The following is a 461,373-nucleotide window of genomic DNA, read 5'->3' on the forward strand; positions in this document are numbered from 1 at the left end:
TATTATCTCCCTCGCGCCCGAGAATGCGCCGGCGTTTGAAGCCTTGTTCGAACCCGGCCAATTCGCCTGCATCGGGGAAGCCACGGATAAACCTGTTTTGGATGTTTTTGAGGACAAGCGCTCGCTTATTTCGGTTTCGGTGGTTGATTTGAAATCTGCCTGGAAAAGGCCGTTCAGCGGGTTGATATAGAAAACATCTTTAGTTATTTTCCATTAAGAGGATATTTTTATATGAAAAAAAAGCGCTACATATACTGGCAGGATGAAGGTTTATGGATTGGATACCTTGAGGAATATCCGGATTACTGGACACAGGGTGAGACTATAGAGGAATTGAAAGAAAATTTGCGCGATATTTATAATGATCTTGAAAGCGGAAATATTCCTTGTGCCAGGAAAGTCGCCGAATTGGATGTCGCATGAAGCGAAGGGATTTAATAAAAAGGTTGGAAGAAATAAACTGCGTTTTTATTCGTCACGGTGGCAAGCATGATTGGTATCAGAATCCAAAGACCAGAATCTCTCAGCCAGTTCCAAGACATAGAGAGATCAATGAAAATCTTGCAAAGCATATCCTAAAGATGCTTCAAAACATATAATAGTATCCATGCCTTCTAATATTAAAAAACAGGATATAAACGCCCTCGTCCTTTGCGGTTACGGCTTGAACTGCGACCTCGAAACCGCCCATGCCCTTGAACTGGCGGGCGCCCATGCAAAACGGGTGCACATCAATTCGGTGATTGACGGCTCAGTGGATCTCTCGAATTTTCAGCTAATGGTTTTTGTGGGCGGCTTTTCCTGGGGTGATGACCACGGCGCCGGGGTTATCCAGGCGGTGCGCATGAAGAAAAACGCGGGCGAGAAGATCCTGAAATTCGTGGATGCAGGCAACCTGGTGATGGGCATCTGCAACGGGTTTCAAACTATCGTGAACCTTGGGCTTTTGCCCGGATTTGACGGCAATTACCAGGACCGCTCAGTAGCCCTGACATTTAACGACTGCGGTAACTTCCGGGACGACTGGGTGCACCTGAATATAAATGTTAAATCCCCTTGTGTTTTTACCAAAGGCTTATCCCATATTGAACTCCCCATCCGCCACGGGGAGGGGAAATTTGTAGCGGATGCGGCGGTTATGAGTCGCCTGATCAACGAAAACCAGGTCGTCTGCCGCTACGCATCCCCGGATGGTGCCCCGGCTGCCGGCCGCTTTCCGGATAACCCTAACGGGTCCATGCATGATATCGCCGGCATCTGCGACCCCACCGGCCGGATTTTCGGTTTGATGCCCCATCCGGAAGCATTTAATCATGCCACCAATCATCCGGACTGGGGGCGGTTCAAAGAGCAATCAAACCGTGGTGAATTTAAACAGACAACTTCCATGATCACGGGTATACGCCTGTTTGAAACTGCTATTAATAATTTTTGGTTATAGGCGCTGAACTGTTTTTTTAATTTATACTTGCGTTCAGGTAAAATCAGCTAATGCCAACTGAAAAAGCGCACCCTTTTTCCGACAAATCCGTTTGCACCATTCTGGTTAAGCAAGGGCTGCTGACCAAGGAGCAGGCCCGCGAAATATTCGAGAATAAAGCGCGCATCCGGGCCAATCTGGAGAAGACGCGGGCCGATCAAGGTGGTGCCCAGTCTGGAAGCAGCAATGTCAAAAATCCGGTCACCATTGTCGATGTGATTGTCTCCTTTAAATTCAACCGGGCGGATAAGCCGGCGCAGGAGCTGGACGAGGATGCGATTTTTCATGCCCTGGCGGATGAATGGGGCTATCCCTATAAAAAAATTGATCCGGTAAAGCTGGATCTCAATCTGGTCACCACCACCATCCCCAGAAATTTTGCCATGAAAAATCTGGTCCTGCCGATCGGGGTGGAGAGCGGCCGGCTGATTGTGGCCACGGCCAACCCATTTAATTCCGAGGTGGTTGAAGACCTGGGCCGTGTTAGCCAGATGCCGATAAAAATGGTGGTCACGGCCAAGTCCGATGTGATCCGGCTGATCAACGAGTTCTTCGGGTTCAAGCGCTCCATTGCCGCTGCTGAAGTCCAATTCGGCGGCCCGTCCATCGATCTGGGCAACCTGGAGCAGTATGTGCGCTTGAAATCCCCGGACGAGCTGCCGGCCAATGATCAGCATATTGTCAATGCGGTCAACCATCTGTTCAGCTATGCGTTTGATCAGCGGGCGAGCGATATCCACATAGAACCCAAGCGCGAAGCGGTATTGATCCGCATGCGCATTGACGGGGTGCTCCATACGGTCTATCAACTCCCCAAGAAGGTTCATTCCGCCATTGTCAGCCGGATTAAAAGCCTCTCCCGTCTTGATATCGCGGAAAAGCGGCGGCCCCAGGACGGCCGGATAAAGACGGATAAGGGCGATGTGGAGGTAGAGATCCGGATTTCCAGCGTACCGGTGGCGTTTGGCGAAAAAGTTGTCATGCGGATTATGGACCCGGATATCCTGTTTCAGGAAGTGGAGAATCTGGGCTTTACGGCGGATGATTTTGCGAAATACCAGCAGATGTTTTCCATGCCCTATGGGCTGATTCTGGTGTGCGGCCCGACCGGCAGCGGCAAATCAACCACCCTGTATTCCACTTTGCGGCGGATCTCCACGCCGGATATCAATATTACCACGGTGGAAGACCCCATTGAAATGATCCACGAGGAGTTCAACCAGATCGCGGTTCAGCCGGCGGTGAATGTGACATTTGCCACCATCCTCAGAAATATTCTGCGCCAGGACCCGGATGTGGTCATGGTGGGCGAGCTTCGGGATCTGGAGACTGTCCAGAACGCCATCCAGACCGCCCTGACCGGGCATCTGGTATTGTCCACGCTTCATACCAATGATGCCCCGTCCGCCATTATCCGGCTGCTTGATATTGGCCTGCCGCATTTTCTGATTCAAGCGACATTGACCGGGGTGCTCTCCCAGCGCCTCGTCAGAAAGATATGCCCCAAATGCATTGAATCTTTTGAAATGGAGAGCGAGCAGCTCCGCCGGATGGGCCTGGATTTAGGCAGTAACGGCCATGTCACGCTTTACCGGGGCAGGGGGTGTATTCACTGCCGGTATACCGGCTATTACGGCCGGACCTCGGTTTTTGAGGTCATGCCATACACCAAAACATTGCGCCAGAAAACCACGGCGTCTGCGGATCTCGGGGATATACGCGAGCAGGCGCTGAAAGAGGGGATGCTTACCCTCAGGGAAAACGCGGTCAAGAAGTTAATGGCCGGCATCACCACGTATCAGGAGGTGATGCGGGTTACCTGGGAGCAGGAATAACTCTTCACACCTACTTCGGGCTTCGCACCTTGTCGTCGGGCTTGATGGGTTTGGTTGAAGCGGTGATCAAGCCGGTGGCGGTGGTATCTTCCGTATGCAGCACCAGGATTTCTCCCACATTGACGGGCTTTAAACCGATCTTCGACGCTCCGGGCTCAGGCGCGGCCACCGGCTGATGAAGGATCTCGTAGGATTGTCCCACTTCAACCCCGTCACTTTCGCCTTTATCAATAAATACCAGTTTATATTGGCCGATTAGGGCGCTTCTTTCTTCCGACCGGATGATCCGGCCGGTGAGGCCGTTAACCGCTTCTTTTTTTTCAATGTCCGGGGAGCGTGTTTCAAGCGGCATCACCATGTCCTCATAATGAATGTCGCGGAAAGATTTAATCACTTTGGCGATGGCATATTCGGATTCAATGTCCGTGACCTCAACCACGCCGGTGAGATAGTGCTGGATACCCGGGGAGGTGTTATCCAATAAACCGGTATTGATTTCAAATGTTCGATATACGGTGTATAGTCCCCCGGCTGCGAGCGGCGGGCCCTCGCCCGGCCGAAGATACACGGTATCACCTTCGGAAACCAGGGTTTTGTCATCTGTTTCATTGAAGATGGTGCCGCTGGGGGCAACCGCCGTCTCCCGGACATACCCCACGGAATTGATCATTTCGTAGTGGAATATTGATTTCGGGGCTTCTTCAGCAGGTTCTGCTTCAGGCTGGGGCGTTTCTTTTTTGCCCGCCCATTCTTTTTTATAAAGCAGGATTTTCTGCCCCGGATAGATCCAGTGCGGGTTTTTAATATCTGGATTGTAGTGCCAAAGTTCAGGCCATTCCCAGGGGGAATCGGCAAACTTCTGGGAGAGATCCCACAGGGTATCTCCTTTTTGAACGGTGTAATAGAAACCGGTTTCGGTCTTTGTGATGTGATCCTCAATCTCTGCTATTGCCGGTGCCGCCAGAATTGTCAGAAGGAGGACCGATCCCATCAGCCAGCCAATGCCCTTGATTCTCCCGAACATAGGGTGCCCCTTTTGTTCCGCAGGTTAAAAATACGTCGGGCAGCCCCGGAAAGGGGGCGGCCACGATGTCCACTATATCCTTTTAATAGCCAATCCGGGTTTGATTTGTCAAGGTTTTCATTTATTTCAGAAAGTTTGAAGGGTTGATTTTTGCAGGATTTGGGGATATAGAGAGCCTCATGAATTTTATCGCCGGGATTATTCTCATCGCCCTCGGGGCGAACCTTCTGCTAAATATCATTGCGGATGTCTGCAATTTAAGAAACCTGAGCACGGAATTGCCGGATGCATTCAAGGGTTGGTATGACCCGCAGCGCTACCGGGATTCCCAGGCGTATCTGCACGTTAACACCCGGTTTGAATGGATCGCTTCAATTGTCTCACTGATTTTGTTTCTGGGCATCTGGTTTGGGCACGGCTTCCCTCTGCTGGATCAATGGGTGCGGTCTGTTGCAGAGTCTCCGATTATCCGCGGGCTCATATACATCGGGGGGCTGGTGGGGATAAAAGCGCTGATCAGCCTGCCGTTTTCCGTTTATTCGACCTTTGTCATCGAGGAGCGGTTCGGGTTCAACCGGACGGATCCCAAAACCTTTGTTTTCGATTTGATCAAGCGCACCTTGCTGGGGGTCTTGCTCGGCGGGATGCTGCTTGCCGCCATTTTGGCGTTTTTCGAATATGCGGGTGCCAACGCCTGGTGGTATTGCTGGATTGCCGTGGTTGGGTTCATGATCGTCATGCAGGTGGTGGTGCCCACCTGGATCATGCCGCTTTTTAACAAGTTTACCCCGCTTGAACCGGGTGAGCTTAAGACCGCGATTATGAACTATGCGCAATCCATCGGATTCCCCTTAAAGAATGTCTTTGTAATGGACGGCTCCAGGCGTTCAAGCAAGGCGAATGCCTTTTTTGCCGGGTTCGGCCGGCATAAGCGGATCGTTCTGTTCGACACCCTGATTGAAAACCACAGCGTATCAGAACTGGTCGGTATTCTGGCCCACGAGATGGGGCATTACAAAAAAAAGCACATTTACTGGATGATGCTGGCGGCAATCATCCAAAGCGGGATTATCCTCTACCTGCTCTCCCTTTTTATTTCTGCCCGGCCGCTATTTGAGGCGTTTTATATGGATCAGGTCTCTGTTTACGCGGGGCTTTTGTTTTTCGGGATTTTATACAGTCCGATTGATTTTTTTATCGGTATTTTTATGCAGATGTTATCCCGCAAAAACGAGTTTGCGGCGGATCGGTTCGCCGTGGAGACGACGAAGCAACCGGATGCCTTTATCCGGGCATTGAAAAAGCTGGCCGTGCACAACCTTTCCAATCTGAGACCGCATCCGCTGTATGTGTTTTTAAACTATTCCCACCCGCCGATTCTGGATCGGATTGAGGCGATCAAAAAGTGTTTAAATTACAAATTCCAAGCACCAAATTTCAAAATTCAATGACCAAGACCTGTCAACGCAAGAACTTGTTTGGGGTTTAGAATTTTGGCCATTGGGATTTGTTTGTTTTTTGGGATTTGTTATTTGAGATTTCAATTAGTTAAAACAACGGCGGAATCATGGCCCTGGAATGATTGAGCCGGGCTCTGGCCAGCAGGGCCAGCGATTTAAGGGGATTCATGGCTGCCAGTGATATGGGATTCACTTTCATGTGCCGGCAAAGGGCGTAGATTGTATCCGGCAGGTTGTTGCAGCCCTGGCTGAAGGTCACCTGTTTTTTGCCGAACCGGCGGATCATTTCCCGGCCATAGTCCTGGATGGCGCAGCTCCCTGCCAGGTGAACCGGTGGCTTTTCAATCCGGTCCACGGCGGCCGGGTCAACCCCTTTTCCCATCAGAATGGTGAAATCGCCGCGCCCGTTGTGATCATTGTAAAAAATTTCAATCACAGATTCCGTGTTGCGGCGGCATCCTTCCATGCAGCAGCGTTTATTTCCCCTTAAAATTTTTAGATTGGCCGGGAATTTTTCCAAAAGATTGTGGGTGAGCTCCTTTTTACGGGCTTCAAAAAGATCCCGGTTGATGATTTCAATCGAGTCAAAGTTTACTGCCCGGCTGATGCCGGTTTCCGCGGCAAGGGCAAGATGGGGAACATCCTCTGTCTGGTAGCCCAGGAATGCGGCCGCTGCAATGTCCACTGCCAGGGGGTCGCTTCCGCCGATCAGGCAGTTCATGGGGATGATGCACTGGTCTTCAAATTTCTCAGCCGTATAATGGCCGTGGTTGGTGGCGATCAGGCCGTCGATAACAACAAAATCCGGCCGCTGCAGCCGATAGATATCCGCAAATTTCTGATGCAGCCGGAAGTTATGGTCGGCCACCCGGCTGTGGTGATGGACCAGACCGAATTGATTTTTGATGGACAGGGTGACCTGGGACATGGAGTGGGTTTTTAGCTTGGGCAGCGATACGTAGAGGTTGGCGTCTTTTTGCTCGATCAGCCGCTCCTGGACAAAATCCGAGATGTCGATAAAGGATTGCAGACCTTCGAGATAGACCGGAACGGTGCCGGTTTCATCCAGATAGACCGGCTTGGCGCCCGTATCCCGGCATACCCGGGCCATGCCCGTGGCCTCGAACACAAGACGGGTAATGTTTCCCTGGGTGCAGTTTTCAATCACGTAAATATTGTTGGCGCCGGCCTGCTGAAAATGGCGGATCACAGCCCGCAGAACCTCGGGACTGGTAAAGGTGTGTTTTTTAAGGTCCACGGCATTGGGCTTTAGATAAACATCACCGCTTGATTTTAACAGCGCGCCCGCCCCGCCGAAATGGCCGAAAATTTCAGCCACCGCTTTTTCAATGCCATGGGTGGTATCGGAAAAAATGACGGGATGCATAGATTCCTCCTCTTTAGGCCGGATAACCCGTGATCTCCTTTATATCCTTGTACAAGGGCTTCAGGCGTTTATACATTTTCTTGTAAACCCGGCGGTATAACTGGTCATAGAGCTTATGCGTCTGCGGATTCGGCTCGAACACATCGTTGGTGCGGGTCATGGCATTTACGGCGGATTGAAAATCCGGCATCAGGTTTAAGCCTACCGCCGCGTTAATGGCCGCGCCAAGGCCTGAGGTCTCATATAGATGCGGCCGGGCGGTGGGGAGGTTGAAAATATCCGCAGTCACCTGCATGGCGTGCCGGCTCTGTGAGCCGCCGCCGGATACCCGCAAGGCCTTAATGGGGATTTTGGTCCGCTTTTCAATTTTTTCTTTGCCTTCCCGAAGGGCATAGGCAAGACCTTCAAGGATCGAGCGGTACACATAGGCGCGGGTATGGACATCCCCGAATCCGATAATGGCGCCCTTGGCCTCCGGCCCTGGCTGGATAATGCCGGGGCTCCAGTAGGGCTGGAGCATCAGACCCATTGAGCCCGGCCGGGTATCATCGATTAACCGGTCAAACAGGGCTTCCGCATCAACGCCCAGATTTTCGGCCTTTTCCTTTTCTTCATGGCCGAATTCGTTTTTAAACCAGCTCACCATCCAGTATCCGCGGAATATCTGGATTTCCAGGGAGAACCGGCCGGGCACCGCGGAGGGGTAGGGCGGGATTAGGGGAATCGGCTCCACGTATTTGGAGTGGGTGACATTGATGGTGGCGGTGGTTCCGTAGCTGATGCATCCGGTGGACGGCTCCAGGGTGCCGGAGCCGATGATTTCGCAGGCCTTGTCCGCTGCCGCGGCAACCAAGGGCAGATCCCTGGGGATGCCTGTTTGCTCGGCGGCCTCGGGGGTAATATGGCCGAGAACTTCCCCGGGTCGGGTAAGTTCCGGCAGCATGTCCGGCTCCAATGAAATTCCCTGCCACTTCCAGTCAGATGCCCTGGCCCAGTCCTGGCGCTTGTAGTCAAATGGAATGTAGCCCACCTGGCAGCCCACGGAATCCGTGAATTTTCCGGTCAGCCGATAGGTGAGATACCCGGATAAGAGCAGAAATTTATGGGTGTTCTCCCAGATTTCTGGCTGGTGGGTGCGGATCCAGTTGGCCTCGGCTTCGCGCTGGAAATAGGCCACCGTATCGGAGACCCCTGCGATTTTAAACAAAAGGCCCCATGCCCCGCTGATTGCCGGCAGGCCGAAGGTCTTTCGCTGATCCAGCCACAGGATGGCCGGCCGAAGCGGTTTTCTAGAGCCGTCCACATTGATGACCGTCCCCCGCTGGGTGGTGAGCGATACGCCGGCGACTCTATCCTTTTTCAAATTGTCGCGCTGCCACAGCCGCTGGCAGGCAGTGCACAGCGTCTGCCAGTAGAGGTCCGGGTCCTGCTCCGCCCATCCAGGATTTTTGGAAAAATAGGGCTCAAATGGAATCTTTTCAATGGCTGCCATGTTTCCGGCAAGGTCGAATATCATCGCCTTTAAGCTCTGGGTGCCGTTGTCAATGGAAAGGATGAGGTCTTTGCCTGGCATGTTGTCCCCTTGTCCTTATTTTGAATTATAAAACCCCATGAAATCCCCATAAATCCCCCTTTAAAGGGGGGACTTAAAGGATGGGCACCTTATTATAGAAAGGATTTTCAATTTCACCGCATCTACTGCGTCAAATGATGTCTCGCATAGGCGACTATAGCTCGACATCATTTTCCTTGTATCTGCGGCAAACTTGAAAATCGCTCAATTTAGGCATAAAAAGTATTTTCATGAAACCCCGCGCTGCCCTGAACCCTAAACCTTGCACCCTACACCCTGAACCCTACACCCTGCACCCAACACCTAACACCCAATACCTAATACCCAATACCTATTTAAACTCCATACGCATAATCCCAATGCTTGATATACCACTGCCGCTCGGCTTGCCATTTTTTTTCATTCCAGGAAAGCATGGGCGCGCACAGGCCCTGTATCCGATCCAGGTGCTGTCTGCCCCCGCCGGGCATCAAAAGGCCGATGCGCACCCGGCGAAGGAGCAGATCCGAGAGATGCCGGATATGTTCGTTTTTGGCCAGAATCGGCAGTTCCGCCCACAGGGTATCTGTGCCGGGCATGCGGGTCAGATCTTGGGGGCCGGCATTTTCAATGATCGCCTCAGCCTGTCTGCCGTATCGGCCATAAAGGCGCCGCAGCTGCAAGGGGGGCAGGCGCTTTTCAAATTCCGGCTTAACCCGCACCGGGGCAAACGCCGGCTCGTTGATGCGAATGTGGTTTGCAGCCGGCAGATAGGGCATGGCGGCATTTAGCGCATCCCTTGCCAGGGACCGGAAGGTGGTCAGCTTGCCGCCGGTAACCGTGACCAGCCCATGCTTTTCCCAGACGATATATTCCCGAGATTCCTTGGATGGCGGCTTATCCCCTTTGCTTAAAACCGGGCGAATGCCCGCCCATGATGAAACCGCATCGCTTAGGTCAATATTTAACGACGGGAAATGCGCATTCAGGGCGGCCATCATATATTCAGCCTCGGAAGGCGCCATCACCGGTTCCCTGATAAGTTCCCGGCCATGGTCGAGATCCGTGGTCCCCAGCATCAGGGCGCCCTCCCATGGAATGATAAAGAGCGGCCGTTCATCTGCAGGGTGGATAAGGGTTACCGCCTGGTTGATGGGCAGCAGCCAATGGGGAAACACGAGATGGCTGCCGCGAAGCGGGCGGAGGTGAAGATGGGGTTTCGGCGAGGGATGGAGCTTTTCCGCCCAGGCGCCGGTGGCGTTAATCACGGCTTTCGTCGATATTTCCCGGTATTGAGCGGATTCCGTATCTTCCAGGGTGACGCCGGCAACCGCACCGCTGCGGTTCCGGTTGATACGGACGGCGCGCGTATAGTTCATCGCAGTACCCCCGGCAGCAACCGCCTCATTTATCAGCCGCAGAACCAGGCGGGCGTCATCCACCTGGGCATCCACGAACCGAAACCCGCCCAAAAGCCCGTCGGTTGATATGCCGGGAACGAGTTTTGAAAATGTTTCACTGTCATAGGCGCGATGATGGTTTTCCCCGGCCATGAAATCATAAATGCTAAGCCCCGCCTGAAGAGAGAGTCTTTTCGGACCGCGCTGCCGATAAACCGGCATCAGAAACCCCAGGGGCTCCACCATGCCCGGCGCCTCGCGGAGCAAGCGCTCGCGCTGCTTGACCGAATCGTAGGTTAAAAAAATCTTTCCCTCTTTCAGATACCTGAGACCGCCGTGTATCAGCTTGGAGGAGCGGCTGGAGGTGCCCCAGGCAAAATCACTGGCCTCGCACAAAAGCGTTTTGAGGCCCATCCTTACCGCTTCCCGGAAAACGCCGGCCCCGGTAATTCCGCCGCCGACCACCACAAGGTCCCAGTTGGTTTTGACGCCATCCAGTTGCATCGTCTATCCTCACCGTCTTAATCTTAATTTTTTATTGTCACATCAATACGGGTTTTAGGTGTTGGGTATTGGCAACTTAATCGTAATCAGTTCCGCGGAAGCGGGACGGTTCTCGTGCTCGTACGAGTACGAATCAGCAGAACCAGACAACATCGTCTAACAGAGCTTGCCCGGATTCATCCGCCCGTCCGGATCCGCGAATTGCCAGATGTGGTTTAAAAGATCAATTCCCATCTCGCCTTTTTCAGCCGGCAAATAGGGTTTGTGGTCGGTTCCCACCCCGTGCTGATGGGAGATGGTGCCGCCGGCATTAACAATGGCCTGGCTGGCTTTGGATTTAAGGCGCTGCCAGCGATCCATGGTTTCCCCGGCCGTGTCCGCCAGGCGAAACACGAAGGTGGTGTAGATGCTTGAGCCGGAGGGATAAACATGGGAGAGGTGCGAGAACACATGGACCTTTTCATTTATATCCGAAAGCGCGTTTCGGAGGGCCGTCTCAACCGCCGCCATGGTCGGCCGCACATTATCCCAGTTCACCGCGGTTTCAAGCGTTTCCACGCCATATCCGTATTCCCACAGGGTGTTTCGCAGATAGGGGGCCAAAAACCGATTTTTCTTCCAGGCATCGCCCATTGATTTACCTACCGCCACGCCGCCGAATGATTTGATGACATCCCGCGCATTCCGCCATCCCTGGTGCGCATTTTTGCGGCTGCCGATCAAACCGATAAGCGCCATGCAATAGGTGTTATCAAAAAGGCCCCTTAAGCGTAGGTAATGTTTCAGCATGGCGATCTGCTTCTCGTGGCCGGCCAGAATCAGGTTGGTCATGGTCTCCAGCGGGTTGCTTAGCCGCACCATGGAAAGCGGCAGGCCGGCAGTGGTCAGGGCGCGCACCGCATCTACCGCCTTATCCCAGGAGGGAAAAAATACACCGTAGATATCATCGGCCTCCGGAATCTCGGAGATCCGGACCCGGGCCTCGGAAAGAACCCCCATCCGGCCTTCGGAGCCAAGAACGATCTGCCGCAGATCCGGGCCGGCCGCTGAAGCCGGGTGGGGCGGAAAGTTCATTTCGCCTTTGGCGGTGATCAGTTTCCCGCCGGCAAACAGCTCCTCGATCCGGCCGAAGTAAAGGGACTGCTGCCCGCTCGAGCGCGTGACCACCCAGCCGCCCAGAGTGGATTGCTCAAATGACTGCGGGTAGTGGCCCAGGGTATACCCATGGGTGTTAAGCTGGGCCTCCAGATAGGGGCCCCTGGTCCCGGCTTCAAATGTGGCCAGTCGGTTGTAGGGGTTGATATCCGTCAGCCGGTTCAAGCGTTCAAGGGAGAGCGAAATCACCGGCCGGTCATCATCCGGTACACTGAGGTGGCCCACCACGCTGGTGCCGCCCCCATAGGGGATGACCATGCCATTTTCCCTTTCCGCAAACGCCAGGATGTCATTTATCTCTTCAGGGGTGGCGGGATAGGCGACGCCGTCCGCAAACCGGTTCAACGTGCCGAAGCGAAACCCGATCCAGTCCGGAAAACTCTGGCCATAGCCATGCTGCAGGCGCTTGTCAGGATCGGTGGAAATAAGCGAAATTGCCGACCGGATGCGGGATTCCGGAATTTTTGGCAGGATGTCCGCTTTTGCGCAGGCCGGGCCGGGCCGGGTTGGGCCCACGAGCTCTTCGAGCATGGTTTGCGCACCTGCGGGCAGCGGCATATCGGTTTGCTCATCGCCCCATCCGTTCCATCGATACATTGGGCTCCTCCTTTTTGCTCGCTTTCATGCGTTTCCAGATATCAATACTTTTTTCCATGGCATTCCGGACGACCGGTTCCACCGTTTCCGGCTGATCGGCAATCGCGCGGTTCAGCGTTTTATAAAAGGAAAGGGAGGCCTCCCTGGCGTCCTCCCGGCTGAAGTAGACGGTCGCCATGGTTTTGAAAATAGTTCGAAAATCGTTTAAAATCATCAGGTGTACCGGGTTGCCGGAATGCCGGGCCATAAGCTGCTGCAAGGTCCAGTCGAATTCGGTGAAGGACTCGGGGGCCGCCTCAAGCTGCCGGCAGCGCGCCAGATGGTTCGTAATGGCCTCCGGCGCTCTTTTGACCGCCTGCTGGGCGATGGGAGGATTCAACATCACCCGGAGTTCAAGCAGGTACTCGATAAAGGATTCCGGCAGGTAGCTGCCGTATTTGACCAGGGTGGCCAATAGCCGAAGCCCCCCGGTTTCCCAGAAATAGTTGATTTGCGTGGGCTTTCCGTGCCGGATGGTGATCCAGCCGTCGCCGGCCAGGCGCTGCAGCGTCTCCCGGATGGTGGGCCGCGTGACCCCGAGTTGATCAGCCAGTTTACGTTCTGCGGGCAGCACGGATCCCGGCGGGTAGTGACCGTTTAAGATATGTTCGATGATTTGGTGTTCGGCATATGGGCCGGGCCGAAGCGGTTGATTGAAGTTCATGGAGAAAATTACCGTCCTAAAATCGATTTTTAACTTAATTGTCAGGCACGCTTTGGTAAGAGGTCATACCAGTTTTCCTGGATCGGGTCAATAAAAACCGGATAAAAAACGGATTGAAAAGGTTCTGGCAAAAACCACTTGACATTTTTAACGCAATGCGTCATAAACGCTGGTAGCGCGATGCGTTATCAGCGTAGCCATTGAATTTAAAATGGTTTATGTATTTTTTGAAAAATTTAAAAAAAATCTTGACATATAACGCATTGCGTCATAAATTAGCATCATAACGCAATGCGTTACAAGTTTCTGCCCCTCATGTGAAGGGCACATAAACATTTTATAAACTTAGTATCAGCAATTCAAAAAGGAGGAAAGACCATGACAACCGAAAAAAAGACCAGCCCCAAAACCGAAAAAAAGGACGACTCCGGCTTCACTATGTTCCGCACCGTTAAAAACACGGCGGATAATGTCTCCGAGAAGGTTAAAGCCTACAATGACAAGTATGTCGCCCAAACCGTTGAAAAAGGCAAAAAGACCTTTAAGGAATACAATGACAAGTATGTCATGAAGACCGTTGAAAAGGGCCGAGACACCGTTAAACAATACAACAGCAAATATGTTTCCCCGGTGGTGGAAAAGGGCCGTTCCGTGATCGATGGTCCCTACAAAAAGGTCTCCAAATCTTTTGACGATGCGCTCGCCAAGGGACGTGAATTTGAAAAAGACGCCATGAAACGGTTTGATGATTTTGTCGACAGCAGCCGCAAATTCGTGTATAAAGTCCCCATGGTCGAAACCATCGAAAAGCGGGTGACCGGCAGCCTCAATTCAGTGCCCCGGCTGGTCAACATGCCCTGCAAGGAAGATATTGAGAAGCTGACCAATGCGATGGAAACACTAAATTCAAATATTGAAACCATGAAAAAGCAGAACTCCGCTTAACCCATCGGGCACGGCGGCGCGGGATATGCCCGTGCCGCCATAAAAGGAGGTTATGATGTATACCATTAAACGCTATGCCAATGGTCGGTTCTATGACACTGAAGAGAAGAATTTCATCACGCGCGAGCGCATCGCTGAAATGATCAAATCCGGCAAGAAGTTCTCCATTATCAATACGAAAACCGGAAAAGACATTACCGATGAAATCGTCTCCCAGATTAAATCCAAACAGGGCCAGGCCAACAAGAAAACCCGTCAGTCCAAATCCAAAAGCAGCAAGGCCAAGGAAGATCCGGGCAGCTACCTGATCCAGTTTTTCCGAAAGAGCGGGGACACCCTGTTTGATTACGGCAAAAAGTATGTCTCCATGTGGCAGGGGCTTTTTACCATGTCCCGCGAAGAGCTGGACAAGCTCATCAACCGGCTGGTCAAGGATCAGAAGATTACCGAGGTTGAGGGGAAAAAATTAAAAAGCGAGATTCAGCGCTATTCCGATAATGTCCAGAACTGGCTGAATACCCAGATCGATACCCGGGTAAATGACATGCTCAATCGGATGAACCTGGCAAGCCGCGAGCAGATTCAGGAGCTTACGGAAAAAATCGAATCGCTCAACAAGAAACTGGCTCAGGTTGAAAAGACCCGTCAGCAACAGTCAAAATCTAAGGCATCGACCAAGAAAACGGCGGGTAGCAAGGCCTCGGCAAAAACTAAAAAATCATCTTAATGCGCGCTCGGCTTGAAGAGCCATAATAATGCCCGGTGGAACGGCCGAAAGAAAAGATCACGATCATCCGGACAACAACCCCGGCAATCCATTGGCTGAGCTGTTTGAGCGGCGCCTGGTTTTTGTCCTGGGCAAAGGCGGTGTGGGTAAAACGACCATCTCCGCCGCTCTGGCCATTGCCGCCGAACGGCTGGGCAAACGGGTTCTTTTGGCTGAAATCGGTGACAGTGATGCCATCGGCCAGATTTTTATCAGTGACACCCTGCCGGAGGCGCCGCTGAAAATTGCCGACGCCATCTGGGGCGCCCGTGTAAAGCCCAAAGCCGAGCTTGCCGAGTACGTCAACAATCATATCAGTTCAACCTTTTTCGCCAATCGGATCACCCGAAGCCGTCTTTTTGATTATATGGCGGCGGCAGCCCCCGGGCTGAAGGAGATCATGAGTCTGGGCCGCATCTGGCGCTGGGCATTGGAAAAGGACGCGGATGGCCGTGCCGCATACGATTTGATTATTGTGGACGCTCCGGCCACCGGTCATGCGCTGAGCCTGCTGCGCCTACCGCAGGTCTTAATCGAGATGGTCCGTTTCGGTCCCATCGTGCGGGAGGTAAGCCAGCTGGAGAAGCTTATCAAGGACCCGGAGAAAACATGGCTGACACTTGTCGCACTGGCTGAGGAGCTTCCGGCCAATGAGGCCCTGCAGCTGTATCAGGATGCCCGGAAAAAACTGGGCATGCCCCTTCAGATGGTGTTTATCAACGCCGTCTACCCCCGCCTGTTTTCACCCGATGAGATGACCCGTATTGCGGATCTGTCAGCCCACTGCCGGCAGAATGATCAGAAGGCGGACGGTTTAAAGCTGCTCGCGGCGGCAGAACAATGGATCAGCCGGCGGCGCCGGCAGCAGCCCTATATTGATCAGCTGATCCGGGAAATCAGCAGCGGGGGGCATATGGAGATTCCCATTCATTTTACCAATCACCTCTCCATCAGCGATATCGGCGATATCGCCGCCCGTTTGGTAAAAGAAAGTACTGAGGCACTAAGGCACAACTAAGTTTTCCTGAACCCTAAACCCTAAACCCTAAACCCTAAACCCTAAACCCTAAACCTTATCCCCATGTTTCGTCCGATAGTCAATTCAGACGGTCCCAAAGTTATTGTCAACTGCGGCAGCGGCGGAGTGGGTAAAACCACCATTTCTGCCGCCATCGGGCTGATGGGGGCGCTTTCCGGCAAAAAAACCATCGTTTTGACAATTGATCCGGCCAGGCGCCTGGCCGATGCCATGGGCCTGGCTGAATTTGATGCGGATGTCCAGCAGGTCCCGCTGGAGCAGTCGCCGAAGCTGCCTGAACCCGCGCCCGGTGGCGAATTGTATGCTATGATGCTTGAGTCCAAGCGCACATTTGACGATCTGGTCATCCGCTATGCCGCCCCGGAGATCAGCAAAAAGATTCTGAATAACCGGTATTATCAGTATATATCCAACAACATGGCCGGCTCGCACGAATACATGGCCATGGAAAAGCTCTATGAGATCTACCATCAGGGGGCCTATGATCTGATTGTGCTTGATACCCCGCCCACCCGGCGCGCGCTTGATTTTCTGGAGGCGCCCCAGCGTATGCTGAATCTGTTGGGGCACAGCTTTTTCTGGAAACTGGTCAAGCCGTACATGAAAGTCAGCCGGTGGGGCTTTCGCATGTTCAACCTCATGGCCTCCCCTATTCTCCGGGTGGTCGGCCAGGTGGTGGGCAAGCAGGTATTAAAGGATCTGATCGGGTTCTTTCAGGTCTGGGACGAGGTACTTTATCAGGGGTTCCGGCAGCGGGCCGAGGCGGTCAAGACCCTGCTTGCCGGTGATGAGGCCCTGTTTTTCGCCATTTCTACCCCGCAGCGGCTGCCCATGCGCGAGGCTGAATTCTTCTGGGAGCGACTTCAGGCAAATCGCCTGCCGTTTGGCGGATTTGTTGTCAACCGCGTGCATGAACTCAGCCGGGAGGAGGCGGTTTCTTTAACGGAAGAACCGGTAGGCGGTGAGATCTGCCGCGGCGCCTCCATTGACAGGCACCTTCACGAAAAATTAACGGCGGTTTATCAGAATCTGCTGCAGCAGGCGCAAAGCGATGCCGCCGCCATTCGGGCACTATCAGATAAGGTGGGGGATCCCTCCAAAATCAGAACCCTTCCGCTGGCAGAAGAGGCGATTATGGACATGGCGGGATTGTATGGGCTGGTTTTAAATTTGAAAGCCGATTAAGGCCCTTCCCAAAAAAGGTATAGGGTGTAGGGTATAGGGTGTAGGGTGTAGGGTGTAGGGTATAAGGTGTAGGGTATAAGGTGTAGGGTGGATGGTGTTGGGGATAACGGTTGCATGCTGGAAATTTTTCGCCACTGTCGTTTGTGGTTGCGTACTGAAAGCCTGCCGCCGCTGTCATTTCGAGGAGCGCCAGTGACGAGAAATCTTAAAAATCATTCAATGATAAGATTTCTCGCTGGCGCTCGAAATGACAAGCGAGTCATAGGGCCTCAGTGCTTGTCAGCCTGAAGACACCTGATCCGGGCCGTCCTTGGCGGTATTATCCAGGTCTGCCAGATTTTCGTATTTGTTCTGATGGATGGTGCAGTAAAGCGAATTGGTGGCCGCCCGGTTGTGGCACTGCACGCCGTTTCGGTTGATGGCCTTGCACCGGATGGACTGCACCGGCGCTTTTCTGCCGGTTTCCGCGTCCTTTTCATGCTGATCCTGGTACCGGTCATTGATGACCAGCGGATCCCTTTCCATCTGCCCGGCCTTGTACATGCCAAGGAGCATCCGATACTCGTTTTCAAAGTTTGTCAGGATATCCGTGGGGTTTGACACCAGGCCGGCGTCTGTGGCGATGCCCACCGACACCTCATCGTTGTAGCTGATAATGCTGATGCCAACGCCAAGGCCCCCGATCCGGGGCACCCAGAACATGATCTTTTTGATCTCTTCGCCGGCAAAATAGAGCGGCTGGCGGGGGCCGGGTACATTACTAAGGACCCCGGTGGTTTTATTGGCAAACAGGGTGGCGGCCTTCTGGGCCAGTTTGGCGGAAGAAATGCCCAGGGCGTTTAATACGGTATAGGCCACCGCCGCGTCCGGGGATTCCTTGAGATCGCTGATCCGCCGCTGCACCTCCCGGATCCGCAGAACCGGGTCATCAATATGCACCGGCAGGGACGCCAGAACCAAACTGAACTGATTGCCGAGCTCAATCTCCTCGTCCAGCGGGCGGATATTGACCGGCATGGCCATCCGGATATCAAGATCGCCTACCAGGTTGTGCCGCTGCTGCAGGTAGCGCCGCAGCGCGCCGGTCACCATGGAGACCAGGATGTCATTGATGGTGGCGTTAAAGTATTTGCCGATGGATTTGATGTCTTCGAGCGGCAGGGGATCACACCAGGCAATATTTTTGCGCACGCCCAGTTCCCCTTTGAAAACAGTTTTTTTATCAGCCGGCAGAAGCAGAATTTTGCTCATCACTGCGGCGGCATCCCAGGCGAATCGGCCGACCATTTGGGTACGGTTCCATAAATGCGAGGGCTGGGCCAGGGCGGTATTGATCTCCTTGCTCACCATTGAGCCGGCTTTAAAGGCGCTGCGCCTGGCGCGGTTCAGTTTTTTAACGGCTTTTTCGAGCGGCGGAAACAGGTTGGTATACTCGGTGGCTTTTTCGCCTTTTTTTTCTGCCACGTTGTTCTGCCAGGCGGCGTCTGGTTCAAGATCGGCCATGGATAAAAGCAGGCGGATCAGGGCAATGCCGTCGGCGATGCAGTGGTGGATGCGGACAAACATGACTGATCCGCCGTTTTCACAGTTTTCAATATAGTGGGCCTGCCATAGGGGTTTGGTGGGGTCAAGCGGGGTGGCGGTCAGATCGCTGATCACCTCTTCGAGGGTATGCTTATCACCGGGATCCGGCAGGGCGATCCGGTGCAGATGGGATTTTAAATCGAATTTCGGGTCCAGCTCCCAGACCGCATTGCCGACGCCGCCCATGGGGCGCACCACGCGCTTTTTAAACCGCTCATAGCAAAGCAGCCGATTTTTAAAGGTTTGAACGAGCCGGTCGTAATCTAATGGATTGTCGAACTGAAGGAATCCGGTAATAATCATCAGGTTGGTAGGGTGATCCATGTGCAGCCAGAAATTGTCAATATTTGACATGATTTCGACTTGTTTTTTCATTGACGGGCCTCCTTGCAAGAATTTTCAAAAGAAACTGTAAAATAGCATAAGTCACAAATAATATGCAACGTGAAATTGCCCAACCTGCGAAAATGATTTGACAAATATAACGCGCTGCGTCAACTTTGAATAAATAATCCTCATATCCGGGCTGCGTTTTTAAAATCTAAATTGAGCGATTTTCAAGTTTGAAAGACAGGTGGAGGCTGAACATGCGATTGATTAAAAAATACGCCAACCGCAAACTCTATGATATATCAGACAAGCGTTACCTGACCATGGATCGCCTGGCGGATCTGATTAAATCCGGCGAGGAGGTCTCGGTCATTGACAATGAGACCGGGGAAGATATTACCGCGGCCATTGTCTCCCAGCTGCTGGGGCGGGAAAAATGGCGGGGCAACAAGGGCGTGCCTTCCAATGTGCTGATGCAGCTGCTCCGGAAAGGGCAGGGCACCCTGTTTGGCTACGGCAGAAAATATATATCGCTCTGGCAGAATGCGCTGCTCATGTCCCGGGATGAAATTGAGAAACTGATCAATTCACTGGTGCGTGAAAAAGAGATTTCCGAGTCAGAGGGACGGAATTTAAAGCAGGAGCTTTTAAATCATACCACCAATCTGAAGACCTGGATCATGGAAAACATTGATCAGCGCGTCGATGAAGCCATGTCCATGATGAACCTGGCTTCCAAGGAACAGGTCGATGGCCTGTCCGAGCGGATTGACGCCCTTGACCGGAAGGTTGCGGATCTGGAAGCCAAAATCAAGGCGGATCAGGAGTGATGGCCCATGTATCCTGAATTGATCGATTGCCAAGTCGGCCGCAGATGCAGGGAAAATGATGTCGAGCTATAGTGGCCTATGCGAGACATCATTTGACGCAGCAGATGCGGTGAAGGTGGAAATTGTTATGCCCACTGCCCGTTTCTTTTGACCAGGTTGATCGCCTGCCGGCTCTCGGAAAACAGTTTTTCCGGCTCCGGAAGCAGAATTGACAGGGCCGCGCACGCGGCTAAAAACGCGATGACGCTGCCGCCGCCCATTACGACCAGTCCACCGGCAATGCCCGTGACCACCCCCATGCCGATCAAAACCACCAGTCCGCCGACAACAAAGGCAATAATACTGCTGATTAACAGCAAAACCTTAAACATTTTTTAATCTTTCATTTGCAACGGATTTATACTATCCATAGGTCTGACAATTTTGATTAGATTATCACGGAAAATTTGTTTAATCAAATGAAAACAACCGGTTTATCCGCGGGCAAGCGGCTAAATTTGCTTTCAGGAAAGGACAGGCGCATATGAATTGCCGAATCAAGTGGGCTGGCGCGGCAGTGATGGCCGGGGTTCTCATGATGGTGGCCCCATGTTTTGCCGATGCGCAAGCAAGCACAGATTCCCGGTTTCCCCGGCGTAATGCCGTGGTAAAGGCGGTTGAAAAAGTAAGCGAGGCAGTGGTCAATATCAGCTCTGAATACGAGGTCAGCAGCCAGGTCAGCCCGTTTGCCCGGTTTGACATGGATTCCTTTTTTCGCGATTTTTTTGAAAAACGCTTTGAAACCCGCCGCAAGCTTAGCAGCCGGGGGTCCGGGGTTATTATCGACAGCGATCGGGGGTTTGTACTGACCAATGAGCACGTGATTGCCAAAAGCGGAACAATTACGGTGGTTTTAAAAGACGGCCGGGAGTTTCAGGCTGATATCATCGGGGCGGACCCGGAATCGGATCTCGCGGTGCTTCAGATCCGGGCGGATGAGCCGCTGCCGTCTGTTCCCATGGGCGATTCCGGCGATATTATGATCGGCGAAACCGTCATCGCCATCGGCAATCCGTTTGGGTTTTCCAATTCCGTGACCACCGGCGTGATCAGCGCGGTAAACCGAAGTGTCCGCGCGCAAAACCGGGTCTATCATGATTTTCTGCAGATTGATGCCTCGATTAACCCGGGCAACAGCGGCGGTCCGCTTTTAAACATCAACGGTGAGCTGATCGGCGTCAATACGGCCATTTATGCCAAGGCTGAGGGCATCGGGTTTGCCATCCCCATCAATACGGCCAGGAAAATTGTGTCCGACCTGATCGCCTACGGCAAGGTCATCCACGCCTGGATCGGTCTTACGGTCCAGAATGTCGATCAGCGGCTGGCGGGTTATCTTGATCTGCCCTCGGATGAAGGGATCGTGATTAAGGGCGTTGAGCCCGACAGCCCGGCTGCCAATGCTGGCATTAAAGAGGGGGATGTGGTCCTTGCCATTGACGATCAGAGCATCCGCAACGTCAGTGACTATGAATATGCCATGCGGGAGCATTCCGAGGGGGAGACCATGGCGGTCACACTGCGGCGCAATCGTTCGGAAAAGACTTTTAAAGTCAAGGCCTCGGTGTTTCCTGAGCGGCTGTCCATGAAGCTGGCCTATCAGCTGCTTGGCGTGAAAGTGGTGGGCATGGATGAGAAAAATCGGTTTAAGGCCACCATTCCGGCCAATTCCGGGGTGATTGTCTCGGAAGTGGATACCAACTCTGAGCTCGCGCGCATTGGCGTGCGACCCGGGGATGTGATTCGAAAAATCAATGATGTCGAATTGAAAAACCTCGCGGATTTCAAAGACGCGGTCATCAAATACCGGTGGAAGGAATCCGTGGTGCTGCTCGTCCAGCGCGGTGAGCGGGGGTATTATATAACGCTGCAAGTACATTGACGGATAGGTGTAGGGTATAAGGTTTAGGGTGTAAGGTGTAAGGTATTGGTGAAAACCTGTTGATGACGGCTTAATATTACTCTTCATCTTACTCTTAATAAATCCATATATCACCTTCTCCCTGTGGGAGAAGGCCGGGATGAGGGTAAAATAGGTGAAATGGATTTTCTGACGCGTTCGTTAAGCTTAGGCCGCTATGTATCCACTCGGCTCCGGGGTTATCCGGCCAAAAAGGTGCTTGTCCTGGAAGGCGGGGGCATGCGCGGGATATTTCTTACCGGCGTGCTTCAGGCATTTACGGACAGGGGGTATTTTCCGTTTGAGCTGATCATCGGCTCTTCTGCCGGGGCGCTCACCGGCACAGCGTTTGCCGCTGATCAGATTTGCCTGGCCCGGGATGCGTTTTTTAAAGAACTGCTTGGCGGGCAGTTCATCCGGATGCGAAATATCCTGCGGCCGGAAAAACACATCCTGAATCTGGACTGGATGGTTGAAAACATTGTCATGGGCAAAGATCCGTTGAACCTGAAAAGGCTTCGGCGCTCGGCCTGCCCGGTCCTGATGACAGCCACCAATGTGAGCGAGCATGAGGTGCCGGAGACCGTATATCTTAGCACCAAAAAAGACCGGATTCCCATAGCACTCAAGGCCACAGCCGCGATTCCGTTTTTCTATAGGGATTTTGTACGTTACAAGGATTATCTGCTGCTTGACGGCGGGCTGCTGGATCCCGTGCCGTACAAAAAAGCCCTTGCCATGGGATATCGAGAAGAGGATATTCTCGTGATTCTTAGCCGGCCGAAGGGCTATCGGAAAAAACGGGAATCCTTCTGGATCTCCAGGCTGTATGAGAATTACTATAAGGATTTTAAACACCGGTTTCTGCTGCTTTCCATGCATGAACGCTATCAGATGTATAACCGCGTGATCAATAATCTGGAAAGCTGTTATTCCGGCATTGATGTGATTTATCCGCCGGCGGATTTTGCGGTAAACCGCCTGACACGAAGTGAGGAAAGAATTTTAACCGGATTTATGCAGGGTGTGGATGCCGCCAAGCAATACCTGATGGTTTCAGAAAAAGCGATTTAGGGCGTCATGATGACATTTTTGCAGAAGGTAACTTATGATTCGTACTCGTGCTCGTAATCGGCCTTTAAATCCCCCGAGTACGATTACGAGTACGAGAACCGTCCCGCTCGCGCGGGACTGAGTACGATCAGGACCTTAGAAGAAGAGGATTCAATGGGACTATTCAGTTTTATTACCGGAAAATCGTCAGAAGAAATTGAAATGATCGGTGATGACTATCAGGCGGCCGGCGAGTATGGGGCGGCCAAGGTCGAATATGATAAAGCCCTGGAAAAAGCAGAAAAAAAATCACCCGAAAAGCAGGCGCTGATCCGGCGCCTTGCGGAAAAGGCGAACCAGGCCCGGGAGGCCCTGGCCGGCTCGCATATCAATGCCGCCGAAGAGTTAATCCGCCAGGAGAGTTACCAGGAGGCGGAAGACCTGCTCTATCTGGCCTATGAGTTGACGGGTGATGAAAAACTCAAAACAGATATCAAGGCAAAGGCCCGCTCGCTCTATCAGATGCCGGCCGGGGCGCCTGAAGCCGGGGACCCGGCTGAGCCGCTCGCGCAATTGCATGAATCCGAAGAAGCGGCTGATACAGAGGATGATGAGGAGGCGGCCTATTTTCATTTGCTGGTCAGCTCCCTTCCGGAAGAGATGCAGGAAGCCTATGAATCATACGGACAGACGTTTATGGAAGGTTATGTGGCGCTTAATCAGGGTGAATTTGAAACCGCAGTGAGCGCATTCAGAACGGCCATGACCGAAAATTCCGGCCCGGACAGCTGGATTGCCCTGGAGCTGGCCACGGCCTACATGCACCTTGGACAGTCCGAAAATGCCCGGGAAACTGTTGAAACCTATCTCCAGAGCAATCCCGAATCTCTGCGCGCCTATCAGCTGCTTTGCGAAATATACTGGGATGCCGGAGATTTTGAGGCAGCCGCGGATCTGTTAAACCGCAGTCCAAAAGATTTGCAGCAGTCCGGCCCCGTTCAGATGCTATTGGGCGAAACCTACTATCAGGCCGGCAGCTATGAGGCGGCCCGGGATGTGTTTCTGGATTGCGGCGAGCAATTCGGCAATGAAGAGCTGATCAGCCGGGCGCTGGCCAAAACCTATGAAGCCATGGGCGATTTTGACAAAGCCCGCCGCCTTTACGGGGAAATTTTGAACAACTGCACTAAGTGCGGCGCGCGCGTGGATCCGTTTATCAAAAGCCGGTTTGCCGAACTCAGTTTTCAGTCCGGGGACACCTCCAACCTTGTACTGGAAATGTTTCTCTCCCTGGTGCACGAGGATCCGGACAATCGGAAAGCCTATTTTGACCGGATCGGAAAGATTTATGAGGCCGCCGGCCATGCCAGTGAAGCCCGGCGCTACTATGGGTTTGCCGAATCCGCCGCCGGCTGATGCAGCGCATATGGCAACTGCAAGCACCTTTATCCATCAATTAACCGCAGCCAATCACCTTGAGCGCATCGGGATTGAACGGCTGATTTTTTATCCCGGCATGCTTTTCGGTACCGCGGACAAGTGGTGGGGCCGGCCCGGCTGCCGTCATTCCCATCACGAGGGAATTGATCTCTGCTTTTTTGAAACAGGTTCCGGCGGGTATTATCGTCTGGATGAGACCACGCGGATTCCAATGGCAGAAGACGGCCGCATCGTTCATATAATGGAAGATTTTCTGGGGCAGACCGTGGCGGTTCAACAGACAGAGGCCGGCGGCCGGGCGTTTTTAACCCTTTATGCCCATATTGAGCCGCCAAAGGGGCTTTCCGTGGGCGACCGGCTTTCCTGCGGTGAGGTGTTCGCCCGTATTGCCGCCATTAATAATCCGAAAATAAAGCTTTTGCCCCATCTCCACATTTCCATGGCCTGGGCGGATCATCTGCCGGGTTATGCCGACTGGACCTGGAAGCGGCTTAACCAGTGCGGCAGCAAATGTTTTGTCGATCCCTTAACCCGAATGCATCTGCCGCATCAGGTCTTCTCCTTTGAATTCGGCATGAATCCGGCTGATGCGTTTACCCCTGTGTCGCAGGGAGCGTTTTAAAACCTTGAAAAATCTTGCGGATTCTGTTAGTTAATCTTGGAATTAAGGCACTAAGGCGTTGAGGCACTGAGGCACTGAGTTTTTTAAACATTGGACTGTGAACGCAAAGTTACTTAGAAGTAATCCCCCCGGGCTGTGCGCCCGGGACCGAGCATAAAAGTAACTTTAAAGGCACTGAGGCACGGTAAATTTGTTCTATCTATTTTTCAGGCGGGCACGGTGGCCCGCCCTACGAATGGGAAAAACCCGATTCATCGTAGGGTCGGCCACCGTGCCGACCATAAAATCTTGATTTCATTGACCTTACACCTTATACCCTATACCTTAAACCGTGAAGTTACTTAGAAGTTAATAATAAAACCGGAAAGGCAAACCCCATGATAAGGGCAGGTGTGATAGGCGCCACCGGCTATGCCGGGGCGGAACTGGTCCGGATACTGGCCGGCCATCCCCGCGTGACGCTGACCGTTCTGACTTCAAGGCAGTATGCGGGCGCCGCGTTTGATCAGATCTATCCGGCCATGAGCGGCTGGGTCGACCTGATCTGCGAGGAATTTGATTATGACAGCATATGCGACCGCACGGATGTGATTTTCATCGCCCTGCCGCACAAACTGCCCATGGAGATCGTGCCGGAGCTGATCCGCCGGGGGAAAAAGGTGATTGATCTCTCTGCGGACTTTCGGTTTTCCGATCCGGAGCGATATGAATCCGCTTATCAGCCCCATACGGCCAAGGATTTGCTCGAACAGGCGGTCTATGGCCTCTCGGAAGTCAATACCCGGGAGATCAAGCAGGCAAGGCTTGTCGGCAATCCGGGGTGTTATCCCACAAGCGTGCTGCTCCCCCTGATTCCCCTGATCCAGCATAAGCTTCTGGAAATTGACTCAATTATTGCGGATTCAAAGTCCGGAGTGAGCGGGGCCGGCCGATCGCCCTCCCTTACCACGCATTTCTGTGAAGCCAATGAGTCCTTTAAACCCTATAAAGTGGACGGCCACCGGCATAAACCGGAAATGGACGAGGTGCTCTCTGATGCCGCCGGCGAGCCGATGGAAATCACCTTTGTGCCGCATCTTTTGCCCATGATCCGCGGCATGGAGACCACCATCTATGCGCGGCTGACAAAACCGCGCGGGCATACCGAAATCCATAATATGGTGGTGGACTATTATTCGGACTGCCCTTTCATCCGTATTCTGGATAAGGGAAATTATCCGGACACCCGAAACGTTCGGGGAACCAATTACTGTGATATCGGGTTGGCGGTTGATAAGGCACAGGGCCGGATCATTATCATGTCGGTGATTGACAACCTGGTCAAGGGCGCGGCCGGACAGGCGGTGCAGAATATGAACCTGATGCTCGGGCTCGAGGAAGTCACCGGCCTGAATACCCCGCCGTATCCTTTGTAATTTAACCCATCAAACGGGGGTGATATGCGAATCAGACAGCTTTCCATATTTATGGAAAACCGCTCCGGCCGGCTGGCCAAAATCACGACGGCCATCGGCAATGCGGGCGTCAATATCCGCGCCATGTCCCTGGCGGACACCTCGGACTTTGGAATTCTGCGCCTGGTGGTCACGGATACGGACAAAGCCCATCAAATTTTAAAAGATCAGGGGTTTACCGTCAAGGTCTCGGATGTGATTGCCGTGGCGATTCCGGATATACCGGGGGCGCTGGGCAATCTCCTGTCCATCATCGAGCTTGAGGGTCTGAATGTGGAATATATGTATGTGGTGGCAGAAAAGCACATGGATGAGGCGATTGTCATTTTCCGGTTCGATGATTTGGACCGGGCGGCTGATGTGCTGCTTGATAATGATATCCATGTGGTGGATGAGCGCAAGGTGTTGAGTGTTTAATTTTAAAAAAGAGGGAGGGGTTGTTGTGAAAAAGTCCATTATTGTGATGTGTGTTATTGCTTGCTTCGTGCTTTCGGCGACTGCGGTCTATGCTGAGCCTGAGCCGTATCATGTGGGGTGCGCATTTGCCGTGACCGGAAAAGCTTCCTGGCTGGGAGAGCCGGAGCGCAATACAGCCCGGATGGTGGCCGATGAGATCAATGCCAACGGCGGTATCAACGGCCATAAAATCGTGCTCCATATTGAGGACACGCAGGGGGAAAATACCCGGGCGGTCAACGCCGTTAAGAAACTGATCAAGAAGCACAACGTCTGCGCGGTCATCGGGCCCAGCCGGAGCGGCACGTCCCTGGCCACCATTCCGATTGCGGAAAAGGAACAGGTGCCTCTGCTCTCCTGCGCCGCAGCCGCCAAAATTACCAACCCGCCGGAGGAGCGACGGTGGATATTTAAAATGGGGCAGAATGACTCCGATGCGGTGCGCAAAATCTATGACCACATGACCGCGCGCGATATCTCAAAAGTGGGTATCATCACCGGGACCACCGGCTTTGGCGCAGCCGGCCGGGAGCAGTTAAAGGCGCTTTCCGGGGACTACGGAATTGAGATCGCAGCAGACGAAACCTACAGCCCGGGGGCGACGGATATGACCGCCCAGCTGATCCGGGTCAGAAATTCAGGCGCCCAGGCAATCGTCAACTGGTCCATCGTGCCCGCCCAATCGATTGTGCCCCGTAACGTAAAACAGCTCGGCCTGGATATGCCGCTTTATCAAAGCCATGGCTTTGCCAATATTAAGTATGCCGAGGCGGCCGGGGAAGCGGCCGAGGGATCGATCTTTCCGGCCGGCCGGATTATGGCCGCAAAAAGCGTGCCTGCCGATCATCCGCAGAAGGATGTCCTGATGGCCTATAAAAAAGCCTATGAAGCCAAATTTGATGACCAGGTCACCACCTTCGGCGGCCATGCCTATGACGCCATGCATCTGATTGCCAAGACGCTTAAAAAGGTGGGCGATGACCCGGCCAAAATCCGGGATGAGCTGGAACAAACCCGGTTTGTGGGCATTGGCGGCATTTTTGAGTTTAGCCCCACGGATCACTGCGGACTGGACAAAACCGCATTTGAGATGCTCACGGTAAAAGACGGCAAGTTTGTGGTGATAAAGGACTAACCCGGGTCTTTACTTTCTTGTCTGCATTTGATTTTTCCCTAAACTGAGTTCAGTTTAGGTTCCATCCGCTGTCAGTGGTCGAATAGCCATTGACAGCGGATAAGTTTTATTTAAACATAGCCGTTTCTATTTCGCATTCCATAATCCGGGGTGGCAGTCAATGAATCAGGTCAGCGGCTTGACCGATATTATTCAGTTTATGGTTATGGGCGTCCAGCGCGGCGCCATCTACGCCATGGTGGCCATGGGGTTTAACATTATCTATAATGCCACCGGTATTATCAATTTCGCCCAGGGCGAATTTGTGGTGCTCGGCGGTTTGATGATGGTCACGCTGACCATGGCATTGAACCTGGCCCTGCCGCTTGCCTTTATCCTGACTGTGATTGTGGTTACCGCCGTGGGTATCCTGATGGAGCGCCTGACCATTAATCCGGTCAAGACCCCGTCTGTGCTGCGGCTGATTATCATTACCATTGCGGTTTCCATTCTTTTAAAAGGCGCGGCCATGATCATCTGGGGAAAGGGCTCCCACTATATGAACCACTTTACCGATGCCCCGCCCATTGAATTTATGGGGGCCTATATCCTGCCGCAGACCCTATGGATCGTTGGCATTCTTCTTTGTGTGGTCGTTGGCCTGGTGGTGTTTTTTAACTATACCATGATCGGCAAATGCATCCGGGCGTGCGCCATAAACCGGGATGCGGCGCGGCTGGCGGGGATTAACGACCGGAAGATGGTTATGCTCTCCTTTGCCTTGTCCGCCGGCATCGGCGCCATTGCGGGCATCATTGTCACACCGATTATACAGATGGATTACGGCCGCGGCGCGCTTTTGGGCTTAAAGGGATTCGGCGCGGCGGTTCTGGGCGGTCTGGGCAACAGTATGGGGGCCGTGGTAGCCGGTGTGCTGCTGGGCATCCTCGAAGCCATGGGGGCCGGCTACATTTCTTCGCACTACATGGACGCCATGGCCCTTTTAATTCTGCTGATTGTCCTTTTTATCAAGCCAAGCGGCATATTCGGCAGTTCCGAGGCCATGCGGTTGAAAGAGTTCTGATATGCAGGGAAGGGATATCGCCGGACTGATGGCACTGATTGCGGCGGTTATTGCCGCACCGCTGACCATCGGCAATGATTACTATTTGGGCGTGCTGATTTTTGCGGCCTTTAATTGCCTGACCTGCATCGGGCTCTGTCTGCTGATGGGCTATGCCGGACAGATATCTCTGGGCCACGGCGCATTTGTGGCCATCGGGGCTTATGCAGCCGGCATTTTTACCACTTCGCTTGGCTGGTCTCCCTGGATAGCCATCTTTGCGGGTGTTTTTATCGTCGCCGCGGTGTCGGCGGTAGTGGGGATACCGACCCTGCGGTTAAAGGGCCATTACCTGGCCATGGCAACCCTGGGGTTTGCCTCGATTGTGCATATACTCGCGGTGGCCACCGTGGAGGTTACGGGCGGGCCGTCCGGTCTGTTAAACATCCCCCGGATGTCTGTTTTCGGCTATGAGCTGGATTCAGATCTTAAATACTTCTATTTCAGCTGGGCGGTGGTGGTGATCGGGCTTTACCTGGCGTTTAACCTGATTAATTCCCGGATCGGCCGCAGTCTGCGCGCGTTGCACGGCAGCGAGGATGCAGCCGCCTCGCTGGGGGTAAATATTACTGCCTGCAAAATTCAGGTCTTCGTTCTAAGTGCTGTTTACGCCTCCATCAGCGGCAGCCTGTATGCCTATTACGTTAACTACATCGATCCCGGCCCGTTTGGCGTCATGCATTCGGTGCTGCTGGTGACCATGGTGGCCGTGGGCGGGATGCATAAAATCTGGGGGGCTTTTACCGGCGCTATGCTGCTTTCCCTTCTGCCGGAAGTGCTTTCTTTTTCAACCAATTACCTTAAAGTTATCGGGATTGCCTACCAGCCGGATTACGATATTCTGGTCTACGGGGGTATACTGCTGCTGATTATGCTGTTTTTGCCGGAAGGCGTTTTTGAAGGTCTTAGCCGGGCCGCCCGGGCCGGCCGGCAATTGGTCCGGCGGTGAGAGAATGCAGGATCGTCAATCCGGACATATCCTCTGGCTGGAAAACATCCGAAAGGTGTTTGGCGGAGTGGTGGCAGTAGATGATCTGACCCTGGGGGTTGAAAAGGACAGTGTCACTTCCGTGATTGGTCCCAACGGGGCCGGCAAAACCACCGTCTTTAATCTGATCACCGGTTTTCTGCCCCCGTCCGCCGGGCAGATCAGCTACTCGGGCCGGGTGATTAACAAGTTAAAACCCCATCGCATCGCTGCTTTAGGGGTTGCCCGCACGTTTCAAAATGTCCGGCTGTTTCCGCAGATGACGGTTCTGGAAAATGTCATGGTGGGCCGCCATTTAAGGTCCAAAGCGGGCATGCTCGTTTCCGCCGCCCTTCCGCCGGCGTGGCGGCCGGAGGAAAAGCGGGTTCAGCATGAAGCGATGGGCCACCTTGAGTTCGTGGGGCTGGCCGATCATGCGGATGCCATGGCGGGCAATCTGCCCCTGGGCAGTCAGCGGATGCTTGAGATCGCCCGTGCCCTGGCAGTTGAGCCCCGCCTGATTCTTTTGGATGAGCCGGCTGCCGGGCTAAACAGCCGGGAAACCATTGCCATGGGCGAGCTGATTGAAAAAATCCGGCAGCAGCAGATCACCGTGGTGCTGGTCGAGCATGATATGGAACTGGTGATGGAAGTCTCGGACCGGGTGATTGTAATTAATTTCGGCCGGCTGATCGGCGACGGCACGCCCGAATCGGTGCAGGAAAATCCGGATGTGATTGCCGCCTATCTGGGAGAATGATGGTAAAACGCGATGCTTCGTCTGGTTAACGTCAACAGCTATTACGGTCTGGTCCACACCCTGAAGAATGTCTCCGTTCATGTTAATGAAGGCGAAATTGTCTCCATGCTGGGTGCCAACGGGGCGGGGAAAACCACCACATTAAGGGCCATCAGCGGCCTTCAGCCGGTGCGCACCGGAAAGATTTATTTTGACGGCCGGGAGATTACGAACATGAGTCCGGAGAAACTCGTGGAAATGGGGCTTGCCCATGTGCCGGAGGGCCGGCAGATTTTTCAGCCCATGTCGGTTTATGATAACCTTGAATTGGGCGGTCATCTCGTATATAAACGCCATGGGAAAAAAACCCTGAAATCCGATATCGAGCAAATCTTCGGACTGTTCCCCATACTGCGGGCCCGCCGGGATCAATACGCGGGCACGCTTTCCGGCGGGGAGCAGCAGATGCTGGCCATTGCCATGGCCCTGATGGCCAGGCCCCGGCTGCTGCTTCTGGATGAGCCCTCCATGGGGCTTGCGCCCATGATCGTCAAGGAGATCTTTCAGCGGGTGGCTGATCTCCAGGCGGAGCGTAAGCTTACGGTGCTTTTGATCGAGCAGAACGCGCGGGCGGCATTAAGAATCGCCGACCGGGGATATGTGATTGAGACCGGAAAGATCGTGCTGGAAGAGGAGGCCGGGGAACTTTTGGCCAACCAGGAGGTCAAGCGGGCCTATCTGGGCAAAGACCAACGTGAGATTTGGGAGTAGTAGCCATGTACTGGGACGAACGCATCGAATGCATGGACCGGGAGGAGCTTGCGCAGGTGCAGCTGGAGAATCTCCAGGCCACCTTAAACCGGGTCTATAAAAACGTGCGGCATTACCGGAAGGTTTTTCGGGAAGTCGATTTCATGCCCGAAGACCTTCAGTCCATCGCGGACATTCAGAAGCTTCCCTTTATCACCCGCCGCGATTTAAGTTGCAATTACCCCTATGAGATGTTTGCGGTGCCGCTGCGCGAAATCGTTCGTCTCCATACCGCCTCCTTTAATTTTGATGACCCCGTTGTCATCGGGTTTACGAAAAATGATATCCGCAGCTGGGCGGAACTGATGGCCCGGAATCTAACCGCTCTCGGGGTGGGAAAGGATGATGTGGTTCAGATCGCCCTGACTTTCGGCATTATCACCGGCCCCTTCGGGGTGCAGGTGGGGGCCGAAAGAATCGGTGCCTCGGTGATACCGATGTCCGCCGGCCGGCTTTATCAGCAGGTTAAAATCATGCGGGATTTCCGGACCACCACACTGGTATCCACGCCCACGGTGGCGCTGGGTCTTTCCCGGGTAATGGCGGAGATGAATGTGGATCCCAACAGCCTGGCGCTCAAATACGGTGTTTTGGGCTCTGAGCCCTGGTCTGAGGAGACCCGGGATGATTTGGAGACCCGGCTCTACATTACGGCCACCGACACCTACGGTCTGACCGAGATCTTCGGCCCGGGCGTGGCCTGGGAATGTCCGGAGAAAAACGGGCTGCATATCGCAGAGGATCATTTTATTCCCGAAGTTATTGATCCGGAAACTTTAGAGCCGCTCCCCCCGGGCCAGGAAGGCGAGTTGGTGCTCACCACCATAGCCAAGGAGGCGTTTCCGCTGATCCGGTTCCGCACCGGCGACTTAACCCGCCTGGATTATTCGCCATGCGCCTGCGGCCGGACCCATTGCCGGATTGCCCGGATATTTAAGCGCTCGGACGAGGTGATTGTGGTCAAAGGCACCAGTATTGCGCCCGAGCAGGTGGGCCAGGCAATCGCCCGGGTCAGCGGCGGCCAGCCTAATTTTCAGCTGGTGGTTACCCGGGAGGCGGATGCGGATCAGCTCTTGGTAATGGTGGAGATCTCTGATATGAATTTTTTTGATGAAATGAAAAAGCAGCGGCGGTTTGTGGAACGGCTTCACCGGGAAATATCTGAGACCCTTGGCTGGGAGGTCGGGGTAAGGCTTGTGGAGCCCGGCACATTTGACCCCCAGCGGCGGGTTCGGGATGAGAGGGAATTCAGGTAGAGCGATTAGCCAATACCCAAAACCTAACGCCTAGTACCTTAAATTTTTAATTGACTTGAAAGGAGTTTTCAAATGACGGCACAACTGATTAAAGGCACAGACATTCGGGAAGAAATTTTGGAGGAGCTCAGCAAGGAAGTGGCTGAAATTAAGGAAAAGCACGGCCAGGTGCCCGGCCTGGTGACTATTCTGGTGGGGGAGAATCCGGCCTCTGTTTCCTATGTGACGCTTAAAGTGAAAACCGCTGACCGGCTGGGTTTTAAAGAGATTCAGGACAATCAGCCGGAGGATATTTCCGAAGCGGACCTGCTGGCGCTGATTGACAAGTACAACAAGGATGACTCCATCCACGGCATTCTGGTGCAGCTGCCCCTGCCGGATCATATCGACGATAAAAAGATCTTAAACGCCATTGATCCGGATAAAGACGTTGACGGGTTTCACCCGGTCAATGTCGGCCGCCTGATGATCGGCGGCTCTGAGGTCAAGTTTCCGCCCTGCACGCCGGCGGGTATCCAGGAGATGATTATCCGGGGCGGCGTTGAAACCAGCGGCGCGGAGGTCGTGGTGGTCGGCCGGTCCAATATCGTGGGGAAACCGATCGCCAACATGATGGTGCAGAAGGGCCCGGGCGCCAACTCCACCGTAACCATCGTCCACACCCGGACCAAGGATCTGGAGGGCCATTGCAAGCGTGCGGATATTCTGATCGTGGCCGCCGGCGTCCCCGGATTGGTCAAGCCCGAATGGATTAAACCCGGCGCCTGTGTCATTGATGTCGGTGTTAACCGGGTGGGTGAGAAGATCAGCGAGAAGACCGGCAAGAAAGTGGCCATCCTGCGCGGTGACGTGGATTTTGATGCGGCCAAGGAAATTGCCGGATCCATTACCCCTGTGCCGGGCGGGGTCGGTCCCATGACCATCACCATGCTGATGCGAAATACGGTCAACTCATTGAAATACAAACTCGGACTGATGAGCTAGGCCAAATTTTTTCAATTCCGATTCGATCGGATTTGAATGGGGATAAAAAAACCATGTCTTGCGCGGCATGGTTTTTTTATCCCCTGTCCCCGTGCGGCAGCCGGTTTCGCCGGGCACGGTAAATTGGTTCTGGCGATAGGACGCATAAACATGGGGTTGTTCGCATGTGAGGTCGGCGCGGTGGCCGACTCTACGATGGTTGTCCGCTGGCCCAACGCAGTGTAGCGCGGGCCACCGTGCCCGCCTTAAAATTGATAGAACAAATTCACCGTGTCTCGCAGGGGATCGTTGCTTGACATTTTGATATTTATGAAGATATTATAGCTTCTATTTTGCGAAACCATCAGATTTTGCTTATGAAAAACCGACTGATTCTGTTTATCTACGATTACAGCGGATCCTATGTAAAGCTCAAGCGATTCACCAGCGGCCATCTTTGGCTTTTGGCGGGAATTGTCCTGGCATTGGCGGCTGCCTGCAGCGTTGCTCTGGTTCATTATGCCCATTTGATTGCCGCGCATGAGGAAACCCGCGAATTAAAGCATCAGGTCACTGAACTGAAGTCTTCCCTGGCGCAGCGCGATGAACAGATTAAAGAATTCACCGTTAAAATTGATGGGCTTCAGTTAAAACTGGTAAAACTGAATCGCTATGAGCAAAAGATCCGTCAGCTCGTCGGTAAAAAGGCAGGCGGCGATAACCTAGAGGCCTATGGCATCGGCGGCACGATTTCCGAGTCGGCGGCGGCGGATTTCCTCTCATCTGAAGAATATCATCAGATAATCCGCGGCATTGATGATTCCGTTGAAAGCGTGGGTGATGCGGCGGAAGCCCAGCAGAACCAGTTTGAGGCTTTATGGAAGACACTCAGGGCATTGAAAAACCTGGAAGCCGCCACCCCCTCGATCAGACCGGTGGATGGCGGGTGGATTTCCTCCACGTTCGGCTACCGGCTCTCCCCGTTTACTGGTAAACGGGAATTGCATTCGGGTGTCGATATCGCCTGTCAAAAAGGCACGCCCATCAAAGCCACCGCCGATGGTAAGGTCGTATATGCAGGTGTTAAGGGGTTAATGGGAAAAACCGTGGTTGTTGACCATGGATTCGGAATCAAGACGCGATACGGCCATTTGAATAAAATCCGGGTCACGGACGGCCAGAAAGTTACAAGAAATGAAGTGATTGGCGAAATGGGCAGTACCGGCCGCAGCACCGGCCCGCATGTCCATTATGAGGTCCGGTTAAATGATGTGCCGGTGGATGCTGAAAAATACATGACCCGGCGTCTGGCCGAAAATTAAGCTTTCCCCTTTGCCTGCCTGCGCTTTACCTGGTAAATTAAATGTTCATCAATCCAATTCAGCAAGGACGTTGGATACATGCAGTTAAGTACGGCAACCAATAAATTTCTCCTTAAACTTTTTGGGAGCAAAAACGAGCGGATCCTCCGGCGGTATTATCCCATTGTGGATCAAATCAATGCGTGGGAGCCGCAAATCAGTGCCATGAGCGACGCGGACCTGGCCGCCCAAACCGAGCGTTTCAAGGAGCGCTATCAGGCCGGGGAAACCCTGGATGATCTGCTGCCCGAGGCGTTTGCCACGGTTCGCGAGGCCTGCTGGCGAACCCTTGAGATGCGGCATTTTGACGTGCAGCTGATCGGCGCGGTGGTGCTCCATGAAGGTTGTATCGCGGAAATGAAAACCGGTGAAGGCAAAACCCTGGTGGCCCCGATGGCCGCCTATTTAAATGCCATCACCGGCAAGGGCGTCCATATCATCACGGTCAACGACTATCTGGCCCACCGGGATGCGGACTGGATGGGGAATATCTATAAGTTTATGGGCCTAAGCGTTGGTTCCATCGTTCACGGCATGGACGATTACGAGCGCAAAGCGGCCTATAATTGCGACATCATTTACGGCACCAACAATGAATTCGGGTTCGACTATCTTCGGGATAATATGAAGTTTGACCCGGAAACCCTGGTGCAGCGCGAGCTGTATTTTGCCATTGTGGACGAGGTGGACTCTATCCTGATTGACGAGGCCCGGACCCCGCTCATTATTTCCGGCCCGGCGGAGAAATCCACCCACCTGTATTATCAGGTCAATTCCATCATCCCTTCATTGGAGGCGGAAACGGACTATACGGTGGATGAAAAGGCCAAATCCGCCATGCTCACAGAAGACGGAGTGGCCAGGACGGAGAAGCTTCTAAATGTCGACAACCTCTATGACTCTAAGAATATTGACCTGCTCCACCACGTTAATCAGGCGCTTAAGGCGCATACCCTGTTCAAGCGCGACGTGGACTATATTGTTAAAGAGGGCGAGGTTATCATTGTCGATGAGTTCACCGGCCGCCTCATGCCGGGCCGCCGGTTCAGCGAAGGCCTTCACCAGGCGCTTGAGGCCAAGGAAAAGGTCAAGATCGAAAACGAGAACCAGACACTGGCCACCATCACATTTCAGAACTACTTCCGGATGTATGACAAGCTAAGCGGCATGACCGGGACCGCGGATACAGAGGCCGCGGAGTTCAAGAAAATTTATAACCTGGACGTGGTGGTGATCCCCACGAATGAACCCATGATCCGGGAGGACCATCCGGATGTGATTTATCAGACCAAGAAGGAAAAATATGAGGCTGTTCTCGATGAAATTGCCGAGCTCTATAACAAAGGCCAGCCCGTGCTCGTGGGCACGGTATCCATTGATGTATCCGAGGAGCTAAGCCGGCGGCTGAAAAAACGCGGCGTGCCGCACAACGTGTTAAACGCCAAGAACCATGAGGCGGAGGCTGAAATCATCGCCAACGCCGGGCAGAAAGGCGTGGTGACCATCTCTACCAATATGGCCGGCCGCGGCACGGACATCAAACTTGGCGAGGGCGTGGTTGAGCGCGGCGGCCTGCATATCCTGGGCACCGAGCGCCACGAGAGCCGCCGGATCGATAACCAGCTGCGGGGCCGCTCCGGCCGGCAGGGCGATCCCGGTTCTTCGCGGTTTTATCTTTCCCTGGAAGATGACCTGCTCCGGATTTTCGGCGGAGAGCGGATCTCCGGGTTTATGGACCGGCTGGGCATGGAGGAAGGCGAGCCGATTCAGCACAAGATGATATCGCGCGCCATTGAAAACGCCCAGAGCAAGGTGGAAGGGCATAATTTCCAGATCAGAAAACAGCTTTTGGACTTTGACGATGTCATGAATCAGCAGCGCGAGATGATTTACGAACATCGCCAGCAGGCCCTGGGCAAGGAAAGCCTGCGTCCGGTGATTGAAGAAATGATCGGGGAGAAGGCTGATGATATCGTAAACACCTATTCCGATGAGAAGATGCCGGTCACGGAGTGGGATCTCAAGGGCATGCGCGATGCGGTGTTTGAACAGTTTAATATGCGGGTAAACATCAATCCGGATTCAGTGGAAGGTCTGGCTCCGGAGAAGGTGGCGGACTGGATTCAGGATGAGGCCGTCCGGGCGTATGAGGAAAAACGGGCCACCATTGGGGCAAAGGATTTCCGGGAAATCGAGCGGATCGTAATGCTCCAGACCGTGGATAACCTCTGGAAGGATCACCTCCTGTCCATGGATCACTTAAAGGAGGGAATCGGGCTGAGGGGCTATGCCCAGCAGGATCCGCTGATGGCCTATAAAAAGGAAGCCTATGAAATGTTTCAGGATCTGATCTACCGGATCAAGGAGGAGACCTTAAAGATCCTGTTCCGGATCCAGATCTCCGAGCCAAGTGAGGTTTCTGAACTGGCCCAGCCCGAGGAGCAGGAGATGAACTTCTCCCACGGCGAGGCGGGGCAGCAGAAAAAGAAGCCGGTCAAGCGCGATGGCGAGAAGGTGGGCAGAAACGATCCCTGTCCCTGCGGCAGCGGAAAGAAATACAAGAAATGCTGCGGCAGGTAATGATGCTTGAATTCCTGCCCGGATTTTTTATAATAGGGATATCAAACAATGGCATTATTGGAAAATGTGTTTATATTTTTTATTAAATACGATTTATCAAAATTTTTGTCACCGGGAGGGATACTATGACCGGGTACGACCCGGAGACAGAAGAAAAGGTGGTCTCCGAGACCGAGCAAGAAGTGACGGAGCCGCCCATGTATCGTGTGCTTTTGCACAACGACGATTACACGACAATGGAATTTGTTGTGGAATTGCTGATGTATATTTTTAACAAATCCCTTGAGGAGGCCACCCAAATCATGCTGAATGTGCACCGCAGCGGCAAAGGGGTTTGCGGTATCTATACCTATGAAGTGGCAGAGACCAAGGTCGAAATGGTGCATCAGCTTGCCAAAGAACGGGGCTTTCCGTTGAAAAGTACGATGGAAAAGGTGTAGCGAAAATGATCAGTAAAGGTCTTAGCGCAATATTGAGTTATGCAGTGAAAGAGGCCCGCAAGCGGCGCCACGAATATGTGTGCGTGGAGCATATCCTGTATGCCATTGTGCACGACAGCGGCGGCATAGAGATTATTGAAAGCTGCGGCGGCAATATCGAAAACATCCAAAACGAGCTGGAGCGGTTTTTCAACGAGAAGATGGAGCGTGTGCCCGAGGATCAGGAGTATGTGCTGCAGCAGACCATGCGCTTTCAGCGGGTGATCCAGCGGGCGGTCAACCATGCCCGGTCCGCTGAAAAGGATTCGGTATATATCGGCGATATCCTGGCCTCCATCCTGGAAGAAAAAAATTCCCATGCTGCCTATTTCATGGCGGCCGAGGGGATTACCCGGCTGGATGTGTTAAACGTGATTTCCCACGGCATCCGGGGCGAGCACTTCAAGGAAGGGGATGCGCCGGAAGGCGGCGTGGTCACCGAGAAAAAAGGCAAAAAGAAAACCGATCCCCTGGAAGCCTTTACCATCGATCTGGTGGACCGGGCATTGAAGGGAAAGCTCGACCCCCTGATCGGCCGGGAGGCGGAAATGGACCGGACCGTCCAGGTGCTCTGCCGCCGCCGCAAAAACAACCCGGTGTTTGTGGGCGATCCGGGGGTCGGAAAAACCGCCATGGCCGAGGGCCTGGCCCAGCGTATCGCCAACGGCGACATGCCGGATATACTGGCGGAAGCCCGGATTTATTCCCTGGATCTGGGGGCGCTTTTGGCCGGCACCAAGTATCGCGGGGATTTTGAGCAGCGGCTTAAATCGGTGATCGCCTCGCTCCAGCGAAAAACCAATGCGATCCTGTTTATCGATGAGATCCATACCATTGTGGGCGCGGGTGCGACGAGCAGCGGCTCCATGGATGCATCCAATATCCTGAAGCCGTCCCTGGTGACGGGGGAACTGCGCTGCATCGGCTCAACCACCTACGAGGAGTTTAAGAACTTCTTTGAAAAGGACCGGGCGTTTTCCCGGCGGTTTGAAAAGATCGAGATCGCCGAGCCGTCAACCGCGGATGCCGTGAAGATCCTGAAGGGCCTGAAATCCTATTATGAGGATCATCACCAGATTGAATACACGGAAAAATCTCTGAAATCGGCGGCGGAATTGTCCGCCAAATATATCAATGAGCGGTTTTTACCGGATAAGGCCATTGACGTGATTGATGAAGCCGGGGTGCTGCTGCGCCTGACCGGCGCCTCAAACCGCAAGCGGGTCCAGCCGACGGATATTGAAAAAGTCGTGTCCAAGATGGCCCGCATCCCCACGGAAAGCGTCACCTCCTCGGATCGAAACAACCTGGAAAATCTGGCGGAGCGCCTGCAATCTAAAATTTTCGGGCAGGATTCGGCCATTGCATCCTTGACAAAAGCCATCAAGCGCTCGCGCGCCGGACTTTCCGCACCTGAGCGGCCCATCGGCTCGTTTCTGTTTACCGGCCCGACCGGTGTGGGAAAAACCGAGGTGGCCCGGCAGATTGCATATCAGCTCGGCATTCAGTTTCTGCGGTTTGATATGAGCGAATACATGGAAAAACATGCCGTGGCCCGGCTGATCGGCGCCCCGCCTGGATACATCGGGTTTGATCAGGGGGGGCTGCTGACCGATCAGATCCGCAAATATCCTTACAGCGTGCTGCTTTTGGACGAGATCGAGAAGGCGCACATGGATATGTACAATATCCTTCTGCAGGTCATGGATCATGCGGCATTAACCGATAATAACGGAAAAACCGCGGATTTTCGAAACGTGATCCTGATCATGACATCCAATGCCGGGGCACGGGAGATGGCCAGTACATCCATCGGTTTTGGCAGTGATGCCCGGACCGATCCGGGCAGCAAGGGGAAACGGGCGGTGGAGCAGTTTTTCAGTCCGGAATTCAGAAACCGGCTGGATGATACGATTACATTTAATTCCTTGAATACCGATATCATGGTGCAGGTGGTGGATAAGTTCATCGAGGAGATGAGGCCGCAGCTTGAGGCCAAGAAAGTGCGCCTCCGACTCTCAGATGCCACCCGGCGCTGGCTGGCCAGAAAGGGCCATGACCCCACTTTCGGCGCCCGGCCCCTGGATCGGGTCATCCAGAGGGAAATCAAGGATGTGCTGACGGATCAGATCCTTTTCGGCAACCTCACCAAAGGCGGCGACGTCTTTGTCAAGGTCAAGGATGACAGGCTGATATTTTCCTACTCATAGCCGACTATGCCGATTTTTCGCCTGTCAGACAAGGTGTCTTTTCCGCCCCCCCATTTCGCCGGCCGGGAAGGCCTGCTGGCGGTGGGGGGCGACCTCAGCACCGAACGGCTTCTGCTGGCCTACCGAATGGGGATTTTCCCCTGGTTTTCAGACAGTGATCCGATTTTGTGGTGGTCTCCGGATCCCCGCCTTGTGCTATATCCGCAGGATATTCATGTGCCCAAACGGCTCCGCCGGACAATCCGGCAGGGTGTGTTTAACGTTACAAGCGATACGGCGTTTGAACACGTGATCCAGCGCTGCGCCCGGATCCGTATGGAAAGCGGCGAAGGCACCTGGATTACGGATGCCATGATTAAAGCCTACTGCCGCCTGTTTGCGGCCGGATATGCCCATTCCGTGGAAACCTGGCAGAACGGAAACCTGGTGGGCGGCCTCTACGGGGTCTCACTTGGCGGGTGTTTTTTTGGCGAATCCATGTTCTCGGAGGTAAGCGAGGCCTCCAAAGTGGCGCTGGTTTCACTTTGCATGTTTCTTCAGGCGCATGAATTTGATATGGTGGATTGCCAGCTTACCACAGCACATCTTTTATGGATGGGCGCGCAGGAAATCAGCCGAACCGCTTTTTTAAAGCACCTGCAGCTATCCATGCGGAAAAAAACGTTAAGGGGGCCGTGGGCGGTTCGGCTGCCGGATTTTAACGGACGCTCCGGGACGCCCGCCGCCAACCAGCAGCCGCTCCATCAATAAAATCGTGGGGCGGACAAGCGCCGGCGCATCCGCCGAACCCCTGCAACCGCAGTTGCATTAAAGGGAGGAGAGAATGGCACAGGACTGCATATTCTGCAAAATCATTGATGGGGAGATCCCCACCGAATTCGTCCATCAGGATGACAACCTCGTGGTCTTTAAGGACATTAACCCCCTGGCGCCGGTCCATCTGTTAATTGTGCCGAAACGGCACATCCGCGGCATCAATGATTTAGCGGATGGAGACCGGGAGATTCTGGCGGAACTCATCTTGATGGCCCGTGATATGGCCAAACGGTTCTCGATTGATAAGTCCGGGTATCGAATATTTTTCAATGTGGAAAAAGGCGGGGGCCAGGAAGTTTTCCACCTCCACATGCATATGATCGGCGGCTGGGAGTAGCCGGAGTGGCTAAGAAATCGCCGGTCTTTGAAAAGATTTACCGGGATTACCTGGATCAGGTCGCAGCCCTTGATTTGTCGGGAAAAGAGGAGCTGTTAGGCATCCGCCGGAGCGAAGAGGGCATATGGGTTCCTTTTTTTAACCGGCAGTTTTGTGTTGCCTCCACAGGCATCACCGATGCTTCGGGCCGGCAGCCGATCCATGCGGTGAGCGTGGGGCTTTGCCGGTATTTGATTTTATGCCCGGACAGGCTTCCGGAAAGCGGCACGGAATGGGTGTCTTACCGGGGTTTCAAGGATGCCGCCCCATTTGCCGCGGCATTTGCCAAAAATACGGAAGCGGCCATTGCGGAAAATTTCGCCGGTCGGCTGACGGAGCTTGAGGCGGCTGGCCGGGAATTGGGCGGGGCCCCCATTGAAACGGATCTGTCCTATGATCTGACCCTGCGGTTCGATGGACTGCCCCGCGTGCCGGTATTTCTGCTGTTCAATGATGCGGATGATGAGTTCGGCGCCGAATGCTCGGTGCTTTTTGAAAAACGGGCGGAGGCGTTTCTGGACATGGAGTGCCTGGCCATTGTGGGCTGGCTGCTTTCCGATTACCTGGCTCAGGCCGCCGGGATAGGAGATAAGACGCTGATATAGGCTGCGGATTAATTTTTCCAGATTGTCATTCCGAGGAGCGAGAGCGGGGCTGAATAATGACAACCGAAATGATATATTGAAAAGGGGGCTTCTAAGTAACTTCACAGGTTTTAGGTTTTGGGTATTAGGTATTAGGTCAATGAAATCAAGAATTTATGGTCGGCACGGTGGCCGACCCTACGATGAATCGGGTTTTTCCTCATTCGTAGGGCGGGCCACCGTGCCCGCCTGAAAAATAGATAGAACAAATTTACCGTGCCTTAGTGCCTTTAAAGTTATTAGGCTCACTCCCGGGCGCACGGCCCGGTGGTAGGAATACTCCTAAGTTATTGAAGAAGGGATTTGCATTGGGAAAAACAGTTGCTGAGAAAATATTTGACGCGCATGTCGTGGATAACCCGGCGGGCGATATTTACGTGCTCCGACTGGACGCGGTGTTCTGCCACGAGATCACCACGCCCGTTGCCATAAATGACTTAGTCCGGCGCGGCAAGGACCGGGTGTTTGATCCCACCAAAATCAAGGCGGTGATCGACCATGTCACGCCGGCCAAGGATTCCAAGACCGCGCTTCAGGGAAAAATCGTCCGGGACTGGGCCCGGCGGCACAATATCCCGGACTTTTTTGATATCGGCAGAAACGGGGTTTGCCACGCCATATTTCCGGAAAAAGGGTTTGCGCGCCCCGGCTATACCATCATCATGGGCGATTCGCACACCTGCACCCACGGGGCCTTTGGCGCATTTGCCGCAGGCGTTGGCACCACGGATTTAGAGGTGGGGATTTTAAAAGGGGTGTGTGCCTTCAAATACCCCGGCACCATCAAAATCGAAGTAACCGGCGACCTGCCGGCCGGCGTGTATGCCAAGGATGTCATCCTCTCTATTATCGGTAAAATCGGGGTAAGCGGGGCCACCAACAAGGTGATCGAGTTCACCGGAGCGGTGATCGAAAATATGAGCATGGAGGCACGAATGACCGTCTCCAACATGGCGGTTGAGGCCGGCGCCACCTGCGGCATCTGCTACCCGGACAAGACCACAGTGGATTACCTCTGGCCCTATATTCAAACGGAGTTCGATTCCAAGCAAGCAGCGCTTGCCGCCTATCAGGCGTTTCTGCCGGATGCGGATGCCCCCTATGATGAAATCATTACCATTGACGCGGCGCGCCTGGAACCCATGGTTACCTATGGCTATAAGCCTGAGAATGTGACGCCTGTATCTGAAATGGCCGGCACACCGGTGGACCAGGTCTATATCGGCTCCTGCACCAACGGCCGGCTGGAGGACCTGCGCGTGGCCGCGGAAGTGTTAAAGGGCCGGCGGATCAGCGATTCGGTGCGCGGCATTGTATCCCCGGCAACGCCCGGGGTCTATCAGCAGGCCCTGGAAGAAGGGATTATCAAAATTTTTATGGATGCGGGCTTTTGCGTGACCAACCCCACCTGCGGCGCGTGCCTGGGCATGAGCAACGGCGTGCTGGCCGAGGGTGAGGTCTGTGCCTCCACCACCAACCGAAATTTTTCCGGCCGGATGGGCAAGGGCGGCATGGTGCATCTGATGAGCCCGGCCACCGCCGCGGCAACAGCCATTGCCGGTGAAATCAGCAATGCGAACCCCTATAACGGCTAAGGAATTTATATATGACAGATTTCTCTGGAAAGGTCCTTTTTCTGGACCGCTCGGATATTAATACCGATGAGATCATTCCGGCCCGCTATTTAACCGAAATCACCAAAGAAGCATTAAAGCCGCATCTTCTGGAAGACCTTGATCTGGATGGGTTTGACCCGGCACGCGACATCCCGGGAAAATCCGTAATTGTCACACGCGCCAATTTCGGCTGCGGCTCCTCCCGGGAACATGCCCCGTGGGCCCTCGAGGTAAACGGCATCCAAATAGTGATTGCCGAGAGTTTCGCCCGGATCTTCCGGCAGAACATGTTCAACTGCGGTATGATGGCGGTGGAGCTTGAGAAACCGGCCATTGATAAGTTGTTCGCAGATTTTTCTGGTAAAGAGGCTTTCTTTGAAACGGATTTGGCGAACAGCCGGTTTATCATCTCCGCTGACGGGCAAAGCGCCGAATTCGGCTTTTCAATATCCGATTTTGACCGGTCCCTGATAGAGGCCGGCGGGTGGGTTGAGTATGCGGATGCCCATTATTAAAAGGAGGTTTGATGGCTGACAATCATTTCATTCATATGACCCCGGCGCAGTATCAAGCTTACCTCAGCTCAAAAAATGAAAAGGATTTTTTGCTTGTTGACGTCCGGCAGCCGCAGGAATACGAACAAACCCATATTCCCGGGGCTTCGCTGATGCCGCTTTCCGATTTTGAATCCCGGGTTTTTGAACTGCCGACTGACAAGGAACTGATATTTTACTGCACGTCCGGCAATCGCTCGCAGATGGCGGCCATGCTGGCCGGTGAGGCAGAGATCACGGAAAAGCCGATTTATCATTTAGCCGGCGGCATTCTGGCGTGGACCGGCAAAACCGTCACAGATTTCCCGAAAGTTAAGATCTTCACCTCAGCCGCCAGTTTCGAAGAATTGCTTTATACCGCCATGGATATGGAACGCGGTGCAGAGCGGTTTTATCAGTACATGCGGGATCAATATTCGGATTATCCCTTCGCCAAAACCTTTGATCAGCTCTCAAAGGTTGAAACCGCGCATGCCCGGATCATCTATGACGTTTACAGGAAAACCGCGGCTGCCGAACCGGAATCCTTTGATGTTTTTTACGAAAAACTCCAAGGGGAAATTCTGGAGGGCGGCGAGGGCCTGGCGGAAATGATACCCAGGCTTGAATCGATTGACAGCCATGTCTGCGCCTCGCTTATGGAGATCGCTTTAAATATCGAGTATGCGGCCTATGATTTATACCGCACCGCTGCTGCGGATCATGTGGAAAGCCGGGAAGCCGCCGATCTTTTCTTAAATATTGCCCAGGCCGAGAAAACCCACATGCGCATGATCGCCAAGGCCCTGGCGGATTGCGGGTAACGGGTTTAACCGTCTTACTCTTAATCTTACTCTTACTTTAAAAAGGGAATAAACTTCGCAAATCCAATGAAGCAATTTGAATCATTATTTGAAGAGCTTTCAGAAAAAGTCCGCCGGAATGATCCGGCCTCCGGGACGGTCCGGCTGGTCCAGGAAGGAAAGCACGCCATCGGCAAAAAGCTTCTGGAAGAAGCCGGTGAATCCTGGATGGCGGCGGAATATGAATCCGCGGACAAAACCGCCGAGGAGCTTTCCCAGCTTCTATACCATGTCCAGGTCATGATGCTTGCCTGCGGACTGACGCTTGAAGATGTATACCGGTATTTATAGAATTGAATTTTGAGCCCCTTTTATTTTCCGCAAAAATACGGCCGCGGCGGCATAAATAGCTTTTTAGCAACTTTTCGCCTGGGTTTTGCTGTCCTGCTGATTTTTTTAAGTATTGTTGCCGGCTGTGAACAGGTGGTCTCTGAAGACGCCCGGGAGCGGTTTGAAAACCGGAACAATCCTTTTTCGGTCACGATTTTTCCTATTCATATCATTGCCGGCAGCGAACTTGAACACGATGCGGCGCTGGCCCGCCGGCTTTCTGAATTTTTGAAATCGAAACAATTGGCTGAGCCGAAAGTATCTGAGACGCGCATTGACAGGCCCGCCTATTACGGGGTCGCCGAAACCAAGCGGATTCGGCTCGCCGCCCGGCATTTCCAAAGAACCATCGATCAGGTCGATCTTACCACGGATTATGCATTAATGGCCGAAATTGTCAGCAATCCGCAGAAAACCCGGGTCTTGGGCGTGTATTTTTTTCTCGCCGACCGGTTCGGCCGCATTGCCAGCGCCCGCATGGCCAATTCCCACCACAGCGAGTTCCAAAAAATTCAACCCAAAAACCGAAGCGACGGCTTCCGCGTGCTCACCGAAATGATCCGCGAGGGGTGGCTTTCTCCCCCGTCTTAATTTTACTCTTGCGCTTAATCATATCCTGATGATTCAAACCGGCACTGCTCCTGTCGCCACGGTCATGAGGCGGTTGCTGACCGGTCACGCCCAGGCGTATAACCGGCGCCATCGCCGGCATGGCCACCTGTTTCAAAATCGGTATAAATCGATTCTTTGCCAAAAAGATCCCTATTTTCTTGAACTGGTGCGCTACATTCATCTGAATCCTTTGCGGGCGGGGCTGGTAAGGGATCTGGCGCATCTGGACAAATACCCGTTTTCGGGTCATGGCGTCATTATGGGCAGGCGGCGGCAAGACTGGCAGAACAGCGAAGCGGTGCTGGCCTATTTTGGCAGGCGAAAAAAACTGGCCCGTTCCGGCTACAGGGCTTTCGTGGCCAAGGCAATAGATCAGGGCAAGCGGTCGGATCTGACCGGTGGCGGATTCATCCGAAGCATTGGCGGATGGGATGCGGTAAAGGCGTTGCGCAAAACAGAGTCTCACCTGAAAAGTGATGAACGCATCCTGGGGGATAGCGATTTTGTCAGCCGGGTCCTGTCGGAAAGCAAAGAGGTTGTTGGGCGACGCTATACGCTAAGAGCCCAGGGAGTGGACGTAGACGCCATTGCCGAAAAGGTAGCCCGGCTTTTGGGTCTGCCTGTGGAGGCGGTTTGGGCTCCGGGCAGATACAAGGATATAGTGACTGCCCGAAGCCTGATCTGTTATTGGGCGGTCCGTGAACTGGGTGTCAACCAGGCTTGCCTGGCACGTCGGTTTAACATTTCAGAAGCAGCGATAAGCAAGTCGGTCCGACGAGGATGCGAGATTGCGAAGCGGGAAGGGTATAGGCTTGATTTAAGTTAAATAGTTAAGGGCGTCCCCAATTTCACTTGCTCCGTTCATTCACAGTCTGATTCCCTCCTGGCGGACTCGCTGATGAAATGGCATAGCCTGGTAAATACCACTATGCCATTCTTCCCGATTCCGTACAATCGAGGATATCACCTCTCCAGAATCCCATTCCACTTCATAGAGCCTGTGACGTATTCGATCTGTACGATCATCGCTCAGATGCCCATCAACCAGGACGAGGAAGTCCCAGTCTGATTCCGCGATTGCATCTCCACGAGAGCGTGATCCGTAAAGAATGATCTCAGCGCCGGGTTCCACCTCGCGGACGGCTCGCCTTATTTGCTCAAGTAATTTCTCTCGATTCATATAAACCCCTTTTACTTTTTGATCGCTAACGCTCCGCATAACCGGCCGGGGAACAGCTGCAAAGTGAAACGGAGCAGCTGTTCCCCGGTCCGGGTTCATGCTGTGGTTGGCGCTATTGGACTTTGTTGAGCAGATCGTGAAGTTTTACACGGAGGTCTGGCAGCTTATTTAAAGCAACATCCCAAACAATGGTGTAGTCAACACCAAAATAATCATGGATCAACCTGTCTCTCATTCCAGAAACCTTCCGCCATTCAATATCCGATTGCATCGCTTTGATATCGTCGGGCAGTTTTTTTGAAGCTTCTCCGATGACCTCGATACTTCGGACAAAGGCTCTCTTGATAGTTTCATCCCTGACAAAAGATTCGTAATCCATATCTGAAATCCGGCTCAGAATGTAATCAATTTCGTCAAGTATGTGACGGATGTATTCAGGCGGCGACAGGGACACGCTCTACCTCCTTTAAAATATGGGGTCCTATGTGCGGACTAAGGCTTTCCGGAGTAACGACTTCTACTTTTCGCCCCAAGGTCTCTTCAAGAAGGAAAGAAACCTCCATGAAATTATCAAAGGTATGTTTTTCAGGAGTAAATTCCACGAGGATATCGATGTCGCTCGAACCGGTCTGTTCCCCACGTACAAATGAACCAAACAGCCCGATACTTGTAACGCCAAAAGATAAAAGCCGCTCCCGTTGTTCCAGAATACGCTTAATCAGGTCTTCTTTGGTGGTCACCTTATTTTTCATTTTTCAACCCCTCCTGGCCAATTTTCACCACCAGGATACAATAAAGATAATTGAAAGCCAATGAAATCAATCGGCTAAATATGCGGGCGCCAACGGTGCCCCTAAGCCGCGCGAGGAACGAGCGTCGCCTGAAGCGGCTGGTTGGCCAATTCATAAATCAAGGGCAAATCTGATCGCCTTGCTTACATCAACAATCCTGGATGCCGGCAAGGTCGTAATTAAAGATCCAATTTTTTCCTTCGAAACAGTTTGTATATGATCACAGTTAATAGCGCAGTCGCGGGGCATACCGACAGCTTTTGACAGAAAGACCTCGGAGGGGATGTCGCGTACAGTCGTCGTAATAGGGGCGATGGTGACCTCCCCGAGATATTCTAAAATGGAATCTCTTGTTAGAATTAGAACCGGTCGTTTTTTGTCAGGATGGGCAAATTTGTACCAACGGATCTCACCCCGCTTCATTCATCCCCCCAGGACTGCTCAGATTCCCAGACTGAAAACTCATCCCGGGAAACAGGATTCTTTTCGTAACCTTGCCGATGCTTATTTTCTAACTGCCTGAGATTATGACGCTCCAGCGCTTCTCGAAGCGCCATTCTTGCAAAAGCAGAGCGACTTGTATGGAGTTGTTCGGAAACTTGATCAATTGCCCTCACAAGGTCTTCATCAAGGGTCATTTGTACGGTTTTCATTGGACACCTCCGCCATGTGGAATATAATAGCTATAATAATCCACATTCCAGATGATGTCAAAATTTATATTCAGTGGCCAACGCGAGCTAATCAACTGCGCGGCGGCAGAAGGCGGTTTTGCCGCAATTGAATGAAATTTGGCCAGCAGGAGGTATCTACATTTTATTCACCGCTTTCGATAAGTCCCTTTTCCTGGAGATACTGGACCACCCGAGTCGTTTCGCCTGCGGCCATCGTCCCGCCCAAGCTTATGGCCACTGAACACGCTTCGAGAACTTCTTCCACACTTGCTCCCAGATTCAACGCATGTTCCGTTTGGAAAACAATACAGGCCCTGCAGCCATGTACCAATGCACCAGACAAGGCCATTAAACGCTTAATCTTCCCACTTAATGCCCCGTCTTTGTAAACCTCGCCGGGCAGGGCATCATAAGTGTCTCCAACCTCGGGCATTAACCGACGATAAGTAGCGAAAAGATCCGTTACATCCTTGTGCAATTTGCTCTGGCTCTCGCTCATATTTTACTCCAGTAATATTTTTCTCTTAAATTCGATTTTTCTGATGTTTCCCATTTGACCGCCAACGATCTGCTCACCTGCCGGTGTGAGCGGCAGCGGAACACCGGTCAGAGTGCAGCAGAAAGGTTAGCGCCAGTCTTTTCTGAACCACAGAAAAAGAACTGGTGCTTCAACTGGTCTGCTCTTGTAATAAGTTGGAAATATATCTGATGAGTTCCTCTGCCTTTGAAATCCATGGTACGACCTGTGATTCTCCAAAGCTGACAAAGTCGAGGTAATCACCCTCCTGGCGTCGCTCAAAAAGGTCATTGTAGATTCTGGCCAGATGCTTCGGGATCTTGCCGGTTTTTACATAATTTCTATTGAAAAGGCCGCGTATACCGGCATGTTTGGAAGAGGAGAGACAGCATAAAAGCAGGTATAGTAGAGACGGTTAACACAGGCATTCCACCGCCCGGCCCTGGCAAGAATACGAGCGTCTTCCAGGGTCTTTTCAGCGCGGGCCATTCGGTATGAAACTAAATCCTTGCTCCGTTCATTCACAGTCTGATTCCCTCCTGCTGGACTCGCTGATGAAATGGCATAGCCTGGTAAATACCACTATGCCATTCTTCCCGATTCCGTACAATCGAGGATATCACCTCTCCAGATTCCCATTCCACTTCATAGAGCCTGTGACGTATTCGATCTGTACGATCATCGCTCAGAGGCCCATCAACCAGGACGAGGAAGTCCCAGTCTGATTCCGCGATTGCATCTCCACGAGAGCGTGAGCCGTAAAGAATGATCTCAGCGCCGGGTTCCACTTCGCGGACGGCTCGCCTTATTTGCTCAAGTAATTTCTCTCGATTCATATACGCACCTCGTACGTTTTAGATCGCTAATGCATTGCTCGCCGGGGAGGGCCGCTTTTTGGCCCGAATCCGGTGCAGCAAAATGTTCGCTTCTTCTTGATCTATCCTTCAGGAAAAGTTCCCTTTTTCATCATGTCGAGAATGAAATAAAAAACAGCACTGTTTAAAGCCATTTTTTCATGCTCATCCAAAGGTGCCCTCATTTCTTTAGCAATCACTGTCAGTTTTTCTATAGCGTTATCACGTTCATAACTTTCTTTTTGGCTTTTAACTACAGGCAAGACGACATTCAAAAGGTATTGAGAACAGTCTTTTCTCACTTCAATATCAGGATCTGACAATAGTTCAATAAAATCCCTTGCCATCTTATTCTTCATCTTTTTAAGCTTCTCATATTCCTCTTCTAAAACCTTGCTTTTTTCCCTAGTTCCCATAATCCTATTTAAAATCCCCATTACGAGCTCCTTTTCTCAAAAAAGCGAACGCTGCTTTTCAGCGGGCGCGGCTTTTTGCGCTCCGCTGTAAAAGTCTTGTTAGGCGCCAATGTGTTAAGTAGCTCAATAAAATAGATATTACTGCTCCCAACACACCATATAGCGCGTAAAATACCCAATACTTCTCTTTGTGATCTGATGGAAACACAGATTCTTTTAATATGGTATAACCAGAACCACGTAATTCAACACCAAAGCTACAAGGACCGCTTGCAAGCACAGTGATAACATCTTGCTCTCCAGGATTGAAGGTGGCGTACTTGAATTTTACGTGTTTCGAATCAGAAGAATTTAAGTGCTCTATATCCTCACTCATACTATTAGGCCGAGAAAAGTGAGAATAGGTTACCGCTGTAAAATTGTCATCATCTGCACTAAATTTGATATTAGCCAAAAGATCTTTGAAAGAAATGTCACCAGAATTCTCAATATGCACTTTATATGCATATAGCTCTTCAAGCTCCAACGTAACTTTTAAATTCGTCATAGTTGGTGGTGGTAGTGATGAAAGATGTGAGTCTTCAAAATCTTTATTAGGTAATTTTTGCGTTGCTTGAGATGCAGATTTTTGTTTTTTTTCAGAAACTACTTTAGGTTGGCCATCCCATTCAAATATATATTTTGCTTTTGTTTTAAAACCGGAATCTTCCAATAGCTCGTTTATTGTATTCAGTGATATTGGGCCTTCAAGTTGGATTTCAATATTCTTTTTTTCCTTTAAAGTATATTGAAAAACATTTTGAAATAACACTATAACAATCCCCACAATTATTGGGATTATAAGAAGATCCCTAAGCCAAGGAGTTAATTTCATAAGTTCCCTATAAGCCTAAAGCCGCATTTAGCGGCTTGTCCGCCGCAATGCTTTGTTAGAAGGACTCATCGCATCCAGTTCACTTGGATCACGTAAGTACATTTTCACTAACTGATGTTTATCAAGGCCTTTGTTGCTAAGACCGATATCTTCCCGAATAGCTTTATATAAATCGTCTGCCGCAAATAGGACATTTCCTCCAGCCTCAGAAACCCTTTGGAAATCTAGTTGAGCATTTATAACCTTAGCAGAACCCCATAAAATCACGTCGGTTTTAAACTCAATCATAAAATCAACAAGATCTTGTTGGAACGGGCCCTCAATCGAGACGTTCTCATTTTGCCCAGCCATAATTCGTGCGATCATGTCGAGAAAGCCCTTATAGATTTCAACTTTTCGCGATCTATGGGCTTCCTCGATTTCTCGCTTTTTTATTTGCGCCTGAGTGTAAAGTGAACCTCCTACGCCAGCTAAAACAGTAGCCATTGCGCCAACGACTGCTGCTGAAACTGAGGGGTTGGCATCTTCTAGAAATGATATAAACTTAAACAATATTACCCATGCGAAGTAACCAGCACCAATGATCAGACCGAGCCCTAACAAAAAACTAAATGCCTTCGATAATTTAGGTGATTTCATATTCGCCTTCTTCTAATGCGGCTCACAGGCCGCGAGGTTACGAGCGGCCCTTGTGCAGCCGCCATGTTAGAGAGCTGAGATTTGAAATATTTGCTTTGATGTCCTTGCTCATTTCTTCAACGGCCTTCTCGCTTCGTTTGATAAAATTGTTATGGGCTTCATCATTGGGAACTTTAACGTCAAGCTGGATGCGGAATGCTGCCAACAAACATTGGTATGTATTCTCGGTGTATAGCGCCTTCGTCTTAACCAATGCAGTTCTCATAAGGACATCTGTTTCGGCGGACAGTTTGATTGTTCTTGAGGTGGCACCAGTCTGTCCGAGGTCATTAACCCTCTTTTTGCCTTGTATTTCTGGATCTAATGCTTCTCTTTCAAATAGGGCAAGAGCTTTTGCAGCTTCATTAAGTGTTTTGAGTTTTTGCTCAACCAGTCTTTGGTCTACCCAGATATACTTAAATCGAAACCATGCCAGAATGGCCCCAGAAAATAATCCAAGGATTAATAATGCCATTTCTTTCATGATGATCCCTTTCTAACGTCGAATTCACCGGCTGGTGTGGAGCGGCAGCGAAACACCAGTCCGAGTGAAATGAAAGGTTGGGCACTGGCCCAGTCTTATCCTTCTAAAACACAAAGATCTACCGACACAGCTTCCCGGAGCAGATTATGAATATAGTGATTTGCTCCATCCTGTTGGAATAGAATATGGCATGCCTCCATTTGTTGCCTGTCAACACCCCAGAGCTGCTCCATTTCATGGCCCGGTGTGTTGGATATGACGAAACTGTTTAATGTCACGGATGGATCACCAAGACGATTTTCTATCTCCTTGATCGTTTTATAGAACTGAATTTTGGGGTCTTGAAAACCAAGGTTCCGGATACCCTTGGGGTCAACAAAGGAAATGTACTCACGGCCGTCGGCAATCAGCCAGAGAATAAAATCCGGGTGAAAATTGTCGGCTTCGAAAAAACCCACGCCTCTGCCTTTGCTCAGGTTGCGCAGCAGATAAAGTTCCTTGCCGTCCAATAAAAAGGGGGCTGAGTCGTGGTATGCTTTCAGGTCACCCACGAAACGATGCTCGCCCCGGTTCAGTGGAACCGGACTGATCTCCACTGCGGAACCGGCCAGGTGCAGCAGTGGTTCATATAAATGCCGGCTAAACGGGATGGCGTGCAGGCCGGCAAATTGCCAGGGCTTCAGATGGCCTTTGTCGATCTGCGCCTTGATTTCCTTGAGTTTTTCGACGATTTCGATTTGAGATTCTTCCACCAGAATGCGGTAGTAGCCCTCTGGAAATTCCTCGCTTACTTGCGGAAAATTGGGGTCGGTTGCATCCAGGAGGCGATATTCCAGGTGAGGCAACTCCCATTCTTTTTTGCGAAAGAAATAATATCGTTCACAATATTTTTTGAGTAATGCCTCAGCCAACTCTTGCCACAGATGGACCTTTTCGAATGAGTCGAACGTCAGTTCAGCCTCAGGGATCAGCAGCCGGTACCAGCTCTGATCCGCCAACAATTCCGCAAGTGCCTCACGCTGCAAGTTCAGGTTGTGCCAGGCGCGTTCAGCCTTGAAGCGTTGCAATTCAAAATAGAGGGCATCCAGATCCAGAAAAGCAATGTGTTCGCGGGTCAACTTTCCCTGGTTTGGCTGACTGTCCTCATCAACCCTGCCAGTCCCGGTGGAGCGAAGGGACTGAATCTTGGGGTACCAGTTCAATACCACCGGGTTGTTTTGCAGGTAGCGCGTCGCGGTCTCCTTACCAGGATTAGGCACCGCCAGTGCAGGTACTGGCCCCAGCTTTTTGAAGGCATCGCCGAACTCGGTGCTGACACCATTGATGGTCTTTTTTAACCGAATCGTCTTGAGCTTTTTGCTGCCCAGGTTGCGGATGACCGGCAGGAAAAATTCAATCCGTTCTTCATTGGCGGGCAGGCCTTCTTCCTCCAGAAACTCCCGGAACTGGGCCATGTAGTCGGCTTTGATGCCAAAAATATTCAACGTCTCCAATGTGTTCAAATGCGATGGGCGGACCACCTCATCCGGGAGATTTAGACAGGTGCTGCGTTTCAGACTTTGCCCATACCCCTTTAAACGAACCCCGCGGCCGAAAAGCTGGATGATTTGTGCGCCTTCGGTTTTTCCCACATTCATCAACCCCATGGTGCTGACCCGCCAGCTGTTCCATCCTTCGGTGAATTTTTTGGCGCCGATCAGTAAATTGATTGATGATTGTGGTTCGTTAATCTGTTTGAACAAAGAATTTTCGAAATCACGATCCCCCACTAATAGATGATTTTTACCCTCGCAAAGTTTACACAGCTTGCTGTCATCGCCAACGTTTATCACCCCAAAGGGATCATTATCCCCCACTCGCAGGGCAATCTCTCCGGGGACCCCCTTCAGGTTCTCCACGTGCAGGGCACCGCCCCCTGGCGCATTGAACAGGATTGTCTGAATTTCTTCAAACAGTTGGCCGGCGGAAAGCCCCAATCCATTCAGGTAGGCAAAACGCCCGGCAAACAGGTTGCGGCCATCAACGGTGATCAGTCCTTCCGTCAGAACGCGACGAATATGGGCGACGCTGGTTGCCCGCTCGCCCAGAAAACGACCGATAAAACGCAGAATTTCGACAATGTCGGAGGCTTCCTTTTGAGACAGCGAAGCGGTCACCCGGCTCCCGACAAAAACCCACAGCGGTTTTTCAATATGAAACGGCCGGCATGCAGTCGCCTGCTCCCGGTACAGACGCAGTTGCTGGAAAAACGACAACATACATGCGATAAGGTAGACTTCCAGAGCGTTTTCCTGGGTCTGGGCGTCCAGGTTCAGAATCTGGTATTCCTTGCCGTAACCGTCGCCGTGGAAATATTTATACGAATAATCAAACAGCACGCAGCGGGCGTACAAATCGGTCAGTTGTCGGCTACCTTTGACGGCCTGGCCAAAAGTGGCCGAGTACTCAAAGGAAAACCCCTGCTCGCACAATGAATTGCGAAAGCGCATCCAGGTGCCTTTGTCACCGGAACTGGCCCCCCGGTGGCCTTCGTCGATCAATACCAGATTGTTGTTTTCAAAGGCATCCACTGCAACGGTCTTATCCCCCATTTCATCACGCAGTTTATTGATATCAATGATTTCCACTGCCTGGCCGGTAAACAGGCCACGACCGTTTTTGTCAAACAATTCCGCATGAAGCCCTGCCGCCTGCAATTCTTTCAGGTGCTGATAACTCAACCCTTCGTTCGGGGTGAGCAGGATGATCCGGTTGAGCTCCCGACGTCGGCGGTGTTTGGTCAGATAATGCTGGTATTGCAGAATATTGGCGTGCATGATCAACGTTTTGCCCGATCCTGTGGCGCTCCAGAAGGCGAGCTTGTTCAACTGCCCATTGACATCACCTTCCGGGTCCAGCAGCGCCACCTGATCCGCCTCGGGTTTGTCCTGATTGTAATACCGGATCTGCTCGTTGAAAGCGGCCAACAGGGCATTCGGGTCGGCAAAGTAGCGGTCCAGATAGATTTCGGTAAAAAGCAGCGACAGGTACTGAAAATATTTCCAGGCAATCGCATCCTCACCCCGGGCCAGACGCCGCTCGTTTAAGCGCCGGGTGTGGCGCACGATGTTCTGGTCATATTCCAGCAGCAGATCATCCGGCAAAGCCGGCCGGGGTTCAGCCTGGTTGGTCAGGGCTTTATAGAAACGGTGGATGTTATTTTCATCCAGCCCGGCTGGACTGTTTTCGCCGATTTGAAATTTTTCTTTAAAAGCTTCCAGCAGCGGCAGCTTCTTGCCGTTCCAGGTGTAAAATCCGTCACTGGAAGGCATTCCGAAAAGACTGAACAGCCACTGGTTGAGCACCAGCTTATATGTAAACGGCACCTGGGGCTTTTTGTTTTTTTTCTTGGCCGCCATGGTTACGCCTCTGATTCTTTGCCGGCTGAAACCGCCGCCGCATAAATAATCAGCAACAGCTCGCTGTCATCGACCAGGCGATACTCCGGGACACGACCGGAAAGGGACTCGCTGTTTTCAAGGATAATCGAAACACCCTCCCCGCGTTTATCCATCATGGCCGACCGTCCGGTCTGCAGGCCTTCTTCATCCGGGACACCGCACTTTGCCAGCAGACTTGTAATCGTCTCGTTGCGGGCAGCCTGCCGGTAGGGCAAGCTGTCCACGGTCATGGTGTTGGGAATAGTCCCCGGCGAATAAATCTCCAGCCGATCCGCAAACAATCGAAGCCGTATCTTTGCATCCTGCATGGAATAGTCCCTGTGGGCGACCGCATTGACCATTGCTTCGAATACCGCCGTCAAATCAAACTGGGGAACATCCTCCCTCCCGGCTTGTTTGCGTGCGGCAGTTCTCATGTTCCTTTTGACAAAACTGCAAGCGGCCATTACCTGCTGATCCAGCGAGCCGGTAATATCCGCGGCATCGAGTTGATAGGGCTGGTCTCCGGCAGGCCGAATCCCGGTGCCGCGATACGCAACCGCCTGGATATAGGCGTTTGGCAGCCATCGGCGAGGGTCTTTGCCGGCCATAAGCACACCCGCCAATGACGGGCGCAGGTTATCGCCATCCAGGGCTGCTATCCCCAGTTTTCGCAGCAGACCGTCCCGGTCATCACGGGTGCGCGGTGTTGCAAACCGTTGCCAAAGGGAAGGCTCTAAATCATCGAGTGCAGCATCGGGCACAGGCTGCTCGTCAAAACGGATGATTCGTGCCTGGCTGCGTTGCTGAAACAGTCGTGCGAGAAAATCCGGCGTCATTTCCCGTTTCTCATCCCCCACCCGATGCATATAGCCCCCGGGGCTGCGATGCACCCAGAGGCTGCGGCCGACCTCCACCTTCAGCACAGCCAGCTCATCGCCGGTTACCGCGGGCAGTGACAGCCTTTCAATAACGGGATTCAAAGGCGGCGTTACCGAGTCCAGGCAGGTCTGCCGTACAAAATCCGTCACCAGATCCAGCTTATCCAGGGGAATACCCAGGATCTCGCGGCTGGTATCGTCTACCCCCAGCACACAGACCCCGCCTTTGGCGTTGGCAAACGCCGCCAGCTCGTCAGCCAGCGAATCGCGGTGCGGAGCGGCAACCCGTTTTCCTGAAATACGGACTTCTTTCAGTTCGAGAAAGGAATCTTCGCCCAGGTGAATTTTTTCCATGAGTTTGGCTATGCTGTCGAACATCTGTTATCCCTCCTGTCCCAGCCGACGATAGCGTCGGTCAAATGCATCCCGACCGCCTTCCATTACATGGCAGACTTCATCACGCATGGCTTTGTCCTGCAGCGAACCTTTTACGGTCACACGGCATTGCCCCCCGCTGAAATCCAGGGCGTGAAGCATTTCAGCGTCTCCATTGACCACAATGTTGGGGTTATGGGTCACGGTGATAATCTGACGGCGCAATTTGTTTTCGCGCAGCTGGCGAACCACAAGATTGTAGATCAGATGGTTGTCCAGGTCATCCTCAGGCTGATCAAACACAATCGGTTCGGAACCGTGGGCCAGGAGGAAGGCCAGCATGGCAGCCGCTCGCTGGCCTGCCGACGCTTGCTCAATGGCTTTGAAGTCTCGCCCGTCCCCCTTCTGGCTGTATTTCACTTCCAGGCCATCGTCCGGAAACCATATCATCAAATGGTCCATAAACTCCGGATGATTCCCCGTTTGCCGCTCAAGAAAATTGTTAAAGTGCCCGCCGAAATCACCCTTGCCCTGACAGCCCGCTGCCAGGCGCTGTTTGATGTCTGCCACTCTTTGTTCCATTTGCCGGCTGGCCTGCACGCTATCGGCAGGCAACGGTTTGAGCAATTCAGCGACAACGCCTCTGGTCGGCCGCCCGTCTTTTTCAACCAGGATATCGTTCTCGAATTTGGGGTGCTCCGCGCCCAGCAATTCCCGAATATCCCGTTCCAAAGCATAGCCATCCTGGCGATAGGGGTTCAGGCGGATCTGAACGTATGTATTCCCGGCCAGCGTTTCCTCAAGGAAAGCTTTCCGTCTTTGGCTTATCACACGTCGGGCCTCCAGCACGGTTTGGTGCTGTTTTTGCGCCTGCTCCAGGACCTGGCGGCGCTGCGCCTCCAGTGACTCCAGTTCCTTCCACTGTTTTTCCAGCTGTTGCCGCTCCTGCACCAGTTGGCCATATTCACTGGGATCCCCGACACCCTGGTCTTTCAGCTCCTGGACCAGTTTTTCGTAATCGGTGCGTGCCTTGCTCACAGCCTGTTGCCAGCCGGTATTCGGCAGATCCCGGTGTTCCCGGTTGGCGGAATTTGCCAGGTCTCCCGCAGCACCCTTCAATGCCTGCGCGGCCGATTCAATCGCCTGGTGCAGGCGGGACAGGACGGCCAGGGCCTCTGCATCGGTTTCGGTTTTCACATCAAAAAGCTGATCAGGGACATCCTCCGGTGTCAGGTCCTCTGACAGTTCCCGAATCCGACTCACCATCGTGTCAACCGAATCAAACTGACGGGCGATTTCCCGTTCCTGCCGGGAACAGTGCTGATATGCCTTGAGCACATCAGCGTGATGCGCTTCTTCAAATTTCTTCAGCTTGCGTTGCACATCTTCCAGGCGGACCTTCAATGCATCGCGTCCTTGCAGCCGGCCTTCGAGCTCACGGGCCCGGGCGCAAAGCGACAAATACGTCTGCCGGGCCTCTTGAAAGGCTTTTTTTTCGTCGTCGATCCCGGCTTCCTCGTCAATCAAATCGAGTAAAGCCTGCTGGCTGCCGCCGGCCAGCGCCGCAATCTGGCCCTGGCTAAACAGCCGCACGGCAAAGCGCTCCGGAATCACCGCCTGATTATCCGACTCGCGCCAGTCATCATTTTCCGCCTCCTCTAAAACGGCGCCGGAACCGTCCTGTCGCCAGTGTATCCGATAGCGTGCACCGTCACGAACAAAAGTCAGCGCGATATGGGTACGCTGTGTGAGCGCGCCGTCGTCATCACGGAAACGCGGCACACGGGTAAACCTTTCAAAAGTGCGGCGCGGCTCGCTGCCTTCTTCCAGGGCATTGAGCTTTTTTTCGCGCCTCAGCGCCAGTCGCAGGGCATGCACGACCGTTGACTTGCCTGTCCCCCGGCCGCCGACTAGAGCGTTAAACCAGGGGCTGAAGTAAAGAGCTTCCGGATGACCTTGCCCCATGTAGCGGGCTTCATGGATTTCAACGGATTCGAGATAGTTTTCCGGCAGCGCATTCGGATCGAAAGGCTCGGAATCATCACTGCGCCGGACGGAAAATCCTTCTCCATCCATGAGCGCAAGTCTTAGCCCTTCCAGCGACGGTTCCGCCATTTTAATCCAGGTGTAACGCGATCCTGGTACTGCCTGCCCTTGGAAACTGTGGCAATCCGATCCGACCACTTCTGTCCAGGACAGGCGGTGCTCGTTATAAATCCCCGGCCTGGGTATTGAACGATCAACCACCTCCATGGCAAACACATGTTCACAATTAAAAACCTGCCCCAGGGTATTGGCGTCAAGCCCGGCTCGTGGTGCCCCGCCGTCCGTACTATTGTCAAGACGGAGCAGCCCTTTTTGTTGATGATCCACATGGGCGGGAATCATCAGACCGCCCGCTGCCTTAATGGCTTCAATCACTTCAACAGGAGACTTCCGGGTGACACCATCGCTATCGCCTTTTGTTCCCTGGTAATCGACTTGCCCCAATAAAGTGTCGATGTCGCCGGTTGTTGCGCTTGGAGCGAAGATGGCCAGCAGGTGAAAACCGCCGTTCACAGACAGCTCAACCCCGGGAAACAGGTAAAGCTCCCGAAATCCTTCCGGTTGATCGGCCTGCATCCGGGCGTAAGCCTCTTTTAATCGATCAATCCAGGCGCCACTATTGTGGTCCGTGACTGCGACACAGTCGATCCCGGCGGCCATGAACTTTTGCAGCCACTGCTCGGGCGTCAGGTCAAGCCCTTGTTTCGCCCACGGCGTGTCCGAGGAAACCGGCGTATGGGTATGGAAGTCAAATCGCCACCAACGGGCGCCGGGATAACGGTGATTCTGGTTCACGGGTGTGATGTTCCGGTTCATGATGCGGCCTCCTCAAACATCAGCCGGTGAAAGTCTTGCTCGATGAGGCGGACTTTCCAGGTCACTTCCGGCTGGCGCAGGTTTTCCAGGTTGTTGTCGCCGTTGACGTAGATCAGATCGAATTCGCTGTCCTTGCTGGAATAACCCTGCTTCTGGAACCATTCATCCAGCACCAGGTTATCCTGTTCCGGATCGCCGGTAAGCTTGCGCCAGATCACCAGGGTCTTGCGGCCATCCGGGGTGGTGCCGGTGACGGTGCGAAACCACCAGGGGCCGTCAGCGGCTTCACGCACACGTCCGTCAATCAACAGGCGGCGGGGGACGTCTTTCGGCAGGTCCGGGTCGCTGTCGCTCTTGAAGGCGGCAGTGACGGTTTGCGGCGCGGCCATGGATTCCACCGTCAGCCCGATCAGCCAGTTAAAGGTTTCTATCAGGTCCACGTTGATCTCGCGGGTCTCCTCGCTGCCGGGCCGCTTGATTTTAAGCCGGTAGGCGGTGGGGTCGGTAAAGGCGGCGATGTTTAGCAGCGACTGGCTTTCCCGGGTTTCAACATCCAGCATATAGCGCAGCAGGTACTGCTCGCGCAGGCGGTCAGGCCCTTGCGCCCCGGCAAATTTGAGCAACGAGCCCTGGTCTTCGCTGCGGTGGATTTCCAAGTTGTTCAAGGCATCTTCATAGGATTCAAGACGGATCACCTTCATCATGCGCGGAGAGCGTTCGGCTTCCTCGTCGGTTGCCAGGCGTTTGGGCTTGCCGTTTTTCCATTCCGGCGAGAAGGTGACTTTTTTCAGGCGAGGGAGCAGGACAGTGTCGAAGTAGTCGCCCATTTCGACCAAAATGAATTTGCGCTGACCTCCGTCTTCGCGGTTAAGGTTTATGACTGCGTGGCCGGTGGTGCCGGAGCCAGTGAAGTAATCCAATATCGTTGAATCAATGTAGCTTGTTGAAGCACGGATGCAGTCCGAAACCAATGCGAGCGCCTTAGGGAAATCGAAGGGTTTTTCACCGAACAAAGCCTTTAACTCTGCTGCTCCATAGTTGGAAGATGCGTACTCTTTCCTATCCCACCAAGTTATTGGCGTGGACTCCTCATCAATCCTTGTCTTAAAGTCGATGCTAATCTTTCCAGCGTTATCTCTTCGCGCTCGATATTCATTGAAGTCAGATTGAACCCGTATATGACCACGATGCCAATTTTTCTCTATGGTATTTCCATTCTGTACCGCCACAGGGTATACGATTGTCTCATTGCTCGCTGGGTCCTCTTTTAGGACATAGGCACCATAAGGCTCAATATCTCCGGACCATTCCATGTCAGGAATGCGGATATCATTGTTATCCGAGACAAAAATTGGATAAAAAAGCTTTGGTCGATCAGATCTTTTGTCATTTGTCCCGGTTCGTATGAAGTTCATCCATGCGTAATTACCTTTCTCGTCTTTTTTGGGATACCGCGCCAAGCGTTTGTCTGTCATTGCTAAAGCGCCTGGAGCTCCTTCGTGTGAATCAGCATAGAAAATCGCATATTCATGCGACGGAGAGAAGGTGCCACGCGACTTTCGACTTTGTGGATTTGATCTTACAGCGGCCACTCCAACCTCTTTTGAAAAGGCTACCGACAGCAGTTGCTTCAGCTCAGTAAACTGTTCATCATCAATAGCTGAGCAAAATATTCCTGCTGCCCGAAGTAAAGGCCTGGATAGACATATTCGGTCGTTCATCAGTGATAGCCATGAGGAGTTCTTGTAGTTGTTTTTGTAGAGAATTGCCGAGGCGTCAGTATTATAAGGCGGATCAACGTATATAGCATCAATCTTACGTTCGTATTTTTGTTGAGTCACCGATAGCGCAGAAAAATTTTCAGCGTTAATTAACACCCCATCCGTCTGCCCATCAATATCCCCCATCGCCTCCAATAGCCGCTGGGTAAAGCCTTCGTCAAAATGCCGTGTATCCACCATCAGCGTAGGATGCGCTTTGAGAAACTCTGACGTGATCGGTTCACTGTAGCCATCGGTAAGCAGATCACCCTCAATCTCATCAATGGCATGCAGGCTGACCCATTCTTCTCGTTGTTTATCATTGGCCGCAATTTCGGGGTAGAACCCTTCGGGAATGCAGCCCGCCCGAATGCACCAGGAGGTTTCCGTGACAAACTTTTTTTTCAGCCAGAGTTTTTTCTGGAAGTTTTCCAGTTGTGCCAGAAAGTCGATAATCTTGCCGGCGATCTGCCGGATGACCTTGATTTTGGACAGGTACTGCTCCACGCGCGGGACTGTCTCGGATTCGATGTCGTCCAGGAACATGACTTCGTTTTTGATATAAAAATCCAGCTCCCGGCGCAGAAAACCGCCCAGGTCCTTGTGGATGAAGTAGTCGAAGGTGTTGCGGGCGGTATAGCGGTTTAAATGCCCGGCCAGGCGGCTGTAGTCGGCTTGCTCATCGTTTGCCTTGATGTGGGGTTTGACCAGTTCCGCCAGCCAGGGCGTCAGTGTTTCATCTTCAATGGCCAGGATGCGGCGCACAGCATCGTCGCGCAGGACCTTCTGAATTGGCGGCTTTTTCCTGGCCGCTTCAGTGGCCTGCTGTTTTGCCTCATCGGACCAGTCCGCCAGGGTGGCGGGGCGGTATTCAAAGCGAATCACCAGCTCACTGCCGGCTTCCCCGTCTTCCTCGGCGATAAAGTCTTCCCGGGCCAGAATAAAAACCCGGTTTTGGTCCTCGCCGGCTTTGATATTGCCGTGTTCGCCTTCGGCCACGTCAACCAGGCGAAAATGCACGCGCATGGGGTTGTCTTTGGCTTCGGGCTTCAAGACAAAGGCGTAATCGCGAAGGTATTCGCTGGTTTTGATGTAGTATTGGTCCTTGTTGGCCCAGTGCAGTTTGACCTCTTCGCCTTCGTAAGGGATGGCGTAAACGCCTGGCTTATAGACGCGCTTGGCCAGAAAATCGCCTTCATGGTAGTAGCGGCGAAAAAATTTGTACAGATGGTCGTAAACTTCATGCTCCAGCCCGCTGACATCCACGCCCTGCTCGGCGATCTTCCGGCGCAGCTCTTTCACCTTTGGGGAAGCCTCCGGGTCCATGCCGGCTTTCTCAATGCCGGCAATCATATCTGTTAGTTCTTTTTCCAGCTCGGCCTTGTCGGAGGACTGGTACTGGCTGAAGGCGGCCTGCACCTGGGGCAGCAGGTCCCGGTCCAGAAACTGGCTGATTTCCCGTGCCCGGGCATGCATGATGCGGTAAAGGCTAAAGTCCAGGTCTGGTTGATCAAGCTGAAACAGCTCTTTTAACAGGCGGATGAGTTTATCAAAGGCTGGATTTTGGCTCATGTGCTGGTGTTCCTTTTCTTTCTTTTGTTCATTGTTTTTATTCAATTTTCGTGACCCATTTATACCACACTCCAGCGCAAAGTAAACAGTCGTTCAATCTTCTGGTCCCGTGCCAGGCGTTTTTCCAGCGCCGGCAAAGCACAATACCGGCTTCAATGGTTTTACCCAGGCCCACCTCGTCTGCCAGTACTACACCTTCTGATAAGGGCGATTGCAAGGCAAACATGGCGGCCTCAATCTGGTGGGGATTCAAATCCACCGAGGCATCAAACAGTGACATTGATAGTTGGTCCGCCGCACCGGGAGGCGCCTGCCGTGTTAGATCAAATGCGTAGTATTTGGCATGGTAAGGTGTGATCATCATCCTTTGAATATTTTTCGTCCATTGTCGTTCCTTGGTTGTCAGTGCGAAGGTCATCAAATAGTCTGGCCACTTTCGCTTGAATTAAATCCGAGGCTTTGACATTGGCACGGTCATTCTTTATGTGCAGAAAATTGTTCGTTAGGCAATGTGCTTAAATCTGGTTCCACTGCTTGAATACAAAAAAAACTTGCCTGAAAAACCAATCAACCTCAAAAAATACTCTGTAACAAGCTCTTTACACTTTTCATAAATTGTATATTGCTCGTCAAACGATAGCTGACTCAAACCAGAATGGATTATTTCATTTCGCAATGTTTTTATATCCACCAAATCAGCCCTCATTCCAACAGAATCGAACATTTCATTCAACAGGGCCTGAAAGCTCCATGATGAACCATCGGGCTTCCGGTAAGACCCATTTCTATATGGGTACCCCCTATGTTTTGCATAAGTAGACTTAAGGTTTTCGAGCAAAATAAAAGAAGTTGCCAACATTAACTCTACAGGCAAAAATAACGAATCCGTACTTACAAAATAATCAACAACAACATTTAGCGCCCTCGGTTCTTCCAATTCATTATAAGAAGCCCAACAGTTTTCAATAAACCTTTTTATGTCTATAGTATTAACTGTACAAAAAGGTGGTCTGAAATGCGAAAATGATCCAATAACGCTCCAACTTTGCCCTCGTAAACCATCATCTGAAAACCATTTGTAGAACCTAACCTGGGAGTCAGTTGCAAATGATGGCATTGTTGCCAATTGTCTAATAACAGATACTACTTTTTCAATTTCATTTTCGTTAACATCTTTTACTACTATCTTTGTTGTTTCAACAAATTCTCCTTTTAATTCAGTTTTATTCCCATTAATCAATTTTTTGCTTTGTAGTAAGTCCATCTCATAACCTGCTACATTTAATGGCATTTTGTTTCTGACTCGACTGCCATCTTCACATTCGGTCATTTCAATACCCAAAATCATCAGGTTTGCTATGTAACAAATTATATCCATACATTTTTGCCTAACGCGCCGGTCACCGGTTGCCATGAAGCGCCAGCGGAATGGCAATCCGGTGTACTGGCTGGTTGGGTGCTCCTTCTTAAGATTTCATACCAAAATAGGCTATCCATCTCTTTGCAGCACCGCCGTACCTCTTTTTCGATCCATCGGACCATCCGCGCTCCAATTTGTTTGAAATATAACTTCCAATCTTTGAAGCTGATGGCTTTTCTGTCGTTTGAAAGGTTGATAGTGCAGTTGATAAAAAATTTGTGCTTTTCGCTCTATTACCTATGATACTATGAATTTTATCTATTGAATTATCTGATAAGATATCTGTCGGAAATAAACTTTTATCTTTCCAAATCGCTACATTTAAAGCAATTAAATCATTTGCTGAATTTCTAAATCCTTCCTGAACAACCGTCTCTTTTGATAACTTTCCATTTAGTTTTAATCGTTTTGCTAATTTTATAGCCTTTTCAGGTCCGGACGCACCCAAAAAAATTGCCCCGTGATCACCACCTCCTCGCCCCCTACGAGAAGGAATGTCTATTTTTCCAAACTCCTTACCCTTACCGGTTGGACGTACTAAAATATCACCATTATGTTCAATCGCACCTGCGAACCTTAAATATGGTAGAAATCGATTCGCATATACTTCTATGGTTTGAGCTTTAAGAGTTGTTAATGAATACGAGGTTTTTATTATATCTTTGAAATCATCTATGCCCGCTTTCTGTCCAGGCTTAATCATTTTTAAGAGACTATGCAAAATGACATGTTCTTTTAATTGAGTGAATAAATATTCTGCTAAAGTTTCTAAGTTCGCATTAACTAGTTCATCCTTAACGGCAAACTTATCATCCGAATTTTTCTCTACTAACAAAAATCCCTGAAGATCACCAATCAGGTTATTTACAGTTTTTGGCGTATATTCAAGCTCCGAAGCAAGTTGCTCCAGATTTAAAGGCCCATGCTTATTAATCAGGAGGAATGAACGAATTATTATCGGCAATGCCACTTGTGGGACATAGGTCCATGGAATAATTGGAACCACTCCTTCAACTAAAAAATCTCTAAAAATATCCCAATAAACAGCATATCTCTGCCCGGCCCTAATTATTAGCCTCCTGTTATAAAGACGATTTACTGTGTCTTGATCAAATTTATCTAATACATCCAAAATATCTGCAGGAGAATTTCTGGCAATGTATTTTAGGCAGTTGTTTTGGTGAGCAGTCAGAGGTACAGTGTCAGCATCAAACAATGCTGATACATTGAGCCTCTTGATGACCAATTCGTCTTGAGATACTCCTTTTTTTATTTCATGGTATAGGTGAATACATAATTTTTTCAGAAGCCATGGCATCCCTCTGCCTTGTTCTAAAAGACGTCTTCGCAAAGGGTTTATCATTTTTTGCTTTAGGGCTTTCTCAAATTGCCCAACCATCTGAGAAGATTCGCCACTTTCAAATTCGCCGAGATTTATAGATATACGGTGGTCACTCAATTCATGCCAGACATGATATGCCGGATTATCATCAGATAGCGTTATTCCGGTCCTCCAAGAAAATCCGATTACTAAATTGCTTTGTTCCGCATTCGCTTCAAATGCTAATTTTTTAAAGGACTCAAATGTTGAAAAGAGTTCATCTTTGGTGAACAATTCTTCGAATTGATCAAAAAATATTACCAATACTCTTTTAGTTCTTTTGAGTTCGTTCAAAATTTTTTGAATAGTGTTACTTTTAAGCATTCCTTCTGTGCTATCAATATTTACAGCAGATTGAGAAATTTTTACAAACCTTGAGTTAATTGCAGACTCAAAACCTGCTTTTAAGGCTTTTGCTACGAAAAGAGGCCCCTTCGCCGAGCGAGAATCAACCGGATACAAATAGAATTTATTTTTCCATTTTTGATTTCTAAACCTTGAAGCAAGTTTAATTATCAGTGATGATTTACCAAACCCTGATTGAGCAGTAAGTGCTAATAATCTAGTGGTAGTATCTCCCTTTCTTACTTTATTAAGAAATTGCCATATCTCCTTTTGGGTGTTATAGCGGCCGATAAAATATTCTGGTCTGCAAGGCCTATAATCATCTAATGATTCTGCTTCGGCTACTTGCGAAACGGTTTCTACTGATTCGGGGCCTGGCTCGGCCGGATAATCTGAACTGGCCATTTTATTTTGTACATGCAAATCGAGGCCTTGGTACAATTTATATTCAAAAAATATTCTCTTAATTGGTTCTTTAGAAAGTGTTTGATCACCTTTTGCTGGTATTACAACCGCCCTGAAAGGAATACCCTCCCGATGCTCTTCTATAACCCAAAATGGAGGTAGGTTCGGGTATAAAAACAAACAAGCGCTCGTGAAAACATTTTTTGTTTCAAAAATAGATTGCAATGAAGGAAGATTATAGACATCTATCAACATGTCCACTATCGTATCTGGTCCAATAAATGCTAGTTTTGGTGTATTAGCGGTATTGTTCTGAGCGCTTAATTCATCCAAGACACCTTTTGCCTCCTTGCCTGGATTCGAAGTAGAAAAAAGATAAGCAATTCGAACGTTCCGTCTTATTACCTTACCAATAAGCAAATCGATAACATTCGCAGAAAAGGGATCTGATAAAAATTTACATTCTACGAAGGCACGTTCATTTGTATCAAGGTGATCAGCTATTAAATCAATTTCCATTCCAGTAAAACGAACCCGTTCTATAATTTTATACCTTTGTTTCCTCAACAACTTACCTGCTATTTCTTCAAAAAAATTGCCACGTTGATCATTCGACCATTCTTGTGGTGCAAGAACACGGCAGGATAGTTTAATTTCTTTCTCAATATGCATTTTTTTGCCTTATGAGTATAGATGATTATGAATTTCAGCACCCAACGGGTTGCTCACCTGCCGGTGTGTAGCGACAGCGAAACACCGGTCAGAGTGAAGCAGCGAGGTTAGCTTTTTAAGAAAAAGCCCTAAATATCTAGATTTCTAAATTCCCAATTGAATTTTTTCTTCAAAAAAGGTCTGTTCGAAGGCTTGTAAACTGCATAGAAAACAGGATTTGAACTTACGTATTCTCCTTCAAAAAAATTCGCCTTCACAACAACTATTCCAATTGCCCCAGAATATAAGAACTTGTACAAACGCCTGAATCTTACTTGGAACCCATGAATGAAATGGGACATTTGATCAACAGAAGCGATAACGCCATTGCTACCAGACCCAGCAATTACCCATGATAAAGATGAATTAGTATCATCAAAAGGATTAATCCCCCTTATCAGAAGACCATAATCATCAATTAATGTTCCATTATGGCGTTTTAAACAAAACTGTTTTTGAAATGTTTCGCCTCTCGCATTTACAGCGTTTATGTAAATCGAATTTCCATTAAATTTCGCTGGAAAAGAAGGTATCATTTGATTGTACTTGTCAATCATTACACGAGTAACAGTATTAAATTTTGGACCTCCTATTGTTATTATGTTTTCTCGAAGGTCCTGACTTATAACTGCCTCATCAGAAAATTTATGAGGGATTTTCTTGAGCTTAAAAATGCTATGAATATTGAGGGTGAGGCAAAGAACCGATTTTATATCTCCTGCGGCCATGTAGCGGTGATTTGAAGGATTAAAATATATTTGGCCTGTGAACAGCATAAAATTTTGGGAGCTTTTGCCGAAAAATTTTCGTATCCTAGAGCGCTTATTCAATAATTGACGGAATCTATTCACTATCGCAACTATACCTGCAGTAGCAAGGCTTGCTAAAATACCAAGCTGTAAATCTATTCCATGCCCTCCAATTGAAATAAACCAAGAGCGTAATCCATTCATCATTTATGCAATCCATTCACCAGATTATTGTCAGATACATCTTTAAGGACCGTTGTGCCTGCACTAATTCTACAATTATCTCCTAAAACAATGCCGCCTATAATGTTTGCATTCATTGAAACAAGTACATTATCCTTTAGTAATGGAGCAGGTTCTCTACATTTTAGCCCTGGTTGAGGATAACAATGAACCAGATTGCCTAAAACAGCACAGTTGTTCCCAATAATTGCATCGTTACATACGAAACCACCGATTTTGGAACGACATCCCACTGTAACATTTTCTCCGATGTAAGCTCCAAAATAGATACTTGTATTTTCGCGAATTGTAGAATTATTCCTGATTATACATCTTCCCTCGATATATACATTTTTTGATATCTTGACTCCCTCATAAATTACAGAATAAGGCCCAATAATTGAACCATTGGAAATTTCGATTGGTTTTCTTGCCGATAAAATTTCTTCTCTTTCTAAGTCGTTCGCCAGTAACAATTGTGTTAATAGGCTTTTCGATGGATGGCACAATATAGACCCTGGAGCTATACCGATTTTATCTGGTTTACCAACTACTTTTACAGGACCTAAACAGACGGTTCCTTCAAAGAAAGGCTGTAATTCTGATTTATATTTATTTTTTAAGTATTCGTAAATCATGCCGATTTATCTCAATACAAGTTCAAGCTCTATATGATTCCGAGGCAAAGATAGATCTATTGGTAAACATATAACTGTTTCCAGTGGCGTAAGATCAATTGCCGCATATTTTGAAGAGCAAGTGATATTTTTAACTTTTTCATCAAGCTTAAAAGCAAGAGAAAGGGGCAAAAGATCTTTTTTTAAGGTGTTGTTATTTATAATGGTAATCTCGAAGTAAATGCGGTTTTGTTTATGATTGAAATTCAAGGATTGTATTTTGACATTCTCTAAAAGGCTGAAATTATATAATAGTTTAGAACAGGATGTCACCCATAATTCATTAAAACGCGATGAATATGACAAAAATTTAGAAAACATGTTAAATCGAGTGGTATCTTCCGCCAAATTTACAGGATGTATCAATGGAGTGAAAATGGAAAAGTTATTTATCGAAGCAACTAACTTTGACTTATACAAATCCAATGCTACATCCGAATTTAAACCTATCTTCCTAAAGATCATCGCATCAAAATGCACGTCATCAAATGGCAACTCACATATGTTAATTTTCTTCTCTTCTATAAATGGGAAAAAAGGCATGTTGCCCCATGTACTATTGCCCCAATTGCTACCATATTTGACTCCTTGTTTTAGAAGGAGATTGTATAGTCTTTCATTGAAAGTGCCATAAGGGGACCTCCAGCCAATACACCTATCGCCTATTAAATCTGAAATAATACGGATAGTATCGGTAACTTCTTCATCGTCCCATTCTTCATCAGTATCCAAATATTTATGTGTTAATCCATGCCCCCATACATCATTCCCTGAAGAGTTGATTTTTTTTACAATATTCATATTCTCCGATGCGGTTCTTCCGACAAAATTAAAGGTCCCGCAATAATTTAACTTTTTAAATTGTTCCAGAATTTTAGGTATAATTACAGTTTCGCCCTCTATTGTACTTCCACCACCATATTTACCTTCACAATCAAATGTGAGTACAAGCGAAGATATATTTGGATAGACATAGGGCAACAAGTACAGCTGAAATCCCTTATTAGGTTTGTATACTTTTCTACTTAATGAAGAACCTTTACGCTTTGCCATTTGAAACTCAACCATATTGCTTTTCTCCTATCGGGATGATTTAAATAATACCTTTAATTAATTTTCTTAATCTTTGTTCTCTCTCTTGATAAAGATTCTCAACGCTTATTTCGCCGTTTTCAATAAGGGATATATATTTTTTCGCATCTAAATAATATTCAATTAGTAGATCAGCAGCTTCGAAAACATTTAATGCTTCATAAACCAAGCCATTCTTCCTGTGCTTAACAAAATTTGATTTGTTTGCCCCTTTGGAAACAACTGGAGGCGTACCGCATTGCATGGCCTCAACTACAACCCTTGGATGCCCTTCATTCATACTGGGAAGAATTAAAAAATCGCTTTGTGCAATATGTTTTGACAATTCAGTTCTTTCTAAATATGGAACAACGGCTATATCCAAATTATTTGGGAGCATGAGTTCCTTTGAATTCTCGCCAAAGCCTATTATTAATAGTGAAACATCGATTCCTTTTTTCTTTATGTTTTGACAAATTCTAATTCCATCATAAGGACGTTTAATTTTGCGAAATGTTGAAATTTGAATTAACCTAATCCTCCCATTAAATTGGATAATTTTTTTAGAAACTTCTATTCTCGGGTAATTAGGTATCGTCATACAAAGAAGATCATAAAATCCTAATATTTGTTTTGCCAAATGGTCTGAAACCGTTATCGCTATGTTTACTGCTTTTAAGTTTGACAAAAAACTATGACGAAAACTATCAGATAGCTCATGAAGAGAGTGAGTTGGAGTCCCATGATGTAAAGTTATAATTTTGTATATTTTTCCACTATTACTAAAAAAAGGGGCTACCCATAAAAGAGATTCATGACCTAAAACCAAAACATTCTTGGAATAACCATTTCCATTGAATGTCCCTTTGATGAAATTAGATAACTTCCGTATATCATCATTATTTGGGATACTCTTTGAATCCCAAGTTGGATAAAATAAAATTTTTCTATTTTTAACATTTAGGGAATTATGAAAGCGCCTCGTTTCCCAGATTTCATCTAAAATCAAAATTTCTTGGATTTTGGTTCCTGCTATGCAATGCAAATCCTTCATAAAATCCAAATTCGACAGATATGAACCGCCGATTTGTTTTTTTAATAAATTTAAAAAAATTATGTTTAAATTATTTGAGTTCATTTTCTTTATCCGAGGCTAACGGCCTGCTCACCTGCCGGTGTGTAGCGGCAGCGGAACACCGGTCAGCGTGAAGCAGGAAGGTTAGATTTATTTAATATGGTTTTAGATACTTAGCGTGTACCCAACCTGATATTTCCTTCTCTGAATGTACATCTTTATATTTTACGCTGGCCCATCCCTCTCTGACTTTAGATACATCAACAATCTGATTAGGTGCTAGAATTGTAAGAATATTATTCGAATCGATTATCGGTTCTGATCTTAAATGCACAAAATTTGTGATGAAATGCGGATTGATAAAAAGATTAATGGACTGTGTATCAATCTGTTTGCTGATAGGTATTTGCACTTCGTTAATTTTATCCAGAATACTATCTGTCGAGTGCTGATTGGAAAATTGGGAAATAAAAAACAGAACAAGTGCTAATATGATACCCAATGGGTCTGTTGTTTTTTCTTGGGCATGTAGTCCTATTTCTGCTGACAAATTGATATCGAATAATCGTTGAGTTGCAGCGAACTCTTCTATTCTAAAAAAATTATTGGCAATGTTTAATGCTAATGTTGGATTTGACATTATTCTATTAAATAAAAGACAATTGCCATTTATGATATTTAGTATTTGATCAATATGTGGTGCATTTGGATAAAATGCGAGTCTTGCCTCAAGCATAGCCCGCATATCCAGACCTGTTAATTGAATAATATTGGTTGAGGATTTTATTTTTACTGGTTTTTTTCTACCGGAAATAATAAGAGAGCAATTTTTGGATACAGAGAATTCTTTTTCTATTTTGTAGAGCGAATCATCTGATAACCATCCAGCATTATCAATTATAAATAATCCGCCATTAGATTGAATTGATTTTATTGCTTCATACAGTGCATTTCCAGTTCTTACTATATTAGCATCATACCTAATCCAATTTTCTTGTAGCTTGTCTCGGTTTTTGTAGACAAACATATTAACAAGGGCTGTCTTACCAATGCCTCCTTCACCTATCACATATGTACAAGAACCAGGTTCTGATGTGAATTGTTCAAGAAGAGACAACTCTTTAGTTCGGTTAACAAAGAGTTTTTCAAACTGAATATTTCGATTTTTAGGTATTTTCATATTTATGCTGTAACGTATGGCTCAGTGGCCGAGTTTACGAGGTCCACTGCAGCCGCTTGTTGGGCTTAAGCTTGCCTTCCCCGAAAAGGTAGGCGCTAAGTCCTGCACGTAACAATTGACGCATATGTCTTGAGTATGGTGCCCTGTAACGAGGCCGCACGTGCCAAAAAACTTCTCCATCAACACTGATGCTGATAAGTCCTATATTGGCATTCTGAAATTCATCTAAGTGCGCCAAGGCCCGATGCACGTAATAGTGATCAAGAACAACAAATGAATACTCTGAAAAAGAAGCATATCGATAGGCTTGCACTAATGCACGCCGCCAATTGTTCTTCTTCATTTCGAAGGAAAATGTCCTTTGAATGCGCCGACCAAGTATGTCCCTTTTCCAAAATATCGCTACATGATCAGGGATGCCGAAAAGCCCTGTCAACTCATTCACTTTCCAGGAATGCCAGTCATTATACCTGAATTTTTCGCGTATCCATGATTCAATCGAAAAGACCTGCGAAATATCACTTTCACTTTTAAAGCTCTGCTCAGTCAAAGGTTTTCCTCTCGTCGCCATAGGTTTATGGCGGTGATCCAGTTAGCAAGATGTTCTCCCCCGCTGCTAGGAGGGAATACAATACCCGCCTCTCTGAGCGCCTCGAAATCGTTTAGAGCTTGTTGGCATTCGGCCAATATGCTGTCAACAGGGCTAGTGCCGGATGATGCGTGTAGACGATGAAATTGATCGGAAAATGACTTGAAGTAATGTTTGTAAGGTTCAGGCTTTGTAAAGTGCCAATTGTAGGTGGGTTGGAACATCCTCATTCTATAGCCGTCATTTCCTATGTAGTCATCAAGATCGCTTACTACTCTTGCTATAGCTCCGATGTATTGGTATTCCACCCAATCGAGAAGGCGGGGGATATAGATTCTAGCGTTTGGCCCGCGAGTGGCGCTGCCATCCTGATCCTCAAAAGCACGAAGACTGAACATTCTCAAGTTCTCGTATGAGCCCATCGTAACAGCATCAGGTTCAGCGCACAAAAGCAGTAAACTCTCTGTGTTGGTGTAGCCGATGACAATGCCCATACCAACCCGCTTGAGAGCTGATATAAAGCTTAATAGCCCTATTAGCAAATCGATATCGCCAATTTGCTTTGTTCGATTATGCACATGCACTATCAAGTATACACCAGAGAGTTCAGTAAAAGAAGTTATCCAATTTAATATCTCGGTCTTATAAGTTTGATCTTTAAGCATCTGGTCGGTAAGAATCAACTGCAGATATATCGCGGTGTCAACTCCTAACCTTTCGGCACTATTTAAAAATGGATGTACAAACTGACTTTCTTGTTCGGTAATGAAGTTGCTGGGCATCCCCTCGTAAAACCTAGTTGGAATAACCACAGCTCCAAACTCCATTGAAAGCTGAAACTCCAAACACCTATCAGCACATTCAGATGCAGAATCAACCGACCATTCAGCCGTGGAAAAACCATCCGATAATATGTCTGGAAAGAATGAGTACTCTCGAAGTTTGCCAGCAGCTGTATTGGGGAGAAAGAACTGCGGGTCAAATAAAGAGCGATAACGTAAAGCGTATGGAATACTGGCTACTTTAGATGGTTCCATGTAACGCGGTCCAACGATAACTCCATCCCCAGCGTTATCCTCAGCGATGCTTGCCAGACTCCATTGGTAACGATGTCCAAGCTGGTGCAAAAGCTGCGTCATTTAAATCCTCCCACTATGTCTTCAATGGCATCTTCGAGGTCTTGATAACGTCTAAATCGTTGGTAAGGTTCAAGACCCAACATTTTAGAAAGTAAGTTAAAGACTTCCTGATCGCATATAGAGCTGAGCCTCTCACGTTCCCATGCTCCTTGAAGAATGTTTTCTGGGATATTGTTTCCACATTTTACAAAAACTGGGTCAAAGGGATGCATGCCACCAAGAAGAAGCTGGCCGAGCACAATACCAAGGGTGAATTGATCAGACCTATGGTCTATGTACCGCTTTCTGTTAGTAAGCTGTTCAGGGGAAGCGTAGTTCGGTGTGCAAGGACCAAGTGGTGCAAAGGAAAAGGTCAAGGAGCTGGCGTCTTGGATTCGGGCAATTCCTAAATCTATAATCCTCGGGTTGCTATCTGTAATCATGATATTTGCTGGTTTGAGGTCACGATGCACCACACGTCGAATCCAGAATACAGACATTCCTCGGACAAGATGAGATAAAAGTTGCAGCGCAGAATTCGGAATTGTGTACTCTGAAAGATGTTGCTCCAAGGGTGCTCCATTGATTAATTCTTCAACTATGCAATAGCGTGAACCAGGTTTTGGCTCGAACATGAATTGTTTCGGGAAATATTTTGAATTAGCAGACCTGAGCAGCCCCACTTCTCGAGAGATTCGCTCAAGTACGGTATCTGAAGTATATACCCCAATTTTTACCGTCACTTCCCCAAATGTACTATGGGTGGCACGATAGACCTGCTTTTGCCCCCCACCTCCAATATGGACTGGTGAATCGAAATCTGCCAGTACGTCATCGACTTGTACTTGGCTTTTATCCACATCTCTCCTTTCTCAACTTGGCTAACGATAAATTTACTAAAGAAATCACGAAGCCCCTTTCGCCCCCTTTTTTTTAGAAGGTTTTGAGTCGCTAACAGAATAGATAAATTCAATGCCAAGCTCTGTCAGCGCAAAGACTACGACCGTTATTTCTTCAAACTGCAATTTATGCTTGTCTATCAACCCTTGCCTTTGAAGAATCTCAAAGTTTAAAGGGTTATCGTAATAGTAACGATCAGATTCATAAGCTGGAATTACAGATGAATCATTTGGTGCTAAAATTTCAATTGTGTGACAAAGGCAGTATGGATCTACCTTTTTCTGCAATAAAGATAAAGAGAGAGATCCATTTTCTTTAATAGCTTTCCGAAAACCTGCTGCATACCATTTTTCGAGCCAATCTACACCTCTCACAGCTCCATATAAAGATAACTGATTTTGAGGAAGAACCCTCCACCTGGGCGTAGCTATCTTTTCAATAAGTATAGCTTGTTCGCTCCCAATGGCGGAAAGAATGTCTGCAAATGCAATGGCCTTCACATTTGGATTCATAGCAGTGGAGGCGAGCAAGTTACTCCATTTATCAATCAACTCACTTTTTGGTTCCTCGAGAGAGGATTTCTCTAAAATAGGTAAAAGAATTTTATTTGGTATCGGATGCTGGGTCGTGCCTGAAAGCCGCAACTTTTCTCGAGCCCTTTGCATAATAGTGATTGCTACCTCCTCTCTCTGCAATCTAATCAAATCGGCTTTAAGCCCCCGTTTTTCTGAGAATGGTCTAATGATATCAACGAGCGTATCGATGAGCCGCCCAGAAGACTCGGATGGGATCTCGGTTTTTACTTCTATCCTCGCCTCTGCTTTAGCGCCAAAGTCGACTTTTACGGATGATTGATCATTATTTCTCTCATCGTTCATTTTTGATTTCACCTTTGTTTTAGAAGGCCAACGCTGCGGGTCAGGGGCGCTTGCAGCGCAGCGGAAAGCGTCCCCTGCACCCGGCTTGTTAGCATCTTTTCTTTTCATCCCATGTTTCCAAGATGAATAACGCCATAGTATGTGCAGAGTGAATAGCCAAACGAGCATGCCGGGGTTTAAGTTTGTAGCGTTTGCGCCCCTGTCCATGCGCTGAACTCGCATGTGTTCTAAAAGCACCAATGCCATCAACCACTGATATAATTCCTGTTAAAATTTTTTTTAAATCATCATCTTCAACTCTACTGGGATCGAAACCTAAATCAGCCCTGACTATTTTCCAAAGACTTTGAATATCTTTCTTTTTTGGAATTTCGAGTCCTTCATCTGAAATATATATTATACAAATTGACTCTAAAATATTACAAGCAGCAGATACAGCCTCTCTGGGTTCTGAATTAATATTTTGAATTGCTCGATTAAATTCAGCTTCAATAGCTGGAATATCTCTTCCTTTAATAAGATCCGAAAGAGATTTACTTGGTGTTGAGCTACCATCAAAATATATCCACCTGATATGTAACTCAAATTACAACCTTCAATAACTGATATTAATTTCTGCTGAAATTCTTTTTCAAGACTTATAGTGGTGGAACCACCAAATGGATTATCATCATTTTCGTTAGGGATTTCCATATAGCTTTCAATCAGTTTACCCAGAACTGCTAATGGATTGTCATTCTCCTTATTGATTCTTCGTAGCCATGCCTGAGTTTTGACTGGTTTTGAGCCTTCAGGGGGATCTCCAGGAGCATCAGCATACAGAAACAAATTATCTAACCCTGCATGTGTTTCAATTTTAGGCATATATTCTGCCATTACAGCTATAACTGGAGCGGGTATTGTTTTTTTCATATGATTAAAAGGTCATTCTTAAGTGCTAACCATGATTAGACTGCCTAAATGCTCGATGCTAATCGGCAGGCTAAATTTTCATATGCGACATTTCCGGCGCATAACACCGTTGTGGGCTGTGATATGAAGCAAAATTGAAGCATATCAATTTTGCCAATAGGCATTTTTCAATGTGATATGCGCCGTTAATGTTCGTTTTTGATATATTGTTTCCGCAAATTTGTTTACTCGGAATATGACAAAGTAAATCATATCAAGAAGGGTGTTTCAATACCAAATTAACGCAATTCATAAGCGAAGGGTTCTGCTGATATTTCTTCTTAATTGGGGTATGAATGACTGATTGGCCAGTGGGCACCCTGTGCGCTTATGCTTGCGGATGTTATCCTGATCCTTCGATGAATCTTCGGACAGGCAATCCGACCGGCCGCCACGGATGATCGAAAGGGCAGGTGCCACCTTTGGCCCAATATTTAGATGGGCATCTTATGGGGATTGATCCGCATTTGAGGATTTAAATCCTCCCAATTCCTCCTTTTTCAAAGGAGGGGTGAAGCAGTTTTATCCCCAGTGTCACAGCGATCACAGCGGGTCGGGCCATGTTAACCTGCTGGATTTTAATATATTCAATGCCATGGAAAGATATTTTCAGGGGCTATTTCGTTTTTTTTACCGCCAGAATCACAAATAGAATAGGTCCGCAGGATCGAAAAGCCGATATTTCAATCCGGTGTTTGCGTAAACCGCCCGGATTCCAGAAAACGGATCACCAGGGAGGCGGTCTTTTCCCTGTGGTGGATTTCGTTGTGGTTGTATGGCAAAACAATAAAATCATCCAGCCCGGGGTAATACACGGATGCCACTTCGACCCGGCCGTCGTTTTCATTTTCCAGCAGCCGGCCGAGGGCAAGGTCGTCCTTGTTTCCGGCAATTGCCCCGATCCTGGTCTCCTTCGGGTCGTCAAGCGCAAGCTCGCTGATTTTTTCCGGCTGCAGGGAGTCCAGGGTGGCAAAGGTCTCCACCAGCAGATCCGATATTTCTCCGGCCATGCCCGCAAGCCGGCTTCCCTGGTTGGGCGCGGCAATGAGTATGGCCCGGTCCACCCGCCGGCAGTCCCCGGAATGCGACAAAAAGTAGCGGATCACAATGCCGCCGGTACTGTGTCCCACCATTGCGATGGATTCGTTATCCGGCAGTCCGGATAAAAGCTTTCCGACCTTTTTTTCGAAAATCTCTGCGGCTTCCTGCACGTGATCGAATGTCAGGGGCAGATCCACTGTCACGGGACTGTACCCGGCTTCTTTTAAAAAATCTGCAAGCGTATGCATATCCGCGGGCCCCTTGCTGTAGCCATGCACGAGAACCACGGTTTTTCCGGATACGTTTTCCAGAGCCTTTTTTTGTGAATACGGCGCGGAGTTTTCGCAGGCGGCAAAAAGTATCGCCAGCAAGAGCCCCAAGAGAAGGATACGCATTGTTGCGTCACCTCATTTGTTGAATTTTTTATGAAAAAGCATTGTTGGATTCCGGCAGCCTTCGAACCCACAGATCCCGCTGCGGAAAGGGGATTTCGATTCCGTTGGCATTAAGCGCGTCGTAAACCGCCATGTAGAGTTCATGGGCCACCGCGCCCCTGAGCACGGGACGCTCGATCCAGCACAGCAGCTCAAAATCCAGGCTGGAATCCCCGAACCCGCGCATGCGCACGCGGGGCGGCGGATCCTGGCATACCTTGGAATGCGCCTTTGCTGTCGTTTCGAGCACTTCCACCACCTGGTGAACATCAGCGCCGTATGCCACGCCCACCTTTAGCCGGATGCGGTATTTCATCCACCGGCCGCCGGATTCGTTCATGATCTTGGCATTTGCAATCACGGAATTGGGAATGGTCACCTCCACATCATCCCGGGTAAGCAGACGGGTGGAGCGGATGCCCACCTTTGTGACCTCCCCGCGTTCGCCGGAGTCCAGCACCACGTAATCGCCCAGCTTGTAGGGGGCGTCTGCGATAATAAAAAAGCCGGCAAACAGGTTGGCCAGGGTGTCTTTGGCGGCAAAGCCCACGGCAATGCCGATGATCCCCGCAGAAGCCAGCCATGCGGTCGCATCGATGTTCCAGACCTGCAGCAGGGCATATGCGCCTGCGGCCACAATTGCCACCGTAAAGATCAGGTCAAACAGCGGCAGGGTCCGCTCCTCGACTACTGCGAAGCGGTCCTGGATTTTGCCGAGAATTTCCAGTGCCACATGGCTGGCTTTTAAAGCCGCCCGGATGAGCTGCAAAATCAAAAAGCTCACCAGCACGCGGGTGATCACAAAAAGGACTTTCTCGCTTATGGGAAGCACGTGAAGCGCCGTAACCAGGCTGATATAGGCCAGCACCAGCGCGGCAACCCCGGCGCCGATGCGCACCAGTTTCCCGATCAGCTCGGCATCCGTATGCGTGGTGATTTTCAGCCCCCAGAACAGAATAAACGCCCGGACCAGAAAGGCCAGGCCCAGACCCAGCACCACGATAACAAGGGCCAGAAGCAAAGGGTAAGCAGCCAGCAGATGCCAGATGTTTTCAAGCCAACCCGGAAGCCAGGCTGGCACGGCAATGGCAGACGGAGATGTCGCATTCATCAGATATGTCCTTTAACCAGGGGGTTTTCGGCAAGGTTGCGGCAGTGGGATCTTACCCTGGATTCAAGATTGGCAATGGCATGGCCGCGGTCAAAATCTGCCTGGAGATCATAGGCAATGGCTTCCAGGGGATGCAGACGGTAGCCGGATACCAGGAGGTTTGCGCCGTAGGTTAATATGAAATTTTCCACGCCGAGCTCATTCCACTGGATGATGTGGATGAGTTCATGAAAATGGATGGATTCCCGTTTTTGGTGATCGGGCGTAATAAAAAAGGTGTCCTTGTAGGTAATCCCTTCCGGATCCATGGATTCAAAAAAGGAGAACCCTTCAAGCCCCATTTCATGAAGCGGCGGGGCCTTTACTTGATCCGTGTAAACGGCATAAGCGCTTTTGAGAATGTGTGGGGCAAAATAAGCGGGCAGGTTGGGAAAGCCCAGATCCGCCACCCGGATTCTCTTTTCCCGATGCGCATTAATGTAGCCGTCGATCCAGGCGTCGATTTTGGCGATAAAGGGTTTGAGGCTGTTGATGTCGATAGTCATCTCAGTTGTCAATTTTTGTAGAATAAGATTAAGACGGATTCTGCTGTTGAGTGGCTTGTGCCGGGGCTTTTCTGGGCATGATGACGGTAAAGCGCGTGCCTTCCCCGGGGGTGGATGCCACCCGGATTTCGCCGCCGTGCTGGTTGACCACCTGTTGGGCGATAAAAAGGCCGAGGCCTGTGCCTTTATGCCCCTTGGTGGAGTAAAATTTGCTGAATATCTGCTGCTTTTGCTCTTCGTCCATCCCAGCGCCGTTGTCGGTCACGTCAAAGCGCACCTGGCCGTTATCCACCGCGGCTGTGAACCGGACGGCGAATTCGCGATCAATGTTCGGATCCATGCAGGCCTCCATGGCGTTTTCCAGGAGGTTGACCAGAATGGAGCGGAAGATTTCCCGGTCCGCCTCGAATTGGCCGGCCTGCTCTTCTGCCTGAAACGTAAACGAAATGTTGCGGGCGCCCATTTTGGGCCGCATCTGCTGGGCCACGTCTTCCACCAGGTCATCGATATCAACGGGTGTCACCTGGAGATTCCGCGGTTTGGCGTAATAGAGCACGTCAAGGATCAGCTTGCGGATGCGCTCCTTCATCAATGTGGCCACCTCCAGGCCCTCTTCGATCTCGCCGGGGATGTCCTTGTAGAAGCCGCGGTCAATGTGGTAAATGCCCGCATCCAGGCCGGTCAGGACGTTTTTAATGTTGTGGGAGACTACGCTGAACATCAGGCCCAGGGTGGAGAGGTTGTCCTCCAGGCGGCGTTTTTCCGTGATGTCTTTGAAGATAAGGATGATCTGGATGAGCTTGCCCGTGGCCGTGGTGACCGGGGCGGAGGAGAGGATCGTAGTAAAGGAGCGGCCGTCCCGGGTCATCATTTCGGTTTCAACGGAGTGGGACTCGCCGTCATCAAGGGTCTTGTAGATCGGGCAGTCCGCCTCGGAAAAGGTGCGCTTGGTAAAGATGTCGAAAAAGGCGTTGCCGGTCTGATCCCCGAATTCCTCCTTGAAGCGGCGGTTTACCGCGTTGACCCGAAGGTTTCGGTCGAGCACCGCGATGTAGTCCGGTACTTCGTCAAATAGCTTCTGGTATTTCTGCTGGGTGGTGCGCACCTCTTTTCTGAGCTGTTTGATCTCGCGGCTGCCGGCCATGACTTCCAGGATGTAGGTCATGCGGCCGTTGTTGTTGTAGATGGGGGCCGTATGGATGATTACCGGCGCCTTGATCCCGCTGGGATAGCGAACCGCGGCCTTCATGCGCTGGACCATGCCGGTCTGCATGGTCTTTCCCACCGGGCATTTGTCCGGGTCCGCGGCTTTTCCGACGTAAACATCCCAGCTGTTTTCACCGACCCGGTTGCCGAAATATTTCTGGTAGAGCCAGTCATTGGCCACCACCTTGAGGTCGCAGTTGTGGATGGAGACAAAATAGGGGGTTGAGTGGAAATACTTGATGCCGTCTTCCACATCCTCCGCGACCTGGCCGATAAAGTGGGAGAGCTTGTCCACCAGCTGTTTGACGATGATGAAGCGCTCCGTGTCCAGGAGTTCTTCAACCCCGGGCTCGGATGGGTTTTCGGCCGCATGCTCGAGCTTCTGGAGCCGCGCGTTGGCGGTGATTTTGTCGGCTACCCGGGCAAGCGCGACTTCAAAGGCGGTAACGTTTAGCGGCGTTTCCTGAAATTCCCGGACCTCATCCTTGAACCGGTCCATGATGGATGTGATTTTATCTCTGGGTGCGGCCAGCATGAGTTCGGCATCCTCGTAGCGTTCCCGGATAACGGCGGCGAGCTTTTCCTGGTCGGCTTCAGAGGTGTCCGCCATGTCAATGATCACCAGATCCGGCCGGTAGAACGGAATCTCGCCCACAGCCGGCAGTTCTGCCCGAACGGCATGGAACCGGTGGCCCAGGCGCCCGCTAAGCTCTGATAGGGCCGCTTCGGTTTCCGGATCGGTATTTATGGCAAGGATGACGATGTTCATATTTTTGCGCTGACTGTCCGATTACATAAATGTGCCGGCAAATTAAGCCAGAAATGAATATATTATTCAAGTTTAAAATATCAACTTACAGGCTGAACCGCTCAGTAAATATCAAGCGCCGGGGAAAGCCAAGCGCCAAAAGGGCTTTTTGGATATCTGTCATCATTTGCGGGGGGGCCGCAGAGAAAAACCGGCGCATCGCGGCGGGTCTGGGCCAGCATTTTCTCAAGCTCCGTGCGATCGAGCTGATTGGATGGCGGCGTGTCTGTTAACACGTGGCTGACATGAAGGCCGGGCAGTCGGGATTCCAGATCTTTGAATGCGTCCGGAAAAATGATGTGTTCGCGGGTCCGGTTGCTCCAGATCAGGGTGATTTTTCTCTGATCGCCGGTATCCGCCATGTGGCGAAGCATGCTGAGGATCGGTGTGATGCCGATGCCACGTTTGAGATTTCCTTGCTCATACCTATATCCTTTGTTTGGCGGTATAGCTGATTATTTGCCCTGGTTTTTCCCGATTTGCCGATCAAAACTCCGGGTCATACAGTCCTTGCAGTCCGGTTTTTCGGAGGCCGCCTTTTTCCGGTGCCGGGTAAAGCCCGTCAGCCATTCGGCGTCGGTTCGGGGGCAGGTGTCAATATATTTGATAAAATCCACAAGCCGGTCCACCGCCGGGCGATCCATGGCATGCTCCATCCGGCAGGCGTTGTCCTCGGCGGTGGTTTCATCCAATTGAAGTACGTGAATCAGAAAATTTTTAATGACCCGGTGTCGGCGATTGATTTCTTTGGCAATGGTGGCGCCCTTTCGGGTCAGGGTGATGAAGCTGTAGGGCTCGTAATTGATCAACCCCTTTTCCGCAAGACTCCTTAATGCCCCGGTCACTGAGCCCCGCAGCACCCCTCTATCTTCTGCAATATCCTTTACCCGGGCGACCTTGTTCGTGGTTTCAAGCTCAAGAATGGTTTCCAGGTAGTCTTCCAGGTTCTCCGAAAGGTCTGTTTTCATCATAACGCCTCCTTTAGGCATTTTTACGTCTAAAGTTATGGATACCAAATTATTCATATATGCTCAAACAAAAAATAAAAAATTAAAAAAAGATATTGACACCTAATAAAGTTTGGTTTAACAAACAAATAAAATGCAAAGCACGGAGGGAATTAAATGAAACGCATCAATTTGCGCCAAATGGAAGAGAATCAATCGGGAAAGATCGTCGCCGTTAATGCGGCCGGCGAGCTCGGCCGCCGGATCCGGGATATGGGCCTGGTGCCGGGCACTGAATTCAGAATCAAGGGACGCGCGCCCCTGAAGGACCCGGTGGCGCTGCGGATGATGGGCTTTACTTTAAGCCTCAGAAACAGCGAGGCCGATCATATCGAAGTGGAGGTGAAAGGATAGCCGATGGCCAACACCATTGCATTGGCCGGAAATCCCAATTCCGGCAAAACAACGCTTTTTAATGCATTGACCGGCGCGCGCCAGCACGTGGGCAATTATCCGGGCGTGACGGTGGAAAAAAAGACCGGTCAATATAAAATAGACGGCCACACATTTCAGCTGGTGGATTTGCCCGGAACATATTCCATGACCGCCTATTCAATGGAGGAAATCATTGCCCGGGATTTTATCGCCACGGAAAAGCCGGCCGTAGTGGTCGATATCGTGGATGCGGCCAACCTGGAGCGAAACCTCTATTTAACCCTCCAGATCATCGAGATGGGGGTGCCGGTCTGTATTGCGCTCAACATGATGGACGTGGCCAAAAGCCGGGGCATGCACATCGATTCGGCGCGGCTGTCCGAATTCTTGGGCGTGCCCATTGTTCCCACCGTGGCGCGAAGCGGCAGGGGCAAAAAGGAAGTGATGGCGGCGGCCGCGGATATTGCGGGCGCCGGTCCTTCAAAGACGACGCTAAACATTTCTTACGGCGAGGACATTGACAACGCCCTGACGGAAATGGTGCCGCTGATTTCAGGCAGCGGACTGCTGACCGATTATTACCCGGCCCGTTGGGTGGCGCTTAAATACCTGGAGGCAGATGAGCAGATTGTTTCCGCCGGTGAAGCCGCAAATCCGGATCTGAGCCGGGAGCTGAAGAAAATTGCCGACCGGGTGACCCGGCACCTGAGCGCCACCTTAGATACATACCCGGAGGCCATGATCGCCGATCAGCGGTTCGGGTTTATAAAGAGCATTATCCGGCAGGGGGTTATCCAGATGGATACCGATGAGCAGCGGCTCTACCTGTCCGACAGGATCGACAAGGTCCTGATCAACCGGCTGGCCGGTCCCCTGATCATGGCGGGCGTCCTGCTGCTTCTCTACCATTTCACTTTTGTCTACAGCCAGGTGCCGGTGGCATGGCTGGAAAATATGTTCGGCGCCCTTCGCGGCCTTGCTGATGCCCACATGGCGGAGGGGCTGTTAAAGTCCCTGGTCATTTCCGGGATTATTGACGGGGTCGGCGGGGTGCTCGGCTTTGTGCCGATAATTATGTTCATGTTTTTCGGTATCACGATTCTCGAAGATTCGGGATACCTGGTACGGGTGGCGTTTATGCTGGACCGGGTGTTTCGTATGTTCGGCCTGCACGGCAGTTCGGTGATGGCGTTTATCATTTCCGGCGGGATCGCCGGGGGCTGCGCCGTGCCAGGGGTCATGGCGACCCGTACGCTCAAATCCCCTAAAGAGCGGCTTGCCACGCTTTTAACGGTGCCGTTTATGAACTGCGGCGCAAAGCTTCCGGTGTTCGCCCTTTTGATCGGCGCGTTTTTCGCCTATAACAAGGCGTGGATGATGTTTCTGATCACCCTGATTTCCTGGGGCGGGGCGCTTTTGATCGCAAAGCTCCTTCGCATGACCGTGATTCGGGGCGAGGCCACGCCTTTTATAATGGAGCTGCCGCCTTATCGCCTCCCGACCGTGCGCGGGGTTCTGATTCATACCTGGGAGCGGACCTGGCAGTATATCCGAAAGGCCGGGACCATTATCCTGGCAATTTCAATACTGCTTTGGACCATGATGAGCTTTCCGCAATTGCCGGCTGAGACGGCAAAGAACTATGAAGCGGTCCGGCAGCAGGCTTTGGCGGAATATCCAGCACCGGTTCGAAACGAGCTCCGCAAACAGGGCGGGGATGATTCGCTTTCGCCGGCTGCGCGCGAGTTAGAAGACCGGCTGAGCGGTATATCTGCGGAAAAGTCCCAGGCGGCCCTTAAATATTCGGTTGCCGGCCGCATCGGGACCTCGCTTGAAAGCGTCAGTCACCTGGCCGGCTTTGACTGGCGGACCAATATCGCCCTGGTGGGCGGGTTTGCCGCCAAGGAAGTGATCGTCTCCACTTTGGGCACCGCTTATTCCATGGGGGCGGTGGAGGCGGAACAAAGCGAGGGCCTGTCCCGGCAATTGGCGAATTCGCCGCTTTGGCGGCCGCTGACGGCGTTTTCCCTCATCATTTTTGTCATGTTCTATTCGCCCTGTTTCGTCGCCGTGGTCTGCATCGCCCGGGAAGCGGGCTCCTGGAAGTGGGGCGCATTTTCAATGGGTTTTAATACCGTACTTGCCTTCATCCTGGCGGTGTCGGTCTATCAGATCGGGACGGTTTTGGGGTTTTAGTGGTTTGTTATAAAAGGAGAAAAACAAATGATTCAGCATATCATCGTATTTTTTATCGTCGGCCTGGCCGCCGGATTCCTGATCCGGCACCTTTACCGAAAAATTAAAGGACGGGATATCTGCGATTGCGGATGCGCCGGATGCGCCGATGCGCCGGCCTGCGCAGGTCAAAACGGAAACCAATGCAGCGGCGATCAGCCAAACGGCCGATAACCGCGATATCGATGTCAAGTATTTTCAGCCGGTCAAGATCGGCCAGGCGGATGCCGCCGGCAAAGGCGATCTGCACCTGCTTTCGCCGGTTGTTTTCCTCCAGAATCCGGAGAACTGCCCGGACATCTCTGATGTTCCCCGTATCAATAAAAATAATGGCCGCTCCGTTCTCCGCCGCCTCGACGGCCTCTGATTCGATGTCCTTGAAATGGCAGTGGATCTGGACAACCCGTTTTCGTCCGTTTAGGCTGGTCCCTGCGGCAAGGGTTTCCCGGATGCCGCCCAGCATTTTGATGTAGTTCTTGTCGAGGTAGACAAAGGGTTCATCGCTTATCCGGATGTCGGCGCCGCCTGCGGCAACCGCTTCCCGAATGATGTCTTTGAGGGGGAGGGGCATCTTCTTCCAGGAGCCGCTGACAATCCTTGGTCGGCCGGCTGCCCTATCCACGAATTGCCTGGCTGCAGTGGCGATGCCCGAAGGTTTGGCCATGCATCCCATTTGTTCTATCTATTTTTCAGGCGGGCACGGTGGCCCGCCCTACGAATGGGGAAAAACCCGATTCATCGTAGGGTCGGCCACCGTGCCGACCATAACTTCTTGATTTAATGATTTTAATGCCTAATACCCAAAACCTAAAACCCGATAAGTTACTTAAAAGGGGCATTCTCACTTTAAGTTTGCTTATTTGGCCGTTGATTTATAAACTAACCATCGTTATCAGGGCAAATGCGGCAAATTTTCGGAAAAAATCAGGGGACAGGATGCAACGGGGAGGGCGCATGGAAAAGGTTTTAAACAGGAGGTTCCCGAATAAGCGGGTGGTTATTACCGGCGCCGGGAGCGGGCTGGGCAGAACCCTGGCGGTGGATTTTGCCAGGCTCGGCTGGTCGGTGGGGGTAAACGATATTGATCGTGCCCGGGCGGAGGAAACCCTGGGGCTTGTCGAAAAAAACGGCGGCAAGGGGTTTGCGATGCAAGGCGATGTGGCCAAGTGGACGGATGTTTCGGCGCTTGCGGATGAGGCGGCGGCCCAATTTCAAGGGGCGGATATCGTGATCAATAATGCCGGCGTGCCGGCTGCCGGGGTAATGGAGAAAATTCCCGTTGAAGACTGGCAATGGATTGTTGATATCAATCTAATGGGGGTTATATACGGATGTAAGGCGTTTATCCCCGTTTTTAAATCCCAGGGAGCCGGCCATATCGTCAATATCGCCTCTTCGGCCGGAATTGTCTCGCTCCCGGAGATGTCGCCCTATAATGTGACCAAGGCGGGGGTGATTTCACTCTCCGAAACCCTGCGGCAGGAACTGGCCGGCCATAATATCGGGGTGACGGTGGCGTGCCCTAGTTTTTTTAAAACCAATCTCATGGATCAATGCCGGTATACGGATCCGCGTCAGCTGGACATGGCCAACGCGCTTTTTGAAAAATCCCTGTGCAATGCGGAAAAAGTGAGCCGGCACATACTCCGCTCCGTCGCCAAAAAACGGCTGTATGTCATCACCCAGATCGACGGCCGGCTGCTCTGGAGAGTAAAACGCTATATGCCGGAGAAATTTTACAAGTTGATGGGCTTTTTCTACCGCAAGGGCTATGCGGATAAATTTTTAGGGGTTGAGCCCTCGCAACAGGCGCTGGATAATTAGTGTAAGATTAAGACGGAATGATTACAGCCGCTCCCGCAGTTCGCGTTTTAACACCTTGCCGGCCATGGATACCGGAATATCATCCGTGAAAATCACCTGCCGGAGTTTTTTGTACGCCGCCACCTTGTCATTGACGGCATTTATGAGTTCCGCCTCGGCCGGCTGCATGCCGTCCCTTACCTTCACAAACGCCACCGGGATTTCATTTCCGGTATCATCCTTTTTGCCGAGCACAGCGGCCAGTTCCACCGCCGGGTGGGTGTAGAGGATCTCTTCGATCTCCCGCGGGTAGACATTGTAGCCTTTATAAATGATCATGTCTTTCTTTCGGTCGGTGATATAGAAGTACCCCTCTTCATCCTCCCGGCCGATATCGCCCGTATACAGCCAGCCGTCTTTTAGAACCTGGGCGGTCTCCTCCGGCCGGTTCCAGTATCCGGCCATGACCTGCGGCCCCTTGATGCAGATTTCACCCTCTTGACCGGGGGGAAGCGGCTCACCGGATTCCGGGTCCACCACCCGGCACTCGGTATCAAAAACCGGCAGGCCGACGGAGCCGGGTTTGGGCCGGCCAGCCGGGTTGCAAAGCGCGCCCATGGTGCATTCGGTAAGCCCATAGGCTTCGATAAAAATGGCGCCGCCGAATGCCTGTTTCATCTTCTCTAAAACGGTCAGCGGCAGCGGAGCTGCGCCGGAGCCGATGAACTTGATCCGGGAAAGATCATACTGATCAAAATTGGGCTGATCCACCAGCGGGGTGAACAGCTGGGGCGCACCGCCCAGCATGGTGGCCGAAAACTTGGGAATGGCTTCCAGGTATTCCTGGGGATCAAACCGCGGAAAGACCACCATGGTGGTTCCGCCGGAGACCATGTTATTCAGATAGGCGATCACGCCCATGGCGTGAAACCAGGGCACCACGACAAGGGCGGTTTCATGGTCCTGGGCAACGGGACGGTCTTTTTTGGGGTCAACGCCCTCCGGAAAGACCGGTTCCACGCGCTGGTCTTCATAAATTTTCAGTTGAGCCCCGCTCATCCAGCAGCCGAACTGGAGGGTGTTTTTGACCACATTGGCGTGGGTGAGCATCACGCCCTTGGACACCCCGGTGGTTCCGCCCGTGTAAGCCAGATGGGCCAGGTCCTTGTTAACCTCAAATTCAACTTCAGGCGGCTCGGGCTGGTGCTTGGCGATAAGCTCCGCCATGTCCAGCGTATCCGGCACCGGCAGCTTGCCCACCGGCTTTAACGGGGCGATGAGCACATTATAACAGTCACCGATACTGGTGGAGATCACCCGCTCCACATCCGTCTCCCCGATGATGCCTTGTATGCCGGGGTAGAGGAGATCCAGGGAAAGCAGGGTTTTGGCCCCGGCATCGCTTAGCTGGTGCTTGGCCTCATAAGGGGAGAGCAGGGGAGAGAGCGGGGTAAATACCCCGCCGATTTTTAGCAGCGCATAATAGGCGATGGCGAACTGGGGGCAATTGGGCAGATGGATGGCCATGCGCTCGCCTTTCTTAAGGCCCAGGTCAGCGAGCGCTGTAGCGAATCGATCCACAAGGGTTTTAAATTCCGCATAGGTAAGTACCATGCCGCCAAAATGCATGGCAATCCGGTTGGGCACCCGTTCGGCGGTGTACTCGAGGAATGCATGGACCGGGCGCTCCGGGTAATCGAGCGCCTTGGGCCATCCTTCGGGCCAGCAGGAAAAATTCTTCGCCACTTAAGACCTCCTTTAGATTACTGTTAATGCCTCTTTCTTAATCAGGGCGGCCGCGTGTTCCACGGATACCGCATAGGCTACGTCGCTTCTAATCGGTGCCTCTGAGCGTTTTAAGTAATCGGGCATAAGCTCCTGAGGTTCGAAGCGGCCGCCAACCACCCCGATGATCCGGCCGTCATAAATGTTGATCAACGGCCCGCCCCTGTTGCCGTCGTGGACCATGGTGTCAAAAAGGAAAATGCCGGTGCCGTTTCCGGAAAGGATCTTGGAGCAGACCACCGCCTGCTTGATCAACTGGTTGTAGACACCGTAAAAGCCGAACGGAAACCCCAAAGTCGCCACGCTGTTGCCGATGGGCACCTCATCCGGAATGCCTATGATGTGATCCGGCATGGTGATTTCAATCTCTTCGGTAAATTTTAAGAGGGCCAGATCCCGCTCGCGGTCAATCTGCCGGATTTCCAGGCGGATAGGTGAGACGGTGTCGGTATGGACCTCGACAAATCCGGCCGCATCCTCTACAGGCACGGCCATCAATTCGTATTTGCCGGTAATCAGATGGGCGGCGGTGAGCAGGTAGCCGTCCGGATGGACCAGAAAGGCTGTGCCCCGAAAGACCACTTCATCGCCTTCCCGGCGAAAGAGCATCATGCAGGCATTTTTGTACTGAAAATAGATGTCCTGGAGCATATGGGTATCCTTTTATTCAATCCATTGTTCAATTTTATCCGGATGGGTCCGGATCCACCGCAGGGCCTTTTCATAGGGAAACCGGCCGTCATCCTCCTGAATCCATAGCATCAGCTGCCCGATATCCTCGGGCGCCCATGAGAAATTGTCCAGCACCCGGAAGGCTTTCGGCATATCCGTGTCCAATCCCTGGCGGGCGATCGTATGAATACTGCCGCCCTCTCCGAATACGTTCTTCGGATCATCAAGGAACTTGAGACTCCAGCGGGCAAAACTCCAGTGCGGCAGCCAACCGGTAACCACCAGCCATTTCTGGTGGCGGATGGCGTGGGATAATTCGGCCATCAGGGCCACCTCGCTGCTTTCCACCAGACGGAAGTTGTCCAGATCATAAGCCTCCATGGCCTCCTTTGCTTTGTGCATGATACCGGCCTCAGGCTCAATGCCGACAATCCGGTGGTTGAATTTGTCCGCATGGGTTTTTAGCTCTTCGATGGAATCGATGGTTATATAGGGCTGGTTCCGGATGCCGGTGCCGGCGGTCAGGCGGCCGAGGGTCACATCCGGCACCACGAATCCGATTTTGGTGCCTTCCAGGTTCGGTCCCAAATCAACCACGTGGTCTCTGAACTGTTTGTGGTAATAGCCATGGGTGTCCGGCAGCCAGCCGGACAGCATGACGTCTGCACGGCCTTCAGCCACCGCCTTCCACATTTTGTCCGCACTCACAGACACCAGTTCGCAACGGGTGCCGAGCTTTTCCTCAAATACCGCTTTGACAAGATTGGCCGAAGCAATGGAAGAGGACCAGTCCGTGTGGACCAGCCGAATATTCTGCCCGGCATTCGCCATGCCCCAAGCCGGGCCGGGCATAAGAGAGACCGCGCAAATAGTCACCCAAAAAATGTAGATACAAAGATAAAATATCCGATGCACGATAACCTCCTTGAGCTTATTATTTGAGTTACCAAAGCCGCCGGCGCCCGAAGGTCTTTTTAAGCGGCGGATGGGTTCTGATTTTATATTCCCGGGCCTGCCGGTCGCCCAGGGTGAATTCCGTGGGCGCGGCATACTCGGACAACCCGCGGTAAAGGGCAAAGCACATCCCCAGGATCACAACGGCAAAGGGCAGGCCGGTGGTGATGGTGGCTGTCTGCAGGGCCACAAGCCCGCCGCCCACAAGCAGCGCCGCAGCGACGGCACCCTCCAGGATGGCCCAGAAGAGCCGGGACAGCACCGGCGGATTGGGGTTTCCGCCCGAGGTGATGATGTCGATGACCATGGAGCCGGAGTCCGAAGAGGTGACGAAAAAGGTAATGATCACAACAATCGAGAGGCTCGATGTGATGACCCCCAGCGGGAATTTTTCCAGCAGCACAAAAAGCGATACCGGGATATTTTCCTGAACCGTCTTGGCAATGCCGCCGGAGCCGAACATTTCAATAAACAGGGCGGTGTTTCCGAAGATGGTGATCCACAGAAACGTAATAAAGGTGGGCACCAGCATCACCCCGAGAATAAATTCCCGGATGGTCCGGCCGTAAGAGACCCGGGCGATAAACATGCCCACAAACGGCGACCAGGCGATCCACCAGGACCAGTAAAAGATGGTCCAGCCCTGCTGCCATGCGGTGTGCTCATAGGTTTCATTCCAGGTGGAGAGCTGGGGCAGGTGCTGGATATAATAACCGATGTTTTCCAGCAGCGCATCCAGAATAAACACCGTGGGGCCAACCAGCAGGACGAAAAGGGCGAGCAGCGCGGCAAAGGAGATGTTTATCTCACTAAGCCGCCGGATGCCCTTGTCCAGCCCCTTGACCACCGACCAGGTGGCCACGGCGGTGATGCATGCGATCAGGATGACCTGGATTTTGGGCGACTGGCCGATGCCCAAAAGATAGTCTAACCCGGCGTTGACCTGCTGTACGCCGAGCCCCAGGGATGTGGCCACGCCGAAAAGGGTGGCCACAGTGGCCAGAATATCGATAATATTTCCGGGCCAGCCGTAGATGCGTTCTCCCAAGAGGGGATAAAAGGCGGTTCGAATGGACAGGGGCAAACCCTTGTTAAATGAAAAAAAGGCCAGGGACAGGGCCACCAGCGCATAAATCGCCCATGGGTGCAGGCCCCAGTGCAGAAAGGTGATATCCATGGATTTTCGGGCGGCTTCCGTGGTGCCGGGTTCGGTCAGGGGGTTGGCGACAAAATGAAACATGGGCTCGGCCACGCCGTAGAAGAGCAGGCCGATGCCCATGCCGGCGGAAAAGAGCATGGAAAACCAGCCCATTGTGGAAAATTCCGGCTTGGCGTCCGGGCCACCCAGCCGGATATTGCTAAACCGGCCGGCCAGCATTACCAGCATGAATACCAGGACGATATTGACTGTCCAGATAAAAAACCAGCCGGCATAGCTGGACATGGCGCTCTGCATCTGCTGGAATACATCGCCCATGTATTTTTGAAAAAAAATGGTACTAACCACAAACAGGATGATCAGCCCCGCTGAAATAAAGAATACCTGGGGGTGGACATCCAGATGAAACCAGCCTTCCGATTCCTGTTTTTCCGGTACTGGCTTATTCTCCTGATCAGAATTTTTGGCCATAACGAATCCTTTATCGGTTCAGGTTTCAGTCAACAGGGATTCTAACAAAAAACGGCAATTTAAGAGTAATTCTCAATCAAGCGCGGATCAATATTTTTTTACAGACGGATGGGATGGATATTTGAGTCGATGCCGTTCAGATCCGACGGGCGGCGCGTCGGCAGAAAATGCACGGCTAATTTGTTCTAACCGCAAAGTTCATGACCACGGTCCTGTTAACGGACAGATAGTCGGCACGGTGGCCGACTCTACGACGCATGTCGTCGTAGGGCAGGCCACCGTGCCTGCCTAAGAAAAGACAGAACAAATTTGCCCTGGCAGAAAATGATTGTCACCGGAAATGTCTCATGCCATATACATATGTCTGGCAAACAATAATTAAAAATAACGACTCAAGGGATTTGAAACCTCATATGATTGCCGAAATATTATCCACGGGAGATGAAATCTGCTCCGGCGCTATTATCGACAGTAATTCCGCGCACATTGCAGAAAAGCTGATGGAGCTGGACATTGAGGTCACCCGGCACAGCTGTGTGGGCGATGATCCGGAGGCGCTGGCCAATATTTTGACGGAAATCGGCGGCCGGGCGGATATTTCTATCATTACCGGCGGGCTGGGGCCGACAAAAGACGATCTTTCGGCCGAAGCCGCAGCTATGGCCGCCGGCACCGGGCTTGAAAAAAATGAGAAGGCGGTGGCCTACATCGAAGGCTTTTTTGAAAAATACCATCGACAGGTATCTGAGTCGGACTATAAACAGGCCATGCTGCCCCAGGGGGCGACCCCGATTTTTAATGCCCGGGGGACGGCGCCCGGATTTTCTCTGACCATCGGAAAAAGCCGCTGCTATTTTATGCCGGGCATTCCCCATGAAATGACGGCCATGCTTGCCGAGCAGGTGATACCGGATATTCAGAAAAATCTGCAGCCGCCGGACAAATTTCAGCGGATCCGGACGCTTTCCGCCTTTGGTCTCCCGGAGGCGCGGGTAAATGACCGGATGGCCGATATATCGGATGCGTTTCCCAGTGTGCGATACGGCCTTCTGGCCCGATTCCCGGTTATCTATATTAAACTTATCGCTGTCGGTGAAACGCCGGAGGATCTCACCCGGGACCTGGACCAGGCAAGCCGCTGGGCCCAGGAGAGGTTCGGTAAATACATCTTTTCCACCACAGGCCTGACGATCGAGGCGGAAGTCGGGAAATTGCTGAAGGACGCCGGGGCAACGGTGGCTGTGGCGGAGAGCTGCACCGGAGGGCTGATTGCGGATATGCTGACCAACATATCCGGCAGTTCAAATTATTTCCTGCTCTCCACGGTGACCTATGCCAATTCCGCAAAAATTGAGCTTTTAAATGTCCCGCCGGAGGTTATTGATCAGCATGGTGCAGTCCACGAGGAAACTGCAAAGCTTATGGCCGAGGGGGTCAGACAGATCTCCGGGGCCGCATACGGCATTGCCACCAGCGGCATTGCCGGGCCGACCGGGGGAACGGACGAAAAACCGGTGGGCACGGTCTGTATCGGTATCGCCGGTCCTGACGGGGCGGCGGGCGAGCGGCATCATTCCCCGTTTAAGGAGCGCACGGCCAATAAACAGATATTTGCCGTTTTGGCGTTAAATGTGCTAAGGAAACAAATTATGAAGGAGTTCTACATATAATGGGTTGGTTGGGAAAAGCCATCGGCGGGACCGTCGGGTTTGCGGTGGGCGGGCCGATCGGCGCCGTTGCAGGGGCCGTGTTCGGTCATATGTTTGACGGTGACGAAGAAAAACCCCGCATGATCTCGGGCCAGGGCGGCTCTGTCGAGGAGCGCGCCCAGATGGCGTTTTTTGTGGCTGCATTCTCCATGCTGGCCAAACTGGCGCGGGCGGACGGGCAGGTCTCCGAAGCCGAGGTAAATACCATACGGCAGTTCATGGCGCGGGACCTTAATTTGAACGCCCAGAGCCGGCAGGCCGCGGAGCAGATCTTTCAGACCGCGCTCAATACGCCGCAGTCTTTTGAGGATTTTGCGGGCCAGTTTTATCAGCATTTTTCCGGGCAGCCCCAGCTTTTGGAATTTATGATCGATATCCTCCTGCGGGTCTCGGTGGCAGACGGCGCCCTTCAGGAGGCTGAAGAGCGTCTGATTCTTTCCGCTGTCCGGATTTTCCAAATCAGCGATTCGGATTATCAGAAGATTAAATCCCGGTACGTTAAAAATACAGAGCGATATTACGCTGCCCTGGGCTGCAATAGCAGTGATTCGAATGATGAGATTAAGAAAAAGTACCGCAAGCTGGTCCGGGATTATCATCCGGACACCATTTCCGCCAAGGGCTTGCCGGATGAATTCGTCAAGTTCGCCAATGATAAATTCCGGGAGATCCAGGAGGCCTATGATGCAATCAGGAAAGAGAGAAATTTGTAAGGGAGGAACTTTTGCTGACCATTAAAACCGGTGATACCAAGCGCCTTGAAGCCGGCCTGCTCATGATTCCGGTGGCCGAGGATGACGCGCTGCATAAGGATGCGGCCATTCAGGCGCTGGTCGAGACCGCCCAATCATACAAGGAATTTAAGGGGAAAAAAGGCGATGATCTGCTGCTCTATCGGCCGGGTGCAACTCATGCGGAGCGGGTTCTGTTTCTGGGGGTAGGCAAAATTGCCGATCTTTGCCGGGAATCTCTTCGAAAAGCCGCGGGGAAAGCGGTTAAAAAGGCCATCAGCGCGGAGGTCGAGGACCTGGTGATGCGGCTGCCGGATGCGGAAAATGTCCCCATAGAGGCGGGTTCGGCAGCAGAAGCCCTTTTTGAGGGCGCATATCTCGGAAACCACATATTTGACCTTTACAAGGCGGATAAGAAGCAGGCGCCGGTTAAAGAGATTGCCATATTTACGGATGCGGAAGCCGCAGAGGCCCTGAAAGGTGTCGGGGACCGGGTGGCCACCATCTGCAAAAGCACGGTGCTGGCAAGGGATTGGGTCAGCATGCCGCCCAATGAAAAGCGGCCGGACCGGTTTGTCCGCTCCATTGTCAAGGCCGCGGACAAGGAGGGGTTGGAAATCACCGTGCTGGATGAACCGGAGTTAAAGAAAAACAAGATGGGCGGCATTCTGGCCGTTGGCATGGGCAGCAAAAGCCGCGCGCGCATGGTGCTTCTGGATTACAAACCCAAAAAACCCAAAAAAACCTATGCGTTGGTCGGAAAAGGCGTGACCTTTGATTCCGGCGGGATCAACATAAAATCCGGCGGCACGTTGGAGGATATGAAGATGGACATGGCCGGCGGCGCGTCTGTGGCTGCGGCGCTTATCGCCGTTGCGCGTCTGAAGCCGGACTATCGCGTGGTCGGAATCGTGCCCGTGGTTGAAAATATGCCGTCCGGTGATGCCCTGCGGCCGGGTGATATCGTCCGAACTTACGCCGGCAAGACGGTGGAGATCGGCAACACGGATGCCGAAGGCCGGATGATTTTAATCGACGCCCTGGCATATGCGGAAAAGCTTTTCAAACCGGACGTGATGATTGATATGGCCACACTTACCGGCGCCTGCATCATGGCGCTGGGCGAAAAGATTGCCGGGGTATTTTCCGCGGACAGGGACCTGGCGGAAGCCATTGTATCCGCCGGCGAGTCGGTCTATGAACGCTGCTGGGCCATGCCCATGCCGGATGATTACAAAGAGCTTTTAAAAAGTGATTTCGCGGATATCCGAAATATCGGCAGTTCCCGCTGGGGCGGGGCCATTGCCGCGGCCCTGTTCCTGTCCGACTTTGTTGAAAACGCCCGGTGGGCGCATATTGATATTGCCGGCCCGGCCTATATCAAGAAGGGCGCCGACTACTGCGGCGCCGGCGGCACCGGCTTCGGGGTGAGGCTTTTGATCGAGGCAATGGAGAGGTTATAATATGAATCTGGATTTCAAGCATGTGTTGGTAACCGGGGCGGCGGGGTTTATCGGATTCCATCTGGCCCATCGGCTCTTGACCGAAGGCTATACGGTGGTGGGCATTGACAACCTCAATCCCTACTATGATGTTGGGCTGAAAAAGGCGCGTTTAAGGGAGCTTTCTCCGTTTGACGGTTTTGAATTCCACGAAATCGATTTAAGCCGTCTGGATTCGATGACCGCACTTTTTAAAGAAAAACGGTTTGACGTGGTGGTCAATCTGGCCGCCCAGGCCGGGGTCCGGTATTCTCTGGAGAATCCCCACGCGTATGTGGATGCCAACCTGGTGGGGTTTGTAAACCTCCTGGAATGCTGCCGGCATTACGGCACAAAGCATCTGGTATTTGCCTCATCCAGCTCGGTTTACGGGGCCAATACCAAAATGCCGTTCTCCGTCCATGACAATGTGGACCATCCGGTTTCCTTGTATGCGGCCACCAAGAAGGCCAATGAACTCCTGGCCCATACCTACAGCCATTTATACGATCTCCCGGCCACCGGCCTCCGCTTCTTCACAGTCTACGGGCCCTGGGGCCGGCCGGATATGGCGCTTTTTTTATTTACCGAGGCGATTCTTTCCCAAAAGCCCATTCAGGTGTTTAATTACGGCAGAATGCAGCGGGACTTCACTTATATCGATGATATCATTGAAGGGGTGTTTCGGGTGATGAAAAAGCTGCCCGCGCCCAACCCGGAGTGGTCGGGTGATGCCCCGGACCCGGGCTCCTCGTATGCCCGGTACCGGCTGTATAATATCGGAAACAACCAGCCGGTGGAGCTGACCCGGTTTATCGAGGAACTCGAAAATCAGCTCGGCATGACAGCGGAAAAAGAGTTTCAGGAAATGCAGCCGGGCGATGTACCCGCCACCTATGCGGATATAGACGATCTTTACGAGGCGGTGGGGTTTAAGCCGGTCACCGGCATCGAAGAGGGCATCCGCCGGTTCGTGGAGTGGTATAAGGGGTATTATTCAGTCTCATGAACATAGCGCCTCATGCTTGTGATTTCGGGGAGCGCCATGTCAGTATACTGCTCAAAGCCATTCGATACCACGAGGCAAGCGCACCTGATTTCATTCAGGCGGGTGGTAGTCTTGCAAGCCTTGTCCGGCAAGGATTTCCTTTACATTCCCTTGAGCCACCAGTCGCTTCAACGCCGCGTTGAAGCGACTGGTGATTTCAGCCGCATCGGGGTATGTTCTGGAAATCATCAGTCGAAGCGCATCTTCATTCATGGGTTTCTCTATGGTTGCAAACTGAGAAGCCTTTTGGGGATAAAGCCTGTTGATCAACTCCCAGCCCACCAGTTCATCACACGCCACTAAATCTATACGATCAGCGAATAATTTTTTGAAATTCTGGCTATCCGTCGATACATATTCCACCGTCAGACCGGCTTTTTCGAACTCCGTTTCATACCAATAGCCCAACACCCCGCCGATTCTGAACCCGGTGAGATCCGCCAGTTCCTGAAATTCGATTCCTTGCGGAAAGCGTGATTTCAGGTAAAAGAACCGTCCCGTAGACATCATCACCGGCTCTGAGAAATCATAGATCAATTCCCGTTCATCCGTGATCTTGTAAGGAAAGGCAGCAAATACCCTCCCGTCCCGGGCATATTCTCCTGCGCGTTTCCATGGATAAAACTGGTACCGGGGCTCAATGCCCGCCTCGTGAAAGGCGGCGGATACGATCTCGGAAAATACGCCGTAACCTTCCATGCCCTGGGAGGCGTACGGCGCCCATTCCCCTGTCGCCAGCGGAATGGGGGGTAATTGGGCGAACGCATCGCCGTTTAACCCCAGAAACCCGATGATCCAAAACAATATGACGGCTTGTTTCATGGTATTCTCCTTCAATAGATTTTTTACAAAGCCGTCATACGTGCAGCACACGGTTCAACATCTCCCGCAAACGTTCAAGCGTATAGGGTTTTGATAAAATGTCCTTAAACCCGTAGTCCGCGAAATTTCCCAGGATTGCATCCTCCGCGTAGCCGCTGGACACAACGGCCTTGACCCCGGGATCAAACGCTAAAATGTTCTTTAATGCCTCCACCCCGCCCATGCCGCCCGGAACGGTCATGTCCATGATGACCAGGTCAAAGGGAGCATCCGAGGCCATGGCCTCTTTGTACATGGCCACCGCTTCTTCGCCATCCACGGCGGTTTTGACCTCGCAGTCAAATGTCTGAAGCATCTCCGAGGCAATATCGCGGATCATCTCTTCGTCATCCATGACCAGGACCCGGGCGGAATACGACAGTTCCGGGGCACCTGGTGCAGATCCCTCGGATTCCGGGGGATGCTCTGTTTCCGAAGCTGGCAGATACAGGGTGAAGGTCGTGCCTTTGCCGGGTTCCGAGGCCGCATGGATATACCCGCCGTGCCTTTCCATGATGGAATAGACGGTTGCAAGCCCCATTCCCGTGCCGTTTTGACGGATGCTGTAATAAGGGTCGAAGATGTGAGCCAGGTACTTTTTGTCAATGCCGATGCCGTCATCACGCACCACCGCCTTTATATATTTGCCCGGTGAAAGCGGCAGCCGGCTCGTCTCCGGAATATCCGCATTCTCCAGGCTGATGTAGAGATGGCCGCCCTCCGGCATGGCTTGATCGGCATTGATCGCAAGGTTGGAGAACACCTGCTGGGCCTGCCCTTTGTCCACCCTGGCCAGCCGAAGATCTCCGGCAGATTGAAAAACCGGTTTGACATTGCTCCCGGACAGGTCAAAACGAACCACTTCTTCTACAATCTGATCCAGCCGGGCGTCTTCCTTGACCGGATACCCCCCTTTTGAAAAGGTCAGCAGTTGGTTGGTCAACCGGATCGCCCGCTCCATGGATTTTTCCCCTTCCGCGAGGGGTTTGAGGGCCGCATGGCCGCTTTCCAGCTTCGATTTGGCAACGGAGATGCTGCCGAAAATGCTGGTAAGTATATTGTTGAAATCATGGGCGATACCGCCCGCCAGCATACCCACGGATTTCAATCTGTCCACCTTCTGAAGCTCCGCTTCGGCCTGCTTGCGCTCGGTGACGTCCTGGATGGTCCCGGTTACGGTATTGCTTTCCGGGTTGTAGGCCCCAAGTGAATATATGTCCCGGATTTGGCCGTCCACAGGCCGTTTAATCCTGTACTCCACCTCGTATTCCTGCTCGCTGTGCAACAACCCGTTCAGCTTTTCATCGAGCATCTCCCGGTATTCCGGCAGCGGAAACAATTTAAGCTCTTGCAGGGGCCTGTTTTCGCAAGTATCCATGCCATATATCCGGCACGCTTCCTCGGAAAGGGTGACCCGGCCGGTATTGAGATCGACCTGCCAGCTTCCCATCCGGGCCACGGCCTGGGCCCTGCGCAGTTGCGTTTCACTTTCACGCAGGGCTTCCCGCATCCGGTAGTCCTCGCTGATATCTCGGAACACCAGCACGACGCCGGTGGTATGGCCGGCTTTATCCTGGATCGGCGCCCCGGAATCATCCACCCGGTATTCTGTTCCGTCCGACGCCAAAAGCATGGTGTGCTCGCCCAAATTGATCACGCCGCCGGCGTCAAGCACCCGCCTGACCGGATCGGGCAGCCTTTTCTTCGTCCTGGCGTCAACGATGTTGAACACCTCGGACAGCGGCTGGCCGACCGCTTCTTCTTTGCGCCACCCTGTCAGCGCCTGTGCGACCGGATTCATGCGAACAATTTGTCCCCCGATGTCGGTGGCGATCACCGCGTCACCGATAGAATCGAGGGTGGTGCGGAGGTTTTCCTCGTTCTGGCGCAGTTTTTTTTCAATATGCTCCCGTTCCCGGATCTCGTGTTGCAGTTCGGTGTTTGCCGCAGCAAGGGCGGAAGTCCGCTCGCGCACCCGCATTTCAAGTGTTTGATTGGCCTGAAATAATCTGACATAAAAAAGAAAAAGCGCAAACCCCATGATGAAAAAGGCCAGAACAACGCCGTGGGTATATACCGTCCGGGGGTTCCATACCGCCTCGATACGCCCGATCCTTCTCCCGTCGTAGTGGACATGCGAGTCCAGGGGGATTTCAGGTATGAGGTTAACCGCCATCAGGAGGCGTTCAAACGGTCCCGGCGCCATCGGGGGCGACTCATAGAAGACTCTCCCGTTTACTTCGAAAACCGACAGCGAGGCATAGTTGTCGGACTGGCAGGCAAGGTTCAGGTATTCGGAAGCAGCGTCATAATTGTAATTCCACAGGGCGTCGGCAATGACCCGGGCGTGCTTGTCGATTGTTGCATGCGCCTGTCCCCGGACACGCGCTTCATAAAACACAACAAACGCGAAAAAAAGAACTAACGCGACAATTCCGCCCACAATGGCCGCTTTTTTAAATCCCGCGTTATTGGTGTTTGCTGTATGCGTCATGCCCTAATGAAAGCCCTATTTTTGGGTATCTGATTGCTATTATATCACCTAAATTGAGCGATTTTCAAGTTTGGTTATGCAGAAGAATGCTTATTTTTGGTGATTGGTTTCAGGCGCTTAATCTGTTTTGCTTCAGGGCTGTTCATTGCATGCCAAAGGTCCCAATCCTGTTCAACTCTTGTTTTGTAGCACTCCTCAAATTTTATATTCTTTAATGACCTTGCTTATACTCATGATATCCTCTTACATTTATCGATGCATCATTTGGTGGGTCAGGCCAATGCAAAACTCAGCGGCGCGGCTTGTCCGCGTCCGCTGAAGTGCCTTGAGCACCGATTGCTATAAAAGCATCACGAAACAGCAGAGCTTTGTCTGTATTGAATCGGAACTCAATCACACCCTCCCATCCTTCTCGAAAGTTTGATGACTCGAACGAAAGAGATAATGTTTGCTCTTCAGGCATATCAACATACAGGTTCGCTATCTTGGGGTCTTTAACAGAGATGTTGATCTGACGTTTTCCGTATGTGTAGCAGACCGCTCGCACCTTCGTTATCACAAGACAGCCGGAAAATCCCTCTGTGCGGTGACGATATCGTTTACCCGGTCCATTAACATGCTTTGTTACGAACCAGCCGCCAATACCTTCATCAAAAACAACGATTCCCTCGTTCTCAAGCACTGGACGCAGTTTTTTGGGGATAGAGCCAATTCCAAATAGCCGATGCAGGACTGTTTTCTTCATCACTCTCTTCTAAAAACGCCTCAGTGCCAACAGTAATACTTTTGAACCATCTTTCATCCCGGCAATTCGCACGGTTTGCCAAGGCTTCCTCAAAAGTTAATTTGGTCCGCCCCTGGCTCCGCTGGTTCATAAGATTACCCCTCGGATTGAATTGCATTGATAACGACATCATTGAGCTGCGGGTAATAGACTTTCTTTTTAGCCGCTTGGTTAATGGTATCCTCCCACTGGCGGAACGAATCCACGTTGTGCAATGTGTGTTCGGCATCCTTTGGGTTACCCTTCTCGGCAATTTCACGGATTCCCGCAAGCGCCCGATCGTCGCCGGGAAAGTACATGGGTATCATGCCTCTATCCTTTGGAATCCCATCAAATACCATTTTGGAATGTTTTTCACGTTCGCAGTCTTCCAAAAATTTCTCCAGGCTGAAAAAGTTGAGGCTGCCAAGCGCACCCATGGCATGCCGCAGGATATGCACCCCATATTTGCGCAGCGCGTTGCGGCTCAATTCTGAATCTGTAAGCGCCTGTGGCGTCATATCGCGCAGGCTGGTACTGCCTCCGGTCTGGGCGGAGGGATAACCGGTAATCCAGGTGTTGATCCGAGCCAAGGCTGCGTTGATGAATGTTTGATGCGGAGAACTATAGGAAAGATTGCCGTCTGACCCGATTACGCTGGGGATGCCGCAGTGTATGCACAATATGCCCGGGTTGACGGTCTGGGCGACAATCATCATGAAAAGCACCTGTGCATGGTTCTGCGTCAGGAAAGCCTCCGGGCTAGCGGGGGCGGAGACGCCGGCCATGCTCTGGTCGACAAATAAAAGGTTGTTGCCTGTGCGGGCACTACGCAAAAAAGAATCAACCATGTTATTCATTGGCGCCAAGGAGGTAATCAGGCTGGTACCGTCGATCCAGTCATCTTTCCCCTTCAAAAAGGTCACTTCGTCGTCGCTCATGGCACTGGTGGTGATCATCTTGAGCCCCTGGAAGTTTTTCTCCATCAGCTGGGCGATTTCGAAGAGGGAAATGCTTTTGTCGCAGGCCACCGGCAGACTGAAAATCCCGACATCATCTTGTTTTTCGCCAACCGTGAGGATGATATTTTCGTACTCTTCGCGGTTGGCCGGACGCAGCTCTTCTTCACCCGTCCGCTTGAAAAAGGGGGATGTCGCACCTATGCCAAAGGTGTTCATTCCCGGGTCTCCAGGCATTTCACGGGGCACCTGCTCCAGGCAGTGATCGATATAGTCCCGCTTCAAGGGAATGAACAGCGCCGTTTCGTTTTCGAAGTCCACGGCGTCGGCTTCCATTAGTAAATCCATCAGGGTTTGATTTTCGGCGGTATTGATGCCGATTTCCGTAAGTACCCGTTTTGCGTTTTCGTCAATGCGCTGATAAATAGCCTTTTCCGCGATCAGGTCGTCGATGTCCGCCATCCGAAATCGAACTTTTTCCAGGACCGCTTCGTCGGTGACATGATTAAGAAGGTCCTCATAAATGACCTTCGCCTTTTCGAACTGGGCCTCATTTTCCAGGCCTAATCCCTTGCTGAAAGTCTCATCTGCCTGTTTATTCATTGCAATCCTCGCTGTTCTATCCTTTAAGTATGTCGGCCCTAAATTGAGCGCTCCAAATTTTTCAAATATAGATTTTGGCATTTTTTTAAAGGAGTTGACGCATTTTATAGCTTAAAAATTTGAAACCTTCCGGGATTTCCAATTTCACCGCATCTACTGCGTCAAATGATGTCTCGCACAGGCCAGGTTCATATAGCAAAGCTGCTTCAAAACCGCCATCCTGCCTCAACAAGCGCATAGTGCAACCATGCGAAAGTATAGACATCGTCGTTGTCCGCCCCGCCCTCGAGTGTCCTGTATCCTGCCGCCACGTACCATCCTGAATCGAAGTCGTATTGTGCCTTGAGGGCCGCATCGACAGCACGCCCCATGGGCGACCACGCGCCTTCAATGTCTATAATGACGGATGCCTGATCATTAAATCGGTATTCGCCGTACAAATGCAGGAGAGGAACCAGGCCAAGATCACTTCGGGATTGCCTCTTGTCCCCCTGCTCCAGCGTGATGTCTGCATCTCGAACCAACGCGGCCGCGCCGAACCCCCAGCGCCAGCATTCGCGATTGTAAAAGGTCCACCGATAGGTCAGCCGGTAGGTGTTGAACTTGTAAGTTCCCTTTGTCGGCAAATCGGTGTAGAACATATCGTCCTTAAACGTCACATCTTCATTCAACAATCCTGTTCCATCGACTGTCAGCGGTGCGACAGTGAGGCGCAGAGCGTGTCGGTTGTTGAAATCGTATGTTGCATAGACGCGAACATACGGGTCCGGTCCGTTGCCGGTCAGGTCCAGCATGTCGAACTTCGTGCCGACATCGCCGGGAATGCGCACATCATTTTTGCTGAACCAAACGCCACCGCTTTCGAACTGAAGATCGAGTTTAGCACCTATAGCCGAGGACGGGATGCTGAGAATGACGCCAAGCAGCCAGTAGATTATGAAATTGCGCATGTATTCTTCTTCTCCCTATGAATGTGCCGAGCGGTCTTTCAGTCTTAATCTTACTCAATCTCGTTGCCCAGCGCTCCGCATAACCGGCCGGGGAACCACTTTTCAATCCCTCCTCGCCAATTTTCACCACCAGAATACAATAAAGATAATTGAAAGACAATGAAATCAATCGGCTAAATATGTGGGCGCCAACGTTGGCGGTTATCGGCGGCGGGATTTCTCTGCGAACTGGTACAGCATTTTACGCAGAGCCGGTCAGCTTCTATCCTTCCGTGTGTTTTGGGTCGAATCCCAGAAGCTCTTGAAGTCTTTTATAATTTATCAGAACGTTTTTTCTTTTGCCGTCTTTTATTTTTTTCAGAGCTGCTGTTCTTGGCTTGTTGTCAATTTTTTTCCGGGAGCCAGGAAACGATAATTTGACATCGATATTTTTATCTATTGGCAAACCAAACAACATACTCCCGGACAGGCCAAAAGTTCGGATCTTCTTTATCGATTACTTCAACATCACAAAGGGGAACATATCCAACTTTTCGTCCTTCTCTTACTTTCAATATTATACCGTACAAATCATCTTCTTGCTCAATACCTATCACCTTCATTTTATGCCCAAGTCTAAATGGTTGGTGGTCTGCTATATCTGTAAAATATGCGTCATCGTCATCTTCCATCCGTTCAACCAGGAATGGAAAATCAAGCTTCTCATTTAGCCATGTTTCCCAATGCCGTTGCTGCCATTCTTGATATTTCCTTTCGAAAGCCTCTTCACTCTCAGGCAAATTACCATTTTCACTTTCTTCCAGATCCCAAGAAGTATCGTATTTTTCCATATAGACCTTACCCTTTCCTGATGGTTTGTGTTGTTCGGCAAAACGTTCTCTGGACTCTCTTACTGCAGAAAGAATATCTTTCCTTGGTGAAGATATGGTGATTCCCTCTGATACGCTCATCAAACCCAAGCCGATTGAGCAGGAAGCATCAAGTCTCGAACGAGACATTCGCATTTGATCTTCGCATCAAAATGTGCTCGTACAGCTTTTCCAGTTTGCTCATAATCGTATCCTATCATTTCCATTCAATTGGGCCAAGTTGCTCTTTACATCTCTCGCACAACGTGGCCTTCACCGGCGGGGATGTAGCGCAGCGAAATCCACGTCCGAGTGAAAGGCATGGTCCTTCATTGTTTTATGACACCCATTTTATAGAAATTTTTCGCTCAGATTGGACACAATCCCGCAAATATAAATTTATTAAATTTTGATAAGGTATACCGGTCTCTTCCGCCTGTTTTTTAAAATAATCGATAACGTCGACCCCCATACGAATAGTGACTTGTTTCTTCAAGTGTTTCGCATAAGGATTTCTTTTGCCTTTCATTTTCTCAAAATCGTATTCTTTTCTCATTTTAGCACCTTAAAATATACTTTTTGTTCTTTTTTCGTTGCCTTTCTTGCTGAGATGATGCGAATCTCTGATTCAGATTTTCGAAAACACTGGCATATTACCAATACTCTGAGTTTTTGGCTCAAGCCGAGTAAGAGAAAACGATCTTCAGTTTCAGAATGATCCGGGTCTTCGAATTCAATTGCGTACTCATCAAAAAATACCGTTTGCGCCTCCTCAAACGATACGCCATGTTGCCTTTGATTTGCAGAATTCTTTTTATCATCCCAGGAAAAAAACAAATTTTTCATATTTACACTGTAAATATATTATAATTATATGTCAATGGCGGAATTGATGAAGAACGGGCTGCTCACCCGCCGGTGTGCAGCGGCAGCGGAACACCGGTCAGAGTGCAGCAGAAAAGTTAGCGCCAGTCTTTTCTGAACCACGGAAAAAGAACTGTGGTGCTTCAACTGGAATGCTCTTGAACTAAGTTGGAAATATATCTGATGAGTTCCTCTGCCTTTGAAATCCATGGTACGACCTGTGATTCTCCAAAACTGACAAAGTCGAGGTAATCACCCTCCTGGCATCGCTCAAAAAGGTCATTATGGAATGGATGCGCACGCACGCTGAATAAAACAGCGTCAGTCTTTACCCCGCAAAAAAATGGGGGAGAACCAGTCCACCATGCGTTTGGGGGAAAGGCGGAGGAGCAGGATATGGATCAGCCAGCTCCGGAATCCGGGCACGTAAAGGAATTTTTGCTTTTCAAACGCCTTCAGGGCTTTTTCGGCAACCCACTCCGGCTTTTTCAACCCGCTGATGGCAAACCAGCGCAAGTGCTTTGGAAATTGTGACATCGGACTCGTCAATGGCCCGGTTGATCGCCACGGGCATGCCCTCAGGGGGTTGGGATAAATAAAACGGGTTTCTTCGGGAAACCTGCCGATCTTTACGTCGTCGCCGTAAAAAATGAGCCCTTCGGTAAATTTAGACATAACCTTCCCCCTTAACGATCCATCATTACCGTTTTTTCGGAGAAACCCACATTTGGATAACCGCCCGAAGGACTGTCGTATGATTGTTATCTATCACATTCACGGTCACCGGAAATTCTGTTGCAGCTTCGAACCCGGGTACGGAGTCCACCTCTGCGACAGCACGCAAGTCCGTTTCAGCTTTTTCGAGATACTCCACCGTCATCCCTTTGGGAAGAGTTTAAAAAATTTCCGGGTCTGATCAAAAAAGACCCGGCAAGGCAATTGAAAATCACGGAAAAAAATTTGCCGAACCCGGATACAACCAAGCTGAAAGATGCCATATTTGGCCCTGAATGGAGTGCCGCTTTGCTCCTGCCATGACAAAAATGTCGTTTTTGAGGTCAAAAAGTGGATTATTAAGCCGAAAAAAGGCCTTGTTTTGGGTTTATACTGTATAATTTTAAGAGGTTAATTTGGCCCGACCCTCTAGTAAGAAGCTCTTGAAGTCTTTTATAATTTATCAGAACGTTTTTTCTTCTGCCGTCTTTTATTTTTTTTCAGAGCTGCTGTGCTTGGCTTTTTGTCAATTTTTTCCCGGAACATAGCATAGTGCCGTTTTACCCTATCCAGGAAAACAGTGTCTTTCAACAATACATTTCGAAATAAATCCAAGAGGGCAGGGGCATCATCCGATTGAGGACTTGCAAGATTCAACGCCGGGCCAATAAGATTTTTTATGATAAGCGGATCATTGTCTCCCATCCATTTGATATAAAATTCCGGTTTTTCCCAGCCCCATGCAATAACCGCCTGTATATCTTTTTGAAGAGATGACACCACAGCCAAGAAAACCCGCCGGCAGTCGCATCCTGGTTCATCGCAAAACATCTCAAGAAAAGAATAATGTGCTGGTGGTAAGTTAAACTTTGAACCTTCAAGCACAGTGACCGTTCGGGTTTCACGCTCGGCTGTTTCAGGAAAATGATTATGGAAAAGTGTGTATGGCATTTTTTCTATCTCTCATCTATGGGGTTACGGGCTGCTCACCTGCCGGTGTGGAGCGCCGCAAAACACCGGTTAGCGTGAAGCAGGGAGGTTAGGCCATCATGAAGCCCAGCACAAAGGTATCGGTCTTCTGCGGATGCGCCCGATTCAGCCGCGACAGCGTCTGCACCGCCTTGATACCGGAGAGCACCTTGTCCACATACATCGTGTGCAGCAGCGGCTCGTCGTAGCCGGTCTGGAACTTGTCGGCCACGATCAGGAAACGATATGGGTCTTTGCCGGAAATCCCTTTCACTTCCTCCGCCTTGAAATACGCCTTGATCTTGCTGCTCGGAAAGCCGTTCAGGGAGGCCTCGGTGATCTTCTTATCGTCCTGCTTTTTCCGGCCGCGCTCGTCTTTCTCCTCCATGATTTGGGCGTAGTTCTCCAGGATATCGGTCAGGCCGGATTTGGTGAGAATGCGCTTCCAGAGGTAGTCCGTCTTCAGTCCGGCCGGGTTCGGCGGGTTTCCGGCCCCGTTGTCCCATCCCTGGTTAAAAGGGAGGAACCATGAATCCTTGCCCTTGAGATGCGTGCACATCTGCACCTCGTGGTCATCTGTATCCGTTGGGCTCATATACCCCTCTCCATCAAACAACCATCAATTAAATCAAGTGACGATCACCACTATATATTGTGATTAACGGCGCTCTGGTGATCACATATAGTATTTTTACCCGTGCGCCATCAATTACCCGTCAATTACCCGTCAATGAAATCAGCCTTAGGCCCAGTAGGGTACATATTTCATCATTTTTCTGGCTGCTTCTTCATCATATGGCTTAATAGCACCATCCTCAAGAGCTTCACGGATATAGCGGGATACAATCGCTTTGTTTTTCTCTTCTATTCCCCACCTCTCCCTTAAACTTGCGTTTGTGAGAAAGCTTCTATTCACATATTTCAGACAAGCATGAAGGTAACAAGACCGCACTCTGTCTGCCTTATCCATTTCCTTCAGATCTTTATGGGCGAAAAGCACACTCCGGGTAAACCCGTCGGGGATCTCAAACAACGGCGCAGGAAGTTGGTGTAGCTCTATTTGAAAAACCACTTTATCGATCCCGCTGCCGCGTTCTTCGCAAATTCCCAGTCGCCGCATAAGGGAGGCCAGGGTCTCGTTGCGGGACTTGGGCGGCGTATCCAGAAACCTTTGGGTATCCACCAGAGGTTCTCCGGGATTGGTGATTTCAATACGATCATCAAATATTTCCACCATCGGCCCCGCCCCCGTAACAGAGAAATCCTGATGGATCAACGCATTGGCCACCAGTTCCCGAATGGCGATCTCCGGAAACATGGGAACATCTTTTCGAAGTGCGGTGCCCAGCAACTCGTTGGCAGGCAACAATCCGTTTATATAATCGATCAGACCTTCAAAGCCGCATGCATAGCCCTTGCCGCCCTCCTGCTCCCGGTACGTCTCGGTCCGGCCGGAACCACGGTACTGAATAACCCGGATGGCTTTTCTTCTCAACCGGGGAAACTTTTTCAACTGTTTGGCAAAGAGGGCTCCGCCCAGGTTCGTTATGTTCCAACCGCCCGCATCACAACGAAAAATCAGTTCGTCTTCGGCCAGGGCGTCAAGTATCCCATCCCGGTTCGAAGGCAGCGGAATGTCCAGAAGGTCGAAGTACGCCGGATAGTCGAGCAACTGCAACACCTCATCCGCACTTGCCTGCTCCAGCGCAATCATTTCTTCAAAGGGGACGGTGTCAAAGATACGCCAGAGCCGTCGTTCAAGCTCGGGCGCCTCTTTCAGGGGCTTTTTCACTTCGCCGACCCGGATATATTCCCTGCCGTTGAATCTAACCGGGCGGTGAGATGCCCGTTCGATTTCAAGAATAACCACCTGGCAACCGTCAATCATCACTTCATCGAAGCGAAAATGAATCCTTGGCTGCAACAACTGCAAAAGCCAGCTTTCAAGGGGCTGGTTTCCTTTTTTGGCGGATAACGGCTGGAACCGGGTGCCAACAATCTCCCGTGACTGATTATCTATGCCCCAGAGCATATAGGCGTTTGCCTTGCCTTCCAGTGCGGCGGCATTGGACAGAGCGGAAATGTACCCCCCCATTTCCTGCGGGTTGTCGTTATTATGCTTGAACTCCAGCCATGGGGTCTCGGCGGGATACTTCACCAGCTCGCGGACCAGTCCGGCAAGATATTCGGGAGACCGGTGTGTCATGGGTCCACCTGCCCGGCGAAGGCTTCTTCGTCCGGTTCGCATTTTACTTCTCCCACGAACGACTCAGCAATCAGTGTTTCCAGGCCTTTTTCGCTTGTGTCGGTCGGATTCATAAATCCTCCAGCAAATGGGCGATCTCCTGCGGTGACGGCAGTTGGCCTTTCAACGATTGCGGCAGCGTCCGGGTGATCTCATAGGTCGCCACGCCAATGGGCTTTCGGGCGTCGTGTAGGGCATATTCCACGATTGTGTGGTTTTTCTCTTTGCAGAGAATGATGCCGATGGAGGGGTTTTCATCCGCTTGGCGGACCTGCCTGTCCAGCGCCGTCAGATAGAACTGCATCTTGCCGACGAACTCCGGCAGAAATTCACCGATTTTCAGTTCAATAGCAACAAGACAGCGCAGGCGGCGGTGAAACAGAAGAAGATCGATGAAAAATTCTTTTCCATCCACCTCCAGTCGGTACTGACTGCCCATAAAGGCGAACATGCCGCCCATGCTCCTCAGAAAATGCTCGATCCGGGCGATGAGCGCCCGTTCCAGCTCCCGTTCGCTGTGATCTTCACCCAGCTCCAGAAAATCAAAGGTATACTCGTCCCTTAACGCCAGTTTGGCCTGAGCGCGCAACTCCGGCGTCAGCGCCTGGTCAAAATTGGTCTGACCCACCAGGGATTTTTCATAGCTCTGGTTGTCGATCTGGTGAATGAGCACGTTTTTCGACCAGCCGAACTTGCGGGTCATGCGGATATAAAATTCTCTTTCCAGGGGGTCCTTGCATTTGCTCATGATGACAAGATTATGCGCCCAGGCGATTTCTCCAACCAGCGGTTGGAGTCTTTCGTTGCCATGGTACTCCGAATAGAACTGGCGCATGTACCAGAGGTTTTGAACTGAAAAACCGCTCACGCCGGGAAATTCCTGCCGCAGATCGGCGGATAACCGTTTTACCACAGATTTGCCCCAACCCTCGGTCTCCTGGCGTTCCACGATAATTCGCCCGATGTCCCAGTACAAACCGACTAGTTCCTTGTTGACCGCTTTGAGGGCTTCATACTGGGCGGAGCGGATGCGCTCCTTGATTTCGGTCAGCAGGCGCGGGTAATCACCCTGTTTGCCGAGACTGTTTTCGTCAGGGGTATCATTCGAATTCATTGATGGAATCCTCCTCATCAATCACGGCATCAGCGGTGTCTTCTGCCAGCGGCTCCAGGGCTTCAGTCATCTCCTCTGAGTCTTCACTGCCCGCTGTGTTTTCGCGTGTTTTCGGGTCAGTTTACAAATTAGCACAAAGCTGCGCCGGCTTTTTGTGTCAGCCTGAATTCTGTTTTTCGCTGTTAAGCGATAAATTATGATCATGGAGCCTGTTTTTCGGATATGGCTTTACCTTTTTCCATTCCTGCGATTCAATTTCAGCCTGCCAGAGGTCAAAATTTTTCTGCAAATTAAGCCAAAAATCCGGAGTGGTATCAAACGCACGTGACAAGCGCAAAGCCATGTCAGGGGTGATAGCTCCTCTTTCATTTATGATTTTAGATAATGTTTTTCTTGAAACCCCGAGCGTTGCGGCCATATCCTTAATTGTAATGGATAGCGGCAAGAGATAGTCTTCTTTTATAATATTGCCCGGATGTGTTGGACGTCTAATCACCTTTCGCATTGATACACCCCCTAATGGTAATCATCGTAATCAACAACATATGCATCACCATCAATAAATTGAAAAAATATTCGCCAGTTGCCGGAAACTTTCACTGCATAAAATTCCTTTTTATCACCGCTTAATTGGTGAAGGAAGGAGCCGGGGTAATTCATATCCTTGATCTCACATGCGGCATTGAGACGATCAAGGATCCTTTCAAGCCGGTTTGCGTGTTCAGGCTTTATTCCCTTTTTGCGTCCCGTGCAAAAAAAGTCCTTCAGCCCTCTGTGTTTAAAGGATTTTATCATGACACTTTTAATGTAACCTAAAAGGTTACGCTTGTCAATGTAATATTTGTAGCAAACAAACAGCGTTTTATCCTTCATCCGATGTGAAAGGTAGCATAGTATAACGGCGCCGTAAAACCCTGAATAGAGGCAAAATTGTCATATAAAGCGCAAGGATGATGGATAAAACGTGTTGAACTAAACCCGGCCGCAGATATTCGGAAGTGCTTTTCTGATTATGGCGATTATATGGGGTATCGATTGATTTGGCAAGATCAAGGCAGCAATTTTAGGGTCCGTGCGTGTCACAGTCGCATGATTCCGGGTTGTTCGTCCGGATTGAGGATGTGTTCATGGTTGCCGCGGCGGAAGACGGAAATGTTTCGTATTATCTGCGGCAAGCTTAAAAATCCTTCAACTTTGATATAATCATGGGTTATATTCATGTTCCACACAAAAACGGTCAAGGCGTTAAAAGCCCGGCGGAAGGTGAAAATTATCGGCAAATACGCGGGGCTGATAAGGAAAGAATGAGGGCGAAACTGCATCAATTTTATCTGTGCTTATGCAGAAAATTCTGATCATCATCGGTGCTGTGATTATCGTGATTGGTCTGGCCTGGCCGGTGCTGGTCAAGCTTCCGCTGGGCCGGCTGCCCGGGGATATTATTATCGACCGGCCCGGGCTCAAGGTCTACATTCCCATCACCACCATGATTCTGGTGAGTATTGTGGTGTCCGTGATTTTATGGATATTCAGGAAGTAGGTTCCTTTTACTCCGCCGTTTTTTCATCCGCCCAGGGCAGGCCGGATATGCCGAAGGCCACGATGTGGGTGACAATCAGCCAGCCTACGCCTAAAATGATAATCCCGGATAAGGGGTAGCCCTCATAGGGCTCGGCAAATTCCTGCATCAGGCTGTTGATCAGCGCAATTCCCAGGGCCACCGGGGTGATGAACTTGATGCAGTATTTCCAGAGCTGGAGCACGATATATTTAAAAATGTTGTGCCGCGTGCCGGTGAGCCCGAGTTGAGAGACGATATGCATTTTCAGCTGCTCGGTCCGGTAAATCCAGCCCACGATAAACGCCTCGACGATGCCCACGGTCACCAGCCCGTAATGGTTGAGGAAATGATCCACGATGTCTAACCAGTAGAGCCCGGCGTTGGAGGTAAACAGAATCGAGCCGCAGAATCCGATAATGCAGATCGTGGTCACCACCTTCTGCCGGGATGTGCCGAATTTGTCGATGATGGCGGAAGAAAAGGCCTCGATGATGGAAATGGAGGATGAGATCCCGGCAATGGTGAGCAGAAAGAAGAAGAGCATGCCGAAGACCTCGCCGAACGGAATAAGCGAGATCGCCTTAGGGTAGGCCACAAACGCCAGGCCGATGCCGCTGGTGACCGCTTCGCTGATCGGGATTCCCTGTTTGAATGCCATGTAGCCCAGAATGCTGAAAACCCCGAGCCCGGCAAACATTTCATAAAAGCTGTTGGAAAAGGCGACGATAATGCTGTTTTTAAATATATTGGCATTCTTGGGCAGATACGAGGCATAGGCGATCATAATGCCGAACCCCAGCGATAAAGAGAAAAAAATCTGCCCGTAGGCTGCGATCCAGACATCCAGGTTCATGATCTTGGAAAAATTGGGGGTCAGATACAGCGAAATTCCCTGGCCCGCGCCTTGCAGAAAAAGCGACCAGATGATGATGACAAAGGTGATCAGAAAGAGCACCGGCATCATGAGCTTCACGGCCCGCTCGATCCCCTTTTCAATGCCCTGGTAGGTGATCGACCAGTTGATGAACCAGATAAGCGCCACCGCCAGGGCGATGTTGACGTTTACCCCTTTCAGGTCCCAGACGCCTGAGGATATGTTTAAAAAAGAGTTAAAGAAAAAATCGTTCGGGTCCGCCCCCCAGGCTTGGGTGAAGGAAAAACAGAAGAAGTTGGCGCACCAGCCGATGACCACGATGTAATAGACCACAATCCCGAACATCACAAAGGTCACGGACCACCAGCCGAGCCACTCCCATTTGCTGTCGATTTTTTGAAAGGCTTTCGGGGAAGAGGCTTTTTTCTTGTGGCCCAGGGCAAATTCCAGCATCAGAATGGGAATGCCCGCGGTGAGAAGCGCCACGATATAGGGAAATAAAAATGCGCCGCCGCCGTTTTCGTAGGCGATATACGGAAACCGCCAGATATTGCCAAGGCCTACGGCAGAGCCGATGGCTGCAAACAGAAACCCGAAATTGGTCCGCCACTGCGGTCTGTCGATATCATTCGCCATGTCGCCTCCATTTGCGCTGAGGTGAAAACTCGGGTTAGAGATCGGACTTATGTTAATCCGGATTCATAGCGGAAAAATCATTTCAGTTCAAACGGAAATCCGCAGAAGGCACGGCTAATTTGTTCTAACCGCAAAACCCATAACCACGGTCCTGTTAACGGACAATTAGTCGGCACGGTGGCCGACTCTACGATGCATGTGGCCGTAGGGCAGGCCACCGTGCCTGCCTAAGAAAAGACAGAACAAATTTGCCCTGCCGCAGAAGGGGGTTATTCCTCCGGCTTTTGGTCGGTATTTTTGGCGGATTTCTTGTTTTCAAGGGCGGGATCCATGGGCCGGCCGGCTTTGCCGTCTTCGTAGCATTTTCTGGCATACCAGTTCATCTGCCGGTATACGCCGCGGATAATGCTTACCTCTTTGGCCCGAAGCGGCATGCGGGAGAAGAACTGCCGGATCTTATTGATCCAGTAGTCCGGATTGTCCGGCTTGATATAGTCGATGCGGACCAGGAGATCCTTTAATTGATCATACATCCCGTCCAGTTCGTAGCGGGTGGCCATGCGCGGCGCGAAGGCCTTTGACTCCGGGAGGCTCGCCTTGAACAGTTCATAGCAGATGAGCATGACGGACTGGGCCAGATTGATGGATGAGAATTCGGCCGTGGGGATGTTCAGCAACGCGTGGCAGAGGCGGAGGTCCTCGTTGGTAAGGCCCCGGTCCTCCGGGCCGAAGACAATGGCAATGGTGTTTTCATGGGAGATGGGAATCAGTTTTTCCGCCAGTGCCGCCGGATTTTTTATCACCTGGCGCTGCCCGCCCAGCCGGGCGGTGGTGCCCACCACATAGTTATATTCCGAAACCGCGCTGGCCAGGTCGCTTGAGATGGCCGAATGCAGGATCACATCGCTTGCCGCATGGGTGGCCAGGGTAAGCGCCCGCTTGATGTCATAGTTTTCCGGATTGACCACGATCAGCCGTTTTAGGCCCATATTGCATATGGCCCGGGCGGCTGAGCCGATGTTTTCCGGATACCGGGGGTGGTTCAAAACAATGGTGATATGGTCCAAAAGAATTTTTTCAGGCATCAGATTTGATGAACTCGTAAAAAGTCGATTCCGGGACGGCAAAGAAAAAAGTTCAAGATCGCGGCGCGCAAATCCCGAGGAATGCAGCGTACTGATTCGTACGTGAAATTCCGAGGGATGCAGCGCAACAAAGATATTGGACTTTTTGCGAAGCCGTCAGATTTACATGCCAACAGGTTTTTCTGCAATACTTTCGGTTTGGCCGGCGCTTTGAAAGAAAGTCTGCACCACAGTGTTTAGGTTGTCCGTTTCAACAACCTTTGAGTTAACGCCGGCATTGGCGAAGACATAGCTCGGCCCCTTGTGCTTGATGTCTGAATTGACGATGCATTCATCGATGTGATGATGGGTAACCAGCCATTCAGCCACCTGTATGCCTTTACCGTGGGTCTGGCTGAGGTAGGGGTTTTTTTCAAATCGCTTTTCAAGAATCTGGCGCCGGGTGGTGTCCAGGGTAAATATGACGAAATAGGGGGCTTCGCCGAAATGCGCGCTGATGGTATTGTCCGTGTCCGCCATGGGGACGGCGATGCGGCGGTAGCCGGAGGTTTCCGGCTCATAGTGGATCATGATCCGGCCGACATGCGGGACCCGGTCATGGATTTCTCCCTCGATGCGGCTGCTTATATCGTGGGCTTTTTTGAGGTCACCGGTGCGAAGGGTGATGGAGGCCTGGATAAATCGGAATCTTCCGGAATTGCGGCCGACCAGGGTTTTAATATTAATTACCGCCGGCTCTTCGGAGATGATTTCGCGAACCGTGTCCAGGGTTTTGGTATCCACCGATGCATCCAGCAGCACGCGCATGCCGTCTGACAGGAGTCGCCAGGCCGCAACGGCGATAAATACCAGCACAATGCAGGCCGCCATATGATCGATGCCCAATCCAAAAATGGTGAAGTTGAGCCCGAAATAATTGAGCAGAACAGATAAAAACACCACCAGGGAGGATAAAACATCCGCCTGGCGGTGATGGCCTTCGGCAATCAGCGTGGGGGATTCGGTTTTGCGGCCCAGATGCAGGGCGTATTGGCCGAACATAAAGGTCACAAGGGTGGCAAAAGCTAAGAGGCCCACAACCCACAGGGATATCTCAGGCGGCGGTGCGCCGGCATCCAGAAAAATCTGGCGCGCAATTTCATAGCCCACAAACAGGATAAAGAGCGCCACGATCACCGAGATCATGTTCTCAATTTTATAAAGCCCCAGCGGGAAATTTTTAAAATGCTTGGTGGACAGTTTGACCCCGGCGAAAACCGCCACTGAGGCAAACGCATCGGTGAGGGAGTCAATGGCGCCGGCGGTAACGGCCAGGCTCCCGGAAACAACGGCCAGTATGCCTTTTAGTGCGGCCAGACCGATATTGAGCAAGAACGCATAGAGAACCACCTTCTGGATCTGGCGGGCTTCTTTGTCCGTGGCATCTGTGAATTGGGTGGATTCAAACATTAAATGCGTCCGTTGTTAACACGTCTTAATCTTGACGGCTTCGTAAAAAGTCCAATATCTTTGTTGCGCTGCATCCCTCGGAATTTCACGTACGAGTAAGTACGCTGCATTCCTCGGGATTTGCGCGCCGCGATCTTGAACTTTTTTCTTTGCCGTCCCAAAATCGACTTTTTACGAGTTCATCAATCTTACTCTTAATCTAAACAAAACAGCCTATAGCAAAAAATCGGCGCCCCGCAAAGAGTGAACTCGCAAAACCTTACGGTAAATTTGTTCTGTTTTTCGGGCAGGCACGGTGGCCTGCGCTACGCTGGGACGATATTTCTCCAGAAAGTGACTCTGAAAAGCGCCCAAAATCCATCCATACGGTCATTTCGAGCAGCAGCGAGAAATCTAAGATTCCTCGTCACTTTCGTTTCTCGGAATGACATGATTCCTCGTCGCTGACGCTCCTCGGAATGACATCAGCGGAATTTTCTGGAATAACGACATATATTATTCAGATTCATGAGCCGATATCACTGACCTTGTGTCCTTTTGAAAAATCGGTAAAATGTCCGTGATATGAAGGTTTCCGTCACATGTTACGCCGGCTATCGCGGCGAAGAAACCCCCCGATCGCTGATCATTGGGGACCGGGAAATCCGGGTCCGATCCGTAAATTCGCGCTGGCATGATCCCGATTACCGCTATTTCAAGGTACTGGGCGATGACGGCCGCGTCTATCGCCTGCGCTTTGACGGCACTTACTGGGAACTTGTTTAGCCGCTGACAGGCGCCAGCGCGCGGGTGCGGCTAATTGGCCGACTCTGCCGTCGCCTTCTTTTTCCCGATGATCTCCTCCACCTCATCTTTGGAGAGGGTCTCATGCTCCAGAAGGGCCTGGGCCAGGGCATCGAGTTCCTGCTGGTGTTCTTTTAACGCATCCACCGCCTTGTTCAGGCATTCGGAAATCAAACGCCGGATCTCGTCATCAATAATTTTTGCCGTCTCTTCACTGAAATCCTTCTGGGAGCCGAGTTCCCTGCCAAGGAACGGATGGGAGGAGCCGTACTGAAAAGCAACGGATCCAACCTTTTCGCTCATGCCCCACTGGGTAACCATACGGCGGGCGATCTGGGTGGCCTTCTGCAGGTCATCGCCGGCGCCGGTGGTGGCATCGGAAAATCGGGCCTGTTCCGCGGCGCGTCCGCCGAGCATGACGGTGATGCGGTCCAGCAGGTACTGCCGGGTCAGGTTGAAGCGGTCCTCTTCGGGAATCTGTTCAGTAGCCCCAAGCGCCCGGCCGCGCGGAATAATGGTGACCTTCTCCAGCGGATCCGCACCCGGCAGCAGCATGGACATCATGGCATGGCCGGCCTCATGATAGGCGATCACCTCTTTTTCATCCTCGTTGATCAGGTCTTCGCGCTCAATGCCCATAAGGATCTTATCCCGGGCCTGGTCGAAATCCTCGGCCTCAACCTTTTCTTTGCCTTTGCGGGCAGCCAGAAGGGCGGCCTCATTCACCAGGTTCTGAAGCTCGGCCCCGGAAAAGCCGACGGTGCGGTTGGCTATGGTTTCAAGATTTACGTCATCGCCTGTTGTCACATCCTTGGTATGAACCTTTAAGATGGCGATGCGCGCGTTTTTCTGGGGCAGTTCAAGGCTAACCTGGCGGTCGAAGCGGCCGGGCCGGGTAAGCGCGGGATCAAGCACATCCGGCCGGTTGGTGGCTGCCATGACCACCACGGATTCCTGGGGCGAGAAGCCGTCCATTTCATTTAAAATCTGGTTCAGAGTCTGCTCCCGTTCATCATGGCCGCCGCCCACGCCGGTGCCCCGCACCCGGCCGATGGAATCGATCTCATCAATAAATATGATGGCCGGGGATTCCTGCTTGGCGTTATCAAACATATCCCGCACCCTTGAGGCGCCGACGCCTACGAACATCTCTATAAATTCGGAGCCGCTGATGGAGAAAAACGGCACCTCCGCTTCACCGGCCACCGCCCGGGCCATAAGTGTCTTGCCGGTGCCGGGCGGGCCGACAAGAAGCACGCCCTTGGGCAGCTTTCCGCCGAGGGAACGATATTGATCCGGGTCTTTGAGAAAGCCGATGATTTCCTGAAGCTCCTTTTTGGTGTTTTCAAGGCCGGCCACATCGTCGAACTGAATATCGCTCATGGATTTCTCAAACTGCTTGGCCTTGGATTTGCCGAACCCGAAAATACCGCCGCCGGCTCCGCCGCCCATGCGTTCCTGCATTTTTTGGGAAAAATAGAAAAATGCGCCGATAATGATGACCCAGGGCAGTATGGCGATCAGCAAATTCACAAACCAGGATTGCTTTGTGGATTTGGCTTTAATCGTGACCCCGTTTTTCTCGAGCAGGCCGATCAGTTCCGCGTCCTGCATTTCCGGGGCTACGGTTTCAAAATAGACTGATTCGGGGCTTTGTTTGCTTTTATCCCCGGACTCGGCCTCATCGGATCTGTATTGGCCGGTAATCTGGTGGCCCTGCATCGTGACTTCAGCCACCTCACCCGCCCGCACCTTGCTCTTGAACTGGCTGTACGGGATGGTTTTTACCTGGGGGTTCATCAGCGTCTGGGTGACGTAGAGGATGGCCATCAACAATACGGCAAACCATAGAAGCCTTACCCAGGTAGGCTGCATATTCTGCTGGAATAAGGGCTGTTGCTGCTGTCCCTGTGGCTGATTGTCCGGGCTGCCGTGCGGTTGTTGATTGGCCATATGAAGAACTCCGTATGAGATTTCGTTTTCCGATATTTAGGATTTCTATTTATTAACCTAAGCGGTATTTTGTTGGCGCTCAAACTTTTTCTGATTTAAATTGATAATCTAACAACATATCAAGTGATTTTCAAATTCTCCGTCATTAGGGGGCAGGATAAATTTGTTATGTTTTTCAGGCAGGCACGGTGGCCTGCCCTACGCAAGGGGAAAACCCGCCCGTCGTAGGGTCGGCCACCGCGCCGACCGTTCGGGCAAAAAGCTTGCAGGCAGCGTACAGGGAAGGGCAATGCCGATTCACCGGCTTGACGAGGAAAAACTAACCGAAGGGATTTCTGTTCCGCCCGAATGGGAGGGGCTGGATCTCTCCCGCATGTCCGGACTGATCATGCTCGTGGGGGGTGTGGATACCGGAAAGACCACCCTTTTTCGGTATCTCCTGAGCAGCTCCATTGCAATGCACGGAAAAGCTGCGGCCCTGGATGCGGATCCGGGTCAGAGCCGCCTGGGACCGCCGACCACCATCAGCCTGGGGATGTTTGAAGGTTTGCGCAACCAGGAAATCAGGCAGCGCATCCGGCATTGGTTCGTGGGCGCCACCACCCCGGCCGGGCATATGCTTCAGATGCTTTCCGGCTGCGGCCGCCTGCTTCAAAAAGCCCGGGAAATCTCCGACGGATTGATCATCATGGACACCTCGGGGCTGGTCGATCCGGAAAAAGGCGGGGTGCGGCTGAAACTTTCAAAAATTGACCTCTTGCAGCCTTCGGTTTTGATTGTTCTGCAAAAAGAAAGGGAACTTGAATCATGGATACGGCCGCTTCGCATTGGAAAGCGCGTTTCGGTGATTGACATGCCGGCTGCACCGGCGGTTCGCGAGCGGGATTATATGGAGCGGCAGAGTTATCGGGAAAATAGTTTTCGCCGGTATTTTAAGCGGGCCGTACTTCAAGATTTTTATTGGCCCGGCTACGGGGTATTCCCGTATCCCCGGTTTGATAAGGACCGGCTGCTCGCTTTTGAGGATAAAAACGGATTCACCCTTGGTCTGGGAATTGTTCAGGGGGTTAATATCCCTGCGCGGACCGTGACCGTTTTTTCTCCCTTAACCGAAAATCTCGCGGGGCAAGCAGCCAGCATTCAGATCGGGGACGTTGTGCTTGATCCCGCAACATTTCAGCATGCGCTGACCTATCCGGCCGGCAAAAAATTTTAAAGCTTTCCGTATTGGGACTTAATAAACTTAATAAACGCGTCACACAAGGGCGACGGGGTCCGGTTGCGGTGCCGGGTGAGATAAAAGTACCGGGAGAGATCCAGCCCCTTGACGGAAAGCGCCTTCAGCGTGCCGGCATTCAAGTCATCCGCCACGGCAATCTGCGAAATCACAGAAACCCCCACCCGGTTTTTGATGCCCTGTATAACCGAGGCCGTGCTCCCGAATTCCGCCACCACGTTTAAGGCGCTCGGGGTGCGGCCGGCCCTGGCCAGGCTTTTTTCCAGCGACTTTAACGTGCCGGAGCCTTTTTCCCGGATAATAAACGGCTCATCAAAGAGCTGATCCATTTCGATACGGGTTTTTGCGGCCCATTTGTGATCCGCCGGCACAATCAGGCGCATGTTATCACTTACCAGCTCGGTCTGGGCAATCCGTCTGTGGTCCGAGCGGGCGCCCACAATGCCCAGTTCAAGCCGGTATTCGAGCACGTCCTGAATGATCTGTTCGGTATCCCCGCTGTTTAAGGCGATCTGAACATTTCCATGCTGCCCGAGAAAGGCCCCGATTATTCTGGGCAGAATATAGCCGGCCGGAATGGTGCTGCCGCCGATGGAAAGCCGCCCCCGGATGTTTCCGAGAAATTCGGCCATTGCGGATTCGGTTTCCTCATAAAGGGTTAAAAGTTTGGTGGCATAGGTGTATAGGTGCTCCCCGGCTTTTGTCGGCACCGTGGCCCGCCCGATGCGATCGACCAGCTGACAGTTGAAATGATTTTCAAGCTCTTTGATATGACTGCTGACGGTTGGCTGGGTCAGGTTGATGGCCCGGGCGGCACTGGAAAAGCCTTTTGTGTCCACAACCTTTTTAAATATGGTTAGATGCCATAAATCCATGATACCCCGCAAATATTTGAAATAATTTTAAAGGCGACAATAGGGAAATTATCGTCCTAAAGTTAATATCGATTTTTTGAATCAAATATCAAAAATATATAGAAAAAGGCAATTTGATTTATCTGTATTTAAAATATATGTTTTGTGGGTAAAACAGCAACAATTTTATAGCGTATTTAATATAAGGAGAATCGATGACCCAAGTTGACGCCAGAAAACTGGCCTGCCCGTCGCCGGTTTTAATGACCAAGGAAGCCATAGAAAGCAATCAGCCCGGGGAAATCTGCGTAATCGTTGACAACGAGGCATCGAGCCAGAATGTCACCCGGTTTCTGGAATCCCAGTCCTATACGGTGACTGTGGAAACCAAGGGCGCAGAGTTCAAATTGACCGGGGTTCGCGGCGAAGGCGGCGAAAAGACTGAAACCTTGACCGCGCCGGAAAAGGACGCGGGTGGCGGCGACAAGAAGATCATGGTCATGGTTTCCACGGATCGGATGGGATACGGTGATGATGAACTCGGCCTGAAACTCATGATCAATTTTCTAAAAACCATCGGCGAGATGGGCGATGAGCTGTGGCGGCTGGTGTTTGTCAATAACGGGGTTAAGCTGGCGGTGATCGATTCAGAGGTGCTGGATGTGCTGAAAAACCTCGAATCCGACGGCGTGCATATCATGGTGTGCGGCACCTGCCTGACCCATTTTGATCTGCTGGATCAAAAGCGGGTGGGCGAGACCACCAATATGCTCGATATCGTAACCGCCATGCAGGCGGCGGATAAGGTCATCAATATATAACTTTTTTTATTTGATTTCCACATGCATGCCCGGGCGAAGGGGGGTGAAGCTGCCGTCTTCAGCGGTCATGCCGATCTCATGGTGGCCAAGGCTGATTCCTGATGCTTGGGGTTTGTGTTACTGGGTGCCGATAAAAAACGGCCGGAATTCGGATTCATCGCGTTTAAGGGCCGCTGCCAGGATTTCGAGAAAACGCGCCCGGTCTTCGGGCAGCCGGCCTTCGAGATTGATATAATTCGTATAATGATCACTGGCCAGGTTTGAGGAAACCGTCAGGTTTTCGATGATTCGGGCGGTTTCCGCCAATACGCCGTGCGGCCCCGGCATTTCAAATGCGCCCTCCTGGATTTCCTCCAACAGCGGGGTGTTGATTTTGGGGACAAACGTCCGAAGCCGGATAAAATGGGGATTGATGGCATTTAAGGCATCCGCGGTTTCTATGGCGTGCTCGCGGGAGCGCCCGGTGCCGGCGATGCCAAGCATTACGTATTCGCTGAGCTCCATGCCGGCCTCTGTCACATATCGCCCCGCCGCGATCTGCTCCTTTTTGGTGGTCCCTTTTTTAATGTGCTTAAGGGTTTCATCATCCCCGGATTCAAGCCCCACATGGATTCTTGTAAGCCCCGCGGCGGCCAGCCGCTTCATATCATCCGGCCCTTTCTGAAAAATAAACCGGGATGAGCCGTAGACCGTGATGCTCTCCAGCGCCGGAAAAAGCATGCGGGCATATTCGCAGACCCGGCAAAGCTGATCGGTTTTCATGGCAATGGTGTTTCCCGCCGGCAGAAAAATGCGTCGAACGCCTTCGCCATAGCGCCTTTTGGCTTCATCCAGATCCTCTTGAATATCTGCCAACGGCCGGACCCTGAACCGCGGTCCGTTTTTATACACCATGCAGAAGGTGCACCGGTTGTGCGGACAGCCCGCAGTGGCCTGGATCAGCAGCGAATCCGCCTCGCTGGGCGGCCGGTATATCGGTCCCTCATACCGCATTCTTTATTATACCCCCTATACAGTTCGTCTTAATCTTACTCTTGCTCTTGCTCTTACTCCCAAAAGATGGCGTCCCAATACGGTAAATTTGTTCTATCTATTTTTCAGGCGGGCACGGTGGCCCGCCCTACGCGACAATGCAGACATTTTGTAGGGTCGGCCACCGTGCCGACCTTACATGCGAACAGCCCTATGGTTATGGGGTTGTTCGCCATAACAAATTCACCGTGAGCGCCCCAACCTTCAACTTGCCAACATCTCACCCCTATGATAATAAAATAAAATTATAAACAGATATGTCCTCGCCTGATAATAAAACGACATCAGCATCAAGTAAAGGAATCTCATGATTAAAACGCGCATTACCGATCTCTTCGGCATCGAATACCCCATCCAGTGCGGCGGCATGCTCTGGATCGCCACACCGGAGCTGGCAGCGGCCATCAGCAATACCGGCGCCATGGGCAACCTCACCTCCGGCAACTACAACTCAGCGGATGAACTGCGCGCGGCCATTGATCAGACGCGAAGTTTAACCGATAAGCCGTTTATCGTAAATATAACCACCATGCCCTCCATCCGGTTGCCCACCGAGCTTCTGCAGGATTTTTTCCGGGTCTGCTGTGAGAAACAGGTCACGGCCATTGAAATCGCCGGCGCACCGGTGGATACCTTTCTGGGGGCTGAATTCATTCCCCTGGCCAAGGAGGCCGGCGTCAAGGTGCTCCACAAGGTGGGAACGGTTAAGCACGCAGTTCATGCTGAGAAGGTGGGCTATGATGCCATAACCATAGCCGGTTTTGAAGAGGGCGGATTTCCGCATAAGGATAATGTCTCCACCATGGTGCTGGTGCCTAAAGTGCGGGAGGCGGTAAACCTGCCCATGCTGGCCGCCGGCGGAATGGCGGACGGCAAAAGCCTGGCGGCCGCCCTTGCCCTGGGCGCGGACGGCATTATGATGGCGACCCGGTTTCTGGCGACAAAGGAGAGCGCCGTGCACTCCAATATCTATCAGGTGCTGATGGACAAGGGCGAGTCCGATACCGTGCTCCAGCTCCAGACCCTGCTGGCGGGATTCGGTTTGCAGATCCGGGCGCTTCGGAATGAAATCATGGATCAAATCGCTGAAATCGAGGCGCGCGGCGGAGACTTGAGCGAGCTTCTGCCCCTGATCTCCGGGGAACGGGCCAGGAAGGTCTGGAAGGACGGCAACGCGGAGGAGGCCATGCTCACCATCGGCCAGTCTGTCGGCCGGATCAATGACATTCCCGCGGTTGCCGAACTGATTGATCGTATGGTGGGAGAGGCCAGGGAGGCGCTTGAATCCGGGCTTAAATCCTTTGTTTAACCGAAACTGATTTTTTTTAAATGCTGAATCAATCTGCTCGAAAATTCGCCTGGTTCATGGAAACATCTAAATGTCCGGTTTCCGGGCTGCCGGTTAGTAATCCCCAATACTTTGCCGGGCAGCAGCCGGGAAGCAATTTTACAATGGCGTTAGCCACCCTGGGCGACCGGATCATTCTGATTAAAACCACCGGCTATATGCGCTCGGAAGATGAAGATGAGTTTCTGACTTTTTTCGATGCCTATCAGAAAACTTATTTCCAGGGAAAAAATGATCTATTCGTCATTGAGGATTTTGCGGAAATTGAGGGGGCGGATGCTGAAGCAAGAAAAAAATATGTGGCTTATTTCAAAAACAGTCCTTTTTTGCTCGGGGGAATTATTTATCAACTTTCCCCTCTGTTCCGGATCAGCTTTAATCTGGCCAGGCGATTCCAAGTCTACAAAAAAGAATTGTATGCTGAGAACACCTATGCCGACGCGGTTGCGCGGGCTTTAGAAGTTTTTGATCAGAGTGGCGTGGCGCATGGGGTTCCGACCGACAGGCCGCCATTTTCGCAGCCGCCTTTAAAATCTGCTCTTTCAGAACTAAGCACCAGATTTCATCGCCTTCTATCCAAACTCAGACGATGGCGGCTCTCCTGCCTCTTTTTTTTAAATCGCTCCTTTGCCCGGCATTATTCCGAGGCCCTGCTCAAATATATTGCCGCCATTAATTGGGATAACCAAGGGGATGATTTGGAAATTCCCCAACCCTATAATAACCCTGAAATCCGGCAGGTATTTGATGCCATCGGGTTCATCAAATCCGAAGTCGACCGGCTGATCCAGGAGCGCCTTCAGGCGGAGCAGGAGCTAAAGGAAAGGGAGGCGCGCTACCGGCAGCTGGTGGAGCATGCCCGGGCCGGCATTTTTGAGTTTGATTTTGCCACCCGGCGGATTCTTTCTTTAAATGAGGCCCTGCTTGAGATTACCGAATATTCAAAGGATGAAATGCTCGCCATGAACCCGCTGGATCTGATGACCGAGGACAGCCGAGAGGTCTATGAAAATCGATTCCAAACACTGGCTGCCGGCGGGACGATAGGCTCTGATATGGTCTATCAGATGATTGCCAAATCCGGCGAATATAAGTGGGTGTTGCTTAATACCCGGATCATTTTTAGTGACGGGCGGCCGGAAAAGGCGAGTGTGCTATTAAGCGATATCACTGAAATGAAGCGGATTGAAGCCCAACTCCTGGAGTATCAGGCCAAGCTTCAAGGGCTCTCCATCCAGCTCTCCAAGACCCAGGAGACCGAGCGCCGGAAGCTGGCCTCCCGGCTGCATGACAGCGTCAGCCAGGAGCTTTTTGTGGCGCAGCTGCAGTTAAATACCGTGGCCGGACATGCGGCGGACAGTAATCAGCAAAAAGCACTGAATCAAATCCGGGACCAGATTCAGAAAATCGTTAAGGATACCAAAACCCTGACATTTGATTTGAGCCCGCCGATTTTATATGATTACGGGCTGAAGGAAGCCATCGAGGCGCTGGGCCGATCAATGGAAAACGCGCACGGCATATCCGTGCATACCCGGTTTTCCGGGGAAATTGACCGCTCTGATATGGACCGAAATATTATCCTTTACCGCAGTATCAGTGAATTGTTCAGCAACACCCTGAAGCATGCCGGCGCGAATACGATTTTTATTTCAATGGATCATCAGGACGGGCTGCTGCAGGTTGATTTCAGGGACAACGGCATTGGTTTTGATGGGGATCATATAAAAACCCCTGCCCAGGGGGATGATGGATTCGGCTTGTTTGATATCCGGGAAAAGCTGCAGCATATGGGCGGTATTCTGGAAATTGAAACCGCCCCCAACGCCGGGACCCGTGTCCTGATGCGGCTGCCATTGCCGGCTTGTCCGGCTGAAAAAGCCCGGGCGAGATTTTAATAAAACTCAAATATATATGGCTTAATCCCAAATGGCTAAACAATCAAGAAATCATGCTGCCTGGTATATGACTGCTGAGCACTGTCCGGTCACCGGATTGCCCGTCTCATGCCCGGAGGTTCCTGTCAGCCGGCGTGCGGGCAGCAGCTACCGGGTTGAGATGGCCAAACTCGGGGAGCGGATTTTTCTGGTCAAAGCGACCGGATATGTGCGCGCTGTTGATATAACGGATTCCTTATCATTAATTGACCGCTTTTTATCCGAAAATTTCAATTCTGAGAAAAATGTGGTTTTAATTGAGGATTATTCGGATGTGAACGGGGCGGAAACCGACGCCAGGAAACAGTACGTTGACTATTTCAAGGATCACCGTCAGATTCTGGCCGGCGTTCTTTACAATATGCCCCCGCTGTTTAAAATCAGTTATCATCTGGCCACGCGGCTGCAGTTTTTCGATGCCCCGCTTTATGCGGTTTCTGATTATTCCCAGGCCATCAGCGTGGCCATGCAGATCATCGATCAGGCCCCTTTGGGGTCGCCGCCGCCTTCCGGTAAAAGCGCCTTTTCAGTAACCATTCCGAACCGGTTTTCCATTTACGCGACCCTTCCGGATTTTTCAAAAGCGCTTGCCGCCGGGATTAAAAATAAATTTAAGGCGGTTTCCCTGAGGCTGCTCAGTCGTTTCAACCAGGCGCTCACCCGGCAATACGCGGAGCGCCTGCTTGACTATATTCAATCAATTGATTGGCAGCATGAGGGGGTATTGCCGGCTGCGGGCTCAAAATCAAAATCCGGGGATCAATCCATTAACCAGGTTTTTGAAGCGATTGGCTATGTCAAGTTTGAGATCGATCGCCTGATTAATGAAAAAATGGCCGCGGAACAGGAGTTAAAGGCCAGCGAACAGCGCTACCGCCAGGTGGTGGAGCACGCCAAAGCCGCGATCATGGAGATCGATATCAAAACCGGCAGAATGGAGAGCTTTAACGATGTCCTGTCTGATATCACCGGTTATACCCGGGAAGAGATCATGTCCATGACCGTTTTTGATATGATGACCGAAGAGAGCCGAAAAAATTATACGGTCCGCTACAACCGGCTGCTGGCCGGTGAAAGCATTTCGCCGGATGTCATCTATCAGGTGATTACCAAAAGCGGGGATATGCGATGGGTCCTGCTCAACACCAGCCGGACGTATCTGGCGGGCGAGCCGCACAGGACCAATGTTGTTTTAAGCGATATCACCGAAATGAAGCGGATTGAAGCCAAACTCCTGGAGTATCAGGCCAAGCTCAAATCCCTTTCCATCCAGCTTTCCAAAACCCAGGAAAACGAGCGGCGAATGCTGGCATCCCGGCTTCATGACAGCGTCAGCCAGGAGCTTTTTGCCGCCCAGCTTCAGCTCAACGCGCTTGAGAATAAAATAGGAGAGGCAGAACAACTGCAGCGGGTCAGGGAGATTAAGGGCCAGATTCAGAAGGTGATCAGGGATACCAAGTCCCTGACGTTTGATTTGAGTCCGCCGGTTTTATATGATTTCGGTCTTGAGGAGGCATTGACATCCCTTGCCGGATCGGTTGGGACAAAATATGGTATTCCGGTTAAGACTTGGTTTTCCGGGGACCTGGATAAAATTGACGATGAAATTAAAATTATTCTGTATCGCGTTTTAAATGAACTGATCCAAAATACGGTAAAGCATGCCCGCGCCAAGGAGATCCGGATCAGTTTGAATAATGCCGGTCATCTGATCACTATGGATGTTGAAGACGACGGGATCGGGTTTGATGGGGAGAATCTTTACACGGAGGCCGCATCCTATGAGGGGTTCGGCATTTTTGACATCCGGGAAAAAATGCAGCATCTGGGCGGAAGTTTTGCCATTGATTCCAGGCCCGGCGCCGGCACGGCGATTATGGTTGAGGTGCCAATAGGGGATAAGCTCAGCAATTAAAACGCTCGGGCTTAAAGGTTGACGGCTTCGTAAAAAGCGGTTTATGCCGCCACGGCGGAATTTTTGCAGAAAGTAACTCAAAAAGGCGCTCAAAACCCGTCCATACTGTCATTTCGAGCGGCAGCGAGAAATCTTTACAATAAGATTCCTCGTCACTATCGTTCCTCGGAATGACAGTAGCGGAAAGGTCCGGAATAACAATATATAGTATTGAGTTCCTTGGAAGCGGTTTATGCCGCCACGGCGGAATTTTTGCAGAAAGTAACTTATGATTCGTACTCGTGCTCGTAATCGGCCTTTAAATTCCCCGAGTACGATCAGTTCCTTCATTTCTTATTTACTGTATGCCACAGCAGCTCGATCATCTCCTGCATAAACGGCACGGGGTTTTCTTCGGTGAGCCTGTATAAAGCGGCGCTTTCTTTGGGATCGGTAATTTTTCCGGCTTCTTCTTTGGCTGCCGCCTGGATCTGCGCTTCATCCGCCGCATCGCGGAAAATTCGGGTAAGGGCGATCCGCAGAATACTGGAGCGCTTAAGCCCCAGATCATCAAGCGCCGCTCTGAATTGCCGGGAGTCAACCCGGCTTAGCTGGCTGACCGCTTCTTCGGCCAGTTCGTTTTTTGATTTGGGCTGGCTGACCTCAACCCTTCCCGAGGCGATCAACGAATTCAAATGCTTGTAGGCGGTAAAGTCATCAAGTCCGCTTTTGTCAATTATTTGCCGAACGGTGGATTTTCCGTCAATCAGGGACAGAATGCGCCACTCATCCGGATTCAGCTTGATATCGCCCCCGCTCTGATCCGTATTGCCGGCAATTTTTATGATGCCGGCTTCATTGGGAATCTGTTTCTTGAAAATTTCAATTTCATCAACCCGCCGGGATGCCTCCAGCAGCAGGTTCATGGTGTTTAATTTGTTTCCCACCACGCCTTTCAGGTTTAGATCCTCGTCCTGGTATTCAAATTCCCCATGAGTCCATAGGAACACATTATAGATCGTGTTTTCTGCCTGTTTTAAAAGAAAGGCGTTTAGCTTTTCAAGGGAGATGTGGCCCTGCTGAACCAGGGTTTTGCCCAACCCCTGTTTGTTCTTGCGGCTGAACGCCAGGCATTCATTGAGGACCTGCTGCGAGATCATGCCTTTGTTTTTTAGCAGATCGCCCAGTCGATTGGTTTTTTGGGTCTCCGTGGCAAATACGACATCCCCTTCGTGCAGATATATCTGAACCTCATTGGTATCGGACTTGATCGTTAGTTTCCCCGTCTTTTGATCATAATTGAGCATCTGCAAAAGAGAGGTCAGGTAGAATGTTTCCAGGTTGCCCTTTATTGTCATACCGGCTCCGGGACTGCGGGTTTAGAATTGCGCATGTTATCTGTTTAGCGGTCACCCCTTCATACATAATCCGGACTGGAAAATCAACCGATCTGACACAGCTGTCAGTCAAAATTGGACAGGCGCTCATGATTAGTGCCATTTTTGGCGGGGATGCGGATAAATCATTTGCTTTTTTAAATAAAAATATCTTATTTTATTGATATATTTCAAAGCTTGATAGGATAAACGCCCCAATGACAGGGATGGAGGCCCTGAACCAGCGGGATTTCATTAGGGGCTGAAAAGGAAGGAAGCAGATGCGAAGGAAAATATTAATCGCTGTGGATCAGTCGGTTCACGCCAAGCAGGCCATAAAATACGCCGCCCGAACAGGGGGACTGGTAAAGAATATGGATTTTGTGCTGTTTCATGTGCAGCCCATGATTTCCCAGTATCTTGTCGAGGAGGCGCGATCAAAACCCAAGGCCAGGTCGCAGTTGGAAGCGCTCCGCCAGAAAAATCATCAGGCATCGCTTGAGCTTTTGGAGAATTGCAAAACCCGGTTAACCGAAACGGGTATTGGGGCGGAACGTATCGAAACAAAGACCGCGCCGCGGGAGGCGGGGGTGGCGGATGATATCATCCAGATGGCGGAGGCCGGCAGATACGATACGATTTTGATCGGAAGGCGCGGCATATCCGCATTTCAGGAGTTCTTCGTCGGCAGCGTGACGACCAATCTGGTGGCGCATGCGAAACAGATTCCGGTGTGGCTGGTGGATGGAATGGTCGCTTCCGACCATGTGCTGATTGCCGTGGACGGGTCGGTCAATTCCCTGCGCGCCCTGGACCATGCGGTGTTTATTTTGTCCGAAACTAAAGAGCCAAAAATTGAGCTTCTGCATGTAAAACCGCGTTTTGGCGATTTCTGTGAGATGGATCTCGGCGATATGGAAACGGATAATCTCAAACAGGCCATGGAAAATGCCGATCAGCGATGCTTGACCGACTTTCAGGTTCAGGCGATGAATATGCTGAAAGATGCCGGCTTTACGGATTCGCAGGTCCAATTCCGGCAGATTGAAAAACGTCTTTCCCCGGCCAACGCCATCGTCGAAGAACTGCATAAAGGCGATTTCGGAACGCTAGTGATCGGCAAGCGGGGGATGAGTGCCAGTCAATTCATGGGCCGGGTGGCCGGGACGATGGTTCAGAAAATTCAGGATCGGGCGGTTTGGATCGTTCCGTGACCATTGATGAGCGGAAAGATGGGCACTGCACCGGAAAAAGAATTTATATCAGGCCGGATCTATGTTAAGGGGTATCCATGCCAGATGGGTTCAGAATGTCATGAGATTAAAAATTTTGGCGCACGAACTGGGGCTGACAGAAGATGAATATATGGACCTGGCCCGTTTGTTTGCTGATACCAGCAACGCCGAGCTGGAAAGTTTGAAATCGGCAATTTCGGCTAATGCCCGCGCGGAGGCATCGGCTATTGCCCATTCCTTAAAAGGGGCGGCATTGAATATGAAGCTGGAGGAATTTTCAGAAATTGCCGGTGAAATTGAAACGGCCATTAGAAACAGCCAGTGGCAGGCGGCGGATCAGTTAATCCGTAAATTTTGCGCATTACTTGAGGAGTTTATTTGGGCGATCAGGTGATAGAATCCGGAAAGGCGGGCATGAAGAAAGTTCTGGTGGTGGATAATCATCCGCTGATGTTGAAATTCATGTCCAATTTACTCGAAAAACATGGATATGAAGTGCTGACCGCCTCAGACGGGATTTCCGCGATTGAGGTGATGCAGACCGCGGCCATTGATATCTTTTTTATTGATCTGGTCATGCCCAATATCAGCGGTGAGAAGCTGTGCCGGATCATCCGCAGTATGCCCGGATTCAAGGATGCCTTCCTGGTGGTCATGTCCGCCATTGCCGCCGAGGAAAAGCTCCATGTAGAGGATTGCCAGGCGGATATGGTAATCGCCAAGAGCCCGTTTGATAAAATGTCGTCCCATGTGCTGCGGATTATAAAAGATCTTGAACAGGGGCGCGCCGCCGAGTTAAGGGGCAAGGTTCTGGGGTCTGACGAGATTTATGAGCGTGAGATTACCAAAGAACTCCTGGCCTCCAAAAAGCACTACGAGATTACCCTGGATCATATTTCCGAGGGCTTTCTGGAGCTGATCGGGAACAACCGCATCGTTTACGCCAATCAGGCGGTCATTGCCATACTTGGGGTGTCCGAGGAAGAGCTGCTTTCAACTGATTTCATAACGCTTTTTAGTCCGGAAGATCATCACCGCATTGCCGAATGTTTGGAGATGACCGGCGGACCGCAGCAGCATGCGGCACTTGATGAGCCGGCGATGGTCAATAATAAGCTGGTTGAAATGAAATTCGTGCGGGTCAAAGATGATGGCCAGGATTCCATTGTGGTGATTCTATCTGATGTCACCCATCAGAAGCATCTTGAGGCCCAGCTCCAGCGCGCACAGAAAATGGAGGCCGTGGGCACACTGGCCGGCGGGGTGGCCCATGATTTAAACAACATTTTGTCCGGTATTGTTAGTTATCCGGATCTTCTGTTGATGCAGGTTGCCGAGGACAGCGATTTGCGCGGCCCCATCCTGACCATGCAGGAGTCCGGCAAAAAGGCGGTCACCATCGTTCAGGATCTCTTAACCCTGGCCAGAAGAGGAGTGGCGGAGATTGAGCCGGTTAACCTAAACGAGATCATCGAACAATACCTGAAAAGTCCGGAATGCCATAAGCTCCGCTCCTATCATCCGCAGGTTGCTATCCGCTGCCGTCTGGGTGAAGATCTTTTCAATATAATGGGCTCGCCCGTGCATCTGTCAAAAACGGTCATGAACCTGATTTCCAATGCCGCCGAAGCCATCGAACATGAGGGTTCGATTACGGTGGAAACCCATAACTGCTATGTGGACAGACCCATTAACGGCTATGAAACCGTTGCAGAGGGGGACTACATTTGTCTCAGGATTTCGGATAGCGGCTCCGGTATGTCGTCAACGGATCTGGAGCATATATTCGAACCCTTCTACACCAAGAAAAAAATGGGCAGAAGCGGCACCGGCCTGGGGATGGCCGTGGTGTGGGGCGCGGTCCGGGATCACCACGGCTATATTGATATCAAGAGCCAAACCGGGGCCGGGACCACCGTCACGCTCTATTTCCCGGCCACCCGGAATATTCGGAATGCGGAGAAGGTACTGCCCATTGATGATTACATGGGAAACGGGGAGTCGGTGCTGGTGATCGATGATGTCAAGGAGCAGCGGGAGATCACCTCCAGCATGCTGGCGGCCCTGGGCTACACCGTGGAGACGGTATCCAGCGGCGAGGCGGCGGTGAAATTTCTGGGACAGCAGTCCGCGGACCTGATTGTGCTGGACATGATCATGGATCCGGGCATGGACGGGCTTGACACATACAGAAAAATTATTGAGAGCCGGGCGGAACAAAAGACCCTTATCGTGAGCGGCTATTCAGAGACCGAGCGGATTCTCGAAGTCCAGAAGCTGGGCGCCGGCGCCTTTTTGAAAAAACCGTTTACTTTGGATAAGCTCGGCCAGGCGGTTAAAAACGAGCTAAAGGAATTTAATCAGCCGCCCGCAGCCGCCGATTGATCTCAAGTTTTTCAAACGCCATTCGAATTACCGGTGCGGCCGGATCAGAAGTGTCAAACGCGCTGTCAAAAAATGCTTTCACCGCATCCGGGCGATCCATACCGCATGCCGGAATAATCGCCCCGATGATCCGTTCATGGATCAAGGGATGAATGTTTTTAAGCGCCGGGCAGCTTTTAGTGTACCACTCCCAGAGCAAGGGAATGGCATTCGGGTTTCCGGCCATCTGGGTCACCGGGATGAACTTGTTGCGCGCCGGGGTTTTTTCCATGATGTAGGCCAGCGCCTTATGGATCTGTTCGCTTTCTTTGAAGCAGCCCATGGCGATCAAAATGTTGATTCGTTCCTGTTCGCTGCTAACTGAGGCCAGCTGCCGGGTAAACCATTCATAGGCTTTGTCCCCGGATGCCCGGGCACCTGTCTGCATAACCGCCCGGCGGATATCCGGATCCAGTTTTTCGCCATCTAACAAACGCTCGAAATGCGCCGACCCGGCGGTGATAACCTCCGGTATGTCCAGAAACGCTCCCATCTGCAAGGCCTTACTGCGCAGCCGCAGCCGCCCGTGCGGTTCCTGATCCCCGGGCACCAGGCCAAGGCGCTGGATGGTCTCAGCAATCCATTGGCGGGCCTGTCCGGCTGCTTTTTCCTGAGCCGGCCCTTGAAGCAAAAGAAAGAGTTCAAACAAATGGCTGAACACGGATGAGAGTACCAGGGGGGTATCCTCCGCATAAAACTCGGATATAAAGTTAAGATATTGATCAACTCCGTACTGCCGGGCCTTGACCATGGCATACACATCGTTTTCAATGCCCCAGCGGTCAATTGCCGGGATCTGTTTTCGGCGGATCAGACGGCATAATGCCTCGAAATTCTGGGGATCGTCATAGGCGGTGCGGTAAAACCCGGTCTGCCGGTCATTGATCTTGTAGGCTGCCGCATCGGGACTGATATCAAGGTGCATCTCCCGGGTGTCCATCATTTGCGTCACAACGCGCGAGGTGCCGTCCGCTTCAAATACCCGGATCAGGAGCGGAATCGGCCACACCGCATCCGAGGCTTTATTCATATAGGTGAATTGTTGCTGCTGAAGCCACAGCCGGCCATTGGAGCGGCTGGCAATGACCAGCGGGTGGCCCGGGGTGGACACCCAGGCGCGCATCATCTCTGATATGGGCTGGCCGGATACCGTTTCAAGCGCCATCCAGAGATCCTGGCTGGCCGCGCAGTCGTAGGCATGCTGGCTGAGGTAATGGTTGAGGCCGTTCCGGAAGGCTTCGCTGCCCAGGTAGCCTTCCACCTGTCGCAGCACGCTTCCGCCTTTGCTGTAAATGATGGGGGCGGTGCTGCTGTTTATTACCACATGGCTGCCGCCTGAGATTTCAATGGCTGAGGTGTCGGTCAGGCCGTCGCGGGCCATGGCCGGCGCGGTTTGGCTCGCCAAAAATTCATCCCATATCTGCCAGTCCGGATGATAATGGTCCACCACGCCAAATCCGAAATAGGTGGCAAAGGACTCGTTTAACCAAAGGTACTGCCAGTCCGAAGGCGTGACCAGGTTGCCGAACCATTGGTGTACGATTTCATGGGCAATTACCTCGCATATCCGTTCTTCCGCCTCGGCACTGGTAATTTCCGGATCATAGAGGAGGAGATTTTCCCTGAACGTGATGGCGCCCCAGTTTTCCATGGCGCCGAAGGCAAAATCCGGTACCGCGATGAGATCCATTTTGGGGAGGGGATAGGGGATGCCGAAAGAGGATTCACAGTACTGAAGCGCCTTTTCCCCGAATTGCAGACCGTATTCCGTCACATCCGCCATTCCGGGCAGCCAGACGATTCGAACCCGCTCGTCAATCGCGCCGGGTCGATGCGTAAAATCGCCGACCCCGAAAAAGAGCAGGTATGTGGACATCTGCGGGGTCTGCTGAAAGGTGATTTTTGTTTTGCCGTTTTCCAGGGTGGTTTGATCGTCAATGGGCGTATTGGAAATTGCGGTCAAGTGGGCATCGACAATCAGGCTGACCGTAAAGCGAGCTTTGTGGACCGGATGGTCCATGCAGGGAAACGCCCGGCGCGCATCACTCTCCTGGAACTGGGTGACGGCAATGGGGATTTTCTGGCCGTCCGCCGTGTAATGGCTTTGATAAAATCCGGCCATGGACTGATTGATCTCGCCGTGATAGTCGATTTTAAGCGATATATCCCCGTGCATAGGCTCTGGCAGCTCGATCCGGAGGGTTTCATCCGCCGGATTGACCGTGAACGGGCAGTCAACCAGCGTATCGGATCGGATCAGGGCGCAGCGGCGGACCGCGATGTCCAGGAGGTTCAGTTCGATCATCTGCGAAGGTTGGTCCGCATGCAGATGGATCTGAACGGTGCCGGTAAAATCCTTGCGCGAAAGGTCGGGTTCGATTTCAATTTGATAGCCAAGCGGCGAAAAGGGGCTGTCTTGTGTCATAAAATGTTCAGGTCTCCTTTTAAATAACGTCTCGTACTCAGTTCCGCGCAAGCGGGACGGTTCTCGTACTCGTAATCGTAGTCGAAAAAATTAAAAACCGATCACGAGTACGAATCAGTAGGGCGGATAAGCGATAGCGCATCCGCCAAATGCCAAATTATAACAATAGGACGGTGCGAAAGTAAATTTAAAATTTGTTTATACAGGCCGAGAATGGTTGCTGTTTTAAAAGCTTTCTGATAGGGCAGGCGTCTTCAGCGGTATTCAAAACTTCATAGATTCACGGGAAAACGCCTCATGACCCGACAGCAAAAAGCCTATCTATACGCCTTTGCCGCAGTGCTTATCTGGTCTACTGTGGCATCGGCATTTAAATTATCCCTGCGGCACCTCACCACCCTTCAGCTTCTGCTTTGGGCGGACGTGGTCTCCATTATCTGCCTTTTCGGGGTGCTTTTTTTTCAGGGTAAAATTTACCTGCTCCGCCGCTATCGCGCCAGATCCCTGATGCAGGCGGCCGGGCTCGGATTTTTGAATCCGTTTCTCTATTACACGGTATTGTTCGCTGCCTATGATCTGCTGCCCGCCCAGGAAGCCCAGCCGCTCAATTATACATGGGCCATTACCTTAAGCCTTCTGTCCATTCCGCTTTTAAAGCAGCGCATCGGTGTTCGGGAGCTGCTGGCTATTTTTATAAGCTACTTCGGCGTGGTGGTGATCTCGATCCACGGCGACTTAAAGGCCCTTGAATTCTCAAACGGCCTCGGGGTCGCCCTGGCACTCGGCAGTACGGTGATATGGGCCCTTTACTGGATATATAACACCCGGGATGAGAACGATCCCGCGGCCGGGCTATTCTTAAATTTCGTGTTCGGCTTTCCATTTATCCTGATTGCCTGCCTGATTTTTTCCGATCCGTTTCCCGATACCCTGCACGGGTTTATCGGGGCCGCTTATGTGGGCGTGTTTGAGATGGGGATCACGTTCGTGTTCTGGCTGAATGCCTTGAAACTAACCCGCAGCACAGCCCGGGTGAGTACCCTGATTTTTTTCTCCCCGTTTTTGTCGCTGGTCTTTATAAGGATTTTCGTGGGTGAGCTTATCCGGCTTTCAACCGTTATCGGGCTTATTTTTATCATTGCCGGCAGTGTGCTGCAGCAGACCGGGAAGTTGCAGGTCGAGGATTAGACGTTAATATAAGTTGAAATCCGAGCCCTCAACCTGCCGCAAAGACGTAAAATTGCAATTGACTCAAAGGATTCGGCCGGGTAATAAAGCGATATCGTTTAAGCCGTAATTAACTAAAGACAATTTTGAGGAAAGGGGATGTTTATGAAAAAGCTATTGTCAATTCTTATAGCGGTGAGTTTCTTGTTCGCTGCACCAGCACTGGCGAAAGACACGCTTAAAATCGGTTTGATGTGCCCGCTCACCGGTTCATGGGCCAGTGAGGGCCAGGACATGAAGCAGATCCTTGAGCTGCTGGCGGATCAGGTCAACAACGACGGCGGGCTTTTAGGCAAGGACGTGGAAATTGTCATCGGCGATGACGGCGGTGATCCGCGAACCGCGGCCCTGGCCGCCCAGCGTTTGGCCACACAGGACGTGGCGGGGGTGATCGGCACCTATGGATCATCGATTACCGAAGCCTCTCAGAATATTTACGCTTCCGCCAAAATCATCCAGATTGCCAATGGCTCAACAGCCATCCGGCTGACCGAAAAGGGGCTCAAGTATTTTTTCCGCACCTGCCCGCGCGATGATGAGCAGGGGCGTGTGGCTGTTGAGACCATCATGGATCAAGGGTATAAAAAAGTGGCTATCCTGCATGACAATACGACATACGCCAAAGGGCTGGCGGATGAAGCGGAGGGCAGGCTAGACGACGAGGACGCCGAAGTGGTGTTCTTTGATGCGCTGACCCCGGGCGAGCAGGATTATAATACGATTCTATCCAAGATAAAGGCCACAAAACCGGATGTGGTATTCTTTACCGGCTATTATCCCGAGGCCGGCATGCTGCTTCGCCAGAAAATGGAGATGGGCTGGGACGTACCCTTTATCGGCGGTGATGCCAACAACAACCCGGATCTGGTCAAAATCGCCGGCAAAAAAGCCGCCCAGGGCTTTTATTTCCTCTCTCCACCGGTTCCCCAGGACCTGCCGACCAAGGAAGCCCAGGAATTTCTGGATGCCTATAAAAAGCGGTATAACGCAACCCCCGGCTCCATCTGGGCGGTTCTTGCCGGTGACGGATTCCGCGTGCTGGTAAAAGCCATTGAGGAAACCGAATCCACGGATTCCGATAAAATCGCCGATTATCTGCATAACGAGCTGAAAGCGTTCTCGGGGCTGACCGGAACGATCTCTTTTAATGACAAAGGCGACCGGGTGGGCGATGTCTACCGGGTGTATAAAGTGGATGCAGAGGGCAATTTCGTTCTGCAGGAGTAAGATTAAAGATATTGGATTTATTCTAAGTAACTGATCGTACTCAGTCCCGCGCGAGCGGGACGGTGCTCGTACTCGTAATCGTGCTCGAAAAAATTCAAAGCCGATTACGAGCACGAGTACGAGTACGAGTACGCGCATTCGGGATACGAATCCATGGAATTATTTTTTACCCAATTGACCAACGGGCTGGCGGTGGGCGGGATTTATGCCCTGATTGCCCTGGGCTATACCATGGTCTACGGTGTGTTAAAGCTCATTAACTTTGCCCACGGCGATTTGTTTACCATCGGCGCATATCTTGGGCTGACCCTTTTGACTTCGCTTTCCCTGACCGATCATCTGGGGCCGGTCGCGGGCGTGCTGCTTTTATCCGTGATGGCCATGGGGCTGGTTGGAGTGATCGGAATCCTGCTTGATCGGGCGGCGTATAAGCCGCTTCGCACCTCGCCGCGGCTTTCGGCCGTGGTTTCGGCGCTTGGCGCATCCATTGTGTTTTCCAACACGGTTATGCTGGTTTACGGCCCCAATCCCAAGGTTTATCCGCATGGCATTCTGACCTCCCAGGCCATCCACATTTTCGGCCTTTCCATACCGGTGATGCGGGTTATCATTCTTGCCAGCTGTATTATCCTCATGGTGGCGCTGTACACGTTTATCCAGAAGACAAAAATCGGCACGGCCATCCGGGCGGCGGCCATTGACCAGGATGCGGCCCGGCTGATGGGAATCAATGTGGACCGCGTGATCATGCTGGTGTTTTTCATCGGCCCGGCATTGGGCGGGGCGGCCGGCGTGATGGTGGGGCTTTATTACGGTCAGATAAATTTCACCATGGGCTGGATTTACGGACTCAAGGCATTTACTGCTGCGATTTTAGGCGGGATCGGCAACATCCCCGGCGCCATGGTGGGCGGCCTGCTCCTTGGCGTGATCGAGGCCCTGGGCGCGGCCTATATCTCCATGGCCTGGAAGGATGCGATTGCCTTCGGCGTGTTAATACTGATTCTGATTGTTCGACCCACCGGATTGCTGGGCGAACGGGTGGCGGAAAAAATATGACTGACGGCTTCGTAAAAAGTCCAATATCTTTGTTGCGCTGCATCCCTCGGGATTTCACGTACGAATCAGTACGCTGCATCCCTCGGGATTTGCGCGCCGCGATCTTGAACTTTTTTCTTTGCCGTCTCAAAATCGACTTTTTAAGAGTCCATCATGACTGATGCCAGGACAAAGATTCGAAAAACGGTTTATACCCTGGTGGTGGTGTTCTGGATATTCGCGCCGCTGTATCTGAACAACTACTGGACCGATGTGCTAAACAACGTGGCCATATATGCGGTTCTGGGCCTGTCCTTAAATATCATTCTGGGCTACGGGGGCATGTTTCATATGGGGCATGCCGCGTTTTACGCCATCGGCGCCTACACCACTGCCATTATCAACACCACCTACGGCATTCCCGTGCTCTGGCTGATGCCGCTGGCCGGGATCATGGCGGGTCTTTTCGCTCTGGTGGTGGCAAAGCCCATTATCCACCTGCGGGGGGATTACCTTCTGATTGTCACCATCGGAATGGTGGAGATCGTGCGGATTGCGCTGATTAACAATGTATTCGGCATAACCGGCGGCGCCAACGGTATTTTCGGGATATCGAGCCCCAGTATTTTCGGGTATTCCATCAACGGGATCGTGCATACGGGCCAGTTTTTTTATCTCGTCACCGGGTTTCTGGCGGTCACCATTCTGCTTTTTTATCTGCTGGAGCACTCCCGGTTCGGCCGGGCGCTGAAATATTTGTGCTCCGATGAAATCGCTGCGGAGGGCAGCGGGATCAACACGGCCGGATACAAGCTGGCCGCTTTTGTGCTGGGTGCGTTCTGGGCGGGCATGACCGGCACCCTGTATGCCTCAAAAATCACCTTTATCTCACCGGAATCCTTTTCCTTCTGGGAGTCTGTGGTAATGTTCATGATCGTGATTCTGGGCGGCTCCGGCAGCATCCCGGGCGTGCTTCTGGGCGCAATCCTGATTATCGGTCTGCCTGAGATATTCCAGGGGCTTCAGCAGTACCGGTTATTGATTTTCGGGCTGGCTCTGGTGGCCATGATGGTTTTTCGGCCGCAAGGGATTCTGCCGCCAAAGCCGCACGAGTATCCGGTGGAATCGCTTGACGAAAGCGAGGTGTCCCTATGAACCTGCTAAGCGTCAACAATGCCACCAAGCGATTCGGCGGGCTTGTGGCCGTGGATAAGGTTTCTTTTGATATCCCGGAAGGCTCGGTGTTCGGGATGATCGGGCCGAACGGGGCGGGCAAGACCACGGTATTTAATCTGATTACGGGCAATTACAAACTGGACGGCGGGAGTATCGTTTTTGAGGATCAGGATATTACCAATCGGGTCACCCATAAGATCGTCAAACTGGGCATCGCCCGGACCTTTCAGACCATCCGGCTGTTTGCCAATATGTCGGTGATGGAAAATGTGCTCTCAGGCTATCACTGCCGCATTAAATCCGGGGCGCTGGCAGCCATGTTCCGGATGCCCTGGCAGTATCAAGAGGAGCGCCGGGCCATGGGAAAAGCGTTTGCAGAGCTTAAATTCGTGGGGCTCGCTGAGCAGGCAAGGAATCTGGCCCGAAACCTTTCATACGGCAACCAGCGGCTTTTGGAAATCGCCCGGGCCCTGGCTTCCAACCCCCGACTGCTCATTCTGGATGAGCCGGCCGGCGGTATGAACGAACAGGAGACCGCCAGGCTGGTGGATCTGATTTTCCGGATTCGGGATCGGGGTATTACCGTGCTTTTGATCGAACACGACATGAGCCTGGTGATGAAGGCCTGTGAATACCTGGTGGTCCTCGAATACGGCAAGAAAATCGCCGAAGGGGTCCCCGAGGCGGTCAAGCAGGATCCGCTCGTGATTGAAGCATACCTGGGCAGTGAGGATGAAAACGATGATTTGTAGGAGCGCTTGGGATGCTGCTTGAAGTTAAAAATCTGGAGGTCAACTACGGCAATGTCCGCGCCCTTCACGGGATCGATTTGACAGTGGGTGAGGGTGAGATCGTCACCATTTTGGGCGCCAACGGCGCGGGCAAATCCACCACGCTGAACGCCATCTGCGGGCTGGTCAAGCCCCGGGCCGGGGAGGTGTATTTTGCGGGCGAGGCCATCCACCGGCTGCCCTCCTATAAAGTGGTAGCCAAAAAGATAACCCAGGCACCCGAAGGCCGACGGGTCTTTGGCACCCTGACGGTTCAGGAAAACTTGAATCTGGGGGCATTTACTTCGAAGAATCCGCAGCGGATTAAAAACAGCCTGGAATGGATTTTTGAATTGTTTCCGCGGTTAAAGGAGCGGCAGAACCAGCTGGCCGGCACGCTCTCCGGCGGAGAGCAGCAGATGCTCGCCATTGGCCGGGCGCTTATGTCAAACCCCAGGCTTTTGCTGCTCGATGAGCCAAGCCTGGGCCTTGCGCCCGTGCTGGTGCGCCAGATATTTAAAACCATCCGCCAGATCAATGAGGCCGGCGTCACGGTGATTCTAGTGGAGCAGAATGCGCGAATTGCCTTAAAACTCGCCCATCGCGGCTATGTCATGGAGGTCGGCAATATTGTGATGTCTGATACGGCCGGCGCCCTGCTTGAAGATCCGGATGTGGTCCAGGCTTACCTGGGCGGCGCGGGATAGCCATATTTTTTAACGGAGCCACCACAATGACGAATACCATTGATTATCAAAAAATTGAACAGCAAGCCGTGGATCTGGCCGCCCAATGGCAGGATCGGGCCAACCGGCTGCTGACCTCAGAAGAAAAGGCCATCCAGGAGCAGATGCGCCATCTCCTTACCAATCCTTTAGACAAGGTGGTGCTCACCCGGATGATCGATCAGTGCTTCCGCTCCCATGACAATGACCGGGTGGCGGACCAGGTCAATCATCTGCTCCGCGAATACGGGGTTCCCAACTTTTTTTCCCGGGTGGAGCGGCTGCTGATTCAGATGTTTATGGGACTGGGCCGGTATTTTCCGGATGTATCCGTACCGCGGATGGTCGATAAGATGCGCATGTCTTCATCCCGGGCCATTATCCCCGGCGAGCATAAGCCGCTGCACACCCATCTTGAGAAAAGAAAAGCCCAGGGCGTTCGGATGAATATCAATCACCTGGGCGAGGCGTTGTTAGGGGAAGAGGAGGCCCGGCGCCGGCTGGATACCTATATTCAGGATATGCGGGACCCGGATATTGAATACATCTCGGTTAAAATCTCCACATTGTATTCCCAGATTTCATCGCTGGCGTTCGAGCACACCGTATCCGTCATGGTGGAGCGGCTGACCAAGCTTATCCGGGTGGCCAAAGAGAATTTTTTTACCCGAAAGTCCGGGGAGCAGGTGCCTAAGATCGTCAATATGGACATGGAGGAATACCGGGATCTTGATATCACCTATGAGTCGTTTGTCCGAACGCTTGAAAAGGATGAGTTCAAAGATTATTCCGCAGGCATCGTGCTGCAGGCTTATGTGCCGGATGCATACAGGCTGCAGCAGAAATTAACGGAATGGGCCAAAGAGCGGGTGGCAAATGGCGGGGCGCCGGTCAAACTTCGGATTGTGAAGGGTGCCAACATGGAGGTGGAGCAGATCGAGTCCTCGCATTTTAACTGGCCGCTCGCCCCCTATGACAACAAACTGGATGTGGATGCCAACTACAAGCGGATGCTGCAGTATGCCATGCAGCCGGAGAATATCCGGGCCGTGCACCTGGGCGTGGCCTCTCATAACCTCTTCGAACTGGCCTATGCCCATGAACTGGGCCATGCCCTGGCCGTGACCGACTATTTCTGGTTTGAGATGCTTGAGGGGATGGCCGATCATGTGCGCCGGTCCCTTCAGGAGAGCGTCAAGGACATCCTCCTGTACGCGCCGGTGGCCGCTAGGGAGGATTTTATCAATGCCATCGCCTATCTGATCCGCCGTCTGGATGAGAACACATCACCGGAGAACTTTTTGAGATACGCCCCGCATCTCACCACCGATTCCGAGGCATGGGGGTTTCTGCGCAATCAGTTCCTGGCCTCCTGCCGGCAGATCGCGCAGGCGCCGGATACCCCCAATCGGGTCCAGGACCGGAATACGGAAGTATTTGACGAAAACATGGGCTCCTATTGGACGGGTCGTTTCACCAATGAGCCGGATACGGACTGGGCCATAAGCGCCAACCGGATATGGGCGGAGACTATCCGGGATAAATGGATGAAAAGCGGGGCGGATGCGCCCATCCAGGTCCCGGTTGTGGTGGCCGGGGAGGAGCGTTTTGAGGAATGCCAGACCAGAGAAATCATAGATGTGCCGAGGTATGAGGAAAAGGGCGGCAAACGGATCGTCACGGCCAAGTATGCCATGGCAGGTGCCGAGGATATTGACAGGGCGGTTCAAATTGCCCGGCAGGACCCGGACGGCTGGCGGCAGAAAAGTCTGGATGAGCGCCACCGGATTTTAGACCGCGCGGCCCATGAAATCCGAAAGGCCCGGGGCGATTTGATCGGCGCGGCCTCTGCCAACTGGGGCAAGATTTTTACCGAAAGCGATCCCGAGGTGTCCGAGGCCATCGACTTTGTTGAACTCTATGCGCATACGGCCCATATTTATGAAGATGCGCCCAATTTGACATGCGCGCCCAAAGGCGTGGGGCTGGTTTTGACGCCCTGGAATTTTCCCATTGCCATTCCCTGCGGCGGGGTGGCGGCATCCCTTGCGGCCGGCAATACGGTGCTGTTTAAACCGGCGTCTGCGGCGGTGCTTACAGCCTGGGAGCTGGTCCAGTGTTTCTACCGGGCCGGGGTTTCCAAAAATGCGCTGCAGTTTGTTCCCTGCTCCGGCGGGGAGGTGGGCAGCCGGCTGACCAATCATCCGGATATTGACTACATCATTTTGACCGGCGGCACGGAAACCGGGATGCAGATATTAAATGACCGGCCGGATATCCAGCTGGCCGCGGAGACCGGGGGCAAGAACGCCACCATCGTCACCGACATGTCCGACCGGGATCAGGCGATTAAAAACATTATCCACTCCGCGTTTTCAAACTCCGGTCAGAAGTGCAGCGCCACCTCGCTTCTGATTCTTGAAAAGGAGGTCTATGATGACAAGGAGTTCCGCCGGCAGCTTGTGGATGCGGCCAAAAGCTATAAAACCGGCTCCTGCTGGGAGTTTGAGAATAAGATGGGGGCGATTATCTCCCCGCCAAAGGGCGATCTCCTGCGGGCACTGACCACCCTTGAGAAAGGCGAATCCTGGGCCTTAAAGCCGGAGCAGATCGGGGATAATCCCTATCTCTGGACCCCGGGAATCAAATGGGATGTGCAGCCCGGCAGCTATACCCACATGACCGAGTTCTTCGGCCCGGTGATAGGCGCGATGCGGGCGGAAAACCTGGATCATGCGATTGAACTGGTCAACCAGCCCGGCTACGGACTGACCTCGGGCTTAGAGAGCCTGGATCGGCGGGAGCAGCGAAAATGGAAATCCAGTATCAAGGCGGGCAACCTCTACATCAACAGAGGGACCACCGGGGCAATTGTATTGCGCCAGCCGTTCGGCGGCATGGGCAAGTCCGCCCTGGGCGCGGGCATTAAGGCCGGAAGCCCAAACTACGTGTACCAGTTTATGGATGTCCGGGAAACCGGATATCCGGCGTTCGGCGATATCCAGAAAGAAACCCGGCTTCTGCGGCTGGCCAATGAGTGGGAAATCGATTGCCGGTGGCACCGCTTTTCCGAAGACATCGCCGAAGATATGGAAAAGGCCGTGCGGGCCATCAAGAGTTACGTATATCAATGGGAAAATGAGTTCGGCCGGGAACATGATTTTTTCAACCTGCGCGGGCAGGACAACCATTTCCGCTATCTGCCCAAAGGCCGGGTGGCTATCCGCATCCATCCGGATGATTCGCTCTTCGAGGTTTTGGCCCGAATCGCGGCGGCCCGCATTGCCCGGTGCAATCCGATTATCAGCCTCCCGCCCGGGCTTTCCAGCCGGGTAACCGAATTTTTAAACGGCAAGGAGGGAGAACGTCTGGTCGAGGATGCGCTGGTGGCGGAGCAGACCGATGAAGAGCTCTGCGGCATCATTGCCAAGATTCACCGTATCCGCTATGCCGCACCGGAGCGGGTGCCCAAGGCGGTTTATGAGAAGGCGGCGGAAACCGGGTTTTACGTGTCCCGGGCGCCCGTCTACATGGAGGGCCGGCTGGAGCTGCTGCAGTATATCCAGGAACAGGCGGTTTCCAATAACTACCATCGGTATGGCAATTTAGGCGAGCGCTCCCAGCTGTAGGGTTTTATACGTTGACAACCTTTTTTAGCTTTACATCGGCCCCTTTCTGTAAGTAAAGTGCCGGAAGAAGCAGATAAATTTCAAATCCCGGGCAATACAATCAGAAGTCATTTGAACCGTTTAACCTGGCCGATATGTTCAAAAACCCCAAAATATCGAGACGGATCACCCTGATCCTCGTATATGGCCGGCCGCCGCTGGTGTTTGCCGGTATGGTGTGCGCCATTGGGGTGATGCTGACCCGCAATACCTGGCTCTATTCCACCGGTGCGCTGTTTCTGTTTGCCTCGATGATGTTTGATCTGGTGGATGGCTGGTTTGCGGCCCGGTTCAGCCGAAATACCGCATTTGCCCAGCTGGCCGACCGGATCATGGACCGGATCGTCTATTCGATCGTGTTTCCGCTGGTGGCGGTGGGTATGATGTGGCGGCTGCTCTTTAGCGTTCCCGAGCATACCCGGCTGGAACTGCTGCACGCCATATTTATTCTGATTGTCTGTGTAACCGTTCTGGTACGGGATAATTTTGCCCGGTTTATGCGCGATTTTGCCTCGCAGTATGGACAGGAGCCCGGACTGCGGGAACTCAACCGGCTGCGCACCATTGTGGCCGCCCCGCTGGGCCTTTTGCTGTATGTGCATGCGTTTTATATTCCCGCCCCGGGAGCGCTGTTCGGCATTTACGAGTCACTGACCTGGCTGGGCACCCTGCCGGTGCGCCATCTGTTTGTCATTGAAATCCTTTTTCTGATCATCAATTTCGGCTCTATTGCCGGGTATTGCCGAAAATACGGCAATTACTGTCTGGATGCCCTGTGTGAGGATGATGAACTCCTCCGGCGCCGGATTCTCTCCGTCTTTCCCAATGCGCTCACCGTGATGAATGCCATGATGGGGATGCTGGCGGTTTTTTTTGCCTACCAGGGCAAATTCACAGAATCCTATCTGCTGCTGATCGGCGCGGCCATATTTGACAAGCTTGACGGGGCCATGGCCAGAAAACTGGGGCTGACCGAGCCGCTGCCCGGCACCTCCCATATGCAGAATGTCACCCTTGGCGGCATTTTGGATGATATTGCCGACGGGGTGAGTTTCTGCATTGCCCCGGGCTGGATTTTTTACATATGCCTGTCGGGTTATCCCGAAACGGGCCTGTTCGGGCTTACCCCGGCGATTCCCGCCCTTGTCTACGTGCTGGCCGGCTTTGCCCGCCTCATCTATTTTACCACGGACAGAAGCCCGATCCCCGGGTTTTTCAAGGGGATGCCCACACCGGCGGGCGCTCTGTTTGTGACCGCCCCGCTTTTGATCCTAAGCCGCGGCGATATTATGGGAACGGATTGGGGAAACGGGATCGCGGTGTTTTCTTACGGGTTGATGTTTTTTAGCGCCTTGATCATGAACCTGTATCCGGTAAAATATATTCACATCGGCCGGTTCATGGACAGAAACCCCTGGTTTACCTGGGTGAATCTGGTTCTGATGCTGATTTTCGTCTTCACCCCGTATTTCGGTTACCTGGTATTTTTACAGATGGCGCTTTATGTCCTCTCCCCGTTTATCACATGGCAGATCGATGCCCGCACCGCGGCCATGGAATCCAGAAAAGACTAGGTGAGGATTTTTTTCAGGATCACCTTGCTGATCATATAGGTGGGCTTGATGCCTGCCTCGCCCATACTTCCGGAAGCAAGGGTCTGGCCGCTTTTTAAGGGGTTGTCTGATGCGTAGTAGCCGTATCGGACTTTAAGATTTTTCGACACATGCCCCCGGATGATGGCGGCATTAATGGCCCGCTGATAGTGGCCGCCCTCCATCTCAAGCCCCACCGCCTTCCAGCTTGAGTGCTGGAATTTTTTCAATACATAGCGGTTCTGAAGCGATGTGCCGAGCACTGTCACAATCGGGCCGGTATATACATTAATTGAATCATCAAAATCAGCCTCTGAAAGATCGTTATAAATGATGTAGTTATGCGGGGTGCCTTCCAGCACATGGGCATTGGCCAGCATGATATCGCCCTTGTCACCGGGCAGGATACCGGCTTTTCCGATAATTGATACAGAGCGGGTGTTTAACATCCGGGTATTACCGTCCTCGGTCCACGGGTACAAAAGTTCATCTAACAGTTCAAAGGCCTGCTCGCCGAAGGCGTAATCCATCACCAGGATCACCGGTTTTTCAGATTCATTCAGTGAATTCCGAAACGAGAGCGCCGGGTGGGGTTCAACGGATTGCAGCGCCCGGGTGTCGATCAGCTGGCAGTCGATCTGTGAGCCGCTCTGGTCCGGAATCATATGCCAGCCGTGCGCTTCGGCAAAGGCCTTGACCTCATCCGTGCAGGGCCTTAAGGCTTTGATAAATTCATAAAGGTCGGTTTCACCGGATATATCCTTTTTATCTTTGACCGCCGCATATCCGTAAAGGAGGTTGATCATACTATGCATGTTGGCGCTGATAATATGCAGCGGCCGGTCCTGGAGGCCCATCCGGCAGATGGCGGATTTGATTTCGGAAGCCCATTGCTTGGCATGAATGCGGTTTAGAATCCAGTTGCTCAAAGATGGGGTAAAATGAATGGCTATGGCATTGACCATCTCGCATTCCCCGTCCACGCAGCGGCCCAGGTTGTAAATGATATGAAACAGGCCGGAGTTGGTATTATGCGATTTCCGGTTGTTTTCAAGGTATGTGTAGGTGGCCTTGGTATCGTGAAAGGTCCGGCCCAGAAGCAGGCTAAGATTCCACAGGGCCTGATCCAGTTCCCCATCTGACATTCCTTCCACACGGTCCAGATATTTTTCCAGGGTGGCCCATTCCGTGGTGATGGTGCCGTAATCATCCCGCATTTTATCGTGAATTTTTTTGGCCTCGATATAGATAAAGGTCATGTGGGTCAGGATATCATAGATTTCGCTGTGGCCGCGCGTGATCACAAAGCTCATTTCCGTGGGGCTGATCCGGTAGGAAACCCGGCGCCGCTTATGGGGCTGGATCTTTTCAAAAGAGGCGTCCTGATAGTCTTCGCGGGCGGTCATCACGATCCGGTGACAGGCCTCAATGCCCTTGGGCAGGCGGTCGATCACATATTCAAGCCCTTTAAGCTCAATGCTCCGGCTGTCATTGATGGCCCCGTATATCTCCGGGCTCAACGTCCGAAGAGCGGTTTCCAGGGTGTTTCCGGTGCGGCCCCCCAAGCGGTAGTGGCCGCGTAAAAGCGCCGCATCCGCAATAGTTTTAAAGGTTCGGATAGCCAATCGGGATTGATCGGCCAGGGAGAATTCTTCCATATGCACTCCGCATGTATCCAATTTTGGTGTTTTTTGGATGTCTATTTACATTCATCTTTATGTCGGTTATTTTATAAGTTATTCGTATGGTGTTATTTTTTTGCATAATAAACAAAGAGATGCAAATTAAAAGGCATCTTTATATAATTTTAAAATAAAGCAAGAGACATATGACAGACCCAAACAACGACCCGGGAAAAAGCGTCATAGAGCAGGCCGGCGAAGAACTGTTTAACTATGCGGTGGACCGCGAAGATGTGAAATGGCTCATGGCCTATCTTTCCAGCGAGGCGGACATCAACCGCGTGACGGTTGAATACGAACTGCAGATACTTAAAATCGTGGCCGTGGGCTGGAGCATTTCCTATTTTCTTGAAAACAGTGATAAAAAAAATCCGCTGCTTGAGCTTTACTGGCGGTCAGTTCAGGACTACGCCCAAAATCTATCCCATACCACCGGCCTGATGATCGGGCAGGACCTTGATTATTTTCAAATTTTAAAGGACCGCCTGGATTTATATGTGGATGCATTGGCCAGAAACCCGGAAGCGCCGGAGCCGGCAACCGTGATTGGCCCGGAGTTTGCGTCTATCTGCGGCAACAAAGAGGACATATTCACCTATATGACCGGCGCCAAGATGTTTCTCACCACTCTCGCCAATGTGCGGGATTATCTTGAATCCCTTGAAATTTAAGATTATCTGCCGACATTCGCATGCAAACCGAATCCGCCACGGCTGCTTCTGCTGACAGCTCGGCGCGCTATGTGCTGGCCTTTGATCTGGGCAGCAGCAGCATAAAGGCCGCCATTGTCTCTGATGGCGGGGCGGTGCTTTTCTGCGCGGCTGAACCGGTTGTTACGCAGATACACCCGCATGGCGGGGCAGAACAGGATTCCGAGGCATAGTGGGAGAGTGCGCTTCGAACCGGCCGCCAGGCAATCGAGGCCTCCGGCGTGCCGCCGGAGCATATCATTCACCCTGGATGTCTTTCATATCTATGATTTCATGAAGACCCGGGGCTGACGGTTTAACTGCCTGAAGCTCCCCCCGGCCCTGCATTTCTGCGTCACCCTGCCGCAGACCCGGGTGTCCGGGCTCGGTTCTGAATTTGCCGCGGATCTGGCCGAAGGCCCGGCATACGCCAAACAAAAGGCCGGTACCCCGGCGGAGAGCAGTGCTTTGTAAGGCCTGGCCGGTACCATTGACGGCAATCATCAGGTGACCGATCTCTTGTGCGGCGTATTTGATCACATGTATGGTATTTAGTATGATCCAAGGATTTTTACATAATCGGTCTTTTCCCAAAGTTTTTCCAGGACCGGCTTAAAGGCTTCCGCCTCGATATCGCCCTCAAGATCCACATAGAACATGTACTCCCAGGGTTTTCCGTGAATGGGCCGGGATTCCAGCTTGACCAGGTTGATATGGTTATCCGCAAACACCTTCAGGGTGTCAAACAGGGCGCCCGGCTTGTTGCCGGTTGAGAAAATAAGGGAGGACTTCTGCTTTTTACCGCTGCTTAAGGGTTGCGGACTGATGATCACGAACCGGGTGTAGTTTCGGGGGTTGGTTTCAATGCCCGCCTCAAGAACAGTCAGGCCGTAAGTGTCCGCTGCGTCTATGCCCGCGATCGCCGCATCAGCTATATTGCCGGAGTCCTTAATCTGTTTCACCGCCCGTGCCGTATCCGTGACAGACACGATTTCCCAGTCCGGATGCTGCTCCAGGAACTGCCGGCACTGCTGAAAAACCTGGGGGTGGGAGAAGACCCGCTTGATACGGTTTGTATCCGCGCCCGGCTGTCCGATCAGATTATGCTGGATCCGGAGCATGATTTCCCCGACAATCCGCAGGTCATAGGCTAAAAGGAGGTCGTAGTTCTCATGGACGCTGCCGGCCAGCGAGTTTTCAAGGGGAATGATGCCGAAGTGGGTTTTGCCCTCCTTTACTGCATCAAACAGGGCTTTGAAGGAATTGACCGGCATGGGGGTGACCTGGTCGCCGAAATACTGCACGCAGGCCTTGTGGCTGTAACTGCCGATTTCGCCTAAAAAGGCGGCTTTTTGTCCTTTCCCCTCATCCGCGGCCTCCAGGTGGCTCACCGCCCGGGCTTTGTCCAGATAATCGAAATCAAGCTGTTTGCCCACCACCGGGGCAATGACATAGATATCGCGCATCAACTGGCCGAACTGCTTGGGGTATAGGCTTTGCGCGCCATCGGACATGGCCTGGTCCGGGGCATTATGGACTTCGATCATCAGACCGTCAGCACCGGCGGCAATGGCCGCCCGGGCCATGGGGCTTACTTTTTCCCGGATACCGGTGGCATGGCTGGGGTCAATAATAACCGGCAGATGGGTTAGCTTTTTAATCACCGGGATGGCGGAAAGATCGAGTGTGTTCCGGGTATAGGGTTCAAATGTGCGGATGCCGCGTTCGCACAGGATAACGTTTTCGTTTCCTTCTGATAGAATATACTCCGCAGACATGAGCCACTCTTCGATGGTGGCCGCAAGCCCCCGTTTTAGCAGGACCGGCCGGCCGAGGCGGCCCACGCATTTCAACAGGTCAAAATTCTGCATGTTCCGGGCGCCCACCTGGACAACATTTACATACTTCATTACCAGGTCCGCCTGGGCCGGCGTGGTGATCTCGGTGACCACCTTCATTCCGTATTTTTCCCGAACCTCCGCGAGAATTTTAAGCCCCTCTTCGCCCATGCCCTGGAAGGAATAGGGCGATGTGCGGGGTTTGAAGGCCCCGCCGCGGAAAAGCACGGCACCGTATTTTTTGACTTCTTCGGCAATGGCCATGGTCTGTTCGCGTGACTCTACGGCACAGGGACCGGCAATAACGGATATCCGCTCGCCGCCGATCACTACATTGCCCACATTGACATGGGTATCCGTCGGATGCATCTGCCGGCTGACCAGTTTAAACGCCGTATTCACCGGTACAACCCGCTCCACACCGGGTAAACGTTCAAAGTAAGCCGGGTCGTTTCCAAGTGATCCGGTGGCGCCGATAACCGATTGCCCGGCATCGGTTATCTCTTTGACGATCGCGCCGCCTTCGCGCAGAAGGCTTAAAATATGGTTTTTCTGGTTCGATGTGATTTCCGGATTGAGAACAATCAGCATCAGTTTTCCTCCTTTTTTAAATTTGCCGTCAAATAAAAAAGCCCCGGGGTGCTCCCCGAGGCTTTCTATCCATAAAAAAAGCCCCGGGCGGACTTAAAATGTCCACCCGGGGCTTAAGATTATAAAATTGGCTTATGCCGCCGGATGGACGCTTCTAAAGCTAAAAAAGAAGCGTCGGCAAAAAAACTCGCGATTGATATGTCGGTAATCCGGCATGGTTTAATTCTTTGTTTCATTTGTTCAGGTTAAAAGCTATAATAGGCAGACTTTTAAATGGGTTTACAGCTAATGTCAAGCGTTCATTTGATGACGTCGCAATTTAGGTCCAATATCTTCGCGTGGGAGGCTATCTGTGGAGATTTATACCCATCAGCAGATCGATCGTCAGCTGTGCGGCGAGCCGGTTGAAATGGCGGACGGATACTGCCGGGTGCGGTTTTTGACGACTGAATCCATGATAACGGATGATTCCGGGCTGATACATGGGGGATTCATTTTTGGGGCAGCCGACTATGCGGCCATGCTTGCGGTAAATCATCCGAACGTGGTGCTTGGGGCGGCCAGCGTCAAGTTTTTAAAGCCGGTAAAGGCGGATGAAACAATTATCGCCGAAGCCCGTATCCATGAAACCGAAGGGAAAAGGCGGCTGGTGGCGGCCACTGTGTGGCGGGGTGAGGACCGGGTATTTGAGGGCGAATTCACCTGTTTCGTGCCGGACCGGCATGTGCTAACACCGTCTTAATCTTACTCTGATCCCGCAAGATCGGCTAATCAGATCTTAAAGGTAAATAGCACGCCGAGCCAGGGATCTTCGCCGGCTGCAGCGGTAAATCGGATGGCATCGCCCAGATGCAGGTTCAGGGAGAGCTCCCGATTGCCCAGATTGAACCCGGACCCCCAGCGCACATAGCGCACAGCTAATTGGTCGGCAAAGGAGAGGCGGGTATTTGTTACGGCCTTCGGGGAAGCGTCCTTTTGGGTGGCAAATTGGGCACCCAGGCTGATATTTTCGTTTACCTCAAAGCTGTTATCCGTCAGCCGCCTAACCTTTATTTCGCCGGACAGCATAATGCGCCGGGAATAGTCATCCAGGGTGCGCTCAAAATGGGTAACTGTTTCTTTTAATCCGGAAAAAAAGGGAAACCGATTAAGGGCCAGCTGCATGACCGTGCTGATTTCAGGGGATTGCTCATCGGCGCGATAGGGATCCGGGGCGAGATGGCTACGAAAATTTTTTTGGCACTCGATGCGGCGGCGCTCATCCGCATCCAGCACATCTGCGACGCCCAGCCCCACCCCGAAATTGACTGAAGAGTTCATACTTTCCGGAAAAAGATAGATGAGACGGTCATCCGCTTGAGTTGTGGCAGGGTCTGAATCAGCCGCATAAGCGGTGATGTGGCAGAGGAGGAGGATGAGGAGCAACCCTCGGCTGAACCATTTATAACGGTTCACTGGATAGAGTCCTTTCACCCCTTGGCAACTAACTTGAAATTTTATAATTTATTTAAATTATTCTATATCAATACCACAAACGATTGTCAACGGCTTTTTCAGGTTATTTATCGGAAAAACAGGAAACCCCTTTTGAATTTCGTTTCAAAACGATTAGTTTGATAAATAATCTATTGAATCATATATCACTGAGAGGGAGTCTATGGGACGGTTTACAGGGATCAATCACTTGGTCTTTGCCACGCGCGATATGGATATGACCATCAGATACTGGCGGGATCTTTTGGGCCTGCGGCTGGTTGCCGGAATCGGGGATCAAAACTACCGGCATTATTTTTTTGAACTTTCCGGACAGGATATGATCGCTTTTTTTGAATGGCCGGAAGTGCGTCCCGTGCCTGAGAAAGATCACGGGATGCCGGTAAAGGGCCCGTTTTCGTTTGATCACCTCTCCATAGGGGTGACAGCCGACGATGATCTCTGGGATCTTCAGGCGCGCCTGGAGGCAGCCGGATTCTGGGTTTCTGAGGTGATGGATCACGGGTTTATCCACTCCATCTATTCATTTGATCCCAATAATATCCCCATTGAGTTCAGCGCGCCGGTGGCCGGTGTTGATTTGCGAAAAAATCCGGCGATGAAGGATCGTCATCCGTCCGCCGCCGCATTGGAAGGGCCTGAGCCCCAACCCGGCCATTGGCAAGGGTCGAAAGGATCGGTTCCGGAGGCCGAGCGATTGATTTTTCCCGGGGAAGGCTTAGTTTTGTCAGAGTTGTCAAAAGAAGAAGATTAAATCCATATTTTTACTATCGCACGATTTTTGGTTGGGCGTTTTAGGTGCGGTGGAACTGGAAATTGCACTGGAAAGGAGCGTACGTAATGAAACTTGTAGTGATTGGCGGCGTTGCCGGCGGAGCGACTGCTGCAGCGCGGGCCCGCCGGTTAAACGAAGAGGCTGAAATAGTTGTTTTCGAACGGGGCGAGTATATCTCATTTGCCAACTGCGGCCTGCCTTACTATATCGGCGAGGTGATCAGGGAGCGGGACAACCTTCTGGTTACCACCGCGGATGATTTTAAGGCCCGCTACCAAATCGATGTCCGTTTGTTTACCGAGGTGACCGCTATTGACCGGAAAGCCGGGAAGGTCACGGTCAAGAACCATCAAACCGGGGAAACCTATACGGAAGCCTATGATAAAATTATTCTTTCTCCGGGCGCTGAGCCGGTCAGGCCGCCGCTTCCCGGGGTGGAGGCGGATAATATTTTTAACCTGCGAAATATTCCGGATACGGATCGGATCAAGGCTTATGTGGATCAGCAAAAACCCAAAAGCGCGGTTGTCGTGGGCGGCGGATTTATAGGCCTGGAGATGGCGGAAAATCTGGTCTTCCGGGGCGTTGAAACCACAATCGTTGAAAAAATGGAGCAGGTCATGCCGACGATGGACTATGAAATGGCGGGCCTGATGCATGCGCACCTGAAGGAAAAAGGCGTGGGGCTGATACTGGGAGACGGTATTGCGGCATTTGAGAAAAATAACGGGCGACTGGTGGTGCGTACGGAAAAGGGCGAAGCACTGGAATGCGATATGGCGATCCTGTCCATCGGCGTTAAACCGGAAAACCGGCTGGCCCGGGAAGCGGGCCTTGAAATCGGTGAGCTGGGCGGGGTCAAAGTGGCTGCCACAATGCAGACTTCTGATCCGGATATTTTCGCCGTGGGTGATGCGGTGGAGGTGACCGATTATTTGACAGGCCATGCGACCATGACGCCGCTTGCCGGTCCGGCCAACAAACAGGGCCGGATTGCAGCGGATAATGTCATGGGTCGGCGCTCAATTTTTAGGGGCACTTTGGGAACCTCTGTGGTTAAAATTTTTGAGCAGACGGTTGCCTCCACCGGCGCAAGCGAAAAAATGCTGCGACACTATGGTATACCGCATGTGGCCAGCTACAGCCATTCCGGCTCCCACGCCTCCTATTATCCGGGTGCCCAGATGATGGCGGTCAAGCTTTTGGTTTCGCCTTCCACCGGCAAAATTCTGGGAGCCCAGATCGTTGGCGGTGAAGGAGTGGATAAACGCATCGATGTTTTGGCTACCGCCATTCACGCATCCATGACTGTTTTTCAGCTTGAGGAGCTGGAGCTGGCTTATGCCCCGCCGTTTTCTTCAGCCAAGGACCCGGTCAATATTGCGGGTTTTGTGGCTGCGAATCTGCTCAAGGGCGATGCCCGCAAAATTAACTGGAATGAATTCAGCGCGCTGGATCCGGAAAACGATGTGTTAATTGATCTGCGCAACAAGGACGAACTGGAGCAGGCCGGCGAGATCGAAGGGGCGCTGCATATTCCGCTCAATGAACTGCGCGACAATCTGCATCGGCTGGACAAGCGCAAACGCTATATCCCGTTCTGCGCGATCGGCCTGCGCGGATATGTGGGTTATCGGATTCTTGCCCAGCACGGATTTGACGCCATGAACTTAAGCGGCGGATACAAGACGTTTCTGGGGGCAAAGGAAAAAATTATGGAGGAATCGCCTTTCACCCCGATTTGGCGAGCGCAATAACCGGTGTTAAATTAATTAATAGAACGAAACAAAAAAATCCGTTTAATGCCGAAGATGGCCTTGAGCCAGCTTCTGGCCAGAATTTTTTAACCTGATTGAAGGAGGATACAATGGCCCAGATTACCTTTAAAGGAAACCCGGTCAACACGTCCGGCGATTTGCCGGAAGTGGGAGAAAAGGCGCCTGATTTTCTGCTCACAAAGACCGATATGACAGACACCACATTGGCCGATTTCAAGGGCAGAAAGCTGGTACTAAACATCTTTATCAGCGTGGAAACCCCGGTTTGTGCCGAATCGGTCCGGCGGTTTAATCAGGAAATCACCAAGCATGAAAACACTGACGTGCTGTGTGTCTCCAGGGACCTCCCGTTTGCGCACGCGCGGTTTAATATGGATGAGGGCCTTGAGAATGTGATCTCCGTTTCAGAGTTGCGCAATTTGGACTTTGGCCGTGATTATGGCCTGCGCATTCTTGACAGTCAGATGGCCGGCCTGCTGGCCCGGGCACTGGTCGTTCTGAATGAGGACGGCAAAGTTATTCATACGGAGCTGGTGCCGGAAATCGGGGAGGAGCCGGATTATGATTCCGCGCTGCAGGTGCTTGCCAGCGGCACGGTGGAGACGGAGCGGAGCGCGCAGGGCCGCAGTGCCGGTGATCCGGAAGCGTGCACCAAATCACCGGAGTTTCCCGAGCACCATCGCCTGGCGGATGAAGATGATGCCTGTGACGACGGCCGAAGCGGCAAACTCTAGCGTTAATAGCAGCAACTGAGTGAAAGGAGATTTCTACGATGGCCAAAAAAATTCTGATCGCATTTGATGAATCCGAAAATTCCCAGCGCGCGGTGGATTTTGTGGGCGCCCACTTTGCCGGTGACTGCTCGGTTACCCTGTTTAATGTACTGCTGGATACGGAAGCTATGTGCGCCATGGAGAGTCCGGAATTGACCCCGTATTTTAAATCTGAGCAAAGCGCGTTCTGCTCGCTTGAGGATAAAAAAAAGGAAGTGGTGAACCAGGCGATGGAGCGAGGCAGGCGGTGTCTTATCGAATGCGGATTTTCGCCGGACCGGGTGGAGACCAAAGCAAAAGTCCGGGAAAAAGGGGTTGCCCGGGATATCATCAAGGAGATCCAGAATGGCAAATACGATCTGGTGGTGCTCGGCAAGCAGGGATTATCCGGATTCAAGGAATTTTTCCTGGGCAGCGTGCCCCAGAAAGTTATTCATGGCGCAAAAAACGCCTCTATCCTGCTGGTTGAATGATATTTCGCTCGGAGAGTCGATATGAATGTTTTGATTACCGGAAGTTCAGGTTTTGTGGGGTCGCATCTTATCTCATTTCTGCTGGAAAGCGGATATCAGGTTATCGGGGTGGATCGAATGTCGGCGAAAAACCCGATAAGCGATCCCCGCTTTCGTTTTATTGAGGCTGATACCACGCAGCCCGGAGATTGGCAGGATGCTGTAAATGAGGCGGAAGCGGTGATCAATCTGGCCGGCGTCAGTATTTTCAGGCGATGGAGCGAAAAAGCCAAGAAGCTTATCTATGACAGCCGGATACTGACCACCCGAAATGTGGTTGCCGCCCTGCCTGAAGGCAAAGATACCGTATTATGCAGCACCTCGGCGGTGGGTTTTTACGGCCCCCGCGGGGATGAAACAATCGATGAATCCGCTGCTGCCGGGGATGATTTTTTGGCCCGCATCTCCATTGACTGGGAGGGAGAGGCGCTTCAGGCAGAAAAGAAGGGCGCCCGGGTGGTTCTTGACCGGTTTGGCATCATCCTTGGAAAAGCCGGCGGCGCGCTGGGGACCATGCTGCCGGCCTTTCGGCTGGGGCTCGGCGGACCGCTGGGAAGCGGGCGTCAATGGTTTCCATGGATTCACATGACGGATCTCTTGCGGGCGCATCGATTTGTTCTGGAGCATCCGGAGGTTTCCGGAGCGGTTAATTTTACGGCGCCGAATCCGGTCAGAAACCGTGAGCTGGCCCAAACCATCGGCAGCGTGTTAAACCGGCCGGCATTTTTTAAGGTGCCCGGTTTTGTCCTGCGAATGGCGTCCGGTGAATTCGGTGAAATGCTGCTGAACGGACAGCGGGCTTATCCGGCCAGACTCCTGGAAAAAGGTTTTGAATTTAAATATCCGGCGCTTGAACAGGCGCTTCGGGATGCATTGGCGTCTGAATAAACGGGACCGAATTTAAAAGTAACTTCTTTGAAGGAGGAGCAAATGGCGACCCAGAAATTTTCCGTACCCAATATTTCCTGCGATCATTGCGTTAACACCATTCGCAACGAACTCAAAGAGCTTGAAGGGATCAACCTAATGGACGGGGATGTGGCCAACAAGCAGATCACCGTGGAATATGAGGATCCGGCGACTGAGGAAAAGATGCGGGAAAAATTAAAAGAGATCAATTACCCGGCGGAGTAAGCCCATGGCGAATGAGCGGGTAAGCCTGCCCGTTACCGGCATGACCTGTGCCAATTGCGCGGCCAACATCGAACGGAGTGTAAAAAAGTTGTCCGGCGTTTCCGGGGTTGAGGTGAATTTTGCCTCTGAGCAGCTCTCGGCGGATATTGATGACGAGCAGGTAAATATTGATGATGTCGTCGGTCGGGTGCAAAAAGCCGGCTACGGGGTGGCCACCGCCAGCCAAGAGCTGGCGGTCACGGGTATGACCTGCGCCAACTGTGTGGCCACGGTTGAGCGGGTGCTGAATCAGAAAGTGCCCGGTGTGGTGTCTGCTTCGGTTAATTTTGCCACTGAAACGGCCAGCGTGGAATACCTGCCTTCGGTGACCAGCCCGGAGGACATGATCTCAGCCATCGAAAGGGCGGGTTACGGGGTATCACTGATTGGCGAGGATTCGGCAGAAGATGCCGAGGCGGCGGCCCGGGAGGCGGAGGTCCGGGATCAAACCCGGAAATTTTTGATCGGTGCGGCATTTACGCTGCCCCTCTTTATTCTCTCCATGGGGCGGGATATGGGGTTTTTCGGTGCATGGGCCCACGGGGCGGCGGTTAACTGGCTTTTTCTGGTTCTCGCCACGCCGGTCCAGTTCTACACCGGGTGGGATTACTATGTGGGTGGGTTCCGCAGCCTCCGGAACAAAAGCGCGAATATGGATGTTCTGGTCGCGATGGGGTCATCCGTGGCCTATTTTTATTCTTTTTTTGTGCTTTTATTTCCTATGCTCGAAGATCATGTCTATTTTGAAACCGCCGCTGTGATCATCACCCTGATCAAGCTGGGCAAACTTTTGGAGGTTCGGGCCAAACGAAAAACCGGCGGCGCCATTCGCAATCTGTTGGGCTTGCAGCCCAATACCGCAAGCATTCTGCGCAATGATCAGGAAGTTGAGATAGCGGTGGACCAAGTGCGGATCGGGGATGTGGTGGTGGTCCGGCCGGGGGATCGCATCCCTGTGGACGGCCGGGTCCGGAGCGGCTCATCTGCTGTGGATGAATCCATGCTGACCGGTGAGCCGGTGCCGGTCGACAAAGCGGCCGGCGATCCGCTGACCGGTGGTACGATCAATCAAAACGGGATGCTGCATTTTGAAGCCACGCGCGTGGGCAAGGATACCGTGCTGGCCCAGATCGTGGACCTGGTACAGAAGGCCCAGGGCAGTAAGGCACCGATTCAGGCGGTGGCGGATCGGGTGGCGGCCTATTTCGTGCCCGCGGTGATCGGGGGGCCGTGTTAACATTCATTATTTGGCTTTTGCTGACCGCCGCGTTTGTTCCCTCCATGATCCGGCTGGTGGCGGTTTTGGTGATCGCCTGTCCCTGCGCACTTGGGCTTGCCACGCCCACGGCCATGATGGCGGGCATGGGAAAAGGGGCAGAAAAGGGGATTTTATTTAAAAGCAGCGAAATCCTGGAGACCGCCGCGCGTCTTAATACACTGGTACTTGATAAAACCGGAACGCTCACGCTGGGTGAACCATCGGTATTTGATGTGCTGCCGGTTGAGGATAGTGTGAATTCGGCGGATACGCTATTGCAGATCGCCGCTTCAGTTGAGGCCGGCTCAGAACATCCGATCGGCCGGGCGATCGTGGCTGCAGCGAACGAAAAATCCCTGGAAAAGCTTTCCGCGGAAAATTTTAAGGCTCATGGCGGCAGCGGGGTCGAGGCGGTTGTTGACGGAGCGCTGATCACCATCGGCCGCCCGGATTGGCTGGAAAGAGAGAATATTGATTTTTCGCCGGTGGAAGATGATATCCGCTCACTTCAGGACAAGGGCCTTACAGTGATTTCCGTTATCCGGGAGAGCCAGCTGCTGGGTCTTATTTCCCTTGGCGATAAGCTAAAGCCCGATTCCCGGGAGGCGGTGGATCAGCTCCATGTCATGGGGCACCGTGTGCTCATGCTGACCGGCGACAACACGGCGACAGCGCAGGCCATTGCACGCCAGCTGGGCATTGATAACGTCGTCGCCGAGGTGCGGCCGGATGAAAAGGCTGCGCGCATCCAGGAACTCCAGTCCCCCGGCCAGCTTATCGGCATGGTGGGAGATGGCATTAATGACGCCCCGGCCCTGGCCCAGGCGGATGTTGGGTTTGCCATTGGCTCCGGGACGGATGTGGCCATTGAAACAGCCGGCGTGATTTTAAGCAGGGGCAGTGTGACAGGGGTTCCGATCGCGGTGCGCTTGAGCCGCCGCACCATGCGCACCGTGCGGCAGAATCTGTTCTGGGCATTCGGCTATAATACGGTATTGATTCCGGTGGCTGCCGGGATTCTGATGCCCTTTGCCTGGGCGCCGGCATTTCTGCAGCAGCTTCATCCCATGCTCGCCGCACTTGCCATGTCGTTAAGCTCTATATCGGTGGTAACCAATAGTCTGATGCTTTATAAATGGAAAATATAAAATCGAAAGGAGGCCCATTATGAATTTGGATAAAGCTGTTTTTCGGATAGCCGGAATCATTATTCTGATCAGTGTGCTCCTGGCCGCGGTGCACACTAAATACTGGCTGATATTGACCGCCTTTGTGGCCGTCAATATGCTCCAGGCCACATATACCGCTTTCTGCCCCTCGGCCAAGGTGTTTAAAATATTTGGCATAAAGCCCGGCCGGATTTTTGATTGAGCGGAACATCCGGTTTTTTGCCGGTTTAAACAAACGGGGTTGAATTTCGCCGTTAAGGCGATTTATTCCGCCGCGCCGATTCGTACTCGTACTCGTGCCCGTACTCCTAATCGGCTTTTGATCTTTTCGAGTACGATTACGAGTACGAGAACCGTCCCGCTCGCGCGGGACTGAGTAAGATTAAGTTACTTAGAAGTATTCCCCTCGGGCCGTGCGCCCGGGACCGAGCTAAAAATAACTTTAAAGGCACTGAGGCACGGTAAATTTGTTCTGTCTATTTTTCAGGCGGGCACGGTGGCCCGCCCTACGAATGGGGAAAAACCCGATCCATCGTAGGGTCGGCCACCGTGCCGACCATAAATTCTTGATTTCATTCACCTAATACTTAACACCGAATACCTAATACCTAAAACCCGTGAAGTTACTTAAAAGTGAGGACTTGGTTTGTCAGAAAAAGACATAAGCGGCCTGATCATTTACTCCATGGACGGCTGCCCTTTCTGCCAGAAGGCCACGGCCTTTCTGGCGGAAAAGGGAATTGCCTATACGGAAATACCGGTGGCACCGGGATCAGATGCCTGGGAGGAGATGAAGCGGGTCGCGGGTAGTGAGTATACCCCGCAGATTTTAATTAATGGCGATCCCATCGGCGGATATGCCGATCTGGTCAATCTCTATACCACCGGCGAGGTGACGGAGCGCCTGGGGCTGTCCCCGGCCGGAGAGCCGGTTGAACTCTATGATGTGATTATTATCGGCGGCGGGCCGGCGGGTTTAAACGCCGCCCTGTACGGGGCCCGAAAAGTTTTAAAGATCCTGCTCATCACCGAGGATATCGGCGGCCAGCTGCGCGATACCTGGGAAATCGACAACTACCTGGGCTATTCCGGCGAGGCGCTTGAGCTGATCGAAAAATTCGAATCCCACGTGGATAACTATGATATCCAAAAACGAGTGGGCAGCAAAGTCGCCTCTCTGGATCTCACCGGCCGGATCAAATCCGTTAAAACCGATGACGGCGAAATATGCTACACCAAAACCGTGATCCTCGCCATGGGAAAGCGCCCAAAGACCCTGAATGTTCCCGGAGAAACCGATTTTCTGGGTCGCGGTGTGGCCTATTGTTCCACCTGCGATGCGCCGTTTTACACGGATGCCAATGTCGCGGTCATTGGCGGCGGCAATTCCGCTCTGGAGGCGGTGATCGATTTGGACAAAGTGGCCCGCCGGGTCTATATGGTCTCCCTTACCGAACTGACCGGTGATCCGATTCTACAGAACCGGGTGCGGACCTTTTCCAAAGTGCATCTCTATACGCGCCACAATACGACCCGGATCATCGGGGAGGAAAGCGTTGCGGGCATTGAAATTGAATCCCTGGACACCGGGGAAAAGATTCGGCTCGATGTGGAAGGCGTGTTTGTGGAGATCGGTTTGCTCTCCAATTCAAAGCTGATTATCGGCACGCTTTTGACCAATCAGATGGGCGAGATCATCGTGGACAATGAGTGCCGGACCGGCATCCCCGGGGTGTTCGCCTGCGGGGATGTGACCAGCGTGCCGTTTAAACAGGTCACCATAGCTGCCGGCGAGGGGGCCAAAGCCGCGCTTGCCGCCTATAGCTATTTGCTTACCGAGCGCTGAATGAGTTTGCCTGAAATGAAAGACCGGCTGGAGGGGCTTTATGAAAAGTTCAATCAGCGCCGGTATGTGCATCCCGACCCGCTGGAATGCGTATATGAATATGATGATCCGGCGGATCGCGAGATTGCGGCATTAATCGCCGCATCCCTGGCATACGGGCAGGTGCGCCAGATTTTAAAAAGCGTCTCAGATGTGCTTTCCCGGATGGGGCCATCGCCGTACGCCTATTTGATGGATGAGCGCGCCGCCCGGATTCAGTCGGATATGGCCGGGTTTGTGCATCGCTTTGCCCGGGGGGCTCACGTGGCCGCCCTTTTAACCGGAATCCGAAAAACCCTTAAGCAACACGGTTCCCTTCAGCAATCTTTCAGAGTCTGCCTTGCAGATGATGAGCCAACCATTTGGCCGGCGCTCTGCCGGTTTAGCGAAACCCTTCGCCATGACAGCGCCTGCGGTGCCCCCGGTCATTTGCTGGCCTGCCCGGAGAAGGGTTCGGCCTGCAAGCGGCTGAATCTTTTTCTGCGCTGGATGGTCCGTAAAGACCGGGTCGATCCCGGCGGATGGCCGGATGTGCCCGCTTCCATGCTCATAATCCCGCTGGATACGCATATGTTTAGAATCTGCCGGAAACTCGGGCTGACCGCGCGCAATCAGCCCAATATGCGGACGGCCATTGAGATTACGGAAGCCTTCCGCCAATGGGCGCCTCAGGATCCGGTCAAATATGATTTCACCCTGAGCCGCTTCGGCATCCGCAAGGACCTGGCCGGGCAGGCGGATGAATATTTTGCATAGCCGGAATTTTTTATTGACCCATACCGAAACCTATGTTACTTACTTCTGTTAATTCAAATACCATAAATGTGGGGATGTAGCTCAGATGGGAGAGCGCGGCGTTCGCAACGCCGAGGTCAGGGGTTCGATCCCCCTCATCTCCACCATTGCCGCAAACCGCAGCCTGCCGTCGGCATCACTTGATAAAACTATTATCCAAGGATGCCGCAAATAATCGGAGACCTTGAAATGCCCCGCAGCGCGGAAATAGAAAGAAAGACCAAGGAAACCCAGATTCTGGCCAAGCTTGATGTGGACGGCTCCGGTAAAAGCGAGATCAGCACGGGGGTTCCGTTTTTCGATCATATGCTGGATTTGTTCTCTGTTCATGGGTTCTTCGACCTCACGCTGAAAGCCACCGGCGATGTGGCGGTTGATTATCATCATACGGTGGAGGATGTGGGCATCGTGCTGGGGGATGCCATCCGCGAGTCCCTGGGCGAGCGAAAAGGCATCCGGAGATACGGCCATGCCGTCACTCCGATGGATGATACGCTGGCGGAAGTTACCATTGATCTGTCCAATCGGCCCTATCTGGCCTATCATCTGCCGGATGCGTTTCAGCCGAAATTTGCGGATTTGGCAACCGAGTTCTTCCGCTCCATTGCCAATCATGCGGGAATGAATCTGCATGTCAACGTGCGCTACGGGCATAACGATCACCATGTCACCGAGGCGATTTTCAAGTCCTTCGGCCGGGCGCTGGACCAGGCGGTATCTCTGGATGAACGCATTTCCCGGGTACACTCCACCAAGGGAACTATTTAAATCTTTCCGGGTAGAAAACCATGATCATTATTCCGGCAATTGATATCAAAGGCGGCCGCTGTGTCCGTCTGGCGCAGGGCCGCATGGATGAAGAGACGGTCTATTCGGATGATCCGGCCGCAATGGCGATGCGCTGGGAAAAAGACGGCGCGGGTCGCCTGCATGTGGTGGATCTTGACGGGGCGATTGAAAAAAAGCCCAAAAACCTGCCGCAGATCCGCGCCATTATTGATGCCGTGGAGATTCCGGTTCAGGTCGGGGGCGGTATCCGGGATATGGAGACCCTCCGCATGTATCTGGAAAGCGGCGTGGACCGGGTGGTTATCGGCACCGAGGCCATCCGTAACCCGGATCTGGTCAGGCAGGCCTGTCAGGCTTACCCGGATCGGATCGTTGTGGGCATTGATGCAAGAGGCGGCCGGGTGGCCATTGAAGGCTGGACGGAAACCACCGACGCAAGTGCCGTGGAACTGGCCCGACAGTTTGAGCACAGCGGGGTGGCGGCGATTAATTTTACCGATATCGAGCGCGACGGCATGCGCACCGGGCCGAATATTAAAGAAACCCGCCGGCTGGCCGAGTCCGTGTCGATTCCTGTGGTCGCATCCGGCGGGGTTTCATCCCTGGATGATATCAAAGCCCTGCTGCCGCTGGCTTCTGCCGGGGTGGTCGGGGTGATCATCGGCAAAGCCCTGTATGACGGCAATGTGGATCTGCCTGCCGCAGTAAGGCTTGTAAGCGGGGCTTCTAAGTAACTTGACGGGTTTTAGGTATTAGGTATTAGGTATTAGGTGTAAAATTCAAGGTTTCAGTGTTCAGATCTGAAGCATTTTGGCTCGCTCGCATAATATTTCCTGAAACCTGAAACCTGAAACCTATCATCCATTGCCCCTGAAAATTGACAGTCTCGTAAAAAGTCGATTTAGAGATGGCAAAGCAAAATGTTCAAGATCGCGGCGCGCAAATCCCGAGGAATGCAGCGTACTTACTCGTACGTGAAATTCCGAGGGATGCAGCGCAACAAAGATATTGGACTTTTTGCTTTGCCATCAAAATTGGTTAAATCAATTTGACAGATCGTATATTAGGATTTAATTTCTTTAGTTACGGTTAATGTGATGCGACAGGGCGGTTCAGGCCTGACTGCCCGAGACTTTTCCCCGCCCATATTGTCGTCTGGGTGCACCAAACATCTGCGGAGTGCGTTTATTGGCGATTTATATCCCGGAAGATAAGCTTGCTGAGATCCGAAATACCACTGATATTGTGGATGTTGTCTCTGAGCGGGTGGCACTGAAAAAAACCGGGAAAGACTATACCGGGCTCTGCCCCTTTCATTCAGAAAAGACCCCCTCCTTTACAGTGAGTTCCACCAAGCAGATATTCTATTGTTTCGGCTGCGGCGCCGGGGGGGATGTTTTTAACTTTTTGATCCGGTTTGAGGGCATCAGTTTTCCGGAGGCAGCGCAGTCCCTGGCGCGTCAATGCGGTATTGAGCTGCCCACACGTCATATGAGCGCATCGGAGAAACAGGCGGTCTCCGAGCGGGAAAAGCTCTTTGATATCAATAAAAAGGTGCTGGCCTATTACCGGAATCAGCTGCTGCGGCAGCCGGCCGGGGAAAAAGCCCGTGCCTATCTGGAGAACCGGGGCTTTAGCCGCGAAATTATCGATCGGTTCGGATTGGGCTATGCGCCGGAAGGCTGGGACAACCTGATCCGCTTGTTTAGAAAAGAGCAGATTCCGGTCAGCCTGGCCGAAAAGGCCGGGCTGATTGTGCCGCGTTCATCCAAGACCGGCTATTATGATCGGTTCCGCAACCGCATCATGTTCCCGATCGTTGATGCAACCCGCCGGATCATTGCTTTTGGCGGCCGTGTTTTGGATGACGCCACGCCCAAGTATTTGAATTCTCCGGAGACGCCCATATACAGCAAAAGCAGCTCCTTATACGGCATCCATGCAGCCAGGGAGAAATGCCGGGAGACCGGCATCGTATACATTGTGGAGGGCTATTTCGATATTTTGGCCATGCATCAGCACGGCATTGCTAACAGTGTGGCCACCCTGGGCACGTCTTTGACCACCGGGCATATCCGGATGTTAAGGCGCGGGTATGCGAAAAAGGCAAGGCTCGTGTTTGATTCGGATACTGCCGGTATAAAGGCCGCGCACCGCAGCATCGGCCTGTTTATGAATGAATCCGTGGATGTTGAGATTATCGTGCTGCCTGCCGGTGAGGACCCGGATTCTTTTTTGTTTGCCCACGGCGCGGATGCTTTTTTCGAGTATGCGGAGGCGGCCAGGGGCGCTATTGAATTTTTGATGGAATCCGCCATTAGTGCCCACGGGCTTTCCATGCAGGGGAAAATTCGGGTTGTTGATGAATTAAAGCAGCCCCTGGCGGATATTCGGGACAGTGTGGCCCGGTCGATTTATATCCGGCACCTGGCCGAGCGTTTGGGCGTGGATGAATCGGCGATTTTAGAGCGGGTGCGGGCGGCCAGGAAACAGCAGGACAAAGCGCCGCAAAAAAAGCGCCCGATATCTCAAAATTCCGGGACTGACACCGCTGAAAAGCCGGCTCTTGTGAAAAACCGGCTGGAAGCGCGGATGGTGGCCATGATGCTTCAGTATCCCGAAATCGTGCCAAGTATTGAAAATCAGCAAATCACTGATTATTTTGAAGACATACAGCTAAAAGAACTCGCTGAACTGATTTTATCCCATCCTCCGAAATCGACAGATGATATTTCAGAACTGCTGAATCGGATACCGGATAACGCCCAAAGACAGCTTGTCGCTTCGCTGGCAATGGGCAAGGAATGCTGGGATGAAACGAGCTGTGAAAAACTGGTGGCTCAGTTTAAGGGCAGTTGGAAACGTCGCCATCAGGAGCTTTTGGATCAGATCAAGGCAGCTGAGCAAAACAAGGATCATGAGCTGCTGTTTAAATTATTAAAGGAAAAACAGAAACAGGCGATAAAAACCGGTTGAGAGCATTTTTCTGTTATAAAAGCATATCGTTTCAGGAGGTTTATCCCTATGGCAAAGAAACCCACTGATTCCCGTGGACCTGCCAATCGAGACAAAAAAAAGGAAAAGATTGATGAGCTTGTGACCAAGGGCAAGCGGCAGGGATATCTGACCTATGACCAGATCAGCCAAGTGCTGCCCCAGGAGATGATGTCTCCGGAGCAGCTTGATGAAACGCTGATGTGGTTTGATGATCTGGATATTGAGGTAGTCGAAAAGCATAAAAAGATTTCCGATGCTGAGAAAAAGAACGAAGGCGAAAGCGATAAATTGTCAGAGAGTGAGGAGGCCGATGAGGTCGCCGCCTTTGGCACGGTAACGGATCCCGTGAAAATGTATCTGCGGGAAATGGGACTGGTGACCCTGCTTTCCCGGGAAGGTGAAATTGAAATCGCCAAAAAAATCGAGGCCGGTGAACAGGAAGTGCTGCGCGCCATGCTGGAGACCACTTTAGGCATCGACAGCATCATTAATCTGGGCGAGCAGATTGCCGCCGGCACCCTGCGGCCCAAACACGTGCTCCGCGACATTGATGAGGGCGATACCATTGTCGATGAATCGATTCAGATTGAAAAGTTCCTTGAAACCATTGACCAGATCAAGCAGATCGACGAGGAAAACCAGGAGCTTCGGGAGAAAACCTTTTTCGAGGATCAGCCCCCGGATGCCCGCCGCCGCACCAAGCGGGCCATTCGACGGCGAAACCGGAAAATTTTTGAACTTCTGAAGGACTGGCGGCTTGAGACGGATGTCATCGATGAGATCGAGAAGAAAATCAATGCCCAGGTAGAGTGGTTTGACACCACCCAAAAGGTGTTCTGCCAGTGCGCGGCTGTATTTGATGCGCCTTTGAGTAATGTCCGGGAAAAGATCGAGAAAAAGGATGAGGATGAGTTTGTCGAATGGGCCTGTACTTGTACCAGTATCGACAAGGGCGAGGTCCGGACCCTGTTCTATGATATCAAAAAGATTCAGCACCAGATTGAGTACCGGGAGCGCGAAATCAAGGCGGACATCCGGTCCCTCAAGCGCATTGTAAGCAATATCGAAGAAGGCCGCATGAAGGCCAAAACCGCCAAGAAGGAACTGGTTCAGGCCAATCTGCGCTTAGTTGTCTCAATCGCCAAAAAATATACCAACCGGGGGCTGCAATTCCTGGATCTGATCCAGGAAGGCAATATCGGATTGATGAAGGCGGTGGACAAATTTGAATACCGCCGGGGATATAAGTTCAGCACCTATGCGACCTGGTGGATCCGCCAGGCCATTACCCGGGCCATTGCAGATCAGGCCCGCACCATCCGGATTCCGGTGCACATGATTGAAACCATCAACAAGCTGATCCGGACCTCACGCTACCTGGTCCAGGAACTGGGCCGGGAGCCCACGCCCGAAGAGATTGCGGAAAAAATGGAGGTGCCGCTTGACAAGGTCCGCAAGGTGTTAAAGATCGCGCGAGAGCCCATATCCCTTGAAACCCCGATCGGTGAAGAGGATGACAGCCATCTGGGCGACTTTATCGAGGACAAGTCCTTTATGCTGCCCTCGGATGCGGCGGTGAGCTTAAACCTGGCTGAGCAGACCCGAAAGGTGCTGGCTACCTTGACGCCCCGGGAGGAAAAGGTGCTTAGGATGCGATTTGGCATCGGCGAAAAGGCGGATCATACACTGGAAGAGGTGGGCAGCGATTTTGCCGTAACGCGGGAGCGGATTCGGCAGATCGAAGCCAAGGCTCTTCGCAAACTGCGGCATCCGACCCGCAGCCGGAAGCTCAAAAACTTTATTGAGTCCTCGTGATCGACTGCAGCGGCTGCGGACCAAGGTAAATTGGTTCTATGTATTTTCCGGGCAGGCACGGTGGCTTGCTCTACGCGACACAATAATGTCCACATTTTGTGGGGTCGGCCACCGTGCCGACCTTACTATGCAGTTTTGTAAAAAGTCGATGCTGAGATGGCAAAGCAAAATGTTCAAGATCGCGGCGCGCAAATCCCGAGGAATGCAGCGTACTTGCTCGTACGTGAAATTCCGGGGGATGAAGCGCAACAAAGATATTGGACTTTTTGCGAAGCCATCAGGCTTGACAAACGGATTCTGACGAGATACCAAGAGGTGGCTTTTACGTGCAGGTTTGAACGGATTTGCGGGCCCATAGCTCAGCTGGCAGAGCCACCGGCTCATAACCGGTCGGTCCCTGGTTCGAATCCAGGTGGGCCCACCACCCGGCGGGCGGGCTTTATGATGTGTCTGCATGCCGGCCGGCCGAAAACAAAAAGAGGGGACGTGGGGCCTTGCCCAAAAACAAGAAATCATATGGATTGAATCAAAGGCGTGGGAGTAAAATCCCACGCCTTTTTTTGTCGCCTGAACCTCTATGTCTGGTAAAGCATAAAACAATGATCAGGATAATCAAATGACCCTGGTATCTGATGTCATCAATTTAATGAATGAACTGGCGCCGCCGAAGCTGGCGGAAGAATGGGACAACCCCGGCCTTCAGGCCGGAAGCCCGGCATGGCCGGTTAAAAAGATCATGGTGGCCCTGGATGCCACGCCGGCGGTGGTAAATAACGCCTGTCAGCAGAATGCGGATCTTCTGATCACCCATCATCCCTTTATTTTTAAGGCCATGAAACAGCTTGATTACAGCACGCCGCTGGGCCGGATGATCGAGACCGCAATGAACCACCGGCTTTCCATATTTTCGGCCCACACCAACCTGGACTGGACCGCCGGCGGCTTAAACGATCAATTCGCCGAAATGATCGGCCTGAAGAATGTATCGGTGCTGGCGGCACCGGCGCAGGCAGCTGAGGCCTCGCCGGAAAGCGGTCAGGGCCGCATGGGGGAGCTTGAGCCGCCCTTAGATCTTGCCGGTTTTGCCGGAAATATCAAGGCGGCCTTGAAACTTCAGACCCTTCGCGTGACCGGCCCCTTTGATATGATGGTCAGCCGGGTGGCCGTTTGTACCGGCGGCGGGTCCGGTCTGATGGATGCGTTTTTTGCCAGCAAAGCCCATGTATTTGTCACCGGCGATCTCAGATATCATGATGCCCGCAATGCCGAGCTTTACAATCGCGGTCTGATCGATGCGGGCCATTTTGCCACAGAGCATATTGTTGTGGATCTGCTTTGCCGCAAGCTTTCGGACGGATTGGCGGAAAAAGGCCACGAGGTATCAGTTATCGGCTCGGACAAGGAAAGCGAGCCGTTTATTAATTTTTAGGGTTCATATTTATTGTGGTCCCTTTGGCATTTATGCTATAAGCCGGACTTCAAATTTTAGCCGGATTGATTTGAGGACAGGCCCGGTGAAAATTGAATAACCCATCAGTCGGATTGGGAAGATTGAAATGGACAGCCATACATTAAAAGAGCAGATTGAGTTGCTGATCGATCTCCAGGGCAAAGAGATCGCGGCCGCCCAAATAGACGCCGAACTTAAAAAAATTCCGGCGCAGATTTCAGAGATGGATGCCGGCCTGGCGGAGATAGAGAAAAGGTTCGAAGAAGAGAAGGCCTCACTGGAATCTTTAAAGAAAACCTATCGAACCCAGGAAGCCGATATCCAGACCCATCAATCCCGCATTCAAAAACGGGAATCCCAGCTTCGATCGGTTAAAACCAACCAGGAGTATCGGGCCATATTAAAAGAGATTGGCGGTATTAAAGCCGAAGCCTCCAGAATCGAAGATAATATGCTCCAATGCCTTGATGACACGGAGGCGGCGGAAAAAGGTATTGCTGAAATGAGCCGCGAATACAAGCAGGAGCAGGCGCAGATTTCCGAAAAAAAGGCTGAACTGGAAGCCTATGCCGAATCCCGGCGCAAGGCCCGGGATAAGCTTTTGGCGGAGCGTGATGAGATTATGCAGCATATTCATGCGGATATGCTTAAACGGTATAATTTTGTCAAGCAGCAGACCGGCGGGGTGAAGGTCATTGTGGCCGCGCGGGAGGGCATCTGCATGGGGTGTAACATGAACATCCCGCCCCAGCTTTATAATGAACTCCACCGCGGTGATGAGATGAAATTCTGTCCGCATTGTCATCGTATGCTTTATGTTTTATAATTAATATGCGGTCGACGGTGTCCAAACGCTCGCTGGATATTATATCCGGAGGAAAGTCCGAACACCGCAGGGCAGGGTGCTCCATAACGTGGAGTCACGGCAACGTGAAGGCCAGTGCCACAGAAACTATACCGCCCCGTGGTCTTCTTGTTGCCGCTTGCGCGGCAATAAGAGAACTGCCGGGGTAAGGGTGCAACGGTGCGGTAAGAGCGCACCAGGTCCCCGGGCGACCGGGGGCGCTCGGTAAACCCCACCCGGTGCAAGACCAAGTAGGGAAGCGTTTTAGGGTGGCCCGCCCGAGCTTCCGGGTAGGTCGCAAGAGATAACGGGCAACCGTTATCCGGAGATGAATGATCGTTGGCCGCGTCAGGGTGACCTGGCTGCGGCAACAGAATTCGGCTTACGGGCACCGCCGGCCGCATATTTTTAATCAGAAGGCTCTGGAAAATGTTAAAAATAGAAGATCTTGTCGTTAAAATCGGGGATAAAACCATTTTGGACCGGATTAATATGGAAATTCCCGAGGGGGAGACCCACATCCTGTTCGGTCCCAACGGCTCGGGCAAAACCTCCCTGATGATGACCATCATGGGATTTTCCGGCTACGAGGTGAGCAGCGGCCGCATCCTGTTCAAAGGCGAAGATATCACCCATATGCCGATCCATGAGCGTGCCAGACTGGGAATCGGCGTTTCCTTTCAGCGCCCGCCCACCATAGCCGGGCTTAAAACCAAGGATGTGGTTTCGCTATGCGCCCGCGGCCGGGATGTGGATGTCGAATCACTGGCGGATCAGGTGAACTTCTCCCAGTTTCTGGATCGGGATGTGAACCGCAATTTTTCCGGCGGGGAAATCAAGCGCTCGGAGATGCTTCAGTTAATGGCCCAGCAGCCGGATCTGGTGCTTCTGGATGAGCCGGAATCCGGCGTGGATCTTGAAAATATTGTCCTGCTGGGCGATATCGTCAATACGCTGCTTGAAAGAGGGATTAAGTGCCCAAGAACCCTCACCCCCACCCCGCATCGCAAACCGCGGACCAAATCCGCCCTGGTGATTACGCATACCGGACACATCCTTGACTACATTACGGCAGACCAGGGGCAGGTCCTATATGACGGTCATTTATGCTGCCTTAAAAATCCCCGGGAAATTCTTAAGTGGATACGGGAATATGGATATGAGGAGTGTGTGCGATGCGCGATAGTGTAGACAAGAAAAAATCCCTCGACGCGGATTTGAAGCAATATAAACCATCATCCGGGGGCCATGCCTATATTGAAGACCTGCAACTGGCGGACAAAGACGACTCCCAACGCTGGATTAACGTTGGCGTGGATATTTCAGAGCATAACCGGGCGGCGACTTTCATTCAAAAGGACAGCTCCGTGATCCATTCCCGGGCCAGGACCGAAGGGGTGGAAATGCTCTCCATCAGCGATGCCCTGGAAAAGTATGACTGGCTGCAGGGTTATATGTGGCAGCATCTTTCCCCGGACAAGGATGCCTATACCGCGCAGGCCACACAGATGCCGTATAACGGCTATTTCATCCATGCAAGGGCGGGCGCAAAAATCGAGCAGCCGCTCCAATCCTGTTTGTATATGGCCGAAGACGGGGCGGTTCAGAATGTCCATAACATCGTGATCGCTGAAGAAAACTCGGAAATGCACATTATCACCGGCTGCGCCACGGCTTCGCATGCCATGTCCGGCCTGCATCTGGGGGTATCGGAGTTTTATGTGAAAAAAGGCGCGGTGGTTCATTTTACGATGATCCATGACTGGGGCGCGGAGGTCAATGTGCGGCCGCGCACGGCGATCCACGTGGAAGAGGGCGGAGTTATCGTATCCAATTATATTTCGCTTCGCCCGGTGGGATCTCTGGAGATGAACCCCCTGACCATCCTGGACGGCCCGGGCGCGGTGGCCCGGTTTAACAGCATACTGGTTGCCACCCATGACTCCTGGCTGGATGTGGGCTCGCGGGTGATGTTAAACCACCCGGATACCCGGGCGGAAATTATTTCCAGAGGCATCACCGCCGGCGGGACCATCATCGCCCGCGGCGAGCTTGTGGGCAAGGTGGCCGGCTGCAAGGGGCATCTGGAATGCAAGGGGTTGATTTTAAAGGACGGCCTGATGCACGCCATTCCGGAGCTCCAGGGCTATGTGCCGGGGGTGGATATGTCCCATGAGGCGGCGGTGGGCAAAATTGATCAGGGGGAGATTGAGTATCTGATGGCCCGGGGCCTTGACGAGGACGAGGCGGTGTCAACCATTGTTCGCGGGTTTTTAAATGTAAATATCGAGGGGCTTCCGCCGGCGCTGGCTGCGGAGATTGATAAGGCCGTAACCGAAACCCAGAAGGATATGATGTAGGCGCTCTATGACGGTGGATAAGCCAAAAACCGAGCTTTGCGACATTTCGTTTGCCGAAAAGGTACGTTTTTATTCCAATGATTATCTGAAGTGTTTCATGTATCTTTCCCAGTATGAGCTGCCGGATAATATATTCACCAAAAGCTTTTTTTCCAAGCTGATCACCACTTCTCATCTGCTTGAGGACTTTCTTGATTTTCACGGGGCCAAAAACAACTCCAAATGGTACTTTTACCGGGAATTGTCCGCTGCCATCCGGCATTTAAGTCTGGGCGGGTATTCCCAGAGGCATATCGGCAATCGCCTGGCTTTCTATGACATTGACAGCAAAGAGGATTTCCGTGTGCACGGGGATTTTGTTCTTGAATTTATGACAAATTCACTGATGCAGCTGGCGCCGCTCGTTATCGAAGAGGCGGAAAGCTTAAGCATCAGCATGCCGGATACCCCTTATTCCGCAGAGGATTTTCCCGGGGTCACAACCAGTGAAGTACTGGATTATGATTTTGATGATGAGGAAAAGGATCTTCAGCGCAAGCACCTGGTATGGGTCGCAAATGAATTCCTCTCCATTGCCGATGATTTTGATGCCTATGAGTTCTATGACGTCTATGACCAGGAGGCGCTGAAAGATTTGGTGCCCAGCCGCGTGAATGAGGTGGAGATCAGGCGGTTTGAAATGCTGGTCCATAATCTTCAGTCCTCATTTGACACCTATGTGATCCACGGCGGCTATCGCTACGGCAACCGGCAGCTGAAACAGCTTCGGGCGTATTTTTCCGTGATATTCCACCTCTTGCAGATTATGGGACGTCTGCTTCATTTTTACGAACGTCATCTCATCGAGGTGGGATATAAGCAGGCCTACAAAACCGCCCGCGAAAAACTAAGCGAATTGGTGGATCCGGATATCCTGCTGGACTGTACCATCAATTACGGGCTTCACTATGTAAACCACTATTTTTCCGCCGGCCGGGCGGTAGCCCTGGAAATATTGAGCGAAAATGTCGAACGGACCGCCATCACGGCCAATATTCCCAAGGACTTAGGCTTTCATGCCCGTCCGAGCCTTCTGGTGGCCAAAATCGTTCAAAATTACGGCGGCCAGGTGGATATGATCGTAAGCGGTGACCGCTTTGATGCGAGCAGCGTTCTGGATATCCAGTGGGCAGGCGGGAAAATTCAGAAAGAAAACATCCAGCAGGTGACCTTTGAAGGCGATGCCCGGGCGCTAAAGGATATTGAGGTGCTTGCCAGCGTAAATTACGGGGAAGATCGCATGGGCAAGGGGATCCCGTTGCCCAAAAGCCTGCAGTATCTCAGATAAGCGTTTAAAACGATGAGGGGCGAGGCCATTGGAATAATCGTTGCCGGCGGCCAGGGCGTCCGCATGGATGCCGGCATGCCAAAGCAGTACCTGATATTAAACGGCCTGCCCATCCTCAGCCGAACGATTCTCGCCCTTGCCGCTGTCCATGAAATTCAAGCCATTTATCTGGTGGCACCAAAATCCGATTTTGCCTATTGCCAGCGGGCGGTAATAGCCCCAATTGCGCCCAGTCAGAACATCATGCTGGTTCCCGGCGGTAAAAGCCGCCAGGAATCGGTTTATAACGGGCTTTTTGCCGTATCCGGCGAGGAAGGCATTGCGGTGATCCATGACGGGGTCCGACCCTTTGCCGAGCCCGCCTGTATCCAAGCGTGTATTCAGGCGGCTGGTGCGCACGGGGCCTGCATCGTCGGAGTACCGGCAAGTGATACCATAAAGCAGGTGACAGAGGCCGGCTTTGTGGCAAATACGCTGGACCGGGAGGCCCTGTGGATGGCCCAAACGCCCCAGGCATTTGACTTGAAATATATCCGCAAGGCCCACGAACATGCGCGAGAAACCGGATTTTCGGCAACCGATGACGCCTCGGTTATCGAACATTACGGCGGTGCTGTTCGGATGATCCGGGGAAGTCCCTTTAATATCAAGATCACCACGCCGGCTGATTTAAAGCTTGCGCAGCTCATGCTTGATAACGATTTTTTTAATACTTAACAAACTCTACTGCCAACAAGGAGGGACCAATGCAGGATTTCATGAACGTCATCAAGGAAAGGCGAACCATTCGCAACTATGAGGACCGGGCTGTTGAGGAGGAAAAACTTAAAGCCGTTCTGGAAGCCGTCCAGTGGAGCCCGTCCTGGGCCAATACCCAGTGCTGGGAGGTCGTGGTCGTAAAGGACCCGGCGGTAAAGGAAAAGCTCAAAGAAGACGCCGTACCCGGGGCCAATCCGGCCTCTAAATCGCTTACCCGGGCGCCGGTGGTGCTGGCCCTTTGCGCGAAGCTGGGAACATCCGGTTTTTATAAGGAGCAGACAACCACCAAGTTTGGGGACTGGTTTATGTTTGATCTGGGCATTGCCACCCAGAATATCTGCCTGGCGGCGCATGCCATGGGGCTTGGTACGGTCATCATGGGCCTGTTTGACCATGACAAGGCCAAGGCGGCGTTAAATGTGCCGGACGGGTATGAACTGGTTTCCCTGATCCCTATGGGCTATCCCGCCAAGGTGCCGTCTGCGCCCAAGCGCAGGGAAATCTCCGAATTTACTCATACGGATACCTTTTAACCAAAGAGCTCATGACAACTTCTTCTGTTGAAAACAAAACCAAATCCGAGCTGCTTCGCGAAATCGCCGATCTCCGGCGGCAGGTCGCGGAGCTTCGGAGTCTCGCCCGGGACCGGGAATCCGCTGAAGCCGCCTTAAAAGAAAGCGAGGAGCGGTACCGGAGCGTTTTTGAGAATACCGGCACAGCCACCATTATCATTGAAGACGATATGACCATCTCCATGGTCAACGTCAAATTCGAAAACCTGACCGGCTATTCCAAGGCCGAAATCGAGGGCCGGATGAAATGGACCGAATTTGTGGTGGCCGAAGATCTGGAGCGAATGAAAACCTACCACCTCAAGCGGCGGCAGGACAACCGCGCGGCGCCCACAGAGTATGAGTGCCGGGTGTTCAATCGGTTCGGCGAAGTAAAGGATATGTACCTCCGGATTGATATGATAGCCGGCTCTCAATCGAGCGTGGCGTCTTTTATGGATATCACCGCCTTTAAACAGACCGAGGCCGCCCTGATGGAAAGCGAGCGAAAGCTCTCCAAGCTGATGGGGAACCTCCCGGGCATGGCCTATAGATGCCGAAACGACAGGCGCCGGACCATGAAGTTTGTGAGCGCCGGATGCAAGTGGCTGACCGGATACCCGGCCTATGAGCTGATTGACAACGCGAACCGCACATTTGTCGATTTGATGCACCCCGAAGACCGGGCGCATGTGGATGCCCAGCTCCGTGAGATTCAGGCGGCCGGCCGGCCGTTTCAGATGGAATATCGGATTGTCACCGCCTCCGGTGCGGTCAAATGGGTCTGGGAGGAGGGTGTGGGCATTGTCTCCGAAGATGGTGAGCTTCGGGAGGTGGAGGGGTTTATCTCGGATATCACCGAGCACAAAAAGGAGGAGCAGCAGCTTAGAAAAGAGAACATAAAGTTAAAGTCGTTTATTAAGGAACGCTATAAATTTGGCGATATTATTGGAAAAAATGCATCCATGCAGGACGTGTATGAACGGATTTCCAAGGCCGCGGCCACCCCTGCCAACGTGATCATCTACGGCGAATCCGGCACCGGCAAGGATCTGGTGGCCCGGGAAATCCATCGGATGAGTGATCATCATGATAAGCCCTTTGTGCCGGTTAACTGCAGTGCCATTCCGGAAAACCTGTTTGAAAGCGAGTTTTTCGGCTACAAAAAAGGGGCATTTACCGGCGCGGTTAAAGACAAGCCGGGCTATTTTGATCTGGCCAACGGGGGCACCCTTTTTCTGGATGAACTGGGCGAGATCGGCCTGGCTGCCCAGGTGAAGCTTTTGCGGGTGATTGAAGGCGGCGGCTATACGCCGGTCGGAGGAAGCGAGCTCCGGCATGCAAATGTGCGGATTGTGGCCGCCACCAACCGGGATTTAAAAAAAGCGGTAAAGAGCGGGCGGATGCGGGAGGATTTCTTTTACCGGATTCATATTATCCCGATAACCCTGCCGCCGCTTCGCGAGCGAAAGGATGACCTGCCCCTGCTAATCGAGCATTTTCTGGGTATCTACAAAGACAAAGGCAATGCGCCGGAAATTAACGGCAAACTCCTGGGTCGGCTCTATAACTATGACTGGCCCGGAAACGTCCGGGAGCTTCAGAATGTGCTCCAGCGCTTCATTACCTTAAAGACCCTGGATTTTATGACATCTGCGGTGGCTGAATCCGACCCCGCCGTTCCGGCGGATACGGAGTATGATGCGGTGGCGCCTGGATTCTTAAACGAGGCAGTGGCGCAGTTTGAAAAAGATCGGATTTTAGAGCAGCTAGAAGCCAACCGCTGGCACAAGCGCAGAACTGCTGAACACCTCGGTATCAACCGAAAGACCCTGTTTCGAAAAATGAAACAACATGGTATTTCTTAGCCACGTTTTGTCCCTTTTATGCCCCGTTAATAATTTTAATTTTATATCAATTATTTAATCGTTTTTACTTAAAAAACAGGGGCGATTATGCCCCGATGTTAAGGGGTTGCCTGCCTGTCCGCTGCGAATATATGCTATCCGCTTAATGCCCGTACCGTCGAATTTCACTTTTAGTCACTTCTTAATATACTGATTTAACGTCTATTTTTTTTCTATCCGATCGCTATCCGCATAAAATCCCTTTTTATGGTATATGATTTGCATAATTTATGACCTTCTTTGATACAGGCCGCGGCAAAATATAACCGAGAGCGGCTTGCACATATGAAAGATGTGCTTAAAGTAAGCATTCCCCGGCCCGACATAGGGTCTGGAACTATAAAGGAGGGAATAATTATGTTTTTTAATAAGATGTCATTGCTCAACATAAGCCGCACACCCAAGAAACCGGACATGCTGCCGGTTGATTTCGGGGCGATGTATTATCTGTATCCATCGGAGAATCAATACTCCGGATTTGAAGTCAGCAGCTATGTTGAAAAATTGGTGGATCGGGTAAGAACCTATTTTAAGAAAGACAATGAGGTCACCTTTTATAAAAACGACTACTTTTGCTGATGCGGGGTTATTTAAACTGACGGGTCATAACCTCCATTCACCTCAACAAGCGCCCGATTGGCTGGATTTAGCCAGCCATTTCGGGCGCTTGTTTTTTTCTATCCCATTTTCATCTTAAAATTGTAGATTATATCGTGAGGCTTGCGCTTTATCGCAAGCCGAGCTTGTTTTTTAGCCCGGTTACCCTTTCAGGTAATCGGGCCGCTTCAATGGAGCCGCATCTGTCGATGCGGTTGTAACCCGTGGACGGTGGTACGGCAATCAAGGTTCCGCTGCTTCAATGGAGCCGCATCTTTCGATGCGGTTGTAACAATTACATGCGCAAATATGTGATCCCGACCAACCCACTTCAATGGAGCCGCATCTTTCGATGCGGTTGTAACGGCATAATAACCGGGCAGCCGGCAAACCAGTGATGCTTCAATGGAGCCGCATCTTTCGATGCGGTTGTAACGGTTCTGGTGGCAGCCTGCGGTCAGGGGAAACAAAGCTTCAATGGAGCCGCATCTGTCGATGCGGTTGTAACCCCCTGCTACCTCAACTACCTGAAATATATTAATATTGCTATCCGCTTTCGCGAACCCTGCTATAAACGGCAAGCCCGACCAAATTGTCAAAGAGCAAAATCTATATAAATCCCCGCATGAAAATAATCGCGAACCTACCGGGGATTTGGCGCGCTCTTCCGGTTCGCGGAAAAAAATTATACGGCATCCGGCATGGGCTGAAACATGCCCAGGCCAAAATGACATCGGGCGCCGAGTGCGAATGGCCCCGCTACGGGGGTGTCAAAATTCAGAATGCATCCATGCCCGCGAAATGGCCTCTCCCCCTTTTTCCCCCGCATAAACTGCATCCACCGGACGGGGTGCGAACCGGTCAGTGTCCATTGAATCCAGTTAACATTCACCGGTTGGGGTAAATTGTGGAACTCGCATTCGCGCATAATTTCATTTGTCAGCCACTGCTCATAACTACCCCGGCCTTTACGGTAATGGCGGGCAGTAACAAAGGGGGTTGCGCTCACCCAGGTTTTAGCCCGGGTAAAGTCTGCAGATTCTGATATTTCAGTGAGAATCAGTTCCACATCCGGTTTGCCACCGGACTGCCAGACTGACCGAAGCCTGTCCAGCGCTAACAGTTCACTTTCCTCAAATGGATTTTTTACCTTGATCAATAAATGGTCGATGCGGTTATCATTATCTTCATCCAAGGGCAGAAAAAACGCGTGGCCGTGGTCCTGAAGCGGTGCAGCAGAGTCGTCTTTACCGCTAAACCGCCTGGAGATCAAGCCGGGATCGCCACCTTGGACGTTTCGATGAATACCCATTACATGCTTTCGGATCCTTTCGGCAAAGCTGATCGTTTCCTTTACATGGGGCAGTACGGGTGAGGACAGCGCGTACCTGGCACAACGGGCAACCGGCTGGTAACCGCTTCTCCTTTGTTTGGGCTTAAAATGGTTCAAAAGGCCCGGCTTCATTTCATAGGTGGACCACTGTATTGCCGGCGGCTGATTCCAGCCCTTGCTGAGCAGATCGCGGGTGTTTGTGCAGACGGCATCCAGCCAGGAACATGTGTCCGGGAGGGGCAGATCCTTGAAAGCCGTTTCAGGCATCAAGCAGGCCACCTGTGACTGGTCCGTCACCCCGGCCGCCGCACCATTCTCTACTGGCCGGCAATTCCAATCAATATCATCCGGGAGTTCGACCAGTTTCGATTTGACCCATGACTCGGAGCGGCCAAGGAAATTTAGCTCTGAAAGAAGATCATCCAGATCCTCGGCAGCCGATCCATCAGGATCATTTTTCAGGCCCAGCAAGATACGGTCGGTTTTTTTTACGGCCACAAAGGCATCAAAAATTAACTGCTTGGCGGCTGGATCCTTTTTGTTGCTGCTCTGGAATGTTCGTATGTGGGCCGTTGCCGCTTCAGGGAGGCGATAGCATGGCGTACCGCTCAAAATGTGTAAAATCGGTTGAAACCGGCCTATGCTCCAATCCGGGCGTCTTCGTTTCCAGACATCAATCAGCGCCCGTATCAGGCGATAGGGTGACGGCGGCCATTCCACTTCCCCCTCGTTGACGTTTCGGCCCCAGGGGTTGGCATGATACCGGCCCGCCGGAAAACTCAGTTCAATGCCCAGCATGATTATTCGCCTTCTTTTTTGTCTAATTTGGCAACCGTTGCTGTATCGATGTGCGTAACCGGTGGATTTGCAAACATCGAACTGCAGGCATTGATTTTATCCTGCACAAAGCGGAGCAATTTTTCAGTTGCCGGAATGGTTGCCCCGGATGGCTCAGAAATTTTGACACCGCCGTTTTTCAACCGCAGATCACAGGCTGTTCTTAGCCTCAGACCGTCATGAAAGAATTTCTGGATCTTGTACAGCCCAAGCGCAATCAACAGGTCCGTTGCCTCATCTCCCAGTTCATAGCTTTTGATCAGCCCGAGATCCAGGTTGAAGTGGGCGATTATTTGGCCTGCGGTGAATTCAACCCGCTGATACGGGACGTTGCCGTAGACGTCCTTGTCATGTTTTTGGGCGCGGATTTTGCCGGTCGGATCAATCGGGTTGTTTTTAACCCCTCCTGATACAACCTCTCCGACATCTGATGCCTCGACAAACCCGCTTAGCGCCCGGGGAATTTTTACCCGCCCATCTTCCAGGTTTGCCAGAAACAGGCCGTGCAAGAGGGCGTTGACATCATATTTAAATACTGTTTTTGCGATCTTTCGCCAGTCCAGCGGCTTGCCTTTATAATAATCCGCCTCTGACTGGAATGCCTCTTTAAACTTTTCATCCGTGATAATGTATGGAGAATTTAGGCGATGGGCTTCAATAAGGGTGTTTGTCTCGGCATCCGATGCCCCGGAGAGCTGTGCTTTGACATAGGACAACCCTTGCAGTTCCGGGATGAGGTCGTTATCCGGCCCCAGAATAACCGCTTCCAGTCGGTTGGCCATGGACTGGGCGGATTCGACGAGCAGCTTACGGGTGCCATCGGCCAACTGGTATGTGGCCGGCCCGATATCCGGAAATCCCGTTGGCTGGAAACGATCTCCCTGAATCGGCGCCAGTTCGGCTTCCAATAAGAGCCTTTGGTTTGTTTTCATTTGATCAAGCATGCGCAGCTCCTGTTGTTTGATGTGTTTGAGATTCTCGTTTAAGAACAAGGGAAGCCAGCCGGTCCTGGTTTTTTATTGGCACCAGAAGACTTGCCAACAGACGAACAGAATCATGGTTGTCGCTATAGCTCACGTCATAAGGTTTCAATTCAGAGACCCGAAGCCTTCGGACGGCAGCTTCATAAGCTTCGTTGATTTTATTGGCGAGCAGGAGGCGGGAGATCCGCGTTTCATACTTTAACTTTTTGCCATAAACTTCATGGGGTGTATGCAATAATTTGAGAAGACACCAGGGCCTTGAAATGATGGATTGCGTTGCCGGCTGGTGCCAGGCAAAACGGATTGCCTTTAATCCGTCCTTACGCCAGTTTATTGTGGCCAGTCCCCATATCAAATCCTCAATTTTGGGGTCATCACAAAACCCATTTAAAAAGGGCATGGCATCTTCTGCATGAATCTCCAGGGCGGCTGTCAGCGGAATTTTTTCAAGGGATTTGCGTTCGGCATCCATGATCCGGTAGGCCATTAAACCGGCGAGGCGCTCGGCCACATCTTTGCCCACCCAGTGCTGCTGGTCCTTGTTTTCATCCCACCGCCAGGGCGTGTTCGGAGACACACCGGAAAGATTGCTGGTTAAAGGACCGATTCTGCCAGTCGCCTGAATGGAGGCGATTGAAGCAGCAATGCGAATCTCGGGGCTGCCGTCATCGCAATGTTTGAGCCATCGGGGAGACAAGCCCAACATCGGGCTTGTTAATTTGGGCGTTTTTTTTAGATCCCGCAGGCTGGTCAAGCGGTTCATATGCCCTACGGCGCGGACAAGCGAGATGAACTGATAGGGTTCCGGCTTCAACGTGCAGGCGAACATTGCCTCATCTATGCGGCGGCGGGCGGAGACTAGTGTCGCCGGCACATTTTTAAAGCCCTTAAAAAACCGGTCCAGTTGCGCGGTTATCGGGTCCAGCTCTGAAAAAAGTTCCATGCCGGGACGATATTTGACGGGGATTTTTCCGGCAGGCAAGGCAACGTGCGTATCCCCCCGGCGCTTTAAATAATTGTAGCGCTCAAAGGCAGCGATCCCCCGGTCCACTCCCAGGCTACCAATAGCCCGGGAAAATTCAAGGCCGCTGGCAGCCTGTTTTCGGCCAAGAGTTGACCGGCCCTCTGCAAATAAGTGGCTCAGTTCCTGATACCCGGTCGGTTGACGCCACAGGGGGAGCCAGGTCTCGGTACCGCCGGTTTCTGTGTATTCGCTGGAGGTAAACCCAACGGGAGAGAATCGGACGGAAAAGGGGCTGGTCAGGGCGCTTCGACCGACGGATTGCCTTCGGACAACAGCGCTTGCCATCATCAAGGCCCCTTCCAGCGCAAGGACATAATCCCACGGATTGGCTTTGAAATCCTTGGTCTCAACCTCCATGCCCTGGTTGTATCCCCCGGCGTGACCGGGGTCGAACTGCCCGATCTTGATTTTCGGGCTGCCGGTTACCGGTGTTCCGAATAATGCCCCGGCCAGGAACTCCCGGGTTTTTTCAGCTTTGGAGCTGATCAGCAGAAAGGCTATTTGCTTCATGAAGTTGTTGCCGAACTCTTGACGGGCATCATTGCCGCCTGTACCCAGAATTTGATGATAGGAAAGCCGGCGGTCATCGTGTATGGCGCATACAGCATCCAGCCATTTCACACACGCCTCGGGAAGACGGGAGCGGCACAGGGGAAGGATAATATCCTTGTTTTTTTGACGGATATGTTCACTATATTTGGTGACCCCCTTGCGGATGCTCGCCAACCAGTTTTTTAATGCCTGATTTTTCCTGGCTTCAAGCTGGTCAATGTCTTCAGACAAAATAACGTTGACCTCGGCCAAGTCCTGGGGGAATTCTATTGATTTTAGAAGGTTTCCTATTTCTGTCTGCTTTTTTTCGGAACCGGTTTCCGCCGATATCTGTTTAAGTCCTGAAATTACCGCGCCGGGGGTTTTTAACTCTTTCGCCCATTCAGGCCAGTTTATGATTGACTCTATGGCTTTGCGGTAAATTGCAAATCGGGAGTGTTTATTTTGGCGGATTGCCTGTATCCCCTCTTTCGAGTCATTGGGATAAAAACCGCTGCCCCCATTCCATGGGGTGATGATCGGGGTCGGCGCATATTCGCTGCAAAAGAAATCAAGCAGATCATCGGAGGTCATGGCAGTTTCGGCAACAAAGGTGTCTGCCTCCCATCGCCCCTTAATGCCCGCGTCTTTTTGTTCTGCGATCAGCCTGAGGACAGCGAGGGATTTCAGGTACCCGGCCAGTGGCCTTGATTTACATCCATTCAAAACAATATTATGCATCGCTCGTGAGCCTTTCGCTGCTTGCGCGCCAGTCGGCCACGCGGAGAATCGCTTCAAGAAAAGCAAGTCGAAAAGGGCCTATTTCCGCGTCATCTCTTAAAGCAATGCTCCTTGAAAGCCAACTCGGCCCCTTTTGTCCATCTCCGAGAGACATGTATGATAGATCCAGCAATGTTTCCGGAAGTTTTACCCCGCCGCCGAGATCGGCCTCAGGCAATACATCGCCTTCCCAGATCCCCCGGGCGAATCTGGTTTCCGGGTTTGGCGGATATTGTTCATGGGGGAGCGATCGTATGGAAAGCCTTACTTTTCCGTGATGCGCAACCGCCAAGTAGGCAGCAAGATCCGGCAATCCGTTTTCCAGCATGGCGATACCAGAGGCCAGCTCGTGCCGGAAACCTTTTCGTTCATAGGATATATTCCGATTCGCTGTCTTGCCCCAGATCTCAGAATCCGAAGCAGCGCCGTCTTCACTACGCAAAGCCTGCTGAAATACGGGATGGGCTTTGCCCGCATCGTGCCATCTCGCGGCCAGCTTCAGTGGCTCCCTCATAGCCTCATTTGAGATTTCAAGTTTTTTAAGTAAATGATTGACGGTTTGAACCACGTCTTCCGTGTGATCAGAGAGCGTTAGCCAGGCGGTTGCCGTATAGGGGTCATCATCGTTTCCTTCCGCCGGATCTGTTGGTGAGGTAACAAGATCCGGAATATCCGCCTTGTTGCCTGTCCAACCCATTTCTTTGCTATAGCCGCCGCGCGCTGAATCAAGCAGCAGAATCAGGCCGGGATAAATCTCGTCTGCTGCATATATGCGGATCCATTGCCTGTCCAGGTGATCCCAACGCCATTTGGGATAATCGCCTATCTGGCGTATCCCGTGCAGCGGCACCTTGCACAATTCATCCCGATGGGGGGCCGCTTCATCTCGTGTGGGAGCGCCCTCGGGAAGTTCCCGCCAGAAGACCTGCACGTCCATGTCGTCGGTTGATCGGATGAATCTGGAAATATCAATGTCTGCGCCGGCAAGGTCCGGTGTTGTATCAAACAACTCAATTAAATCTTTCCGTCGAATCACGTGCTGATAAACTGGCGCTGTCTCAGGGGGCGGAATGTTGGCCGGCTGAACGTCCGGGGCGATTTTTTCGAGCAACTGTCTGCTTTCTTCAAGTTCATCAGGCTCATACGGACTGGCAGCCCCTTTTTTGGTAAGATCCATATCTACCCAGACAACCGAGGCGTTTATCTCATTGCCATCCCGGTTGCAGCGGCCGAATCTTTGCACCATTGAGGACCAGGGGGCCAGTTCGGTCAGGATCATGGCTGATGAAACATCCACACCGGCTTCAATCACCTGGGTGGCGACACAGATGATGCCATCCTCCCCCGGCGTAGCCATCATTCTCGAAAGGGCGTCTGTGCGATCCTGGGGCCGGAATCTGGAGTGGATCAGCACGGTTTCAGCGGCGGGTTTTTTAGATTTTATTTCCCTGTACAAGGCCTGCGCCCGTTGAACCGTATTGACCACCGCCAGTGTGCGCGAGCCAGCCTTATGATGCTCAATGATATAGGCAGCGAATTTTTTGGCCTCCTTTGCTTCAAAAGGGGCCTTTGTCAATGGCTTGCTGGCGTAAATCCGCTTTTGGAATGTATCTGAAGCCTTGTCTGGATCAGCCATTTCCAGGACGTTCAGATTTTGCACTGAATCAGCAAAATCAACTGTTTTAAGCCAGTCAGAGCGCAAGGTGGCGCTCATCCAGATGGAGCGGGTCGGCAGGAGCGTGTTAATCGAATCGCGGAACGCCTGAAGCTGAGAAGTAGTGGCCAGGCCTTCGCCCATCAACTGAATTTCGTCCATTACCCACAGGCAGTCGTTGTTTAACAGACCGAATTGGACCGGCCAGCGGAATCGACTCATGGTGTAGCCGCGGTTGAGCGCCCGTGACAGTAACTGATCCTGCGTCCCAATAATTATTTGCTCACTCTCCGGATACATATCCCACGCCCGATCAATATCACCGCCCATAAGGACATGAACACCCGGCCGATCTTTACCTGGAAAGCATCCGGCAGCGGCCAGGTTTTCTATCCATGTGGAGGCATTATGGCTGGTCTGTTCCACGAGAACGCGCATCGGGAGGCAGTAAACAAGACGCCGGGGCGTTTTTATGTCGCCCTTGACCCGTTTATACAACCAAGCCAGTATGGTAGCTGCTGTTTTCCCCATGCCTGTGGGTATGGATATAATCTCGGGCCAAGCTTCATTGGCCAGGCGTTCCTGGTACGGGTACGGTGAAAAAGGGGAGTTTGTCGCTGTTTTAAAGAATTCGGCGTATTCCATAGGTATCTCAGCTGTTGCCATTGATTAGACAAAGGTTTGCTGTCTCGCCAGAATATACAAATCGGGAGTTGGGATTCACAGGATGATGGTTGGGATATGATTGCTCGGGAAGAGTCATAAAATATCCGCTGAAAGGATTAAGAGTAAATGCCCGAATTCATTGCTACCTGATTTGCTATTAGAAGTCAAGGAGAGGGCAGGAAAAAGCACGGTGAATTTGTTCTGGCGAACAACCCCATAGCCATGGGGTTGTTCGCATGCAAGGTCGGCACGGTGGCCGACCCTACGATGGATTGGGTTTTTCCCCATTCGTAGGGCGGGCCACCGTGCCCGCCTGAAAAATAGATAGAACAAATTTACCGTGCAGGAAAAAGCGCGGTTTCGATAAGCATATGTGAGTCTCGTGAGTCAGGTTTAACCTTTGCTCGAAAAATGTCATGATGACAAATTTAGATCAGTGAATATCAAAGGCAACGAAAGGTGTCAGCCTGGATTGATTATTGACTTCAATTTAAAATTTTATCATATCATCCTTTTATGGCGAGTGGGGCAGCCACGGTAAATTTGTTTCATTTTTTTGGATGCATTCGGATGCAGTGGATTTTTCTCTCAATTGCAATAGTTTCAGAGGTGATAGGGACCTCGTTTTTAAAGGCCTCGGAGGGGCTGACCCGGCTTGCGCCTTCAGTTGTCGTGATAGTCAGTTATGCGGCCGCCTTGTATTTTCTTTCACTGACGCTTAAAACCATGCCCGTGGGGATCGCCTATGCGGTATGGGCCGGGGTCGGCATCGCGCTGATCGCGCTTATCGGATGGCTGGTTTTCGGTCAGAGTCTGGATGCCGCGGCAGTTCTCGGAATCTGTTTGATAATCGCCGGGATAGTGCTCCTAAACGTGTTTTCTTCAAGTGTTTCTGCGGGTTGAGATGCACCCGGACGAATCAGAAAAGCAGCGGATGTATATCTGAAATCTCCGCAATTGCCGGGCATTGTGTCATGATGGAGCCAAATATTCCGAGAGTGGGCGTGGGCGTGATTGTTCTTCGAAACGGACTTGTTCTGCTGGGCAAGCGCAAAGGCGCCCATGGAGCAGGGACCTGGGCTCTGCCGGGCGGGCACCTGGAGTATGGGGAAGCCGTGGAGCACTGCGCAAAGCGCGAGGTAAAAGAAGAAGCCGGGCTTGCCATATATCCCGTCGCAAGAGGGCCCTATACCAGTGACGTGTTTGCCGAAGAAGGCAAACATTATGTCACCCTCTTTGTCGTGGCCCGAAGCGGCCCTGGCGAGCCGCGCATTCTGGAGCCGGATCGCTGCGAAAAATGGCAATGGTTCAGATGGTCGGAGCTTCCCCGGCCGCTGTTTGCCCCGCTTGAATCGCTGATCCGCACAGGGTTTGTGCCCAAAGACCCGGATAGGGGTTATGAAATTGAAAAAGATTGACAATATTCTTGATGGCTTCGCAAAATGTCCAATATCTTTGTTGCGCTGCATCCCTCGGAATTTCACGTACGATTAAGTACGCTGCATTCCTCGGGATTTGCGCGCCGCGATCTTGAACATTTTGCTTTGCCATCTCAAAATTGACCCTTTACGAGATTGCGTTGAGCGATTTATGCGGTGTCCGCTGTCGTCCGGCGGGATTTTGAGTCAACTCAGTTAATCAATCATGCGTCTGATCAAACTGTTTATCATCGGGTTTTTCACCGTCTGCGTCCTTGCGGCTGTCGGCCTGGTCGGCACGCGGATCTGTCTGGCGGTCTGGTTTCCGGAACAAGAGGCAAGGCGCATGCCCAAACCCGCACTGAAACAATCCACTGCCAGCACCGTAGTCAACATCCCGCTCTTCATTTCTTCCGATGATCTGCGCCGGGCCTTGGCAGAGTATGTGCCCGAAAGCTACCAGGATACGGACGAGGATTTCACTGACCTGCTCATCGAAGACCGGATCACCTATGATCTGGAACGGGGCCCTATCGATATTTCCATCGTGGAAAACGGGTTTGACTTTTCCTTTCGGGTATCCGGCGTGGTCAGGGCCAGGGGAAAGATCAACCTTGCCGTGGCCGAAATTCCGGCCAGCTCCCATGCCGATGTGGCCGGACGGATATCGGGCCGGATCGCCTTCAAGATTAAGCCGGACTGGCAAGTTGAACCGGAATTAAACGCCCGGGTCGAGATGGAAGAAGCCCTGATTCCCGTGGAAAACTTCGGGAATATCAGCATCCGGTCCTTTCTTGAAAAAATGCTGACCCGGAAAATTCAAAAGTCGCGGCAAAAGCTGGTCAGTAAAGTTCTGGCCAGGGACCGGGTGCGAAAAGAGGTGACCCGGGCATGGGAGCAGATGCACCGGGTGGAACGGGTCAATGACTTTCCCCTGGTGTGGGTGCGGGTGATTCCGCAGGCTGTGGGGCTTATGCCGCCCACAGCCGCGGATGACGAAAGCCTGGAACTGGGGCTCAAGCTGGTCCTCAAAACCGAAGCCGGGGTTTCCGGCACGCTGCCGGCAGTACCCGTAACGCCCCTGCCGGAGGCAAAGATCCTTGAAAAAGTCTCCAACCGGTTTGAGATTCGGGTGCCCTTTATTATTGAAACCGGGGCAATCAACGCATATCTGGCCCAAGAAGCGGCCGGCCGCGTTCATGGCGTGACAAATGACTTCTCCGTCACGATAAACCGCGCCCAGGTGCTTTCCTTTGCCGACAACCGGCTGACAGCCATTCTGTTTGCCGATTTTCGGCATGAGCCGTTTGGCCTGGAGGCTTCAGCCAGGCTCTATCTGACAGGCCGGGCGGATTATGACGCGCCGGCTGCGACCATTCGGCTGACAGACGTAACCTATGACGCGGCCTTTTCCCGCTGGTGGGCGACCTTGGTTCACTGGACGGCCGCTCCGTATGTCCGGCACCAGCTTCGTACCCGGCTGACCTTCTCCCTGGACCGGCAAATTCAAAAAGCCGACCGGGCAATCAAGGATCTGATTGCCGAACTCACCGTGCCGCCCGGGATAAGGGCCGAGCTCTCTGTAAAGTCCCCGGGAATCAGCCGTTTGGGGGCAAACCATTACGGTGTTTACGGCGGCCTGCAATTAAATGGGTCATTGGATGCGGCCCTGGATTTTTCATCGGACGAAGAAAAGTAAAGGCAGGCAATAAAGCCAAAATCATAAAATGAACCATTATCCCCGGCTCAAAATTCTTCATATTCTCAGCCAGCGGCCCGACTCAACAGGAAGCGGGGTATATCTCCAGGCAATGCTTCGGGAAGCGTCCAGGTGCGGACACGAGAATTACCTGGTCGCCGGCATTCAGTGCGACAGCCCCGTAGCGCTGGAAAATATCGAGGCGGGCAGCTGTCGCTATATAACCTTCGGCGAAACCGGGCGGCTGCCCTTTTCAATTGTGGGGATGAGCGATGTCATGCCCTATGACAGCGCCCGGTTCTGCGCCCTGTCAAAAGAAGAACTGGATTCCTACGAGGCCTCTTTTTCTCACCGGCTCACCGAGGCGGTGGAAGCGTTTGAACCGGATATCATCCATAGCCATCACCTGTGGATTGTCTCCTCTCTTACCCGTCGGCTGTTCCCGGACATTCCCATGGTCACGAACTGTCATGGTTCGGACCTCCGCCAGTTTCAAAACTGTCCGCATTTGCAGCAACGGGTCCTGTCCGGATGCCGCGGCTTGAATGCGGTGATGGCGCTTAGCGAAGCGCAAAAAAAGGAGATCATGGCGCTTTACGGAATTCCGCCGGAAACCATCCACGTGGTCGGCGCCGGTTATAACGAGAGCCTATTCATCCAAACGGCAAAAAGGGCAAGCCAGGCGGTTCAAATCGTCTATGCGGGGAAATTAAGCCGCGCCAAAGGGGTGCCGTGGATGCTGCGGGTGCTTTTCCAAATTGATGCAAAGCCATGGCACCTGCATCTGGTGGGCGGCGGCAGCGGTGCGGAGAAGGCCGAATGCCTGAGGATGGCTGAGCGCATGGGCGGACGGGTGACGGTCTACGGGGCGATTTCTCAGGAAACACTTGCCGGCCTCATGCGACGGTCGCATTTGTTCGTGCTGCCGTCCTTTTTTGAAGGGCTTCCCCTGGTGCTGCTGGAGGCCCTGGCGAGCGGCTGCCGGGTTGTAGCTACCGAACTGCCCGGAGTGGCGGAACTTTTAGGGGATGCGTGCTCGGTCGATTTTATCGATTTGGCGCCGGTGCCGCGACTGATCAATGTGGATGAGCCGGTCAGGGAAGACGAGGAAGTATTTGAGAAAAATCTGGAGAAAGCGCTTTTTCGGCAAATCACAGCTGCAAAGCAGCAGCCGGACATCGATTTCGCCCCAATCGAAGATCGACTCGCCGGCTTTTCATGGCCCGGTGTTTTCGAAAAGATTCAGAAGATTTACTATCAGGTATCTTTAGCTTGAACCGGCGGGCTTTTCGGCCGAATGCGAAGCGTCAAAAAGCCGTTGCAGTGCGGGGTGTTGAATGCTAAATTGCCGGCTTATTTATCCTATCGGTTCAGTTTTAAACTTAATTTTAAAATTCAGGAGAAAAACATTTTGCATACTGAAATTACCGTAAACGAGCTTGACACAGAGCGCTTTATCAAAGAAAAGGCAGAGGAGATTAAACGCACCGTAGGGGATGGATGGGCCATCAACGCCCTTTCAGGCGGCGTTGATTCGTCCACGGTCACGATGCTCGGGCACCGCGCCCTGGGTGATAAATTAAAGACGGTATTTATCGAGAACGGGCTGATGCGTGCGGGTGAAGCCGAACAGGTTGTTGGCTTTTTCCGCGACCTCGGAGTGCCGGTGGAAGTGGTTGACGCCCGCGATGAGTTTTTTGCGGCGCTAAAGGGGGTAACCGACCCGGAGGAGAAGCGCGAGGCCATCACCCGCACTTTCTACCGCGAGGTCTTCGGGCGCCTTGTGCGTGAAAGCGGGGCAAAGCACCTCATCCAGGGGACGATTCTTACCGATATTGATGAGACCGTGGCCGGGATCAAGCGGCAGCACAATGTGTTTGAACAATTGGGAATTGACCCCCAAGCGGCGTTCGGGTACAGCATCATCGAACCGTTGATTCAGCTTCGAAAGGACGGGGTCCGGAAGGTAGGCAAGGCGCTGGGGCTGCCCGAGGCGCTGTTTAATCGCATTCCTTTTCCGGGGCCGGCCCTTGCGGCCCGGGTCATCGGGGAGGCCACCCCGGAGCGCATCGAGACGGTTCAGAAGGCCACCGAGATTGTTGAGCGGCTTCTCTCAGATTGCGGGGCGTTCCAGTACATGGCCATCCTGCACGAGGACCGGGTGACCGGGATGCGCGACGGCCAGCGCGATTTCGGGCAGCAGATCGAAGTCCGCTGCTGGGAAAGCGTTGATGCGCGAACGGCCGCGCCGACCCGGCTTTCTTTCGACCTCCTTGAGCAGCTGGGGCAGGAAATTGCCGCCGAGGTGCCCGGCGTGGTCAGCGTTACCTACAATATCGCCTCCAAACCGCCGTCTACCATAGAGGCTGTTTAGTTGTAAGGGCTTTGAATCTGTCCTTCACATTATGGATATCCTCCAGGATCATATATCCGCAGGGGATCAAGAGCAGGGTGATCAATGTGGCAAACAGCACGCCAAAACCCAGGCTGATGGCCATCGGGATAAGGAACCGGGCCTGGATGCTTTTCTCAAGCATCATGGGGGTGAGTCCCCCAAAGGTGGTCAGTGAGGTCAGGATGACGGCCCGAAATCTGAGTTTGCCGCCTTCAATAACCGCATCATGGGCATTAAAGCCATCCTTTCTGAGGTCATTGACCCGGTGGATGAGCACCAGGGAGTCGTTAACCACCACACCGGAAAGCCCCACAATACCGAAGAGGCTTATGATACTGATATTAAATCCCATCAGCAGATGCCCGAGGATGGCGCCCACGACACCGAACGGAATGGCCGCCATCACGATAAAAGGCTGGGAAAAGGATTTAAACGGCACCGCCAGCAGCGCATAGATACAGAATATGGCGATGATGAAATATTTGCCGACATCACCGAGTACCTCTTTCTGCTCCTGGCCTTCGCCCTCGATGTTAAATCGCAGGCCGGCATAGCGGTTTTTAAGGGTCTGAAGGTAGTCGTTTTCCAGATACTGCCGGACCTCGTTGGCGTTGGTCACGTTTTCATTCACATCCGCAATCACCTTGATCACCCGGAGCCGCTGGGCGCGCTCAATCGAGGCATAGCCGCGTTCCATATTCACTTCGGCCACTTCGGAAAACGGAACTTCGCTCCCGTCCGGGGCCTGGATTCGCATCTCTTCGACGTTGCCCAGGGATTTCCGCTCCTCATCCGGGTACCGGACCAGGACCTTAACCTCGTTTTTGTCCCGCTGAAACCGCATGGCTTCGGCCCCGTAAAACGCATGCCGCACCTGGCGGGCCAGATCGGACAGCGTAAGGCCCAAACTCGCCGCATTGGGCTTTAATTTAAGTTGCATTTCCATTTTGCCGGGCATGTAGCTGTCGCTGATATCAAAGACCCCGGCAAAGCCCTCCAGTTCGTTTTTCAGCGCATCCGCCGCTTCAAGCAGCTGGTCATGGTTTTCAAGCGACAGGTGCACTTCTACCGGATTGCCCGCGCTGTGAATTTCGCTTTTAAATGTGATGGATTCCGCATCCGGAATCTTGCCGGCCCGGTCGCGCCACTCCCGGCTGAGTGCGGCCGAGCTGATATCGCGTTTTTCACCTTCCAAAAGCTGCACCCAGATCTGGGCTACATGCCCCCCGGATTCGCCGGCCCCACCCCGGCCGAACTGGGCACCGATAATTGAGGCGGTGTGATCCACGAGGGGCGGTGCATTTTCAGGCCGCATCTCATCCTTTTCAGCCAGCATCTTTTTGGCGGTTTCGGTTAAATGGTTGACCACCTCCATGGTGCGCTGCATCGGGGTGCCGGCCGGCATGGTGATCCGGCATTCCAGCACATCGCCTTCAACTTTCGGAAAAAAGGTAAACTTGATTTTACCGGCCGCCCATACACCGAAGGTGAGGAGCAGCGCGCAGAGCCCCAATGCCAGGGTGGCGTATCGCCATCGCACGCAGAACTCAACCAGCCGGCGATAGGGTTTTCGGATCACCCAGTTCAGCAGAAGCATCATCCGCTTGGGCCGGGCCCCGGTTTTCTGCACCGCCTTGCTGCGCGCCAGATGAGCGGGCAGGATAAACAGGGATTCCACCAGAGACCCCAGAAGAACGAGGATCACCACCAGCGGGATGTTCCGCATAAGGTTCCCCATGGTCCCGCCGGCCATCAAGAGGGGCCAGAATGCCACCATGGTGGTTAGCACGGAAAAAATCACCGGCCGGCCCACTTCCAGGGTGCCGTCCACCGACGCTCGCAGCCGCCCGACCCCGGCCTCCTGCTGGCGGAAGACGTTTTCGCCGACAATAATGGCGTCATCCACCACAATGCCCAGCACCATGATAAAGGCAAAAAGCGAGATCATGTTAAGGGAAACATCGTAATAGGGCAAAAGCATCATGCCAAAGGCGAAGCTGATGGGAATGCCTAAAGTCACCCAGAAAGCCAGCCGCACATTTAAGAATACGCCTAACAGCAGACTCACCAGCATCAGGCCAAGCACCATATTTTTGGTGAGCAGTTCGATGCGGCTTTTTAAAATGGTGGACATATCCTGGTAGTAGTCCGCCTGGATGCCGTGGGGCAGGGTAGGCTGGACCTTTTCCACGTAATCCCGCACTTTTTGGGCAACTTCAAGTGCGCTCTGATCCGCCACCCGATAGACATTGATAATGGCGCCGGGTTTTCCCTGAAACCTGGAATAGAGGTCCACGTCCGCAAAGCCTTCATTTAACTCGGCGATCTGGCCCAGGGTGATCCGGGTGCCGTCCGGCCGGGTGATGATGGGCACATCACGATATTCCCGGGCATAATACCGGCGGCCCTTGGTCCGGATCAGGACTTCGCCTTCTTCGGCATCAACGCTTCCGGCCGGCAGGTCCAGACTGCTGCGGGCCACCGCTTCAGCCACCGCGCCGAGGGTGAGGTTATATTTGCGAAGGGTTTTTTCAGAAATGTCCAGGTGAATTTCATTTTCCCGTATCGCAGCTATATCCGCCTGAGTAATCCCTTCAATGTTGGTGAGCTCATCTTTTACGGTTTGCGCGATATGCTTGATAGAGGTTTCCGGGACATTTCCGTAGATCGCCACGCTGATTACCTGCATGCGCCGGGTCACCTCCCGGACGATGGGTTCCTCGGCTTCCTCGGGCATGGTGGTAATCCGGTCGACCTCGGATTTCACCTCATCCAGAAGCTTTTTGATGTCCCATCCCTTCATCACCTCGATGGTCACGCTGCCCGAGCCTTCACGGGAGACGGAATCTATCCGCTTGATTCCTTCAAGCCCGGCCACGTTCTCTTCAATCCGCCGGACCACGCCTTCTTCCACTTCCGATGGCGAGGCGCCGGGATAGGCCACGCTGATGCTGATTCTATCCAGTTGGGTATCCGGAAATATTTCCAGCTTGATCCCGATGCCGGTCAGGATGCCTGCGATCAGAATAAAAAACATCAGCAGGTTGGCCGCTACGTGATTTTCGGCAAACCAGGCGATCGCTGTTTTCATGACTGCCCCCCGTTGTCTGCATTCACGTACCTGACTCGCATGCCGTCAGTAGGGGCTTTAAGCGGCGAGACGACGACGAGGTCAGATGGCTTGAGGCCGCTCTGGACGACCACGCCGCGCTCATCCATGCGGGCAATTTCAACATTTCTGAAATACAGCCGGTTTTCTTCCGGGTTGACCGCCCACACGGTATTTTTATCGTGCAGGGCTGCCCGCGGAATAACGGCTGCCTGGGTAATGGTGTTCCCGTCGATTTCGATTTCCACAAATTGCCCGACAGAAAGCGGGGGGCGGGTCGCATAGGGATCAGGCACCCGGATTACCACATTAACCATTCGGGTTTTGGCGTTGATTTTGCCTTCCACCCGATTCACCTGACCGCGCCACGTCCTTTCCCGGCCGGCTACATTAGCCCTCACTGTGGCTTTTGCGCCCCGGGCGTTGCCCTCCGTGAATCCGGGGATCGTAAACCAGTTCAAGTCTTCATTTTCCATGGGGACCACGATTTCCACCACATCCGTGGCATACAACGTGGCCATTGCCTGTCCCGTGGTGACATACTGCCCGATGTCCACCTGTTCGGAACTTACCCGGCCGTTAAACGGGGCTTTGATGGTGGTGCGCGCAAGGTTTAAGCTGGCTTTTTCCAGATTGGCCCGCCTGGCTTCAAGCCCGGCCCGGGCGGCGGAAAGCTGCGGCTCTCTGGCGACCAGGGGCGGGGGCGCCTCGCCGGGATGCATGCGCTCCCATTCTTGTCTGGCGGCCTCACTCTCCTGAACGGCCATTTCGTACTTGCTCTCCGCATCTTTTACCTCGGCTTCCGCCAGGGTCACGGCGATTTCATAATCCCGTGGCTCAATCGTTACCAGCAGGTCGCCTTTTTTAATGGTGCCGCCGTTTACCAGATTTTCAGATACCTGGATCACTTCCCCGCCGACCTGCGGGACAATCTGGCTCTCGGTCATGGCTTGCGCCGTGCCTTCGCCGGTAATGGTCATGTCAATTTCCCCCACGCGAATCGGTACGATCCGGACCAGGGGCAGGGGCACCTCCGGTTCCTGCCGGCCCAGCGCCTCTTTGCTTGATTTAAGGAGTTTGAATCCCATCACCCCGGTGCCGATAAAGGCAAGCGCCAGAACGACATGAATGATGATTCTTACTTTGTTTGACATAAAAGTTCACCTGTTATGAAATTAGAAATCAGATCCCGCACAATGGCATTAACTTTAGCTTTCCGCCACTGTCATTTCGAGGAACGACAGTGACGAGAAATCTAAAAAATTCTTGCACTGAAAAGATTTCTCGCTGGCGCTCGAAATGACAACTGAGCCGATTTTTATTTAAGTCAATTACATTTCCTTCGTATGCGCTTGTTTTGATCCATCGGCGCTTTCAAGGATATTGTCCCAGCCGCCGCCCAGGGCCCGGTATAGGGCGACCCGGTTGGTATAGATACCGTATTGCGCTTTAACCAGGCTGAGTTCCGCCTGAAAGCTTGCCTGTTGAGCATCCAGTACATTTAAGTAATCGGTAAGCCCCCGCTGGTATCGGTCCAACGCCGTCTCCAGCGTGGCGTCCGCCTCGTCGACGAATACCTGAAGCCGGCTGCGGCGCTCAATCTGCTGCTTTCGGGTTAAGAGCGCGCCTTCAACCTCGGCAAAGGCATTAAGGACCGTCTTGCCGTAAGCCGCCAGTTGTTTCTGATACCGGGCTTCCGCCGCCTGTTGGGCGGATTTTCTTTTGCCCGCGTCAAATGCCGGCTGAAAAAGACCCGAAGCAATTTTCCAAAGCTCGCTTTCCGGCTCAAACAGGGCATTCAGCTCGTTACTGGTATAGCCGAAGCTGGCGGTTAAATTGATCTGCGGAAACCGGTTCGCCTTTGCCACGCCGATTCTGGCAGATGCGGCTTTCAGGGCGGCTTCGGCAGACAGTATATCCGGCCGGCGGTTCAGCAGATCCGACGGCAGGCCGGCGGGTATCTCCGGGGGCAGCTTGAATTCAGCAGCTTCCGAGGTCTGCCCCGAAGATGTTGGGTAGCGCCCCTGAAGCACGGAAATCGCCTGTCTGGCCTTGCCAATGGCCTGCACCAGGGGCGGAATTTCCGCTTCGGATTGAGCCAGGCTTCTTCGGGCCTGCTGAACATCCAGGACCGAGGTCAGGCCACGACGGTACCGGGCTTCGACCAGCTCCAGGTTTTGATTATAGGTTTCCGTCAATTCCCTTGTGATGCGCAGCTGCTCCTTAAGGGATTGAATGTTGAAATACTGGGTGACCGCTTCCGCAATCAGGGATTGTATAATAGTCCGCCGGTTTTCATCGGCTGCCAGAAGATCCGCACGGGCTCCTTCCGTCGCGCGCGCCAGGCGCCCCCAGAGATCGACTTCAAATGAGGCGGGCAGGGTCAGGGAAAAAGAATCGGTTTTCACCGTGACGTTGTCTCCGCTCAGAGGGTCAACGATGGATTGCTGCTGGCGGGATGCATTGGCGTTAAGGTCGAGCGAGGGATACTGATCCGCCCGGGTCTGGCCGACCACGGCGCGGGCCTCCATCACACTGGCGGCCGCTTTTTGAATATCCGGGTTGCCGGCCACCACATTGGCCACCACGTGATTTAACCGTTGATCATCGAATTCTTCCCACCATCGGGAATTGGGCATATAGGGACGGATACCGCTATCTGACGTCTCATATTGCTGTAGCATCGCACTCACAGGTTCCGGGCGCTGATAATCCGGGCCCAGGGTCATGCAGCCGGCTGTGGTCAGGGCGAGCAGCATCATGGCGGCAGCAATTGGTTTCATGATATTATTTCTCCTCCATCAGCGAATTAAGTCCGTTCAGCGCAAAATTTCTGATGTGTTCGATCAGCATGGATTTAAATTCCTGGTTGTAATCCCGTCCCATTATCATTGAAACCGCGGGCCGGGCGAAGGTGAAATAAAGGGTCATGCCGATGATGCCGACGATGCTTAACCGCAGGCGTTCTTCATCGATATCCGCCGGCAGGTGGGGGCGGATCAGATCGCTTAGCTGCTGCTGGTAGGGCTTCATCACTTCCTCAACAACCATTTTAAGGGCATCACTGGGATGGGATAACTCCCGCTGCATCAGCTGAACATGCTGCTGGCGCTCTTCATCGTTTAACGGGCCATCCAGAAATGCCCGGGCCATAGCATCGACAACTTCATCAATGCCTGGATTCGGCTTATTTGCAATCTGTTTGAAAAAGTTTTCCCGCACACGCCGCGTGCGTTCCAGCCAGCGCTCCCGGAAAACCTCGAGATAGAGATTCATCTTGTTGCCGAAATGGTAATTGATGGCCGCCAGGTTGCTTTCGGCCGCACCGGTAATCTCGCGCACGCTGACTGCCTCAAACCCTTTTAGGGCAAACAGTCGTTCCGCCTGGTCCAGGATTCGCTCCCGGGTGTTGTCGATAGTGAGTTGTGTCATATTAAATTCTCATGTCAGGACTGTTTATTTTTTGGAAAAAATTAAATTCAAACGCTTGTATGAAACGAACGTTTGAGTGTCAAGAAGATTTTTTACCTTTAATCCCACTTTTCGTAAAGGGGGATTTAGGGGGATTTTTTCAATGCCACAATGCAAATCGCCCCCAATCTTTTCTTTTTCATTTGTCGGTGACTCGGGGTCATGATAGGATACGCGCGTTTTTCATTGATTGATCAAGGAGGATAAAATGGATCCGCTGGGAATCGTCGCAGCCATTGTACTGGCATTATTCTGTTTGGTCGGCCTGGTGCTAACGCCGCTGGGTTTGCCGGGGACATTCGTCATACTGGCCGGTGCACTGGTTTATAATCTGATTCAGTGGTCCATGGTGCTGAGTCTTACACTGCTGCTTATTCTGCTTGGCATTGCTCTTATCGGGGAGGTGCTGGAATACGTGTTGAGTGTCAAACTGGCCAGTCGCAGAGGATCTTCAAATCCTGCCATTTGGGGCGCTGTGATCGGCGGCATCGTCGGAGCCATTATCGGCACGCCCGTGCCGGTCATCGGCTCCCTAATCGGCCTTTTTATCGGGGTTTTTCTGGGGGCGTTCGGCGTCGAACTGGCGATCCGGAAAGATCTTTCCAAAGCTTTGAACTCTGCCATAGGGGCTTTTTACGGTAGAGTCGGGGCGATTCTGGTCAAGTCCCTGCTTGGCGTCGTGATGATTATCACGGTTTTTTCCGCTGTTTTTTAAGCCGAATATTTAATTCACCGCAATCATGTCTTCATTCTTCAATAAAAAAACCCGGTTTATTTGCAAAATAATTGGGCCGGGTTAAATTAATCGTATTCCAAAACCATTTATCCCGATCTATGCATTTGGTTTTTAACAATTCAAGGATTCAAAAGGAGAAGCAATGAGTAAAACAGAAAAGAATTTAATGGATGCGTTTGCCGGTGAATCCCAGGCCAACCGGAAGTATCTGGCGTTTGCCAAAAAAGCGGAGAAAGAGGGTCATGCCCAGGTTGCGAAATTGTTCCGCGCTGCAGCCGAGGCTGAAACCGTGCATGCCCACAGCCACCTGCGCACGCTGGGAGAGATCAAGTCGACCGCTGAAAACCTGGCGGCCGCGGTTTCCGGGGAAACGCACGAATTTAAAGAGATGTATCCGGAGATGATCACTGAAGCGGAGGAGGAGGGAAATAAAAATGCGGTCCGCAGCTTCCGTTTCGCCAACGAAGTGGAAAAGGTGCATGCGGAGCTCTACCAGAAGGCCCTGGACAACCTGGATGCAATGGCGGAAGTGGACTACTATGTATGCTCGGTCTGCGGCTATACCTGCGAAGCAGAACCCCCTGAAAAATGCCCGGTCTGCAACGCCAATCAGAATGCGTTTTTTAAGGTGGACTAGTAATGCTGATAATTAAAGGGCGCACTCAAGGGTGCGCCCAATGTTTCTTTTAACTCAATGTCCTTAGAATTCCATTTACCTCCTTCTCCCTCTGGGAGAAGGTCGGGATGAGGGTAAAAATGACTTGAGTTTATGGCACTATTCACCCCCATTGGCAAGTCAAGTGAAAGCTCGCCCACTTTTGGAGGAGCTTGCCGCGGACCGGAAAAAAGCATATATAAAAGGCAAATTCCATTAAGTTCCCTGTTCTTCAGATGATATGCATATTCATTTTTTCTATCGGCCTGGCCGCCTGCTCGGTGGTATCCAAAAATGTTCGCCAGGAAGCCGTAAGTATCTAAGTTAAAATAAAGTGTACAAATTTTATCCAGTATACATGACTTCCTGAGGCATTATTTTGTAATTCCATTCACCATGAAAACTCGCTCGCTCAATGTTTAGCTGAGCCATTTCATCATCACCAACTTTAAGACCTTTTTCATATTGCGTATCATCAATATCAGCCTCTATTTTCAGGCCTTTTTGGGTTGTGGTGTTTGAAATCAGATTGACTATAGTCCCAAGGCTATCTAATGGTCGTCCCCGCCAGTTCTTGCTCATAAAAGAAAACATTTGATGCTCGATTTTATTCCATTTGCTTGTCCCGGGCGGAAAATGACAAATACTGATCGTAATTCCCAATTCATTTACCAGAGACTGAACCTCTTTTTTCCACAAACGAACTCGGTAGCCGTTACTGCCACCGCCGTCTGCTGTGATCAGCAACCGGGTAGCGCCGGGATACCTGAAACAGCCCATTTCATTCCACCAACGCCGAATGCTTTCAACCGCAAATTGTGCTGTATCTCGACTTATACCGACGCTTACCCATCCCTCATTACGTGTCAAATCATAGATACCGTAAGGACAAGCTTTACCTTTCTCTTTGTCCGGAAAGTCATATGTGTTCACATCGGTTGGTTGCCCGGCGGGTTCCCACTCCATACCGGTGTTTTTATATTGGCCAATATTTTCTTTTTTCTTGGCATCGACTGAAATAACAGGCTGACCATCGCCTTGAAACTCTTTTACCTGCTCATATATAAAATTGAACTGTGCATCCCGATCCGGACTTTGTTTTCCCTCCTTAATTTTTCGATTGGCCTGCATACTGTAACCCATTTCCTGAAGCATCAAATACACAGTCTTCTGGGACACATTATGCCCTCTTTTACGAAGGGCTTCTGATAGTTTATAGGTACTTTTACAGGTCCATCTGAGAGGAGATTCCGGATCGCCTCTGGTAAGCGGATCTATTAGCATATCAAGGTCTTTAATCAATGCAGGATTTTTATCCACCAGACGCTTACGCCCACCCCCAGATTTACGTATGCGTTTTTTGCTTCCATCTGCTTTACCCGTCAGTTCCTTTTTTCCTTTTCCGATGGTCACACGTGACATACCTGTTGCCTGGCAAACAATGGTATCTCCTCCTCTGCCAATTGTATTGGCTTCTGATGCAGCCCATATCCTTTTGTCCTTTTCTGACAAATGAGCCGCCATCAACTCGAACCTTTTTTTCACCTGACTGATCAGATCTTCTTTCTGTTGAGTTTCCATACATTTGACTGTAGTATGGAAGTGAAACAAAAGTCAACATATTTGTATATTTTATTTTAACTTATTACCTAAGCGATGTTGTATTTAAAGCGTTAACAGCGCAAACCGATCAATATGTCGGGAAAACCGTCATTCTTGGCGGCTATATTGTCAACGTGACCAATCGACCAAAACAGACCCGCTTAACCGTGCTGCAAGCCCCCCTTGATTTTCAGGATCATCCCAAATCCAGGGAACAGTCAAAAGGCCGGTTCCTTGTGGTAACAGACGAATTCCTTGATCCGATGGTTTATGAGAAAGGGCGGAAAATCACAGTTGCCGGCATTGTAACTGGCCGGGAAAAAGTGAAAATTGATGAATATGGGTTTTCGATGGTAAAAATCCGTTCAACTGAACTGCACCTGTGGGACGAACCAAAGTATCCGTATCACTATTATGATCCGCATTATCCCTGGACGGATAATTACTATCATTTCTGGTGGCATTACCCCTATCGCTGGTGATGGGGCTTTATATCAATACGGCTCATGGCCGAGCCGGACTTGGGTCAGCATTTTATCAATCATCCGGATATGTTTTTGCTCCTCATCCCTCAGCTTTTCCAAAAGTTCTCTGAGCCCATCGATCCGGCAATCTGCGGCCAGTCTTGAATAAAATTCATAGGCCTGACGTTCTCGGCCCCGGGCGGCTTCGAGTATTTCCGTCGGTGTTTTTGGCGCGGTTTGTATCATTGTAACTATCTTTCATTCTTTCATTTGAATGGAGGGCAATGAATTAAAAAAATCCTGCATTGCTCATTCTATTCTTTAAACCTAACCCGGCCCGGAAAAATTGCAAACATTGGAGAAACATAAGTCTGGCTGTGTCTGTCTGGCACAGAAAAATTAAAACAAGAAAAAAAATGATGGAAAGATTTTTTTTAAAAGTATAAAATCCAAATCTTTTTTAAAAAGCCGGTTGTAGTATTGGCCAATGATTAATGCGGGGACAGTATGCATCATTTAAATCCCGAGGAACTCAAAGAGTTAAAAATTTTCAGCACACTGCTGCCGGATGAATGGACCGAGGTTTATCCCCTTCTAAACCGTCTGAAAATACTCGAGGGCGAGCAGCTGATCCGAAAGGGAACGCGGGCGCACACTTTTTTTGTGATTCTATACGGGCATTTCATGGTTCACTATCCGGATGGCCGGGCGCTTACCATTAACAAAAGGGGCGATATTATCGGCTGGTCTTCAGTGATCAGCCCGTTCCGGTATACCGCAGATGTGACCGCACTGACCGAAGCGGAGGTGTTGTCCATTCCGGGCGCCAGATTCCTGGAGCTTTTGCAGAGCAATGCGGAGCTTGGCGACAAGCTGGTGAAAACCATAAATAAGCTGGTTCATAATCGTCAGTCAATTGATTAAGCCATAAATCTATCGAATTATTTCAGAGGGAATTGATAAATGACAGGTCTTGACGCCATAGTCCATCATAACGGATTTGCCATGGCTGCGGTGGGCATCACCATTGTTTTTATGGCCCTGGTGACCCTGTCTCTGATTATCTCACAGCTCCATAAGCTCCTGCTTATCTGGGATGATCGGCGTACATATTTTAAAAAAGTTCGCCATGTTTTCTCGAGTGCAAAGCCGACCGAGGCCAGATCGCCGCAGGTGGATGAAGAAATCTTAGGATTACACTATTTTGATGACATCCGTGAGTCTTCCAGACAGTTCCGGATCCTCATCCAGGCCATGGGCGAGCCCTTTTCCCTGCCGGAATTAATTCGGATTGCCCAGTCTTTTGGTATCGAACATGCGTATTCAACGGTCAGCCATTTAATCGCAAGCAACTTCATTGTCCCGGATGGCAAGGGATTTTTCTGCTGGAATCAGAACGCCGACCAAAGCCTTTCAAAACGGAGCTGAGATTAAAAAATGGAGATGTTTTTAGATTTTTTCAGCAACACCGGGTTTGCTCTGGCCGATTACCGGCATTTAATCATGCTGGTCATCGGCATCGTATTTATTTATCTTGGCATTGCCAAGCATTATGAACCCCTTTTGCTGGTTCCCATCGGCTTTGGCATTCTGCTCGGCAATATTCCGGTGTTCAAAGGGCTGGGGCTGGGGATTTACGAACCCAACAGTGTGCTTCATTATCTGTACTTCGGTGTTACATCCGGGGTCTATCCGCCGCTGATCTTTATGGGTATCGGCGCCATGACGGATTTTTCGACATTATTGGCGCGGCCCGTGCTCATGCTGCTGGGCGCAGCCGCACAGGCCGGCATTTTCTTGACCTTTCTGGGGGCGCTGTTTCTCGGCTTTGCCCCGAATGAAGCCGCCTCAATAGGCATCATCGGCGGTGCGGACGGCCCCACTGCCATCTTTTTAACTGCCAAACTAGCCAAGGAATTGATCGGCCCCATAGCAGTCGCCGCCTATTCCTATATGGCGCTGGTACCGGTGATTCAGCCGCCGATTATGAAACTCTTGACCACTCGCAAGGAGCGCCTGATCCGGATGGAAGAACCCCGGCAGGTGACAAAGCGGGAAAAGATAATTTTTCCCATCATTGCCGTTTTGCTCTGCTGCTATATCGCCCCGGCCGCGCTTCCGCTTTTGGGCCTTCTGTTTTTGGGCAATTTACTGAAAGAGGCGGTGGTGACTGAAAGACTCGCTCAGGCGGCGCGGACGTCGATCATTGATACGGTTACCATCCTGCTGGGCATGACGGTGGGTGCCAGCACCCAGGCGGATGTATTTTTAACCGGTAAGTCGATCGGAATATTTGTCCTTGGGGCGCTCTCTTTTTGTGTGGCCACGGCTGCCGGCCTTCTATTTGCAAAATTGCTGAATCTTTTTCTCAAACAAAAAATCAATCCGCTGCTGGGGGCCGCCGGGGTGTCCGCGGTGCCGGATTCAGCGCGGGTGGTTCAGATGGTGGGCCAGGCCGAAGACCGTACCAATTTTCTGCTCATGCATGCCATGGCGCCCAATGTCTCCGGCGTGATCGGCTCAGCGGTGGGCGCGGGCATCCTCTGGAGTTTCATGGTCGGCTGATATTAGGTTATGGGTATTAGGTATTAGGTGTAAAACCCAAGGTTTCAGATTTCAGTGTTCAGGCTTCTAAGTAACTTATCGGGTTTTAGGTTTTGGGTATTAGGTATTAGGTTAATGAAATCAAGAATTTATGGTCGGCACGGTGGCCGACGCTACGATGAATCGGGTTTTTCCCCATTCGTAGGGCGGGCCACCGTGCCCGCCTGAAAAATAGATAGAACAAATTTACCGTGCCTCAGTGCCTTTAAAGTTACTTTTATGCTCGGTCCCGGGCGCACGGCCCGGGCGGATTACTTCTAAGGAACTTACCAATATTTGTTGTTATTACAGTTTTTACAAAACCTCCTCGACCGGCATGACGAATGCGCGCATACCTTCTGAGGGATAAAGCTTGGCCTGGCACTGGCGCACAGCCTCGGTAACCTCGTCTTTTTTATCATCTTCGATGACCATAAAAATAAGAACAGACTTTTCCGGCCAAATGCGGTTGCCGAATTTTTTTCCCGATTCTCCCTCGCCAACCGCATTTTCCAGTTCCGTATATGTATGGATGCCGCGGTCTTTGAGGGTGCTGCGAAATTCCGAATGCCGCCCTTCCGGGCATACAATAACTATCATTTTCATGCTGTGGCCTCCCTGGTATTTATTTTAAATCCCGCTCCCACCGGATTATCGCATCTTCCAGCCATTCATTGATATCCGCATCCGGGTTTCTCCGATGTTCATTTTCAATCAGCCGGCTGACAAGGGCCTTGTCTCCGCCGGCCATGTTCAGCAGTTTTTTGTAAAGGTATTTATTTTTGGATTGCCCGTGTCTGGCGATCAATCTATAGGCAATTGCCGCGGCAGCTATCATAAAAATGGCAAAAACGGCTGCACCCAAAGGCAGTATATAGGCTAAAAACGCGGCAATGACAAGAACGGCCGCTGCCGATTTCCAGTGGCTTAAGCCTATGGGGGCAATAACCGCGAAAAAGTTTTTCAATCGGATTTTAAATTGACTTGCGCGGTTTTCACGAATATCGATGCGGCCCCATCCGGTTTCTTCATCCGCCCCGCAGCTCGGACATTTATTGTTGCCGGAGATGGAGACGGTGCCGCATTTGCTGCATATGTGGATGTTGTTTTTCATGGAAAGAAAGGATGTCGAATTTAATTTCAGCTTTAAGTATATGGTAGGTTTTTTCAGGGCAAAACGCAACACCTGCAAAAAGGACAATCACTCTTCATGAATTCAGCTCTTTTGTTTGTCGGCGGATTATGATTACTCTTATTTGCAAAAACATTCGATTCCCTGTTCAAAATCAGACCAAAGCGCGAAAGGACGCCTTATATGACAGAGAAAATTGAAATCCGCCCCTGGGAGCAGCTGGAGAGCATTCTGGAAACCGGGGATGTGGCAGAGCTGGCCCGGTTTATTGATGAGCTGTCTTCTGATCAAGTGGCCCGCGCGTTGTCGAGGTTGTCTGGAGACGACCAGATAGAGGCTTTGCAGATGCTGGACCGGGAAGATGCGGCTGAGTTGATGGAGCAGATCCCGGATTCCCTGGCCGTGGATTTGTTAAGTCATGTGCCGGCCGAGGATGCAGCCCAGGTTCTCAATTTGATGCAGAGCGATGACCGGGCGGATCTGCTGGCAGAATTCGATGAGGAAGATGCCGAATCCATCCTTGACGCCATGGAGCCGGAAGCAGCGAGAGATGCCCGGCTGCTGACAAGCTATCCCCCGGAGGTCGCCGGTGGTTTGATGATTACCGAATACCTCTGGCATTATGAAACAGCGGTTGTGGATGATGTGATACGCGATTTTCAGGAGCATGCGGAGACCTACTCCGACTATGATGTTCAGTATACCTATATTGTCACAGATGAGATGTCCCTTATCGGTGTTTTAAGACTGCGAGATCTATTGCTCTCCCCACGTCAGCGCAAAATCGGAGACATCATGATCCGCAATCCGCTGAGCGTCAGGGATGATACCTCTTTAAACGAACTGGGCCAGTTTTTTGATGAGCATGAATTCATTGGCGTGCCTGTCACAGATGCAGACGGCAGGCTTATCGGGATTGTGCGCAATGAGGACGTGGATGATGCTTTAATTGACCGCTCTGACAGCGACTATTTAAAATCGCAGGGTATTGTCGGCGGCGAAGAGCTTCGCTCCATGAGTATCTGGCGGCGATCCTCCCGAAGGCTTTCATGGCTTAGCATCAATATTGTTCTTAACATGATCGCCGCCAGTGTCATTGCCTTTTATCAGGATACGCTTTCTGCGGTCATCGCTCTGGCCGTCTTTCTGCCGATTATCTCCGACATGAGCGGCTGCTCCGGCAATCAGGCCGTGGCCGTGTCTATCAGAGAGCTTAGCTTAGGGCTTGTCAAGCCGTTTGAGGTGTTTCGGGTCTGGATGAAGGAAATATCCGTTGGACTGATAAACGGTGTTGTTCTGGGTTTGCTTCTGGGCGCTGCCGCTTATCTGTGGAAAGGCAATATCTACTTAGGGGTGGTGGTTGCCACTGCCATGGCCATCAACACCATTGTGGCGGTCTCAATCGGTGGATGCGTGCCCCTGGTGCTCAAGTGGCTGAAATCCGACCCGGCGCTTGCTTCAGGACCGATTCTGACCACGATTACCGACATGTGCGGCTTTCTGCTGGTCTTAAGTTTTGCCACCATGATGCTGGTAAAGCTGCAATAGGCTACTTAGAGGGCACGACAAACCCATAATCCGTAAAGATCTTTCGGGCCGTTTCGGTTCTGATAAATTTAAGAAACTTTCCGGCATTCTCCGGATTTCGTCCCTGCCGCAGCGGGGCAATAAAATAATTGATCGCCTCGCTTTGATCCAGGGCTTCGGCTACCGGGATGCCTTGCACTTCCAGTCCGTCATTTTCAGCTGCCACGATTTCCGTATGCCAGACCGGCCCCACATCCGCCGTTCCCTGAACAAGCCGTTGGAGGGTCTCCCGGTGATGCACTGTGGTCAACAGGGTGGTACCGTTTACCTGTTTTTCCTGGAGAATTTTTTCCACAAAGGTCTGCCCGCCGGCTTGTTCGTACATGGCGATAATATAGTCGGCAATATTTTCATAATCCGGATTCGGCTGAGATATGACCACATCTTCACGGCCCAGATCCAAAACCGAGTGAATGGATTTAGGATTGCCCTGTCTAACCATCAGGGCCAGTTTGTTGTGCAGATAGGTGAAATAGGTTTCCGGATCAAGCAACTCCTTGGCCGCCAGGGTCTGCATGGCCTGTTCGGAGACCGAAGAGTAGACATCTGCCTGTATCCGGTAGGTGCGGCCATTGTATGCCATTCCCCCGGCCAGTATCTGCCTGAGTTCCAGTCCGGGGGGCAGGGTTTCGTAAAAAATGGTTTTTATTTCAGGATGATCTTCCTGAAAAGCATCAATCAGCTCCGGCATGAGCATGAATTGATTGCCGGCCATGAATACAATCAAATCCGCGCTATCGGCATGTTCCAGATTATGCAGGTCATCGCCCCGTTCCGTGGGGATAACCGGATATTCATTCATTCTGAATGTCATGTACTCTCGGATAAACTGTAATATAAAAATGCCAAAGAATAGGCCTGTTTTCAATTCTAATAACCGGTTCAGGATTGGTACATGGCCTCGATAATATCTGAGAAGGCCGCATATACATACTTTCGCTTGACCTTCATGGTGGGGGTGACTTCGCCGTCTTCTTCAAAGAGTTTTTTGGGCAGGATGGTGAACTTGCGGATATTTTCCACCCGGGCCAGGGATCGGTTGACTTTGTCGACTTCTTGCCGGATCAAGTCATTTATCCGGCTGTGCCGGGTCAGGTCGCGGTAGGTGGAAAACTGGATTTTGTTGTCCTGGGCGAATTTCACCACATTGTCCTCATCGATCATGATCAGGGCGGTCAGATACTTTCGCCGGTCGCCGATAATGACCGCGTCGTTGATATAGACACTGGCTTTCAGCATGTTTTCGATGTACTGGGGGGAAATGTTTTTGCCGCCGGCTGTAATAATAATATCCTTTTTTCGATCCGTGATCTTTAAATACCCGTGCTCGTCAAGCGTGCCCACATCACCGGAGAGGAGCCACCCCTCCACAAGCGTCTCCCGGGTAGCGTCTTCATTTTTATAATAGCCGGCAAATACGCCAGGGGATCTGACCATAATCTCCCCGTCCTCCGCGATTTTTAGCGCCGTGCCGGGTACCGGCGTGCCGACGGTGCCGAACCGGGTTTTGCCGATCTGAGAGGTACAGGTAACGCCCGTGCCTTCGGTCTGACCGTAGCCTTCGATCAGGTCCAGCCCGATGGACTGATAGAAATGCAGCACGTCCGGCGAAATGGGGGCGGCCCCGGAATAGGCGACCCGGATACGTTCAAAGCCCAGGCGCTCTTTGAGTTTACGAAAGATCGCCAAATGGGCGATCCAAAACAAAAAGGCGATGGAATAGGGCACCTCTTTCAGGGCCATGATAAGATTCGCCCGCTTTTTTCCGATTTTCATGGCCAGATCGAAAACCCGGCGCTTGAACCAGGTGGCCTCTGCCATCCGGATCTGGATGGAGGAATAGTATTTTTCCCATATCCGGGGGACGGCATAGCCCACGGTAGGGGAAACCTCGCTCATATTCTCCATGATGGTGTCCGGCTTTTCCACAAAATTGACCACATAGGCGTGCCGGATATGGGCGAAGACGGAAAAAAGGCGTTCAAAGATATGGCACAGGGGAAGAAAGGATAAGACCTCGTCGCCTTTCTGCATGGGGTTTTGGGCTTCAATGGCTTCGGCCATCCAGGTGACATTCCGATGGGTGAGTATGGCGCCCTTGGGCGGACCGGTGGTGCCCGAGGTATAGATCAAAACGGAAAGATCCTGGGGCCCGAGATCCCGGCTTCGCCTTTCAACGGCATCTGTTGGCTGTTTGCGGCCATGAGCAAGCAGATCATCATAGGTCATAACCATAGGGTCCCGGAATTCGCGCAACCCCTTGGTGTCCCACACAATGATTTTTTTCAGAAGCGGCGCCTCTTTCCGGAAGTGGAGCCATTTGTCCAGCTGCTCTTCATTTTCCGCAAACAAAAAGATCGAGTCTGAATGGGTGACTACATATTCCACCTCAGGCCAGGCATTGGTGGTGTATATGCCCACTGAGACGCCGCCGGCCATTTGCACGCCCATATCGATCATGACCCATTCAGGGCAGTTGTCCCCGATAATTGAGACGCATTCGCCTTTTCCAAGCCCCATGGCGATTAAGGCGGCCCCGAGATCCTGTGCGGTTTGAAAGTATTCCTGCCACGTAATGTCGTGCCAGAGCCCGTATTGCTTATAGCGCATGGCGACCCGGTCCCTGTTTTCAGCCGCTGTCCGGCCGAAAACATGCGGCGTGGTGGTCGGCGCTTCATTGTTTTCTGCTTGCGGGGTTTCTGTATAATCCATATGGCTATCGCCACACCTTTTTTCGTTTCCAGCGCTGGTAGCCCTTGGCCGATGCTTCTGAGCGGAGCCCCATGTAAAATTCACGGACATTTTCATCCTGCATCAGCTCAGCTGATTTACCCTTTAGAACAAAGCGCCCGTTTTCTAAGATCAGGGCGTTATCCGAGATCTCAAGCGCCTTTTTGGCGTTCTGCTCCACCAGGAGGATCGTGACCCCCTCCCGGTTAATGCGTTTGATGATTTCAAATATTTCCTGGACAAGGATCGGAGAAAGCCCAAGGGAGGGTTCATCCAGAAAAAGCAGTTTGGGGTGGCTCATCAATGCGCGGCCGATGGCCAGCATCTGCTGTTCGCCACCGGAGAGGGTGCCGGCCCATTGATGCGTCCGCTCGGCAAGAATTGGAAAGTAGGAAAACACCCGGTCCATATCCGAGACAATCCCCTGCCGGTCGCGCCGGGTGTAGGCCCCCATCCAAAGGTTTTCCCGGACGGACAATTCCTCAAAGACTTCGCGGCCTTCGGGAACGAAGGAAATGCCCATCCGGACAATTTTTTCCGTGTCCATACCGTCGATCCGCCTGCCCATAAATTCTATGGTCCCCTTGTCGGGCTGATCTTCGATAAGGCCCATGGCGGTTTTCAGGATGGTGCTTTTGCCGGCGCCGTTGTTGCCCAGTATCGCGGTTATGCTCCCCTCGGAAACGGAGAGGGAAGCGCCGCGGATGGCGTAAATCAGGTCGTAGTAGGTCTCAATGTTTTTGATTTCAAGCAGGGCGCTCACTGGCTGCTTCCCCTGAATTTGTCGGATTGCCCGTATCTTCCCCCAAATAGGCCTTAAGCACCTCCGGATGCTTTCGGACAATATCGGGCGTGCCTTCGGTTATGGGTTTGCCGAAGTTTAAGACCAGGATGCGCTCAGAGATGTCCATGACCATGGCCATGTCATGCTCGATTAACATGACCGTGATGCCGAGTTCATCCTGGATGTCCTTGATCCAGAAAATCATATCCTGTTTTTCCTCGGCATTCATGCCCGCACACGGCTCATCCAAAAGCAGAAGCGCCGGTTCAGCGGCAAGCGCCCGGCCGAGCTCGATCTTTTTTTGAATGCCATAGGCAAGGCCCCCGACCAGTTTATTCCGAACGGCCTGAAGCTCCAGCAAATCGATAATCTCTTCGACTTTCCGCCGGTTGGTGATTTCCTCCCGGCCCACAAGGGAGCGGCGGCCCCACATGAGGCCGCCGCGCAGAAGTCCGCCTTTCAAAAACAGGTGACGCCCCATCATAATGTTTTCCATGGTGTTCATATTGGAAAACAGTTCGATATTCTGAAACGTCCGGGCAATTCCGGCTTTGGTAACCTTGTCCGGTTTTTTGCCCCGCAGGTTACGGTCCTTGAAGACGATCCGGCCGGATGCCGGCGGGTAGATGCCGTGGATACAGTTAAACAGCGTGGTCTTGCCCGCCCCGTTGGGGCCGATGATGGCATATATCTCCCCCTGCCGGACCTTGAAACTGATATTATCCAGGGCCTTTAATCCGCCAAAAGCGATGGACAGGCCGTCGATCTCGAAAAATGCCATTAACAGTTACTCATTTTTAGGAATATATTCGGTTTCCTTCCAATCCGTCAGAATTTTGGATTGGCCGTCCGCCATGCATTCCTGCAAATAGACTTCCTGCTGGCCCAGGCGGCAGAGCGGATCTTCCGGATCAAAGGGCTTGTAGCTGATATTGCCCATAATGCCCCTGAAGTTTTTTAGCCCCTCCAGCTCCTTTACGAGTTTTTCGCGGGTCAGATCCCGGCCGCACCGGCGAAGGGCCTCGACCAAAGGTTCCGCCAGACCGAAGCCGGCACAGAAGGTATAGCCCCACCGTTCATCTTCGGCGGCAAATTTGGCATAGGCCTCTTCCTTGTATTTTTTCATCAAGTCGAGTTTTGGCTCTATTATACCCTGTACCTCGCCGATATTGCCTTCGACCTTGCCCATTCCGAAGCTTGCGGAAATCACCCCTTCGTATAACCCCTTGGTAATAGACATCATAAGGGGAAAATCGCCGCAAGTCGTGGTGCTCAGCCATTGGGGGTTGAACTGCATGGCTTTGCCCGTGCCGATCAGCCGGGCCACGGCCCCGGGGGTGACAAAAAGGAGAACCGCATCCGCATCTGATTTTTTAAGTTTCATGATGTGGGGTTTCATATCCGTATCCGTTACCGCTACAGGGGTCGTCTCGACCAGTTCCATCCCATTTTTTTCAAGCGTAAACCGGGCGCCTTCAAGCCCCTGTTTGCCGTAGTCATCGTTTTGATAGGCAATGGCAATCTTTTTCTTGCCGAGTTCATTTACCGCATAGTCGGTAAGCACCTGGGCATCGCCCAGATACAAAGGATAGACGTTGAAGAGATATTTCTGCGGCGGCTCCACCCAGTGCCGGGAACCGGTTGACGGACCGATCCATGGAATCTTTCGCTCCATGAGGTAGTCCTTAACCGCAAGACCGGGCGCGGTGCCGACGCCCGAGACCCAGGCAAACATGCCGATCTGCTCCTGCAGCTGCTTAACACCGGCCTTGGTCTTTGCCGGGTTGTAGGCATCATCAAAAAAATGATGCACGAGTTTGCGGCCGTGGATACCGCCGTTTGCGTTGATCATCTTGAAATAGGCATCGGTCCCCCTTGCCACAGCGCCCCACGGGGCCGCGGGCCCGGTCTGCGGCCCCCACTGGCCGATATGGATTTCCGTATCCGTCACACCCTCCTCGCAAATGCCGTTGCCGGTCGTGGCAGCCACAATAGTCATAACCAGAAATATGATCCAAATGCTTTGTTTCATGGTCCCCCCTCTATTTTGTTTTGTTTGTTGACAAATTGCCTTACACCTTTTTAACATAGTGCCTGGCAAACAGGCCGCTCGGTTTGATACACAACACAATGACAATGACCACAAAAGCCACCACTGATTTGAATTCAATGGATACATAACCGCCGAACAGTTGTTCAATAATGCCGACGATGTAGGCGCCGAAGACAGCCCCGGGAAGGGATGTCATACCGCCCACCACGGCCCCGGCAAACCCTTTGAGCAGCGGATCCCACATCATGTAAGGCTCCATTATCGTCGGCGCGATCAAAAGGCCCGCCACCGTGCCCACCATGGCGGAAATCCCCCAGGTGATCATTTTGACGCGGTTGGTTCGGATGCCCATGAGCCGCGCGGCGGTCTCATTCTGCTGGGTGGCCTTCATGGCAATGCCGAGTTTTGAAAACCGGAAAAAGACAAACAGGGCAATCATCAAAAACAGCGCCACCAAAAGGGTTATCAGGTCCAGCAGACTGATGTATACATTCCCGATCAGGACGCTGGCATAAGAGGAAATAGGAAAGGGCATGGTCCGCTGGTCCGCGCCGAACTTCCAGGAGACGAGTCCCAGAAGGATCATCTCCAGCCCGATCGTGATGATGATCAATCCCAGAACATTCGGTTCCTTCGCGCGGCGCAGGACGAAAAATTCAAGGCAGCATCCGAGTATCAGGGCGAAAATCAGTGCCCCGAGAAATGCGGCATAAACCGGAAGGTCGTAAGAATGGATGATCATGTAGGCAATAAAAACCGGCAGCAGGGCCATTTCTCCCTGGCCAAAGTTGGGCACTTCAGATGCCTTGTAGATCAGGACCATGCCAAGGCCCATGAGCGCATAGGAGCTGCCCACCGCAATGCCGCTTACGATCATCTGAAGGAGATCAATCATTTAATTTACTCACTTATTTACAATCAATTCGCTTTAAAATGGCCAGGTCTTCCAATACTTCTTAGTTCGAATCCAAATCCCGTATAATCCGAGGGGCTCAAAAAGTATGATAAATACCAGGATCAAACCGAAGATGATAAACTGGATATTGGAGACCCCGGTCAGAGAAAAATAACTCTTGGAAAGCTCCTGCAGCCATTGCCCGATATAGGGGATGCTCAGGATGTTACGCAGTTCAAGATCCAGCCAGCTTAAAAGAATCGCCCCCGCAATCGGGCCCATCATTGACCCCAGTCCCCCCACCACGGTCATGGTCAGAAACATGATGGACATAAACAGATTGAAGAGCTCCGGCTCGATAAACCGGAGTACAAAGGCGTAAAGGCCTCCGGCAACCCCGGCATAAAATGCACTCACCGCAAAGGCCATGGTTTTATAGAGAAGAATGTTTACGCCTATGGTTTCAGCCGCGATATCCGCATCCCGAATGGCCACAAATGCCCTTCCCACCTTTGTCTTTGTGAGATTTCGGGCAAACAGCAGCAAAAGCAGGGTTATCGGGATAACCAAATAATAGAACCCCCGGTCCGTATCAATGGGCTGGCCCAGCACAATCAGATCCGGCGCATGAAGGCCTTGACGGCCGCCTAGCAGATTGATTTTGCCGATAACCTGGGTGATGGTCAGGCCGAAACCCAGGGTGGCAATCGCCAGATAGGGCCCTTCAAGTCGGAGCGCCGGAAGACCCAGCAGAAACCCCAGAAAAGCCGCAATCAAGGCGGCTATTAACAGGGCGGCCAGAAAGGGCAGGTGGGCATGCGACATCAGGAAGATGGTGCCGTATGCGCCCACAGCAAAAAAACCCGCATGGCCTAAAGAGATCTGGCCGGTATAGCCCACCAGGAGATTTAGCCCCACCACCACGATGATGTTAATGGCGATGTAGTTGGCCACATACACGTAGTAATTTTTAAATACAAAGGGGTAGAGCGCGAGAAATCCGATCAGTATGGCAAACCAGAAAATGATGACCCCAGAGGAGAATAGCTCCACATCTTCATAATAGTCGCGCTTCATTTCCATAGGGGGCGTCCATTTCAATCAACATTCAGATAGCCGTCTTGAGCCGGCTGACATCGTGCGTAAAACAGGCAGCAAAGGGGGATTGTTCAGAGTGTTAAAAAACACTGTTTATAATAGTAAATGCAATTTATAGTAAAGTCAAACAGGATGAACCATGGAACCCATATTTTTATTGATCAACCGCTTATCTTAGACGCGATGCATGGGCAAATGCCAAAAAGCCTGAAAAGCGTTTCTTGCGTGTTTGACCATCGTTTTAACCGGCGATGCACAGCCCTCCACGATTTGCTGCGCGGTTGCGCGGTTAGGAACGTCTGTCCGTCGTAAGTATTTTAATATTCCGGAACCGGATGCGCCCGGCCGCCGACATGGATATAGAATTGGCCGGCTTTTTCATCCAAAACATTGGAAAGCTTCATTAGTGCGCGCTCTGTGAATTTGATGGTCTCGTCACCTTCTTTTAAATAAAGGCAGTCGTTTTGGGTATATAAATGGCGGGGGTTTAGAGAAAGCTTGCGGCCGGTATTCAGGATAAGGGTGATTTCCGGCGCCGGCTCCGAGGTCTCAAAAATAAGGTCAAACACAAAAAGGGCCGTATCTCCATAGGGAAAATAGATTTTTTCATATACGCCTTCACCCTTCTGCTGATACAGGAAATAGTCGTTTTCATCTCTTGAAATGGCGGCATGAAAATGGTCGACGATTTTTTTCTTTCGAAACCGGCCGCCGGCATTCCGCCAGTAGCCCCGGCTGTCCAGCCAGAAAACGGCCTCCTCTTTAGGGATGACGATTTCTTTAATTTCCTCTGCTTCTTTGTCTTGTGAGAGGTGTCGTTCAGGCTCGGGATTCATTGGCAACACAAGGAATTGTTCAGCATCCATCGGGAAATGTCTGACAGTTAAGCCGACCCCCGGTCCGGTCCGGGGGTCGGTCCATCACAAAAGGAGGATCTGTTTAGGCTCGCCTAGAAAGTGCCCAGCGGCCGTTTAAAAGTATAAAGGAACGGTTTTTTGACCAGTTCGGTAAAGCTGTGTTCGAGGTTGCCGCCCAATGCGGAGAATGGGCTGGATATAATAAAAGTGGCCGTTCCCAATATGGTGGATGCAAGCCCCACCGGCCGGGCCGCCGCAATATCGGCGGTCATATATCCGGAACTGACGGCTGTCGGGTCATGAGCCTCCTGCCCAAAGGCGGTTGCGCCGCCTGCCAGGAGCATAACTGAAAAAATAACCGCCATCACCAAAACTTTTTTGCCCTGTATCATGCCTTCCTCCTTTTTACGGTATTTGATGAAAAAATGTTTGCTGCATGCAATCAAACAGCTAATCCATGTATATTATTATTCTTTTTTTTTGCCGTATGTCAATACGCAAAATCGGTGCGCCTCTTGAATTGCCAGTCAGGGGGGGATGCCGGAAATAAAAAACCGTATAATCCTCCGGTTTATTCCCCCCAGTAAAGTGCCGGATTGATTTCATACCAGGCCAGACCGGAGGTAATGGGCCCCCGCGTGCACGGACTCATCATGCCAAGGAGCACGAACAGATCAACGGTTGCATGCAGATCAAGCGGCGGATCGATGCCCTGGTTCAGCGTGTCCAGCAGTCCGCCTTCAACCTTATAGCTGACCGCGTGGCTTTTGAGCCGGTTAAAATAGTCCAAATATTCGTTCACTGAAGCCTCATCCATTTCCGCCATGGTTTGCCGGATGGCCTGAAACGGATCAAATGTGCCGGTACTTTCCGCCAGATTGAGGAGCTGTCTGATCACCCGGGGCATGATATAAAGCGCGCCGCCTTCAAGCCGGAGCATCCGGTCCTCCCAGGCCCCGCCGGGTCTTGAAGACTGGGGCACGATTAACCGCTCCTCGTAGGCCATCAGGATATAGTCATCTTTGAGTGAATCCGGAAGGTCAATATTTTCATAATAAATGGTATCGTTTGGGCTGAAACTGTGAAGCAGTCTTGCCAGATATCCGGCTTCTTCATCGGAGAAAATCGGTTGAAGCGCAGCTTCAAGGTTTTTCAGGGCTTGTTCGGTCATCAATCCGCCTCCATATGCATTTGACCTGAATTTAGGTTTGAGTTAATGCGTGCGCCGCCTATGCCAGTATCTTACAAACCCCATATTAAGAACTGTATGCCATGTAAACAAGGGATAATTTGCCCACTTCGCCAAAAGACAAGGGGGAAAAGGTTTATTCCCAATTCCTTGACATATCTGCCGTCTTTCGTAATATTAGTGTAGATCTTAGCATGAAGGGCGTTTTTATTTTTTTACCCACCCAATCCTTCGGAGGTATCCTATGGATAAAATTCTTCGCGTCAATATGGGGTCGGAAAACGGTCCGGCCTATCAGGTGGAAGCTATGGGCGATTATGCCGGCCTTGGCGGCCGGGGCCTGACCTCAGCCATTATTTCATCTGAAGTCCCGCCCCTATGCCACCCCCTGGGGGAGAACAATAAGCTGGTGATCGCCCCGGGGATGCTAAGCGGCACCACCGCGGCCATGTCCGGCCGTCTCTCAGTGGGATGTAAAAGTCCGCTGACCGGTGGGATAAAGGAATCCAATTCCGGCGGGCAGGCCGCCCAAGTACTGGCCCGTCTCGGATACGCCGCCATTGTCCTTGAAGGAAAGCCTAAAGACGATACCTTGTACAAACTTGTGATAAACAGCGGGGGCGTCACGATTGAACCGGACAGCAGTTTGCAAATGCTTGGCAACTATGATCTGGTTGATAAACTGAAAGACGCTTACGGGGATAAGATTACCTGCATTTCCATCGGCCAGGCCGGAGAGATGAAGCTTTCCGCCGCCTCAGTGGCTATCACCGATATGGAACTGCGGCCCTCCCGACATGCCGGCCGCGGCGGCGTTGGCGCGGTGATGGGCGCCAAACGGGTTAAGGCCATCGTGCTTGATGACAGCGGCATGAAAATGCGCACACCCGCTGATCCGGATGCTTTCAAGGCGGCAAACAAAAAATTTGTCCAGGGCCTGAGAGAGCATTCTGTGACCGGCGAAGGGCTTCCGGCATACGGCACCAATGTCTTAACCAATGTGGTCAATGAGGCGGGCGCCTATCCCACGCATAATTTTACATGGGGCCGATTTGAGAACTGCACGATTATCAGCGGAGAGACCCAGGCGGAGACCGAAAACAGCCGGGGCGGCAGCGGCAGCGCCACCCATGGCTGTCACCGGGGTTGCGTGATCCGGTGTTCCGGCACGTATTACGACAAGGACGGGAATTACGTGACCAAGCAGCCGGAATATGAAACTGTCTGGGCTCATGGCGGCAACTGCGGAATTGATGATCTGGATGTCATTGCTCAGCTTGATCGGATGGATGATGATTTCGGTCTGGATACCATTGAGATGGGGGCCACCATCGGCGTGGCCATGGAAGCCGGCCTGGCTGAGTTCGGAGATGCGGAGGCGGCCATTCGACTTGTGGGTGAAGTCGGCAAGGGGACACCCTTGGGACGAATTCTTGGCAGCGGTGCGGCGCTGACCGGCAAAGTGTTCGGGGTTGAACGGGTACCGGTAGTGAAGAATCAGGCCATGCCGGCCTATGATCCACGGGCGGTCCAGGGCGTTGGCGTTACCTATGCCACCAGCACCATGGGCGCAGACCACACCGCCGGCTATGCCGTGGCCACCAATCTTTTAAGTGTCGGCGGGTCGGTTGATCCGTTAAAACCCGCCGGGCAGGTGGAGTTATCACGGAATCTTCAGGTGGCCACGGCGGCTGTTGATGCCACCGGCATGTGCCTGTTCATCGCCTTTGCCATCCTGGACCAGGAGGAGACCTTTCAGGCGATGATCGACATGATCAATGCATTCTACGGGATGAGCCTCACAGCTGACGATGTAAGCGAACTCGGCAAAAAGATCCTTCGCATGGAGCGGGATTTTAACGAACGGGCCGGGTTTACGGCAAAAGACGACCGGCTGCCCGAGTTTTTCAAAAAAGAACCCTTTCCGCCTCACAATGTCACATTCGGGGTATCGGATGAGGAACTGGATTCGGTTTGGAATTTTTAGAAGGCTTCCGCTGAAAGTGCATTGTGACGGCTGAAAACATTCCGGACATATGTCTTACGGTTGACACAGCCCGGCTGTCGGTTTTCCATGAAATTCTGGCCGCCGGGTTTCATGTTTCCGCGCAGGAAGGGGAAAGTGTCCGGGGCGTTTTGACAACCCATATCGGTCTGGACGCCCGGTATCTGGAAGCAGGGGAACTGCCGGCGGTTTTAAATGTGTCTGCCGACGTGCGGGTGCGAATCCATTCAGCCTAGCCGCCGCCCACCGGCGGAAACAGTCCGACCCGATCTTCGTGGTTTAAGGGTTTGTCTTTGGCCGCATGCACGCCGTTTACAAATATCAGTTTAACGGATTTTTCCGGAATGCCCAGATGATGGATGATATCCGATACCGTGGCATTTTGTTTAAATTCGAGCCGGCAGGTTTTATCGGCTGCGTCAGCGGGCAGAAATTTTGCCAGGGTGGCATATAGATGAACGTTCACATACATTCCGCGAATTCTTTCTCTTTCTCTGTTTCAGCTTTTTATTTCTACATTATGCATTCTTTTCGTTTTAGAAAAGGTTGAAATGACAGACGAAAACCAAAAAGGTGCCATTCAATCAGAGATCCAGAGGCAATCCGAATTCATCATTACAGACGCCGGCTTGGAATTAAGCGTGCTGTTTGAGCAGCGGGCCATGGATTTATCTGGCAAATACGGGTGCCATCTGCGAAAAATTCATGAACTCGCCATGACCCTGGAGATTCTGCCGTATCGATATCTGCGGAATCAGGGGAGCCTGAGCACGGGCGATCAATTGAAGCTCTGCCAGACATGTGTGGCGGTGGTTGGCGCCGGGGGGCTGGGCGGTTATTCGGCGGATCTGTTTGCCCGCATGGGGATCGGGGCTTTAATTCTGATTGATCCGGATATATTCACGGAATCCAATTTGAACCGTCAGTGCTTTGCCGTTACTGAAACCCTGGGTATCCCCAAGGTCAGCGCGGCGGCCCGCATGATTTATGACATCAACCCGGCGGTTGAAGTCACCGGTCACAACGAGGCATTGACTTCTGAAAACGGCGCCGAATTGCTTAAAGGGGCGGCTGTGGCGGTGGATGCGCTGGATAACATCCCGGGCCGGCTCTCACTTCAGGCGGCCTGCGAAACGCTCGGCATCCCTATGGTGCATGGGGCGATCGCCGGATTTGAGGGCCAGATATTGACCATCTGGCCCGGGGCAGCCGGGCTTAAAAACTTGTATGAATCCGATTCCATTGACTCCCCGGCCCCGGAATCCTTGCTCGGCGTGCCGGCCGTCACCCCCTTGATGATCGCGGGGTTTCAGGTTATGGAAGTTATCAAGATCCTCCTAAACCGCGGCACGGTGTTAGCCGATACCATGCTCTATGCGGATCTGGAAGCTGCAAGCATTGAAAAGTTACGATTCAACGGGCCGGAGAAATAGGGAAGGGGATCCCTTCGGGATGTGCGGCCTTGACCGAGCATAAAAGTAAGTTTACACCTGACACCTAATACCTAATACCCAAAACCTAAAAACTTTGAAGTTTCTCAAACAATCCAGGAGGTAACTATGATTCAAACACGTGTAACAGACATGCTGGGGATCGAACATCCGATCATCGGCGGCGCCATGATGTGGATATCCACCGCCGAATATGTCGCCGCCATGTCTGAGGCTGGCGGTATGGGCATTATCGCCTCGGCCATGTATCCATCCAAAGAGCAATTTGATGCGGCCATCGCCAAGATGAAGCAAGATACCGGCAAACCATTTGCGGTCAATATCAACCTGTTTCCGGCCATGCGGCAGATCGACAATAACGAGTATATCGATGTGATGGCGGATCACGGAATCAAATACGTTGAAACCTCCGGCCATCATGCACCGGAAGAGCTGGTTGAGCGGTTTAAAGATCTCGGCATGACCTGGATGCATAAGTGCGTAGGGGTAAAGTATGCCCGAAAAGTCGAGGATATGGGCGCAGACATTGTGACCGTGGTGGGCTATGAGAACGGCGGCGCCACCGGCAATCTCGATATCGGTACCCTGGTGCTTGTGCCGACGGTGGTGGATGCCGTCAAGGTGCCGGTGATTGGCGGGGGCGGCGTATCCGACGGCCGGGGGCTTGCCGCGGTGCTTTCGCTGGGTGCTGAGGCGGCCATTATGGGCACGCGGCTTTTGATTACCAAGGAATCCCCCATCCACGATAAGATCAAGCAGGATCTGGTGGATGCCTGCGAGCTGGATACCATGCTGATTATGCGCTCCCTGAATGCCACGCATCGGGTGCTGGCCAACAACGCCGCCAAAAGCTGCCTTGAGCTTGAAAGCTGCAAGGCGGATTTCATGGAAATCTATGATGTCATTAAAGGTGAGAACGCCAAAAAGATGTATGATGAAGGCGATATTGACGCCGGCATCCTGGCCTGCGGCCAGGGCGTGGGCCTGGCCCGTGACATCCCTACCCTGAGAGAACTGTTTGACCGAATCACCAAGGATGCGGATGCGGTGCTCCACCGGCTGGCCGCATGAATTTTTGGAAAACTGTCTTTTCCATGATTAAGTTAATAAAAAACTGACCACAACTCAGATTCGTACAGGAGGTTCTTTATGCAGGTACTTGTACTCTATTATTCCAAAGGCGGAAACACGCGAAAGCTTGCCGAAGCCATAGCAGAAGGCGTCAATGCCGTGGACGGCGTGGATGCGCTGCTCAAATCCACCAAGGAAGTCACTCAGGATGATTTTTTAAATGCAGACGGCGTCATTGCCGGCTCACCGGTCTATTTCGGGGTGATGGCAGCGGATTTGAAGCGGGTCTTTGACGATTTTATCGGGACCCGGAAAAAAATGGAGGGAAAGGTCGGCGCCGTATTTGCCACATCCGGTGATCCCACAGGCGGCAAGGAAACCACCATGATGTCCATCATCCAGTGTTTAATGATTTACGGGATGATTATTGTGGGCGATCCCATGTCCGCCACCGGTCATTATGGTACGGCATGTGCGGGCGCTCCGGATTCGGATGCCATTGAAAACGGTAAAAAACTCGGTCAGCGGGTGGCCGGGGTCACCAGAAAACTGAGGGGATAATCCCCCAAAGGCTTTGAGGAGAATTAAAATGAAGCGCATTATACCGATGATGATGGCTGCGGTAATGGTGTTGGGGCTGAGTGCCAGTGCGTTCGGCCATTGTGAAATCCCTTGCGGTATCTATGACGACCCGATGCGGATTGAACTGATCCGGGAGCACATCACCACCATTGAAAAATCCATGAAAACCATCCAGCACCTGCAAGGGGAGAAAGATCAAAATGCCAATCAGTTGATCCGGTGGGTGGTGAATAAAGAGGATCATGCGAACAAGCTCCAGGAAATTGTCAGCCAGTATTTCATGACCCAGCGCATCGGCCTGGATGCGGACAAGTACACGGAAAAGGTTTCCCTGCTGCATCATATGCTGATTTTCGCCATGAAGTGCAAGCAGACCACGGACCTGGATTATATTGAAAAACTAAGAAAGAGCGTGGATCAGTTTGAATCCCTGTATTTTGACAAAGAAAAGAAAAAATAGCTGGACGGCAGGGCTTTGCTTTCGGGTTTGCCGGACCATTTTTTTGTGCTTTGTTTTGATAAGCGGCCTTTTACTGACGACGGTATGGGACCTGACAAGCATAGGGACTGAAGCCATGGGCGAGGACAGGCATCTTCAAGAGCGCGAACAGATGGTCCGAAAACAAATCCGGCAGCGGGGTATTGACGATGAGCAGGTGCTGAAAGCATTTCGCAAGGTCAAACGGCACTTATTCGTGCCGGATAATTATCAGGACCTTGCCTATTCGGATCAGCCCCTGCCCATCGGCCACGACCAGACCATCTCCCAGCCCTATATTGTGGCCCTTATGACCGATGCCCTCAAGCTTAAGGAAACGGATCGGGTCCTTGAGGTCGGCACCGGCTCCGGATACCAGGCCGCTATTCTGGCGGAAATCTGCGGCAAAGTATATACCATTGAAATTATTCCGGAGCTGGGGGACTCTGCCAGGCAGCTGCTAAATGACCTGGGCTATAGCAATGTACATGTTAAAATCGGGGACGGCTATGAGGGCTGGGCTGTGCACGCGCCCTATGATGCCATTATCGTGACCTGCTCCCCCACCCATGTGCCCTGGCCGCTGAAAGAACAACTGGCTGAGGGCGGCCGCATGATTATTCCGGTGGGCAAGAAATATGCCCAGGAACTTGTCCGGCTTCGGAAAAAAGAAGGCGAGCTGGTCGAGGAATCGGTGCTGCCGGTTCGGTTCGTGCCCATGGTGGATGACGGGGGCAAGCGGTATTAGACCGGCTGCAGTACGATTGCCGTTCGGGCGGGCAGGTAAAGACTAATCACCTGACGATTGGCCGGGGGCCCGCTGTCGGGTGGAAACGCATGATGGACCTGCCCGGGGGTCAGCCGGTTGTGGCCGCCGAATTGCGGATCGTCCGTGTTAAGAATCATCCGGAACGACCCGGGCGGACAATCAATCTGGTAATCTGTATAAGAGCTGGCGGGATGGAAGTTAAAGGCGAATAGCAGACCGTTTCGTTTAAATGCCAGAATTTTATTTTCATTGTGCTCATGCAGGCGTTCGGCAGCCGGGGTGTCAAGCAGACCGGTTTCTTTTGCCATCCAGACCATCGCCCGATCAAACTGGCCCAGCTGATGATACTTAAGCGACGGGTCATCTGCCAGGTGCCATTGCCGACGGGCATACCGGTAGCTCCATCCGTTTCCCGCCCTGGGAAAGTCAATCCATTCGGGATGGCCGAACTCATTTCCCATAAAATTTAAATATCCGCTGCCGGCTGTGGCCAGAGTAATGAGCCGGATCATCTTATGGAGCGCCATGCCGCGGTCCACCCCCATTTGAGTGTCATCGACATGCATATGCTCATACATATCCGCTCCGATCAGGCGGAATATCAGGGTCTGGTCTCCGACAAGCGCCTGATCATGGGATTCCGCGTAGCTGATGGTCCGCTCATCCGCCCGGCGGTTGTTTAACTCATGCCAGAGGTACCCCATGGGCCATTCTTCATCCGGCGTGTCCTTGGTGAGCTTGATCCAGAAGTCCGGCACCCCCATGGCAAACCGGCAGTCAAACCCGTATCCACCGTCTTTCAGGGCTACCCCAAGGCCCGGCATGCCGCTCATATCCTCGGCTACGGTTACCGCATGCGGATTGACGGAGTGTATCACTTCATTTGCCAGGGCCAGATAGACCAGGGCTTCTTCATCTACGTTATTTGTGAAATAGTCGGCATATGAGGTAAATGCCTTTTCAAGCCCGTGGTCCAAATAGAGCATGCTGGTGACGCCGTCAAACCGGAAGCCGTCAAACCGGTACTCATCCAGCCAGAATCGGCAGTTGGACAAGAGAAAATGCAGCACCTGGATTTTTCCGTAGTCAAAGCACCGGGAATCCCATGCCGGATGCCAGCCCCGGTCGCCGGAATGAAAATACTGGTAGTCCGTTCCGTCAAACCGGCTTAAGCCTTCCACCTCATTGGTAACCGCATGGGAGTGGACAATATCCATTAAAACCAGAAGCCCGGCCTCGTGCGCGGCGTCAACCAGGGCTTTTAATTCATCCGGGGTCCCGTATCTGGAGGAGGCGGCAAAGAAATTGGACACCTGGTATCCAAAGGAACCGTAATAGGGGTGCTCCTGAATGGCCATGAGCTGGATGGCGTTATATCCGGCATCCACTATGCGGGGCAGCACATTGTCCTTAAACTCTGTATAGGACCCAATCCCTTCATACGACTGAGCCATCCCGATATGGGCCTCATAAATCAGAAGATCATTGAAATCGCGGGAAAGGGCGGAGTTTTGCCACTGATAGGGCGTCTCCGGCGCCCATACCTGGGCATTAAAAATCAGGGTTTCCGGGTCCTGCACCACCCGGCGGGCATAAGCCGGAATCCGGTCTCCGCTGCCCCCTGGCCAGTATATCCGCAATCGATAGTAATTTCCGTGATGGAGGGCATCCGGAGAAAGACGGATTTCCCAGATGCCATCCCTCCCGGTATGTTTAAGGCAATAGCCTGCCTCTTCCTTCCACTCGGTCATATCGCCGATAATATAGACGGCCTCGGCATTGGGCGCCCATTCCCGGAAGATCCATTGATTGTCCCGGAAATGCAGACCGAAATATTCGTGCCCGGCGGCAAAATCGGCAAGGCTGATTTCTCCGCCGGTTAACCGCTGCTTTGCCTGAAGAATTTTTTCTATCCGCCGTTTAATATCCGCCTGATAGGGCTCCAGGAAGGAATCCCGCGCCAGCCGGCGGTCTATTCGGTGCTGAATCAAATCTGTATGGTTGTCGGCTGAGACCATAAATTCTCCGCTTTATAAAATTTGGAACGCTCAATTTAGGTTTTAATTGATGAGCGGTCTTTCCAGCATGCGCTCATAGAGGTTGATGTACTGGCGAGCCGTGACATCATGGTTAAATGTTTCCCGGGCTGTTTGCATGACCCGTTTAATATGGGCCTCGCGCTGCTCGATGGGCATGGCATAAAATATCATGGCCTGCTGGATGGCCCAGAAAAGACCGTTTGAATCATAACTTTCAAACAAAAACCCGTTTCCGGTATCCGCATCCGGGTCCAGGTGGGTGATGGTGTCATGAATGCCGCCGGTGTCCCTTGCCACTGGCAGAGAGCCGTAAATCGGGGCGATCATCTGGGGCAGCCCGCAGGGCTCAAAAAGCGAGGGCATCAGGATAAAGTCCGATCCGGCATAAGCCATTCGGGAGAGGCGTTCATCAAAATCGCAGACCGCCACCCGGTCTTCAATGCCATGAAATGCCACAATATCGCGGAAAACCTGCTTGAAGCCCCCGTTTGCCACAAACACGATCTCCAGGCGCTGATCCCAGTAGGCCGCTATGGTTTTATAAAGGATCTCCGCCATCAGCTGGCAGCCCTTTTGACTGTTATCCAGGCGCGAGGGCCAGAAGAACAGGGGCGCATTGTCCTTTTCCACCAGCCCAAGGGATTTCTGAAGGTAGCGCTTGTTCTGGATTTTGCCCACCGGATGATCGTCCGGGCCGTATTGGCGGATCAGGACTTTATCCGTAGCCGGATCAAAGCTCGGGTCCGGCGAATTTAAAACCCCTGTGGCGCAGTCCGCACTCCATTTGTTCGTGAGTTCCCGCCGAAGCGAGGGAAATACGAAGCTGTGATGGCCGTCAACGATTTCCTTTAAGAACGTGGGGCTCACCGTGTTAACGAAATGGGCTGCAAATACGCCGCTGGTCAAAAAATCCACCGGATTTGTCTCCCGGGTGGTTTCATATTCCTCGGCCATGTTGTCATAGTACAAATGGTCCCAGAAATAGGCGGCGTCAATGCCCCGATCCTCGATATGGGCGAGCGTGGTTTTTACCGTGTGGATATTGTGCACGGTAAACAGACAGGGAATTTTCATTTGCCGGGACATGGCCGGAACAAGAGCGGTCATCCAGTCGTTGCAGTGGATGAGATCCGGCTTGACCCAGGGCACGATATGGTTCATGACCTCCCGTTGAAATGCCAGGGAGATACGAATGTTTTCCCACCCGTGACGGGAATAGACATTGTGCAGATAGAAAAACGCCCGGTCCTCTGCCAGATGGAGGCGTTCATGAGGCATCTGGGTCCGGATGATGTGACGCTGTTTGCGCAGCACCGGACCCATCTGGCTGTCAAACATGGCCCGGTAATCCGGCATGGCCACATGCACATCCGCGCCCTGATTAAACAGGGAACTGATCAGGGAGGCGGATACATCCGCCAGCCCGCCGGCTTTGGCGCCCATGGCGTTTGCCAGGTTGCCCATACCCTCCGGCAGATAGGTGGTCTCCGGGGTAACAATCAGTATGCGCGGATTTTTTATACGGCTCGGCATGGTGATTCCATCATATACTAAGTTTCCGATCGAAGTTTATTCACTCGCCCAGACAATCATGCCCGGCGAATATTTTAACAGCCGGTCGCCCTTTGGGGTTACCCGGGCGGTTAATCCATAGCGGCCGGAGATTTCGCAGGTCAGGTCACTTTCGTAGATGTAGGTGCCCTCGCCCAGATCCTCCTTAACCGTCATCTTCTCTGCCTGAATGTTTTCAAGGGCTTCAACGCTGCGGATTTTGCCGTAGCAAAGCTCCACATCCACTTCTTCCGGCAACAATTCTCCCAGATAAACCTTTACGGTCACCTCAAAATTGTCCCCCACCCGGAACGGGCCGTCGAGATTTCTTGTTGGCCGTTCAACGTAAACCTGATTCCAGTGTTTTTTCAGGCGGTCTTCCAGACGCATGAGTTCTTTGGCCGCACTTGCCTGATTGGCGGTTAATTCATGAAACCGTCTGGATGCCGGGCGGTAGCCGGTTTCCAGGTATCGGCCCAGCATCCCGTGGGCGCAGAACTGTTTCATGGCCATTTTCATGGACCCCTTCATCATCTGGATCCATGTGTTGGGGATGTCCCCGTCTTTCCGGTCATAGAATTTGGGGATAATTTCATTTTCCAGAAGATTGTAAAGCGCCTGGCTTTCGACCGAGTCCTGGAAGTCCCAATCCTCAAACTCCTCACCGCTGCCGATCTTCCAGCCCCGGTCCGGGCCATAGCCTTCGCACCACCAGCCGTCTAAAATGCTGGCGTTTAATACGCCGTTCACCGCTGCTTTAATGCCCGAGGTGCCGCAGGCTTCATAGGGCCGGCGCGGGGTGTTTAGCCAGATGTCGCAGCCCTGGATTAAATGCCGGGCGATATAGGGATCATAATCCTCTAAAAAGATAAAGCGGTGCCGGATTTTGGCTCTTCTGCCGAATTCAATGAGCTGCTGGATGACGCCTTTGCCTTCATTGTCTTTGGGATGAGCTTTTCCGGCGATAATAATCTGGATCGGCTGCTGCCGGTTGGTCAACATGGCCTCCAGCCGCTCCGGGTCCTGAAGCAGCATGTAGGCCCGTTTATAGGTGGCAAATCGGCGGGCAAAACCGATGCTTAAGGCATCATGGTCCAGTACCGCGGCTGCATCCTCCATAATCGATTTCGGTGCATTGCGTCTTCCATACTGAAGGGTCATCAGTTGCCGGCAGGTACGAATCAGCCGGGCCCGGCTCATTTCGTGTGCCCGCCAGAGCTCTTCGTCGTAAATGTCATCAATGCGATCAATGATTTCCGGCTGATGCCAGGTATGCAGATACCACTCCGGCCCGAGGTAGCGTTCAAACAGCATCGCGTTTTCAATGGATATCCATGAGGGGATATGCACCCCATTGGTCACGTGATCGATCGGCACTTCATTCTCCGGCAGGCCGGGCCAGATTTTATTCCACATTTTTCGGGCCGTATGGCCATGCAGTTCACTGACCCCGTTACAGTATTCGGCGTTTCGCAGGCCCAGCCCGAACATGGAAAAAGGCGGATGATTATCCGTCTGCTTGATCTGGCCCCAGGATATGATTTCATCCATTGATACCCCGAAGTCATTCTCATAGGGTTTAAGAAAGGGCTTGACCATATCCAGCGGAAATTCGTCATGACCCGCCGCCACCGGGGTATGGGTGGTAAACACCGTGCTGCGGGGAACAATTTCCCGGGCGGTGCCCAGATCAATGTGGTTCTGCCGCATCAACTGGGATATGCGTTCTAAAATCACAAAAGAGCAGTGCCCTTCGTTTAAGTGGCAGGTCGTAGGCTGGATGCCTAAAGCTTCCAATGCCTTCATGCCGCCGATGCCCAATAGGACCTCCTGGGCCAGCCGGTTTTTGGAATCAGCTGTATAGAGTTTGGCCGTAATATTCCGGTTTTCCGGGGTATTGGCCTGCAGGTTGGTGTCCAGTAAGAACAGGGGGACGCGGCCGACCATGATCCTTAGCACCTGTGCATGGATGTCTCCGTCCGGACCGGGCACGGCAATCTTGACCTCATTACCGTTTTCGTCTCTTGCCCGTTCGATGGGCAGCTGATACAAGTCGGTCTCCGGGTATTCCTCCTGCTGCCAGCCGCTCTGGTCGAGGTACTGATGGAAATAGCCCATGCGATACAGCAGGCCCACCCCCACCATGGGTTCGCCCCGATCCGAAGCCGCCTTCAGATGATCCCCGGCCAGCATGCCCAGGCCCCCGGCATATAAGGGCAGGCTTTCGTGAATGCCGTATTCCATGGAGAAATAGGCGATCGGCCCGATGTCCTCCGAATTTTCCACAGGCGGCTCAACCTGTTTTTCATAAGCGGCTTTCACCCGCTCCAGGTGGGAGAGGAAACTTTTGTCCCGGGCCGTCGATTCCAGCTGGCGCTGCGGAATCTGGGAGAAGAACTGGATCGGATTTCGGCCCGCGCGGTTCCAGAGCTTGGGGTCAATTCTTCGAAACAGTTCAATGGCATCCAGATTCCAGCACCACCACATGTTTCTGACCAGGGTTTCAACAAATCGGGTGGATTCCGGAACTTTTGGATATACTTGAAAGGTTTGGATATGTGTCATCTTTTTCACCAATATCTATACAGTTCACAGTTCACGGTTCACAGTTCACGGTTTACGGTTCATGGTTTACGGTTCATGGTTCATGGTTCATGGTTTAAGGCTAGCAATTAAAGGTTTTAAAACCTTAAACCCAATACCCTATAACTTTCTTTAAACCATGACAACCGAGTTTTCGCTGCCTGAAATGCCGCTTGGGACATATTTATCCGCTTCCCCGTCATTTTCCCATTTGTTTTGATCAAGGAAGTATCGAAACTGGTATTCCTGGTCAATGGGTAAATCTATGGTAACGGTGAATGACCCGTTTTTCAATTTTTTCATCCGGGTTTTTTGGGTGTCCCAGTTGTTGAAACTTCCCACAAGATAGGCTGAGTCCGAATTCTTGGCGACTTCCGGGGGCAGCCGGAAGGTGACCTTGCAAACCGGCTTGGTTTTTAAGTATTGTTTTTTCAAACTCATGATGGGTCTTCCTTTCTTGAATCAGTTAATTTCCGCCAAACGCGGAGCAATTCGCTAACGCCCCAGGCCTGGGCATCACAGCCCCGTTCGGTATGCGGGGCGTCACCGTCGATGATTTCGGGAATCTGCCCCGCGCATCCGGTATTTAAGAGCCGGCTGCTGTTGGAAAGCCAGGACAGGGCAGTATCTGTGCCCGAATCGCCATAGCTCATGGCCCAGGCTTCGCAAAATGACGGAAACACCCAGGTCCAGGCCGTACCGTTATGATAGGCGGGTTTTCGCCGGGTATCCTCATCCCCTGTGTATATCCCCTGATAAGGATGATAGGGGTCATTTAACAGCCGGTCGTTATGCCGGATCTCCAAGGGCCGGGTCACCGGACGATCTGCCAGGCTGCGGATGGCACCGGGCACTAAAAGCTCCAGGCAGTTATCCAACAGGCTGCGGACGCGCTTCGGGTCTGAAACAGCGCCCAGGGTAACGGCAAAAAGCTGGTTGGGCCGCAGGGCATCATCCGGCTCGGCCTGGGCGGCCGGTACAAATGAATCGGCGTGCCGGCAGTCCGAAAGGTAGCCTTTGGATTGTAGCACAAATAATTCTTCTATCGAGGATCTGACCTTTTCAGCCAGTGCGTCCCAGTCACCGTCGGGGTCGTCCAGTTTAGCCAGCATCCGAAGAGCAAAATGCCACAGAGCCTGAATCTCAATCGGATAGCCCTGCCGCGGCGAGCCGGCGGGATGATTGGTATCCATCCAGGTAAAATGGGCGGGAGAATAAATCAGGCCGCTTTCCTCATCCATTTTGATGCCGTTGGGCGTTCCTTGAATATAGCCACGGGCAATAGCAGCCAGCACATCAATAATCTTTCGATGCCCGACGGATTTTTCAATGAATTCGTTGCCTCCCAAGGCATTCATCAACTCATCACAGGCCACGAAAAACCATAGGGGCGCATCCGAGGTGTCCCGGTTGCTGGCATCATTTCCGCGGATCATATTCGGCAGGGTCCCGTTTTCTTCAAATGCGGCAAACTGCATCAGGATGGCTTCTGATTCAGTCAAATAGCCCGCAGCTATCAGTCCGCGGATGACGATCAGGGTGTCCCGGCCCCAATCCAGGAACCAGGGGTATCCGGCAATTATCGTATACAGGTCTCCGCGGCGGACGACAAACGCCTTAAGGGCATCTTTTAAAGCGGATTCAAACGGGGCGTACGGCTCACCGGGTATATTGTTATCCGCCAACTGTTCATTTGAACCGGCAGATGCCGGGACATCCGGTTCGGCATTCACACTTGCCGTAAGCCCCACGGTTTGGCCGCCGGTTAAATAGATGGAGAAATAGCCCGGACTGAAAAGATCTGTATGCGGATCCATGTGCCGGTCGGCTTCCACCGGCAGGTGAATCATATACTGCCATTCCGGCTCCCACACGAAATCGCCGGCAGAGGTTTGGCAGAGAAGTTTTCGGCCCGGGTCAGGGCTAAATTCGAAGCCGTTCTCCATAACCCCGCAGCTATCCGGGAAGTGATGTTCCGGCCCCATAAACGCCTTGGTATTTGCATGAAAATTACGGTCATCAATATCCGGCCGAATGATCAGCCGTACGGGCTTATCATCCGGCAGCCGGTCCGATGCGTCGCCGGCGGTCTGGCGGTTGATAGTTATTATTACCTGATTTTCATTGGGGATCATACGTGCGGTAAACAGCAGGGAAACATGCTGGCCCTGTCCGCAGGGGATGGTAAAGTGCCAAGTGCCGCCGGCCGCGTTTTGAAGCCAGAACTGTTCCTGGCATTCAATGCCCACGTCCTGGGAATAGCCCTGAAAAACCAGCCAGGCCCGGCACCGGGAGAGCATGATATGCCGGTCGTCCGGATAATCCGGATTTAAATTGGCGGCCAAAAGCCCATCATACTTACTGCTGATCTGTGACCAGGCCGCATGGGCGCGCATCATGGCGCCCCGGCCGTTAGTGCCCAGACATTTAAGCGGGGCCTGATTAAGCGTGCTTCGGTTAAAAACTTTCTGCGCATACACCTGATCCGGGGCTGCCAGATAAAGCAGACCGGATTCGGTATGGGTATAGCCGTCCCCGTTAAACATGGAAAGCTTTAAGGTTCGATGCATATGTCCATCTGCAGACGGCAGCGGGGGAAACAGGGCAAAAAACATCCCGTCTGTGCGGCATAAAGCATCCCCGGTTAACCGGGTTTTTTCGCCGTGTTTGGTCTGCTCAATGATCCTTGCGCGAAACGGCTGCGGCGCCTCAATCATCAGCAGGTGGCCCGCGGGAATCATTACCCGGCGCCGGCAGTCGGACGGCCATAGCCATGGGACCACCCGGGCCTCATCACCAGCGGGGTTCATTTGCCGGCAGAATCCTATGGGATCAGAAGCCAGGGCATCTGCTGCCGAATCCGGATCAAAACCGCCCAGGTGGCTGGTGCCGTGGTAAACCAGAAACACTTCAAGCGCGGCCGCCCGAAGCCGCTGCCTGGCGATTCTTTCCGGAAGTCCCGGCGTATTATCGGCCGGAGCGGCCTGCTCCCCCGGGCAGAGGCAATAAACCCGGCCGGGGGGAAGGGAAATCGTATAACCCTCATGATTGGAGGTATTTATCTCAATGCGTTGATCAGTCAGGAGATCCGTGTAGACGGCATCCCCGATTCCGGCATCACTCGGGGACCAGCAGGCCTCATTCGGCTGATCCGTATCCAGATTCACCAGTATCAGAAGATTTTGCCCGGAGGGCCGATGCTTTCGGGAAAAGACCAGAATATTGGCCGCGCCGGTCTGGATCATCCGGATGTCGGTATTATCAAAAAAAGCCGGATGGGTTTTAAGGAGTTTGTTGATTCGGCGGATCTGATCCACCTGATTCTCAGTGCTTCCCCAGTTAAGGGATTTGGCGTCATGGACCTCGATTTTTTCATCTGCAAACCATTCCACCCCGTTGGCAAATCCAAACGCCCCGTTATGGGAACAAAGCGCACAGAGCGCGGTGCGCATGGCCGCAAACCGCTTGGAGGTAGCTGCCAGACGGTTGTTGTCATGGGTTTCGGCAAAATGCACCATCAGCCCGTCCGCTTCGGAAATCCGCATGGGCTCGGGCAGGTAATGCGCAATCTGATCCCGGGTGTAATTCTGAAACAGTTCGGAATAGGCCCAGTCAAATCCGCCCTTATTAAGGATATCGCGGGTCACTGACATCTTTCCGCCCAGACCCTCAAGAAAAAATATGGTTTCCGGAAATTCCTGCCGAACCACGGAAACAATATACATCCAGGCCCAAACCGGGATCATGTAGCCGGCATCGCATCGAAAGCCGTCAACCCCGCGCCGGCACCAGGTCAGAAACACCTCGCCCATATACATCCACAGATCCTTATACTGGTAGTCCAGCCGGGCCAGATCCTCCCAGATGACGCCCCAAGCGCCGGGGCGCTCGATGTTTCCCGATTCGTCCCGAACCAGCCAGTAGGGGTGGGTTTCATGGATTTCCGCCGCCCAGCCGGTATGATTGGGGGCAATATCTAAGATCAGTTTGGCGCTTCTGGCATGAACCGCATCCACCAGCTCGATAAACTGCTCAAGCGGCGTGGCCTTGGGGTCAAACCGGGCGAGCGCCGGATCAATGCCGGTGAAATCCAGGGATGCGTAAGGACTGCCGAATCGGCCCATCCGGCCGTAAGTGGTGGGCGTTGGGTTAATGGGCAGCAGGTGAATGATCCGGCATCCCAGATCGTCAATAATAAAATCGAGTTCCGCAATCAAATCCCGGAAAGTCCCGGACGGGGGTATAACCGTATAGCCGGTTTTATCCAGCTGACGGATATCATCTTCTTTCTCTTCCGGCAGACAGAACGAGCCGTCCTTATTGGGGCCGAACTGACGCACGAACGCATTGTAGATGATATTAGCGCAGCAGGTATCCGTGGGCGCCACATTGATCGTCAGGTTGTCGCCCGAAGGCCACCTGGGCGTAAATTCCCCGGATGGCAGAAAGAAGCATTTGGCCTCGAAATGGCCCACTTCGCAAAGGGGGAGCTTTATTTCAAAAGACCGCTCGTCAATTGGTTGCATGGGGATATCATACCATTCCCGGCCCAGCAGCGGTTCATCATGGGTTACCGCCCGGACGATTTGCCGGCGGATGGTCTGGATCTGCCCGAGATTGGTCCGTACCCAGGCACCGCCCTTATATGACGTCGTCAGGCTAAGCGTAAGGGTTATCGTATCCCCCCGGGTTTTTAATAAATGAAGTCCCGGTTCAGGATGTTGTTGAAGGGAGAAATCCGTCATAGATATTACTTCGCTAAACAATTTGGCAAATTTATGAAAAAAGGGCGGTGCTTGATTGAAAGGCAATCCCCTGAAGCCCGTTGGGTCCGCTCTTGTGCTGTTTCAATTTCCGGCTCTGAGTTGCAAAAAAGAATTTCCGGCACTATTTACTTATACGCTGATTCATATTAGGCTGTCTATTCAAATCATAAGCTTAACATTTCCAGGGTCAAGCGATAGAAAGGGAAAAAGAATATGGATTTTTTGGTGATTGGCGGAGATGCCGCCGGGATGAGCGCAGCCAGCCGGGCCAGACGGAACCAGCCGGATATGAATGTCACCGTGCTGGAGCAGACAACGGATGTCTCATACAGCGCATGCGGCATGCCATATAATATCGCGGATTCGGAGCGGGCAATCGATGACCTGGTCGTCCGGCAGGCCCAGGTTTTCCGGGACAAGCAGGGAATCAACCTGCTCACGGGCTGCCGGGCGGAAGCCATAGATCCGGCCGCCCGAACCGTTAAGGCGGTGGATCATACCGGCAAAGAAAGGGTGTTTAACTATGATAAGCTGCTGATCGCCACCGGTGCCTCGCCCATTATGCCGCCCATTGAGGGGATCGATCTGGAAGGGGTCCTGCCGCTGAAAAGGCTTTCAGACGGCCGGAAAATCAAGGACTTCATCCAGCACAACCGCGTTCAATCCGTCATCCTCGTGGGCATGGGCTATATCGGTCTGGAAATGTCAGAGGCCTTAAAGGAGCTGGGAATCGATGTCACCGGGGTGACCCGCGGGTTTATGGACAATTATGATGAAAAGATCGCCGATGTGGTGGGGCAGACCCTGGCGGCCCATAATGTCTCCCTGTATTCGGATCATGCAGTTGAGAAGATAGAAAAATCCGGCGCCAGATTGGCCGTGACCTGCGGTGGAAAAACGCTTGAAGCGGATATGGTGTTAATGGGTGTGGGCGTTCGGCCGAACAGCCGGATTGCGGCAGATGCCGGTATCGCATTGGGTGCAAAAAATGCCATCTCGGTTAACCGGCGAACGGAAACCTCGGTATCGGGTATTTTTTCCGCCGGAGACTGTGCGGATGCCTATCATGTGGTAACCGGCGAGAAGGTCTGGGTGCCCCTGGCCTTATATGCCAATCGGGGCGGTTGGACTGCGGCGGATAATATTTGCGGCAAGGATTCAGAAATCCAGGGCATTGCCGGTTCAGCCGTTTTTAAGGTATTTGAGCTCGAGGTCGGAAGAACCGGCCTCAGTGTGAAAGAGGCAGAGGCTGCGGGATTTGAACCGGCGGCCGTGACTATTGAGGCCAGATCCCGGGCGCATGCCCATCCCGGAGCTAGCTCCATCTGGGTTCATATGGTGGGCGACCGAAAATCCGGCCGGCTGCTGGGCGCACAGATGGTTGGTAAAGAAGGGGTGGCCCACCGGATCAAGGCCCCGACCGTCGCCCTTCATGCGCAGATGACAGTCCATGATTTCAGCCAGACCGACCTAGCCTATGCCCCCCCGTTTAGCCCGGTCTGGGATCCGATGCTGACGGCTGCCAATCAACTGCTTAAGAAGCTGTAAGGTAATTGGGTGAGTAAAAAAAAGATTAAGAGCAAGAGTAAGATTAAGATTAAAACGAGCTATGAAATGCACGGTCTGTAAGGAAAGCGCGTATATAAAGATCGACCGGCATAACTCGGCCTTATTTGTGATTTAAAGGAAAAGATTTCGGCGGAGAAAGCGGCCGGCAACATTTAGCACAGGGTTGAGGAGACAGGGGCTTGACAAATTCGGATGCAACCAACGATAGACGCGGTTTGGATGAGCTAAGACAGGCAATTGACGGCATTGATGAACAGATCGTCTCTTTAATGGCCGAACGCCAGAAGGTGGTAAAGCGGGTAACGGAAATTAAAAAGGCTAAAAACCTACCGGTTTATCATCCATCCAGAGAGGAGGATCTCGTCTCCAGCCGCCGTTCGCAAGGGGCGAGTGCCGGGCTTGACCCGGATTTTATTGAAGAACTCTACCGGGTGATCCTTCGGCAGTCGCGGATTGAGCAGACCCGGCGCATGGAGCGAAAAGCGGTGCTGCCCGGCGGGATTATCCTGATTGTGGGCGGCAGAGGAGAGATGGGCCGTTATTTTGAGCGCCGTTTTACTGAGACCGGCTATCATGTCCGGATTTTGGATAAAACGGACTGGCCGGATGCGGAAAAGCTGTGTGACGGTATTCATGCCGCGCTCATCAGCGTCCCGATTGATCAGACTGATGCGATTATCCGCAAACTCGCCCCGTACTTACCGAAAGATGCGGTGCTTGCCGACATTACGAGCATCAAGGCCTCGCCCCTGACCGCCATGCTTGAAGCCCATGAAGGCCCGGTGGTCGGTTTTCATCCCATGTTCGGTCCAACCACCTCGAGTCTTGACAAGCAGATTGTGGTGGCTACCCCCGGTAGACTCCTTTCAGCATGCCAGTGGCTCCTTGATCAGTTTGCCGCCTGGGGAAGCGTCGTTGTGACGGCAGATGCCCGGGAGCATGATGAGGTCATGGATTTGGTCCAGGCGCTGCGGCATTTCGCCTCATTCGCATTCGGCCAGTTTTTATACCGGAAAAATATCGATCTGGAACGAACCCTTGATTTTACAAGCCCCATCTACCGGCTGGAACTGGGAATGGTGGGGCGCTTGTTTGCCCAGGATCCCGCGCTTTACGGGGAGATCATTTTTGCCTCAAAAGAGCGGCGGAATCTGCTTCGCGAGTATATCCAGTCCCTTCAGGACAATTTGGCCATGCTTGAGGAAAACAACAAGGAGCGGTTTGCGGCTGAGTTTTCAGAAATCGCAGAATGGTTCGGCTCTTTCAGCGAGCAGGCCATGCGCGAGAGCACCTATATCATTGATAAGCTGATCGAGCGATTCTAACAGGTAACAGGTTTTAGGAAAAATTCCCGATAGGCTGCCATCGGGTCATGACACGGGTGATGGGCGCGCCCTGTCCGTCATGATAGATGGCATGCAGGTAGGCGTGATCGGAGGATTCGACCAACGGTTGGGTCAACGCGGTCACGCGATCACCGAAAACCGCATCCCCCTGATACTGAATCGATATCTCATGGGGCAGGCAATGGCCGGCCACCGATTGGGGCACGCTTTCCAGGGCCCAAATGACGTATACGGTATTGTTGACATGCCGGTTAAAATCCAGATCATGCAGCCGGACCAGAAAAGGCCGGGTATACGTATGCTCACTAAGTTCGGGGATTGGGGAGAAATCATTTTCAACAGGGAGCTGATGGCCGTTCATAAGTTCTTCCGGCATGTGATACTTCAGGCGGACCGGCTTTTTGGTATCCAGCCGGGTTAAGACCCAGGAGCTTTTGGCGGTCATGATCAGTCGACGGGATTCATCAAATACATCAAACTGCCGGAGTTCATAAAGGTTGTTCACCGGATACCGCCAGGTATAAAGCGCAATCCGCTCCTTCCACACCGGATACCGGTAAATATGCAGCTGATACCGGTATACCACCCATGCCAGGTTTTTCGGCAGCAGGTCAAGCGCGGAAACCCCCATATCAGCACAGTGGTCGCTCGCAATATCCTGAAAGTAGTTTAGCACCATGCCGGGTTTGAGCCGGCCTTCGATCCCGGTCTCGGCATATCGGACACTTAGAGTGGTTTCGTATTTCATAGCTTTATTCCATCAAACCTTAGCATAATCAAATCCCCACGTCCCGGACGCCGGATCAAACTCCATATCCTGGAAAATATTCGGGTATTCGCGTTTGCAGATATCGGCGATCCGGCCGGCCACGATCCGGATTTCCTCTTCTGCCGCGGGGGCGGTTCGCATGCCGATAATATGGCGCCAGGCCCGGAGATTGCCGGTGACCATAATGGAGGTCCCGAGCCCGATGGGGGCCAGGCGGCGGAACATGGAGGTCAGATGCTTTTTTTCGGTAAAATCCGATGAGTCGTGGATACCGAAAATCTCTGCCAGTTCTTTCTGCGTATTTTCCAGAAAATCAATCACTGACTCAAATTTCTCCTTGGCTGCCGGGTTGTTCCGGGCCGCCTCCGGCATCCAGAAGGAGAGGTCGTCCAGCCGGACGTAGCGCAGGCTTTCCTGGCTGTAGGCCATACCGGCCCGGTGCCGGACCAGCTCATGGGTAAAGACCCGGGAAACATGGCGGCAGATAAAGGTCATGTTTACATGCTCCAGGATCGACCCATGGCCGCTTTTTAACACATTGGCCAGATAGCGCTCATTTCCGCGACGCACCTGGGAAACATTGGGATTGGTAGCTTCCGGTTTTTCCGGATCATAGGGCTGCCAGCTCCGGTAGCACATACGGCCGGCGGCTTCCGCGAGGTTTTCACCGTCCGAGACATCCGGCTCAGGTGCCCAATCCGGACTGCCGATGTCACTTAAATAGGCGTCAAGACCCTCCCGGACGAGCTGAGTTTTGGCAATCAAATAGACTTTGGGCTGTTCTATGATTTGCATGGACGATCCTTTTCGGGGTTGGTTTAACCAAATTTAGGTTTCAGATGGTCCGGGCAGGAAAAGGCCGTTTAATATGAAATCGACATGTTGACGGAGCCGAATTTCTGGTTGCCGTCCTGTTCCTCAAATGATTCCGTTCTGATCACGTAGGCCATGCTGAGCTTGACCTTGCCCATTATTATTCCCAGGCCGGTGACATAATCGGCCACCACCGGCTTTTTGTCCACGCTGTGGCTGTCTGAGAATGTATTGCCGTCTAAAAATATATCCCTTAAGACCGCTTTTCCGTCAACAGAGCAAAACAGGTGCAGACCGAAATTTTTATCCGGCGTCATCCGGGGATCGCGCGCATCAAAGGCCCCGTTAAAAGCGCTGGCCGGCCGGATGGGAAAATTTCCGAAATCATTGGGCATATTCCAGCCCAGGCGAAGCGTAAGCCCCAGGTTGTAGAAGGTCATGGCGTTGCCGAGGCCGCCGCCGGTGTCCAGAATGCACTCATAGCCAAAAGTGTTGCCGATGTCCGAGTCAACAAGCTTTTTTTGTGGCTGTATACGATGCCGAGCACCGGCTCATCATCCAGCTGATTGTCCCAGCCGTTGGGGTCCTTATCATTGAACAGGGCGTGTACGGCCTGCTGGCTTTCTTCCGCATATGAGTGGGGGCCCACCATCCCCAGATAAAGCTCCAGGGTATCCATTGTTTTCGGCGTCCGGTTGTGAAAACCAATGCTGCCGTATGTGATTCCGGCATAGGGGCGATCATCCTCGATCAAGTCCTCCTCTTCAATGTCTTGCGGGGTATAGATATTCTGACCGAGGGAGTAGGTGATGTTGTTCCGGTTTTGTTCGGAGTCTTTAAACGGGAGTTTTCTGAGTATCGGATACAGCCACCGATGCGGCCATGCCTTGGACGGATAGGCCTGATAGATCGGCGAGCTCCAGGTCAGCTTCAGCCCATTGGTGTAACCCTGATCTTCTCCGGCGAAAATATCGTTTTCAAGATAAATGGTAAAAGTGCTTAGGTCGCGCTGCAGTTTTTCCGCTGTGAGATCATCACTGGGATATCCGATAAGTGTAAAAATCAGCAGCAGGCTAAAAAATGATCTGTAAAAAATGTTTGTCCAGTTCCGCATTTTTTTCTCTGTCTGTGTCTCTGTCTGTGGTTGAATAAAATAAAAGTTAATGGTCTAGATTCGGTGTCCCGTGAGCCGGTGGTTGGCCCTCGAACGGGGTTTTTTTGCTGAACCAGGTTTTAATGACCGCATGAACCAAGGTTGCCAGGGGAATCGCAAAAAATAAACCCCAGACGCCCCACAACCCGCCGAATACCAGCACGGCTACGATAATCGCCACCGGATGGAGATTGACCACCTCGGAGAGGAGCAGGGGAACCAGGATATTGCCGTCTATCAATTGAATAATCCCATAGGCGATGATGGTATACATGAAATTCGGGCCGATCCCCCACTGGAAAAACGCCATCAACGCCACCGGAATCGTCATTACCGTGGCGCCGATATACGGCACAAGCACGGAAATGCCGATAAAAAAAGAAAGCAGCATGGCGAAATTCAGGTCGAGCACGGTAAAGGTAACATAACTGGCGCTCCAGACAATAATGATTTCCCATAGCTTGCCGCGGATAAAGTTGGCGACTTGAAGGTTGACCTCATCCCAGACTTCGGTGGCCAGATCCCGGTTTGTGGGCAGAAAGCCTTTTGCCCACTCGATGATCAGATCCTTGTCTTTGAGGAAAAACAGCACCAGGAAGGGCACCAGCACCAGATAGACCAGGATGGTGATCAGGTTTTTAACCGAAGCCACGGAAAAGACCAAAGCCGTCTGACCCAGTCGGGTCAATTCGGATTTCAAAAAATCAATAATTTGTTGAATCTGGGATTCAGAAACCAGTTCGGGATATTTTTGCGGCAGCTGCATCAATTCTTTCTGGCCGTTGGCAATTAAAATCGGCAGTTCCTGAATTAACTGGGCGATCTGACGGGACAGGAGCGGCAGCAGCCCGCCAACCAAAAGCAGCAGGCAAATGAGAAACGCGGTAAAAGCCAGCAATACGGCAATTTTTCGGGGCACCCGGAACCGCTGCAGCCGGAGCACCCCCCCTTCAAGCAGATAGGCGATGACCAGTCCGGCGAATACGGGTTTGAGCATATCGCCGAGCAGAATGATCAGCAAAAAACCAACAATGAGAAATGCCCAGAGAATGACGATCTGGGGATCGGAAAACCGTTTTTTCAACCAATCACGCAGCATGCTCAGCATAGGCCAGCCCTCGCTCAGCGGGAATCAAATAGCAAAAAATTATAGGTGGCCATTAACCCACTTTTCAAGATCTGCCAGTACCCGCTCCCGGTCTTTCGGGGCTTCATTATAGATTTCATGGTAGAGCCCTTCATAAAAATGTAGGGTCTTATCTTTCACGGTGAGGCTGTCAAAGAATTTACGGGCGGTCTGTGCCGATACCAAATGGTCATCCCCCGCCACCTGCATGAGAATGGGGGTTTTAATCGACGGGGCAGAGCGGATCGTATCGGCCATGGCATCCACATACTCCGTAAACCAGCGGGCGGTAACCCAGGGATGAACCAGCGGGTCATTGTCATAATCGGATACGACTTTGGTGTCATGACTTAAAAACCGGGAGTCCACCTCATTGTTTAAGGCCATTGCCGGCCATATTTTGGACATGATCCGGCCGGCAGCCCCCTTAATAACCGGTATTTTGTCAGCCGGGGCAAGGCCCGGAGAAGAGGCGATTACGCCGTCGATCATGTGGGGATGTTTTTCCGCGTAATTTAAAACGATCAACCCCCCCATGCTGTGGCCCAAAAGGAAGCATTTCATGTTTTCAGGCATATCCGTCCGGACGAGTTTCATCATCTGCTGGAGATCCTCAATATATTGATCAAATCTTTGGATATGCCCCCGCTTGCCCCCGCTCTGCCCATGTCCCCGGTGGTCGATGGCCCATACGGACAGCCCCTTTTGCAGCAGCCGTTCCATGACATGATGGTATCTGCCGGAATGCTCGCCAAGTCCGTGCGCGATTAAAATCCGGCCGCGTTCCGGGGCGGCCTGGATTTGGCGATAAAAAATCGGAACATCCGCTGAACCGTTGAAGGAGCCGTTGAATTCCGTATTTGTGGTCATGATTAACCTCTGCTGCCTGAGATGCTGGTTATGGTTGCCGAATCATATAAATGATTGCCGCGGTTAGCTGCCGCGGGGCCTTTTGTCAATTCAAGTCAGATACCGATTTTTGATAAAAACGTGCTAATGGAATTGACCGTCTGAACTAGTCTGGGATGGGAGGCCTCAAATTCACGGACCGATGAGGACAGACCGTCAAGTGCGATTTGAAAGAGCCGGGGGTTGATTTCCTCCCGGGTGGACTCATGGGCCGCCGCTTTTGTAAACTCCTTTACGCTCTTTGCTTTCTCGTGATCGGTCTTGTCTAATTCATTGATCTCATTGTTTAACTGTTTCAAAAGATCAAAATATTCGGTTTTTTTTTCTTCCGGTATGTTGGGGGACTGCTTGATTTTGGCTTCTATCTTTTCCAGGGTATGTTTGAGCATAGCGCATCATCCTTTCTTTTTAATTATAAAACGCTTTCCTTCTATCAAATGATTCGATAAAGATCAATTGCTTAAAGCCATGATGCTTAAAGCCATGCCCGGCTGTAGCGCGACCCGGTTTTTTAAGCCAAAAAACAGAAAGTGGATGCCATGAATCCCTGTGAAGATTGCGCGATTGAGGATAAATTGTATGAATGCTGCGGCCGGCATCCGGAAACCGGGGCGGTGGTGGATTTACAGCTAAATGATAACCGGATTGCCAGGGCCTGCCCTCATCTGTCACCCAACGGCACCTGCCTGATATATGATTCCCGGCCCTATGGGTGCCGGATGTATTATTGCGACCGGTATTTCCGTCAAACCAGAATCGGGGAGGGCTATCTTGTATTTCTGGCTGAATGGGGGCTGGATGCAGCGGAGGGGGATTGATCTATCCGGAGAGCGGCACCTTGACATCTAAATAATTAATGATCTCAGTCCATGGGGATATCTCAAGTCCCAGCATGGATTGGATCAGGCAGCCATCCAGGGCCGTAATGATGAGTGTAGAGAGCACCTTATTGTCAGCCGCACCGGAAGGATCGATTTTGGCAAATCCTGTCTGGATCATGACGTTCCAATCCCGGTATTTGTTGCGGAACCGCTCCGCCAGTTCATCATTGCCGTTTAACGCCTGCTGCAGTAGATACAGATGAAGCCGGCCCCGGGTCTCAGCCGCCATAATCCGCTCAAAGAGAATATTTAATATGTCCTTCCACTCGGCATTGTCATGATGGTTTTCAATGATATCAAACAGGTTGCTGGAGATCTGGCTGATGTGCGCTTCAGTGATATCGAAAATCAGGTCATTTTTGCTGGCATAATAGTAATACAGGCTGCCTTTGCTGATTCCGGCGGCTTGGGCGATATCGGTCAGACTGGTTTTGTCAATGCCCTTTTGGACAATGACCTGGGTGGCAGCCTCAATAATCTGCTGGCGCTTTTCAGCCTGCTTGGCGGCAATTTTGTCGCTCATGGAAACTTTCCCGTATCCCCTTATAAAAACAGCGGGCCCCGTATACAGAGAAAATACAGGGCCCGCTGGGAAAGCAATAGTTAAACCCGGCGCAAAAGCGCGGCCAGATCGCCCAGTTCCTGTTTTTCCAGCACCGCCGGATCGGGAATGCCGTTCGGATGAATGCCCCGCAGTTCGTAGAATTCCCGAAGCATCAGGTCCATATCCGGCAGGCTGCCGGCTGTTGGGCCGTCATCGAGTTCGGTCATCAGCCGGCTGGGCACCTGATCATCCTCTGCCCGGGCGCCGAACAGGTTGGTCAGGCCCCGCTTGAGATACCAGAGCCGGCGGCCGGCCTGCATGATCTCTTCAAGTGTGTAATCAAAACCGGTTGTCGCATTTATGATGGATATGGCCTGTGTGGCGCTCAATGGCACTGCACCCAGGTTACAGAAGACCGCACAGGATGAAAAAAACATCCCATAGTCCTGGCAGGCCACATTCAACCGGGCCCGATCCTGGCTGCTGAATTCCTCGTAATCCGCGGCCAGTTCTTCGATTTCCGGGATGAGCTGGGAGCCGCCTTCTACATTAAAATCAAGGCTGGCCTCGTGGCATGCCCCCCGGGGGGAGACGGCATACGCCAGTGCATAGCCGTGGGCGCTTCTCGGGTCATGCATCGGCGCTTCCATGCGCTTGATCGTGGTCAGAAAATCCGGGGCATTTCCTCCAAGCCGCCGGGCCGCGGCTTCACTGCCTTCGGCCAAAAGGGCGCCCAGACCCTCTCTTTTGCCGATTTTTTCCGTCATGGCCACAATGGCTGAGGCGTTGCCCCAGGTTAATTCAAGGCCGCCGGTATCGGATGCGGAAATCAGCCCGTTTTCAAAGCATTCAATGGCAAACGCGATGGTGGCGCCGCAGGTAATGGTATCCATGCCGTAGCGGTTGCAGATATCATTGGCTTTGGCAATGGATTCAATGTCTGCATTCAGGCACATGGAGCCGAAAGTGGCCACGGTCTCATATTCCGGGGAGGGGCCCTTGGCCATTTTAAAGGGCCCGTCTTTTACTTCCGCCTCTTTTTTGCAGGCCACGCTGCAGCCATAACAGGTTCTGTGGCCGGCATGGATTTTCTCCTCGATTTCCGTGGGGCCGATATCATCAATCTGATCCCATTCATTCATCAGCCAGTTTTTGATGGGCACATCGCCGGCCAGGCTGCCGACATCAATATGGGCCGGGGTACCGCTGGCACGGATGGCATCAATGAAAATGCTTTCTTCGTAGACCTCTTTTAGGTCCTTCTTGATCTCAGCGAGTTTTTCCGGAGCCGCGGCGTCAATTTTTCCGGTGCCGTTGACATAGATGGCTTTCAGGTTTTTGGCGCCCCAGACCGTCCCCATACCGGCCCGCCCGGCGGCGTGGCGCTTACTGTTAATAATGGATGCATATTTAACGAGATTCTCGCCGGCCGGCCCGATACAGAAGACCGTGCCCGTGCGGCCGGTTTCGGATTTCAAGTCAGACACCATGGCCGCATCGGTTTCATAAATATCTTTTCCCCAATAGGCGGCGGCATCCCGGATTTCAACCGTATCGTTATTGATAAAAACGAAGGAAGGCTTTTCCGCCTGGCCGGTGATGACAATGCCGTCATAGCCGGCAAATTTCAGCCGGGACCCAAAAAATCCGCCGATATTGCTGTCCCCCCAGACGCCGGTCAACGGTGACTTTGTGCCGACGGTCCATCTGGCAGCGCCATCCAGCTTGAAGCCGGTAGTCGGCCCGGTCATCAGAACAAAGGGGTTGCCCGGATCCAGCGCATCGATAGCCGGATCATCCTTTATCAGATCAAAATAAATCTGCGCGCCGAATCCCAGGCCGCCGATGTGTTTCCGGGCAAACGCCTTATCCAGTGGTTTTTTTTCAATTTTCCCGGATGAGAGGTCGATGTAGAGGAGTTGGCCTGCATAGCCGCCCATAGTAGCCTCCTAATGAATGTTGTATTCGCTGTATCCGTTGTTATCCAGATACTTGGGATACATTACGTATGTTGGTTTGATTGCCGGGAGGAGCTTCAGGATTTTGGGAATCGGCCCCTTGGCAACCATTTCCTTGCGGGTCAGGGCCTTGGTGAGGTTGACCTTGCCGAACCAGAATTTGTGAGCAATGTCAGCGGTCATGGACATTTCAACTGTTGCCTTGGTCTCCGTGTCATGGGGCCGGACATCGATTTTATCGCCTGAGCAGTCAACCACGATAATTAGGTCCGGATCCGTGTACTTGAACCGAATGATCAGATTTGATTTAAGCAGTTTGTCTGCAATATGGGGCGTCTCCGCCAATTCCCGGAAAAAACCGCCCAAGACCTCTTCAAATTTTTCAGTACTTTCGAATAAACCCATAATTCCTCCCTTTCGATATTGTTGAAATGTGTTTAATTATTAAAAGGCCCTTTGGATATAGGGCAATAATTCTTCCGGCTCAACTTCGCGGGGATTGTAAAAAGAGGTTCCGTCATTAACCGTACCTTCGGCGATATCCGCCAGTCCGTCTTCGGGGACCCCGACTTCGCTCAATTTAATGGGCAGGGTGCCCAGCTCGTGAAGCTTGCCGGTCAGCTTCCGGACCGCTTCAATGGCTTTTTGGGCAGCCTCTTCCTCAGGCAGGCCGGAGACGGTCTCTCCCATAACCGGGGCCAGGCGGGCGAGCTTTTCCGTAATTTCTTCGAAATTATATTCCATGCCATACGGTAGATAAATCGCGTTGGCCTCTCCATGGGGTACCCGGAAGAGGGCGCCGGTGACATGGGCCATGCCGTGGACACACCCGACCATGGAATGGGTGAATGCGATGCCGGCCATGGCGGCGGCAATTAACATGGCGCCCCTGGCTTCTGCGTCCTCGCCGTCTTCAGTAGCGGCTACAAGGTATTTCATGATCAGTTCGATGGCCCCTGCAGCAAAGGCGTCAGAAAAAGGCGAAGCTTCAATTCCCACATAGGCTTCAATGGAATGGGTCAGGGCATCCATACCTGTGGAAGCCGTGAGTTTCGGCGGCAATGAAAAGGTAACTTCCGGATCCAGTACAGCCAGATTCGGCTGCAGGAATTTATCTGCAAAAACGAGTTTTTCCTTATTCTCCTCGTCATAGATAACCGCCACCATTGTGACTTCGCTGCCGGTGCCGGCAGTTGTGGGGACAACGATATGCGGCTTTAACGGCCGGGTCAGGAGATGCCCGCCGGAATAATCCTCGACCAGATCACCGCCCTCGGAGAAGATGATATTGACCGCCTTGGCTGTATCAATGACACTGCCGCCGCCAATGGAGATGATGCCTTCGGCACCGGAAGCTTTAACCGCTTCCGTACATGTATTTACATCACTTAACCGGGCATCCTGCTTGACATCGAGGAAGGTGCCCACCATTTCACAGCCGGCTTCCGCAAGTCCGTCAGCCAGCTTCTGAACCAGGCCAATGTCATTGAGGATATGATCGGAGACAACAAAGTATTTTTTGATGCCGATAATATCAAGCTCAGGTTTTAAATCAGAAATGATACCAGGTTCATACACAACCTTGGTGGGACTGTAGAATGCAAAGAATTCAGGTAACATGACGCGCTCCTTGATTGGGATTGCAGAATTAAAATTAAGTCGGCCGACCAGCTTAGTTTTTTTAGCAGCCCTTATTTTTCCCGTCAAGTAATTTCCCGCATAATACAAGAAAAATGGGGGGTTATAAAAAAGCAGGCTATACGAAAACATCGATTATTCGTAGGATATCTGTTTCGTGCGCCCATAGGTCCTGATAAATCTCCGGCCGCCTGAGAAAGCTGGATGGAAATATGCGCTTTATTTTATTGCGCGTCGTGTGCTAAAGGTTTCAGGTTTCAGGTGTCAGGAAAGATTTGCCTTTCGAATGCGGGCAAGCCTGAACACTGAAACCTGAAACCTCTTATTTTTCATCTTACCGTTACATGCCGCCGAATGATTTTTCACTCATCTGAACCGGCGCATCATTGCTTTGCTGCACCGCATTCATCCGGCCAAGGGTCTGCGGCAGGATGGAGTGGATAAAGTACTGGGCGGTTCTCAGCTGGCCGTCGTAGAAGGCGGCGTCCTTGTTCTTCTCCGCTTTTTCAAGCCGGGCCGCATCATCTAAGCTGCCGGCAAGTTTTTCAAGTTTGGGGGCAGCCGCAACCGCCCGCCACAGATGCATCCATGCCATAATCACGTCGCCGGTGACCATGAGAAACGGATAGGCCTCGGCAAACGCGGTTTTTACCTTTTCCGACATGGCGGCTTTCCCGATGTGCATGGCCACCTCGCCGAGCCGGCTGACCGCCTCCTCTACCCGGGTTGCCATATCCGAGAGCGCCTCAATGGATTTGGCCTCGGCAACGGTTTTATGGATTTCGCCCAGAAAATCCATAAACACCTGGCCTTTCTTCATGCCGAGTTTTCGGCCGAGCAGATCCATGGCCTGGATGCCGTTGGTGCCCTCATAGATGGAGGCGATTTTGGCATCCCGGGTCAGCTGCTCAACCGGATAATCGCAGGTGTATCCGTACCCGCCGTAAACCTGGATAGCCTGAACGCAGACATCATAGCCCACATCCGTGCAGTAAGCTTTGACCAGCGGGGTCAAAAGATCGATCAGCCCCTGGGCCGTATCCCTTTCCGCATCCGAATCCGCCAGTTCTTCCCGGTCGAACAGCGAGGCCACATAATAGACGAAACTCCGCATGCCGTCCACGTAAGCTTTCATCCAGATAAGCATGCGCCGAACGTCCGGATGGGTGATAATGGGCACAGCCGGGGCCTCCGGATCGGACATCTGCATGAGATCTTTGCCCTGGAGTCTTTCCCGGGCATAATTGACGGCATAGAGATAGGCGCCTGAGGCGTGGTTCAGCCCCTGGAGGCCGACCCCGAGCCGGGCCTCATTCATCATGTAGAACATCACCCGCATGCCCTTGTTTTCTTCGCCCAGCAAAAGACCCCGGCATTTGCCCTTGCTGCCGAAGGCCAGCGCTGTGGTGGGACTGCCGTGAAGGCCCATTTTTTCCTCGATCCCGGTGGGCACCACGTCATTGGGTTCGCCCAGACTCCCGTCTTCATTGACCCAGATCTTGGGCACGATAAACAGCGAGATCCCCTTGCTGCCCTTGGGGGCCCCCTCAATCCGGGCGAGCACGGGATGGATGATGTTTTCGGTCATATTCTGGTCGCCGTTGGTGATAAAGATTTTGTTGCCGGTGATGGAATAGGTGCCGTCATCATTTTTCACCGCCGTGGTTTCAAGGTTCCCGACATCGGATCCGGCATTGGACTCGGTCAGCACCATGGTGCCGCCCCATCTGCCGTTATACAGATTATTGAGAAACATTTCTTTCTGCTGCTCAGTGCCGAAAAGCTCGATCATTTTGCCGGTGCCGTGGCCCAGCACCGCAAAGGCGGCAAACGCGAAATTGGCCCCGATCAGGTATTCATTGGCCGCCTGGGCAATCAGATGCGGCAGGCCCTGGCCGCCGATTTCGGGATCTTCGGTCATGGCGATCCACTCACCCTCACGGAAAAGTTCCAGCGGCCGGCGATAGCACTCCGGGGCGATCACCTGGCCGTTTTCATATCTGGCCCCGTTCCGGTCGCCCTCGGCATAAGTGGGCAGAATTTCTTTTACCGCAAAGTTTCTGGCTTCGTTAATCACCATGTCCAGGGCCTTTTTATTCAGATCCCCGTATTTTTCGGTCTTGGTTAATTTTTCCGCATCCATTTGTTCATACAGGACAAAATCAACGTCCCGCCTGTCTGCGATATACTGTTGTGCCATAAGACTACTCCTTCTATCCCTCGTGTTTGCCGATAATTGATATGCTGCAGATATTCTGGAACGGAAACCCGCCCAGGTTATGGGTAAGCCCAAGCCTCGGATTTTCAAGCTGGCGCTTATCCGCCCGGCCATGGAGCTGCAGATACATTTCATAGAGCATCCGAAGGCCGGATGCGCCAATGGGGTGGCCGAAGCATTTGAGTCCGCCGTCGACCTGGCAGGGGACCTGGCCGTCCAGATCATAAAACCCGTCCATGATATCATAGACCGCTTTGCCCCGTTCGGAGATATGCATGTCCTCGTAGGTGACCAGTTCTGTTATGGAGAAGCAGTCATGGAGTTCCATCATGCTGATCTCTTCCCGGGGGTTGGTCACGCCTGCCTCTTCATAGGCCTTGGTGCTGCATTTTGAGGTGGTCATGAAGTGATCCCCGTCCCATTCATCATAGCCCAGCTCCTCGCCGCTGCTAAGTGCCAGCTGCAGGGCCTTGACGGTGATAAAATCCTTTTTTCCCATTTTCTTAGCCATTTCCGGCGTCGTGACGATGGCGCAGGCCGAGCCGTCACTGACCCCGCAGCAGTCAAAGAGCCCCAGCGGATGAGCGATAATGGGAGATGCCATTACCTGGTCTTCGGTGACGGCTTTCTGCAGATGGGCCTTGGGGTTCAATGTCCCGTTGGCATGGCTTTTTGCGGAAACATGGGCCATGGCCCGTTTCAGTTCATCATCCTTGATTTTATACTTTGCCGAATATGCGCTGGCAAGCTGGGCAAAAGAGCCGGGGGCGGTCAGATTGGGCCACCACTGCCAGAGCAGGGAGCCCGAGCCGGAGCCGGCTGCCGGAAGCCCCCCATAGCCGGTATCTTTTAATTTTTCAACACCAAGGGCCAGGCAGATGTCATACGCGCCGGAAGCAACGGCGTAGCAGGCCCCGCGAAATGCTTCCGTGCCGGTGGCGCAGTAGTTTTCCACCCGGGTGACCGGAATCATGGGCAGGCGCAGGGTGGTGGCCAGCGGCATGGCGGTTTTACCCACATTGATTTCATCCATGCAGGTGCCGAACCATGCGGCTTCAATCTCGGTATCCTCAATATTGGCGTCTGCCAGGCACTCCTCATAGGCTTCCAGCATGAGTTCTTCAGCGCCCACATCCCAGCGTTCACCAAATTTGGTGCATCCCATGCCGATGATGGCGACTTTATCTTTTATTCCTGTAGCCATGGTTCATTCCTCCTTAAGTGAGGTATTTATTAAAATGAAAACAGTTTGCCGATCAACTGGGATTTCATCACATCCCCGTCAATTTTTAACTTCCCGGACGTAAACGCCTTCATGGGATCGAGCCTCCCGGAGATCATATCCACAAAATCCCCGTCCGCCATTTTCAGCGTGCAGGTGGGCTTCTCCGCCTTGCCGGGCGCCACCTCGCAGGTGCCGTCTTTGACCGTTACGGTCCAGTCGCCGCCGTCAGTACCGGAGATTGAATACTGGAAGACCACGTCCACGCCTTTGGCGGCATCCGGATTGAATGCATCCGGCATTTTATCAAACACGTCCTTTACGCGCATGCCGCTGCCGCCGGCTTCCTCCCCGCCGCCGGCTACCTTTTTGGGCTGCGGGGGCGAGACCAGCCCAAAAAGGGCCGCATTGGCGTCTTCATAGATCTGGGCGCCGTCCAGGTCATTTATTTTATCGATGTTTTCGCTGACCTGCTCGGGTGTAGGCGGGTTTTCCGCATCCCCCAGCTGAACCCCCGGGCTGGTCAGTATGGCGGCCCGGTTGTAATAGCCCATGCCGGCATTAAATATCTTGCCGCTTTGATTGCAGGCTTCGCTTGAGAGGTAGAGCACTATCGGGGAGACAAATTCCGGCTTCATTTTTTCAAAAATATCCGGGGGCATGATATCTTCGGTTAACCGGGAACCGGCAAGCGGGGCAATGGTATTCACATTGATGTTGTATTTCTGCCCCTCGATGCGAAGCGTGTTCATCAGGCCGATAAGCGCCATCTTGGCGGATGAGTAATTGCTCTGGCCGAAATTACCGTAAAGTCCGGCCCCGGAGGTAGTCATGATGATCCGGCCGTATTTCTGCTCCCGCATTACCTTAACTGCCGGGCGGGTAACGTTGTAGGCGCCGTTTAGATGCACCGCCTGTACGGCCTGCCAATGTTCCGGCTCCATCTTGACAAAGCTTTTATCCCTTAAAATACCGGCGTTGTTTATAACGATATCCACGCGGCCGAAGGCGTCCACTGCGGTCTTGATAATGTTTTCCCCGCCTTCCGGCTTGGCCACATTGTCATAATTGGCCACTGCCTGGCCGCCGAATTCCTTGATTTCATTTACCACCTGCTGCGCAGGGGTGGCTGATCCCTCGCCGGAGCCGTCGCGGGCGCTGCCCAGGTCGTTTACCACCACGCTGGCCCCGCGTTTGGCCAGTTCCAGGGCGTATATCCGGCCCAGTCCGCCGCCGGCACCGGTGATTACCGCTACCTGGCCGTCAAAGCGGACTTTCTTCATCTCTTCGGCTGCCCCGGGAACAGGCGCTGCCTTCCAGAAGTAGTTGACGAATCCGCGGTTTTTGTCCTCCGTGCGTTTACGAAACATCATGTAAACCGGCAGGCCCACTTTCAGCTCGTCCAGCTTGCAGTCCGTGAAGTCGGCCATAAACCGGCCGCCGCCCTCAAACTGGATCATCCCGTAAGTGTGCGGCGGATCCACGGAAACGGCCAGGAGGTCGCCGGTAAAGGTTTTGATTTTAGCCGGGATATTGGCAAACTCATAATCCTCCTGGGTATGCCGGGCACGGCAGTGGGGATTGACGCAGACATCGGTCTTGGGAAACTGAGGCGTCTGACACTTGGTGCATTTACCGCCAACCAGGCCCAGAATCATTTTTCGCCTTCGCCATAGGGTGGTGAGTGCGGTCTGGGTGGGGGCTTCGGCGCGAATGCCCATATCCGGCTGAATAATATCTCTGAATTCAAGGAATTTTGCGTATTTATCGATGGTTTCCTTGTTTTCCAGGGTCTTCTTAAACTTATCCCGCGGCTTAAGGTTCAGGATGTTCTCTGTGACAACAAAATAGAAGGCGCTGCAGCCCTGGCCGAAGCTCGCCATCAGAATCCGGTCGCCCGGCTTGGCATCATCCAGGGCCGCGGTCATCATCAGCATGGGGTGGGCGCATCCGGTATCCCCGCAGACCTCGTGCAGGTTATCCATCACTTTTTCCGGGGCCGCCCCCAGTTTTTTGGCGATTTTTTTATGCTCTGCCTTGAAAAAGCAGGGATAGACCAGCTTGTCCACATCATCCATGGTGATATTCAGCTTGGCAAGCAGGCCGTTGACACCTTCAGGAATGATTTTGGAATAGCCCTCGTCACGTACCCAGCGCTCCTCCCAGTTGTAGTCGTAGCGCTTGAGTGCGCCCCGGTAGTGATCAATAAAATCATAGGAGACCGAATAGGAGCCCTTGAATTCGGCAATTACATCCGTATTTCCGATTAAAAACGCGGCTGCGCCGTCGCCGAACCACATCTCATGGAAATAGGCGGGCTTGGTTTCGCGTTTATCCGTGGCTGACACCAATAAACTGTCACGCTCTCCGCTTTTGACGGATTCAATGGCTGCGAGCAGGGCGTTGGTGCCCGCTTTCTGAGAAGAGGTGAAATCTGCGGTCATGATGTCCGCCCGCAGATTAAGTGCCGTGGACAAAATGCCTGCATTCTGCCGGTCGGCAAATGGGAAGGTGGTGGAGGCCAGCATGAGGCCATCCAAGTTTTCTTTTTTATGCTGTGTCAGGCACTCTTTGGAAGCCGTAACCGCCATGGTGATGGCGTCTTCATCCCAGTTGCACATGGACCGCTCCCCCTGGGCCACCATGACAATGGCCGGGGCAAACCATCCCATGTTTTCATAGATCGCCATGCGGTTTAACCGCAGGCGGGGAATATATGCACCGTAATCAGTAATCCCAATCATTTTTTCATCTCCTGTATGGTTTATACGGGTTACATCTTAAACAGTTTTTCGATCAACTGAGATTTCATGATATCGCCTTCGATTTTTAATTTTCCGGAGGTATATGCCTGCATGGCCGGCAGGGTCCCGTTGATCATATCCAGAAAATCCGAATCCTTCATTTTAAGCGTGCAGGTCGGTTTTTCATGGACCCCGGATTCAATGGTGCACTGCTGGTCCTTGATCACGCAATACCAGTCGCCGCTGTCATCGCCGGAAATGTGGTATTGGAATATGACGTCCGCGCCTTTTGCGGCATCCGGATCAAAGGCCTGGGCCATGGCATCAAAGACCGCCGGCACCGACGTCATTTTTCCGCTGCTGTCGCCGGTTTGCTGCGAAGGCTTGGAAAATGCGTTGATCACGTCGCCTACCTGTTCGTTGAGTTCTGAATATTCTTTGCCGCCTTTTAAACTGTCAATGGCGTTAAATTGATCCATAACAGCTTCAATGGTGGGCGGATTCTCGCCGTCGCCAAGGGTTGTCCCGGGGCCGGTCACCACCGCGGCCCGGTTAAAGCTGTTCACGCCGGCATTATAGATAAAGCCGGTCTCCTTGCAGCGGCCGGAGGCGAGATAGACCACAATCGGGGCCACGAATTCGGGTTTGACCTTATCCAGCAGATCCTGGGGCAGCACATCTTCGGTTAGCCTTGAGGCGGCCAGGGGCGCCACGGTGTTGACCCGGATATTGTATTTTTTTCCCTCCAGTTTGAGGGTGTTCATCAGCCCGACCAGGCCCATTTTGGCGGCGCTGTAGTTGGATTGGCCGAAATTGCCATACAGCCCGGCCGCAGAGGTAGTCATAATAATCCGGCCGTAGCCCTTTTCCCGCATAACTTTAACTGCCGGGCGGGTTACGTGATAGGCGCCGTTTAGGTGCACATCCACAACGGTCTGCCAGTTTTCCGGCTCCATCTTGACAAAGCTCTTATCTCTCAGGATACCCGCATTATTGATCAGAATGTCCACGGTGCCGAATGCATCCAGGGCGGTTTTGATGATATTTTCCCCGCCGTCCGGGGTGGCCACGTTATCGTAATTGGCCACTGCCTGGCCGCCATCTGCCTTGATTTCGTTTACCACCTCGTCTGCGGGTGTTGCGGCCCCGCCGGTGCCGTCCCGGCTTCCGCCAAAATCGTTGACCACGACTTTGGCCCCCCGCCGGGCCAGTTCCAGTGCATATACCCGGCCCAGTCCGCCGCCTGCCCCGGTGATCACCGCCACCTGGTCATCAAATCGGATTTCGTCCTTGGGAACTTCACCATATTCAAAAACCCCGTTGGTAATGATCACCTCGTCCGTTCGGCTATTGACAGTCTGCCACACCGCCTGGTTATCTTCGGTTTTCCAGATCCGGGTTTTAATGGGATCACCAGGATAGAGGGGTCTTGAAAAACGGCATTTCATGCGTCGAAGTTTTTCCGGCTCGCCAGGGGTCAAACTGTTAATTAACGCCCGGCAGGCAAACCCATGGGTGCAGAGACCGTGCATAATCGGCTGCTCAAAACCAGCCATTTTTGCAAATTCCGGATCCACGTGCAGCTGAAACACATCTCCGGACAGCCGGTAGAGCAGGGGCTGATCCGGTGACGGACGGCCCTCTACTTCAAAGTCCGGCGCCCGATCCGGGAATTTTACCTCTGATTTGGGGGCCGGCTCCCCCCCGAAGCCGCCGTCTTTGCGCCCCACAAGGGTAATAATGGCGGTAAAGAGCTTTTTCCCGTTGGAATGGTATGTCTCGCTTTCACCGACAACCACCGCCCCCTTGTCCTTACCATTGTCGTAGATATGGGTGATGGTGCCTTCGGTGGTTAGGGTCCCTTCGGTGGGAATGGGGTTGTGGATAATCAGATCCTGCTCGCCGTGAAGTATGCCTGAAAGATCGATGTTGGCATTTGAGCCGATGTGGGAGAGAAACTCAAAAATCGCCGCCACTGCAAAGCTTGGGATAACCTTCAGGTCCCTTTCGTACACATACTCCAGTTCATTAAAACCGGCGCCGACCCCAAGGGCATAGAGGACAACATCCCTCCAGGTATAATCCTTGGTAACCGGCCCGATCTTTTTGCCGATGGCATCCAGGTTTAGCGCCATGTTGATTTCTCCTCATGCATTAACGAATTAGGATTGATATGAATTAATAGTTCCTTGTATCTGCGGCACTTGAAAATCGCTCAATTTCGGTTGGAGAAAATAGTTGATGTAAAAAATACAGCTTTTTTTTAGATCAGTTTATTCCAGCAAATGATGGAAAAGATTATGATGTTTTTTTACGCATGTCAAAAGTTTTTTTTAGCTTCCGCGCTTGGTGGCGGCTGGTAAATTTTATGGCTGGTAAATTTTATTGACTAAGCGTTAATTAACGGATACTTTATGTTTCAAGCAATTGATGGAATCAATCGCTTGAAACATTTAGTTCGGACGATTAAGCAATTGATTTGAAGGGGATGAATTGCAGCATTCAGGCAATCACCCTTATAAAACGAATGAATATTTTAACACCGGAGGAAGTATGAGCCCGCAGGGTGCGTTGTCAGGTATTACTGTGCTCGATTTGTCCCGGCTGCTTCCCGGCCCTTATTGCTCAATGGTGCTCGCGGATCACGGCGCAAGAGTCATTGCCATTGAGGATAAACGGTTTGCCGCCGAAGCCCTCGGAAGTGCGGCCGTCTACCGGAATAAAACCCACATGACGCTCAATTTAAAATCCGAACAGGGCCGGCGCATATTCTTTCATATGGCGCAATCCGCGGATGTGGTGCTGGAAGGGTTTCGGCCAGGGGTGACCAAGCGGCTTGGCGTTGATTACGAGGCGGTTTCCGCGGTGAACCCGAAAATCATTTACTGCTCCATTACCGGTTACGGACAGACCGGACCCTATGCCGGCATTGTCGGCCATGATGTCAATTATTTGAGCGCCGCCGGGGTTCTTGATCTAATCGGGGAAAAGGACCGGCCGCCCAGCATTCCCGGCATTCAGATTGCCGATATCGCCGGCGGGGGGATGAACGGCGTGATCGGGATTTTATTGGCGCTTTATGCCAGAAATACCACCGGCAAGGGGCAGTATATCGATATTTCCATGACAGACGGCTCGTTGAGTCTGCTGTCCCTGGCGGTCCACTTGAAAGAATTGACCGGACTGCCGCTTAAACGATCGGATTCTTTGCTTTCCCATCGGTATGCCTGTTACAATACTTATGAAACTGCGGATCATCGGTATCTGTCCATAGGGGCGGTGGAAAACCGATTCTGGCAGCAGTTATGCGATTTTTTCAAGGTCCCGGAATACGGCCCGCTCCAGTATGACGAGAAAAGACGTGAGGAAATCAAAGGGTATATGCGGGATCAGTTCAAATCAAAAACACTGGCGGAATGGGAAAGGGCGCTGGATGGGCTGGAAATCTGCTGGGCGCCGGTCCGCACGCCGGATGAAGCCCTGGCATCGGATCTGTTTGCAGCCCGCGATATGGTAACCGATCTTCTGTATCCGGACGGAAAGACGCGCAGGGCCCTGGGCGTGCCCGTTAAGATGAGCCACACGCCCGGCGCCATACAAAGCCCGCCGCCCGGTTTTGGCCAGGATACAGCAGCGGTGTTAAAAGAATTCGGCTACTCTGATACGGAAATTGATGAATTCTACCAGCAGGATGTGTTATAATTGCTTGTTTTATCCCAGATTAGGGCTAACTGCAGCAATACATAAGGAAATACGGCAAATGGCATCGTCACTTGAGAAGGCAAAACAGAATCCGGATTCCATGAAAGCCCGGATTTTAATGGCGGCCCGAAAAATATTCGGTGAATACGGATTCCACGGCACCACCACCCGCATGATTGCTAAAGCGGTGGATATCGATATTTCAACCCTTTACTATCACTGGGGGGAAAAGGGGGATTTATATGAGGCGGTGATCCGGGATATTAATGAGGGGATGCGTAAAAAACTGGTGGAGGTAGAGAAAATCATCCGGGGCCGGCCGCTTGCCGAACGCATTGAAATCGCCATTGACGAGATGTCGGAATATTTGTTTGAGCACCCCGAAATTTCCAATTTAACACTGTTCCGGTATTTCACCAAGACCCGGCACGGCAGCCAGCTGGATTTTCAGGTGCCGGAATTTATATCAGATATTGCATACTCCATGGGGCTGGCCAAGGACCGGAAAAATGTGTCGCTCGATGCCAAGATGAAGGTGCTCTCCATCATGAACGCCATCCACAACTTTGTTTCCGGAGAGAATTTTTTTCGGCCCATGCTGGAGGTTGACCGCGAAAAATACATTCGCGAGGCCAAAGAAACATTGAAATTTTTTAATTTATCCGCCTTTGTTTGATTTACCGCAAAAGTGCATAACGCGTCTTGAAACACAGACGGCCCATTTACCGGGCTTTTAAAATCCTGTCTATCCGATTTCCGCCAGCCGGTCGATAATTTTCTGCCTGGCTGCCAGGAGATCCTGCTTTAGAATCTGCAATTCCTCCATCCGCTCATCGATTTCCTTGAGTTTTTTATCCCCGTAAGCCAGACTTTTTTTCAGCTGGTCGATTTCATCCATATCGAATTCAGCCATCCCGATCATTTCAGCGATTTCATCCAGGGAATAGCCCAGCCGTTTGCCCCGAAGGATAAGCTTTAACCGCGCCCGGTCCCGTCTTCGGTAGATCCGGTGGTTGCCCCGGGTGCGTTTCGGCAGGATCAGTCCCTTTTCCTCATAAAACCGGATCGCCCGGGTGCTTATATCCAGTTCATCCGCAAGCTCAGAGATCGAAAAGGTTTTTGCCTTATCCCTTTGTTCCATACCACTCCTTTCCACTGTTATTCGGCGGGGCAGCATCTTGCTGCGCCGCATTAATCAATCAACTCCCCGATAATACCGTTTGAAAATACCGGACCGGTCAGGCGGCATTTAACCCCTGTGTTTTTACAATTTTTGGGCGCATATGTAAATACATTAAGATAGTTGGCGCTCACCCCCTTAAATCTGCCGGAAACCGGATCCGGCTCGCCCTCGATGATGACATCCATATCGCGGCCGAGCTGTGATTGATAGAAGGCCGCTTTTTTATCCCCGCTTAGCTGCCTGAGCCGGGCGCACCGCTGTTTGATAACTTTTGGATCAACCGGGTCTGGATATCGGCTGGCCGGGGTTTCGGGCCGCGGTGAAAACGGGAAAACGTGGAGGTAGCTGATGGGGAGGGATTTCAATAGATTATAAGTATTTACGAATGCGTCCGCATCCTCCCCCGGAAATCCTGCCAATACGTCCACGCCGATGGCCGCGTCCGGCATCTGGCTATGAATTCGCCATACCAGGTCCTTAAAAAAATCCGGGTCATAGGGGCGTTTCATTTTCTGAAGAATGGTCTTATCTCCGCTTTGCAAAGGAATATGGAAATGCCGGCATATCCGGGGGCTCTGGGCAGCCATTTGAATGATTTCAGCGGAGAGCTCCCTGGGTTCAATGGAACTTAACCGCACCCGATCAATCGCATCTATGGCCTCGATCCGCCGGAGCAGTTCCAAAAGACCGGATGGCGGAGAGAGATCAAGCCCGTAGCGGCCCAGGTGAATGCCGGTCAGCACAACCTCCTTGGCACCATGGGACTTGAGTTGAGTGAGTTTTTGGACAACCGTATCCATCGGCAGGCTGCGGCTCGGACCACGGGTATACGGGACAATACAGTAAGTGCAGAAATCATCGCATCCGTCCTGGATTTTTAGGTACGGCCGGGCCCGGGCGCTCACATTCGGCAGGGCGGATGTCTGAAATTTCCGAAGTCTGCGAATCGGCCGGCAGACAATGTTCGGCTGACCGGACGGGCTTTTCGGCGTCTCGGAAATGATTTCGTGGATGCGGTGCTTATCCGAATTGCCGATGATATGATGCACACCCGGCAGCTCGGCAAACACCCGGGGGTCAGCCTGTACGTAGCAGCCGGTTACAAGCACGGCTGCATGCGGAAATTCTCGTATCGCATGGCGCACCGCCTGCCTGGACTGCATGGCGGCCTTTGCCGTCACCGTGCAGGTATTGATGATCAAAAGATCCGCATCACTTTCTTTTTCAGCGCTGATCCATCCGTTTCGGTCCAGGTCAGCTGCAATGGATTCGGATTCATACTGATTGACCCGGCAGCCCAGGGTGATTGCCCGATATTTTGCGATCACATTGTTATTCAACAATCCATCCTCCGGCAACCACTTGATCCCCGTAATAGCAAACTGCGGCCTGCCCGGGGGTAACCGCTGGCTGGGCATTTGTAAAACGGATTTCAGCGGAGTTCTTTCCGGCGGGAAAAATTTTTGATTCTGCCGCCTCATGGCGGTAGCGGAGTTTGGTCATAACCGGCAGTGAGTTTTCAGGGACCTCAGAAAGCCAATTGATCGGATGGATCTTGCATGCGCTCTGATACAGATCCTTTTTGGTTCCGACGATCAGGCGATTGTTCCGGACGTCCAGCCGAACCACGTAATAGGGTTCGGGGCCGGGGCAGTTGATGCCGCGTCTCTGGCCGATGGTATAGCGGTGCAGGCCGTGATGGGTGCCGAGACGCCGGCCGTGCAAGTCGGTGATGGCTCCGGCGGTTTGATTCAATCCCGCCTGCTCGGCAAGAAACCGGCTGTAATGCATGTTTTTGATAAAGCAGATATCCTGGCTTTCATTCCCGGAAACGGGGGTTAAGCCATTGGCTTGGGCCAGATTTCCAACCTGGGCTTTCGTCATCCGGCCCACCGGAAAAAGGGCATGGGCCAGTTGATCCTGGGTTAGCATGGCCAGAAAATAGGACTGCTCCTTTGCCGGGTCCCTCCCTTTTTTTAATTGAAAAACATTTTGCTTTGATTTTTCGACAATGGCGTAATGGCCGGTGGCCAGGTGCGAGGCCCCCAAATGCCTGGCCGTTTCAAGCAGCCCTCCGAATTTGATGGCGGCATTGCAAGCCATGCAGGGGTTGGGAGTTTTTCCGGTCATATAGGAGTGGATGAAATAATCAATAACCTTTTCTTTAAACACCTCCCGGCAGTCAACAGCCCAAATCTCGGTATTCAGCTGGTCTTTAACAACTGAAAGCGGGTGCTCTGAAGGGATCCGGACCAATTTTGAGTCCGTCCATTCTAAACTTGGTTCAGGTGCAAGGGGGTCATATCCGGTCACAAAGTGTAGACCGAAGATCTCATGGCCGGATGTTTTTAAAAGATGGGCGGCGACCAGGGAGTCAATTCCGCCGCTTAACGCAACTGCGGTGGTGGGTTTCATTCAAAAAAGGCTTCTGAGGAGGGCTGGATTTTCATGGCCCGGGTCAGACAGGCCCGAACGCAAAGTTCGCACACGCTGCATTTTTTCTGATCAAAAATAACCGACATTTCCGGGCGTTTGATGGAAAGCGCGCCGGTTGGGCAGACTGCCGTACATGCCCCGCAATGGATGCATTTTGCATTATCCCGGGCGATCTCCTGGGATGCGTTTTTAACAATAACGCCCTGATTCCTCAGGTACTGAACCCCGTTTTTAAAATTTTTTTTCGAACCAGAAAGCTCAAGCACCATCACCCCTTCCTTGCGGGGCAGAATGGTGGCTTTGAGAATATTGAAAGACAGGTCATAATATTTGGTTAAGTAACAGACCACCGGCTTTTTGACTTCTCCGCTCGGAAACTGCAGAACAAGGATTTTAGAGTACAAATTAAACCTCCGCTGATCACATCGCCCAAGAGTGCGGTGCCGTTTGATGAATCATAAAACGTAAAAATAGATACTTAGAAAAAAGGCGGCGGCCTGTCAATGATTTCGTAAGCGGGATGCGGAAAAGGGAAGGGCGGATAGAAAAACTCTGACCGGGGGCGGAAAATCAACTGCCCCCGGTCAGAGTTCTTTTTGTTATAAACTTGATGGCTTCTCAAAAAGTCCAATATTTTTCGAGCTAGAACATGTAGCCAAAGGTGATTTCCCCGATGGGCACGTATTCTTCATCATTTCTAAATGGCCTTTCGGTCTGATCCCAATTGATATAGGCGGCGCCAATGCCGGCCCGGATATCCAGGTGATCCATTATATAATAGCGGTACCCGGCCAATAATCCATAGATCCGGCCGATTTCATCCACCCCGCCATCCTCGTCGTCATAATAGGCCCCCGAGAGTGTCAGGAATGGGGAATTGCCCGATGCATGAAGATAGTATGAGAGGCCGCTGGCAAAACCGGCCTCATTTGCTAAAATGGAGAATGACAAATTGGAAAAGCGCACTTCAAAGCCTATCCCTAACTCGAATCCATCATCACTTCCGGCGCCGCCAATCCGCGGACCGATCTGAAACGCTTTTTCTTCCGCCGGCTCGGCCTTGGCTTCATGCTTGGGTGCGGGTTTATCAGGTGATGGTTTTTCAGGCTTTTCCCTCTTTGCCGGAGGTTTGGTCGGGGCTCCCCAATCCGGCGGTGTCTTCTGTACATTCAGCAAAGAGCGGATATTATGGGGGGGGGCTTTTTGAATAAATTCCTCCCGGGTTCCTTCAAGGTCTGTGACCGCAGAATTGACAATGGTGGCGGTCTCAACATTCAGGAAAGTGGTCTCCAGGGAGTAAAGCCCTCCCACATGACCAAGCGTTCCGAATATGATATAATCCGCATTTACCATTTTTCCGATATTTATCGCACAGTCCTTATCCCTGCAAGGGTCAGCCGTTCGCTCAGCGCCCAGTGACTGCTCGATTTGCTCCGGCGGAATCACTTCATAAATATTTAGCTGGTCAAGCAAAATGGCATACCGATTGGTGATATAACGGCTTTCATGGAACTCTGTTGAGGCCTCATCCGGATAAAACCATAATATCCCGCAAGTGGGCTTGGCATAACCCTGGCCCATAAATGCAAAAATGAATAAAAATGTTAAAATTGCTGTTAAGAGAATCCGTCCAGCCAATCTCATAATCGATTCTCCTTGTTCGAGTGAGAGGGTAAGATTGAGATTTTAATTTACAGTATTAAACAATGTTACGTTAGGCGAATACAAATAAAATTTCAAATAACCATATCATTTAATTTGGCCGTCTGCAATTAAATAAATTTGACGAATACGGCAAGATTGCGAGTTTAGCCGGATGGAGATGTCGTGGCAGGCTTTTTACAACCCTTAATAAGTTGGTTTATGGTTTATTTATAATATTTTGAAATAAATATATATTAATGAAATATATGATATGCTGTCATAAAATCGAAAGGGCTCTCTGCCTCTCCAACCCTTTTAAGCCCTTGTTTCCCGGATTAACAGAGTAGACGGGTCAAGGAAAATATCCGGCTGGTTGGCGGTTTCTTTTTTCAAGGGCTTGACCTGGATCTGATCCTTCTCCGGAGAAAGCTGCAGGATGACATCAAAAAGTTCACCGTACCGGTCGAGGAATTTTGCCGAAAAAGCGGCCGGCGTCTGGGATTCCCCCCGATGGCCGCGAATGGTAAACCAGACGGTGACGCCATTGTTTTGGGCAAACGTCCTCAGGTCATTTAATTGTTCCGGATTGGCGTCCTCTGTTGAAAATCCGTCAATCATGATCAGGCGCGGGGAGAAGATATCCTGCGTGCGCAAATCCTCTACCTTATCCATCAGGCGGCCCAAAGTAAATACGTTTTGGTCGAAGGTCATAATGAATCGATAGGGGAGTAACTCATCCCAAAGCTGATTGGCATCGTGGATCCCATGGATTTTGGTGATTTTCTGAAAAACCTCTTTATACCAGAGATCCACCTTGTCTACCGGGTCCTTGAGGCTGATGTGGAGCACCGGTTTTTCCTGCAGCAGGCTGTTGATGGCAAGCTGGACCAGTAAAGCGGTTTTTCCCACTCCGGCCCTGGCATAAATGGCCCCATAGACGCCATTTTGGAAAGTTTGATCGGTATCCAGACCGAGAAGCTTCAGCGGATCCTGAATAATGCGGGATTTATCTAGCATAATGCGTATTCCTTTTTTTGTTTATGATCAGGTACCCGTCTTGGATGTTTTTTCATTCTTTTTTAAGATATCTTCAGTGATGGACTGCGGAACCTGTTTATAGGCAAAAAATTCCATTGTAAACTGGGCTTTCCCCTGGGTTAATGAGCGCAGCACTGTTGTGTAGCCAAACATTTCGGCCAGCGGCACCTGGGCTTCAATAATACTTGAGGTTTCCTCATCCTGGGAGCCCACAATAATGCCCCGCCGCTGGGTCAGCGTGCCCATGACCGTGCCCTGAAATTCGGCCGGTGTCTCGACCACCACCTTCATGACCGGTTCCAGCAGCACAGGCGCCGCCTTAGGATATGCCTCGCGGAAAGCCCCTTTGGCCGCTGCCTTAAATGCCATTTCGGAAGAGTCCACCGAATGGCTGCCACCGTCGTTGATGGTCACTTTGATGCCGCTTGCCGGGTATTTAAATGCCGGGCCTTTGGCCATGCATTCCTTAAACCCCTTTTCGCAGGCCGGGATATATTGGGTCGGGATAACACCGCCGGTGATCCTGTTTTCAAAAATAAATTCCTCATCACTGCACGGCTCAATAAAACCGGCCACGCGGCCGAATTGACCGGCGCCGCCGGTCTGCTTCTTATGAATGTAATCGAAACTGCTTTGCCGGGTAATGGTTTCGCGATAGGCCACGCGCGGTTCCCCCACGGATATCGATGCGTTGTATTCCCGCCGCATGCGCTCCAGGTATACCTCCAGGTGCAGTTCACCCATCCCGGAAATCAGGGTATCCCCGGTTTCCTCATTGACCGCCGTCATAAAGGTGGGGTCCTCCTTGGTGAACCGGTTCAAGGCTTTGGCCATATTGGTTTCGGATTTAATGTCATTGGGCTGTACGGCAAGCGATATGACCGGCTTGGGCACGTACATGGAGGTCATGGAGAGTCTTTTGTTCTTTGATGTAAAAGAATCCCCGGACACGCAGTCAATTCCGAAGAATGCGCCGATATAGCCGGCCGGGATCCGGCCGATTTCCTCCATCTGATCCGCGTGCATCCTCACCACACGGCCAAATTTCACAATTTGCCCGGTTCGGACATTAACCGCGGAATCGCCCTTCTTAAGCTCGCCCTGGTATACCCGGATATAGGTCAACTGCCCGTATTTTCCGTCTTCCAGTTTAAAGGCCAGCGCCACCAGGGGCGCATCAGTGGCGCAGGTTAATTTAACCGGCGCCTCATCATTTTCCAAGTCCAGGGCGATATTTTCGACATCGTTGGGTGATGGCAGGTACCGGTTGACGCCATCGAGAAGCGGCTGGACGCCTTTGTTCTTGTATGCAGATCCCATGAAAACCGGGGTGAGTCCCCTTTTCAGCGATCCGTCCCGTATCGCGCGGATCAACAGATCTTCAGGCACGTCCTGTTCTTCAAGCGCCAGTTCGGTTAATTCATCCGAATACATAGCCGCCGCATCGATCAGTTCTTCGCGTTTTTGCCGGGCGGTTTCAAGCAGGGATTCCGGAATTTCGGCTTCTCGTACGGTGTCGCCGAATTCGCCCTCAAAATAAAGGGCTTTCATGGAAACAAGATCAACCAAACCCTTATGGTCCGCCTCGAGTCCGATCGGTATTTGAAGGGCTACCGCATTGTGCCCCAGTTTTTCCGAAAGCTGATTAATTACACGGAATGGATCCGCTCCGCTTCGGTCACACTTGTTGATAAACGCAATGCAGGGAACATTATAGCGCTTCATCTGCTGATCAACTGTTATTGACTGGGATTGAACCCCGCCGACCGCGCATAACACCAAAACCGCTCCATCCAGCACCCGAAGGGCTCTTTCCACTTCAATGGTAAAGTCAACATGGCCCGGCGTGTCAATAATGTTGACTTCATTATCTCTCCACTCGCAATAGGTGGCGGCTGAAGCAATGGTAATCCCCCGTTCTTTTTCAAGGGCCATGGAATCCATTGTGGCGCCAACACCGTCTTTGCCGCGCACTTCATGAATTTTATGGATGCGCTTGGTTAAGTAGAGGATTCTTTCGGTCAGGGTGGTTTTCCCTGAATCGATATGCGCGCTGATACCGATATTTCTGACTTTTTCAATGTTCGTGTACATATCAATCTCTTCTGTTAATTGCTAAAATTATTAATTATAAATAATTATTTATTTGAAGTCAATATAATTTATTTTGGCTACTTCATTAAAATTTTAAGTATCAACAAAAAATTTTAATATCTTGAAAGGATAGGGGGATTTGTCGGAATTTGGCTATTTAGGGATTTGTAATTGGAAGCGGGAGTTATAACTTATTGTTTCAGTTGCCATTGCAATTACATCTGCCTGCTTTTTGAACCTCCATGTCTTCAGTTGTCATTTCACCATTGGAGGATCCAGGCAAATTGGTTTCGCTTCTTACCCAGACCATTACATTACCTCTAATTCGAACAGTTCCATCTAACAAAAGATGTCGACCGAATAAACTCATATTGGCAGAATATTCGTTAACGTTAACTTCAACATCAACATATCCCCAGTATGCCATTTCTACGATTTGATTGTTAATCGGTTCCCTGATATTATCGCTACCAATGAAAAATCCCGGCGGATTTAAACGATCTTGTTCTCGCAAATCAGGTAGCTGGTAAAAATTGTATTTATAGCTTTCATCAACAAAAAACTCGTTTGGCGGGTTTGTCAGGCTGGTATATTCTTTCCTAACAATGTTGTGACGACTTAGATAAACGACTTCAATGCTACTTGGAGCTTCTTGGTTTTTCAACACCATTTCAAGGTCTTCATCCCGGATCCGGTGATTGACCACTGAATAGGGATAGTTCCCATCTGCTTCAAGTTCCATGTCCGGCTTGCCGGCTGCAATAAAAAAGTCGGCCTGCTCATCATCAATATACTGATCCGCTTTGTCGGTTTCCGCCGTAAATTCATGGTTTCGCGGGGATAAGTGGAATATGCCGTTTTGTACATCGCTTAGTTCTTTGAGCATCTGCGAGCGGGCAGGCAAATAAGTAAGCATTATTACCAGGCCAATCACGGACAGGGTCCCAAAAAATATTTTTAGCTGAGGGACAAATTTGATAAGCATTTGATGCCAACCTCTTGGGGTTGCAGTTAAGAATCGACTCTAATTGTAATTATACTGAAAATAAATTAAAAAAAAAGGGAATTTTTAAATTGTCCCCAACATCTACATATTTTTAATCGCCATATTCGATCAGGCGGTCCAATATTAATCCGAAAAAGCTCTCGGTATCCGCGGATGTGAAAAACCAGCCCATATGGGTGAGGCAGGCCCGGCAAAGGGCAACCTGCCACATATAGCCGGCAAACCAGACGAATTCATCGGTCGGGGTGCCGACTGCGCCGCACCCCTCTGCTTCTTTGAAGCAGCCGATATCGAATACAATTCCGTGGGGATTGGCAAACGTGTGCTGATAGGCTCCGTTTATAGAGATTCTGGCCGATTTGGGGGTTATTGGGTTTAAGCATTGCCGGCAGAAAAAAAAAGGCGCCTCTTTTTCTTCTTCCTGCGCCTTTTCCGCTTCCTTAATATCGGCCTGAGAATTTCCATTTCTCAGGGATGTTTTAAAAAAATAAGTATTTAGCAATGCCCTGGGTCCCCGGCGCTTGAAAAATCATATAATAAGCATAAATTAAAAGAACCAATAAGGATTGTCAACCAGGGCAAGCCGTCCATTAAAGGCACTGAAGGAAAAAACGAACAATGGTTTCAGGTTTCGGGTTTCAGGTTTCAGAAAAAAACCCATTGAACTGTGAACCGTGAACTGTGAACCCCAAGTTACTTAAAAAATTATGATACGGCGACAGGGGACTCGGATTAAATGTGCGGAATCTACGGGATTGTTTCAAACCAATTGACATCCGCCCGGATTCGTTATTTGCTCGCCCGGATGCGCCATTGCCTGCGTCACCGGGGGCCGGATGATTTAAAAGAAAATGTATACCCGGTCAACAATACCGCGGTTGGCCTGGGGTTTACCCGTCTTTCCATCCTGGATCTGGATACCGGCATGCAGCCGATTCAGTGCCCCGCTGATGAGACGGCCATTGTCTGCAACGGCCAGATATATAATTATCTTGAGCTCAAACAAAGCGTTTCTTCCGAGCCCTTCGTATCCAAAGGCGATGCGGAGGTGGGGCTTCATCTTTATCGGAAAAAGGGGCCTGCGTTCTTAAATGAATTAAACGGCATGTATGCCGGTGCGATTCTGGACCCACTGAAACAACGGCTTTTACTGTTTCGCGACCGGTTCGGGATTAAACCCCTCTACTTTTGTGAAAATAACGGCCGATTTGCTTTCTCCTCCGAGATCAAAGCGCTTTTTAACGGCGCGGAAATGGAGAAAACCTTAAACCGTAAAAATCTGTTCACATATTTTACCTATCGATACGTGCCGGGCAGCGAAACCATGTTCCAGGGGATTCAAAAGCTTCCGCCCGGGGCGTTTCTGGATTATGATCTCGCGTCCGGAACATATTCGATCAAAAGATACTGGGATTACCGGCTGGATCAGGTAAATCCGGATATGGATGTGGAAGATGCGGCTGACCGTTTCTATGAACTGTTTTCAGATGCGGTTCGGATAAGGCTTCGCTCGGATGTTGAGGTCGGCTGTCTGCTCAGCGGCGGGATAGATTCCTCTGCTGTCTGCGCTCAGGCTGCCATGAGCCGGCCGCTTTTAAAGTTGTTTACCATTGGTTTTGGCGTGGATAAATATGATGAGCTGCCTTTGGTCAGAGAGTTTCTGGCCGATCATCCCCGGCGTTTCAAGGATACCCGGCTTTTTTCAGGGGATTGCCGACAGGAAATGTTAAATGAGCTGCCTGCGCTTGTGGCCGCCATCGAGGAACCGATCTCTTTGGGTACCATCCTGCCCACGGATCAGGTCTGCCGGATGGCAAGTGAGAAGGTAAAAGTTGTTTTGACAGGGGAGGGGGCGGATGAAATATTTGCCGGATACAGAAAGTTCATGATTGAGATGGCCGCCGCCCATTATCCGGAATTGCCGAAGGATCAGCAGGAGGCCCTGATAAAGGCTTACCCTGAGTTAATGGCATACATAAGCAACAGGGATTCGGATCCGGCCCGGCGCTATATCCAAACCGAGGCGCTTTTTGACCCGGAAGAGATTAGCCGATTAACCGGGATGGAGCATTCCGGTCCGTTTTTTCCGGAAGATGCCCGGCCCTGTTTAAGCGGCAGTGAGCATCCGGTAAACCAAATGATCGGCTTTGAAACCCGGTTTCGCCTGCCGGATTACGTGATACTCCGGCTCGATAAACTATCCATGCGCCATTCCCTGGAAACCCGGACTCCGTTTCTGGATTATCGGCTGGCCGAGTTTGCCGCCTCCCTGCCGGTGCATTTAAAAGTCAACCTGGCAGCGGATCGGGAAAAATATATCTGCAGCCATGCGTATTTAAAGCACGGACTCATGAATAAAAAAAACGCCTTCCGAAAAAAGCAGCCGTTTACCATCCCCGTCGCCCATTGGCTGGCGGATGCGAAAACCCGGCCGGAGTTTGTGGATGAAATTTTATCCGGCGACATGATCCGTCGGCAGGGAATTCTAAATCCAGACTTTGTATCGCAAATCGGCCGACAGGTAAAAACCGGGGGGGTTGGTCCGGAAACGCTGGTTTCAGAGGCAGATCGCTTGTTTGCCATCATTGTTTTTACCCTCTGGTACGATACATTTTTCATGTAAGGCAGATATGGCACTGAACAATCAAGGCGGCAACCCTGATTTTAATCAATTACTGACGGTGTTTAAGCGGCATTACCTGTCTGTTTTATCCGGCTTAACCGGCGGGAGGCAGCGAAGCTACGGATTTGAATATGAATTTTTGCCTGTTCGCCCGCTTTCTATGGATGATGTCGCTGCAGTTGGGCCTTGCCTGACTGAACTGGGGTTTTCGCCCAGAAAAAAGGATTTTATCCACCCGGATCTCGGCATGTGTGTTGACTTTGAACCCGGCGGGCAAATCGAGTATTGCAGTCCGCCGCTTAAAAGCGATGACCATCAAAGGTTTGCGAAGCTGATCTCGCTTATTCAGACCACCAACGCGCAAATCAAATCAAAGTTGGGCATTGAATATATTGGCACCGATTTTTTGCCCGGAAGGACTGGCGCCCCCTTATGCTTGAGTTCAGAGCGATACCGGCAGCTCCATGAAAGGCTTTCGCAGGTAGGCAGCCGGGGGCTTGAAATGATGAAGGGGACGGCCTCAATTCATCTGCATGTGGTGATATCCAATTTTGACAATCTGCTGCCGTTATTCAATGCGCTTTGCGAATTATCTGTGGATAAGGATTTTCGGATGTCATGGCACAGACGCCACATATGGGATCATACGGATGCCACCCGCTGCGGTCGTCCACCGTGCTGCTTTGCCAACCTGGAGACAGCGGATCAATTGATCCATCGATTAATCGGTTTTGCCCTGCGGGCAGAGGTGCTTGGCGAGGAGGTTCCGTTTGCCAAAACCGCCGATCAATCCTATGAGGCATTTCTAAATCATATGACAACCGTGTTTACCGATATTCGATTTAACCTGAAAGGGCCGACCCTTGAACTGCGGACGCTTGACAGTATGCCGGTATCCCGGTTCAGGGAAAAATGGCAAAAATTTATTCAAATAATGGAAGAGATCTAAAAGGAGGGATTGGTTTATGCCGGAAATCGAAATCTATACATCAAGCACTTGCGGATACTGCAAACAGGCCAAAAAACTGCTTGACGGCAAGAATGTGGCCTATGATGAAAAGGTAGTGGATGCAAATCCCCAAGTTATTGCCGAGGCGGTTAAACGCTCCGGCGGCAGACGGACCGTGCCCCAGATTTTTATCAATGGCCAGCATGTGGGCGGCTATGACGAGCTTGCTGAATTGGACAAGGCCGGTAAGCTTGATCCGCTGCTGAGTGACAATTAACCCCAATCCTGTAGAGCTAACGGGATCCCCGGCGTCTTTTTGATGAATTGCGGTCAAGGGCTGTCAGGATAATAAAGGGGAAGGTGATTACATATTCAAAAATAAACCCGATCGGTATCATGATAAAAATTAAGGGCAGTTTGATGCAGTAGAAATGGAGAGTTTTATAGATTTTGTAAAGTCTGTCGGATAAACTGCGGGAGTCCATATTTAACCCCTGTATGAGAAAAATGAGCCCTGAATAAACAAGCCTTGCAATTTGCCAAAATTGCAAGGCTTAATTTTAAAAGTGGTGCCGAAGGCCGGATTTGAACCGGCACGGGCGTAACCCACTACCCCCTCAAGATAGCGTGTCTACCAATTCCACCACTTCGGCACTATTGGGATTGCGGTGTCTGCTGGGCTGGGGCGGTTTCCTGGGCGTTTTCCCCTTCATCCCCGGTATTTGCCGCTGATTGGGAATCGGCGTTTTCAGATGTCTGTTCGGGTGAAGCTGCATCTGCCGGCAGAGTTTGGGTTTGGGTCTGCTGGGCAGCGGGTTTGACATTGGAGACCACGGATTCATCGCCGCTTTTGGATATATAGGCCAAGCTCAGGGATGTCAGCATGAAAATTATCGCCGCCACAGTTGTGGCTTTGCCCAGAAAAGTCGTTGCGCCGGTATTTCCAAAAAGGGTTTGGTTGCCGGCCCCGCCGAATACAGCGCCCATGTCTGCGCCCTTGCCGGTTTGCAAAAGCACAATCGCAATCAGCGAAAAACAGACAAGCAGATGTAAGATAATAATTAGTATAGCCATGCGTCAGGTGTCTACTGCCTAAATTTTTGATTATTGGTAATGAATAATTTCACTAAACGTTTCAGGCTTAAGGCTTGCGCCCCCAACAAGCGCCCCGTCAATATCCGGGCAGGCCATGAGTTCGGCAATATTATTGGGTTTAACGCTTCCGCCGTAAAGGATGCGGATACTTTCTGCCAGTTGACCGTCAAAGGCTTTGGCGATTTGTTCCCGGATATATGCATGGGCTTGCTGGGCCTGATCCGAAGTGGCCGTTTTGCCGGTACCGATCGCCCATACCGGTTCATATGCAAGCACCGGGGGATTATCCGCATCGAAATTTATATTCTCTAACCCTTTTTGTATCTGTTTGTCAAGTACTGAAAATGTTTTTCCCGCATCCCGTTCAGATTCTGTTTCCCCGACGCAGATCACCGGAATCAGGCCGGCATCCATGGCCGCCGGGATTTTTTTATTGATCAGGGCATCGGTCTCACCGAATAACTGCCGTCTTTCCGAATGCCCGATAATGACGTACCGGCAGCCGGCGGAGGCAATCATCGGGGCGGATATTTCACCGGTATACGCGCCTTCAGATTCCCAGAAAAGATTCTGCGCCCCAAGTTCAATCGGGGAGTCCGCGATAATTTCAGAAACCGTCGTCAGTGCGGTAAACGGCGGGGCGATCATCATGTCAACCGTTTCATTTTTCTCAACTAAAGCGACCAACTGACTGGCGGTTTCCGCAGCTTCCGGACAAGTTTTAAACATTTTCCAGTTGCCGGCGATAAGCGGTTTACGTGATGCCATGGGCGACCTCCTGGGAAGAAGACTTATTTACAATTTGGCTGCGACCAGCTCGGCCAGATCCACCATACGCTCGGAATAGCCTGCTTCATTATCGTACCATGAAAGGACTTTGACCATGTTGTCCATCATATATGTAACCTCGGCGTCGACAATGGAGGAGAGTTTGGAGCCGTTAAAATCACAGGACACCAGAGGCTCCTCGCTATAGCCGAGAATCCCGGCCAGCGCCCCTTCAGATGCGGATTTCAATGCGCTTTTAACCTCCTCGACGCTTACGCCGGATTTATTCAGATTGGCGACCAGATCGACGATTGACACATTGGGCGTGGGCACGCGGATGGCAAGCCCGTTTAATTTGCCCTGAAGCTCGGGTATCACCACCCCGACAACTTTGGCAGCGCCGGTGGTGGTGGGTATCATGGAAAGGGCGGCTGAGCGCGCGCGGCGAAGATCCTTGTGCGGGGCATCCAGCAGACGCTGGTCACCGGTATAGGAATGGATTGTGGTCATAAGGCCGGATGTAATGCCGAACTCATCATGTAAAACCTTGGCCACCGGTGCCAGGCAATTGGTGGTGCAGGAAGCGTTGGACAGAATATGATGGCTGTCCGGATCATATGTTTCCGCATTGACCCCTATGACAACCGTCAGGTCCGGCTCCTTGGCCGGGGCGGAGATAATCACTTTTTTCGCCCCTGCTGCCAAATGTTTGGACGCCCCCTCACGATCCCGGAAAAGGCCGGTACACTCTGCCACGATCTGGACCCCGTAATCTTTCCAGGGAAGCGCCGCCGGGTCTTTTTCGGCGTGCACGGCGATTGATCGGCCATTGACTTCAATCGCATTGTCTTTGGGCACAATGGGAACATCCAGGTTTGGGTGCACTGAATCAAATTTCAGCAAATGGGCGAGGGTGGCCGGATCCATCAAATCGTTGACTGCCACGATATCAATATCCGAACGATTCAAAGCGGCCCTGAAAATCATTCGACCGATTCTGCCCATACCGTTAATTGCAATTTTTGCGCTCATAAGAACCTCCTTTGAATATTTTGCCCATTATCATCGCATCCTCTCCGGAATCCGTGTAATAAGCGGGGCGCCTGCCGATTACGGAAAATCCCGCTTTCTCATACAAACGGATGGCCGCAAGGTTTGCCGGCCTTACTTCCAGAAAAGCATTATCTATCGATTCAGGAATCTGGTCCAGGCACTGATCGAAAAATGCTGATGCAATGCCTTTGCGGCGGTGGGTTTCGCTCACCGCCACCTTCAGCACATGCAGGTCCCCGGCAATCAGGCGAAAACAGAAATAACCGATGATTTTCCCCTGCACGGATTTTAACACATAGTTATAGGCATATTCCTGGGCCAGTTCGTTAACAAAGGCCAATATGCCCCATGGATTTTTAAAGGCCTGGTTCTCAATGGCCGCCACATCCGCCAAATCATGCAGGCCCATCGGCATCAGTTGTATCCGCTTCATTCGCGCTTATTGCCTTTAACCAGTTCACTGGCCAGGGAAATGCTCTTTTTGCCATAGGTTTCAATGGTTTTTCCCATGGCATGGAGGTCGGTCTCCTTTTTTCTCAGATTTACCGCCTTTATCAGCATGGGCAGATTGACCCCGGAAATCACCTCGATTTTTCCTTCTTCAAGGAAGGAATAGCTCAGGTTAGACGGCGTGCCGCCGAACATGTCGGTCATAATCAGGATGCCGTCATTTTGGCTGACTTCACTAATTCCATTATTAATCTTTTTTCGAAGCTTTTCAACATGCTCTCTGAGATCGATGGAAACAGCTGCAACAGCTTCCAGCCGGGTATCAAAAATGGTTTCCGCCGTATCAATGAGTATATCGCCGAATTGACCGTGCGTGACAATGACAATGCCTACCATAGTTCTCCTTGCATCATGCGTTCACATTAATATCGCGATGGGTGATATGGATCGGCCGGCCCGGCCGTTTGATGTTTTCGCAAATGGCCTCCGCAATCACAACGGATCGATGCTGGCCGCCCGTGCAGCCGATGGCAATGGTTAAATAGGCCTTCCCCTCCTTTTCATACAAGGGAATAAGGAAATTTAAAAGGCTCTGGAACCTGTCGATAAATTCGCGGGCGACCGGATTGTTTAACACAAACTGCTGAACTGTTTCGTCCCGGCCGGTTTTGGTTTTCAGGTGAGGGACAAAAAACGGATTTACAATAAACCGGACATCCATAATGATATCCGTATCCGGGGGAATGCCATGCTTAAAGCCGAAGGATATTACCTGGATCCGCATCGGGATGGCATCCAGACTGCTCTTGACGATATCAAAGATAATCGACTTCAGGTCATGGATATTGTATTTGGTCGTATCCAAAACGCGCGTGGCCGAGTTTCTTAATGGCTCCAGCAGCTTTTTTTCCTCACGGATACCCTCCAAAAGGGGCTTGTCCTGGGCCAGGGGATGGTGGCGCCGGGTTTCGCTGTAGCGTTTGACCAGCGCCGTTTCCTCGGCCTCCAGAAACAGAATTTCAAAATTGTAATTTTTCTGGCGGAGTTCATCAAGCACCGGCCCATAGGTGGACAAAAACCGTTTTTCGCGCAAGTCCATGACAAATGCAAATCCATGAATATCCGAATCCCGCTGAATCGGAAGCTCCAGAAATTTGGGCAGCAGCTCGGCCGGCAGATTATCCACGCAGTAAAAGCCGGCATCTTCTAAAGCCGCTATCGCCGTGCTTTTCCCTGAACCGGACAGACCGGTGATGATAATAATTTTTAGTTTTTTCATGGGAGCATCATGGGATCATATGATTTGATTGCTTGCGGCTTTTGCAGAATTTTTTGATTGACGGTTCGGCCTGCAGGGGACGGCCGGTGATGTGCGCGCTAGAATTCCTCATCGACTTCCTGTATGGTCCGGATTACATCATCTGTTTCAGCGGCTTCCAACAGCCGGGTTTTAAACCCCTCGTCTTTTAAGAGTTTGGATATTTGGGCCAAAAGTCGTAAATGAATACCGGCTGAATTATCCGGCGTCAATAATAGAAAAAAGATGTGCGTCGGTTTTTTGTCAATGGCGTCAAAGTTAACCCCCTTGCGGCTGAGGCCAAAGCCCAGGATAAGCTCAGAGAGGTTTTTAAGCTTGCCGTGGGGAATCCCGATCCCTCCGCCAATGCCGGTGCTTCCCAGATGTTCGCGTTCAATAAGTACCCGGACCAGTTCTTTATGATCCACCTGGGTGATCCGGGATACCGGCAGCGTCAGTTCTTCCAGCACGCCCTTTTTATCCGTGGCCTGAAGATCGGTGTTAATGGTTTCTTTATATAAAAAATCCAGGATGTTCATATGGCTGAAGATTTCGTGTCTGGGCAAAACAGTTGATACCGTTTGCGGGTTAAAAATTATTAGAGCGGCTGGATGAGGCCGATATCCCCGTCATTTCGCCGATAGATGACATTGATCTGATTGGTCCGGGCATTGGTAAAAACCAGAAAATTGTCCGGGATCAGTTCCAGCTGCATGCTGGCCTCTTCAATGTCCATGGGTTTGTACTCGATATTTTGAACCCGTATCCGGGGGGGCGCGTCTTCTTCAGCTTCTGCCGCCGGGCCGGGGTTGGGGGCTTGCTGCATGGCCATTTCCTTCATTTCGCCGCGCGGCCCCTGCCGGTGCTTGCGGATTTTCTGTTTATTTTTTTTGAGTTGTTTTTCCAGTTTATCAAGCGCCAGGTCAATGGAGGAGTACATGTCGTTTGACTCTTCCCGGCAGTTCAGATTCAAACGGTCGCCGATAAGCTTGATCTCCGTGATATGCCGAATTTTTTCAACAGACAGCACCACATTGGCCTCCGCCGGGTTGTCCAACAGTTTATCGAACTTCTGGAGCTTGTTCGTGACATAGGATTTAAGGTTTTCGGAAGGCTCAATGTTTTTAAATGTCACGGATGTTTGCATATTTATTCCTCCCTAGAATTGTTTCCGTTTGCTGGATGAGAGAATCCCTAAATTCTCGCGGTACTTCGCTACCGTCCGGCGGGCAATGTCGATATCCTGCGCTTTAAGCATTTCAGTGATTTTTTTGTCACTGAACGGTTTTTTCGGGTTTTCCGACTCAATCATTTTACGGATCTCCGCCTGCACGCTGGCAGACGCAATGCTTTCCCCATGGGAGCGATGGATCGAACTGTTGAAGAAAAACTTCAGTTCAAAAATGCCTTGCGGCGTATACGCATATTTGTTGTTGGTCACCCGGCTGATGGTGGACTCGTGCATTTCAATGTCATCGGCCACATCCCGGAGCACCAGGGGTTTTAGATGAGAGATGCCGTATTCAAAAAAATTCCGCTGGAATTTAACAATGCTCTGCATGACATTATATATGGTTTTTCTCCGGTGCTGGATGCTTTTGATCAACCATTCCGCTGACCGAAGCCGGTCTTTGAGGTAATTTTTGGCTTCATCCGAAATCTGTTCCCCTTTCTTGGCCGCCTTTTTATAATAGGAATTGATCTGCACCCGGGGCATGTCGTCCTCATTTAGCATGATAACGAAATCATCTTCATACTTATAGACATACACATCCGGTACAATATATATTTGCTCATTCTCGGCAAACGGGTCGCCGGGTTTGGGATTCAGGCGCTTGATCAAATTAACCGCGGCAATAACATCATCTAAATGGGTATTCAATGCTTTTGCAATAATTTTATACCGTTTATTTTCAAGATCTTTGATATGATCCGAGATGATCCGGACCACCAGCGGGTCATCAATGCCGAGATGGGCGGCCTGAATCAGCAGACACTCCTTCAGATCACGCGCGCAGATACCCGGCGGATCAAATGTCTGCATCAATTCAAGCACCGGTTTGACCTTACTCGCCGACATATCGGCCATTTGGGCGAGTTCCGCCACACTTAAATCCAGATACCCGTCCTCATTGATGCTGCCGATGATATAGCTCCCGATGGTTTCCTCTTCTCCCGTGGGTTTGGTCATCAACAGCTGCCATCTCAGATGATCGGCGAGCGAGGTCTTGCTTGCGGTAAACGCCTCATAATCCGGGGCTTCTTTTTTTTCGGATTCAAAATGAACCTTGCCGGTGGAGCTGAATTCATCCATGTAGTTCTGCCAGTCGGCAAAGTCTTCAAATTTTTCTTCAATCGAGACCTCCTGGGGGGACTCATCTTCTGCTGCTGGCGCCTCCGCCGCTTGTTCGGCATCCATCTCCTGCTCTTCTTCCAGCGTGGGGTTGGTTTCCAGCTCCTGCTGGATCGTTTCAACCAACTCCATGCGCGAGAGTTGAAGCAGCTTAATGGCCATCTGCAGCTGGGGCGTCATGACCAGCTGCTGCTGCAGACGGAGGTTTTGTTGAAGTTCAAGCGCCATATTAAAGTCTAAACTGCTCTCCCAGATAAATTTGTCTTGCGGTCGGACTGTTGGCGATCACCTCCGGGGCGCCGGATTCAATAATCCGGCCCTCGCTCAGAATGTAGGCCTGATCGCATACGCCCAGGGTTTCCCGGACATTGTGATCTGATATCAGAACACCGATGCCGCGCTCCGAAAGGTGATGAATGATATTCTGGATATCGATGACCGCGAGCGGATCAATGCCGGCAAACGGCTCATCCAGCAGAATGAAGCTCGGATCTGTGGCCAGGGCGCGCGAAATCTCAAGGCGGCGGCGCTCACCCCCGGACAGCACGCCGGCTTTTTGATGCATCAGCCGGTGAATGCCAAGCTCTTCCAAAAGCGCCTCGGCTTTTTGCCGCTGTTCGTTTTTATTTGAGGTTAGGGTCTCCAGAATCGCCATGATATTTTGATAAACCGTTAGCTTGCCGAATACAGAGGCTTCCTGGGGCAGATACCCGATCCCCTTTCGCGCCCGCTGATGCATGGGATAGCCGGTAATATTTTCTTCGTCCAAAAAAACCTCGCCGCGATCCGGCCGGATCAGCCCCACGGTCATATAAAACGTCGTGGTTTTACCCGCCCCGTTAGGCCCGAGCAGTCCAACCGCCCTGCCGCTATGGATATCCAGGTCAACGGCGTCCACGACCCGTTTGCCATTATAAATTTTTACCAGATGTCTCAGAGATAGAACCGTCATAAAAGGGGTGCCGGTATTTAATATCTGCTTTTCGGTTTCAGTTGTTTGCCTCCGGTTTTGTCTGCCGGCGCTTTTCAATTTGGCGAATTATCGCATTTACGCGCTGCTCCGGGGCGCCGTCAACGATTATTTCACCGGTTTTTTGGTTAAAGGTGATTTTGCTGCCGGACACCACGTTGTTTTCACTCTTAATTTCAACTGTTTTACCGGTCAACACCAACACTTGTTTTTCCGGATGATAGACGGCCTTGTCGCAATGCGCGGTCCGGTTTTCCATGTTTATGCGGACATTTTCTATCGCCACCACCTTTTCAATATTTTCAGCGGCCATGGCGGATTCGTCAGCATCCCCTTTTTCATAAAAAATCCTCAGCTTATTTGACTTGATGGTCGCATCGGACATATCGACTTCAACATTGCCTGTAAATTGAATATAATTCGACTCCCGCAGGGATACAAGCTTGTCCGCCCGGATATGCAGTTTATTATTGGCCGGGGCGGTTTCATCGGCCGATTGTGTCTCAGCATAGGCGACCGAAAGCCAGGCGGCCGAAATCAGCCAGCCGGTCAGCAGACATATAAAAATTTTGAAAACAATCGGATTAAAAATTTTCAGCCGCATTAATGCTTCCTTTCACATGCCCCTGGCATTCAAATTTGCCGGCTGCCAAATCCACTGTCAGGGTGTCGGCTGTCAGCTCAATGGCCGGGCCGGCAATATTGACGCCGCTCTGGGTTGATATTATATGCGAGTCATGATTGTATTTCAAGATCTCGGTTGTCAGCAGATAACGGCGATTTTCAACAGTGACATGACCGGAAACCCGCATATTATTGGTTTTTAAGTCCAAAAGCCCCTTGTCCGCGGTCAGGGAAGCCTCTGATGCCGATGAATCCAGAAAAAAAACAACACTGACCTCCGTTAGCCGGACATGATTTTTATTCGAGAGGAATTCGGCAGATCGGGCCTTAAGCTGCCATTGGGTTTTGCCCCCCTGGGTGGCAGTGTGATGAAAATTATTAATCGAGAGCTCGGCTTTTTTCTGCGCCGGTTTATCCGGCGGTGCCGGTTCACCATTGTTTTTCGGGGAAGAAAAGAAAGATATGAGCAATATAGTTATTAAAAGAAGGCCGGCGCCGATGAAAAATATTTTAAGCCTGGTTTTCCGGTGCAACTGTTTATGTCCACTGTTTGATCAGGGGGTCCCAAAGGCCCTTGGATTTAAGGAGCATTTCACAGACTTCGCGCACTGCGCCCCGCCCCCCGCATTTTTCGGTGATGATATCCGCCTGTTCACAAACCATTGAATGGGCATCTGCCACAGCAATGGCCAAGCCGGCTTTTTTAAACATGGGCAGATCCGGCAGATCATCGCCCATAAAGGCGATGGCCGAAGCCGGCAGTCCGGTATGTTGTGAAATCCGGTCGAAAACCGCGCCCTTGTCCTTAACATTATCATAGACCATTTGAATGCCCAGTTCACGGCAGCGGCGCAAAAGCGCCGCCGATGACCGCCCGGTCACAATCCCGGTGCGGATGCCGGATTGGTGAAGCATTTTAATGCCCAGGCCGTCCCTGACATTAAATACCTTGGTCTCGGTCTGATCCTCAGTATAGGCGATGGCACCGTCAGTTAACACGCCGTCAACATCTGTCAAAAGCAGTTGGATTGGCTTAAATCGTTTGTCAGTCATGGGATTTGATCCATAAAGGAGAGCAGGGCTAATTAACCGCCTGCTGAATATTCTTGAGCCGGATTAGCAGCTTTTCAACATCATCGAGCTTTATCGCATTGGGCCCGTCTGAGAGCGCCTGATCGGGATCGGGATGGACTTCAATGAAAAGGGCGTCCGCCCCGACAGCAATCGCCGCCTTGGCAAGCAAAGGGGCAAACTCGCGCTGGCCGCCGGAAGCCGTCCCCGCCCCGCCGGGCAGCTGGACACTGTGCGTGGCATCAAAAACCACGGGGCATCCGGTTTTCTGCATAATCGGGATGCTTCGGAAATCCGAGACCAGGTTGTTATATCCGAACATAGCGCCCCTTTCCGTGATCAGGATTTGATTGTTGCCCGCATGCCGGATTTTTTCCACCACATTGGTCATATCCCAGGGCGAGAGGAACTGGCCTTTTTTGATGTTTAACGGCTTGCCGGTCTTGGCCGCCTCAACCAACAGATCCGTCTGGCGGCACAGGAAAGCCGGGATCTGTATAACATCAAGGACCCGGCCGGCGGGCGCGACATCGGTAAGCTGGTGAATATCAGAGAGCACCGGCACCCCGAGTTCCTGTCTGATCCGCGAAAGCACTTCAAGCCCTTCGGTTATCCCGGGCCCCCGGAATGAATGAATAGAGGTGCGGTTGGCTTTATCATAGGAGGCCTTGAAGATATAGGGAATATCCAGCCGCTCGGTCAATTGTTTAAGCCGGGCAGCGATTTCATATGGCGTTTCATGATTCTCAATCACGCAGGGCCCGGCAATCAAAGCAAAGGGGAGGCCGCTGCCGATGGAGAAGCCGCCGATTTTGACCGGTTGTGTCATATATGCTCCTTTGGCAAGAATTCTGATTGTTAACAAGCCTCTGTTATCCCGGGGGTTGCGAAAAGTCAAGATGCGAAAATAAGATCTTGCTTAGCATTCACATAGCTGTTAAATAAAAACAATTTTTTTAGCGCCAAAAGCAGGGAGAAAACGGCAATGCGGTTTAAACGCAAAGAAAAGGGGAAGCGGCTCAAGCTTTTTCTCGTTATTATACTCGGTGCCGCCATCATTTTGCCGGGCGGATGGTTTTTGTGGACCAAGTACGAGGGCAGCGCCCCGGAGATCGAGCTGGATCTTGAGAAAGATGTGATCGGCGCGGAGACAGAGATCTCATGCACGATCAAAGACCGTTTCAGCGGGGTTGGAAAGCTGTGGGTGGGGTTAATCAAAGACGGCGATGAAACCGTGCTGCTTGAAAAATCGATCGATGCCGGTAAGAAAGCATCCCCTGGTGCAGGCCGTACCGTAGATTTCAATATCACCATTAATACCAAGGAACTGGGGCTATCGGACGGCCCGGCGGTTCTTCGGATTGCCGCCTGGGACCATTCCTGGCGTAACTGGTGGAAGGGAAACGTCGCCTATCTGGAAAAAGAACTGGCGTTTGACACCCGGCCGCCCCGGCTGACAGTGCTTACAAACCAGCATAATGTGGCCCAGGGCGGCGCCGGCCTGGTCGCCTATCGACTGTCCGAAACCTGTGAGAAAAGCGGGGTATATGTTGGAGAAGAATTTTTTCCCGGCTATAGCGGCTATTTTGCGGATGAGGCGATTTATGTCGCCCTGTTCGCGATGCCCTATGATCATAGTGTGGACACAGACCTGTATGTCAAGGCCGAGGATGCGGCGGGCAATACCGCAAGGAGCGGATTTTATCACTATATCCGGAAACAGCAGTTTAAAACCGATATTCTTCCGATATCAGACCGGTTTTTAGAATGGAAAATGCCGGAATTTCAGGATCAAATAGCACTCTCCGAAGACGCCTCCCTGATTGACAGGTTTCTCTACGTCAACCAGAAACTTCGGAAGAAGAATAACCAGACGCTTCTTGACGCCGGCGGGCGCTCTGAGCGCGGCTTTCTTTGGCAGGGGGCGTTTGGTCGGCTGCCGAATTCTGCCAGGCGCGCCAACTTTGCGGATCATCGGGTCTATACCTATAATGGAGAAAATATCGACAGGGCCGTTCACATGGGCATTGATCTGGCCTCCATCCGTCATGCAGAAGTTCCTGCGGCCAATGCCGGAAAAGTGGTTTTTGCCGGTGAGATCGGCATATACGGAAATACCGTGGTGATTGATCATGGATTCGGGCTGTTCAGCGTATATTCGCACTTAAGCCGGATCAATTTAAATCAGGGAGAGCACGTCGCCAAAGGCGAAATAATCGGCAACACCGGCACCTCGGGTCTGGCCGGCGGGGATCATTTGCATTATGGCATGTTTATCAATCATGTATATGTGAATCCGGTGGAATGGTGGGATGGGACCTGGATTGCGCACAATATTACATCCAAGCTCGATAATATCGAATCAATGGTCAACTAATTTTATAAATACGGGAAAGGCACCAGCCAATGGCGGGGTATCGCGTCAATAAAACCTATGCCGAAATCAACGAAAAAATCCGATCCGGGGAAGTGGTGGTGGCCACGGCCGAAGAAATTATCGATATCGTCAATGAGAAAGGGGCGGTGGAGGCTGCCCGGACTGTGGATGTGGTGACCACCGGGACTTTTTCCCCGATGTGCTCATCCGGCGCATTTATTAATTTCAAGCAGAGTTCGCCCACGATCAAGGCCTCGAAGGTCTGGTTTAACAATGTACCGGCATACGGCGGACTGGCCGCAGTCGATTGCTTTTTGGGGGCAACCGAGCCCTGTGAAGAGGATCCTTTGAACAAAGTCTGGCCCGGAGAGTTCAATTACGGCGGCGGCCATGTGATTCAGGATTTGATTGCCGGCCGAACCATCCATATGCGGGCCACGGGATATGGCACTTCATGTTATCCCAACCGGGAAGTGGAGCGCGAAATCACGCTGGATGATCTGCCCCAGGCCATCCTGTGCAACCCCAGAAACGGATATCAGAATTACAATTGCGCCATTAACCTGACCAATAAAACCATTTATACGTATCTCGGCACATTAAAACCAAAGGCGGGCAATGCCAACTATTCGACCGCCGGTCAGCTAAGCCCTTTATTCAATGATCCCTATTACAAAACCATCGGCCTGGGCACCCGGATTTTTTTAGGCGGCGGCGTGGGCTACGTCACCTGGCAAGGCACCCAGCATAAACCCTCTGCACAGCGCTCAAAAGGCGGAATTCCGATGAGCCCGGCCGGAACCCTTTGGGTGATGGGCGATCTCAAACAGATGTCGCCGGATTGGATTGTCGGGGTCAGTATGCAGGGATACGGGGTATCTTTGGCTGTCGGCCTGGGTGTTCCGATCCCCATCCTTAATGAGGAGATGGCCCGGTATACGGCAGTTTCGGATGCAGATATCCATACCCAGGTGGTCGACTACGGCAATGACTACCCTAACGGCGTGGACAGAAATTACGGGTATGTCAGTTATGCGGAATTAAAAAGCGGTGTTATCCGGATAGATGACAAAGAAATCCCCACGGTTCCTATATCCAGCGTGGTTAAAGCGCGGGAAATCGCCCGGCAGCTTAAAAAATGGATTGAAAAGGGGCAGTTTTTTATCGGCGAGCCCCAGTTTACACTTCCGGTCTGTTGAGCCGGGACACTTCTAACTTGACAGGTTAAATGCCGGTGGATGAAAAGACCGAATTAAAATTGAAAACAGACAAGACGGGCAAAGCGGATACCCAAAAACAGCACCGAAAAAAGGGCAAGCTCCGGGAAAATATTGAGGCTGTTATCATTGCGGTCATCCTTGCCCTGTTTATCCGGACTTTTGTGGTACAGGCGTTTAAAATCCCCTCCGGCTCGATGCAGCCCACGCTGCAAATCGGGGATCACATTCTGGTGAACAAATTCATCTATGGGGTTAAGCTCCCCTACGTCCGCACCACGATCATTCCTGTGACCTCGCCCGAAAGGGGGGATATCATCGTATTTAAATACCCGGAGGCGCCGGATAAGGATTTTATCAAACGTGTGATCGGCATCCCCGGGGATACGGTCCAAATCAAGGACAAACAGGTGTTTGTCAACGGCCAACCCTTTTCGCATGACTACGGCATGCACACCGACTCAAACGTGATCCCAGCCCGCGTGAATCATCGGGATAATTTCGGGCCGGTAACCGTGCCCGAGAATGCCTATTTTGTGATGGGTGATAACCGGGACAACAGTTATGACAGCCGTTTCTGGGGATTCGTAAAGAAGTCTGCCATCAAAGGCGAGGCATTCATCATTTACTGGTCCTGGGACAGCCAGGATTTTGGTGTCAGGTGGGGGAGAATCGGAACGATCCTTGAATAAGGGAGATATTCGGCCATGGGGCTTTTAAAAAAAGATTTGTTAGACATTGACTCCCTTTCTGTTGATGAAATCCAGACCATACTCGATACGGCGGACGGATTGAAGGAGATCTCCAGCCGGCCGATTAAAAAAGTCCCCACGCTGCGGGGCAAGACCGTTATCCTTTTTTTTCACGAACCCAGCACCCGCACCCGTATGTCTTTTGATATCGCTGCCAAGCGGCTCTCAGCGGATTCGATCGCCATTACCGCCAACACCAGCAGCATGGTCAAGGGAGAAACCCTGATTGATACGGCTAAAAACCTTGAGGCCATGGCCCCGGATATTATCGTCATGCGCCACAGTTCGGCAGGCGCCCCCTATTTGCTGGCCAAAGCGCTTAACGCCGGGGTTATTAATGCCGGCGACGGCATGCATGCCCATCCGACCCAGGCCCTGCTCGACATGATGACGGTCCGGGAGGCAAAAGGTGATTTGGCCGGGCTTCGGATCGCTATCATCGGGGATATTGCCCATAGCCGGGTGGCCCGATCCAATGTGGCAGGGTTTACCAAAATGGGCGCCGAGGTTCGGCTGGCCGGACCGCCGACCATGATCCCGCAAGGCGCGGATAAGCTGGGCGCGCATGTGACCTATGATATGGCGGAGGCGATTGCGGATGTGGATGTGGTCATGATGCTAAGGGTCCAGAAGGAGCGGCAGAGAAGTTTTTTGTTTCCGTCCGAACGGGAATACGCCGCGCGATACGGCCTTAACCGGCACCGGCTGAAAACAGCAAAAAAAGACGCTCTGATCATGCATCCCGGCCCGATGAACCGGGGGGTTGAAATTTCCCCGGATGTTGCCGACGGCCCTTATTCGGTGATTCTTGATCAGGTGGCCAACGGGGTGGCGCTTCGGATGGCGCTGCTCTACCTATTGGCAGGAGGTGTTCGCAATGCGGATCATCATTAAAGGCGGGCGCGTGCTTAATCCCGGAGAACTGGACGGTTTAATGGACGTCTATATCCAAGATGATGTGATCGCCGGCATTGTCGAAAATGCGGACGCCACCCCTCCATTTGAGGCGGATAGCGCGGATCGAATTATCTCTGCAGACGGCTGCATCGTTTCGCCGGGCTTGATCGATATGCATGTGCATCTGCGCGAGCCGGGCGAGGAATACAAGGAAACCATTAAAACCGGCATACAGGCGGCTGCGGCCGGCGGCTTTACCGGCATATGCTGTATGCCCAACACCCTTCCGGTAAATGATAGCAAAGAGGTAACACGCTATATAATCGGCCAGGCAAAAGCATTGGCCTCGGTCCGGGTATTTCCGATAGCCGCCGTAAGCCGGGGGCTGGCCGGGGATTCCCTCTCGGAATACGGGGAGTTGAAAGAGGCCGGGGCAATGGGGATTACGGATGACGGAAAACCCGTAAAAAATTCCCAGCTGATGCGGCGGGCTTTAGAATATTCAAAAAGCATTGGCCTCCGGATGATATCCCACAGCGAAGAGCTCGCCCTTGCAAACGGGGTGATGAACGAGGGGCCGACCGCCACCCGGCTGGGCCTTTCAGGTATTCCGAATGCAGCGGAAAGTATTATGGTGATGCGCGAAATCGCGCTTGCTGAACTCACCAATACACCTGTCCATATTGCCCATGTAAGCACCCGGGAATCCGTCCGGGCGATCCGCGCGGCCAAAGCCGAGGGAATACCGGTCACCGCGGAAACCGCCCCCCATTATTTTACCCTGACGGATCAGGCGGTGGCCGAATATGACACGCATGCCAAGATGAATCCGCCGCTGCGGTCGCCGGAAGATCGGGAGGCGGTTTGCGAAGCTTTAACAGACGGCACCCTTGACGTTATTGCAACCGATCATGCCCCGCATTCGGATCTTGAAAAGCAGGTGCCGTTTGACGAGGCCGCCAATGGCGTGATCGGTCTGGAGACTTCGCTTTCCCTGGGGCTTCGGCTGGTGGATGCAGGCGTTCTCACCATCTCCCGGTTAATCGAAATAATGGCTTTAAATCCCGCCCGGATTCTCGGATTGGGCAGCGGACTGCGGGTCGGCGGCAAGGCGGACCTGACAGTGATTGATTTGTCCGTAAACTATCAATACCGTGCAGCCAACGGATTTTCCAAAAGCCGAAACACCCCCTTTGACGGCTGGGAATTTCAGGGCCGGGCCAAATGCACTCTGGTCAGCGGCCGGATCGTGCATGAAATCTAAAAATACCCAAAAACTTTTAATGACCGAGCAAGCCTTTAACATTCTGGTGGTTGACGATGAGCTCAGCATGCGGGAGTTCCTTGAGCTGATGCTAAACCGCGAGGGCTATGCCGTGACCGGCGCTGAAAGCGGGCACCAGGCCAATCAGATGCTGGAAAAACAGTTTTTCGATCTGATTCTGCTGGATATCCGATTGGGTGACATCAGCGGCCTGGATGTGCTGAGAAAGGCCAAGGCCATTCACCCGGCCACCATCGTTATCATGATTTCCGCCTATGCAACCGCCGAAAATGCGGTTGAAGCCATGAACGAGGGGGCATACGACTATCTTCCCAAGCCCTTTGACAATGATGAGTTAAAAGACACCATTGCCAATGCCCTGCAAAGAAAGACCCTGAAGGATGAAAAAAAGCATATTGACTCCGAACTTCAGGAATCTCTGCATTTTGATCTGCTCATCGGCAACAGCCCCCGGATGATACACATTTATGAGATGATCGATCAGGTTGCCCCCACCCGCACCAATGTACTGATCACCGGGGAGAGCGGCACCGGCAAGGAGCTGATCGCCGGGGCCATTCACAATCAGAGTCCGCGCCGGGATAAGCCCTTTATGGTGATAAACTGCGGGAGCATTCCGGAAACCCTGGTGGAAAGCGAGTTTTTCGGATACAAGAAAGGGGCCTTTACAGGGGCCAATCAAGACAAAAAGGGGCTTTTTGAGGCCGCTGACAAGGGCACCCTTTTTTTGGATGAAATCGGTGAACTGAGTCTTCAGATGCAGGTAAAGCTTTTGCGGGTGCTGCAGGAGCGGGGATTCAAACCGGTGGGCGGCAATGAGGATATCAACGTGGATATCCGGATTCTTGCGGCCACCAATAAAAACCTTGAGGAAGAGTTGATTGCCGGCCGTTTCCGGGAGGACTTGTTCTACCGGATCAATGTGGTCGAGATCAAGGTGCCGCCCCTTCGGGAGCGGAAAGGGGATTTGCGGGCGCTGGCCCAGCATTTTCTGGATAAGTATTCCCGTGAATCCGGAAAAGAGATTACCAAAATTTCCTCTTATGCCGTGGATCTATTAAAAAAATATGATTTCCCGGGAAATATCCGTGAGCTTGAAAACCTGATTGAAAGAAGTGTGGCGCTTTCCACCACCAATATTATTCTGCCGGACAGCCTGACTCTGTCCATCCATAAACGCCGATGGATAGAAGGCATTGAGAATCGGCGGTTTGATCTGGATGAGGTGGCCAAAGGGGTTTCGCTCGACAGCATCCTGGAGGAAATTGAAAAAGCCTATCTGGAAAAGGCGCTTGAATGTGCAAACAACAACAAGAGCAAGGCTGCCGAGCTTCTGGGAATCAGCTTCCGCTCCTTTCGGTATCGCTGCAGCAAGCTAAATATCGACTGATCCGCCGATTATCTCGTGTCCTTAGCAAATAACTTATGATCAGTGTAGAGGGTCTGACAAAAAGTTACGGGGATCTGCTGCTTTTCGACGATGTGGCCTTTAAGGTAAATCCGGGCGAACGCGTCGGTCTGGTGGGCCGGAACGGCCATGGCAAAACCACGCTGTTTCGGATTATCATGGGCGTTGAATCCCCGGATGCCGGCCGGATCGGTGTGCCCAAAAACTATCGGATAGGCTATGTGACCCAGAATATTGACTTTAGGGCGCACACGGTCCTTTCCGAGGGTATGCGCGGTCTTGCGCCGGATGCGTCCGGAGAACACTGGAAAGTTGAAAAAATTCTGTTCGGGCTTGGGTTTACGGCCCTTGACATGCAGCGCTCCCCCCTTGAATTCTCCGGCGGATACCAGGTACGGCTCAATCTGGCCAAAGTTCTGGTGTCAGAACCGGACATGCTGCTTCTTGACGAACCCACCAATTACCTGGATATAACCTCGATCCGCTGGATAAAGGGGTTTCTGAGATCCTGGCCGCGGGAGGTCTTTCTGATCACCCATGACCGCAGTTTTATGGACGATGTGGTGACCCATGTGCTGGGCATTCAGCGTCGGAAGACCAAAAAAGTGCGCGGCAACACCGAAGCCTATTACGCCCGGATCGCCCAGGAAGAGGAAATTCATGAGAAAACGCGGCTTAAAAATGAGCGCCGGCAAAAGGAGATGGAGCGTTTTATCAGCCGTTTCCGGGCCAAGGCCAGGCTTGCCAACCTCGTTCAGTCGAGAATCAAGCAGCTGGACAAGCTGAAAACCCATGAGAAGCTGGAGGGTTTTAAAAACCTTGACTTTAAATTCCTGCAAAAGCCGTTTAACGGAAAATATGTCCTTGAGGCCAAGCATCTGGCATTTGCCTATTCCCGGGAAGATCCCCTGCTGATCGATGATTTCAGCCTTACCATCGGTCCCCGTGACCGGATCTGCATCATCGGCAAAAACGGGGCGGGCAAAACCACCCTGCTGCGTCTGCTGGCCGGAGACCTGGAGCCGGTTCGCGGAACCATCAGCCGCCAGCCCAACGTAGCGGCCGGTATTTTCGAGCAGACCAACATCAACACCCTGGTACCGGAGCGAACCATCGAAGAAGAGATCGGCTGCACCAATCCGGAACTTGACCGACAGGCGGTTCGTAATATCTGCGGAGCCATGATGTTTTCCGGCGATGCGGCGCTGAAAAAAATCAGCGTGCTCTCAGGGGGTGAAAAATGCCGGGTGATGCTGGGCAAGCTCTTAGGTACGCCGGTTAATTTTCTGCTCCTTGACGAGCCCACCAATCATTTTGATTTGGAATCCACGGACGCCCTCCTGGCCGCAGTGGACGCATTTGACGGGGCGGTGGTGATGGTCACCCATAACGAGATGTTTTTGCATGCCCTGGCCGAGCGCCTGATCGTATTCCAGGAAGATGGCATCTCTGTTTTTGAAGGCGGGTATCAGCGGTTTCTGGAAACCGTGGGCTGGGAGACTGAGGCCGCAGAGGGTGGAGAAAACCAAAAACCGGCGGAATCATCTGACGAAAGCGATAAAGCCGGGCCGGTGGATCCATCGATGGATAAAAAAACTTTCCGCCGGCTGCGTTCAACGATTATCGCCGAACGGGGCAGCGCGTTAAAACCGCTGGAGGATCGGATTGCCGGGCTTGAGGAAGCGATTGTAAACGCAGAAGCCCGGCTTGAAGCCTTGAATGAACAGATGCAGGCGGCGAGCAACAACGGGGACAGCGCCAAAATTGTTGAGCTGTCCCGGGAGATTAACAAATGCCAGCGCCGGATTGATGAGGATTTTGAAACGCTGGAATCAGTCACTGCCGAGGCTGATCAGAAGCGGGCAGAGTTCGACGGCCGGCTGACGGAACTGGAAAGCAGAAAACCTTTCTAGTTTTTCTTCCAGACGATCTGGTACAGGTCCAGCCGCCGGCTGCGCACATTACGGACGCTTCCCTGCTCTCTGAGTTCCTTCAGCAGATCCAGATCCAGGTCCACCATAAGCGTCATTTCCGTGTTCGGCGTGGCCTCGGCGGAGATGGCGTCATGGGGAAAGGCAAAATCCGAGGGGGTAAAAACCGCGGACTGCGAATACTGGATATCCATGTTTTCGACGTTCGGGAGGTTTCCGACGCTGCCCGAAATCGCGGCATAGCATTCATTCTCAATGGCCCTTGCCTGGGCACAGCGCCGGACCCGCAGATACGCGTTTTTGGTGTCCGTCCAGTAGGGGATTAAGAGAATATTCATCCCTTTTTCCACCAGATACCTTGACAGCTCAGGAAACTCCGCATCATAGCAGATCAGGATGCCCACTTTGCCGATATCGGTATTAAAAATCTTGAGCTCATCCCCGCCTTTTAACCCCCAGTACTGGGATTCATCCGGGGTGATATGGAGTTTGTACTGGCAGTCCCAGGTGCCGTCGCGCCGGCACAGATAGGAAACATTATAGAGGTTGCCGTCCCGGTACTCCGGCATGCTGCCGGCCACAATGTTAATATTGTAGCTAAGGGCCATTTTGATGAATTCATCCCGCAGGGGCTCGGTATATTCGGCCAGGGAGCGCATGGCCTCAGCCGGGTTTTCCTGGTTGAAATTTCTCATGAGCGGGGCATTTAAAAGCTCCGGGAAGAGAATCAAATCCGAATTATAGCCGGCCACCGCATCAATAAAAAACTCCGCCTGCTGCATGACATCCTCAAACCCCTGAAAGGGCCGCATCTGCCACTGCACCACCCCCAGCCGGGGATAGGCTTTTCGGCCGCCGAAAAGCGGGCGGCGCTTTTCATAATAAATATTGTTCCATTCCATGAGGATGCCGTAGGAATGCGACTGCCGGTCTTCCGGCATGTATCCCCGCATGACCTTTTTGATATGGAAGTCATTGGCCAGCTGAAACGAGAGGACCGGATCATAGATTTCGTTGTTTCGGACTTTCTGAATATACTGCTCAGGGGTCAGTTCGTGTGAGTAATCCTTGTATCCGGGGATACGCGCCCCGAACAGGATGCCTTTCAGGTTCATCTCTTCGCAGAGCTCTTTTCTGGCATCATAGAGCCTTCGGCCAAGGCGCAGCCCCCGATATTGCGGATGTACAAACACATCAATGCCGTAAAGCGCATCCCCGTTGGGATCATGTGAGCGCATGCGGCCGTCGCCGACCAAGTCACCATAGGCATGACGGGTTTCATACTCATCGTGATTGACCATCAACGCCAGGGCGCCGGCCACCACTTTGCCTTTATCTTCAATACATATCTGGCCTTCCGGAAACCGTTCAATCAGGGCGGCAAATTCCTCAAAATCCCATGCCCCGCCCATGGCCGGATAGACCAGCTCCATGATTTCCTTTATGTCCTGATAATCGGAAAGCCGGAGATTGCGGAGTTCAAGTTTATGTTCATATTGTTCATCAACGCTCATGCAGTCATACTCCCAAAATAAAGTGGATCAGATAATAAATGCCCGGCTGTTTCTATTATAAGATAAAGCGGGCAGCGGTCAAGCAGTAAGGTAAATTTGTTCTGTCTTTTTTAGGCAGGCACGGTGGCCTGCCCTACGGCGACATGCGTCGTAGAGTCGGCCACCGTGCCGACTGTCTGTCCGTTAACAGGACTGTGGTTATGGGCTTTGCGGTTAGAACAAATTAGCCGTGGGTCAAGCAGAAACCCGATTGACATTTAACGATTTTTGAATGTAATATAAATAGATATTGGTCAAAGGTCTACAGCTATAGGGCAGTCAAAATGAAGGAATATCGGGATATTTTTCAAACCGTGTGGGGTGTTGCTCTCCTGCTGATGGGAATCGGCGTTTTTTTCCGCGTCCCTTATCTCATGGAACAGGTGGGGGATATCGAATATTTTGTCAGCATCCTGGTGTTTATTCGCATCTGTTTTTATCTCATCGGCATCATTTTGATCGGGGGCGGCATCAAAAAGCTCTACGGACTCTGGTATCCCGGCGGGCAGTCCAATAATGCCGGCAGCCAATAGTTCGCTTAACAAACCCTCAAACTGAACAGGGGGAGGTATGGACGCTTCCGAAAAACTCAACCAAGTCCTCAAAACCACACCTGAAGATGAAACGGATGTACATCATCTAAAATCAGAGGTTGAATACCGCACCAAGCTCCAGGAAATCAGCAACCAGATTTATGCCGCGTTTAATCTCGATGAGATACTGATCGATTTGAAAGATGATATTGTCGACCTTATCGGGGCCGAACGCATTACCATCTACTATGTGGACGGCATTAAACGGGAGTTGGTGTCAAGGTTTAAATCCGGTGAAGAAATTTCAGAAATCCGGGTGCCCATATCAGATAAAAGCATTGCCGGCTATGCGGCCACCCATCAGCGGATGTTAAACATCAAGGATGTTTATGACACCAACGAGTTAAGCGCTCTGGATGCCTCATTGAAATTCGATAACCGCTGGGATAAGCGCTCCGGTTTTCGCACAAGGCAGGTGCTGGTGGCCCCCATCCTGTTTAAATCCTATCTCCTTGGCGTTATCCAGCTGATCAATCGAAGGGGCGGCGGACCTTTTACGCGGCGGGATGAGGACAACCTGAAAGAACTTACCAAGATCATGGGCATTGCCCTTTATAAACAGAAGCGCATGGCTTCGCAGGGCAAGGGCAAATTTGACTATCTTTTGGAAAATCATATCCTTACCCAGAAAGAGCTGAACAATGCCGTCTCCAAGGCCCGGGAGAAGCGGGAGCCGGTTGAAAACATCCTGATATCCGATTTCAAGATACCGAAAAAGGAAGTCGGCGTCGCATTGAGCCGGTATTTTGATTTGCCCCTTGTGGAATATAACAGCAACATGCCAATTCCCGGCGAACTGCTGCACGGGTTGAAGGTCAAGTTCATGAAAACCAACGCCTGGGTGCCGATCCGCTCGGAAAACGGCGATATCATCATTGCCATAGACAACCCGGATGACATCCGGCGGGTGGATGAGATTAAAACGCTTTTTCCCAAAAAGAGCATTAAATTCAATGTTGCGGTCCGGGAGGATATTCTAAAGCTAATCGATCTGTTTACCTCGGAGAAGGGCCCTGCGGAGGGCTCCTCCATCGATGATATTATTTCCCAGCTCCAGGATGACGATGAGACTTTCGAAGAGGAAGCCTATGATGTGTCCGAGGAAAGCAGCGCAGTGGTGCAGCTGGTCAACAAGGTTATTCTGGATGCGAATAACCGGGGGGCTTCGGATATTCATATCGAGCCGCAGCCCGGTAAAAAAAATACCGAAGTCCGGATTCGGGTGGACGGTGCCTGCACCCTGTATCAGACGATTCCCTATAGCTATAAAAACGCGGTTATCTCCCGAATCAAGATCATGTCTGACCTGGATATCGCCGAACGCCGAAAGCCCCAGGACGGAAAAATCCGTTTTAAAAAGTACGGCGGAAAGGATATCGAACTGCGGGTGGCGACCGTGCCGACCCAAGGAGGGCTTGAGGATGTGGTCATGCGGATTCTGGCCTCCGGCGAGCCGATTCCTTTGGATAAGATGGGGTTTTCGGATCGTAATTATGAAAACTTTATTAATGCGGTAACCAATCCTTATGGGCTGATTTTCTGCTGCGGTCCCACCGGTTCCGGGAAAACCACCACCCTGCACTCCGCCCTGGCGCATATTAATGAGGTGGATCGAAAGATCTGGACCGCGGAAGATCCGGTGGAAATCACGCAAAAGGGCTTGCGGCAGGTGCAGGTCAAACCCAAAATCGGCTATGATTTTGCCGCTGCCATGCGGGCGTTTCTGCGGGCGGATCCGGATGTGATCATGGTCGGTGAGATGCGGGACCGGGAAACCACCCAGATGGGCATTGAAGCATCGCTCACCGGTCACCTCGTGTTCTCCACGCTTCATACCAACAGCGCGCCGGAAAGTGTGACCCGATTGCTGGATATGGGCATGGACCCGTTTAATTTTGCAGATGCCCTGATCGCCATTCTGGCCCAGCGCCTGGTGCGCACACTTTGCAAAAACTGCAAGGAGCCTTATCACCCGGATAAATCCGAATATGAGGCGCTGGTGCGCGAATATGACGAAAAATTATTTAAAAAGAACGTCAATATTCCGTATTCAGACCAACTGATGCTTTACCGGCCCGCGGGCTGCGAGCAGTGTAACAATACCGGCTATCGCGGCCGCATGGGCATCCATGAGCTCCTTGTGGCCTCGGATGCCATTAAATCGCTGATTACGAGCCGGGCGCCCATGTCTGAAATCCGGGATCAGGCCATTGCCGAGGGCATGACCACCTTGAAGCAGGACGGCATCGAGAAAATATTTGAAGGCCACTGCGATCTCCTGGAAGTGCGCAAGGTCTGTATCAAATAAGTCCCCGCCTTTAAAAACTTGTTTGCAGGAAAATCCTTGACATGATGTTTTTGTGCAAGTAAGTTTTACTTATGAAAATTACCACTGAAGATAATAAATGAATGATACCCCCAAACATACGGCTGACGCCAAACAGGCCAGGCCATCCGGGCGCACCAAGCTGGCTGATGCCCTTCGGCACCTGCTTGCGAAAAAGGATTTCAGCTCCATCACCACCGCTGAAATATCGCGGACCTCAGGGGTCAATGAATCTTTGATATATCGCTATTTCGGCGATAAGCGGGGCCTTCTGCATGCGGTGCTTGACGAGTACCTGGAAAATTTCGTTGAGCAGGTGGATTGGGGATTAAAGGGGATTGAAGGCGCAAAGAACAAGCTGCGCAAGTATATCTGGAGCACCATTTATTTTTATGACCAGGACCGGGTGTTTTCTAAAATCCTTCTGCTTGAAGTGCGCAACTATCCCGGCTATTTTACGAGTGAAACATACGGGATTGTCAAGCAGTATACCAACATAATGCTTGAGCTGATCGAAGACGGTGCAAAGGCGGGGGAAATCCGAGGGGACCTGGATCCCGGAACTATCCGCCAGGTTGTGCTCGGCGGCATTGAACACCTGGTCTTGCCAGCGGTTATCAATGACGGCCCGCTGGATCCGGATCTGCTTACGGATCAGTTCTGTCTGCTGATTTTTAACGGGGTCTCCGGAGAAAGAAAAAACTAGCCAAAAATGTATGTAAACCTTACTTATAACTATAGAGGTGTCCTATGAAAATATTGAAAGTCGATCATTTAGGCATAGCGGTAAATGATATCCACGCGGCCAAAGCCTTCTGGACCGACATCCTGGGCCTGCCGTTTGAAGGCGAAGAAACCGTTTCCGAGCAAAAAGTTAAAACCGCTTTTTTCCCGGTGGGCGAAAGTGAGGTGGAACTTCTGGAATCCACCGAGCCGGACGGGCCGATTGCCAAATATATTGAAAAAAAAGGGCAGGGCATTCAGCACGTTGCCTTCCGGGTGGACGATATTGCCCAGGCGCTGGCAGAGCTTAAGGAAAAAGGGGTCCGGCTGATTGATGAAACCCCGAGACAGGGGGCAGGCGGAGCGAAAATCGCTTTTTTGCATCCCAAGGCAACAAATGGCGTGCTGGTTGAACTATGTGAACGTTAGGGCTTTGGCATTGACTGGGATTATGCTATTGTCGGACAATAAATCCCGCAAGTTAAACCATACTTTACCAGAAACAGTTGATAAAATGATGATGGAGTTTAGCAATGAGTGAACATCCGGATATAGAAAAATGGAAAGAGCTTGCCCAAAAGGAGCTGAAAGGTAAGTCCATAGAGGCCCTTAACCGGCAAACCCCGGAAGGCATCACCACCAAGCCGCTCTATACCCGCGAGGATCTGGAGGAGATCTCCTTTGAAAATACCCTTCCGGGAATGGCGCCCTTTGCCCGTGGGGTTCGGGCCACCATGTATACCAACCGGCCCTGGACCATTCGGCAGTATGCGGGCTTTGCCACGGCCAAGGAATCCAACGAGTTTTACCGTAGGAGTCTGGCCGCCGGCCAGAAGGGGCTCTCCATTGCCTTTGATCTGGCCACCCACCGCGGGTATGACTCGGACCATCCGCGTGTGGCCGGCGATGTGGGTAAAGCCGGGGTGCCGGTGGATTCTGTTGAGGATATGAAGATCCTCTTCGATAGCATTCCTCTGGATGAGATGACCGTTTCCATGACCATGAACGGCGCCGTACTGCCGATCCTTGCCGGCTATATTGTGGCGGCCGAAGAGCAGGGCGTTTCCCGGGAAAAGTTGGGAGGCACCATCCAGAACGATATTTTAAAGGAATACCTGACCCGAAACACCTATATCTATCCGCCAAAACCATCCATGCGGATCGTCTCGGACATCATCGGCTATTGCTCCAAACACATGCCTAAATACAATTCGGTCAGCATCAGCGGCTATCATATGATGGAGGCCGGTGCGGATTCGGTGCTGCAGACCGCGTTTACCCTGGCTGATGGCCTGGAATACGTAAAGACCGCGTTAAATGCCGGCTTAGACGTTGATGACTTCGCCCCCCGGCTATCCTTTTTCTTTGGTGTGGGCATGAACTTTTTCATGGAAATCGCCATGTTGCGGGCGGCCCGCTATTTGTGGCATGAGCTGATGAAACAGTTCAATCCGAAAAATCCCAAATCGCTCATGCTGCGGACCCATGTACAGACTTCGGGCTGGAGTCTGACGCAGCAGGACCCATACAATAACATCATCCGCACCACCCTTGAATGCCTGGCGGCCGTTCTTGGCGGCACGCAGTCGCTTCATACCAATTCATTTGATGAGGCGGTCAGCCTGCCGACAGATCTTTCCGCCCGGGTTTCCCGGAATACCCAGCTGATTGTCCAGGAAGAATCCCATGTGACGGATGTGGTTGATCCCCTGGGGGGCTCATATTATATTGAATCTTTGACGCAGTCCATTATTGAAGAAGCCAGAAAAATTATCAATGAAGTCGAGGAACTCGGCGGCATGGCCAAGGCCATTGAATCCGGCATGCCCAAAATGCGGATTGAAGAGGCCGCCGCCAGGCGGCAGGCCAAGATCGACCAGGGCCATGAGACCATCGTCGGGGTCAATAAATATCAGGTGGATGAGCAGACGGAAATCGATGTGCGGGAGATATCCGCTGCTGTGCGTGAAGAGCAGATCGCGCGTTTAAAATTCGTGCGGGAAAACCGGGATGAAGCCAAAGTCAAAGCTGCTTTGGGAAAACTCACCCAATACGCGGAATCCGGCGGCAACCTGCTGGAGGCTAGCATTGAGGCTGTCCGCGCCCGGGCCACGGTCGGAGAAATCAGTGATGCCATGGAAAAAGTTTTCGGCCGGTATGTGGCCACCACCCAGTGTATTTCCGGCGTTTATGCCTCGGAGTATCAGGATGATGAAATCATTGCTGCCATCCGGAAACGTACCGCGCAGTTTGCGGAAAAAGAAGGCCGCCGGCCGCGCATTCTGGTCACGAAAATGGGTCAGGACGGCCATGACCGCGGAATTAAGGTGGTGGCCACCGCATTCGCGGACCTGGGCTTTGATGTAGATATCAGCCCCATGTTCCAGACCCCGGGGGAAGCCGCCCGTATGGCGGTTGAAAATGATGTGCATGTGGTGGGCGTGTCAAGTCTTGCGGCCGGCCATAAAATCCTGGTGCCGGAGTTGATCGAAGCCCTGAAAAAAGAGGGTGCAGAAGATGTGCTCGTGGTGGTCGGCGGAATTATTCCGCCGGCGGATTATGAGTTTTTGTATAACAGCGGTGTGTCCAAGGTATTCGGGCCGGGCACGCAGGTGACCGAATCCGCCAATCAGGTTTTAAACGCTCTGGAACAGCGCTGATGGAAACTGATCCGGAATACTTTATTCAGGGGGTTCGCTCCGGGGATCGGAAAATTCTGGCCAAAACCATTACTCTGATTGAAAGTTCCCTGTCAGCACACCACCGGCTGATGACCACAGTTCTTGACGGGCTGCTGCCCCATACCGGAAACGCCATTCGCCTTGGTATTACCGGTGTACCCGGGGCTGGCAAAAGTACCTTTATTGAAAACATTGGGCTTAAGCTGATCGATGAGGGGTATCGACTGGCTGTTTTAGCCGTGGATCCCAGCAGCGCGCGAAGCGGCGGCAGCATACTCGGGGACAAGACCCGAATGGAGAAACTCTCATCCCGGCCCGAGGCTTTTATCCGGCCATCCCCGTCCGGCGGCTCGCTGGGCGGGGTGTCCAGAAAAACCCGGGAAGCCATGCTGATCTGTGAAGCGGCCGGGTTTGATATCATCATTATCGAAACCGTGGGGGTGGGCCAGTCCGAAGCTTCGGTCGCTTCCATGGTGGACTTTTTTTTGATACTGATTCTGGCCGGGGCGGGCGACGAACTTCAGGGCATCAAGCGCGGGGTTCTCGAGCTGGCGGATGCGATAGCGGTTAATAAGGCGGATGGCGAAAATATCAAAAACGCCCAAAAAACCCGGAAAGCCTATGAAGACGCCCTGCACCTGCTGACCCCGTCTTCATCCGCCTGGGTGCCGCCGGTTATGACCTGTAGCGCCCTGACCATGGACGGGATTAAGGAAATCTGGGATACGGTTTTAAGCCACCGTCGGCAGATGATTGAAAGTGGCGATCTGACGGCCAAGCGAAAGCGGCAGGCGCTGGATTGGATGCACTACTTACTTGAAGAAGGCTTGAAGGAGTGGTTTTACAATACACCTTGTGTCAAACATGAGCTGCCCGAATTAAAACGGGCGGTTGAGAGAGGCGAAACCACGCCGACAGCTGCAGTAAAAAAATTGCTGGATATATTCACCCGGGGACAGGAAAGGAACGTATATGGGTCAAAATGCTGAAAAAATCGAAGAGCTAAAGAAAAAAAGGGAAAAAGCGCTTGAAATGGGCGGGGCCAAAAGCGTGGCCAAGCAGCGCGAGCAGGGCAAAATGATCGCCCGGGAGCGGCTTGAACATTTATTTGATCCAGGCACCTTCCGTGAAGTGGATATGTTTGTCAAGCACCGGTGCGTGGATTACGGCATGGATGAAACCGATATTCCGGCCGACGGCGTGGTCACCGGGTACGGGTATGTTGATGGGCGGCCGGTTTTTGCCTTTGCCCAGGATTTTACCGCTCGGGCCGGAACCCTTGGTGAGATGCATGCCAGAAAAATATGCAAGGTCATGGATCTGGCCCACAAGTCCGGGGCGCCGGTGGTGGGATTTAACGATTCCGGCGGGGCTCGCATCCAGGAAGGCGTGGATGCGCTTTGCGGGTATGGCGAAATTTTTTATCGAAACTCCATCTGTTCCGGTGTGATTCCGCAGATCTCGGCGATTATGGGGCCGACTGCCGGCGGTGCGGTTTATTCCCCGGCCATGACCGACTGGATCTTTATGGTCAAAAAAACCAGCCACATGTTTATCACCGGCCCGCAGGTCATTAAATCCGTCACCGGTGAAGAAATTACCTTTGAGGAGCTGGGCGGGGCCATTGCACACAATGAAAAGAGCGGCGTGGCCCATTTTGCCAGTGAATCCGAAGAACATGCCATTGAGCAGATAAAGACCCTGCTCTCTTATTTGCCCTCAAATAACATGGAGGACCCCCCGATCTTAGAAACCACCGATGATCCCGGCCGGACGAATCCAAACCTGGACGCATTTGTTCCCGATGACGCAAATACCGCCTATGACATGAAAAAAATCATTGAATCCATCGTGGATAACGGCGAATTTTTTGAACCCCATGCCTTGTATGCCAAAAACATGATCGTCTGTTTTGCCCGGTTAAACGGCAAAACCGTGGGCATTATCGCCAATCAGCCCAACTATCTGGCCGGATGTCTGGATATTGATGCATCGGACAAAGCCACCCGGTTCATCCGGTTCTGTGATGCGTTTAACATACCGCTTTTGACCATCGCGGATGTGCCCGGCTATATGCCCGGCAGCAACCAGGAATGGGGGGGGATTATCCGGCACGGGGCCAAGCTTTTGTGGTGTTATTCCGAGGCCACCGTACCCAAGCTCCTGTTAATCGTCAGGAAAGACTATGGCGGGGCCTATATCGCCATGTCTTCAAAGCATCTGGGCGCAGACATCGCCTTTGCCTGGCCCTCTGCGGAAATCGCTGTCATGGGCGCAGAAGGCGCGGCGAATATCATTCACAGAAAGGCCATCCAAGAGGCGGATGATCCGGACGCCAAACGCAAAGAAAAAATCGAAGAGTATCGGGAGCTGTTTTCCAATCCTTACCGGGCAGCCCGGCGCGGCTATGTGGATGATGTAATTATGCCCAGCGAGACCCGTCCCCGGTTGATTGAGGCACTTGAGATCATGTATAACAAACGGCAGATGCTGCCGCCCAAAAAGCATGGGAATATACCGGTCTAGAGACTGGAAACTAGAAACTAGGTAAAGGATTTTTATCATTTTTTATACGCGATATCTGAAAGCTAACAGCTAATACCCAAAAATTTATACCTGGCAACGGAGAGACGATGAAACCGGATCGGAAAAAAACAGCAGCCATTGCCGCGGTAACGGCCTACATTAAATCCCAGGAGGAAGCGGCAATAAGCATGGAACCCCAGCTGGAACGGGTTGAAGGCGTTGAAATGCCAGCTAAATCGGCAATTTCTCAGGCGCCCATGCCGGTCTGGCGGGTCAGCGGCCGCCAGCAGCAGATGCAGTTGCGGAATCTGATGCAGATGAAGGCGCTGCAGCGGGCGACCGGATGGCGGCGATAAACAGATATGGGCAGAATTTTTAATTCCCGGCGATACCACGCAAATGAGGAGAAAGAGATATGACCGACCATTTTCAAGTTAAAATGACCTCGATGGATTATGACAAGGATCGACCCAAGGCAAAAAATCCCGTTAAAATACAGGATCTGACCCTTAGGGACGGCCACCAGTCGCTTTTTGCCACCCGCGGCCGAACCGAAGACATGATTCCGGTTGCGGAGATGATGGATGAAATCGGATTTTGGGGTGTGGAAACATGGGGTGGCGCCACATTTGATACCATGCACCGATTCTTAAATGAGGACCCCTGGGAGCGCATTCGCACCCTGAAGCGTTACCTTAAGAAAACCCCGTTTTCCATGCTGCTTCGGGCACAAAATCTGGTCGGCTACCGCAATTATGCCGATGATGTGGCCCGGGCTTTTGTCGAGCGCTCCGCGGAAAACGGCATTGATATCTTCCGAACATTTGATGCCTTAAATGATTTCCGAAATTTTGAAACCGTGGTGGAGGTGATCAAGAAATGCGACAAGCATTTTCAGGGTTCCATCTGCTATTCGCTGACTGAGCCCCGCATGGGCGGAGAGGTCTACAACCTTGACTATTACCTGGCAAAGGCCAGGGAATTGGCGGATATGGGGGCGGACACCATCTGCATCAAGGACATGGCCGGGCTTTTGGCGCCCTATGACGCCTTTGAGCTGATCAAGGCCCTTAAGGCGCAGACCAAAATTCCCATTCATCTGCACAGCCATTTCACCTCGGGCATGGCCTCCATGACTCACCTGAAGGCGGTTGAAGCGGGCGTGGACATTATTGACACCTGTATGTCGAGCTACGCATACCGCACGTCCCATCCCGCGATTGAGCCCCTGGTTATGGCACTTCTCAGCACCAACCGGGACACCGGTTTTAACATCCAGGCGCTGGCGGATATCAACGATATCCTGGAAAAACAGATTCTCCCCAAATACAAGCATCTGCTGGATGACTCCAAGGTCTCGATCATAGACATCAACGTGCTGCTTCATCAAACCCCGGGCGGGATGCTCTCCAACCTGGTCAACCAGTTAAAGCAGATGGATGCCCTGGACCGGATCTACGACGTCTACAAAGAACTGCCCCGGGTGCGTAAAGAGCTGGGCCAGGTCCCGCTGGTTACCCCGACCAGCCAGATTGTGGGCACGCAGACAGTGAACAATGTCCTGTTTGACGATGAAAATGACCGGTACAAAATGATTACCGGCCAGGTCAAGGATCTCTGCTACGGATTATACGGCCAGACGCCGGCACCCATTGATACGGAAGTTCAGAAAAAGGCGCTTAAAGGCTATGAGCGGGGTGAAGAGCCCATTAAATGCCGGCCGGCGGAAGTGCTTGAACCTGAACTTGATAAAGCCAAAGAAGACATCAAGGATATCTCCACGGATATTGATGATGTGCTTATTTATGCCCTGTATCCGATTACCGGCAAAAAATTCCTTAAATACAAATACGGTCTGGAAACCCCGCCTGATGAGATCCAGCCCAAGACCCTGGAGGAGGCCAAAAAAGAGGAAAAGCTGGTGGCCAGGGCCAGGGCCGGGGAACTGGTAGAGAAGAAGAGCCCGGAAACCACGGAGCATGCCCGGACCTTTAATGTGTTTGTGGATGATCAATACTATGAGGTGGTCGTTGATGAGCCGGGCGGCCCGCCGATGGTTACCCGTGCGGTTCCGCCGGCCGCTCAGCCGGAATCGCAGCCGGCGGCCCAGCCGTCTGCCGAACCCGGACCGGCCCAGGCCCAGCAGCCGGAATCGCGGGCCCCCGCGCCCGAAGCGCCACCCAAAAAAGAAGCGGCTGAATCAAAGCCTGCGCCGAAACCGTCAACCGCCGCTCCGGCCGAAGGCACGCCGGTAAAGGCCCCCATGCCGGGCATGATTATCAGCTTTGAAAAGCAGGTCGGCGACAGTGTGGAAGAAGGCGAATCCGTGGTGATTCTTGAAGCCATGAAAATGGAGAATTCCCTTCCCGCCCCGGCCAGCGGAACGATTAAATCCATCAATTTCAGTGTCGGGGATTCAGTGGCCAAAAATGATGTCTTGTGCGTGATTGGTTAATTTAAACACAGTTCATATAGACCGGGAGTCGCTGATCAATGAAGATTCATGAGTTTCAGGCCAAGGAGCTGTTTAAGCAATATGAGGTGCCGGTGCCAAATGGCGGAGTGGCCAAAACGGCTGCTGAGGCCGTCCGGATGGCGGAATCCCTGAAAACACTGCCGGTGGTGGTAAAAGCCCAGATCCATGCCGGGGGCCGGGGAAAAGGCGGCGGGGTGAAGGTTTCCCAAAGCCTTGATGAGGTAAAAGAAAACGCTGAGGCCATCCTGGGGATGAATCTCGTCACCCATCAGACCGGTCCGGAAGGCAGGACCGTCAAGCAGGTCCTGATTGAAGAGGGGCTTGAGATCAAAAAAGAGCTGTATCTCAGCCTGATTATCGACCGGGAAACCGCCAATATCATGATCATCGCGTCTGAAGCCGGGGGCGTGGAGATCGAAGAGGTCGCGGCCAGCACACCGGAGAAGATCATTAAAGTCCAGATCAATCCGCTTTTAGGTATTCAGCCCTATCACGGCCGTCAGGCCGCATTCGGTTTGAATTTGCCGAAAGATGCCATCAAGCCGTTTACCCGGATGATCAATCAGCTCTACAGGCTGTTTGCGGATTACGACTGCTCCCTGGTTGAAATCAATCCCCTGGTCCTTACAGCAGACAATCAGGTGATTGCCCTGGATGCAAAAATGGATTTTGATGACAACGCCCGATTCAGGCATTCAGATATTGTGGAAAAATACCGGGATTTGGACGAGGAGGATCCGCTGGAGGTGGAAGCTTCCAAGTACAATTTAAACTACATCAATATGGATGGCAATGTCGGCAATATGGTAAACGGCGCCGGCCTGGCCATGGCGGTTATGGACACCATCAAGCTGGCAGGGGCCGAACCCGCCAATTTTTTAGATGTGGGCGGCGGCGCCACGGCTGAAATGGTTGAGAACGGATTCCGGATTATCCTAAGCGATGAAAAGGTGAAGGGAATTTTAATCAACATTTTCGGCGGCATCCTGCGATGCGACATACTGGCCCAGGGAGTTGTGGCGGCCGCCAAAAACATGGACGTCAAAGTGCCGGTGGTGGTCCGTATGGAAGGGACCAATGTTGAAGAGGGCCGGAAAATTCTGGAAGAATCCGGCATGAAGCTTTATACGGCAGTAGATATGAAGGATGCGGGCGAACAGGTGGCGCGGATCGTCGCTTAAGGCGGGAATTTCAAAGATGATGCGGAGTGATAGCGAATGAGTGTTTTCGTCAATTCAGATACAAGGCTAGTGGTGCAGGGGATTACCGGCAAAGAAGGCCAGTTTCATGCCCGGCAATGCATTTCATACGGCACGAATGTGGTGGCCGGTGTGACGCCGGGCAAAGGCGGCGATGAAATGGATGGGGTGCCGATTTTTAATTCAGTTAAAGAGGCGGTCAGTCAAACCGCGGCCAACTGCAGCATGATATTCGTTCCGCCGCCGTTTGCCGCAGATGCGATCATGGAGTCCGCCGACGCCGGCGTTGACCTGATTGTGGCTATTACCGAAGGAATTCCGGTGCTGGATATGGCCAAAGCCAAACACGTATTGAACCAATCCGGATCCCGGCTGATCGGGCCCAACTGTCCGGGCATCATCACCCCGGGCGAGGCCAAAGTCGGCATCATGCCGGGTCCGATCCATAAGCCGGGCGGTCCCATCGGCGTGGTTTCGCGCTCCGGGACGCTTACCTATGAGGTGGTATATCAGCTGACCCGCGAGGGATTGGGGCAGACCACCTGCATCGGTATCGGAGGCGATCCCATTAACGGCACCAATTTTATCGATTGCCTGGCGGCGTTTGAGCGTGATCCGGATACAAAAGGCATTGTCATGGTCGGCGAAATCGGCGGCAATGCCGAAGAGGATGCGGCGGATTTTATCAAAGACCAGGTTAGCAAGCCGGTGGTAGGGTTTGTTGCCGGCATTACGGCCCCGCCTGGCCGGCGGATGGGGCACGCGGGAGCGATTGTCAGCGGCTCAGCCGGCACGGCCAAGGCCAAAATTGAGAAACTGAAATCCTGCGGGGTCCATATTTGCGAGAATTTGGGCGATATGGGTCAGGTATGTGGGGAGGTTTTTGGGAAATTGAATTTTTAGCAAATTTATATCATCAGGAAAGATCCATGAATACATTGTCAAACGCATTTACCACCTCCATCGGCAAGAAACTGCTGATGGCTGTCACGGGCCTCGGATTCTGTATTTTTCTGCTGACCCATTTGCTGGGCAACCTGACATTGTACGTGGGACGGGAGACCTTTGAATCCTATGTGGAGCACCTGCATGCGCTGGATCCGCTGATCAGGGTAGCTGAAATCGGTCTTCTGGCTTTTCTGCTTGTCCACGTAATCACCGGCACGCTTTTATTCATTCAGAACCGCAAGGCCCGCCCAGAGCGTTATGCCGTGAACAAATCCGGCGGCGGCCGGACCATCGGCTCAGCGACCGCGCCGTATACCGGGTTTTTAATTTTACTGTTTATCATTTTTCACCTGTTGAATTTTCACTTTGTGGAACACCCCGAGGGGTCCGTCTTTAATACGGTCTCCAATACATTCTCCAATGCATACTACACGGGCATTTATATAGTCGCCATGATTGTTGTGGCCGTTCATGTCCGACACGGCTTCTGGAGCCTTTTTCAGACGCTTGGGGCGAATCATCCCAAATACATGCCTGTCATCCAGGGGGCGGGCATTGTTTTTGCCCTGCTGCTGGGGGCCGGGTTCGGTCTGATTCCGCCTTACATCGGGCTGGGGTTCTAAAACCGGGGAATGTGGCCATAGATAACTAGAGTATGCACAGTTTTTTTTATTTTCTTTTGGTGAGTCTATAAGAAGCGAGATGAAATATGACACTTGATGCCAAAATACCCGGCGGCCCGCTGACAGAGAAATGGGACCGCCATCAATTTGAACTCAAACTGGTCAATCCGGCCAATAAGAAAAAATTCGATATTATTGTGGTCGGCACCGGCCTGGCCGGCGCATCTGCGGCCGCCACCATGGCTGAGCTCGGATATAACGTCAAAAATTTCTGCATCCAGGATACCCCCCGGCGGGCGCACAGCATTGCCGCCCAGGGCGGAATCAATGCGGCCAAAAATTATGCCAATGACGGCGACAGCGTTTGGCGGCTGTTCTATGATACGATCAAAGGCGGGGATTTCAGGTCCCGGGAGGCCAATGTTTACCGCCTGGCCCAGCTTTCCACCCAGATCATCGACCACTGTGTGGCCCAGGGGATTCCTTTTGCCCGGGATTACGGCGGGCTGCTGGATAACCGGTCCTTTGGCGGCGCCCAGGTCTCGCGGACGTTTTATGCCAAAGGCCAGACCGGCCAGCAATTGCTGCTCGGCGCCTACAGCGCGCTGATGCGCCAGGTGGCCAAAGGAAAAGTGGAGATGTTCCCCCGCCGGGAGATGCTGGATTTGGTTATTGTTGACGGCAAAGCCCGGGGTATTTTGGTACGAAATCTGATTACCGGAAAACTTGAAACTTATGCCGCCCATGCGGTGGTGCTGGCCACCGGCGGCTACGGCAACGCCTATTTTCTGTCCACCAACGCCATGTCCTGCAATGTAACGGCCGCGTATCGCGCGTATAAAAAAGGCGCCTATTTTGCCAACCCCTGTTTTACCCAGATCCATCCAACCTGTATTCCGGTACACGGCACTTATCAATCCAAACTGACGCTGATGAGCGAGAGTTTGAGAAATGACGGCCGGGTTTGGGTTTCCAGGCAGCCCGGGGATAAACGGCCGCCCAACCAGATTCCGGAATCCGAACGGGATTACTACCTGGAGCGCAAATATCCGAGTTTCGGAAATCTCGTGCCCCGGGACGTGGCCTCGCGAAACGCCAAGGAACAGTGCGATCAGGGAAAAGGCGTGGGCGAGACCGGGTTGGCCGTATATTTGGATTTCGCGGATGCGATCAAACGGGATGGGAAGGATGTCATTGAAGCCAGGTACGGTAATCTGTTTCAAATGTATGAAAAAATCACCGGCGAAAATCCATACGAGACGCCCATGCAGATTTATCCGGCGGTTCACTATACCATGGGCGGCCTGTGGGTGGATTACAACCTGATGAGTACGATTGACGGCTTGTTCGTGCTCGGAGAGGCCAACTTTAGCGATCACGGGGCCAACCGCCTGGGAGCCAGCGCCCTGATGCAGGGACTGGCAGACGGGTATTTCATTATCCCCTATACCATTGGCGGATATCTGGCCGGGACAGAGCTGCCGGAAGTGAAGACGGATCACGACGCATTTGCGAAGAGCAAAACCGATGTGACCGCGCAGGCGGAAAAGCTTCTCTCCATTAACGGCCATCGCACGGTTGACGAGATTCACCGGGAACTCGGCATGATCCTGTGGGATTACTGCGGCATGTCAAGGGATATGGAAAGCCTGGAAAAAGCGCTGAAAATGATCCGGGAGCTTCGCGCCCGGTTCTGGAAAGAAGTCAATGTGCCGGGCAGCAGCGAGGATTTGAATCAGAGCCTTGAAAAGGCCGGCCGGGTGGCGGATTTTCTCGAATTCGGCGAACTGATGGTGCTGGATGCGCTCAATCGGGAGGAATCCTGCGGTTGCCATTTCAACCTGGCCTGCCAGACAGAAGATCATGAGGCCCTGCGGGATGACGAGAATTACTGCCATGTGAATGCCTGGGAATTTAAGGGCAAGGAACAGGCGCCGGCACTTCACACGGAACCTCTGATGTTTGAGAATGTCGAGCTGAGCCAAAGGAGCTATAAATAATGAGCGCGTCAACGATTAATCTTACATTAAAGGTTTGGCGGCAGAACCGAACAGATAAAAAGGGGCGGTTTGAAACCTATCCGGCAAATAATATTTCAACAGATATGTCTTTTCTTGAAATGCTGGATGTGGTCAACGAGGAACTGACGCAAAAAAATATCGAACCGATTGCATTCGATCATGACTGCCGGGAGGGCATATGCGGCATGTGCGGCGCAGTCGTAAACGGCCGGCCTCATGGGCAGGAGGCGGAAACCACCCTTTGCCAGTTGCATATGCGGCATTTTTCGGACGGTGACACCATTGTCATCGAACCCTGGCGGGCCCGGGCGTTTAAACAGGTAAAGGATCTGGTCGTGGATCGCTCAGCACTGGACCGGATTATCCAGGCCGGCGGCTACATTTCCGTAAATGCCGGGGGCGCCCCGGATGCCAATACCACGCCGATCCCCAAGGACGCCGCGGATGCGGCATTTAACGCGGCCGCCTGTATCGGCTGCGGCGCCTGCGTGGCCGCCTGCCCGAATGCCTCGGCCATGCTCTTTATCGGGGCAAAGGTGTCGCATCTTGCGCTTCTGCCCCAGGGCCGGCCGGAGGCGGCCCGCCGGGTCCGCGCCATGGTCCGGAAAATGGATGAACTGGGATTCGGCAACTGCTCCAATGAGACCGAATGCGAGGTGGAATGCCCGAAAGGGATTTCCATCCGTGAAATCGCCCGTTTAAACCGTGAATTTATGAAGGCTGAGCTAAAGTCCGCCTGATCATTGCAAGGATCTGTCACATGAATGCGCCGGCCTTATAAATTATTTTCAGAAAGATTATTCCGGCTAAATGAAAATATGATAGCATCCCGCAGCCAATTTCTGGTATAGGATAAGTCGATACTGCCATGACCGGTCTCAATCTCATTTGAATTCATGAAAACGGGAGGATAAGGCATGACCAAGACATCTTTAGCTGGCCTGATTATTTTATTAAGCGGGGCCGTGCTTTACGGGTTTAAAATGATTGAAAAAATGATGGCGGGGTCCGGCCCCGGCGGTGGGACAAAAGTCAGCGGCCATGTTTCATTTATGAATGCATTCGGCGGTCCGGAGAACTTTGAATGGATCAGCAGTCTGCCGGCCGGTTTTATGCAGAAGTGGATGGATGGCTTTATTCATCTGCCCTTGTTTCTGGTCCTGGTTGTGCTGGGCGCCTTAATCATGATTATAAACGGTATATTTAACAAGAAATAGATACCGGTGATATATCATTTTTTGGATTTCAGAGCTTCCTGGAGCTTTTCACCGAGCGACCCCATGCCTGCGGATGGCTTGGCGGCGTCATCAGATGCGTATTTTTTGATGTCTGCCTGATCCACCGCATCCGCCGCTGCCAGAGTGATTTTTTTATCCCGGGTGTCCATGGCCTCTATTTTAACAGTTATGGGATCATCGGTTTTTAGTTTTTCAATCGCCTGCGGATCGGGTGCCCGGTCAATTTTGGATTTGGGCAGCAGGCCGGTAATCCCGGGCGCCAGATTGATGAAATAGCCGAAATCCGCTTTTTTCTCGATCCGGCCGGAAACCGTCTGCCCGACAGACAGGCGGTTTTCAATGTTAAGCCAGGGATCGCCCTCGGCATCCTTCATGCTGAGCGACATGCGCTTTTGGGCCGGATCAACGGATTTAATTGTCACCGCCACTTTATCGCCGGGGCTCACTTCGTCTTCGGCTTTAACCACCCGTTTAACATGGCTCATTTCACTGATATGGACCAGCCCTTCGATACCCGGCTCAACCTCGACAAAAGCGCCAAAATCCGCACACCGGGTGACCCGGCCTTCAACCTTATCGCCCGCATGAAATCGTTCCGCCGCGGTTTCCCAGGGATCGCTGCTGACCTGTTTGGCGGAAAGCGAGATCTTAAGGCCGCCGGATTTGGGATCTGCCTCATTAATGGAAAGAATCTTGACCGGCAGGGGATCGCCCACCGACACCGCCTCAGCCGGCTCCGCCACCCGGGACCAGCTAAGCTCAGAAATATGCACCATGCCTTCAACACCGGGGTTGAGTTCAACAAACGCGCCGTACGGCATCAGCTTGGAAACTTTGCCGTTTACCGTATCGCCGGGACTGACCTGCTGTAAAAACTTCTCCCGTTCTTCGGCGAGCAGCCGTTCAAGATATTTCCGGCGGTTTACCACCACATTGCGCCCCTTTTCCTCAATCCGCTCGATTAAAAATTCCAGGGTGACGCCGACATAGGTTTCAGGCTTTTCCACGTAGGCATTGTCGATTTGGCTGATGGGACAGAAAGCTGTTTTGCCCATTACCTGCACCTTGAATCCGCCTTTACAGGTTTCTGTGACTTTGCCTTCAACGGGGATTTTGTTCTGCAGCGCATCATAGAGGAGTTCGGAACTGCCGGTGCTGCCGATGGCCTTGGAGAGCTGCAGTTCGCCGTCACCCGCGGCAACCACATAGAGCTCCAGCTGATCGCCGACTTTATAGGGGAATTCACCGTTTTCATCGATCAGCTCAGATTTATCTACGACCCCGTCGATCTTGCTGCCGGTATTTAAGAATACGCTGTCCTGGCCGATCACAATAATTTCTCCGGAAATTTTTTCTCCGACTCGTATATCCGGTCGCATATCGGTCATATAGGATTCAAAAAGCGATTCAAAATCTTCGCTTTCTTCATTCTCTGCGGAATTTTGATCCTGGGCGTCTTCCTCGGGATTTTCCCAATCTTTCTCTGTCATGGATGGTTTTCTCCTTGCTGTTAAAAATTTACATCTCTTTTATCAGTATCGATACCTGCTTGCAAGCGCTATCAAAAGCGTCAGGCCGGCGGGGTTTTGCATGATCAGACAGTGTTGTTTATATTTATGGAAAAATAAGGGATAAAGTAACTCAGCAAAGGAGGCATTATATATGAAATGTGCGCAACGCGGCGCGGAAATTATTTGTCTCTGGTAATCAATTGCCAAAAGGGGTATGTATGCGTTGATATGAATCACTGTTTTGAAAATATGCTTTCTGAGCTGATGAATTAACCCATCTTTGTATTTCACATGCTTAAAATTTCCAACCACATCCTTATTCCCGATTCAGAGCTTGCATTCCAGCCCATCCGGGCGCAGGGGGCCGGCGGGCAGAATGTCAATAAAGTGGCAACAGCTGTGCAGCTGCGATTCGATGTCAAATCCTCCTCTTTGCCTGATTTCTATAAGGAGCGGCTGCTTCAATGCAAGGATCAGCGGATGACAAAGGATGGGGTCATCATCATCAAGGCACAGCGTTTCCGGAGCCAGCAGAAGAACAAGGAGGATGCGCTGAATCGCTTGAAATCGCTTATAAAAAAGGTTTCTGTCGAACGAAAACAGCGCAGGCCGACCAAGCCCTCAAAGAGTACGCAGAAAAAGCGGCTGGAAGCCAAAACCAGAAGAGGACGTTTAAAAACCCTGAGGGGCAGAGTTAAGAATGAGTGATCGGTTCGATCCGTTTAAAATGAAAGGAAATATAAATGGGGGATAAAGTGGTTTACGGACCGGTCCCGTCACGCCGGCTGGGCCGGTCCCTGGGCGTTGATCTGGTTCCCTACAAAATCTGTTCATATGATTGCATTTACTGCCAGATCGGGCGCACACCGGCGCCGACTATTGAGCGAAAGCCCTATATTCCTGCCGATAAAGTGATCCACGATGTGCAAGAAGCTCTGGAAGAAGGCGTTACGCCGGATTATATCACGCTGGGCGGCTCAGGGGAGCCGACATTGAACAGTGACATAGGGGAAATCATCACCCGGCTTAAATCCGCCACTGAAATCCCCGTCACTGTGCTGACCAATGGCTCAATGCTTATGTTTCCAGCCGTCATGGCGGATCTGATGGCCGCCGATGTGGTGCTGCCCTCATTTGATGCCTGCACTCCCGAAATGTTTCAAAAGATAAACCGGCCGTGTCCTGAAATCGGATTTGAAGAAATGGCGGAAGGCCTGGTCCATTTCCGTGAGGCATATACCGGCCAGATATGGGTGGAGATTTTTTTGATCCAGGGGATGAACACGGCGGATGCGGATATTCAAGCCTTTAAATACTCGATGGATCGGGTGCAGCCGGACAAGATTCACCTCAATACGGCAGTCCGGCCGACGGCTGAAGCCGGCATCTCCCGGCCGTCGGATGCGCGTTTGATCCAAATCAAGCAGATGCTGGGGGATCGGGCGGAAATCGTTGTGCCATACCAGGGCGAGGCGGCCGGCGCCGCCGGATCCGCGCTAAAGGAGGACCTGATTCAGCTTTTGTCGCGCCGGCCCTGCACGCTTAAAGATATTGCCCATGGGTTGAACACGCATCCCCATGAGATCCTAAAATATCTGGAGCCGATGGTAAGTGCCGGAGCGATTGAAATGGTGCGCAAGGACGAAGAAACCTACTATCAGCGCCGGCATTAAGCGCCGCTGCCATCGCATAAATGCTTCCGGCCGGCTATTTTAAAATTTCCACCTTGACGTGCTGACGACCCCATTCCAGGGCTTCGGAATGGGATCTGTAATACAGATCAAGCCGATTGGGTCCTTTTATGGCGCCCCCGCGATCCTCAACCACGCCATATCCATATCCCGGCACATACATGCGGGTGCCGAATGGATGATGCCGGGTGTCTGCGGCAATAGTGCCGTCCCGGGGCAGCCAGAGCCACGGAAAAACGATCCGAAACGGGATTATCCACGGATGCTTGATACTATCCGCGGAAAACAGGCCGGGCCTGGGCTCATGCGGCTTGGTACCGCTTGCGGTCAGACCGGAATAGGGTTTTCCCGCATATTTGCCCTCATTGATATAACGGTTCCAGAAATCCAGTTTCAGGCATTTCCAGCTGCCCCGCTCCCAGTTGCAGCATTTGCCGCAACCGCAGTAGGCTGTCACTTCCATGGTCCGGACTATCCGCTTCTGGCCGCATGAAGGCAGACTGATAAAGAGACCGAAAAGAATCAGGCTGATTAACAGCCGTCCCTTTTTTTTGCGCTCCCTTAAACGCATTCTGAATCCGTTATGTCCAAACACCGGGAATCCGTGTGTTGCAGAATTTGCAGTGATTGCCGTTTAAATTAAATTCCGGCATATGATAGCCGCTGCGTTTGATTAAAAGTCTGCCGCAGTTATGGCAGTAGGTATGATTGCCCTCATGGCCGGGCACATTGCCCACATACACATACCGGATGCCTTCTTTCATGGCCAGTTCGCGGAATGCGGTCAATTTGGACACAGGCGTGGGCGGCAGGCGGTCCAGTTTATACCGGGGAAAGAAGCGAAGAAAATGGAGCGGGTGATCCGGCCCCAGATTTTTAAGAATCCAGCCGCACATGTTCTTGATCATCTCCGGGTCATCGACATACCCGGGCACCACCAGCGTGGTCATCTCAAAATGTACGTCCTTATCATGCAGGGTTTTGAATGTATCCAGCACCGGCTGGAGGCGCCCGCCGTTTAATTTCCGATAAAGCGCGTCGCTGAATGATTTCAGATTCACATTGGCCGCATCCAGGACTTTACACAGATGCAAAAGCGGTTCCTGATTGATAAAACCGTTAGATACCCACACATTGTAAATCCCATGCTGATGGGCGATTGCCGCTGTATCCGTCATGTACTCGAAATAGGTGGTGGGCTCGGTATAGGTGTATGAAATCGAGGTTGCCTCGTTTTCCCTGGCTTTTTTCACTATCGCTTCCGGAAACAGGTCATAGTGCCGGACCGCCTCCGGTTTTACCTGGGATATCTGCCAGTTCTGACAGTTCAGACATCTAAAGTTGCAGCCGGTGGCGGCGATGGACAGGGATTTGGACCGGGGATGAAAATGGAACAAGGGTTTTTTTTCAATCGGGTCCAGATTTACCGCGCAAGGGTTTCCATAGGCAAGGGTATAGAGCCTGCCGTCAATGTTTACCCGGGAGCGGCATACGCTGCGGTCGCCGTCAGAGAGCTCGCAGTTGTTGGGACAAATGCCGCAGGCCATATTCCCGTTTGGCAGTTTATGATAGTAATCAACTTCCCGGGACCATTTCCAAAGTTCATCCGGTGCGTCGTTTTTAAAAACAGTGCCGGAGATATCGGATGGTTTCTCCGATTTTCCGGCAAAAACCGAGGCCGGGCATGGCAGCAAGGCGGCGCCGGCCGCCAGCGTACCGGCTGTCAGAAATTTACGTCTGGATATGCAGATCATGGCCTGTTCGCATTAAAATTAGGCTTGCGGTTTTAATCCCTGCCAGAGCCGCCGCAGCCCATAGAATCCCTGCATAGGGAATTAAGAGCACGCTCGTAATCAGCGTGCCGGCGGCCGCTCCAATCAGATCGGCTGAAAATGACTGTATGGCAGCGGACTGGTTACTTCCGCGCAGATATAGGGCCACCGGAAACTGGCAGCCGCAGGCGGCGGATACCATAAACCCGAAAGCCAGAAAACTGCCTAAGGGCAGATGATCGCCCACCACGTAAACACCGGCAATAAAAAAAAGCAGCAGACCGATCAGCAGGGCATCGGTAATCATTAGCACCTGGTGGCCGTATTGACGAAGCCGCTCGCCAAAGAAAGCCCCCGGCAGGAGTCCTGCCAGAAAAACGGTGACGATCAGTCCGATTTGATAATAAATATAGCCAAAAAAGATCTGAAACGCAAATATCACCAGGGTTTCACTGCCCATGGTCAGGCATCCGGTGGAAAAAAGTACAAACTCCTCCCGGCTGATCAGAATAAAATAAAGCCCGGCCAGCGCCGCAATCAGGACTAAAAACAAGGCGGGTGAACTGGCATACTGGGTGAACCATTCGGCGAACATGATGCGGATCATGTTCGGGGCATGATCGCGGTTAACCGGTGCATCCGGCATCACCTCAGCCCTGAGGCGATCGATCCGGGTTTTGGTAATATTGCCGTAAAAATAGCCCTGAATATAGGTGGTTTCAATTCCCCTGGCAGCCAGCAGATCGGGGATATCCGGGTTTAGCGGGGCGTTTCGGCATAAGAAATAAATCCGCTCACCGGGCAGCATCAGAACATGCTCAAATTGGGTTTTGGCAGTCCGGTAAAGCGAGGATATCTTTTGCCGCTGGGCTTTGGAGAGATAATTGTTAATGCCGTCGACAGAAAAGAGGAATACTCCCTCGGGTTTCAACCGCTTTCGGGCCAGCTCAAAGAACCGGTCCGTATAAAAGCGGTTCAGCTGAAATGTATCCGGTTCCGGCAGGTTTAACAAAATGGCATTATAGGTTTTATCCGTTTCCTTTAAAAATGCCCGGCCGTCCTGATGGATCACGTGGAGCCAGGGCGGTTGTTGGAGCAGATTAAACCGGAATTGCACCTGTGTGATCCGGGGGTCGATTTCCACATAATCCACCTGTTCAGGCAGGTATTTGGCAATTTCTTTCATGATGCCGCCCTCTGCGGAAATCAGCAGGATTTGGTTGACCGCATCAAGCTGGGAGAGGGGGTAGTGGACGGTTTCTTCTGCCAGGGTTACATTCTCGCTGCTAAACAGCGGCACCCCGTCCAGAAATAGGGTCTGCTGACCATCGGCCTGATGCACTTCTATCCGGCCGTACCTGGACTCTTCGTAATAGGCCAGATCCCCTTCCTCAGGTACAAGCGAGGGACGTTCCATATAAAGGCCAAACGCCAGACAGGCCATGGCGGCTGTTAAACCGGCCGCAAACACGGTTTTCATCCGCCTTGGGCGGGGCATCAATAAAAATGCCGCAATTATTAGCGGCAAATTGGCAAAAAAAAGCGCCTGAAAGGGGGACAGAAAAATAACCAGGGCAAAGGAAAACAGCGCCCCGCCGGTCACATCGCCGATGTTATCGGTTATATAGATCCGGATTCCCGGATAATTGGGGATCAGCTTTTCCGCCACACTCAGGCTGTAGGGCAGGGCAAAACCCAAAACCAGGCAGTACGGGGCAATGGTTAAAAGCGTATAAATAAGGGTTGGGTAGAAGCCGACGGATGCGCCGTGAATAAAGAAGACATCCCGCAGTTCCCGGATCGCATAAACCTCCAGCGGCGATAGCGCCACCAGTAGAAGCGAGAGCCAGCTAAGCCGCACAAGCGTTGCCCCCCGCCCGGCCGTTTTGGCCAGCATGGTACCGATGCCCCCCAGCAGCAGCCAGTTGAAAAGAATCAGGGCAACGACGAATTCATTGCCGTTAAACAGGGACAGAAACTCCCGGATGACCAGCAGCTGGGTAACCACCGAGGATATACCGGTGGTGATGACGACAAGGGCGATCAGCCGATCATTTGTGCTCTTCAAAATACTGTACCTGGTAGGTCAGAACTTCCAGATCCCCCTTTTTCCATTTGTCCCCCGGCAATCCGGCTTTGAGACATAGATGGGACAAAAACGATTCTTTGTCCGGAAGCTGCTCCCAGACCTGCGGAAGAAATGTTGAGCTGTGCATGCCCTTTTTAATAATTACCCCGTCCACCTGCGGCCGAATCTTGGCCAGAAGGTCATCCGCATCCTCGTATGAGAGAGGCTGCGGTTCGGTCAGGAGGCTTACCTCAATTTCGATCTGATCAAGCTCCTCCCTGGAAAGCGCCGGGAACCGGGGATCACTGAATGCGGCATTAAGCGCGTTATCCTTAACCCCTTCTGCGAGCGGTTTATCCGGCAGCAGGTTGCCGATGCATCCGCGAAGCTGGTTGTTTTTGGTCAGAGTGACGAATGTGCCCCGCTTTGATTGGAAAACCCCATCAGACATACGGGATTCAACATCTGCTGCCGCATCCGGCTTAACACCGAGCCGGCCGGCAATGCTCTGCCGCGCCAGCCGGACCAGCTGCTGCCCTTTTTCTTCGCTCATTTCATTTGACTGTGTCATGGCATCCTCTCCGTAAAAGGCGATGGCAGCATAGCCGACAACCTGCTGGCGGGGGCCTGCCGTATCTCCGCTGTTCTCATGAAAAAGCAGCACAGGCTCCCAGTTATGCTGTTTGGACAGATTGATCAAAACCTGAAGCCCGGCCAACCCGCACGCCCGGTTACTGCCATCTGCCAAATTCTTGTCATTTAGATTTAATATCCGGTTTATGGTCTGTTGATCGCGTTTATTGGCTTTTTCATATGAAAGATAATGCGAAAGATCCGTGCTGACAACCAGCAGGGTGGTATGATCATAGATGCTGTCAATGGCTCCTGCATATTGCTCAGTATCCCCCGGGCCCATGACAATCGGCACCATCCGGAAATCCCGCAGCTTTGCCTGGAGAAACGGGAGAATGACCTCTATGCTGTGCTCTTTTTGATCCGATGCCGGAACATGCCGAAAGCAGTCAAACCGGCGCCGCAATTGATCGGCATCCGGATGCAGATCGATTCGCCCCAGCGGGGTTTCATATGAATCCGCGTTGCTGATGGCGCAATTTCGAAACCCCACGCGATGGTCGGGCCCAAGAACAATAACTTTTGAGAAGTCCGTGCCATCCAAAACCCTTGCTGCATGGGCCGCCGTGCGGCCCGAATAGATATATCCGGCATGGGGCATCACCAGCGCCCGTAAATTTTTATCCGGCGACACCTGCATATTCGTTTTTTCGGCTTCTTTCAGGAATTCTTGTATTTGCCGATCCAGCTGTTCGGGATCTTCGGGATAGAATTTACCGGCAAATATAGCCTTTCGAATGCCGCCCGCATGAACCGGAATGGCACTCAAAAAAACAAATAAACAAAAAACTGTCAGCAGGTTAAATATTAAGCTGTTGATTTTCATGATATTATAAGTAACAATAGGGTTAACATCCGTGTCCGAAAACGAATAAATTATCCAAGATACAATACAATCTTGTCAAATAAAAATATATCGGCAAAAAAGAATTATAGACCTGAGACAGGTTCATGAAAAAACGCCTGATTATCCTGAAATTCGAGTCAAGTGAGGATTTCTGCCGGTACTATGAAGAAATCCAGCAGAAACGCCTGCTTTTGCCGACGCGTACCCCTGTCGCCCACGGTACGCTGCTTGTTATCTCCCTGATTATCCCGATGGTCAATCGTCTTTTTTCTTTGGAAGGAAGTGCCGGAAAACGCATAGATTCCCCAATAACCGGCATACAGGTCAATCTGGATGATAGTTTTGATAATTTTATTTATGAACTTGACACCGAACTCTCTGCACACGATGAGTATGCGCAAAGACTTAACTGCGCGCCGTTTTATGAAGCGCCTGCAGACGACTCCGATGACGGGGAGCTTTCCCTGGATCTGGATTATGGCCGGCGTATCAGTATCGGGGAGGGTGCCGCGGCCCGTGCGCCTGAAGGCACGCCCAAACCCGCTGAACCGGAACCAGTGGAATCAAACGCGTCGATAACAGACGGGATCGAAATGCCGAATTCATCTGAGCAGCCGGATCCTTCCCAGGCCCCCGCGGCATTTGAATGGATCCGCGAGGTCGTCTCCCATCAGGAATATGAAATCGAGGCCGAGGAACCGGCCGCTGATCACGGCCAAGCCCTTCATGATAAAAAGGACCTGACTGCTGAGGAGCGCCAGCGAGTGGAGCCGGTGGGACAGTTTATCATGAATTTAACCAAGGCGATCCTGCGCAGCGGCTACTATGATCCGGATCATCCGGGCTCGGTATCTGCCAAGCACGGGCTTTACGAAGAATTTCAAAAAGTGCTCTTTGATACCCGGGAACTAATGATCACCAAGGAAGAGACCCGCGAGCATGTGGATTTTCTGATAACCGGGATTCTGGATCTGCCCGTGACCGTTCGGACCGTGGTGGGCCAGGGGAAAGCCGAACTGTTCGCCCCCAAACTGCACGAGTATTTTGCAAAAAAGGAACTGCTCAGCCTGGCTGTCAAAAAAGAGATTACCACTGATCATTTTGAAAAATTCATTGATATCATGAGTGACCCCAAAGTGGACCGCTCGGAAGACCGCAAACCCGGTCAGATTTTAACCGACGCCCTGGTGGCAGACGGGATCTCTGAAATTTCCGCCGTATTCTTTGATGACCGGTTAAACCTTGAGAAGGACCTGCCGTGGCGGGTTGAGATGGCCATGCACCGGCTGGCCAAGGACTTAAAGCTGCTGCCCATGTTCAAAGGCACGGAGTCGGATATCGTCTCCCAGATCAAGCAGCAGTCCATCCAGGATATCATTCGTCCCTTAAAGCACCCCAAACTGCTGAACGATTTTCTGGTCAACTGCTATATTATCGCCCAACACATAGAAAACATGAAGCCGCGGGAGATTGAGCAGATTATCGTGGATTCGTTTCCAATCGACATGCTGCTGCCCACCTCCAATTATACCTTTGAAGAGCTTGACCGCTTAAATGCCATGAAAGATGAGTATCCGGACAGCGCCAGTGTCGACCGGCGATTAAAGGGCATTAAGCGCATCCTTAAAATGGTGGCCCGCCGGGTCGTTTTGGACAAAGCCAAAGGCGGCCAGAACTTTCTGGCCCATTTATATGACAATCAAATCCTTAGCTTTGAAGAACTGCCGGCGGACGCCCAGTATGTCATCAATACCCGGGAAATGGCGCGGGATGTTAAAGCCCATTTTTCCAGTTATGCCGAATCTGTGCGAAGTGCGGATGATGTGGATGATATTATTGTTTTTTTAAAGTGTTTCCGGCGGATCATGCCGCTTTTGATTGAAGACAGGGATTGGCGGCTTATTGCGGACATTTCAGATGTGATCGAGGTAAGCGCCGGCAGATTGCCGCGTCCCAAAAACCAATCCATTGACGCCCTGGCTGCGGAAACCGTTTACCTGAAGGCTGATAAAAACACGGATGCCTCGGATGCAGACAAAAATGAAACCGTGCAAAGTGCGCTTGACTATGTATTCATGGATCAAGCCCATGCCCTGGCCGAGGCCTATGAACTCGTTGATCCGGAAGAACGAAAACACCTGGACCCCATTTTTGACTGCCTGGGCTATTTAGGCGTAGAAACAGTAGGCCGGATCCTGGCGAATACACCGGACCGTCAGTTGCGCGGCCATATCGTGAACTGGCTGATACAAAAAAAAGCGGCTTCCCGGAAATGGGCGCACCGGATTCTAAAAAAGCCGAATCACAAATGGTATTTGTACAGAAATGCCATGCTGATTCTTCGGGAAGTCAGCGATGACCCGGCTGATGCGGACAGCATCCGGCCGTTTTTAGATGATACAAACGCCAGGCTGCGGCTCGAGGCCCTAAATGTTATTTCCAGTCTTAAGCCCAATGATTTGGAAACACTTATCATCACAAGTTTGGGGGATTCAGACTCCCGGATCAACTGGCAGGCGGTCAAAGCCCTGGGCGAACTCCCTTCGGTCAGCACCGGCAGCATACAAGAAATTCTCGACATGCTGACCCTTGAGCCACCGGACCCGGAAAATGCATCAACACATTTCCGGCACGTATCCCTTCTGATCAGCACCATCAACGGCCTGCGCCAGATTCCCATGCGCGGCCGCATTGAATCCGATATCATCCGCCTGGGCGAACAGATCGCCTTTAAGGATAAAAAATGGCGGCAAATTCTTAAACGGGTGGTGGGCGCAGAAGATGCATCGGTGATATTAAAGGCGGCTATTCCACTGCTCGGCCGCATCGGCGGAACGGAAGCCGAAGCCTTTCTGAAAAAGCTCACCAAAAGCCGGCCGGACCTGTCCACGGCAATCAATGAGGCTCTTGAGAGTATCCAAAAGCGCGCCTAAATCAATCAGCGATCCGGTTTACGTCTGTTTAATCCATATGCTTTTCATGGATCATCATGCTCCCGGCGGGGCAATCCGTATGGGCGGCCACCACCGGACATTTGACCTTAAAAATAAAGAAAATATGCTGATTCGCGTCTGACAGGGATTCAAAGTTGCCCTGGCCCTTTGCCACCACCAGATCCGCATCTTTGAAAGCCTGCTGAAAGGATTCGCTGCACTGCTCCAAAATCGTGCCTGGTGCGTCCGATCCGTTGTCCATCACATCCACCAGTTCCGTTATACCGGTGAATTCTGCATCCGCGCGCGTGGCATCATTGATGACCGGGCCGCCGCGCACCACATAGGTGATGCGGTCCCGCTCAAGGGTTTCAATCAGCAGCCGGTCAAAAACGATTTCCCCGGTATTGTCGCCTAAGAACAGGATGTTCCGGGCAGATGCCATGGCCGCCTGAAACGCGCTGACATCTCCCTCCAGGGGTTGGGTCAGGGACTGTTCTATCACCGAGGCGACTTCCGCCTGATTTACGGATTCCGCCAGCCCGAAGTCAATGATGTTTCCGGCAATAGAGAGGCGGATGGCCGCTTCAAGGGGATTTTTCGACTGCCCGATGGTTTGTTTTAACTGCGGATAAAGCGACAGTCCAAATTCATTGTATTGCTTTTTGACCGCCGCATAGGGGTCGCTGTTGCCTGTGGCCGCCCGGATGATTTGATGGATGCGCTGGCCCATCAGGGGCGGCGGCTGATTGAGGTTCATGCCGGCGACATCTGAAAGGACGCACCGCAATACATGTTCATGCACATGGGTATCAGCGGTCGCAAGCCTTGCAGCATTTAATGCCTGTTTCAGAAAACAGGGGATACATTCGTGATAGGTCTGCATAGATGTCTTTTCTGTTGATCAGTTTTAAATCTGTACCATAGAGGTTAAAAACGCTCCCGGTAGGCAATAAACCGGTCTTTGACCGTGGCCAAGGCTGATGCATCCGGATAGTCCTTAAGGTGGTCATAACATCTTTCAAGCCGGGCATCCAGCGGCGGATGGGTGGAAAACCAGGAGCCCTTGTGCGTGGCGGCCGCCTGCTTGGCCTTAAGCATCTCCAGCACCCGGATCATGCCCCGCGGGTCATAACCGGTGCGGTAGCCGAATTCCATGCCGGATTTGTCCGCTTCAAACTCCATATTCTTGTCAAGGCCTTTATCAAAGAGCACGGTCTGAAGATCGCCGATCATCGAGCGGTATTTCTTGCCCTCCTCGCTGTCCATATTAATGGTGCCGATCTTGCCCAGGCCTTCTAAGAATTTGGCCCGTCGGATGGACTGCAGGGCATGCTTATGCGATACATGGCCCACCTCATGGGCCAGTACGCAGGCCAGTTCGGCCTCATCGGACATGGACCGGACCAGCTGGGAACTCAGAAAAATAATCCCGCCCGGACAGGCAAACGCATTGTATAAAGGGCTTTCAACAACGACAAAATAATAGTTGATACCTGGCCGGATGGAATTTCCGGCCGCTGCTTTGCCGAGAATATTGACATATTCCTGGAGTTTTTTATCCGCCACCGGCAGTCCGTAACGCTGGAAGCCCTCAAGGGCCAGAGTTTCGCCGATATGGAATTCAGTCTCGTAATCCATGCCTTTCGCACTCTGGGCGATGCTGCCCAGCCCCTCCGCTGCCTGTCTGGCCTTCTGGATATCCTCGTTTTTGCCTTCCGGATCAAGGATTTTAAAAAGATCCATGGCATAGGCCGGGCTGGCCAGGCCAATGGCCAGTGGCGCGGCCAGTTTCAGGAACTGGCGCCGGGTCTTAAATTTTTGATGGCTGCCTTTTTTACCCATAATCCTATCCCCCATCATTATTCGGCGTATTCGCCGACATGGCCGTTTTCTAAAAATGATTCGAGTTCGCGCGCTGAGATGGATATGGAAAGCACCTGATCCAGCGCTTCCCGGCTTTGCTTCGGCGTACCGGTTTTCTCCGCATACGCCTTCGCCTCAGGCGAAAGCCCCCGGATACTGCGGGCACTGTCAGCGGTCTCGGTTTCAACCGAGCTGCCCCCTAATCCGCCGAGCAGTCCGCCGATGCCGCCGCCCTCATCTTCTTTTTCGCTATCTGCGATTTCTGGTTTGGTTTCAGAAACTTTGCCCCGGTAGACCCAGCCGGTCCGGCCATTTTCCGTGGTGACCTGATACCATCTGGATTCATAGGCCTGAACCGAAAGCTCGGCCCCGCGCTGAAGTTCGGCAATGGTATCCGAAGAAATAAAGCGTTCGGCTTTTAGATCCGCGCTCCCGGAAGTCACCCAGAGGATTTCTTCGCCTTCCGCAAAAGCAAGGCCTGCCGCTGCCAGACAGAAAACGGCCAGAAAAAACATCAGTTGAATGCGTGTTTTCATTTTTACTCCTCTTTTTTATTTAAAATCCCCCACCAATGTAAACGCGCCCCAGTAGCCCGGGTGCGGGTATCGGCCCTTTACGTGACGGGCGGCGGCGCGCAGGCTGTCCGCCTTATTGTTCACCGTATACCGGCGGTAGAAGGTCTTTATCAACATGGCGGTGGATACATCGCTTACCCGCCAGAGGCTTGAAATTATCGTGTGGGTGCCGGCATAAAAAAACGAGCGGTTCAATCCGATGATTTCATCCCCGGCTTCCACTTTTCCCAGGCCGGTCTGGCACGCACTTAAGCATACCATATCCGCCCGGATATCCAAGCCGAAAACTTCAGCCGCCCGCAGATTCCCGTCGGCTGTCAGGTCGGATAGACTTTTGGCGCCCGCCGGCCGGCTCAACTTGATGGCGGACATCAGCGGATTGACAGGATCAAATTCGCCGTGCGAGGCAATATGGATGATATCAAACCGGGCGATATTTTCTACCACCCAGGCCTCGGTCGCCTTCTCCCCGATGAGGGTGGTGATCTCCGGAAAATTCCAGTGGATGGAGTTTACCTCCTGCTCGGCAAAGGGCAGTTCCAGGGCCGGGTTTTCCAAATCCGGGTTGCCGATGGCAAGGACCTGGAGCTGGAGCTTGGGCCGCTTGATCCTTCGGGGCAGAGTATAATCCAGCACACTGGCGCTTGGCAGATAAAAAAGCGAAAACTCGTCAATCAGAAAATTCTCTCCGCTTGACAGGGTGGCAAAGGAGAGATAGTGCAGCGATCCATGGGGAATGATCCCCAGCGTATGGATGCCGTCAAGGGCCTCTATGACCGGCGCGATCAGCCGGTCGTACAGCTCTTTTGAATGGGTTTCATAGGGTTCCAGGTTCTGAATGATCCGCCGGTACCTATGCACCCGGGAGTTTAACCGGCTTTGATCCGAGGGAATGCGGAAAAGCCGGACCGGGGCATCGCCTGAGCCTGAGCCCGTCTGCGGATTTTTAAGCACCCAGCAGAGGAGTTCATCATCCAGTACATAATAGGACAAAAGCCCGGCGTCGGTTTCCAGGCGGCTGACAATTTTATCAGCACTTACGGTCGGAATGGAAATAAGTGTTGAGAGACGCGGGTGTTTGGCCTGGATATCCAGCATCAGGTTCTGCCGCTCATTTTTTAAATTTTTAAGCGCCGCCTGATAGGTTTGGACTTCACCCGCGTTTTCGGCAGCCGCCAGAAGCTGCTCAGTCGCCTCGATTTCAGCGGCCAGCACGGCCTGTTTATCATAGAGTTCGGTTTCAATCGCACTTCCCAGCGAAATTCGCTGGGTGCCCAGAAGATCGATGAAATTTCTGGATCGGGAGCGTTCCGCGATTTCAAACGCCGCCTCCGGCTGCGCCATATCCGCCAAAAGGCGGACCAGATCTTTATACACATCAAGCCGGTTTTCCATGAAATTTTCCTTGAGCTCTTTTACCTTTATGGCAGAGCGCATGGATTCGATGATGTCAATTGCATCGCGCAGATAGGTTTCAGCCGCCTCCCGGTCGTTTTCAAGGGCAAGGCTCACCCGGCCCAGGCCGTAAAGCGCCCGCCAATGGGTTTCCTTTATCCGCATTTTTTTTGACAGCGAAAGCGCCTCAGAATAGGCGTCTTTGGCGGATTCATAGGTTTTTAGGGCAAGCAGCGCATTGCCCAGGCCGAGCCGGGCTTTGGCGGCATTAATCTGATTGCCGATGGCATTTGACAGCTCAAATGCCTTTTCAAATAGCGGCACGGCAGTCTCTGGCTGCTTCATTTCAAGATAGGTCAGCCCTTTGTTCCGATAATCATAGGCCATGGCCCATTTGGATTGGAGCTCTGTATCAATGGCCAGGGCCTGATCAAATGTCTCAAGGGCTTTCTCATAGTCGCCCCGCTCCCGGTGCACCAGGCCGATGTTGTTCAGGGTGGAGGCGATTTCATCCGGCCGGATATCAAGCTGCCGGGCCTGTTTAAGGGCAATTTCCAGTTCCGTCAGGGATTTTTCAAAGTTCCCGAGCGACCACCAGATCAGCCCGGCCGTGTTTTTGGAGATCACTTCAAGCAGCGGGTAGTCTGTTTGCTCGGCCAGCTCATGGCACTTTCGCTGAAGCTTGAAGGCGGTTTCAAAATCCCCCTGGAACCAGGCATTGTTTGCCTGTTCGATGATGATTTTGGCTTTAAGCCGATTTTCATTTAGGCCGCTGCCGGCAGCCATTGAAAGCGCCTTCTCATACTGGTTCTCGGCTTTGGGAAAAATACCCAGCAGGCGATAGCATCGGCCGATATTCAGGCGGGCCTCTGCGGTTTTTTCCGGGTTGTCCATCTCCTTGTACAGGGCAAGGGCTTTTTCATAGTGCTGGATGGACTCGGGGTAGCGGTTTAACCTGAGATCATGGATGCGGCCGATGTTTAGATGCTGGGCGGCCAGCATCTGGCGGTCATTGATGTCCCGGCTTAATTGGGCCGCTTTTTGAAACCGGCTTAGTGCGGATTCATAATGGGTGGCATTCTCCAGAACCACCCCCAGATCCTTCATGGCAGCGGCCAGCTTCTGATCCGCGCCCAGCATGGCGAACATATCCACTGCCGTCTCGATCACCGGCACGGCCCGGTCATATTGGCTTTTCCGGGCATGGATGAGGCCCAGGGTCAGCATGGCCTCGGCATGGGCGCGGCTGTCCGGCTTTTCGGCTTCGAGTATTTCTGTCAGTTTCTCTGCAAACGCAAGCGCCTTTTCCAGATGTCCCGCCTGATATGCGGATTCCCGGCCAAACTGGTACAAGGCCGGCAGGTATTGGCTGAAATCCGGAACCTCAGAAGCGATGGATACGGCATGCTCAAAGTTGACCAGCGCTTCTTTCGGGTTGCCCTGATCAAAGGCTGAGCGGCCGGCCTTGATATAAGCGATAAAGTTTTTTCTGGCAAACTCGGCGGATTCATCCGGGGTCATGCCGGCATCCCCGATATAAAGCGGCCGGAAAGGTTGGCCCGTCATGGCAGTGGCATCAAAGGGGGTCATCTCTATATACCCGCTCAATAAATCCGCAATGCGGGTTTTTTCCTCGGAAAACGGCTGTTTAAGCAGGATCAGGCTCGGGCACCCGTAAATCGAAAACAAATGGGCAATGCGATCGATTTCCGACTCCGGCGGATCAGTGATAACAGACAGGGTCAGGCTGGAAGTCTGCGAAAGCAGATCCGCCAGGGGCAGACGCTTTCCAGATCCCGTATGAACCGCCAGAAACGATTCGGCTGATTCCCCGGCGTTGGTGGGGACGGTGGAAACCCGGGCCAAAGTGTGAGGCATGACAAGGGTATTTGCCGCCCTCAGCACATAGGAATCATTGACAGCGGACCGGTCTGCCGCGTCTTCCCAATTCATGACCTCAAACAGTTCCGCCAAACCGCTTAAATCGAACTCATCTGATATGCTGAGAAGATGCTGTTTAAAGGGTTTTTTACTGGAAAGACAGCGATACAGATGAGTTCCGCTTAAGGCCTGCGGATAGGGTTGTTCCGGATCAAGCGCCAACGGGGCTTCATAGGCAATATAGGTCAATTTTTCAGGGTCAAATTCAGACAGAGTTTGTCTGATGGCCTCCATATTTTTAGCAATCTTAACAGAAAGGCTCTCCGGTGTGATGATGAAGACCATATATGAAGGCTCGACCCTGCCCGTGGGAAATATCCGGAGCATGGCCTCGTCCTCTCCCAGGGCATCCATCACATCCATTGCCTCGGCGGGCCGGGGGCGTAAAAAATCCATGAAATCCGCTGTTATCGGGCCATCGCCATTCTGGGTGCGCGTCGGGAGAGAGCGGGAGGTGGAGATAAGCGCCTCATAGCGCGATCGAAGCCCGGAAAGTTTATCCGGATCCGGATTTTCCAGCTGATTTTCTGCTGCCAGCTGATCAGCGATTTTCTCCGCCCGGAGGGATGCGCCCAGGATCATCATGACCCGGTGTTGGGTCTCTTTGTCTTTAATCTGCCGGATCAGATCCGGCAGATTTTCGGTCTCAGATGTTAGAAGCGACTTTTCCCGGTCAAGCCGTTCTTTGATATACGGCTTTTTATCCGGATCCGCCGCATCCAGTTCCGTTTGATAGGTGTGTATCCGCAAAAGCCGCGGATACACACTCTCATAAAACGCGGCTTCGTTTTTCCCGGCCGGCTGGATGTGCTCTGCCGTCCGGTTGAAGCGCTCCAGCTCGGCAATTTGTTCGGCCAGGTTAAAGGCGGCTTCCGGATTTTCCGTTTTAAGCGTCTTGAAAACCAGGGGGCTGAATGGGTTTAGTATCTCCATGGGCTGACAGCCGGCCCGGGCCGGGCTTATATTGTTTTGGAGCACGGAGAAGGCTGCTTCAAGCCGCCCCAGTCCGGCAAGGGCCCGCCATTTGAAATCCGGAAGGACACCTTCTTCCGCGGCGGAAAGGGCGTTTTCAAAATGTTTATCCGCTGTTTGGCTCTCTTTCAGCTGATGGGCAAGGGCTGCGAGATTCAAATTCAGCCGGGCTTGAACTGCATAAGCCTCCCGGGCCGGCTGCAAATCCGTTTGCCCGCAAAGTTTAAGGCCTGCCGTAAAATGGCCGGCCGCACGGGTGAGGCGGTTCATTTTTTTCACCGCAGCGTCGGCACCTGCCCCGACCAAACGGCCGGCCGTCGCGGCATAGGCCACGCCCATTCGATTGTGGTATTCAGCCAGGCGAAGGGAGTTTCGGGTGGCAGCCGAGGCCTCAAGCAGGTCCCGGGTCTTACCCTCCAGGGCCTCAAATCTTTTTATCCGGGTATCTGTCAATCCGCGGCCCGGCTTATCCGCCGGGTGCATGGCTTCCATTCCCGCGGCCATGTTGGTGAGATTCATGGCCGCGCTGACCGGCGCCTGCATTTTCAGACAGAGCTCAGCCGAATAGGCGAACCGGTCAAAGGCTGTCTCGGGCTCGTCCATGGCATGGGCCAGAAGCCCGGCCCGGTGATAAAGAAGGGCCACGCCGTAGCGGTCGTTTTCAGAAACAGTATCGCCCATGGGGTATTCGTCGAGCTGTTTGTCAATATGGGCGCGGGCGGCGGCCAGGTCTCCCAATTCAAGACGGATGCGTGCGATAAATGTTTCCGCCAGGCGCTTTTCCTGTACTTCAGAGAATCCGTGAGCCGCCTCAGTTGCGCCGGCTGTATCCAGGGCGGTTTGAAAGGAAATATCAAAGAGGGCCTGGTTTTTCTTTTTTTTCTCCTTCTCCGGCTTGGGCACTCCGTGGGCGTTGACAAGTTCCGGCACCTTTTGGAACTCTTCTGCAGCGGTTTCAAGAAGGCGCCGCCGCTTGGCCCCGGTAAAGGTCCGGGCCTGGTGATAGGTGTTATAGGCGACGGCCCGCCGGTTTCCGGCCAGATTTCGGGTCAGGCCCTGTTTTTGATTTAAGTCAAAGGCTTTCCTGAATGCATTCACGGCACATTCCCAATCTTCAAGTTCCTGGCAGACAAGGCCCAACCGGTCGGTCATTTCAGTTTTCAGGGTGATCAGCCGGTCAAACCCTTTGGCTGCAGCCAGGGGGTCCATGCGCTCATCAATTTTTTCAAGCGCCCGGTTATAGGCGGTTTTGGCTTGTTTTGCGGCTCTGGCCTGAAAGGCGCATTCCCCTAAGCGTTTATAGAAAACAATCTCGGTATTCGGGTCTGAGAATTCCGCCTCCCGGTCCAGGCGTTTGGCATAGAATTCCAGGCCCTTGCCGTATTGACCGAGCAGATAAAATGCGTTTCCGATGTTTAGTTCCAGGTTGGCGGCATTTTCCGGGTTTACATCCGGATCGTTTAAAAAATAGGCCATTTTATAGGATTCCAGGGCGCGTTCAAGCTGTTCGGGTTTGTCGTAAACCGTTTCCGAGACCTCATAAATATAGCCAAGGGTTTGATGGAAATATTCCACATGCCCGTTTAAACGGACCGCCTGCTCAACCAGGTCCCGGGCCTCTTCAACGGTCTCTTCGGTTTCCAGATAGGTCAGGGCAAGTCCCGTGGTATAGAGCCAAATCGGTTCGTTCGGGTGCTGTTCAAGTTTTCGGCGGTAGTCGGCCAGTATTTGTTTTATATCACCGGCAGCGGCCGCACACTTGATGTAGCCCCGATGCGCAGGGATGATGGTTTCGTCATAGTCGATCAGCTCTTTGAAGGTGTTTCTGGCAGATGGGATTTCGCCCAGCCGGTACAGGAATTCTCCGGAAGATGCGGTTTTTCGGATATATCCGTTTCTGGCCAGCTGATAAATCCGGTCTGTGGACGGCCGCTGCGAAATCTCCTTTTCATAAAGATCAAGCGCCTGTCTGAAGCGCTCCTCCTGGTAAAGAAGCTCTGCCAGCGAAAACCGGGCTGCCGCCGCCGGGGTGTTCTTTTCAGCAAAGCTGTCAATAACAATTTGATAGGCCGACTTGGCGCTTTCCCGGTCTCCGGCGGCATAATATAGATCGCCGATCCGATTAAAGGCTGCCATGGCAAGCATCGGTATATCCGTGCGGCTTTCTTCCGCCATCCGGCGCAGGCGGTTGATTTTCATCTCCCGCGAGGCATCGGAAATTTCAGCCAGCGACACGTCAAGAAGGCGCTCCACCGCATCGTCTGTCCAGGGCCGCTGGTCGGGAAAACGCCTGAGCAGCCGTCGGTAAACCGTTTCAGCGGTTTGAGCGATTCCGGCCTGCTCATAGACCCCGGCCTTAAAAAAAAGAGCCTGGGCCATATGCGCGGGCAGTGTTTGATCATTGGCAATGATCGGATCTAGCCATTGCATGATCTTCAAAAATTCTGCAGATGCCTGTTTCTGCCGGATCATCAGCCGGGTTTTGGCAAAGGCGGCCGGTGCCCGGACTGAAAGCGTTTTTCCGGCTGAAAACGCCTCAATCTGTTGAATCGTCTGATCCAAAAGCTCCATACGCCGGGTTTGAGCGGCTGTTTGCTGAATTTTCCGCAGGCCTTCCAGCCGGATTTTCCGGATATGGGCAAGCGGTCCTTCGGGGGTGACATCCGGGTATGCCTCTGCGGTATATGCATAGATTTGTCGGGCGGCGTCGTTGAAATGTAACCGCTCTAATATTTCGCCGACGGCACAGCCGGCTTCAGCGGCAAACGCCGCGTTTTCAGCAAATGTTTCCAGGACCCGGTAATAAGCAAGCAGGGCCGGGTATGGTTCGGCCGGAAAGCGATCGGCAAGTTTTCGGGCAAGTTCAAGCTGGGTCCGGGCACTGTCCATAGCGGGAATGCGGCCGGCAGCCGGCAGGGTCCGGCAATTGGTTACCCCGGCCCGGTCAGACAGATAGAACAGGCGATTCTCTCGCACCCGGGGATGTATTGCTGAATGGTTCAATTGGGTCAATGGCCAGGCACGCGCATTTTCGGCTTCCGCGGCAATCCGGCATATAACGGAATTGTCGGCAGGGCTCAGGCGGCCGTCCTGATTGGTGTCTGAATCGATTCTCGAGAAGTAGATGTGCGTCCCGTCCGGCCCCCAGGCGGGATGCCGGTCAATGGCCGGTCCGCTGGTGATCTGCCGGGTGTTTTTGGTGGTAAGGTCATGGACAAAGACATCCCCGCCCGCATCCGCCCTGAAAGAAATAAAGGCCAGTTTATGTCCGTCCGGGGACACGGCCGCGGACATACCGTCCCCGCCGGTATTGACAGGCTTTGGGGCGGCCTGCGGCTGCCCGGGATCAAGAATGGCCAGATGATTTTGGCCGTTTGATTCTGCCTGGTTGAAAAAAATCCGTCGGCCGTCGGCTGAAAACACAGGCATGTCATCCGCCGTATCCCGGCCGGTGAGCCGGACCGGCGGTGTATCCGGGGTTTTGAGGTTTAACAGAAAAATATCACCTTTGGCATCAAACCGGGTATCCACATAGGCGAGGTGTTTGCCGTCCGGAGACAGGGCAGGGGCGCGTTTGGCCGACGGGGCGGAAACAAGTTCGCGCGGCAGTCTGAACACCGCCGTATCAGCTGAGCTTATCCACAGCCTGGACCTTGTGCGGCCGCCGGTGACATAGACGATATCCCCGCCGTCTGCTGAGACCGCCATATCCAGCACCGGCTCGGTTTCTGCGGTGACCTGAAGCGGCGGTATAACCGGGTTTTTATTGTCGGCCCGGGCATGGGCGAAGGGCAGCAAAGCTGCCAGAAACAGCCACACGCATGCGGTTACGCCTACAATTTTATATGATCCATGAATCTTCATCAGGACTCTTTCTTGGTTTTCCATGACCCGTCTTCCGTCTGTATCCTGACTCCGGCGGCCGCGTTTTCCGCCTGAATCCGGGCAAAAATACGCTCTACCCGCGGCATATCCGATTCCTTTAAATTCTCATTCATGTAGATCACCCGCTCCATGAGCTGTTTTCGGGCGGTGTTTACCCGGGAGACCACATGCTCAAACTCGGATTCCGAAAACCGATCGGAAAAATCCTTCAGATCTTCAGGCACATTCTTCTTTTCCATGGCAAACGGTTCAATATAGCCCTGGTTGTTCTCCCCGACCCAGCCCAGCCGCTTGAATGTTTCCAGATCGTCGGCATGAAAATCAAGGGTCTGCATGGCGGTGATGGCGTCTTTGTATTCCCGGCTGTGCCTTGGCGGCTCGCTGATTGCCCCGCTTTCATCCACGCCCCGGACCGAGGCGGCCAGAAGCATCTGGGCGTCCAGGGCGTTGTAGGTACCAAGCACCTGATTCTCCAAAGCGGTCCGCTCGCTCACCATCTCCACATCAACCCGGGCCAGCGTGCAGCCGGTGACCAGCGTCAACAGTAAAATGCAAATTACATATTTCATAGGATGTGTCCTTTCCTTTTCATCTATCAAACACCTCTTCAGCTGCCAGGGTTTCCGCGCTCGCAAGATCAAGGAGCTGTATAATTGGCGCCATGACCGAAAGAGTGTTCGCATAGGCTTGAATCCCCGGCAGCCGGGCAATGTTTAAGCGCTGAAGCGGGGGGATGGAAATCGGCACGGATTTCACCAGAACGCTTCCTTCCAGTGACAGAAACCCGTCCTTGATAGATAATTGAACCTGCTTGGGCGAGCCCATGCGAAGCAGGCGGCGCTGGGAGACAATGGCCTCATTGCTCTCATAGGGGTCCAGGGCGTAGAGGAGCCGTTCCAGAGCGCGGCTGCCGATTTTTCGGAATTCAATCACCACTTCCGCATTCTCCAGCAGATTCTCCATTTTTCGGGCCACCGGAATGTTGGCATATATGGCCCCGCTGATTTCAGATGCCCCGCTTTTCATGTCTGCCGCGGCTTCCGGAAAAATGGAGGCTGCATCCAGGCCGGTAAAATTCATCCGGGTTTCCAGAAAATATCCGCCGGATTGCGGATTGATCAGCAGATCGCCGATCAGCGTGCCGCCAAGAATATCGAGTTTCAAAGAGTCGATGGCCGGTAGGCCCCGGGAAAGCCCGATATTAATCCGGGAGGGGCCGATCCTGATCGGCACACCGGCGGCGGAGATTTTCCCGGACTGTAAAGAAATCCCCTGTTTGCGGTCTGCATGACCTGTAAGCGGGTTCATGCTGCCGCTAAAGGCGCCGGCTGCTGTCGCATCTGTCATTAAAGAGTCCCGGCTGCCCTGCATCATCTGCTGCGAAAGCCGGGTGCTTGACCTGTCGCCATCTGTCATGGATGCCGCCGGCTTGATTGTCACTTTCCTGGATAATCCAATATTGCCGTTTATGCCGGAGAAAGCAAACAGATCCCCCATTTCTGCGGAAAACTCCCGCATATTCAGTTGAACATCAGCCTCCACCGTATCCGCAGGCCGTTTCTGCACCGTAACGGAACTTTCAATGGCGCCGTTTACGTCAATGGCGCTTAAAGCCGGGAGCTTGAAATTCTTTAATGCCCGGCTCTCCTGAAGCGTAACATTTGCTGCTGCCCGGCCGCTGATTTGTTGAAAAATTTCATAGGGGGACTTTGCCCAAATATCCGGTGTTATGCCGTCCAAAGCGATCTCGATGGATTGATCAATATTGCCTGGCTGGATTTGAAGGTGCTGGGTGACATTCATCCGGTCCAATCCCTTATGCCTGAGATCAAGCATGAACCGGCCGGACACTGGATCCGCCGGCTGCATACCCATTACATCCATAACCCGATTGATATGGATTTGACTGGAGAGTTTGCCATCGGCATTCTTTCCGGAAAGCGTATAGGCAAAAAGCGGATCGCCTGAAATCCCGTCAATGGTAACGCGGTCGTCTTTATCCTTCTGATACCTGAGGCCACCGTCCGCCAGGTTGAGGGTAATTTTGCAAAGATCCAGAAAACCCAAATTTTCGTTAATCTTAAAAGCCTTCAGGTCTTCCAATTGCCTGGGATCAGGGCGCCTGCCGGCAATTTGGACACGTACGTTCGCATCTCCGGAAGCCTCCATATTCAATCGCTCTTCAAGGTGTAAGGCCTTCACAATCCGGTCTAAGCGGATGTCTGAGACGAGATCCGCATGAAAATGGTTTTTGCCGCTCTGTTCGGCAGCAGCAGTGAGATTCAGGGTGATCATGCCGCCCGCATCAACACCTAGATTCAGACCCTTCATATCCACATCCCAGGTTTCCATGTCATTGAGCTGGAATTCGGCAAGGGAGAGGTCCAGACCGGCGCTGGTTTCGGGCAGTCCATAGGCTGAATTTTCAATATGTACGCCGGGGATTTTGATGTGCACGTGATCAATGGTGCCGGCAGCTTTTCCATCCGGGTGGACTGCCATGCTTACATCCAGCGACTGGCTCGTCTCGCTTAGCGCGAGCAAATCCTCTAGTTCGAAGGAGCTCATTTTCGCGGTATTGGATAGCTCAAATTCCCCGGACACCCCCAGCGGCGAATCCTCTTCCATACTTATTTGACCGGCTTTGACACGGAGGCTGTCAAGGGAAAATCCCCGCATGGACATGCGCGTTTCCCCGGCCTCATAAGTCAGGTGTCCAATATTGACAGCGGCTCGCAGTTCGGCGGATGAGGGCATCAGATCGTCAAGCACGGCATTGACGGATTGAAACGCGACGCCCGCATCTTCAATTTTAATCCCTTCAGCCGCTTCAATGCCGGTTTGATAGCCCACACCGGATGTATTCAGTTCAAGCGCTTGTATATTAATTGAAGTTTGCCCGGCGGGCAGGCGCCCCTTTATCCGGATTTTTTCAATGGATAAATCAGTATGGCTGTCAGCTGTTTGCCCAGGGATAAGCCCGGGCGGCAGGTAATCTTTGCCAAAAGCAGCCATTTCCTTAAGGTCCACATGAACCGGTGCAATCGTAAAATCCACGGCCGGTGCAGGACTTTTCAAATCCCGGAGGCTGCCGCGGCATGTCAGGCGGGTGTTTGCCAAAAGTTTAATTTCTGACTGATCCAGTTTCAGATCAAACTTGTCGAGATCCATTTCTCCGGCTGCTGCCACGCGCATATCCCCCGGCCCCAGGCTGTTTCCGGAAAGCATTTTTCCGGCAAGAGAAACGGCTTTGCCGCTGAGTGCGGCATCAAAGCCAATGATATCCGGTGCCGTCCGGGCGGCCTCGGCTTTTAGCTCCATGTGCCCGTTTATGTCACTATTATCTAAAAGTTTTGGCAGCAGCGGGGCTGCGGCGCCGGCAAGGGCTTTAAGATCAAGCGAGACACTGGCTTTAATGCCTGTATCCGCCATATCACCCTGAACATGAACCGCAGCCCCCGGCAGATCAGCATCTATTCGGGCGGCCACGCGATTAAGCCGCATCTGCCTTGAAGAATCAAACAGATTTTGCACTGTGCCATTGATGGCAGCATGGGGCAGGTCCTGGCCATTTACCGAGATATCCGCGGCAATGGATGCACTCACCGGCTTTCCAACCACATCCGGTGCCTTCAGATGAATATCCCCGTTTTTGACGCGATAGTGCCGGCCCGCCGCTTGATCCTGGTAAGTGATAGAAATGTCCGCCAGATGAATATCCGTGGAGATATCTAAAGGCAGCTTAAAGGGCGTTTTGGATGCTTCCGGTTCAGGCGGTTTCTCCTTTTCAGGCCTTTGGGGTCCGCCAAACGCTTCCGCGAGATTCAGCCGGCCGGCTTGGTCCCGAACCAGATGGATAACCGGGCTTTCCACAAAAAACGAAAAATTCAACCGCCGCTTGAATAAATCCGAAATTTCTATTTCCAGATGGGCGCGGGGGATTTCTGCCATGGGTTTAGGGGAAAAATCCGGATGGCCTGGAATCTTTATCCCTTTAGCTGTAAATCCGCTCTTCCATGACCAGTTAATTTTCTGAATTTGAACCGGGTGGGGCAGCGCAGTATCCAGCTGCATTAATATAAATTGATTTGCGCGGTCGGTGGATACAATTGTTGGCAAAAAGGCTATCAGTAGTAAAGCCAGAATTAAGACAAGCCCTAACAGCCCGATAAGGGCTATCAGAGCCTTGGATAAGATTCGGCGTAACCGCCCGTAAGGCTTACTTGATGTCATTTGATCCTTATTCGTACGAAAACAGCAGGCCTCTTTGTTTTTTTGCGTATTCCAGGCATTTTTCCCAATCCTCCCGATAAGCTTCCTCCACCTTTCGGATCATATGAGGCGGTATCAGAGGATCTTTCATTCACTGTACCTGCATCCGTTGAATAGGCTTGATAATACCGCAGCATGGGAGCAGGCCCATGCTGCGGTAAACAAAAACGCAGGGATCAGACGATTTCCATGAGCTGGATTTCAAATGTCAGGTCTTTGCCGGCCAGGGGATGGTTGGCATCCAGCGTGACCTCCTCATCTGAGACATTGGTGACAATTACAAACATGCTGTTGCCGTCTTCCTGCTTAAGCTCCAGTTCAAGCCCCGGTTCAGGCTGAATATGCTCAGGAAATTTGTTTTTTTCCACTTCAATCACCATATCCTCATGATACTGGCCATAAGCCTTTTCCGGCGGAATCATGGTTGTTTTGTTTTCTTCCGGATTCATCCCGATAACCGCCTCCTCGACCCCGGGAATGACCTGACCGTCTCCGATCACAAATTCCAGGGGTTCGTTTTCCCCGGATGTGTCAAATACCGTTCCATCATCAAATTTTCCGGTATAATGAATCCTGACAGTGTCTCCTTCTTTTGCTTCTGGCATAAAATGTGCTCCTTTATTTACGATTTTTTTTACTTCAACCCGGCAAAAAAGCATTTGCGGCAATGCCTGTTTTATCCGCCGGCTAAATATGGATTGTCAGCTATTTCTGAGAATGCCCGAACAGATCAAGAGGGTGCGGCTGTCAATTTGCGGCAAAAATACGGGATCAGAAAAGTCATGAATGTTTTATGCTCAAAGCCTCATGGGCTTTAGGTTACCTGATAACAGTAAATCATTATTGAATATCATGCAAGGATGGATCTGCTGGAAAAAGATATAGACAGAAAATAAACGCATTAAACGATTTTTTATATTTCGAGGTGAATCTCTATCGCCGGATGACATTAAAATAGTGCAAGCATTAGCGCAAGAATTGGTTTCATATTACCAAATGTTATGGCAAAATAGATACCGGTTTTGAATGAAACCCGAATTTAGGTGAAAATCCCTGATTAACCTCTGACGCAAAAAAGCGTGCCAGCCATGAATGATCAAGAAATTGAAAACCGGGCCCGGGAAGTTGTTAACAAATTCCGCGCGGCGGTTGACGCGAAGGATCATAGAAAAAAAAAGAAGGGAAAAAGCGCTTATGCGGCTATGATAAGCGGCATCTGTGTGCTGATCTGTGTCAGTCTGCTGGTGCTTTATCTAAATGTTTCTGACAGCCCGCCGCCGGAAGTGGCCCTGCATCATTCGGCGCGCATTGCGCTGGATGCCGGAAGAGCCCAAAACGAATTACCACCCTCTGATGTACGACAACACTCCAAACCTACGGATGTTTCGCAAAAGAAGGTATCGCCTGAAACCGTCTCCGACAAGGAGACAGGAAAATCTGCCCCCCTTTTGGCGGAAACGCCTGCTGATTCAAACCAAACCGACTCAATGCCCCCGGAGCAATCCGCTGAATCCGCTGAATCCGAGGCAGAGCCGGCAGCGTCGGCAGAACCGACTGAATCTCATAAAACCCCAAGTTCGCCTGAGCCCTCTCAAACAAAGACAGAGATCCCAAACAAAGCCGCGGAACCAAAAAAAAAGGGACTTGACGGCATTCGGATCGCAAAAATCGTTGCCTGCCAAAAGGTTGAAAACAAACAGTACGTATCCCCGGGCACTGAATTTTCGATACAAGAGGGCAGTCGCCCGGAAGTCTGGGTTTGGATGGATGTGCGCTCGGATAAAAGCCGGCTCCCCTATCTGCTGCGGCACGAGTATTATTTCAATGAGCAAAAATATGCCGCGGTGGTTTTGGATGTTAAATATCCGCGCATGCGGACATGGAGCAATATCACCCTTGATCATGAAAAATATGCGGGCGACTGGCGGGTCGAGGTGGTGACAGCGGATAAACAGAAAATCACCGAGACCCGATTTACTGTAATCCCTTAGACATTGGCGCCAGGAGGGCAGTTTGAAAATATATAGCCGGCTTTATCATTATGCGTTGGGCCGCTGGATTATCCTGATGCTGGCATTAATTGCCGCACCTTTTAGCATTTATCCGCCGGCGTGGGGCGGAGAAACTGCAAACGAAACGATAAACGTGGAGCAGGCCGTTATTTGTGAGACCATCCAGGATTTACAGCCGGTGCATCCGGCCATCGCATTCTCTATCAAAATCGGCAGAGTCAGCTGCTACACGGAGTTTTCCAATATTCCCCGCGAAACGCTCATCTTTCATCGCTGGTACCGGCGGGATTCGCTGGTGACTGAGAAAAAGCTCGTCCTGAAACCTCCCCAGTGGTCCACATACAGCAGCATTCAGCTGCGTGAATCCGATAAAGGCCCCTGGCGCGTCGATATCGTCGATGCCCGCGATAGGACGTTAAAAACCCTTAGATTCAGTGTTACCGAATAGATTTGATGCCGCCTCTGGAACCTTTGACCTCTATTATCCGATGGCAGGATATCCTGGATATCCTGTTAAACAGTTATATTCTTTTCCGTCTCTATGTGCTGTTTCGCGGAACCCATGTAATTCGCGTCGTTGCCGGCCTGGCCCTGCTATGGCTGTTTCAGCGCGTGGCCTCACAGATGGGGCTGATCGTTACGAGCTGGGCCATGCAGGGCATTATTGCCGCGGCGGCTTTGATTATCATTATTGTTTTTCGCAATGAAATCCGAAATGTGCTCCAGGCCCAGAATCTTCGGGCCATCCTATGGGGATTTCCCAAAAAAAATCTTCAGACCCCGGTGGATATCCTGACAGAAAGCGTCAGCGAACTTTCCCGCAGACGGATCGGCGCGCTGATTATTCTGCCGGGAAAAGAGGATCTGCGGGATATGGTGCAGGGCGGCGTGGACTGGCAGGGGTTGATTTCCCGCGAGATGCTGCTTTCTATTTTCTGGAACGGCAATCCGGTCCATGACGGGGCTGCCGTGATTGAGGGCAGCCGGATTGCCCGGGTGGGAACCATCCTGCCGTTAAGCCAGCGGCAGGATCTGCCCCAGCGGTTTGGCACAAGGCACCGGGCCGCGCTCGGCCTGGCGCAGAACTCCGATGCCATGGTCATTGTTGTCTCTGAAGAAAGCGGCAACGTCATTATTGCCAGGGGGCATGATATTATTGATATCCATGACAATCAGGTGCTGCGCTACAATATCCGCAAACATCTGGGCATCGGATTGGCGCCGGCAAAAGGCCTAAAGCGAGAAACCGTGGAACTCTCCATTGCGGGGCTCCTGTGTCTGGTATGTATGACCGGTATATGGTTTAGCTTTACCAAGGGAATGGAAACCCTCACCACCATGGAACTGCCGGTGGAGTTTGTCAACCGCGCGTCCGGACTGGAAATTTTTGACACCTCATCCAGTACGGCCAAGCTCTACCTAAGCGGTTCCGGGGCGCTGATTAAAAATATGCGATCCGATCAGGTAAAGATCTCGGTGGATTTAAGCCAGGCGGATATCGGCGCAAACGTGTATAATTTAAACGGTGAAAATGTGAGCCTGCCCCCTGGTATCCGATTAAACCGGATTGAACCGTCCGTATTAACGGTTACTTTGGATAAGCTGACCACAAAGATGATCCCCATCCAGGTTAACTGGGTCGGGGAAATGCCCGAAGGCATGCTGCTGAAAAGCGCGGATTTAACCCCCCCGGCGGTTAAGGTGGTTGGCGCAAGTCAACGGCTGGCGGAAACCCAAACCATTTACACGGAGCCGATAAAACTTGGCCAGCTCAGGGCCTCCGGCACATTGACCGCCAAGCTGCTTTTCGAACCCACATCCCTTCAGGCAGCCAAAGGGGCGGACGACCGCGTTAAAGTCAGCTATGTAATGAAACCACGCGATCCCTGATGGCTTCGCAAAAAGTCCAATATCTTTGTTGCGCTGCATCCCTCGGAATTTCACGTACGATTAATTACGCTGCATTCCTCGGGATTTGCGCGCCGCGATCTTGAACATTTTGCTTTGCCATCTCAAAATTGCCTTTTTACGAGACTGTGATCCCTGAGACGTGTGAAGGCGGGCCGAACTCACTGGATTCCGATGATTTCCATGATTTTTCGCGATGTATACTCCCCGACATCCGCCAGGGCATCGATTGGCAGAAACAGCCCCGCGTTATTTGAAAAAAGACAGGTGCAGGAGGCGGGAAAATCCTCATCCGCCTCGTAAAATATATAGCAGAGGGCGATCTTGGGAAGCGGGTACACGAGAAACGAAAAATCCCCGCTTACTTCGGTCGGCGCATCTTCACCCTTAAGCATCTCTTTGATGCGGCCAGACGATGCTTCAATCTCTTTGACATATGGGACCAGGGGCTGCTCTGTATGCGAGGTAAAGGCCGCCACGTAGGGCATGCTGTCCGGAAAATCTTTGTATGACTTAAAGGGCTGCAGGACGGGGGGCCGGTCAGGTCTGGCATTTAATGCATAGAGTGAAATAAGGATTTCCAGAACCGTCGGATGCCCGCCATCGCCAAGTTCGATTCCCTCCGGACCAATCAGGCAGGTTTCCCCGAATGCATCAAAAATAAACTGATTTCCGTCCTGCCGGGCCGGCAGATTTTCAGCCAGATCCGCCGGCAGGGAATTATAAAGCTTCTCCAGGTTGTCTCTGGCAATTTTTGCGTAATTGTCTGTCATGCTCCCCCTCGGCTCTATGGATGTTTGCTTTTAAACCCAATAAAAATAGCATCCATAGGAAAGCGGGGCAAACAAATTGGGATGGGCGCCACGGTCAATTTGTTCTATCTATTTTTCAGGCGGGCACGGTGGCCCGCCTTACGCGACAATGCCGACATTTTGTAGGGTCGGCCACCGTGCCGACCTTAAATGCGAGAAACCCCATGGTTATTGGGTTGTTCGCCAGAACAAATTCACCGTGGGATGGGCGCAGCCTGGAATGTCAGTGGCGGTTAAAAAAAAGCGGGAGGAATTATAAACGGGCGTTTACGGGATTTGGAGCGGGGCCATTTTAAACGGTCCCGCTCCAAATGAAAAAGGTTAGTCCATCATATAATCTTCACCCAGCAGACACCAGGTATTTACCTGGGCAAAAACTTCCTTTAGCTCGGCAATGATTTCTTCATAATCCTTAATAATAATTTCTTTAATTTTCATGGCTGATTCCTCCTTTTTGGGTTTTCGGATTAAATGCGGCCTCTTTGTTTGGCGATGACTCCGGCATCAAAACGCATTTAAGAAAATCAAATACAAGGTCTGTGCCAACCTGTCGCCTTTTTTGATATTTGCCTGAAATTCATATCTATTTAAATTTTTTTGGCCGGGATGTGAAAAAAATCAAAGTCCAGTTGTCTGGGCATGGTATGTACAGGCCATGTTCATGAAAAGCATATCAACGGTAAAAGATCGAAATGGCGGGGTTTTATACGGAAGCCTGCTGCCAGTCCTGAATATATTTTTTAACCGTCCGGCGGTCCAGGCCGGTCCGCCGGGCGACCTCTTCAAATGTCTGGTGGCGCTGATAGAGGAGATAGCAGTATCCGGAGATCAATGAGGCCGCATCAATGCTGCCGTTTTCAATGCCGCTGATCAGCCGGCGGTCAAGCTCCGGTTCCCCGGAACCGGATTCTCCCGTATAGACGCCCTTTAATAGAATCCGGCGGGCGCATTGCGCAAGCTCGCGCACATTGCCGGGCCATGGATAGTCAATACCCAGCTCCCTGTCAATCACATCGCGCACCATGCTCACGAGTTCAGGCGAAGGCTTGCCGATCAGCCGCTCGATGGTGGTGGATAGAAGCAAATCCAGTTCCCTGGGTTCTTCCTGGATACGCAAGCGCAGGGGAGGAACGGTTATAATATCCGAGCACAGACGATAATAGAAATCCTCGCGGAACCGTTCTTTCTGTCGGATATCTGCTTTAGAGCGGTTGGTGGCGGCAATGACCCGGCCCTGAAACCGGCTTTGCTTCTGGCTGCCCACCGGGCTGAACACCCGCTCCTGCAAAACCTGGAGCAGTTTAATCTGAATCGGATGCGAAACCTCGCCGATTTCATCCAGAAGGATGGCCCCATAGGGGCTGCACCGGTCAAATACGCCCTGATAGTCTTCCACCGCGCCGGTGAACGCGCCTTTTCGATGGCCGAACAGGGCGGATTCAATCAGGGTTTCCGGAAACTGCGAAAGGTTCAGCGAACTAAAAGTCTGGGTAAAACTCTCCATAAAAATCTTCCGCCGCCGGTCCAGGGGAATAAACCCGGATCGGCCGATGGCCTGGGCCGCGGTTCCCTTGCCGGTACCGGTTTCTCCAAGCAGCAGGGTGGAAAAATCTTCCATCCGGTCCTTCAAATACCGGTCATAGAGATCAATATTATGTGTAAACACATTGTTCCACAGATTCCAGCGCAAAAGCTTCATACATGGGCTGTTGCCCACCAGATTTCTGTCAATAAAGTAAAATGCGCGCCGGATTTGAAAGCCTAACGCCAAGTAGCGGCGGAAAGCCTCGTCGTCAAATCCGCGCTGCATGGCCGCCGCCTGGGCGTCACTATAAAACGGGATTTTAACCGGCGTACTGCCGGCAGCGATCTGGCTGGCAATCAGCTGATCGAATCTGTCCTTGAACCGGTAGAACAGCTCCACCATGAAAACCCGTTCCATCAGAGTTTTGTCCTCCCCGGAGAAGGCTTTAAGGGTGGCCCGGTTGCCCCTTTCAAGCTCGGCAATCCGGGAGCTGACCGCACGAACAAAGGCATTGGTTCTTTTTTTCCTTGATGCGTTCTGCGGAAGGCCGCTGATCCGGGATTCAAGGGTGTCTCGTTCGTGGCTGAACGGATTGATAAACCCGGCCCGGCCCACCAAAGTAAAAAAATCTCTTTCTTCCGGGGTTAGCTGATTAGACATGGCACGCCTATATGCATTTTGGATGATTTCATTTAAGCGCCTGCTTGATGAGCTCTCGCAGATCCGTGATAACCAATTCCGGAGAAAGGCCTTTGCAGCCCGGATCATCTTCGCGCAGGCGCAGGGACCGTTTATCGCCTGCGAACAGGGCGGTTTGAAAGCCTTCGGCCGCAGCCGGCATCATGTCGTTTAACATGTCATTGCCCGCATAAAGTGCGTTTTCAGGGGCAATTCCATAATCTTGAAGCTTCCTGGCAGCCAGCTGAAAAAGATGGCGCGAGGGCTTGGCCACCCCGTATTGATAGGAGTAAAAAATCAATTCCGGATCAAACCCGATATTTTCCGGCACACCCCCCAGAAGCGTTTCAAAAAGGATCGGTGTGAAAAACTGGGCGTTTGAGACAATCCCCATCACCGTGGATGTATTCCTGAAGGCAGACAGGACAGATTCCAGATGCGGCATGGGGTAGCCGGGGTTAATGATCATTTCAAATTCAATCGCAAATTGCCGGGCTGTTTCAATGTCGGATGTCCCCAAAACCCGCTGCCAGATCTGATCAATCTGAACCTCCGGGTAATCGATGCCCTGTTGCCGCATGGACTCATGGCTGGTTTGAATCGCTTGAAAAAACGCATTAATTAACTCATCCCCCGAACCCTGGTAATCATAGGACTGGACCAGGGATGTAAGCCGGCCGGCGGTTTGGGCTTCGCGGCCGGCCATGCTGATATCTCCGGACCGGCTGATAAAAAGCGTGCCGTAGACATCAAACAATACTGCCTGCACGGGATCGCGCAAATGCCCGGCTGGCTCCACACCGGTCGGGATGGGCGCAAGGGGCGTGATATATTGTTGCATTAGATCCTTATAGGGCATGGTCACTCCATTTCAGGAGGCTGAATGTTTCCGGCCGCAAAGGAGCTGCCCGGCAGTCCAGGGTTCCAGGAAAGCAAACCCGAATCCCTCGGTAATGCTGGTGGTGATCATGCTCTCAGCCGATCGGATCAGGTCCGGAAATTCGTATTTTTGCGTGGCTTCAAAAATGACCGGGAGTTGATGTTTTTCTGCAAACGCCTGCCAGCGTTTATAGGGCGCCCAGTCCCGCGGGCTGTTCGGCGGCAGGGTGATCGCAAGGCGCACCCCGGGCGCAAAAAAACAGGCCGCAAGCATCGCCTCCCCGATATTTTTCCGCCGGATCGCCCGGACCGGATAGAGCACGAAACGCTCATCAATTGTTTTGTGCGGGGCGAGATGAAAAGGGTCCACCATGTTGGGCAGCAGATGAAGCCCATCTGAATTAAGGCCGGCTCGGCGCAGGATCTCATAGTCCCGGGAATTAATCACACAGTAATGGCAGTTTTCAGGATATGGAACGCCGGTATAATAGGCAGCGGGCCGGCCGTCTTCGGCAAAATCATGAACCTGTATAAGCAGCCTGATCCCTTGCTGCCGGAGGTAGGATAAAATCTCCGGCAGTTTTCGATTCTTGGCCAGGAGCGGGTTGTGCACATGCAGGATATCGCATCCGCACGGCCATTTATCATGAATCGCCCGGATGATTTGATCAGCAATGTCTTTTGCAGATTCAGGAGATTTTTCTGAGGCTTTTCCCGCTTGATCGTAGCCAAGTCCGGGCACTACACAAGTTTCCGGAGTAACCGGCGTCTGCGGCGCTGTCCCGGTCAGCATGAGCCTTTCCGCCTGCTCGGAGAGGACGTTTATCTGCTGTTTGATAACCCGGGATACCCCGCCCGGCTTTAAATGATAATGGAGAAACGCAATCCTCATGAATTTTATTGATCTGTATATTTTTGGGGATCTTTGAGGCCGGCCTCGGCAAATCCCTTTTTGCGAAGCCTGCAGCTGTCACAGTTTCCGCAGGCCAGTCCTTCCGGTGTGGGATCATAGCACGAATGCGTCAGGGAATAGTCCACCCCCAGGGATGCGCCCCGCTGGATAATTTGCGCTTTGCTCAGATAGAGCAGGGGCGCCTGAATCCGGACCGGCTGTCCATCTTCAACAGCGGCTTTTGTGGCAAGATTGGCCATCTGCTCAAAGGCCTTGATAAACTCGGGCCGGCAGTCCGGGTAGCCGCTGTAGTCGACGGCATTGACCCCGATAAAAATGTCTGCTGCGCCGATGACCTCTGCCCAGGCCAGGCCGTAGGAGAGAAAGATAGTGTTTCGGGCCGGTACATAGGTTATTGGAATGCCTTTTTCCAGTTCCGCATCTGATCGATGTTTGGGCACGGAAATATCCGCCGTCAAGGCTGAGCCGCCGATGCCTGCCAGATCCACCTGTATTACCCGATGCCTTTTAACATCCATATTCTTTGAAATTCTTCGGGCCGCGTCAAGTTCCAGCCGGTGGCGCTGGCCGTAATCAAAGCTCATGGCATAGCATTCCCGGCCTTGCGCGCGTGCGATTGCCAGGACCGTTGCGGAATCCAGTCCGCCGCTTACCAGCACCACTGCTTTTTTTAATCTGGTCATTGACCGTCTCTTCTAAGTAACTTCGCAGGTATTAGGTATTAGGTATTAGGTATTATGTGTAAAATTAAAGTGTTCAGGTTTCAGTGTTCAGTGTTCAGGCTTGCAAAAAATTTGGCTCGCTCGCACAATATTTCCTGAAACCTGAAACCTACGGCAATCAACGTCCGAAGGCTTCCCCAAGATGGGCGTCAAATTCGCTCGCTGCGACCCCGATGGGAATCGCAAAGCCGAGGCCCTCAAAACGCCGGGTCAGCTGTTTAAATGAGTTGACCCCCACCACCCGGCCATCCCGGGTGACCAGCGGCCCGCCGCTGTTTCCGGGATAAATTTTGGCATCGGTTTTAATAAAATCCTTTTCATATCCGGAAAAAATCCCGCTGGACACGGAATCCCGGAGGCCCATCGGACTGCCGATGGCATAGAGGGGATCGCCCTGGCTTAAGCGGCCCAGTTCGGCCGTATGGATAAACGGCGTCTGATACCCGTCCACTTTAAGGAGCGCCAGGTCATAGTCCTCGCTTATGCGCACCAGGTAAGCATAAAGCGTGCGCCCATCTTTCAGAATAATTTTAAAATTGCGTGAAAGGGCGGCCGTGCTTTTTGTATATTCGTACTCATGTTTTTTATCTTCATACGCTGCCTTGCGATGCTCATATTCGGATTTTTTGGATTCAAAATCCTGTTTTTGGGATTCATACCGGTCGCGCTCAACCTTATAGCGTCTTTGTTCCCGCCGCTTTGCCGCACCCTCCGACATCCCTGCGATGCTCCGGCGGTATTCATCCAGATGCCGTTTAAACTTTTCCAGCCGTGCCTTTTCCGCTGCAAACCGTTCATCAATTTTTTCCAGACGGCCATCAATGGTATCAAGGGCTTTGTTGGCGCTTTCAAACTGCTGGCTGTCCCCGCGGATGACATGGCGATTCGTTAGAATATGGCCTTTTGCTGAGATAAAGAATCCGGAGCCTTTGCCGATATAGGATTCAATGGTCACCGCGGCAATGGCGGCCGATTCCACCGGGGTTTCCGGGTGATATTTTTCAATAAGCGCTTTTTGGAGGTCCTCCAGTCCCGAACGCGACTGGGCGGCTTCTGCCACGGGCTCTGCCGCATGCGCCCGGGATTGCGGCGGGGTGTCTGTATAATGCCAGTTCCCGTTTTCATCCGGATATTTGTAAATCTCGGCGGCGGCCGGAATTGCCCCCGGCCCGAATAAGAAAACAGCCGCCAGCACAATCCGGATAAGCTGTTCAAAGATAATTTTGGGGATCTTTCTTTTCATCTTTAAACCCCGCGGGCAGTTTCCGGCCAGAGAATTTTATGCAGCTGCAGCTGAAGCCTGACCGGCAGATGATCTTTTAATATCCACTCTGCACAAACGGCCGGATCAAGCAGGCCTTTGGCCGGGGAAAACAAGACGGCGGCCGGCGGGCCGTCCGGCCACCTGTCAAGCAGCAGGTTTTTGGCATACTCATAATCACCGCGGTCTGTTAGCACGAACTTGACTTGATCTTCCGGCTGCAAGCGATCAAAATTGAAAAAATCGGTTTTGTCCGCTTCGCCGCTGCCCGGGCATTTTACATCCATAATCCGCACACAGCGGCTGTCCACCGCCGCTATATTAAAGGTGCCGTTAGTCTCGAGCAGCACCCTGTAATCCCGGTCTAACAGTTCGGTGATCAATTCCGGCGCCGCGGGCTGCAGCAAGGGTTCCCCGCCGGTCACCTCGATCAGCGGACATTGAAATGCCTCAAGCGCGCGGACAATATCTTCAATCGCCATCCGGGTGCCGTCACTATAGGCATACGCCGTATCACAGTATCGGCACCTCAGGTTGCAGCCGGCCAGGCGGACAAATGCACAGGGGAGGCCGGCATAAAGGGATTCGCCCTGAATGCTGTAGAATATTTCGGAAACCGATAGTTCCATTGGCTGGTTTAGGCCGGCAGCAGATCCCCGACAGCCGCGCGGTAAATTTGGGCCGTACCGGATATGCTGTATCTTTTAACGGCAGCGGGAATTAAAAATGCGTCGCCTTTGCTGATCCGGAGGGTTTCAGCGGCATCATCCCATTGGATTTCCCCGTCGCCATGGGTGCAAAGGAGGATTTCAGGGCCGATGATCTGCTCCGTGGAATAGCTGCAGTGAGCGTCCACCTGAATAACCCCCAAAGAGAATTCTTCGGCCGGGGTGGGATAAACTTTTTCACAGGCCGGGCGCTCCTGGGGGTTTAGGATTTGCAGGCCGTGGGGGTCAAAATTTAAAACCCGCATGAGCTCCTCAACATCCACGTGCTTGGCAGTCAAGCCGCCGCGCAGCACATTGTCGGAGTTGGCCATAATCTCAATGCCCGCCCCATGCAGGTAGGCATGCATTTCCCCGGAATTTAGAAAAAGCGCTTCCCCCGGCTGAAGACAGACCAGGTTTAAAAGAATCGGGGATAAAATGCCGATATCTTCCGGATAGAGCTCATAAAGCGTTTTAATCCAGCGGAACTCATCGTTTTCAGCCTGGCGGACGATGGCATTGCGGGCAGTTTCATCGATTACCTGTTGAAGCTTTGGCTTGGGAAGCGTCATCAATGCTTCGAAAAATCGATGAAATCCATTGCCGTCGGGCTTCTGCTTTAAATATGCGATGGCATCGCCAAGCGTCTTGGGGCAGGCCGCCTTTAAGAGTTCCACCATTTCACTGATCGGGCGAAACCCCTCCATTGCCCAAAAGGGGGTAAGGGCGCAAATGCATTCGGGCTTGTGCCGGTCATCCTTGTAATTTCGGTTTGATGCGGTAAGGGGGATGCCTTCATGGTTTTCCCGGTCAAATCCGTTTTTGGCCTGCTCCCGGTTCGGATGCGCCTGAATGGAGAGGGGGTGTTCCGCGGCCAGCACTTTAAACAGATAGGGCAGGGTATTGTTAAACCGCCGGGCGGTTTCCCGGCCTAAAATTTCTTCCGGATAGCTCTCAATAAGCCGGTCCAGCGCCCGCCATTCACCATTGACCTGAATCTTTGACGGGGCTTTGGGATGGGCGCCCATCCAGAGTTCGGCCCAGGGGGTGTCGGTTTGTTCAGCGCCCAGCAGATCCTGAATAAATTCGTATGATCCCCAGGCATAATCCTGAATCTCGTTTTTCAGATAAAGGGGTTTGTTTTCCATTACCGGCCTCGATTTAGATGATTGGTCCGAAAAAATGTTTTTTCCGATACGGCTGCTACATCCATAATAGATCTTTAACAGGCAAACCGCCCGTTTTCGTAAATCAGTTTTTTATGACCGGACGTCAAATGGGCAGTCACCCGTTTCTTCTCCGTATTTACGATATCCCAGTGCAGGGCCGAGTCATTAAACCCCAGCGCCGCCTTTTTCTCTTTGGTCAAATCCGACGGCCGGCCGCCGTATGTATCTGAATAGGAGGCGCCCAATGCGATATGGGAGTTGCCGTATTTGCCGCCGAAATTTTCATCAAACAGGGTGTTGGCCATAAAGCAATCGATTTTGGAAAACGTCCGGTCGGTCAGGGAAAATTCGCCGATTTTATTGGCGCCGTTATCCATGGCCAGCTGTTTTTTAAGAAACGCCTCGCCTTCTTCGGCTTCAGCAGAGACCACTTTTCCGTTCTTAAACTCCACCCGGATGCCCCGGACGTAATTGCCGCTGCGATAAGAGGGCTGATCCGCATAATAGACCCCGTTGGTCCCCCGCCAATCCGGGGATGTGAACAACTCAAAGCTCGGGATATTGTGACCGGAAATGCCGATCCACCGCCGCTTTTCCCCCGGCGTGACAAAAAGATCCACGCTGGCGGATTCCACATGATATTTTTCAACAGACAAGCGGTTTAGCCAGTTTTTAAGGGTTTGCGCCTGTTTATAAATCTCTTTCCATTGGGCGATCGGGTCTCTGCGGTTTAAAAAACAGGCCTTGATGATCTGCCGGGCGTATTCTTCCGCTGAAATGCCGGCATGGGCGGCCAGCTCTTCGGTCGGGTACATGGCAAGGGTCCAGCTGAAATGGCCTTCCTCTTCGCGCTGATCGAGAATGTCCCGAAGGTATTTCCTTGTCTTTACCGGTTTGCTGATTCTTGTGGGATCCACGCGGCTTAAATGGGTAAGGGATTTAGGGGCCAGAAGGGCGATGCTCCCATTTAAATTCCGATACAATTCCTCCTCGCCCGGGGCGATAAAGGTCAGCTGCCGGTTATTTGAAAGGGTGTAAAAAGATGTCTCCATGGCCGGGGTCTGAAGCAGCCGGTGCAATGGGTGAACGCCCATCTCAAGGAGCTTGGCGTACAAAGTTTCCGCCAGCTGGAGCGCCGGCAGATCGTATCGGATCATGATGACATCGCCCTTTTTGATTTTTCCGGTCCGGGCGGTCTCAAGGCCCCATAGCAGGACATCCGCATAGCGCTGAATCTGTTTTTCTGGAAGCATAGCCTCTCCTGTCAGGAAAATAAGCCGGGCAGCCTATGGATGCGGCTCCTTAAGAAACAAACGGTGGTATTCCCCGTCATTAAGGTGCGTTCTAAGCAGCCGGTTAATTAAGAAATAGATCTCCTCAATTTCCTCATCTTTTAAACGATGACGGAGTTTTTGCATTACCGCATCATCGGAAAACATCTGAAGATAACAGATCATCGTGTTTTCGTTGGTTTCGCGATCCCACCCGAATGCCATTAATTCATTACCGGCTTCGACAAAATCGTGTGTATATCGAGTCATATAAAAACGCCAAAGGTTCATGCATTTGATAATTCATTGACAGCAAGGGCGATATGATACATGGTAAGCACCATACGGGATCATTGCTGGAGTAACCATTACCGAAATTACAATAAAGAAAAAAAACGTCAAGGTCAACCCGGCTTTCCATGGCATCACGCGCCAGTTATTTTCAGACGCAGGACAATCTATCCATCCGGTATGCCAGTTATGCGCCTGACGGGCCGGCCGCTGCCGCCACCGTCATACTGCTTGGCGGGCGGGCGGAGTTTATTGAAAAGCACCAGGAAACGATTGAGGACCTGACCCGCAGACATTTTGCGGTCTATACAATGGACTGGTGCGGTCAAGGCTTGTCCGACCGCCTTTTGAAGGACCGGCAAAAAGGGCATGTGGATTCCTTTGACCGGCATATTGATGATCTTGATTTTTTTGTAGAAACCATTGTCCGGCCGAATGCGGCCTTTCCCCTTATCTTCCTCGCCCATTCCATGGGCGGCCATATTGCGCTGAGATACCTTCGCCGGGCATCCGCCTATTTTGCCGGAGCCATCCTTGTCTCTCCAATGATCGATATCCGGACAAATTCGGTGCCGTATCCCTTTGCCCGCAAGCTTGTCCGTCTGGCCAGCCGACACAACTGGTCGGAGCGCTATATCCCCGGCGCAGGCTATTACGATCCGGAGCAAAAACCGTTTGAAAACAATCCATTGACAAGTGATTCGGAACGATTCATGGATGAAAAACAAAAAATCGCAGGCAACCCGGCGCTGGCTATCGGCGGCGTGACATATGGCTGGTTATCCGCTGCATTTGACTCCATAGACGCCATGTTTGCGGCGGATAGCTGGAAAAAACTGGCGGTGCCGGTACTCATGCTGGGCGGCTCCGCGGACCGGGTGATTTCGATTTCCGCCATGCAGCAGATGTGTCAGCGCCTGGCGGATTGCCGATGTGTTCTTATACAAAACGCCAAACATGAAATACTCAAGGAAACGGATTCAATCCGCCGGCAGTTCTGGCTTGAATTCGATCAATTTATTAAAAAAATCATGTAAATCAAATCAGGAGGCTTAAACATGGACTGGAAATCCGAGGTTGATGCGGAAAACGAAGAGTTGTACGAGAAACCGTATTCAACATTTTCTAATGAGGACCCACAGCGCTTTCTGGCGCGGTCGAAATACCCCTATGTGCTGGTGAGCGCCGGCCTATTGATTCTCATTGTTTTGCTTATCGTTTTTTGGCCCAATAATCCGGAATCCACCAAGGAAGCAAGCGATGAAAGCAGACACGCCGCCCGGCCGGCAGTAAACGATGAGCTCATGCCCCGGCTGGATCGGATAGAAACCCGGATTAACGAACTGGAGGGGTTCCAGGAACGGGTGAATCAACTGGACAATCGGATTGCCGGGTTAGAGGAAAACTTCCGCCTTATCAGCGAAGGGGAAATTTCGACTGATTCGGCAGCTTCGGATCAGATGAAGGCCAACGCCGAATTGATTCGAAACAGCGCGGATCGGCTCAATGCTGTGGAAAAACGGCTGAATCAGGTGGAAAAACAGGTTGCATCCAATAAAGCGCAGTTTGATAACCTACAGACATCCGATCAGTCACGGTCTGAGCAAACATCGAGCGTCCATGAGGTTAAAAAAGGGGATACGTTGTATAGTATCTCACGAAAATATGATGTCAATCTGGATAAACTGCGCCGGGCCAACGGGCTGGGGAATCAGACCATGATTAAGCCGGGCCAGAAGTTAAAAATTCCCAAATAATGACGTCTTCGCAAAAAGTCCAATATCTTTGTTGCGCTGTATCCCCCGGAATTTCACGTACGAGCAAGTACGCTGCATTCCTCGGGATTTGCGCGCCGCGATCTTGAACTTTTTTCTTTGCCGTCCCAGATATGGATGACCTTGTCTAAAGCAGCCGCCATGCGTGTTGCTCCGGCAGGCCGGCCTTATAGATCTTTTGAACCGTATCATTAATGTCGTAGGCCACAAAGCGAACGGTCAGCTCACGGGTGCTGTCGTCCCATATGACGTACTTGGCCTTGTGGTCCCCGTCTCTGGGCTGGCCGACGCTGCCCACATTAACGAGGTATTTTTTGTCGGAGTTCAATCGGGTGGTTCCCTGGGGCAGGGGGTCGGTTTTAATGGTTTCACCGTTTGATTCGATAATCAGGAGTTCGTGGGTATGCCCGATAAATACCAGCCATTCCGCCAGGTTGTTAAGTGTATCCCGGATAGGGTCCGGGGCCATCTCAAACAAATAAGTGGTGGGCGAGTCCGGCGGGAATCCATGAACGAGCCGGAAGCCGTCAATGATCATGCTGGAACTGAAATCGGCGATATGGGCTTTTGCCGTCTCAGATAGGAACTGGGCGGTTTTTTCAAGTGAGCGGCGGGCCATGGGATTAAACCATGAAAGCATTTGCGGTTCATTGATGGCAAGCTCATGGTTTCCCAGCACGGACGGTATTTGCCGCTCCATGAGCATTGAAATGACTCGTTCCGGTTCCGGCCCGTAGCCGACATTGTCGCCCAGACAATAAATCGCTTCAACCCGGGCGTGGGCGTCAATATCCGCCAATACGGCCTCAAATGCCGTGGCATTTCCATGAATATCTGAAATTATGGCTGTACGCATCATTCATCCATAAGCGGGGAGGTATGCACCCGAACCGGAACACGGTGCCCTGATTTATGATGCAAAAACACCTCTAAAAGGGAATTCATATGGCCCATGCCTTATTGATCAGCCCGCCAGATCCTGAAAATAAATCGGATTGGTGGCGTGCAGCAGTCCCTCGTCAAATGGAATCCGTCCGGCTTTGACATGTTTGGCCAGCCCCACATCCATGGGCACGAATTCATCCGCCCCGGTTTCCATCTGGGAGCGGATATGGTGGATTCTGTTCTCCCGGATGAAGTTTTTCACCCGATGGGAGGTGGCCAGTTTTTCATAGGCGAGCAGCATGCCGGTGCCTTCCTTGTTTTTGACCAGGCGCTGGGAAAAGGACAGCAGCAATGAATCGGCCAGCATCAACCGGATCAGATCCTGCTGCTCCACCGGGAACATATTGATAATCGTCTGAATCACCGCAGTGGAATCAAAGGCGTTCATGGTGCTCAGCACCAGATGCCCGGTCCGGGCGGCCTTGATGGCGGTTTCAAAAGTGGTTTTATCCCGCATTTCCCCGATGACGATTACATCCGGGGCCTGCCGGAAAATGCCGCGCAGCCCCTCTTCAAAGGTTGCCGTATCCCGGCCCACTTCCCTTTGGTTGACATTGCTTTTTTTATGCTTGTGCAGAAATTCAATGGGCTCTTCCAGACTGATGATATTGCAGCGCCGATGGGTGTTAATAATATCCAGAATCACCGACAGCGTGGTCGATTTTCCGCTGCCGGCCGGACCTGAAACCAGGATCAGGCCCTGGGGGGACAGGGCGAAATCATGCAGCCATTCCGGGAGGCTTAGCTCCTGCAAAGACGGAATTTTATCCGGCAGGTGACGGATGGCAATGGATATGGAATGGCGCTGCCGATAGCAGGTGATACGGAATCTGGCCTTATCCTTATAAGTAATGCCGGTTTCGAGTTCATTTTCCCGGTTAAACAGGTCCCATTCATCGGTGGTCAGTATATTTCTGGCGTATTCTTCAAGATTGGCGGGCGTTAGGGAAACCGTGGCCAGGCGCTTTAGAATGCTGCCGATTTTAATAGAGGGCGGGACGCCGGCGGTTAAAAGCATATCACTACCGCCGGATTTGATGAGATAGGTAAAGAGCTTTTCAATTTCCGGCGGCTGCTGGGTGTCCTTTGATTCATGCATGGACAGTTTTTCAATATCCGAACCATTAATCCCCCCCTCATAGTTGTCGGAGAGCAAATTCAGCGCGGCTTCCATCATGAAAAAGGGCACCACCACGGGCTTTATTTTTTTGCCTATGGTAAATTCCAGATCGCTTATGGTCATAAAATCCTGCGGTGTGACCATGGCAAGCGTCAGAGTGTTGTTTTCCTCAGAAATCGGAAGGATGCGAAACTTTTTCATTTTTTCCCGGGGAATGAATCTCAGTACCTCTGGTTTGATATCGACTTTAAACAGATTGGCAGAAGGCACCCCGAATTTTTGGGATAAGAAGGCCAGCATGTTATCAACCGTAACAAACCCCATCTCAATTAGAATGGAGCCCAGCGGCATATCCACCTGCGTCCGACGATGCAGGGCTTTTTCAAGCTGGTCATGATTGATCAGGTTGTGGCTGACCAGTGCCTCTCCGAGCAAATTTTTTTGCGCGCCACGTTTGGTTGGCTTATTGTTGGCTTCGGCTGGCATCATTCCCTCCCCAGTGAATTGATTATTTAATTGATAAAGGTTAGATGCTTATCTCTATCCTAAAAATTGTGAAAACTCCAGTCCAAATTTATGGATTGACAATAAAGTCAACTGCGCCTGGCAATTGACAGAAAATCACAATCCGATTATGACAAGCTATCGATGCCACTAAACCCAATGCAAATATTTATGCATGGGAGACAATTTGATCCGGGGCATATCGACAACCTAAATGGCGATTTCAAGGAGGGAAAGTTGAAGTTTGCAGTTATTGGAACCGGTGCCGTTGGGGGGTATTATGGCGGACTGCTCATGCGCAGCGGATTTGAAGTTCATTTTCTTGTGCACAGTGATTTTGCGCATGTGCGCGAAAACGGCCTTTTAATTGAGTCCAAGGATGGGGATTTTCTATTGGAAGCGATCTACGCCTATGAAAATGCATCTGATATGCCCGCCTGCGATGTGGTTATCGTGGCGCTTAAAACCACCCAAAACCATCATCTGAGCAATATGCTCCCCCAGGTCGTCAAGGAAAACGGTATTGTCGTTCTTTTGCAAAACGGGCTGGGGGTAGAGCGTGAAATCGCTGAAATGCTGCCATCGGCCACTGTTATCGGCGGCCTTTGTTTTCTGTGCAGTAATAAAGTAGGGCCGGGTCACATCCGGCATCTGGACTACGGCAGTATCCGGATGGGACAATTCTCCCGCCAGCATACAGCCGCCGGCATTACGGATAATCTGAAATTTGTGGCCGATGCCTTTGGCAAAGCCGGCATTCCGATTCATTTAACCGATAACCTCGGCCGGGCACGCTGGGAAAAGCTTGTCTGGAATATGAGTTATAACGGCATGTCCGTAGTACTTAATGCCAACACCGATCAGCTGATGAATGATCCGGCCGCCAGGGGGTTGATTGAGCAGTTGATGGGGGAGGTTATTGTCGGCGCCCGGGCCTGCGGTTTCGAATTGGCTGAGGGTTTTGCCCGACAGATGCTTGCGGCCACAGAAAAAATGGTGGCCTATAACCCCAGCATGAAACTTGATTTTGAAGCCGGAAGAGAACTGGAAATAAATACGATTTACTGGCGGCCCATCCAAGCGGCCGCGGATAAGGGCTATGAAATGCCGCGGGCTGCGATGCTGGCCCGGCAGCTGGAATACCTGGATCGTCATAATCGCCGACATATAGCGAACTCAGACTAAATCTCTTTTTTAGTAAAATTTTTTCTTGACGTCACTGATTATCCATTTATAATGCGTCAAAATTTATAGAGATAAGGAAAATTTTAGATTTTCCTTAACGTAAACGAAAACTTTTAGTCGCGCATCAGAAAAGGAGGCAGTAGATGGTTCAGAAGAGTGTGAAAAAGGTTATTGTATTGGCTTTAATTTGTCTGTTAGCCGGGTTTGGCGGAAGCGTAATGGCAGCAGACCACAACGGCAAAATCAATATTAACACCGCAAGCGTGGATGAGCTGACCCAGCTTAAAAATGTAGGCCCTGCTTATGCTGAGCGGATCGTCGAATACCGTGAAGCAAATGGCGGGTTTGATAGCGTTGAAGAACTCACAGAGGTAAAGGGCATCGGCCCCAAGACCCTGGCGGACAACCTTGATCGGATCACGGTGGGTTCGCCGGCGGACGAATAAGGAGCCGCTCAGCCTTTACGATCAGGAAAAAAGAGCCTGTGCCGCATTGGCACGGGCTCTTCCTGTTTTAATGACAGGTTCCGGGTAATTTAACAGGCCCTGCTACTGGGCATTATAGGTGCCGGAACAGGATATTCCCCTAGCCAGAAAAATCCTGATCTCATCCATTAACCGGCACTTATCCGAACAATGCGGCAGGTTTTTCCGGTAGACACACCCCCGGCACGGGCTTTCGCCCAAATAGCCGATTTCAAAATCAAATTTATCCCGTTTAATTGGCATAGATCGTTCCTTTTCCTGTTCCTTTACCTGTCTTAATATAACACCTGCCCATATCCCGGCAAGACCAATTTCATACCCCCCCCCCATTGTGAGTCAAATCCAACGGATGTTATTGCGAAGCCATCAAAAGTTGCTTGACAGCTAAGTGGTATATATTTAATTAAATGCCTTCAACAGCGCATTTGATTAATAGTCTTTGTGGACAATGCAAAAGCAATCCTTATTTTTGGTGCCAACCAACGTTTTTTTATTCGTCCTGCGCATTCTTAAATGACGTGGGGGACCATACTGAGGGAGGAGCCCGGTCATGAACATCGTAAAATCCTTTTCCCGGCGAAGTCTGGCCTGGATTATTTTTTTCATGCTGATCCTGTCAGCTTTACTGAACACTGCCGGATATTGGGGAATTTGCCTCTTAACACGCTTCATCCCCTTGCGGTTACTGCAGCAGGCGGCTAAAGAGACCCCGGCGCTTCAAGCCGGCCTTAATCGATTGCAGCCCTGGATGGATTTTTTTAATCCCTATTTTATTCCGATCTCCACGGGTGTTTTAGTGTTCATGGGATTGATTCTATGGCTTTTCCTACGGGGGTCGCTGATTCGGCAGATGCGTAAAAACGGCTTGATTGAAGCCAAAAAATCCGCCAAAAAGCCTAAAAAAAGGGAAAAGCCGGCGAAAAAGGCCAAAAGGGCCGAAAGCCCCCCGGTCAAAACCGAGGAAAAGCCGCGGGCGGATAAAAAGGCGCAGCACGACTTGAATCAGCGGTATTACCTGCATTTGCTGTCCGTGCTTCAGCGGGAAGGCCGCTTGGTTGATTTCTTTGAAGAGGATTTGAACCTTTATGAGGACGCACAGATTGGCGCCGCCGTGCGAAGTATTCAGGACAACTGCAAAAAAACCATCAATAAATCCCTCGCCCCCCAGCCGGTACTTGAAAAAAATGAGGGCGACACTGTAACGGTGCCGGCGGATTTTGATTCAGCCGCCATTAAGCTGACCGGCAATGTCAGCGGGGAACCCCCGTTTAAAGGCATTCTCAGGCACCGGGGGTGGCGGGCGGCAAAACTTGAGCTGCCGACCCTTTCTGTTACGCAGGATCCCCGAATCATCGCGCCTGCGGAAGTTGAAATTCAGTAGCCAAAAAACAGGCTTCAAACAAAACTTAACTATCAGGAGGGTTTTTTGACAGACCCGGCATATATTATCGGAATTGATTTAGGAACGACCAACAGCATTGTCGCCTATACGGAAGCCGACTCTGAATCTGCCGCGGATATCCGCATTTTCCGGATTCCGCAGCTGGTGGATGTGGGCGTGGTTGAGAGCCGTGATATCCTGCCCTCATTTATCTATGTGCCCGGCCGCCATGAGATGGCGGACGAGGCACTGACCCTGCCATGGAACTCGCGAAATCATTTGATTGTCGGTGAATTCGCCCGCAACCGCGGGGCCGAGGTCCCCAACCGGCTGATTGCCTCGAGCAAATCCTGGCTCTGCAATACCCATGTGGATCGGAATAAACCGATTCTGCCCTGGGATGCGCCGGAGGATGCGGAGCGATTATCCCCCATCGAGGCATCGGCCATGATTCTTTCCCATATTCGGGATGCCTGGAATTACGAAATGGCGGATGCGGATGATCGGCTTTGCATGGAAAACCAGGAAATTCTTCTGACTGTGCCGGCGTCCTTTGATGCCGTAGCCCGGGAACTCACCGTACAGGCGGCCGAATCCGCGGGTATCCCAAATATTACCCTGCTGGAAGAGCCTCAGGCGGCTTTCTATTCCTGGATTGAGGCGGCCGGCGATCAGTGGCGGAAGCGGGTGGAGAGGGGGGATCTGGTCCTGGTCTGCGATATCGGCGGCGGCACCACGGACTTCAGCACGATTCGGATTTCCGAAGCCGATGGGGAGCTCATCCTTGAGCGGATCGCCGTTGGCGAGCATCTGCTGGTGGGTGGCGACAATATGGATCTAACCCTGGCTTATGCCATCGCCCGGAAACTGGCCGAATCCGGCAACAAACTCGATTCCTGGCAGATTCGGGGGGTAGTGCAGAGCTGCAGAAATGCCAAGGAACAGATCCTTTCCGATCCGAATGTCAGTGAATACCCGGTCACTGTGCTGGGCCGCGGCAGCAGCCTGATCGGCGGCACCATGCGCGCCTCTCTGGTCCGTGATGAACTGGAATCTGTGATCGTGGAGGGTTTCTTTCCCGTTTGCGAGGCCTCCGCCGCGCCCCAACGCCAGCAGAAAGTCGGGCTTCAGGAGGCCGGGCTTTCCTATGAGTCCGATCCGGCCGTGACCCGCCACATGGCCAAATTCATAAGCCAGCACCAGGCCGGCCCCTCACCGGATGCCCGCGAATTGCCGACCGCCATTTTATTCAACGGCGGGGTGATGAAGCCAAAGGCGATCCGCCGGCGCATCATGGAAGTTCTAAATTCCTGGATGCCAGCCGCATCCGAGTCTTCCATCCGCACCCTGGATGCCGAATCCTTTGACCTGGCCGTCGCCCGGGGCGCGGCCTATTACGGGCTTGCCCGCCGGGGAAAAGGCATCCGGATCCGGGGCGGACTGAATAAAACCTATTACGTGGCTGTTGCCGCCTCAATGCCGGCGGTGCCGGGTATGCCGGCCCCGGTCAAAGCCCTTTGCGTGGCCCCGTTCGGTACAGAAGAGGGCACGGATTTGTATGTTTCCGATCAGGTGTTTACCCTCGTTGTAGGGGAACCGGTGCGCTTCGATTTTCTGGGCTCCATCGTCCGGCAGTCGGATCCGGCCGGCAGCATCATCGAGGACTGGCAGGGCGAAATCGAGGAGATCACCACCATCGAGACGATACTCGATGGCGAGCCCGGCACGGCCATTCAGGTGACCCTGGAAATCAAGGTTACTGAAATCGGTACCCTTGAACTCTGGTGCGCCGATGTTTCAGGCGACCAGCGGTGGAAGCTGGAATTTAACGTCCGGGAGCAGGAATAACCCTATGGCTGGCGAGCAGCGCTATATCATCGGCATTGATCTGGGAACGACCAATTCCGCGGTCTCATATGTGGATCTTGAAGCTGAAGAATCCAAAAACCGGGGCATCAAGCTGTTTAAAATACCTCAGTTGACCGGACTGGGCGAAGTAAGCGCCCTGCCGGTCCTGCCGTCTTTCTGTTATCTTCCCGGCAAGTACGATATTTCAGAGGATGCGATAAAACTTCCCTGGCAGGCGGATGATGACCATTTTGCCGGCACCCTGGCCCGGGACCATGGGGCAAAAATCCCATCCCGGCTGGTATCCTCTGCCAAAAGCTGGCTCTGCCACAGTCAGGCCGACCGCCGGGCCCGGATCCTTCCCTGGGGCGCGGGCGAAGAGATTCCCAAAATTTCGCCGGTGCAGGCTACTGCCGCGTATCTCAAACATATCCGACTGGCCTGGAACAGCCGGCAGGGCGACAACGACGACCTGTATCTGGAAAATCAAATGGTCATGGTGACCGTGCCCGCCTCATTTGACGAGGTGGCCCGGGACCTTACCATTGAAGCCGCCAATATGGCGGGGATTAAACATATTACCCTGCTTGAGGAACCTTTGGCGGCCTTTTACAGCTGGCTGATCAAGCATGAAAAAAAATGGCGGGATTTCATTCAGCCCGGCGAACTTGTGCTGGTCTGTGATGTGGGCGGCGGAACCACGGATTTCACCCTGATCACCCTCAGAGAAACAGAGGGCTCGCCGCGGTTTGAGCGGATCGCCGTGGGCGATCATCTGATCCTGGGCGGTGATAATATTGATCTGGCCCTGGCCCGGCATGTGGAGCAGCAGTTTCACAGCCGTCAGCCGCTCTCCAATGAACGCTGGAAGACCCTTTGCCATTTATGCCGACAGGCCAAGGAAAATATTTTAGATCAGGGTACGGAGACAGAAACCATCACCATGATGGGCGAGGGCACGGGTTTAATCGCCGGGACCCTCACCGCCCGGCTGGATCGGCCAACTCTTGAAAAAATTTTGCTTGAAGGGTTTTTCGCAAAGGCGGCCCCCGCGGAAAAAGCCGACCAGCCCCCCAAAAAGGGGATTTCCGAATTCGGGCTGCCCTATGAATCCGACCCCGCCATTACCCGGCATATCGGCATGTTCCTTGAGAAACACAAGGATGACATCCGTAACTTCCTGGGTGAGCGATCCGCGTTTCCGGATTTAATCCTTTTTAACGGCGGAACCCTTAAATCCAGCCTGGTTCAGGAACAGATCCGGAAAACCATTCGTCACTGGTTTGACATAAAGGACCAGCAGGGACCGCGCGTCCTTGAAAACCCCAATCCGGACCTGGCGGTAGCACTGGGCGCCTCCTACTACGGTCTGGTTAAAACCGGAATCGGCGTACGCGTGGGCAGCGGCAGTCCGCGCTCATATTATCTGGGATTTACCCGGACAACCGATTCCGTGGCAAAAGAGAAAGCCGCGATATGCCTGGTAGAGCGGGGCGTGGATGAAGGATCCACGATTTCCCTGCCGGAAGACCGGAAATTCGAAGTGCTTACCAACCAGCCGGTCAGTTTTGAGCTCTACAGTTCAAGCTTCCGCTCAGGCGACAGGTGCGGAGATGTCCTGCCCATCGACGAAACGCTGACCCCTCTGCCGCCCTTGCAAACCGTGATCCAGTTCGGTCAGAAAGGCAAAAAAACCACTCTGCCGGTGGCCATAGAGGCAGAATACACGGAAATGGGGGTTCTGGCCCTGTGGTGCCGCTCGGTTTCCACCAATCACCGGTGGCGGCTTCAGTTTCAGCTCCGGGATACGGATGCCGCAAAGACGGTCGGAGAAACCGAGGTGTTTGAAGCCGAACGGGTGGACCAGGCGATTCAGGCGGTTCGCCATGCCTTTGCCAAAGATACGGCCGCGGCCGAGCTTTCCGGCATAATAAAGCGCATTGCCAAAATCGTGGAACGCCCCAAGGAAAAATGGCCGCTGGGCTTTATCCGGCAAGTGGCGGATGAGGCGCTGGCAGTGGCGGCAGCCCGGAAAAATTCGGCGGAACACGAAATCCGGTGGCTGAATTTGAGCGGCTTCTGCATGCGTCCCGGGCTTGGGGACGGTATGGACGGCCAGCGGATGAAGTCCTTGTGGAAGCTCTATAAACCCGGGGTGACATTTAAAAAAAATGCCCAGGCCAAGGCCGAATGGTGGATCCTGTGGCGCCGGGTGGCGGCAGGGTTGAACTCCGGCCAGCAGCGGCAGATTTTTCAGGACATACGGCCGATGCTGCTGCCGAAGAAAAACACAAAGGTACGGCTTGAGGCCCAGGAGCGCCTGGAACTCTGGATGGCGGCGGCCAATCTCGAGCGGCTGATGGTCAAGGACAAAATCGAACTGGGCCGACAGCTCTTATCTGAGCTTCACCCCAAAAAAACCAAACCCCAGCTTTTCTGGACCTTATCCCGGATCGGGGCCCGGGAAATGCTTTATGGCCCTGTGGATCGGGTGATTCCGCCGGATGAAGCGGCCGGCTGGATTAAAAAACTTTTGCAGACGGAATGGAAAAATCCCAGGCCCATTGGATCGGCGCTGACGCTCATGGCCCGAAAAACCGGAGACCGGGCGCGGGACATCCCGTCCGATTTTGAAGAACAAGTGGTCGATTATCTGACGCGGCATGAGATGACCGGGCAGATTCAACCCGTTACCCGCGTCATCTCCCTTGAAAAGCAGGATGAAACAGAAATCTTCGGGGAATCCCTGCCCAGCGGCATTGTGCTTCAGGCGTAGGGAAGCCGTTTATTTGAAGCGATACTTTAAACAATCAATATATAATATTTTTTTGGACTTTTTTGACAACAAATTGCTAAAGAAAGGAATCCGGTTGTGGCTTCCGCTGATGAGATGATTAGGATAAATGCAACCATTGATATACCGGCGGCTGCCCTTCAGGCAGTGGTGGACAATGCCAAACAGGCGGCAGGCAAAGATGAGAAAGGTGCTTATCGGGTGGATACGCATGAAAAATTATGTGAAATGATCTCCGCCTTTTTATCAGAAAAAGATTTTCTTGCCTATGTCCGGGATATCAACAACTACTGACAGGCAGCCGCCTGGCGAGTGGATTGACCGCGGGGCAGCGTTTCCCTGGCTCATCGCGCATCGCGGGGCCATGACTGAGGCGCCGGAAAATACCCGGGCGGCATTTGAAAAGGCGCTTAGCTACCCTGTAGACGGCATTGAACTGGATGTGCAGCTGAGCCGGGATGGCGTGCCCGTCATTTTTCATGATGCGAGCCTTAAAAAAATTAACGGCGCCCGTAAACCGGTTTCCGCCTATACATATTCCGAGCTCTGCCAAATGGACTGGGGAGGCTGGTTTTCGAATGCCTATGCCGGGGAACCCATCCTTACCCTGGAAGATACGCTCAACCAGTTCGGCCGTCAGAGCCGGCTGCTGATTGAGATTAAAGCTGACAGGGCCAATGCCGGGCAAACAGAGAATTGCGCGCTGGCGCATCAAGCGGTCGACCTGATCCAAAACATCATCCCTGCTGAACGGTTTGAAAAAATAATGGTTCTGTCATTTGATACGGATATTATTGCCACGGCCATGCGGCGCGCCCCGCAGTTGACCTATGGGCTGAATCTGAAAACTGAAAAATTTTTACCATGGAATGGCCCGGTAAATCTTTATGCCGCCAGCCTGCCGATTCATAAAATATCTGCACGATTTGTGGCGCATTGCCATTCAAATGGATTAAAGGCCATGACCTATTCGTGCAACACCAAAGCTACTCTGGATAAGGCACTGGGCATGGGGACAAATGTCATCATGACCGATGATCCCGGCAGCATCTGTTTATATATGAACCGACAAAAAGATGAAGAAACGGTAAAGGAGGCTTAACCGATGAACAGGCACATGATAGCCGGCATTCTGAGCGGCTTATTTCTGATGATTCCGGTTATAGTACATGCAGCGGATGTGCCGGAAAATATTTCGCTTTCTGCAACCCGAAATACCATAACAGTTAATTGGGATGGCGACTCTGACGCAGATACATATAATATTTACTGGGGTACCAGTGCCACAACCCTCAATCAAAGTGCATCAGTGGAAGATCCGAGCACCGAATACACCATTTCCGGGCTGGAAGAGGGGACGGAATATTTTATTGCCGTATCATCCGTTGATAATAATGTGGAAAGCAACCGCTCGCCGGTTCAATCCATCAGCACTGGCGAAGACGAACAGAGTCCGGCCGTGCCCACCGGGTTTACGCTAACCAACATTATTGTCACTGCCCCTGAAATGACAAATGACATGGAGTTTCAGTGGGACGCCAATACGGCATCGGATCTGGACCACTATAATATCTACCACGGCACCACGGCCGGCGCGCACAGCAACAGTATGGATGTGGGTGACAGCACGGCGGCGACAATAGAGATTCAGGCCGGCGACACGACCACCCGATATTACTTCACCATCACCGCGGTGGATGAGTCGGATAATGAGTCTGATAAAGCAGAGGAAGTGATTGTGGATACACTGCCGGACACCCGGGCACCGTTTAAACCGGACGGCATTTCCGGGGCTCTGGCCGGACCGGATGGAATTAAAATATCGATTAATTCGGCTAACGAACAAATGGCCGATTTTGCCGGTAATAACATCTATTACGGAACGGCCTCCGGTCAATATGATTACTCCGTAGACATCGGCAAAGCCGGCTCCCATGTATTTACCGAACTGCCCGAAGACGCCGATACCTGGTATTTTACCGCTTCAGCCTATGACAATGCCGCCAATGAGAGCGCCAAAACCGATGAAACATCGGTTAGGATTGAAGATATCAGCCTGTTTTTAAACGAATCCGGCGATTATGACGGCGGCTGCTTTATTGCCGGGGCCGGCAAGTCTGGCAGATTGCCAGGACTATGGACAATTATCGGCAGCCTGCTCGCTGCCGGACTGGCCCTATCCCTTGGTTATTTAGTAAAGCGGCTGCCCGCTGCCGGACTTATTTTAATTGTTGTGGTTGTGGGCGGCGGATATTCCCATGCCGAACAATGGCAGCCCACAGGCAATAATACGGTGGGCCTGACCGGCGGATACTATGTGGCGGCTGAATCCGATTACCGCGATGTGTATGGAAAAAACTCCTATCCGGTGAGCATTTTCTATGACCGATTCATCACCGAGCATATCTCAATTGAAATTGAAAGCGGCTATTTCCAGGATTCCGGTGATTTATTGACCGCATCCGGGGAGTCCACCGATATTTCAGCCAAAATCGAAATGGTCCCCACGGCCGCCTCCATTAAGTTCCATTTTCCCATCGCCGATTATGTGACGGGTTATGTGGGCGTGGGCCCGGATTACTGGTATGTTAAGGAGGAGCCGGATGACAGCTCTCTCATGTCCTCGGTTGAAGAATGGGTCGGTGGATATCACGGCAAAATCGGATTTAAATTCTATAACACAGACGAAGATTTTAAAGGCACCGGCGCGCTCATTGAAACCGGATACAGCAGTGTGGACCGGATGGGGGACAATGACTTGGATATTGGCGGATGGATAAGCGAATTCGGTATTTTCTGTCAGTTCTGAATGCTTACAAGCGCTTAAGGAGGCCCATATGAAGGTTGTTTTTGACCAGGCATTTTATACGGTTTATACATCCGATCCGGCAGCCGAGCCCGGCCGTATTCAAGCCATTGTCAGGGCTTTGCCAACTGATATCACCTTTGTTGAGCCCAAGCCGGCGACATATGAAGAGATCAATCTGGCCCATACGGCTGACCATATTCGCATTATTCAGGAGCAGGAACTCTATGCTATGGCGGCCCTGGCTGCCGGCGGTGGGATTGCCGCCGCCCGGCTCGGCCTGTCCGAGCCCGCTTTCGGACTGATTCGGCCGCCCGGCCATCATGCCTCAGCCGATGCTGCCTGGGGATTCTGCTTTTTTAATAACATGGCTATTGCTTTGCTCGCCCTTAAAACGGAACAGCGCATCCAATCCGCCTATGTACTGGATATCGATCTGCATTACGGTGATGGAACGGTTAATATACTGGGCGATGCGGACTGGGTCGATATTTTAAACCCGGCCAAAAGCTCCCGGACTGCCTACATTTCGGAAATTGAAAGTGCTTTGGCGTCGGTGGATGCGGATATCATCGGTATCTCCGCAGGTTTTGACAACCATATAGATGACTGGGGCGGCCTGCTGGCCACAGAAGACTACCACACCATCGGCCGGCTGGTCAGGGATCGGGCAAAACAGAATAACGGCGGCTGCTTTGCCCTGCTCGAGGGGGGCTATAACCATTCGGTCCTGGGACAGAACGTGACCGCATTGATCAACGGCATGTCCCAGTAGCCGGCCTGATTAATGGTCCGGGACGGATGAATTCACTCTCTGATGTATGCAGAGAACTGACGTGGGGGCAGCTTACGGCCTGGTCCAACAAGGCAGCCGTGCTAAACGGACGGAAACTCCAGCAGAAAGGGGCGGTCAGTGAGCTTTCAAAAACCAGCCGGGGCAGCGGCCTCCTGGCCTGGGTAACGGAAGAAGAATCCTTTGCCGTGCTGGTTGAATTGGAAGAAGGGGATTTGTTTGCGCAGTGCGGATGCAATCCGATTATCAGTCCCTGTGCGCATGCGGTCGCGGTAATTATCGACTATATTGTCCATTTAAAACGGGGGCAGACCATTCCTGCGGCCAGGCGCAATGATCCGAGACTGTATTTGATATAGGCGGGGGGAGGGCGGTTTCAGTGTTCAGGTTTCAGTGTTCAGGATATGAGGAAAGGTTGGGCAGGTGAAAATCGGGTTGGGCTATGATGTCCATGCGTTTGCCGTGGGCCGGCCCCTGATCCTTGGGGGTATTAAGATCCCCTATGATAAGGGCCTGGCCGGTCATTCGGATGCGGATGTGCTGGTGCATGCCGTATGTGACGCACTGCTGGGCGCGGCCGGAATGGGGGATATCGGCGAGCATTTTCCGGACAGCGATTCCCGTTATAAAGATGCCGACAGTTTGAATCTGCTCAAAGAAACCTGGCGGCGCATCCATCCCCACCATCAGACAATCATCAATATGGACGCCACCATCTTTGCCCAGGCGCCCAAGCTGAGTCCCTATAAAACGGCCATGCGCGAAAAGCTTGCCGAGGTGCTGGCCTTGCCCGCGGACCGCATCAACATCAAGGCCACAACCACTGAAAGGCTGGGTTTTATCGGCAAAGGAGAGGGGATCGCCGCCATGTGCGTTGTGTTGATTGATTGACAAAAGCGCTACATCATCGTTATGAGAATAGATTCGCATGAATTCATAATTTTACATGATATAGAGGAGTAAACACCTTTAATGACAATCCGCGTTTACAATACCCTGACCCGGCAAAAAGAGCCTTTTGAACCCATGACACCAGGCCGCGTTCGCATGTATGTCTGCGGCCCCACGGTTTACGACTCTTGTCACATCGGCCATGCCCGATCCATTGTAGTCTTTGATGTGATTTACCGCTACCTCATGCTGCGGGGCTATGAAGTCCTCTATGCCAGAAATTTTACGGATGTGGATGATAAAATTATCAACCGGGCCAATGAACTGGGAATATCCCCTGCCGAGCTGGCTGAAAAATATATTGATGAATTCCATGCGGATATGGACGCGTTAAATGTCAAGCGGCCGGATTATGAGCCCAAAGCCACCGAGCATATTGATCAGATCATTGCGGTGGTAGAGCGCCTGATCGAAAAGGGATACGCCTATGATGCGGGCGGCAATGTGTTTTTTGCGGTTGAAAAATTTGCGACTTACGGCAAATTGTCCGGCCGAAAACTATCCGAGATGGAAGCCGGCGCCCGGGTGGAGATCGACAAGCAGAAACGCAATCCCATGGATTTCGTCCTCTGGAAGGCCTCTAAACCAGATGAGCCGGCATGGGACAGCCCTTGGGGCAAAGGCCGGCCGGGCTGGCATATTGAATGCTCGGCCATGAGCGCGGATTACCTGGGCGAGAGCTTTGATATTCACGGAGGCGGCAAGGATTTGATCTTTCCCCATCATGAAAACGAGATCGCCCAGTCAGAGGCCGCCTATGGGCAGTCGTTTGTAAAATATTGGATCCATAATGGGTTTGTGGATATCAACCATGAGAAGATGTCCAAGTCATTGGGCAACTTCCTGATGATCAAGGATATTCTAAAAACCTGCCATCCGGAGGCGATTCGGCTCTTTCTGCTTTCCAACCACTACCGTTCCCCGGTGGATTTCACGGACCAGGCTATAAAGGAGGCTTCGAGCGCGCTGGACAAAATCTATACCCTGCTGGAGCGGATTGAATCAACTTTTGCCGAACTGCCGGCAGCCGCCGGCCCCGGGGAGGAAACCGCATTTAATGGCACGGATTTCTGGCAGTCCTTCTGCGAGGCCATGGATGATGATTTTAACACCGCCCAGGGCCTGGGGGTGATTTTTGATGCGGTCCGGCAGGCCAACCGCCTGCTTGATGAAGCCCCTGAAGATCTTGCCGCACAGGACAAAATCCGCGCCATATGCCGGGATATGCTGAATATTGGCAATGTGCTGGGATTGCTTGCGGAAACCCCGGCCCGGTATTTTGAAAAACAGCGGGAAGTGGTATTGGAACAGACGTCCGTGGATGTTGAGACCATCGAAAAACTGGTCAAAGAGCGGGAAGCCGCCCGAAAGGCCAGAGACTTTCAAGCCGCCGACCGCATCCGCGACCAGCTCAAGGAAATGCATATCCAACTGGAGGACCGCCCGGACGGCACCATCTGGCGGTATGCCAAATAGACCCCATCCACTGAAATGCTGTTTTTAAAGGTTTATGCCTTTTACCGGGTTTGCATTTCCATATCCTGATTTATATTTCACCCATATGACACATTTTAATCTTCAAACCGAAATGGTTCCCAAGGGGGATCAGCCAAAGGCGATTGACACGCTGTCCAAAGGCTTAGAGCAGGGCAGGGCCCATCAGGTGATGCTGGGGGTGACCGGATCAGGAAAAACCTTTTCCATGGCCAATGTGATTGAGCGCATGGGCAGGCCCACGCTGGTAATCGCCCCCAACAAAACCCTGGCCGCCCAGTTGTATAATGAGTTCCGGGCATTTTTCCCGGAAAACGCAGTGGAATATTTTGTAAGCTATTATGACTATTACCAGCCGGAAGCCTATATTCCGGTGAGTGACACATATATCCAGAAGGATTCCTCCATCAATGAGATGATTGACAAGATGCGCCATTCCGCCACGCGTTCGGTATTATCGAGGCGCGATGTCATTGTGGTGGCCAGCGTTTCCTGTATATACGGACTGGGCGCACCGGAAGATTACCTGGCCATGCGCCTGGATCTGGAGACGGGCGCAGAGGTTTCAAGGGATCAACTGCTAAAGGATCTGGTCGCCATCCAGTATGAGCGAAATGATACGGATTTTTACCGGGGCGTGTTCCGGGTACGCGGCGACCGGGTGGAAATTTTTCCGGCCCATGAGGATGAGGTGGCCATCCGGATCGAATTTTTCGGCGATGAAATCGATGCCATGGCAGAGATCGATCCATTGACCGGCAATATTTTGCTTTCCCTGGACCGGGTGACCATTTTTCCGGCCAGCCATTATGTGACCCGGCAGCGCACCCGCAAACGGGTGATCGATGCCATAAAGGCGGAGCTTAAGGAGCAGATCAGACATTTTTCAGATAACAGGAAATACATCGAAGTTCAGCGTATCGAGGAGCGCACCAATTTTGACATCGAAATGATCCATGAGCTGGGCTACTGCAACGGCATTGAGAACTATTCCCGCCATCTGACGGGCCGTTTAGCAGGGGAGCCGCCGCCCACCCTGCTGGATTATTTTCCGGATGACTTTTTGGTATTTATTGACGAAAGCCATATAACAATCCCGCAGATCGGCGGCATGTATAACGGCGACCGATCGCGGAAGCAGACGCTTGTAGAATATGGCTTCCGCCTGCCCTCTGCCCTGGATAACCGGCCGCTGCGCTTTGATGAATTCGAGGCCCGCGTCTCCCAGGCGATCTATGTGTCCGCCACCCCGTCCCATTATGAGATGGAAAACAGCGGCAATGCAGTGGTCGAACAGATCGTGCGGCCCACCGGCCTGGTGGATCCGGCTATTGAATTCAAACCGGCCGCCAACCAGGTGGATGACCTGCTCGATGAAATCCGCCCCCGCATTGAGCGAAATGAACGGGTGCTGGTGACCACCCTGACCAAGCGCATGGCCGAGGACCTGACGGAATACTATGCGGACCTTGGGATTCGGGTCAAATACCTGCATTCGGATATCAAAACCCTGGAGCGCATTGACATTATCCAGGATCTGCGCATGGGGGAATTTGATGTGCTGGTGGGCATCAACCTGCTGCGGGAGGGTCTTGATATCCCCGAGGTTTCCCTGGTGGCAATTCTGGATGCCGACAAAGAAGGGTTTCTGAGATCCACCCGGTCGCTCATCCAGACCTGCGGCCGGGCGGCCCGTAATGTGAACGGTACGGTATTGATGTATGGGGATGTGATCACTGAATCCATGAAAAAGGCGGCGGATGAAACCAACCGCCGCCGGGAGATTCAGGCCGCATACAATAAAAAGCACACCATTACGCCCGCCACCATTGACAAAAAAATTGCATCCGGGTTTGAACACATCTATCAGCAGCCGGCCGGGCAGGAAAACGGGCAGGTGGCGGAACCGATCGCGGATTATACCTCACTTGATAATCTGGATAGCAAGATCAAGCGCCTGGAAAAAGAAATGCATGAGGCGGCCAAAAATCTGGAGTTTGAAAAAGCGGCCAGGCTCAGGGATCGGATCAGTGATCTCAAAAAACTGATGGTTTTTGATTTTGCGGCAAGCCCGTAATCTTTGAAAAAAATATATCTGCCATGACTGCCTCCCTTAAAGAAAAAGCAACGGCCGCGCCATCCGGACCGGGGGTCTATATTATGAAAAATGCCCGACAGCGGATTATTTATGTCGGCAAGGCCGCCAATCTCAAAAACCGGTTGAGCTCATATTTCAGCGACAGTCCGCATATGGATGTCAAGACAGGGGTGTTGGTCCGACAAATCGTTGCCTTTGATATCATCCAGACCGGTTCTGAAAAAGAGGCCCTGATATTAGAGTCCAACCTGATTAAAAAACACCGGCCCCGCTACAATGTGATCTTAAAGGATGATAAGCGGTATCCTTCGCTGCGGATAGACATGAAAAGCGACTACCCCTGCCTTCAGGTGGTCCGCAAAATCCGAAATGACGGGGCGGCCTATTTCGGCCCGTTCGCCTCCGCCGGCGCGGTCCGCCAGACGCTTAAGCTTATAAACAAAACATTCCGGCTGAGAAAATGCACGTCCTCCCGAATCAAGCCCCGCAGCCGGCCCTGCCTTTATCACCAGATGGATCTTTGCCTGGCGCCCTGCTGCAAACCGGTGAGCCCCGCGGTATACCATGAAATCGTCAATGAGGTGCGAATGTTTCTAAACGGCCGCACCGCTGAATTAACCGCCAAGATCAGGTCGGAGATGGCGGCTGCGGCCGAGCGCCAGGAATTTGAAAAAGCCGCCGGCCTAAGAGACAAGCTGTTTGCCATTGAAAAAACTGTTGAAAAGCAGGTGGCGGTGACCCCGGATTTCGTGGATCGCGATGTGATCGGCATAGCCAGTGATCCGCCATATGCCCTGCTTTGGGTCATGTTTGTAAGGAACGGGTTTATGCAGGGGGCAAAGGATTTTCGGGTGGATGAGGACACGGCAACGGATGCCGAGATTATCGGCGCGTTTTTAAAACAGCACTATGAAGCCGCCCCGGAAATTCCTGAAGAAATTCTGATTCCCTGTGAGCATGAAGATAAATCCCTGTATGCGGAATGGCTCTCCCAGAAAAAGGGCAAAAAAGTCCGGCTTCATCACCCGAGGCGCGGGGACAAAGTCCGGCTGATCCGAATGTGTGAAGAAAACGCGAAAACCCGGCTTTCCCAGCGGATCGAGGCGGAAATGGCCAATCAGTCCATGCTGGAGGGACTTCGGCAGCAGTTCCGGCTGGATGGGCTGCCCAGGCGTATTGAATGTGTGGACAATTCCGGAATTTCCGGGCAGGAACTGGTCGCCGGCATGGTGGTCTATGCGGACGGCGTGCCGGATAAATCCGAATACAGGCGTTATATCATCCGAAATGTGGGCCAGGCGGATGATTATGCCTGTATGGCCGAAGTGCTGGGACGGCGGTTTGATCCAAACCATACCGCCACTGAAGAATTGCCGGATCTGCTGGTTATTGACGGCGGCAAGGGCCAGTTAAATATCGCGGTATCCGTGCTGGACAGACTGGGGCTTGGGGATAAATTTCCGGTCATCGGCATTGCCAAGGCGGATACGGACCGGGGGGAGACCAGTGACAAAATCTATGTTCCCGGCCGGCGTAACCCGCTCAATCTGGCTGGCCGCAAGGATGTATTGTACTTTATTCAGCGAATACGGGATGAGGCGCATCGCTATGCCATTACCTATCACCGGCAGAAGCGGCGTAAGACGGCGATGCGTTCGCGCCTGGACGGGATTCAGGGTATCGGCGAAAAGCGTAAGGCTTTGCTGCTGAAGCATTTCAAAAGCATCCGCAAAATCAGGGCCGCCTCTGTTGAGGAACTGGCCGGGCTGCCCGGAATGAACCGCCGGGCAGCCGAAAATATTCAAAAAGCGCTGAATGCCGATTGAGCTGAAGCGTAAGCACAGGGGGATCAGGTCAGCTGCCGGATTTCCGCCATAAGGCTGTGGACCGCTTCGGCTGAACCGTTTAGATCGGTTTTTTCTTCTTCGGTCAGCTGGATTTCAATGATATCCTCAATTCCCCGGCTGCCGAGCTTTACCGGCACGCCCATGAAAATATCCGAAATCCCGTATTCACCCTCCAGGTAGGCGGCACAGGGAAGTATCTTCTTTTTGTCCTTTATAATCGCCTCGGCCATCTCCGCCGCCGCTGATGCGGGTGCGTAAAAGGCGCTGCCGGTTTTTAAGAGGCCCACGATTTCCCCGCCCCCTTTACGCGTCCGGTCCACCAGGGCCTCGATCCGCTCTTCGGAGAGAAGCTCCGTAATGGGAATGCCGGCAACGGTTGAAAACCGGGGCAGGGGGACCATGGTGTCGCCGTGGCCGCCCAGAACAAAGGCATGGGTGTTTTCCACTGAAACATTGAGTTCCATGGCGATAAAAGTTCTAAACCGGGCGGAATCCAGCACGCCCGCCATGCCCATAACCCGTTGTTTGGGAAACCCGCTGGTTTCCATGGCCACCTGGCACATGGCATCCAGGGGATTGCTGACGATGATCAGGATGCTCTCCGGCGAATGCTTGGCCGCCTCAGCCGCAACCGATTTCATGATGTTGGTATTGGTTTTTAACAGATCATCCCGGCTCATTCCGGGCTTTCGCGGGATGCCCGCGGTAATGATCACAATATCGGAACCGGCAGAGGCCTCATATCCATTGCTGCCAATAATGGCCGCATCATGTTTTTCTATGGGGGCGGCTTCCAAAAGATCAAGGCCTTTTCCCTGGGGCAGACCTTCCGCCACATCGATCAAAACCACATCACACAATTCCTTTTCCGCAAGCCGCTGGGCAGTTGTTGCCCCCACATTGCCCGCGCCGATAACCGTTACTTTTTTATCCATGGCCGACTCCTCGCTTTAAGATGTGAACAAGTGCTTTCTCTCAACTAATTTTTCTAAGCTATGAATAATGGCAATATCTGTCAATAAAAATTCAAGATCCAAGTATAGGCATATCAAACTAAATTTATTGTATTTTATTTTTACCTGCATAAAAAATAATCCGGCCTGATGATTCGTAATCTTTTGACCGAAGGCATGAAATATTTTAGGCTCGCTTTTAATTGGAAATACTGATAGATAAAGAATTTTCTTGAGAAACCGTTTAAATAAGGATACCATGGATACTAATTATCAAGCAGATATTATTGGCTTTATTCCATCTGACGGTGAATTAAACGGATACGTCATGTCGATGGCGGGTTCATTTTTCTGGATAACGGATTGTGGCTTAGGGCGAAGATGAATTTTGGGGAAAAAGTCAAATCTTTGATTAAAGAAGCGGAATTATACAAGTCCCAGGGGCTCTTGAATGAAGCCCTGGACACCTACAAAAATGTTCAGACATTGATCGAATCCACCCAGAACATTAAAAACAAAGACAGCCTGCTGAGAAAAATCGCCAACAAAATCGATGGCCTTTATACCCAAATGGAGACCGAGTTCGCTACGCCCGAGCCGCCAAAGGTCTCTGAGGACGCCCGATCGGTCATCAAAGAAATGATTACAGAGGATGACCCCGAAGCCAAAGGGTCCTCATCCCTGGCCGGCGCGCTCGCCTTGGCGAAGTTCGGGCAGTATGATCAGGCCATTGAGGAATTGACCCGACTTCTTTCTTATGATTCACTGAGGCTTGAGGCGGCCAGGAATATTATCTGGTGCTGGGTGCAGCAAAACGAAGTGGATAAGGCGCTGGGGCGCGTGAAACAATGGATGTCCGGCAACGTATTAACCCTGGATGAGGTCAACAGCGTGCGCGCTTATTTTGAGGAACTCGTTCAAAACGCCGGACTGGACGCCCGGATTTCATCGGACAAGATCCATAAGGATCTCGAACCGGAATCCCAGGTTGATGATGAAGAAATCCTGGATATCAATGCCACCCGCTTCACTCTGCCCAGAGGCGCGCGAAAAGGCGAGGCGGTCGAGTTGGAAGTCAGTTTTCAGGCGGGTAAATACCTCAAGATGCTGGTGCCCAGAAAGGATCAAAAACTTATCGAAAGCTTAAATGTCGGGGATCAACTGAACGGGATGACATTTTATTCGCCCATGGCGATTTTTTCCGGAATCGGCTATATTTCTTCCAAAGTGACCATTAATGCCGGACCGAAAAAAGGGGACTACAGCCTGGAAATAAAGATCCTGAGCATTCAAACTTAGATGCCACTGGATGCGATGCCAATTATTCCGTGTACATACATTGACCGGAGATCATTTTACTTATGGCGGTGCTGAATCTTAAAAATCGGGAAATTCAATGCAAAATCGTTTATTACGGGCCGGGACGCAGCGGCAAGACCACCAACCTGGAATTTATCCATAAAAACTATACCAAGCAGGTCGCCGGCAAAATGATTTCTATTGATACCCATGGCGACCGTACGCTGTTTTTTGATTTTCTGCCGCTTGGACTCGGCAAAATCAGAGGATGTGAGATTAAGGCCCAGCTATACACGGTTCCCGGACAGGTGCAATATCGCTCTACGCGGGAATTGGTCTTAAAAGGGGTGGATGGGATTGTTTTTGTGGCGGACTCTTTAAAAGTGCGAAGAGAAAAGAATATGCTTTCATTAAAAGACCTCCATGAAAACCTTAAAAACCTGGGGATGGATATCAGAAAAATTCCACTGGTCTTGCAGTATAATAAACGGGACCTTGAAAAACAGGGATTGCCATTGATGCCGGTTGAAAAGATGGATCATGAGCTGAATCGACAGTTGAAAGCCCCGGGCTTTAACGCCAGCGCATTGACCGGGGAAGGCGTGGGCCACACGCTGTCCCGGATTATGAAGTTGACGCTGCAGCATCTGCAGAAAGAATTTCAATGGGCGCAAGATAAATAATTATGGAATCCAATGTTGTATTAAAGGGCAACCTTAAATTTATCGGATTGGGGGAACTGCTCCAATTGCTGGGCGGCAATGCCAGCACCGGCATTTTGAAACTGAACTCCCATAGTGTAGCCCATCCCGGGCGTATCTATATTATCGACGGCAATCCGGTGAATGCGGAAGCCGGCGAATATAAGGGCCTTGATGCGTTAAATCGGCTCTTCGGCTGGCTCGATGCGGACTACGAGTTCATCAATGAAGCCGTCCGCTGTGAACGGGTTATCAAAAAAAGCCGCATGGAAATTATCCTGGATGCCCTGCGAATGTTTGATGATGGAGAAATCGAAATACTCGGCGGTGACGGGGATGATGTGAAAAGCGGGTCTGGCTCGGATGAGGCTTCTGATCTGCCGGTTATTAAGGGGCCGCTCGTTGATTATATCTACATCGTGGATGAAGAAGAATTTCCTGCCGGCAAAGAGATTGTTTTCCAGGAAAAATACGGCAACTGGTTCTGGGTCGTACTGCAGGGCAAAGTGGAAGTGATTCGAATGCTGCCGGAGGGCCGTGTCCCGATTAATCAGCTTTCCGACGGGGCGTTTATCGGCAGTATCGGCTCATTCATGCGCAAAGGCAGTGTTCAGCGAAGCGCCACCGTGGTAGCGATTACGGATGTGCAATTGGGGGTGATGGATTATGACCTTTTATTTAAAGAGTTTTCCGAGTTGTCCCCGGTTTTCCAGTTGATCCTGGCTTCTCTGGATAACCGTCTGCGGCAAGTTACCACGAACTGCGCCCGGGCCCTGCTAAACATGGTACAGGCTCAAAAACGGATGGATGACTTTCAGACATTTACGCACCAGAAAAACGAAGAGGCGGTATATCAGATACAAAACGGAGAGGCCATTGTGGTTCGCAGTCTGAATAAGGGCTTTATCGAATTGTGCCGACTCGGTCCCAGCGATATTATCGGGCACATTCCCTTTTTAAATACCGCCCATGAACCGCATTCAGCAGCTCTGTATGTGTCTCCGGATTTTGAATATGCGCCCCTGAATCTCAACCCGGTGAGAAAAGAATTCAACCAACTGAGTCAGACATTTAAAAATTTAATTCAGCACACCGCCGCTTCCATATCTGTCACCACCCGGCGGTTTTTTGACACCATGAATGTGGGACAGACGGATCAGTAACAGTTTATCAGCGAAGTGAAATTTAGTTTTTAATGCTTAAATTTAAATGCGGGTTAGGGGTAACTAACTAATAAGGTGAGGGGTTTTCCAATGGGAGAGAATAAAAGACGACACGAGCGTTATGATTCCCTGAATCTCATTTCCTATGTATGCCTGGACGCAGACGGCAAAGAATGGACACAGGGAATGGGCCGGACGCTAAACATCAGCGAGACCGGTCTTCAACTGGAAACGCATGAAGCCATTGAAAGCAAATACGTGGTTTTGCTTTCCATCGGTATTGAAGATGATCTCGTCGATATCCGGGGCAAGGTGGTATACTGCAATCGCGGCAAGGAAAACAAGTTTGAGTCAGGAATTGAATTTCTTGAAGTGCCGCCGGAGGCATATACCATTCTGAAGCGCTATATCAGCGAATTTAACAAGCAATATAGCAAATAGCCGGCACCTTTTTTAGGTGCTTAAAAATTCTAAATTAAGGGTGGATAACGGATTTTTTATGGGACAGGCAATATTTCAGACGGATTTTTCAGATCTTGAGCTGACGCGACAGGGAAAAGTAAGGGATATTTATGAATTGAGCGATCAGCTGTTAATGGTGGCGACGGATCGCATCTCCGCATTTGATGTGGTTATGCCCAATCCGGTGCCGGATAAAGGCAGGATACTGAATCACATCTCCCTTTTCTGGTTTGATATCATGACGGATATTGTCGCCAATCACGTCATAACTAGCGATGTGGATGCATACCCGGCCGCCTGTCAGCCTTACAAGGATATTCTAAAAGACCGAAGCATGCTGGTCAAAAAAACCGAACCATTGCCCGTGGAATGCGTCGTAAGGGGCTATATTTCCGGGTCCGGATGGAAATCCTATCAACAGAACAGCGAGGTTTGCGGTATCAAACTGCCCGCCGGCCTCAAAGAATCGGATCCGCTGCCTGAGCCGATTTTTACCCCCTCCACCAAAGCGGAGTTTGGTGAGCATGACATCAATATTACATTCGAGGCGGTGGTGGATCTGATTGGCCGCCGGACCGCGGAGCATATCCGGGACTTGAGTCTCTCCATTTATCAAAAAGGCGCGGCCATCGCCGAAGAAAAAGGGATTATAATTGCTGATACGAAATTCGAATTCGGCTATGACGGGGATCAATTGATCCTGATCGATGAGGTGCTAACCCCAGATTCATCAAGATTCTGGCCAAAGGCCACCTATCAGCCCGGCGGTCCCCAGCCGAGCTACGACAAACAGTATTTAAGGGATTATCTGCTCTCCCTTGACTGGGACAAAACACCGCCTGCCCCGATGCTTCCGGAGGAGGTCATCGCCAATACCCGACAGAAATACATGGATGCCCTGAACTCCCTGGTCGGCCGCACGCATGAATTTTAACACCGCTTCAGTTCGGCTGTCTTTGATCGATCAAGGGGATAATACGTATAAAATCTCAACGCGTCCATCCGATTCGCAGCTCGCGTCCTCAATAAAGGCTCTCGGATGCCTCAATCCGCCCATTCTGTATCCGATTAAGCCCGCCGGGTATTTAATTGTCAGCGGGTTCCGACGCCTTGCGGCAGCTGAGCAGCTGGGCTGGTCCCGCATTCCGGCGCGTATCATGCCGTCGGATATCGAAACATACGATATCGCGGGGATTGCAATTGCGGATAACGCTCAGCATCGGGAACTCAATCTCATTGAACAGGCCCGGGCGGTTGAAAAACTGGCGCCATTTTTTTCTAACACAGCAGAGCTGATCAATTTTGGCAAAAATCTCGGCTTGTCTTTAAACCAGCGGCTCATCTCCCGCCTTAAGCGGCTGCGTCGCCTTTCGGATTCGGTCCAGGCGCAGATTCTGTCCGGGGCCATTCCCCTGACCATCGCCCTTGCCTTAGAAAAACTGGAACCTCCGGCAGCCGAGGCTTTGGCTGATTTTTTTGATGGGCTGCGGCCGACTTTGAATCAGCAAAAGGAGATGCTGGAGTGGATCCAGGAAATCGCCGGGGCTTGCGATCAATCCATACCCGATGTTCTTAAAACCACCCCGATTCCGGAGATACTTGCGGACCAAGATCTCGATCGGCCGCAGAAATTAAAAAAAGTTCGGAACGTTTTGAAAGAGCGGCGGTATCCGACGATCTGCCGTTTTGAGGCTGTGATGGAAAAAAACCGCAAGGCCCTTAATCTGCCGGCCGATATTAGGCTTTCCGCCCCGGCCGGTTTAGAAGACGACCGGTTTTCAATGACCATAACATTTCGCTCGCCGCTTGAATTCAAAGAGCGAATTGAAGCCCTGTCGAATATGGCCGATGATCCCCGCTTTACTGCGATTGTAGATAAGCAAATTGACGATCAAGCACCTCTATATTGACAAAGACGTGGCGGATTTTCCGCTCACCCGGCAGATTCAATCCCGGCTCAACATCCCCGCAGAAGTCGTCGATTCGGCGGAATCCGTATTCCGCGCCATTGCCGGCCTGCCCGATCCGGTAAGTGCCGGCAAACAGCGGCTGTTCGTCACCCATAATAAGGGCGCGTTTATCCGGCCCTGCCCGGGCACCCGCTGCTATACCTGCTGCCGCTACATGATCCTTCATATCGGCACCTTTTGTTTGATGGATTGCGCCTATTGTATCCTTCAGTCCTATTTCCACCCCCCCATGCTGCAGTATTATGTCAACCAGGCGGCCATGATGGCCGCCCTTGATCAGGCCTTCGCCCAAAGGCGGTTTCGGCGCATCGGTACCGGCGAATTTACGGACAGCCTGATCTGGGAATCCATTGATGCGATTTCGGAAAAACTGATTAAAAAATTTTCCACACAATCCCAGATGGTATTGGAGATAAAGACCAAAACCACGCGGATTGATCATTTGCTGGATTTGGCGCACAACCGGAAAACCATTATGGCCTGGTCTTTAAACACCGAAACGGTGATAAAAAGAGAGGAACGACGAACAGCCGGTTTAGAGGCCAGACTCAAGGCGGCTTACCGGTGCCAGCAGGCCGGTTACCCCCTGGCCTTTCATTTTGACCCCCTTATTCTTTATCCCGGATGCGAACAGGAGTATGCGGATGTGTTGGACCGGCTTTTCACCCGGATCAATCCGGATCAGATCGTCTGGATCAGCGTCGGCAGTTTTCGGTTTATGCCGGATTTAAAACCGATTGTTGCCCGTCGGTTTCCGGATTCCAAGATTATTTACGGCGAGTTTATTAAAGGCCTGGACGGCAAAATGCGATATTTTAAACCCCTGCGGCATGCCCTTTATAAAAAATTCATCGATGATATCAAAGCCCGGGCCCCGGACCTATGCGTCTACTTCTGCATGGAAGATGAAAAAACATGGGAACATGTATTTGGATTCCGGCCCGCGGATCACGGGGGGCTGCCGGCGATGCTTGACAATTCGGCCATCAGGCACTGCGGTCTGAGCCCATAAACGCTTTGCCCGGAAAATAAGCATCCGGCCGGCATCGGGGCTCTACGCCGTCATTTAGGAGTAATTTATTTGACTTTTGAACGGGGTTCAACTAAAGTTTTTACCGAGTTATCATCCCATAAGGCAATTTAACTGCGTTCAATCGATTGAGGAGAAACTCATGAAAAAACAACGTTTGGCTTTATCCTATCTAATCATCTTCTGCCTTGCCAGCCTCGTTTGCGCACAATCCACTTTTTCCCAGACCAGTCAGCCGCATGCGGATGCCGTGATTAAAATCGTGCAAATAGACAAAATACTGGAAACGGTAGATCGTATTTCAGCGGCGGTGCCTGATCAGTCCCAGTCATCCCCATCCACCTTTGTTCGCTCCATGCTGATGGGCACCTCCTGGATTGATCCGGATCGCGCCATTGTTGGCGGGGTATTTTTAAAAAATGACCCGGCGCAACAGCCGGATGCCGCTGCCCTGATTCCCTTTCGAAAGCCCAATGACGATTTTCTGATGAATTACAATGCGGTTGCCGGCAGTGACTACTATATCATCAGCCTTCCGCCCGGCCAGGGCGGAATGGTTTCGGATCGGATGGAAGAAGCCCTGGTGGCCGCTTCCCTTAAACCGCCGGATGGGTTGATCTCCCTTGATCTGGCCGCAAGCCAGATCATTGCCAAAGCGGAGCCGCAAATCCAGAACATGCTTGAATCCTTAGAGCAAAAAGTACCGCCTGAGGATTCGGATACAGACCTGTCGCCCAAACAGGTGAAGCAAATGCTGGCCAATTTGATTGAAACCGGCAAACAACTGGAAAGGGTCTCCATCGGCCTGGATATGACTGAGGCGGAATTCGCATTTTTCTGTAATGCCAAGGCTCTTGAGGATTCCGGTTTGGCAGCCACCTTTGATGTGGAAAAAGCCAGGGAACCATTGATACTGGCAGATTATCAGCCGGACTATCCCATAAAATTTCGCTCGCAGCCCTATGATATCAACGCGGTAATGGATTTTTTTGATCAAAACTTTGCCCCGGTGTATGAACAGATGGGGGTGGATTTCGGTAAATTAAAAGAAATGACCCGGTATTTTTCCGGTGAGATGGCCGGTGGGGCATCTTTTGGAAAAGACAGGCTGGATCTGGAGGTTATTGCGGTCTTTGAAGACGCCGGTGAAATCCCGGATAATTACCTGGACGCCGTATATTTGCCATGGATCCTGAATTACGGCAAAACTATGGCTGAATATGTCAGCCGGCTATCCCCTGATGTCCAGGTTGAAAACTTTTTCGAACGAACGCCGGACTCAACCGTGGCCGGACAATCCGTTGCAGGGCTTAAGGGAAAAATGCCGGTAGACATGCAAACCGGTCAAAATACGTTATCCTTTCAACTGCGCATGACCCGGCTGGGCAACATGCTTTTAACCGCCTCGGATGATCAACAGCTGAAAACGCTGATTGAAAACGCCAAGGGATTGGAAAAAGCCCCGGCGGGCGGGCCCTTGATGCAGATGGATATCGATTTGGCGGCTTATTTAGAGGCCATCAGTGAATTCATGCCTGCCCAGTCACAAATAGATGCGGGGGAAATTCAAGATATCGGCAGTCTCTCTTATACGCTGGACCTGGCAGACGGCATGCTCAAAACCCGCTATTCCATGCAGCGGGATGCGATCCAGAAAATGGCCGCCTATTTTAAAGAACTGGGGCAGGGCACTGATGCGGCCGACACCCAAGGGGGGCAAGCCGATCAGGCCCGGCAACCGGGGGACTCGAAAGGGCCGGAACAAAGTAGCGCCGCCCGTGCCAGGCAGGCTGATGTTGAACCGGATGAAGACAGCCCGCAGTATTGGCTAAACAAGGGTGAGCTGTTTGCGACATACGGCAATCAGCGCCGGGCCATTGAACATTATGAGAAAGCTTTAAAAATCGACCCGAATAACAGCAAGGCCTATTTTCATTTGGCCGTCAGCTACGGGGAGGTCGGCCAATATGAAAAAGCGCTGGATGCCATCAATCGCGGCATTGCGCTACAGCCGGAGGATGGGGATTATCATTATGCCCGCGGCTGGATCCATTCCCTTGCCGGCAGCAAGGATAAGGCCGAACGGGATATGCAGCAGGCGGCTGAACTCGGAAACCCGGATGCAGAAAAATATCTACAGTCAATTCGCAAGCGGTATCCGAATAATTAGGGGTGCCCCCCCCATTGTTATTCGGATGTTTATATTAACGGATTAATCTGAAACACTTTATCCAATGCCTAATGCCTCGTCCAAAAAGGAAGAGCCTTTATATAACAGCCGGATTATAAACTCCTATATCAAGCTGATCAAGCGGAAATACCCTTCTGTAAATATACGCGAAATGCTTGACTATGCCGCCATGAAGCCGCAGGAGGTTGATGATCAGGGGCATTGGTTCACCCAGACGCAGGTTGATCGATTCTATGAACAGGCTGTCGCCCTGACGGGAAATGAAAATATCGCCCGGGAAGCGGGGCGCTATGCCGCTTCTCCTGACTCCATCGGGGCGATGCGTCAATATGTTTTGGGTTTGTCCACCCCGGCAAGAGTATATGAATTAATCGGCAAGACAACACAGAATTTTACCCGCTCTTCCAAATATGAGTCCCGCCTGATTTCTCCCAACAAAGTCGAAATCATTGTCTCTCCCCATGAAGGCACAGTCGAAAAGCCCTTCCAGTGTGAAAACAGGAAAGGGTTTTTTGAAGCCATACTCATGGTTTTTAACAACAAGCCCCCTCAAATTGAACATCCTGAATGCATGTTTCGGGGGCACAAGGCATGCCGCTATATTATTACATGGGAAAAGAATTTTAATGCCTATTACAAAATTCTCCGGAACTATCTAATTCTTTTAATGCTGATCGTTGCGCTGGTATCCATAGCCATGCTGCCATTGAAAAGCTGGGTCCTGCTGGTAGCTGCTTTGACGATTGCAATGCTCGGCACCACGCTGATCGGCGAATACCTTGATAAAAAAAGTTTAAAAGCCGCCATGCAGAATCTTCAAGAGGCAAGTGATCAGCTGGTCAATCAAATTGAAATTAATTACAACAATCGACTGGTGACCAGAGAAATCGGTCAGATCATTAACCGGCGCTATAACCTTGAGGATGTACTTAAAGAAGTGGTGGCGGTTTTAAAGCATCGTCTTGATTTTGACCGCGGTATGATTATGCTGGCCAATCCCCAAAAAACCCAGCTCAAATTCTGGGGCGGATTCGGCTACACGGATGATCAATTGCAGTTTTTAAGACGCCTTTCGTTTCACCTGGACAATCCATCCTCCAAAGGTGCTTTTGTTATTTCATTCCGCGAACAAAAGCCGTTTTTAATTAATAATATTAATGAAATTCAGGATACCCTGTCCGAACGAAGTGTAAATTTTGCAAAAAAAATGGGCGGCAAATCCTTTATTTGCTGTCCAATTATTTGTGATGAGGAAAGCATCGGTATTTTTGCTGTTGATAACATCCGATCCAAGCGATTGCTGGTCCATAGTGATGTCAGTCTATTAATGGGGATTTCCCATTTTATCGGAATTTTTATCCGTCATACCGAGCACCTGGAAGCCCGGCAGAATCAGTTGAAGTCGATTTTAAAAGTATTGGTTTCCAGCATTGACGCCCGAGATACAGTCACAAAAGGGCATTCCGAATGGGTGGCTGAATATTCCGTCGGCATATGCGATCAACTCGGACTGAACAAGGACTACCGGGAGATGATTCGGATTGCCGCTTTGCTTCATGATTACGGCAAACTCGGCATTCCGGATTCCATGCTGAAGAAAGCGGATAAACTGACCGAATACGAATACGAGTATGTGAAACTGCATGTTGATAAGACCAAAGAAATCCTGTCCGAAATCAATTTTGAGGGATCTTTAAAGGAGGTTCCGGAAATTGCCGGTGCCCATCATGAAAAGATGGATGGGTCTGGCTATCCGATGGGCCTAAAGGGCGAAGAGATACCTTTTGGCGGCCGGATTATTGCGGTTGCCGACTATTTTGAGGCATTAACGGCCAACCGCTACTACAGTGAACCCATGCCACCGGCAAAAGCATTGGATATGCTTATCGAAAACAACGGCACTTTCTTTGACAAGCAGATTGTAAATGCGTTTATTCAATATTATATGAGGGTTTATGGCGATACTGTGCGCTCAGTCAGAACCAAAGTGTCATGAAAACTGTAAAACCGGTTTTCGACCGCAGCAGGCGATGACCGGTGTATAGGTAAATCGGCGGGGATCCGTAAAGAATCGCTTGAATGATGCGTAGAAACCGTCAAAACCGTCTTTAAAATCCTTATAAAAATCGTATCCCGAGTTTTTTCCAGCCACCATTACTTTTGTTATCCAGTTAAACTCATCCTTTTCCTGCAGTTTTCCATAAATCATATGATGGGCTTTGATATCGATGTTGATATGGGTGTAGTTAAGATCATATAAAAAGGAGTATAATTTACGGCCGGCATAGGGATCAAAATCCCGTTCATCCTCTAATGCCTGTATCATACCGTGTAGGCTGTTTTCCAGATTTTGCGGCAGTGCATAATGATTCATTGAGTTCAAATCCAAATCAATTAAACAAAGGATGCCGCCGGGTTTCAAAATGTCGGTAAGCTTTTTGACGATATCGAAGCTTGTGGATTTATAGTATTCCAGTACGAATCGGACCCAGATAAAATCAAATTGTCCGATGTCTGTTAATGGCTCATGGACATCCCGGCAGATAAAATCGATGTTGTCACCTGAATAGTGTTTTTTTGCGTAGGCGATGCGCTCGCCGGAATTATCCAATCCAACAGCCGTTCCATGCGGAATAATCAACCGGCTCAGGTAATAGGTCGTCTTGCCCGGGCCGCAACCAATGTCCGCGATTCGCATATTCGGCTGAATACCTGCCCTCACGGCCTGCTTTTCGATCACCACGGGATCGGTTTTCATGTCCATGCGAATGGCTTCTTTATCATTTTCCATGAGATATTTGTAGGCAAGCATGGGTTTAAATTTCATCTTAGGATTAGTTTTAATTTGTTGATACAATATCCGTATATATATTTCAATACAATATTTTGTTTTTTATTACAATAATTATTTAAAGCATAATATCAGTAAGATATTAGACCATTTATAAGTACCTGTTATTATATTAAATATTTTTATTGAAGGGGAAAAATTATATCAGATGATTGAAGTTTCTAAAATAGTCATCCGAATGATCCATGCTGAGCGCCCACAAATTATATATTCGTTCATATTTAAATGGCTGCTCTTCAATATAGGATACGGGATAAATTAATATGGGGAATGTTTTTTGAGCGTATTTTTCAGAAATTTGGGCAATTGCGGAGTATAGGATGGGCAGGGAGAGTTCATCCCCCTCTAGAACAAAAACGCTCACTGAATTCGTCAGATCGGATAGGTTAAGGGCAAAATCCGAAATATTGGCCATCAGGACCGCTTTTAAAGAATGCCTTCCTTTTAATGAATACAATCTTCGCTGACGTTTCATGTTCAGGCTTTGATATTCATTTGATAGATTATGCCGCTCACTCATATCCTCATCAGGCAACAAATCCAAAGCCTGGAGCATCAAGCCGCCGGCAAGCTGTTCATAAAAATCGAAAAGTTCCGACAAATCTTTATGGGTCGATTTGACCAACTGCCAGTCCTCCGGCAACTCCGGATTGACATGCTTATGCTTTCGATAATGCAGATAGGCAAACTGATCAATGGAGCAGGCTTTTGGATTTTCAATATGCTGTTGGATCCCACCAAAAAAGTGGTTGGTAAATTTATTTTCCGGACGGAAATAACAGATCAAGTAATCCATATGGCTGGAGAATAGGCGATGGGAATCATAGGTAAAAGCGCCGATTTGTTTTAGTATATCAATACCCACCCGCCGTTCACTGGATGCCAGCGCGGCCAAATGATGAATCAGCCAGGTGGTTTCATAAAATCGGAGCATGGAGAGATGCCCCTGAATAACTCCCTTTTTTTGCCATGTGAAATACCGTGAGATATTTGAATTCTTAGTATACAGGCGCTCATATGTTTTTCGAATTTTTTCTTTGGTCGCCTGTATGAATTTATATTTTTGCGGATAAATAAAACCGGTTTCAAAGAAAAATTTCCAAAGTTCATCCAGGTCTACTTCATTACAGATATAAAGATTTTGATTCTCAGCCTGATGCAGCAGGGACAAAAAGCGCATGTGATCATTGCAATCCATATCAAGAAATGCAATGCCGCACTGAACGACAGCCTCATCAGCCTCATTATGCCTGTTTATATTCCTGTATACGACCTGGGCCCGACATTTAAACTTGAATGCATTGGCCAGGTGTATGGATAATTCGGGAATCACCATCCCGGAAATCAGTACAGAGTTATCCTCATCATCTTCCACGGAAAGTCCTGAACCGGATACGTCGATAGCATTTAAGGTGACCAGTTTCGTTGTAAACGGGTGCATGAAAACAATATGGGGTGAGGGCGACAAGTGAATCCGGTTGCTGCGGAATTCTTTGGGGGTAAATCGTTGAATGTTTGATTTAAGGGGCTCCAATATGAGGTTTTTTTTTCGCTTCGCTGTCTCCTGTTTTATTATTGCGCATTCACTGGAATATACGGTTTCTGAATTTTTAATGACCGCCAGGTTGATATGATCTTTGGGGTTGAGCCACTGATAGGCTTCTTTTGGGGACGAATTGAGTTCGACCCGAAATGAGAATGCACTAAAATCCCGCAGAAGTCCGCTAAAGACAATGCCATTTTGTGTTAAATGGACCTTTATCGAATCACAAGTAAACCTTCTTGCTTTTCGGATGCTGCTTTGAACCGATTTGTCCGGCAGTCTAACGCAGATGCCTTTTGGGCCGATTGCCCGGATGGATGCATCAATTGATATGTAATCCCGTCCATCGTTGATTAGAATATTTTGCAGCAAATAGGATTTTTTGATTTGATCAATATCCGGCGATTCGCCCCAGAGGCAGACAAGGAATTTCCCAAAGCAGGGCTGGGGGAAAACATCAAAAGAAATCATGCGTCCGTCTTTGTAATGCTTGAAATTAAGCCGGATGGTTTCCGTATTAAAATGAATCAGGTTTAATTTGTTGATTAATTTTTTCTTACGAACAGTTTTTTCTTTTTTTCTGGATGGGGGGGCGGGAGCGTTAAGATCGGTATCAATAATTCGAAGGTTGGCGCGGGTAGTATTTAACTCATTTGAAGGGCTCTGTTTGTTGCTGTTTTTGTCCTCTTCAATATAATCCATATTATTTTAAACATTAATAGAGGGTTAAAACGGATCGATAAGATAAATTACCGCCATTTCGTATCAAATAACGTGAAAGAAATATAAGTGTCAATCATTAAATAATAATTTTTATGTTTGCGTATAAAAAATCTTGCAATAAAAAGAATTAGTTGAAAATTCAAACGAACCTCTGCTAAACAATATTTATCTTAACTGCCTAATGATGCGGAATACATGCAATTAATCACCACACACCGAAGTACCGATTTTGACGCGTTTGCCTCGCTGGTGGCGGGCACCCTGCTTTACCGGGGGGCGATTCCCCTGCTGCCGAAATTTATCAATCCGAACGTCAAGGCCTTCTCCTCCATCCATAAGGATCTGTTTGAGATGCACAGCATTGATGATGTGGATTTCAGCGCAGTTGAAAAGCTGATCGTTGTGGATACCAACCGGTGGGGTCGGCTTGAAAAAATGGATGGGTTAAAGGATCGGCCGGATCTGGACATCGACATATGGGATCATCACGAGGAGTCGACTGATCTGAACCCAAAATGGACATGCCAGGAGCAGACCGGCGCCACCATTACGCTCATGATCCGGGAAATCAAAAAGCGCCGCATCAAGTTAACCCCCATGCAGGCAACCCTTTTTCTGATCGGGCTTTATGAGGATACCGGCAGTTTAACTTTTACCTCGACCACGGCCGAGGATGTGCATGCAGCCGCCTATCTGTTCGATAATAATGCGGACTTAACGGTTTTAAATACATTTCTGCAGCCTGGATACGGCATCAAACAGAAAGACATCCTGTTTGAAATGTTAAAATCCCCGCCCCGGGAAAAAATCGGCAACTGCAGCGTAAGCATCAACACGGTCCATATAGCCGGACACATCAACAACCTTTCCCTGGTGGTACACATGTACCGGGAAATTTTAAATCTGGATGCCGCGTTCGGCATATTCGTACACGATGATAACGACAAGTGCATTATCATCGGCAGAAGTGCGGTGGATGCCATTGATATCGGCTCCATCATGCGCAGCATGGGGGGCGGCGGCCACCCCGGCGCGGGTTCGGCCATGCTGAAATCCGTAAACCCGGATGCCTTGTATGAATGGATCATCGAGCTGCTACAGGGCAACCAGCAGGGCAGCGTTCAGGTCAGCGACCTGATGTCCTATCCGGTGATCACCGTGGCATCAGATACCCCCATGGAGAAAGTCGCTGAAATACTTGGCACCGAAGGCTGCACCGGTGTGCCGGTGGTTGACAATGATCAACTGGTCGGCGTGATTTCCCGCCGGGATTTTCGAAAGGTAAAAGGCGAGACACGAATGAAAAGCCCGGTCAAAGCCTTTATGAGCACCAAAAACATCACCATCGCCCCTGAAAGCAGCCCCATCGAGGCGGCGCGGCTGATGGTAAAACACGACATCGGACGGCTTCCGGTCGTGAAAAATGATCGGATTATCGGGATTATTTCAAGGTCCGATGCGATGCTGTATTTCTACGATATTTTCCCCATGACTGCCGGATAAGATCATGGGGTTCGCTGCTTAAGCAAGCTCCAGCACGGCATCAACGAGCTTTTCGATGCCTGCCGCGACCTCCTTAATGCCCGGGCCGAGCATATAAGCCGGGGTGGTCACGATTTTATTTTTTCCATCAATGTGGATCTGATCCACCGTGCAGGCCTTGTGAACCCCGCCCATGCCTTCGATGGCGTCGGCTGTGCCCAGATCGCTGCCGATGGTGACTTCCGGATGTTTCTGTGACAATACACTGACCACCACCGCCGGTGAAATGCATATGGCCCCAATCGGTTTGCCGGCATCCGCCATTTCAGAAATGATCCGCGATACCTCGGGCAGGGGCTTGGCATCCTTGCCCTTGTTTGCAAAATCGCTCAGGTTTTTGGCCGCGCCAAATCCGCCCGGCATAATCAGCGCATCCAGTTCGGAGGCCTGAACGGATTTCATGTTGCGGATTTCCCCCCGGGTGATCCGCGCGGATTCAATCAGCACGTTCCGTTTTTCCTCGGTTGCCTCACCCGTTAAGTGATCAACCACATGATACTGATCAATATCCGGCGCCATGCAAACAACCTTAGCCCCTTTCCGATCCAGCGCCAGAAGGGTCAGCACGGCTTCATGGATTTCCACGCCATCATATACGCCGCATCCGGACAATAAGATCCCAATCGTTTTCATGCTCTGCTCCTGTGGAAAATAAGGGTTAGGGGTTATCGAACCCGGTCAGAAAATATATCCGCCACTGGTTGGCCGTCTTTGTAACGAAAATAATCCGTCAATATGGTTCGATGATCAAACGCAATGGTTTCGGGAAGCGCATCCCGGGTGAAGAGGCCGGCATTCTTGGCATCATCGCGGGCCATGGGCTTTCCCTCGGCCCTGGCCAGAAAAACGGTGGAAACCATTTTTTTAATAACAATGATAGATGTCCGGGTCAACAGGCAAAATACCCGACCCCCCGAAGCCTACTGAGAATCCCCCTGAATTTTGGCCGGATCAATCTTGTTCAGGATCTTAGCGTCCTTGTCCAGAATGAATATCAAAAACCCATTGACCGCCGCATCACGGGCGAGGTCCTCAAAAATCACTGCCTGGATTTCATATTTTTTGCCGGCCTCTCGGGGCATATTGATAAAACAGGCCTGAGCCTCATCTTTGGTCGAGAAAGCCGGGATATAAGCAATTCCGGATTGCTCATCCGCAAGCCCCACAAAACTTTCGCTTCCGCCGGGATTTTCCACCGCCACATACACCCATGATTCTTTTTCCGGTTGATTTTCCATGAAATGCTCCCCCTATGCGATATGTGCTTATGTTTCGTTTTCGAAAATAAATATCAGGCATCCCGGAATGCTTGTCAAGCCATTACCGCCGCCTCATAATTTTACCGGGACTTGCTGGCACTTAATTGACAGAATTTCCCAGTTTAGTTAAATTGTTTCCTTAATAAGACCATGTTATACTGCCGATTCTCTATGAAAATATTTGGTATCTCTTATGAATACAGAATTATCAAGCATTGAACCATTTGAAATCGCTTTTATCCGACCGCCTACGGAGAATCAGAGCCTGGCCTTCCGGTTAACCAGGAATTGTTACTGGAACCACTGCGCATTCTGCCCGGTCTACAAATTTGGCTCCCGATTTTCAAAACGGACTTTCGAAGCGGTTCAAAAAGATATACAGCATGCAGCCAAGCTGGACCAATTGCTTGATGCACAGGGGGGCTGGGATGCGGATCTATTCCCCAAAACGGGGCGGGCCGGGTATCAGGATGCTGCGCAGTTGATTGACCGGATCAACGCGGCCCGAAAGCAGGCCGGCCGTGAGGCAGCCCCGACGGCCAATGCGCCGCATCCATCTGTTGCCGGTGATCCTGTTCTCTCCTGGTTTCTGCAGTGGGTAAAAGAGGCGCCCACCATCGAAGACGCGGTTAATCATCTGCTGGCCTGGCGCATGGCCGGAAAAACAAATTGTTTTCTGGGGGATGCGGACGCCCTGATTTTAAAACCCCGGTTTGTGGATGCGGTGATATCCGAGATCAAAACGCATTTCCCGTCTATTGAACGATTTACGGTTTACGGCCGGACCGCCACGGCCGCCCGGTTAAGAAGTCTCGATGACCTGGGGGCTTATCGGAAATCCGGCCTGGACCGGGTGCATTTCGGGATTGAGAGCGGCGCCGACCGGGTTTTAAAATTCGTGAAAAAAGGCGAAACCCGCGAAGACCATATTGAGGGCTGCCAGAAAACCAAATCCGCCGGTCTTTCCTGCTCGGTTTATGTCATGCCGGGCCTGGGCGGGGTGGAATGGTCAGAAGAAAATGCTCGTGAAACGGCTTCCGTGCTCTCCGAGATTGAACCTGACTACATCCGCTTGCGGTCCTTGGAGATTTTTCCGCAAACCCCGCTGGCCGAGGCCCGGGATAACGGTGATTTTACCGAAGCGGATGAGGATCAGGTGGTTAAGGAAATCCGTACCCTGGTTTCAGAAATTCAGGGAAATACCATGCTCTTAAGCGACAGCGCCTCAAACCTGCTCGACATCAATGGGCATCTGCCGGCGGACCGGGAGTCTATGCTCAAACGGATCGACGCATATCTCGATATGCCTGAGCGTGAACGCCGGCTTTACAGTTTCAAATCTCGAATAAACGCGTTTGAAGGCCAATACGGCGGGCTGTCCGAGGACATCTACAATGCGTTAAGCCCATATATCAAGGGCGGCGGGCTGGATCTGGATGAAATCCCAAGCGGCGAGGTACAGCGCATCACCAAACACATCCGGGCGAAGTTGATGCCTTAGCGGATGATGAAATCGCTTTCCGGCAAAATAGGCCTGCTGGCCGATTCCCACGGCAATCTGCCGGCAACTGTCGCCGCAATCCAACGTCTGCAGGAAAACGGGGCCGATCAACTCTATCATCTGGGGGATTTGTTTGATTCCGTCAGGGATAACGATTTTGTGACCATCTTAAACACACTCTGCAACAATTGCGTGATAAGTATTAAAGGCAATAATGACCACCAGGTGGCGAAGGCACTTGCAAAGGACAAGGGTTCCGGTTTGTCGGACGCAGACCACGCCTTTGTTGTCCAGTATTTGCAGAAAATGCCAATAATTAAAAAAATCGGTAACATATGCCTCGCCCATTCTCTGCCGTATGAGAATATCCGCGCTCTGTATGAACCCATGGATGACGGCACCACGAGCCGGGCGGAACAGGTTTTCCAAGATACGGATTATTTTTTAACCTGCTGCGGCCATTCTCATCAGCCGGTGCTTTTTCGGTGGCGGTCCGGTGAAGTTCATCGAGAGCCGATGGGTGAAAAATATCTCATTTCATTTTCCGCTGCAGATCGCTATATTCTCATCGTGGGGGCGGTCGATAACGGGGAGTGCGGTCTGCTGGATGTTGATCGATGGATTTACCAGCGATTTCGGATTGATGAAAATGGTAACGGGCAAGCCCATAGCGCAGGAAAATCAAATAATGGAGAATAGCACTGGCACGACCATTCATGTATTAGGCATCTGTCTGGGGGCATCAACCGTATCCCTGGTACACATCAAAGGATCTGAGAGCGGCTCATCGTTAAGTAATCTGGCGGATGCGGGCGCTATTGAAGTCATCGATTACGCGCTTTATCCCCATGGCGGCAATCCAAGGGATACCCTGTACAATGCCCTGAAACAGATCGATCTAACCCGTTTTGATCGAGTCGTGGCCACCGGGCGGCGATTCCGCCATTTCGTGGATCTGACCTCCATATCCGAGCCCGAGGCGGTAGAGTATGCCTATCAATTCGTCAAGCCGCCGGATGTGGACTCCCCGGCCATTGTCTCCGCCGGGGGCGAGACGTTTATGGTCTATGCTTTAAACCGGCACGGCCGGATTTCCAATGTTATGACCGGCAATAAATGCGCGTCCGGCACCGGCGAATTTTTCATACAGCAGCTGCGGCGGATGGATGTAACCCTTAAAGATGCCGAACGCTGGTCGGCCACCACGGAACCGTACGCTGTCTCCGGCCGCTGCTCGGTCTTCTGCAAATCCGACTGTACGCACGCCATTAACAAAGGCATTCCCAAAGCCCGGGTGACCGCCGGGCTCTGCCGTATGATGGGCAATAAGATCCTTGAGCTCCTCAAAAAAGTGGCGCGTCAAAACATCATGATCGTTGGCGGCACCAGCCAGAACCGGATGATGATCGAATATCTCAGAAAAGAAATCCCCGGCCTGATCGTCCCGGATGAGGCCCCTTATTTCGAGGCCCTGGGTACCGCTTTATGGGGGCTTAGCCATGAGACCAAATCATGCCCGGATCTTGATCATCTCTTCCACGCCCACGCCGCATCTATTGATACGCTGCCGCCGCTTTCGGATTTTAAAGATCAGGTGACTTTTAAATCCATGAAAAAGGAGACGATAAGGGCAGGGGATGTCTGCATCCTGGGTCTGGACGTGGGCTCGACCACTACAAAGGCCGTGCTGTTAAGAAAATCCGACAATGCCATGCTGGCCTCCATTTACCGGTTAACCGAAGGCGATCCAGTGGGGGCCTCCAGAAAATGCTATGCCAGCATTCTGGCGGAGATTCAGCCAGTTGTGGACCCCTCGGAAATTTCCATTATCGGACTTGGCATTTGCGGCTCCGGCCGTCAGATTGCGGGGCTCCATGCCCTAACCGACGGCATTATCAATGAAATAATTGCCCATGCCGCAGCAGCCGTCCATTTTGATCCGGAGGTGGATACCCTTTTTGAAATCGGCGGCCAGGACGCCAAATACACCTATATCACCGCCGGCGTGCCCTCCGACTACGCCATGAACGAGGCCTGCTCCGCAGGCACCGGCTCGTTTCTCGAGGAGTCGGCCCATGAGACCCTCGGGGTTAAGGTGGATGAAATCGCTGATGTGGCCATGAAAGGCGAAAAACCGCCGAACTTTAATGACCAGTGCGCGGCCTTTATCGCCTCGGATATAAAGACCGCCATTCATGAAGGCATTGACCACAATGATATTGTGGCGGGCCTGGTCTACTCCATCTGCATGAATTACACCAACCGGGTAAAGGGAAACCGGCCGGTTGGCGAGAAGGTCTTTATGCAGGGCGGGGTCTGCTACAACTATGCCGTGCCCCTGGCCATGGCCTCCCTTTCCGGAAAACCGATCATTGTACCGCCGGAGCCCGGGCTCATGGGGGCTTACGGGGTGGCCATAGAAATCAAGAAGCGGATCGATATGGGATTGATGGACACCGGCGCCTATGACCTTAAGACCCTGTCAGATCGCGAAGTCAAATACCGTCAATCTATTACCTGCAAAGGCGGAAAGGAAAAATGCGACCGCGGATGTGAAATCAACGTGATCGAGATTAACGGCAAGAAATACCCATTCGGCGGGGCTTGCAACCGGTATTACAATTTACGGTTCAACCTGTCCTACGATGTGACAAAGCTGGATCTCATCCGGACCCGCGAACAACTGATATTTGGTAAATACGGCGGCACCGGCATGCCGAAAGAGGCAGAGTCCTTCAAAGGACGGGTAGGGATCAACAAGAGCTTTCTGGTGAACACCTATTACCCGCTGTATGCCACGTTTTTTGAAAATATCGGGTATCAGCCGGTGCTTTCCCCGGATGCCACCCATGAAGGCATTGACCAGCGGAATGCGGCCTTCTGCTATCCGGCTGAGCTTGCGCACGGGTTCTTTGATGCCCTCCTGAATGTCGATCCGCCGGTGGACTTTCTGTTTCTGCCCCATGTCAAAGGTATTCCGGTTGAAAACGGGTATCCCATATCCCAGGTATGTCCGTTTGTTCAGGGCGAACCTTTTTATCTTCAGACGACATTCAAACGACGGCTTGACGAATTGAGGAAAAGGGGCACGCAGAGCCTCAATCCCTATATTGATATGACCGAAGGACTGGATAAGGCCAAAACGGCGCTCATTGATATGGCCGATCAAATGGGGGTGGACCGGCTAACCGCGGAAACCGCCTTTCGCAAAGCCATTGAAATGCAGCAGCGCTGCTTTTCCGAAATGAAGGAGCTCGGCAAGGCCGCGCTTTCCGAGCTTGAAGCGGATCCGGAACGCGTTGGCGTGGTAATCTTTAGCCGTCCCTATAACGGCATGGTGGAAGAGGCGCACATGGGAATTCCGCACAAACTGGCCTCCCGCGGGGTGCAGGTTATCCCCATGGATTTTCTGCCCATCAAGGAGCAGCCGGTCAAGGATCACATGTACTGGGGCATGGGCCAGCTGATCCTAAAGGCGGCGCATTATGTAAAACGTCATGACCAGTTATTCGGCACCTATATCACCAATTTTTCCTGCGGCCCGGATTCATTTGTTATCGGCTATTTCAGAAGCATCATGGGACGAAAGCCCTCTTTAACCCTTGAATTAGACAGCCACACGGCGGATGCGGGCATTGAAACCCGCATTGAGGCGTTTCTGGATATCGTCGCCCAATACCGACAGCTGATCAGCAGAAAGCAGCTGCCCAAAAAAACAGAATCCTTCACCCCGGCGCAAACCTTTATGCAGAAGGGCACGCCAAAGGTAAAATCGTCGAGTGGGGAAGTGCTTCCCATGACGGATCCGCGCGTCACATTTCTGATTCCCTCTATGGGCCGGATATCGACCGAAGCCATTTCAGCCGTATTCCGGGAGGCAGGATATCATGTGGCCCCCCATCCCCCGTCAGATGAGGCGGTATTAAAGCTCGGCCGGGCCAATACCTCCTGCAAGGAATGCCTGCCGCTGATACTTACCACCGGCACCCTGCTCAATTACATCCACACGCAAAAGCATCCGGACGAGGTCCTTGTATATTTTATGCCATCGGCCTCCGGGCCTTGCCGATTCGGTCAGTACAACGTGTTCATGCGCGAGCTGATTGAGCGGCTTGGCATTCCGAACGTGGCGATATTTACGCTGACCTCGGATAACACCTATTTCGGCATGGGAAACGGCTTTAACTATTATAAGGCCTGGTGGGCGATTCTGATCTCTGATCTGATGGAGGATGTGCGCTCCATGATCCTGGCCAATGCCGGAGATAGGAGCGGGGCCATGGAAATTTTCAACGAGGAGTGGCGCTCCATTCTCAATTCTTTGGAAAAGGGCAATTTCGATGATTTAACCCGGCAGCTGGACCGGAGCATGACCCGTTTTTCGAGCATTGATTTAATCCGGCCCGCCGAAGAGGTGCCGGTGATCCTTTTAACCGGTGAGATCTTTGTCCGGCGGGATGCCCTGTCCAGGCAGTATCTGACCGAACGGCTGGCTGAGAACGGATTTGCCGTTATCTGTTCGCCGGTATCCGAGTGGATCCGGTATTCGGACTACATGATCAAAGTCGACGGCGAGTGGCATGCCATGTCTTTCTGGGACAAACTGCGGTTCTATCTGCGCGAGAAATTCATGGATCGATATGAAAAGCGCCTGCTGTCCGTGGTTTCCAAATCCGGCCTGCTCTCCGCCCGGCCATCCCATCTGGAAACCGTCATCGATAACGCCCAGCCCTTTATATCCAAAAAATTAGGGGGGGAGGCCATCCTGACGGTGGGCAGCGCCATCACCGAAATCGCCAGCGAGGTCTGCGGCGTCATTGCCATCGGGCCTTTCGGCTGCATGCCCAACCGGCTGTCCGAATCCATATTAAATGAGGTCATGCACCGGGATGTTAAAATTGAGGCGGCCGCAGGTAACGGCCGGATGCGCACTGTACTCTCGGACTTTGAGGACCTTCCGTTTCTGGCCATCGAAAGTGACGGCTCTCCGTTTCCGCAATTGATCAATGCCAAAATTGAGGCCTTCTGCCAGCAGGCGGAGCGTCTGCACCGGCGCATGATGGCTTCGTAACATCTCGCCCCCTATGATTCAGACTGCGATTTGCTGATCCGGGATCAGGCCGGCCGGGTTCTGGCTGAGGTGAAAGAAATCATCAGTCAAAAAACGGAAGCATCATTTCGGTCGACCCACCGGCAGGATGTATAGCGGTGTTTCCGATTCCGGCAGGTCCATCAATCGGCTGACCGCCTGATTGTCAAATGCGCCGATGGGAACCGCCGCGAGCTTAAGGGAGACCGCCTGCAAAAGCACATTCTAAGCGGCATGGCCCGCTTCCATGAACACATACTGCACACCGCGCTTGCCATACTTCCCCGTGGTCCGCTCAAATACGCCAGCCATCACAACGGATAACGGCGCGCTGCGAATGGCGGACTGGGAGAGTCCGGCGCTGCAAAGAGCCTTTCGATGATCGCCGGCTTTGACCTGCTCGAGCTGATGGGACTTTGGCTGATAATGATAGATGCCGGCCTCTATATTTTCAGCATGGCCGATGACCGCATAGATTTCCAACGGATAAAGGGCGCCGGCAGACGGGGCGGTCCGAAATCCGCGTTCATGGGTAACGCCTTGTGCGGCCCACAGGAAATGTAGAATTTTTCTTGACAGATGAGCCGATTTATTGGAAAAGATTAAACTTTGCGCCAAAACTTGGGGCATGATTTAATCAGGCCCGGATGGTTATCCATTTCTGATCCAATCCCTTATATACGCGATGAAATTCAGTAGCAGCAACCGATTGGAATTATGGGGAAGTGGTTCGGCGGCCGGTAATCCGGCCCGGATCGCCCGTCAGCATTCCCTGTGGCAACAGGATATTCATGATTTCGGCCCGTGGACGCCGGTATCCATGGAGCCCAATCAGCTGGCAGCGGACACCATCTGGCGGTCCGCAAAAACCCATGGCGACGAAAAAGTCATTATCTGGGGACCGTGTGATTCGGCGCTGGATGTGGCCTGGGCGTTATCCCAGGGGGGATATATGGAGGCCTGGGATTCAGTGGTCGCCGTCTCCCAGGCTGCCGGAAGAGGGCAGCGGCATCGCAATTGGACATCACCGCCTGGCAATCTTTACGCGGCATGGCGCTGGCCCGGCCCGGACTCGCTATCAACTCCCGGATGGGAAGGGCTTTTGTCTCTTTTGGCCGGATACCTTCTGGCCGAGACCCTGATTGCGAAAGGGCTTTCGGTTTGGATCAAGTGGCCCAATGATCTGTTGGTCAAAGACCGAAAAGTCGGCGGCATCCTCCTTGAACAAAAACACGGGCAGACCATGGTTGGCATCGGAATTAATATTGCAGGCCATCCGCAAGCCCATGTTTTAAGAGAGGCCTTGGCCATTCCGGCCACCAGTCTATACAATGAAGGGCTGATGACAACCCCTGTTTCCTTATGGCTGGAAATGGTGGAAACCGGAAAAAGAAAATTTTATCAAATAGTTGAATCTCTTTCACCGGAGGAGTGGACGGCCGCTTTGAACCGCCGGCTGGCATGGCTTGGCAAGCGCGTGCGGGTATGTATCGGCAATCAAGCCCCCTATGAAGCCACCATTAAAGGGCTGGCCAAAGACGGCGGGCTTGAGCTGCAGGCCGGAAGCAATACCCATAAGATTTATTCGGGAACGCTTTTACCCACTTGAACTTAGAATAATAAAAACAACCTATTTTCATTTAAGGATGTGATGACATGTGCCCCAAAACATTTGAGGACATTCGGCAGGAAATTGAAGGCAAACCGATCCTGATCGCCAACCGGGGCATCCCGGCGCGCCGTATCAGCCGATCCATTTCGGAATGCCTGGAAGCAGTGGCCATTATGACGGCCACGGATGTGGACAAAACTTCGCCATCCACCTTAGGCGCGCATGAGCTGCTCCTGCTTGGAGAAGATCCCAATGCCTATCTGGATATGGATTTAATTATTAGAAGGGCCAAAGAGCGAGGAGCTATAGGCATCCATCCGGGCTGGGGGTTTATCGCGGAAAATGATAATTTCCCGGCCAAATGCGAAGCAGCCGGCATCACTTTTATCGGTCCGCCGGCTGAGCCCATGAAAATTTTGGGCAACAAGGTGTCCGTGCGCAAGGTTGCCCAGGAGTTGGGCATTCCGGTTGTTCCCGGCTCGGAAACCGCGGTCACCATCCCGGAGGCAGGGGAGGTGGCCCGTCAGATCGGTTTTCCGATTATGCTTAAAGCCGAAGGCGGCGGCGGCGGCCGGGGGATTTATGAGATTTACTCAGAGGACCAGCTTGAATCCGCTTTTAATAAAGCCTCGGTCATGGCTGAGGCCTCATTCGGCAACCCCCGCCTCTATGTGGAAAAATATTTGACCTCGGTCCGGCATATTGAAATCCAGGTGATCGCCGATCATTACGGCCATGTATTTGCCTTTGACGAGCGTGACTGCACGGTTCAGCGACGGCATCAGAAGCTCGTGGAGATCACGCCTTCGCCCTGGTCAAAAATGACGGACGGTTTAAGGGAGCGGCTGAAATCCTATGCCAAAAAGCTCATTTCCGCGGTGGGTTATTATTCTCTGGCAACAGTGGAATTTCTGATTGATGCAGACGCAAACCCCTATTTAATCGAGGTCAATACCCGGCTTCAGGTGGAGCATGGTATCACCGAATGCCGATACGGCATCGATCTGGTAGAAGAGCAGGTGGCCATCGCGTTCGGCGCAGAGCTCCGGCTCTCTGAGGCCGACACCATACCGTTTCAGCATGCCCTGCAAGTCCGCATTAACTGCGAGGATCCCCAGAACGGCTTTGCCCCGAATGCGGGCATGATTACCCGGTATGTCTCGCCCGGCGGGCAGGGCGTGCGCCTGGATTCCTGCTTATCCGAAGGTTATGAGTTTCCATCCCAGTATGATTCCGCCGCATCGCTGCTGATTTCCTACGGCAACTCATGGATCAAAACTGTCAAGCTCATGCAGAGGGCACTTCGTGAGTACATGATCGGCGGGGTAAAGACCACGATTCCGTTTCACCGCCAGATCTTAAAGCACCCGCAATTTGTGGCCGGCGAATTTGACACCCGCTTCATCGAGCAGAGCCCGGAGCTGATGTATTACACCGACCAGGAGCCTGAAGCCCTGCGCCTTTCCCGGCTGGTGGCGGAAATCTCCGCCCGCGGGTACAACCCTTTTGTGGGCTTAGGCGAATACCGGGGCATTTCGGATAAACGCCTCGGCCGGGTGGAGGTGGTGACCCCGCGGCAGAAACCGGTTCCGGAATCCTATCGCTACCCCCGCGGCGACCGGGATGCCATTCTGGACTTCGTTCGCGATTCCGATTATATTCACTTTACCGATACCACCACCCGGGATATCACTCAATCCAACAGCGGCAACCGGTTCCGCTTGGCCGAGGACCGGATGATCGGGCCGTATTTAGACGGCTGCGGCTTCTTTTCCCTGGAAAACGGGGGCGGGGCCCATTTCCATGTGGCCATGCTCGCCAATATGACTTATCCGTTCACCGAGGCCAAAGAATGGAATCAGTTCGCCCCCCATACCCTGAAGCAGATCCTTATCCGATCCACCAATGTTTTGGGGTACCGGCCGCAGTCCAGGGCCATGATGGCAAAGACCGGAGAGATGATCTGTGAGCACTATGATGTGGTGCGGTGTTTTGACTTTTTAAACCATATTGAAAACATGCGGCCGTTCGCGGAAATTGCGCTAAACTCCTCGCGCAACATTTTTGAGCCCGCCATATCCCTGTCCTACACGGACGGCTTTACCGTGGACCGGTATCTGACCGTAACTGAAGACATTCTGCGGATGGTTGCAGATATCGCCGGAGTGGATACCCGAACGGTCACCCGACGGATTATCCTGGGCCTAAAGGATATGGCAGGCGTCTGCCCGCCCCGGTTCATGCGCGAATTGGTGGGGGCTTTGCGTAAAAAATATCCGGATCTCATCCTGCATTATCACAGGCATTACACGGATGGGCTGTTTGTCCCGGCTGTGGGCGCGGCGGCCGCCGCCGGCGCGCATATCGTGGATACCGCCATAGGCGCCTCTGTCAGGTGGTACGGCCAGGGCGAGGTGCTCTCCACTGCCGCCTATATTGAGGATGAACTGGGTGTGAAAACCCATTTGAACAAGGATATGATCCGGGAATGCGGATTTCTCCTAAAGCAGATCATGCCGTACTACGATCGCTACTGCTCCCCGTACTTTCAGGGGATTGACTATGATGTGGTGGAGCACGGGATGCCGGGCGGGGCCACTTCATCTTCCCAGGAAGGGGCCATGAAACAGGGGTATATCAGACTTCTGCCCTATATGCTGCGCTTTCTGGCCGGGACCCGGAAAATTGTCCGGTATCACGACGTCACCCCCGGCTCTCAGATCACCTGGAACACCGCTTTCCTGGCGGTCACCGGCGCGTATAAGCGGGGCGGGGAGCGGCATGTGCAGCATATTCTGGATGTTCTGGAAACCGTGTTCCAGGTTCCGGAGGCGGAGCTCTCCGATGAGATCCTGTGGGACCGGTTAAAACTTTACCAGGACAGCAACGATGCTTTCCGGGATCTTTTGCTGGGCAAATACGGGAAACTCCCGCTGGGATTTCCGCCGGAATGGGTGTACCAGAGCGCGTTCGGCGCGGACTATCAATGGGCTTTGGAGAACCGGACCGAAGCCTCTCCGCTGGAGTTTATCACGGATATGGATTTTGATGCCGAATATGAGAGCCTGCGGGCGCATATCGGCCGGATGCCCACGGAAGAGGAGTTCGTCCTCTATCTCAACCATCCGGGAGATGCCATCAAAACCATTGAGTTTCAGAAAAAATACGGGGATCCCAATCAGATTCCTCTGGATGTTTGGTTTGAGGGGCTGGAGCGCAAGCAGGAGCTTCAGTTTACGGACAGTCAGGGCAAACCGCATAAAATGCAGATTCTCGATATTTCCGCGCCTCGAAAAAGCGGGGTAAGTGTTGTTCGGTATCTTTTGGACTCTGAAATATTTACCTGTCAGATCCAGGTGAAGACCCGGGAAGCAGATGATTCAGCGTCGCTCGAGATGGCTGACCCCAAGAATTCCTATCATGTGGCCTCACCCAGTAACGGGGATCTTTGGGTCATGTATGTCAGCGCCGGAGATTTTGTGAAAGCCGGTGAGGAAATATTTAATATTTCGATTATGAAACAGGAAAAAACGGTGACAGCCCCTGTGGACGGGGTGGTGAAGCGGGTGCTGAAAACCGCAAACTACAAAGAGAATAAAAAAATGGTGCCGGTCACCGAAGGTGAACTCCTGGTTGAGCTGGGTCCGGCGCCCAATATCTGCAATACCTGCCATAAACCCGTGGCAATGGAAGAATTTAATTATTGTCCGTTCTGCGGGGCCGGAGCGGCCAATTAAGTGGTACAGGGTAAAGTGTTCAGGTTTCAGGTGTCAGAAAGGAAAGTCGGTAGAGCCATTCCTGAAACCTGAACACTGAAACCTGAAACCTGACCTTAGCCATCCCAGGCGGTCAAATCCACAAAATGACCGAAGGCCGCCAATTGGGCCAGGGTCGCGGCGAGATCCCTGACCCCGGATTTTCTCCCGGAAGAGGCGTCAAGCGCGATGGCCGTATGATCGCGGCCCTTTAAAACGGACCGGACCAGACCGGTGAGCACGGCTTTCGGGCCGACCTCGATAAAGGTATCCACCCCCTCGGCATACATGGCCTCGATATCATCGATAAAATGAACCGGATTCATCAAATGCCGGCCCAGAAGCGCTTTGGCGGATGCCCCGTCCGCCGGGTAGGGCCGGCCGGTGGTGTTTGAATAAACCGGGATGGACGAATTCAAAAAGGAAATGGGCTCAAGCGTGTCTTGAAAGGGATGGGCGGCGGATTCCACCAGGCGGCTGTGAAATGCAGCGGCCACCGGCAGCTTGATGGCGCGGATATGCCGGGCCTTAAAAACTTCGGCCATTTTTTCGATATCCGCGGTAGGCCCGGAAACAACCCCCTGGTCCGGGCTGTTCCGGTTAGCCAGAACAATATCCAAACCATGTTCGGCAATCAGTTCAGGAATTTCATCAATCGGGGCTTTAACCGCCATCATCGCGCCGGGATCGCCGGCCTGCTCGCCCGCCTCAGCCATGAATCTGCCCCGGGCCACCGAAAGCTTGAAAAAATCTTCGCGGCTAATACGCCTGGCCGCATGAAGAGCCGTCAATTCCCCGTAGCTGTGTCCGCAGGTAGCATTCGGAAACACGGAAAACCGGCCCAAGGCGGAACACATGACCAGGCTGACCGCGCCGATCGCAGGCTGGGCCGCGTCTGTCTGTCGCAGCCGGTTTTCCTGAAGGTTTCTCTCCGCCTTGTCCTCAGCAGGCCCGGGAAAAATCATTCGGGATAATTTATCTTGTTGGCCAAACGCCATGTCCGCCTGCTCCAGGATCTCACCGGATTCGGGCATCCAGTTGACCAGGTCCGCCCCCATTTTCAGGTACTGACTGCCCTGACCGGGAAAGACCCACCCGAGCTTTCCGCATTTTTCGGTTTCAGCAAAATAAATCTGTTTCTCGTTCCAATGGGCCGCATGCGTGTTATCCAGATGATACCAGATGCTTTCCTTTACTGCCGGAATATCGGTTTTCGGGTCAAACACCAGGGTCAAACGGCAAGGGGCTTTTTCGGAAAACGCATTCCGGGAAAACCGCGCAGCTTTTCGAATGGCTTCGAAATCAAAGGCATTTGATTGAAAAAATTTTTCCAATTCCGCCTTTAATGCAGTCCGCGTTGGGGCTGAAAAAGCCGCCATTTCCATTGGGCAATCAGAATTTACTGAAATTTCAGGCATAAAAAATATTTCAATATAAACTTTTATAACAATAATTTATAATTTAAATTTAAGATTTTACTTAAAGTTTAGCTCTCTATTTTTCTGAAATTATATTTTAATTACATTTTTATTTTGAACCCCATGCAAGGGGTATGCTAATATCATATAAACATTGGAAATGCAAAATATTAGCTGGGTATCGACAGGCGATGAGGACTATCGGCAAGTATCAGATCAAGGGGCTTTTGGGAAAAGGCGGTATGGGGCGGGTGTATAAGGCAGTGCTGCCGGAAGTCGAAAAAATCGTCGCCTTAAAACATCTAACTCCGCATGAGCATATGCAGCAGCTGCTCGGAAAAGAGCAGATCGATAACCTGTTTTTTACCGAAGCACAGGTGCTGGCAAATATTAATCATCCCCATGTGGCAGGGCTGCTTGATTTTGACTATGATGAATCCGGCCGCCCCTTCTTTGTCATGGAATACCTGTGCATGAACCTTGGCGACCTTATCGGCGAGACCTATGATATTGAACAGCCGACCCGACTGCTGTCGCCCGAGCGGGCCACCCGGTACATGGATCAGACCCTGGCCGGTCTTGACCGCCTGCACGAAGCCGGGATTATCCATCGGGATATCAAGCCCTATAATATTCTCTTAACCGACGATGACCGGGTCAAAATCATCGATCTTGGCTTGTCGCGGCTAAGAGGCGAAGTGAAAGATCTGCCGGAAACATTTAAAATCGGGACCCCGTATTACGCCCCGCCGGAACAGGAGAGGAATCCGGATCAGGCCGATGAACGGGCGGATCTTTACAGCGCGGCGGTTATGGCCTGGCGGATGCTGACCGGCACGCTCCCGCCGGAATTCGATGAACCTGCACCCCCGTCCAGCGTCAATCCCCTGCTGGGCGATGTGTGGGATGAAGTGCTGAGCAGAGGAATTGATGCAGATCCGGCCAGGCGGTTTCAGAATTGTGCGGAAATGCGGGTGGCGATAACTGACGCCTTTGCCAAATGGCAAAAAACCATCGAACAGACCTGCCAGTGGACGCCGCCTGAATCCGCCTATCAAAAGCCCGCCGCCAGCCAGTCTCCACGTAAAGCCCCCTTAAAAGTCCGGGGGAATAGGGCGCTATCGGTTTTCGGGCTAGATGCCCGGCACCGGCCGGCCGCCCAGATGACCGGAAAGTTTCAAAAACTTGATGCCCATAGGGTGCTGGATAATGCCATGGGGCTAATCTGGCAGCCCTCCGGCAGCCCTTATCCACTGGACTGGTATAGCGCCCAGGCATATATAGATCGTTTAAATAAGAAGGATTTCGGTGGAATTGACAGATGGCGGCTGCCTACAGTGGATGAACTGCTCACCCTGCTCGAGCCGAAGACCGTGCTGGGCGACTTTTGCCAGCCACCGATTTTTGACAACCAGAAAAACCGGCTCTGGAGTTCGGACAAAAAGTCTTTTACCGCGGCCTGGTATGTACATACGGAAATGGGGTATGTGGACAGCCAGGACCGGACGTGCCGCTTTTATGTGCGGGCCGTGGCAGATGCCTGAGCCGCAGACGTTTGATGATATTGAAGTGGTTTTGCTGCGGCATGTCCTGTTTCCTTAATTATACTTATCTTGACAAAATATCAAAAATCCTTCAAACAGGAACCTGACTTCTGTATGAAAAGACTTGAACAGAGGCATCTGTTTGGGTAATAAAGCCTCATAAGCTAAATATAAATTGAGGGACTATGAAATCAAATTTCAAAACACCACTTCTTAACCCATTATCCTTAAGAACGCCCGGCCAGGTTAAAAAACAAGCTGGTTTTACGCTGATCGAGTTGATGGTGGTTATCGTTATTCTGAGCATCCTGGCGGTTTATGTGGCGCCCAAGCTTGTCGGCCGGGAAGAGCAGGCCAAGCAGGTGAAGGCCCGCGTGGACATTCAGGGCCTGGAAACCGCCTTAAAGCTCTATAAGCTTGATAACGGCCGGTATCCCACCACTGAGCAGGGCCTGGAGGCCCTGGTTAAGCCGCCGGATACCGGAAAAGCGGCGGAAAACTGGCGGAAAGGCGGCTACATTGAGAAAGGCAAAATTGCCAGTGACCCCTGGGGCAATGACTATATCTATTTAAGCCCCGGCAGCCATGGGGATTATGATATTATTTCCTATGGCGCAGACGGCGAACCCGGCGGGGAAGATGAAAACAAAGACATCAAAAGCTGGGAGATCGAATAGCGTATCCGCAGCCACTCTTTAACATTTCTTGTAAGTATCCATTGACGCACTGCATCCCATTTCGTCCCACAGCGTATCGAAATAAAAAGGGATTTACCCTTATTGAGCTGATCGTGGTGATCACCTTGATCGGTACCATGATGTTTTTCGCCGTTCCGCGCTTAAACACCAACCTCTTGTCCTCAGACAAGCGGGAGGTGTCCAAGTGGCTTGTGCTCACGGTTAAAACATTAAAGGAAAATGCGGTCAGGCAGCAGACCCGCCACATTCTTCATGTGGATTTTGATAACCATAAATTCTGGACCTCAGTGGATGCGCCGGCGTCGGCGGATATGCCGGAGATGGATGAACTGGCGGAAATGGCAGAGAGCAAACAAAATGAATTTCAGATGCCGGATGGATACCGGCTGCTTGATGTCCAATACCGGGGGGATCAGAGAGAAAGCAGCGGCGTGGCCGAGATCCGATTCTACAAAAAGGGCTATTCCGATCATGCGATGATCCATGTGGAGAATGCGGAAGCCAACCGGTTCACATATGAAATTCAACCATTTCTTCTCCAGGTGCAGATTCATGAAGATCATGTGGAATTCTGAATACTGCCCGCCGAAATCCGCCAGGGGATTTACCCTTCTGGAGGTCATGGTGGCGCTGGCCATTATCGCCATTGTACTGGTCAGCGTCCTTCGGATGCAGGGCCAGACCATTTCCATGAATGAGTCCTTTCGGTTTTATACCGTCGCCCCGCAACTGGCCGGGGCCAAAATGACGGAAATCCGCCAGGACCCGGAATCCGCTGAATTAAACAGCAGCGGCAATTTTGACGAAACGTTTTCCGGATACAGCTGGAAGGCCGCGGTTGAAGAGGTCGTAATTGAGACTGAGGAGGCCCGGGAAATGAAGCTCAACCGCGTGGATGTAATTGTTTCGTATATGGATGATGCGCATTCTTATTCCATCCGGGAATACATGCCGGCGGAGGCCGATGAACTCTAAATCCGGAATCAAAGGGCAAACCGCGGAGCGTTCGGAAAAAATCCCATTTCCCGCTCAACAGGGGTTTACCCTGCTTGAAATCCTGATCGCCATTTTCATCTTCGCCGTTGTCATGACCACCATTTATTCGGCGTTTAACGCCGTGGTATCGAAAAATGAGGCCATCAATGAGGGCCGCGGCCTCTATGAGATGACCCGCAACTGCCTGGATCGTATGGTGAGCGATTTTTCGGCGATTTACGTGGAGCAGCCCCCCCTATATGAGCCGCCGGATTTTGACGACCCGCCGGACCCCTACCGGTTTGTTTGCACGGAGGAAATGGTGGGCACGCAAAATTTTTCCCGCGTCCGGTTTGCCGGCAACGCCCATTTACCCCTGGGCAGGGATAAAAATACCGGTATAGCGGAAATTGTTTATTATGTGGACGAGCTGGAACCGCCGAAATCCGGGTATGTACTCCGCCGTAAGGACCGGGCCTATCCCTATGAGACGGAAGACCGGTTTGAAGAGACGGACGATGATCCGATCATCTGTAAAGGCATTCAGGCGTTTTCCGTAGTCTGCTACGATAATGAGGGCGAATCCCAGGCGCAGTGGGATTCTGAAGAAGATATGGGAAAATATGCCACGCCCCGCTCCGTGGAGATTCAACTGACGGTATCAAACGGCGAAACCAAATATCCGTTTAAGACCGCGGTTAGTCTGCCGGTTTACCGGGAAAAAATGGAAGAGGGGAGGCAGGGCCCTTGATGGGGAAAGCCCCAAACAGACATAATAAAGGGATTGCCCTGATCGTGACGTTGACGATTATTACGCTTCTGGTCACCATCTCCCTTGAGCTCAATCGCCAGGTGCGCAGCGCGGTGACGGATTCCGCGGCTTTCAGGGATCGCGCCACTTTGCGGCATATGATATGTTCGGGGGTTGCCATGGCGGAAACCATTCTTTCGCGGGATAAAAAGGATACGGAAGTGGACTCTGTTCAGGAGGACTGGGCGAATCCCGAAAAAATTGATGCCTATTTGTCGCAGCTCGCCTTTGATAAGGGCGAGCTATCAATCCGCATCAGCGATGAACTGAGCCGCATTCAGGTGAATTCGCTGGTGAAATTTCCCAAGGGCCGGGAGTTCAATGAGAATCAGCAGAAGCTCTGGTATCGGTTTATCACCCTGATGCTGGAGCAGCAGGAAGAATCCGAAGAAACCTTTTTCAACGAGCCGATCGAGCCGGCAGGGATCATCAATCCGGTCAAAGACTGGCTGGATTCGGAGGATGACGATGCGATTAGCGGCTTAACCGGCGCAGAGGATGACCATTACCGGGATCTTGATCCCCCCTATGCCTGCCGGAACGGCCCGATCCGCCACATCAATGAATTGCTGCGGATCAAAAACATATCGCCGGAACTCTTTTACAGTACCGAAGACGCCATGGCCGGTATTGCCCAGTTTATGACCGTCTATGGAATGGAAAAAGGCAATAACGGGTTTACCTATCCGGGAAAAATCAATATCAATACGGCTGAGATGCCGGTGATTGCCGGCATACTGCCGGCTGGCCGGGAGTTTCTCGCCCCTGAAATTGTCTCCTATCGGGAAGAAAAAGAGGGGGATGAATACCTCCATGAATTATCCGAGCCGAACTGGTACAAACAGGTGCCCGGATGCAGTGATTTGGAAATTGAATCCGATTTGATTACAACCCAGAGCGATATTTACCGTATCGAGTGCATGGGGGAACTACACGGCATGACCATGGCGGCCCGGGTCATTGTTGAACGGCAGAAAGAAAGCGAAAGCGGCCGATGGGTTTGCCGGCAGTTAAGCTGGCGCTTTTTGTAGGCGCGCGAAAATCGGTTTGACATAACGTATTGCGGCGCATAAGATAAGCGCCGATATCTTTTTCGCTTTATATTAAAATATTTGTTTTTGCTTGAAATCTTAATTATATGAGCAGACCGTATCTTTCCATAGACATCCGGGATCACGCCATATCCGCGCTTTTGGTCAAAAGCGGGTTAAGGGGCAATGTGATTGAAGGCCACGTCCATGTTCCGCTTGAAGCCGCGGGGGGAGCGGATACCCTTGAAGATAATCCCTGGTATGCGGCCATTGCCCAGGTTGTCGAAAAGCTGGATGCAAGCGGGGCGACGTGTTTAATCTCCCTGCCGCCCGCCCTGATATCCTATCGCAACCTGCGGGTGCCCTTTAAAGAAGATCGTAAAATCCGGCAGGTGTTGCCGCTCGAGATCGAGCCCTTGCTGCCGTTTCCGCTGGACGAGGTAATCCTTGATTTCCAAACCGTCCGCAAAGCCGAAGGCGCGGATCTGATCGCCGCAGCGGTTGAAAAGGAAAAGCTTAAGCCTATACTTGATGCATTGAATGCCTTTCGGCTGAGCCCCCAGATCATCATGCCGGGCGGTTTTCCTGTGGCCCAGTGCCTCGCGCGCCAGAAAAAGGAGGAGAATTTTCTGTATGTGGACATGGATGAGACGTCAACCACGCTCTTTGCGGTGGTATCCGAGCGGGTTCATCTGGTGCGGTCCATATATACCGGAAATGTCACCCAAAAACAGCGCCTGCGCACGCTTCAAACCAATATCCGGCGATTTCTGGTGGCCTTTGAAAACATTTACGGGTTTGAGTTTCAGCCCGGGGCCGCCTATTTCTCAGGCAATGGCCCGGTCCACGCGGAAGCCGTGGAAACCATCGGCACACAGCTCAATATCCGGACCGAACCGGTCCGCATGGAGGAAATCGGCGAGTTCAACTTCCAATGGGAGATGGACGGCGAGAGAGCCTTAACGGATCAGGCCAATAATCCCCTATGCCTGGTGAGCATTGATCTGTTTCGGATTTCAGCGCTTAACTTTTTTCAGGAGCGCTATGCCCTCTACCGGTATTGGGAGGAATATAAATCCGATATCGTTAAAACCGGCATTATTGCCGCACTGGTCTTGATCATCGGGATGTATGGCCTAATCTTCCAGGCCCGGCATCTGAGCCAGCAGGTCAACCGGATGGATCGCCGGATTGTCGAGATTTTTCAATCCACATTTCCGGAGGTATCGCGGATAGTGGACCCGCTTCAGCAAATGCAGGTCAAGGTTCGACAGGCCAAAGGCAGAAATGTGTTCGCCGGCAGCCTAAACGAAGAGGTTTTGAATATTGATATCCTAAACGATTTAAGCCGCCTGATCCCCTCTTCGATTGATGTTATCATTACCCGGTTCGTCAGAGGGGGCGGATCGATTTTAATCTCCGGACATACGGACACCTTTAATGCGGTGGATGATATCAAGGGCGCCTTGTCCCGTTCCGAATATTTTGATGAAATCACCATTAGTTCGGCTAACATGGACAAAGCCGCCAATCGGATCCAGTTCAAACTTAAACTGGGCATATCCGAGCCTTCAAACCTATCCGGGTAAACGGGTCTTGATCCATGATAAATATTAACTTAAACCAGCGTGAAAAAATCATTGTTTCCGGGGCTGGCCTGTTCATTGCCGCATTTGTCCTGGTCCAGCTGATTATCATGCCGGTGTTTGAAAAACGCGATGAGCTTCAGCGAAAACTTGATGCCAAACGGCAAACACTTTCCGAAATGCAGCAGCTTCGGGCCGAATATCAGGAGCTGCAGCAAAAGATCACCGCCTCCCGGACCCAGTTCGACAGACGACCGGCCAATTTTACCCTGTTCTCATTTATGGACCGGCTGGCCGGGCAAACCGGGATCAAGGAGCATGTGAGTTATATGAAGCCCTCGACCACAGTAAACGATGAGACGGGCGTGACTCTGTCCCGTGTGGAAATGGAGCTTCAGGGCATCTCCCTGAAGGATCTCACAAAATATCTTTATAATGTCGAAACATCGGAGAATATGGTGATGGTAAAACGCCTCTCCATTTCCCGGACGGGGCGGGATAGCGCTCTGATCGATGCGGTACTGCAGGCGGAAACCGTAGAGACCTGATACTAAAGGATTATTCGTGCTGGGGCATCATACAATTAAAAGAATGTTTAAATGAAAAAGTGGATCGGCTACATAGGCTACGGGCTCATCATACTGATCGCATTTTTGTATCTGCTGTTTCCGTCCCGAGAGATCCGGGACTATCTGATTCAAGAGGCGGAAAAGCGTGTCCCCGGCTTATCGGTGGGCATCGGTGCGCTTGCGCCCAGCCTGCCGCCCGGCCTTAAATTTTCCGAGCTGGATGTTTCACTTCAAAACCGACCGGTTTTTAATGCCAGTCAAATGATTGTGACGCCCCGGTACCTATCGCTTTTTGCCGCTGACAAGTCTTTTCGATTAAAAGGAGAGGTCTACCAGGGGACGCTAAGCGGCGATGCCGCCGTGGCAACTGCTTCAAAACCACAATATTCTGCGGATATTGATTTTGAAGGCATTCAGATGAATGCGATTGACCCCTTAAAAAAACTGATCCCGCATCAGGTTTTTGGCGCCGCTCAAGGGGAGATCAAATACAGCACCCAGGGCGGCCCTTGGGGCAAGGGTCATGCGGAAGTTACTGTTTCCGGATGTCGGGTGGTACTCAAGCCTTCTTTCTTCGGGATTCAGGAGTTGCCCTTGGGCAAAGTTAAGGGCGTCATTGAAGTTAAAAATCGCCAGGCTGCCATCGAAGAAATAACGATTGACGGCAACCAGATATCCGGCAATGCCCACGGTACCATAGGGCTGCGGCGCCCGCTTTCCCAAAGCACAGTTCAGCTGGAAGGCACACTCAAGCCGCATCCCTCCCTCATCAAGGAACTGGGCCGAACCGTGCCGTCACAGCTGTTATCCCAGCGCGATATTGTGGACAAGGGGATTCCGTTTCGTCTGTCCGGCACGCTTGACCGGCCGAATTTTTCGCTTCGATAGTCGCATATTAAATATATGATCAGACGCATATTTATATTAATCAATCTCGGGCTCCTTACTTTGGGTCTTTATTTCGGGGTCCAGCTCTTCTATCAGGTGGTGACCGCGGAGCTGCTGACGGTCGGCGCAGGTGCCGGAATCATCGATGGCAGCCTTTCCGCAGGCCGAACAAAGGCCCGCCATTCCCGGGGCGGCAATGCCCAGCCGGATTTTTCCGAATATCGGGCAATCGTTAACCGGGATCTGTTTAAAACCATTGAAGCCCCTGAAGCTGAGCCTGAAACCGACGCGGTTGAACTGGACAAGCTGAAACAAACCCAGTTGAACCTTAAACTATGGGGCACGGTCACCGGCACTGGAGAAAAAGCCTATGCCGTGATCGAGGATAAAAGCAAAAACCGCCAGGGGCTGTACCATAAAGGGGATGCGATCCAGAATGCGACCATTAAAATGATTCTGCGCAAAAAAGTGGTTCTGCGGGTTAGCGGCGAGGACGAAATCCTGGCTATGGAAGATGAGAAAGACCCCACGGATCGGATGGATACGGCGCGAAACAGCAGAGGCCGTGAATCCTATTCCTATGCAGGCGGTAATCGGGTGATGATTGATAGAGATGAGATCAACTCAGCGCTAAATAACATCAACCAGCTCATGCAGCAGGTCCGGGTGCGCCCCCACTTTAAAAACGGAAGACCCAATGGGTTGATTTTAACCCATATCCGCAACGATTCGATCTTCAATGAGTTGGGCCTAAAAAGCGGAGATATCGTCAAAGGCGTCAACGGCCAGGAGATCGAATCCGTGGATGATGCCTTGAAATTTTATAACAATCTGAAATCTTCCTCCTCTGTGCAGCTGCAGATCGAACGCCGGGGGCAGGAAAAAAGCATCAGCTATCAGATCAATTAATGGTCAGAACCGCCAATCATGAATGAGGAAAGTGGGCAGCAGTTATGCAGAATTTGCTAAAAATGGCATTCGTTATCGGGTGCGTTGGGCTTATTTCCTTTTTTTCGGTTTCTTTAGATGCATATGCACAGAATGGTGAAAATGCCGCGGCTTCGCAGGCCAGCTCTGAAGCCCCCGCATCGGGCCGGTATGTATCCATTGACTTTAATGACGTGGATATCGAGGTGTTTATCAAGTTCATCAGTGAACTGACCGGCAGGAATTTCGTGATCGATCAGCGGGTCAAAGGCAAAGTCACCATTATTTCGCCGACCAAAATTTCGGTGGATGAGGCCTACAAAGTATTTGAATCGGTTTTGGAGGTCCACGGCTATACCACCGTGGATGCCGGCGAGGTCACCAAAATCATTCCATCCCCCTATGCACGGACCATGAATATTGAAACCCGCCTGAAAGAGGAGATGGACTCGCCCGAGGATAAAATCGTCACCCAGCTGATCCATCTCCGATACGCCGATCCTAATGACGTTAAGCAGCTGTGTGCCCCCCTGGTATCCAAAAGCAGCGTCGTGCTATCCTATGAGCCGACCAACATGCTGATCATCACCGACGTGTATTCCAATATTACCCGGCTCATGAAAATTATTGAGGCCATTGATGTCACCGGCATTGGCAAGGAGATCTCAGTGATTCCGGTCGAGCATGCGGATGCCCAGGAGCTGGTCAAAATCATTGATTCGGTCTTTAATGAACAGCGCCGTCAGCGCAAGCGGCCGGAGCAGACCATCAATCTGGTGGCTGACCAGCGCACCAACATAATTGTGGTGATGGCCAGTGAGGGGGATACCGACCAGGTGAAAAAACTGATCGGCATGCTGGATAAAAAAATGCCCAAAGGCAAGGAGCGGATCCATGTGGTCTATCTCCAGCACGCCAAAGCCGAGGAGTTGGCACAGGTACTTCAGGAACTCCCCTCAAAATCCGGGGGAGAGGCGGAGCCGGGTAAAAAGGTAGCCCCGATCGTCTCCCAGAATATCCAGATTTCAGCGGATAAAGCGACCAACAGTCTGATTATCCGGGCAGAGAAAGATGATTACCAGACCCTCAAGAATATCATTGATCAACTGGATATCCAGCGATCCATGGTTTATATCGAAGTGCTGATCATGGAAATCAACAAAGAGAAGTCTTTGAATATGGGTACTGAGTGGATTGTCGGCGGTGAAGCCGCTCATCAGGATAAGGAGGGTGTCTATGGCGGCGGCTTTACAGGGGGGGCGGCCATTGGCGGAGATCCTGGATATTTGTCCACCACTGCCGCCGCCACCGGTACTGCCTCCGCGGCATCAGCTCTGCCCCCGGGCTTTTCTTTGGGGGTGTTCGGGGAAAACATTACCGTCGGGGATGTATCGTTTCCCACCATCCAGGGAATTATCCAGCTTTATAGAAAAGATAAGGATGTCAATATCCTCCAGACCCCCCAGTTGTTGACCACCGACAATGAAACCGCCAAAATCACGGTGGGTAAAAACGTGCCCTTTCTGACCAAATCCGCCTCCGGGGACACCAATTTCAATAATTTTGAATACAAGGATGTGGGCATCAGCCTGGAAATTACGCCCCAGATAAACAAAAACCGGCAAATCCGGCTTGAGATTTTAGAGGAGGTGAACACCCTTGAATCCACGACCGCCACGTTTCAGCCGACGACACTGAAACGGACCATTGAAACCACCGTCGTGGTGGATGATAAAAATACCGTGGTCCTGGGCGGCTTAATCGATGAAAGCCTGTCCTCCACCGAATACAAGATGCCCTGTCTGGGCAGCATTCCAGTGATTGGCTGGCTGTTTAAGTCCATGGGCAAGGGGAATCAAGAAACCAACCTGTTTGTTTTTCTCACTCCGCACGTGGTGCAGGGCGCCGAGGATGCAAAAACCATTTATGACAGCAAGAAAAAGCATATTGAAGATAAAGTTGAAGAAGGCAAAATAAAGCTCTATGATGAGCGCATCAACCCCTTTGCACCGGAGCAACTCCAACGCAAGCCGGAAAATGCTGAATAGACCATTTAAAAAAAATAACGCCAATGATCGCAAGTCGTTTAACAGAAATTCTGCAAAAAGATTTCGGCGTCTCTGAAGCCTCCATTGAGGAGCTGCAGGCAGAGCCGACCGCAACCCCGGCTGAGACGCTGATTAAAAAGCAGGTGGTCTCGGAGCCCCAGCTCCTGGAGGCCTACAGCAAGCTCTATGATATCCCGTACGTGCCACACCTCCCGGTTGAAGAGTTCAACATGGAGTTTGCCCGCAAGGTGTCCATTCAGTTTTTAAAAAAATTCACCCTTATTCCCCTGGCCTGCCAGAGCCCCTTGACCGGTCTGGGCATTGATGCCGCTTCGGATGAAGCTTTGGACGAGCAGCCGACAACCGTTATCGCCATCAATGATCCGACGGCCTTTCAGCCGGTGGATGACCTGGTCCGGATTCTTGAGCTGGACAACTATCAGCTGGTCTTAACCGCCCGGGATACCATATTGTCGCTGATCAACATGGCCTATGACAGCAGCCGGGATACCGCGCAGCAGCTGGTGGCGGATATGGAGGAAAACGGTGCGGAAATCATCAGTGAAATCGAAGAGACCGCGGATCTCCTGGATGATACAAGTGATGCCCCGATTATCAAGCTGGTCAACCACATCATATCCCAGTCCGTTAAAATGGGGGCCAGCGATATCCACATCGAGCCCTATCAGAATACCTTCAAGGTCCGCTACCGGGTTGACGGCGTGCTTTATGATTTCCTTTCCCCGCCCAAATGGATGCAGTCCGCGCTGCTTTCGAGAATCAAGGTGATGTCCAAAATGAACATCGCCGAAAAGCGGCTGCCCCAGGACGGCAGGTTTGAGGTAAAGATCGGGGATCAGGACATTGATATCCGGGTCTCCAGTATTCCCATCACCCACGGGGAACGGATCGTGCTGCGGCTGCTCAATAAATCCAGCGCCCTGCTGAAACTGCCGGAACTTGGATTGGACCAGGAGAAGTTGGACCAGGTCAAACGCATGCTCCGTTATTCACATGGGATTATCCTGGTCACCGGCCCAACGGGAAGCGGCAAAACCACCACGCTGTATGCGGTCCTGTCCCGGATCAACTCCCCGGACATCAATATCATTACCATTGAGGATCCGGTGGAATACCAGTTAAAGGGCGTGGGGCAAATTCAGGTGAATCCGAAAATCGATCTCACCTTTGCCCGGGGGCTTCGCTCCATTGTCCGGCAGGACCCGGATGTCATACTCATCGGGGAGATGCGGGATCTGGAAACCGCGGAAATCGGCGTACAGTCCGCATTAACCGGCCATCTGGTCTTTTCCACCCTTCATACCAACGACTCTGCCAGTGCCATCACCCGACTGGTGGATCTTGGGGTTGAGCCGTTTCTGATATCCTCCTCGGTTATTGCGGTCATTGCCCAGCGCCTGGTCCGCGTGCTCTGCAATGAGTGCAAAGAAGCGTATACAGCGGATGAGGCCACCATTAAAGAGATGGGGCTTAACCCGGATCAGCCGGAAGATTTGGTCTTATACCGGGCCAGCGCCTGTTCCAAGTGCTTTCACAGCGGCTATAAAGGCCGGGTGGGGATCTATGAGATCATGGAGCTTAAAAGCTCCCTGCAGAACCTGATACTCAAAAATTATGATTCCCATCAGATTAAACGAGAGGCCGTCAACCAGGGGATGACAACGCTTTTCCAGGACGGCATCCGAAAAGTGCTAAGCGGGGTGACCACCATCGAAGAAGTGCTGCGCGTGACCCAGAACTGATGGTTTAATCCGAATTGGCCGCTCAAAAAAACCCATACCCGCCGCGTCTGCTCATGGCATTGATTGTCACAGTGGCGCTAATCCTTTGCGGACACAGCGACTTATGGGCAAACGCGAACCAGTCAGAAAAGCTGCGACCGCTTCCCGGTGCAGACGCCTTGTTTGACTATGCCTGGTTTAATTTTGAAAACAAGGATTATGAAACTGCCATCATCGAATTGAAGCGGTTCCTTTATTTTTATCCGAACGATCCCCGGGCGGCCAGAGCTTCTTATCATCTTGGCATCTCTTATCTCCGTCTTAAAAAATATGACCAGGCGGTCAATGCTTTCCAGAAAACGATTGAAACTTACCCGGACGATGAATTTGCCATTGAATCCAGATTTCAGATCAGCCGCTGCCAGCTGCAGATGAATAATCCGGATGAAGGTGCCGGCGGGTTGATCAATTTGATTAAAGAAACAGACCAGCCGGCGGTTAAAGACCGGGCCCGCTACAGGCTTGGCTGGATTGCAATTGAAACCGGCCGGATCGGCCAGGCCAGCACCTGGTTTAATCGTATATCCCCAAACCGCCAAACCGACTATCAAGTGGCTGAGCTTCAAAAAGACATGGCGCGGATTAAAGACCTGCCGCAAAAGCGCCCCTTTCTGGCCGGTCTCTTCTCGGTTATCCCGGGCGGGGGGTATCTGTACACCGGCCGGTATCAGGATGCGGCGGTGGCGTTTGTGGTAAACGCGGCGCTAATGGGGGCGGCGTATGAAAGCTTTGACAATGATTTGGAGGTGCTTGGCGGGCTGCTTGCCCTGATTGACGCCGGGTTTTACGCAGGCAGCATTTATGGGGGGATCTCAAGCGCCCATAAATTTAACCGATCCGCTTACAATCAGTATATAGAGAATTTGAAAGAAACCCATCAGGGCGGGGCTTTCTCAGCTATACCCGCGAGATCCGGCATAAAGATCGCCTTCACCTGGCGATTTTAGAGAGTTGCTGCCTATCGGACCAATTGATTCATTTCAAAAATCGGCAGGCAGATGGACAACACGATGAACCCGACGATTACGCCCATGACCAGAATAATGGCCGGTTCAAGCAGTGAGGTGAGGCTTAGGATCGTGTTTTCCACCTCGCTTTCATAAATATCCGCCACTTTCCCCAGCATGTTTTCCATCTCCCCGCTTTGCTCGCCCACCTGAACCATTTGGATGGAAATATGCGGAAAAATGTTTGAGGCAGCCAGCGCCCGGGCCAGGCTGTTGCCTTTTTCCACCTCATTGGCCGCATACTCTATGGTATCTGCGACCAGGCGGTTGCCCACCACATTTTTAACAATTTTTAAAGCAACAAGAAGCGATACCCCGTTATCCAAGAGCGTGCCCAGGGTGCGGGAGAACCGGCCCACTGCCAGCTTGCGGACCAGATTGCCGATGCCCGGGAGTTTAAGAATGAATTGATCCATGCGGTATTTACCGGCATCGGTTTTCTTAATCTGCTTAAAACCCGCAAAGACGACGATCACCCCGAGCAGCACGATCCACCAGCCGGTTTTCATGAATTCGCTGGCGGCTATCAAAAACCGGGTGGGCGCCGGCAGGGTTTGCCCCATATCGGTAAAGATGGCTGTGATGCTCGGCACAATATAGGTTAACAGCACAAACAGCACGATCACGCCGATAATAAACATCAGTATCGGGTAGGCCATGGCCGAGCGGATGCGGTTGGTCAAGGCCTGCTGCCGCTCGCTGATATCGGCCAGCCGCTGAAGCACCAGTTCCAGGGTACCCGAGGATTCACCGGATTTAACCATATTGATGTATATGGGTGAAAACGTATCCGGATAGAGGGCGAGGGCCTCGGCAAAACTGCTGCCTTCCTCGATGGCATCCTTTATCTGGGACAGGATCCGCTTAAAGGCGTTGGAAGAGGCCTGCGGGATCAGGGTGTAGATGGCTGAAACCAGCGGGAAGCCGGCGCCCAGAAGAGTCGCCAGCTGCCGGGTCATCATGGCCAATTCCGCGGGCTTCACCCGGGCGGAGAGCGGCTTGGTCAGAAAGGCGGAAAGCCGGCTTTCCCTTTTAACCTCCCGCTCATAGACCTCTTTAATCGAGATCGGATAGATATTTGCCGAGCGCAGCTTTTGCCGCGCCGCTGCCGTGCTGTCGGCATCAATGATATCCGAGACGCTTTTGCCCTTGATGTTTAATGCGGTGTATTCGTAAATCGGCATAAAAAATCTTAAAAATGCTTTGGATATGGTTTCGCCTCTCTGCCGGCAGGCCTTAGGTGATGATTTTCAGGTAATGGCGAACGCCGGGCCGAAAAGGCTGTCTCTGTTTTTAAATGCTACACTATAAAGCATCCGGATGGCTTTCTCAATACCTATATTGGCACACGGTGAATTTGTTCTGGCGAACAACCCCATAACCATGGGGTTATTCGCATGTAAGGTCGGCACGGTGGCCGACCCTACGATGGATCGGGTTTTTCCCCATTCGTAGGGCGGGCCACCGTGCCCGCCTGAAAAATAGATAGAACAAATTTACCGTGTATATTGGCAATGTTGGTGTTGACAAATATTGATGAATCTTTTTAGGTTAGTAATTCATCGGCGTCATTGCGATTCAGCCGCAAAGGCCGTCATCTTGATTAAACCAAAATATTTCGGATTAAAAGATATGGAAAGGAAAACAGCATGCTAAAGGTAGGATTTGTCGGCTGGCGGGGAATGGTCGGCTCGGTTCTGATGGCGCGGATGCGCGCTGAAAATGATTTTCAGGGCATATCCCCCCTGTTCTTTACAACTTCGCAGATGGGGCAGAAAGGCCCGGATATTGGAGTCGACCTGCCGCCATTAAAAGATGCCCATGATACCAGGGCCCTTGCCGAAATGGATATTATTCTGACCTGCCAGGGCGGGGATTATACAAAGGCTGTATATGAAAAACTGCGCGCCGCCGGTTGGCAGGGATATTGGGTGGATGCGGCATCCACCCTCCGAATGGCTGAGGACAGCATTATCGTACTGGACCCGGTCAATCAGGCCATTATTGACGAGGCGTTCTCAAAAGGGATCAAAAACTTTATCGGCGGCAACTGTACGGTCAGTCTGATGCTGATGGCCATTGGCGGCCTCTTTAAGGCCAACCTGATTGAATGGGTCACCTCAATGACCTATCAGGCCGCATCCGGTGCGGGCGCCAAAAATATGCGTGAGCTGGTGAGCCAGATGGCGGCCATCGGCAACGCAGCCGGAGATCTGCTTGATAATCCGGCCTCCGCGATTCAGGATATTGACCGCCGGGTGATCGAGCATATGCGGGACAGCCGATTTCCGGTGGACAACTTCGGTGTGCCTCTGGCCGGCAGCGTAATCCCCTGGATTGACAGCGAAGTGGAAAACGGGCAGTCCAAAGAGGAGTGGAAGGGATATGCAGAGACCAATAAAATTTTAAATAATGATCCGCCCGTTCCGATAGACGGCATCTGCGTGCGCATCGGCGCCATGCGCTGCCACTGCCAGGCGTTGACCATAAAAATGCCCCGGGCGGTGCCGTTAGATGAGATTGAATCCATGATTCGCGAATCCAACGACTGGGTCCGGGTGATCCCCAATACCAAGGAAGAAACCATGAAGCGGCTGACACCGGCGGCGGTGACCGGCGAACTCGATGTTCCGGTGGGCCGGCTCCGTCATCCGAACCTGGGCCGGGAGTATCTCACCCTTTATACGGTGGGGGATCAGCTCCTGTGGGGGGCGGCTGAGCCGATCAGGCGGATGCTAAATATCCTGAAGGAAAAATTGTCCTGAACCCTGAAGGATCTGGCGGTTACTGTGCGGAAGGTACTGGAGCGGCGGAATTAATGAATCGAAAACGCCCTGGCTGATAACCATTTATCAGCCTCTATTTAGGTCAAAACAGCTGATCGATAAGCCCCAGCATAAAAAGCGACAGATTGCCCGAAACATGAATGATCATTGGCGTGATAAGGCTCTTTGAAACTTCATAGGAAAGAGCGAAAACGACGCCGCCGACAATCTGCGGAACCGGTATGCCAGCGGCCGGCTGATGGGCCAGAACAAACAGGGCGGTGCTGCCGATAAGCGCGGCCAGCAGCCCCCAGCGTCTTAAAAAACTGTAAAATAGGCCGCGGAATACAAACTCTTCAGCCACGGGACCGATGACACCGCCGATGATGATAAAAAGGATTAATCGGCCGGCATTCTCAGGCACTTGAATCTGGATCAACGAAAGGGGGGATATACCGAAAACATACAAAATTCCTGAAACGACAAGCACCAACCCCCCAAAACCTCCAGCCCACAGCACTCCATGCCAAATGCCAGAAGCGGCGGTTTTGAGCGATAGGCCGATGATGCTTATCCGGCGATGAAATATATAGATAATCCCCAAAACCAGGCAGATATCGATCAGCCGGATGGCGGCAGTTACCATCAGCGGGTCGGCATTGATCCACTGGGCGGCTGCTTCCAGGGCGATTACCGCGCCAGCGCAGAGAAGCAGAGGGATTAAATCGATTCCGGCTGAACCCATCCCAATTCCTTTAGCGCATTATAGGCATACCACTGAACATACCAATGGTCTGAGTTCCTTAGCACATGCTTTATTTCTGAAATCGCCCGCTCCGCATTCCGCTGGCCCAGGCTGTAGAGCGCCATGCACGCCACATTGGGATGCGGATCATGAAGGCGTTTAAGGAGGATCTGGTAAGTCTCTGTTGAATCGCTGTTATCCATGGCTTTGACGGCCCAGTAGCGTTCCGCGACTGCCGAACTTTTAGCAAGCCTGATTAACGCCGTTTCATAATCGGAAATCGGCACATCCTTATCATCAATTATTTTCAGGGCCTGAATTCTCTGCTCCCGGCTGTCAGACTTAAGTTTTGAGGCAAGGCCGGCCGGATTCGGATCAGGCCGGGTATTTGCCTGAACGGGGTATAAGGCAAAAGCCCCGGCTGCCGCAAAAAACACACAAGCAAAAGCGGCAAACGCCTGACGCCTGAGCGGTCTCCGGATCCAGAAAAATAAGCCAAAAACCAGCGCATAAACAAAAAAATACAGCAGCAAAGGGGAGGCAATAATCAGGCTGAAAAAAGTAAACTGCCGAAGAAACTGCATCTGATCGGTCTTTTGGGAAAAATTTCTTAACGTTTCCCTGGGTGAGCGCAAAAACCGGGAAACAGAAATCTCTAAGATATTTTGGGCCTTATGCGCAAACAAAAGCCCCTCGTTCGCTTTTCTGACGGTTAGATCCGCCGGAAAATCCGGTGGAATCCTCAGATAGTCCTTACTGCGAAGGGCGGTTTCAATCTCTGCAAACAACCCGGGCTCGCTGATTTGAATGTGTGCGGGGTTTATCTGTTTCTGGCTGAGCGATTTAAACGCCTCAGCCGGATACAGGGTATAGCGGTAATAAAATGAATTAATTTTCTGCCCCACGGGATTACTTAAGAGAATCTGATCCCGGATGTTGATAAATACCTCCGCATTGAGGTTCGGCATCCAGATGCCGGCAATAACAAGGATCGCCAGCAAATGGGGCAGGGCCAATCGCCAACCCGCAACCCTCTCAGACGCCTTGGTCCATTTAACCATCAGGGCCAGAATCAGCAAGGGGAGGCCGGTAAAGGCAGTGGTCAACAAAATCGGAGCGCCTGTCCGGGCGGCTTTATAGATGCCTATCTCCCATAGGATCACCATAATCAGAAAAATTTCCGGCCGGCCGGCAAGAACAAACCGCCAGAGGTAAATCAGAATAAAAGAACCCAGCACAAGACCCGCCCCTGCGGTCAACGTAAAAAAAAGCCCGCCGCAGAATGCCGGCAGAAATGCATCCAGCGAGGCCATGATCCGGGTGTTGGGTACAACCAGATATCCGGCCCCGGCAATTGCTTCAAGGCGATTTAGAAGAGCTGTATTGGACTGGTAGACAAAAAAGGTGAAAACGGCCTGGGCGGCAAACAGGCCAATTGCAAAAATGGCGGCAAAGGCAGGGGGACGCTTCATTTGCTACCCATCCGCGGCCATTAAGCGCCGGCATCGGAAAGCAGCTCTGCCATGGCCGTGATTGCCAGCACATAGCCGTTGGCACCGAATCCGGCAATCTGGCCGGTAACCACATCCGATATCAGGGACTGATGGCGAAAGGACTCCCGCTTGTAAATATTAGAGATATGCACCTCGATGACCGGCAGATCAGTGGTCAAAATGGCATCCCGGATGGCAATGCTCGTATGGGTATAGGCCGCGGGATTGATGATAATCCCCTGGTAAGCTGCGTCTGCTTCCTGAATGGACGCCACCAGTTCGCCTTCATGGTTGGATTGCATGGCGGTTACGGCCATATCAAATTGCCGGGCATGCGCGGTAACGGCCTCGTTGATCGCTTGGAGCGTTTTATCGCCGTAGACACCCGGCTCTCTTTTGCCGAGCATATTAAGGTTCGGCCCGTGCAGAACAAGGATTTTTCGCGGCATTTTCAGCCTCCCAGGAGATCCCTGAATGTTTTAATGGTGGCAGCGTAGTCATCGGTACCGAAAATCGCCGAGCCGGCCACAAACACGTCAGCGCCGGCACCGGCAATATCCTGGATGGTGTTTTTGTTCACGCCGCCGTCGATCTGGATCCGCACGTCCTGGCCGGTTTCTTCGATCATGGCCCTTAAGCGGCGGATTTTATCCAGTGTGTTCGGAATAAATGATTGCCCGCCGAAACCCGGGTTAACACTCATTAAAAGCACAAAATCCAGGTATTCCAGCGTCCACTCAAGGCTCGCAAGCGGTGTGGCCGGGTTGAGCACCGCGCCGGCCCGGCATCCGGCGGTACGGATTAAATCGATGGTACGATTCAAATGGGGACAGGTTTCCACATGAACGGAGACCAGATCCGCGCCCGCCTTGATAAAATCCGGGATATACTTGTCCGGATTTTCGATCATTAAATGCACATCCAGGGGCAGGCCGGTGACCTGATTCACGGATTCCACAATCATGGGGCCCAGCGTAATATTGGGGACAAAATGCCCGTCCATTACATCCACATGAATCCAGTCCGCACCGGCGGCTTCCACTGCCCGGATTTCCTCGGCCAGCCGGCCGAAATCCGCCGATAATATCGAGGGGGCAATCAGCTTTTCCATTCCATATCCTCAAATACAGCTAATAGATTTCCGTTCTGATCAACTTCTCGTTCTGATACAAAAAAACCGCCGCATCAAAATGCCGGGGCACCATGACCCATATCTCCCGGCCGGGGGCCATTAATTCATCATAAATAACACTTGAGGTGCCAAACGCGTTTAACTCAACCCGGATATGCTGCTTTAAAATACCGGGCGGTAGCTGATGGCGGAAAAGCACCTCCCCGTTATCGCTATATGACGAATCCGGCCCCTTTTTGCGGTGCCAGCGGTTAACCGACAGATCAACTTCCTGATCCGGCTGCACATGATAGCCTGAAAAGGGTTTCTGATCAATAATGATATTGGCCGCCTGATCCTCATGGTAAACCGAACGGATTTCACCAAGGGTCAAGCCGTATTGTTCAATGATCTGAACCGCCTCCTCAAGCCCCATGCCTTCTATATCAGGCATGACATATTCCGTCGGCCGCGGTCCCAGGCTGATCAATAGATCAACCGGTTCGTTCCGCTTAACAGGTCTGCCGGCAGCCGGCGTATGGGCGATCACATAATCCTTCTTGATGGTTTGGCTGTAGGTGCGGGTGATTACGCCGGATTCAATGCCGTTGTTTGCCAGAATCACTTCCGCCTGCTGCCGGGGAAGATCCGTCAGGTTCGGCATAGCCAAAGTCTGCGAGCCTTTGGAAAGCACCACCTTGACATCCCGGCCCTTTTTAATCATGGTGCCGGGCTCCGGGTCCTGATAGATCACATGATGGCGCGGTACCTCAGGGCTGTATTCCGAGCCCCTGACTTTTGTGTTAAGCCCCAGATCAGACAACAGTTCCAGAACATTGATGGCATTTTTACCTTCAAGCTCCGGCACCACCACGGTCTCTTCACTTTCAATCACCAGGGTGAGCGTCAGATAGGCACTGATGCCGGCAATACCGAAAAAAACAGCCATCAGGAAAAAAAATTTAAGAATTGAGCGCGTCATTATCGTCTTTTCAGCCTGGCGGCAAAAAAACCGTCCATATCGTGAATATGCGGCAGGCTTCTGAAAAATCCGCTGCCGTCAAAAATAGGCTGAATGTTTCCCAACTCGCCCTGATCCGGGGCCTGCAATTCAAATTGCGGATGCTTTTCCAGAAAAATTTCAACCACCCGGTCTGTCTCTTCAGGTTCCATGCTGCATACCGCATACACCAGAACACCGGACGGGGCAACCCATTGCGATACCGCATCCAAATACCGCAGCTGCCGGTCCGCAAATCTCTTTAACTCTTTTTTGCGGGCCGCCCATTTGATATCCGGATTGCGCCGAATCACACCGAGCCCGGAGCAGGGCGCATCCAGAAGAACCCGATCAAACCGTGAATCCTGTGGCGGGCGGTCAGGTTTGTTCAGATCCATTCGGCATACGCTCACATTGCGAATTTCAAGCCTTGCCATCTCATCGGTCAGTCTTTCAAGCTTTTCAATGTCCTTGTCAATGGCCAGAATACGACCGGTATCTCCCATCAGTTGGGCAATATGGCCGGTTTTGCCGCCCAATCCGGCACATGCGTCAAGAATATTTTCATTCGGTTTCGGGCCAAGAAGATGGGTCACCACCTGTGCGGCTTCATCCTGAACAGTAAAAAACCCCTCCTGAAACGGCGGCAGATGATCGATGGGCGCAGCAGGGCCAATAAAAGAAAGGCCGGCGGGCGCGTATTCGGTTTCAAAAACCCGCTCACACATCCCGGAAAGCGTGTTGCGCAATTCATCCCGGCTGATTTTTAATGTATTGACCCTTACGGTTACCGGCGGGATCTCGTTCATGGCCGCACAGAGCCGGCGGGTTCTTTCAAGCCCGTATCGATTGGCCCAGCGGTGGACCAGCCAGTCCGGAAAAGACTGGCTGATGGCCAGGGCTGAAACCGGATCCGCCGGCAGGATCGATTGGATATCTGCCGGCCGGTTCCGGAGCGTGTTTCTTAAAAGCCCGTTGACAAACCGGCTTGATTTAAGGGAGACGAATCGCTTGGCCATCTCAACCGCGGTATTGACGGATGCGAAATCCGGCACCCGATCCAGATAAAAAATCTGAAACAGGGCAATGCGCAGGATATTTCGGATTTCCGGCGATATCCTGGCCGGGGGCAGGGCGGCATGCTGTTTAATCAGCTGGTCGAGAAGGCGGCGCCGGCGCATCACCCCGAAAACAATGGCATTTGCCAGGCGCCGGTCTTCGGCTGAGAGATCCGCCTGGTCGCCGGCAAATCTTTCCATGACCGTATCCAGCATATCATCGCTTCGCGCCAGATGATTTAAAATATCCAGGGCGAGTTTTCTGGCGGCTATGTCATCTCCTGTTGGCTCAGGCATCATAAGCTGCTGATTATTTGAGTACGGCGCCTTCAGGTATATGCATGCCGCTTAAAAAATCGCCGACTGGCAATCGTTTGCCCCCGGCGGCCTGAAGTTCGAGAAGGGATAGGGCCTCTTGGCCTGCGGCAATGCGAAGTTCCTTTGAAAAGCCGGGAATCACGGTGCCGGGTACGGCCGCGCGGGTGGCGGGCCGCACTTCTGCTTTGAATATGTTCAAACGGAGGTCCTCATAAAAGCAGTGCGCAAGCGGCCATGGATTCATGCCGCGGATCTGCCGCTCAATATGCTCGGCCGGCTGCGACCAGTCAATCCGGCCGTCTGCTTTTTTAAGCATGGGCGCATAGCTCGCTTCGCCGTGATTTTGCGGCACAGGCTGCAATGTACCGGCTTGCAGCGCGGCAATGGTTTGCTTGAGAAGCGCGCCCCCGGCTTGCGCCAGGCGGTCATGGAGCGTGCCTGCCGTGTCATCCGGATGTATCGGCGTCTCTGATGCCATCAGGATCTCGCCGGTGTCAAGGCCGGCATCCATTAGCATGGTGGTTACCCCGGTCTTTTTCTCCCCGTTTATGACCGCCCACTGGATCGGGGCCGGCCCCCGGTATTTGGGCAAGAGCGAGGCATGGACATTGATTGCCCCGTATGGGGGAATCTCAAGGACGCGTTTGGGCAGGATGTGACCAAAGGCCACAACAACCAGTATATCCGGATGATGCTCAGCTATCGCCTGATAAAAGGCGTCTGACTTGGTCGCCTCCGGCTGCAATATCTGCAAACCCAAATTTTCGGCGGCTTTTTTTACCGGGGGGGAGGTTAGCTTGCGCCCCCGGCCTTTGGGCCGATCCGGCCGGGTAACCACGAGCGGAATCCGGCAGCCGAAATCAGCGAGGGCGGCAAGGGCAGGGACCGCAAAATCCGGCGTGCCCATGAATATGATGCTGGGTTTATGCTTCACTGTGCTTTAAGGCCTTTTTACGCTTCTTTTTATACAATTCCCGTTTTAACGGGCTGATCCGGTCAATAAACAGGATGCCGCGCAAGTGATCGATCTCATGCTGAAGAATCACCGAAAGCAGGCCATTGGCATTGATTCGGACCGCTTTTCCGGTCCGGTCAAGCCCTTCGACCACCACACTTTCCGCCCGCTTTACATCTGAGCGAAAATCCGGAACGCTCAGGCAGCCTTCATTCTCCGAAACGGTTTCGCCCTCGCTGGAAATAATTTTTGGATTAATCAAGGTTTTATAATTTCTTTTGTCGGGATCCGCGTAAGGATCGTAGACGATGATGCTCTCATCAATACCCGCTTGAATCGCGGCAAGCCCCACGCCCGGCGCCTGGTACATGGTTTCAGCCATATTTTCAATGATTTCCTGAACCCTGTCATCTATTGTTTCCACATTTTGGGTCGGCTGGCGCAGAAAATCATCGGGATAAGTTAAAATTTCAAGGATCATAATGCTATTCCCCTGCGTTTATATCATGCCCAGATCAGAGATCAGACAGGATCTGTCTGGCATGGTCACAATCTTTGCTGATCTGATCGTGCAGCTCATCAATGCCGGCAAATTTCTTTTCATCCCGGATGCGCCGGATGAAATTCACCCGGATGGCTTCGCCGTAAATATTCTGCTTAAAGTCAAATATATACACTTCAACCGTGAAGAGGTGATCATCAAAAGTGGGCGCGTATCCGATGTTGGCCACACCCTTGTATTTGGTTTTCCGCCATTCCACGATGACAGCGTATACCCCCGTCTTGGGGCAGAGTTCGTCAATCAGCTTAATGTTGGCGGTAGGAAACCCTAACATCGGGCCGCCGCGCTGGCGGCCGGTGACCACTTCGCCGCGAATCTGGTAATACCGGCCAAGCAGGTGCCTGGCGTCTTCCACCCGGCCTTCTGTTACAATCTCGCGCACCCGGGTACTGCTGATCCTTTCCAGATATTGATGTGAAATCGGGATCCAGTCGGCAACGATCACTTCAATGCCATACTGATCGGCCCGCTGTTGCAAAAACGCCACACTGCCTTCCCGGTTTATGCCGAATTTATAGTCTTTGCCGATGACAATCGCCTTCATTCCGATTTTTTGAATCAACAGGTCCTCGACAAATGTCTCAGCAGTGATTGCGGCAAACTCCCGGTTAAACGGGATACACACCAGCACATCGATGCCGGTCTGCTCAATCAGTTCGATTTTCTGCTCATATAGTGTGATCAGGGGCGGAGAGCCGTTGCTGCTAAGCACCTTCATGGGATGGGGCTCAAAGGTAATGGCAACAGATGTTCCGTTAATCGTTTCCGCATGCTCAATAACCTGGTGGAGAATGGCCTGGTGTCCCTTATGCACCCCGTCAAAATTACCGATCGTAATCACCGCGTTCGGGTAAGGCGCTTTTATCTCATCCAGGTCTGTAATCAGTTCCATGGTCAATTTATCCAGTATTTTTTAAAATTATGATATTGACAGCCGACGGAAAAAAATATATATAAAAAAACTTAACTCAAATCAATCCCTGATTTGAGTGCTCGTGCCGAAGTGGCGGAATTGGTAGACGCGCTAGGTTCAGGGTCTAGTGGGGGTTACCCCGTGGGAGTTCAAATCTCCCCTTCGGCACCATATTCCCTTCAGATCAAGCCTTTTAACAACTTCTTTCACCTGTGATGCGGGGATAGATGCCTTAATCAGAAGGATCCGGTCAAAGGCTTTTTCTGCTGCAAACCCGGAATCCTGGGTCAGCAAGATCCAACCATCTTTATTCAACTGTTCAACATCTTCTTTCGAAGTTTCCCGCGAGCGGCTAAGCACATCAAATCCCATGGATCGAAGCCCCTCGGCCAATCCATTGAGATCCTGATCAGTTATGAATTTAGGGCGCCGCAGGGGCGAGCGACGGATTCGGGAGGCGTTGGATATGTCCAGGGATTCAAAAACCGGATAAATCGCTATCCGGTCTCGGTTTTCAAGCAAACGGTCAAGCGCCGCCGAACGACCGTTCACCAGAATCAAATCCACCTGAGCTTCCGGAATTTCAAGCCGCGAAAGAAGACATCGGACATCGGCGCCAGCTTCCAAATTCACCGAGAAATCCGTTTTCCGGTGGACTGCGGGCAAATAGGCATTCAACTCCTCATAAGCCCTTACTGTGACTGAAATATGTTGCTTCATAGGGAGAGCCGCTGAATTTTAAAGAGGAAATAATTGTCCGGATATGTCCAGTATGCTATATGTCTAACGTGCCATATACAGGCTTGGAAATAAAAAACGGGGCCTGGTGCATGACCGTACCCCGTTTGTTTTTTGTGGCGCGCCCGGCAGGATTCGAACCTGCGACCTACGGATTCGTAGTCCGGCACTCTATCCAACTGAGCTACGGGCGCTTAATGTTTGATTGCATATACGTGAATGAAAAAATGATGTCAATATTAACTTTTGTGTATTAACTTTTGTGCTGTTGCCCCTTGACGCTTTATTTGAACGATAATATGTCACTCGCCGGCTTTTATAGTATAAATTATACGTTACCAAGCAAGTCATGTTAATGTCCCATGAAAACTATATGAAACAGGCGCTTGCCCAGGCTGAAAAAGCTTTTAAAGCGGATGAAGTCCCAGTCGGGGCGGTTTTGATAGACGCTGACGGCGAAATTGTTGCTTCAGCCTATAACCAAACCATCCAGCTTTGCGATCCCAGCGCCCACGCGGAGATTCTGGCTTTGCGAAAAGCAGGCCAGCGGCTTCAAAATTATCGATTGCCACACACGGCGCTCTATGTCACTATTGAGCCCTGTGTGATGTGCATGGCGGCGCTGATTCATGCCCGGATCAAGCGGGTGGTTTTCGGCGCAGCGGATCCCAAATGGGGGGCTGCAGGCTCACTTTACCAACTGGCTGCGGATGAGCGGCTGAATCATCATCCGGAAATTATTGCCGGCGTGTGCGAGCCCGGATGCAGACAGCTGATGCATGACTTTTTCAAGCTGAAACGGCGGAATCAGAAGAGCGGATTTCTTGATGATCAATAACAAAAAAGGAGATAACATTGGCAAATATCGTCATTGTGGGAACCCAATGGGGGGATGAAGGCAAGGGAAAAATCGTTGACCTATTGGCAGAATATGCCGACATTGTTGTCCGTTTTCAGGGGGGCAATAATGCAGGCCACACCATGGTAGTGGATGGGGAGCAGTTTATCAGCCACCTGGTCCCCTCCGGCATTCTCCAGGGCAAAACCTGTATTATCGGAAACGGCATGGTGGTGGATCCGGAGGTGCTGATTTCGGAAATCGATTATTTAATCAAAAAAGGCATAGATGTCAGTCCGGAAAAATTAAAGATCAGCGAAAAAGCCCATGTTATCATGCCGTACCATAAAAAACTGGATGCCGCCCGGGAAGCCGCCAATCACAAGCAACGGATCGGCACCACCGGCCGGGGCATCGGACCTTGTTATGAGGACAAGGCCTCACGCCGGGGTATCCGGTTTATTGATTTAGCCGATGAAGAGATATTTGCCGAAAAAGTGAAATCCGCGGCAGAAGAAAAAAATTTCACCCTCAAACAGTTTTATTCGGCTGACGGGGTATCTGCGGAGGATATTATTTCCGAGCATGCCGGATATCGGGAGCGGCTTGCCCCGTATATCTCCGATATATCGGTCTTTCTTGACCAAAAAGTCAGGGAAGGCGGGCAGGTGCTGTTTGAAGGCGCCCAGGGCACCCATCTGGATATTGACCACGGTACATACCCCTATGTGACCTCCTCAAATACCGTATCCGGCAATGCCTGCTGCGGTGCCGGCGTCGGGCCGAAACAGATCAGCGATGTGACGGGAATTGCCAAAGCCTATACCACGCGGGTGGGGCAGGGGCCATTTCCCACTGAACTGTTTGACGAAATCGGTAATCAGATTCAGGAAAAAGGCGCTGAATTCGGGGCGACCACCGGCCGAAAGCGCCGGTGCGGCTGGCTGGATACGGTGATGTTGCGAAATGCCGTCCGTCTAAACAGCCTGACCGGTCTGGCCATTACCAAGCTGGATGTGCTGGGCGGTCTGGATGAGATAAAAATCTGTACCGGCTATACCTGCGGGGGAAAGTCGGTTACGGAATTTCCGGCGGATTTAAAAATTCTTGGCGACTGCGAGCCGGTCTATGAAACCCTTCCCGGGTGGAGCGAGGATATTTCGGGCATCCGAACCTATGCAGACCTGCCGGAAAACACCAAGTCTTACTTAAACCGTATCAAGGCCCTAACCGAGACGCCCATTGATATTATATCCATAGGACCCGGACGAAAGGAAACCATTGTGCTAAAGAACTCATTTGCCGGGATCTGATTGTGACCTGACAATTAATTTTGACATCCTTGACAAGCGGGATTAGAATTAAATTTTTAATTGACAGTGGGAATTTTATGCCATAAAAATGGCTACCAAATGTCGGGACGTGGCTCAGTCTGGAAGAGCACAGCGTTCGGGACGCTGGGGTCGCAGGTTCAAATCCTGCCGTCCCGACCATTTTTATTCACACATCCTGTCTTCCCATTCTATAGTCCACCACCATTATGTTTTTTTCGGATCCATAATGCCTGATGGGCTGTAGGTCACACACAGGCGATGTATGGATTCGGAGAGTTTGGTGCTTTTCCCCAGAAAACGCCGTCACACACGGATTTGCCAAAACATAATAGTATAATAAGATTTAAGATTAAGGAGGATGTTTTATGCGGATCATAGCCAATACAGTGATCATTCTAAGCCTTGCGTTTCTGCTGGCCTCGCCGGCCTGCACGGCAGATGAAAAAGAGGCCAAAACAGAAGAGCAGTCGGGCAGCTATATAGCTATCGTCAACGGGGAAAAAATCCCTCAGCAAACACTCGACCAGAAACTTGAGCTGATCAAAAAGCGGGCCGCCAGCTCCGGCCAGCAGCTGGATGCACAGCGTCTGGCCAGCATCAAGGAGGATATGGTTAATAACATTGTCGAAAAGGAGCTGCTTTATCAGAAAAGCCAGGAGCTTGGCATGGAAGTTGACCCAGGCACCATTGACTCCCAGATGGACCAGTTCAAGCAGCAGTTTCCGGATGAAGAGCAATACAAACAGCAGCTCTCCGCCCTGGGCTACACCGAAGAGCTGCTCCGCAGCGAAATCAAAAAAAACATGGCCATACAAAAATTGATTGAGCAGGAAATTGCGTCCAATATCAATATCACTGAAGACGAAATAAAGGCTTACTACGAAAACAATCCGGAGCAGTTCAAAACTCCGGAGCAGGTAAAAGCCCGTCATATTCTGATAAAAACGGATGAAAAGGCGGATAAAGCCGAAAAGCAGGCAGCCAAGGAAAAGATCAAAGAGCTTGAAGAACGGATTGAAGGGGGCGAGAAATTTTCAGAAGTCGCCAAAGAAGAATCCGAATGTCCGAGCAGCGAGCGGGGGGGCGACCTCGGCTATTTCAGCAAAGGCCAGATGGTCAAACCCTTTGAAGAAGCGGCTTTTTCTCTGGCGGTCGGTGATGTCAGCGATATCGTGGAAACCCGGTTCGGCTACCATCTGATCAAGGCAGAGGACAAGAAAGAGGCTTCCAAGAAAACCTTTGACGAGGTAAAAGATCAAATCAGACAGCAGCTTGAACAGCAGAAAGTCAAAGAACAGCTGCCCAGCTATGTTGAAAATCTTAAAGAGGCCGGCGATGTTGAAATCAATATGCCCGAAACCAGCAGCCCAAGCCCGGAGATGACCGGCTCCATGCCCTCTGTAGAGTAAACGCCGAGGGCATTTAAGGGGACTCAGAAAATTTTAGCCCGTAGGTTACTTAAAAGCGCCGATATTCAAATTAAACGGAATATCGGCGCTTTATTATTTTTTCTTTAAGTATTACATGAAATTTTAAGGTCATGCTGCGCTTACCGCAGGGCTTAAAATACCTTGCAAAAAATGCCGGTTGATTTAAAATTTGACCTAAATTGAGCGATTTTCAAGTTCGCCGCAGATACAAGGAAAATGACGGCGAGCTATAGTTGCCTATGCGAGACATTATTTGACGCAGTAGATGCGGTGAAATTGGAAATCCCGGAAGGAAGGAGTCGCGACATATGACAAGAGCAGTGATTAAATCCACAGGCCGTTGTTTACCGGACAGGGTGGTCACCAACCATGATTTAACCCAGTGGATGGAAACCTCGGATGAATGGATTGTGCAGCGGACCGGCATTCAAGAGCGGCGATGGGTTCCCGAAGAAGGCAATGTCGGGGCCTCCGACCTGGGGCTTGAGGCTTCCAAAATCGCCCTTGAGCGGGCTGGCTGGACGCCTGAAGACATTGACCTCATCATCTTTGCCACGCTTAGTCCGGATATCTTCTTCCCCGGTTCCGGATGCCTGCTTCAGCATAAGCTGGGCCTTAAACAAACACCGGCCCTGGACATCCGGCAGCAGTGCACCGGATTTTTATACGGCCTCGAAATCGCGGACGCCTATATCCGAAGCGGCATGGCCCAGCGGGTCTTGCTGGTGGGCGCGGAAGTGCACAGCACCGGCCTTGACCTCTCCACCGAGGGCCGGGATGTGACCGTAATTTTCGGGGACGGCGCAGGCGCCGTGTGTGTGGAAGCATTAGAAACGGAAGAACCGGTGGGTGTTCTTTCCTCCTGCCTGCATGCCCAGGGGGAATATGCCGAGTCTCTGATGTTGGAACTCCCGGCTTCACGCAACAATCCCCGGATTACAGAAGATGGCATGAAAGAGCGGCGGCATTACCCCACAATGGACGGCTCCCGGATTTTCAAACTTGCGGTCAAACGGCTGCCTGAGGTCACCATGAAAGCGCTGGAAAAAGCCGGACTCTCTTTGGCTGATGTGGACATGATTTTTCCGCATCAGGCCAATCTCAGAATCAACCAGTTCTACCAGAAGGCCCTGGAACTTCCGGATGACAAAATGTTTAACAATATCCAGCGCTACGGCAACACCACCGCCGGGACGATTCCGATAGCCCTTGACGAGGCATTGGAGCAGAATCTGTTAAAGAAAAACGCCACCCTTGTCTTCTCCGGCCTGGGCGCGGGTGTGACATGGGGCGCCATGATCTACCGCATGCCTTAAAGCCCGCCGCCAAACAGCTTTTCCAGATAAAACTTGCGGATGGGATCCCGGTTATCAATTTCATAATCGGGATCTTCATTTTTCCGGGCGATTTCATTGCGGATATCCGAGGCCATGGTTTTTCCCAGTTCCACCCCGTACTGATCAAATGGATTAATATCCCAGACAAACGCCTCAAAAACTGTCTTTGCCTCATAAAAAGAAAGCAGCCGGCCGATACTTTCCGGCGCCAGGCTGTTTAAAAGAATGGTTGAGGAGGGGCGATTGCCGGAGAAGGCGCGCGCCGGATTGCCGTCAGCTTTGCCCACTGCAAGGGCCTGGGCCTGGGCAATCAGGTTGGCCCACAGCTCCTGATGGTTGGTAACCCCCTTGGAAGTGGCATTATAGCTGCTGTTTGCGGGATTTATGGCACCGATAAAATCTATAGGAAACGGCCGGCCCTGATGCGCCAGCTGAAAAAAGGAGTGCTGGGCATTGGTGCCCGGCTCGCCAAAAACAATCGCCCCGGCATCCACTTCCAGGGGCTCTCCATGGACGGTCACCGCCTTGCCGTTGGACTCCATGTATAGCTGCTGGATATGCGGGGCAAGCCTTGAAAGCGGCGAAGAATAGGGGATGATGCCCTGGGCCTCATATCCCAGAAAATTATTGTTCCAGATGCTTATCAGGGCGGCGATTAAGGGCCCGTTCTGCTGGGGCGGGGCCTCGGCCGCATGGCGGTCCATTTCCGCCGCGCCTTTTAAAAATCGCTCAAACCGGTCGTACCCCAGGTACAGGCTCAATGGCACCCCGCCCACGGCGGAGGTCACGCTGAAGCGGCCGCCGATATAGTCGAACATATAGAATGTGGCAAGCGCCGGATTTTCCGGGTCATCCCCGGGACTTCCCTTGCTGGTGACCGTGACCAGATGCGATTCCGGGGCAACCCCCTGAGCTCTCATGAACACTTTGGCCTGGTTTAAGTTGGCCATGGTTTCAGTGGTGGTATAGCTTTTTGATATCACAATCCAGAGCGTGGTTTCCGCGGAAATCCGGGCGGTGATCCGGCTGAAATTATCAATATCCACATTTGAGAGAAAATGTAAATGAATCCCCTGATCCGCCTGATCAGAAAGCGCGGTGGCCGCAAATTCCGTGCCCAGATAGGAGCCGCCGATGCCGATCACCACGATATCCTTAAACGGCAGACCGGTTGAACCCTTTATTTGCCCGTTATGGACCGCCTGTGTAAATTCCCGGATCTGTTCTTGCACCGCCGTCAGATCCGGTATAACGTTATGGCCGTTATCATAGACCGGGTCTTGTGAAAACTGGCGGGCCGCGGTGTGAAGCGCCGCCCGGTCTTCGGTGACATTGACATGGGCGCCATTCATCATTTGATTGAACTTTTCGCGGATCTCCCGGCTATCGGCCAGTTCAAACAGGTAGCCCATAACCTGCTCGTCCACCCGCTGGCGGGAATAATCATAGAAAAGGCCGCCCCCTGAAACCGAACACTGCTCCAGCCGGCTTTCCTGCTCAACGAGATGCTTGAGGTGATATTCCGGCAGTTCCATTTTTTCCGCACTGGACGCGAGTTTCTCCCAAACCGGCAGGCTGGTTAACGCTTGATGGCTCATTTTATAATTTTCCTTTTTTACGTTGGCTGTCCGGGTTCATCGGCTAATGCGGCGATCAGTTCCTGGTAAACCGCATCTGCCCGCTCCAAGGCCACATGGCAGGCGCCTGCGGCCCGATGGCCGCCGCCGCCGTAACCCAGCATGATTTCCCCGATATTTTTCTGCGACGTGGGATTGATAATCGACTTTCCCACGGAAAATGTAATCTGATCCTTGTCCGTATCCCGCCGGATCAAAACCGAAATATTCGCGTCCGGAAACAGCGCATAAACAATAAATCGGTTTCCGGGATACATTAGCGGCTGATCCCGGAAATCCAGGACCACAATATTGGAAACCATGGAGGCCCGGGCTTTTAGCTGCTCCTTATACTGCTTTTCATAGGTGAAGTAGATTTCGGTCCGCTCTTTTACGTCCGGAACCTCAAGGATTTCATTAATTTGCATTTTCAGGCAGTAATCGATAAGATCAAGCTTGAACTGTTGTTCTGAAATCCGGAACTTCCCCCAATCCTCAATACCGGTGCGCTGATCCACCAGAAAATTAAGAAGCGGCCAGCCATCAGGGTGCAGAATTTCATCCCGGGTGAATTGGCCTGAATCCGCTTTATCCACCGCGGCCATCATTTCATCAAAAAACGCCGGAAAGGTTTTGCTGCCCCCATAATAATTATAAACCACCCGGGCGGCTGAAGGGGCATCCGGATCAATCACATGCCGGGGATCTTTCCTGTTTCTTAAGGTCTCGGACACATGATGATCAATGGCCAGATGCACGCCCGGCACATAGGGCAGATTGGTGGTGATGTCCCGCTCCGTGACGTTGATTTCATTGGCCTGCATCTGACTCGGATGATCGATTAATTGGATCTCATCCACAATATCCAGATATTTGATCAGCACCGCGCATATCAACCCGTCCAGATCACTTCGGGTTAACAGGCGGTATTTTTTTGACGTTTGGCTCATTGATAGCATCCTGTATACATATAATAATTTATGAATAATTTGGACAATAGCAAAAAATCAGCTAAACGGCAAGGCGGAATTCGGTTAACAACCTGAAATCCTGAAGGTTTTAAAATCAGTCTTGACATCTGACCGCGGTTACTGGTTTAACCTAAAGGGTTTTGGATAGTGGGTATTAGGTATTAGGTATTAGGTATTAGGTATTAGGTGTTGGGTATTGGGTGTTGGGTGTTGATGGGATGTCTTAAAAATAAACGGTCACATGTCTGATCATCAGGTCAAGAAAGGCTTATGAAAAATTTAAAATCATGCTTGCTGAGCAAGGGCGTGCAGATGCCGGTGCCGGAGTCCGTGGAACTGGGCCCGGACATTGATCCGGAACGGATCTCCGGTGATAATGTGACCATTCACGCGGGCTGCAGAATTTTCGGGCAACACACCTTTATCGGCGCCGGCGCTGAAATCGGCCTGGAAGCCCCGGCCACCATTGACAATTGCCAGGTGGGGCCGAATGTCCAATTAAAGGGCGGATTTTTCAGCCAGGCGGTTTTTCTGGGGGGCGCCGCATGCGGCTCCTGCGCCCATGTGCGGAGCGGCACCATCCTGGAAGAAGCCGCAAGCATCGCCCACAGCGTGGGGCTTAAGCAGACCATCCTGTTTCCATATGTTACACTGGGAAGCCTGATCAATTTCTGCGACTGTCTTATGGCCGGTGGTACCGGTAAAAAAAACCACAGTGAAGTGGGCAGCGCCTATATCCATTTCAACTTCACCCCCCAGCAGGACAAAGCCACCGCATCTCTTATCGGCGAAGTGCCCGGCGGGGTGATGCTGGATAAACCGCCCATATTCTTAGGCGGGCAGGGCGGACTGGTCGGTCCCTGCCGCCTTACCTACGGCATCACCATTGCCGCGGGCACCATCTACCGCAAAGACGAGTTAAGGCCGGACCGCCTGATTTTCGGGGGCAGTGAAAAATCCGGCAACATTTCATATAAATCCGGGGCATACCGGAACGTTAAAAGAATTTTCCTGAACAACCTCATATACATCGGCAATCTGCTGGCGCTTGGCAAATGGTATCAGACGGTGCGATCCCAATTTATATCCGACGCATTTCCCCAGCCCCTCTACGACGGCCTGACCGCCCGGCTGGATCAGGCTGTTTCTGAGCGGATCAAGCGGCTTCATTCATTTTTTGAAAAGCTGGCCGGTGCTCCGGAAAACGATACATCCATTCCGGCCCGGCAGAAACAGGCGCTTTATGAGAGGCGCACGGAAATCACTGAGGCGCTTGAAAAGAAATTGGATTTGGAGGGCTCAGACGGATCGGATGCCAATGCCGCCCGGGATCAGCTGCTTGAAGCGGTTAGATCCGGAATTTCAGCATCCGGAACCGATTATCTTTCGGTCATCAAAAACCTTTCCGCAGATGACCGGGCCTCCGGCACCCGGTGGCTGCAGGCCAGTGTGGACGCAGTGGTCGCCGAAGCCCTTGACATCGTTCCTGAATTTAAAACAGAGAAAGGCTGATTGATATGCCGCAATTATTTGGCACAGACGGCATCCGGGGCAAAGCCAACCATTATCCCATGACCCCGGAGGTGGCGCTTAAGGCCGGCAGATCCCTGGTTAAAACATTATCGTCCAAGAAAAAAGCCAAAAACGTGCTGATTGGCAAAGACACCCGGCTTTCCGGGGATATGCTGGAATGCGCCATTGCCGCGGGCATTTGTTCCGCCGGAGCGGATGCCCATATCTGCGGGGTTTTACCAACCCCCGGCATTGCCTATCTGACGGCCTCGGAATCCATGGATGCCGGCGTGGTGATTTCCGCCTCACACAATCCCTATGCGGATAATGGCATCAAAATTTTTAATTCATCCGGCTTCAAGCTTTCCATGGAAATGGAGGCGGCTATTGACCGCATGATTCAGGATGCGGATCCGGACATGTTTATGTCATACAAGGATGCCATCGGTACGGTCCGGCCGCGCCCTATGCTTGAAAACCAATATGCTGAGTTTTTAATCCAAACCCTGTCTGGGGCCAGACCTTTATCCGGGTTTCATGTGGTGCTTGACTGCTCAAACGGGGCCACCTACCGGGTAGCGCCCCAGGTATTTGAATCCCTTGGCGCGCGCGTGAGCACGATCTGTGCCGCACCTGACGGCAAAAACATCAACCAGGGCTGCGGCTCCCAGGATACGGCCAAATTAAAGGAAATGGTGACAGCGCAGGGGGCGGATATCGGCCTGGCATTTGACGGTGACGGGGACCGTCTGATTGCGGTTGATGAAACCGGGCGCAATGCGACCGGGGATCAGATTCTGGCCATCTGCGCGAAATATTTAAAAGAGGGCGGCAGGCTTCCCAACAACCGGGTCGTCAGCACAGTGATGAGCAATGTCGGCTTTCACAAGGCCATGGCGGAACTTGGCATTGAGCTCATTATTACCGATGTGGGCGACCGCTACGTGTTAGAGCAGATGAAGGCGCTCGGTTCGGTAATCGGGGGCGAGGATTCCGGGCACATGATATTTCTGGAGCGCCACACCTCCGGGGATGGGATTTTAACCGGACTTCGGCTGATTCAGGTAATGCTTGAAACCGGAAAATCTTTATCCCAGCTCTCGTCGGTTATGGCCGTTTACCCCCAGGTGCTCATGAATGTGAAGATCAATGAAAAACAGGATATATACCAGATCCCGGAAATAAAAGGGGTAATTTCAGATATCGAGCAAAAACTGGGGCAGCAGGGACGGGTGCTGGTCCGATACTCGGGCACCCAGCCCTTGTGCCGGGTGATGGTCGAGGGCCCGGATGCGGAGCAGACCCATAAGTATTGCGCGGAAATTGTGGATGTGATTCAGGCGAAAATAGGGGTTGGGGAGTAGGTATTGGGGTTTATGAAGGCTCTGAGTGTTAGGTATTGGAGTTGATGATTTAGTGCCAATCACCCAATACCCAATACCTAACACCTATAAACCTTCTTATTCCCTGCCGCCCATGATATAGAGCAGCATCAGGAACAGGTTGATAAAATCCAGATAAAGTGACAGGGCGCCCATTATAGCGCCTTTGCGGATTACGCCGGCTTCGAGTCCGGCCGGCTGGGTCATGGCCATGTTCTTTAGCTTCTGGGTATCGTAGGCGGTGAGGCCCACAAACACCAGCACCCCGATATAGCTGATAATGGTGGTAAGGGCTGAGCTCTGAATAAAAAGGTTGACCAGGGACGCGATAATGATGCCGATCAGCCCCATGAACATGAAGCCGCCAAGGGATGTGAGATCCCGTTTGGTGACAAATCCGAATATGCTGCACGCGACAAATGTGCCCGCGCACACAAATAGCGTGGACACGATGGATGCCGGTGTATAGGCGATAAATATAAAGGACAGGGTCACCCCGTTAAGCACCGAATATATTACAAACAGGGCTGTTGCCGTACTGGCTTGTATTTTCTGGACTCTGGCGCTCAGATAAAATACCATGCCCAGCTCCGCAGCAATAAGCCCGAAAAAGATCAGGGTATTGCCGAATATCAGCTGAAGCATGGCTTCGCTGCTGCTGACATAGAGGGCCATAAGAGCGGTCAATCCCAGCCCGATGCCCATCCAGTTGTAGACGCTTCGGATAAAGCTGTTGACCTGTACCTGTGCGCGGGTATCAGCGGTCGTTTGCGCTGACTGAACGTTTGCCATAGTGTGTTAACCTCCTGTGATTGTTTGTGCACCGAATAGGTTGCAGTCTTGCGTGTGAGTAACCTTTAAGAAATATATATTAACACAAAAACCATTATTTGCAAGGTTTTGACGACGTGAAATCGACCCAGCTTTATCAGCACTTAAAAGAGACGGCAGAAAAATTAGATATCACGGTTTCCGAACAAAACCTGCGCGCCACGGGGATAAACGCCAGAAGCGGGCTTTGTACGGTTAAAGGCAGGCAGCTTTTCATTATGGAAAAAAACCTGCCGGTCCGCCAAAAGGTTGAAGTCCTGGCTGACTGCCTCCGCCAAATGCCGCTGGATAATATTTACCTCGTGCCGGCGGTCCGCAATTACCTTGAGCGCTCCTGAAAGGCACTGAGGTACTAAGGCACTAAGGCACTAAGGCACTAAGGGGAAAAAGGAATAATAGGTTTCAGGTTTCAGGTGTCAGGAAATATTGTGCGAGCGAGCGAGCCAAAATTTTTACAAGCCTGAACACTGTGAAACCTGAAACCTTTAATTTTACGCCTAACACCCAAAACCCAATACCTAAAACCCAATCCCCAAAGTTACTAAGAAGGGCCCTTAACGCACACACCAACCCCCGAATTCTTTGGCTTGAATCAAAAGTTTACATAATATTTCTTATCAGACGTTATAAATTTATTGCTGGCAGGGTCAGCTACGATGCTGACCGGCTATACGAGCAAATCAATCAGATTCATAAAAATTGATGGCCACCAAAAATTAAATTTGTAGCGTCGGCCACCGTGCCGACTTCACCACTGTGCCGTCCTCATGGTGCGAACGGCCCATGACTGCGGTTGTTACCGCCAAGGCCAATTACCCTGTTGAATGCCGGCTTGAACTGTGCTAGTTTGAAATTTTAATGGAATGGCTTGCATTAAAAACTCGGCTGTCATTTCGAGCGCCAGCGAGAAACCTTAAGATTCCTCGTCGCTGTCGCTCCTCGGAATGACCGCTGAGGAAGACTGTCGCTCCTCCAATGGCAGATCGATTTTGAATTTTTCGAGCACAACATCGTCCTGCTGGCGCGGCACCTCATATGAAGAAGGGTCTTCGGAATGCGTAATGACAAAAATTGAACGCAACATATATACCGTCAGCGAACTGACGCAAAAAATTAAAGCGCTGCTTGAAGAAAAATATCCATTTATTTGGATTAACGGTGAAATTTCTAATTTTAAAATCCCGGCATCCGGACACTATTACTTCACCTTAAAAGATGATGCCGCACAGATCAGCGCGGTCATGTTTCGCGGCCAGAACAAGCGGCTTAAATTTTTACCCGAGGACGGCATGAGTGTGACCGGGTACGGCCGGGTCAGCGTGTATGCCCCGCGCGGCGCCTACCAGATAATCCTTGAGTACCTGGAGCCGTCCGGTGTCGGCACCCTGCAGGCGGCATTTGAACAACTTAAAGTAAAACTTTCAGAAGAAGGCCTGTTTGACGCAAGTTTTAAAAAGCCCCTGCCGTTTCTGCCGCAAAAAATCTGCCTGATCACCTCAGCCACCGGTGCGGTGGTCCATGACATGATCCGGGTGATGGGCCGGCGGTTTCCGAATATCCATATTGAAATCATTCCGGTCAGCGTTCAGGGAGATGCGGCCGTGGATGAGATTTGCGCCGCCATTGATCTTATAAATTACCGAAATGATGCGGATCTGGCCATTCTCGCCCGGGGCGGCGGCTCGCTGGAGGATTTGTGGCCCTTTAATTCCGAAAAAATGGCCCGGGCGATATTTGCCTCTGGCATCCCGATCGTGTCCGCAGTCGGCCATGAAACCGATTATACGATTGCCGATTTTGTGGCCGATCTTCGGGCGCCCACGCCCTCGGCTGCGGCTGAAATCGTGGTTCCGGTTAAAACCGAGCTGGTAAACCGCGCCCATCAGCTGACCCGGCAGCTTGTATCCGGCTTTTCCGGGTTTTTGAATCAACAGCAACGGCACATTCAGCAGTTGACCGACCGGCTCGTACATCCCCAACGACGGCTGGATGATTTAAAGCTCCGCCTGGATGATTATTCCGAACGGCTTTACGGCGCATTTAAGCGAGCGGTCCGCCGGGAAGCCGAACGGCTGCAGTGGCGAACCGACAGGCTTTATAAAAACACGCCGCAGGCCATGATTCAATTGCGGCGAAACCAGTTAATACAGTTAAGCAGCCAGATGCGGGCCGCAGCAGAGACACACGTCACCACCCGGGCATTGACGCTAAGGGCCCTTAATGGCAGACTGCACGCTTTAAACCCGGCAGCGGTGCTGGACAGGGGATACAGCATTGCCCGCCGGGTTTCGGATCAGTCGATTATACAGGATGCCGCCGCTGTCCAATCCGGAGAGCTGCTTGAATTGCTTTTAGCCAAGGGAACCATTATCTGCCGTGCGGAGGGAAACCAGGAAGATGGCCAAGAAAACGTTTGAAGACGCCATGACCCAGCTTGAAAAAATCGTTCAGGAACTTGAATCCGGGGACCTGCCCCTGGAGAAGGCGCTTAAAAAATTTGAGGAAGGGGTAAAGCTCTCCAAGTTCTGTTTTGACAAACTGGAGGAGACCGAAAAGAAAATCACCATGCTGACCGCAGACCCGGAGGGCAATGTGAGTGAGGCCGGGTTTCCGGCCGATCGCGACGAAGCAGAGGATGATTAATCCGTGTCCGAATCCTTTGATTTTAATAATTATCTGGATGAAAAACGCCAGCAGGTCAATCAGTGGCTCACGGATTATATCAACCAGCGGCTTGATAATCGCCGGCCGCTCTGCCAGGCCATGAGCTACTCCCTGATGGCGGGCGGAAAACGCTTCCGCCCCATTCTCTGCCTGGCGGCGGCTGAGGCCGCGGGCGAAACCAATCATCCGAATGTAATCATGTGCGGCGGCGCCCTGGAGATGATCCATACCTATTCCCTGGTTCATGACGATCTGCCGGCAATGGACAATGATAAGCTGCGGCGGGGCCGGCCCACCTGCCATGTGCAGTTTGACGAGGCCACCGCGATTTTGGCCGGCGATGCCCTGCTTACCCTGGCCTTTGAAATTATGGCGGATCTGGCCGCTGACCACCCAATGGGGGCGCGGGTCATGCAGCATGTTTCCAGGGCGGCCGGATACCAGGGAATGATAGAAGGCCAAATGCGCGATCTGGCGGCAGAGGGCAAAACCCTTGACCTGGATGCCCTCAAGCAGGTGCATGAGTTTAAAACCGGCGCCCTGATCGAGGCGGCCGTGGTGTCCGGCGCACTGCTGGCGCGCGCCGGTTCAGCCCAAATTGATGCGCTTTCCGAATATGCCAAAAACATCGGCCTGGCCTTTCAGGTAACAGATGATATTCTGAATGTGGAAGGCGACCCGGATTTGATGGGTAAAGCCGCGGGCACGGACCTTAAGCGTAAAAAATCCACTTACCCGGGACTTATGGGGCTTGAGGCATCCAAATCCTTTGCCCGCGAACTGGTCAACAATGCCTTGCAAGCGATTGCGCATTTTGATACCAAGGCAGAGCCTCTGGTTGCGCTGGCAAAGTACATTATCGAACGGAAACGCTGATTATTTAAAATGAATTTACTTGATTCCATCATATCACCGACAGATTTAAAAAACATTCCCCGGCAGGATCTGCCCAAGCTCGCCCGGGAAATCCGCCAGCTGATTGTGGATGTCGTTTCCAAAACCGGGGGGCATCTGGCCTCCAACCTGGGGGTGGTGGAACTTACCCTGGCGCTCCACTATGTATTTGATGTGCCCAATGATAAAATTGTGTGGGATGTGGGCCATCAGGCCTATACCCATAAACTTTTGACCGGCCGCAAAGAGCGCTTTCACACCCTCCGCCAGCATGAGGGGCTCTCCGGATTTCCCAGGCGAAGCGAAAGCCCCTATGATGCGTTTTCCACCGGACACAGCTCAACATCGATTTCCGCCGGCTTAGGCATTGTTTGCGCCAAGCGCCTGAGTCAGGATCCGTCAAAAGTCATCTCTGTGATCGGCGATGGGTCCATGACCGCAGGCCTTGCCTATGAGGCCTTAAACCAGGCGGGGGGCCTGAAAAAAGACCTCATCGTGATCTTAAATGACAATGAGATGTCGATTTCCAAAAATGTGGGCGCCCTCTCCTCTCTTTTAAGCCGGACCTTCTCAGCCAAATACCTGCAGGATTTGCGAAAAGAGGTGGGCGAGCTGATCCGATCGCTGCCGGGCATCGGAAACGATGCCTACCAGTTTGCTAAGCGGGCCGAAGAATCGGTCAAAGCGTTTGTTACGCCGGGGATTTTGTTTGAAGCGTTTAATTTTGAATATTTCGGGCCCATCAAAGGGCATCGCATGGACCAGCTGATCGATATGCTGGAGAATATCAAAAACATTGACGAGCCGGTGCTCCTGCATGTGGCCACGCAGAAAGGCCGGGGATATGAGCCGGCGGAAAAAAATCCGGTCTATTTCCACGGCGTGGGCTGTTTTAAAATCGACACCGGAGACAAGCTGGCCAGCCAGCGATGCGCGCCATCATACACCGAAATATTTGGAAACACCATGGTGGAACTGGCCGCTACAGATGATAAAATTATTGCAGTCACTGCGGCCATGCCTGAGGGCACAGGGCTGGTTGAATTTTCAAACCAGTTTCCGGACCGCTTCTTTGATGTGGGCATTGCCGAGCAGCACGGGGTGACCTTTGCCGCCGGCATGGCAACGGAAGGATATAAACCCGTGGTGGCCATTTATTCCACATTCCTGCAGCGGGCCTATGATCAACTGATCCATGATGTCTGCCTGGAAGCCCTGCCGGTCACCTTTGCCTTGGACCGCGGCGGTATCGTGGGAGAAGACGGCCCCACCCACCACGGGTTGTTTGATTTTTCATATCTGCGATCCATGCCCAACATGGTGGTGATGGCGCCCAAAGACGAAAATGAACTGCGCCGGATGCTAAAAACCGCTGTCGATCATCCGGGCCCCGCTGCCTTTCGCTACCCCCGGGGGCCGGGTATCGGGGTGGATCTTGAGGGGCCTCTCACCCCTTTGCCAATCGGCCGCGGGGAAATCCTGGCCCACGGGGACGATCTGCTGATTCTGGCCATTGGCCTGACAGTCAGCGAGGCGGTTACCGCCCGGAAAACCCTGGCCGAAACCTATGGAATAAATGCCACGGTGGTAAACGCCCGGTTCGTAAAACCCCTTGACATCGACCTTATTTCTGAATTGGCCGGCAAAATCCCCAATATTTTAACCGTCGAGGAAAATGTCTGCCAGGGCGGATTCGGCAGCGCTGTTCTGGAGGCCCTGCATGATGCCGGAATCCAGGGCTTTCAGGTAAAACGCCTGGGCATCCGGGACACATTTGTTGAGCACGGCTCCCGGGAAGTGCTGCGGGCCAAATACGGTATTGATGCGGACGGCATTGTGAAGGCCGCAGTCTCCTGGTTTTCCCTTAAGACCCGTCAAACCGGCTCATGACCGCCCCCCGGAAAAAACGGCTGGATCTTTTGGTGGTCGAACGGGGGCTTGCCAAAAGCCGGGAGACCGCCCAAACATTGATTATGAGCGGAAATATCCTGGTAAACGATCAGCCCATGGATAAACCCGGCATGCAATTGGCTGAAGATGCGCGCATTGTCAGCCGAAAACCCGACATGCCCTATGTGAGCCGGGGCGGACTTAAACTGGCCCACGCCATCACCGAAATCGGGATCGATATGCGCGGCTTGATGTGTCTGGATGTGGGTGCCTCCACCGGCGGATTTACGGACTGTATGCTCCAATCCGGCGCCGCCCATGTCTATGCGGTGGATGTGGGATACGGCCAGCTGGACTGGAGGCTCCGGCAGGACGAGCGGGTGACCGTTGTCGAGCGCACCAATATCCGCTACGTTACCCCGGAAATCCTGCCGACGGATTTTGACTTAATTACCATTGATGTCTCATTTATATCCTTAAAAATTGTCATCCCGGCCATCGACCCTTTTCTCAAGCCGGATGGGCACATACTGGCTTTGATCAAGCCGCAGTTTGAAGTCGGCCGGGAGCAGGTCGGCAAGGGCGGCGTGGTTCGGGATGAAAACCTGCATGAAGCGGTTATTGCTGAACTGAAAAGCTATTTTGAAGAATTTGGCCTGGTTTCCGAAATAGTCATCCCCTCCCCTATTCTCGGGCCGAAAGGCAACCGGGAATTTCTGATGTATCTGGGGCGCTAAACAATTACAACCATTCAGGTTTTTGGGGTTGATTTTTTTTGACAGAATGAGATATGAGAGAAAAATTATCCCTAAATTGAGCGTTCCAAACCTTAAATTGGGTTATCATTTTCCGGATTTGAAAATATTTTACGAGAGAGGAGTTTAATGGCAGATATGGCTGAAAATCTGAGAAACATTGCCCTTATCGGGCACGGCGGCAGCGGCAAGACAACCCTGGCTGAAGTCCTTCTACATAACGCCGGGGTGACCAAACGACTGGGAAGCGTCGATGAAGGCAATTCAGTCATGGATTTTGAACCTGAGGAGCTGAAACGGCGCTCCAGCATCAGCACCGCGTTCCATCAGTTTGAATGGAAAAAGACACAGGTCACCCTGCTGGATACCCCGGGGGATCAGAACTTCTTCTCTGACACCCGGATGTGCATGCAGGCGGCGGATGCGGCGCTTCTCGTCATAGATGCCATTAACGGCGTCAAAGTGCAGTCCGAACAGGCATGGGAGTTTGCCGAGGAATTCAACCTGCCGGTGATGATCTATATTAATAAGGTGGACCGCGAACGCGCCGATTTCTACAAAGCCTTTGAAGATGCCAAAAATATTTTCGAGCCCAAACCGATTCTCCTTCACCTGCCCATCGGCAAGGAGGAAGAATTTAAAGGCGTGGTGGATCTGCTTAGCATGAAAGCCATTACATTTGCCGACGGCAAGCCGCAAACCGGCGATATCCCTTCGGACATGCAGGAGGCTGCTGAAAGCGAGCGGGAAGCAATGGTTGAAAACATTGCCGAAGCAGATGACGAGCTGGTGGAAAAATACCTGGAAGGCGAGGAATTATCCCAGGATGACCTCTACAATGCGCTTCGCAAAGGCATACTCAACCGCACCTTCGCGCCGGTGGTATGCGGGGCCGCGGTCAAGCAGATTGCCGTGGACCCCCTGTATGACCTGTTTGTACAGGCCATGCCCTCGGCAATTGACAGAGGCCCAAAGACCGGATACGAACCGGGCACCGAGAATGAAATCACCCGAAACCCCGATCCGTCCGAGCCTTTTTCCGCGCTGGTCTTTAAAACCATTGCCGACCCCTATTCCGGACGGCTCACCGTGTTCAAGGTGGTTTCCGGAAGCCTGGGCGGCGACGGCACATTTTACAACCCCACCCGCGACGCCAAGGAGCGCTACAGCCAGCTCCTTCGGTTGGTGGGCAAGGAACAGAAACAGATCAGCGAGGCCGGCCCCGGAGATATCGTGGCGGTGGCCAAGCTGAAAGAAACCAAAACCGGGGATACGCTTTGCGACCCGAACAAAAAAATCCAATTCAAATCCGCAAAGCCCCTGGCCGGCGTGGTCTCTTATGCGGTAGTGCCGAAGAGCCAGGGGGATGAAGACAAGATTTTCAGTTCCCTTTCCAAGCTCATGGAAGAGGACTCGGCCCTGACCCTGGAGCGAAACGATGAAACCCGGGAAACGGTGTTAAAGGGCATGGGCCAGGTCCATATTGAGACGGTTGTGGAGCGGCTCAAACGCAAATACGGCGTGGAGGTTACACTCACCGTTCCCAAGGTTCCCTATAAGGAAACCATCAAAAAAACCGTCGCCGTCCAGGGCAAACACAAGAAACAATCCGGCGGCCACGGCCAGTACGGGGACTGCTGGGTGCAGTTTGAACCCCTGCCCAAAGGCTCAGGATTTGAATTTGAGGATAAAATCGTGGGCGGGGTGATTCCCAAAACCTATATTCCGGCCGTGGAAAAAGGGATTTATGAGGCCGCCCAAAAGGGGGTCCTGGCCGGTTACCCCTGCATTGACTTTAAAGCCATCCTTTATGACGGCTCCTATCACTCGGTGGACTCATCGGAGATGGCATTTAAAATCGCCGGTTCGCTGGCTTATAAAAAGGCGGCAGAGCAGGCGGAGCCCACGCTGCTGGAGCCGATCATGGAAGTGGAGGTCACCACGCCGGAAGATTTTATGGGCGATGTCATGGGCGACTTAAACGGCCGGCGCGGCCGGGTGCTCGGCATGGAAGGTAAAGGCAAGAACCAGGTGGTCCGGGCGAATGTGCCCATGTCCGAGGTGCTGAGCTATGCCCCGGATCTCCGCTCCATGACCGGCGGCCGCGGCATTTTTACCATGAAATTCTCCCACTATGATGAAGTGCCGGCCCAGCTGCAGCAGAAAGTCATCGAAGCGGCCAAGGCCGAGCAGGAGGGATAAAATCTCAGCCCCCCTTTGAAAAAGGCCATCAACTCACCCCCCCCTTTGAAAAAGGGGGGATTGGGGGGATTTATATTGGGCCATAATAAAAAATCCCCCTAAATCCCCCTTTACAAAGGGGGACTTAAAGGAAACGGCCATTTTTAAGGGCATATGCAAAGCCAAAGGCACTGATTTTTTTAACCCTAAACCGTGAACCCTAAACCCTGAACCTTAAACTACTTCCCTCACCTCCCCCGCCGGCCCTTGGCGGCATAAAGGGCGGCGTCCGCCTGACGCATAATATCTTCAAGTTCCGGCGCTTCAGCTTTTCCTTCAAGGGCTTCAATCCCCCAGCTCATTCCCGCGCGGATTGAATGGCTTTCAGCCCACTCGATAAACTCTTTATTCAACCGCTTCATTACAGCATCAGCGTCCTCTTTGAAACTGTTGGTCAAAAGAAATACAAACTCATCACCGCCAATTCGCGCCGTAATATCCGTTTTCCGAAAGTTTTGCTTTATCAGCCATGCAAACTGCTGAAGCACCCGGTCGCCCATGGCATGGCCCAGCTCGTCATTGACCGCCTTAAACCCGTCCAGATCGACAAAAACAAAAACCAGCGGCAGCCGGGTGCGCTGGTAAAGCGAAAGCAGATAGCCGGCAGCGGATAAAAATGCGCGGCGGTTTAAGAGCCCGGTTAACTCATCTTTTCGGGCATGTTCCTCGGCCTGCGCTTTTATTCGTTCGATACCCCGAACCAGAAAATAGGTATAGTGCAGGCAGACCAGCAGAAAAATGCAGAAGAAATAAAACGGATAAGACGGCCAATGCCCGATCAGGTAATAATGCGTGGGAACAGCCACAATGCCGACCAAAAGGGCGTTGCCGGAAACAACGATAAAATTTTTATGCCCGTGCTGAATCCCGTTTCCGATAACGGCAATAACAATCAAAACCAGGGTGGGCGGAATGGCAAACGGGTCAAGGATAACCACGGTGCCGGCACCCAGCAGATCGATCCAGTTGGCCGCGCGCACGCCGATTATGCCTATGCCCCTTTTTTTAAAATACTGCCACCAAAGGATATGGAATGCGAAGAACACGGCGAATAATATGGCTATCACCGTATTATTTAAAGCCAGCGGCGGGCGGGGTAAAAAATAGAAATAAAAAGCGGTGAGCGCGCCAAGCCCCATCCGGATGACAAACTGATACCACGGAATATAAATTACAACCGTGCCATCCAGAAGCTCATGGTTATCATCGGCTGTCATACATGCACCCGGCGCTCCTTTTTTACGGGATATCAGAATACGGAATTTTCAAGGCACCACTGATACGTCTGCTGAATCCCCTCTTTTAAAGATACGGAATAGGACCAGCCCAGCTCATTCAGCCGGGAGACATCAAGGAGTTTCTGAGGCGTGCCATCCGGGCGGGAAGTATCAAACCTCATCTCTCCGGAAAACCCGGTTATATCCCGGATCATCTCGGCAAGCGCCTTGATGGTGGTATCCTTGCCGCAGCCGATATTGACCAGCGGCGTATCATAGGCCTGGATCAGCGAATCAAAGGTTTGTCCGTCCAGGTTAAATATATGGATGCAGGCATCCGCAAAATCCTCCACATGCAGAAATTCCCGCCGGGGACTGCCGGTGCCCCAGACCGTCACGTAAGGCGCATTGTTTTTTCCGGCTTCATGAAACTTTCGCAGGAGCGCGGGCAGCACGTGGCTGGTTTCCAGGTCAAAATTGTCATTCGGCCCGTAAAGGTTGGTGGGCATGACGGCAAAAAACCGGGTGCCGTACTGCCGGTTATAGGACTGGCACATTTTAATGCCGGCAATTTTGGCAATGGCATAGGGTTCGTTGGTGGGCTCCAGCGGCCCGGTCAAAAGATGGGCCTCCTTCATGGGCTGCGGGCAGTCGCGGGGATATATGCAGGATGAACCCAGAAAAATTAATCGCTTAACATGATTTTCCCAGGCCGAGTGGATGACGTTGGTCTGTATGGCCAGGTTGTCGCGAATAAATTCCGCCGGATAGGTATTATTGGCCACAATCCCGCCCACTTTGGCGGCTGCCAGAATGACATATTCGGGCTTTTCTTTTGCAAAAAAGGATTCCACCGCTTCCTGACGGGTGAGATCAAGTTCCGCATGTGAACGGGTGATAATGTTTTTAAAGCCACGTGCGGTAAGCTTTCGGACCAGGGCAGAGCCGGCCAGACCGTTATGGCCGGCTACATATATTTTCGCGTTTTTATCCATAATTCTACATCAATGCCTCAAGGCTTGAGGGTATCGGAAACCCGTTGCGCTGGCACACCGACTCTCTGGCCGCTTCCATTAGGTCATGTTCGACCATCTCGGCAATCATCGCGTCAAAAGAAATTTCAGGTTCCCAGCCAAGTTTTTTTCTTGCCTTGGATGGATCGCCCAGAAGCGTTTCCACCTCGGTTGGCCGGAAATAGCGGTGATCCACTGAAACCACCGTCTGTCCCGGGGTTAACTTGTCCAATCCATGCTTGATGGGAAGGGCGGTGACAGGGGCAGACGGGGAAATATCATCGATAATACCCTTCTCACTCGTCCCCTCGCCTTCCCAGCGCAGAAAGACACCGATATTGCGGAACGATTTTTCGCAGCATTCGCGCACCGAATGCTGCTTTCCGGTGGCAATCACAAAATCCTCCGGCTCATCCTGCTGTAGAATCAGCCACTGGGCGCGGACAAAATCCTTTGCATGCCCCCAGTCCCGGCGGGCGTTTAAATTGCCCAGGTAGAGGTGGGATTCCAGGCCCAGGGCGATTCGGGCCGCCGCCCGGGTTATTTTCCGGGTGACAAATGTCTCCCCGCGGATCGGCGATTCATGGTTGAACAAAATCCCGTTGCAGGCGAACATATCATAGGCCTCCCGGTAGTTAACCGTGCACCAGAAGGAATAGAGCTTGGCGCAGCCATACGGGGACCGGGGATAAAACGGCGTCTCCTCGGTCTGCGGCGTCTCCCGCACCTTGCCGTAAAGCTCTGAAGTGGATGCCTGATAAAAGCGGATCTTTTTCTCAAGCCCCAGTATGCGGATCGCCTCCAGCAGGCGCAGGGTGCCGAGTCCGTCCGCATTGCCGGTGTATTCCGGGGATTGAAATGAAACCTGGACATGGCTCTGAGCGGCCAGGTTATAAATTTCATCCGGCTGCACATCCTGGACAATCCGGATCAGATTGGAGGCATCTGTTAAATCGCCGTAATGGAGTATAAATTTAAGATCCTGCTCATGCGGGTCCTGATACAGATGATCCACCCGCTGGGTATTAAACAGGGAGGCCCGGCGCTTGATGCCATGGACCTCAGAGTAGCCTTTGTCCAATAAAAATTCAGCCAGGTAAGCCCCGTCCTGACCGGTAATGCCGGTAATTAAGGCCTTTTTCGCCAATCGTCTATCCCCTTCTTTATGATTAAATTTATTAAAGTCAGGCAAGGCATGCGATCTTAATTCAATCATTCATTCGGTCATTCCGAGGAGCACAAGCGACGAGGAATCTTAAGATTTCTCGCTGGCGCTCGAAATGACAGCCCGGTTACTTCCCGGCATTAGTCAATTGAAAGGCATGCCCCGGCTGTTCATGACTTATTGATTTCCGACAGCATCTCCGCAATTTCAGACGCTTTGCGGGCGTTTTCAGGCGGCTGCGAACCCGGCTCAGGCGGTTCAGCAGTATCTTCATCGCCTGTTTGCGGGGATTGGACAGCCACGGCCTCGCCGTTTCGATCCAGCAGCACCGAAAAATTGACTTTAAGATCAAAATCAAGCTTGTAGGCGATATCCCCGCGGTGCACCACAATATTGCCGGACTGGTGTTCCAGATCGCCGCCGGCATCTATCTCATAATGCTCGCGGATTGCCTGCCGGACCGGGGTCCAGTCCAGATGTTTGCCAATAAATCGAATCAGCTTGCGTTCACCGGATCGAATGATATCCTTGTTGCTGTATTTCAATGCTTGAATCCTTTATGCCGGGTTGATAAAGTAAAATATTTTATAACTTTCCGGTATCATGTTTTTTTTTATATGTAAAGCACTGACAGGAGCATAAATGGGCACCATCGAAAACCGCGTGGCTGATCTGCGGAAAAAAATGCAGGATGAAAATACCGATACGTTTCTCGTATTAATTGAAGAGAACCGGCGCTATTTAAGCGGATTCACCGGAGAAGACGCCCAGTTTGACGAATCCGCCGGCGCCCTCCTGATCACCCCGGATGCGCGGCTGCTGGCCACGGATTCCCGGTTTGAAACCCAGGCCAAACAGGAATGCCCGGGCTATGAGGTGGTGGTCTATCAAAAAGGCCTGGCCAAGGAACTGCCGAACCTGCTCGAATCCCTAAAAACCGGACGCCTGGGTTTTGAGAGCCGCCGGATGTCCTATGAAGTTTATACAAAGATCAAAAAAGAACTCGATGAATACGGTCTTGCCGTAGAACTGGTCCCGTTTGCCGAAATGGTGGAATCGCTCCGTCTGATAAAGGATGAAGCAGAAATCGGCGCCATTCAGCAATCCGTGCTGCTTGCGGAATCTGCTTTCAAAGAGTTTATTCAAACGATTAAATCCGGTCTATTTGAAATTGATGCCGCCTGGGCGCTTGAAAAAAAGATGCGCGAAGCCGGCGCCCAGGACATATCTTTCCCGGTGATTGCCGCCTCCGGACCGAACTCCGCCCTGCCCCACGCCATTCCTATGAAGCGGCCCTTTCATAAAAAAGAGCCGCTTCTTTTTGACTGGGGCGCCAAATTAAATGGCTACTGCAGCGACATGAGCCGCACGGTTTTTCTGGGCAAGCCGGATAAAGAGTTTAAGGAAATATTTACCATTGTCTATGACGCCCAGCAGAAGGCCATTGAGGCCATAAAACCCGGCATGACTACCCGGGAAATCGATGCCATCGCCAGAAATCACATCAAAGAAAAGGGGTATAAAGATTATTTCGGCCACGGCCTGGGGCACGGCGTGGGCCTTGCCGTGCATGAAGGCCCTTCGCTCAGCCCGTTTGCGAAACGGGAAAAAACGCTTTCCGAAAACATGGTGTTTACCGTGGAGCCGGGCATCTATCTGCCGGACAGGGGCGGGGTTCGGCTGGAAAACATGGTGGTGGTCAAACCGGACGGCGCAGAAGTCTTTAATGAGCTTGAAATCCGAATGGATATGATTTCCTGATGGCCGCACTCAATCTGCTGGTTGATCAATACCTTAATTACCTGGTTGTGGAAAAAGGGCTGTCGACCGGCACCATTGATGCCTATGCCCGGGATCTTTCACGCTATGCGCGGTTTTTGCGGGCAAACAAAATTTCAAATATCTCGGAAACCGATACGACAGTTATCCTGAAATACCTTTTAAATCTAAGGGACAAGGGCCTGGGCATTCGCTCCCGGGCCCGCCATCTGGTCACATTAAGGGGGTTTTACCGGTTTGCCGTGCAGGAAAAGGTGATTAAAAAAGATCCGGCCCGGCTGGTGGAACTGCCCAAATTCGGCGTTCGCCTGCCGGATGTATTGTCGTTTGAAGAGATTAAAAAGCTGCTTGACGTCCCGGATACCAAAACCGCCAAGGGGATGCGGGATGCGGCCATGCTGGAACTTTTATATGCGGCAGGCCTTCGGGTAAGTGAGCTGATCAAGGTCAAAATGACCGAAATCAATCTGGAGGCGGGATTTGTCCGCGTTTTTGGGAAAGGCGCAAAAGAAAGAATCGTGCCAATCGGCGGGTATGCCAGGGAAAAAATCCAGACCTACATCGATCTCGGCCGGCCGGCGCTGGTGAAAGAACACTTAAGCCCCTATCTTTTTGTGGCCCGGGCCGGCAGGCCCATGACCCGCCAGGGTTTCTGGAAACTTTTAAAGCGCTACGGGGCTCAGGGGGGCATCCAAAAGGATATCACCCCGCATTCTCTTCGCCATTCGTTTGCCAGCCATTTGCTTGAAGGCGGTGCGGATCTGCGGGCTGTTCAGATGATGCTCGGCCACGTGGATATTTCAACCACGCAGATCTATACACATGTCGCCCGCGATCACTTAAAAAAAATGCACGCAAAATATCACCCCAGGGGATAGAAGTAGGGATAAGTTTACCCATTTAAAAAAGTGGTCAACAGTTGATGAAAATTGACCCCGATGCCGCCTTCTTCAACCCGAACCACATCGCCTGTGATTTTTAACGGGTTTTTGGAATCCGGATGTTCAAAGGTCAGAATGACTGGATCACCGCTTTGAATGGTTTTTGTATCCTCATGGGCGGTTTCTATGAAAATCCCGGCCGGACTGATGTTTTTAATATACCCGTCATATAAACGTTCATTAATAACATATTGAACATCCATGAAATAATCTTTGCGGGGGTATTGCCGCTTTTTCGCGTCCTGGCGGGATTCAAGGTCTTCCAGTAACTCTCGGCGTTCCTCAGGCGGCATTTTTAAAATCAGGCGGAACAGCCGGGCCGTGATGGCAGAAATATTTGTTTTTTGCATGGATGGCGGTTCACTGATCATGGAAAGCTCGCATCGGGTAAGTTCATTAATTTATAATCAGAATATCGGTAAGTTTGAAACTTGTCAATGAAATAACCTGTATAACCACGGTAAATTTGTTCTATCTATTTTTCAGGCGGGCACGGTGGCCCGCCCTTCTATGAGGCATGATGTCAAGCCTCAAGTAGGGTCGGCCACCGTGCCGACCTCACATGCGAGAAACCCTATGGTTATGGGGTTTCTCGCCAGAACAAATTCACCGTGCCTGTATAACCTGTATTGCGAAGTCGTCAAATATCAAAACCGAACAAAAATAATCGATCGATTAATTTTCGAAACCGGCAGGCGATAGGTTTCAATATCAATTTTTAATTTATCGGCCGGATATTTTTCTTTGCTGATACTCACAGAAGCATCCGCCAACAGCGCATCAATCTCCGCCTGATAGTTGCTGCCCTTCATGGCAACAAGAACCCCATCTTTTTTAAGCAGCGGAAAAGCCAGTTGGATTAAATGCGCCAAATCGGCTACCGCCCTTGTAATAACCGCGTCAAACCGCCCCCCTTCCCCGGCCAGTTCCTCGGCCCGAATCTGCCGGGCAGAAATGTCCTCAAGCCCCAGCTGCCGGATCACATATTTTAAAAAATTGACTTTCTTGCGCCTGGCATCAATCAGGGTCAAATTCAATTCCTGAAAAACAATTTTTAAGGGAATTCCCGGAAAACCGGCCCCTGTGCCCAGATCAAGTATTTGTTTTTTATCGAACAGATATTTTCCGGGGATAATGGAATCCAGTATCAAGCTTTCAGCAATTTCTTCCGGATCGGTAATGGCGGTAAGGTTTGTGGTTTGATTGGCATTTAGAAGCTCTTTGACAAAACCATCAAGTAAACGCAATGTTTTCTCATCCACCTCAATATTAAAACCCCATGCCGCAGAACGTAACCAATTGCCCCATTCCTTTGTCATGCCGATATCCCGGGAAGCACCCATTCGAAGTTTATTAACTTTGTCAACAGCTGAGATTAATGGCCACGGTAAATTTGTTCTGTCTTTTTTAAGGCGGGCACGGTGGCCCGCCCTACGCGACAATGCCGACATTTTGTAGGGTCGGCCACCGTGCCGACCTTACATGCGAACAACCCCATGGTTATGGGGTTGTTCGCCAGAACAAATTAGCCGTGATTAATGGCCTCGACCCTTGACTTTATATAAGTTTTGAACTAAGTTTAGTTTAAAAATGACCGGCTAATACCTATTTAGAAAACAAGGATAGTGCCATGGAAAAAATCAATATCCACACCGCCAAAACTCAGCTTTCCCGGTTGATTGCTGAGAAGCGGGAAGTAATTATTGCCCGCTATGGACAGCCTGTAGCCAAGCTGGTCCCCATAAAACAGGCGAAACAGGATCGCAAACCGGGCAGTGCCAAAGGCAAAATCCGGATGCGGGACAATTTTTTTGATCCGTTGCCGGATGATATGCTGGATGAATTTTACACGTAAGGCAGACTGATTCTTGTATTTACTCGATACCCATGTGCTCATATGGTGGCTGACTGCTGACAAACGCCTTTCTCCAAAAGCTGCCGACGTCGTCCGAAGCCGCAAAAACCTTCTTTATTGGAGCACGGCAAGCTCCTGGGAAATGTCGATTAAATATGCGATTGGAAGGCTCGAACTTGATGAACCATTAGAATTTTTAATACCAACCGAGCTTGCAAAAAATCAAATAGAAATAATGCCCATAGAAAACGAACAGGCAATTTTGGCGGGTCAGCTGCCCTTATATCACAAGGACCCTTTTGACCGGATGCTGATTGCCCAGGCACAGCTTGAGTCCATGGGAATCATCACCGATGATTCAAAGTTTAAATTATATGATGTAGATATTTATTGGTAAGCCGCAGTTATGCCAGGTCCCGGGAAGATAGCATCCTAAGCCCGGGCGGTCGGCGCGGGGGGCCGAGCCTTCTACAAACTGCCGGCATGTCCTTCGTAGAGCAGGCCACCGGGCCTGCCTGAAATCCTTGACACAAAACTCTGGTTTGCATAGGTTAAGATAAAAAAATAAGCGATAGATCTTTCTGCCGGATAGAATCCCGGCCTACAGATGTCAGAGACCAGTCAATTTCGTTAACTTTAGCCTTCGGCCGCTGTCATTTCGAGGAACGATAGTGACGAGAAATCTCTAAAAATCATGCAATTATAAGATTTCTCGCTGACGCTCGAAATGACAACCGAGCCAATTTTCAATCTTAAGTTAATGTCATTGAGACACCAGTCTTTCGCGACTGACAACTGCAAACCAAAACATTCTTAAGATATCCATGGCCAAACCCGCTTCACAGAAAAACCGCAATAAAAAAAGAAAACAGAAACAAAAAACCTACCGCCAGCAGTCATCCCACCAGGCAAAAAAAGAAAAAGGGGAATTCTATTTTGAAGGCGCCCTTTATTACATCGATCTGGGCAATTACGAAAAGGCCGAAAGCTTTTTGAAAAAGGCTATCAAGCGTGATCCTGACAACCAGAGCGCGCTTGTGGAACTGGTCCGGCTGGGGCAAACCCTCCAGAAAGAAAATCTGATCAGAGAGGGTTTTCTGCAGCTTTATGAGAGAAATCTGCTTGAAAACATCCCCGCCTACAATGAAGGGCTCTTGTGGCTGTGTCACCACTTGACGTTTTTTGAGGAACTTTCAAAGGCAAAGGAAATCCTCGAATACCTTCATGCCAGACAGGCCACTCTGAAAGTCGACCAACGCAAAAGATTCATGAAAGAGTTGAAGGACACGCTTGCCTTTTGCAACGCAAGGCTTGAATTTGAAAGGAAACAGGAGCCGTCCCGGCAGCAATCACCACCAGCGCCTCACAAACAGCAGACCAAGGCAGCCGCTTCCGCCAACACTTTTGCAAAGGGCAAAAGCAGCCGCCCCAAGGAAAAAACAGCCGCACCAGACAAAGCAACAAATCCTTCCGAAGCAGCGGCAGGCATACCGGAAAAACCCAATGCGCCGGCAAACACCGCCACTGCAGCCAAAAAACAAGAGCCGCCTGAAGTCCCCATCACTCTGGAAATCGGGGAAGACGGCATTTCCCAATCATTCGCCAAAGCCACCCCGGCCTCCAGACAGCACTATGATCTGGTCATGGAAGCCATACAGCTCCGGTTCAAGGAAACCTTTGATCACCTGCTGTGCCTCAATACCATAGAAGGGATTGACTCCCTAACCTATCAGGAAGAAACCGCGCGCAAGGTTTTGAAAACATTCCGGGGCCGGGCGCTTCTGGCCGACGAAGTCGGCATGGGCAAGACCATAGAGGCCTGCATGGTATTAAAGGAATATATCATGCGCAAAATGATCCGAAACGCCCTGATCCTCACCCCTACCCCGCTTGTCAGCCAGTGGCAGGAAGAACTCCGTTCCAAGTTCGGCCTGGACTTTGTCTCCACAGACGATCCGGATTTCCGAAGTGCAGGCGATGCCTTCCGGCAGCAGCCGTATATTGTGGCCTCAATCAATATCGCCAAATCCAAAAAAAATTTCGCCACGGTTGCCGAACGCGACTGGGACATGGTCATCGCAGACGAGGCCCATCATTTTAAAAACAAAACCACCCTGAACTGGAAACTCCTAAATTCCCTGAAAAAACGCTTCCTGCTCATGCTAACGGCCACCCCGGTGGAAAACAACCTCATGGAGCTCTACAACCTGATCACGCTGCTCAAGCCCGGCCAGCTCAAAACCGAATCCGAGTTCAAATCGGAGTTCATGACCAAAGGCGATGCCACGGACCCGAGAAACCGGACCCGCTTGAAAGGCCTTCTCGACCAGGTCATGATCCGCAACACCCGGGCCGTGGCCAATATCCAGATCCCGCCCCGGTTTGCCGAAACCGCCCGCACGGAACCGGCGGCTGCGGAAACCGAGCTCTACGCGCGCATCACGGAACTGGTCCGGGATATCAATGCCGCCAACGGCAGCCGGCGGCGCATGACATTGCAGCACCTGCTGGCCGAAGCCGGCTCATCGCCGGCGGCCGTGGAAAAAACATTGTCCGACCTGGCCGGCAAAAAAGAGCTTTCAGAATGGCAGACCGATGAAATCCCTGCCATCCGCAACCTGACCCGGTCCATGGGCGATACGGGCAAAAACAAAATGGTGCTGCAACTGATCGAATCAGCGGATGAAAAAATCATCGTCTTTGTTAAATACCGCGCCACCCTGGACCATCTGTCGGATGTCTTTTCCTGGCACAATATCGGCCACAGCCTGTTTCACGGCCAGATGCCCAACGCCCGGAAAGACCGGGAAATCGAAAAATTCAGAAACGAAAACAAGGTGCTGCTCACCACGGAACTCGGCGGCGAAGGCCGAAATCTCCAATTCTGCCGCCGGATGATCAATTACGACCTGCCGTGGAACCCCATGCGCATTGAACAGCGCATCGGCCGCATCCACCGCATCGGCCAGACCCGGGAGGTGCTGATCTACAACCTTTGCGCCGCCGGCACCCTGGAAGATTACATCCTGGATATCCTGGACCGCAAGATCAACATGTTTGAAATGGTGGTCGGCGAAATCGACATGATCATGGGCCGCATGCGCGGCGACCAGGATTTCACGGATATGGTCTATGACATCTGGATCAGCGAGGCCTCCGAAGAAGACAGAAAAGCCGCGTTCGACAAACTCGGCTCCCGCATCAAGCGATACAAAACCGGGTATGAAAAGACAAAATCCCTGGATGAAAAACTCTTTGGGGAAAACTATGAAGCCTGATACTAAACCTGGCACCGAAACCGAACCCCTGGATTTTGCCCGGCGGTTTTTGCAGCTGCACGGTGCGGCCGTGGAAAAAAACGATGCCGCCATAGAGGCGCTGATTCCGGAAAACTTGCAGACCCTGCTCGATGCGCCCGAGCTCATTCGGCTTTCCGAAGACACGGAAAACGCCGAAGAAGGCAGCGGAGACTATACCGTCACGTACGGCGCGCCTGTTTTAGAGCGGATGATCGGCAAGGCCTTCGAAACCATTCCCCTCACCGGCTGCCGCCTGGAATTTGACTATATCAAAAACGGCGGATTTTCCCGCCTGATAGAAGAACAGTTGACATTTTACGGTGCAGCCGCCGCCATCGAAACCATTGCCGACGTCACCGAAGAATACCTGCTTGCCGCCTGCCGGTACACGGCCCAGAGCGACGAACAGAAAGAAGGCTTGCTGCACCTGGCATTCAAAACAAATACCGGCGCCCTTGTGCGGGATATGGCCGAAGCGTTTTTTGCCGCCGGATGCCGCACGGTTTTTACCTCTCCGGATGCAGGGGCGGTGCAAAAAGTGGCCGCCCTGGCCGGACACGTGGAACAAACCGCCCGGCAGTTACTCCAAGACCGGCTCGCCCCCTTCCGCCAAAGCATGAACCGGCGGTTTCAGCGCGATATTGAAAACCTTGAGGAATATTTTCGCAGCCTCGAACAAGAGATGCAAAAAAACCTGGAAAAACCCGGGCTTTCCGAGGCCGCCCAAAAGGACCGGCAGGCCAAAATCGAGGCCATCCCCGCCGAACTGGAAAGCAAAAAACAGGATCTTTTTAAAAAATACAGCATCAAAGTGCGCCTGCAGCCCGCCGCGCTCATGCAGATCCGCACACCGGCCAAAAAAATCGCCTGCCGCCTTTCCATCGGCAAACAGCGCCGCCAATTTTTCCTGACCTACAACCCGGTCACCCGCAATCTCGACTTTCCGCCCTGCAGCCGCTGCCACAAACCCCTTTCCCATATCCACTTTGACAGCCAACTGGAGCCGGTGTGTATGGCATGCAGGCAATAAATCGTAAGGCTGGTGTTTAAGGTCCCCATACAAATAAAGCGCTTGACTGCCTGTCAACAGAGCTGTACATTTAATTGTACGTAAAAACAACCAAAAGGAAACCGGCCATGAAAGCCATTTCTTATTCAAATGCCCGACAGTCCCTGGCCAAAACAATGGCGCAGGTCTGTGAAGATCATTCCCCGGTTATCATCACCCGTAAAAACAATAGCTCGGTGGTGATGATGTCGCTCGAAGATTACGAGGCTCTGCAGGAAACGGCGTATCTTTTACGCTCGCCGGAGAATGCAAGACGGCTTTTTGAAGCTATTGCTGAACTCGAACGGGGGCATGGCACAGAAAGAGATCTTATTGAGTGAAGCTGATCTTTTCTGAAAATGCCTGGCAAGATTACCTGTATTGGCAAAAAAACGACAAACAAACCCTTAAAAGGATCAATAAGCTGATCAAAGCCACCCAAAGTGACCCATTTTCAGGCATCGGAAAGCCGGAACCATTAAAACACGCCATGGCCGGTTACTGGTCACGCCGCATTAACGAGGAGCACCGCTACGTCTACAAACCCTTAAAAGATGCACTTCTCATCGTTCAACTGCGCTATCATTACTGACATACCCCTTCGGCTCGGCACTACAACAAGATCATTAATGAAATAAGTCAACTGCCTGCGGAAGCACAAAATGAGTTTAATGGGTGCCCCTATCCTGGCTATTCTTTTAACCTGTAAATAAAATGGTCACTGATCTGCTGCTTGGATATACTGTGTGCCGGCTTCAGGTGGGATATATCATCATCGGCGATATCGTCCACATATATTAAGGCCATGGAAAAAAGTTTATAATTCAATCCTTCCAGAAACATCCGGGCATTTTGGTAAAGTTCGCTCAGACTCAGTTTTAATGACAAAACATAAAGATCATAATAATCCCTGTAGGTTGCTCGTAAAAAAAGCGTATGCACTTTCATGCCCGCAAGCTGCTCCAATGACGCAATATTTAGTCCGGACAGGTTTTCCGGTGTGATAAAATCCCACTTTGCGTTGAAAAATGTGATTTTAACGCCCTCAAAAATCAAGTCCAGCTGATTGCGGTCATCATTTATAATCTCATGGTTCTTGCCCCGGCAAAATTCAAGAATATCCCTTTTATCAAAATGATCCGCATATGTGAAAAAATCCAAATCCTCACTGAAGCGATGACACAGCCGGACGGAGAGAGCAGAGCCGCCTGCCAGCACGTAATCCGATAAAAAATCAGTCTCTGTTGAAAGCTTTTTAAGGACCTGCCGCGTCCCGGGAAGCAAGCATTCTAAGTTTATTTCCCCTGTCATCCGCTTTTCTTTCCTGCTTAAGCCGCTCAAGATCAATATCAAAAAAAATTTTGGCCAGGTAGAAATTCAATTTT

General features: G+C 51.9%; 401 protein-coding genes, 6 tRNA genes, 1 other RNA gene, 1 pseudogene and 1 CRISPR repeat array (2 of these 410 only partly in view). Of the genes and pseudogenes, 214 read left to right on the forward strand and 195 right to left on the reverse strand.

The genetic code is table 11. The features are described from left to right. The 4 genes from U5L07_00525 to U5L07_00540 all read left to right on the forward strand — a co-directional run. Positions 1–190, forward strand: partial view of an AIR synthase-related protein gene (locus U5L07_00525; GenBank protein MDZ7830214.1) — the final stretch only. Its footprint begins 2,804 nt before the window's first position; the window shows 190 of its 2,994 coding nt (coding positions 2,805–2,994); its start codon lies beyond the left edge, outside the window; the stop codon is at positions 188–190. A gap of 41 nt (positions 191–231) precedes the next feature. Next, positions 232–423, forward strand: coding sequence for a type II toxin-antitoxin system HicB family antitoxin (locus U5L07_00530; protein MDZ7830215.1), 192 nt, complete (start codon positions 232–234; stop codon positions 421–423). A gap of 184 nt (positions 424–607) precedes the next feature. Next, on the forward strand, positions 608–1,441 hold the full coding sequence (locus U5L07_00535; GenBank protein MDZ7830216.1) for a phosphoribosylformylglycinamidine synthase subunit PurQ: 834 nt from the start codon (positions 608–610) through the stop codon (positions 1,439–1,441). A 50-nt stretch (positions 1,442–1,491) separates the two neighbouring features. Then, on the forward strand, positions 1,492–3,315 hold the full coding sequence (locus U5L07_00540) for a GspE/PulE family protein (protein MDZ7830217.1): 1,824 nt from the start codon (positions 1,492–1,494) through the stop codon (positions 3,313–3,315). A 10-nt stretch (positions 3,316–3,325) separates the two neighbouring features. Here U5L07_00540 and U5L07_00545 read toward each other — a convergent pair whose 3' ends face one another. After that, a complete protein-coding gene (locus U5L07_00545; GenBank protein MDZ7830218.1) occupies positions 3,326–4,339 on the reverse strand; it encodes a LysM domain-containing protein in 1,014 nt (337 codons plus the stop codon). A 179-nt stretch (positions 4,340–4,518) separates the two neighbouring features. Here U5L07_00545 and U5L07_00550 point away from each other — a divergent pair, with 179 nt between their 5' ends. Continuing rightward, the gene (locus U5L07_00550; protein ID MDZ7830219.1) at positions 4,519–5,790 is read left to right on the forward strand and encodes a M48 family metallopeptidase; all 1,272 of its coding nucleotides are present in this window, start codon (positions 4,519–4,521) and stop codon (positions 5,788–5,790) included. 97 nt (positions 5,791–5,887) lie between these two features. Here U5L07_00550 and U5L07_00555 read toward each other — a convergent pair whose 3' ends face one another. The 5 genes from U5L07_00555 to fadR form a co-directional block, all read right to left on the reverse strand. Continuing rightward, positions 5,888–7,186, reverse strand: coding sequence for a DUF362 domain-containing protein (locus tag U5L07_00555; protein MDZ7830220.1), 1,299 nt, complete (start codon positions 7,184–7,186; stop codon positions 5,888–5,890). 13 nt (positions 7,187–7,199) lie between these two features. After that, entirely contained in the window at positions 7,200–8,759 is a 1,560-nt protein-coding gene (locus U5L07_00560; protein ID MDZ7830221.1) for an FGGY-family carbohydrate kinase, read from the reverse strand. A 335-nt stretch (positions 8,760–9,094) separates the two neighbouring features. Next, a complete protein-coding gene (locus U5L07_00565; GenBank protein MDZ7830222.1) occupies positions 9,095–10,642 on the reverse strand; it encodes a glycerol-3-phosphate dehydrogenase/oxidase in 1,548 nt (515 codons plus the stop codon). A 156-nt stretch (positions 10,643–10,798) separates the two neighbouring features. Beyond that, positions 10,799–12,394 (reverse strand): FAD-binding oxidoreductase, encoded by a 1,596-nt coding sequence (locus U5L07_00570; protein MDZ7830223.1) that lies wholly within the window; start codon positions 12,392–12,394, stop codon positions 10,799–10,801. Then, positions 12,366–13,097 carry a fatty acid metabolism transcriptional regulator FadR gene (gene fadR / locus U5L07_00575; GenBank protein ID MDZ7830224.1) on the reverse strand — a complete coding sequence of 244 codons (732 nt, stop codon included), beginning with the start codon at positions 13,095–13,097 and terminating at the stop codon, positions 12,366–12,368. Before fadR ends, U5L07_00570 begins: the two co-directional genes overlap by 29 nt. A gap of 378 nt (positions 13,098–13,475) precedes the next feature. On the opposite strand from fadR, the gene U5L07_00580 reads away from it, so the two are divergent. The 4 genes from U5L07_00580 to U5L07_00595 all read left to right on the forward strand — a co-directional run bounded on the left by U5L07_00580 (position 13,476) and on the right by U5L07_00595 (position 17,032). Next, positions 13,476–14,042 (forward strand): hypothetical protein, encoded by a 567-nt coding sequence (locus tag U5L07_00580; GenBank protein ID MDZ7830225.1) that lies wholly within the window; start codon positions 13,476–13,478, stop codon positions 14,040–14,042. Positions 14,043–14,097: 55 nt separating this feature from the next. Beyond that, positions 14,098–14,769, forward strand: a complete 672-nt coding sequence (locus U5L07_00585) for a polyhydroxyalkanoate synthesis regulator DNA-binding domain-containing protein (GenBank protein MDZ7830226.1) — start codon at positions 14,098–14,100, stop codon at positions 14,767–14,769. 28 nt (positions 14,770–14,797) lie between these two features. Next, positions 14,798–15,826 (forward strand): ArsA family ATPase, encoded by a 1,029-nt coding sequence (locus U5L07_00590; GenBank protein ID MDZ7830227.1) that lies wholly within the window; start codon positions 14,798–14,800, stop codon positions 15,824–15,826. Positions 15,827–15,889: 63 nt separating this feature from the next. Then, entirely contained in the window at positions 15,890–17,032 is a 1,143-nt protein-coding gene (locus U5L07_00595) for an ArsA-related P-loop ATPase (GenBank protein MDZ7830228.1), read from the forward strand. 279 nt (positions 17,033–17,311) lie between these two features. Here U5L07_00595 and U5L07_00600 read toward each other — a convergent pair whose 3' ends face one another. After that, the gene (locus U5L07_00600) at positions 17,312–18,991 is read right to left on the reverse strand and encodes a wax ester/triacylglycerol synthase family O-acyltransferase (GenBank protein MDZ7830229.1); all 1,680 of its coding nucleotides are present in this window, start codon (positions 18,989–18,991) and stop codon (positions 17,312–17,314) included. A 212-nt stretch (positions 18,992–19,203) separates the two neighbouring features. Between U5L07_00600 and U5L07_00605 the strand changes: the two genes are divergently transcribed. Next, positions 19,204–19,776, forward strand: a complete 573-nt coding sequence (locus U5L07_00605) for a polyhydroxyalkanoate synthesis regulator DNA-binding domain-containing protein (protein MDZ7830230.1) — start codon at positions 19,204–19,206, stop codon at positions 19,774–19,776. A gap of 125 nt (positions 19,777–19,901) precedes the next feature. On the opposite strand, the gene U5L07_00610 is transcribed toward U5L07_00605, so the two are convergent. Then, positions 19,902–20,147, reverse strand: a complete 246-nt coding sequence (locus U5L07_00610) for a hypothetical protein (GenBank protein MDZ7830231.1) — start codon at positions 20,145–20,147, stop codon at positions 19,902–19,904. 152 nt (positions 20,148–20,299) lie between these two features. Between U5L07_00610 and U5L07_00615 the strand changes: the two genes are divergently transcribed. From U5L07_00615 to U5L07_00740, 26 genes are all read left to right on the forward strand, one after another. Then, positions 20,300–21,697 carry a Do family serine endopeptidase gene (locus U5L07_00615; protein ID MDZ7830232.1) on the forward strand — a complete coding sequence of 466 codons (1,398 nt, stop codon included), beginning with the start codon at positions 20,300–20,302 and terminating at the stop codon, positions 21,695–21,697. 159 nt (positions 21,698–21,856) lie between these two features. Next, the gene (locus U5L07_00620; protein MDZ7830233.1) at positions 21,857–22,789 is read left to right on the forward strand and encodes a patatin family protein; all 933 of its coding nucleotides are present in this window, start codon (positions 21,857–21,859) and stop codon (positions 22,787–22,789) included. Positions 22,790–22,942: 153 nt separating this feature from the next. Beyond that, entirely contained in the window at positions 22,943–24,184 is a 1,242-nt protein-coding gene (locus tag U5L07_00625; protein ID MDZ7830234.1) for a tetratricopeptide repeat protein, read from the forward strand. A gap of 10 nt (positions 24,185–24,194) precedes the next feature. Then, complete coding sequence (locus U5L07_00630) at positions 24,195–24,830, forward strand: hypothetical protein (GenBank protein ID MDZ7830235.1); 636 nt, start codon at positions 24,195–24,197, stop codon at positions 24,828–24,830. 377 nt (positions 24,831–25,207) lie between these two features. Then, complete coding sequence (argC, locus tag U5L07_00635) at positions 25,208–26,245, forward strand: N-acetyl-gamma-glutamyl-phosphate reductase (protein ID MDZ7830236.1); 1,038 nt, start codon at positions 25,208–25,210, stop codon at positions 26,243–26,245. Between the two features lie 24 nt (positions 26,246–26,269). After that, complete coding sequence (locus tag U5L07_00640; GenBank protein MDZ7830237.1) at positions 26,270–26,701, forward strand: ACT domain-containing protein; 432 nt, start codon at positions 26,270–26,272, stop codon at positions 26,699–26,701. Positions 26,702–26,726: 25 nt separating this feature from the next. Next, complete coding sequence (locus U5L07_00645; protein ID MDZ7830238.1) at positions 26,727–27,875, forward strand: ABC transporter substrate-binding protein; 1,149 nt, start codon at positions 26,727–26,729, stop codon at positions 27,873–27,875. 160 nt (positions 27,876–28,035) lie between these two features. After that, positions 28,036–28,938: a branched-chain amino acid ABC transporter permease gene (locus tag U5L07_00650; protein ID MDZ7830239.1), complete on the forward strand. Its 903-nt coding sequence runs from the start codon at positions 28,036–28,038 to the stop codon at positions 28,936–28,938. A 1-nt stretch (position 28,939) separates the two neighbouring features. Next, positions 28,940–29,926: a branched-chain amino acid ABC transporter permease gene (locus U5L07_00655; GenBank protein ID MDZ7830240.1), complete on the forward strand. Its 987-nt coding sequence runs from the start codon at positions 28,940–28,942 to the stop codon at positions 29,924–29,926. A 4-nt stretch (positions 29,927–29,930) separates the two neighbouring features. Continuing rightward, complete coding sequence (locus U5L07_00660) at positions 29,931–30,704, forward strand: ABC transporter ATP-binding protein (GenBank protein ID MDZ7830241.1); 774 nt, start codon at positions 29,931–29,933, stop codon at positions 30,702–30,704. 12 nt (positions 30,705–30,716) lie between these two features. Continuing rightward, a complete protein-coding gene (locus U5L07_00665) occupies positions 30,717–31,454 on the forward strand; it encodes an ABC transporter ATP-binding protein (GenBank protein MDZ7830242.1) in 738 nt (245 codons plus the stop codon). A gap of 5 nt (positions 31,455–31,459) precedes the next feature. Then, positions 31,460–32,749: a phenylacetate--CoA ligase gene (locus U5L07_00670; GenBank protein MDZ7830243.1), complete on the forward strand. Its 1,290-nt coding sequence runs from the start codon at positions 31,460–31,462 to the stop codon at positions 32,747–32,749. A 72-nt stretch (positions 32,750–32,821) separates the two neighbouring features. Beyond that, positions 32,822–33,733, forward strand: a complete 912-nt coding sequence (gene folD, locus U5L07_00675; protein ID MDZ7830244.1) for a bifunctional methylenetetrahydrofolate dehydrogenase/methenyltetrahydrofolate cyclohydrolase FolD — start codon at positions 32,822–32,824, stop codon at positions 33,731–33,733. 356 nt (positions 33,734–34,089) lie between these two features. Beyond that, positions 34,090–35,034, forward strand: coding sequence for a peptidoglycan DD-metalloendopeptidase family protein (locus tag U5L07_00680; protein MDZ7830245.1), 945 nt, complete (start codon positions 34,090–34,092; stop codon positions 35,032–35,034). Between the two features lie 78 nt (positions 35,035–35,112). Next, on the forward strand, positions 35,113–37,653 hold the full coding sequence (secA, locus tag U5L07_00685) for a preprotein translocase subunit SecA (protein ID MDZ7830246.1): 2,541 nt from the start codon (positions 35,113–35,115) through the stop codon (positions 37,651–37,653). 125 nt (positions 37,654–37,778) lie between these two features. Beyond that, complete coding sequence (clpS, locus tag U5L07_00690) at positions 37,779–38,093, forward strand: ATP-dependent Clp protease adapter ClpS (protein ID MDZ7830247.1); 315 nt, start codon at positions 37,779–37,781, stop codon at positions 38,091–38,093. 5 nt (positions 38,094–38,098) lie between these two features. Further along, positions 38,099–40,342: an ATP-dependent Clp protease ATP-binding subunit ClpA gene (gene clpA / locus U5L07_00695; protein MDZ7830248.1), complete on the forward strand. Its 2,244-nt coding sequence runs from the start codon at positions 38,099–38,101 to the stop codon at positions 40,340–40,342. A gap of 6 nt (positions 40,343–40,348) precedes the next feature. Further along, a complete protein-coding gene (gene aat / locus U5L07_00700) occupies positions 40,349–41,092 on the forward strand; it encodes a leucyl/phenylalanyl-tRNA--protein transferase (protein MDZ7830249.1) in 744 nt (247 codons plus the stop codon). A gap of 73 nt (positions 41,093–41,165) precedes the next feature. Continuing rightward, the gene (locus U5L07_00705; protein MDZ7830250.1) at positions 41,166–41,495 is read left to right on the forward strand and encodes a histidine triad nucleotide-binding protein; all 330 of its coding nucleotides are present in this window, start codon (positions 41,166–41,168) and stop codon (positions 41,493–41,495) included. Between the two features lie 5 nt (positions 41,496–41,500). Beyond that, positions 41,501–42,139 (forward strand): DUF3786 domain-containing protein, encoded by a 639-nt coding sequence (locus U5L07_00710; GenBank protein ID MDZ7830251.1) that lies wholly within the window; start codon positions 41,501–41,503, stop codon positions 42,137–42,139. Positions 42,140–42,486: 347 nt separating this feature from the next. After that, positions 42,487–43,773, forward strand: a complete 1,287-nt coding sequence (locus U5L07_00715; protein ID MDZ7830252.1) for a 3-isopropylmalate dehydratase large subunit — start codon at positions 42,487–42,489, stop codon at positions 43,771–43,773. 11 nt (positions 43,774–43,784) lie between these two features. Further along, positions 43,785–44,309 carry a 3-isopropylmalate dehydratase small subunit gene (locus U5L07_00720; protein ID MDZ7830253.1) on the forward strand — a complete coding sequence of 175 codons (525 nt, stop codon included), beginning with the start codon at positions 43,785–43,787 and terminating at the stop codon, positions 44,307–44,309. Positions 44,310–44,320: 11 nt separating this feature from the next. After that, positions 44,321–45,151 carry a rhodanese-like domain-containing protein gene (locus tag U5L07_00725; protein MDZ7830254.1) on the forward strand — a complete coding sequence of 277 codons (831 nt, stop codon included), beginning with the start codon at positions 44,321–44,323 and terminating at the stop codon, positions 45,149–45,151. 66 nt (positions 45,152–45,217) lie between these two features. Next, positions 45,218–45,481 carry a phosphoribosyl-ATP diphosphatase gene (locus tag U5L07_00730; GenBank protein MDZ7830255.1) on the forward strand — a complete coding sequence of 88 codons (264 nt, stop codon included), beginning with the start codon at positions 45,218–45,220 and terminating at the stop codon, positions 45,479–45,481. Positions 45,482–45,613: 132 nt separating this feature from the next. Beyond that, entirely contained in the window at positions 45,614–46,111 is a 498-nt protein-coding gene (locus U5L07_00735; protein MDZ7830256.1) for a hypothetical protein, read from the forward strand. Positions 46,112–46,139: 28 nt separating this feature from the next. Then, positions 46,140–46,958: a transposase gene (locus tag U5L07_00740; GenBank protein MDZ7830257.1), complete on the forward strand. Its 819-nt coding sequence runs from the start codon at positions 46,140–46,142 to the stop codon at positions 46,956–46,958. Between the two features lie 466 nt (positions 46,959–47,424). Here the strand turns inward: U5L07_00740 and U5L07_00745 are convergent, their stop codons facing one another. From U5L07_00745 to U5L07_00900, 32 genes are all read right to left on the reverse strand, one after another. After that, positions 47,425–47,766 (reverse strand): DUF86 domain-containing protein, encoded by a 342-nt coding sequence (locus tag U5L07_00745; GenBank protein ID MDZ7830258.1) that lies wholly within the window; start codon positions 47,764–47,766, stop codon positions 47,425–47,427. Beyond that, positions 47,747–48,064 (reverse strand): nucleotidyltransferase family protein, encoded by a 318-nt coding sequence (locus U5L07_00750; protein ID MDZ7830259.1) that lies wholly within the window; start codon positions 48,062–48,064, stop codon positions 47,747–47,749. The genes U5L07_00745 and U5L07_00750 overlap by 20 nt, the downstream gene beginning before the upstream one ends. A 150-nt stretch (positions 48,065–48,214) precedes the next feature. Continuing rightward, a complete protein-coding gene (locus tag U5L07_00755) occupies positions 48,215–48,526 on the reverse strand; it encodes a type II toxin-antitoxin system PemK/MazF family toxin (GenBank protein MDZ7830260.1) in 312 nt (103 codons plus the stop codon). Continuing rightward, positions 48,523–48,756, reverse strand: a complete 234-nt coding sequence (locus U5L07_00760; GenBank protein ID MDZ7830261.1) for a ribbon-helix-helix domain-containing protein — start codon at positions 48,754–48,756, stop codon at positions 48,523–48,525. Before U5L07_00760 ends, U5L07_00755 begins: the two co-directional genes overlap by 4 nt. 163 nt (positions 48,757–48,919) lie before the next feature. Continuing rightward, a complete protein-coding gene (locus U5L07_00765; GenBank protein MDZ7830262.1) occupies positions 48,920–49,276 on the reverse strand; it encodes a carboxymuconolactone decarboxylase family protein in 357 nt (118 codons plus the stop codon). Between the two features lie 955 nt (positions 49,277–50,231). Further along, complete coding sequence (locus tag U5L07_00770) at positions 50,232–50,585, reverse strand: hypothetical protein (protein ID MDZ7830263.1); 354 nt, start codon at positions 50,583–50,585, stop codon at positions 50,232–50,234. 37 nt (positions 50,586–50,622) lie between these two features. Then, complete coding sequence (locus U5L07_00775) at positions 50,623–51,438, reverse strand: hypothetical protein (GenBank protein ID MDZ7830264.1); 816 nt, start codon at positions 51,436–51,438, stop codon at positions 50,623–50,625. A gap of 27 nt (positions 51,439–51,465) precedes the next feature. Then, positions 51,466–52,077, reverse strand: a complete 612-nt coding sequence (locus tag U5L07_00780; protein MDZ7830265.1) for a hypothetical protein — start codon at positions 52,075–52,077, stop codon at positions 51,466–51,468. Between the two features lie 37 nt (positions 52,078–52,114). Continuing rightward, positions 52,115–52,600, reverse strand: a complete 486-nt coding sequence (locus U5L07_00785; GenBank protein ID MDZ7830266.1) for a hypothetical protein — start codon at positions 52,598–52,600, stop codon at positions 52,115–52,117. 95 nt (positions 52,601–52,695) lie between these two features. Continuing rightward, complete coding sequence (locus U5L07_00790) at positions 52,696–55,998, reverse strand: DEAD/DEAH box helicase family protein (protein ID MDZ7830267.1); 3,303 nt, start codon at positions 55,996–55,998, stop codon at positions 52,696–52,698. 2 nt (positions 55,999–56,000) lie between these two features. Then, a complete protein-coding gene (locus U5L07_00795) occupies positions 56,001–57,278 on the reverse strand; it encodes an ATP-binding protein (protein MDZ7830268.1) in 1,278 nt (425 codons plus the stop codon). Between the two features lie 3 nt (positions 57,279–57,281). After that, complete coding sequence (locus tag U5L07_00800; GenBank protein ID MDZ7830269.1) at positions 57,282–60,137, reverse strand: hypothetical protein; 2,856 nt, start codon at positions 60,135–60,137, stop codon at positions 57,282–57,284. Next, positions 60,134–63,469 carry a DNA methyltransferase gene (locus U5L07_00805; GenBank protein ID MDZ7830270.1) on the reverse strand — a complete coding sequence of 1,112 codons (3,336 nt, stop codon included), beginning with the start codon at positions 63,467–63,469 and terminating at the stop codon, positions 60,134–60,136. The genes U5L07_00800 and U5L07_00805 overlap by 4 nt, the downstream gene beginning before the upstream one ends. Positions 63,470–63,506: 37 nt before the next feature. Then, positions 63,507–63,749 (reverse strand): hypothetical protein, encoded by a 243-nt coding sequence (locus U5L07_00810; GenBank protein MDZ7830271.1) that lies wholly within the window; start codon positions 63,747–63,749, stop codon positions 63,507–63,509. A gap of 222 nt (positions 63,750–63,971) precedes the next feature. After that, entirely contained in the window at positions 63,972–64,847 is an 876-nt protein-coding gene (locus U5L07_00815) for a hypothetical protein (protein MDZ7830272.1), read from the reverse strand. 88 nt (positions 64,848–64,935) lie between these two features. After that, positions 64,936–67,692 (reverse strand): YraN family protein, encoded by a 2,757-nt coding sequence (locus tag U5L07_00820; protein ID MDZ7830273.1) that lies wholly within the window; start codon positions 67,690–67,692, stop codon positions 64,936–64,938. A 128-nt stretch (positions 67,693–67,820) separates the two neighbouring features. After that, complete coding sequence (locus U5L07_00825; protein ID MDZ7830274.1) at positions 67,821–68,687, reverse strand: hypothetical protein; 867 nt, start codon at positions 68,685–68,687, stop codon at positions 67,821–67,823. Further along, a complete protein-coding gene (locus tag U5L07_00830) occupies positions 68,684–69,340 on the reverse strand; it encodes a hypothetical protein (protein MDZ7830275.1) in 657 nt (218 codons plus the stop codon). The genes U5L07_00825 and U5L07_00830 overlap by 4 nt, the downstream gene beginning before the upstream one ends. A 6-nt stretch (positions 69,341–69,346) precedes the next feature. After that, positions 69,347–70,447: a polysaccharide deacetylase family protein gene (locus tag U5L07_00835; protein ID MDZ7830276.1), complete on the reverse strand. Its 1,101-nt coding sequence runs from the start codon at positions 70,445–70,447 to the stop codon at positions 69,347–69,349. A gap of 25 nt (positions 70,448–70,472) precedes the next feature. Next, positions 70,473–71,588, reverse strand: a complete 1,116-nt coding sequence (locus U5L07_00840; protein ID MDZ7830277.1) for a glycosyltransferase family 4 protein — start codon at positions 71,586–71,588, stop codon at positions 70,473–70,475. A 91-nt stretch (positions 71,589–71,679) separates the two neighbouring features. Next, positions 71,680–72,705 carry an SH3 domain-containing protein gene (locus tag U5L07_00845; protein ID MDZ7830278.1) on the reverse strand — a complete coding sequence of 342 codons (1,026 nt, stop codon included), beginning with the start codon at positions 72,703–72,705 and terminating at the stop codon, positions 71,680–71,682. 34 nt (positions 72,706–72,739) lie between these two features. Then, on the reverse strand, positions 72,740–73,255 hold the full coding sequence (locus U5L07_00850) for a hypothetical protein (protein MDZ7830279.1): 516 nt from the start codon (positions 73,253–73,255) through the stop codon (positions 72,740–72,742). Then, complete coding sequence (locus U5L07_00855) at positions 73,252–74,433, reverse strand: hypothetical protein (protein MDZ7830280.1); 1,182 nt, start codon at positions 74,431–74,433, stop codon at positions 73,252–73,254. The genes U5L07_00850 and U5L07_00855 overlap by 4 nt, the downstream gene beginning before the upstream one ends. Next, positions 74,430–75,272 carry a protein kinase gene (locus tag U5L07_00860; protein ID MDZ7830281.1) on the reverse strand — a complete coding sequence of 281 codons (843 nt, stop codon included), beginning with the start codon at positions 75,270–75,272 and terminating at the stop codon, positions 74,430–74,432. The genes U5L07_00855 and U5L07_00860 overlap by 4 nt, the downstream gene beginning before the upstream one ends. Before the next feature lie 45 nt (positions 75,273–75,317). Continuing rightward, the gene (locus tag U5L07_00865) at positions 75,318–76,298 is read right to left on the reverse strand and encodes a hypothetical protein (protein ID MDZ7830282.1); all 981 of its coding nucleotides are present in this window, start codon (positions 76,296–76,298) and stop codon (positions 75,318–75,320) included. Between the two features lie 303 nt (positions 76,299–76,601). Next, positions 76,602–77,102 (reverse strand): hypothetical protein, encoded by a 501-nt coding sequence (locus U5L07_00870; protein ID MDZ7830283.1) that lies wholly within the window; start codon positions 77,100–77,102, stop codon positions 76,602–76,604. Positions 77,103–77,824: 722 nt separating this feature from the next. Continuing rightward, complete coding sequence (locus U5L07_00875) at positions 77,825–78,577, reverse strand: hypothetical protein (protein MDZ7830284.1); 753 nt, start codon at positions 78,575–78,577, stop codon at positions 77,825–77,827. Positions 78,578–78,605: 28 nt separating this feature from the next. Beyond that, on the reverse strand, positions 78,606–79,727 hold the full coding sequence (locus U5L07_00880) for a mechanosensitive ion channel family protein (GenBank protein ID MDZ7830285.1): 1,122 nt from the start codon (positions 79,725–79,727) through the stop codon (positions 78,606–78,608). Then, positions 79,727–80,272 (reverse strand): hypothetical protein, encoded by a 546-nt coding sequence (locus U5L07_00885; GenBank protein MDZ7830286.1) that lies wholly within the window; start codon positions 80,270–80,272, stop codon positions 79,727–79,729. Before U5L07_00885 ends, U5L07_00880 begins: the two co-directional genes overlap by 1 nt. A gap of 28 nt (positions 80,273–80,300) precedes the next feature. Further along, complete coding sequence (locus tag U5L07_00890) at positions 80,301–82,247, reverse strand: ATP-binding protein (protein MDZ7830287.1); 1,947 nt, start codon at positions 82,245–82,247, stop codon at positions 80,301–80,303. 101 nt (positions 82,248–82,348) lie between these two features. Next, complete coding sequence (locus tag U5L07_00895) at positions 82,349–82,735, reverse strand: FAD-dependent oxidoreductase (GenBank protein ID MDZ7830288.1); 387 nt, start codon at positions 82,733–82,735, stop codon at positions 82,349–82,351. 6 nt (positions 82,736–82,741) lie between these two features. Beyond that, a complete protein-coding gene (locus tag U5L07_00900) occupies positions 82,742–83,257 on the reverse strand; it encodes a metal-dependent transcriptional regulator (protein ID MDZ7830289.1) in 516 nt (171 codons plus the stop codon). Between the two features lie 153 nt (positions 83,258–83,410). On the opposite strand from U5L07_00900, the gene U5L07_00905 reads away from it, so the two are divergent. Together U5L07_00905 and feoB are read left to right on the forward strand one after the other, a co-directional pair. Continuing rightward, a complete protein-coding gene (locus U5L07_00905) occupies positions 83,411–83,647 on the forward strand; it encodes a FeoA family protein (protein MDZ7830290.1) in 237 nt (78 codons plus the stop codon). A 3-nt stretch (positions 83,648–83,650) separates the two neighbouring features. Next, a complete protein-coding gene (feoB, locus tag U5L07_00910) occupies positions 83,651–85,864 on the forward strand; it encodes a ferrous iron transport protein B (protein ID MDZ7830291.1) in 2,214 nt (737 codons plus the stop codon). Positions 85,865–85,967: 103 nt separating this feature from the next. On the opposite strand, the gene U5L07_00915 is transcribed toward feoB, so the two are convergent. Further along, positions 85,968–86,567, reverse strand: coding sequence for a hypothetical protein (locus tag U5L07_00915; protein MDZ7830292.1), 600 nt, complete (start codon positions 86,565–86,567; stop codon positions 85,968–85,970). 290 nt (positions 86,568–86,857) lie between these two features. On the opposite strand from U5L07_00915, the gene U5L07_00920 reads away from it, so the two are divergent. Then, positions 86,858–87,727 (forward strand): SDR family oxidoreductase, encoded by an 870-nt coding sequence (locus tag U5L07_00920; GenBank protein MDZ7830293.1) that lies wholly within the window; start codon positions 86,858–86,860, stop codon positions 87,725–87,727. 21 nt (positions 87,728–87,748) lie between these two features. On the opposite strand, the gene U5L07_00925 is transcribed toward U5L07_00920, so the two are convergent. The 4 genes from U5L07_00925 to U5L07_00940 all read right to left on the reverse strand — a co-directional run bounded on the left by U5L07_00925 (position 87,749) and on the right by U5L07_00940 (position 92,747). Beyond that, complete coding sequence (locus U5L07_00925; protein MDZ7830294.1) at positions 87,749–89,452, reverse strand: AMP-binding protein; 1,704 nt, start codon at positions 89,450–89,452, stop codon at positions 87,749–87,751. Between the two features lie 12 nt (positions 89,453–89,464). Next, positions 89,465–90,142 (reverse strand): serine protease, encoded by a 678-nt coding sequence (locus U5L07_00930; protein MDZ7830295.1) that lies wholly within the window; start codon positions 90,140–90,142, stop codon positions 89,465–89,467. A 12-nt stretch (positions 90,143–90,154) separates the two neighbouring features. Further along, the gene (locus tag U5L07_00935) at positions 90,155–91,015 is read right to left on the reverse strand and encodes a glycine betaine ABC transporter substrate-binding protein (protein ID MDZ7830296.1); all 861 of its coding nucleotides are present in this window, start codon (positions 91,013–91,015) and stop codon (positions 90,155–90,157) included. Between the two features lie 91 nt (positions 91,016–91,106). Then, complete coding sequence (locus tag U5L07_00940) at positions 91,107–92,747, reverse strand: BCCT family transporter (protein MDZ7830297.1); 1,641 nt, start codon at positions 92,745–92,747, stop codon at positions 91,107–91,109. A gap of 413 nt (positions 92,748–93,160) precedes the next feature. On the opposite strand from U5L07_00940, the gene U5L07_00945 reads away from it, so the two are divergent. The 4 genes from U5L07_00945 to U5L07_00960 are packed head-to-tail and all read left to right on the forward strand — an operon-like array spanning position 93,161 to position 97,677. Continuing rightward, complete coding sequence (locus U5L07_00945; GenBank protein MDZ7830298.1) at positions 93,161–94,417, forward strand: CinA family nicotinamide mononucleotide deamidase-related protein; 1,257 nt, start codon at positions 93,161–93,163, stop codon at positions 94,415–94,417. Further along, the gene (locus tag U5L07_00950) at positions 94,417–95,169 is read left to right on the forward strand and encodes a TerB family tellurite resistance protein (GenBank protein MDZ7830299.1); all 753 of its coding nucleotides are present in this window, start codon (positions 94,417–94,419) and stop codon (positions 95,167–95,169) included. Before U5L07_00945 ends, U5L07_00950 begins: the two co-directional genes overlap by 1 nt. Positions 95,170–95,180: 11 nt before the next feature. Beyond that, the gene (locus tag U5L07_00955) at positions 95,181–96,650 is read left to right on the forward strand and encodes a leucyl aminopeptidase (GenBank protein ID MDZ7830300.1); all 1,470 of its coding nucleotides are present in this window, start codon (positions 95,181–95,183) and stop codon (positions 96,648–96,650) included. A gap of 1 nt (position 96,651) precedes the next feature. Further along, positions 96,652–97,677 (forward strand): NAD-dependent epimerase, encoded by a 1,026-nt coding sequence (locus tag U5L07_00960; GenBank protein ID MDZ7830301.1) that lies wholly within the window; start codon positions 96,652–96,654, stop codon positions 97,675–97,677. A 90-nt stretch (positions 97,678–97,767) separates the two neighbouring features. On the opposite strand, the gene U5L07_00965 is transcribed toward U5L07_00960, so the two are convergent. The 15 genes from U5L07_00965 to U5L07_01035 all read right to left on the reverse strand — a co-directional run bounded on the left by U5L07_00965 (position 97,768) and on the right by U5L07_01035 (position 111,973). After that, positions 97,768–98,538 (reverse strand): transporter substrate-binding domain-containing protein, encoded by a 771-nt coding sequence (locus U5L07_00965; protein MDZ7830302.1) that lies wholly within the window; start codon positions 98,536–98,538, stop codon positions 97,768–97,770. 34 nt (positions 98,539–98,572) lie between these two features. Beyond that, a complete protein-coding gene (locus U5L07_00970; protein ID MDZ7830303.1) occupies positions 98,573–101,071 on the reverse strand; it encodes a PAS domain S-box protein in 2,499 nt (832 codons plus the stop codon). 289 nt (positions 101,072–101,360) lie between these two features. Continuing rightward, a complete protein-coding gene (locus U5L07_00975; protein MDZ7830304.1) occupies positions 101,361–101,816 on the reverse strand; it encodes a hypothetical protein in 456 nt (151 codons plus the stop codon). A gap of 134 nt (positions 101,817–101,950) precedes the next feature. Then, on the reverse strand, positions 101,951–103,396 hold the full coding sequence (locus U5L07_00980) for a trimethylamine methyltransferase family protein (GenBank protein MDZ7830305.1): 1,446 nt from the start codon (positions 103,394–103,396) through the stop codon (positions 101,951–101,953). A gap of 206 nt (positions 103,397–103,602) precedes the next feature. Further along, complete coding sequence (locus tag U5L07_00985) at positions 103,603–104,346, reverse strand: hypothetical protein (GenBank protein ID MDZ7830306.1); 744 nt, start codon at positions 104,344–104,346, stop codon at positions 103,603–103,605. Positions 104,347–104,777: 431 nt separating this feature from the next. Continuing rightward, positions 104,778–105,350: a calcium-binding protein gene (locus tag U5L07_00990; protein ID MDZ7830307.1), complete on the reverse strand. Its 573-nt coding sequence runs from the start codon at positions 105,348–105,350 to the stop codon at positions 104,778–104,780. Between the two features lie 181 nt (positions 105,351–105,531). Continuing rightward, positions 105,532–105,750, reverse strand: a complete 219-nt coding sequence (locus U5L07_00995) for a CopG family antitoxin (protein MDZ7830308.1) — start codon at positions 105,748–105,750, stop codon at positions 105,532–105,534. Then, positions 105,747–106,040 carry a BrnT family toxin gene (locus tag U5L07_01000; protein MDZ7830309.1) on the reverse strand — a complete coding sequence of 98 codons (294 nt, stop codon included), beginning with the start codon at positions 106,038–106,040 and terminating at the stop codon, positions 105,747–105,749. Before U5L07_01000 ends, U5L07_00995 begins: the two co-directional genes overlap by 4 nt. Before the next feature lie 339 nt (positions 106,041–106,379). Further along, positions 106,380–106,733 (reverse strand): hypothetical protein, encoded by a 354-nt coding sequence (locus U5L07_01005; protein ID MDZ7830310.1) that lies wholly within the window; start codon positions 106,731–106,733, stop codon positions 106,380–106,382. Positions 106,734–107,225: 492 nt separating this feature from the next. Beyond that, positions 107,226–107,723, reverse strand: a complete 498-nt coding sequence (locus U5L07_01010) for a hypothetical protein (GenBank protein ID MDZ7830311.1) — start codon at positions 107,721–107,723, stop codon at positions 107,226–107,228. Between the two features lie 88 nt (positions 107,724–107,811). Further along, entirely contained in the window at positions 107,812–108,336 is a 525-nt protein-coding gene (locus U5L07_01015) for a hypothetical protein (protein ID MDZ7830312.1), read from the reverse strand. 147 nt (positions 108,337–108,483) lie between these two features. After that, on the reverse strand, positions 108,484–109,947 hold the full coding sequence (locus tag U5L07_01020; GenBank protein ID MDZ7830313.1) for an ATP-binding protein: 1,464 nt from the start codon (positions 109,945–109,947) through the stop codon (positions 108,484–108,486). Positions 109,948–110,056: 109 nt separating this feature from the next. Next, complete coding sequence (locus U5L07_01025; GenBank protein ID MDZ7830314.1) at positions 110,057–111,100, reverse strand: PDDEXK nuclease domain-containing protein; 1,044 nt, start codon at positions 111,098–111,100, stop codon at positions 110,057–110,059. A gap of 157 nt (positions 111,101–111,257) precedes the next feature. Then, positions 111,258–111,605 (reverse strand): HigA family addiction module antitoxin, encoded by a 348-nt coding sequence (locus U5L07_01030; protein ID MDZ7830315.1) that lies wholly within the window; start codon positions 111,603–111,605, stop codon positions 111,258–111,260. Positions 111,606–111,616: 11 nt separating this feature from the next. Continuing rightward, positions 111,617–111,973, reverse strand: coding sequence for a type II toxin-antitoxin system RelE/ParE family toxin (locus U5L07_01035; protein MDZ7830316.1), 357 nt, complete (start codon positions 111,971–111,973; stop codon positions 111,617–111,619). Positions 111,974–112,439: 466 nt separating this feature from the next. Between U5L07_01035 and U5L07_01040 the strand changes: the two genes are divergently transcribed. Then, positions 112,440–112,640 carry a DUF2905 domain-containing protein gene (locus tag U5L07_01040; protein MDZ7830317.1) on the forward strand — a complete coding sequence of 67 codons (201 nt, stop codon included), beginning with the start codon at positions 112,440–112,442 and terminating at the stop codon, positions 112,638–112,640. A gap of 7 nt (positions 112,641–112,647) precedes the next feature. Here the strand turns inward: U5L07_01040 and U5L07_01045 are convergent, their stop codons facing one another. From U5L07_01045 to U5L07_01055, 3 genes are all read right to left on the reverse strand, one after another. Beyond that, entirely contained in the window at positions 112,648–114,171 is a 1,524-nt protein-coding gene (locus U5L07_01045) for a sodium-dependent transporter (GenBank protein ID MDZ7830318.1), read from the reverse strand. Positions 114,172–114,440: 269 nt separating this feature from the next. Further along, positions 114,441–115,256 carry an RNA methyltransferase gene (locus tag U5L07_01050; protein ID MDZ7830319.1) on the reverse strand — a complete coding sequence of 272 codons (816 nt, stop codon included), beginning with the start codon at positions 115,254–115,256 and terminating at the stop codon, positions 114,441–114,443. A gap of 162 nt (positions 115,257–115,418) precedes the next feature. Then, the gene (locus U5L07_01055) at positions 115,419–116,705 is read right to left on the reverse strand and encodes a cation diffusion facilitator family transporter (GenBank protein MDZ7830320.1); all 1,287 of its coding nucleotides are present in this window, start codon (positions 116,703–116,705) and stop codon (positions 115,419–115,421) included. Between the two features lie 564 nt (positions 116,706–117,269). Between U5L07_01055 and U5L07_01060 the strand changes: the two genes are divergently transcribed. Then, a complete protein-coding gene (locus tag U5L07_01060; protein ID MDZ7830321.1) occupies positions 117,270–117,470 on the forward strand; it encodes a hypothetical protein in 201 nt (66 codons plus the stop codon). A 30-nt stretch (positions 117,471–117,500) separates the two neighbouring features. On the opposite strand, the gene ftsH is transcribed toward U5L07_01060, so the two are convergent. Then, the gene (ftsH, locus tag U5L07_01065; GenBank protein MDZ7830322.1) at positions 117,501–119,441 is read right to left on the reverse strand and encodes an ATP-dependent zinc metalloprotease FtsH; all 1,941 of its coding nucleotides are present in this window, start codon (positions 119,439–119,441) and stop codon (positions 117,501–117,503) included. A gap of 289 nt (positions 119,442–119,730) precedes the next feature. Between ftsH and U5L07_01070 the strand changes: the two genes are divergently transcribed. Then, the gene (locus U5L07_01070; GenBank protein ID MDZ7830323.1) at positions 119,731–120,657 is read left to right on the forward strand and encodes a polynucleotide 5'-hydroxyl-kinase; all 927 of its coding nucleotides are present in this window, start codon (positions 119,731–119,733) and stop codon (positions 120,655–120,657) included. On the opposite strand, the gene U5L07_01075 is transcribed toward U5L07_01070, so the two are convergent. Continuing rightward, positions 120,654–121,553, reverse strand: a complete 900-nt coding sequence (locus U5L07_01075; protein MDZ7830324.1) for a selenium metabolism-associated LysR family transcriptional regulator — start codon at positions 121,551–121,553, stop codon at positions 120,654–120,656. The genes U5L07_01070 and U5L07_01075 overlap by 4 nt on opposite strands. Before the next feature lie 194 nt (positions 121,554–121,747). Between U5L07_01075 and yedF the strand changes: the two genes are divergently transcribed. Then, positions 121,748–122,353 (forward strand): sulfurtransferase-like selenium metabolism protein YedF, encoded by a 606-nt coding sequence (yedF, locus tag U5L07_01080; protein ID MDZ7830325.1) that lies wholly within the window; start codon positions 121,748–121,750, stop codon positions 122,351–122,353. Between the two features lie 117 nt (positions 122,354–122,470). On the opposite strand, the gene U5L07_01085 is transcribed toward yedF, so the two are convergent. Next, a complete protein-coding gene (locus U5L07_01085) occupies positions 122,471–123,346 on the reverse strand; it encodes a radical SAM protein (protein MDZ7830326.1) in 876 nt (291 codons plus the stop codon). Positions 123,347–123,692: 346 nt separating this feature from the next. On the opposite strand from U5L07_01085, the gene U5L07_01090 reads away from it, so the two are divergent. The 3 genes from U5L07_01090 to U5L07_01100 all read left to right on the forward strand — a co-directional run bounded on the left by U5L07_01090 (position 123,693) and on the right by U5L07_01100 (position 128,585). Further along, the gene (locus tag U5L07_01090; protein ID MDZ7830327.1) at positions 123,693–124,694 is read left to right on the forward strand and encodes a nitronate monooxygenase; all 1,002 of its coding nucleotides are present in this window, start codon (positions 123,693–123,695) and stop codon (positions 124,692–124,694) included. A gap of 56 nt (positions 124,695–124,750) precedes the next feature. Continuing rightward, positions 124,751–126,631 carry a PAS domain S-box protein gene (locus tag U5L07_01095; GenBank protein MDZ7830328.1) on the forward strand — a complete coding sequence of 627 codons (1,881 nt, stop codon included), beginning with the start codon at positions 124,751–124,753 and terminating at the stop codon, positions 126,629–126,631. Between the two features lie 67 nt (positions 126,632–126,698). Further along, the gene (locus U5L07_01100) at positions 126,699–128,585 is read left to right on the forward strand and encodes a PAS domain-containing sensor histidine kinase (protein ID MDZ7830329.1); all 1,887 of its coding nucleotides are present in this window, start codon (positions 126,699–126,701) and stop codon (positions 128,583–128,585) included. Positions 128,586–128,911: 326 nt separating this feature from the next. On the opposite strand, the gene U5L07_01105 is transcribed toward U5L07_01100, so the two are convergent. Further along, entirely contained in the window at positions 128,912–129,922 is a 1,011-nt protein-coding gene (locus U5L07_01105) for a DUF4388 domain-containing protein (GenBank protein ID MDZ7830330.1), read from the reverse strand. Between the two features lie 299 nt (positions 129,923–130,221). Here U5L07_01105 and U5L07_01110 point away from each other — a divergent pair, with 299 nt between their 5' ends. The 3 genes from U5L07_01110 to U5L07_01120 all read left to right on the forward strand — a co-directional run bounded on the left by U5L07_01110 (position 130,222) and on the right by U5L07_01120 (position 133,560). After that, on the forward strand, positions 130,222–131,154 hold the full coding sequence (locus U5L07_01110) for a universal stress protein (protein MDZ7830331.1): 933 nt from the start codon (positions 130,222–130,224) through the stop codon (positions 131,152–131,154). A gap of 151 nt (positions 131,155–131,305) precedes the next feature. Beyond that, positions 131,306–131,569: an Hpt domain-containing protein gene (locus U5L07_01115; protein MDZ7830332.1), complete on the forward strand. Its 264-nt coding sequence runs from the start codon at positions 131,306–131,308 to the stop codon at positions 131,567–131,569. Further along, positions 131,554–133,560 carry a response regulator gene (locus U5L07_01120; protein ID MDZ7830333.1) on the forward strand — a complete coding sequence of 669 codons (2,007 nt, stop codon included), beginning with the start codon at positions 131,554–131,556 and terminating at the stop codon, positions 133,558–133,560. Before U5L07_01115 ends, U5L07_01120 begins: the two co-directional genes overlap by 16 nt. On the opposite strand, the gene U5L07_01125 is transcribed toward U5L07_01120, so the two are convergent. Continuing rightward, positions 133,532–136,024 carry a M1 family metallopeptidase gene (locus U5L07_01125; GenBank protein MDZ7830334.1) on the reverse strand — a complete coding sequence of 831 codons (2,493 nt, stop codon included), beginning with the start codon at positions 136,022–136,024 and terminating at the stop codon, positions 133,532–133,534. The two genes, U5L07_01120 and U5L07_01125, sit on opposite strands and share 29 nt — an antisense overlap. 297 nt (positions 136,025–136,321) lie before the next feature. Here U5L07_01125 and U5L07_01130 point away from each other — a divergent pair, with 297 nt between their 5' ends. The 8 genes from U5L07_01130 (at position 136,322) to U5L07_01165 (ending at position 147,429) form a co-directional block, all read left to right on the forward strand. Further along, positions 136,322–137,212, forward strand: a complete 891-nt coding sequence (locus U5L07_01130) for a DMT family transporter (GenBank protein MDZ7830335.1) — start codon at positions 136,322–136,324, stop codon at positions 137,210–137,212. Positions 137,213–137,356: 144 nt separating this feature from the next. After that, a complete protein-coding gene (locus U5L07_01135) occupies positions 137,357–138,478 on the forward strand; it encodes a branched-chain amino acid ABC transporter substrate-binding protein (GenBank protein MDZ7830336.1) in 1,122 nt (373 codons plus the stop codon). Between the two features lie 153 nt (positions 138,479–138,631). Next, the gene (locus tag U5L07_01140; GenBank protein MDZ7830337.1) at positions 138,632–139,537 is read left to right on the forward strand and encodes a branched-chain amino acid ABC transporter permease; all 906 of its coding nucleotides are present in this window, start codon (positions 138,632–138,634) and stop codon (positions 139,535–139,537) included. 153 nt (positions 139,538–139,690) lie between these two features. After that, the gene (locus tag U5L07_01145) at positions 139,691–140,671 is read left to right on the forward strand and encodes a branched-chain amino acid ABC transporter permease (protein MDZ7830338.1); all 981 of its coding nucleotides are present in this window, start codon (positions 139,691–139,693) and stop codon (positions 140,669–140,671) included. Next, on the forward strand, positions 140,668–141,444 hold the full coding sequence (locus tag U5L07_01150) for an ABC transporter ATP-binding protein (protein MDZ7830339.1): 777 nt from the start codon (positions 140,668–140,670) through the stop codon (positions 141,442–141,444). Before U5L07_01145 ends, U5L07_01150 begins: the two co-directional genes overlap by 4 nt. A 14-nt stretch (positions 141,445–141,458) precedes the next feature. Further along, positions 141,459–142,169 carry an ABC transporter ATP-binding protein gene (locus tag U5L07_01155; protein MDZ7830340.1) on the forward strand — a complete coding sequence of 237 codons (711 nt, stop codon included), beginning with the start codon at positions 141,459–141,461 and terminating at the stop codon, positions 142,167–142,169. Between the two features lie 26 nt (positions 142,170–142,195). After that, positions 142,196–145,816 (forward strand): bifunctional proline dehydrogenase/L-glutamate gamma-semialdehyde dehydrogenase, encoded by a 3,621-nt coding sequence (locus U5L07_01160; protein ID MDZ7830341.1) that lies wholly within the window; start codon positions 142,196–142,198, stop codon positions 145,814–145,816. Between the two features lie 134 nt (positions 145,817–145,950). After that, positions 145,951–147,429: a CDP-alcohol phosphatidyltransferase family protein gene (locus U5L07_01165; protein ID MDZ7830342.1), complete on the forward strand. Its 1,479-nt coding sequence runs from the start codon at positions 145,951–145,953 to the stop codon at positions 147,427–147,429. Here the strand turns inward: U5L07_01165 and U5L07_01170 are convergent. Then, entirely contained in the window at positions 147,426–149,105 is a 1,680-nt protein-coding gene (locus U5L07_01170) for a hypothetical protein (GenBank protein ID MDZ7830343.1), read from the reverse strand. The two genes, U5L07_01165 and U5L07_01170, sit on opposite strands and share 4 nt — an antisense overlap. Positions 149,106–149,275: 170 nt before the next feature. On the opposite strand from U5L07_01170, the gene U5L07_01175 reads away from it, so the two are divergent. Next, positions 149,276–149,800, forward strand: a complete 525-nt coding sequence (locus tag U5L07_01175) for a hypothetical protein (protein ID MDZ7830344.1) — start codon at positions 149,276–149,278, stop codon at positions 149,798–149,800. A 20-nt stretch (positions 149,801–149,820) separates the two neighbouring features. Then, a complete protein-coding gene (locus tag U5L07_01180) occupies positions 149,821–150,012 on the forward strand; it encodes a hypothetical protein (protein MDZ7830345.1) in 192 nt (63 codons plus the stop codon). A 64-nt stretch (positions 150,013–150,076) separates the two neighbouring features. Here U5L07_01180 and U5L07_01185 read toward each other — a convergent pair whose 3' ends face one another. Together U5L07_01185 and aroF are read right to left on the reverse strand one after the other, a co-directional pair. Continuing rightward, positions 150,077–150,322 carry a hypothetical protein gene (locus U5L07_01185; protein ID MDZ7830346.1) on the reverse strand — a complete coding sequence of 82 codons (246 nt, stop codon included), beginning with the start codon at positions 150,320–150,322 and terminating at the stop codon, positions 150,077–150,079. A gap of 47 nt (positions 150,323–150,369) precedes the next feature. After that, a complete protein-coding gene (gene aroF, locus U5L07_01190) occupies positions 150,370–152,247 on the reverse strand; it encodes a 3-deoxy-7-phosphoheptulonate synthase (GenBank protein MDZ7830347.1) in 1,878 nt (625 codons plus the stop codon). 352 nt (positions 152,248–152,599) lie between these two features. Here aroF and U5L07_01195 point away from each other — a divergent pair, with 352 nt between their 5' ends. After that, positions 152,600–152,989 (forward strand): PaaI family thioesterase, encoded by a 390-nt coding sequence (locus U5L07_01195; GenBank protein ID MDZ7830348.1) that lies wholly within the window; start codon positions 152,600–152,602, stop codon positions 152,987–152,989. A gap of 29 nt (positions 152,990–153,018) precedes the next feature. Here the strand turns inward: U5L07_01195 and U5L07_01200 are convergent, their stop codons facing one another. Continuing rightward, a complete protein-coding gene (locus U5L07_01200; GenBank protein ID MDZ7830349.1) occupies positions 153,019–153,702 on the reverse strand; it encodes a hypothetical protein in 684 nt (227 codons plus the stop codon). Positions 153,703–153,904: 202 nt separating this feature from the next. Between U5L07_01200 and U5L07_01205 the strand changes: the two genes are divergently transcribed. The 27 genes from U5L07_01205 to U5L07_01335 all read left to right on the forward strand — a co-directional run bounded on the left by U5L07_01205 (position 153,905) and on the right by U5L07_01335 (position 179,237). Next, positions 153,905–154,495 carry a VOC family protein gene (locus U5L07_01205; protein ID MDZ7830350.1) on the forward strand — a complete coding sequence of 197 codons (591 nt, stop codon included), beginning with the start codon at positions 153,905–153,907 and terminating at the stop codon, positions 154,493–154,495. Positions 154,496–154,581: 86 nt separating this feature from the next. Continuing rightward, positions 154,582–156,273 (forward strand): FAD-dependent oxidoreductase, encoded by a 1,692-nt coding sequence (locus U5L07_01210; GenBank protein ID MDZ7830351.1) that lies wholly within the window; start codon positions 154,582–154,584, stop codon positions 156,271–156,273. Between the two features lie 110 nt (positions 156,274–156,383). After that, entirely contained in the window at positions 156,384–157,028 is a 645-nt protein-coding gene (tpx, locus tag U5L07_01215; GenBank protein MDZ7830352.1) for a thiol peroxidase, read from the forward strand. Between the two features lie 38 nt (positions 157,029–157,066). Beyond that, complete coding sequence (locus U5L07_01220) at positions 157,067–157,540, forward strand: universal stress protein (protein MDZ7830353.1); 474 nt, start codon at positions 157,067–157,069, stop codon at positions 157,538–157,540. Positions 157,541–157,561: 21 nt separating this feature from the next. Next, positions 157,562–158,467: a TIGR01777 family oxidoreductase gene (locus U5L07_01225; protein MDZ7830354.1), complete on the forward strand. Its 906-nt coding sequence runs from the start codon at positions 157,562–157,564 to the stop codon at positions 158,465–158,467. 42 nt (positions 158,468–158,509) lie between these two features. After that, entirely contained in the window at positions 158,510–158,713 is a 204-nt protein-coding gene (locus U5L07_01230) for a heavy-metal-associated domain-containing protein (protein MDZ7830355.1), read from the forward strand. Between the two features lie 4 nt (positions 158,714–158,717). Next, the gene (locus U5L07_01235; protein MDZ7830356.1) at positions 158,718–159,989 is read left to right on the forward strand and encodes an HAD-IC family P-type ATPase; all 1,272 of its coding nucleotides are present in this window, start codon (positions 158,718–158,720) and stop codon (positions 159,987–159,989) included. Beyond that, positions 159,983–161,158, forward strand: a complete 1,176-nt coding sequence (locus U5L07_01240; GenBank protein MDZ7830357.1) for a heavy metal translocating P-type ATPase — start codon at positions 159,983–159,985, stop codon at positions 161,156–161,158. The genes U5L07_01235 and U5L07_01240 overlap by 7 nt, the downstream gene beginning before the upstream one ends. Positions 161,159–161,177: 19 nt before the next feature. Next, complete coding sequence (locus U5L07_01245; GenBank protein MDZ7830358.1) at positions 161,178–161,381, forward strand: DUF2892 domain-containing protein; 204 nt, start codon at positions 161,178–161,180, stop codon at positions 161,379–161,381. 444 nt (positions 161,382–161,825) lie between these two features. Then, complete coding sequence (locus U5L07_01250; protein MDZ7830359.1) at positions 161,826–163,025, forward strand: FAD-dependent oxidoreductase; 1,200 nt, start codon at positions 161,826–161,828, stop codon at positions 163,023–163,025. Next, positions 163,026–163,820, forward strand: a complete 795-nt coding sequence (locus U5L07_01255; protein MDZ7830360.1) for a TIGR02757 family protein — start codon at positions 163,026–163,028, stop codon at positions 163,818–163,820. Positions 163,821–163,890: 70 nt separating this feature from the next. Continuing rightward, positions 163,891–163,966: transfer RNA gene (locus U5L07_01260), tRNA-Ala, on the forward strand. A gap of 82 nt (positions 163,967–164,048) precedes the next feature. Further along, positions 164,049–164,627, forward strand: coding sequence for an imidazoleglycerol-phosphate dehydratase HisB (gene hisB / locus U5L07_01265; protein ID MDZ7830361.1), 579 nt, complete (start codon positions 164,049–164,051; stop codon positions 164,625–164,627). Positions 164,628–164,647: 20 nt separating this feature from the next. Continuing rightward, the gene (gene hisA, locus U5L07_01270; GenBank protein ID MDZ7830362.1) at positions 164,648–165,382 is read left to right on the forward strand and encodes a 1-(5-phosphoribosyl)-5-[(5-phosphoribosylamino)methylideneamino]imidazole-4-carboxamide isomerase; all 735 of its coding nucleotides are present in this window, start codon (positions 164,648–164,650) and stop codon (positions 165,380–165,382) included. A gap of 454 nt (positions 165,383–165,836) precedes the next feature. After that, a complete protein-coding gene (gene dnaG, locus U5L07_01275; GenBank protein ID MDZ7830363.1) occupies positions 165,837–167,624 on the forward strand; it encodes a DNA primase in 1,788 nt (595 codons plus the stop codon). 48 nt (positions 167,625–167,672) lie between these two features. Further along, complete coding sequence (gene rpoD, locus U5L07_01280) at positions 167,673–169,460, forward strand: RNA polymerase sigma factor RpoD (GenBank protein ID MDZ7830364.1); 1,788 nt, start codon at positions 167,673–167,675, stop codon at positions 169,458–169,460. A 348-nt stretch (positions 169,461–169,808) separates the two neighbouring features. Continuing rightward, positions 169,809–169,884, forward strand: a tRNA-Ile gene (locus tag U5L07_01285). Positions 169,885–170,076: 192 nt separating this feature from the next. After that, positions 170,077–170,889, forward strand: coding sequence for a Nif3-like dinuclear metal center hexameric protein (locus tag U5L07_01290; protein MDZ7830365.1), 813 nt, complete (start codon positions 170,077–170,079; stop codon positions 170,887–170,889). Positions 170,890–171,016: 127 nt separating this feature from the next. Further along, a complete protein-coding gene (locus U5L07_01295; GenBank protein ID MDZ7830366.1) occupies positions 171,017–171,736 on the forward strand; it encodes a C4-type zinc ribbon domain-containing protein in 720 nt (239 codons plus the stop codon). A gap of 13 nt (positions 171,737–171,749) precedes the next feature. Then, positions 171,750–172,154, forward strand: an RNA gene (gene rnpB, locus U5L07_01300) — RNase P RNA component class A. 29 nt (positions 172,155–172,183) lie between these two features. Beyond that, positions 172,184–172,945 (forward strand): ABC transporter ATP-binding protein, encoded by a 762-nt coding sequence (locus U5L07_01305; GenBank protein ID MDZ7830367.1) that lies wholly within the window; start codon positions 172,184–172,186, stop codon positions 172,943–172,945. After that, a complete protein-coding gene (locus U5L07_01310) occupies positions 172,930–174,114 on the forward strand; it encodes a SufD family Fe-S cluster assembly protein (protein ID MDZ7830368.1) in 1,185 nt (394 codons plus the stop codon). The genes U5L07_01305 and U5L07_01310 overlap by 16 nt, the downstream gene beginning before the upstream one ends. A gap of 13 nt (positions 174,115–174,127) precedes the next feature. Then, entirely contained in the window at positions 174,128–175,441 is a 1,314-nt protein-coding gene (locus tag U5L07_01315) for an HPr family phosphocarrier protein (protein ID MDZ7830369.1), read from the forward strand. Positions 175,442–175,453: 12 nt separating this feature from the next. Continuing rightward, positions 175,454–176,158: a 2-C-methyl-D-erythritol 4-phosphate cytidylyltransferase gene (gene ispD / locus U5L07_01320; GenBank protein ID MDZ7830370.1), complete on the forward strand. Its 705-nt coding sequence runs from the start codon at positions 175,454–175,456 to the stop codon at positions 176,156–176,158. Positions 176,159–176,187: 29 nt separating this feature from the next. Further along, on the forward strand, positions 176,188–176,733 hold the full coding sequence (locus U5L07_01325) for a nitroreductase family protein (GenBank protein MDZ7830371.1): 546 nt from the start codon (positions 176,188–176,190) through the stop codon (positions 176,731–176,733). Between the two features lie 11 nt (positions 176,734–176,744). Then, the gene (locus U5L07_01330; GenBank protein ID MDZ7830372.1) at positions 176,745–178,619 is read left to right on the forward strand and encodes a sigma 54-interacting transcriptional regulator; all 1,875 of its coding nucleotides are present in this window, start codon (positions 176,745–176,747) and stop codon (positions 178,617–178,619) included. 396 nt (positions 178,620–179,015) lie between these two features. Then, positions 179,016–179,237, forward strand: coding sequence for a hypothetical protein (locus U5L07_01335; GenBank protein ID MDZ7830373.1), 222 nt, complete (start codon positions 179,016–179,018; stop codon positions 179,235–179,237). A 203-nt stretch (positions 179,238–179,440) separates the two neighbouring features. After that, positions 179,441–179,763: a CRISPR direct-repeat array (repeat unit 37 nt; unit sequence GCTTCAATGGAGCCGCATCTGTCGATGCGGTTGTAAC). A 177-nt stretch (positions 179,764–179,940) separates the two neighbouring features. On the opposite strand, the gene csb2 is transcribed toward U5L07_01335, so the two are convergent. From csb2 to cas3, 4 genes are read right to left on the reverse strand one after another with little or no spacing between them, the layout of a single operon-like run. After that, a complete protein-coding gene (csb2, locus tag U5L07_01340; protein MDZ7830374.1) occupies positions 179,941–181,386 on the reverse strand; it encodes a type I-U CRISPR-associated protein Csb2 in 1,446 nt (481 codons plus the stop codon). 2 nt (positions 181,387–181,388) lie between these two features. Beyond that, positions 181,389–182,369, reverse strand: a complete 981-nt coding sequence (gene cas7u / locus U5L07_01345) for a type I-U CRISPR-associated RAMP protein Csb1/Cas7u (GenBank protein MDZ7830375.1) — start codon at positions 182,367–182,369, stop codon at positions 181,389–181,391. Next, positions 182,362–184,704, reverse strand: a complete 2,343-nt coding sequence (csx17, locus tag U5L07_01350; protein ID MDZ7830376.1) for a type I-U CRISPR-associated protein Csx17 — start codon at positions 184,702–184,704, stop codon at positions 182,362–182,364. Before csx17 ends, cas7u begins: the two co-directional genes overlap by 8 nt. Next, positions 184,697–187,042 (reverse strand): CRISPR-associated helicase Cas3', encoded by a 2,346-nt coding sequence (gene cas3 / locus U5L07_01355; protein MDZ7830377.1) that lies wholly within the window; start codon positions 187,040–187,042, stop codon positions 184,697–184,699. The genes csx17 and cas3 overlap by 8 nt, the downstream gene beginning before the upstream one ends. A gap of 591 nt (positions 187,043–187,633) precedes the next feature. Between cas3 and U5L07_01360 the strand changes: the two genes are divergently transcribed. From U5L07_01360 to U5L07_01380, 5 genes are all read left to right on the forward strand, one after another. Further along, entirely contained in the window at positions 187,634–187,966 is a 333-nt protein-coding gene (locus tag U5L07_01360; protein ID MDZ7830378.1) for a multidrug efflux SMR transporter, read from the forward strand. Positions 187,967–188,037: 71 nt separating this feature from the next. Then, positions 188,038–188,481, forward strand: a complete 444-nt coding sequence (locus tag U5L07_01365) for an NUDIX hydrolase (GenBank protein ID MDZ7830379.1) — start codon at positions 188,038–188,040, stop codon at positions 188,479–188,481. Positions 188,482–188,707: 226 nt separating this feature from the next. Continuing rightward, the gene (locus tag U5L07_01370; GenBank protein MDZ7830380.1) at positions 188,708–190,180 is read left to right on the forward strand and encodes a DUF4403 family protein; all 1,473 of its coding nucleotides are present in this window, start codon (positions 188,708–188,710) and stop codon (positions 190,178–190,180) included. Positions 190,181–190,208: 28 nt separating this feature from the next. After that, positions 190,209–191,456, forward strand: a complete 1,248-nt coding sequence (locus tag U5L07_01375; GenBank protein ID MDZ7830381.1) for a glycosyltransferase family 4 protein — start codon at positions 190,209–190,211, stop codon at positions 191,454–191,456. A gap of 135 nt (positions 191,457–191,591) precedes the next feature. Continuing rightward, positions 191,592–192,554 carry an asparagine synthase-related protein gene (locus U5L07_01380; GenBank protein ID MDZ7830382.1) on the forward strand — a complete coding sequence of 321 codons (963 nt, stop codon included), beginning with the start codon at positions 191,592–191,594 and terminating at the stop codon, positions 192,552–192,554. On the opposite strand, the gene U5L07_01385 is transcribed toward U5L07_01380, so the two are convergent. From U5L07_01385 to U5L07_01400, 4 genes are all read right to left on the reverse strand, one after another. Continuing rightward, positions 192,535–195,666: an efflux RND transporter permease subunit gene (locus U5L07_01385; GenBank protein ID MDZ7830383.1), complete on the reverse strand. Its 3,132-nt coding sequence runs from the start codon at positions 195,664–195,666 to the stop codon at positions 192,535–192,537. The two genes, U5L07_01380 and U5L07_01385, sit on opposite strands and share 20 nt — an antisense overlap. Then, the gene (locus tag U5L07_01390) at positions 195,663–196,838 is read right to left on the reverse strand and encodes an efflux RND transporter periplasmic adaptor subunit (protein MDZ7830384.1); all 1,176 of its coding nucleotides are present in this window, start codon (positions 196,836–196,838) and stop codon (positions 195,663–195,665) included. The genes U5L07_01385 and U5L07_01390 overlap by 4 nt, the downstream gene beginning before the upstream one ends. 177 nt (positions 196,839–197,015) lie before the next feature. Next, positions 197,016–198,467, reverse strand: a complete 1,452-nt coding sequence (locus U5L07_01395) for an efflux transporter outer membrane subunit (GenBank protein MDZ7830385.1) — start codon at positions 198,465–198,467, stop codon at positions 197,016–197,018. Between the two features lie 4 nt (positions 198,468–198,471). Continuing rightward, positions 198,472–199,116 carry a CerR family C-terminal domain-containing protein gene (locus U5L07_01400; GenBank protein MDZ7830386.1) on the reverse strand — a complete coding sequence of 215 codons (645 nt, stop codon included), beginning with the start codon at positions 199,114–199,116 and terminating at the stop codon, positions 198,472–198,474. Between the two features lie 247 nt (positions 199,117–199,363). Between U5L07_01400 and U5L07_01405 the strand changes: the two genes are divergently transcribed. Then, on the forward strand, positions 199,364–199,870 hold the full coding sequence (locus U5L07_01405) for a DUF456 domain-containing protein (protein MDZ7830387.1): 507 nt from the start codon (positions 199,364–199,366) through the stop codon (positions 199,868–199,870). A 163-nt stretch (positions 199,871–200,033) separates the two neighbouring features. Beyond that, entirely contained in the window at positions 200,034–200,528 is a 495-nt protein-coding gene (locus U5L07_01410) for a rubrerythrin family protein (GenBank protein ID MDZ7830388.1), read from the forward strand. Between the two features lie 363 nt (positions 200,529–200,891). Here the strand turns inward: U5L07_01410 and U5L07_01415 are convergent, their stop codons facing one another. Next, positions 200,892–202,127 (reverse strand): ISAzo13 family transposase, encoded by a 1,236-nt coding sequence (locus tag U5L07_01415; GenBank protein MDZ7830389.1) that lies wholly within the window; start codon positions 202,125–202,127, stop codon positions 200,892–200,894. 53 nt (positions 202,128–202,180) lie between these two features. On the opposite strand from U5L07_01415, the gene U5L07_01420 reads away from it, so the two are divergent. Further along, entirely contained in the window at positions 202,181–202,630 is a 450-nt protein-coding gene (locus U5L07_01420) for a Slp family lipoprotein (GenBank protein ID MDZ7830390.1), read from the forward strand. A gap of 12 nt (positions 202,631–202,642) precedes the next feature. Here U5L07_01420 and U5L07_01425 read toward each other — a convergent pair whose 3' ends face one another. After that, entirely contained in the window at positions 202,643–202,858 is a 216-nt protein-coding gene (locus U5L07_01425; GenBank protein MDZ7830391.1) for a ferritin family protein, read from the reverse strand. 261 nt (positions 202,859–203,119) lie between these two features. On the opposite strand from U5L07_01425, the gene U5L07_01430 reads away from it, so the two are divergent. From U5L07_01430 to U5L07_01440, 3 genes are read left to right on the forward strand one after another with little or no spacing between them, the layout of a single operon-like run. After that, positions 203,120–203,536: a cyclic nucleotide-binding domain-containing protein gene (locus tag U5L07_01430; GenBank protein MDZ7830392.1), complete on the forward strand. Its 417-nt coding sequence runs from the start codon at positions 203,120–203,122 to the stop codon at positions 203,534–203,536. A 39-nt stretch (positions 203,537–203,575) separates the two neighbouring features. Next, positions 203,576–204,040, forward strand: coding sequence for an OadG family protein (locus U5L07_01435; GenBank protein MDZ7830393.1), 465 nt, complete (start codon positions 203,576–203,578; stop codon positions 204,038–204,040). A gap of 9 nt (positions 204,041–204,049) precedes the next feature. After that, a complete protein-coding gene (locus U5L07_01440; GenBank protein ID MDZ7830394.1) occupies positions 204,050–205,177 on the forward strand; it encodes a sodium ion-translocating decarboxylase subunit beta in 1,128 nt (375 codons plus the stop codon). A 333-nt stretch (positions 205,178–205,510) separates the two neighbouring features. Here the strand turns inward: U5L07_01440 and U5L07_01445 are convergent, their stop codons facing one another. Together U5L07_01445 and U5L07_01450 are read right to left on the reverse strand one after the other, a co-directional pair. Then, the gene (locus tag U5L07_01445; protein ID MDZ7830395.1) at positions 205,511–205,801 is read right to left on the reverse strand and encodes a P-II family nitrogen regulator; all 291 of its coding nucleotides are present in this window, start codon (positions 205,799–205,801) and stop codon (positions 205,511–205,513) included. A gap of 19 nt (positions 205,802–205,820) precedes the next feature. Further along, positions 205,821–206,309: a hypothetical protein gene (locus U5L07_01450; GenBank protein ID MDZ7830396.1), complete on the reverse strand. Its 489-nt coding sequence runs from the start codon at positions 206,307–206,309 to the stop codon at positions 205,821–205,823. Between the two features lie 201 nt (positions 206,310–206,510). On the opposite strand from U5L07_01450, the gene mgtE reads away from it, so the two are divergent. Beyond that, positions 206,511–207,875, forward strand: coding sequence for a magnesium transporter (gene mgtE / locus U5L07_01455; protein ID MDZ7830397.1), 1,365 nt, complete (start codon positions 206,511–206,513; stop codon positions 207,873–207,875). A gap of 1 nt (position 207,876) precedes the next feature. Here the strand turns inward: mgtE and U5L07_01460 are convergent, their stop codons facing one another. From U5L07_01460 to U5L07_01505, 10 genes are all read right to left on the reverse strand, one after another. Beyond that, entirely contained in the window at positions 207,877–208,716 is an 840-nt protein-coding gene (locus U5L07_01460) for a substrate-binding domain-containing protein (GenBank protein MDZ7830398.1), read from the reverse strand. Between the two features lie 80 nt (positions 208,717–208,796). After that, the gene (locus tag U5L07_01465; protein ID MDZ7830399.1) at positions 208,797–210,626 is read right to left on the reverse strand and encodes an AMP-binding protein; all 1,830 of its coding nucleotides are present in this window, start codon (positions 210,624–210,626) and stop codon (positions 208,797–208,799) included. Positions 210,627–210,630: 4 nt separating this feature from the next. Next, entirely contained in the window at positions 210,631–211,398 is a 768-nt protein-coding gene (locus tag U5L07_01470) for an ABC transporter ATP-binding protein (GenBank protein MDZ7830400.1), read from the reverse strand. Beyond that, positions 211,391–212,209 carry an ABC transporter ATP-binding protein gene (locus U5L07_01475; protein ID MDZ7830401.1) on the reverse strand — a complete coding sequence of 273 codons (819 nt, stop codon included), beginning with the start codon at positions 212,207–212,209 and terminating at the stop codon, positions 211,391–211,393. Before U5L07_01475 ends, U5L07_01470 begins: the two co-directional genes overlap by 8 nt. Before the next feature lie 6 nt (positions 212,210–212,215). Next, complete coding sequence (locus U5L07_01480; protein MDZ7830402.1) at positions 212,216–213,460, reverse strand: ABC transporter substrate-binding protein; 1,245 nt, start codon at positions 213,458–213,460, stop codon at positions 212,216–212,218. Between the two features lie 40 nt (positions 213,461–213,500). After that, positions 213,501–214,376, reverse strand: coding sequence for a branched-chain amino acid ABC transporter permease (locus U5L07_01485; protein MDZ7830403.1), 876 nt, complete (start codon positions 214,374–214,376; stop codon positions 213,501–213,503). Positions 214,377–214,409: 33 nt separating this feature from the next. Next, entirely contained in the window at positions 214,410–215,459 is a 1,050-nt protein-coding gene (locus U5L07_01490) for a branched-chain amino acid ABC transporter permease (protein ID MDZ7830404.1), read from the reverse strand. 332 nt (positions 215,460–215,791) lie between these two features. Then, complete coding sequence (locus tag U5L07_01495) at positions 215,792–216,310, reverse strand: MFS transporter permease (GenBank protein ID MDZ7830405.1); 519 nt, start codon at positions 216,308–216,310, stop codon at positions 215,792–215,794. A 113-nt stretch (positions 216,311–216,423) separates the two neighbouring features. Continuing rightward, positions 216,424–216,723, reverse strand: a complete 300-nt coding sequence (locus tag U5L07_01500; GenBank protein MDZ7830406.1) for a hypothetical protein — start codon at positions 216,721–216,723, stop codon at positions 216,424–216,426. A 179-nt stretch (positions 216,724–216,902) separates the two neighbouring features. After that, positions 216,903–217,502 carry a hypothetical protein gene (locus U5L07_01505; protein MDZ7830407.1) on the reverse strand — a complete coding sequence of 200 codons (600 nt, stop codon included), beginning with the start codon at positions 217,500–217,502 and terminating at the stop codon, positions 216,903–216,905. A 262-nt stretch (positions 217,503–217,764) separates the two neighbouring features. Between U5L07_01505 and U5L07_01510 the strand changes: the two genes are divergently transcribed. Further along, entirely contained in the window at positions 217,765–219,507 is a 1,743-nt protein-coding gene (locus tag U5L07_01510; protein ID MDZ7830408.1) for an aldehyde ferredoxin oxidoreductase C-terminal domain-containing protein, read from the forward strand. Positions 219,508–219,530: 23 nt separating this feature from the next. Continuing rightward, entirely contained in the window at positions 219,531–219,761 is a 231-nt protein-coding gene (locus tag U5L07_01515; protein ID MDZ7830409.1) for a hypothetical protein, read from the forward strand. Here U5L07_01515 and U5L07_01520 read toward each other — a convergent pair. Further along, positions 219,758–219,997, reverse strand: a complete 240-nt coding sequence (locus U5L07_01520) for a MoaD/ThiS family protein (protein ID MDZ7830410.1) — start codon at positions 219,995–219,997, stop codon at positions 219,758–219,760. The two genes, U5L07_01515 and U5L07_01520, sit on opposite strands and share 4 nt — an antisense overlap. A 79-nt stretch (positions 219,998–220,076) precedes the next feature. Between U5L07_01520 and U5L07_01525 the strand changes: the two genes are divergently transcribed. The 5 genes from U5L07_01525 to U5L07_01545 all read left to right on the forward strand — a co-directional run bounded on the left by U5L07_01525 (position 220,077) and on the right by U5L07_01545 (position 223,855). Next, positions 220,077–220,958 carry a HesA/MoeB/ThiF family protein gene (locus tag U5L07_01525; GenBank protein ID MDZ7830411.1) on the forward strand — a complete coding sequence of 294 codons (882 nt, stop codon included), beginning with the start codon at positions 220,077–220,079 and terminating at the stop codon, positions 220,956–220,958. Between the two features lie 111 nt (positions 220,959–221,069). Next, on the forward strand, positions 221,070–222,047 hold the full coding sequence (locus tag U5L07_01530) for a nitronate monooxygenase (protein MDZ7830412.1): 978 nt from the start codon (positions 221,070–221,072) through the stop codon (positions 222,045–222,047). Between the two features lie 78 nt (positions 222,048–222,125). After that, positions 222,126–222,608 carry an NAD(P)H-dependent oxidoreductase gene (locus tag U5L07_01535; GenBank protein ID MDZ7830413.1) on the forward strand — a complete coding sequence of 161 codons (483 nt, stop codon included), beginning with the start codon at positions 222,126–222,128 and terminating at the stop codon, positions 222,606–222,608. Between the two features lie 28 nt (positions 222,609–222,636). After that, complete coding sequence (locus tag U5L07_01540) at positions 222,637–223,089, forward strand: superoxide dismutase [Ni] (GenBank protein ID MDZ7830414.1); 453 nt, start codon at positions 222,637–222,639, stop codon at positions 223,087–223,089. 115 nt (positions 223,090–223,204) lie between these two features. Continuing rightward, positions 223,205–223,855 carry a protein-L-isoaspartate(D-aspartate) O-methyltransferase gene (locus U5L07_01545; protein MDZ7830415.1) on the forward strand — a complete coding sequence of 217 codons (651 nt, stop codon included), beginning with the start codon at positions 223,205–223,207 and terminating at the stop codon, positions 223,853–223,855. Here U5L07_01545 and U5L07_01550 read toward each other — a convergent pair. The 5 genes from U5L07_01550 to U5L07_01570 all read right to left on the reverse strand — a co-directional run bounded on the left by U5L07_01550 (position 223,852) and on the right by U5L07_01570 (position 234,794). After that, complete coding sequence (locus U5L07_01550; protein MDZ7830416.1) at positions 223,852–225,894, reverse strand: alpha amylase C-terminal domain-containing protein; 2,043 nt, start codon at positions 225,892–225,894, stop codon at positions 223,852–223,854. The two genes, U5L07_01545 and U5L07_01550, sit on opposite strands and share 4 nt — an antisense overlap. A 42-nt stretch (positions 225,895–225,936) precedes the next feature. Continuing rightward, positions 225,937–227,448 (reverse strand): glycogen/starch synthase, encoded by a 1,512-nt coding sequence (locus U5L07_01555; GenBank protein ID MDZ7830417.1) that lies wholly within the window; start codon positions 227,446–227,448, stop codon positions 225,937–225,939. Between the two features lie 36 nt (positions 227,449–227,484). Next, complete coding sequence (gene glgP / locus U5L07_01560) at positions 227,485–230,031, reverse strand: alpha-glucan family phosphorylase (GenBank protein MDZ7830418.1); 2,547 nt, start codon at positions 230,029–230,031, stop codon at positions 227,485–227,487. 150 nt (positions 230,032–230,181) lie between these two features. Then, entirely contained in the window at positions 230,182–230,490 is a 309-nt protein-coding gene (locus U5L07_01565; protein MDZ7830419.1) for an isoamylase early set domain-containing protein, read from the reverse strand. Further along, complete coding sequence (locus tag U5L07_01570; GenBank protein MDZ7830420.1) at positions 230,487–234,794, reverse strand: amylo-alpha-1,6-glucosidase; 4,308 nt, start codon at positions 234,792–234,794, stop codon at positions 230,487–230,489. Before U5L07_01570 ends, U5L07_01565 begins: the two co-directional genes overlap by 4 nt. A gap of 234 nt (positions 234,795–235,028) precedes the next feature. Here U5L07_01570 and U5L07_01575 point away from each other — a divergent pair, with 234 nt between their 5' ends. Both U5L07_01575 and tyrA read left to right on the forward strand, forming a co-directional pair. Continuing rightward, complete coding sequence (locus U5L07_01575; protein ID MDZ7830421.1) at positions 235,029–236,363, forward strand: FAD-dependent oxidoreductase; 1,335 nt, start codon at positions 235,029–235,031, stop codon at positions 236,361–236,363. Between the two features lie 200 nt (positions 236,364–236,563). Next, on the forward strand, positions 236,564–237,709 hold the full coding sequence (gene tyrA / locus U5L07_01580; GenBank protein MDZ7830422.1) for a bifunctional chorismate mutase/prephenate dehydrogenase: 1,146 nt from the start codon (positions 236,564–236,566) through the stop codon (positions 237,707–237,709). Positions 237,710–237,722: 13 nt separating this feature from the next. Here the strand turns inward: tyrA and U5L07_01585 are convergent, their stop codons facing one another. The 7 genes from U5L07_01585 to U5L07_01615 all read right to left on the reverse strand — a co-directional run bounded on the left by U5L07_01585 (position 237,723) and on the right by U5L07_01615 (position 242,889). Then, a complete protein-coding gene (locus tag U5L07_01585) occupies positions 237,723–238,478 on the reverse strand; it encodes a thioesterase (protein ID MDZ7830423.1) in 756 nt (251 codons plus the stop codon). 12 nt (positions 238,479–238,490) lie between these two features. Continuing rightward, positions 238,491–239,294 carry an FAD-dependent thymidylate synthase gene (gene thyX, locus U5L07_01590; GenBank protein ID MDZ7830424.1) on the reverse strand — a complete coding sequence of 268 codons (804 nt, stop codon included), beginning with the start codon at positions 239,292–239,294 and terminating at the stop codon, positions 238,491–238,493. Between the two features lie 68 nt (positions 239,295–239,362). Next, on the reverse strand, positions 239,363–239,845 hold the full coding sequence (locus U5L07_01595; protein ID MDZ7830425.1) for a DUF2219 family protein: 483 nt from the start codon (positions 239,843–239,845) through the stop codon (positions 239,363–239,365). Continuing rightward, complete coding sequence (locus tag U5L07_01600; GenBank protein ID MDZ7830426.1) at positions 239,749–240,426, reverse strand: lipid A deacylase LpxR family protein; 678 nt, start codon at positions 240,424–240,426, stop codon at positions 239,749–239,751. Before U5L07_01600 ends, U5L07_01595 begins: the two co-directional genes overlap by 97 nt. Before the next feature lie 46 nt (positions 240,427–240,472). Then, a complete protein-coding gene (locus U5L07_01605; protein ID MDZ7830427.1) occupies positions 240,473–241,564 on the reverse strand; it encodes an AI-2E family transporter in 1,092 nt (363 codons plus the stop codon). 48 nt (positions 241,565–241,612) lie between these two features. Continuing rightward, positions 241,613–242,461 carry an alpha/beta hydrolase gene (locus tag U5L07_01610; protein ID MDZ7830428.1) on the reverse strand — a complete coding sequence of 283 codons (849 nt, stop codon included), beginning with the start codon at positions 242,459–242,461 and terminating at the stop codon, positions 241,613–241,615. 95 nt (positions 242,462–242,556) lie between these two features. Next, positions 242,557–242,889, reverse strand: a complete 333-nt coding sequence (locus U5L07_01615; protein ID MDZ7830429.1) for a DUF4404 family protein — start codon at positions 242,887–242,889, stop codon at positions 242,557–242,559. Positions 242,890–243,039: 150 nt separating this feature from the next. Between U5L07_01615 and U5L07_01620 the strand changes: the two genes are divergently transcribed. Further along, positions 243,040–243,318: a hypothetical protein gene (locus U5L07_01620; protein ID MDZ7830430.1), complete on the forward strand. Its 279-nt coding sequence runs from the start codon at positions 243,040–243,042 to the stop codon at positions 243,316–243,318. 1 nt (position 243,319) lies between these two features. Here the strand turns inward: U5L07_01620 and U5L07_01625 are convergent, their stop codons facing one another. The 8 genes from U5L07_01625 to U5L07_01660 all read right to left on the reverse strand — a co-directional run bounded on the left by U5L07_01625 (position 243,320) and on the right by U5L07_01660 (position 255,840). Then, entirely contained in the window at positions 243,320–243,904 is a 585-nt protein-coding gene (locus U5L07_01625) for a TetR/AcrR family transcriptional regulator (protein MDZ7830431.1), read from the reverse strand. An 80-nt stretch (positions 243,905–243,984) separates the two neighbouring features. Further along, on the reverse strand, positions 243,985–245,865 hold the full coding sequence (locus tag U5L07_01630) for an aldehyde ferredoxin oxidoreductase family protein (GenBank protein MDZ7830432.1): 1,881 nt from the start codon (positions 245,863–245,865) through the stop codon (positions 243,985–243,987). A 9-nt stretch (positions 245,866–245,874) separates the two neighbouring features. Continuing rightward, on the reverse strand, positions 245,875–246,288 hold the full coding sequence (locus U5L07_01635) for an SCP2 sterol-binding domain-containing protein (protein MDZ7830433.1): 414 nt from the start codon (positions 246,286–246,288) through the stop codon (positions 245,875–245,877). A 39-nt stretch (positions 246,289–246,327) separates the two neighbouring features. Continuing rightward, positions 246,328–247,503 (reverse strand): iron-containing alcohol dehydrogenase, encoded by a 1,176-nt coding sequence (locus U5L07_01640; GenBank protein MDZ7830434.1) that lies wholly within the window; start codon positions 247,501–247,503, stop codon positions 246,328–246,330. 358 nt (positions 247,504–247,861) lie between these two features. After that, positions 247,862–249,721, reverse strand: a complete 1,860-nt coding sequence (locus U5L07_01645; protein ID MDZ7830435.1) for an acyl-CoA dehydrogenase — start codon at positions 249,719–249,721, stop codon at positions 247,862–247,864. A 13-nt stretch (positions 249,722–249,734) separates the two neighbouring features. Then, positions 249,735–250,943 carry an acetyl-CoA acetyltransferase gene (locus U5L07_01650; GenBank protein ID MDZ7830436.1) on the reverse strand — a complete coding sequence of 403 codons (1,209 nt, stop codon included), beginning with the start codon at positions 250,941–250,943 and terminating at the stop codon, positions 249,735–249,737. Between the two features lie 29 nt (positions 250,944–250,972). Continuing rightward, positions 250,973–253,705 carry an SDR family NAD(P)-dependent oxidoreductase gene (locus U5L07_01655; GenBank protein MDZ7830437.1) on the reverse strand — a complete coding sequence of 911 codons (2,733 nt, stop codon included), beginning with the start codon at positions 253,703–253,705 and terminating at the stop codon, positions 250,973–250,975. 29 nt (positions 253,706–253,734) lie between these two features. After that, a complete protein-coding gene (locus tag U5L07_01660) occupies positions 253,735–255,840 on the reverse strand; it encodes an SDR family NAD(P)-dependent oxidoreductase (GenBank protein ID MDZ7830438.1) in 2,106 nt (701 codons plus the stop codon). A 418-nt stretch (positions 255,841–256,258) separates the two neighbouring features. Between U5L07_01660 and U5L07_01665 the strand changes: the two genes are divergently transcribed. Continuing rightward, positions 256,259–257,407 (forward strand): CaiB/BaiF CoA-transferase family protein, encoded by a 1,149-nt coding sequence (locus tag U5L07_01665; GenBank protein MDZ7830439.1) that lies wholly within the window; start codon positions 256,259–256,261, stop codon positions 257,405–257,407. 58 nt (positions 257,408–257,465) lie between these two features. Beyond that, the gene (locus U5L07_01670; GenBank protein ID MDZ7830440.1) at positions 257,466–258,083 is read left to right on the forward strand and encodes a TetR/AcrR family transcriptional regulator; all 618 of its coding nucleotides are present in this window, start codon (positions 257,466–257,468) and stop codon (positions 258,081–258,083) included. 69 nt (positions 258,084–258,152) lie between these two features. Here the strand turns inward: U5L07_01670 and U5L07_01675 are convergent, their stop codons facing one another. From U5L07_01675 to U5L07_01715, 9 genes are all read right to left on the reverse strand, one after another. Continuing rightward, positions 258,153–258,548, reverse strand: a complete 396-nt coding sequence (locus U5L07_01675) for a MerR family transcriptional regulator (protein ID MDZ7830441.1) — start codon at positions 258,546–258,548, stop codon at positions 258,153–258,155. 50 nt (positions 258,549–258,598) lie between these two features. Next, positions 258,599–259,930 (reverse strand): tRNA (N(6)-L-threonylcarbamoyladenosine(37)-C(2))-methylthiotransferase MtaB, encoded by a 1,332-nt coding sequence (gene mtaB, locus U5L07_01680; GenBank protein ID MDZ7830442.1) that lies wholly within the window; start codon positions 259,928–259,930, stop codon positions 258,599–258,601. After that, positions 259,923–261,005, reverse strand: a complete 1,083-nt coding sequence (mnmA, locus tag U5L07_01685) for a tRNA 2-thiouridine(34) synthase MnmA (protein MDZ7830443.1) — start codon at positions 261,003–261,005, stop codon at positions 259,923–259,925. The genes mtaB and mnmA overlap by 8 nt, the downstream gene beginning before the upstream one ends. Beyond that, entirely contained in the window at positions 261,002–261,430 is a 429-nt protein-coding gene (locus tag U5L07_01690) for an NIL domain-containing protein (GenBank protein MDZ7830444.1), read from the reverse strand. The genes mnmA and U5L07_01690 overlap by 4 nt, the downstream gene beginning before the upstream one ends. Positions 261,431–261,668: 238 nt before the next feature. After that, positions 261,669–262,670, reverse strand: a complete 1,002-nt coding sequence (locus U5L07_01695; GenBank protein ID MDZ7830445.1) for a hypothetical protein — start codon at positions 262,668–262,670, stop codon at positions 261,669–261,671. A 315-nt stretch (positions 262,671–262,985) separates the two neighbouring features. Then, entirely contained in the window at positions 262,986–263,687 is a 702-nt protein-coding gene (locus tag U5L07_01700) for a cytoplasmic protein (GenBank protein ID MDZ7830446.1), read from the reverse strand. Between the two features lie 27 nt (positions 263,688–263,714). Beyond that, positions 263,715–265,802, reverse strand: coding sequence for an elongation factor G (gene fusA, locus U5L07_01705; protein ID MDZ7830447.1), 2,088 nt, complete (start codon positions 265,800–265,802; stop codon positions 263,715–263,717). A gap of 199 nt (positions 265,803–266,001) precedes the next feature. Then, positions 266,002–266,787 (reverse strand): hypothetical protein, encoded by a 786-nt coding sequence (locus tag U5L07_01710; GenBank protein MDZ7830448.1) that lies wholly within the window; start codon positions 266,785–266,787, stop codon positions 266,002–266,004. A gap of 112 nt (positions 266,788–266,899) precedes the next feature. Further along, the gene (locus U5L07_01715; protein MDZ7830449.1) at positions 266,900–267,310 is read right to left on the reverse strand and encodes a cereblon family protein; all 411 of its coding nucleotides are present in this window, start codon (positions 267,308–267,310) and stop codon (positions 266,900–266,902) included. A 234-nt stretch (positions 267,311–267,544) separates the two neighbouring features. On the opposite strand from U5L07_01715, the gene asnB reads away from it, so the two are divergent. Genes asnB through grxC form a run of 3 tightly spaced genes read left to right on the forward strand, consistent with a single transcriptional unit; the run spans position 267,545 to position 270,657 of the window. Beyond that, entirely contained in the window at positions 267,545–269,431 is a 1,887-nt protein-coding gene (asnB, locus tag U5L07_01720; protein ID MDZ7830450.1) for an asparagine synthase (glutamine-hydrolyzing), read from the forward strand. 7 nt (positions 269,432–269,438) lie between these two features. Further along, complete coding sequence (locus tag U5L07_01725; protein ID MDZ7830451.1) at positions 269,439–270,380, forward strand: glutamate-cysteine ligase family protein; 942 nt, start codon at positions 269,439–269,441, stop codon at positions 270,378–270,380. 16 nt (positions 270,381–270,396) lie between these two features. Continuing rightward, entirely contained in the window at positions 270,397–270,657 is a 261-nt protein-coding gene (gene grxC / locus U5L07_01730) for a glutaredoxin 3 (GenBank protein MDZ7830452.1), read from the forward strand. 290 nt (positions 270,658–270,947) lie between these two features. Here the strand turns inward: grxC and U5L07_01735 are convergent. From U5L07_01735 to kdsA, 15 genes are all read right to left on the reverse strand, one after another. Then, a tRNA-Leu gene (locus U5L07_01735) sits at positions 270,948–271,033 on the reverse strand. 1 nt (position 271,034) lies between these two features. Continuing rightward, on the reverse strand, positions 271,035–271,454 hold the full coding sequence (secG, locus tag U5L07_01740) for a preprotein translocase subunit SecG (protein MDZ7830453.1): 420 nt from the start codon (positions 271,452–271,454) through the stop codon (positions 271,035–271,037). Between the two features lie 30 nt (positions 271,455–271,484). Then, complete coding sequence (gene tpiA / locus U5L07_01745) at positions 271,485–272,243, reverse strand: triose-phosphate isomerase (GenBank protein MDZ7830454.1); 759 nt, start codon at positions 272,241–272,243, stop codon at positions 271,485–271,487. A 27-nt stretch (positions 272,244–272,270) separates the two neighbouring features. Beyond that, positions 272,271–273,275, reverse strand: coding sequence for a type I glyceraldehyde-3-phosphate dehydrogenase (gap, locus tag U5L07_01750; protein ID MDZ7830455.1), 1,005 nt, complete (start codon positions 273,273–273,275; stop codon positions 272,271–272,273). Next, positions 273,253–273,729 (reverse strand): ribosomal protein S18-alanine N-acetyltransferase, encoded by a 477-nt coding sequence (gene rimI, locus U5L07_01755; protein ID MDZ7830456.1) that lies wholly within the window; start codon positions 273,727–273,729, stop codon positions 273,253–273,255. Before rimI ends, gap begins: the two co-directional genes overlap by 23 nt. Further along, positions 273,726–274,142, reverse strand: coding sequence for a PTS fructose transporter subunit IIA (locus U5L07_01760; GenBank protein MDZ7830457.1), 417 nt, complete (start codon positions 274,140–274,142; stop codon positions 273,726–273,728). Before U5L07_01760 ends, rimI begins: the two co-directional genes overlap by 4 nt. A gap of 13 nt (positions 274,143–274,155) precedes the next feature. Continuing rightward, positions 274,156–275,025: an RNase adapter RapZ gene (gene rapZ / locus U5L07_01765; protein MDZ7830458.1), complete on the reverse strand. Its 870-nt coding sequence runs from the start codon at positions 275,023–275,025 to the stop codon at positions 274,156–274,158. A 98-nt stretch (positions 275,026–275,123) separates the two neighbouring features. After that, positions 275,124–275,609: a PTS sugar transporter subunit IIA gene (locus U5L07_01770; GenBank protein MDZ7830459.1), complete on the reverse strand. Its 486-nt coding sequence runs from the start codon at positions 275,607–275,609 to the stop codon at positions 275,124–275,126. Between the two features lie 32 nt (positions 275,610–275,641). Next, positions 275,642–276,190 (reverse strand): ribosome-associated translation inhibitor RaiA, encoded by a 549-nt coding sequence (gene raiA / locus U5L07_01775; protein MDZ7830460.1) that lies wholly within the window; start codon positions 276,188–276,190, stop codon positions 275,642–275,644. Between the two features lie 12 nt (positions 276,191–276,202). Beyond that, positions 276,203–277,624 carry an RNA polymerase factor sigma-54 gene (gene rpoN, locus U5L07_01780; protein ID MDZ7830461.1) on the reverse strand — a complete coding sequence of 474 codons (1,422 nt, stop codon included), beginning with the start codon at positions 277,622–277,624 and terminating at the stop codon, positions 276,203–276,205. Between the two features lies 1 nt (position 277,625). Continuing rightward, positions 277,626–278,348, reverse strand: a complete 723-nt coding sequence (gene lptB, locus U5L07_01785; GenBank protein MDZ7830462.1) for an LPS export ABC transporter ATP-binding protein — start codon at positions 278,346–278,348, stop codon at positions 277,626–277,628. Positions 278,349–278,385: 37 nt separating this feature from the next. Further along, on the reverse strand, positions 278,386–278,970 hold the full coding sequence (locus U5L07_01790) for an LptA/OstA family protein (GenBank protein ID MDZ7830463.1): 585 nt from the start codon (positions 278,968–278,970) through the stop codon (positions 278,386–278,388). Further along, positions 278,951–279,523, reverse strand: a complete 573-nt coding sequence (gene lptC / locus U5L07_01795) for an LPS export ABC transporter periplasmic protein LptC (GenBank protein ID MDZ7830464.1) — start codon at positions 279,521–279,523, stop codon at positions 278,951–278,953. Before lptC ends, U5L07_01790 begins: the two co-directional genes overlap by 20 nt. Before the next feature lie 4 nt (positions 279,524–279,527). Next, positions 279,528–280,043, reverse strand: a complete 516-nt coding sequence (locus U5L07_01800; GenBank protein MDZ7830465.1) for an HAD-IIIA family hydrolase — start codon at positions 280,041–280,043, stop codon at positions 279,528–279,530. Positions 280,044–280,071: 28 nt separating this feature from the next. Beyond that, positions 280,072–280,890 (reverse strand): 3-deoxy-8-phosphooctulonate synthase, encoded by an 819-nt coding sequence (kdsA, locus tag U5L07_01805; protein MDZ7830466.1) that lies wholly within the window; start codon positions 280,888–280,890, stop codon positions 280,072–280,074. A 156-nt stretch (positions 280,891–281,046) separates the two neighbouring features. Between kdsA and U5L07_01810 the strand changes: the two genes are divergently transcribed. Genes U5L07_01810 through U5L07_01840 form a run of 7 tightly spaced genes read left to right on the forward strand, consistent with a single transcriptional unit; the run spans position 281,047 to position 289,910 of the window. Then, positions 281,047–282,438: a M23 family metallopeptidase gene (locus tag U5L07_01810; protein ID MDZ7830467.1), complete on the forward strand. Its 1,392-nt coding sequence runs from the start codon at positions 281,047–281,049 to the stop codon at positions 282,436–282,438. 29 nt (positions 282,439–282,467) lie between these two features. Further along, positions 282,468–283,637 carry a homocysteine biosynthesis protein gene (locus U5L07_01815; GenBank protein MDZ7830468.1) on the forward strand — a complete coding sequence of 390 codons (1,170 nt, stop codon included), beginning with the start codon at positions 282,468–282,470 and terminating at the stop codon, positions 283,635–283,637. Positions 283,638–283,666: 29 nt separating this feature from the next. Further along, positions 283,667–284,347, forward strand: coding sequence for a signal peptidase I (gene lepB / locus U5L07_01820; GenBank protein MDZ7830469.1), 681 nt, complete (start codon positions 283,667–283,669; stop codon positions 284,345–284,347). A 15-nt stretch (positions 284,348–284,362) separates the two neighbouring features. Next, entirely contained in the window at positions 284,363–285,301 is a 939-nt protein-coding gene (locus U5L07_01825) for an aspartate carbamoyltransferase catalytic subunit (GenBank protein ID MDZ7830470.1), read from the forward strand. After that, the gene (locus U5L07_01830) at positions 285,285–286,568 is read left to right on the forward strand and encodes a dihydroorotase (GenBank protein ID MDZ7830471.1); all 1,284 of its coding nucleotides are present in this window, start codon (positions 285,285–285,287) and stop codon (positions 286,566–286,568) included. Before U5L07_01825 ends, U5L07_01830 begins: the two co-directional genes overlap by 17 nt. Further along, positions 286,558–287,979, forward strand: coding sequence for a sigma-54 dependent transcriptional regulator (locus tag U5L07_01835; protein MDZ7830472.1), 1,422 nt, complete (start codon positions 286,558–286,560; stop codon positions 287,977–287,979). Before U5L07_01830 ends, U5L07_01835 begins: the two co-directional genes overlap by 11 nt. 35 nt (positions 287,980–288,014) lie before the next feature. After that, complete coding sequence (locus U5L07_01840; GenBank protein MDZ7830473.1) at positions 288,015–289,910, forward strand: ABC-F family ATP-binding cassette domain-containing protein; 1,896 nt, start codon at positions 288,015–288,017, stop codon at positions 289,908–289,910. Here the strand turns inward: U5L07_01840 and U5L07_01845 are convergent. Next, a complete protein-coding gene (locus U5L07_01845) occupies positions 289,907–291,442 on the reverse strand; it encodes a GNAT family N-acetyltransferase (protein ID MDZ7830474.1) in 1,536 nt (511 codons plus the stop codon). The two genes, U5L07_01840 and U5L07_01845, sit on opposite strands and share 4 nt — an antisense overlap. Positions 291,443–291,765: 323 nt before the next feature. On the opposite strand from U5L07_01845, the gene U5L07_01850 reads away from it, so the two are divergent. The 15 genes from U5L07_01850 (at position 291,766) to U5L07_01920 (ending at position 308,814) form a co-directional block, all read left to right on the forward strand. Next, positions 291,766–292,014 carry a hypothetical protein gene (locus tag U5L07_01850; protein ID MDZ7830475.1) on the forward strand — a complete coding sequence of 83 codons (249 nt, stop codon included), beginning with the start codon at positions 291,766–291,768 and terminating at the stop codon, positions 292,012–292,014. A 37-nt stretch (positions 292,015–292,051) separates the two neighbouring features. Then, positions 292,052–294,382, forward strand: a complete 2,331-nt coding sequence (locus U5L07_01855; protein MDZ7830476.1) for a GspE/PulE family protein — start codon at positions 292,052–292,054, stop codon at positions 294,380–294,382. A 97-nt stretch (positions 294,383–294,479) separates the two neighbouring features. After that, on the forward strand, positions 294,480–295,106 hold the full coding sequence (locus tag U5L07_01860) for a TetR/AcrR family transcriptional regulator (protein ID MDZ7830477.1): 627 nt from the start codon (positions 294,480–294,482) through the stop codon (positions 295,104–295,106). A gap of 44 nt (positions 295,107–295,150) precedes the next feature. Then, the gene (mce, locus tag U5L07_01865) at positions 295,151–295,552 is read left to right on the forward strand and encodes a methylmalonyl-CoA epimerase (GenBank protein MDZ7830478.1); all 402 of its coding nucleotides are present in this window, start codon (positions 295,151–295,153) and stop codon (positions 295,550–295,552) included. A gap of 104 nt (positions 295,553–295,656) precedes the next feature. After that, the gene (gene scpA / locus U5L07_01870; protein MDZ7830479.1) at positions 295,657–297,783 is read left to right on the forward strand and encodes a methylmalonyl-CoA mutase; all 2,127 of its coding nucleotides are present in this window, start codon (positions 295,657–295,659) and stop codon (positions 297,781–297,783) included. Continuing rightward, positions 297,783–298,793, forward strand: coding sequence for a methylmalonyl Co-A mutase-associated GTPase MeaB (meaB, locus tag U5L07_01875; GenBank protein ID MDZ7830480.1), 1,011 nt, complete (start codon positions 297,783–297,785; stop codon positions 298,791–298,793). Before scpA ends, meaB begins: the two co-directional genes overlap by 1 nt. Further along, on the forward strand, positions 298,777–300,330 hold the full coding sequence (locus U5L07_01880) for a carboxyl transferase domain-containing protein (GenBank protein ID MDZ7830481.1): 1,554 nt from the start codon (positions 298,777–298,779) through the stop codon (positions 300,328–300,330). Before meaB ends, U5L07_01880 begins: the two co-directional genes overlap by 17 nt. A gap of 107 nt (positions 300,331–300,437) precedes the next feature. Beyond that, positions 300,438–300,686 carry a hypothetical protein gene (locus U5L07_01885; GenBank protein MDZ7830482.1) on the forward strand — a complete coding sequence of 83 codons (249 nt, stop codon included), beginning with the start codon at positions 300,438–300,440 and terminating at the stop codon, positions 300,684–300,686. Positions 300,687–300,745: 59 nt separating this feature from the next. After that, positions 300,746–302,785 carry a pyruvate carboxylase subunit B gene (locus U5L07_01890; GenBank protein ID MDZ7830483.1) on the forward strand — a complete coding sequence of 680 codons (2,040 nt, stop codon included), beginning with the start codon at positions 300,746–300,748 and terminating at the stop codon, positions 302,783–302,785. A gap of 38 nt (positions 302,786–302,823) precedes the next feature. Beyond that, on the forward strand, positions 302,824–303,987 hold the full coding sequence (sucC, locus tag U5L07_01895) for an ADP-forming succinate--CoA ligase subunit beta (protein MDZ7830484.1): 1,164 nt from the start codon (positions 302,824–302,826) through the stop codon (positions 303,985–303,987). 36 nt (positions 303,988–304,023) lie between these two features. Beyond that, positions 304,024–304,908, forward strand: coding sequence for a succinate--CoA ligase subunit alpha (gene sucD / locus U5L07_01900; GenBank protein ID MDZ7830485.1), 885 nt, complete (start codon positions 304,024–304,026; stop codon positions 304,906–304,908). 26 nt (positions 304,909–304,934) lie between these two features. Continuing rightward, positions 304,935–305,576 carry a succinate dehydrogenase cytochrome b subunit gene (locus tag U5L07_01905; protein MDZ7830486.1) on the forward strand — a complete coding sequence of 214 codons (642 nt, stop codon included), beginning with the start codon at positions 304,935–304,937 and terminating at the stop codon, positions 305,574–305,576. An 86-nt stretch (positions 305,577–305,662) separates the two neighbouring features. Next, complete coding sequence (locus U5L07_01910; protein ID MDZ7830487.1) at positions 305,663–307,576, forward strand: fumarate reductase/succinate dehydrogenase flavoprotein subunit; 1,914 nt, start codon at positions 305,663–305,665, stop codon at positions 307,574–307,576. Continuing rightward, positions 307,576–308,337, forward strand: coding sequence for a succinate dehydrogenase/fumarate reductase iron-sulfur subunit (locus U5L07_01915; GenBank protein ID MDZ7830488.1), 762 nt, complete (start codon positions 307,576–307,578; stop codon positions 308,335–308,337). Before U5L07_01910 ends, U5L07_01915 begins: the two co-directional genes overlap by 1 nt. Positions 308,338–308,514: 177 nt before the next feature. After that, positions 308,515–308,814 carry a hypothetical protein gene (locus U5L07_01920; GenBank protein ID MDZ7830489.1) on the forward strand — a complete coding sequence of 100 codons (300 nt, stop codon included), beginning with the start codon at positions 308,515–308,517 and terminating at the stop codon, positions 308,812–308,814. Positions 308,815–308,828: 14 nt separating this feature from the next. Here the strand turns inward: U5L07_01920 and U5L07_01925 are convergent, their stop codons facing one another. Beyond that, complete coding sequence (locus U5L07_01925; GenBank protein ID MDZ7830490.1) at positions 308,829–310,325, reverse strand: 30S ribosomal protein S1; 1,497 nt, start codon at positions 310,323–310,325, stop codon at positions 308,829–308,831. A 312-nt stretch (positions 310,326–310,637) separates the two neighbouring features. Here U5L07_01925 and arfB point away from each other — a divergent pair, with 312 nt between their 5' ends. Together arfB and U5L07_01935 are read left to right on the forward strand one after the other, a co-directional pair. Continuing rightward, entirely contained in the window at positions 310,638–311,054 is a 417-nt protein-coding gene (gene arfB, locus U5L07_01930; protein ID MDZ7830491.1) for an alternative ribosome rescue aminoacyl-tRNA hydrolase ArfB, read from the forward strand. A gap of 35 nt (positions 311,055–311,089) precedes the next feature. Further along, complete coding sequence (locus tag U5L07_01935) at positions 311,090–312,019, forward strand: radical SAM protein (GenBank protein MDZ7830492.1); 930 nt, start codon at positions 311,090–311,092, stop codon at positions 312,017–312,019. Between the two features lie 34 nt (positions 312,020–312,053). Here U5L07_01935 and U5L07_01940 read toward each other — a convergent pair whose 3' ends face one another. From U5L07_01940 to amrB, 4 genes are read right to left on the reverse strand one after another with little or no spacing between them, the layout of a single operon-like run. Further along, a complete protein-coding gene (locus U5L07_01940; GenBank protein ID MDZ7830493.1) occupies positions 312,054–312,608 on the reverse strand; it encodes a 3D domain-containing protein in 555 nt (184 codons plus the stop codon). A 10-nt stretch (positions 312,609–312,618) separates the two neighbouring features. Continuing rightward, positions 312,619–313,791, reverse strand: a complete 1,173-nt coding sequence (gene amrS / locus U5L07_01945; protein ID MDZ7830494.1) for an AmmeMemoRadiSam system radical SAM enzyme — start codon at positions 313,789–313,791, stop codon at positions 312,619–312,621. Next, positions 313,769–315,877: a hypothetical protein gene (locus U5L07_01950; GenBank protein MDZ7830495.1), complete on the reverse strand. Its 2,109-nt coding sequence runs from the start codon at positions 315,875–315,877 to the stop codon at positions 313,769–313,771. Before U5L07_01950 ends, amrS begins: the two co-directional genes overlap by 23 nt. Further along, positions 315,861–317,336 carry an AmmeMemoRadiSam system protein B gene (amrB, locus tag U5L07_01955; GenBank protein MDZ7830496.1) on the reverse strand — a complete coding sequence of 492 codons (1,476 nt, stop codon included), beginning with the start codon at positions 317,334–317,336 and terminating at the stop codon, positions 315,861–315,863. The genes U5L07_01950 and amrB overlap by 17 nt, the downstream gene beginning before the upstream one ends. 125 nt (positions 317,337–317,461) lie before the next feature. Here amrB and U5L07_01960 point away from each other — a divergent pair, with 125 nt between their 5' ends. Next, positions 317,462–320,290, forward strand: coding sequence for a HEAT repeat domain-containing protein (locus U5L07_01960; protein MDZ7830497.1), 2,829 nt, complete (start codon positions 317,462–317,464; stop codon positions 320,288–320,290). 28 nt (positions 320,291–320,318) lie between these two features. Here U5L07_01960 and U5L07_01965 read toward each other — a convergent pair whose 3' ends face one another. The 7 genes from U5L07_01965 to U5L07_01995 form a co-directional block, all read right to left on the reverse strand. Beyond that, positions 320,319–321,176, reverse strand: a complete 858-nt coding sequence (locus U5L07_01965) for an ARMT1-like domain-containing protein (GenBank protein ID MDZ7830498.1) — start codon at positions 321,174–321,176, stop codon at positions 320,319–320,321. Positions 321,177–321,220: 44 nt separating this feature from the next. Next, positions 321,221–322,135 carry a M48 family metalloprotease gene (locus tag U5L07_01970; protein ID MDZ7830499.1) on the reverse strand — a complete coding sequence of 305 codons (915 nt, stop codon included), beginning with the start codon at positions 322,133–322,135 and terminating at the stop codon, positions 321,221–321,223. 17 nt (positions 322,136–322,152) lie between these two features. Next, entirely contained in the window at positions 322,153–322,692 is a 540-nt protein-coding gene (locus U5L07_01975; GenBank protein ID MDZ7830500.1) for an SH3 domain-containing protein, read from the reverse strand. A 15-nt stretch (positions 322,693–322,707) separates the two neighbouring features. After that, the gene (locus U5L07_01980; GenBank protein ID MDZ7830501.1) at positions 322,708–330,927 is read right to left on the reverse strand and encodes a tetratricopeptide repeat protein; all 8,220 of its coding nucleotides are present in this window, start codon (positions 330,925–330,927) and stop codon (positions 322,708–322,710) included. Further along, positions 330,903–331,493, reverse strand: a complete 591-nt coding sequence (locus tag U5L07_01985; GenBank protein MDZ7830502.1) for a DUF1318 domain-containing protein — start codon at positions 331,491–331,493, stop codon at positions 330,903–330,905. The genes U5L07_01980 and U5L07_01985 overlap by 25 nt, the downstream gene beginning before the upstream one ends. Before the next feature lie 19 nt (positions 331,494–331,512). After that, a complete protein-coding gene (locus tag U5L07_01990; GenBank protein MDZ7830503.1) occupies positions 331,513–335,157 on the reverse strand; it encodes an AsmA family protein in 3,645 nt (1,214 codons plus the stop codon). A gap of 215 nt (positions 335,158–335,372) precedes the next feature. After that, positions 335,373–335,801 carry a peptidylprolyl isomerase gene (locus U5L07_01995; protein ID MDZ7830504.1) on the reverse strand — a complete coding sequence of 143 codons (429 nt, stop codon included), beginning with the start codon at positions 335,799–335,801 and terminating at the stop codon, positions 335,373–335,375. Positions 335,802–336,284: 483 nt separating this feature from the next. Here U5L07_01995 and U5L07_02000 point away from each other — a divergent pair, with 483 nt between their 5' ends. From U5L07_02000 to U5L07_02010, 3 genes are read left to right on the forward strand one after another with little or no spacing between them, the layout of a single operon-like run. Next, positions 336,285–337,187: a DUF2914 domain-containing protein gene (locus tag U5L07_02000; protein MDZ7830505.1), complete on the forward strand. Its 903-nt coding sequence runs from the start codon at positions 336,285–336,287 to the stop codon at positions 337,185–337,187. Between the two features lie 22 nt (positions 337,188–337,209). Beyond that, positions 337,210–337,656, forward strand: a complete 447-nt coding sequence (locus U5L07_02005; protein ID MDZ7830506.1) for a DUF2914 domain-containing protein — start codon at positions 337,210–337,212, stop codon at positions 337,654–337,656. A 5-nt stretch (positions 337,657–337,661) separates the two neighbouring features. Beyond that, positions 337,662–339,098 (forward strand): diadenylate cyclase, encoded by a 1,437-nt coding sequence (locus tag U5L07_02010; protein MDZ7830507.1) that lies wholly within the window; start codon positions 337,662–337,664, stop codon positions 339,096–339,098. Between the two features lie 179 nt (positions 339,099–339,277). Here U5L07_02010 and U5L07_02015 read toward each other — a convergent pair whose 3' ends face one another. The 10 genes from U5L07_02015 to U5L07_02060 form a co-directional block, all read right to left on the reverse strand. Further along, entirely contained in the window at positions 339,278–339,889 is a 612-nt protein-coding gene (locus U5L07_02015) for a DUF3786 domain-containing protein (GenBank protein MDZ7830508.1), read from the reverse strand. 742 nt (positions 339,890–340,631) lie between these two features. Next, complete coding sequence (locus U5L07_02020; protein MDZ7830509.1) at positions 340,632–342,113, reverse strand: sigma 54-interacting transcriptional regulator; 1,482 nt, start codon at positions 342,111–342,113, stop codon at positions 340,632–340,634. Positions 342,114–342,141: 28 nt separating this feature from the next. Continuing rightward, positions 342,142–342,972 (reverse strand): HAD family hydrolase, encoded by an 831-nt coding sequence (locus U5L07_02025; protein ID MDZ7830510.1) that lies wholly within the window; start codon positions 342,970–342,972, stop codon positions 342,142–342,144. A gap of 30 nt (positions 342,973–343,002) precedes the next feature. Next, positions 343,003–343,902: a hypothetical protein gene (locus U5L07_02030; GenBank protein ID MDZ7830511.1), complete on the reverse strand. Its 900-nt coding sequence runs from the start codon at positions 343,900–343,902 to the stop codon at positions 343,003–343,005. A gap of 5 nt (positions 343,903–343,907) precedes the next feature. Beyond that, entirely contained in the window at positions 343,908–344,606 is a 699-nt protein-coding gene (queC, locus tag U5L07_02035; protein MDZ7830512.1) for a 7-cyano-7-deazaguanine synthase QueC, read from the reverse strand. A gap of 157 nt (positions 344,607–344,763) precedes the next feature. Then, complete coding sequence (locus tag U5L07_02040) at positions 344,764–345,888, reverse strand: trypsin-like peptidase domain-containing protein (GenBank protein ID MDZ7830513.1); 1,125 nt, start codon at positions 345,886–345,888, stop codon at positions 344,764–344,766. A gap of 2 nt (positions 345,889–345,890) precedes the next feature. Further along, positions 345,891–346,535 (reverse strand): radical SAM protein, encoded by a 645-nt coding sequence (locus tag U5L07_02045; protein ID MDZ7830514.1) that lies wholly within the window; start codon positions 346,533–346,535, stop codon positions 345,891–345,893. 8 nt (positions 346,536–346,543) lie between these two features. Further along, positions 346,544–347,761 (reverse strand): mannose-6-phosphate isomerase, class I, encoded by a 1,218-nt coding sequence (gene manA, locus U5L07_02050; protein MDZ7830515.1) that lies wholly within the window; start codon positions 347,759–347,761, stop codon positions 346,544–346,546. Positions 347,762–347,835: 74 nt separating this feature from the next. Beyond that, positions 347,836–349,035 (reverse strand): aminopeptidase, encoded by a 1,200-nt coding sequence (locus U5L07_02055; GenBank protein MDZ7830516.1) that lies wholly within the window; start codon positions 349,033–349,035, stop codon positions 347,836–347,838. A gap of 33 nt (positions 349,036–349,068) precedes the next feature. After that, positions 349,069–349,323, reverse strand: a complete 255-nt coding sequence (locus U5L07_02060) for a cytoplasmic protein (protein ID MDZ7830517.1) — start codon at positions 349,321–349,323, stop codon at positions 349,069–349,071. A gap of 149 nt (positions 349,324–349,472) precedes the next feature. Here U5L07_02060 and U5L07_02065 point away from each other — a divergent pair, with 149 nt between their 5' ends. Both U5L07_02065 and U5L07_02070 read left to right on the forward strand, forming a co-directional pair. Continuing rightward, positions 349,473–350,381, forward strand: coding sequence for an alpha/beta hydrolase (locus U5L07_02065; protein ID MDZ7830518.1), 909 nt, complete (start codon positions 349,473–349,475; stop codon positions 350,379–350,381). Positions 350,382–350,402: 21 nt separating this feature from the next. After that, the gene (locus tag U5L07_02070) at positions 350,403–351,101 is read left to right on the forward strand and encodes a LysM peptidoglycan-binding domain-containing protein (GenBank protein MDZ7830519.1); all 699 of its coding nucleotides are present in this window, start codon (positions 350,403–350,405) and stop codon (positions 351,099–351,101) included. Between the two features lie 145 nt (positions 351,102–351,246). Here U5L07_02070 and U5L07_02075 read toward each other — a convergent pair whose 3' ends face one another. After that, a complete protein-coding gene (locus U5L07_02075; GenBank protein MDZ7830520.1) occupies positions 351,247–351,975 on the reverse strand; it encodes a metallophosphoesterase family protein in 729 nt (242 codons plus the stop codon). A 108-nt stretch (positions 351,976–352,083) separates the two neighbouring features. After that, complete coding sequence (locus U5L07_02080; GenBank protein ID MDZ7830521.1) at positions 352,084–353,673, reverse strand: PilT/PilU family type 4a pilus ATPase; 1,590 nt, start codon at positions 353,671–353,673, stop codon at positions 352,084–352,086. Positions 353,674–353,925: 252 nt separating this feature from the next. Between U5L07_02080 and U5L07_02085 the strand changes: the two genes are divergently transcribed. Further along, positions 353,926–354,873 carry a putative 2-dehydropantoate 2-reductase gene (locus U5L07_02085; protein MDZ7830522.1) on the forward strand — a complete coding sequence of 316 codons (948 nt, stop codon included), beginning with the start codon at positions 353,926–353,928 and terminating at the stop codon, positions 354,871–354,873. A 218-nt stretch (positions 354,874–355,091) separates the two neighbouring features. Further along, positions 355,092–355,319, forward strand: a complete 228-nt coding sequence (locus U5L07_02090; GenBank protein ID MDZ7830523.1) for a helix-hairpin-helix domain-containing protein — start codon at positions 355,092–355,094, stop codon at positions 355,317–355,319. Between the two features lie 102 nt (positions 355,320–355,421). On the opposite strand, the gene U5L07_02095 is transcribed toward U5L07_02090, so the two are convergent. Continuing rightward, on the reverse strand, positions 355,422–355,601 hold the full coding sequence (locus U5L07_02095) for a hypothetical protein (GenBank protein MDZ7830524.1): 180 nt from the start codon (positions 355,599–355,601) through the stop codon (positions 355,422–355,424). A gap of 307 nt (positions 355,602–355,908) precedes the next feature. Here U5L07_02095 and U5L07_02100 point away from each other — a divergent pair, with 307 nt between their 5' ends. The 12 genes from U5L07_02100 to uvrC all read left to right on the forward strand — a co-directional run bounded on the left by U5L07_02100 (position 355,909) and on the right by uvrC (position 371,349). Beyond that, positions 355,909–356,739: a DUF2760 domain-containing protein gene (locus U5L07_02100; GenBank protein MDZ7830525.1), complete on the forward strand. Its 831-nt coding sequence runs from the start codon at positions 355,909–355,911 to the stop codon at positions 356,737–356,739. Between the two features lie 45 nt (positions 356,740–356,784). Next, positions 356,785–358,587 (forward strand): Hsp70 family protein, encoded by a 1,803-nt coding sequence (locus U5L07_02105; GenBank protein ID MDZ7830526.1) that lies wholly within the window; start codon positions 356,785–356,787, stop codon positions 358,585–358,587. Between the two features lie 4 nt (positions 358,588–358,591). Next, the gene (locus U5L07_02110) at positions 358,592–361,363 is read left to right on the forward strand and encodes an Hsp70 family protein (protein MDZ7830527.1); all 2,772 of its coding nucleotides are present in this window, start codon (positions 358,592–358,594) and stop codon (positions 361,361–361,363) included. A 96-nt stretch (positions 361,364–361,459) separates the two neighbouring features. Next, entirely contained in the window at positions 361,460–361,675 is a 216-nt protein-coding gene (locus tag U5L07_02115; GenBank protein ID MDZ7830528.1) for a hypothetical protein, read from the forward strand. Continuing rightward, positions 361,650–362,483 carry a glycerophosphodiester phosphodiesterase family protein gene (locus U5L07_02120; GenBank protein MDZ7830529.1) on the forward strand — a complete coding sequence of 278 codons (834 nt, stop codon included), beginning with the start codon at positions 361,650–361,652 and terminating at the stop codon, positions 362,481–362,483. Before U5L07_02115 ends, U5L07_02120 begins: the two co-directional genes overlap by 26 nt. Before the next feature lie 3 nt (positions 362,484–362,486). Beyond that, on the forward strand, positions 362,487–364,190 hold the full coding sequence (locus U5L07_02125; GenBank protein MDZ7830530.1) for a fibronectin type III domain-containing protein: 1,704 nt from the start codon (positions 362,487–362,489) through the stop codon (positions 364,188–364,190). Positions 364,191–364,218: 28 nt separating this feature from the next. Continuing rightward, complete coding sequence (locus U5L07_02130) at positions 364,219–364,962, forward strand: histone deacetylase family protein (GenBank protein ID MDZ7830531.1); 744 nt, start codon at positions 364,219–364,221, stop codon at positions 364,960–364,962. 26 nt (positions 364,963–364,988) lie between these two features. Next, positions 364,989–365,339: a hypothetical protein gene (locus U5L07_02135; GenBank protein MDZ7830532.1), complete on the forward strand. Its 351-nt coding sequence runs from the start codon at positions 364,989–364,991 to the stop codon at positions 365,337–365,339. 64 nt (positions 365,340–365,403) lie between these two features. After that, positions 365,404–365,871: a 2-C-methyl-D-erythritol 2,4-cyclodiphosphate synthase gene (gene ispF, locus U5L07_02140; GenBank protein MDZ7830533.1), complete on the forward strand. Its 468-nt coding sequence runs from the start codon at positions 365,404–365,406 to the stop codon at positions 365,869–365,871. Between the two features lie 81 nt (positions 365,872–365,952). Beyond that, a complete protein-coding gene (gene cysS, locus U5L07_02145) occupies positions 365,953–367,407 on the forward strand; it encodes a cysteine--tRNA ligase (GenBank protein ID MDZ7830534.1) in 1,455 nt (484 codons plus the stop codon). 85 nt (positions 367,408–367,492) lie between these two features. Further along, positions 367,493–369,502, forward strand: a complete 2,010-nt coding sequence (gene uvrB, locus U5L07_02150) for an excinuclease ABC subunit UvrB (GenBank protein ID MDZ7830535.1) — start codon at positions 367,493–367,495, stop codon at positions 369,500–369,502. 23 nt (positions 369,503–369,525) lie between these two features. Further along, the gene (uvrC, locus tag U5L07_02155; GenBank protein MDZ7830536.1) at positions 369,526–371,349 is read left to right on the forward strand and encodes an excinuclease ABC subunit UvrC; all 1,824 of its coding nucleotides are present in this window, start codon (positions 369,526–369,528) and stop codon (positions 371,347–371,349) included. A 23-nt stretch (positions 371,350–371,372) separates the two neighbouring features. Here the strand turns inward: uvrC and mdh are convergent, their stop codons facing one another. Continuing rightward, positions 371,373–372,305 carry a malate dehydrogenase gene (mdh, locus tag U5L07_02160; protein MDZ7830537.1) on the reverse strand — a complete coding sequence of 311 codons (933 nt, stop codon included), beginning with the start codon at positions 372,303–372,305 and terminating at the stop codon, positions 371,373–371,375. A gap of 399 nt (positions 372,306–372,704) precedes the next feature. Between mdh and U5L07_02165 the strand changes: the two genes are divergently transcribed. The 9 genes from U5L07_02165 (at position 372,705) to U5L07_02205 (ending at position 383,135) form a co-directional block, all read left to right on the forward strand. Next, the gene (locus tag U5L07_02165; GenBank protein ID MDZ7830538.1) at positions 372,705–373,622 is read left to right on the forward strand and encodes a hypothetical protein; all 918 of its coding nucleotides are present in this window, start codon (positions 372,705–372,707) and stop codon (positions 373,620–373,622) included. 62 nt (positions 373,623–373,684) lie between these two features. After that, a complete protein-coding gene (locus U5L07_02170) occupies positions 373,685–374,305 on the forward strand; it encodes an ADP-ribosylation factor-like protein (protein ID MDZ7830539.1) in 621 nt (206 codons plus the stop codon). A gap of 2 nt (positions 374,306–374,307) precedes the next feature. Next, the gene (locus tag U5L07_02175) at positions 374,308–375,486 is read left to right on the forward strand and encodes a cyclic nucleotide-binding domain-containing protein (GenBank protein MDZ7830540.1); all 1,179 of its coding nucleotides are present in this window, start codon (positions 374,308–374,310) and stop codon (positions 375,484–375,486) included. A gap of 90 nt (positions 375,487–375,576) precedes the next feature. Next, positions 375,577–375,927: a PilZ domain-containing protein gene (locus tag U5L07_02180; protein ID MDZ7830541.1), complete on the forward strand. Its 351-nt coding sequence runs from the start codon at positions 375,577–375,579 to the stop codon at positions 375,925–375,927. A gap of 58 nt (positions 375,928–375,985) precedes the next feature. After that, positions 375,986–376,882, forward strand: a complete 897-nt coding sequence (locus tag U5L07_02185; GenBank protein ID MDZ7830542.1) for a phosphoribosylaminoimidazolesuccinocarboxamide synthase — start codon at positions 375,986–375,988, stop codon at positions 376,880–376,882. Then, entirely contained in the window at positions 376,872–377,858 is a 987-nt protein-coding gene (locus U5L07_02190; GenBank protein ID MDZ7830543.1) for a ParB/RepB/Spo0J family partition protein, read from the forward strand. The genes U5L07_02185 and U5L07_02190 overlap by 11 nt, the downstream gene beginning before the upstream one ends. Continuing rightward, complete coding sequence (locus U5L07_02195; GenBank protein ID MDZ7830544.1) at positions 377,833–378,930, forward strand: DNA photolyase; 1,098 nt, start codon at positions 377,833–377,835, stop codon at positions 378,928–378,930. Before U5L07_02190 ends, U5L07_02195 begins: the two co-directional genes overlap by 26 nt. A gap of 160 nt (positions 378,931–379,090) precedes the next feature. After that, a complete protein-coding gene (locus U5L07_02200) occupies positions 379,091–381,118 on the forward strand; it encodes a tetratricopeptide repeat protein (protein ID MDZ7830545.1) in 2,028 nt (675 codons plus the stop codon). A gap of 64 nt (positions 381,119–381,182) precedes the next feature. Continuing rightward, entirely contained in the window at positions 381,183–383,135 is a 1,953-nt protein-coding gene (locus U5L07_02205; protein ID MDZ7830546.1) for an HD domain-containing phosphohydrolase, read from the forward strand. Here U5L07_02205 and U5L07_02210 read toward each other — a convergent pair. Together U5L07_02210 and U5L07_02215 are read right to left on the reverse strand one after the other, a co-directional pair. Further along, positions 383,130–383,951 (reverse strand): class I SAM-dependent methyltransferase, encoded by an 822-nt coding sequence (locus tag U5L07_02210; GenBank protein ID MDZ7830547.1) that lies wholly within the window; start codon positions 383,949–383,951, stop codon positions 383,130–383,132. The genes U5L07_02205 and U5L07_02210 overlap by 6 nt on opposite strands. A 178-nt stretch (positions 383,952–384,129) precedes the next feature. After that, positions 384,130–386,235 carry a hypothetical protein gene (locus U5L07_02215; GenBank protein ID MDZ7830548.1) on the reverse strand — a complete coding sequence of 702 codons (2,106 nt, stop codon included), beginning with the start codon at positions 386,233–386,235 and terminating at the stop codon, positions 384,130–384,132. Between the two features lie 216 nt (positions 386,236–386,451). Between U5L07_02215 and U5L07_02220 the strand changes: the two genes are divergently transcribed. Then, a complete protein-coding gene (locus tag U5L07_02220) occupies positions 386,452–387,759 on the forward strand; it encodes a CBS domain-containing protein (GenBank protein MDZ7830549.1) in 1,308 nt (435 codons plus the stop codon). A gap of 18 nt (positions 387,760–387,777) precedes the next feature. Here U5L07_02220 and elbB read toward each other — a convergent pair whose 3' ends face one another. From elbB to U5L07_02235, 3 genes are read right to left on the reverse strand one after another with little or no spacing between them, the layout of a single operon-like run. Further along, on the reverse strand, positions 387,778–388,431 hold the full coding sequence (elbB, locus tag U5L07_02225; GenBank protein ID MDZ7830550.1) for an isoprenoid biosynthesis glyoxalase ElbB: 654 nt from the start codon (positions 388,429–388,431) through the stop codon (positions 387,778–387,780). Between the two features lie 32 nt (positions 388,432–388,463). Next, entirely contained in the window at positions 388,464–388,691 is a 228-nt protein-coding gene (locus U5L07_02230; protein MDZ7830551.1) for a hypothetical protein, read from the reverse strand. 27 nt (positions 388,692–388,718) lie between these two features. Then, positions 388,719–389,036, reverse strand: a complete 318-nt coding sequence (locus U5L07_02235) for a hypothetical protein (protein ID MDZ7830552.1) — start codon at positions 389,034–389,036, stop codon at positions 388,719–388,721. 214 nt (positions 389,037–389,250) lie between these two features. Here U5L07_02235 and U5L07_02240 point away from each other — a divergent pair, with 214 nt between their 5' ends. Genes U5L07_02240 through U5L07_02250 form a run of 3 tightly spaced genes read left to right on the forward strand, consistent with a single transcriptional unit; the run spans position 389,251 to position 395,629 of the window. Beyond that, a complete protein-coding gene (locus U5L07_02240) occupies positions 389,251–390,558 on the forward strand; it encodes a radical SAM protein (GenBank protein ID MDZ7830553.1) in 1,308 nt (435 codons plus the stop codon). A gap of 3 nt (positions 390,559–390,561) precedes the next feature. Then, entirely contained in the window at positions 390,562–391,257 is a 696-nt protein-coding gene (locus U5L07_02245) for a metallophosphoesterase family protein (protein ID MDZ7830554.1), read from the forward strand. Then, positions 391,247–395,629, forward strand: coding sequence for an acyl-CoA dehydratase activase (locus U5L07_02250; protein ID MDZ7830555.1), 4,383 nt, complete (start codon positions 391,247–391,249; stop codon positions 395,627–395,629). The genes U5L07_02245 and U5L07_02250 overlap by 11 nt, the downstream gene beginning before the upstream one ends. Positions 395,630–395,731: 102 nt before the next feature. On the opposite strand, the pseudogene U5L07_02255 reads toward U5L07_02250, so the two are convergent. Beyond that, positions 395,732–396,277 (reverse strand): annotated as a pseudogene (locus U5L07_02255) (SagB/ThcOx family dehydrogenase). A gap of 79 nt (positions 396,278–396,356) precedes the next feature. Here U5L07_02255 and U5L07_02260 point away from each other — a divergent pair. Both U5L07_02260 and U5L07_02265 read left to right on the forward strand, forming a co-directional pair. Continuing rightward, entirely contained in the window at positions 396,357–397,256 is a 900-nt protein-coding gene (locus U5L07_02260) for a biotin--[acetyl-CoA-carboxylase] ligase (GenBank protein MDZ7830556.1), read from the forward strand. Positions 397,257–397,303: 47 nt separating this feature from the next. After that, a complete protein-coding gene (locus U5L07_02265) occupies positions 397,304–400,996 on the forward strand; it encodes a pyruvate carboxylase (protein ID MDZ7830557.1) in 3,693 nt (1,230 codons plus the stop codon). Positions 400,997–401,091: 95 nt separating this feature from the next. Here U5L07_02265 and U5L07_02270 read toward each other — a convergent pair whose 3' ends face one another. Continuing rightward, positions 401,092–402,348 carry an ACP S-malonyltransferase gene (locus U5L07_02270; GenBank protein ID MDZ7830558.1) on the reverse strand — a complete coding sequence of 419 codons (1,257 nt, stop codon included), beginning with the start codon at positions 402,346–402,348 and terminating at the stop codon, positions 401,092–401,094. Positions 402,349–402,623: 275 nt separating this feature from the next. On the opposite strand from U5L07_02270, the gene U5L07_02275 reads away from it, so the two are divergent. From U5L07_02275 to U5L07_02335, 13 genes are all read left to right on the forward strand, one after another. Continuing rightward, a complete protein-coding gene (locus tag U5L07_02275; GenBank protein ID MDZ7830559.1) occupies positions 402,624–403,976 on the forward strand; it encodes a protein kinase in 1,353 nt (450 codons plus the stop codon). 185 nt (positions 403,977–404,161) lie between these two features. After that, positions 404,162–404,653, forward strand: coding sequence for a type II secretion system major pseudopilin GspG (gene gspG, locus U5L07_02280; GenBank protein MDZ7830560.1), 492 nt, complete (start codon positions 404,162–404,164; stop codon positions 404,651–404,653). 41 nt (positions 404,654–404,694) lie between these two features. Further along, a complete protein-coding gene (locus U5L07_02285) occupies positions 404,695–405,249 on the forward strand; it encodes a type II secretion system protein (protein MDZ7830561.1) in 555 nt (184 codons plus the stop codon). Continuing rightward, positions 405,227–405,649, forward strand: coding sequence for a type II secretion system minor pseudopilin GspI (gene gspI, locus U5L07_02290; GenBank protein MDZ7830562.1), 423 nt, complete (start codon positions 405,227–405,229; stop codon positions 405,647–405,649). Before U5L07_02285 ends, gspI begins: the two co-directional genes overlap by 23 nt. Next, entirely contained in the window at positions 405,639–406,400 is a 762-nt protein-coding gene (locus tag U5L07_02295) for a prepilin-type N-terminal cleavage/methylation domain-containing protein (protein ID MDZ7830563.1), read from the forward strand. The genes gspI and U5L07_02295 overlap by 11 nt, the downstream gene beginning before the upstream one ends. Beyond that, on the forward strand, positions 406,400–407,491 hold the full coding sequence (locus tag U5L07_02300; protein MDZ7830564.1) for a type II secretion system protein GspK: 1,092 nt from the start codon (positions 406,400–406,402) through the stop codon (positions 407,489–407,491). The genes U5L07_02295 and U5L07_02300 overlap by 1 nt, the downstream gene beginning before the upstream one ends. Before the next feature lie 107 nt (positions 407,492–407,598). Then, entirely contained in the window at positions 407,599–409,080 is a 1,482-nt protein-coding gene (gene gspL, locus U5L07_02305) for a type II secretion system protein GspL (protein MDZ7830565.1), read from the forward strand. Positions 409,081–409,094: 14 nt separating this feature from the next. Next, positions 409,095–409,625, forward strand: coding sequence for a type II secretion system protein GspM (gene gspM, locus U5L07_02310; GenBank protein ID MDZ7830566.1), 531 nt, complete (start codon positions 409,095–409,097; stop codon positions 409,623–409,625). Positions 409,626–409,676: 51 nt separating this feature from the next. Continuing rightward, entirely contained in the window at positions 409,677–410,534 is an 858-nt protein-coding gene (gspN, locus tag U5L07_02315; protein MDZ7830567.1) for a type II secretion system protein GspN, read from the forward strand. A 15-nt stretch (positions 410,535–410,549) separates the two neighbouring features. Continuing rightward, a complete protein-coding gene (gene gspC, locus U5L07_02320) occupies positions 410,550–411,443 on the forward strand; it encodes a type II secretion system protein GspC (GenBank protein MDZ7830568.1) in 894 nt (297 codons plus the stop codon). Between the two features lie 44 nt (positions 411,444–411,487). Then, positions 411,488–413,509, forward strand: coding sequence for a type II secretion system secretin GspD (gene gspD / locus U5L07_02325; GenBank protein ID MDZ7830569.1), 2,022 nt, complete (start codon positions 411,488–411,490; stop codon positions 413,507–413,509). 23 nt (positions 413,510–413,532) lie between these two features. Continuing rightward, complete coding sequence (gene gspE / locus U5L07_02330) at positions 413,533–415,272, forward strand: type II secretion system ATPase GspE (protein MDZ7830570.1); 1,740 nt, start codon at positions 413,533–413,535, stop codon at positions 415,270–415,272. Positions 415,273–415,325: 53 nt separating this feature from the next. Continuing rightward, positions 415,326–416,258 (forward strand): tetratricopeptide repeat protein, encoded by a 933-nt coding sequence (locus tag U5L07_02335; protein MDZ7830571.1) that lies wholly within the window; start codon positions 415,326–415,328, stop codon positions 416,256–416,258. Positions 416,259–416,269: 11 nt separating this feature from the next. Here U5L07_02335 and gspF read toward each other — a convergent pair whose 3' ends face one another. After that, the gene (gene gspF / locus U5L07_02340) at positions 416,270–417,502 is read right to left on the reverse strand and encodes a type II secretion system inner membrane protein GspF (protein ID MDZ7830572.1); all 1,233 of its coding nucleotides are present in this window, start codon (positions 417,500–417,502) and stop codon (positions 416,270–416,272) included. Between the two features lie 465 nt (positions 417,503–417,967). Between gspF and asd the strand changes: the two genes are divergently transcribed. After that, complete coding sequence (gene asd, locus U5L07_02345) at positions 417,968–419,083, forward strand: aspartate-semialdehyde dehydrogenase (GenBank protein MDZ7830573.1); 1,116 nt, start codon at positions 417,968–417,970, stop codon at positions 419,081–419,083. A gap of 103 nt (positions 419,084–419,186) precedes the next feature. Here the strand turns inward: asd and U5L07_02350 are convergent, their stop codons facing one another. From U5L07_02350 to U5L07_02390, 9 genes are read right to left on the reverse strand one after another with little or no spacing between them, the layout of a single operon-like run. Continuing rightward, positions 419,187–419,828 carry a CPBP family intramembrane glutamic endopeptidase gene (locus U5L07_02350; GenBank protein MDZ7830574.1) on the reverse strand — a complete coding sequence of 214 codons (642 nt, stop codon included), beginning with the start codon at positions 419,826–419,828 and terminating at the stop codon, positions 419,187–419,189. Beyond that, the gene (locus U5L07_02355; GenBank protein MDZ7830575.1) at positions 419,804–421,300 is read right to left on the reverse strand and encodes a HEAT repeat domain-containing protein; all 1,497 of its coding nucleotides are present in this window, start codon (positions 421,298–421,300) and stop codon (positions 419,804–419,806) included. Before U5L07_02355 ends, U5L07_02350 begins: the two co-directional genes overlap by 25 nt. Before the next feature lie 20 nt (positions 421,301–421,320). After that, positions 421,321–421,770 carry a type II 3-dehydroquinate dehydratase gene (gene aroQ, locus U5L07_02360; protein MDZ7830576.1) on the reverse strand — a complete coding sequence of 150 codons (450 nt, stop codon included), beginning with the start codon at positions 421,768–421,770 and terminating at the stop codon, positions 421,321–421,323. Positions 421,771–421,772: 2 nt separating this feature from the next. Beyond that, positions 421,773–422,432: a ribulose-phosphate 3-epimerase gene (gene rpe, locus U5L07_02365; GenBank protein MDZ7830577.1), complete on the reverse strand. Its 660-nt coding sequence runs from the start codon at positions 422,430–422,432 to the stop codon at positions 421,773–421,775. A gap of 19 nt (positions 422,433–422,451) precedes the next feature. Continuing rightward, positions 422,452–423,414, reverse strand: coding sequence for a PASTA domain-containing protein (locus U5L07_02370; protein ID MDZ7830578.1), 963 nt, complete (start codon positions 423,412–423,414; stop codon positions 422,452–422,454). Continuing rightward, entirely contained in the window at positions 423,414–424,787 is a 1,374-nt protein-coding gene (gene rsmB / locus U5L07_02375) for a 16S rRNA (cytosine(967)-C(5))-methyltransferase RsmB (GenBank protein MDZ7830579.1), read from the reverse strand. Before rsmB ends, U5L07_02370 begins: the two co-directional genes overlap by 1 nt. A 13-nt stretch (positions 424,788–424,800) precedes the next feature. Next, positions 424,801–425,742: a methionyl-tRNA formyltransferase gene (gene fmt / locus U5L07_02380; protein MDZ7830580.1), complete on the reverse strand. Its 942-nt coding sequence runs from the start codon at positions 425,740–425,742 to the stop codon at positions 424,801–424,803. Next, on the reverse strand, positions 425,732–426,244 hold the full coding sequence (gene def / locus U5L07_02385) for a peptide deformylase (protein MDZ7830581.1): 513 nt from the start codon (positions 426,242–426,244) through the stop codon (positions 425,732–425,734). Before def ends, fmt begins: the two co-directional genes overlap by 11 nt. Positions 426,245–426,278: 34 nt before the next feature. Beyond that, positions 426,279–427,217 (reverse strand): bifunctional riboflavin kinase/FAD synthetase, encoded by a 939-nt coding sequence (locus U5L07_02390; protein MDZ7830582.1) that lies wholly within the window; start codon positions 427,215–427,217, stop codon positions 426,279–426,281. Positions 427,218–427,322: 105 nt separating this feature from the next. Between U5L07_02390 and U5L07_02395 the strand changes: the two genes are divergently transcribed. Further along, a tRNA-Leu gene (locus U5L07_02395) sits at positions 427,323–427,409 on the forward strand. 684 nt (positions 427,410–428,093) lie between these two features. On the opposite strand, the gene U5L07_02400 is transcribed toward U5L07_02395, so the two are convergent. Then, positions 428,094–428,170: transfer RNA gene (locus U5L07_02400), tRNA-Arg, on the reverse strand. Between the two features lie 161 nt (positions 428,171–428,331). Here U5L07_02400 and tadA point away from each other — a divergent pair. The 5 genes from tadA (at position 428,332) to U5L07_02425 (ending at position 432,894) form a co-directional block, all read left to right on the forward strand. After that, complete coding sequence (gene tadA / locus U5L07_02405; protein ID MDZ7830583.1) at positions 428,332–428,814, forward strand: tRNA adenosine(34) deaminase TadA; 483 nt, start codon at positions 428,332–428,334, stop codon at positions 428,812–428,814. Between the two features lie 17 nt (positions 428,815–428,831). Further along, complete coding sequence (locus tag U5L07_02410; GenBank protein MDZ7830584.1) at positions 428,832–430,127, forward strand: adenylosuccinate synthase; 1,296 nt, start codon at positions 428,832–428,834, stop codon at positions 430,125–430,127. A 103-nt stretch (positions 430,128–430,230) separates the two neighbouring features. Beyond that, positions 430,231–430,307: transfer RNA gene (locus tag U5L07_02415), tRNA-Pro, on the forward strand. 206 nt (positions 430,308–430,513) lie between these two features. After that, a complete protein-coding gene (locus U5L07_02420; GenBank protein MDZ7830585.1) occupies positions 430,514–431,557 on the forward strand; it encodes a peptidylprolyl isomerase in 1,044 nt (347 codons plus the stop codon). Between the two features lie 329 nt (positions 431,558–431,886). Continuing rightward, complete coding sequence (locus U5L07_02425) at positions 431,887–432,894, forward strand: beta-ketoacyl-ACP synthase III (GenBank protein MDZ7830586.1); 1,008 nt, start codon at positions 431,887–431,889, stop codon at positions 432,892–432,894. On the opposite strand, the gene pgi is transcribed toward U5L07_02425, so the two are convergent. Both pgi and U5L07_02435 read right to left on the reverse strand, forming a co-directional pair. Then, positions 432,891–434,513 (reverse strand): glucose-6-phosphate isomerase, encoded by a 1,623-nt coding sequence (gene pgi / locus U5L07_02430; GenBank protein MDZ7830587.1) that lies wholly within the window; start codon positions 434,511–434,513, stop codon positions 432,891–432,893. The two genes, U5L07_02425 and pgi, sit on opposite strands and share 4 nt — an antisense overlap. 17 nt (positions 434,514–434,530) lie before the next feature. Continuing rightward, the gene (locus tag U5L07_02435) at positions 434,531–435,481 is read right to left on the reverse strand and encodes an exopolyphosphatase (GenBank protein MDZ7830588.1); all 951 of its coding nucleotides are present in this window, start codon (positions 435,479–435,481) and stop codon (positions 434,531–434,533) included. A 291-nt stretch (positions 435,482–435,772) separates the two neighbouring features. On the opposite strand from U5L07_02435, the gene U5L07_02440 reads away from it, so the two are divergent. After that, positions 435,773–437,014, forward strand: a complete 1,242-nt coding sequence (locus U5L07_02440) for a protein GlmU (protein MDZ7830589.1) — start codon at positions 435,773–435,775, stop codon at positions 437,012–437,014. Between the two features lie 5 nt (positions 437,015–437,019). After that, positions 437,020–438,378, forward strand: a complete 1,359-nt coding sequence (gene glmM, locus U5L07_02445; protein MDZ7830590.1) for a phosphoglucosamine mutase — start codon at positions 437,020–437,022, stop codon at positions 438,376–438,378. Positions 438,379–438,474: 96 nt separating this feature from the next. Here glmM and U5L07_02450 read toward each other — a convergent pair whose 3' ends face one another. After that, a complete protein-coding gene (locus U5L07_02450; GenBank protein MDZ7830591.1) occupies positions 438,475–439,188 on the reverse strand; it encodes a Bax inhibitor-1/YccA family protein in 714 nt (237 codons plus the stop codon). Positions 439,189–439,304: 116 nt separating this feature from the next. On the opposite strand from U5L07_02450, the gene U5L07_02455 reads away from it, so the two are divergent. The 7 genes from U5L07_02455 to fusA (U5L07_02485) all read left to right on the forward strand — a co-directional run bounded on the left by U5L07_02455 (position 439,305) and on the right by fusA (U5L07_02485) (position 447,632). Further along, the gene (locus tag U5L07_02455; GenBank protein ID MDZ7830592.1) at positions 439,305–439,565 is read left to right on the forward strand and encodes a hypothetical protein; all 261 of its coding nucleotides are present in this window, start codon (positions 439,305–439,307) and stop codon (positions 439,563–439,565) included. Between the two features lie 723 nt (positions 439,566–440,288). Next, positions 440,289–441,644: an exodeoxyribonuclease VII large subunit gene (xseA, locus tag U5L07_02460; protein ID MDZ7830593.1), complete on the forward strand. Its 1,356-nt coding sequence runs from the start codon at positions 440,289–440,291 to the stop codon at positions 441,642–441,644. After that, positions 441,625–441,870: an exodeoxyribonuclease VII small subunit gene (gene xseB / locus U5L07_02465; protein MDZ7830594.1), complete on the forward strand. Its 246-nt coding sequence runs from the start codon at positions 441,625–441,627 to the stop codon at positions 441,868–441,870. The genes xseA and xseB overlap by 20 nt, the downstream gene beginning before the upstream one ends. A 3-nt stretch (positions 441,871–441,873) precedes the next feature. Continuing rightward, a complete protein-coding gene (locus U5L07_02470) occupies positions 441,874–442,767 on the forward strand; it encodes a farnesyl diphosphate synthase (protein ID MDZ7830595.1) in 894 nt (297 codons plus the stop codon). Positions 442,768–442,776: 9 nt separating this feature from the next. After that, a complete protein-coding gene (dxs, locus tag U5L07_02475; GenBank protein MDZ7830596.1) occupies positions 442,777–444,675 on the forward strand; it encodes a 1-deoxy-D-xylulose-5-phosphate synthase in 1,899 nt (632 codons plus the stop codon). After that, the gene (locus U5L07_02480; protein ID MDZ7830597.1) at positions 444,672–445,412 is read left to right on the forward strand and encodes a TlyA family RNA methyltransferase; all 741 of its coding nucleotides are present in this window, start codon (positions 444,672–444,674) and stop codon (positions 445,410–445,412) included. The genes dxs and U5L07_02480 overlap by 4 nt, the downstream gene beginning before the upstream one ends. 147 nt (positions 445,413–445,559) lie before the next feature. Continuing rightward, on the forward strand, positions 445,560–447,632 hold the full coding sequence (gene fusA / locus U5L07_02485; protein ID MDZ7830598.1) for an elongation factor G: 2,073 nt from the start codon (positions 445,560–445,562) through the stop codon (positions 447,630–447,632). A gap of 227 nt (positions 447,633–447,859) precedes the next feature. Here the strand turns inward: fusA (U5L07_02485) and U5L07_02490 are convergent, their stop codons facing one another. The 4 genes from U5L07_02490 to U5L07_02505 form a co-directional block, all read right to left on the reverse strand. Further along, positions 447,860–448,888, reverse strand: coding sequence for a GGDEF domain-containing protein (locus tag U5L07_02490; protein ID MDZ7830599.1), 1,029 nt, complete (start codon positions 448,886–448,888; stop codon positions 447,860–447,862). A 32-nt stretch (positions 448,889–448,920) separates the two neighbouring features. After that, entirely contained in the window at positions 448,921–449,883 is a 963-nt protein-coding gene (locus U5L07_02495) for a GDP-L-fucose synthase (protein MDZ7830600.1), read from the reverse strand. Between the two features lie 4 nt (positions 449,884–449,887). After that, on the reverse strand, positions 449,888–451,048 hold the full coding sequence (gene gmd / locus U5L07_02500; GenBank protein ID MDZ7830601.1) for a GDP-mannose 4,6-dehydratase: 1,161 nt from the start codon (positions 451,046–451,048) through the stop codon (positions 449,888–449,890). A 188-nt stretch (positions 451,049–451,236) separates the two neighbouring features. Beyond that, positions 451,237–451,611, reverse strand: a complete 375-nt coding sequence (locus tag U5L07_02505) for a hypothetical protein (GenBank protein MDZ7830602.1) — start codon at positions 451,609–451,611, stop codon at positions 451,237–451,239. Between the two features lie 97 nt (positions 451,612–451,708). Here U5L07_02505 and U5L07_02510 point away from each other — a divergent pair, with 97 nt between their 5' ends. Together U5L07_02510 and xerD are read left to right on the forward strand one after the other, a co-directional pair. Further along, positions 451,709–452,827, forward strand: a complete 1,119-nt coding sequence (locus U5L07_02510) for a Xaa-Pro peptidase family protein (protein MDZ7830603.1) — start codon at positions 451,709–451,711, stop codon at positions 452,825–452,827. Continuing rightward, positions 452,827–453,723, forward strand: coding sequence for a site-specific tyrosine recombinase XerD (gene xerD / locus U5L07_02515; GenBank protein MDZ7830604.1), 897 nt, complete (start codon positions 452,827–452,829; stop codon positions 453,721–453,723). Before U5L07_02510 ends, xerD begins: the two co-directional genes overlap by 1 nt. 14 nt (positions 453,724–453,737) lie before the next feature. Here the strand turns inward: xerD and U5L07_02520 are convergent, their stop codons facing one another. Both U5L07_02520 and rsmG read right to left on the reverse strand, forming a co-directional pair. Then, complete coding sequence (locus U5L07_02520; protein ID MDZ7830605.1) at positions 453,738–454,157, reverse strand: PilZ domain-containing protein; 420 nt, start codon at positions 454,155–454,157, stop codon at positions 453,738–453,740. A 276-nt stretch (positions 454,158–454,433) separates the two neighbouring features. Further along, positions 454,434–455,033 (reverse strand): 16S rRNA (guanine(527)-N(7))-methyltransferase RsmG, encoded by a 600-nt coding sequence (rsmG, locus tag U5L07_02525; protein MDZ7830606.1) that lies wholly within the window; start codon positions 455,031–455,033, stop codon positions 454,434–454,436. A 383-nt stretch (positions 455,034–455,416) separates the two neighbouring features. Here rsmG and U5L07_02530 point away from each other — a divergent pair, with 383 nt between their 5' ends. From U5L07_02530 to U5L07_02555, 6 genes are all read left to right on the forward strand, one after another. Next, positions 455,417–455,641, forward strand: coding sequence for a type II toxin-antitoxin system Phd/YefM family antitoxin (locus U5L07_02530; protein MDZ7830607.1), 225 nt, complete (start codon positions 455,417–455,419; stop codon positions 455,639–455,641). A 13-nt stretch (positions 455,642–455,654) separates the two neighbouring features. Further along, positions 455,655–456,038, forward strand: a complete 384-nt coding sequence (locus U5L07_02535; GenBank protein MDZ7830608.1) for a type II toxin-antitoxin system VapC family toxin — start codon at positions 455,655–455,657, stop codon at positions 456,036–456,038. Between the two features lie 427 nt (positions 456,039–456,465). Beyond that, a complete protein-coding gene (locus tag U5L07_02540) occupies positions 456,466–458,919 on the forward strand; it encodes an SNF2-related protein (protein MDZ7830609.1) in 2,454 nt (817 codons plus the stop codon). Beyond that, the gene (locus U5L07_02545; protein MDZ7830610.1) at positions 458,909–459,970 is read left to right on the forward strand and encodes a hypothetical protein; all 1,062 of its coding nucleotides are present in this window, start codon (positions 458,909–458,911) and stop codon (positions 459,968–459,970) included. The genes U5L07_02540 and U5L07_02545 overlap by 11 nt, the downstream gene beginning before the upstream one ends. A gap of 107 nt (positions 459,971–460,077) precedes the next feature. Beyond that, positions 460,078–460,329, forward strand: coding sequence for a YoeB-YefM toxin-antitoxin system antitoxin YefM (yefM, locus tag U5L07_02550; protein MDZ7830611.1), 252 nt, complete (start codon positions 460,078–460,080; stop codon positions 460,327–460,329). Next, a complete protein-coding gene (locus U5L07_02555) occupies positions 460,326–460,580 on the forward strand; it encodes a Txe/YoeB family addiction module toxin (protein MDZ7830612.1) in 255 nt (84 codons plus the stop codon). Before yefM ends, U5L07_02555 begins: the two co-directional genes overlap by 4 nt. Positions 460,581–460,678: 98 nt before the next feature. Here the strand turns inward: U5L07_02555 and U5L07_02560 are convergent, their stop codons facing one another. Together U5L07_02560 and U5L07_02565 are read right to left on the reverse strand one after the other, a co-directional pair. Further along, positions 460,679–461,299, reverse strand: a complete 621-nt coding sequence (locus tag U5L07_02560; GenBank protein MDZ7830613.1) for a nucleotidyl transferase AbiEii/AbiGii toxin family protein — start codon at positions 461,297–461,299, stop codon at positions 460,679–460,681. After that, a protein-coding gene (locus U5L07_02565; protein ID MDZ7830614.1) for a hypothetical protein crosses the window boundary here: on the reverse strand, positions 461,244–461,373 show its end. Its footprint extends 224 nt past the window's final position; the window shows 130 of its 354 coding nt (coding positions 225–354); the start codon falls outside the window, past its right edge; its stop codon occupies positions 461,244–461,246. Before U5L07_02565 ends, U5L07_02560 begins: the two co-directional genes overlap by 56 nt.

Source organism: Desulfobacterales bacterium, from assembly GCA_034520365.1.
In the GTDB taxonomy this organism is placed as follows: domain Bacteria; phylum Desulfobacterota; class Desulfobacteria; order Desulfobacterales; family Desulfosalsimonadaceae; genus M55B175.

What these genes read in the sequence shown, in the direction of transcription:
- U5L07_00530 (MDZ7830215.1), top strand. Translation starts at nt 232, where the DNA reads ATGAAAAAAAAGCGCTACATATACTGGCAGGATGAAGGTTTATGGATT.
- U5L07_00535 (MDZ7830216.1), top strand. Translation starts at nt 608, where the DNA reads ATGCCTTCTAATATTAAAAAACAGGATATAAACGCCCTCGTCCTTTGC.
- U5L07_00540 (MDZ7830217.1), top strand. Translation starts at nt 1,492, where the DNA reads ATGCCAACTGAAAAAGCGCACCCTTTTTCCGACAAATCCGTTTGCACC.
- U5L07_00545 (MDZ7830218.1), bottom strand. Translation starts at nt 4,339, where the DNA reads ATGTTCGGGAGAATCAAGGGCATTGGCTGGCTGATGGGATCGGTCCTC.
- U5L07_00550 (MDZ7830219.1), top strand. Translation starts at nt 4,519, where the DNA reads ATGAATTTTATCGCCGGGATTATTCTCATCGCCCTCGGGGCGAACCTT.
- U5L07_00555 (MDZ7830220.1), bottom strand. Translation starts at nt 7,186, where the DNA reads ATGCATCCCGTCATTTTTTCCGATACCACCCATGGCATTGAAAAAGCG.
- U5L07_00560 (MDZ7830221.1), bottom strand. Translation starts at nt 8,759, where the DNA reads ATGCCAGGCAAAGACCTCATCCTTTCCATTGACAACGGCACCCAGAGC.
- U5L07_00565 (MDZ7830222.1), bottom strand. Translation starts at nt 10,642, where the DNA reads ATGCAACTGGATGGCGTCAAAACCAACTGGGACCTTGTGGTGGTCGGC.
- U5L07_00570 (MDZ7830223.1), bottom strand. Translation starts at nt 12,394, where the DNA reads ATGTATCGATGGAACGGATGGGGCGATGAGCAAACCGATATGCCGCTG.
- fadR (MDZ7830224.1), bottom strand. Translation starts at nt 13,097, where the DNA reads ATGAACTTCAATCAACCGCTTCGGCCCGGCCCATATGCCGAACACCAA.
- U5L07_00580 (MDZ7830225.1), top strand. Translation starts at nt 13,476, where the DNA reads ATGACAACCGAAAAAAAGACCAGCCCCAAAACCGAAAAAAAGGACGAC.
- U5L07_00585 (MDZ7830226.1), top strand. Translation starts at nt 14,098, where the DNA reads ATGTATACCATTAAACGCTATGCCAATGGTCGGTTCTATGACACTGAA.
- U5L07_00590 (MDZ7830227.1), top strand. Translation starts at nt 14,798, where the DNA reads ATGCCCGGTGGAACGGCCGAAAGAAAAGATCACGATCATCCGGACAAC.
- U5L07_00595 (MDZ7830228.1), top strand. Translation starts at nt 15,890, where the DNA reads ATGTTTCGTCCGATAGTCAATTCAGACGGTCCCAAAGTTATTGTCAAC.
- U5L07_00600 (MDZ7830229.1), bottom strand. Translation starts at nt 18,991, where the DNA reads ATGAAAAAACAAGTCGAAATCATGTCAAATATTGACAATTTCTGGCTG.
- U5L07_00605 (MDZ7830230.1), top strand. Translation starts at nt 19,204, where the DNA reads ATGCGATTGATTAAAAAATACGCCAACCGCAAACTCTATGATATATCA.
- U5L07_00610 (MDZ7830231.1), bottom strand. Translation starts at nt 20,147, where the DNA reads ATGTTTAAGGTTTTGCTGTTAATCAGCAGTATTATTGCCTTTGTTGTC.
- U5L07_00615 (MDZ7830232.1), top strand. Translation starts at nt 20,300, where the DNA reads ATGAATTGCCGAATCAAGTGGGCTGGCGCGGCAGTGATGGCCGGGGTT.
- U5L07_00620 (MDZ7830233.1), top strand. Translation starts at nt 21,857, where the DNA reads ATGGATTTTCTGACGCGTTCGTTAAGCTTAGGCCGCTATGTATCCACT.
- U5L07_00625 (MDZ7830234.1), top strand. Translation starts at nt 22,943, where the DNA reads ATGGGACTATTCAGTTTTATTACCGGAAAATCGTCAGAAGAAATTGAA.
- U5L07_00630 (MDZ7830235.1), top strand. Translation starts at nt 24,195, where the DNA reads ATGGCAACTGCAAGCACCTTTATCCATCAATTAACCGCAGCCAATCAC.
- argC (MDZ7830236.1), top strand. Translation starts at nt 25,208, where the DNA reads ATGATAAGGGCAGGTGTGATAGGCGCCACCGGCTATGCCGGGGCGGAA.
- U5L07_00640 (MDZ7830237.1), top strand. Translation starts at nt 26,270, where the DNA reads ATGCGAATCAGACAGCTTTCCATATTTATGGAAAACCGCTCCGGCCGG.
- U5L07_00650 (MDZ7830239.1), top strand. Translation starts at nt 28,036, where the DNA reads ATGAATCAGGTCAGCGGCTTGACCGATATTATTCAGTTTATGGTTATG.
- U5L07_00655 (MDZ7830240.1), top strand. Translation starts at nt 28,940, where the DNA reads ATGCAGGGAAGGGATATCGCCGGACTGATGGCACTGATTGCGGCGGTT.
- U5L07_00660 (MDZ7830241.1), top strand. Translation starts at nt 29,931, where the DNA reads ATGCAGGATCGTCAATCCGGACATATCCTCTGGCTGGAAAACATCCGA.
- U5L07_00665 (MDZ7830242.1), top strand. Translation starts at nt 30,717, where the DNA reads ATGCTTCGTCTGGTTAACGTCAACAGCTATTACGGTCTGGTCCACACC.
- U5L07_00670 (MDZ7830243.1), top strand. Translation starts at nt 31,460, where the DNA reads ATGTACTGGGACGAACGCATCGAATGCATGGACCGGGAGGAGCTTGCG.
- folD (MDZ7830244.1), top strand. Translation starts at nt 32,822, where the DNA reads ATGACGGCACAACTGATTAAAGGCACAGACATTCGGGAAGAAATTTTG.
- U5L07_00680 (MDZ7830245.1), top strand. Translation starts at nt 34,090, where the DNA reads ATGAAAAACCGACTGATTCTGTTTATCTACGATTACAGCGGATCCTAT.
- secA (MDZ7830246.1), top strand. Translation starts at nt 35,113, where the DNA reads ATGCAGTTAAGTACGGCAACCAATAAATTTCTCCTTAAACTTTTTGGG.
- clpS (MDZ7830247.1), top strand. Translation starts at nt 37,779, where the DNA reads ATGACCGGGTACGACCCGGAGACAGAAGAAAAGGTGGTCTCCGAGACC.
- clpA (MDZ7830248.1), top strand. Translation starts at nt 38,099, where the DNA reads ATGATCAGTAAAGGTCTTAGCGCAATATTGAGTTATGCAGTGAAAGAG.
- aat (MDZ7830249.1), top strand. Translation starts at nt 40,349, where the DNA reads ATGCCGATTTTTCGCCTGTCAGACAAGGTGTCTTTTCCGCCCCCCCAT.
- U5L07_00705 (MDZ7830250.1), top strand. Translation starts at nt 41,166, where the DNA reads ATGGCACAGGACTGCATATTCTGCAAAATCATTGATGGGGAGATCCCC.
- U5L07_00720 (MDZ7830253.1), top strand. Translation starts at nt 43,785, where the DNA reads ATGACAGATTTCTCTGGAAAGGTCCTTTTTCTGGACCGCTCGGATATT.
- U5L07_00725 (MDZ7830254.1), top strand. Translation starts at nt 44,321, where the DNA reads ATGGCTGACAATCATTTCATTCATATGACCCCGGCGCAGTATCAAGCT.
- U5L07_00730 (MDZ7830255.1), top strand. Translation starts at nt 45,218, where the DNA reads ATGAAGCAATTTGAATCATTATTTGAAGAGCTTTCAGAAAAAGTCCGC.
- U5L07_00740 (MDZ7830257.1), top strand. Translation starts at nt 46,140, where the DNA reads ATGATTCAAACCGGCACTGCTCCTGTCGCCACGGTCATGAGGCGGTTG.
- U5L07_00750 (MDZ7830259.1), bottom strand. Translation starts at nt 48,064, where the DNA reads ATGAAAAATAAGGTGACCACCAAAGAAGACCTGATTAAGCGTATTCTG.
- U5L07_00755 (MDZ7830260.1), bottom strand. Translation starts at nt 48,526, where the DNA reads ATGAAGCGGGGTGAGATCCGTTGGTACAAATTTGCCCATCCTGACAAA.
- U5L07_00760 (MDZ7830261.1), bottom strand. Translation starts at nt 48,756, where the DNA reads ATGAAAACCGTACAAATGACCCTTGATGAAGACCTTGTGAGGGCAATT.
- U5L07_00765 (MDZ7830262.1), bottom strand. Translation starts at nt 49,276, where the DNA reads ATGAGCGAGAGCCAGAGCAAATTGCACAAGGATGTAACGGATCTTTTC.
- U5L07_00770 (MDZ7830263.1), bottom strand. Translation starts at nt 50,585, where the DNA reads ATGGGGATTTTAAATAGGATTATGGGAACTAGGGAAAAAAGCAAGGTT.
- U5L07_00775 (MDZ7830264.1), bottom strand. Translation starts at nt 51,438, where the DNA reads ATGAAATTAACTCCTTGGCTTAGGGATCTTCTTATAATCCCAATAATT.
- U5L07_00780 (MDZ7830265.1), bottom strand. Translation starts at nt 52,077, where the DNA reads ATGAAATCACCTAAATTATCGAAGGCATTTAGTTTTTTGTTAGGGCTC.
- U5L07_00785 (MDZ7830266.1), bottom strand. Translation starts at nt 52,600, where the DNA reads ATGAAAGAAATGGCATTATTAATCCTTGGATTATTTTCTGGGGCCATT.
- U5L07_00790 (MDZ7830267.1), bottom strand. Translation starts at nt 55,998, where the DNA reads ATGGCGGCCAAGAAAAAAAACAAAAAGCCCCAGGTGCCGTTTACATAT.
- U5L07_00795 (MDZ7830268.1), bottom strand. Translation starts at nt 57,278, where the DNA reads ATGTTCGACAGCATAGCCAAACTCATGGAAAAAATTCACCTGGGCGAA.
- U5L07_00800 (MDZ7830269.1), bottom strand. Translation starts at nt 60,137, where the DNA reads ATGAACCGGAACATCACACCCGTGAACCAGAATCACCGTTATCCCGGC.
- U5L07_00805 (MDZ7830270.1), bottom strand. Translation starts at nt 63,469, where the DNA reads ATGAGCCAAAATCCAGCCTTTGATAAACTCATCCGCCTGTTAAAAGAG.
- U5L07_00810 (MDZ7830271.1), bottom strand. Translation starts at nt 63,749, where the DNA reads ATGTCACTGTTTGATGCCTCGGTGGATTTGAATCCCCACCAGATTGAG.
- U5L07_00815 (MDZ7830272.1), bottom strand. Translation starts at nt 64,847, where the DNA reads ATGGATATAATTTGTTACATAGCAAACCTGATGATTTTGGGTATTGAA.
- U5L07_00820 (MDZ7830273.1), bottom strand. Translation starts at nt 67,692, where the DNA reads ATGCATATTGAGAAAGAAATTAAACTATCCTGCCGTGTTCTTGCACCA.
- U5L07_00825 (MDZ7830274.1), bottom strand. Translation starts at nt 68,687, where the DNA reads ATGATGAATGGATTACGCTCTTGGTTTATTTCAATTGGAGGGCATGGA.
- U5L07_00830 (MDZ7830275.1), bottom strand. Translation starts at nt 69,340, where the DNA reads ATGATTTACGAATACTTAAAAAATAAATATAAATCAGAATTACAGCCT.
- U5L07_00835 (MDZ7830276.1), bottom strand. Translation starts at nt 70,447, where the DNA reads ATGGTTGAGTTTCAAATGGCAAAGCGTAAAGGTTCTTCATTAAGTAGA.
- U5L07_00840 (MDZ7830277.1), bottom strand. Translation starts at nt 71,588, where the DNA reads ATGAACTCAAATAATTTAAACATAATTTTTTTAAATTTATTAAAAAAA.
- U5L07_00845 (MDZ7830278.1), bottom strand. Translation starts at nt 72,705, where the DNA reads ATGAAAATACCTAAAAATCGAAATATTCAGTTTGAAAAACTCTTTGTT.
- U5L07_00855 (MDZ7830280.1), bottom strand. Translation starts at nt 74,433, where the DNA reads ATGACGCAGCTTTTGCACCAGCTTGGACATCGTTACCAATGGAGTCTG.
- U5L07_00865 (MDZ7830282.1), bottom strand. Translation starts at nt 76,298, where the DNA reads ATGAAAAGAAAAGATGCTAACAAGCCGGGTGCAGGGGACGCTTTCCGC.
- U5L07_00870 (MDZ7830283.1), bottom strand. Translation starts at nt 77,102, where the DNA reads ATGAAAAAAACAATACCCGCTCCAGTTATAGCTGTAATGGCAGAATAT.
- U5L07_00875 (MDZ7830284.1), bottom strand. Translation starts at nt 78,577, where the DNA reads ATGCGTATCCTTCTCTTGGGGCTCTTGCTGGCGATACTTTTTGCCGCC.
- U5L07_00880 (MDZ7830285.1), bottom strand. Translation starts at nt 79,727, where the DNA reads ATGAATGCGACATCTCCGTCTGCCATTGCCGTGCCAGCCTGGCTTCCG.
- U5L07_00885 (MDZ7830286.1), bottom strand. Translation starts at nt 80,272, where the DNA reads ATGACTATCGACATCAACAGCCTCAAACCCTTTATCGCCAAAATCGAC.
- U5L07_00890 (MDZ7830287.1), bottom strand. Translation starts at nt 82,247, where the DNA reads ATGAACATCGTCATCCTTGCCATAAATACCGATCCGGAAACCGAAGCG.
- U5L07_00900 (MDZ7830289.1), bottom strand. Translation starts at nt 83,257, where the DNA reads ATGATGAAAACAGACCTTTCGGAGAACCTGGAAGACTACCTGGAAACC.
- U5L07_00905 (MDZ7830290.1), top strand. Translation starts at nt 83,411, where the DNA reads ATGAAACGCATCAATTTGCGCCAAATGGAAGAGAATCAATCGGGAAAG.
- feoB (MDZ7830291.1), top strand. Translation starts at nt 83,651, where the DNA reads ATGGCCAACACCATTGCATTGGCCGGAAATCCCAATTCCGGCAAAACA.
- U5L07_00915 (MDZ7830292.1), bottom strand. Translation starts at nt 86,567, where the DNA reads ATGGCCAAACCTTCGGGCATCGCCACTGCAGCCAGGCAATTCGTGGAT.
- U5L07_00920 (MDZ7830293.1), top strand. Translation starts at nt 86,858, where the DNA reads ATGGAAAAGGTTTTAAACAGGAGGTTCCCGAATAAGCGGGTGGTTATT.
- U5L07_00930 (MDZ7830295.1), bottom strand. Translation starts at nt 90,142, where the DNA reads ATGCTCCAGGACATCTATTTTCAGTACAAAAATGCCTGCATGATGCTC.
- U5L07_00935 (MDZ7830296.1), bottom strand. Translation starts at nt 91,015, where the DNA reads ATGCCCGGCCCGGCTTGGGGCATGGCGAATGCCGGGCAGAATATTCGG.
- U5L07_00940 (MDZ7830297.1), bottom strand. Translation starts at nt 92,747, where the DNA reads ATGGCCAAAAATTCTGATCAGGAGAATAAGCCAGTACCGGAAAAACAG.
- U5L07_00945 (MDZ7830298.1), top strand. Translation starts at nt 93,161, where the DNA reads ATGATTGCCGAAATATTATCCACGGGAGATGAAATCTGCTCCGGCGCT.
- U5L07_00950 (MDZ7830299.1), top strand. Translation starts at nt 94,417, where the DNA reads ATGGGTTGGTTGGGAAAAGCCATCGGCGGGACCGTCGGGTTTGCGGTG.
- U5L07_00960 (MDZ7830301.1), top strand. Translation starts at nt 96,652, where the DNA reads ATGAATCTGGATTTCAAGCATGTGTTGGTAACCGGGGCGGCGGGGTTT.
- U5L07_00965 (MDZ7830302.1), bottom strand. Translation starts at nt 98,538, where the DNA reads ATGAAACAAGCCGTCATATTGTTTTGGATCATCGGGTTTCTGGGGTTA.
- U5L07_00970 (MDZ7830303.1), bottom strand. Translation starts at nt 101,071, where the DNA reads ATGACGCATACAGCAAACACCAATAACGCGGGATTTAAAAAAGCGGCC.
- U5L07_00975 (MDZ7830304.1), bottom strand. Translation starts at nt 101,816, where the DNA reads ATGAAGAAAACAGTCCTGCATCGGCTATTTGGAATTGGCTCTATCCCC.
- U5L07_00980 (MDZ7830305.1), bottom strand. Translation starts at nt 103,396, where the DNA reads ATGAATAAACAGGCAGATGAGACTTTCAGCAAGGGATTAGGCCTGGAA.
- U5L07_00985 (MDZ7830306.1), bottom strand. Translation starts at nt 104,346, where the DNA reads ATGCGCAATTTCATAATCTACTGGCTGCTTGGCGTCATTCTCAGCATC.
- U5L07_00990 (MDZ7830307.1), bottom strand. Translation starts at nt 105,350, where the DNA reads ATGCGAATGTCTCGTTCGAGACTTGATGCTTCCTGCTCAATCGGCTTG.
- U5L07_00995 (MDZ7830308.1), bottom strand. Translation starts at nt 105,750, where the DNA reads ATGAGAAAAGAATACGATTTTGAGAAAATGAAAGGCAAAAGAAATCCT.
- U5L07_01000 (MDZ7830309.1), bottom strand. Translation starts at nt 106,040, where the DNA reads ATGAAAAATTTGTTTTTTTCCTGGGATGATAAAAAGAATTCTGCAAAT.
- U5L07_01005 (MDZ7830310.1), bottom strand. Translation starts at nt 106,733, where the DNA reads ATGTCTAAATTTACCGAAGGGCTCATTTTTTACGGCGACGACGTAAAG.
- U5L07_01010 (MDZ7830311.1), bottom strand. Translation starts at nt 107,723, where the DNA reads ATGCCATACACACTTTTCCATAATCATTTTCCTGAAACAGCCGAGCGT.
- U5L07_01015 (MDZ7830312.1), bottom strand. Translation starts at nt 108,336, where the DNA reads ATGAGCCCAACGGATACAGATGACCACGAGGTGCAGATGTGCACGCAT.
- U5L07_01020 (MDZ7830313.1), bottom strand. Translation starts at nt 109,947, where the DNA reads ATGACACACCGGTCTCCCGAATATCTTGCCGGACTGGTCCGCGAGCTG.
- U5L07_01025 (MDZ7830314.1), bottom strand. Translation starts at nt 111,100, where the DNA reads ATGAATTCGAATGATACCCCTGACGAAAACAGTCTCGGCAAACAGGGT.
- U5L07_01030 (MDZ7830315.1), bottom strand. Translation starts at nt 111,605, where the DNA reads ATGCGAAAGGTGATTAGACGTCCAACACATCCGGGCAATATTATAAAA.
- U5L07_01035 (MDZ7830316.1), bottom strand. Translation starts at nt 111,973, where the DNA reads ATGAAGGATAAAACGCTGTTTGTTTGCTACAAATATTACATTGACAAG.
- U5L07_01040 (MDZ7830317.1), top strand. Translation starts at nt 112,440, where the DNA reads ATGCAGAAAATTCTGATCATCATCGGTGCTGTGATTATCGTGATTGGT.
- U5L07_01045 (MDZ7830318.1), bottom strand. Translation starts at nt 114,171, where the DNA reads ATGGCGAATGATATCGACAGACCGCAGTGGCGGACCAATTTCGGGTTT.
- U5L07_01050 (MDZ7830319.1), bottom strand. Translation starts at nt 115,256, where the DNA reads ATGCCTGAAAAAATTCTTTTGGACCATATCACCATTGTTTTGAACCAC.
- U5L07_01055 (MDZ7830320.1), bottom strand. Translation starts at nt 116,705, where the DNA reads ATGTTTGAATCCACCCAATTCACAGATGCCACGGACAAAGAAGCCCGC.
- U5L07_01060 (MDZ7830321.1), top strand. Translation starts at nt 117,270, where the DNA reads ATGAAGGTTTCCGTCACATGTTACGCCGGCTATCGCGGCGAAGAAACC.
- ftsH (MDZ7830322.1), bottom strand. Translation starts at nt 119,441, where the DNA reads ATGGCCAATCAACAACCGCACGGCAGCCCGGACAATCAGCCACAGGGA.
- U5L07_01070 (MDZ7830323.1), top strand. Translation starts at nt 119,731, where the DNA reads ATGCCGATTCACCGGCTTGACGAGGAAAAACTAACCGAAGGGATTTCT.
- U5L07_01075 (MDZ7830324.1), bottom strand. Translation starts at nt 121,553, where the DNA reads ATGGATTTATGGCATCTAACCATATTTAAAAAGGTTGTGGACACAAAA.
- yedF (MDZ7830325.1), top strand. Translation starts at nt 121,748, where the DNA reads ATGACCCAAGTTGACGCCAGAAAACTGGCCTGCCCGTCGCCGGTTTTA.
- U5L07_01085 (MDZ7830326.1), bottom strand. Translation starts at nt 123,346, where the DNA reads ATGCGGTATGAGGGACCGATATACCGGCCGCCCAGCGAGGCGGATTCG.
- U5L07_01090 (MDZ7830327.1), top strand. Translation starts at nt 123,693, where the DNA reads ATGATTAAAACGCGCATTACCGATCTCTTCGGCATCGAATACCCCATC.
- U5L07_01095 (MDZ7830328.1), top strand. Translation starts at nt 124,751, where the DNA reads ATGGAAACATCTAAATGTCCGGTTTCCGGGCTGCCGGTTAGTAATCCC.
- U5L07_01100 (MDZ7830329.1), top strand. Translation starts at nt 126,699, where the DNA reads ATGACTGCTGAGCACTGTCCGGTCACCGGATTGCCCGTCTCATGCCCG.
- U5L07_01105 (MDZ7830330.1), bottom strand. Translation starts at nt 129,922, where the DNA reads ATGACAATAAAGGGCAACCTGGAAACATTCTACCTGACCTCTCTTTTG.
- U5L07_01110 (MDZ7830331.1), top strand. Translation starts at nt 130,222, where the DNA reads ATGCGAAGGAAAATATTAATCGCTGTGGATCAGTCGGTTCACGCCAAG.
- U5L07_01115 (MDZ7830332.1), top strand. Translation starts at nt 131,306, where the DNA reads ATGGACCTGGCCCGTTTGTTTGCTGATACCAGCAACGCCGAGCTGGAA.
- U5L07_01125 (MDZ7830334.1), bottom strand. Translation starts at nt 136,024, where the DNA reads ATGACACAAGACAGCCCCTTTTCGCCGCTTGGCTATCAAATTGAAATC.
- U5L07_01130 (MDZ7830335.1), top strand. Translation starts at nt 136,322, where the DNA reads ATGACCCGACAGCAAAAAGCCTATCTATACGCCTTTGCCGCAGTGCTT.
- U5L07_01135 (MDZ7830336.1), top strand. Translation starts at nt 137,357, where the DNA reads ATGAAAAAGCTATTGTCAATTCTTATAGCGGTGAGTTTCTTGTTCGCT.
- U5L07_01140 (MDZ7830337.1), top strand. Translation starts at nt 138,632, where the DNA reads ATGGAATTATTTTTTACCCAATTGACCAACGGGCTGGCGGTGGGCGGG.
- U5L07_01145 (MDZ7830338.1), top strand. Translation starts at nt 139,691, where the DNA reads ATGACTGATGCCAGGACAAAGATTCGAAAAACGGTTTATACCCTGGTG.
- U5L07_01150 (MDZ7830339.1), top strand. Translation starts at nt 140,668, where the DNA reads ATGAACCTGCTAAGCGTCAACAATGCCACCAAGCGATTCGGCGGGCTT.
- U5L07_01160 (MDZ7830341.1), top strand. Translation starts at nt 142,196, where the DNA reads ATGACGAATACCATTGATTATCAAAAAATTGAACAGCAAGCCGTGGAT.
- U5L07_01165 (MDZ7830342.1), top strand. Translation starts at nt 145,951, where the DNA reads ATGTTCAAAAACCCCAAAATATCGAGACGGATCACCCTGATCCTCGTA.
- U5L07_01170 (MDZ7830343.1), bottom strand. Translation starts at nt 149,105, where the DNA reads ATGGAAGAATTCTCCCTGGCCGATCAATCCCGATTGGCTATCCGAACC.
- U5L07_01175 (MDZ7830344.1), top strand. Translation starts at nt 149,276, where the DNA reads ATGACAGACCCAAACAACGACCCGGGAAAAAGCGTCATAGAGCAGGCC.
- U5L07_01180 (MDZ7830345.1), top strand. Translation starts at nt 149,821, where the DNA reads ATGCAAACCGAATCCGCCACGGCTGCTTCTGCTGACAGCTCGGCGCGC.
- U5L07_01185 (MDZ7830346.1), bottom strand. Translation starts at nt 150,322, where the DNA reads ATGATTGCCGTCAATGGTACCGGCCAGGCCTTACAAAGCACTGCTCTC.
- aroF (MDZ7830347.1), bottom strand. Translation starts at nt 152,247, where the DNA reads ATGCTGATTGTTCTCAATCCGGAAATCACATCGAACCAGAAAAACCAT.
- U5L07_01205 (MDZ7830350.1), top strand. Translation starts at nt 153,905, where the DNA reads ATGGGACGGTTTACAGGGATCAATCACTTGGTCTTTGCCACGCGCGAT.
- U5L07_01210 (MDZ7830351.1), top strand. Translation starts at nt 154,582, where the DNA reads ATGAAACTTGTAGTGATTGGCGGCGTTGCCGGCGGAGCGACTGCTGCA.
- tpx (MDZ7830352.1), top strand. Translation starts at nt 156,384, where the DNA reads ATGGCCCAGATTACCTTTAAAGGAAACCCGGTCAACACGTCCGGCGAT.
- U5L07_01220 (MDZ7830353.1), top strand. Translation starts at nt 157,067, where the DNA reads ATGGCCAAAAAAATTCTGATCGCATTTGATGAATCCGAAAATTCCCAG.
- U5L07_01225 (MDZ7830354.1), top strand. Translation starts at nt 157,562, where the DNA reads ATGAATGTTTTGATTACCGGAAGTTCAGGTTTTGTGGGGTCGCATCTT.
- U5L07_01230 (MDZ7830355.1), top strand. Translation starts at nt 158,510, where the DNA reads ATGGCGACCCAGAAATTTTCCGTACCCAATATTTCCTGCGATCATTGC.
- U5L07_01235 (MDZ7830356.1), top strand. Translation starts at nt 158,718, where the DNA reads ATGGCGAATGAGCGGGTAAGCCTGCCCGTTACCGGCATGACCTGTGCC.
- U5L07_01245 (MDZ7830358.1), top strand. Translation starts at nt 161,178, where the DNA reads ATGAATTTGGATAAAGCTGTTTTTCGGATAGCCGGAATCATTATTCTG.
- U5L07_01255 (MDZ7830360.1), top strand. Translation starts at nt 163,026, where the DNA reads ATGAGTTTGCCTGAAATGAAAGACCGGCTGGAGGGGCTTTATGAAAAG.
- hisB (MDZ7830361.1), top strand. Translation starts at nt 164,049, where the DNA reads ATGCCCCGCAGCGCGGAAATAGAAAGAAAGACCAAGGAAACCCAGATT.
- hisA (MDZ7830362.1), top strand. Translation starts at nt 164,648, where the DNA reads ATGATCATTATTCCGGCAATTGATATCAAAGGCGGCCGCTGTGTCCGT.
- rpoD (MDZ7830364.1), top strand. Translation starts at nt 167,673, where the DNA reads ATGGCAAAGAAACCCACTGATTCCCGTGGACCTGCCAATCGAGACAAA.
- U5L07_01290 (MDZ7830365.1), top strand. Translation starts at nt 170,077, where the DNA reads ATGACCCTGGTATCTGATGTCATCAATTTAATGAATGAACTGGCGCCG.
- U5L07_01295 (MDZ7830366.1), top strand. Translation starts at nt 171,017, where the DNA reads ATGGACAGCCATACATTAAAAGAGCAGATTGAGTTGCTGATCGATCTC.
- U5L07_01305 (MDZ7830367.1), top strand. Translation starts at nt 172,184, where the DNA reads ATGTTAAAAATAGAAGATCTTGTCGTTAAAATCGGGGATAAAACCATT.
- U5L07_01310 (MDZ7830368.1), top strand. Translation starts at nt 172,930, where the DNA reads ATGCGCGATAGTGTAGACAAGAAAAAATCCCTCGACGCGGATTTGAAG.
- ispD (MDZ7830370.1), top strand. Translation starts at nt 175,454, where the DNA reads ATGAGGGGCGAGGCCATTGGAATAATCGTTGCCGGCGGCCAGGGCGTC.
- U5L07_01325 (MDZ7830371.1), top strand. Translation starts at nt 176,188, where the DNA reads ATGCAGGATTTCATGAACGTCATCAAGGAAAGGCGAACCATTCGCAAC.
- U5L07_01330 (MDZ7830372.1), top strand. Translation starts at nt 176,745, where the DNA reads ATGACAACTTCTTCTGTTGAAAACAAAACCAAATCCGAGCTGCTTCGC.
- U5L07_01335 (MDZ7830373.1), top strand. Translation starts at nt 179,016, where the DNA reads ATGTTTTTTAATAAGATGTCATTGCTCAACATAAGCCGCACACCCAAG.
- csb2 (MDZ7830374.1), bottom strand. Translation starts at nt 181,386, where the DNA reads ATGCTGGGCATTGAACTGAGTTTTCCGGCGGGCCGGTATCATGCCAAC.
- cas7u (MDZ7830375.1), bottom strand. Translation starts at nt 182,369, where the DNA reads ATGCTTGATCAAATGAAAACAAACCAAAGGCTCTTATTGGAAGCCGAA.
- csx17 (MDZ7830376.1), bottom strand. Translation starts at nt 184,704, where the DNA reads ATGCATAATATTGTTTTGAATGGATGTAAATCAAGGCCACTGGCCGGG.
- cas3 (MDZ7830377.1), bottom strand. Translation starts at nt 187,042, where the DNA reads ATGGAATACGCCGAATTCTTTAAAACAGCGACAAACTCCCCTTTTTCA.
- U5L07_01360 (MDZ7830378.1), top strand. Translation starts at nt 187,634, where the DNA reads ATGCAGTGGATTTTTCTCTCAATTGCAATAGTTTCAGAGGTGATAGGG.
- U5L07_01365 (MDZ7830379.1), top strand. Translation starts at nt 188,038, where the DNA reads ATGATGGAGCCAAATATTCCGAGAGTGGGCGTGGGCGTGATTGTTCTT.
- U5L07_01370 (MDZ7830380.1), top strand. Translation starts at nt 188,708, where the DNA reads ATGCGTCTGATCAAACTGTTTATCATCGGGTTTTTCACCGTCTGCGTC.
- U5L07_01375 (MDZ7830381.1), top strand. Translation starts at nt 190,209, where the DNA reads ATGAACCATTATCCCCGGCTCAAAATTCTTCATATTCTCAGCCAGCGG.
- U5L07_01385 (MDZ7830383.1), bottom strand. Translation starts at nt 195,666, where the DNA reads ATGAAAACAGCGATCGCCTGGTTTGCCGAAAATCACGTAGCGGCCAAC.
- U5L07_01390 (MDZ7830384.1), bottom strand. Translation starts at nt 196,838, where the DNA reads ATGTCAAACAAAGTAAGAATCATCATTCATGTCGTTCTGGCGCTTGCC.
- U5L07_01395 (MDZ7830385.1), bottom strand. Translation starts at nt 198,467, where the DNA reads ATGAAACCAATTGCTGCCGCCATGATGCTGCTCGCCCTGACCACAGCC.
- U5L07_01400 (MDZ7830386.1), bottom strand. Translation starts at nt 199,116, where the DNA reads ATGACACAACTCACTATCGACAACACCCGGGAGCGAATCCTGGACCAG.
- U5L07_01405 (MDZ7830387.1), top strand. Translation starts at nt 199,364, where the DNA reads ATGGATCCGCTGGGAATCGTCGCAGCCATTGTACTGGCATTATTCTGT.
- U5L07_01410 (MDZ7830388.1), top strand. Translation starts at nt 200,034, where the DNA reads ATGAGTAAAACAGAAAAGAATTTAATGGATGCGTTTGCCGGTGAATCC.
- U5L07_01415 (MDZ7830389.1), bottom strand. Translation starts at nt 202,127, where the DNA reads ATGGAAACTCAACAGAAAGAAGATCTGATCAGTCAGGTGAAAAAAAGG.
- U5L07_01425 (MDZ7830391.1), bottom strand. Translation starts at nt 202,858, where the DNA reads ATGATACAAACCGCGCCAAAAACACCGACGGAAATACTCGAAGCCGCC.
- U5L07_01430 (MDZ7830392.1), top strand. Translation starts at nt 203,120, where the DNA reads ATGCATCATTTAAATCCCGAGGAACTCAAAGAGTTAAAAATTTTCAGC.
- U5L07_01435 (MDZ7830393.1), top strand. Translation starts at nt 203,576, where the DNA reads ATGACAGGTCTTGACGCCATAGTCCATCATAACGGATTTGCCATGGCT.
- U5L07_01440 (MDZ7830394.1), top strand. Translation starts at nt 204,050, where the DNA reads ATGGAGATGTTTTTAGATTTTTTCAGCAACACCGGGTTTGCTCTGGCC.
- U5L07_01445 (MDZ7830395.1), bottom strand. Translation starts at nt 205,801, where the DNA reads ATGAAAATGATAGTTATTGTATGCCCGGAAGGGCGGCATTCGGAATTT.
- U5L07_01450 (MDZ7830396.1), bottom strand. Translation starts at nt 206,309, where the DNA reads ATGAAAAACAACATCCACATATGCAGCAAATGCGGCACCGTCTCCATC.
- mgtE (MDZ7830397.1), top strand. Translation starts at nt 206,511, where the DNA reads ATGACAGAGAAAATTGAAATCCGCCCCTGGGAGCAGCTGGAGAGCATT.
- U5L07_01460 (MDZ7830398.1), bottom strand. Translation starts at nt 208,716, where the DNA reads ATGAATGAATATCCGGTTATCCCCACGGAACGGGGCGATGACCTGCAT.
- U5L07_01465 (MDZ7830399.1), bottom strand. Translation starts at nt 210,626, where the DNA reads ATGGATTATACAGAAACCCCGCAAGCAGAAAACAATGAAGCGCCGACC.
- U5L07_01475 (MDZ7830401.1), bottom strand. Translation starts at nt 212,209, where the DNA reads ATGGCATTTTTCGAGATCGACGGCCTGTCCATCGCTTTTGGCGGATTA.
- U5L07_01480 (MDZ7830402.1), bottom strand. Translation starts at nt 213,460, where the DNA reads ATGAAACAAAGCATTTGGATCATATTTCTGGTTATGACTATTGTGGCT.
- U5L07_01485 (MDZ7830403.1), bottom strand. Translation starts at nt 214,376, where the DNA reads ATGATTGATCTCCTTCAGATGATCGTAAGCGGCATTGCGGTGGGCAGC.
- U5L07_01490 (MDZ7830404.1), bottom strand. Translation starts at nt 215,459, where the DNA reads ATGGAAATGAAGCGCGACTATTATGAAGATGTGGAGCTATTCTCCTCT.
- U5L07_01495 (MDZ7830405.1), bottom strand. Translation starts at nt 216,310, where the DNA reads ATGAATCCCGAGCCTGAACGACACCTCTCACAAGACAAAGAAGCAGAG.
- U5L07_01500 (MDZ7830406.1), bottom strand. Translation starts at nt 216,723, where the DNA reads ATGATACAGGGCAAAAAAGTTTTGGTGATGGCGGTTATTTTTTCAGTT.
- U5L07_01505 (MDZ7830407.1), bottom strand. Translation starts at nt 217,502, where the DNA reads ATGACCGAACAAGCCCTGAAAAACCTTGAAGCTGCGCTTCAACCGATT.
- U5L07_01510 (MDZ7830408.1), top strand. Translation starts at nt 217,765, where the DNA reads ATGGATAAAATTCTTCGCGTCAATATGGGGTCGGAAAACGGTCCGGCC.
- U5L07_01520 (MDZ7830410.1), bottom strand. Translation starts at nt 219,997, where the DNA reads ATGTATGTGAACGTTCATCTATATGCCACCCTGGCAAAATTTCTGCCC.
- U5L07_01525 (MDZ7830411.1), top strand. Translation starts at nt 220,077, where the DNA reads ATGACAGACGAAAACCAAAAAGGTGCCATTCAATCAGAGATCCAGAGG.
- U5L07_01535 (MDZ7830413.1), top strand. Translation starts at nt 222,126, where the DNA reads ATGCAGGTACTTGTACTCTATTATTCCAAAGGCGGAAACACGCGAAAG.
- U5L07_01540 (MDZ7830414.1), top strand. Translation starts at nt 222,637, where the DNA reads ATGAAGCGCATTATACCGATGATGATGGCTGCGGTAATGGTGTTGGGG.
- U5L07_01545 (MDZ7830415.1), top strand. Translation starts at nt 223,205, where the DNA reads ATGGGCGAGGACAGGCATCTTCAAGAGCGCGAACAGATGGTCCGAAAA.
- U5L07_01550 (MDZ7830416.1), bottom strand. Translation starts at nt 225,894, where the DNA reads ATGGTCTCAGCCGACAACCATACAGATTTGATTCAGCACCGAATAGAC.
- U5L07_01555 (MDZ7830417.1), bottom strand. Translation starts at nt 227,448, where the DNA reads ATGCCGAGCCGTATAAAAAATCCGCGCATACTGATTGTTACCCCGGAG.
- glgP (MDZ7830418.1), bottom strand. Translation starts at nt 230,031, where the DNA reads ATGACACATATCCAAACCTTTCAAGTATATCCAAAAGTTCCGGAATCC.
- U5L07_01565 (MDZ7830419.1), bottom strand. Translation starts at nt 230,490, where the DNA reads ATGAGTTTGAAAAAACAATACTTAAAAACCAAGCCGGTTTGCAAGGTC.
- U5L07_01570 (MDZ7830420.1), bottom strand. Translation starts at nt 234,794, where the DNA reads ATGACGGATTTCTCCCTTCAACAACATCCTGAACCGGGACTTCATTTA.
- U5L07_01575 (MDZ7830421.1), top strand. Translation starts at nt 235,029, where the DNA reads ATGGATTTTTTGGTGATTGGCGGAGATGCCGCCGGGATGAGCGCAGCC.
- U5L07_01585 (MDZ7830423.1), bottom strand. Translation starts at nt 238,478, where the DNA reads ATGAAATACGAAACCACTCTAAGTGTCCGATATGCCGAGACCGGGATC.
- thyX (MDZ7830424.1), bottom strand. Translation starts at nt 239,294, where the DNA reads ATGCAAATCATAGAACAGCCCAAAGTCTATTTGATTGCCAAAACTCAG.
- U5L07_01600 (MDZ7830426.1), bottom strand. Translation starts at nt 240,426, where the DNA reads ATGCGGAACTGGACAAACATTTTTTACAGATCATTTTTTAGCCTGCTG.
- U5L07_01605 (MDZ7830427.1), bottom strand. Translation starts at nt 241,564, where the DNA reads ATGCTGCGTGATTGGTTGAAAAAACGGTTTTCCGATCCCCAGATCGTC.
- U5L07_01610 (MDZ7830428.1), bottom strand. Translation starts at nt 242,461, where the DNA reads ATGACCACAAATACGGAATTCAACGGCTCCTTCAACGGTTCAGCGGAT.
- U5L07_01615 (MDZ7830429.1), bottom strand. Translation starts at nt 242,889, where the DNA reads ATGCTCAAACATACCCTGGAAAAGATAGAAGCCAAAATCAAGCAGTCC.
- U5L07_01620 (MDZ7830430.1), top strand. Translation starts at nt 243,040, where the DNA reads ATGAATCCCTGTGAAGATTGCGCGATTGAGGATAAATTGTATGAATGC.
- U5L07_01625 (MDZ7830431.1), bottom strand. Translation starts at nt 243,904, where the DNA reads ATGAGCGACAAAATTGCCGCCAAGCAGGCTGAAAAGCGCCAGCAGATT.
- U5L07_01630 (MDZ7830432.1), bottom strand. Translation starts at nt 245,865, where the DNA reads ATGGGCGGCTATGCAGGCCAACTCCTCTACATCGACCTCTCATCCGGG.
- U5L07_01635 (MDZ7830433.1), bottom strand. Translation starts at nt 246,288, where the DNA reads ATGGGTTTATTCGAAAGTACTGAAAAATTTGAAGAGGTCTTGGGCGGT.
- U5L07_01640 (MDZ7830434.1), bottom strand. Translation starts at nt 247,503, where the DNA reads ATGTTACCTGAATTCTTTGCATTCTACAGTCCCACCAAGGTTGTGTAT.
- U5L07_01645 (MDZ7830435.1), bottom strand. Translation starts at nt 249,721, where the DNA reads ATGGCACAACAGTATATCGCAGACAGGCGGGACGTTGATTTTGTCCTG.
- U5L07_01650 (MDZ7830436.1), bottom strand. Translation starts at nt 250,943, where the DNA reads ATGGCTACAGGAATAAAAGATAAAGTCGCCATCATCGGCATGGGATGC.
- U5L07_01655 (MDZ7830437.1), bottom strand. Translation starts at nt 253,705, where the DNA reads ATGATTGGGATTACTGATTACGGTGCATATATTCCCCGCCTGCGGTTA.
- U5L07_01660 (MDZ7830438.1), bottom strand. Translation starts at nt 255,840, where the DNA reads ATGGCGCTAAACCTGGATGCCATCGGCAAAAAGATCGGGCCGGTTACC.
- U5L07_01665 (MDZ7830439.1), top strand. Translation starts at nt 256,259, where the DNA reads ATGAGCCCGCAGGGTGCGTTGTCAGGTATTACTGTGCTCGATTTGTCC.
- U5L07_01670 (MDZ7830440.1), top strand. Translation starts at nt 257,466, where the DNA reads ATGGCATCGTCACTTGAGAAGGCAAAACAGAATCCGGATTCCATGAAA.
- U5L07_01675 (MDZ7830441.1), bottom strand. Translation starts at nt 258,548, where the DNA reads ATGGAACAAAGGGATAAGGCAAAAACCTTTTCGATCTCTGAGCTTGCG.
- mnmA (MDZ7830443.1), bottom strand. Translation starts at nt 261,005, where the DNA reads ATGAAACCCACCACCGCAGTTGCGTTAAGCGGCGGAATTGACTCCCTG.
- U5L07_01695 (MDZ7830445.1), bottom strand. Translation starts at nt 262,670, where the DNA reads ATGAGATTGGCTGGACGGATTCTCTTAACAGCAATTTTAACATTTTTA.
- U5L07_01700 (MDZ7830446.1), bottom strand. Translation starts at nt 263,687, where the DNA reads ATGCTAGATAAATCCCGCATTATTCAGGATCCGCTGAAGCTTCTCGGT.
- fusA (MDZ7830447.1), bottom strand. Translation starts at nt 265,802, where the DNA reads ATGTACACGAACATTGAAAAAGTCAGAAATATCGGTATCAGCGCGCAT.
- U5L07_01710 (MDZ7830448.1), bottom strand. Translation starts at nt 266,787, where the DNA reads ATGCTTATCAAATTTGTCCCTCAGCTAAAAATATTTTTTGGGACCCTG.
- asnB (MDZ7830450.1), top strand. Translation starts at nt 267,545, where the DNA reads ATGTGCGGAATCTACGGGATTGTTTCAAACCAATTGACATCCGCCCGG.
- U5L07_01725 (MDZ7830451.1), top strand. Translation starts at nt 269,439, where the DNA reads ATGGCACTGAACAATCAAGGCGGCAACCCTGATTTTAATCAATTACTG.
- grxC (MDZ7830452.1), top strand. Translation starts at nt 270,397, where the DNA reads ATGCCGGAAATCGAAATCTATACATCAAGCACTTGCGGATACTGCAAA.
- secG (MDZ7830453.1), bottom strand. Translation starts at nt 271,454, where the DNA reads ATGGCTATACTAATTATTATCTTACATCTGCTTGTCTGTTTTTCGCTG.
- tpiA (MDZ7830454.1), bottom strand. Translation starts at nt 272,243, where the DNA reads ATGGCATCACGTAAACCGCTTATCGCCGGCAACTGGAAAATGTTTAAA.
- gap (MDZ7830455.1), bottom strand. Translation starts at nt 273,275, where the DNA reads ATGAGCGCAAAAATTGCAATTAACGGTATGGGCAGAATCGGTCGAATG.
- rimI (MDZ7830456.1), bottom strand. Translation starts at nt 273,729, where the DNA reads ATGAAGCGGATACAACTGATGCCGATGGGCCTGCATGATTTGGCGGAT.
- U5L07_01760 (MDZ7830457.1), bottom strand. Translation starts at nt 274,142, where the DNA reads ATGGTAGGCATTGTCATTGTCACGCACGGTCAATTCGGCGATATACTC.
- rapZ (MDZ7830458.1), bottom strand. Translation starts at nt 275,025, where the DNA reads ATGAAAAAACTAAAAATTATTATCATCACCGGTCTGTCCGGTTCAGGG.
- raiA (MDZ7830460.1), bottom strand. Translation starts at nt 276,190, where the DNA reads ATGCAAACATCCGTGACATTTAAAAACATTGAGCCTTCCGAAAACCTT.
- rpoN (MDZ7830461.1), bottom strand. Translation starts at nt 277,624, where the DNA reads ATGGCGCTTGAACTTCAACAAAACCTCCGTCTGCAGCAGCAGCTGGTC.
- lptB (MDZ7830462.1), bottom strand. Translation starts at nt 278,348, where the DNA reads ATGACGGTTCTATCTCTGAGACATCTGGTAAAAATTTATAATGGCAAA.
- U5L07_01790 (MDZ7830463.1), bottom strand. Translation starts at nt 278,970, where the DNA reads ATGCGGCTGAAAATTTTTAATCCGATTGTTTTCAAAATTTTTATATGT.
- U5L07_01800 (MDZ7830465.1), bottom strand. Translation starts at nt 280,043, where the DNA reads ATGACTGACAAACGATTTAAGCCAATCCAACTGCTTTTGACAGATGTT.
- kdsA (MDZ7830466.1), bottom strand. Translation starts at nt 280,890, where the DNA reads ATGACACAACCGGTCAAAATCGGCGGCTTCTCCATCGGCAGCGGCCTC.
- U5L07_01810 (MDZ7830467.1), top strand. Translation starts at nt 281,047, where the DNA reads ATGCGGTTTAAACGCAAAGAAAAGGGGAAGCGGCTCAAGCTTTTTCTC.
- U5L07_01815 (MDZ7830468.1), top strand. Translation starts at nt 282,468, where the DNA reads ATGGCGGGGTATCGCGTCAATAAAACCTATGCCGAAATCAACGAAAAA.
- lepB (MDZ7830469.1), top strand. Translation starts at nt 283,667, where the DNA reads ATGCCGGTGGATGAAAAGACCGAATTAAAATTGAAAACAGACAAGACG.
- U5L07_01825 (MDZ7830470.1), top strand. Translation starts at nt 284,363, where the DNA reads ATGGGGCTTTTAAAAAAAGATTTGTTAGACATTGACTCCCTTTCTGTT.
- U5L07_01830 (MDZ7830471.1), top strand. Translation starts at nt 285,285, where the DNA reads ATGCGGATCATCATTAAAGGCGGGCGCGTGCTTAATCCCGGAGAACTG.
- U5L07_01835 (MDZ7830472.1), top strand. Translation starts at nt 286,558, where the DNA reads ATGAAATCTAAAAATACCCAAAAACTTTTAATGACCGAGCAAGCCTTT.
- U5L07_01840 (MDZ7830473.1), top strand. Translation starts at nt 288,015, where the DNA reads ATGATCAGTGTAGAGGGTCTGACAAAAAGTTACGGGGATCTGCTGCTT.
- U5L07_01845 (MDZ7830474.1), bottom strand. Translation starts at nt 291,442, where the DNA reads ATGAGCGTTGATGAACAATATGAACATAAACTTGAACTCCGCAATCTC.
- U5L07_01850 (MDZ7830475.1), top strand. Translation starts at nt 291,766, where the DNA reads ATGAAGGAATATCGGGATATTTTTCAAACCGTGTGGGGTGTTGCTCTC.
- U5L07_01855 (MDZ7830476.1), top strand. Translation starts at nt 292,052, where the DNA reads ATGGACGCTTCCGAAAAACTCAACCAAGTCCTCAAAACCACACCTGAA.
- U5L07_01860 (MDZ7830477.1), top strand. Translation starts at nt 294,480, where the DNA reads ATGAATGATACCCCCAAACATACGGCTGACGCCAAACAGGCCAGGCCA.
- mce (MDZ7830478.1), top strand. Translation starts at nt 295,151, where the DNA reads ATGAAAATATTGAAAGTCGATCATTTAGGCATAGCGGTAAATGATATC.
- scpA (MDZ7830479.1), top strand. Translation starts at nt 295,657, where the DNA reads ATGAGTGAACATCCGGATATAGAAAAATGGAAAGAGCTTGCCCAAAAG.
- meaB (MDZ7830480.1), top strand. Translation starts at nt 297,783, where the DNA reads ATGGAAACTGATCCGGAATACTTTATTCAGGGGGTTCGCTCCGGGGAT.
- U5L07_01880 (MDZ7830481.1), top strand. Translation starts at nt 298,777, where the DNA reads ATGGGTCAAAATGCTGAAAAAATCGAAGAGCTAAAGAAAAAAAGGGAA.
- U5L07_01885 (MDZ7830482.1), top strand. Translation starts at nt 300,438, where the DNA reads ATGAAACCGGATCGGAAAAAAACAGCAGCCATTGCCGCGGTAACGGCC.
- U5L07_01890 (MDZ7830483.1), top strand. Translation starts at nt 300,746, where the DNA reads ATGACCGACCATTTTCAAGTTAAAATGACCTCGATGGATTATGACAAG.
- sucC (MDZ7830484.1), top strand. Translation starts at nt 302,824, where the DNA reads ATGAAGATTCATGAGTTTCAGGCCAAGGAGCTGTTTAAGCAATATGAG.
- sucD (MDZ7830485.1), top strand. Translation starts at nt 304,024, where the DNA reads ATGAGTGTTTTCGTCAATTCAGATACAAGGCTAGTGGTGCAGGGGATT.
- U5L07_01905 (MDZ7830486.1), top strand. Translation starts at nt 304,935, where the DNA reads ATGAATACATTGTCAAACGCATTTACCACCTCCATCGGCAAGAAACTG.
- U5L07_01910 (MDZ7830487.1), top strand. Translation starts at nt 305,663, where the DNA reads ATGACACTTGATGCCAAAATACCCGGCGGCCCGCTGACAGAGAAATGG.
- U5L07_01915 (MDZ7830488.1), top strand. Translation starts at nt 307,576, where the DNA reads ATGAGCGCGTCAACGATTAATCTTACATTAAAGGTTTGGCGGCAGAAC.
- U5L07_01920 (MDZ7830489.1), top strand. Translation starts at nt 308,515, where the DNA reads ATGACCAAGACATCTTTAGCTGGCCTGATTATTTTATTAAGCGGGGCC.
- U5L07_01925 (MDZ7830490.1), bottom strand. Translation starts at nt 310,325, where the DNA reads ATGACAGAGAAAGATTGGGAAAATCCCGAGGAAGACGCCCAGGATCAA.
- arfB (MDZ7830491.1), top strand. Translation starts at nt 310,638, where the DNA reads ATGCTTAAAATTTCCAACCACATCCTTATTCCCGATTCAGAGCTTGCA.
- U5L07_01935 (MDZ7830492.1), top strand. Translation starts at nt 311,090, where the DNA reads ATGGGGGATAAAGTGGTTTACGGACCGGTCCCGTCACGCCGGCTGGGC.
- U5L07_01940 (MDZ7830493.1), bottom strand. Translation starts at nt 312,608, where the DNA reads ATGCGTTTAAGGGAGCGCAAAAAAAAGGGACGGCTGTTAATCAGCCTG.
- amrS (MDZ7830494.1), bottom strand. Translation starts at nt 313,791, where the DNA reads ATGATCTGCATATCCAGACGTAAATTTCTGACAGCCGGTACGCTGGCG.
- amrB (MDZ7830496.1), bottom strand. Translation starts at nt 317,336, where the DNA reads ATGAAAATCAACAGCTTAATATTTAACCTGCTGACAGTTTTTTGTTTA.
- U5L07_01960 (MDZ7830497.1), top strand. Translation starts at nt 317,462, where the DNA reads ATGAAAAAACGCCTGATTATCCTGAAATTCGAGTCAAGTGAGGATTTC.
- U5L07_01965 (MDZ7830498.1), bottom strand. Translation starts at nt 321,176, where the DNA reads ATGCAGACCTATCACGAATGTATCCCCTGTTTTCTGAAACAGGCATTA.
- U5L07_01970 (MDZ7830499.1), bottom strand. Translation starts at nt 322,135, where the DNA reads ATGGGTAAAAAAGGCAGCCATCAAAAATTTAAGACCCGGCGCCAGTTC.
- U5L07_01975 (MDZ7830500.1), bottom strand. Translation starts at nt 322,692, where the DNA reads ATGAAAACACGCATTCAACTGATGTTTTTTCTGGCCGTTTTCTGTCTG.
- U5L07_01980 (MDZ7830501.1), bottom strand. Translation starts at nt 330,927, where the DNA reads ATGGAAAACCAAGAAAGAGTCCTGATGAAGATTCATGGATCATATAAA.
- U5L07_01985 (MDZ7830502.1), bottom strand. Translation starts at nt 331,493, where the DNA reads ATGAAATATGTAATTTGCATTTTACTGTTGACGCTGGTCACCGGCTGC.
- U5L07_01990 (MDZ7830503.1), bottom strand. Translation starts at nt 335,157, where the DNA reads ATGACATCAAGTAAGCCTTACGGGCGGTTACGCCGAATCTTATCCAAG.
- U5L07_01995 (MDZ7830504.1), bottom strand. Translation starts at nt 335,801, where the DNA reads ATGCCAGAAGCAAAAGAAGGAGACACTGTCAGGATTCATTATACCGGA.
- U5L07_02000 (MDZ7830505.1), top strand. Translation starts at nt 336,285, where the DNA reads ATGAATGATCAAGAAATTGAAAACCGGGCCCGGGAAGTTGTTAACAAA.
- U5L07_02010 (MDZ7830507.1), top strand. Translation starts at nt 337,662, where the DNA reads ATGCCGCCTCTGGAACCTTTGACCTCTATTATCCGATGGCAGGATATC.
- U5L07_02015 (MDZ7830508.1), bottom strand. Translation starts at nt 339,889, where the DNA reads ATGACAGACAATTACGCAAAAATTGCCAGAGACAACCTGGAGAAGCTT.
- U5L07_02020 (MDZ7830509.1), bottom strand. Translation starts at nt 342,113, where the DNA reads ATGTCTAATCAGCTAACCCCGGAAGAAAGAGATTTTTTTACTTTGGTG.
- U5L07_02025 (MDZ7830510.1), bottom strand. Translation starts at nt 342,972, where the DNA reads ATGCAACAATATATCACGCCCCTTGCGCCCATCCCGACCGGTGTGGAG.
- U5L07_02030 (MDZ7830511.1), bottom strand. Translation starts at nt 343,902, where the DNA reads ATGAGGATTGCGTTTCTCCATTATCATTTAAAGCCGGGCGGGGTATCC.
- queC (MDZ7830512.1), bottom strand. Translation starts at nt 344,606, where the DNA reads ATGACCAGATTAAAAAAAGCAGTGGTGCTGGTAAGCGGCGGACTGGAT.
- U5L07_02040 (MDZ7830513.1), bottom strand. Translation starts at nt 345,888, where the DNA reads ATGAAAAGAAAGATCCCCAAAATTATCTTTGAACAGCTTATCCGGATT.
- U5L07_02045 (MDZ7830514.1), bottom strand. Translation starts at nt 346,535, where the DNA reads ATGGAACTATCGGTTTCCGAAATATTCTACAGCATTCAGGGCGAATCC.
- manA (MDZ7830515.1), bottom strand. Translation starts at nt 347,761, where the DNA reads ATGGAAAACAAACCCCTTTATCTGAAAAACGAGATTCAGGATTATGCC.
- U5L07_02055 (MDZ7830516.1), bottom strand. Translation starts at nt 349,035, where the DNA reads ATGCTTCCAGAAAAACAGATTCAGCGCTATGCGGATGTCCTGCTATGG.
- U5L07_02060 (MDZ7830517.1), bottom strand. Translation starts at nt 349,323, where the DNA reads ATGACTCGATATACACACGATTTTGTCGAAGCCGGTAATGAATTAATG.
- U5L07_02065 (MDZ7830518.1), top strand. Translation starts at nt 349,473, where the DNA reads ATGGCATCACGCGCCAGTTATTTTCAGACGCAGGACAATCTATCCATC.
- U5L07_02070 (MDZ7830519.1), top strand. Translation starts at nt 350,403, where the DNA reads ATGGACTGGAAATCCGAGGTTGATGCGGAAAACGAAGAGTTGTACGAG.
- U5L07_02075 (MDZ7830520.1), bottom strand. Translation starts at nt 351,975, where the DNA reads ATGCGTACAGCCATAATTTCAGATATTCATGGAAATGCCACGGCATTT.
- U5L07_02080 (MDZ7830521.1), bottom strand. Translation starts at nt 353,673, where the DNA reads ATGATGCCAGCCGAAGCCAACAATAAGCCAACCAAACGTGGCGCGCAA.
- U5L07_02090 (MDZ7830523.1), top strand. Translation starts at nt 355,092, where the DNA reads ATGGCAGCAGACCACAACGGCAAAATCAATATTAACACCGCAAGCGTG.
- U5L07_02095 (MDZ7830524.1), bottom strand. Translation starts at nt 355,601, where the DNA reads ATGCCAATTAAACGGGATAAATTTGATTTTGAAATCGGCTATTTGGGC.
- U5L07_02100 (MDZ7830525.1), top strand. Translation starts at nt 355,909, where the DNA reads ATGAACATCGTAAAATCCTTTTCCCGGCGAAGTCTGGCCTGGATTATT.
- U5L07_02110 (MDZ7830527.1), top strand. Translation starts at nt 358,592, where the DNA reads ATGGCTGGCGAGCAGCGCTATATCATCGGCATTGATCTGGGAACGACC.
- U5L07_02120 (MDZ7830529.1), top strand. Translation starts at nt 361,650, where the DNA reads ATGTCCGGGATATCAACAACTACTGACAGGCAGCCGCCTGGCGAGTGG.
- U5L07_02125 (MDZ7830530.1), top strand. Translation starts at nt 362,487, where the DNA reads ATGAACAGGCACATGATAGCCGGCATTCTGAGCGGCTTATTTCTGATG.
- U5L07_02130 (MDZ7830531.1), top strand. Translation starts at nt 364,219, where the DNA reads ATGAAGGTTGTTTTTGACCAGGCATTTTATACGGTTTATACATCCGAT.
- U5L07_02135 (MDZ7830532.1), top strand. Translation starts at nt 364,989, where the DNA reads ATGAATTCACTCTCTGATGTATGCAGAGAACTGACGTGGGGGCAGCTT.
- cysS (MDZ7830534.1), top strand. Translation starts at nt 365,953, where the DNA reads ATGACAATCCGCGTTTACAATACCCTGACCCGGCAAAAAGAGCCTTTT.
- uvrB (MDZ7830535.1), top strand. Translation starts at nt 367,493, where the DNA reads ATGACACATTTTAATCTTCAAACCGAAATGGTTCCCAAGGGGGATCAG.
- uvrC (MDZ7830536.1), top strand. Translation starts at nt 369,526, where the DNA reads ATGACTGCCTCCCTTAAAGAAAAAGCAACGGCCGCGCCATCCGGACCG.
- mdh (MDZ7830537.1), bottom strand. Translation starts at nt 372,305, where the DNA reads ATGGATAAAAAAGTAACGGTTATCGGCGCGGGCAATGTGGGGGCAACA.
- U5L07_02165 (MDZ7830538.1), top strand. Translation starts at nt 372,705, where the DNA reads ATGAATTTTGGGGAAAAAGTCAAATCTTTGATTAAAGAAGCGGAATTA.
- U5L07_02170 (MDZ7830539.1), top strand. Translation starts at nt 373,685, where the DNA reads ATGGCGGTGCTGAATCTTAAAAATCGGGAAATTCAATGCAAAATCGTT.
- U5L07_02175 (MDZ7830540.1), top strand. Translation starts at nt 374,308, where the DNA reads ATGGAATCCAATGTTGTATTAAAGGGCAACCTTAAATTTATCGGATTG.
- U5L07_02180 (MDZ7830541.1), top strand. Translation starts at nt 375,577, where the DNA reads ATGGGAGAGAATAAAAGACGACACGAGCGTTATGATTCCCTGAATCTC.
- U5L07_02185 (MDZ7830542.1), top strand. Translation starts at nt 375,986, where the DNA reads ATGGGACAGGCAATATTTCAGACGGATTTTTCAGATCTTGAGCTGACG.
- U5L07_02190 (MDZ7830543.1), top strand. Translation starts at nt 376,872, where the DNA reads ATGAATTTTAACACCGCTTCAGTTCGGCTGTCTTTGATCGATCAAGGG.
- U5L07_02200 (MDZ7830545.1), top strand. Translation starts at nt 379,091, where the DNA reads ATGAAAAAACAACGTTTGGCTTTATCCTATCTAATCATCTTCTGCCTT.
- U5L07_02205 (MDZ7830546.1), top strand. Translation starts at nt 381,183, where the DNA reads ATGCCTAATGCCTCGTCCAAAAAGGAAGAGCCTTTATATAACAGCCGG.
- U5L07_02210 (MDZ7830547.1), bottom strand. Translation starts at nt 383,951, where the DNA reads ATGCTTGCCTACAAATATCTCATGGAAAATGATAAAGAAGCCATTCGC.
- U5L07_02215 (MDZ7830548.1), bottom strand. Translation starts at nt 386,235, where the DNA reads ATGGATTATATTGAAGAGGACAAAAACAGCAACAAACAGAGCCCTTCA.
- U5L07_02220 (MDZ7830549.1), top strand. Translation starts at nt 386,452, where the DNA reads ATGCAATTAATCACCACACACCGAAGTACCGATTTTGACGCGTTTGCC.
- elbB (MDZ7830550.1), bottom strand. Translation starts at nt 388,431, where the DNA reads ATGAAAACGATTGGGATCTTATTGTCCGGATGCGGCGTATATGATGGC.
- U5L07_02235 (MDZ7830552.1), bottom strand. Translation starts at nt 389,036, where the DNA reads ATGGAAAATCAACCGGAAAAAGAATCATGGGTGTATGTGGCGGTGGAA.
- U5L07_02240 (MDZ7830553.1), top strand. Translation starts at nt 389,251, where the DNA reads ATGAATACAGAATTATCAAGCATTGAACCATTTGAAATCGCTTTTATC.
- U5L07_02245 (MDZ7830554.1), top strand. Translation starts at nt 390,562, where the DNA reads ATGATGAAATCGCTTTCCGGCAAAATAGGCCTGCTGGCCGATTCCCAC.
- U5L07_02250 (MDZ7830555.1), top strand. Translation starts at nt 391,247, where the DNA reads ATGGAGAATAGCACTGGCACGACCATTCATGTATTAGGCATCTGTCTG.
- U5L07_02265 (MDZ7830557.1), top strand. Translation starts at nt 397,304, where the DNA reads ATGTGCCCCAAAACATTTGAGGACATTCGGCAGGAAATTGAAGGCAAA.
- U5L07_02275 (MDZ7830559.1), top strand. Translation starts at nt 402,624, where the DNA reads ATGAGGACTATCGGCAAGTATCAGATCAAGGGGCTTTTGGGAAAAGGC.
- gspG (MDZ7830560.1), top strand. Translation starts at nt 404,162, where the DNA reads ATGAAATCAAATTTCAAAACACCACTTCTTAACCCATTATCCTTAAGA.
- gspI (MDZ7830562.1), top strand. Translation starts at nt 405,227, where the DNA reads ATGAAGATCATGTGGAATTCTGAATACTGCCCGCCGAAATCCGCCAGG.
- U5L07_02295 (MDZ7830563.1), top strand. Translation starts at nt 405,639, where the DNA reads ATGAACTCTAAATCCGGAATCAAAGGGCAAACCGCGGAGCGTTCGGAA.
- U5L07_02300 (MDZ7830564.1), top strand. Translation starts at nt 406,400, where the DNA reads ATGGGGAAAGCCCCAAACAGACATAATAAAGGGATTGCCCTGATCGTG.
- gspL (MDZ7830565.1), top strand. Translation starts at nt 407,599, where the DNA reads ATGAGCAGACCGTATCTTTCCATAGACATCCGGGATCACGCCATATCC.
- gspM (MDZ7830566.1), top strand. Translation starts at nt 409,095, where the DNA reads ATGATAAATATTAACTTAAACCAGCGTGAAAAAATCATTGTTTCCGGG.
- gspN (MDZ7830567.1), top strand. Translation starts at nt 409,677, where the DNA reads ATGAAAAAGTGGATCGGCTACATAGGCTACGGGCTCATCATACTGATC.
- gspC (MDZ7830568.1), top strand. Translation starts at nt 410,550, where the DNA reads ATGATCAGACGCATATTTATATTAATCAATCTCGGGCTCCTTACTTTG.
- gspD (MDZ7830569.1), top strand. Translation starts at nt 411,488, where the DNA reads ATGCAGAATTTGCTAAAAATGGCATTCGTTATCGGGTGCGTTGGGCTT.
- gspE (MDZ7830570.1), top strand. Translation starts at nt 413,533, where the DNA reads ATGATCGCAAGTCGTTTAACAGAAATTCTGCAAAAAGATTTCGGCGTC.
- U5L07_02335 (MDZ7830571.1), top strand. Translation starts at nt 415,326, where the DNA reads ATGGCATTGATTGTCACAGTGGCGCTAATCCTTTGCGGACACAGCGAC.
- gspF (MDZ7830572.1), bottom strand. Translation starts at nt 417,502, where the DNA reads ATGCCGATTTACGAATACACCGCATTAAACATCAAGGGCAAAAGCGTC.
- asd (MDZ7830573.1), top strand. Translation starts at nt 417,968, where the DNA reads ATGCTAAAGGTAGGATTTGTCGGCTGGCGGGGAATGGTCGGCTCGGTT.
- U5L07_02350 (MDZ7830574.1), bottom strand. Translation starts at nt 419,828, where the DNA reads ATGGGTTCAGCCGGAATCGATTTAATCCCTCTGCTTCTCTGCGCTGGC.
- U5L07_02355 (MDZ7830575.1), bottom strand. Translation starts at nt 421,300, where the DNA reads ATGAAGCGTCCCCCTGCCTTTGCCGCCATTTTTGCAATTGGCCTGTTT.
- aroQ (MDZ7830576.1), bottom strand. Translation starts at nt 421,770, where the DNA reads ATGCCGCGAAAAATCCTTGTTCTGCACGGGCCGAACCTTAATATGCTC.
- rpe (MDZ7830577.1), bottom strand. Translation starts at nt 422,432, where the DNA reads ATGGAAAAGCTGATTGCCCCCTCGATATTATCGGCGGATTTCGGCCGG.
- U5L07_02370 (MDZ7830578.1), bottom strand. Translation starts at nt 423,414, where the DNA reads ATGACGCGCTCAATTCTTAAATTTTTTTTCCTGATGGCTGTTTTTTTC.
- rsmB (MDZ7830579.1), bottom strand. Translation starts at nt 424,787, where the DNA reads ATGCCTGAGCCAACAGGAGATGACATAGCCGCCAGAAAACTCGCCCTG.
- def (MDZ7830581.1), bottom strand. Translation starts at nt 426,244, where the DNA reads ATGATCCTTGAAATTTTAACTTATCCCGATGATTTTCTGCGCCAGCCG.
- U5L07_02390 (MDZ7830582.1), bottom strand. Translation starts at nt 427,217, where the DNA reads ATGGAACTGATTACAGACCTGGATGAGATAAAAGCGCCTTACCCGAAC.
- tadA (MDZ7830583.1), top strand. Translation starts at nt 428,332, where the DNA reads ATGTCCCATGAAAACTATATGAAACAGGCGCTTGCCCAGGCTGAAAAA.
- U5L07_02420 (MDZ7830585.1), top strand. Translation starts at nt 430,514, where the DNA reads ATGCGGATCATAGCCAATACAGTGATCATTCTAAGCCTTGCGTTTCTG.
- U5L07_02425 (MDZ7830586.1), top strand. Translation starts at nt 431,887, where the DNA reads ATGACAAGAGCAGTGATTAAATCCACAGGCCGTTGTTTACCGGACAGG.
- pgi (MDZ7830587.1), bottom strand. Translation starts at nt 434,513, where the DNA reads ATGAGCCATCAAGCGTTAACCAGCCTGCCGGTTTGGGAGAAACTCGCG.
- U5L07_02435 (MDZ7830588.1), bottom strand. Translation starts at nt 435,481, where the DNA reads ATGAGCCAAACGTCAAAAAAATACCGCCTGTTAACCCGAAGTGATCTG.
- U5L07_02440 (MDZ7830589.1), top strand. Translation starts at nt 435,773, where the DNA reads ATGAAAAATTTAAAATCATGCTTGCTGAGCAAGGGCGTGCAGATGCCG.
- glmM (MDZ7830590.1), top strand. Translation starts at nt 437,020, where the DNA reads ATGCCGCAATTATTTGGCACAGACGGCATCCGGGGCAAAGCCAACCAT.
- U5L07_02450 (MDZ7830591.1), bottom strand. Translation starts at nt 439,188, where the DNA reads ATGGCAAACGTTCAGTCAGCGCAAACGACCGCTGATACCCGCGCACAG.
- xseA (MDZ7830593.1), top strand. Translation starts at nt 440,289, where the DNA reads ATGACAAAAATTGAACGCAACATATATACCGTCAGCGAACTGACGCAA.
- xseB (MDZ7830594.1), top strand. Translation starts at nt 441,625, where the DNA reads ATGGCCAAGAAAACGTTTGAAGACGCCATGACCCAGCTTGAAAAAATC.
- dxs (MDZ7830596.1), top strand. Translation starts at nt 442,777, where the DNA reads ATGAATTTACTTGATTCCATCATATCACCGACAGATTTAAAAAACATT.
- U5L07_02480 (MDZ7830597.1), top strand. Translation starts at nt 444,672, where the DNA reads ATGACCGCCCCCCGGAAAAAACGGCTGGATCTTTTGGTGGTCGAACGG.
- fusA (MDZ7830598.1), top strand. Translation starts at nt 445,560, where the DNA reads ATGGCAGATATGGCTGAAAATCTGAGAAACATTGCCCTTATCGGGCAC.
- U5L07_02490 (MDZ7830599.1), bottom strand. Translation starts at nt 448,888, where the DNA reads ATGACAGCCGATGATAACCATGAGCTTCTGGATGGCACGGTTGTAATT.
- U5L07_02495 (MDZ7830600.1), bottom strand. Translation starts at nt 449,883, where the DNA reads ATGGATAAAAACGCGAAAATATATGTAGCCGGCCATAACGGTCTGGCC.
- U5L07_02510 (MDZ7830603.1), top strand. Translation starts at nt 451,709, where the DNA reads ATGGGCACCATCGAAAACCGCGTGGCTGATCTGCGGAAAAAAATGCAG.
- xerD (MDZ7830604.1), top strand. Translation starts at nt 452,827, where the DNA reads ATGGCCGCACTCAATCTGCTGGTTGATCAATACCTTAATTACCTGGTT.
- U5L07_02520 (MDZ7830605.1), bottom strand. Translation starts at nt 454,157, where the DNA reads ATGATCAGTGAACCGCCATCCATGCAAAAAACAAATATTTCTGCCATC.
- U5L07_02530 (MDZ7830607.1), top strand. Translation starts at nt 455,417, where the DNA reads ATGGAAAAAATCAATATCCACACCGCCAAAACTCAGCTTTCCCGGTTG.
- U5L07_02540 (MDZ7830609.1), top strand. Translation starts at nt 456,466, where the DNA reads ATGGCCAAACCCGCTTCACAGAAAAACCGCAATAAAAAAAGAAAACAG.
- U5L07_02545 (MDZ7830610.1), top strand. Translation starts at nt 458,909, where the DNA reads ATGAAGCCTGATACTAAACCTGGCACCGAAACCGAACCCCTGGATTTT.
- yefM (MDZ7830611.1), top strand. Translation starts at nt 460,078, where the DNA reads ATGAAAGCCATTTCTTATTCAAATGCCCGACAGTCCCTGGCCAAAACA.
- U5L07_02560 (MDZ7830613.1), bottom strand. Translation starts at nt 461,299, where the DNA reads ATGACAGGGGAAATAAACTTAGAATGCTTGCTTCCCGGGACGCGGCAG.